This window comes from Stratiformator vulcanicus (assembly GCF_007744515.1).
Lineage (GTDB): Bacteria > Planctomycetota > Planctomycetia > Planctomycetales > Planctomycetaceae > Stratiformator > Stratiformator vulcanicus.
On sequence record NZ_CP036268.1, the window covers coordinates 1,589,712 to 2,051,084 of the forward strand.

373 protein-coding genes, 9 tRNA genes and 1 CRISPR repeat array (1 of these 383 cut by a window edge) are annotated in these 461,373 nt (G+C 58.9%); of the genes, 217 read left to right on the forward strand and 165 right to left on the reverse strand.

Annotation, left to right across the window (positions count from 1 at the left end; translation table 11 throughout):
- Position 1 precedes the first annotated feature (1 nt).
- A CRISPR array of direct repeats spans positions 2 to 472; the repeat unit is 36 nt; unit sequence CCTTCCGCGCGTCCTAGCGCGCGGCCCCATTGAAGC.
- Positions 473 to 1,013: 541 nt separating this feature from the next.
- Positions 1,014 to 2,021 carry a hypothetical protein gene (locus Pan189_RS06090; protein ID WP_145363062.1) on the reverse strand — a complete coding sequence of 336 codons (1,008 nt, stop codon included), beginning with the start codon at positions 2,019 to 2,021 and terminating at the stop codon, positions 1,014 to 1,016.
- 399 nt (positions 2,022 to 2,420) lie between these two features.
- Here Pan189_RS06090 and Pan189_RS06095 point away from each other — a divergent pair, with 399 nt between their 5' ends.
- The 5 genes from Pan189_RS06095 (at position 2,421) to Pan189_RS06115 (ending at position 8,810) form a co-directional block, all read left to right on the forward strand.
- Positions 2,421 to 3,710 carry a phage integrase SAM-like domain-containing protein gene (locus Pan189_RS06095; RefSeq protein ID WP_145363063.1) on the forward strand — a complete coding sequence of 430 codons (1,290 nt, stop codon included), beginning with the start codon at positions 2,421 to 2,423 and terminating at the stop codon, positions 3,708 to 3,710.
- 208 nt (positions 3,711 to 3,918) lie between these two features.
- The gene (locus Pan189_RS06100) at positions 3,919 to 4,674 is read left to right on the forward strand and encodes a hypothetical protein (RefSeq protein WP_145363064.1); all 756 of its coding nucleotides are present in this window, start codon (positions 3,919 to 3,921) and stop codon (positions 4,672 to 4,674) included.
- A gap of 125 nt (positions 4,675 to 4,799) precedes the next feature.
- Positions 4,800 to 5,807, forward strand: a complete 1,008-nt coding sequence (locus Pan189_RS06105) for an NUDIX domain-containing protein (protein WP_145363065.1) — start codon at positions 4,800 to 4,802, stop codon at positions 5,805 to 5,807.
- Between the two features lie 82 nt (positions 5,808 to 5,889).
- The gene (locus Pan189_RS21265; RefSeq protein ID WP_310821158.1) at positions 5,890 to 6,426 is read left to right on the forward strand and encodes a toll/interleukin-1 receptor domain-containing protein; all 537 of its coding nucleotides are present in this window, start codon (positions 5,890 to 5,892) and stop codon (positions 6,424 to 6,426) included.
- 158 nt (positions 6,427 to 6,584) lie between these two features.
- Positions 6,585 to 8,810, forward strand: coding sequence for an NAD-binding protein (locus Pan189_RS06115; protein ID WP_145363067.1), 2,226 nt, complete (start codon positions 6,585 to 6,587; stop codon positions 8,808 to 8,810).
- A gap of 519 nt (positions 8,811 to 9,329) precedes the next feature.
- On the opposite strand, the gene Pan189_RS21650 is transcribed toward Pan189_RS06115, so the two are convergent.
- Entirely contained in the window at positions 9,330 to 9,575 is a 246-nt protein-coding gene (locus Pan189_RS21650; RefSeq protein WP_375154907.1) for a hypothetical protein, read from the reverse strand.
- Between Pan189_RS21650 and Pan189_RS21270 the strand changes: the two genes are divergently transcribed.
- Positions 9,489 to 9,809, forward strand: a complete 321-nt coding sequence (locus Pan189_RS21270) for a hypothetical protein (protein ID WP_310821159.1) — start codon at positions 9,489 to 9,491, stop codon at positions 9,807 to 9,809. The genes Pan189_RS21650 and Pan189_RS21270 overlap by 87 nt on opposite strands.
- A 69-nt stretch (positions 9,810 to 9,878) precedes the next feature.
- On the opposite strand, the gene Pan189_RS06125 is transcribed toward Pan189_RS21270, so the two are convergent.
- On the reverse strand, positions 9,879 to 10,070 hold the full coding sequence (locus tag Pan189_RS06125; RefSeq protein ID WP_145363069.1) for a hypothetical protein: 192 nt from the start codon (positions 10,068 to 10,070) through the stop codon (positions 9,879 to 9,881).
- A gap of 1,067 nt (positions 10,071 to 11,137) precedes the next feature.
- Here Pan189_RS06125 and Pan189_RS06135 point away from each other — a divergent pair.
- From Pan189_RS06135 to Pan189_RS06185, 11 genes are all read left to right on the forward strand, one after another.
- Entirely contained in the window at positions 11,138 to 12,181 is a 1,044-nt protein-coding gene (locus Pan189_RS06135; RefSeq protein WP_310821160.1) for a DUF1559 domain-containing protein, read from the forward strand.
- Positions 12,181 to 13,596: a lactonase family protein gene (locus tag Pan189_RS06140; RefSeq protein WP_145363071.1), complete on the forward strand. Its 1,416-nt coding sequence runs from the start codon at positions 12,181 to 12,183 to the stop codon at positions 13,594 to 13,596. Before Pan189_RS06135 ends, Pan189_RS06140 begins: the two co-directional genes overlap by 1 nt.
- 85 nt (positions 13,597 to 13,681) lie before the next feature.
- Complete coding sequence (locus Pan189_RS06145; protein WP_145363072.1) at positions 13,682 to 14,461, forward strand: HoxN/HupN/NixA family nickel/cobalt transporter; 780 nt, start codon at positions 13,682 to 13,684, stop codon at positions 14,459 to 14,461.
- Positions 14,462 to 14,485: 24 nt separating this feature from the next.
- A complete protein-coding gene (locus Pan189_RS06150; RefSeq protein ID WP_145363073.1) occupies positions 14,486 to 15,094 on the forward strand; it encodes a MerC domain-containing protein in 609 nt (202 codons plus the stop codon).
- 67 nt (positions 15,095 to 15,161) lie between these two features.
- Positions 15,162 to 16,373 carry a zinc metallochaperone GTPase ZigA gene (zigA, locus tag Pan189_RS06155; RefSeq protein ID WP_145363074.1) on the forward strand — a complete coding sequence of 404 codons (1,212 nt, stop codon included), beginning with the start codon at positions 15,162 to 15,164 and terminating at the stop codon, positions 16,371 to 16,373.
- The gene (locus Pan189_RS06160; RefSeq protein WP_145363075.1) at positions 16,370 to 17,008 is read left to right on the forward strand and encodes a hypothetical protein; all 639 of its coding nucleotides are present in this window, start codon (positions 16,370 to 16,372) and stop codon (positions 17,006 to 17,008) included. Before zigA ends, Pan189_RS06160 begins: the two co-directional genes overlap by 4 nt.
- Positions 17,008 to 17,412 carry a hypothetical protein gene (locus Pan189_RS06165; protein ID WP_145363076.1) on the forward strand — a complete coding sequence of 135 codons (405 nt, stop codon included), beginning with the start codon at positions 17,008 to 17,010 and terminating at the stop codon, positions 17,410 to 17,412. Before Pan189_RS06160 ends, Pan189_RS06165 begins: the two co-directional genes overlap by 1 nt.
- On the forward strand, positions 17,409 to 18,491 hold the full coding sequence (locus tag Pan189_RS06170) for an A24 family peptidase (RefSeq protein WP_310821161.1): 1,083 nt from the start codon (positions 17,409 to 17,411) through the stop codon (positions 18,489 to 18,491). Before Pan189_RS06165 ends, Pan189_RS06170 begins: the two co-directional genes overlap by 4 nt.
- 95 nt (positions 18,492 to 18,586) lie before the next feature.
- Positions 18,587 to 18,766, forward strand: a complete 180-nt coding sequence (locus Pan189_RS06175; RefSeq protein WP_145363077.1) for a hypothetical protein — start codon at positions 18,587 to 18,589, stop codon at positions 18,764 to 18,766.
- A gap of 1,113 nt (positions 18,767 to 19,879) precedes the next feature.
- Complete coding sequence (locus Pan189_RS06180) at positions 19,880 to 21,568, forward strand: arylsulfatase (RefSeq protein ID WP_145363078.1); 1,689 nt, start codon at positions 19,880 to 19,882, stop codon at positions 21,566 to 21,568.
- Between the two features lie 103 nt (positions 21,569 to 21,671).
- Entirely contained in the window at positions 21,672 to 22,463 is a 792-nt protein-coding gene (locus Pan189_RS06185) for a M90 family metallopeptidase (protein WP_145363079.1), read from the forward strand.
- Here the strand turns inward: Pan189_RS06185 and Pan189_RS06190 are convergent.
- Positions 22,451 to 22,849, reverse strand: a complete 399-nt coding sequence (locus Pan189_RS06190; protein WP_310821162.1) for a (2Fe-2S) ferredoxin domain-containing protein — start codon at positions 22,847 to 22,849, stop codon at positions 22,451 to 22,453. The two genes, Pan189_RS06185 and Pan189_RS06190, sit on opposite strands and share 13 nt — an antisense overlap.
- Positions 22,850 to 22,982: 133 nt before the next feature.
- On the opposite strand from Pan189_RS06190, the gene Pan189_RS06195 reads away from it, so the two are divergent.
- Positions 22,983 to 23,639 carry a phosphoribosylanthranilate isomerase gene (locus Pan189_RS06195; protein ID WP_145363080.1) on the forward strand — a complete coding sequence of 219 codons (657 nt, stop codon included), beginning with the start codon at positions 22,983 to 22,985 and terminating at the stop codon, positions 23,637 to 23,639.
- A 103-nt stretch (positions 23,640 to 23,742) separates the two neighbouring features.
- Positions 23,743 to 24,177, forward strand: coding sequence for a response regulator transcription factor (locus Pan189_RS06200; RefSeq protein ID WP_145363081.1), 435 nt, complete (start codon positions 23,743 to 23,745; stop codon positions 24,175 to 24,177).
- Between the two features lie 105 nt (positions 24,178 to 24,282).
- Here the strand turns inward: Pan189_RS06200 and Pan189_RS06205 are convergent, their stop codons facing one another.
- On the reverse strand, positions 24,283 to 24,585 hold the full coding sequence (locus tag Pan189_RS06205; protein WP_145363082.1) for a hypothetical protein: 303 nt from the start codon (positions 24,583 to 24,585) through the stop codon (positions 24,283 to 24,285).
- A gap of 208 nt (positions 24,586 to 24,793) precedes the next feature.
- Here Pan189_RS06205 and bshB1 point away from each other — a divergent pair, with 208 nt between their 5' ends.
- Positions 24,794 to 25,504 carry a bacillithiol biosynthesis deacetylase BshB1 gene (gene bshB1 / locus Pan189_RS06210; RefSeq protein ID WP_310821163.1) on the forward strand — a complete coding sequence of 237 codons (711 nt, stop codon included), beginning with the start codon at positions 24,794 to 24,796 and terminating at the stop codon, positions 25,502 to 25,504.
- A gap of 81 nt (positions 25,505 to 25,585) precedes the next feature.
- Here the strand turns inward: bshB1 and Pan189_RS06215 are convergent, their stop codons facing one another.
- Both Pan189_RS06215 and proC read right to left on the reverse strand, forming a co-directional pair.
- Positions 25,586 to 26,251, reverse strand: coding sequence for a metal-dependent transcriptional regulator (locus Pan189_RS06215; RefSeq protein WP_145363083.1), 666 nt, complete (start codon positions 26,249 to 26,251; stop codon positions 25,586 to 25,588).
- A gap of 477 nt (positions 26,252 to 26,728) precedes the next feature.
- Positions 26,729 to 27,556 (reverse strand): pyrroline-5-carboxylate reductase, encoded by an 828-nt coding sequence (proC, locus tag Pan189_RS06220; RefSeq protein ID WP_145363084.1) that lies wholly within the window; start codon positions 27,554 to 27,556, stop codon positions 26,729 to 26,731.
- Between the two features lie 171 nt (positions 27,557 to 27,727).
- Between proC and Pan189_RS06225 the strand changes: the two genes are divergently transcribed.
- The 5 genes from Pan189_RS06225 to lhgD all read left to right on the forward strand — a co-directional run bounded on the left by Pan189_RS06225 (position 27,728) and on the right by lhgD (position 32,531).
- Complete coding sequence (locus tag Pan189_RS06225) at positions 27,728 to 28,360, forward strand: hypothetical protein (protein ID WP_145363085.1); 633 nt, start codon at positions 27,728 to 27,730, stop codon at positions 28,358 to 28,360.
- A gap of 164 nt (positions 28,361 to 28,524) precedes the next feature.
- Positions 28,525 to 28,971: a DUF2752 domain-containing protein gene (locus tag Pan189_RS06230; RefSeq protein WP_145363086.1), complete on the forward strand. Its 447-nt coding sequence runs from the start codon at positions 28,525 to 28,527 to the stop codon at positions 28,969 to 28,971.
- Positions 28,972 to 29,180: 209 nt separating this feature from the next.
- Positions 29,181 to 29,882 (forward strand): hypothetical protein, encoded by a 702-nt coding sequence (locus tag Pan189_RS06235; RefSeq protein ID WP_145363087.1) that lies wholly within the window; start codon positions 29,181 to 29,183, stop codon positions 29,880 to 29,882.
- Between the two features lie 38 nt (positions 29,883 to 29,920).
- A complete protein-coding gene (locus Pan189_RS06240; protein WP_145363088.1) occupies positions 29,921 to 30,577 on the forward strand; it encodes a hypothetical protein in 657 nt (218 codons plus the stop codon).
- 754 nt (positions 30,578 to 31,331) lie between these two features.
- The gene (gene lhgD / locus Pan189_RS06245; protein ID WP_145363089.1) at positions 31,332 to 32,531 is read left to right on the forward strand and encodes an L-2-hydroxyglutarate dehydrogenase; all 1,200 of its coding nucleotides are present in this window, start codon (positions 31,332 to 31,334) and stop codon (positions 32,529 to 32,531) included.
- Positions 32,532 to 32,988: 457 nt separating this feature from the next.
- Here the strand turns inward: lhgD and Pan189_RS21275 are convergent, their stop codons facing one another.
- Positions 32,989 to 33,156 carry a hypothetical protein gene (locus Pan189_RS21275; protein WP_310821165.1) on the reverse strand — a complete coding sequence of 56 codons (168 nt, stop codon included), beginning with the start codon at positions 33,154 to 33,156 and terminating at the stop codon, positions 32,989 to 32,991.
- A 225-nt stretch (positions 33,157 to 33,381) separates the two neighbouring features.
- On the opposite strand from Pan189_RS21275, the gene Pan189_RS06250 reads away from it, so the two are divergent.
- Together Pan189_RS06250 and Pan189_RS06255 are read left to right on the forward strand one after the other, a co-directional pair.
- On the forward strand, positions 33,382 to 34,170 hold the full coding sequence (locus tag Pan189_RS06250; protein ID WP_145363090.1) for a 3-keto-disaccharide hydrolase: 789 nt from the start codon (positions 33,382 to 33,384) through the stop codon (positions 34,168 to 34,170).
- Between the two features lie 551 nt (positions 34,171 to 34,721).
- Positions 34,722 to 36,053, forward strand: coding sequence for a class I SAM-dependent methyltransferase (locus Pan189_RS06255; RefSeq protein WP_310821166.1), 1,332 nt, complete (start codon positions 34,722 to 34,724; stop codon positions 36,051 to 36,053).
- A 524-nt stretch (positions 36,054 to 36,577) separates the two neighbouring features.
- Here Pan189_RS06255 and Pan189_RS06260 read toward each other — a convergent pair.
- Positions 36,578 to 38,713 (reverse strand): flagellin N-terminal helical domain-containing protein, encoded by a 2,136-nt coding sequence (locus Pan189_RS06260; RefSeq protein WP_145363092.1) that lies wholly within the window; start codon positions 38,711 to 38,713, stop codon positions 36,578 to 36,580.
- 281 nt (positions 38,714 to 38,994) lie between these two features.
- Positions 38,995 to 39,183: a carbon storage regulator CsrA gene (gene csrA / locus Pan189_RS06265; RefSeq protein WP_145363093.1), complete on the reverse strand. Its 189-nt coding sequence runs from the start codon at positions 39,181 to 39,183 to the stop codon at positions 38,995 to 38,997.
- A 1,068-nt stretch (positions 39,184 to 40,251) separates the two neighbouring features.
- On the opposite strand from csrA, the gene Pan189_RS06270 reads away from it, so the two are divergent.
- Entirely contained in the window at positions 40,252 to 42,108 is a 1,857-nt protein-coding gene (locus Pan189_RS06270; protein ID WP_145363094.1) for a carbon starvation CstA family protein, read from the forward strand.
- 764 nt (positions 42,109 to 42,872) lie between these two features.
- Here the strand turns inward: Pan189_RS06270 and Pan189_RS06275 are convergent.
- On the reverse strand, positions 42,873 to 43,787 hold the full coding sequence (locus Pan189_RS06275; protein ID WP_310821167.1) for a sugar nucleotide-binding protein: 915 nt from the start codon (positions 43,785 to 43,787) through the stop codon (positions 42,873 to 42,875).
- A 459-nt stretch (positions 43,788 to 44,246) separates the two neighbouring features.
- Between Pan189_RS06275 and Pan189_RS06280 the strand changes: the two genes are divergently transcribed.
- The 3 genes from Pan189_RS06280 to fmt all read left to right on the forward strand — a co-directional run bounded on the left by Pan189_RS06280 (position 44,247) and on the right by fmt (position 46,438).
- Complete coding sequence (locus Pan189_RS06280; RefSeq protein ID WP_145363096.1) at positions 44,247 to 44,660, forward strand: hypothetical protein; 414 nt, start codon at positions 44,247 to 44,249, stop codon at positions 44,658 to 44,660.
- A gap of 138 nt (positions 44,661 to 44,798) precedes the next feature.
- Positions 44,799 to 45,395, forward strand: a complete 597-nt coding sequence (gene def / locus Pan189_RS06285) for a peptide deformylase (protein ID WP_310821168.1) — start codon at positions 44,799 to 44,801, stop codon at positions 45,393 to 45,395.
- 98 nt (positions 45,396 to 45,493) lie between these two features.
- On the forward strand, positions 45,494 to 46,438 hold the full coding sequence (fmt, locus tag Pan189_RS06290) for a methionyl-tRNA formyltransferase (protein ID WP_145363098.1): 945 nt from the start codon (positions 45,494 to 45,496) through the stop codon (positions 46,436 to 46,438).
- A 612-nt stretch (positions 46,439 to 47,050) separates the two neighbouring features.
- On the opposite strand, the gene Pan189_RS06295 is transcribed toward fmt, so the two are convergent.
- Complete coding sequence (locus Pan189_RS06295; protein ID WP_145363099.1) at positions 47,051 to 47,959, reverse strand: DUF1559 domain-containing protein; 909 nt, start codon at positions 47,957 to 47,959, stop codon at positions 47,051 to 47,053.
- Positions 47,960 to 48,035: 76 nt separating this feature from the next.
- A complete protein-coding gene (locus tag Pan189_RS06300; protein WP_145363100.1) occupies positions 48,036 to 49,133 on the reverse strand; it encodes a DUF1559 domain-containing protein in 1,098 nt (365 codons plus the stop codon).
- Between the two features lie 741 nt (positions 49,134 to 49,874).
- Here Pan189_RS06300 and Pan189_RS06305 point away from each other — a divergent pair.
- From Pan189_RS06305 to Pan189_RS06345, 9 genes are all read left to right on the forward strand, one after another.
- Positions 49,875 to 52,355 carry a serine/threonine-protein kinase gene (locus tag Pan189_RS06305; protein ID WP_145363101.1) on the forward strand — a complete coding sequence of 827 codons (2,481 nt, stop codon included), beginning with the start codon at positions 49,875 to 49,877 and terminating at the stop codon, positions 52,353 to 52,355.
- A gap of 263 nt (positions 52,356 to 52,618) precedes the next feature.
- Positions 52,619 to 53,287, forward strand: coding sequence for a PAQR family membrane homeostasis protein TrhA (trhA, locus tag Pan189_RS06310; protein WP_145363102.1), 669 nt, complete (start codon positions 52,619 to 52,621; stop codon positions 53,285 to 53,287).
- Positions 53,288 to 53,426: 139 nt separating this feature from the next.
- Positions 53,427 to 55,232, forward strand: coding sequence for an arylsulfatase (locus Pan189_RS06315; protein WP_145363103.1), 1,806 nt, complete (start codon positions 53,427 to 53,429; stop codon positions 55,230 to 55,232).
- Positions 55,233 to 55,280: 48 nt separating this feature from the next.
- Complete coding sequence (locus tag Pan189_RS06320; protein WP_145363104.1) at positions 55,281 to 56,000, forward strand: RluA family pseudouridine synthase; 720 nt, start codon at positions 55,281 to 55,283, stop codon at positions 55,998 to 56,000.
- A 349-nt stretch (positions 56,001 to 56,349) separates the two neighbouring features.
- Positions 56,350 to 58,869 (forward strand): peroxidase family protein, encoded by a 2,520-nt coding sequence (locus tag Pan189_RS06325; RefSeq protein ID WP_310821170.1) that lies wholly within the window; start codon positions 56,350 to 56,352, stop codon positions 58,867 to 58,869.
- 315 nt (positions 58,870 to 59,184) lie between these two features.
- A complete protein-coding gene (locus Pan189_RS06330; protein ID WP_145363106.1) occupies positions 59,185 to 61,089 on the forward strand; it encodes a preprotein translocase subunit SecA in 1,905 nt (634 codons plus the stop codon).
- A gap of 76 nt (positions 61,090 to 61,165) precedes the next feature.
- Positions 61,166 to 63,193, forward strand: a complete 2,028-nt coding sequence (locus Pan189_RS06335; RefSeq protein ID WP_145363107.1) for an efflux RND transporter periplasmic adaptor subunit — start codon at positions 61,166 to 61,168, stop codon at positions 63,191 to 63,193.
- Between the two features lie 10 nt (positions 63,194 to 63,203).
- Positions 63,204 to 64,115, forward strand: coding sequence for an efflux RND transporter periplasmic adaptor subunit (locus Pan189_RS06340; RefSeq protein WP_310821171.1), 912 nt, complete (start codon positions 63,204 to 63,206; stop codon positions 64,113 to 64,115).
- On the forward strand, positions 64,112 to 66,355 hold the full coding sequence (locus Pan189_RS06345) for a biotin/lipoyl-binding protein (protein ID WP_145363109.1): 2,244 nt from the start codon (positions 64,112 to 64,114) through the stop codon (positions 66,353 to 66,355). Before Pan189_RS06340 ends, Pan189_RS06345 begins: the two co-directional genes overlap by 4 nt.
- 96 nt (positions 66,356 to 66,451) lie before the next feature.
- On the opposite strand, the gene Pan189_RS06350 is transcribed toward Pan189_RS06345, so the two are convergent.
- Together Pan189_RS06350 and Pan189_RS06355 are read right to left on the reverse strand one after the other, a co-directional pair.
- Positions 66,452 to 67,966: a carboxypeptidase M32 gene (locus tag Pan189_RS06350; RefSeq protein WP_145363110.1), complete on the reverse strand. Its 1,515-nt coding sequence runs from the start codon at positions 67,964 to 67,966 to the stop codon at positions 66,452 to 66,454.
- 28 nt (positions 67,967 to 67,994) lie between these two features.
- Positions 67,995 to 69,188, reverse strand: coding sequence for a ribonuclease D (locus Pan189_RS06355; protein ID WP_145363111.1), 1,194 nt, complete (start codon positions 69,186 to 69,188; stop codon positions 67,995 to 67,997).
- 249 nt (positions 69,189 to 69,437) lie between these two features.
- On the opposite strand from Pan189_RS06355, the gene Pan189_RS06360 reads away from it, so the two are divergent.
- A complete protein-coding gene (locus Pan189_RS06360) occupies positions 69,438 to 70,148 on the forward strand; it encodes an OmpA/MotB family protein (protein ID WP_145363112.1) in 711 nt (236 codons plus the stop codon).
- A gap of 14 nt (positions 70,149 to 70,162) precedes the next feature.
- On the opposite strand, the gene Pan189_RS06365 is transcribed toward Pan189_RS06360, so the two are convergent.
- The 6 genes from Pan189_RS06365 to Pan189_RS06390 form a co-directional block, all read right to left on the reverse strand.
- Positions 70,163 to 71,566: a UTP--glucose-1-phosphate uridylyltransferase gene (locus tag Pan189_RS06365; RefSeq protein ID WP_145363113.1), complete on the reverse strand. Its 1,404-nt coding sequence runs from the start codon at positions 71,564 to 71,566 to the stop codon at positions 70,163 to 70,165.
- A 286-nt stretch (positions 71,567 to 71,852) separates the two neighbouring features.
- Positions 71,853 to 72,200: a DUF5658 family protein gene (locus Pan189_RS06370; RefSeq protein ID WP_145363114.1), complete on the reverse strand. Its 348-nt coding sequence runs from the start codon at positions 72,198 to 72,200 to the stop codon at positions 71,853 to 71,855.
- Positions 72,201 to 72,534: 334 nt separating this feature from the next.
- Complete coding sequence (locus tag Pan189_RS06375) at positions 72,535 to 73,614, reverse strand: sugar phosphate isomerase/epimerase family protein (protein WP_145363115.1); 1,080 nt, start codon at positions 73,612 to 73,614, stop codon at positions 72,535 to 72,537.
- Positions 73,611 to 74,045 carry a type II toxin-antitoxin system VapC family toxin gene (locus Pan189_RS06380; protein ID WP_310821172.1) on the reverse strand — a complete coding sequence of 145 codons (435 nt, stop codon included), beginning with the start codon at positions 74,043 to 74,045 and terminating at the stop codon, positions 73,611 to 73,613. Before Pan189_RS06380 ends, Pan189_RS06375 begins: the two co-directional genes overlap by 4 nt.
- Before the next feature lie 11 nt (positions 74,046 to 74,056).
- Positions 74,057 to 74,308, reverse strand: coding sequence for a hypothetical protein (locus Pan189_RS06385; protein ID WP_145363117.1), 252 nt, complete (start codon positions 74,306 to 74,308; stop codon positions 74,057 to 74,059).
- Between the two features lie 134 nt (positions 74,309 to 74,442).
- Positions 74,443 to 75,132, reverse strand: a complete 690-nt coding sequence (locus Pan189_RS06390; RefSeq protein ID WP_145363118.1) for a Uma2 family endonuclease — start codon at positions 75,130 to 75,132, stop codon at positions 74,443 to 74,445.
- Between the two features lie 287 nt (positions 75,133 to 75,419).
- On the opposite strand from Pan189_RS06390, the gene leuS reads away from it, so the two are divergent.
- Both leuS and Pan189_RS06400 read left to right on the forward strand, forming a co-directional pair.
- On the forward strand, positions 75,420 to 78,377 hold the full coding sequence (gene leuS / locus Pan189_RS06395; protein WP_145363119.1) for a leucine--tRNA ligase: 2,958 nt from the start codon (positions 75,420 to 75,422) through the stop codon (positions 78,375 to 78,377).
- 156 nt (positions 78,378 to 78,533) lie between these two features.
- Entirely contained in the window at positions 78,534 to 79,631 is a 1,098-nt protein-coding gene (locus Pan189_RS06400; RefSeq protein ID WP_145363120.1) for a prenyltransferase/squalene oxidase repeat-containing protein, read from the forward strand.
- Between the two features lie 30 nt (positions 79,632 to 79,661).
- Here Pan189_RS06400 and Pan189_RS06405 read toward each other — a convergent pair whose 3' ends face one another.
- The 4 genes from Pan189_RS06405 to Pan189_RS06420 form a co-directional block, all read right to left on the reverse strand.
- Positions 79,662 to 80,684: a metal ABC transporter permease gene (locus Pan189_RS06405; protein WP_145363121.1), complete on the reverse strand. Its 1,023-nt coding sequence runs from the start codon at positions 80,682 to 80,684 to the stop codon at positions 79,662 to 79,664.
- A 106-nt stretch (positions 80,685 to 80,790) separates the two neighbouring features.
- Positions 80,791 to 82,179, reverse strand: coding sequence for a metal ABC transporter permease (locus Pan189_RS06410; RefSeq protein ID WP_145363122.1), 1,389 nt, complete (start codon positions 82,177 to 82,179; stop codon positions 80,791 to 80,793).
- A complete protein-coding gene (locus Pan189_RS06415; RefSeq protein ID WP_145363123.1) occupies positions 82,176 to 82,991 on the reverse strand; it encodes a metal ABC transporter ATP-binding protein in 816 nt (271 codons plus the stop codon). The genes Pan189_RS06410 and Pan189_RS06415 overlap by 4 nt, the downstream gene beginning before the upstream one ends.
- Positions 82,988 to 83,998 carry a metal ABC transporter solute-binding protein, Zn/Mn family gene (locus Pan189_RS06420; protein ID WP_145363124.1) on the reverse strand — a complete coding sequence of 337 codons (1,011 nt, stop codon included), beginning with the start codon at positions 83,996 to 83,998 and terminating at the stop codon, positions 82,988 to 82,990. The genes Pan189_RS06415 and Pan189_RS06420 overlap by 4 nt, the downstream gene beginning before the upstream one ends.
- 290 nt (positions 83,999 to 84,288) lie before the next feature.
- Here Pan189_RS06420 and Pan189_RS06425 point away from each other — a divergent pair, with 290 nt between their 5' ends.
- Together Pan189_RS06425 and Pan189_RS06430 are read left to right on the forward strand one after the other, a co-directional pair.
- Positions 84,289 to 86,013 carry a hypothetical protein gene (locus Pan189_RS06425; protein WP_145363125.1) on the forward strand — a complete coding sequence of 575 codons (1,725 nt, stop codon included), beginning with the start codon at positions 84,289 to 84,291 and terminating at the stop codon, positions 86,011 to 86,013.
- A 115-nt stretch (positions 86,014 to 86,128) separates the two neighbouring features.
- Entirely contained in the window at positions 86,129 to 86,800 is a 672-nt protein-coding gene (locus Pan189_RS06430) for an SOS response-associated peptidase (RefSeq protein WP_145363126.1), read from the forward strand.
- A gap of 161 nt (positions 86,801 to 86,961) precedes the next feature.
- Here the strand turns inward: Pan189_RS06430 and Pan189_RS06435 are convergent, their stop codons facing one another.
- From Pan189_RS06435 to Pan189_RS06445, 3 genes are all read right to left on the reverse strand, one after another.
- A complete protein-coding gene (locus tag Pan189_RS06435; protein ID WP_145363127.1) occupies positions 86,962 to 88,638 on the reverse strand; it encodes an FAD-dependent oxidoreductase in 1,677 nt (558 codons plus the stop codon).
- Between the two features lie 43 nt (positions 88,639 to 88,681).
- Positions 88,682 to 89,266, reverse strand: coding sequence for a rhodanese-like domain-containing protein (locus Pan189_RS06440; RefSeq protein WP_145363128.1), 585 nt, complete (start codon positions 89,264 to 89,266; stop codon positions 88,682 to 88,684).
- A 114-nt stretch (positions 89,267 to 89,380) separates the two neighbouring features.
- Positions 89,381 to 89,701 (reverse strand): ArsR/SmtB family transcription factor, encoded by a 321-nt coding sequence (locus Pan189_RS06445; protein ID WP_145363129.1) that lies wholly within the window; start codon positions 89,699 to 89,701, stop codon positions 89,381 to 89,383.
- A gap of 291 nt (positions 89,702 to 89,992) precedes the next feature.
- On the opposite strand from Pan189_RS06445, the gene Pan189_RS06450 reads away from it, so the two are divergent.
- The 14 genes from Pan189_RS06450 (at position 89,993) to Pan189_RS06515 (ending at position 112,082) form a co-directional block, all read left to right on the forward strand.
- Positions 89,993 to 90,955 carry a DUF1559 domain-containing protein gene (locus tag Pan189_RS06450; RefSeq protein ID WP_145363130.1) on the forward strand — a complete coding sequence of 321 codons (963 nt, stop codon included), beginning with the start codon at positions 89,993 to 89,995 and terminating at the stop codon, positions 90,953 to 90,955.
- A gap of 169 nt (positions 90,956 to 91,124) precedes the next feature.
- Positions 91,125 to 91,367: a hypothetical protein gene (locus Pan189_RS06455; RefSeq protein WP_145363131.1), complete on the forward strand. Its 243-nt coding sequence runs from the start codon at positions 91,125 to 91,127 to the stop codon at positions 91,365 to 91,367.
- Complete coding sequence (locus Pan189_RS06460; RefSeq protein WP_145363132.1) at positions 91,364 to 91,621, forward strand: type II toxin-antitoxin system RelE/ParE family toxin; 258 nt, start codon at positions 91,364 to 91,366, stop codon at positions 91,619 to 91,621. Before Pan189_RS06455 ends, Pan189_RS06460 begins: the two co-directional genes overlap by 4 nt.
- A gap of 69 nt (positions 91,622 to 91,690) precedes the next feature.
- Entirely contained in the window at positions 91,691 to 98,797 is a 7,107-nt protein-coding gene (uvrA, locus tag Pan189_RS06465; RefSeq protein WP_145363133.1) for an excinuclease ABC subunit UvrA, read from the forward strand.
- A gap of 160 nt (positions 98,798 to 98,957) precedes the next feature.
- Entirely contained in the window at positions 98,958 to 100,304 is a 1,347-nt protein-coding gene (locus tag Pan189_RS06470) for an autotransporter outer membrane beta-barrel domain-containing protein (RefSeq protein WP_145363134.1), read from the forward strand.
- Between the two features lie 392 nt (positions 100,305 to 100,696).
- On the forward strand, positions 100,697 to 101,446 hold the full coding sequence (locus Pan189_RS06475) for a methyltransferase (RefSeq protein ID WP_310821173.1): 750 nt from the start codon (positions 100,697 to 100,699) through the stop codon (positions 101,444 to 101,446).
- Between the two features lie 210 nt (positions 101,447 to 101,656).
- Positions 101,657 to 102,625 carry a mechanosensitive ion channel family protein gene (locus Pan189_RS06480; RefSeq protein WP_310821174.1) on the forward strand — a complete coding sequence of 323 codons (969 nt, stop codon included), beginning with the start codon at positions 101,657 to 101,659 and terminating at the stop codon, positions 102,623 to 102,625.
- 84 nt (positions 102,626 to 102,709) lie between these two features.
- Positions 102,710 to 103,168 carry an arsenate reductase ArsC gene (locus Pan189_RS06485; RefSeq protein WP_145363137.1) on the forward strand — a complete coding sequence of 153 codons (459 nt, stop codon included), beginning with the start codon at positions 102,710 to 102,712 and terminating at the stop codon, positions 103,166 to 103,168.
- A complete protein-coding gene (locus Pan189_RS06490) occupies positions 103,168 to 103,881 on the forward strand; it encodes an aquaporin (protein ID WP_310821175.1) in 714 nt (237 codons plus the stop codon). The genes Pan189_RS06485 and Pan189_RS06490 overlap by 1 nt, the downstream gene beginning before the upstream one ends.
- Before the next feature lie 778 nt (positions 103,882 to 104,659).
- Entirely contained in the window at positions 104,660 to 106,744 is a 2,085-nt protein-coding gene (pta, locus tag Pan189_RS06495) for a phosphate acetyltransferase (protein WP_145363138.1), read from the forward strand.
- Between the two features lie 307 nt (positions 106,745 to 107,051).
- Positions 107,052 to 108,236, forward strand: a complete 1,185-nt coding sequence (locus Pan189_RS06500) for an acetate kinase (protein ID WP_310821176.1) — start codon at positions 107,052 to 107,054, stop codon at positions 108,234 to 108,236.
- 608 nt (positions 108,237 to 108,844) lie between these two features.
- Positions 108,845 to 109,324 (forward strand): transposase, encoded by a 480-nt coding sequence (locus tag Pan189_RS06505; RefSeq protein ID WP_145363140.1) that lies wholly within the window; start codon positions 108,845 to 108,847, stop codon positions 109,322 to 109,324.
- Positions 109,325 to 110,025: 701 nt separating this feature from the next.
- Positions 110,026 to 110,964 (forward strand): exonuclease domain-containing protein, encoded by a 939-nt coding sequence (locus tag Pan189_RS06510; protein WP_145363141.1) that lies wholly within the window; start codon positions 110,026 to 110,028, stop codon positions 110,962 to 110,964.
- Positions 110,961 to 112,082, forward strand: coding sequence for a DUF3891 family protein (locus Pan189_RS06515; RefSeq protein ID WP_145363142.1), 1,122 nt, complete (start codon positions 110,961 to 110,963; stop codon positions 112,080 to 112,082). Before Pan189_RS06510 ends, Pan189_RS06515 begins: the two co-directional genes overlap by 4 nt.
- A gap of 30 nt (positions 112,083 to 112,112) precedes the next feature.
- Here the strand turns inward: Pan189_RS06515 and Pan189_RS06520 are convergent, their stop codons facing one another.
- Positions 112,113 to 113,333 (reverse strand): sialidase family protein, encoded by a 1,221-nt coding sequence (locus Pan189_RS06520; protein WP_145363143.1) that lies wholly within the window; start codon positions 113,331 to 113,333, stop codon positions 112,113 to 112,115.
- A 13-nt stretch (positions 113,334 to 113,346) separates the two neighbouring features.
- Here Pan189_RS06520 and Pan189_RS06525 point away from each other — a divergent pair, with 13 nt between their 5' ends.
- From Pan189_RS06525 to Pan189_RS06565, 9 genes are all read left to right on the forward strand, one after another.
- Entirely contained in the window at positions 113,347 to 114,456 is a 1,110-nt protein-coding gene (locus tag Pan189_RS06525; protein ID WP_145363144.1) for a hypothetical protein, read from the forward strand.
- 263 nt (positions 114,457 to 114,719) lie between these two features.
- On the forward strand, positions 114,720 to 116,192 hold the full coding sequence (locus tag Pan189_RS06530; protein ID WP_310821177.1) for a protein kinase domain-containing protein: 1,473 nt from the start codon (positions 114,720 to 114,722) through the stop codon (positions 116,190 to 116,192).
- Positions 116,189 to 117,211, forward strand: a complete 1,023-nt coding sequence (locus tag Pan189_RS06535) for a Gfo/Idh/MocA family protein (RefSeq protein ID WP_145363146.1) — start codon at positions 116,189 to 116,191, stop codon at positions 117,209 to 117,211. Before Pan189_RS06530 ends, Pan189_RS06535 begins: the two co-directional genes overlap by 4 nt.
- Before the next feature lie 294 nt (positions 117,212 to 117,505).
- Positions 117,506 to 118,300 (forward strand): DUF3050 domain-containing protein, encoded by a 795-nt coding sequence (locus Pan189_RS06540; RefSeq protein WP_145363147.1) that lies wholly within the window; start codon positions 117,506 to 117,508, stop codon positions 118,298 to 118,300.
- A gap of 27 nt (positions 118,301 to 118,327) precedes the next feature.
- On the forward strand, positions 118,328 to 118,552 hold the full coding sequence (locus Pan189_RS06545) for a hypothetical protein (protein WP_145363148.1): 225 nt from the start codon (positions 118,328 to 118,330) through the stop codon (positions 118,550 to 118,552).
- 57 nt (positions 118,553 to 118,609) lie between these two features.
- A complete protein-coding gene (locus tag Pan189_RS06550) occupies positions 118,610 to 119,113 on the forward strand; it encodes a hypothetical protein (protein ID WP_145363149.1) in 504 nt (167 codons plus the stop codon).
- A gap of 107 nt (positions 119,114 to 119,220) precedes the next feature.
- Positions 119,221 to 119,294 (forward strand) — tRNA-Gly (locus Pan189_RS06555).
- 200 nt (positions 119,295 to 119,494) lie between these two features.
- Positions 119,495 to 120,961: a trigger factor gene (tig, locus tag Pan189_RS06560; RefSeq protein WP_145363150.1), complete on the forward strand. Its 1,467-nt coding sequence runs from the start codon at positions 119,495 to 119,497 to the stop codon at positions 120,959 to 120,961.
- Between the two features lie 772 nt (positions 120,962 to 121,733).
- On the forward strand, positions 121,734 to 122,309 hold the full coding sequence (locus Pan189_RS06565; RefSeq protein WP_145363151.1) for a hypothetical protein: 576 nt from the start codon (positions 121,734 to 121,736) through the stop codon (positions 122,307 to 122,309).
- 192 nt (positions 122,310 to 122,501) lie between these two features.
- Here the strand turns inward: Pan189_RS06565 and Pan189_RS06570 are convergent, their stop codons facing one another.
- Positions 122,502 to 124,235: a hypothetical protein gene (locus Pan189_RS06570; protein ID WP_145363152.1), complete on the reverse strand. Its 1,734-nt coding sequence runs from the start codon at positions 124,233 to 124,235 to the stop codon at positions 122,502 to 122,504.
- A 145-nt stretch (positions 124,236 to 124,380) separates the two neighbouring features.
- Between Pan189_RS06570 and Pan189_RS06575 the strand changes: the two genes are divergently transcribed.
- From Pan189_RS06575 to Pan189_RS06615, 8 genes are all read left to right on the forward strand, one after another.
- Positions 124,381 to 124,809 carry a hypothetical protein gene (locus Pan189_RS06575; RefSeq protein WP_145363153.1) on the forward strand — a complete coding sequence of 143 codons (429 nt, stop codon included), beginning with the start codon at positions 124,381 to 124,383 and terminating at the stop codon, positions 124,807 to 124,809.
- Between the two features lie 51 nt (positions 124,810 to 124,860).
- Entirely contained in the window at positions 124,861 to 125,133 is a 273-nt protein-coding gene (locus Pan189_RS06580) for a hypothetical protein (protein WP_145363154.1), read from the forward strand.
- A 1,419-nt stretch (positions 125,134 to 126,552) separates the two neighbouring features.
- A complete protein-coding gene (locus Pan189_RS06590; protein WP_145366111.1) occupies positions 126,553 to 127,134 on the forward strand; it encodes a ClpP family protease in 582 nt (193 codons plus the stop codon).
- A gap of 110 nt (positions 127,135 to 127,244) precedes the next feature.
- Positions 127,245 to 127,844: an ATP-dependent Clp protease proteolytic subunit gene (locus Pan189_RS06595; protein WP_145366112.1), complete on the forward strand. Its 600-nt coding sequence runs from the start codon at positions 127,245 to 127,247 to the stop codon at positions 127,842 to 127,844.
- 164 nt (positions 127,845 to 128,008) lie between these two features.
- Positions 128,009 to 128,434 (forward strand): hypothetical protein, encoded by a 426-nt coding sequence (locus Pan189_RS06600; RefSeq protein ID WP_145363156.1) that lies wholly within the window; start codon positions 128,009 to 128,011, stop codon positions 128,432 to 128,434.
- 45 nt (positions 128,435 to 128,479) lie between these two features.
- Positions 128,480 to 128,902, forward strand: coding sequence for a hypothetical protein (locus Pan189_RS06605; protein WP_145363157.1), 423 nt, complete (start codon positions 128,480 to 128,482; stop codon positions 128,900 to 128,902).
- 71 nt (positions 128,903 to 128,973) lie between these two features.
- The gene (locus tag Pan189_RS06610; protein WP_310821179.1) at positions 128,974 to 129,864 is read left to right on the forward strand and encodes an efflux RND transporter periplasmic adaptor subunit; all 891 of its coding nucleotides are present in this window, start codon (positions 128,974 to 128,976) and stop codon (positions 129,862 to 129,864) included.
- Positions 129,833 to 132,112: a hypothetical protein gene (locus Pan189_RS06615; RefSeq protein WP_145363159.1), complete on the forward strand. Its 2,280-nt coding sequence runs from the start codon at positions 129,833 to 129,835 to the stop codon at positions 132,110 to 132,112. Before Pan189_RS06610 ends, Pan189_RS06615 begins: the two co-directional genes overlap by 32 nt.
- A gap of 274 nt (positions 132,113 to 132,386) precedes the next feature.
- On the opposite strand, the gene Pan189_RS06620 is transcribed toward Pan189_RS06615, so the two are convergent.
- The 9 genes from Pan189_RS06620 to Pan189_RS06660 all read right to left on the reverse strand — a co-directional run bounded on the left by Pan189_RS06620 (position 132,387) and on the right by Pan189_RS06660 (position 142,101).
- Positions 132,387 to 133,526 (reverse strand): glycosyltransferase family 4 protein, encoded by a 1,140-nt coding sequence (locus Pan189_RS06620; RefSeq protein ID WP_310821180.1) that lies wholly within the window; start codon positions 133,524 to 133,526, stop codon positions 132,387 to 132,389.
- Between the two features lie 236 nt (positions 133,527 to 133,762).
- Entirely contained in the window at positions 133,763 to 135,037 is a 1,275-nt protein-coding gene (locus Pan189_RS06625; RefSeq protein ID WP_145363161.1) for an ABC transporter ATP-binding protein, read from the reverse strand.
- 19 nt (positions 135,038 to 135,056) lie between these two features.
- On the reverse strand, positions 135,057 to 136,076 hold the full coding sequence (locus Pan189_RS06630) for an ABC transporter permease (protein ID WP_310821181.1): 1,020 nt from the start codon (positions 136,074 to 136,076) through the stop codon (positions 135,057 to 135,059).
- Positions 136,077 to 136,184: 108 nt separating this feature from the next.
- A tRNA-Leu gene (locus Pan189_RS06635) sits at positions 136,185 to 136,270 on the reverse strand.
- Positions 136,271 to 136,400: 130 nt separating this feature from the next.
- Positions 136,401 to 137,555 (reverse strand): serine hydrolase domain-containing protein, encoded by a 1,155-nt coding sequence (locus tag Pan189_RS06640; protein WP_145363163.1) that lies wholly within the window; start codon positions 137,553 to 137,555, stop codon positions 136,401 to 136,403.
- A gap of 8 nt (positions 137,556 to 137,563) precedes the next feature.
- Positions 137,564 to 137,887, reverse strand: coding sequence for an STAS domain-containing protein (locus Pan189_RS06645; protein WP_145363164.1), 324 nt, complete (start codon positions 137,885 to 137,887; stop codon positions 137,564 to 137,566).
- Between the two features lie 317 nt (positions 137,888 to 138,204).
- The gene (locus tag Pan189_RS06650; RefSeq protein ID WP_145363165.1) at positions 138,205 to 139,650 is read right to left on the reverse strand and encodes a DUF11 domain-containing protein; all 1,446 of its coding nucleotides are present in this window, start codon (positions 139,648 to 139,650) and stop codon (positions 138,205 to 138,207) included.
- Between the two features lie 129 nt (positions 139,651 to 139,779).
- Positions 139,780 to 140,640: a hypothetical protein gene (locus tag Pan189_RS06655; protein ID WP_310821183.1), complete on the reverse strand. Its 861-nt coding sequence runs from the start codon at positions 140,638 to 140,640 to the stop codon at positions 139,780 to 139,782.
- 231 nt (positions 140,641 to 140,871) lie between these two features.
- Positions 140,872 to 142,101 carry a hypothetical protein gene (locus Pan189_RS06660; protein WP_310821184.1) on the reverse strand — a complete coding sequence of 410 codons (1,230 nt, stop codon included), beginning with the start codon at positions 142,099 to 142,101 and terminating at the stop codon, positions 140,872 to 140,874.
- A 276-nt stretch (positions 142,102 to 142,377) separates the two neighbouring features.
- Between Pan189_RS06660 and Pan189_RS06665 the strand changes: the two genes are divergently transcribed.
- The 3 genes from Pan189_RS06665 to Pan189_RS06675 are packed head-to-tail and all read left to right on the forward strand — an operon-like array spanning position 142,378 to position 145,373.
- Positions 142,378 to 143,259 (forward strand): hypothetical protein, encoded by an 882-nt coding sequence (locus tag Pan189_RS06665; RefSeq protein WP_145363167.1) that lies wholly within the window; start codon positions 142,378 to 142,380, stop codon positions 143,257 to 143,259.
- Complete coding sequence (locus Pan189_RS06670; protein ID WP_145363168.1) at positions 143,259 to 144,284, forward strand: vWA domain-containing protein; 1,026 nt, start codon at positions 143,259 to 143,261, stop codon at positions 144,282 to 144,284. The genes Pan189_RS06665 and Pan189_RS06670 overlap by 1 nt, the downstream gene beginning before the upstream one ends.
- A gap of 42 nt (positions 144,285 to 144,326) precedes the next feature.
- Positions 144,327 to 145,373, forward strand: a complete 1,047-nt coding sequence (locus tag Pan189_RS06675) for a hypothetical protein (RefSeq protein WP_145363169.1) — start codon at positions 144,327 to 144,329, stop codon at positions 145,371 to 145,373.
- A gap of 1 nt (position 145,374) precedes the next feature.
- Here the strand turns inward: Pan189_RS06675 and argS are convergent, their stop codons facing one another.
- The 11 genes from argS to Pan189_RS06730 form a co-directional block, all read right to left on the reverse strand.
- Positions 145,375 to 147,342, reverse strand: a complete 1,968-nt coding sequence (gene argS, locus Pan189_RS06680; protein WP_145363170.1) for an arginine--tRNA ligase — start codon at positions 147,340 to 147,342, stop codon at positions 145,375 to 145,377.
- Between the two features lie 414 nt (positions 147,343 to 147,756).
- On the reverse strand, positions 147,757 to 148,185 hold the full coding sequence (gene rsfS / locus Pan189_RS06685) for a ribosome silencing factor (protein ID WP_145363171.1): 429 nt from the start codon (positions 148,183 to 148,185) through the stop codon (positions 147,757 to 147,759).
- 166 nt (positions 148,186 to 148,351) lie between these two features.
- Positions 148,352 to 150,841: a sodium-translocating pyrophosphatase gene (locus Pan189_RS06690; protein WP_145363172.1), complete on the reverse strand. Its 2,490-nt coding sequence runs from the start codon at positions 150,839 to 150,841 to the stop codon at positions 148,352 to 148,354.
- Between the two features lie 337 nt (positions 150,842 to 151,178).
- The gene (locus Pan189_RS06695; RefSeq protein WP_145363173.1) at positions 151,179 to 152,519 is read right to left on the reverse strand and encodes a hypothetical protein; all 1,341 of its coding nucleotides are present in this window, start codon (positions 152,517 to 152,519) and stop codon (positions 151,179 to 151,181) included.
- Positions 152,516 to 154,234 (reverse strand): ABC transporter permease, encoded by a 1,719-nt coding sequence (locus Pan189_RS06700; RefSeq protein WP_145363174.1) that lies wholly within the window; start codon positions 154,232 to 154,234, stop codon positions 152,516 to 152,518. The genes Pan189_RS06695 and Pan189_RS06700 overlap by 4 nt, the downstream gene beginning before the upstream one ends.
- Positions 154,235 to 154,411: 177 nt before the next feature.
- Complete coding sequence (locus Pan189_RS06705; RefSeq protein WP_145363175.1) at positions 154,412 to 155,386, reverse strand: ABC transporter ATP-binding protein; 975 nt, start codon at positions 155,384 to 155,386, stop codon at positions 154,412 to 154,414.
- A gap of 435 nt (positions 155,387 to 155,821) precedes the next feature.
- Positions 155,822 to 156,718, reverse strand: coding sequence for a DUF58 domain-containing protein (locus Pan189_RS06710; RefSeq protein ID WP_145363176.1), 897 nt, complete (start codon positions 156,716 to 156,718; stop codon positions 155,822 to 155,824).
- Positions 156,719 to 156,768: 50 nt separating this feature from the next.
- Positions 156,769 to 157,158 carry a four helix bundle protein gene (locus tag Pan189_RS06715; protein ID WP_145363177.1) on the reverse strand — a complete coding sequence of 130 codons (390 nt, stop codon included), beginning with the start codon at positions 157,156 to 157,158 and terminating at the stop codon, positions 156,769 to 156,771.
- 48 nt (positions 157,159 to 157,206) lie between these two features.
- Positions 157,207 to 157,809 (reverse strand): ATPase, encoded by a 603-nt coding sequence (locus Pan189_RS06720; RefSeq protein ID WP_145363178.1) that lies wholly within the window; start codon positions 157,807 to 157,809, stop codon positions 157,207 to 157,209.
- 29 nt (positions 157,810 to 157,838) lie between these two features.
- Positions 157,839 to 158,348 carry a TA system antitoxin ParD family protein gene (locus tag Pan189_RS06725; RefSeq protein ID WP_145363179.1) on the reverse strand — a complete coding sequence of 170 codons (510 nt, stop codon included), beginning with the start codon at positions 158,346 to 158,348 and terminating at the stop codon, positions 157,839 to 157,841.
- Between the two features lie 108 nt (positions 158,349 to 158,456).
- Positions 158,457 to 159,473, reverse strand: a complete 1,017-nt coding sequence (locus Pan189_RS06730) for an AAA family ATPase (RefSeq protein WP_310821186.1) — start codon at positions 159,471 to 159,473, stop codon at positions 158,457 to 158,459.
- Between the two features lie 293 nt (positions 159,474 to 159,766).
- On the opposite strand from Pan189_RS06730, the gene Pan189_RS06735 reads away from it, so the two are divergent.
- Entirely contained in the window at positions 159,767 to 162,178 is a 2,412-nt protein-coding gene (locus Pan189_RS06735) for a DUF4159 domain-containing protein (protein WP_145363180.1), read from the forward strand.
- A 37-nt stretch (positions 162,179 to 162,215) separates the two neighbouring features.
- Positions 162,216 to 163,103: a leucine-rich repeat domain-containing protein gene (locus Pan189_RS06740; RefSeq protein ID WP_310821187.1), complete on the forward strand. Its 888-nt coding sequence runs from the start codon at positions 162,216 to 162,218 to the stop codon at positions 163,101 to 163,103.
- 14 nt (positions 163,104 to 163,117) lie between these two features.
- Here Pan189_RS06740 and Pan189_RS06745 read toward each other — a convergent pair whose 3' ends face one another.
- The 4 genes from Pan189_RS06745 to Pan189_RS21280 all read right to left on the reverse strand — a co-directional run bounded on the left by Pan189_RS06745 (position 163,118) and on the right by Pan189_RS21280 (position 166,551).
- Complete coding sequence (locus tag Pan189_RS06745) at positions 163,118 to 163,756, reverse strand: hypothetical protein (RefSeq protein ID WP_145363182.1); 639 nt, start codon at positions 163,754 to 163,756, stop codon at positions 163,118 to 163,120.
- Between the two features lie 44 nt (positions 163,757 to 163,800).
- Positions 163,801 to 164,970, reverse strand: a complete 1,170-nt coding sequence (locus Pan189_RS06750; protein WP_310821188.1) for an NPCBM/NEW2 domain-containing protein — start codon at positions 164,968 to 164,970, stop codon at positions 163,801 to 163,803.
- A 179-nt stretch (positions 164,971 to 165,149) separates the two neighbouring features.
- Entirely contained in the window at positions 165,150 to 166,088 is a 939-nt protein-coding gene (locus Pan189_RS06755; RefSeq protein ID WP_310821189.1) for a prenyltransferase/squalene oxidase repeat-containing protein, read from the reverse strand.
- A gap of 142 nt (positions 166,089 to 166,230) precedes the next feature.
- A complete protein-coding gene (locus Pan189_RS21280; RefSeq protein ID WP_310821190.1) occupies positions 166,231 to 166,551 on the reverse strand; it encodes a hypothetical protein in 321 nt (106 codons plus the stop codon).
- 242 nt (positions 166,552 to 166,793) lie between these two features.
- Between Pan189_RS21280 and Pan189_RS06760 the strand changes: the two genes are divergently transcribed.
- Both Pan189_RS06760 and Pan189_RS06765 read left to right on the forward strand, forming a co-directional pair.
- On the forward strand, positions 166,794 to 167,606 hold the full coding sequence (locus tag Pan189_RS06760; protein ID WP_145363185.1) for a phosphoribosylformylglycinamidine synthase subunit PurQ: 813 nt from the start codon (positions 166,794 to 166,796) through the stop codon (positions 167,604 to 167,606).
- 96 nt (positions 167,607 to 167,702) lie between these two features.
- Positions 167,703 to 171,053 (forward strand): efflux RND transporter permease subunit, encoded by a 3,351-nt coding sequence (locus Pan189_RS06765; protein ID WP_145363186.1) that lies wholly within the window; start codon positions 167,703 to 167,705, stop codon positions 171,051 to 171,053.
- 34 nt (positions 171,054 to 171,087) lie between these two features.
- On the opposite strand, the gene Pan189_RS06770 is transcribed toward Pan189_RS06765, so the two are convergent.
- Positions 171,088 to 171,363 carry a hypothetical protein gene (locus Pan189_RS06770; RefSeq protein WP_145363187.1) on the reverse strand — a complete coding sequence of 92 codons (276 nt, stop codon included), beginning with the start codon at positions 171,361 to 171,363 and terminating at the stop codon, positions 171,088 to 171,090.
- Positions 171,364 to 171,866: 503 nt separating this feature from the next.
- Here Pan189_RS06770 and Pan189_RS06775 point away from each other — a divergent pair.
- Both Pan189_RS06775 and Pan189_RS06780 read left to right on the forward strand, forming a co-directional pair.
- The gene (locus tag Pan189_RS06775; protein ID WP_145363188.1) at positions 171,867 to 172,778 is read left to right on the forward strand and encodes a DUF2167 domain-containing protein; all 912 of its coding nucleotides are present in this window, start codon (positions 171,867 to 171,869) and stop codon (positions 172,776 to 172,778) included.
- A gap of 168 nt (positions 172,779 to 172,946) precedes the next feature.
- The gene (locus Pan189_RS06780; RefSeq protein ID WP_145363189.1) at positions 172,947 to 173,873 is read left to right on the forward strand and encodes a hypothetical protein; all 927 of its coding nucleotides are present in this window, start codon (positions 172,947 to 172,949) and stop codon (positions 173,871 to 173,873) included.
- 26 nt (positions 173,874 to 173,899) lie between these two features.
- Here Pan189_RS06780 and Pan189_RS06785 read toward each other — a convergent pair whose 3' ends face one another.
- Positions 173,900 to 175,279, reverse strand: a complete 1,380-nt coding sequence (locus tag Pan189_RS06785; protein ID WP_145363190.1) for an ABC transporter permease — start codon at positions 175,277 to 175,279, stop codon at positions 173,900 to 173,902.
- A 123-nt stretch (positions 175,280 to 175,402) separates the two neighbouring features.
- On the reverse strand, positions 175,403 to 176,089 hold the full coding sequence (locus Pan189_RS06790; protein ID WP_145363191.1) for an ABC transporter ATP-binding protein: 687 nt from the start codon (positions 176,087 to 176,089) through the stop codon (positions 175,403 to 175,405).
- A gap of 304 nt (positions 176,090 to 176,393) precedes the next feature.
- Between Pan189_RS06790 and egtB the strand changes: the two genes are divergently transcribed.
- Both egtB and Pan189_RS06800 read left to right on the forward strand, forming a co-directional pair.
- Positions 176,394 to 177,719: an ergothioneine biosynthesis protein EgtB gene (gene egtB / locus Pan189_RS06795; protein ID WP_145363192.1), complete on the forward strand. Its 1,326-nt coding sequence runs from the start codon at positions 176,394 to 176,396 to the stop codon at positions 177,717 to 177,719.
- Positions 177,720 to 177,761: 42 nt separating this feature from the next.
- Positions 177,762 to 178,109 carry a VOC family protein gene (locus Pan189_RS06800; RefSeq protein ID WP_145363193.1) on the forward strand — a complete coding sequence of 116 codons (348 nt, stop codon included), beginning with the start codon at positions 177,762 to 177,764 and terminating at the stop codon, positions 178,107 to 178,109.
- A gap of 32 nt (positions 178,110 to 178,141) precedes the next feature.
- On the opposite strand, the gene Pan189_RS06805 is transcribed toward Pan189_RS06800, so the two are convergent.
- Positions 178,142 to 179,212 carry a PASTA domain-containing protein gene (locus Pan189_RS06805; protein WP_145363194.1) on the reverse strand — a complete coding sequence of 357 codons (1,071 nt, stop codon included), beginning with the start codon at positions 179,210 to 179,212 and terminating at the stop codon, positions 178,142 to 178,144.
- A 161-nt stretch (positions 179,213 to 179,373) separates the two neighbouring features.
- On the reverse strand, positions 179,374 to 180,036 hold the full coding sequence (locus Pan189_RS06810; protein ID WP_145363195.1) for a histidine phosphatase family protein: 663 nt from the start codon (positions 180,034 to 180,036) through the stop codon (positions 179,374 to 179,376).
- A gap of 443 nt (positions 180,037 to 180,479) precedes the next feature.
- Here Pan189_RS06810 and Pan189_RS06815 point away from each other — a divergent pair, with 443 nt between their 5' ends.
- The 3 genes from Pan189_RS06815 (at position 180,480) to bfr (ending at position 183,593) form a co-directional block, all read left to right on the forward strand.
- A complete protein-coding gene (locus Pan189_RS06815) occupies positions 180,480 to 182,279 on the forward strand; it encodes a hypothetical protein (RefSeq protein ID WP_145363196.1) in 1,800 nt (599 codons plus the stop codon).
- 306 nt (positions 182,280 to 182,585) lie between these two features.
- Entirely contained in the window at positions 182,586 to 182,957 is a 372-nt protein-coding gene (locus Pan189_RS06820) for a response regulator (protein WP_145363197.1), read from the forward strand.
- Between the two features lie 132 nt (positions 182,958 to 183,089).
- A complete protein-coding gene (gene bfr, locus Pan189_RS06825; protein WP_145363198.1) occupies positions 183,090 to 183,593 on the forward strand; it encodes a bacterioferritin in 504 nt (167 codons plus the stop codon).
- 134 nt (positions 183,594 to 183,727) lie between these two features.
- Here bfr and Pan189_RS06830 read toward each other — a convergent pair whose 3' ends face one another.
- The gene (locus Pan189_RS06830; protein WP_145363199.1) at positions 183,728 to 183,946 is read right to left on the reverse strand and encodes a (2Fe-2S)-binding protein; all 219 of its coding nucleotides are present in this window, start codon (positions 183,944 to 183,946) and stop codon (positions 183,728 to 183,730) included.
- Positions 183,947 to 184,363: 417 nt separating this feature from the next.
- Here Pan189_RS06830 and Pan189_RS06835 point away from each other — a divergent pair, with 417 nt between their 5' ends.
- The 5 genes from Pan189_RS06835 (at position 184,364) to Pan189_RS06855 (ending at position 189,568) form a co-directional block, all read left to right on the forward strand.
- Positions 184,364 to 185,200: a hypothetical protein gene (locus Pan189_RS06835; RefSeq protein WP_145363200.1), complete on the forward strand. Its 837-nt coding sequence runs from the start codon at positions 184,364 to 184,366 to the stop codon at positions 185,198 to 185,200.
- Between the two features lie 247 nt (positions 185,201 to 185,447).
- Positions 185,448 to 185,681, forward strand: coding sequence for a PLDc N-terminal domain-containing protein (locus tag Pan189_RS06840; RefSeq protein WP_310821191.1), 234 nt, complete (start codon positions 185,448 to 185,450; stop codon positions 185,679 to 185,681).
- 180 nt (positions 185,682 to 185,861) lie between these two features.
- Positions 185,862 to 187,931: a serine/threonine-protein kinase gene (locus tag Pan189_RS06845; protein ID WP_310821192.1), complete on the forward strand. Its 2,070-nt coding sequence runs from the start codon at positions 185,862 to 185,864 to the stop codon at positions 187,929 to 187,931.
- A gap of 36 nt (positions 187,932 to 187,967) precedes the next feature.
- Entirely contained in the window at positions 187,968 to 188,813 is an 846-nt protein-coding gene (locus Pan189_RS06850) for a hypothetical protein (RefSeq protein WP_145363203.1), read from the forward strand.
- Positions 188,814 to 188,917: 104 nt separating this feature from the next.
- A complete protein-coding gene (locus Pan189_RS06855; protein ID WP_145363204.1) occupies positions 188,918 to 189,568 on the forward strand; it encodes an RNA polymerase sigma factor in 651 nt (216 codons plus the stop codon).
- A 63-nt stretch (positions 189,569 to 189,631) separates the two neighbouring features.
- Here the strand turns inward: Pan189_RS06855 and Pan189_RS06860 are convergent, their stop codons facing one another.
- The 4 genes from Pan189_RS06860 to Pan189_RS06875 form a co-directional block, all read right to left on the reverse strand.
- Positions 189,632 to 190,156 (reverse strand): NUDIX hydrolase, encoded by a 525-nt coding sequence (locus Pan189_RS06860; protein WP_145363205.1) that lies wholly within the window; start codon positions 190,154 to 190,156, stop codon positions 189,632 to 189,634.
- A 6-nt stretch (positions 190,157 to 190,162) separates the two neighbouring features.
- A complete protein-coding gene (locus Pan189_RS06865; protein WP_145363206.1) occupies positions 190,163 to 190,429 on the reverse strand; it encodes a hypothetical protein in 267 nt (88 codons plus the stop codon).
- Positions 190,430 to 190,556: 127 nt separating this feature from the next.
- The gene (xerD, locus tag Pan189_RS06870; protein ID WP_145363207.1) at positions 190,557 to 191,501 is read right to left on the reverse strand and encodes a site-specific tyrosine recombinase XerD; all 945 of its coding nucleotides are present in this window, start codon (positions 191,499 to 191,501) and stop codon (positions 190,557 to 190,559) included.
- A gap of 144 nt (positions 191,502 to 191,645) precedes the next feature.
- Positions 191,646 to 194,024 carry an ATP-dependent helicase gene (locus tag Pan189_RS06875; protein ID WP_145363208.1) on the reverse strand — a complete coding sequence of 793 codons (2,379 nt, stop codon included), beginning with the start codon at positions 194,022 to 194,024 and terminating at the stop codon, positions 191,646 to 191,648.
- 395 nt (positions 194,025 to 194,419) lie between these two features.
- On the opposite strand from Pan189_RS06875, the gene Pan189_RS06880 reads away from it, so the two are divergent.
- The 4 genes from Pan189_RS06880 to Pan189_RS06895 all read left to right on the forward strand — a co-directional run bounded on the left by Pan189_RS06880 (position 194,420) and on the right by Pan189_RS06895 (position 200,187).
- Positions 194,420 to 196,621, forward strand: a complete 2,202-nt coding sequence (locus Pan189_RS06880; protein ID WP_145363209.1) for a hypothetical protein — start codon at positions 194,420 to 194,422, stop codon at positions 196,619 to 196,621.
- Positions 196,622 to 196,953: 332 nt separating this feature from the next.
- A complete protein-coding gene (locus Pan189_RS06885; RefSeq protein WP_145363210.1) occupies positions 196,954 to 197,970 on the forward strand; it encodes a Vgb family protein in 1,017 nt (338 codons plus the stop codon).
- 219 nt (positions 197,971 to 198,189) lie between these two features.
- Complete coding sequence (locus Pan189_RS06890) at positions 198,190 to 199,338, forward strand: DUF6268 family outer membrane beta-barrel protein (RefSeq protein ID WP_145363211.1); 1,149 nt, start codon at positions 198,190 to 198,192, stop codon at positions 199,336 to 199,338.
- Positions 199,339 to 199,458: 120 nt separating this feature from the next.
- Complete coding sequence (locus Pan189_RS06895) at positions 199,459 to 200,187, forward strand: NTP transferase domain-containing protein (RefSeq protein ID WP_310821338.1); 729 nt, start codon at positions 199,459 to 199,461, stop codon at positions 200,185 to 200,187.
- A gap of 38 nt (positions 200,188 to 200,225) precedes the next feature.
- Here the strand turns inward: Pan189_RS06895 and acpS are convergent, their stop codons facing one another.
- Positions 200,226 to 200,636: a holo-ACP synthase gene (gene acpS, locus Pan189_RS06900; protein WP_145363213.1), complete on the reverse strand. Its 411-nt coding sequence runs from the start codon at positions 200,634 to 200,636 to the stop codon at positions 200,226 to 200,228.
- 254 nt (positions 200,637 to 200,890) lie between these two features.
- Here acpS and Pan189_RS06905 point away from each other — a divergent pair, with 254 nt between their 5' ends.
- Positions 200,891 to 201,604: a hypothetical protein gene (locus Pan189_RS06905; protein ID WP_145363214.1), complete on the forward strand. Its 714-nt coding sequence runs from the start codon at positions 200,891 to 200,893 to the stop codon at positions 201,602 to 201,604.
- Between the two features lie 199 nt (positions 201,605 to 201,803).
- On the opposite strand, the gene trpS is transcribed toward Pan189_RS06905, so the two are convergent.
- From trpS to Pan189_RS06930, 5 genes are all read right to left on the reverse strand, one after another.
- On the reverse strand, positions 201,804 to 202,790 hold the full coding sequence (gene trpS, locus Pan189_RS06910) for a tryptophan--tRNA ligase (protein ID WP_145363215.1): 987 nt from the start codon (positions 202,788 to 202,790) through the stop codon (positions 201,804 to 201,806).
- 48 nt (positions 202,791 to 202,838) lie between these two features.
- A complete protein-coding gene (locus Pan189_RS06915; protein ID WP_310821193.1) occupies positions 202,839 to 203,438 on the reverse strand; it encodes a hypothetical protein in 600 nt (199 codons plus the stop codon).
- Between the two features lie 238 nt (positions 203,439 to 203,676).
- Positions 203,677 to 204,621, reverse strand: coding sequence for a dihydroorotate dehydrogenase (locus tag Pan189_RS06920; protein ID WP_145363217.1), 945 nt, complete (start codon positions 204,619 to 204,621; stop codon positions 203,677 to 203,679).
- 111 nt (positions 204,622 to 204,732) lie between these two features.
- Positions 204,733 to 204,806, reverse strand: a tRNA-Val gene (locus Pan189_RS06925).
- A gap of 162 nt (positions 204,807 to 204,968) precedes the next feature.
- Complete coding sequence (locus Pan189_RS06930; RefSeq protein WP_310821194.1) at positions 204,969 to 206,228, reverse strand: nickel pincer cofactor-dependent isomerase, group 22; 1,260 nt, start codon at positions 206,226 to 206,228, stop codon at positions 204,969 to 204,971.
- 135 nt (positions 206,229 to 206,363) lie between these two features.
- On the opposite strand from Pan189_RS06930, the gene arfB reads away from it, so the two are divergent.
- The 11 genes from arfB (at position 206,364) to Pan189_RS06985 (ending at position 216,916) form a co-directional block, all read left to right on the forward strand.
- Positions 206,364 to 206,825 (forward strand): alternative ribosome rescue aminoacyl-tRNA hydrolase ArfB, encoded by a 462-nt coding sequence (gene arfB, locus Pan189_RS06935; protein ID WP_145363219.1) that lies wholly within the window; start codon positions 206,364 to 206,366, stop codon positions 206,823 to 206,825.
- Between the two features lie 264 nt (positions 206,826 to 207,089).
- A complete protein-coding gene (locus tag Pan189_RS06940; protein ID WP_145363220.1) occupies positions 207,090 to 208,589 on the forward strand; it encodes a flagellar hook basal-body protein in 1,500 nt (499 codons plus the stop codon).
- A gap of 111 nt (positions 208,590 to 208,700) precedes the next feature.
- Positions 208,701 to 209,267: an RNA polymerase sigma factor gene (locus Pan189_RS06945; protein ID WP_310821195.1), complete on the forward strand. Its 567-nt coding sequence runs from the start codon at positions 208,701 to 208,703 to the stop codon at positions 209,265 to 209,267.
- Positions 209,264 to 209,914 carry a hypothetical protein gene (locus Pan189_RS06950; RefSeq protein WP_145363222.1) on the forward strand — a complete coding sequence of 217 codons (651 nt, stop codon included), beginning with the start codon at positions 209,264 to 209,266 and terminating at the stop codon, positions 209,912 to 209,914. The genes Pan189_RS06945 and Pan189_RS06950 overlap by 4 nt, the downstream gene beginning before the upstream one ends.
- Before the next feature lies 1 nt (position 209,915).
- Positions 209,916 to 210,596: a hypothetical protein gene (locus tag Pan189_RS06955; RefSeq protein ID WP_145363223.1), complete on the forward strand. Its 681-nt coding sequence runs from the start codon at positions 209,916 to 209,918 to the stop codon at positions 210,594 to 210,596.
- A 100-nt stretch (positions 210,597 to 210,696) separates the two neighbouring features.
- The gene (locus Pan189_RS06960; protein WP_310821196.1) at positions 210,697 to 213,432 is read left to right on the forward strand and encodes a DUF1549 and DUF1553 domain-containing protein; all 2,736 of its coding nucleotides are present in this window, start codon (positions 210,697 to 210,699) and stop codon (positions 213,430 to 213,432) included.
- A 93-nt stretch (positions 213,433 to 213,525) separates the two neighbouring features.
- Positions 213,526 to 214,839, forward strand: coding sequence for a DUF1501 domain-containing protein (locus Pan189_RS06965; RefSeq protein WP_145363225.1), 1,314 nt, complete (start codon positions 213,526 to 213,528; stop codon positions 214,837 to 214,839).
- A 117-nt stretch (positions 214,840 to 214,956) separates the two neighbouring features.
- Positions 214,957 to 215,481 carry a hypothetical protein gene (locus Pan189_RS06970; RefSeq protein ID WP_145363226.1) on the forward strand — a complete coding sequence of 175 codons (525 nt, stop codon included), beginning with the start codon at positions 214,957 to 214,959 and terminating at the stop codon, positions 215,479 to 215,481.
- A gap of 127 nt (positions 215,482 to 215,608) precedes the next feature.
- Positions 215,609 to 215,968 carry a hypothetical protein gene (locus Pan189_RS06975; RefSeq protein WP_310821197.1) on the forward strand — a complete coding sequence of 120 codons (360 nt, stop codon included), beginning with the start codon at positions 215,609 to 215,611 and terminating at the stop codon, positions 215,966 to 215,968.
- A 196-nt stretch (positions 215,969 to 216,164) separates the two neighbouring features.
- Positions 216,165 to 216,626 carry a DUF4112 domain-containing protein gene (locus Pan189_RS06980; protein WP_310821198.1) on the forward strand — a complete coding sequence of 154 codons (462 nt, stop codon included), beginning with the start codon at positions 216,165 to 216,167 and terminating at the stop codon, positions 216,624 to 216,626.
- Between the two features lie 74 nt (positions 216,627 to 216,700).
- A complete protein-coding gene (locus Pan189_RS06985) occupies positions 216,701 to 216,916 on the forward strand; it encodes a CsbD family protein (protein WP_145363228.1) in 216 nt (71 codons plus the stop codon).
- A gap of 80 nt (positions 216,917 to 216,996) precedes the next feature.
- On the opposite strand, the gene Pan189_RS06990 is transcribed toward Pan189_RS06985, so the two are convergent.
- From Pan189_RS06990 to Pan189_RS07005, 4 genes are all read right to left on the reverse strand, one after another.
- Positions 216,997 to 218,040, reverse strand: a complete 1,044-nt coding sequence (locus Pan189_RS06990; protein ID WP_145363229.1) for an agmatine deiminase family protein — start codon at positions 218,038 to 218,040, stop codon at positions 216,997 to 216,999.
- Positions 218,041 to 218,143: 103 nt separating this feature from the next.
- Entirely contained in the window at positions 218,144 to 218,671 is a 528-nt protein-coding gene (locus Pan189_RS06995; protein ID WP_145363230.1) for an NADPH-dependent FMN reductase, read from the reverse strand.
- A gap of 86 nt (positions 218,672 to 218,757) precedes the next feature.
- Positions 218,758 to 218,830: transfer RNA gene (locus tag Pan189_RS07000), tRNA-Thr, on the reverse strand.
- 193 nt (positions 218,831 to 219,023) lie between these two features.
- Entirely contained in the window at positions 219,024 to 220,103 is a 1,080-nt protein-coding gene (locus Pan189_RS07005) for an IMCp domain-containing protein (protein ID WP_145363231.1), read from the reverse strand.
- 224 nt (positions 220,104 to 220,327) lie between these two features.
- Between Pan189_RS07005 and Pan189_RS07010 the strand changes: the two genes are divergently transcribed.
- Both Pan189_RS07010 and Pan189_RS07015 read left to right on the forward strand, forming a co-directional pair.
- Entirely contained in the window at positions 220,328 to 220,747 is a 420-nt protein-coding gene (locus tag Pan189_RS07010) for a Dabb family protein (RefSeq protein WP_310821199.1), read from the forward strand.
- Between the two features lie 43 nt (positions 220,748 to 220,790).
- Complete coding sequence (locus Pan189_RS07015; protein WP_145363232.1) at positions 220,791 to 221,396, forward strand: GNAT family N-acetyltransferase; 606 nt, start codon at positions 220,791 to 220,793, stop codon at positions 221,394 to 221,396.
- A 12-nt stretch (positions 221,397 to 221,408) separates the two neighbouring features.
- On the opposite strand, the gene Pan189_RS07020 is transcribed toward Pan189_RS07015, so the two are convergent.
- Positions 221,409 to 222,122, reverse strand: a complete 714-nt coding sequence (locus tag Pan189_RS07020) for a YkgJ family cysteine cluster protein (protein WP_145363233.1) — start codon at positions 222,120 to 222,122, stop codon at positions 221,409 to 221,411.
- Positions 222,123 to 222,392: 270 nt separating this feature from the next.
- On the opposite strand from Pan189_RS07020, the gene Pan189_RS07025 reads away from it, so the two are divergent.
- The gene (locus Pan189_RS07025) at positions 222,393 to 224,723 is read left to right on the forward strand and encodes a hypothetical protein (protein WP_145363234.1); all 2,331 of its coding nucleotides are present in this window, start codon (positions 222,393 to 222,395) and stop codon (positions 224,721 to 224,723) included.
- A gap of 285 nt (positions 224,724 to 225,008) precedes the next feature.
- Here the strand turns inward: Pan189_RS07025 and Pan189_RS07030 are convergent, their stop codons facing one another.
- Entirely contained in the window at positions 225,009 to 227,714 is a 2,706-nt protein-coding gene (locus Pan189_RS07030; protein ID WP_310821200.1) for a tetratricopeptide repeat protein, read from the reverse strand.
- 86 nt (positions 227,715 to 227,800) lie between these two features.
- Between Pan189_RS07030 and Pan189_RS07035 the strand changes: the two genes are divergently transcribed.
- Positions 227,801 to 228,151, forward strand: coding sequence for a hypothetical protein (locus Pan189_RS07035; RefSeq protein WP_310821201.1), 351 nt, complete (start codon positions 227,801 to 227,803; stop codon positions 228,149 to 228,151).
- Between the two features lie 47 nt (positions 228,152 to 228,198).
- On the opposite strand, the gene Pan189_RS07040 is transcribed toward Pan189_RS07035, so the two are convergent.
- Complete coding sequence (locus Pan189_RS07040) at positions 228,199 to 229,326, reverse strand: glycosyltransferase family 4 protein (protein WP_145363237.1); 1,128 nt, start codon at positions 229,324 to 229,326, stop codon at positions 228,199 to 228,201.
- A gap of 73 nt (positions 229,327 to 229,399) precedes the next feature.
- Between Pan189_RS07040 and Pan189_RS07045 the strand changes: the two genes are divergently transcribed.
- The 3 genes from Pan189_RS07045 to murJ all read left to right on the forward strand — a co-directional run bounded on the left by Pan189_RS07045 (position 229,400) and on the right by murJ (position 231,993).
- Positions 229,400 to 229,714: a Rieske (2Fe-2S) protein gene (locus Pan189_RS07045; protein ID WP_145363238.1), complete on the forward strand. Its 315-nt coding sequence runs from the start codon at positions 229,400 to 229,402 to the stop codon at positions 229,712 to 229,714.
- A 162-nt stretch (positions 229,715 to 229,876) separates the two neighbouring features.
- Positions 229,877 to 230,290: a hypothetical protein gene (locus tag Pan189_RS07050; RefSeq protein WP_145363239.1), complete on the forward strand. Its 414-nt coding sequence runs from the start codon at positions 229,877 to 229,879 to the stop codon at positions 230,288 to 230,290.
- Positions 230,291 to 230,328: 38 nt separating this feature from the next.
- Positions 230,329 to 231,993 carry a murein biosynthesis integral membrane protein MurJ gene (gene murJ, locus Pan189_RS07055; RefSeq protein ID WP_145363240.1) on the forward strand — a complete coding sequence of 555 codons (1,665 nt, stop codon included), beginning with the start codon at positions 230,329 to 230,331 and terminating at the stop codon, positions 231,991 to 231,993.
- On the opposite strand, the gene Pan189_RS07060 is transcribed toward murJ, so the two are convergent.
- The 3 genes from Pan189_RS07060 to Pan189_RS07070 are packed head-to-tail and all read right to left on the reverse strand — an operon-like array spanning position 231,970 to position 233,901.
- Positions 231,970 to 232,221: a biotin/lipoyl-containing protein gene (locus Pan189_RS07060; RefSeq protein ID WP_145363241.1), complete on the reverse strand. Its 252-nt coding sequence runs from the start codon at positions 232,219 to 232,221 to the stop codon at positions 231,970 to 231,972. The two genes, murJ and Pan189_RS07060, sit on opposite strands and share 24 nt — an antisense overlap.
- On the reverse strand, positions 232,218 to 233,168 hold the full coding sequence (lipA, locus tag Pan189_RS07065) for a lipoyl synthase (protein WP_145363242.1): 951 nt from the start codon (positions 233,166 to 233,168) through the stop codon (positions 232,218 to 232,220). Before lipA ends, Pan189_RS07060 begins: the two co-directional genes overlap by 4 nt.
- A complete protein-coding gene (locus Pan189_RS07070; RefSeq protein ID WP_145363243.1) occupies positions 233,155 to 233,901 on the reverse strand; it encodes a lipoyl(octanoyl) transferase LipB in 747 nt (248 codons plus the stop codon). Before Pan189_RS07070 ends, lipA begins: the two co-directional genes overlap by 14 nt.
- A 341-nt stretch (positions 233,902 to 234,242) precedes the next feature.
- On the opposite strand from Pan189_RS07070, the gene smpB reads away from it, so the two are divergent.
- Positions 234,243 to 234,737, forward strand: coding sequence for an SsrA-binding protein SmpB (gene smpB, locus Pan189_RS07075; protein ID WP_145363244.1), 495 nt, complete (start codon positions 234,243 to 234,245; stop codon positions 234,735 to 234,737).
- A gap of 125 nt (positions 234,738 to 234,862) precedes the next feature.
- Here smpB and Pan189_RS07080 read toward each other — a convergent pair whose 3' ends face one another.
- From Pan189_RS07080 to Pan189_RS07110, 7 genes are all read right to left on the reverse strand, one after another.
- Positions 234,863 to 235,693, reverse strand: coding sequence for a hypothetical protein (locus tag Pan189_RS07080; protein WP_145363245.1), 831 nt, complete (start codon positions 235,691 to 235,693; stop codon positions 234,863 to 234,865).
- A 181-nt stretch (positions 235,694 to 235,874) separates the two neighbouring features.
- The gene (locus Pan189_RS07085) at positions 235,875 to 236,870 is read right to left on the reverse strand and encodes an HDOD domain-containing protein (protein ID WP_145363246.1); all 996 of its coding nucleotides are present in this window, start codon (positions 236,868 to 236,870) and stop codon (positions 235,875 to 235,877) included.
- Positions 236,871 to 237,146: 276 nt separating this feature from the next.
- Positions 237,147 to 238,856, reverse strand: coding sequence for a hypothetical protein (locus Pan189_RS07090; protein WP_145363247.1), 1,710 nt, complete (start codon positions 238,854 to 238,856; stop codon positions 237,147 to 237,149).
- A gap of 206 nt (positions 238,857 to 239,062) precedes the next feature.
- Positions 239,063 to 240,214: a hypothetical protein gene (locus Pan189_RS07095; protein ID WP_145363248.1), complete on the reverse strand. Its 1,152-nt coding sequence runs from the start codon at positions 240,212 to 240,214 to the stop codon at positions 239,063 to 239,065.
- 114 nt (positions 240,215 to 240,328) lie between these two features.
- Complete coding sequence (locus tag Pan189_RS07100) at positions 240,329 to 241,585, reverse strand: hypothetical protein (RefSeq protein WP_145363249.1); 1,257 nt, start codon at positions 241,583 to 241,585, stop codon at positions 240,329 to 240,331.
- Between the two features lie 146 nt (positions 241,586 to 241,731).
- Positions 241,732 to 242,427: a hypothetical protein gene (locus Pan189_RS07105; protein WP_145363250.1), complete on the reverse strand. Its 696-nt coding sequence runs from the start codon at positions 242,425 to 242,427 to the stop codon at positions 241,732 to 241,734.
- A 164-nt stretch (positions 242,428 to 242,591) separates the two neighbouring features.
- Positions 242,592 to 243,317, reverse strand: coding sequence for a DUF4190 domain-containing protein (locus Pan189_RS07110; protein ID WP_145363251.1), 726 nt, complete (start codon positions 243,315 to 243,317; stop codon positions 242,592 to 242,594).
- Between the two features lie 256 nt (positions 243,318 to 243,573).
- On the opposite strand from Pan189_RS07110, the gene recJ reads away from it, so the two are divergent.
- On the forward strand, positions 243,574 to 245,334 hold the full coding sequence (gene recJ / locus Pan189_RS07115; RefSeq protein WP_145363252.1) for a single-stranded-DNA-specific exonuclease RecJ: 1,761 nt from the start codon (positions 243,574 to 243,576) through the stop codon (positions 245,332 to 245,334).
- Positions 245,335 to 245,428: 94 nt separating this feature from the next.
- Entirely contained in the window at positions 245,429 to 246,058 is a 630-nt protein-coding gene (locus Pan189_RS07120; RefSeq protein WP_145363253.1) for a protein-L-isoaspartate(D-aspartate) O-methyltransferase, read from the forward strand.
- A 197-nt stretch (positions 246,059 to 246,255) separates the two neighbouring features.
- Here Pan189_RS07120 and Pan189_RS07125 read toward each other — a convergent pair whose 3' ends face one another.
- The 7 genes from Pan189_RS07125 to Pan189_RS07155 all read right to left on the reverse strand — a co-directional run bounded on the left by Pan189_RS07125 (position 246,256) and on the right by Pan189_RS07155 (position 257,718).
- Entirely contained in the window at positions 246,256 to 247,314 is a 1,059-nt protein-coding gene (locus Pan189_RS07125) for an ornithine cyclodeaminase family protein (RefSeq protein ID WP_145363254.1), read from the reverse strand.
- Positions 247,315 to 247,494: 180 nt separating this feature from the next.
- Positions 247,495 to 248,061, reverse strand: coding sequence for a type 1 glutamine amidotransferase domain-containing protein (locus Pan189_RS07130; RefSeq protein ID WP_145363255.1), 567 nt, complete (start codon positions 248,059 to 248,061; stop codon positions 247,495 to 247,497).
- A gap of 207 nt (positions 248,062 to 248,268) precedes the next feature.
- Positions 248,269 to 251,043 carry a phosphoenolpyruvate carboxylase gene (gene ppc / locus Pan189_RS07135; RefSeq protein ID WP_145363256.1) on the reverse strand — a complete coding sequence of 925 codons (2,775 nt, stop codon included), beginning with the start codon at positions 251,041 to 251,043 and terminating at the stop codon, positions 248,269 to 248,271.
- 155 nt (positions 251,044 to 251,198) lie between these two features.
- Complete coding sequence (locus Pan189_RS07140) at positions 251,199 to 253,913, reverse strand: MGH1-like glycoside hydrolase domain-containing protein (RefSeq protein WP_145363257.1); 2,715 nt, start codon at positions 253,911 to 253,913, stop codon at positions 251,199 to 251,201.
- Positions 253,914 to 254,173: 260 nt separating this feature from the next.
- Positions 254,174 to 255,862 carry an ATP-binding protein gene (locus Pan189_RS07145; RefSeq protein WP_310821203.1) on the reverse strand — a complete coding sequence of 563 codons (1,689 nt, stop codon included), beginning with the start codon at positions 255,860 to 255,862 and terminating at the stop codon, positions 254,174 to 254,176.
- Between the two features lie 247 nt (positions 255,863 to 256,109).
- Complete coding sequence (locus Pan189_RS07150; RefSeq protein ID WP_145363258.1) at positions 256,110 to 256,472, reverse strand: hypothetical protein; 363 nt, start codon at positions 256,470 to 256,472, stop codon at positions 256,110 to 256,112.
- Positions 256,473 to 257,109: 637 nt separating this feature from the next.
- A complete protein-coding gene (locus Pan189_RS07155) occupies positions 257,110 to 257,718 on the reverse strand; it encodes a superoxide dismutase (RefSeq protein WP_145363259.1) in 609 nt (202 codons plus the stop codon).
- A 326-nt stretch (positions 257,719 to 258,044) separates the two neighbouring features.
- Between Pan189_RS07155 and Pan189_RS07160 the strand changes: the two genes are divergently transcribed.
- On the forward strand, positions 258,045 to 258,866 hold the full coding sequence (locus Pan189_RS07160) for a glycosyltransferase family 2 protein (RefSeq protein WP_310821204.1): 822 nt from the start codon (positions 258,045 to 258,047) through the stop codon (positions 258,864 to 258,866).
- Between the two features lie 48 nt (positions 258,867 to 258,914).
- Entirely contained in the window at positions 258,915 to 260,552 is a 1,638-nt protein-coding gene (locus tag Pan189_RS07165) for a hypothetical protein (RefSeq protein WP_145363260.1), read from the forward strand.
- A 6-nt stretch (positions 260,553 to 260,558) separates the two neighbouring features.
- On the opposite strand, the gene Pan189_RS07170 is transcribed toward Pan189_RS07165, so the two are convergent.
- Positions 260,559 to 261,761, reverse strand: coding sequence for a DUF481 domain-containing protein (locus Pan189_RS07170; RefSeq protein ID WP_145363261.1), 1,203 nt, complete (start codon positions 261,759 to 261,761; stop codon positions 260,559 to 260,561).
- Positions 261,762 to 262,102: 341 nt separating this feature from the next.
- On the opposite strand from Pan189_RS07170, the gene Pan189_RS07175 reads away from it, so the two are divergent.
- A complete protein-coding gene (locus Pan189_RS07175) occupies positions 262,103 to 263,119 on the forward strand; it encodes a hypothetical protein (RefSeq protein ID WP_145363262.1) in 1,017 nt (338 codons plus the stop codon).
- A gap of 17 nt (positions 263,120 to 263,136) precedes the next feature.
- Here the strand turns inward: Pan189_RS07175 and Pan189_RS07180 are convergent, their stop codons facing one another.
- Positions 263,137 to 264,192, reverse strand: coding sequence for a DUF6263 family protein (locus Pan189_RS07180; protein ID WP_310821205.1), 1,056 nt, complete (start codon positions 264,190 to 264,192; stop codon positions 263,137 to 263,139).
- A 155-nt stretch (positions 264,193 to 264,347) separates the two neighbouring features.
- On the opposite strand from Pan189_RS07180, the gene Pan189_RS07185 reads away from it, so the two are divergent.
- Together Pan189_RS07185 and Pan189_RS07190 are read left to right on the forward strand one after the other, a co-directional pair.
- Positions 264,348 to 266,354 carry a redoxin domain-containing protein gene (locus Pan189_RS07185; protein ID WP_310821206.1) on the forward strand — a complete coding sequence of 669 codons (2,007 nt, stop codon included), beginning with the start codon at positions 264,348 to 264,350 and terminating at the stop codon, positions 266,352 to 266,354.
- Between the two features lie 212 nt (positions 266,355 to 266,566).
- The gene (locus Pan189_RS07190) at positions 266,567 to 267,112 is read left to right on the forward strand and encodes a cysteine hydrolase family protein (protein WP_145363265.1); all 546 of its coding nucleotides are present in this window, start codon (positions 266,567 to 266,569) and stop codon (positions 267,110 to 267,112) included.
- A 115-nt stretch (positions 267,113 to 267,227) separates the two neighbouring features.
- Here the strand turns inward: Pan189_RS07190 and Pan189_RS07195 are convergent, their stop codons facing one another.
- Positions 267,228 to 267,914, reverse strand: a complete 687-nt coding sequence (locus tag Pan189_RS07195; protein WP_145363266.1) for a hypothetical protein — start codon at positions 267,912 to 267,914, stop codon at positions 267,228 to 267,230.
- A 185-nt stretch (positions 267,915 to 268,099) separates the two neighbouring features.
- Here Pan189_RS07195 and Pan189_RS07200 point away from each other — a divergent pair, with 185 nt between their 5' ends.
- Positions 268,100 to 270,526, forward strand: coding sequence for an ATP-binding protein (locus Pan189_RS07200; RefSeq protein ID WP_145363267.1), 2,427 nt, complete (start codon positions 268,100 to 268,102; stop codon positions 270,524 to 270,526).
- A 43-nt stretch (positions 270,527 to 270,569) separates the two neighbouring features.
- Here the strand turns inward: Pan189_RS07200 and Pan189_RS07205 are convergent, their stop codons facing one another.
- From Pan189_RS07205 to Pan189_RS07215, 3 genes are all read right to left on the reverse strand, one after another.
- Positions 270,570 to 271,751 carry a M28 family peptidase gene (locus Pan189_RS07205; RefSeq protein ID WP_145363268.1) on the reverse strand — a complete coding sequence of 394 codons (1,182 nt, stop codon included), beginning with the start codon at positions 271,749 to 271,751 and terminating at the stop codon, positions 270,570 to 270,572.
- A gap of 102 nt (positions 271,752 to 271,853) precedes the next feature.
- Positions 271,854 to 272,396 (reverse strand): hypothetical protein, encoded by a 543-nt coding sequence (locus Pan189_RS07210; RefSeq protein ID WP_145363269.1) that lies wholly within the window; start codon positions 272,394 to 272,396, stop codon positions 271,854 to 271,856.
- Positions 272,397 to 272,456: 60 nt separating this feature from the next.
- Positions 272,457 to 272,999 (reverse strand): RNA polymerase sigma factor, encoded by a 543-nt coding sequence (locus tag Pan189_RS07215; protein WP_145363270.1) that lies wholly within the window; start codon positions 272,997 to 272,999, stop codon positions 272,457 to 272,459.
- 341 nt (positions 273,000 to 273,340) lie between these two features.
- Here Pan189_RS07215 and Pan189_RS07220 point away from each other — a divergent pair, with 341 nt between their 5' ends.
- The gene (locus tag Pan189_RS07220; protein ID WP_145363271.1) at positions 273,341 to 274,372 is read left to right on the forward strand and encodes an ROK family protein; all 1,032 of its coding nucleotides are present in this window, start codon (positions 273,341 to 273,343) and stop codon (positions 274,370 to 274,372) included.
- A 26-nt stretch (positions 274,373 to 274,398) separates the two neighbouring features.
- Here Pan189_RS07220 and Pan189_RS07225 read toward each other — a convergent pair whose 3' ends face one another.
- A complete protein-coding gene (locus Pan189_RS07225; RefSeq protein ID WP_145363272.1) occupies positions 274,399 to 275,193 on the reverse strand; it encodes a class I SAM-dependent methyltransferase in 795 nt (264 codons plus the stop codon).
- A 294-nt stretch (positions 275,194 to 275,487) separates the two neighbouring features.
- Here Pan189_RS07225 and Pan189_RS07230 point away from each other — a divergent pair, with 294 nt between their 5' ends.
- A complete protein-coding gene (locus Pan189_RS07230; RefSeq protein WP_145363273.1) occupies positions 275,488 to 276,816 on the forward strand; it encodes a reverse transcriptase family protein in 1,329 nt (442 codons plus the stop codon).
- A 117-nt stretch (positions 276,817 to 276,933) separates the two neighbouring features.
- Here Pan189_RS07230 and Pan189_RS07235 read toward each other — a convergent pair whose 3' ends face one another.
- Both Pan189_RS07235 and Pan189_RS07240 read right to left on the reverse strand, forming a co-directional pair.
- Positions 276,934 to 277,377, reverse strand: coding sequence for a hypothetical protein (locus Pan189_RS07235; RefSeq protein ID WP_145363274.1), 444 nt, complete (start codon positions 277,375 to 277,377; stop codon positions 276,934 to 276,936).
- On the reverse strand, positions 277,370 to 278,875 hold the full coding sequence (locus Pan189_RS07240) for a leucyl aminopeptidase (RefSeq protein WP_310821207.1): 1,506 nt from the start codon (positions 278,873 to 278,875) through the stop codon (positions 277,370 to 277,372). The genes Pan189_RS07235 and Pan189_RS07240 overlap by 8 nt, the downstream gene beginning before the upstream one ends.
- Before the next feature lie 184 nt (positions 278,876 to 279,059).
- Here Pan189_RS07240 and Pan189_RS07245 point away from each other — a divergent pair, with 184 nt between their 5' ends.
- Positions 279,060 to 279,506, forward strand: coding sequence for a DUF4112 domain-containing protein (locus Pan189_RS07245; protein ID WP_145363276.1), 447 nt, complete (start codon positions 279,060 to 279,062; stop codon positions 279,504 to 279,506).
- Complete coding sequence (locus Pan189_RS07250; RefSeq protein WP_310821208.1) at positions 279,499 to 280,002, forward strand: GNAT family N-acetyltransferase; 504 nt, start codon at positions 279,499 to 279,501, stop codon at positions 280,000 to 280,002. The genes Pan189_RS07245 and Pan189_RS07250 overlap by 8 nt, the downstream gene beginning before the upstream one ends.
- A 41-nt stretch (positions 280,003 to 280,043) precedes the next feature.
- Here Pan189_RS07250 and Pan189_RS07255 read toward each other — a convergent pair whose 3' ends face one another.
- Both Pan189_RS07255 and Pan189_RS07260 read right to left on the reverse strand, forming a co-directional pair.
- Positions 280,044 to 282,764: a DUF1592 domain-containing protein gene (locus Pan189_RS07255; RefSeq protein WP_145363278.1), complete on the reverse strand. Its 2,721-nt coding sequence runs from the start codon at positions 282,762 to 282,764 to the stop codon at positions 280,044 to 280,046.
- A gap of 310 nt (positions 282,765 to 283,074) precedes the next feature.
- The gene (locus Pan189_RS07260; protein WP_145363279.1) at positions 283,075 to 284,556 is read right to left on the reverse strand and encodes a DUF1552 domain-containing protein; all 1,482 of its coding nucleotides are present in this window, start codon (positions 284,554 to 284,556) and stop codon (positions 283,075 to 283,077) included.
- Positions 284,557 to 284,886: 330 nt separating this feature from the next.
- On the opposite strand from Pan189_RS07260, the gene Pan189_RS07265 reads away from it, so the two are divergent.
- Positions 284,887 to 285,753 (forward strand): endonuclease/exonuclease/phosphatase family protein, encoded by an 867-nt coding sequence (locus Pan189_RS07265; protein ID WP_310821209.1) that lies wholly within the window; start codon positions 284,887 to 284,889, stop codon positions 285,751 to 285,753.
- 310 nt (positions 285,754 to 286,063) lie between these two features.
- Here Pan189_RS07265 and Pan189_RS07270 read toward each other — a convergent pair.
- From Pan189_RS07270 to Pan189_RS07285, 4 genes are all read right to left on the reverse strand, one after another.
- Positions 286,064 to 286,137: transfer RNA gene (locus Pan189_RS07270), tRNA-Arg, on the reverse strand.
- Between the two features lie 107 nt (positions 286,138 to 286,244).
- Positions 286,245 to 286,943: a response regulator gene (locus tag Pan189_RS07275; RefSeq protein WP_145363280.1), complete on the reverse strand. Its 699-nt coding sequence runs from the start codon at positions 286,941 to 286,943 to the stop codon at positions 286,245 to 286,247.
- Between the two features lie 62 nt (positions 286,944 to 287,005).
- Entirely contained in the window at positions 287,006 to 287,737 is a 732-nt protein-coding gene (gene phoU, locus Pan189_RS07280) for a phosphate signaling complex protein PhoU (RefSeq protein ID WP_145363281.1), read from the reverse strand.
- Positions 287,738 to 288,052: 315 nt separating this feature from the next.
- Positions 288,053 to 289,831 carry a sensor histidine kinase gene (locus Pan189_RS07285; protein ID WP_145363282.1) on the reverse strand — a complete coding sequence of 593 codons (1,779 nt, stop codon included), beginning with the start codon at positions 289,829 to 289,831 and terminating at the stop codon, positions 288,053 to 288,055.
- 317 nt (positions 289,832 to 290,148) lie between these two features.
- Between Pan189_RS07285 and Pan189_RS21285 the strand changes: the two genes are divergently transcribed.
- On the forward strand, positions 290,149 to 290,367 hold the full coding sequence (locus Pan189_RS21285; protein ID WP_310821210.1) for a hypothetical protein: 219 nt from the start codon (positions 290,149 to 290,151) through the stop codon (positions 290,365 to 290,367).
- Between the two features lie 183 nt (positions 290,368 to 290,550).
- Here the strand turns inward: Pan189_RS21285 and Pan189_RS07290 are convergent.
- Positions 290,551 to 290,624: transfer RNA gene (locus Pan189_RS07290), tRNA-Met, on the reverse strand.
- Positions 290,625 to 291,020: 396 nt separating this feature from the next.
- On the opposite strand from Pan189_RS07290, the gene Pan189_RS07295 reads away from it, so the two are divergent.
- A complete protein-coding gene (locus Pan189_RS07295) occupies positions 291,021 to 291,584 on the forward strand; it encodes a GNAT family N-acetyltransferase (protein WP_145363283.1) in 564 nt (187 codons plus the stop codon).
- Between the two features lie 33 nt (positions 291,585 to 291,617).
- Here the strand turns inward: Pan189_RS07295 and Pan189_RS07300 are convergent, their stop codons facing one another.
- Together Pan189_RS07300 and Pan189_RS07305 are read right to left on the reverse strand one after the other, a co-directional pair.
- Entirely contained in the window at positions 291,618 to 293,351 is a 1,734-nt protein-coding gene (locus tag Pan189_RS07300) for an ArnT family glycosyltransferase (protein WP_145363284.1), read from the reverse strand.
- A 140-nt stretch (positions 293,352 to 293,491) separates the two neighbouring features.
- Positions 293,492 to 294,196: a phosphatase PAP2 family protein gene (locus tag Pan189_RS07305; protein WP_145363285.1), complete on the reverse strand. Its 705-nt coding sequence runs from the start codon at positions 294,194 to 294,196 to the stop codon at positions 293,492 to 293,494.
- A gap of 224 nt (positions 294,197 to 294,420) precedes the next feature.
- Here Pan189_RS07305 and Pan189_RS07310 point away from each other — a divergent pair, with 224 nt between their 5' ends.
- The 3 genes from Pan189_RS07310 (at position 294,421) to Pan189_RS07320 (ending at position 298,354) form a co-directional block, all read left to right on the forward strand.
- Positions 294,421 to 296,250: an ArnT family glycosyltransferase gene (locus Pan189_RS07310; protein ID WP_145363286.1), complete on the forward strand. Its 1,830-nt coding sequence runs from the start codon at positions 294,421 to 294,423 to the stop codon at positions 296,248 to 296,250.
- 95 nt (positions 296,251 to 296,345) lie between these two features.
- The gene (locus Pan189_RS07315; RefSeq protein WP_145363287.1) at positions 296,346 to 297,467 is read left to right on the forward strand and encodes an LptF/LptG family permease; all 1,122 of its coding nucleotides are present in this window, start codon (positions 296,346 to 296,348) and stop codon (positions 297,465 to 297,467) included.
- Positions 297,464 to 298,354: a phosphatase PAP2 family protein gene (locus Pan189_RS07320; protein WP_310821211.1), complete on the forward strand. Its 891-nt coding sequence runs from the start codon at positions 297,464 to 297,466 to the stop codon at positions 298,352 to 298,354. The genes Pan189_RS07315 and Pan189_RS07320 overlap by 4 nt, the downstream gene beginning before the upstream one ends.
- 85 nt (positions 298,355 to 298,439) lie before the next feature.
- Here the strand turns inward: Pan189_RS07320 and Pan189_RS07325 are convergent, their stop codons facing one another.
- The 3 genes from Pan189_RS07325 to lpdA all read right to left on the reverse strand — a co-directional run bounded on the left by Pan189_RS07325 (position 298,440) and on the right by lpdA (position 302,689).
- Positions 298,440 to 299,972 (reverse strand): sugar ABC transporter ATP-binding protein, encoded by a 1,533-nt coding sequence (locus Pan189_RS07325; RefSeq protein ID WP_145363289.1) that lies wholly within the window; start codon positions 299,970 to 299,972, stop codon positions 298,440 to 298,442.
- Positions 299,969 to 300,664, reverse strand: coding sequence for a Uma2 family endonuclease (locus Pan189_RS07330; RefSeq protein ID WP_145363290.1), 696 nt, complete (start codon positions 300,662 to 300,664; stop codon positions 299,969 to 299,971). The genes Pan189_RS07325 and Pan189_RS07330 overlap by 4 nt, the downstream gene beginning before the upstream one ends.
- 249 nt (positions 300,665 to 300,913) lie before the next feature.
- Positions 300,914 to 302,689, reverse strand: coding sequence for a dihydrolipoyl dehydrogenase (lpdA, locus tag Pan189_RS07335; RefSeq protein WP_145363291.1), 1,776 nt, complete (start codon positions 302,687 to 302,689; stop codon positions 300,914 to 300,916).
- Positions 302,690 to 302,825: 136 nt separating this feature from the next.
- On the opposite strand from lpdA, the gene Pan189_RS07340 reads away from it, so the two are divergent.
- The gene (locus Pan189_RS07340) at positions 302,826 to 303,065 is read left to right on the forward strand and encodes a SlyX family protein (RefSeq protein ID WP_145363292.1); all 240 of its coding nucleotides are present in this window, start codon (positions 302,826 to 302,828) and stop codon (positions 303,063 to 303,065) included.
- A 55-nt stretch (positions 303,066 to 303,120) separates the two neighbouring features.
- On the opposite strand, the gene Pan189_RS07345 is transcribed toward Pan189_RS07340, so the two are convergent.
- From Pan189_RS07345 to Pan189_RS07355, 3 genes are all read right to left on the reverse strand, one after another.
- A complete protein-coding gene (locus tag Pan189_RS07345) occupies positions 303,121 to 304,794 on the reverse strand; it encodes an ArnT family glycosyltransferase (RefSeq protein ID WP_145363293.1) in 1,674 nt (557 codons plus the stop codon).
- A gap of 791 nt (positions 304,795 to 305,585) precedes the next feature.
- Entirely contained in the window at positions 305,586 to 307,625 is a 2,040-nt protein-coding gene (ligA, locus tag Pan189_RS07350) for an NAD-dependent DNA ligase LigA (protein ID WP_145363294.1), read from the reverse strand.
- A 213-nt stretch (positions 307,626 to 307,838) separates the two neighbouring features.
- On the reverse strand, positions 307,839 to 308,306 hold the full coding sequence (locus Pan189_RS07355) for a hypothetical protein (protein WP_145363295.1): 468 nt from the start codon (positions 308,304 to 308,306) through the stop codon (positions 307,839 to 307,841).
- A gap of 253 nt (positions 308,307 to 308,559) precedes the next feature.
- Here Pan189_RS07355 and folP point away from each other — a divergent pair, with 253 nt between their 5' ends.
- Positions 308,560 to 309,447, forward strand: coding sequence for a dihydropteroate synthase (folP, locus tag Pan189_RS07360; protein ID WP_310821212.1), 888 nt, complete (start codon positions 308,560 to 308,562; stop codon positions 309,445 to 309,447).
- A 74-nt stretch (positions 309,448 to 309,521) separates the two neighbouring features.
- Positions 309,522 to 309,592 (forward strand) — tRNA-Gln (locus tag Pan189_RS07365).
- A 162-nt stretch (positions 309,593 to 309,754) separates the two neighbouring features.
- Here the strand turns inward: Pan189_RS07365 and Pan189_RS07370 are convergent.
- Positions 309,755 to 309,827 (reverse strand) — tRNA-Phe (locus Pan189_RS07370).
- 236 nt (positions 309,828 to 310,063) lie between these two features.
- Between Pan189_RS07370 and Pan189_RS07375 the strand changes: the two genes are divergently transcribed.
- From Pan189_RS07375 to Pan189_RS07385, 3 genes are all read left to right on the forward strand, one after another.
- Positions 310,064 to 311,686 carry an SLC13 family permease gene (locus Pan189_RS07375; RefSeq protein ID WP_145363296.1) on the forward strand — a complete coding sequence of 541 codons (1,623 nt, stop codon included), beginning with the start codon at positions 310,064 to 310,066 and terminating at the stop codon, positions 311,684 to 311,686.
- Positions 311,687 to 311,752: 66 nt separating this feature from the next.
- On the forward strand, positions 311,753 to 312,748 hold the full coding sequence (gene purM / locus Pan189_RS07380) for a phosphoribosylformylglycinamidine cyclo-ligase (RefSeq protein WP_145363297.1): 996 nt from the start codon (positions 311,753 to 311,755) through the stop codon (positions 312,746 to 312,748).
- A gap of 345 nt (positions 312,749 to 313,093) precedes the next feature.
- Complete coding sequence (locus Pan189_RS07385; protein ID WP_145363298.1) at positions 313,094 to 313,939, forward strand: ABC transporter permease; 846 nt, start codon at positions 313,094 to 313,096, stop codon at positions 313,937 to 313,939.
- Between the two features lie 190 nt (positions 313,940 to 314,129).
- On the opposite strand, the gene Pan189_RS07390 is transcribed toward Pan189_RS07385, so the two are convergent.
- On the reverse strand, positions 314,130 to 314,678 hold the full coding sequence (locus Pan189_RS07390) for a hypothetical protein (RefSeq protein ID WP_145363299.1): 549 nt from the start codon (positions 314,676 to 314,678) through the stop codon (positions 314,130 to 314,132).
- 143 nt (positions 314,679 to 314,821) lie between these two features.
- Here Pan189_RS07390 and Pan189_RS07395 point away from each other — a divergent pair, with 143 nt between their 5' ends.
- A complete protein-coding gene (locus tag Pan189_RS07395) occupies positions 314,822 to 315,511 on the forward strand; it encodes a uracil-DNA glycosylase (protein WP_145363300.1) in 690 nt (229 codons plus the stop codon).
- Between the two features lie 127 nt (positions 315,512 to 315,638).
- On the opposite strand, the gene Pan189_RS07400 is transcribed toward Pan189_RS07395, so the two are convergent.
- Entirely contained in the window at positions 315,639 to 316,574 is a 936-nt protein-coding gene (locus Pan189_RS07400; protein WP_145363301.1) for a TraB/GumN family protein, read from the reverse strand.
- A 746-nt stretch (positions 316,575 to 317,320) separates the two neighbouring features.
- Between Pan189_RS07400 and fusA the strand changes: the two genes are divergently transcribed.
- A complete protein-coding gene (fusA, locus tag Pan189_RS07405; protein WP_145363302.1) occupies positions 317,321 to 319,438 on the forward strand; it encodes an elongation factor G in 2,118 nt (705 codons plus the stop codon).
- A gap of 70 nt (positions 319,439 to 319,508) precedes the next feature.
- A complete protein-coding gene (locus Pan189_RS07410; RefSeq protein WP_145363303.1) occupies positions 319,509 to 320,360 on the forward strand; it encodes a triphosphoribosyl-dephospho-CoA synthase in 852 nt (283 codons plus the stop codon).
- A 12-nt stretch (positions 320,361 to 320,372) separates the two neighbouring features.
- Here the strand turns inward: Pan189_RS07410 and Pan189_RS07415 are convergent, their stop codons facing one another.
- Both Pan189_RS07415 and Pan189_RS07420 read right to left on the reverse strand, forming a co-directional pair.
- Complete coding sequence (locus tag Pan189_RS07415; protein WP_145363304.1) at positions 320,373 to 321,653, reverse strand: outer membrane protein assembly factor BamB family protein; 1,281 nt, start codon at positions 321,651 to 321,653, stop codon at positions 320,373 to 320,375.
- Positions 321,654 to 321,889: 236 nt separating this feature from the next.
- Positions 321,890 to 322,750 (reverse strand): formyltetrahydrofolate deformylase, encoded by an 861-nt coding sequence (locus Pan189_RS07420; RefSeq protein WP_145363305.1) that lies wholly within the window; start codon positions 322,748 to 322,750, stop codon positions 321,890 to 321,892.
- 228 nt (positions 322,751 to 322,978) lie between these two features.
- On the opposite strand from Pan189_RS07420, the gene Pan189_RS07425 reads away from it, so the two are divergent.
- The 3 genes from Pan189_RS07425 to Pan189_RS07435 all read left to right on the forward strand — a co-directional run bounded on the left by Pan189_RS07425 (position 322,979) and on the right by Pan189_RS07435 (position 326,352).
- The gene (locus Pan189_RS07425) at positions 322,979 to 324,538 is read left to right on the forward strand and encodes a DUF1559 family PulG-like putative transporter (RefSeq protein WP_310821213.1); all 1,560 of its coding nucleotides are present in this window, start codon (positions 322,979 to 322,981) and stop codon (positions 324,536 to 324,538) included.
- 100 nt (positions 324,539 to 324,638) lie between these two features.
- Positions 324,639 to 325,154 (forward strand): HIT family protein, encoded by a 516-nt coding sequence (locus tag Pan189_RS07430; RefSeq protein WP_310821214.1) that lies wholly within the window; start codon positions 324,639 to 324,641, stop codon positions 325,152 to 325,154.
- 175 nt (positions 325,155 to 325,329) lie between these two features.
- Positions 325,330 to 326,352 (forward strand): PIN/TRAM domain-containing protein, encoded by a 1,023-nt coding sequence (locus Pan189_RS07435; RefSeq protein WP_145363308.1) that lies wholly within the window; start codon positions 325,330 to 325,332, stop codon positions 326,350 to 326,352.
- A 9-nt stretch (positions 326,353 to 326,361) separates the two neighbouring features.
- On the opposite strand, the gene Pan189_RS07440 is transcribed toward Pan189_RS07435, so the two are convergent.
- From Pan189_RS07440 to Pan189_RS07450, 3 genes are read right to left on the reverse strand one after another with little or no spacing between them, the layout of a single operon-like run.
- Complete coding sequence (locus Pan189_RS07440; RefSeq protein WP_145363309.1) at positions 326,362 to 327,141, reverse strand: hypothetical protein; 780 nt, start codon at positions 327,139 to 327,141, stop codon at positions 326,362 to 326,364.
- A 56-nt stretch (positions 327,142 to 327,197) separates the two neighbouring features.
- Entirely contained in the window at positions 327,198 to 328,073 is an 876-nt protein-coding gene (locus Pan189_RS07445; RefSeq protein WP_145363310.1) for a fumarylacetoacetate hydrolase family protein, read from the reverse strand.
- A 41-nt stretch (positions 328,074 to 328,114) separates the two neighbouring features.
- Positions 328,115 to 329,806 carry a cation:proton antiporter gene (locus Pan189_RS07450; RefSeq protein WP_310821216.1) on the reverse strand — a complete coding sequence of 564 codons (1,692 nt, stop codon included), beginning with the start codon at positions 329,804 to 329,806 and terminating at the stop codon, positions 328,115 to 328,117.
- Positions 329,807 to 330,021: 215 nt separating this feature from the next.
- Between Pan189_RS07450 and Pan189_RS07455 the strand changes: the two genes are divergently transcribed.
- From Pan189_RS07455 to Pan189_RS07565, 23 genes are all read left to right on the forward strand, one after another.
- Positions 330,022 to 330,882: a MotA/TolQ/ExbB proton channel family protein gene (locus tag Pan189_RS07455; protein ID WP_145363311.1), complete on the forward strand. Its 861-nt coding sequence runs from the start codon at positions 330,022 to 330,024 to the stop codon at positions 330,880 to 330,882.
- Positions 330,879 to 331,289, forward strand: a complete 411-nt coding sequence (locus Pan189_RS07460; protein ID WP_145363312.1) for an ExbD/TolR family protein — start codon at positions 330,879 to 330,881, stop codon at positions 331,287 to 331,289. Before Pan189_RS07455 ends, Pan189_RS07460 begins: the two co-directional genes overlap by 4 nt.
- A 62-nt stretch (positions 331,290 to 331,351) precedes the next feature.
- Positions 331,352 to 331,801 (forward strand): ExbD/TolR family protein, encoded by a 450-nt coding sequence (locus Pan189_RS07465; protein WP_310821217.1) that lies wholly within the window; start codon positions 331,352 to 331,354, stop codon positions 331,799 to 331,801.
- Between the two features lie 230 nt (positions 331,802 to 332,031).
- Entirely contained in the window at positions 332,032 to 333,507 is a 1,476-nt protein-coding gene (locus Pan189_RS07470; protein ID WP_145363314.1) for a hypothetical protein, read from the forward strand.
- Between the two features lie 146 nt (positions 333,508 to 333,653).
- Positions 333,654 to 335,042, forward strand: a complete 1,389-nt coding sequence (locus Pan189_RS07475) for a complex I subunit 1/NuoH family protein (RefSeq protein WP_310821218.1) — start codon at positions 333,654 to 333,656, stop codon at positions 335,040 to 335,042.
- Positions 335,039 to 335,605, forward strand: a complete 567-nt coding sequence (locus Pan189_RS07480) for an NADH-quinone oxidoreductase subunit J family protein (protein ID WP_145363315.1) — start codon at positions 335,039 to 335,041, stop codon at positions 335,603 to 335,605. Before Pan189_RS07475 ends, Pan189_RS07480 begins: the two co-directional genes overlap by 4 nt.
- A gap of 81 nt (positions 335,606 to 335,686) precedes the next feature.
- Positions 335,687 to 335,986, forward strand: coding sequence for an NADH-quinone oxidoreductase subunit NuoK (gene nuoK / locus Pan189_RS07485; RefSeq protein WP_145363316.1), 300 nt, complete (start codon positions 335,687 to 335,689; stop codon positions 335,984 to 335,986).
- 290 nt (positions 335,987 to 336,276) lie between these two features.
- Complete coding sequence (nuoL, locus tag Pan189_RS07490; RefSeq protein ID WP_310821219.1) at positions 336,277 to 338,178, forward strand: NADH-quinone oxidoreductase subunit L; 1,902 nt, start codon at positions 336,277 to 336,279, stop codon at positions 338,176 to 338,178.
- 59 nt (positions 338,179 to 338,237) lie between these two features.
- Positions 338,238 to 339,887 (forward strand): complex I subunit 4 family protein, encoded by a 1,650-nt coding sequence (locus tag Pan189_RS07495; protein WP_145363318.1) that lies wholly within the window; start codon positions 338,238 to 338,240, stop codon positions 339,885 to 339,887.
- Complete coding sequence (locus tag Pan189_RS07500; RefSeq protein ID WP_145363319.1) at positions 339,884 to 341,503, forward strand: NADH-quinone oxidoreductase subunit N; 1,620 nt, start codon at positions 339,884 to 339,886, stop codon at positions 341,501 to 341,503. Before Pan189_RS07495 ends, Pan189_RS07500 begins: the two co-directional genes overlap by 4 nt.
- A gap of 7 nt (positions 341,504 to 341,510) precedes the next feature.
- Positions 341,511 to 341,954 (forward strand): hypothetical protein, encoded by a 444-nt coding sequence (locus Pan189_RS07505; RefSeq protein ID WP_145363320.1) that lies wholly within the window; start codon positions 341,511 to 341,513, stop codon positions 341,952 to 341,954.
- A gap of 2 nt (positions 341,955 to 341,956) precedes the next feature.
- On the forward strand, positions 341,957 to 342,736 hold the full coding sequence (locus Pan189_RS07510; protein WP_145363321.1) for a TatD family hydrolase: 780 nt from the start codon (positions 341,957 to 341,959) through the stop codon (positions 342,734 to 342,736).
- 240 nt (positions 342,737 to 342,976) lie between these two features.
- Positions 342,977 to 343,399 carry a DUF6210 family protein gene (locus tag Pan189_RS07515; RefSeq protein ID WP_145363322.1) on the forward strand — a complete coding sequence of 141 codons (423 nt, stop codon included), beginning with the start codon at positions 342,977 to 342,979 and terminating at the stop codon, positions 343,397 to 343,399.
- 445 nt (positions 343,400 to 343,844) lie between these two features.
- Positions 343,845 to 344,237, forward strand: a complete 393-nt coding sequence (locus tag Pan189_RS07520; protein ID WP_145363323.1) for a hypothetical protein — start codon at positions 343,845 to 343,847, stop codon at positions 344,235 to 344,237.
- Between the two features lie 194 nt (positions 344,238 to 344,431).
- Complete coding sequence (locus Pan189_RS07525; RefSeq protein WP_145363324.1) at positions 344,432 to 346,270, forward strand: glutamate mutase L; 1,839 nt, start codon at positions 344,432 to 344,434, stop codon at positions 346,268 to 346,270.
- A gap of 53 nt (positions 346,271 to 346,323) precedes the next feature.
- Positions 346,324 to 347,454, forward strand: coding sequence for a hypothetical protein (locus Pan189_RS07530; protein WP_145363325.1), 1,131 nt, complete (start codon positions 346,324 to 346,326; stop codon positions 347,452 to 347,454).
- Between the two features lie 3 nt (positions 347,455 to 347,457).
- Entirely contained in the window at positions 347,458 to 348,381 is a 924-nt protein-coding gene (locus tag Pan189_RS07535) for a DUF6754 domain-containing protein (protein WP_145363326.1), read from the forward strand.
- Positions 348,378 to 349,100, forward strand: coding sequence for a hypothetical protein (locus Pan189_RS07540; protein WP_145363327.1), 723 nt, complete (start codon positions 348,378 to 348,380; stop codon positions 349,098 to 349,100). Before Pan189_RS07535 ends, Pan189_RS07540 begins: the two co-directional genes overlap by 4 nt.
- A gap of 3 nt (positions 349,101 to 349,103) precedes the next feature.
- Positions 349,104 to 350,891 carry a hypothetical protein gene (locus Pan189_RS07545; protein WP_145363328.1) on the forward strand — a complete coding sequence of 596 codons (1,788 nt, stop codon included), beginning with the start codon at positions 349,104 to 349,106 and terminating at the stop codon, positions 350,889 to 350,891.
- A 199-nt stretch (positions 350,892 to 351,090) separates the two neighbouring features.
- The gene (locus Pan189_RS07550) at positions 351,091 to 351,381 is read left to right on the forward strand and encodes a carbon storage regulator (RefSeq protein WP_310821220.1); all 291 of its coding nucleotides are present in this window, start codon (positions 351,091 to 351,093) and stop codon (positions 351,379 to 351,381) included.
- A 278-nt stretch (positions 351,382 to 351,659) separates the two neighbouring features.
- Entirely contained in the window at positions 351,660 to 352,451 is a 792-nt protein-coding gene (gene uppS, locus Pan189_RS07555; RefSeq protein WP_310821222.1) for an undecaprenyl pyrophosphate synthase, read from the forward strand.
- Between the two features lie 8 nt (positions 352,452 to 352,459).
- Positions 352,460 to 353,350 carry a phosphatidate cytidylyltransferase gene (locus tag Pan189_RS07560; RefSeq protein ID WP_145363330.1) on the forward strand — a complete coding sequence of 297 codons (891 nt, stop codon included), beginning with the start codon at positions 352,460 to 352,462 and terminating at the stop codon, positions 353,348 to 353,350.
- A gap of 326 nt (positions 353,351 to 353,676) precedes the next feature.
- Entirely contained in the window at positions 353,677 to 354,249 is a 573-nt protein-coding gene (locus tag Pan189_RS07565; RefSeq protein WP_145363331.1) for a DUF309 domain-containing protein, read from the forward strand.
- A 32-nt stretch (positions 354,250 to 354,281) separates the two neighbouring features.
- On the opposite strand, the gene Pan189_RS07570 is transcribed toward Pan189_RS07565, so the two are convergent.
- From Pan189_RS07570 to Pan189_RS07600, 7 genes are all read right to left on the reverse strand, one after another.
- Positions 354,282 to 355,676 (reverse strand): tetratricopeptide repeat protein, encoded by a 1,395-nt coding sequence (locus Pan189_RS07570; protein ID WP_145363332.1) that lies wholly within the window; start codon positions 355,674 to 355,676, stop codon positions 354,282 to 354,284.
- A gap of 124 nt (positions 355,677 to 355,800) precedes the next feature.
- On the reverse strand, positions 355,801 to 356,217 hold the full coding sequence (locus Pan189_RS21290) for a ComEA family DNA-binding protein (protein ID WP_310821223.1): 417 nt from the start codon (positions 356,215 to 356,217) through the stop codon (positions 355,801 to 355,803).
- Between the two features lie 328 nt (positions 356,218 to 356,545).
- Positions 356,546 to 357,856 (reverse strand): MFS transporter, encoded by a 1,311-nt coding sequence (locus tag Pan189_RS07580; protein ID WP_145363333.1) that lies wholly within the window; start codon positions 357,854 to 357,856, stop codon positions 356,546 to 356,548.
- A complete protein-coding gene (locus tag Pan189_RS07585) occupies positions 357,853 to 361,275 on the reverse strand; it encodes a hypothetical protein (RefSeq protein ID WP_145363334.1) in 3,423 nt (1,140 codons plus the stop codon). The genes Pan189_RS07580 and Pan189_RS07585 overlap by 4 nt, the downstream gene beginning before the upstream one ends.
- 369 nt (positions 361,276 to 361,644) lie before the next feature.
- Positions 361,645 to 362,982 (reverse strand): acetyl-CoA carboxylase biotin carboxylase subunit, encoded by a 1,338-nt coding sequence (gene accC / locus Pan189_RS07590; RefSeq protein WP_145363335.1) that lies wholly within the window; start codon positions 362,980 to 362,982, stop codon positions 361,645 to 361,647.
- Between the two features lie 60 nt (positions 362,983 to 363,042).
- The gene (gene accB / locus Pan189_RS07595) at positions 363,043 to 363,543 is read right to left on the reverse strand and encodes an acetyl-CoA carboxylase biotin carboxyl carrier protein (protein WP_145363336.1); all 501 of its coding nucleotides are present in this window, start codon (positions 363,541 to 363,543) and stop codon (positions 363,043 to 363,045) included.
- A gap of 121 nt (positions 363,544 to 363,664) precedes the next feature.
- Entirely contained in the window at positions 363,665 to 364,798 is a 1,134-nt protein-coding gene (locus Pan189_RS07600; protein ID WP_145363337.1) for a M24 family metallopeptidase, read from the reverse strand.
- Between the two features lie 129 nt (positions 364,799 to 364,927).
- Between Pan189_RS07600 and larB the strand changes: the two genes are divergently transcribed.
- Complete coding sequence (gene larB / locus Pan189_RS07605) at positions 364,928 to 365,698, forward strand: nickel pincer cofactor biosynthesis protein LarB (protein WP_145363338.1); 771 nt, start codon at positions 364,928 to 364,930, stop codon at positions 365,696 to 365,698.
- Here larB and Pan189_RS07610 read toward each other — a convergent pair.
- The 8 genes from Pan189_RS07610 to Pan189_RS07645 all read right to left on the reverse strand — a co-directional run bounded on the left by Pan189_RS07610 (position 365,695) and on the right by Pan189_RS07645 (position 375,427).
- Positions 365,695 to 366,879: a M24 family metallopeptidase gene (locus Pan189_RS07610; RefSeq protein WP_145363339.1), complete on the reverse strand. Its 1,185-nt coding sequence runs from the start codon at positions 366,877 to 366,879 to the stop codon at positions 365,695 to 365,697. The two genes, larB and Pan189_RS07610, sit on opposite strands and share 4 nt — an antisense overlap.
- A 150-nt stretch (positions 366,880 to 367,029) precedes the next feature.
- The gene (hemL, locus tag Pan189_RS07615) at positions 367,030 to 368,343 is read right to left on the reverse strand and encodes a glutamate-1-semialdehyde 2,1-aminomutase (protein WP_145363340.1); all 1,314 of its coding nucleotides are present in this window, start codon (positions 368,341 to 368,343) and stop codon (positions 367,030 to 367,032) included.
- A 194-nt stretch (positions 368,344 to 368,537) separates the two neighbouring features.
- Positions 368,538 to 369,125: a hypothetical protein gene (locus tag Pan189_RS07620; RefSeq protein ID WP_145363341.1), complete on the reverse strand. Its 588-nt coding sequence runs from the start codon at positions 369,123 to 369,125 to the stop codon at positions 368,538 to 368,540.
- 70 nt (positions 369,126 to 369,195) lie between these two features.
- Positions 369,196 to 370,587 (reverse strand): UDP-N-acetylglucosamine 1-carboxyvinyltransferase, encoded by a 1,392-nt coding sequence (gene murA / locus Pan189_RS07625; RefSeq protein WP_145363342.1) that lies wholly within the window; start codon positions 370,585 to 370,587, stop codon positions 369,196 to 369,198.
- Between the two features lie 51 nt (positions 370,588 to 370,638).
- Positions 370,639 to 371,550, reverse strand: a complete 912-nt coding sequence (gene prmC, locus Pan189_RS07630; protein ID WP_145363343.1) for a peptide chain release factor N(5)-glutamine methyltransferase — start codon at positions 371,548 to 371,550, stop codon at positions 370,639 to 370,641.
- 217 nt (positions 371,551 to 371,767) lie between these two features.
- Positions 371,768 to 372,838 carry a peptide chain release factor 1 gene (prfA, locus tag Pan189_RS07635; RefSeq protein ID WP_145363344.1) on the reverse strand — a complete coding sequence of 357 codons (1,071 nt, stop codon included), beginning with the start codon at positions 372,836 to 372,838 and terminating at the stop codon, positions 371,768 to 371,770.
- A 234-nt stretch (positions 372,839 to 373,072) separates the two neighbouring features.
- Positions 373,073 to 373,363: a type B 50S ribosomal protein L31 gene (locus Pan189_RS07640; RefSeq protein ID WP_145363345.1), complete on the reverse strand. Its 291-nt coding sequence runs from the start codon at positions 373,361 to 373,363 to the stop codon at positions 373,073 to 373,075.
- A 189-nt stretch (positions 373,364 to 373,552) separates the two neighbouring features.
- Positions 373,553 to 375,427 (reverse strand): outer membrane protein assembly factor BamB family protein, encoded by a 1,875-nt coding sequence (locus tag Pan189_RS07645; RefSeq protein ID WP_145363346.1) that lies wholly within the window; start codon positions 375,425 to 375,427, stop codon positions 373,553 to 373,555.
- A 90-nt stretch (positions 375,428 to 375,517) separates the two neighbouring features.
- On the opposite strand from Pan189_RS07645, the gene Pan189_RS07650 reads away from it, so the two are divergent.
- Positions 375,518 to 377,137, forward strand: a complete 1,620-nt coding sequence (locus tag Pan189_RS07650) for an aldehyde dehydrogenase (NADP(+)) (RefSeq protein WP_375154908.1) — start codon at positions 375,518 to 375,520, stop codon at positions 377,135 to 377,137.
- Between the two features lie 161 nt (positions 377,138 to 377,298).
- Here Pan189_RS07650 and Pan189_RS07655 read toward each other — a convergent pair whose 3' ends face one another.
- Positions 377,299 to 378,210: a carbon-nitrogen hydrolase gene (locus Pan189_RS07655; protein WP_145363347.1), complete on the reverse strand. Its 912-nt coding sequence runs from the start codon at positions 378,208 to 378,210 to the stop codon at positions 377,299 to 377,301.
- 39 nt (positions 378,211 to 378,249) lie between these two features.
- On the opposite strand from Pan189_RS07655, the gene Pan189_RS07660 reads away from it, so the two are divergent.
- Positions 378,250 to 378,477, forward strand: coding sequence for a hypothetical protein (locus Pan189_RS07660; protein WP_145363348.1), 228 nt, complete (start codon positions 378,250 to 378,252; stop codon positions 378,475 to 378,477).
- On the opposite strand, the gene Pan189_RS07665 is transcribed toward Pan189_RS07660, so the two are convergent.
- The 4 genes from Pan189_RS07665 to Pan189_RS07680 form a co-directional block, all read right to left on the reverse strand.
- On the reverse strand, positions 378,478 to 378,666 hold the full coding sequence (locus Pan189_RS07665) for a hypothetical protein (protein WP_145363349.1): 189 nt from the start codon (positions 378,664 to 378,666) through the stop codon (positions 378,478 to 378,480).
- A gap of 85 nt (positions 378,667 to 378,751) precedes the next feature.
- The gene (locus tag Pan189_RS07670; protein ID WP_145363350.1) at positions 378,752 to 379,681 is read right to left on the reverse strand and encodes an ABC transporter ATP-binding protein; all 930 of its coding nucleotides are present in this window, start codon (positions 379,679 to 379,681) and stop codon (positions 378,752 to 378,754) included.
- 105 nt (positions 379,682 to 379,786) lie between these two features.
- The gene (locus Pan189_RS07675) at positions 379,787 to 382,057 is read right to left on the reverse strand and encodes a hypothetical protein (RefSeq protein ID WP_145363351.1); all 2,271 of its coding nucleotides are present in this window, start codon (positions 382,055 to 382,057) and stop codon (positions 379,787 to 379,789) included.
- Positions 382,058 to 382,241: 184 nt separating this feature from the next.
- Complete coding sequence (locus tag Pan189_RS07680) at positions 382,242 to 382,976, reverse strand: alpha/beta hydrolase (protein ID WP_145363352.1); 735 nt, start codon at positions 382,974 to 382,976, stop codon at positions 382,242 to 382,244.
- A gap of 388 nt (positions 382,977 to 383,364) precedes the next feature.
- Between Pan189_RS07680 and Pan189_RS07685 the strand changes: the two genes are divergently transcribed.
- From Pan189_RS07685 to Pan189_RS07705, 5 genes are all read left to right on the forward strand, one after another.
- Positions 383,365 to 384,084, forward strand: coding sequence for a hypothetical protein (locus tag Pan189_RS07685; protein ID WP_145363353.1), 720 nt, complete (start codon positions 383,365 to 383,367; stop codon positions 384,082 to 384,084).
- A 254-nt stretch (positions 384,085 to 384,338) separates the two neighbouring features.
- Positions 384,339 to 384,409 (forward strand) — tRNA-Gln (locus Pan189_RS07690).
- Positions 384,410 to 384,653: 244 nt separating this feature from the next.
- On the forward strand, positions 384,654 to 387,770 hold the full coding sequence (locus Pan189_RS07695) for a DUF1592 domain-containing protein (protein ID WP_145363354.1): 3,117 nt from the start codon (positions 384,654 to 384,656) through the stop codon (positions 387,768 to 387,770).
- A gap of 94 nt (positions 387,771 to 387,864) precedes the next feature.
- Positions 387,865 to 389,199: a DUF1552 domain-containing protein gene (locus Pan189_RS07700; RefSeq protein WP_145363355.1), complete on the forward strand. Its 1,335-nt coding sequence runs from the start codon at positions 387,865 to 387,867 to the stop codon at positions 389,197 to 389,199.
- Between the two features lie 41 nt (positions 389,200 to 389,240).
- Entirely contained in the window at positions 389,241 to 390,296 is a 1,056-nt protein-coding gene (locus Pan189_RS07705) for a formylglycine-generating enzyme family protein (RefSeq protein WP_145363356.1), read from the forward strand.
- A 52-nt stretch (positions 390,297 to 390,348) separates the two neighbouring features.
- On the opposite strand, the gene Pan189_RS07710 is transcribed toward Pan189_RS07705, so the two are convergent.
- The 3 genes from Pan189_RS07710 to Pan189_RS07720 form a co-directional block, all read right to left on the reverse strand.
- Entirely contained in the window at positions 390,349 to 391,008 is a 660-nt protein-coding gene (locus Pan189_RS07710; RefSeq protein ID WP_310821226.1) for a class I SAM-dependent methyltransferase, read from the reverse strand.
- Positions 391,009 to 391,228: 220 nt separating this feature from the next.
- Complete coding sequence (gene polX, locus Pan189_RS07715; RefSeq protein ID WP_145363358.1) at positions 391,229 to 392,938, reverse strand: DNA polymerase/3'-5' exonuclease PolX; 1,710 nt, start codon at positions 392,936 to 392,938, stop codon at positions 391,229 to 391,231.
- Between the two features lie 115 nt (positions 392,939 to 393,053).
- Positions 393,054 to 394,022, reverse strand: coding sequence for a hypothetical protein (locus Pan189_RS07720; RefSeq protein WP_145363359.1), 969 nt, complete (start codon positions 394,020 to 394,022; stop codon positions 393,054 to 393,056).
- A 346-nt stretch (positions 394,023 to 394,368) separates the two neighbouring features.
- Between Pan189_RS07720 and Pan189_RS07725 the strand changes: the two genes are divergently transcribed.
- Positions 394,369 to 394,686: a hypothetical protein gene (locus tag Pan189_RS07725; RefSeq protein ID WP_145363360.1), complete on the forward strand. Its 318-nt coding sequence runs from the start codon at positions 394,369 to 394,371 to the stop codon at positions 394,684 to 394,686.
- A 78-nt stretch (positions 394,687 to 394,764) separates the two neighbouring features.
- Here the strand turns inward: Pan189_RS07725 and epsC are convergent, their stop codons facing one another.
- Positions 394,765 to 395,712 (reverse strand): serine O-acetyltransferase EpsC, encoded by a 948-nt coding sequence (gene epsC / locus Pan189_RS07730; protein ID WP_145363361.1) that lies wholly within the window; start codon positions 395,710 to 395,712, stop codon positions 394,765 to 394,767.
- Between the two features lie 382 nt (positions 395,713 to 396,094).
- Between epsC and Pan189_RS07735 the strand changes: the two genes are divergently transcribed.
- From Pan189_RS07735 to Pan189_RS07745, 3 genes are all read left to right on the forward strand, one after another.
- Entirely contained in the window at positions 396,095 to 397,120 is a 1,026-nt protein-coding gene (locus Pan189_RS07735) for an HD domain-containing phosphohydrolase (protein ID WP_145363362.1), read from the forward strand.
- A 419-nt stretch (positions 397,121 to 397,539) separates the two neighbouring features.
- Positions 397,540 to 397,950, forward strand: coding sequence for a CPBP family glutamic-type intramembrane protease (locus Pan189_RS21655; RefSeq protein WP_375154909.1), 411 nt, complete (start codon positions 397,540 to 397,542; stop codon positions 397,948 to 397,950).
- 133 nt (positions 397,951 to 398,083) lie between these two features.
- Entirely contained in the window at positions 398,084 to 400,408 is a 2,325-nt protein-coding gene (locus tag Pan189_RS07745; protein ID WP_145363364.1) for an SMP-30/gluconolactonase/LRE family protein, read from the forward strand.
- Between the two features lie 355 nt (positions 400,409 to 400,763).
- On the opposite strand, the gene Pan189_RS07750 is transcribed toward Pan189_RS07745, so the two are convergent.
- The gene (locus tag Pan189_RS07750; protein WP_145363365.1) at positions 400,764 to 401,594 is read right to left on the reverse strand and encodes a DUF4261 domain-containing protein; all 831 of its coding nucleotides are present in this window, start codon (positions 401,592 to 401,594) and stop codon (positions 400,764 to 400,766) included.
- A gap of 325 nt (positions 401,595 to 401,919) precedes the next feature.
- On the opposite strand from Pan189_RS07750, the gene Pan189_RS21295 reads away from it, so the two are divergent.
- Positions 401,920 to 402,078, forward strand: a complete 159-nt coding sequence (locus Pan189_RS21295; RefSeq protein WP_310821228.1) for a hypothetical protein — start codon at positions 401,920 to 401,922, stop codon at positions 402,076 to 402,078.
- A gap of 773 nt (positions 402,079 to 402,851) precedes the next feature.
- On the opposite strand, the gene Pan189_RS07755 is transcribed toward Pan189_RS21295, so the two are convergent.
- Both Pan189_RS07755 and aroC read right to left on the reverse strand, forming a co-directional pair.
- The gene (locus Pan189_RS07755) at positions 402,852 to 403,763 is read right to left on the reverse strand and encodes a PD-(D/E)XK nuclease domain-containing protein (protein WP_310821229.1); all 912 of its coding nucleotides are present in this window, start codon (positions 403,761 to 403,763) and stop codon (positions 402,852 to 402,854) included.
- Positions 403,764 to 403,775: 12 nt separating this feature from the next.
- Positions 403,776 to 405,020 (reverse strand): chorismate synthase, encoded by a 1,245-nt coding sequence (aroC, locus tag Pan189_RS07760; RefSeq protein ID WP_145363366.1) that lies wholly within the window; start codon positions 405,018 to 405,020, stop codon positions 403,776 to 403,778.
- A gap of 204 nt (positions 405,021 to 405,224) precedes the next feature.
- Here aroC and Pan189_RS07765 point away from each other — a divergent pair, with 204 nt between their 5' ends.
- The 4 genes from Pan189_RS07765 (at position 405,225) to Pan189_RS07780 (ending at position 407,508) form a co-directional block, all read left to right on the forward strand.
- The gene (locus Pan189_RS07765) at positions 405,225 to 405,572 is read left to right on the forward strand and encodes a translation initiation factor (protein ID WP_145363367.1); all 348 of its coding nucleotides are present in this window, start codon (positions 405,225 to 405,227) and stop codon (positions 405,570 to 405,572) included.
- A 184-nt stretch (positions 405,573 to 405,756) separates the two neighbouring features.
- Positions 405,757 to 405,993, forward strand: a complete 237-nt coding sequence (locus tag Pan189_RS07770) for a hypothetical protein (protein WP_145363368.1) — start codon at positions 405,757 to 405,759, stop codon at positions 405,991 to 405,993.
- Positions 405,994 to 406,012: 19 nt separating this feature from the next.
- A complete protein-coding gene (locus Pan189_RS07775) occupies positions 406,013 to 406,930 on the forward strand; it encodes a hypothetical protein (RefSeq protein ID WP_310821230.1) in 918 nt (305 codons plus the stop codon).
- Positions 406,927 to 407,508, forward strand: coding sequence for a DUF1569 domain-containing protein (locus Pan189_RS07780; protein WP_145363369.1), 582 nt, complete (start codon positions 406,927 to 406,929; stop codon positions 407,506 to 407,508). The genes Pan189_RS07775 and Pan189_RS07780 overlap by 4 nt, the downstream gene beginning before the upstream one ends.
- 159 nt (positions 407,509 to 407,667) lie before the next feature.
- On the opposite strand, the gene Pan189_RS07785 is transcribed toward Pan189_RS07780, so the two are convergent.
- Positions 407,668 to 408,867: a glycosyltransferase family protein gene (locus Pan189_RS07785; RefSeq protein ID WP_145363370.1), complete on the reverse strand. Its 1,200-nt coding sequence runs from the start codon at positions 408,865 to 408,867 to the stop codon at positions 407,668 to 407,670.
- Between the two features lie 230 nt (positions 408,868 to 409,097).
- Between Pan189_RS07785 and Pan189_RS07790 the strand changes: the two genes are divergently transcribed.
- From Pan189_RS07790 to Pan189_RS07810, 5 genes are all read left to right on the forward strand, one after another.
- Positions 409,098 to 410,321 (forward strand): pyridoxal phosphate-dependent aminotransferase, encoded by a 1,224-nt coding sequence (locus Pan189_RS07790; protein ID WP_145363371.1) that lies wholly within the window; start codon positions 409,098 to 409,100, stop codon positions 410,319 to 410,321.
- Between the two features lie 136 nt (positions 410,322 to 410,457).
- Complete coding sequence (locus Pan189_RS07795; RefSeq protein ID WP_145363372.1) at positions 410,458 to 411,510, forward strand: hypothetical protein; 1,053 nt, start codon at positions 410,458 to 410,460, stop codon at positions 411,508 to 411,510.
- Positions 411,511 to 411,520: 10 nt separating this feature from the next.
- Positions 411,521 to 412,543, forward strand: a complete 1,023-nt coding sequence (locus tag Pan189_RS07800) for a hypothetical protein (protein WP_145363373.1) — start codon at positions 411,521 to 411,523, stop codon at positions 412,541 to 412,543.
- A gap of 426 nt (positions 412,544 to 412,969) precedes the next feature.
- Positions 412,970 to 413,557, forward strand: coding sequence for a hypothetical protein (locus Pan189_RS07805; RefSeq protein ID WP_145363374.1), 588 nt, complete (start codon positions 412,970 to 412,972; stop codon positions 413,555 to 413,557).
- A gap of 26 nt (positions 413,558 to 413,583) precedes the next feature.
- The gene (locus Pan189_RS07810; protein ID WP_145363375.1) at positions 413,584 to 414,456 is read left to right on the forward strand and encodes a hypothetical protein; all 873 of its coding nucleotides are present in this window, start codon (positions 413,584 to 413,586) and stop codon (positions 414,454 to 414,456) included.
- A 98-nt stretch (positions 414,457 to 414,554) separates the two neighbouring features.
- Here Pan189_RS07810 and Pan189_RS07815 read toward each other — a convergent pair whose 3' ends face one another.
- Positions 414,555 to 415,556 carry a serine/threonine protein kinase gene (locus Pan189_RS07815; RefSeq protein ID WP_145363376.1) on the reverse strand — a complete coding sequence of 334 codons (1,002 nt, stop codon included), beginning with the start codon at positions 415,554 to 415,556 and terminating at the stop codon, positions 414,555 to 414,557.
- A 370-nt stretch (positions 415,557 to 415,926) separates the two neighbouring features.
- Between Pan189_RS07815 and Pan189_RS07820 the strand changes: the two genes are divergently transcribed.
- From Pan189_RS07820 to Pan189_RS07860, 9 genes are all read left to right on the forward strand, one after another.
- A complete protein-coding gene (locus tag Pan189_RS07820; protein ID WP_145363377.1) occupies positions 415,927 to 416,952 on the forward strand; it encodes a glutamine synthetase beta-grasp domain-containing protein in 1,026 nt (341 codons plus the stop codon).
- Positions 416,953 to 417,204: 252 nt separating this feature from the next.
- Positions 417,205 to 417,693 (forward strand): VOC family protein, encoded by a 489-nt coding sequence (locus Pan189_RS07825; RefSeq protein ID WP_145363378.1) that lies wholly within the window; start codon positions 417,205 to 417,207, stop codon positions 417,691 to 417,693.
- A gap of 77 nt (positions 417,694 to 417,770) precedes the next feature.
- Positions 417,771 to 419,267: a hypothetical protein gene (locus Pan189_RS07830; protein WP_145363379.1), complete on the forward strand. Its 1,497-nt coding sequence runs from the start codon at positions 417,771 to 417,773 to the stop codon at positions 419,265 to 419,267.
- A 56-nt stretch (positions 419,268 to 419,323) separates the two neighbouring features.
- A complete protein-coding gene (locus Pan189_RS07835; protein WP_145363380.1) occupies positions 419,324 to 421,528 on the forward strand; it encodes an FdhF/YdeP family oxidoreductase in 2,205 nt (734 codons plus the stop codon).
- Positions 421,529 to 421,706: 178 nt separating this feature from the next.
- Complete coding sequence (locus Pan189_RS07840; RefSeq protein ID WP_145363381.1) at positions 421,707 to 424,091, forward strand: bifunctional SulP family inorganic anion transporter/carbonic anhydrase; 2,385 nt, start codon at positions 421,707 to 421,709, stop codon at positions 424,089 to 424,091.
- Positions 424,091 to 425,284, forward strand: coding sequence for a glycosyltransferase family 4 protein (locus Pan189_RS07845; RefSeq protein WP_145363382.1), 1,194 nt, complete (start codon positions 424,091 to 424,093; stop codon positions 425,282 to 425,284). The genes Pan189_RS07840 and Pan189_RS07845 overlap by 1 nt, the downstream gene beginning before the upstream one ends.
- A gap of 56 nt (positions 425,285 to 425,340) precedes the next feature.
- A complete protein-coding gene (locus tag Pan189_RS07850) occupies positions 425,341 to 426,561 on the forward strand; it encodes a citrate/2-methylcitrate synthase (RefSeq protein ID WP_145363383.1) in 1,221 nt (406 codons plus the stop codon).
- Positions 426,562 to 426,658: 97 nt separating this feature from the next.
- Complete coding sequence (gene frr, locus Pan189_RS07855) at positions 426,659 to 427,219, forward strand: ribosome recycling factor (protein WP_145363384.1); 561 nt, start codon at positions 426,659 to 426,661, stop codon at positions 427,217 to 427,219.
- Positions 427,220 to 427,586: 367 nt separating this feature from the next.
- Positions 427,587 to 429,227 (forward strand): sensor histidine kinase, encoded by a 1,641-nt coding sequence (locus Pan189_RS07860; protein ID WP_145363385.1) that lies wholly within the window; start codon positions 427,587 to 427,589, stop codon positions 429,225 to 429,227.
- A gap of 89 nt (positions 429,228 to 429,316) precedes the next feature.
- Here the strand turns inward: Pan189_RS07860 and Pan189_RS07865 are convergent, their stop codons facing one another.
- The gene (locus Pan189_RS07865) at positions 429,317 to 430,678 is read right to left on the reverse strand and encodes a glycosyltransferase family 87 protein (RefSeq protein ID WP_145363386.1); all 1,362 of its coding nucleotides are present in this window, start codon (positions 430,676 to 430,678) and stop codon (positions 429,317 to 429,319) included.
- A gap of 249 nt (positions 430,679 to 430,927) precedes the next feature.
- Here Pan189_RS07865 and Pan189_RS07870 point away from each other — a divergent pair, with 249 nt between their 5' ends.
- The 8 genes from Pan189_RS07870 (at position 430,928) to Pan189_RS07905 (ending at position 442,081) form a co-directional block, all read left to right on the forward strand.
- On the forward strand, positions 430,928 to 433,669 hold the full coding sequence (locus Pan189_RS07870) for a M16 family metallopeptidase (protein ID WP_145363387.1): 2,742 nt from the start codon (positions 430,928 to 430,930) through the stop codon (positions 433,667 to 433,669).
- 154 nt (positions 433,670 to 433,823) lie between these two features.
- Entirely contained in the window at positions 433,824 to 435,578 is a 1,755-nt protein-coding gene (locus Pan189_RS07875) for a divalent metal cation transporter (RefSeq protein ID WP_145363388.1), read from the forward strand.
- A gap of 710 nt (positions 435,579 to 436,288) precedes the next feature.
- Entirely contained in the window at positions 436,289 to 436,462 is a 174-nt protein-coding gene (locus Pan189_RS21660) for a Flp family type IVb pilin (RefSeq protein ID WP_145363389.1), read from the forward strand.
- On the forward strand, positions 436,462 to 436,716 hold the full coding sequence (locus tag Pan189_RS07885) for a hypothetical protein (RefSeq protein WP_145363390.1): 255 nt from the start codon (positions 436,462 to 436,464) through the stop codon (positions 436,714 to 436,716). The genes Pan189_RS21660 and Pan189_RS07885 overlap by 1 nt, the downstream gene beginning before the upstream one ends.
- Before the next feature lie 113 nt (positions 436,717 to 436,829).
- Positions 436,830 to 437,384, forward strand: coding sequence for an A24 family peptidase (locus tag Pan189_RS07890; RefSeq protein WP_145363391.1), 555 nt, complete (start codon positions 436,830 to 436,832; stop codon positions 437,382 to 437,384).
- Between the two features lie 140 nt (positions 437,385 to 437,524).
- Positions 437,525 to 438,721, forward strand: a complete 1,197-nt coding sequence (cpaB, locus tag Pan189_RS07895) for a Flp pilus assembly protein CpaB (RefSeq protein WP_145363392.1) — start codon at positions 437,525 to 437,527, stop codon at positions 438,719 to 438,721.
- A gap of 215 nt (positions 438,722 to 438,936) precedes the next feature.
- Positions 438,937 to 440,730, forward strand: a complete 1,794-nt coding sequence (locus Pan189_RS07900; RefSeq protein WP_145363393.1) for a type II and III secretion system protein family protein — start codon at positions 438,937 to 438,939, stop codon at positions 440,728 to 440,730.
- A 127-nt stretch (positions 440,731 to 440,857) separates the two neighbouring features.
- Positions 440,858 to 442,081: a CpaE/TadZ family protein gene (locus Pan189_RS07905; protein ID WP_145363394.1), complete on the forward strand. Its 1,224-nt coding sequence runs from the start codon at positions 440,858 to 440,860 to the stop codon at positions 442,079 to 442,081.
- A gap of 36 nt (positions 442,082 to 442,117) precedes the next feature.
- On the opposite strand, the gene Pan189_RS07910 is transcribed toward Pan189_RS07905, so the two are convergent.
- Entirely contained in the window at positions 442,118 to 442,432 is a 315-nt protein-coding gene (locus tag Pan189_RS07910) for a hypothetical protein (protein WP_145363395.1), read from the reverse strand.
- A 113-nt stretch (positions 442,433 to 442,545) separates the two neighbouring features.
- Entirely contained in the window at positions 442,546 to 443,043 is a 498-nt protein-coding gene (locus tag Pan189_RS07915; protein ID WP_145363396.1) for a DinB family protein, read from the reverse strand.
- A 286-nt stretch (positions 443,044 to 443,329) separates the two neighbouring features.
- Between Pan189_RS07915 and Pan189_RS07920 the strand changes: the two genes are divergently transcribed.
- Positions 443,330 to 444,733, forward strand: a complete 1,404-nt coding sequence (locus Pan189_RS07920; protein WP_310821233.1) for a bifunctional folylpolyglutamate synthase/dihydrofolate synthase — start codon at positions 443,330 to 443,332, stop codon at positions 444,731 to 444,733.
- 22 nt (positions 444,734 to 444,755) lie between these two features.
- Here the strand turns inward: Pan189_RS07920 and Pan189_RS07925 are convergent, their stop codons facing one another.
- The 3 genes from Pan189_RS07925 to pilM form a co-directional block, all read right to left on the reverse strand.
- Entirely contained in the window at positions 444,756 to 446,762 is a 2,007-nt protein-coding gene (locus Pan189_RS07925) for a Rossmann-fold NAD(P)-binding domain-containing protein (RefSeq protein ID WP_145363398.1), read from the reverse strand.
- A 163-nt stretch (positions 446,763 to 446,925) separates the two neighbouring features.
- Positions 446,926 to 448,410, reverse strand: coding sequence for a hypothetical protein (locus tag Pan189_RS07930; protein WP_145363399.1), 1,485 nt, complete (start codon positions 448,408 to 448,410; stop codon positions 446,926 to 446,928).
- A 175-nt stretch (positions 448,411 to 448,585) separates the two neighbouring features.
- The gene (pilM, locus tag Pan189_RS07935; RefSeq protein ID WP_145363400.1) at positions 448,586 to 450,772 is read right to left on the reverse strand and encodes a type IV pilus assembly protein PilM; all 2,187 of its coding nucleotides are present in this window, start codon (positions 450,770 to 450,772) and stop codon (positions 448,586 to 448,588) included.
- Between the two features lie 622 nt (positions 450,773 to 451,394).
- Between pilM and Pan189_RS07940 the strand changes: the two genes are divergently transcribed.
- The 4 genes from Pan189_RS07940 to Pan189_RS07955 all read left to right on the forward strand — a co-directional run bounded on the left by Pan189_RS07940 (position 451,395) and on the right by Pan189_RS07955 (position 456,019).
- Positions 451,395 to 454,343 carry a glycoside hydrolase family 38 N-terminal domain-containing protein gene (locus tag Pan189_RS07940; protein WP_145363401.1) on the forward strand — a complete coding sequence of 983 codons (2,949 nt, stop codon included), beginning with the start codon at positions 451,395 to 451,397 and terminating at the stop codon, positions 454,341 to 454,343.
- The gene (gene cmk / locus Pan189_RS07945; protein WP_145363402.1) at positions 454,340 to 454,999 is read left to right on the forward strand and encodes a (d)CMP kinase; all 660 of its coding nucleotides are present in this window, start codon (positions 454,340 to 454,342) and stop codon (positions 454,997 to 454,999) included. The genes Pan189_RS07940 and cmk overlap by 4 nt, the downstream gene beginning before the upstream one ends.
- 155 nt (positions 455,000 to 455,154) lie before the next feature.
- Positions 455,155 to 455,523, forward strand: a complete 369-nt coding sequence (locus Pan189_RS07950) for a SpoIIAA family protein (protein WP_145363403.1) — start codon at positions 455,155 to 455,157, stop codon at positions 455,521 to 455,523.
- 130 nt (positions 455,524 to 455,653) lie between these two features.
- Positions 455,654 to 456,019 (forward strand): SpoIIAA family protein, encoded by a 366-nt coding sequence (locus tag Pan189_RS07955; protein ID WP_145363404.1) that lies wholly within the window; start codon positions 455,654 to 455,656, stop codon positions 456,017 to 456,019.
- 99 nt (positions 456,020 to 456,118) lie between these two features.
- Here Pan189_RS07955 and miaB read toward each other — a convergent pair whose 3' ends face one another.
- The 3 genes from miaB to efp all read right to left on the reverse strand — a co-directional run bounded on the left by miaB (position 456,119) and on the right by efp (position 458,729).
- Positions 456,119 to 457,642 carry a tRNA (N6-isopentenyl adenosine(37)-C2)-methylthiotransferase MiaB gene (miaB, locus tag Pan189_RS07960; protein WP_145363405.1) on the reverse strand — a complete coding sequence of 508 codons (1,524 nt, stop codon included), beginning with the start codon at positions 457,640 to 457,642 and terminating at the stop codon, positions 456,119 to 456,121.
- Positions 457,643 to 457,881: 239 nt separating this feature from the next.
- Positions 457,882 to 458,103: a hypothetical protein gene (locus Pan189_RS07965; protein ID WP_145363406.1), complete on the reverse strand. Its 222-nt coding sequence runs from the start codon at positions 458,101 to 458,103 to the stop codon at positions 457,882 to 457,884.
- Positions 458,104 to 458,159: 56 nt separating this feature from the next.
- Positions 458,160 to 458,729, reverse strand: coding sequence for an elongation factor P (gene efp, locus Pan189_RS07970; RefSeq protein WP_145363407.1), 570 nt, complete (start codon positions 458,727 to 458,729; stop codon positions 458,160 to 458,162).
- Positions 458,730 to 458,884: 155 nt separating this feature from the next.
- Here efp and epmB point away from each other — a divergent pair, with 155 nt between their 5' ends.
- Positions 458,885 to 459,916 carry an EF-P beta-lysylation protein EpmB gene (gene epmB, locus Pan189_RS07975; RefSeq protein WP_310821234.1) on the forward strand — a complete coding sequence of 344 codons (1,032 nt, stop codon included), beginning with the start codon at positions 458,885 to 458,887 and terminating at the stop codon, positions 459,914 to 459,916.
- 140 nt (positions 459,917 to 460,056) lie between these two features.
- On the opposite strand, the gene murD is transcribed toward epmB, so the two are convergent.
- Positions 460,057 to 461,373, reverse strand: the 3' portion of a protein-coding gene (gene murD / locus Pan189_RS07980) for a UDP-N-acetylmuramoyl-L-alanine--D-glutamate ligase (protein WP_145363409.1). Its footprint extends 75 nt past the window's final position; the window shows 1,317 of its 1,392 coding nt (coding positions 76-1,392); its start codon lies off the right edge, out of view; it ends in the stop codon at positions 460,057 to 460,059.

Genomic DNA, 461,373 nt, shown 5'->3' on the forward strand with positions numbered 1-461,373 from the left:
GCCTTCCGCGCGTCCTAGCGCGCGGCCCCATTGAAGCGCGAAGGAATCTGGCGTCGAACTCCGGCGGGCGGCCACCTTCCGCGCGTCCTAACGCGCGGCCCCATTGAAGCGAGTTGCCCGGTCAGTGGTCGCACATCGAGCGGCACCTTCCGCGCGTCCTAGCGCGCGGCCCCATTGAAGCTGCATTGCCTCCAGCTCGGCAATCGCGTGCCAAAGCCGCCTTCCGCGCGTCCTAGCGCGCGGCCCCATTGAAGCAAGATAGAGCGTCAGCGTGCCGTTTTGCGCGACCGGTCCTTCCGCGCGTCCTAGCGCGCGGCCCCATTGAAGCGGTGGCGCCGACCTCGCGGACTCGGATGAAGCCGTCCCTTCCGCGCGTCCTAACGCGCGGCCCCATTGAAGCTGAAGGGGCGAGCCGCGAGTGGGCGATTCGTAAATCCCTTCCGCGCGTTCCAACGCGCGGCTCCATCGAATAACTGCGGGCAACTGGCGATGCGTCGCGATGTCCGGCACAGGTCCGGGCGTTTGAATCCGGGTCTTCCGTTGTAGCCTGAATCTTAAAACTAGTTTTGGAATTAGCCCTGTTCCCCAACCGCGGATTGAACTTGGCAGCGCGAAGTGGAGACTGAGCGGCAATTCGGCCCGTCCTCTCGCAAAATCAACCATGCGGCCGGATCAACGTGTGATTCTCCTCCGGCGGTCTGCTGCGTCGCCTTCACAATCTGCAATTTCCCTCCGCCATCCTCTCCCAGCTAAATAAACGGCGAAAATGCGTCATAAGACTTGGACGACGGCTTAGCCGTCAAATTTTGGCCAAGTCTCGGAGGAAAAAGTGAACAGTCTTGAAGCCGGAGACGAGAACAAGGATCGCGATGCCAACATCAATGCTGAGAGAACGGACAGTTCGAATCGAGGTAAAGCCTTGGCTCAAGAATTGGGAAGGATGATAGGGCGTTATCTCGCTGAGCGTGAGAGACAGTTGCGTCAAGAAGCGGCAGACTCCTGACCGCGCGAGTTCAATCAGCTTGCTTCCGCTTTTCTGAGCCTGATCGATTTGCCAGCGATTTCGTAAGTCTTAACCGCAGTTGACGGACAGACTCCAGCCCTATCGAGTCATTACTACGTCCGCTGAGGTATTGAGTGAACGCTCGATCCAGCAAGCCGACACTGCCGTATTTGCGGTCGCCGTACCGCGCATTGAGGGCACGAATGCGGTAGACGAACAGGACCAATTGCCATCCAAAAGTCAGGTAGCCCGAAGTCGCTGGCGCGCCTCGAAGCCACGGTTTGACGTGCTCAATGTTCTCCGATCTGTGAACTCTGTTGAGCAAATCTCGGACAGTCAGTCTGCTGTCGGCCAAGGTGGCCCAAGGCAGGAACACGTGCAGTCCCGATTCGTTTAGGTCGGCCGACGGCATGGCCGCCTGTCCGCCGACGGCAGCGTCTAAGGGGGTCGGTAACTCCCATGTCGCGAATCGTTCTATGCCCCATTTCCGTTGTAGGCCGTGGAGAAGTTTAAGCGGTTTCTGAAGTCGCTGCGGGATTTGCAATTTCGAATCACGATCATCGGAACTGACCAAGGACGGAAGCGGGCATAGTTTCGCGATTGAACTCTCATGAGAGCCTAGCAGCTGACGCCGCTCGTTAAACATTTCTGTATCGAGGATGAGGTAAGCGGTGTAGGCACACCTCAAGCGAATGTTCGCCTGAGAATCGACCCCGGCCCCTGCAGACCGACGGCGAATGGGCGCTGTCTTTAAAGAGATCTGAAATTGCTCCAAGGGCGAATTCGTTATGGACCGGCCGTTGCAAAATCCGATGCCAGGGCAAGCCGCTAATGCCCGTTCGAACTGTGCGTCCCGACGGGAGAGGAGCGACGTACCGGTTTTCTCGATAACGAGGTCGAGCAGCGGTCGAGGCAGGCTGTAGATCGTCTGCCCGGCTGCCTCGACCTCCTCAGGAAAGTGATCACGAAGTTTTGTGAACTTCGGGCTGATTGTCTGTCGTTCGTCAAATGAGGTCATGACATGTCGTGCCGGTGATCACTTCGTTAGAAACTTACGCTTAAGTCTCACTATGCGCAATTTCGCGAGAGAAGTCATGGTCAAGCTATACAGCAAAGAAATTCAGCCAATTGCAGCGCGATGGACGGCAGCAGCACAAAAACGAAAAACCCGACAGCCCGTAGCGATGCGTGGACTCGGGCTGAACTGAACGGAAAACATTCGTTTCCGTGTCGATGCGGCCCTACGCTCCACATATGTCGTCGACGCGGTAATTTTGTCGCGAGGTTTCGATTTCAGAAACGACAGCTATACGAGACACTGGGCAAAAAAGAAGAGGAGGCTTTCTCGCAGCTCTGTGAATTGAAAGCCGAACTGGACGCTGGCCGATACTGCCCACAATCGGAACGGAAGCCCCGCATGATTGCCAAGCGGACTTCGGTCAAATTGACGCTCGATGAACTGTGCAACGCGCATTTAGAAGAATTGCGGTCTCGCAAAGGGAACACAACGGCCACTACTTATCGCAGCCGCCTTGTCGAAGTGCTGGCGTTTGCAGCGAAACCTGCGCAACGAAAGTATCGCTACGCGGAAGAAATCGATCGTGAATTCGTCGTCAATCTTTCAAGCCACCTACACACGACGAAAACAACCCGGAACGGAAAGGCAGGCGGCATCGCGAAGACAATCAGCGCAAAACAAATCCGAAACTCGCTCGAAACACTTCGTACGATTTTGAATTGGGCGAAGCAACCAGCCGTTTGTAAGCTGCCGCTCGACTTCGTTGTCCCGGTTACAAAGGACATTCTGCCGCCTCAACCAAAGGCCGACCCGTTACGTGAATCACCTGCAAAGATTGAACAGCGCGTTGAGGCAATTTCACGCATGGACGCGTTCGAGCTCTGCGTGTTTGGGCCTTCAATGCTCTTGGCACAGCGTCCGGACGACCTTTGTGGACTTCTCACAACTGATGTCGACTGGGAGCGGCGGAGACTACGGTTCGGCGTCCACTTCGAGGGCGCGGACCACACGAAGGGTCGCACGTCTTTCCAAGTCGTCTTTCCGCCCGAGTTAGATCCACTTCTTTTTCGCCTTGTCAAAACGCGAACCGAAGGCCCGTTACTTCTGTCTGCTCAAGCGTTTGCAAACTCCGCGCGTGATTCAGCGACTGTAGGTGGCATGACAGTTCGTCCGTTGTATGAGCAAGCCCTTGAAAGCGAAGGCTCTGAAGAAATCCAGTGCGACAATGATCGCAAGCGAGTCTATCGTTCCGTCCTTAAGAAGCTTGGCGGAATGACCCCCGATCTGATGGGGAAGGACTTCGACCGATTCCGTAAACGCGAACAACTTGCGTTACCTAGCATCGGTCAATTCAGGCACGCCATTACACACGACATGAAACAGTCGGGAATGGGGATCCTGGAACTTCGTTATCTGACATCGCACTCCACCGATGACATACTAAACGAATACACCAGCATTGACATCGTTGGGGCTATGGAGAAGTATTTCGACATAGTTGATCCGATTCTTGTTGCGATTCGCAGTAGAGGTCGCGAACTTGGATTGACTGAGCCACAGCAGCCGAACAATGACTGCCGGTGCTCGGCTGGTGCACAATCGGTGCACACGATCATCAAAGTGACTTCGGCGGATAAATTTGATGCTTCTGCGCAGGAGCGATGTAACTCCTGCAATTTCTTGACTTAGTGTTCCGGATTCGAGCAAAGACGGTCGGCTATTTGGTGATTGACAGGAAGGGGGCGGAGAATCCCCCCCTCTCCGCTTGATTGCAGGCCCTTGAGACATAAGTCGTTGTCTTGAGGGCTGTTGCATTTCCGAGGCGTGCTCGGAGCGACCCGTTTGTGGCGTCATTTGTGGCGTTTTGTGGCGGGGGCGTTCTCCGAAAGATGTCTCGATGCCCCAGAAAAAAAGCTTCCGGATCGGTCGCGTGCGCGGCGATCTCCGCGGTCGGGTGTGGTACCTGACCTATCACGAACAGGGCCAGCGTCAGCGGCCGAGGGTTGGCCCGTCACTCGATGAAGCCCGCCAGACGGCGGCCCAGATCAACGGCCAGCTGGAGTCAGGACAGACGGCTCTACTGACCTTTGATCGAATCGGTATCGACGAGCTTCGCTGCCGCTGGCTCGACTACCACGAGCATGTCCGCCGATCGTCACTGCAGACCCTGCGACGCTATCGCACCGCCACACAGCACCTGATCGATTTCCTTAATAGATCGCCGGTCCGTTCGGTGGCCGAGTTGCTCGCCGCAGCCGATGAGTGGCTCTTCCCGATCGCTGCGACGTTGGCCTTCACGCGGATGCGTCCGGGCGAAGTCGTGCACTTGTTCGTTGAAAACTTTGACCGTGATGAGGGACTGCCGCACGTTCGCTGTCGACCCGAACTCGCTACGCCTAAGACCTTCCGGCACCTCTTCGCCGCGACGCAACAGCAACGGCGCGTCGATCCACTCCTCTGCAATCTATTGATGGGCCACACCCCCGAAGACGGCGGTAAGCATCGCACCGGCCCCGGCATGACCGCCGTTCACACGCACACGCGGGTAGAGACGCTCTGGCAGCGGCACGCGGCGACCCTTATGCGCGCAGGACGAGGCTCAAGCGGAGCTGCACGGCCGCTGAAAAGTCGAACGCACCATCGGCTGGCTTAAACAGTTTCGTCGTTCGGGAATGCACTGGGAATATCACGCTCACCACTTCGCAGGCTTCTGGCAACTCGGCTGCCTGTTCAGTATTCTGAGAGGGTGATAGGACCGGTCATAGAAAGCCCAGAAGTATGAGAACATCGACGGCCGCGCTGGCCTTAATCACAAACTCCTCACCGCAGGGTCCTCAATTCTTAACGCAATGGAATGAGGGCTGGGAAGGATTAAGGCTGATCGGTGGGCATTTGGGATCGGGTGAATCGTTCCACGAATGCGTCCTGCGTAAGACGTGCGAAGAATTACAGCTTTGCGAGACTGATTTGAACATTGCCCCGCGGCCAGTCGCTCATCTTAATTTTCAACAATTCTCCGAGCGGGCACGGGTGGTCACGAAGTATCGTTTCGAGATGTATGATGTCTCGCCGCGAGATCGCGACCAACTCGTGGCTATCGCCGCTCGGCCGGAAAATGAATGGGTGACCGAAGAAGAAATCGGGCGTGGCCAGACCCGCAACGGTCGGCCGATCAGCCGGACCGTCCGGCTTCTGCTGGAAAAGAGCGGTCGAATTGAGGCGGAACGCGATCCCGAAGTCTTAACGATTGGTGTCACGGGGCATCGCAACTTAGAGCCGCAGGATTACAGCGAGACTCGGCTGGCCGTTAATTTGGCGTTCGATGATGCCGAGGAGTTGGCCCAGGGGCGCAAGATTGAAGTGCTGTCGCCTCTCGCCGAGGGGGCCGATAAATTGGTGGCGGAGGCGGCCTTACAACGGGGGTACGTATTAAAGGCCCCGCTGCCGTTGCCGCTTGAATTTTATGAAACGGACTTTGACGGTCGCGCCCTCGATAGTTTTCGGCATCTTCTCAAGCAGGCAAGGGAGTGGTACAGCCTGCCGCTGCCGGGTGATGTGCATCTTAATGACTTGCATACTCACGGCCCGGATCGCAATCGGATGTATGCCGCCGTCGGCGAGCACGTCGTCGACCGCTGCGACATCCTGTTCGCCCTGTGGGATGGCCGCGAAAGCGGCCAAACCGGCGGCACCGATGACACGCTCAAATATGCCTTGCGGGAACGAATCGGGACCGAACCCCTGGGGGTCAAGCACATCCGCGTCGAGCGGGCGGGGGGGACATGAACAGCGATTCAACAAATCTTCACAAAGTGCCCGTATTGTTCTGATGGACGCAGGGGCAGTCAACGGCCGGCGGGAGGAAGTGGTGCCATCTGAACTTTGGAAAAATTGGGTCGAACCGTTCGACCTCTTCATCAGCTACGCGCGAAAAGACAATTCGGGTGAAGTAGAGCGATTGGTCGACGAAATTGTTGCCGAGATCGAGCGGGATCACGAGAGCTTCTCGCCGGGTGTCACGCTGCGTGTTTTCTTCGACAAGACGAGCATCGTGACCGCGCAGCTTTGGCGAGAAAAACTTCGCGACGGGTTGCGGCAGTCCAAGCTGATGGTCGCGATACTTTCGCCAAACTATTTCGCGAGCGAGCACTGTCGGTGGGAGTGGGAAGAGTATCTGCGGGTCGAACAGGCCCGCACCTATCCCGGCGAGGCACTGACGCCGATATTTACCATTCCGGCACGAGACCTCGATGCCCGCGGGGCGTTACTTCCCCCGGATCGCCCGTGGCTCGAACAGGTTCGCGAGAGGCTCCGCCAACTGCCGCCGGAGGAGGGGACACCCAAAGCGAGAAAGCCTTCGTTGCCGCGATACGGAAGGACCCTCACCGCCAACGCGAGTTTGTAGTTGAAAAGCCGCGGTTTAGTGAAATCTTGGCCGTTTAAATGGGGCTGCAACCAGATCAGAATTTTTCGCGTTAGTTTTCGACCAGATTTCATAAGTTTCTCTGGACTCAAATAAAATCCGCGACGCCTTTCTCAAGAACATTGCACGGGAGATTTGTGATGCCGAATCGATCCATTACCAGCCGCGAGGCGGAGTCGGCGCTGCGACCTTGGCACCGCTACCGGGGCATGCTCAGCCGTCGATTTCTCACATTTCTTATCGCTTTGGCTTTGGCACTCGTCGTGGTGACCGGCACCGGATTCTATGTAGGTCACGTTAAGGAGTATAATGCGGCCTGGGACAATGGGGATTGGGGGACACTCGCCTCACTCACGAGTGCGATGGTCTACGAGATCGGGCAGGTCTTCACGCTTGAGATGGAAGATCACCTGATCGACTCAGATAATTCGGAGAAAGCGAGCGACACGCCGATCAAGCGCAAGGCAAGCCCTTGGTATGCGGTCGCCCGGTTTCTCGCGGTTGTCTTCGTGGGCATCCTGGCGCTGAAGGCGATTCTGTTACTGCTCCGAACCGTTCGACGCGATGCCATGCGCACGAGCCGGCGTGGTCATAATGTCGTTTGCGGCATTGGTCGAATCGGGACTGCCGTAATTGAAGAAATTCGGCTCGATGTGCTCACCTGGGGCGACGTTTTCGCCCAATGGTGGAACCCGTGGCGGATCGGTACGGGCATTCTTACGAAGCTGTTTGGCTGGATTCGTTCGAAAATCAAAAGAGAAACGCCGAAAGATGTCGTCGCGATCGATTCGGACGTGAAACGCTGGAACCAGCGGAGAGTTGAAGATCGGGATGCGATCGTCTTGCATGCGGATGCGACCGACATCCGTTCGTTGTATCGAGCTCGCGTTCACAAGGCGGCGCGGCTGTTTGCAGTGACCGGTAGTGATGAAGCGAATATAGAAATCGTGACTGACACCTATCGTCTGATCGAGATTGAAAAGCGAAAACTGCCGAAGCCGCTGGAATGCTACGCACACGTCAGCGATCCAGGATTAGAACAAGTTCTTCGCTCCCACCTGCCGTCGGAAGAGCAATCGCAATTGCGGACGCACACCTTCAACGTCTTCCAGATCGCGTCCCGTCGCCTCCTGATCGACCATTTATTAAAGCATCGACCGCGTGGAGAAGAAGTTGCTCTCTACATCGTGATAGGGTTCGGTCAGATGGGACAAACGCTCGTGCGATATCTCTCGGAGCAGGCTCACTTTGAGAACCGGAAGCGGGCGCGATTTCTCATATTGACCGGAGAGTCTGAAAACTCGAGCGCTACCGCTGCGGAAGTAGCGGATGCGTTCTTGAGCCGGTGGGGGCAGTTCTCTCCCCGAGCCGTCGCAGATTCATGGGCCGACATCCGACGTCATTTCAAATCCGCATGCGACAGTTGGGATTGTCAGGACGATCGGCTCGACCCCCATTACCGTACGGGAAATCCGGACGCGGTCGAATACGCCGCGAACGCCGTTTTTGCTCGCCTTCCCAAATATCCCGCTGACCTGCGATTCCTGCATCACTTGGACAAAATTCTTTCCGATCCGACGGTTCGTCCGGCACTGATGGTCTGCTTTGACGACGATGACCGGAATTTCGCCACGGCGGGAGAACTCCGCTTAAAGTTGGCGACGTTCGCTAATGTCGATGCCGAACGACTACCAATCTTTGCCAGCCTTCCGCGTCAGCAGGCTCTTGCTGACTTTTTGGACGACATAAAGCAGGACGTGATTCCATTCGGCCGGTGCGAAGATGTCGCGACACTCGATGAAATTACGAATTCTATTACGGAGCGTTTGGCACTGCACATTCGTGCGAACTACAAAAGGGAGCGACTCAGAAGTCGCGAGGAGGAAGACGCCTACCGTCAGAAATTTTTTCAGGACACCGCCGACTTTCGGCATTCGAATCTAATGGCCGCGGAGCATGCGATGGTCAAGCTCGCTTGCCTCGGATACGGGTGGCGTCGGCCCGGGGAAAGTCTTGATGGCCTTCCGGTCGTCCGCACATTGGAGGAGCCGGACAGGGTGCTGCTGGCTCAAATGGAACACAACCGTTGGCTCGCCGAGCGCCTACTCGCCGGTTGGCGTTATGGCAAAGGAAAAGATTCGCAGCCGCGACGAATCTCATTTTGCACTTGGGATAAGCTGAGCGACCAGGCGCAAGAGCAAAAGAAAGATCTTCGCCAAGTCGATCTCGTGTTCGACGTCCTCCAGAGCGAATTGTTCGAAATGACGATCGTCAAATTGAACCGCGCCGAAGATGTTAGTAAGCAGCAAACGATCGATCGAGCCCCGATAGATGCAGAGCAGCCCTCCGTCACGGCTTCCGGATAGGCCATAACCTTAGCGAGAATCGAATCGTCCGGCACAAGGTCACTTTTTAAAACCCCTCCCGGGCAGCGAGGAAATTCTTAGACATTCGGAGCGGGCGGTTCCTAAAAGAAGGTGCTTCATGATCGCAAGATATCCCGCCTATTGGCCGAAATGGAGCACAATCGGTGGTTAGCAGAGCGGCTGATGGCCGGGTGGCAGTATGGAGAGCGATCCGAGCAGCCTCCGCGTCGAACGTCACTCATCGCTTAGGACGCGCTCCCGAGCGACGAGAGTCAGAAAGATTTCTCGCAAATCAATCTACCGATCGATCTCGCCACCGATCCTCCGTTCGGCCTAAATATCTTACGGCGCAAGCGGACGGCGGGACCTCTGTAGAGGCCTGCCGAGGCGATCGCAGCCGTAGCCCGAATGAGCCGAAGCCGGTCGGACAGGCAAGGGTGATTCTCATGGCTCGGAACCGGTCAAAAGATTGAGTTCGAACTTGGTGCCGTCGGAGGACTTAAGCGACGGCATCCAAGACTATGACCGCAATATCATTCGGGATTTTCCGATCACGCTCGAGATAGTCGACCTCCACTTGAAAGACGCACACGATCCGCCGCCGACCGTGTTCGGTTGCTCCACCGGATCGAGAGCTAGCGGCTCGAGCTTACTGATTTCGCGAGCCGCGTCTTTGTGATGGAGGTGGAAGTAGTGCTGTGTCATCGCCGGATCATGGTGCCCCATCCACGACATGGCTGTCTGCTGGCTGACACCCTGACGGATCGCCTCACTGCAGAAGTGATGTCGGAACGAATGAAGCCGCCTCTCGGCGAGAAGCCTGTCTCCGGGAAAGTCTTCTTGTATCAGTCGGAGCGACTTGGCAACGAACCGTTCCCGCCAACGGAAGTGAGTCTGATTGGTCTCGCCGATGTGCCGGCAGACATAACCGGCGGTCTTGCCCTGCGAAAGCCGTACTCCGACCTCGCGCGGGTGCCCGATAATCTGCTCATTCATTGATCGCTTCCGCAGCATCGAATTCCTACTCGGTCCGGGATGCTAATCGAAATTTTAACACAACAAGTGGCGTCAATTTGAGTTGGCGAGGTAGATGAATGCGGACGTATCCGCACCTTCGCGGCCCATTTCGCTCTTCAAGGCAGGCTCGAACTGGTCAGCCTGCAGAATTCTCTTGATGTCTACTACCGGAGACTTTTCGGCGACGCTATTGGGAGAGTAGTGGCAGCCCACAGAGTCGCCCTGCTCGGAAGTTCGTACCATACCATTGGGCTTGCTTTGCCGTGCGAGGTTGCTAAAGATGGATTCGGGTTGGCCGGACCCGCTGTGACTGCTGATGAGCCTGCGTCTGACGATGCGCCGAATCGTCCGAAATCTCGTTGTTGCACTACTGGTGCCGCCGCATCTTTTTGTGGCGTGCTTCGGAACGCTGCTGCACGTCCACGTGCCAGACTGCGTTTGCTCGTTCCACGCTGAACATGGGCATGAGCATAGCGCGCATTGCGGCACTCATCGGCATCGGCCTCATCACGGGGCCGGGCATTCCTGCCACCACGATCACGGGGACGCAAAGCAGCACGCGGTTTCCGAGCAAACAGAGCCGTCGAGCTCTGAAGATCAGCGACGGTCGAACCCGCCGCACGATCACCGTGATTGCCAGATCTGCCAGATTTTGGCGCAGGTCGGTTTTTCGACTTCTGCTCCGGCTGCTTCTGACGTGCAGCCTCTGTTCTTCCGGTTCGTGGTCGACGGGCCGCAGATTGTCGAGTCTCACCTCGCAAGCGAGCATCATCCGCGCGGCCCGCCTCTGATCTAGGGCGGATGTCCGGTGAGTGTCGTAATTTCCGCGGCGATCCCTGCAAATATGCAGGCGCTGCGCGCTCGGTAGTTGCGACCGATCGTCCGGATCGGCTCGAGAGCTTACGTCCTGTCAGTGTGCGGGTTTCGGTCGCCATCCTTGCGAAGTCGCAAGCGGTGTCAGCCTGATCACCGCTCTGCAACGCAGGGACCTGCTGTCGTTCCGTCGCCGACCTTCGCTGCTATTTGAAAAACGCTCTGGCGTGTCCGGTCCCGCTTCCGTGACAGCGCCCGAAGTGTGAGTTGCTTCAAAGGCTCAGTTCTTTGCCGGCTTGGCCGGTGAAGCTCCCCGTTGCGGTGAGTCTGCCGACTAACCGCGTGGTCCGGCCAGTCTGCGCGAGCAGTCCACCGCAGCGGGGTTTCTGCAAGTTTCTACGAACCACGAAAGCCGTCTACTTCGTCTTTTGGCGAAGTGACCGGAGTTCCGCGCATCGCGCGACATTTTCATCACCAGCATCTATAGGAGTTAGAAGATGCGTTTCCACAATGGCATACGACAATCCCGCGTGGGTTTCACTTTAATCGAGCTGCTCGTCGTGATCGCGATTATTGCGATCTTAATCGCCCTATTGCTTCCTGCAGTGCAACAGGCTCGTGAAGCTGCGCGGAGGAGTCAGTGCAAGAACAATTTGAAGCAGATGGCGCTCGCGATGCACAATTATCATGCGACCCACAGCGTGCTCCCGCTGACGAGTTTCAACCTCGGAAGCAATCCCGCACCGGGAACACGCCACACCGGATTTTCGCCACAGGCGCAAATTCTGCCGTATCTGGAGCAGGCGAATCTTTATGACTTAATCGACTTCGATGAGCCGCTGTTGAACGTGGCACTACCGCCTTGGGCGACCAACCTTAATACTGTTCACGAAGTCGCGGCCCGCACGCGGGTTGATACATTTCTCTGCCCGAGTGATCCGGCCCAGGTACTCTTTGACGATGGCGGCACACTCTACGCCGGTCATAATTACATGGTCAATCTCGGCTCGGGTCGCGTTCGGTCTTACTATGACTCCGCCCCGGACCCCGCCGACTTGTGCGACGGACTGTTCTATCGTGGCTCAAGAATTAAGTTTCGAGACATTACCGACGGATTGTCGAATACCGTGCTGCTTGCCGAAACCACCGGCGGAGCAAAGGTGGGATCAATTCCCGGTGCCACCGCCGTTACGGATGTCCGCACACAGATGAAGCGAGTCGATTCAGACCCTCCCGGTGGCCCGCTCGCGGACGACCTGTGGGCCCTGCCTTTTGACTCAGCGGACGGTCGCCGGGGCGGAAGCTGGATTCGCGGGCTCGGTTATTTCGTCTACGTGACCGGGTTCCGCGGGCCGAACAGTCCGGAACCCGACGTTGCCAATCATGGGAACGGTCTCGTCACGCCTCGTAGCTATCACACGGGCGGCGCGAACCTCGCGCTGGCGGACGGCAGCGTTCGCTTCGTTTCCGACAGCGTCGACCTCGAGACCTTCCGGAATGCCTTCGCGAGAGACGACGGCCAGGTCATGGGAGAGTTTTAATGCGGTCGACATTCCTAAAGTCATTCATCCCATTACTGGATCAACGAATGAAGAATATATTTAATCTCTGCGTTCTCTTCCTGCTAATGTCGGGATCGGAATCTTACGCCGGCGACGCGGGTCCGACTGGCACCCGCCTGTTCTATCAAGACGAAAATGCCGCGGTTCTCCGTTGGCTTGACGTGTCCGGAGCGAACCAGCCGCAATTCGGAAGTGATTCCGTGGTGACCGGATTGCCGAAGCTGGATTCGGAACGTCAACGACTTGTTCAAATGCAGCCGCTAGGGAAGTACCTTGTGGTCGGCGTTCGTGATGATGCCGAAGGAGAACACGGTAGCGGTTGGATCGCGGTTCGGACCGGAGTCAACGGAAGCCAACACGGCAACCACTCACACTGGTCCTATAAAGATAAACCGGAAACCGCCTCGATTAATATTAATGCCGCTCAGGGGAACCCCGCACACGTATACCGTTACGGAAACGCGGTTTACTTAGCCAACGATACCAAGAATGGATTTACCCGGCTTGATGAGCGGGCAATCGACAGCGGCGAAGCCCTGAAAGAAGGCTTCGGCTTTCAATCGGGTGGGGGTGGTCACATCACCCTTTCGGTTATTTCCGACCGAATCGGCTATAGCACGTGGATTGACGGTGGCGGTCCGAACAAGGGTCGTGTCGACGTCGTGCGACTGAAGCGCAGCGGCGGCGGCGAAATTGCCTACTCTTTGCACCTCGAGCACGGCGTGCTCCACGGGGCTACCATGCGTTACGGCAAAGCTTTCTTCGCGCCCTCTTCCGGCATCTACTGGCTAAAGGCTGATTCGACGGGACGTCAATCACCCGAATCAGTTAAGATTCACCGAATCGACCTCGGTGTTAGTAGTGAAGACGAATCGCCACTTAGGGCCGGGTCGTTTACAGGCTATCGCAATTATGTCCTTTGCACCGTTGGAAAAGGGTCCGATGCAAGCCTGTGCCTGCTTGATGCGAGGCGGACGCCGCCGGCGATGACCATGTTGCCTCTTAATATCGACGAGGGGTTGTCGCCAGTCGGTCTCAAGGTTGTCCGCACCATTGCGGGCAAACGACTCGCGTTCGTCTTCGCGGACAAGCCGGGCGACGTGGAGCGAGATGAATTCTTAAAGGTGATTGATCTCGACCCCAACGGCAACCTCAGATTCGACGAAGCCAAAGTCACTGCGACGTTGAGTGTCGGAGCGAGCGAAGTCGTTGGGCACTCCGGGCACCACGCGATCACGTTCGATGCCGACGGACGGTTTGCGTACTTCAGTAATCCCGGTGACGGAACGCTTTCAACTTTCTCGCTGACCGACCTTGTCGTCGTTGCAGAAACACCCGTGGAAGGTAAGCCGGGGGCCCTGATCGCGATCGGCGGTCGAGAGGTCAAGCACTAATTCGATTCCGCCTGGAGGTCTCCGTTCCGGAGGCCTCCGGGTCTTCTAATGTCCCGTCAAATCACCTGCCGATTGAGGCAATGCCGTGTTCGCCCACATTCATGTTCAAGAAATGACGCTCGGTCTCGGGCTGCTGTTCGGAGCATTACATGCTTTGGAACCGGGGCACGGGAAGACGGCCCTGTTCGTGCATTTGCTCGACGGCCGCCGAAGTCGCTGGGTGCCGTTGACGATGGGGCTTTCCACGGCCGTCTCACACACGCTTTCCCTGCTGCTGATCGCCTTTTGCGTTCACGGCGTCACACACATGATCGCGCACGGAGTCGCCGAGTCGGTGGTGCCGGAGACGATGCGCTGGGTGAGCGTGGCCTTAATTCTTGGCGTCGGCGGGTGGATGCTCTTCACCGCACTCCTCGCAAAAAATCAACAGTCAAGCTGCGGCTGCGGCGCTCATCAACACGAAACGCATCAGTTGGACGAACATCACCACGGTCACCACGCGGCTCAAGAAACCGATCACGCAGTCGCCGGGAAGAGCGATCTGAGAACGACGGCGCTGCTGGGAACAGCCGTCGGCTTATTGCCCTGCCCATCAGCGCTAGCGGCCTATTTGACCGGCATGGCTTCCGGCGACCCGGCTGACGGGTATCTGATCATCGTGGCATTCGGCATTGGGATCGCCGTGTCGATTTTCGGAGTCGGCCTGGTGCTGCAGTGCTTAAGCACCAAGCTGCTACCGCTTCTTAAAATGTCCGACCGGTCGGTGCGTCGCTGGAACATCGCGCGGGCGGTCTTAATTCTATTCGTCGGTCTGTCTTATGCGGGCTGGCTCAGTTACGAATCTATTTTGCCGATATCGAATTAGTCGGCGTGCGGTAAGGATCGCTTCATGAAGACGACGTATTTCAATCTTGATGGCCTGGGGATGTGCGCTTCTGGGCTCTGCATGTTGCATTGTCTAGCGCTCCCGCTATTGCTGACAATAGCGCCGATCTGGGAACTCATGCAGAACGAGCCGCTCGCTGATCAATCAACGGCAGCCGCTGTCTCGATTTCGACTGAAGCCCCTGCCGAAGTGGAAAGGTGTTGTTCCACGGCGGCCTGCTGCACGGAAGTGGGAGGTAGCACTAGCGCCCATGAAACGGCCGGATGCTGTTCTTCGCCGTCGGACTTCTGGTTTCACACCTTCATGCTGGCCACCATTGTTCCGCTGGGGTTGGCCGCATGGGGCTTCGGCTTCAGGCAGCACGGTGACGTGCGTGTGCTTTATCTTGGCGCGTCCGGCACTTTGCTCCTGCTGGCGGCGCTGTTATTCGGACACATGCTCCCGCTGACCCGTGGCGAACAAGCCGTCAACATTACCGGTAGCATTTTCTTAATTTCTGCCCACGTATTGAACCGCCACCAATGTCGTTGCTGCCGCGAAGGTTTGTGTTCTAAAGCTCCTCAGCAGGTTGCCCTGACGAACTTGCAGGTCGAACATCCGGCCACAAGTTAGAGACCGTTGCAAATGAAATTTTACAAGATCGATAAAAACAGGGACGCCGAGTTATCGGCGAATATCTATGACTCAAAAATTACCCGTGACCGTCCTCTCCGGTTTCCTCGGTGCCGGTAAAACGACGCTGCTCAATCATGTCCTCTCAAATCGGGAGGGCCTGCGCGTCGCGGTCATCGTGAACGACATGTCCGAGGTCAATATCGATGCCGCGCTCGTTGATCGCGATGCAGCCCTCTCGCGGACCGAGGAAAAGCTCGTTGAAATGTCCAATGGTTGCATCTGCTGCACCCTGCGCGATGACCTGCTGCAAGAGGTCGCCCGGCTCTCGAAGGAGGGACGCTTCGACTATCTGCTCATTGAAAGCACCGGCATCAGCGAGCCGATCCCGGTCGCGCAGACGTTCACCTTCGAGGCCGAAGATGGTACGAGCCTCGCCGACGTGTCTCGGCTCGACACGATGGTCACCGTCGTGGATGCCGCGAACTTTCTGGATGAATATGAAGAGGCCGATTATCTCAAAGATCGGGGTGAGTCGCTCGGCGAGGAAGACGAGCGAACGGTGACCGACCTTCTGTGCGATCAGGTGGAGTTTGCCAACGTCATTTTGGTGAATAAGACTGATCTCGTCGATTCCGAAGAATTAAATCGCGTTGAAGGAGTCATTCGAGCCCTCAACCCTGCCGCGAAGCTCATTCGGACCAGCCGCAGCCAAGTGGACCTGTCAGAGGTCCTTGACACTGGTCGCTTTGACTATGAGAAGGCCGCGAGTTCGGCGGGCTGGATTCGCGAAATGGAAGGGAAGCACACCCCGGAGACAGAGGAGTACGGCATTAGCAGCTTCACCTTTCGCGACCGTCGGCCGTTCCATCCGCAGCGATTCTGGGACTTCATTCACGACGACGCGGTCTGGGACGGCATCGTTCGCAGCAAAGGATTCTTCTGGATCGCGACGAAGGATCAAGTTGCCTACGAGTGGTCGCAGGCCGGCGGAGTGAGCGACCACCGCCCCGTCGGAGTCTGGCAAGCCGCGCTGCCCGAAGAGTATCGGCCCGCCGGGCTGGAAGAGTCGCCGGAGTGGCATCCCTACTTCGGTGACCGGCACCAGACGCTCGTTTTTATCGGAATCGGATTGGACGAGAGTTCGCTGCGTCAACGTCTGTCGGAATGCCTCATGTCTTCCGGAGAACTGGCTCAAAGCGTTGAAACACTCACATCGACCGCTGATCCGTTTCCTCCGGTCGATTTTCGGCCAAACGATGAGGAGGTGCCGGTGTGAGTGCGACCCGAAATCGAAACCGAAATCAAAATAAACGGCGACGGTCAGGCAGCGGGCGGTCGAAACCGTCCGCGGAGCAGCAACTCTTCACCACAACACAGCAGCGCGAAGCCGCCGAAGTGTTCGATCTGCAAATGTGGTGCTGGGGCTGCGATATCAAGCGTAAGGAAGGGAACCTCCTAGCCGAGTTTGGCCTGACGCGACGAAAGCCGCTTAACAAGAGCGGGAAGCCCGACCCGAAGATCAGTTCCGGTTATCACGGATTCCATCACGATTTAGAAGTTGCACTCTGGGGCTGGGGTGTCCTCGCATCGCATCAGTCAACTGGGACACTCTTCATACGTCGGGACGGCTTTCAGCCAAGGCTGATCGCGCCGATCAGACACGACTCGGTGTCGGTACTCGCAGATGTACTCGACACTTCGATTGATGACTTGAACATCGCGCATCGCTTGAGTTTGCAGCTCTTGGAATTCTTCACCGCATACGAGACGTGGGCACTACTGCAAACGGGAGAGGAGCATCGCAGCCTGTGCGAGAGCGAACGGAACAAGAAGTGGTCCATTGCCGCGTGCGATCTGGCCACGTTCTGGCAGGACTTTCGAAATTCGCTCGCGAACGGGGGAGCGTCCTAATGAAAGACGCCCAAATTCTCCGGTGGACATCGTCGCCCCTGATCGACTTGGCCAGGCAATTGGTCTTCTTCTATGCCGTCCTTGCGACCTGCTATTGGTCTGGCATTTGGGTCATCTCTTCCGACGGCCTTTATCTGCCTATCTGTAATGCGGTTTTGGCGATCACGGTTCTCCGTCTGCCGTCTTGCCGATTCACCCGCCAGAACCTGATCGGAATCGCCCTTTCTCTGGCAGCGCTATCCACCCAGACCACTGTTTCTCGTCCGATCGAATTTGATACGATGACGCCGGTCCGGCCCGAGTGTCTGGTTGTTCTACTATTCGCTATGCTTGTCCTCGAATTTATCGAACAGGTCGGCAGTGGCGGTAGAGCCGGTCAAAGTCGCGGCGGGGATGAAGAGTGACGAATCGTCAAAATGTGATTTGGTGGACAAGCCGCGGGCTGATCGGATTGGGAGCCGCCGCGGCTCTTGTCTATTTCATCGCGATTCCGACGTGGGACACGATTGATTACGTCTTCTTCGAGCAGCCGCAATCTGAAGTTCTCGAAGATCTCACGATCGCCGAGCAAATTCGCATCCGCGGCATGGAGTTCTTTACCGCCACCTGGTTCGCCGCGTTGGGGGCCGTTGTTGCCAGCTATTTGAATGTCATCGCCTACCGCATGCCGATCGGCAAAACGGTTTTCGCGAAAGACTCGGCGTGCCCCTCGTGCGGCAGCCGCATCCGGATGGCTGATAACATTCCGATCATCGGCTGGCTCCGCCTCCGCGGTGAGTGCCGCGACTGCCAGGAACCAATCTCCGTCCGTTACCCACTTGTTGAATTTGTCGGCGCCGCGATTTTCTTAACGCTCTATATAGTCGAAGTACTCAGCGGCGCAGAAAATATCCCGAATACAACGCGCTATTTTTATCGCGGCGCCCTGTGGATCGTGTGGTACACCAAGTGGGATGTCATTGGGCTCTATTTTTACCACTGCCTGCTGCTATCCTCGCTGTTGACATTCGCACTCTTGGGGATTGATCGCCACCGCGTGCCGTGGTTCGCGTTCACCACCGCGGTCGTGTTCGGCCTTGTTCCACCTCAAATCTGGACACACCTTAATCCGATCGCGCCGATACCCGGGGATGTCTTCGCTGAACTTTTCCCGTTCGAGCCGCAGAGACTGAGCGGCGTGTGCGGCCTTTTGGCCGGAATGATTCTGGGTGGGGCAATCGACCTTAGCATTAATCGCCTGTTGCGCCGCCCTTCGTGGGAGTCGCTTTGCGGGCTGGGAGTCGCGGGCACGTTTTTGGGGTGGCAGGCCACATTAGCCATTGCGTCAGCCCTCTGCAGCGTTTTAATCATCATCTTGGCGGCTCGAGTCATGTGGAAGCCAACTTTCACGATCCCAGCAAACGGCTGCCTCTGCTTTGTAACCCTTGTCTTTCTCTGCAGTTGGTCGTGGCTACTTAAAAGCTATGGATCGCTTTGGCCGTAGATTGTTCGCAGAATTTTTGGGATGAATGCGGGTAACTTCATCTGGTTTAAAAACCGCTCGCAACTTTAGGGCCTCTCGGATGGAGAACTTTCCGAGTGTCCGTGGGTTACGAAATAAATGATATCGAACAGGATATTAAAAACGACCAACCCGACTTGTTTGAGCGACGAGAATCTTTGTCCTCCGAGCGTGTGCAAAGCGACGGTCTGAAGAAGCAGATTCGCCAAGCGTTGCTCGACGAACCGCCCGAATTGCTAGGCCTTTCTGCCGTTTGAAAAGGCGGTCGATAGTCAGCGGGATGCGGTCGCGGAGCAAGCCTTGTTTGATTGTAACCGCCTCGATGAGACGAAAGAGCGGACTTCCAACTTGGCTTGTGCTACCGACGCAAGAAGCCTCCGGAGAATTGTCGAGGTCGCCAGCTCGCGTGGGCGATTGAATAGTGCTTCGAGCAGTTCGAGCAGGAGCCCAGACTCAACGAATATGAAGTCCGGTTATGAGGTGTCTTGCACCGGCACATCACGCTTTCCATGGGTGCCTTCTCAGATCTGGCGATCATCCGCACCGCAGCATTCACAACCTAAAGAGGCAGGTTGAGAGAGAAAATGGTTCGCCAATCGTGCCAGAATTTCGCCGTGTGCCCGTGAGGGTTGCCCTAACAGACCGGCCGAGGTCCGAAATCCGTCTTAATTTGGCCAGAGTGGTGACACCGCCACCTTTTCATCGCGTGCTGCTGCTTAAAACGCGGATTTCCTCCGCCAAAATCGGCTGTTTTAATTGGCTCTAGGATGACAGCGTATGACTTACGCCGCCTCGTCTTGACGTAGCGTGAAAGCAATCCGCTTCTTCGCATCCCCCTTGTGCCTCATTGCTCGATTGTCCGACTTTAAACTTAAAATTCAGTTGAAAACTCGCACACGGTACCGACAAGGGGATAGAGAGCAGGTCACCCACGCCCTATCAAACCATGTTACTGGTTTACGTCGACTCGATTCGGTGTCGTACCAACAGTCGATCTTTTCCAGTGCCATGCAGAGGCTTGCTGATGGCGAAGCTTTTTCGGTTTTCCTGCCATGTCCTGTGTTTCGTTTTAAAGCGCTCCCCGATGCCGCTGGGAATTGACTTAGGCAGATCATAGTAGGAAACTGATGCCTCGAAGCTCATTCGATTTGTTGTTGCGAAGTGACCATGTCGCCGGTTGCTTCTCTTCATGTCGTGGGAGACTTTCTCGCTCGACGACTCTCTCGAAGAGATCGAGTGGCGCGCAGCGATCGATGCCCAGAGAATACAGGTACGGAACCAATATGTTTCGAGTGTTGCTCAACAGTCAGGCCGGTTGTCGAAGGTCTTTCCCTCGCGATTTGCTACACCAGAAGATTAGACAAGCCTTTATGCTTCTTGCGGTCGCTTGCGCACAACTTTTTTCTAGCCAAGCAATTTTTGCCAATCAGCCAACTCGGCCGAATATCATTCTGATTATGGCGGATGATATGGGCTACTCGGACATTGGCTGTTACGGGGGCGAGATCGAGACGCCGAATCTCGACAGGCTCGCCGCGGGCGGGGTGCGGTTCACCCAGTTTTATAATACGGCCCGATGCTGTCCGACGCGGGCCTCACTGTTGACGGGATTGTACCAGCATCAAGCGGGCATCGGGCACATGCAGAATGATCTCGGCTATGATGGATATCGTGGTGACTTAAATGACCGCTGCGTCACGATTGCGGAGGTCTTAAGAGAATCGGGCTATGGCACATATATGGCGGGTAAGTGGCATGTGACCAAGCACATCGGCCCCGACTGCCCAAGGCACAATTGGCCGCGGCAGCGCGGGTTTGATCGCTTCTACGGCACGATTACCGGGGCGGGGGACTTTTACGATCCGCCGACGCTCACCCGTGATAATACGATGCTCACGATTCACACAGATAAAGAGTATCCGGCGAAAGACTATTATTATACGGACGCAATTAGCGACCACGCGGTTAGATTCATTGGCGAACATCTTGACAACGACGCGGACCGGCCGTTTTTCGCTTATGTGTCTTACACGGCAGCGCACTGGCCGATGCAAGCGCCGGACGAGGCTGTGGGAAAATATGAGGGACGCTATGCCGGCGGTTACGCTCCGATCAGGCGGGCTCGCTTCGACAAAATAAGAGAATTGGGTCTGATTAATTCATCGTGTCAATTAACCGAATGCGTGGGCGAATGGCCAAATGTGAAACATAAGGAATGGGAAGCCCGCTGCATGGAGGTCTATGCGGCGATGGTCGACGTGATGGACCAGGGGATCGGGCGGATCGTTAAAGAACTTGAGAGGCGAGGGGAACTTGATGAGACGCTGATTCTATATTTGCAAGACAATGGCGGCTGTGCCGAGGGTACGGGTCGAAGGCCCCGGCCCGATTTCTCGAAACGCCCTGCGAGCGCACCCTTTAAGCCGCTCGCCGCCGATGAGATTGTGACGACTTACAAACCCAGTCAGACGCGTGACGGCTATCCGATGCTTCGAGGTCCACAGGTGATGCCGGGGCCGCGGGACACCTTTATTGCGTACGGGAAAAACTGGGCGAATGTTTCCAATACGCCTTTTCGCGAATATAAGCACTGGGTGCACGAAGGAGGGATCTCGACCCCATTGATTGCTCATTGGCCCGAAGGCATTCGCGAACCGGGGCGGCTTGTCCATGATCCGGCCCATTTAATCGACATCATGGCCACCTGTGTGCATATCGGTGACGCGCCGTATCCGACTGAAAAGGGTGACGTTGATGTCGTCCCGTTCGAGGGGACGAGCCTTGTTGGCGTCTTTCGGCAGACACAACCGATCTACAAACGAGCGATATTCTTCGAGCACGAAGGTAACCGGGCCGTCAGAAAAGGTGATTGGAAGCTCGTTGCCAAAGCGGGGCGTCCTTGGGAACTGTACAATATGGTCAGTGACCGCAGCGAAACGACCGACCTCGCCGAAGATCGCCCAGAATTGGTCGATGGCCTTAAGACGGAGTGGAATAAATGGGCAGATCGAGCGAACGTCCGCCCGTATGATGTCTGGCGAAAAAGCCGCAATAAATAGATGCCTCGTTTTTTTAGGGTGGCCAATAAGCTGAAGGCTCTTTTCGCTGCACAATCCGGACTCGGGCCGGACCACTCTTAATTTATTCGGATCGCCGCATTACATGTTCGGATTATTTCGTGGTTGGCGACGCGGGAGGCTGAAGAAGAAGCCATTTCCCGAGCAGTGGGAGCAATGGCTGAATGAGAACTTCACGCAATTCCGAATGCTGCCGGTCGAAGACCAGCAAGAGCTCCGCAAGAGTGTGCAGATCTTCGTGGCGGAGAAGCATTGGGAGGCGGCAAAGGGCTTTCAATTGACAGAAGAAATGAAGGTGATCGTCGCCGCGCAGGCCTGCGTGCTGACGTTGGGCTTTCCCGGCGACTACTTCGACAATCTCAGCAGCGTCATCTTATTTGAGGATGAATATAGCCGGAAGACATCGGGGCTCGAACGGCGCGGATGGGTGGCGTCGATGGAAACCGGCGTCCGTTACGGCGAGGCGATGCTGCATGGCCCGGTGGCTCTTTCGTGGGAAGATACGCTTCGCGGTGCCCGAATTCCCAACGACGGATTCAATCTGGTTTACCACGAATTCGCACACATCCTCGACTTCGCTGATTTCTCCGTCGACGGAATTCCGTCCGCCTTTGGACTCGAAGACCTCGATCGCTGGAAGGAGTCGTTTACTCGGGAATATCACAATCATGTCCGCGCGACGCGTCAGGGAGAGCACACGCTGTTGGGCCGATACGCCGCGACGAATCCGGCGGAGTTTCTGGCGGTGGGCACGGAGGTGTTCTTCGAAAAGCCACGCCTGATGCAAGTTCGCCTGCCGCAATTGTTCGATCTGTTTCGAGAGTTTTATCGGCAAAATCCCGCGGAGTGGAAAGCGGACGAAACTCAGGAATCGTGACGTGGATCGGCCGGGCGGTCGTGCGTTTCGGCCCACTGACGCACGTGATCGGCGGTGGCGTTGTTGACGAAGTCGTCCGGGATCAAGAGGTCTTCGAGGATACGTCCTTTAATGACGGTCTCTGCGATAATCCGCGGCACGTCGTCGATCGTGACGTTTCCATAATGGATTCCATGAGGATAAATGATCACGGCAGGGCCGTACTCGCATTGCTCCAGGCACCCGGCGTGATTCGCTCGGACATCGGGACCGAGGCGATGCTTGGCGATTTCTGCCTTGAACGCGGCACGCAGCGATTGATCGGCCAACGGATCGCAGCAACCGCGGCGATGGTCGGGTGATCGCTGGTTCCCGCAGACGAAGATATGGTGTGTGAATGCGGGCATGGGTCAGTCTGCAAATCCGATTGCGATTGTCGTGGTTGGGGAGGGAGCGAACCGGTGTCGCCCGCTACAATAAACCGACGCACGTAGTTTGGGAACGAGATCGAGTGATCAGGAAGTCGGTCGGAGCAGCCGAATGTGGGTGAAATTCTGCGGATTGACGTCGGTCGAGGCCGTCCGGTCGCTGTCTTCCCTGCAGCCGGATGCACTGGGGCTGAATTTTTATGACCGATCGGTCCGGTGCGTCAGCGTGCAATTGGCGCAGGAGATGACCGAGGCGATTCCGCCTTCTATCGCGAAGGTCGGCGTGTTCGTGAACCAGATTCCCGATGAAGTCGTCCGGCACGTCAGTGAGGTCGGCCTTGATGTCGCGCAATTTCATGGCGATGAGTCACCGGAGTTGCTGCTGGCGTTTCGAGAACGGCTGCCCGATACTAAGGTCATCAAAGCCGCGCGGATGACGCCGTCGTTCGAAGACGACTTTCCTGATTACCTGGCGGAGTGCGACAAGCTCGATTGCCGACCGGACTATTGCCTGATCGACGCGCATGTCAAAGGTGAGTACGGTGGGACAGGGGCGACGCTCGAATGGTCACGTCTCGCCGAAATCGATCGGGCCGGTTGGCCGCCACTGATCTTGGCTGGCGGATTGGTGCCCGAAAACCTGGCCGAGGCAATCGCGACAGTCAGGCCTTTTGGGGTCGACGTCGCGGGGGGAATCGAAGCGTCGCCGGGCGTCAAAAACTTTGATCGAGCACGGCGATTCATGAATCATTGCGAGCGGCGCGATTGATCCGTTCTCCGTGCGCCGTAGAAATGAGACAGGGCGCGCGGATAGACTTCGCGTAAGACCCGCCCTGTGTGAACATTCGCCTCTCCTCACAAAGCCGATTGCGATGCCTGCCGATAAAATCGTTCTGATCGAAGACGACCGCGAAATCTCTAGCACGCTGACCAGCGTCCTTTCCGGCGCCGGCTATAGCGTGCGGGCCGCCCCGAACGGCCTCGAAGGGCAGAAGCTACTCAGTGCGGATCGACCGGACCTACTGATCACCGATATGATGATGCCGCGGATGGGCGGGTTTCCGATTCTCGAATTCCTGAAAACGCTCGACAACCCGCCGCCGGTGATCATGATCACCGCGAACGAAGGGGGGCGTCATAAAGCGTACGCAGAGATGCTCGGAGTGGTCGACTACCTTCGCAAGCCCTTCGCGATGGACGTGTTTCTCGATGCGGTGTCGCGGGCAATTGCGAAGGGCAAGGAAGGCGAAGGCCAGTCGGAGTCCGACGAAGCTGTCGGCAGCCCGAAATTGCGGAAGGGCAAGTAGCGTTCTCGCCGCATTGAATCAGGCGGCGGTCAAGAGCGTAGGTGACTCGTTGCTATAGTCCCTTGCTTGCGCTGCGGGCTTGTTAGAGTAAAATGCGCATTTCGATCAGCGCACATTCAGGTTGTCGTCGATGCGGCGCGCTTGCTCCGACATGATGTACTTTCGCCAGAACCAATCGGGATCGCTTTCGACATTCTCTTCGCCGCGGCCCTCGCGGCCAACGACTGCCCAAGGATCTTCCTCGGGCAGATTTGCGTCGTCATCAAATCGTTTGAAATGATTATCCAAGGCGACGGACCGTTCATGCCAGTACTCGTCCCAAGTCTCGAGCGAGGTGCAACCTAGTCCGAAGACAATGAGAGAAAGACCGGCGACGGCCATAAAAACGAACGATGGTCGGTGTGGCATGGCGCAATTCCTACGTCGACTTCGAGGATGAAGCCGTTTGAAATGCGATGTGAAATGGGAAACCGCGGGGAGAGGGGCCGGACGTTAGATTGTTGGCGGTTCGGTGTCCAGACGGAGTTTCATTGCTGCGGCGATCACGGTCTCATCGATCGCGGTCTCGTCGATCACCGTTTCGGTAGGCTTCGGCGTTTTGCGAGAGTGATTCAGTATGAGCGTTCAAGAAATGCCGGCGTCCCCGCTTGATTTACTGGTCGTCGCTCCGCATCCCGACGATGCGGAAATCAGCGTCGGCGGCACGATTCTCAAGGCACTGGCGGATGGCAAGTCGGTCGGCGTCGTCGACCTCACCGACGGTGAGCCAACGCCGCACGGCACGCCGCAGCGACGGGCGAAAGAGACGACCGCCGCGACGGAAGTGCTCGGGCTGACGTGGCGACATCAGTTGGGGCTGCCGAATCGATCATTGGTCGATGACCTCGATGCACGGGCGAAACTGGCGGGTGTCTTTCGTCAGACTCGACCGAGCGTGATTCTCTCTCCATTTGCCGAAGATGCGCATCCTGATCACGTTGCCGCCACGCGATTGATCAACGATGCCCGATTCTGGGCGAAACTGTCGAAGACTGATCTGCCTGGGGAGCCGTTTCATCCGCCGCGGATTTTGTATTACTTCAGCGTCCACTTGCGGATCGTCGAACAGGCCTCGTTTGTCGTCGATGTGTCGGAGCATTTCGAACGCAAGCTGGAGGCGATCCGCTGCTATGAAAGCCAGGTCATCGAAGGGCGTTCGACCGAATTCCCGACAGTGTTCGATGATCTACGGGGTCGGGCGAGGTACTGGGGTTGGACGATCGGCGTCGGCTATGCTGAGCCGCTGCACAGTCGCGAGCCGATTCATGGTGACGTGTTTAGCGTTTGATCGACGAACTCAATCGGTGACGCTGTCCGGGCAACGCCCACTCGCGGTCCCTTGCTTACGCTGCGGGCTTGTGTCTGGTCGCTATCGCTCTTCGACGAGCAGGCCTTCGGCGGCGGCGTGGCCGAGGGAGATCGACTTGCCGTCGACATCGACCGTCACAAGTGCAGCTTCAGTACTGTTGCCCGAGATCGTGCCGCTGACGCCGATCTCCATGCCTGAGTCGGACAGAAAACGAAGAAAGTCGGCCGACTGATTCGTCACGCGGACCAGCCGAAAATTCGTGCCCGTCTTGCAGTCGCAAAGCCGACACGTGTCGATCTGATCAGTCGGCATTTCGCCCTGCGACGTCGGGATGGGGTCTCCGTGGGGGTCGGTCGTGGGGGAGCCGAGGAACTCGTCGATTGCGTCAATCAGTTGATCGCTGACGGCGTGTTCCATGTGCTCCGCCTCTTCGTGAACCTGATCCCACGTAAGGTTGAGCGTCTTCACCAGGAACAGTTCGATCAGGCGGTGGCGGCGGAGGACTTTGATCGCGTGCGTCCGGCCTTTTTCGGTCAGTTCGACCCCCTCGTACGGGGTGTATGCCGCCAGTTCAGCGTCGGAGAGCGTTTTCAACATGCTCGTCACGGTGCCGGGTGAGACACCAAGTTCCTCAGCGAGTCGACCAGTCGAGACGACCTGATGGTCGGTACGCAGCCCGACCTGTAGGATCGACTTCAAATAGTTCTCGACGGTCAGGCTGGGCATGGTCGACTTCGGTTGAGGACAGCACAGGCAGAGGTCGCGATCGCCCCGGACATCTTGCTGCCCGGAATCATACGTCCCGACCCAATCAAAGTTCGACCCACGACGTGATTAACGAGCATTTCCGGAACAAGCCGCGCATTAAGTGAGCGGGCCGTGTGAGTGATCCGCTTACTTCGTGCGCGGCTTGTTGAAGCAATTCATCCTGCGGCAGCAATTACGGGCCTTCTCCCTCGGGAGAAGGTGCCGAAGGCGGTTGAGGGGGCGGTGGGGCGCTCGCCAAACGTCAACGTTGTTTGCTCAAGAGCTTTGCCCATTGAGCATCGACGCCGCGGCTCGAGGCTCAACCGCCGCAGCATCCCCTCACCCCAACCCTCTCCCAAGCGGAGAGGGGGCACTGCGTGCCTTTGTGCCTGCGGCAGCAAGGGTTCGGCAAAGGCATCAAGCGCGGCTTGTGTGCTTAATCGTTCGATCAATTGATCAAGATTGCCCCAACTCTGTGGCGCGTCGGCTGGCGGCGAGGACGGTGTCGATCAGCACGCCGCGGAGGCCGCCGGTTTCCAGTTCTCGAAGTCCCGCGATCGTCGTCCCTCCTGGGCTGGTGACGGCGTCTTTCAATTGGCCGGGGTGTTCGCCGGTCTCCAAGACCATTTTGGCGGCGCCTAGCAAAGTCTGTGCGGCGAGGCGTGTCGCCGTTTCGCGCGGGAGCCCGGCGGCGACACCGCCGTCTGAGAGAGCTTCGATCATCTCAAACCCATAAGCGGGACCGCTGCCGGAGAGGCCCGTCACCGCGTCGAGCAGCGACTCGGAGACCTGTTCGGCGATGCCGACCGTCGCGAACATCGCTTCGACCAACGCCGCATCGTCGTCGGTTGCCTGACCACCAAGTGCATAGGCGGCCGCACCCGCGCCGACGAGGCAGGGGGTGTTCGGCATCACGCGAACAATACGGCAGTCCCCGCCGAGCGTGCGAGTGAAGGTCGCAATCGGCACGCCTGCGGCGATCGAGACGACGAGTTTGGCGTGGTCGATGTCGCCTTTGAGTTCCGTGGTGACCTCGGCCATCATCTGAGGTTTGACCGCGAGGACGATGACATCCGATTTCGCAATTACTTCACTGTTCGACTCTGCGACGGTCGATCCCGTCGCGGATTGAAAAGAGTTGCGGGAGGCCTCGATCGGATCGCCAGCCAAGATTTGAGCGGGCTTACAAAACTCGGCAGCAACGAGGCCCTTCGCGAGAGCCGCCGCCATGCGGCCTGCTCCGATGAATCCGATGGTTTGATCTGCCGGAAAGGTAACTGCCATGTTCGAAGCCGTTTACTTTGTGCGCAATTGCGTTGTGGGCGACATGAAGACGATCGCTGGTCGCGTATGATGGTATGAGGGAGCGTCGCGAGATTCATCTCGACGACGATCTGCGCGGCCGCGGGGGTCGGTAGGAATGATCGAGAAGCACTTTATCCGGACGGGACTGAGATGTCGGTACTGCTGCTGTGCCGCAAATGTCTGGCATGGAAACGAGCCGAAAGCGGTCGGTGTCCGCGGTGTGGGGCTTCACTGAGCGCGGATCGGCCCGACCCGCCGCGCGATGAGTTGGAAGCGGCCATTGGTCCGATCGAAACCTGTCTCGGAGAAGTTCGCGTTCGAGGTGATCAATCGACCGGCCCGGCTTCCCTGTACGTGACCGAACAGGGGCTATTGTTCATTCCGCACCGCCTCGAATATCGCACGATTGAAGGATCGGATGCCACGGCGGGCAGCGTCGTCTGGACGATCGCCGAGCTGTTCTTCATGCCCCTATTGGTTTTGCGATTGGTTTTTCGTCCGGATGACAGCCGAGTCATCGCTACGGCGGTGCCTCGGAAAGCCCCTTTTGAACAACCGGGGCTGCCGGCGGATTGGCTGATGGAAGATCCCGGTGCGTTTTTCATCGAGCGGACGAACATTCTCGCGATTCGTCGCAACTGGCGAGGTCGCTACCGTATCCTGTGCGTCGGGCATGTTGTCGTCGGGTTCGCTCCGTTGGCGTCCGGATCATCCTTCCGCCAAAAACTGGAATCGCTGGCGGAGGACGAACAGTGGCGCGGTTTGGCGTGGGACATTTCCTGAGTGACATTCCCTTCCCCGAGAGCGAATTCCGTGAGTGGCTATTTCGTCTGTCTCCCTTGCCGTTGTCGCGGGCTTATGTGAGACGTTTTGTATTGATGCCGGAAACTCGGCTTGCCGCCCGCGTGGCGATCTCCTATGACCCTGCTCCTCTCTCCTAATTCCTGATGACATTTCGAACGATATTCGACGGGCAACCGTTACGCCGCGCTGAGCGTGGGGCGTTGGTCGTCTGGGCGTGTTTGTTAATCGCGGGCTTTTCGGTCGCTCTCTCATTAGAGCCCGACAACCGCGGCTTTGGCACGCATCAGCGACTGGGCCTTCCTCCGTGTACGTTTCGGGCGCTATTCGGATTCTCCTGCCCAAGTTGCGGTATGACGACCAGTTTTTCGAACTTCGTCCGTGGTCAATTTGCAGCCTCCGTAGCCGCAAATACGACCGGACTCATCCTCGCCTTGTGCTGTGCGGTACAGATTCCGTGGGCGCTGGCGAGTGCATGGAGCGGACGTTTGATCGGAATTCATCGGCCGGAATCGGCGGCAGCCACGCTGCTGGTCGTTCTGGCGGTCTTATGCCTTTCGGAATGGATCGTTCGACTGAGTCTAGCGGCCTGAACCTGACTGCGTTTCCAAAACACATCCTAAATTCGTAGCGGAATTGGCTCGCCCTCTCTGCGAGCAGTGAATCGACATCTCCCTTTCGCCGGTCGGCTGTTCAAGTCGGCGGGTAAGTCATCCCAAGACCAATTCAACATCCAAGCCGCGGTCGAATCCGACCGACGGGCCGTCACCGTTCTCACGGAATCTCCGGAGTCTGCCGCACGATGCGCCATTCGCAACGACTCGCATTAAAAACCGTCGGCCGATCGCGGCGGGCGGTGTCGCTGGTCGTCACGGCGGCGGTCCTGCTGTCTTGCGGCAGCGGATGCTCGTTATTCGTGATGGCGGGCAAGATGTTCTTCGGCGATCCCACGATCCCATCGCACTTTCATCGGATGGTTGGAATAGACCTGACCGACGGTGAGCACTCCGTGCTGGTCGTGACAACGACCCCCGAAGCCATCAAACGCGATGCTCCGGCGATCGATCTCGACATTACCGAACGCGTCAGCCGACGGCTCAAAAACAAAGGGGTCGATCTCTTTCCGTCGGGGGAGGTCCTCACGTGGCTAGATGATCGTGGCGGTCGGTGGGATGATGTCGACGAAATCGCGCGAGCGTTCGAAACCGATTACATCGTCCACTGCGACTTGCGTGAGTTGACGTTCTACGAAGAAAACAGCTCCGACCTCTACCGGGGCAAGGTCAACGGATCGATCTACTGCTACGAAGTGGCCGAAGAGAATGGCGTCTATCTGGCGCAGCGGGTGTTCAACGTTGAATTCGATTCGACCTATCCGTCTCACCGGCCGAAATTGGCTCATCAAATGTCGGAACGTATTTTCCGCGAAGAGTTCGTGGACCGCGTCTGCAAGCAGGTCGCGTTGACGTTCTATGACCACAAATTGTCCGAAGAAATCGACTGACGGCTCCGCCCGTTGCCGCACCAAAGAATGCGAAGACCATGATCCATCGAACGCGAACACTGCTGTGCGCCGCCGTGCTGGCCATCGCTTGCAGCGGATGCAACTACGTCCTCATGGCGGGTTACCTGATCGGCGGGCCGCCGTCGGTCGAGCCCGACTTTGATGCCGCAACCGGTGAGTCGTTGACCGATTACGAAGCGACCGCTGCCGTTGTGTGCTTCGCACCGGTCGAATTGCAATGGGACTTCGACGATGTCGACAAAGAAATCGCCGAGCATCTCGCCCATCGTCTGGCGTTTCACAAGATCGCGGTTCGCAACCCTGATCGCGTCCACGAGTGGCTCGATCGCAATCCCGATTGGGACAAACCCGAAGAAATCGGGCAGGCGATGGATGTCACCTATGTGATCTACATCGACCTGAGCCGATTCAGCCTGTACGAGGAAAACGCCAGCCACCTTTATCGCGGCCGGGCCGAAGCGGTCATTAGCGTCGTCAAGATGGACGGCGACGGCCACGGCGAGAAGATCTTCAGCAAAGACCTGACCTCGAAATATCCGCTCGCGGTGCCGCGGTCGACATCGGTGGAGTCGTACGCCCAATTCAAGAAGAACTACCTCGACCGACTCAGCGAGGAAATCGGCCGGATGTTCTACGAGTATTATACACAGGACGATCTGGACCAGGTGAATTGATTGAACCTGCTACGGTAGCGAGCACTCTTTAACAACAAGCCGCGCACGAAGTAAGCGGATCACTCACACGACCCGCTCACTTCATGCGCGGCTTTTGTCCATTATTGATGACTTTGCCGAACCCTTGCTGCCGCAGGCACATAGGCACGCAGTGCCCCTCTCCGCTCGGGAGAGGGTTGGGGTGAGGGGAAGCGGCGGAGGTTGATGCTCAATGGGCAAAGCTTGTGAGCAAACAACGATGACGTTTGGCGAGCGCCCCACCGTCCCCTCATCCGGCCTTCGGCCACCTTCTCCCCAGAGGAGAAGGCCCGTAATTGCTGCCGCAGGATGAATTGCTTCAACAAGCCGCGCACGTATTAAGCGGATCGATCACGCCCCGACGTCGCCCACAACGAGCGATGGATTGTGCAATGCATCGCTTCCGGGGGCGGCTAGAACGCCGTCCCCGGCCACCCGATGATGATAGCCCGACGCGCAAGCGAGGCCGTGAGATAGCGGCGGATGGCTTTGGCAGGCGATCCTCACGCCGCTCACCTTCGGCGACGGATCGAGCGACGCGTCTTCATCAATGGTCGCCGTGACGCGCAGCCGGGGGCTTCGAAAGAGTCGTTATCGGCCAGCCGGCGATGTGACAAGCCGATCCGCTCACTTCGTGCGCGGCCTGTCTTGCTTTGCCCTCGCTCCATCCTTGCGGCGTCTGAATGAACCCTCGACGATAGGACCGTTCACCGGCCTTTATCGATTTGCTGCGAGCATGGGATTGATTGAAACCGACGTGGCGATCATCGGCGGGGGGATCGTCGGAATGGCGACCGCCTACCAATTGACCCGCCGCGACGTGCCGCCGCGGGTCGTCGTCATCGAGAAAGAGAGCCGGCTGGCCGCGCACCAAACGGGGCACAACTCCGGCGTGATTCACTCGGGCCTCTACTACCGCCCCGGTAGTTTGAAGGCACTGAATTGTCGCGCCGGTAAAGCGGCGCTGGAACGCTTTTGCGACGACGAAGGCATTGCGTGGGACCGGTGCGGCAAGGTGGTTGTGGCGACGACCGAAGAAGAGCTTCCTCGGCTTGATGCCCTACTGGAGCGCGGCCGTGAAAACGGCGTCGAATGCGAAATGATCGGACCGGAACGCCTGTCGGAACTCGAGCCGCACGCCGCGGGGCTCAAAGCGATTCATGTCCCCGAAACCGGCATCGTCGATTACGTGGCGGTCACTGAACGGCTGGGCGAGCGTGTTCTTGAGCGGGGCGGGCGATTGCTACTCGGTGCCAAAGTTATGGGCTTTCGAAATCGCGACGGGCGTCGAATCGTCGAGACGACCAACGGCGTCGTCAAAGCGAAGACAGTCATCAATTGCGCCGGGCTGCATTCCGATCGGGTGGCGCGACAAAGCGGAGCTCGACCCGACGCGAAGATCATTCCTTTCCGCGGGGAGTATTTCGAGCTGACAAAGGGCGCTGAGGGTTTCGTGAAGAACCTGATCTACCCGGTGCCCGATCCGCGGTTTCCTTTTCTCGGCGTCCACTTCACGCGGATGATTCAAGGAGGCGTCGAGTGCGGACCGAATGCCGTCCTCGCTTTCGCCCGGGAGGGCTATACGAAAACCCGTATGAACATCGGCGATCTCGGCGAGGCACTCTCATTCGGCGGCTTCGTCAAAATGGCAAAGCGTCACTGGCGGATGGGCATGGGCGAAATGTATCGCTCGATGAGTAAGGGGGCGTTCGTCAAAGCCCTTCAACGCCTCGTCCCCGACATCCGGGCCGAGCACCTACATGCGGCCCCCGCGGGGGTCCGCGCTCAAGCCGTACGCGGCAATGGCGAGCTCGTTGACGACTTCCTGATCGACGAATCGGGAGACGTGATCAACGTCCTCAATGCCCCTTCGCCGGCAGCAACCGCCTCGCTGCGAATCGGCGAGCAAATCGCGGAGCGGATTCCACTCAATTGAGCCACCCGCAATGCGAGTTTTCGAATCGACACAAGCCGCGCACGAAGTAAGCGGCTCGATCTTAACATCACAAGCCGCGCACGAAGTAAGCGGATCGATCGCGTCTCGGGACGGCTACAGGCTGCGACTTTCAAACCGCCCAAAATGCTCGAGGTTGAACGACGCGTCCTCATCAATTGACGCCGCGTGATCAATCGTTCCGGGGGCGTCGAAAACGCCGTCCCCGGCCACCCGGCGACGACAGCCCGACGCGCAAGCGAGGCCGTGAGATTGCGGCGGATGGCTCTGGCGGGCGTCACTCACTCCGCCCACGGGGATCGAGAGGTTGAACGACGCGTCCTCATCAATCACCGCCGTGCGATCATTCGTTCCCGGGGGAGTCGAAACCGCCGTCCCCGGCCACAAATCTCACAAAGAAAATTCGCGGCTCGCTCGAACCCTATCGCCGTTTCGGTCACTACGGCGTCAGCACGCGAAAGAACGAGAATCCGATCGTCGCGAGGATGACCGGGAACTTCCATCGTTCCGCGCGGGCCTGCTCACTGATTCGAGCTCGTTCTCGCAGCTCGTCCGCAATCCACGAAGTAAATTGAATACTCATTTCGTCCGATTGCAGGGCGTACATGAAGAGGCTCGCACAGATAATGGGGCTCTTCGATGGGCGAAGAGCGGGGGATGATAGAAGAGTCATCGGCTCATTCGCCCGATTCGTGGCAAAAAAGAGCCGCAATCGTGCCGGTCACGGCGACCCTGCCGCGTTGAGAACCGTCCATGCCGGTCATTCCGGTTCGGTGGAGGGGGCCGCGTCGTTCCGGGTAAGATTGATTTATCCCCACAACGAGATCGCCTGGTGCATCATCATCCTTTTCGAAGCTGCCCACTCTCGATCGTTCAACTGCAGAACTTTGCCTTCGTGCTGTCGGCAGCAGCGGCGCTATTCGCCGCCGGTTGCGGCACTGATCCGGCCGAGCCCTCGACCGAAGAGTCCGTGGATCAGGTCGAGCCGGAACCTCCCGATGTCGTCGGCACGCCGGTCCTCAGTGAGATCGGTAATGAGGAAGGCTTCGTCGCTTTGACGCGAGCCGACTTCGCGATGGACGGATTCGGATTAGTGGAAGAGGAGACCGCCGTCACTTGGTCGAATCGGACACCCGACCTTGGCGGATTTTTGGTTCGCTTTGATTCAGGTCGCGGCTATCTTCACACGAATGATGCCTACGGTAATTTCACGTTGCGACTCGACTATCGCTTTCCCATCGATGCCGACGCCGAATCGCCAGAAGACCGGGAGCAACTGAATTCTGGCGTGTTCGTGTTTCTCGAGCCGCCGCACAAGGTCTGGCCCCGCTGCCTCGAGGTGCAGGGGAAGTGGTCGGAGATGGGGCACATCAAGTCGAACGATCGAAACATTCAACTTGAAGTCAGTGACGACCAGGAGCGTCGCGAGCAGGCACGTCGCCCCCCCGGCGAGTGGAACTCGCTCGAAATCGTGACACGAGACGGAACCGTCACGAGCTTCGTCAACGGAGTCAAAATTTGCGAGAGTCAGCCATCAGAACTCAACAGTGGTTTGATTGCCCTGCAGGCGGAAGGGGACCCCGTCGAGTTTCGCCACATCCGCATTCGCCCCGGCGAATAGCAAGCGCCTTCGAAATCGCAACAAGCCGCGCACGAAGTAAGCGGGTCGCTCTCACGGTCCGCTTATTTTGCGCGCGGCTTGTGTCGGCTATTGATGACTTTGCCGAACACTTGCTGCCGCAGGCACATAGGCACGCAGTGCCCCCTCTCCGCTCGGGAGAGGGTTGGGGTGAGGGGATGCAGCGGCGGTTGATCCGATAGCCGCGGCGATGATGCTCAATGGGCAAAGCTTGTGAGCCAACAGCGATGACGTTTGGCAATCGCCCCACCACCCCCTCATCCGACCTTCGGCCGCCTTCTCCCCAGAGGAGAAGGCCCGCAATCGCTGCCGCAGGCACACAGGCACGAAGTGCCCTCATCCGCCTTCGGCACCTTCTCCCGAGAGGAGAAGGCCCGCGGATGCTGCCGCTGGAGGAATTGGTTCGACAAGCCGCGCACGAAGTAAGCGGATCGATCGCGTCTTGCCGATCGCATTCCGCTCACCTTGCGTAATCGGCTCAACCGATAGAGATGGCAGAGGCCAGCTCTGTGTTCCTTTGCGCGCGGTGGATTATGTCGAAACAGCATTCGTCGAACGAAGCCCGGCTCAACGGTGATGTGACCGAGCGGGTCCGTTCCCAGTATGAGCAACTCCCGTATCCGCACCGTGAGCCCGCTGACGAACGCAAGCGGCTTTGCATGACCGAACTCGACGACTTAAATATCGTCAATCATTACTGTTTCGGCGGTGAGCGTGATCTTTCCGGCGGCCTGCGGATTCTCGTCGCCGGCGGGGGCACCGGGGACTCACTCGTCTTTCTGGCCGAGCAGCTTCGTGACACCCCGTCCGAGTTGGTGTATGTCGACCTCAGTGACGCCGCAATGAAGATCGCCCGCGAGCGGGTTCGCATCCGTGGTCTCGACTCCCTCGTCCAATGGCATCGCCGATCGCTGCTTGACATCGCTGAGATGGATTTCGAACCGTTCGACTTCATTAATTGCTCGGGGGTGCTGCACCATCTGGAGAATCCGGCTGACGGACTCGCCGCGTTGAAATCGGTTTTGAAGCCGGACGGCGGAATGGCGTTGATGGTATACGGTGAGATGGGGCGGACCGGGGTCTATCAGATTCAACGGCTGATGCGGATCGCTGCGGCGAACGCGAGTTCTGAGCAGGAGAAGATTGATCTGACACGCACGATGCTGTCGAACCTGCCGAAGACGAACTGGTTTGTCGCCGGTGGCGGGTTGAATTCCCTGACCGCAGACAGCAGCGATGCCGAGATATACGACCTCTTTCTGCACAGTCAGGACCGCCCATTTTCGGTCGATGAGCTTTACGGTTGGGTCGAAGAGGCCGGGCTGCACGTGGCTGAGTTCACGATGCAAAACCGAATGCTCTACGAACCGGCGTTTCTACTCGGCGATTCAAATTTGGTCGAAGAGTTAAGCAGCCTGCCCGATCGTCAGCGGCGGGCCGCGGGCGAACTGATCAGCGGTTCGATCGCGAAGCACAACTTCTGGGTCTCCGCGCGGGCTGAATCGAAGGTCGACGGGATTCGAGCTGAATATGTGCCTTGCCTGTCTCAACTGGGGCAGCAATACGACGTGCTGACCGCCATCGAGCAGGCGAAAACGCCGAACGTTTCGATTCAGGTCAACCTGCAGAATGGCAGCTCGGTCAAGCTGGCGATCGCGATGAACGACAGTCTGCGGGCGATGGCGAAGCTGATCGACGGTTCGCGATCGCTACTGGAGATCGTCGTGGCGATCGTCGGCCCGGGGGCGTCCCGTGAGAAAATCGATCGTGTGTGGAGCGAACTTCAGATCGCCATCGGCACGCTGCGGCAGATCGACTTTATCGTGTTCCGGCAGAAAGTCGATCGCCGCACGCAGGCCGCGTGAAGGTTGAATTTCACGAGCACCACAAGCCGTGCACGAAGTAAGCGGATCGCAATTGCCTGGGTATTCAATCGCCTCGCCGGGACGGCTGAAGCGCCGTCCCAAGCCTCCAATAATGATAGCCCGACGCGCCAGCGAGGCTGTGAGATTGCGGCGGAAGGCTCTGCGGGGCGTCCCTCACGCCGCCCGCCATGATCGAGGGCTTGAGCGACGGCAGCCATACAAGCCGTCGGATAATCGCTGGTTGATCGACCATCGGCTTGCGCCATTGGCTGGCATGGAACGCTTCTCGTCGACGCCGTGCGATCAATCGCTTCCGGGGGCGGCGAAAGCGCCGTCCCCGGCCACCCGAAGCCAAAACAAGCCGCGCACGAAGTAAGCGGATTAGAGTCTCTTCGATCCGCTTACTTCGTGCGCGGCTTGTACCTCTCAGGGTCGGTGATCGGACGCCCTTCAACGGAAAAACGCCGGCCGCGGAGGTCCGCGGCCGGCGTGTCAGGTTCGTCCTAAATCATTCGGAGAGGGGATTAACCGAGAAGACTTAGAACCTGCTGCGGGTTCTGGTTGGCGATTGCGAGAACCGAAATCGCCGACTGGCTGAGGATCTGGGCCTTCGTGAGTTGGGCCGTTTCTTCAGCGAAGTCGGTATCGACGATCTGGCTTCGGGCTTCGGAGATGTTCTCCAAAGCAACGCCGAGCGTCGAAATGTTGGTATCGATCACGTTCGCCTGGACGGCACCGAGACGACCCCGGAGTGACGACACGCGGGTGATCGACTGCTCGATGATCGAGACAAGCGTTTCGCCCGAGACGCCGCCTTGGCCGACGTCGAGCAGGCTCTTGCCCTTACCGGTGCCCAATTCGAAGAGCTTACCGGTGATGCCGCCGAGTCGGGCCGTGTTGACGGCTTCGATCCCGATGCCGATCTGACCACTCGGCGAGACTTCCTGGCCGATCTGGAACAGGCTACCGCCGCCGGTGATCGAAATGCTGGCCGATTCATCGGCCACGTTCGAAGCTTCGGCGAAGCTGATCGTCGCATCGAGCGTACTGGTTCGAAGCGTCGCATCGAGACCACGGCCGTAAGCCGACTGACCGTTGATCGTCACGGCGATGTCGACACCGGTGTCGGCACTGCTGACGGTCGTGTAGTCGGCGTCGGTCGTCGCGAACGAGCCGTCCAGCACGTTGATGTTGACCGACTCGGCCGACCCGTATTCTGCACTGCGGAGTTCGAGCGTCGTGCCGTTCGTCGCATCGAGATTAGTCGAGGCCAATGCTCGGACCAAAGTCGTGTTGTCCGACCCGGTCGCCGATCGAACGTCGAGGGCATCGGCAACGGTCGTCGTGCCGTCGGCGAGCGTCTCGGTCGTCTCACCTTGCAGCGCGGTGATGACATCAGCCAATGTCGAGGTCAGAGCCCCGTTTGCGTCGGTCGCGAGACTGACGGTGATCGTCGTATCGTCGCCACTTGTCGACGTTGCGATCGAAAGTGCCTGACTGTTAGCACTGGGGTCGGCGAAGACGATACTAATCGCCCCGTCGGCGTTTTCGCCACGGATGTCGTCGATCTGCAGTGTGGCTTCCGACAGGTCGGCCGAAGCGGCTGCCGCGACTGTGCCCGAACCGTCGCCACCGGCGATCGTGTCGATCAATGCACTCGCATCGGCGTCGCCGTCGAGAGCCGTTTCCAACTGAGCGGCGGTCGTCGTGATCGCGCTGTTGGCATCGGTCGCGAGGTTGACGGTGATGACCGTGTCGCCGGTGTCGGCATCGGTCACGGTATCGATGCTGAGTGCTGACGAAGCGGAAGCCGGGTCGGCCAAGACGACCGAGACGGTGCCTTGCACGTCGGTGGCATCGCCGGCTTGGTTCCGCACAAACGTGACGGCCGCGTTACCGGCACCGACCGTCAGGTCACCGGCTGCGAGCGTGACACCGCTGCGGATGGCCGCTTCGACGCCGGTCGAGTCGCTCACGCCGTTGATGGCGTCACGGACGTTTTCGACCGTCGCGGAGTCGCCGAGGAAGACGACTTCGTTACCCTTTGAGCCACCGACTTCGATCGTGGCACCGCTGGTGAAGTCGCCCCCTTGATAGAGGACGGAGGCCTTCTCGGCGACCGTATCGATCGTCGCGTCGAGACTGATCGACGAGGCGGTGCCGATGACGGCTTCGTTGACTTGCAGGTCGGTGATCTTCGCGGCGTCGGCCGTCGAGATACTCGTGGTGAATGCTTTCGAACCGTCGATCAGTTTGTCACCGGCGAACGAGGTGTTCGATGAAATCCGGTTGATGGCCGAGAGGGCGGCGTCGATTTGAAGCTGATTCGCTTCAATTTCCGACTGCGACAATGCCCCGTCGTTCAGACCTTCCTGAACCAGACCACGAATCTGCGTGAGCAGGCCGCCGATTTCGCCGAGGGCCGTATCGGCCGTCGAGATCACGTTGTTGGCCCGGTTGCTGTTCTTGATCGACTGTTCGATCGAGCTGATCTGTGATCGCAGCGTTTCGCTGGCGATCAGGCCGGCCGGGTTGTCTTTACCCGAGTTAATTTTCAGACCGGTCGAGAGCCGCTCGAGCGAAGTGCCGAGCAGGTTGTTCGCCCCGGTCGTGCTGCGCAGAGCACGCAGCGAGGCGACGTTGGTGTTAATCCGCGTCATGGGTCAGAAACCTTTCGTTGGATTGCCCGGCCTTCGGCGTCGTACGGCCATTCGGTGTCAGGCGGCGCCGTCTGTCGATGTCCGAATCGATCGTAAGACGCGAGGGGGTTGATGTGTCCGGTGGCGATCCATGCTCTGTGTGCGTCAGGGGAGCCGACGCGATCCTATTCCACGTCACAGATCGGCATCGGTCGCACGGCACTTGCCACGACTTGAAGAAAACCCCGGTGACTTGGTGAAGGCCGGGGAATCGTGTCGATCGTGACGAATGCGCAGCCCCTTTACGCGGTCGTCAGCTCCTGGGCCTCCTCCTGTTTAATCGCCAGATAGACTTCTTCGCGATGAACAGAAATTTCGCCGGGGGCTTCGATTCCGATACGAACTTTGTCGCCACGGACATCGACGATGGTGATGCGGATCGAGTCGCCGATCATGATCGACTCATCACGCAGTCGAGAAAGAACAAGCATTTCGAACTCCTTTTCGTTGGCGGCGCGGCGGGGGGCCGGCCTTGTTTGCGAATGACGTTGACGCGGCACGCGGTGAGGCGATGGGAATGACCGCCAATCGTTTGTTTTGCGTCTCCTGCCGGTGGCCGATTCCTTGGCGACTGTCGGGAGAGCGGAGATCACCGCGTGCCGGTTTTTCATCGGCCGGTTGGGAGACTGGGCAGGCGGGAGAGCTTCGAAATGCTGGGCGACGCGAGCAAGCCGCGCAGGGCTTACCGGTTATTCCGATTCTTTCGTCCGAGCAATGTCGACTGCGGTCGCGTGCCCGATTCCGGATCTCATATTAGACGAGGTGAACCGCGTTGATCGCTGACTGCGTACTTCATTCAAAGCATGTTGGTTCGTGATCTATTGCGGCCGCAGAACCTAACCTTCTCCCTCGGCAGAAGGTGCCGAAGGCGGATGAGGGGCGGGTGGGGCGCTCGCGAAACGTCATCGTCGTTCGCTCTTTCGGGCTCGCCCAACGAGCATCAACTCCGCGGCTGGCGAATCAACCGCCGCCGCATCCCCTCACCCCAACCCTCTCCCGAGCGGAGAGGGGCACTGCGTGCCTTCGTGCCTGCGGCAGCAAGGGTTCGGCAAAGGCAACAAAAATGGACACGAGCCGCGCACGAAGTGAGCGGACCGTGTGAGTGATCCGCTTACTACGTGCGCGGCTTGTTGAAGCAATTCATCCTGCGGCAGCAATTACGGGCCTTCTCCTCTGGGGAGAAGGTGGCCGAAGGCCGGATGAGGGGGTGGTGGGGCGCTCGTGAAACGCCATCATGGTTCGCTTTTAAGCCTTGCCCAACGAGCATCAACTCCGCGGCTGGCGAATCAACCGCCGCTGCATCCCCTCGCCCCCAGCCCCTCTCCCGAGAGGAGAGGTGGGAAGGGCGTACCTGCGGGGCGCGTCCACAAAAATTCGCCCTGAGTATCCTTGGCTTGTCGATTCCGTGTTGTTCGAAGGATTCGATCTCGTTGCGACCGACCGCGAGGCCCGCTACGTTGGGCTAATCACGTTCTGGCTCACACGTAATTGCCTCGCCCATGGACACCCTGCTTATTGCCGTCGGTGCGTTTGTTGGCTATCTGATCGCCTACCACACCTACGGGCGTTTTCTGAGCCGAAAGATATTCAACCTCGATGCCGAAGCCAACGTGCCAAGCGTCGCGCTGCGGGATGACAACGACTTCGTGCCGACGCAGCGGCAGGTGATCTTCGGGCACCACTTCACCAGCATCGCCGGCACCGGACCGATCGTCGGGCCGGCCATTGCCGTCTTTTGGGGTTGGCTGCCCGCGCTGCTGTGGGTCTTTTTCGGATCGATCTTCGTTGGAGCGGTCCATGACTTCGGTGCGCTGATTATCTCGATCCGCAACCGCGGTCAGACGCTCGGGGAGGTTGCCGGACGGCTCATCTCCCCACGCGCCCGCGTGTTGTTTCTGCTCGTGCTCTTTCTCGCGCTGACGGTCGTGCTCGCGATCTTCGGGCTGGTGATCGCTGTGATCTTCAAACTCTACCCGTCGTCAGTGCTGAGCGTGTGGCTGTCGATGCCGATCGCGATTGGCATCGGACTGTGGACGCGATCAAAAGGCCACGGGTTGCTGATTCCCTCTTTGATGGCATTGGTTGCCCTTTACGTGGCGATCTACATCGGGGCGTATCACCTGCCGATCGAACTCTCTGGGATTCCAATGATCGGGGCAGCCGACGCCGACGGAGGCTTCTTCAACTCGGTCGTCGTTTGGACGCTCGTGCTGCTCGCCTATTGCGCAGTCGCATCGGTCCTGCCAGTTTGGTTGTTGCTCCAACCGCGAGATTACGTCAATAGCCACCAATTGCTCGTCGCGCTCGTTCTCTTGGGGGGCGGAGCGATTGTGGCCGGGGCGTCGGGTGAGGCGGTGATGAGTACCTCGGCTCCCATGATCGCTGAAGAACTGCCTGCCGGAGCGCCACCGATCTTTCCGTTTCTGTTCATCACGATCGCCTGCGGAGCGTGCAGCGGGTTTCACTGCCTCGTCAGTAGCGGGACAAGCAGCAAACAGGTCGCGTGCGAGCCGGATGCTCAATACGTTGGTTACGGAGCGATGCTGCTCGAAGGCGGACTGGCGGTCCTTGTGATCCTCGCCTGCTGTGCGGGGCTGGGCATGGGGCGGGAAGTCGACGGCACTCGTTTGGTCGGCAACGAAGCTTGGGCGTCGATGTACAGTTCCGACGGGAACTGGGCTCAGTTCGGGCTCGGTCAGAAAGTCGGTGCTTTTATCGAAGGCGGGGCTAATTTTATCGGGGCCTTGGGCATTCCCAACGATTTCGGCATCGCCGTGATCGCTGTTCTCGTGGCGTGTTTTGCCGCGACGACGCTCGACTCGGCCACCCGGCTGCAGCGTTACGTTATTCAGGAACTCGGAGAACCGCTGCGGATTGCCCCGCTGAAGAACAAGTACGTCGCGACTGCCGTTGCGGTCCTGTGCGGCGGGATCGTCGCGCTCATTCCGGCTCCGGGGAAAGCACCGGGCAGTGGCGGACTGATCCTCTGGCCGCTGTTCGGCGCAACGAATCAATTGCTAGCCGGGCTGGCTCTACTAGTACTGACCTTCTACCTGTGGCGCCGCAACAAGCCGATCTGGTTCGTCGTCCCGCCGATGGTGCTGATGCTGATCGTGCCCGCTTGGGCGATGCTCTATCAGGTCTTCATGCAATGGCTGCCGCGAGCGATGGACCCGCAGTTTTCCGACGAAGCATGGATGAATTGGATTTTGTTCGGCTTCGGACTCGCCATTACCGCGTTGCAGATCTGGATGATCGTCGAAGCGATTCTCACCTGGTCACGGGCCAAAGGCGTCTTGGAAGAGCTACTGCCGCCGCTCCCCGAGCGCGACGCCGTCGCTTCGCCCGGTGCATAGGAAAACGAACCGGTAACCAACGGTTCGTTTAGAGAACGTCGTTAATGGTAGTGCCAATCACATCGAATCATCGGAGAGGCCCACAAGCCGCGCACGGAGTAAGCGGACCGTGTGAGTGATCCGCTTACTCCGTGCGCGGCTTGTTGAACCAATTCATCCTGCGGCAGCGATTGCGAGCCTTCTCCTCTCGGGAGAAGGTGGCCGAAGGTCGGATGAGGGGGTGGAGGGGCGCTCGTGAAACGCCATCATGGTTCGCTCTAAAGCCTTGCCCAACGAGCATCAACTCCGCGGCTGGAGGCTCAACCGCCGTCGCATCCCCTCACCCCAACCCTCTCCCGAGCGGAGAGGGGGCACTTTGTGCCGTATGTCGGGTAACAAGCCGCGCACGAAGTAAGCGGACCGTGTGAGTGATCCGCTTACTACGTGCGCGGCTTGTTGAACCAATTCATCCTGCGGCAGCGATTGCGAGCCTTCTCCTCTCGGGAGAAGGTGGCCGAAGGTCGGATGAGGGGGTGGTGGGGCGTTAAACGAAGGGCACTGCTGTTAGCTCTTAATCTCATTTCGAAGAGCATTCTACCGCCGCAATCCATCAAACCGCTGCCGCATCCCCTCACCCCAACCCTCTCCCGAGCGGAGAGGGGGCACTGCGTGCCTTTGTGCCTGCGGCAGCAAGGGTTCGGCAAAGTCATCAATAGCCGACACAAGCCGCGCAAAATAAGCGGACCGTGAGAGCGACCCGCTTACTTCGTGCGCGGCTTGTCACGCTACGCGGCGATGAGTTCTCGAACGGGTTCGGTTGATGCCGCTTCAGCCCGCTGTCCGGCCAACCGGACGAGGCCTTCATCAACCATCGGCAGGGCCAGATTGAGCAGGTTCCGGACGCGTTTGCTGTTGAGCCCGGTCTCTCCGGCTCCGAACCCCGCGGCTCGGGTCGTCAGTGTCGGACCCGGTGTGATCTCCGGAGCCGGTAGTTGAAACACATCGGCCAAAGTTCGAGCGAAGTCGGCAAAGCTGCACCGTTCGGCTCCGCCGAGGTGGAGCGTGCCGGTCAATTCTTCTTCGATGGCCCGCGCGATCATGTCGGCCAGATCGGTTGCCAGAATCGGTGTCGCGTGACGGACGGCGTCGAGATGTTCGGTTCGCCCGCGGCTCAAATCGTCGACTAAAGTTTCGACGTAGCCGTTCCCGTCGGGAGACCAGCCGTAGGCATGGGTTCGCACAATCAACGACTCCGGAAGGACTCGACGAACGAGGTCTTCCATTTCCACGATCAGCCGGGCTTCGCGGCTGGTGCAGCGGTTCGGCGAATTTTCTTCGTGAAACAGACGAGGTCCGGTGAAGACCGCGTCGGAAGAGACAAACGTCAGTCGAACCGACTCGTCGTGTGCGGCGCGAAGCCAGATCCGAAGTGTATTCGCGTCGTCGGAAGTCAGTTCGGTGCGTGCCCAACAGCTTTCGGCTGCCGCGCCACAATAGATGATTTGTGAAGCTCCGCTCGCCGCGATCACATCGCGAGCGATCTCAACCGCGACCGTCGTCGAATAGGCGTCCTGCTCTTCGTCCGACAGATGCGTCGGCACAACGAGCGGGCGGGCAGAAACTCGAGTTTGATCGGCCAGTCCGGCGGCGAGATTCGCGCCGGTTGTGAATTCGCTGCCCAGTACCAAAATATCGTCCACGCCAGCCTCCGTGCTCGCGTCCTGCGGGTCAGTCCAATCTGCTGCGTCCCGGCGGTTCGCACCGGGGCGGCGACTATAGGAGGCCAACGATGCCGAAGCCAAGGCCAATTTGTGAGAGGCGTTTAGGTGAGAGGTGATGGGTGAGAGGTGATGGGTGCCGCATTCATTCCGCTTCTCGCTTCTCACTTCTCGCTTCTGACTCCTGACTCTCGACTCCTGACTCTCGCCCGCCCTTCGGCCGAAATGCTGTGAATCTTGAAAGTAAATTGTACAAACCGAAAAAGAACTGTTTTGGCCCGTGTTGACCGTTCTGCGAGTCGGCTCTTACAGTCTGGTCCACGTCGGCAGTCGATCACTCCCACTGCAACGCCCGTTGCAAACGTCTGCCGAAACCCGACCCAATCGGACACTCGTTCGAACGACTCGCATCTCTCCCGCGGACCGAAAAGGATTTCAGTCATGAAACGTCTCGCACTTGCCATGCTCGGCCTTGCCGTCAGTGCTATTTCGACCGGATGCTGCTGCCTCAGCGGCGGTGGCGGATGCGGCCCGTGTGGCGGCGGAGCATACTACGGCCCGACGCCGGGTGTCGTCGCACCGGGTGGTTGCCCCAACGGCAACTGCGGCATTGGTGCCGCTGCTCCTGGCTACGGGATTTCCCAAGCCTCCGTCATCCCGACGAACGCCAACGCCCAATTCGCCTCGGCCGCTCCGGCTTACACACCGGTCTCAGCTTCGACCGGACCCATTGCCACGACCTCGGCTCAGCCGACGTCCGGCCCGGTCATCATGCAGGCAGGTGGTTTCCAGACCGGCCCGCAGTTCACGCAAGCCGCCCCCGGCATTCGCATGAATCCGCTGCCGACTTACTAAGTGAAGTTGATGAGCCGCAACCGACGGGAATAGGGTTCAACACGGGCTCATTGTTGAATGCGTCCTTTCGGTCGCGGCTCAACGGTGGGGCCGGGTATAATCGGGGCATCGATAATCGAATGTCACGATGCCGCCACCATGCAAATTGTCCGCTTTCCCCATCCCGCTCTACGTTTTGAATCGGTCCCCGTGCGTGAGATCAACGCCGGGCTGCGTGCCATCGTCCGGCGGATGTTCGACTTGATGTATGAAGCCAACGGCATCGGCTTGGCCGCCAATCAGGTCGGATTGCCGTTGCGGCTGTTCATCATCAACCCCACCGGCGATCGGGATGTGGGGGACCAGGAGTTCGTTTTCATCAATCCGCAAATTCTCAAGCGGAACGGTTCCGAGGCGGCCGAAGAAGGTTGCCTGAGTCTGCCGAGCATTTACGGCGACGTTCGCCGGGCTGAGCGGATCTCCGTGGAAGCGTTCGATTTGAAAGGTCGCTCGTTCCGGCTCGACCTCGAGGAGCTTCACGCCCGGGTCGTGCAGCACGAATACGATCACATTGACGGCGTGATCTTTCCCGACCGGATGACCGACGACGATCGGTCGGAGATCACGGAACAACTCGCCGCGATGGAAACCGTGTTTCGCGAAGCACAAACGAGCGGCGAACTGCCCTCGGATGAGGAATTGCTCGCCGAGATCCAAGCGATGGCCGACGGTAAGCACGCACTCCCGACGGTGTAGGGCGTGTTGTGCCCGATGAATACGACTTGGCGATGAGCGCAGAGAACCGGAAAAAATCCTCTTTCGCTCACCAATAACTTCTCACCACTCACCGCTCCATGCGCATCATTTTCTTCGGCAGCGGCTCGTTCGGATTGCCGACTCTCCATGCGCTGATTCGCTGCGAGCATGAGGTCGTCGCGGTCGTCACGCAGCCCGATAAGACCGGTCGAGGACATCATCGGCACGTCAATCCGATCAAAGAAGCGGCCAACGAGGCCGGTCTTACTTTGCTGCAGCCGGCGAACGTCAACGACGATGACTCGCTGAATGAGCTTCGGGAACTGAAGGCCGAGTTGTTTATCACGGCCTCTTACGGGCAGTTGCTCAAGCAGCCGTTTCTTGACCTTCCGCCGCGTGGGACGATCAATCTTCATGCTTCACTGCTGCCGAAATATCGAGGGGCCGCGCCGATTCACTACGCGATTTGGTCTGGCGAAACGCAGACCGGCATCACGATTTTTCAGGTCGTCAAGAAGCTCGACGCCGGCGACATGCTGGCGAAGGTGACCACCCCGATCGGTCCGCACGAAACGACCGGCGACCTGTTCGATCGGCTGGCTGACCTTGCTGCTCCACTCACACTTGAGGTCATTGACGGCATCGCCCAGGGCACGCTGACGCCGGAACCTCAAAATGAGGCGGAGGTGACGTTCGCCCGCTCGCTTCGCAAAGAACAGGGGCAGATTGACTGGTCGAAGTCGGCGGCCGAGGTCGATTGCCACATCCGGGCGATGCAGCCTTGGCCGGGGCCGTTTACATTCTTGCGAATCGACGATCGCGAACCCGAGCGGATCGTGATGACGGCGGTCGAGCCACTCGACTTCACGACACACGAGGCATTGCCCGGTGCGATGCGAATCAGCGACGACGGCGAACTATTCGTCGCCTGCGGTCGCGAAACGGAGGTCCGTGTCGAAAAGCTTAAGCCCGCCGGCAAGCGAGAAATGACGGCAACAGAATTTACTCGCGGCCGAAGCCTGAGCCAGGCCACGTTTTTGTGATTGAAATCATCACAAGCCGCGCACGAAGTAAGCGGACCGTGTGAGTGATCCGCTTACTACGTGCGCGGCTTGTTAAATCATTCTATTCTGCGGCAACGATGACGGGCCTTCTCCACTCGGGAGAAGGTGCCGAAGGCGGATGAGGGCACTTCGTGCCTTTGTGCCTGCGGCAGCAACAGCGGGCCTTCTCCTCTGGGGAGAAGGTGCCGAAGGCGGATGAGGGGGCGGTGAGGCGCTCGCGAAACGTCATCGTTGTTAGCTCTTAAGCCTTGCCCAAAGAGCATCAGCGCCGCGGCTGGCGGATCAATCGCCGCCGCATCCCCTCACCCCAACCCTCTCCCGAGCGGAGAGGGGGCACTTCGTGCCTGCGGTCGCGATCGTGAGGTCTCAATGTGGGCAACAAGCCGCGCACGAAGTAAGCGGATAAAGCACGCTCAATTGGCCCTGCACGATGTAAGCGGGCCGTGTGAGTGATCCGCTTACTACGTGCGCGGCTTGTCATCGACGTGAGAGTGATCCGCTTACTTCGTGCGCGGCTTGTCATCGAGACGAAAAAAGCCCACGGGCGGGACCCGTGGGCTTTCGATCGAAAGCGATCGTCGTCAATTCCGCTTAGAATTCGCCGACGACGTTGCCGTCGTTGATCGTGGCGAGATTCGTCAGCGTAACGCCATCAATGTTTTCGCTCAGGAACTTAACCGCTCCGTCCGCGAGTACGAACTGGGCACCACCGACGTGAAGGCTGTTGAAGCCGTCATCGGCATTGGCTGTGACATCCGCGTTGATGCCGGTGCCTGTCGCACCGACCACGGCGACAAATTCAGCCGGGGTACCAGCTGCCGTAGTCGTATCGCACATGAAGACGTTACCGGCATTTGAGTTAACCTTGCCGGCCGAACCATCGTACTCCCAAGCCCGTTCACCCACGGCGAGTGTGTTGCTCGTTCCGTCGGTGATGTCGCGAATCGCGATCGAATTCCGTTGGTGTGTATTGCTGAGGAAGTTACCCCACACGAACACGCCTGTCAGCGCAGTCGAGTTAGCGATTGCCACGACCGGAGCGTTAAGCGGCGAATTCACCCCAACGTAGTTCGACATCGTGGTATTGATTGCATTGATCGGATAGATCGAGTTGTGCGTCGGACCGGGGTCGGACGGACACCGCATCGCCGTCAGCACGAGTGGTTCGGAAACCAAGTTCGCTTGGTCATACGGATCAGCCGTGCCAGCGTTGAGGTTGTCGTACAGCGGTGCCTGATCGATGAACGGAAGGATCATCGTGCCCCAGGCCCATGCCCCGTTCGTGCCGGTCACGGTGGCGTAAGCCCCGGCCGGGAACATCTTGTAGTTATCGTGATAGTTGTGCAGGGCAAGGCCGATCTGCTTGAGATTGTTCTTGCACTGGGTTCGCCGGGCCGCTTCACGGGCCTGCTGGACGGCGGGGAGGAGCAGCGCGATCAGGATCGCGATAATCGCGATCACGACCAGCAGCTCAATCAGCGTAAAACCTTTGCGTTTCATCAGGAACTCTCCGAAAAAAGGAATGAGATGAGTAACTTATATGTGTAGGGCCCGCATCAAATGATGCGTCCGACGATTAGAATTCGCCGATGACCTGGCCGTCTTTGATGTTTACGAGGTTAGAAAATGTGAGTGTGTTGATGTTCTCGCTAATGAACTTGACAGCGCCGTCCGCGAGAACGAATTGGGCACCGCCCACATGCAGGCTGCTAAAGCCCATTTGTGCCTCAAGAGAATTCTGCGTTGCATCGACGTCGGCGTTGAGATTCGGGCCAGCACCGTTGGTTAGCAGGGCACAGGCAGCTACATCAGAGAGATTACTGACTGAAGTCGTTGCCGCTGCGGATGCCGTTGAATCGACAATCCCAACCCCACCGGGACCGAAAGCGTTTCCGGCAAAAGCATTAACTTTGCCGTTGGCACCATCGTACTGATAAGCTCGCTCGCCAATCGCGATCGTGTTACTCGTACCGTCTGTGATGGTGCTCACACTGATCGAGTTCACCGAGTTTTCTTCGTCGCTGTCGGTACCGTCAAATTGCTCATACAACCCATAAGGAAACATGCCATGTCCGCGAGTCAATCCGGCGATAGGTAGGCCCGTTGGTGCAGCCGCACCATCGTCGGTGACGATCGTGTCATCGAACATCAAGCTAAGCTTATTGTTGTCGGCATTCGGGGTGCCACCCGGAATGGCGGCACGGGCTTGAATCGCGTTGTCGAGCAGGCCAGCGTGGCTGTTTGCTCCAACGTAGTTCGACAGCGTCGACGCTCCGCCGTTCAAATTACGCGAATCATTCAAATCGGGACCCGGATCGGACGGGCAGCGATAGGTCGGCAAAACCACAGTCAAGCTACCGGCAGTATTATTCGGTCCTGCTGTGCCGACATTGAAGTTATCGTAAAGTGGTGCCTGATCCATGTAGGGCAGGATCATCGTGCCCCAACCCCATGCGCCTTGGCCAAGTTGCAAATATGCAGCGGCCGGGAACTGTTGATAATTATCGTGGTAGTTGTGGATCGCCAGGCCGAGTTGCTTCAGATTGTTTTTGCACTGGCTGCGGCGGGCAGCTTCGCGGGCCTGTTGCACGGCCGGCAGCAGCAGCGCAATCAAGATGGCGATGATCGCGATCACCACCAACAATTCAATGAGTGTAAAACCTTTGCGCTTCATCGAGAGGACTCCAGTACGAGAAAAAGGGAACCGAAAAAGTGGTCGAGCCGGGTGTTTGTCCTGGTGATGAAAATTCCAGGGCGAGCGACACAGAATCCGTCCGACTCCAAGTAAAACTCGAATTGCTATACTGAGAGATGAAAGATTGGCGCAATTCGACAATTCAAAGCATGACGTAGGTTTGATATGTTGTCAATCCTGTTCAATTTGAGAAAATTTTGAGAATTGGCTGAAACCGCCGTCATTCGCTGAAGACGGACTAAGTAGAAACGTGAGTATTTCACAACTTCAACGCCAAAACTTCAAAATCTGTTGATTTTTCCTAAGAGCTGCTCGGTTCGCAATCGGGGTGTGAAAACTGGTCAAGACCGGTCGATGATTCGCCGCCCGTCGCCCTCGAGCAGTCGCAAGTTCGAGCTAATTCGTTCCGGGGGCGGCGAAAGCGCCGTTCCCGGCCACCCGACAGCAACTCATCCGGTCCGGCATCCAATACCGGATGTGGCCGGTCACTGAGCACTCTGGCGGCTGCGCCGTACGGACGTTGTCCGTGCCACTCAGCATCGGTCGCCGCGTTCCAGCTCCGATCGCGCGGGCTTTGTCGGTTGTGACGGTGAAGGTCGAGCGTCGCGTTTGCCGAATGTTTCCCGGATGTTGCATTCGGGCAACGTCGGCAAACGTGACCTATGTTTTCCGTGACAGGATCGGCGGACTCCCTCCCGCCACCTTTCGCGGGAACAACACATGCCCACAGAACACAACGATCTTCATCGACCCGATACCGAAGCGATTCTCGATGCCATCAGCCGGGGCGAATCGCCGACCGGTCTCGATGACGGTGCCGAAATATCGGGCGGGCCGAACGAGACGACGCTGTCCGATGCACGGTTCGACCACGCTTCCGCTTCTCCGGCTGACTCTCAGGACCTGCCCTACGATGCGACATTTGTCGTGCCGCAGCCGGACGAATCGGAGCATCCGGTCTTCGTCCGCAAGCAGGAGCGCGACCTCGCCTTCGCCCTCGCGGCGATTCACTCCGGGGCTTTAGCGGAGAACGAACTCACGCGGGTCATCGATGAATGGACGATTCACGGCAGCGAAACGCTGGCCGAATTCGTCGCCCGGAAAGGCTTGATCGCGGAGGAACGGCGAGATGAAGTCGACGCACTCGCTCAGCAGCGGTTGCAACAGGTGCTCGCGACCCTGCCGGACGACCAATGGGGTATGTCCTCGGGCGAATCGTGCCGCATCAAACTCTCGATGATCGACCCGCGCGGCCGGCTCACGAAATTGCTCGGGATCGCCGCGACCGGAACATGGCTTCTGGAAGACGTCCCACGGGTTCTGTTCGCTCGATACTCCCTGATTCGTAAGCTGGGGCAGGGTGGTCTCGGGACCGTCTGGCTGGCCCGCGATCAGAACCTGCAGCGATACGTTGCCATCAAAGAAATCAATTCGTCCGGCCAACACGACGTCACGGCCCTAGCCCGTTTTCGCCGAGAAGCGGAAATCACCGGCCGACTCGAACACCCCGGCATCGTCCCGATCTATCAGTTCGGTTGGGACGAAGAGACCCGCCGTGTGTTCTACGTGATGCGATTCCTCGGCAAGCAGACATTGCAGGACGCGATCAACGAGTACCACGAACGGCTCGAGTCGGGCGACCAGAATCGGATGTCGATTCACAACCTGCTGACCGCCTTTGTGTCGGTCTGCCAAGCGATCGCACATGCCCATTCCCGAAAAGTCATTCATCGCGATTTGAAACCGGACAACGTCGCGCTCGATTCATTCGGTCAGGTCGTATTGCTCGATTGGGGATTGGCGAAAATCAATGATGAGACCGGCGTGTATGACGGGGCCGGCGAGATCGAGCCGGCCGATATTCACGATTCCGGAACCTCTTTGGCGGCTCAAGTCGTAGGGACGCCCTCCTACATGGCCCCCGAACAGGCGGCCGGCAGGCACGAAGACATTGACGAACGGACCGACGTCTACGGCCTCGGGGCGATTCTCTACACGATATTGACGGGCGTGGCCCCGCACGAAACAACGATCCGCGGGAGCCGCAGCCGATTGACGATCAGCGAACTGCTGACGGCGATCGTGCGCGATCCCACCCCCTCGCCGCGCGACTTCAATCCGTCCCTCCCGCGCGAACTCGACGCGATTTGCCGCAAGGCGATGGCGAAGAAACGGTTCATGCGTTATCCGTCGGCGGTCGCGCTCGCCGAAGACGTTCAACGGTGGATGGCCGGTGAGGCGGTCTCCGCCATCAGCGATGCTCCGTTTCAAAAACTGCGACGCTGGTCGACGGCGAACCGCCGCTCGTCCCAATCTTTGATGGGCGTGCTGACGGTCGCGTTCATTGCGATCATCTGTCTCTCGATGGGGATGTACCGCGATCGCATTATTGAAACCCGCGCGGTTGTCGAACGCGTTCATGGCGAAGGTCGGGAAGTCGCTATCGGTTTGCGAGCCGACATCGATCGATGGACCCGCGATACGCGGTTCGTCGCCGGCTTGCCTCCGGTGACCGCTCTCGCGGACAAAGCTGCTTCCGATAGCCGCGAAGAACGATCACCCGACCCCGAACAGAGGGATGCCTTCGGCCGATCCGTCTCGTCGACCTTTCGCAAGCTGTTTGATGATAATGGTTTCTATCGATCGATCGCGCTCATCCGGCACGATGCCGACCTGTGCGAAGTCCTTCGCGTCGAACGGGGGACCGGTAGTGGCGGCGTCATCAGCGATGTGCCGCCCGGATGTTTGACCCGTCTGGCGTCTGAGGCTGTTCCCCGAGTGGTCGCCAAGCTGAGGCCGGGGCAGACCTACGCGATGAGAGGCAGTTTGGGCGGCTCGGAGACGGGGCCAGATCAACTGGGCTATTCGATTTTGTCACCCGTATTCACTGGCGAAAGCGGCGAGTACTTCGGCTTTGTCGTGATCGAGGCCGATCTCGGGCGAGCGGCGGCGACACGATTTGAAGATCGGTTACGTTGGTCGCGTCAGGCGACGATCGGGGACGACGGCGGCGACCGCCAACTGACTTACGTGCCGGCCCGTCAGTCCTTCCTGCCGACTCTCACGAGGGCGACGAGCAGTCTGCCGGTTGAACAGGCCCCAACGCCTCAGCAGGACGGCGATCGCTCGATCTTCGAAATCGTGCTGGGACTCGATAGCCGCAATCCTGATGCCGCGATCCGCTTGCAATTCTTGCGGTAATTGCCGACTTAAGTCCGCGACTCGCGAGTCCCTCCGTCAATGAACGCTCTTCTGACCGAGTCGGTTGGGTGCCTGCGTCGGAATTCGGGTTTCTGACGCATTGGTAAATGTGCTAATTCGCCGATTCCCTCGGCGCGCGACCGAATAGCAGGAATGACCGGAGACCCGGTCGGGCAAACTTGGCCGATTGGGCAATCAATTCGTCGTCGGCGTGCCGATATAGTCAGCGTTGCCACAATAGCTTCGGACGGACGGAATCTGCGATGAGTCAATCAATTTCGGTGTACGAATCGGGCTCCCTGTTTGTCCGACCCGAGCGATTGAATCAGATTACCCATGCCTTCGGCTTCGCCCTGACGATTCCGGCGGCCATTGCCCTTGTCAGTTCCGCGGTCGTCCATAGTGACGCGGCAACCGCCATCGGTTGCCTCGTGTACTCGATCACGCTGTGCGGCACCTACCTGGCCTCAACGCTGTCGCACAGTTTCGACGATCGCCCTGCCGTTAAAGACATGTGGCGGGTGATCGACCAGGTCTTCATTTTCAGCTTGATCGCCGGGTCTTACACGCCATTCGCGATCGTCCACGCGCCTCACACCGCGGGGATCGCGGCGCTGATAGCGATGTGGGTTCTCTGCATCGGCGGGATGATTATGCGGATCGTCAGGCGTGGCAAACCGCTGACGGCTGCGGAGGTCGGATATTGTCTGATGATCGGTTGGGTTCCGCTGGTGACCCTGCCGGAAATCATGTCGACCGGCGGCATCCCCGGCTTCTCGCTCGTCATCGCCGGCGGCGTCCTCTACACGGGCGGAACGTTCTTTCTGATGAATGATCACCGCCATCCCGCCATGCACGCCGTGTGGCACCTTTGCACGATCGGCGGAGGCATGTGCCACTACTTCTTCCTGTTGCTGTTTACCGCGGCGTGAACAGGACTGCCTTGGGGCCAGGGCGTGACGTGTTTCGCGCATCGACGGTTGCACGTGGTTGCAGAGATCGTGATCTTGGGGTGCGGAGTCCGTCTGCCAACGGATCGCAATCAACGTCGCCCTCACGTCAGGCCTCGCGATGCCGAACGAAATTTGCTGCCGCGCTCGAAATGCTCCGAGCGTGTGCTCTGCGTTGTTCCCGGTCAAGCTTCTCGGCTTCCTGTGCGCTCTGCTCGCACCGGCCACAATCTTAGTCGCGGCCGAGCGTCCCAACGTCGTCATTTTCCTCGCCGACGATCAGGGGTGGGGCGATCTGAGCGTGAGCGGCAATCGCAATCTGAACACTCCGAACATCGACTCGCTCGCCCGTGACGGCGCGACCTTCGAGCGCTTCTACGTCTGTCCGGTCTGCTCGCCAACCCGCGCCGAGTTCCTGACCGGCCGCTACGCCCAGCGCGGCGGCGTTTATTCGACGTCGCGGGGCGGAGAGCGGCTCGACCTCGATGAGAAGACGATCGCGCAGTATTTCCAGCAGGCCGGATACGCGACCGGTGCTTTCGGAAAATGGCACAACGGGCTGCAGTCCCCGTATCACCCGAATGATCGCGGATTCAGCGAGTACTACGGTTTCTGCTCCGGTCACTGGGGAAGTTATTTCGACCCGCAGTTGGAACGAAACGGCGAACTCGTTGCTGGCGAGGGATACATCACGGACGACCTGACGACCAAGGCGATCGAATTTGTTCAGCGCAGCAAGGGAGAGCCCTTCCTTTGCTATCTCCCTTATTGCACTCCGCACTCGCCGATGCAGGTGCCCGATCAGTGGTACGAAAAATTCGATGGTGCCGAGATCGAGATGCGTCACCTTAATAAGTCACGCGAGTCGTTACCGATGACCCGAGCCGCGCTGGCAATGTGCGAGAACATCGACTTCAACGTCGGTCGCATGCTCAGCAAACTGGACGAACTCGGAATCGCCGACGAGACGATCGTCATCTACTTCAGCGACAACGGCCCGAACAGCTATCGTTGGAATGGAGGCATGAAGGGCCGCAAAGGCTCCGTCGATGAAGGGGGCGTCCGAGTTCCGTTCTTCATTCGCTGGCCGGGCCATATCGACAGCGGTTTAAAGGTCGATCGCATTGCTGGGGCGATCGATCTACTGCCAACGCTTGCTGATCTGTGCGAACTCTCGATGAATACCGATCACCAAATCGATGGCCGAAGCTTAAAACCGCTGTTGCTGGAAGAAAATTCGACTTGGCCCGACCGTTCCTTGGTTTCGGCATGGGGGAAGCGTGTCAGCATTCGGACGCAGAAGTATCGGCTTGATAACGAAGGCCGACTGTTCGACATGATCAACGACCCCGGACAAAGTCACGATATCTCGACCGGCTCACAAGGAATTGCGCGGCAATTAAAATCAGAGGTCGAGAAATGGAAGCAGGAGGTCGGATTCTCGGACACTAATACCGATCGACCGTTTTCAGTCGGCTATTCGAAGAGCACACGATTGCCGGCCCGAGATGGAATGCCTCACGGGAAGGTAAAGCGGAGCTGCCACCACCCGAATTGTTCCTTCTTCGAAAACTGGGTTTCGGATGAAGCATCGATTTCCTGGGACATCGAAGTTGCTGAAAAAGGAGACTATCAGGCACTACTCGATTACACGTGTCGTCCGGACGACGTCGGGGCCGTATTGAAACTCGCCGCCGGTTCCTCAGCGGTCATCGGTCAGATTGCCGAAGCATTTGATCCGCCGCTGCGCGGGGCGGAGCACGACCGTGTGAAACGGCAGGAATCGTATGTCAAAGACTTTGAGCGGGTGAATCTCGGCACACTAAATTTACCCTCCGGGCAAGCCAAACTTGTTTTAAGTGCTATCAAAATACCGGGGACCGAAGCGGTCGACGTTCGACGTGTGACGCTCGTTAAGCAGGACTAAGAATTTGGCTATCCCGGGTTTTGTCGAGTTTAGAAAGCTGATCCTTTAGTGCAAAACTCGTCCATATCGGTGCCTGAAATCGAAATTGAACTCATCTGCGTTGACCGCCCAGTTCTGGCCGCCAATAAGCCCGGCGGTTTGTTGACGGAAGCGCCGCTAGGAATTGCGAGCCTCGTCTCTGATGTGAAAGCGTATCTCAAACGAATTCACGATAAGCCGGGCAATGTTTACCTAGGGATTCCGCACCGGCTCGATCGGCCGGTTTCCGGGGTCATTTTGTTCGCGACCAATTCCAAAGGGGCGGCTCGGTTGTCGGAAGAGTTCGAGCAGCGTCGGGTCATTAAGTCTTATCAGGTGTGCGTCGAGGGGGCCGTTGAGCCCGGCGAAGGGCAATGGGTCGACTGGTTGCTCAAGCGAGAGGGGACGGCTCACGTCGATGTCGTCCCGGCGGGCACCGCAAAGGCGAAAGAGGCTCGGCTCTCCTATCGCGTGGTCAAAGTTGACGATGGGATGAGCCTGCTCGATATCAACCTCGAAACAGGGCGGATGCATCAAATCCGCGTCCAGTGCGCTGCCCGCGGGCACGCCGTTATTGGCGACGTTCAATACGGTTCGACGCGCGATCTGATCGGGCCTGTTTCCGACGACCCCCGCGATCGGCCGATCGCGCTTCATGCCAACGCGATCCAATTTCGGCATCCGGTGAGATATGACACCGTGACCGTCGAGGCGCCTCTTCCAGCGTACTGGCCGCTGCCGATTGCCTAGAAACGATTTCAATACCAGCCAGAGGCGCCAGCCGATGGCCAATCAACCAGCGCTTTTCCCGACGGCTTGCGCCTCGGGCTTGTATGCTAGGCGATTAAAAGCCGCTTTTGACGACTTCGTTAATTCACGAACGGCGAGATTCTCTGCGAAACGCAGTTGATCCGACGGCGTCTTGGCGTTTTTCTTCTTATGGCTTTTTCTTGATCCCTGCCGAAAGAGGGGTAGAGATCAGCCGACAAATCACTCGCAAATTGAATCTGCTGCCATGGCCGCCGCGCCTTCGGCGTATGGCTGGCCTCCGTCTTCGTCGCCGCGCTGCGGCCATCGCCAATCTTTAGAGGGTTTAACCATGCTTCAATGGAATCTGCGCTCGCGGTCTGCGCGTCGTCGCCGCCGTCCTGAAATTAAGGTTGAGCCGCTCGAACAGCGGGTCGTTCTTTCTGCCGACATTCCCACGATTAATGGGATCGGCAACAACCTCAACAACCCCGACTGGGGCAGTACCGAAACGGAGCTGTTAAGAAACACCGAGGCGGAATATACCGACGGAACGTCGTCGCCCGCCGGTGATGATCGCCCCAGTGCCCGAGTGATTAGTAACACGGTCGGCGATCAGGAAAGCGATGCGACGAATGATCGCTACCTGACGGACTACGTTTGGATTTGGGGGCAGTTCATTGATCACGATATCGACCTGACCGAAGGGGCGTCTCCGGCAGAAGAGTTTAACATCGACGTACCGCAGGGCGATCCGCTGTTTGATCCGAATGGGACTGGGACGCAGCAGATTCCTCTGGACCGCTCCATCTACGAGGAAGATGCCGACGGGACGCGGCAGCAGTTAAATCAAATCACTGCGTTCCTCGACGGCTCGGTGATCTACGGGTCCGACGATGTCAGAGCGAGTGAACTGCGAACGTTCAATGGCGGAAAATTAAAGACCAGCAGCGGCGATCTTCTGCCATTCAATGAAGCGGGGCTTCCGAATGCCGGCGGGCCGAGCGACTCGCTGTTTCTTGCCGGTGACGTGCGGGCGAATGAAAACGCCGCTCTTACCGCAATGCACACGGTCTGGGTGCGAGAGCACAACCGCATTGCCGATGAACTCGCAGCCGGAGATTCGAGCCTGAACGATGAAGAGATTTACCAACTGGCGCGGGCTCGCGTGACCGCTCAACTGCAGGCGATTACCTACAACGAGTTTCTTCCCGCGTTACTGGGTGATGGCGCGCTCGCCGAATACCAAGGTTACGATGACTCGGTCAATCCCGGTATCGCGAACGTCTTTTCGACGGCGGCTTACCGACTCGGTCATAGTTTGCTGTCGCCAACGCTCTTAAGGGTTAATGCCGACGGCTCAACCGCAGCTGATGGGAACATCGCACTGCGAGATGCCTTCTTTAATCCATCCGCGGTCACAGATGAAGGAATTGATTTATTGCTTCGGGGCGCGTCCTTACAAAATGCGCAGGAACTCGATACTCAAATTATTGATGATGTCCGGAACTTCCTGTTTGGACCTCCGGGAGCAGGGGGCTTTGATCTGGCATCCTTAAACATTCAGCGCGGGCGCGATCACGGCTTGGCAGACTATAACCAGGCCCGGGTCGACTACGGCCTTGAACCGGTTAGTTCGTTCTCGGAAATCACTTCCGATCCAATTTTGGCGGCGAAGCTCGAATCGCTTTACGGCAGCGTCGATAACATCGACGTCTGGGTAGGCGGTTTGGCCGAGGATCACGTTCCCGGCTCAAGCGTCGGAGAGTTGTTCCAGACGATTATTGCCGACCAGTTCGAACGCATTCGCGATGGTGATCGCTTCTGGTATCAAAACCTCTACTCCGGCGCCGAACTGTTTGAGATCGACAACACGACCCTCGCTGATGTGATTGAACGCAACACCGACATCGACGGTCTGCAGGAGAACGTGTTCTTCGATCGTGCCGTCCTTCGATTGGAGTTGGCTGATTTTGGAACGACTCAGGTAGAAATTGCGAAGAGCGGTCAGGACCTGGTTATCTCCGACCGCGTTTCGGGATCGGTGTTGGCGGTTGCGGCCATCCAAGATTTGAAGCAGGTCGTGATTGTGGGGACCGCCGCGAATAATGAGCGAGTGACGGTCAGGGCGGGCGCCGCTGCCGCAGGACTCGAAGGCGGCATTCTGTTCTATGGGAGCCATGGCCAACGCGATCGGCTGATCGTCACGGGGACGCGACACGCCGACACTTTTGTCGTCGACGGCCATTCCGTTGTGCTTAATGGGTCGGAAGTGCAGGCGTTTCACGTTGAAAATCTGGACCTGCGAGCTCGAGGAGGGGATGACGTCATGTCGGTCCGTCGAGAATCGGCTGCCAAAATACGGATGTTCGGCGGTAACGGAGATGACCGGCTCTTCGGCGGGGAGGGATGGGATTTGCTCTCCGGTGGGAACGGCCGCGATCTCCTGTTCGGCAATGGGGGCAATGACGACCTGCGCGGCGGCGCGGGATCGGACAGGATTTTCGGCGGAGCTGGTGATGACTTCATTGATGCGGGCGAAGGACATGACCTCGTATTCGGCGGGCGCGGCGCGGACTTTATCCTAACCGGACTCGGTTTTGATATCGCATTCGGCGGCCCTGGTCATGACACAATCGACGGGCGGACTGATCGTCGCCGAGTTGCCAAGAAGCCACCGGCCCCGCGTTCGGGCGAGCCCGGTTCCGGCAAGTCCGATTCGGATAGCAAGAAACACAATCGCAGTCGGAACGATGCACCTCCCCAAGTTGCAAAGCGACAGGAGTTGCAATCGGGAGAGAGTGCGAAGCAACATCGCTCTGATGCCAAGTCGGAGCAAGGTCGCCGACGGACAGGTCGCGGTCGCGCTTGATCATGCCTGCGGGTTTCGAGACTCGCAGCACACGGCCTCGTCTTGTTAGTCGAACAGCCGGCGGCGATCTCTGTGAGGGGTCGTCGCTCGGTTGTCACCAAGCGACGATGCAGTACTGAAACTGCGTGATTCAAAATGTGCGAATATGACCAAAGAAGATACTTGACGGGTTGTGTACCAAATAGCAGTATGCGGGTTCCTCGTTCGATTCGATTCGTCCGTCGAGCGTCCTGTCTCCCAACCGTCACCTCGAGCGAATTTTTGCGGTCTCCTGCAGTTTCGCCTTCGCATCCATTGTCTTGTTGATCAGCATCGATGACAGCCGTCTATCAACCAATCGCTCGCCTGCTGCCGCTCTCTGCAAGAGCTGTCGGGACGATTGTATTGCGGCGGTCACGCGAGTTGGCCGATTGCTCCGACACGGAACTGGGTGACCTCGCTCGTTCCGTGCGATGGCAATTGAGAGAGCGCCCCGGTTCCTCCTCGCTGCGAATCGAAACATTCGCGGTGGTGGCATCCGCTATTCGCCGGGTGTTCGGTTTCGAGCCTTACGGCGTACAGATTCGAGGCGGCTGGCAGATGTCCTCGGGTCGGCTCGTCGAAATGCAAACCGGCGAGGGGAAAACGATCACAGCGTTACTTCCCGCCGCCTTTCATGGCTCGTTCGGACGTGGATGCCATGTGGCCACCGCAAACGATTATCTGGCCGAGCGGGATGCCGACGAGATGGGGCCGGTCTTCCGGATGTTGGGCCTGAGCGTGGGATGCGTCCGCGAAGACATGTCGGACGACGATCGCCGAACGGCCTACCACTGCGATGTCACATACGGCACAGGAAAAGAGATGGGATTCGACTTCCTGCGCGATTGCCTCAAGCGTGGCCCTCAAAGCGGTGACGCGATCGCCCCGATCGGGGTTAACGAACTGCCCGTGCAGCGAGAGCATTATTTCGCTCTTGTCGACGAGGCCGACAGCGTATTGCTGGACGAAGCACGAACTCCGCTCGTCATTGCCGGGCCGCCGGATGACAATCGGACCGAAGAGACGCTGAGGCATTGGGCCGACAGCACCTGCCGGAACTTAGAACCGCAGCGAGATTTCGTCATCGAGGCCAAAAAGCGTTCCGTTGAACTAACCGATGCCGGTTGTCGACGCGTGACATTAACCGCGCGATCGGCGTCGGCGAGGCTCTTTCCCGTCGAGCAATTGTTCTCCGCCGTCGAGACCGCGCTGGTGGCCCGCCACGTCTTTGTGCGTGATCGCGACTATATCGTGAACGAGCAGGGCGAAGTCGAAATTATTGATCTTTCGACGGGTCGGCGGCGAGTCGGAAGCCGATGGCAGGAGGGACTTCACCAAGCCGTTGAGGCGAAAGAAAAGTTGGTCATTTCAGCCGATTCGACCACGTCGGCTCGCGTCACGATACAGAGTTATTTCCGCCGGTATCGGCATCTTGCGGGGATGACCGGAACGGCGATGTCGGCCAAGCTGGAGTTTCAAAAGACCTATCGTCTGCGGACCTGTTCGATTCCCACGCATCGACCCAGCCGAAGGGTCGCACGACCGACCCGCGTGTTCATCGATGCCGCTGCGAAGTGCCGGGCGATCGCCGATGAAACACAAACGATGATCGAATCGGGCCGGCCCGTGCTTATCGGAACGCCTTCGGTCGAGGCGTCCGAACTTGTTGCGGCGGCGCTGTCGGAAGCGGGCATCGTCTTCAGCCTGCTGCATGCCCGCCGAGACGATGTCGAGGCCGAAATCGTTGCTGCAGCGGGACAGGCGAGCCGGGTTACGGTGGCGACAAATATGGCGGGTCGCGGGACCGATATCCGCCTTGAAGATTCGGTGAAATCCGCGGGCGGGTTGCACGTGATCGCCACCGAGCGACACGCGTCCGGACGTGTCGATCGTCAGTTGGTCGGACGGGCGGGGCGGCAGGGTGACCCGGGCACGTTTCGGTTTGTGCTCTCGCTCGACGATGAGCTGCTGCATCGACTCGGCTCGGCCCGCATCGCGCAGCTCAAACGGATGGCCCGCCCGGACGCCCATGGAGAATTGCGGGCCGATCGGTGGGAGAAGTTGTTCCTTCGAACGCAGGCGCGGATCGAACGCCGGGATCGCAAACAGCGGGCGATGCTTCTGAAGTCGGAAACCAAATCACTGGCCGCCTGCGAACGCATGGGAATCGATCCGAATCTCGAGTGGTGCGACTTGTAGACAAGAAACCGACGAGCCTTTTCGCCAAGCGACAAGTGCGGTCGAACGGCATTCAGGAAATTAGCGAAACACGTTGATGGCGAAACAAATCGAAAAACACGGGCCGGTCGACACGCAGCGTCTGCGGGAACTGGAGCAGATTGTCAGCTCGTCGCTCGAGCCGAACGAATTGCTGCGAGAGTTCCTGAGTCGTCTTCTCGAAGCGGTCGACGGTCGGTCGGCGACGGCCTGGCAGTTGATCGGGCGGCAAATCAGGCTCGCGATCGAAACGAAGTCGTCGGCCGAGGTCGTTTCGGCTGCCCCCGCGTTGCGACAGAAGATGACGGCGATGGCGATTCGCGAACGAACGCCGCAACTCTATTTTCCGGGCGACGGCGAGGAGGCACAATCGTTCGCTCAATCGGCGGCAACTTCGGGCGACGACAGTCTTTTTCAGCCCACGATCGTCGTACCGCTTCGCGTTGATGACGAGATGATCGGCTCGATCGAAGTCGCCTTCTCGGACGACACGCCGCGTGACGTCATTGCGGCGCGGCTCGAAGCCGCGGAGTGGGCGGCGAATCTGCTCTGCGGCCATCTCGGTTCGAAAGTGCCGCTGCAATCGTCCGAGACATCCGATTCGAACTCGCTGCCACAGGAGACCTACGCGTTTCGGCTGCAGCGGCAGTTCGATACGAACGGCGTGTGCCGAGCTATCGCGAATGAGGCCGCGTTGCTATTGAGTGCCGATCGTGTCGCCGTCATTTTGAAACGCGGCAGGCGCGCGAAGGTGGAGGCCGTGACCGGACAGGAAACGGTTCATCGTCGGTCCGAAGTCGTCCGCGCGTTGGCCACGCTCGGCAAAGAGGTCATGCGGTTTGACGGAATCGTCGAACATGACGGTTTTCACTTCGAACACGCGCCGTCGATCGAGAAGCCGCTCGCGAAAGTCGTGCAGGTCAGCGGGACACGTGCGCTCTTGGCCGTCCCGCTTCATGAGCCGGAGCGACCGAAAGCGGGCGATGACAAGGCGATTGAAAGTCCGCAACGGCGTCCGCCCCGTGTGATCGGTTGCCTGATCATCGAGTGGTTGCGTGACGTCGAACCACCCGCCGACCGTCGGACGAAGGCGGATCAGATTATTCCCCTGACTGAGGTGACGGTCACCAACGTTCGCGCTGCCGACCGGATTCCGCTCCGCCCGGTACAGCGGATGTGCGGCAAGGCGATCGAAGCAATCAAGACGCGATATCGTGTTCAGGCGATGGCCGTCGCGGTTCTGCTGGTCGTCGGGACGGCGGCCTGCTGTTTCGTCCCCGCGCCCTATCGGGTCACCGTCGACGGCGAATTAATGCCCGAGGTCCGCCGGCGTGTCTTCGCCGCGATCGACGGCGACGTCACCGACGTACATATTTCGGGCGGCGATCATGTGAAGCAGGGGCAGTTGCTGGCGACGCTCCGCAATGAGGAGTTAGAAGCCGAGTTGATCGGTATTCGAAGTGAAATCGGAGAGAAGGAGCAGCACCGCCGGGCATTGACCTCACGCTACGAAATCGCTTTTCGTGGAGGACAACGCGAGGAAGCGATTGATTTGCAGGGACAGATTGCCGGGCTGCGGGCGGAGTTGACGGGGCTGAAGCGAAAGGCGGATGTCCTTTCTCAGCGTTACGAACGATTGAAGATTTATTCCCCGCTGACCGGGACGGTGGCGACCTTTCGGGTGAAGGAAAATCTGATCGGCCGCCCCGTCACCCGCGGAGAAGTGCTGATGGAGGTGATGGACGAGACCGGGCCGTGGCGGATCGAACTGGAAGTTGATGAGCATCGCCTCGGCCACGTGAAGCGTTCGATCCAAAATCGCGAAGAGGCGTTGCCGATCGAGTACCTGATTTTGACGACGCCCGAGCAGACTTACCCGGCGTCCCTCGAACGACTTAGCAATCGCACCGTTCCGAGTGACGAGGGAATGTCGAAAGTCGACGCGCACGCATCGCTCGGAGAGCGGCAACCGCCGCTGCGAATCGGAGCCGACGTCAGGGCACGCATCGACTGCGGCGACCGCTCCTTGGGGTATGTGATCTTCGGCGACGTGATCGAATTCGTTCGTCGCTACCTTTGGTTCTGAAATGTCCGTCATGATTTTCGCCGAAGACTTGTCGTCTGATATTCCTACTGAGGCAGCGACCGTGAAAACAATTTTGTGCGTCTTCGCTCTCGTTCAATTCGCGGTCGTCGCGAGCGCGAGCGAGCCGATCACGATTCCGGAGTGCAGCGTGCGGCCGGATGAACGCGCAGTCCTCGCATCCGGCCAACCGGGTGTGATTGCCGAGGTGAAGGTGAGCGAAGGCGATCGCGTCGACGTTCGCGAATTACTCGTCCGCTTATTTGACGACGAGGCAAAGGCGGCATTGGCGGCCGCGGCGAAACAAGCGGATAACGACGTCTCTTATCGCTATGCGGTCAAGGCGGCGGAGCTTTCTCAGGTCGAGTACGAAAAGGTGCTCGAGGGGAACCGCCGGACGCCCGGAACGTTCCCCGACATTGAAGTGCGTCGCTTGAAATTGGATGCCGAACGAGCCCGGCTCGAAATTGAGCAGGCCCAGCACGAGCAAGCGATGGCGAAGCTGAGCGAGGACGAAGCCGCAGCACGGCTCAAGTTGATGCATGTGAGGGCACCGTTTGGCGGGTTTGTCACCCACGTGATGAAATCCGAAGGCGAAGCCGTGCAGGATGGTTCGCCGATTCTCGAACTGATCTCGACTCGCAAAGTGAAGGTTGAGGGAGCTGTCGACGTCCACCTGTTGCCCCGGATCAATCCGGGGCAGCGCGTCGAGGTTCGGGTTGAGGACCCGCTGCTCGCCGAGATTCTGAGGCATCCTGTGCTCGAGGGCGAAATCGTCTTCGTCGACACGCAGGTCCAGCCGGTCGACCCGAAAGTGCGGGTGTGGGCCCGGGTCGACAATCCCGACAACCGCATTCCGGCCGGAGTGTTGGCCGTTATGACGATTCTTAATGAGGAACCGGCCAGCACGGAGGACGGTTCGTGAGCCAATTGCGCGGCGGCCCGACCTTATTGCCTCCGAACTCCGGTGAGTCGAGTTCGGAGGCGTTTCCGCTGCGCTGTCGGACCGATCTGCAATACCGCGAAGTGGTCGGATATGCCGATTCCTTTGTCGTAGTGAAAGACCCGGTGGGCCTGAAGTACTTTCGCCTGCGTCCCGATCAGGTCACGCTGCTCCGATCGCTCGACGGTCGCTCTACGCTCGAAGATGTTCGCCGCAACGTGATGCTTGCGCATCCGAATGTCTATTTGACGCCTAAGGAGGTCCAACAGGCCGTTGCCGATTTGCACGAGAAGGGATTGCTTCGCAGCGACCGTTCCGGGCTGGCCCCCGCGCAACGCCGCAAATCAGATGAGCAAAAGCGACAGAAGCTGTTCGGATCGCTGTTGAGCGTTCTGTTTTTGCGTCTGCCGGGATGGTATCCGGACCGTATGCTTCGAAGCCTGCTTCCATTTTGCGGATGGTTGTTTCATCCGGTCGTGGTGACGTTGTGCGTGCTGTTTGTCGTGGGGTCGTGGGGCTTTGCTCTGGTGAACTTCGACGACGTCCGGCGCCAACTGCCGACGTTCGGTCAATTTTTCGGGCCCCGGAATCTGCTCTACCTTTGGGCGACGATCGCCATCACGAAATTTCTGCACGAGATGGGGCACGGGCTGACGTGCCGACGTTTCGGAGCCGAGTGTCATGAGATGGGCGTGATGCTCTTAATTTTCAGCCCGACGCTTTACTGCGATGTCAGCGATTCGTGGATGCTGCCCAGCCGGGCGAAGCGCATGATGATTGCCGCGGCGGGAATGTATGTGGAATTAATCCTCAGCGGCATTGGCCTTCTCGTATGGTGGTCGACCGACAGCGGGACGTTGCATTTCCTAGCGCTAAATCTGTTTCTGACGACCGCCGTTTCGACAGTGATCTTCAACGCCAATCCGCTCATGCGGCTCGACGGCTACTACATCCTCAGCGACTTTCTCGGAATTCCGAACTTAGGATCGCGGGCCAATGAGCGGTTGCGGAAATCGACCCTGTGGTTGTGCCTCGGGATCGAGAATCGCGAGCCGACCCATGAAGACGAGAACGGTAAAGGCTGGTTGCTCACATATGCCGTGCTCGCGCTGGCGTATCGGTTTGTGCTGGCCTTCGGGATTTTGATCATGCTGCGGCAGTGGTTGTTACCGCAGCGTCTCGATGACTTGGTCACGCTACTGATGTGTTTTGTGGTGTTTTCGTTTCTCGCCAAGCCGATTATGCAGGGGTGGAAAATGTGGAAGAATCGAGGCCTGACGGAAATGAAGTGGTCTCGGCTGATCGGTTCGGCGGTCGTGCTGACGGGGCTCGGACTGGCGGCCGTGTTCGTGCCGATTCCCTGGTACGCCGAAGCCCCGATCGTGGCCGAACCTTACGACGTGCGGCACGTGAGAACCGTCGTCGGTGGTCGGCTGCTCGCCGTTCATGCCAGACCCGGAGATTCGGTCGAGCAGGGAGCGGTGATCGCCGAGTTGGAGAACACGGAGTTGCAGGATCGGCTCGACCAAGTTGAAGCCGACATTGCGGTGCAAAAAGCGCAGATACGAGTCGCCCAATACACCGGCGACGTCGTCGAAAAGGCACTCTCGCGAGACCATTTTGCCGCCCTGACTGAGCAGCAAACGCAACTGAAAGCGATGATCGCTCTGCTGACGATCAGGGCCCCGGTCTCGGGCACCGTTATCGCGGGGCCGGTTCGAAAGGAGCCGACTCCGGCGGCGCAGCAAGAAGGTCAGCCGGTGACCTGGAGTGGCCGTCCCACCGATCGCAATAACGCGGGTGCGTTTTTGGAGTCGGCGACGCATCTGGTCAGCATCGCCCCGTCCGACGGCACGCAGGTGCTGCTGCACTTCGATCAGGCCGAGCTGGAAGACGTGCATCTCGGCGAGGAGGTCACATTGCGATTCGAATCGATACCCGATCGGCTTTACAACGGCCGGGTTGAGTCGGTCGGAGCCGAAGGGCAGGTCTATATCGAGCCGGCTCTCGCGACGAAGTACGGCGGCGTTTTGGCGACCGAAGTCGATGAGCAGGGACGCGAACGCCTCGCCGAGCCGGTCTATGTGGGACGTGTTCGACTCGACGATGCGGACGCTTCGATCGTTCCCGGCACCCGCGGGCAGGCCCTCTTCACCCGATCGCAACGGCCGGTCGCTCGCTGGGCGTGGCGCGCATTCCGACGGGTCTTCTCGATGATTTGATCCAATGCGCGCCCGATAAATCCCGAGGGCCCGTCACCAAGAGATGAGGAGGTCGTTGACCATCGAATCTTGCGTCCGAACCGGACGAGATCAGGATCAATTGATCTCGTAGATGTCACCGAATTTTCGTCGAAGATATCCAATGAGCGGTGCCGGCGACGGAGGGCTGCCGGTGACGCGTTCGATCAATTGCCGCGGCGTCAGTCGGCGACCATGGGTGTGAATGTTTGCCGTGAGCCATTCCCGCACTGGGACGAATTCGCCCCGCGCGATCAAGCCGTCGAGGTCGCCCAAATCATGTCGGGCTTGGGCGAACAATTGCGCGGCGTACATTTTGCCGAGTGCATACGTCGGGAAGTAGCCGAGCAGCCCTCCGCTCCAGTGAATGTCCTGCAGGCATCCATTCGCGGCGTGGTCGACGGGGAATCCGAAGTAGGCTTCGAACTTCTCATTCCACGCGGCTTCGACATCGGCGGGGGCCAGGTCTCCAGATATCAGCGATTGCTCCAACTCAAACCGCAGGAGGATATGCAGCGAGTAGGTCACTTCGTCAGCTTCGACTCGGATGTAGCTCGGCCGGACGTCGTTGATCGCGCGGAAAAAGTCGTCGAGGGAAACATCCGACAGGACCGACGGGAAGGCTGTTTGAGCGGGCTTGAAATAATGATCCCAGAAGGGCCGACTCCGTCCGACAAAGGTCTCCCACGTGAGCGACTGCGATTCATGGATGCCGAGCGAAACCGACTCTCCGGCCGGTGTTCCGAAGTGCTCGGCGGGAAGATTCTGCTCATAGATGCCGTGGCCCGCTTCGTGCATCGTGCCGAAGAAGGCCATCGAAAAGAAGTTTTCATCGTACCGGGTGGTCAATCGGGTATCGCCCGGACCGAACGAAGAGCAGAACGGATGCGCCGCGACATCGACCCGACCGCTGTCAAAGTCGAACCCGATGTCCGCGGCCGCCTGTTCGGAGAATTCTTTTTGAACGGCAGCGGGAAAATCGCGTTTGAGGATCGACGTATCGGCCTGCTTCGGAGATTCGGTGATCGCCTGCACGAGCGGGATGATCGCGTCCCGCAATTCGGCAAATGAAGCGGCGACGAGGTCGGTCGTGATGCCCGTCTCGTAGTCGTCGAGGAGCGCATCGTATTTAAGGCCCTTTCCATCGCTGACGGCGTCAGCCTCCTCCCGCTTGAGCGTCACCGTCTTCTCAAGCCACGGCAAGAAAGCGTGAAAGTCGTGTTCCTTGCGGGCGCGGACCCACGCGTTCTGCGCCAGTGTCGCCGTCTCGGTGATTTCTTCGACCAGTCGTTGCGGAAGTTTGGTCGACCGATCGTAATCCCGACGCCATTCCCGAAGGTTGTCCGCTTCCAGCGACCCTTCGGCAAATTCGTCGCCCGCTTCGCACTCCGCTAGTAGCTCGCCGATCTTTGGATCGGTCGTGCGCTCGTGGACCAGGCCCGCCAATAAGCTGAGCTGCTTCGAACGCAGCTCGGCTCCGTTCGGCGGCATATAGGTCTGCTCTTCCCATCCCAGGACGGAAGCCGTGGAGCGCAGCAGAGCCGCCTTCTTTGAGCGAGCGGTCAATTCCTGATAGGCGGATCGGACATCCATGAATCAAAATCCTTAGCAGTACGTCGGCCTAATCGTCGTCGATACGATCGAATACCAGGGGGTGATCGCTATCGGGGTCGGCCACGCGAAGTGAGATTTTACCGTCGAGTAAATCGGTCAACAGGTCGCCGCAGACTTCGGCCCGCCACCCCACCGAGAGATCAGGCTTGGGTGGGTCGCGTTCCTCGTAGAGGTGCCAGCGGACGAGGTGCCTTAAGTCGGCCGCGGTGCCGACGAGTTGCCGGGCGATTCCGACTTCGGCACACAAACTCGTCAGCGCGATTCCCAATAATTGTCCCAGCATGTGCTCGTCGGGAGATTTGTCGGGCGTCTGCGCGGCCGGGGGGGGAACGAGTTCTTTCTGCGGCGTGTCGAGGCCGCGTGAAATCGCGCTGATTAAGTCTTCTGGTGTTCGATTGGCCTCGGTGCGATGGAAGTCTCGCGTGGCTTCCAGTTGTTTGGTCGTCGTGGGATGACGACGGGCGAGATCGATCACCAGATCGTCCCGCAAAATGCGACGCAGGGGGCGATCGCGATTGCGGGCTTCATCCTCACGCCACTGCGCGACCGATCGCGCAACGGCGAATTCTCGCGGGCTGAGCCGGTGGAGTCCGGAGAGCCGATCCCAGGGATTCCGGCAGGCTTCCTTTTCGACCGTCCTGATGAGTTGTTCGCACTCGGTCAGCACCCAGTCGAGCCGGCCCCGTTTCTTTAAGTCGGCCTGTTGTTTCTTCCACACGTCAAGAAGATACGAGGCATCGGCCAATGCGTAGTCGACCTGCTCCTTCGTCAGAGGTCGACGGCGCCAGTCAGTGCGGGTTTGTTTGCCTCCCGGCTTTGTTCCCAAGACGCGAGAGACCAACGCGTCATAGCCGAGCGGATAGCTCCGTCCGCGGAATCCCTCGGCAATTTGCACGTCGATCACATTCTGCGGCGTGATCCCGGCGAGGTCGATGCAAAAGCGGATCTCCGCCTGACCTCCATGCACGATGATCCCGATCGATTCGTCCGCCATGATCGCCCACCATTCGCTGAGGTCGGCAACTTCGAACGGATCGACACCGTACACGCCGTTCTCGGTCGCGAACTGCATCAGGCACAGTTCGGGGCGGTACGTGTATTCGGAGACGAACTCGGTATCGAACGCGACGATACCGGCCGCCCGAAATTCTTCACAAAGTGCGTCGAAGGCGGACTGTTCGACAATCAGTCGTGACGGCATGAAGGGCGAAGGGGCAGTTGGTTGATTCGGGTGAAACCGGAAGACGGTACAGACGGACGGTGCGGATCGTCGCACGTGAAGGACCGGCCCGCAAGCTTGACGCAGTCGACGCAGCCGTCGTGTTGCGTGCTAAATTCGACCGACCGTATCGAATCAGCAGGGCACAAGACGCCCGGTCGTCCGAATCGATATTCACGGAACGTTCTGCAGAATCGACTCCGTCGACAGTCCTTCACTCCCCAAGTATTCATGGCCGAACCTGACGACGATGCCCCGCCGGGTGTGCCCGAATGGGTGGTGACCTACGGCGACATGATGAGCCTGTTGCTCACGTTCTTTATCATGTTGGTCTCGCTCAGCGAGGTCGCGGCCGACAAGAAGTATCGCGCCATCATCGAGTCGCTGCACAAGCAATTCGGCTACCCGTCAGCCCAACCCAGCGCGCCGGGAAATTACTTCCCGGGAAACAGCTTTGAAGAGCGGTTGCCGACGCTCGGTTCGCATCTGAACGACACCAACGGCAACGCCGGCATTCGACGCCCCGCCGTTGATGGTCTCGACATCCGCGTCTATCGGTCTCGCGAGGGGAATCCCGTCCCGATCGGCAAGCCGGTCGTCTTTCCGGTCGGAGATGAAAGCATTCCGTTGGATCAACGGGCCACGATCGACGAAATCGCCGAGGTCCTGGCCGGGAAGCCGAACAAGGTCGAGATTCGCGGATACGCGCCGCAGCGTGAGGATGACCCGTTGCCGACGACGCACCTTCGTGTTGCGTATGCGCGGGCTCGCAACGTCGCCGCGCGGCTTGAAGAGCAGGGAATTCGACGCAATCGACTGCGGATCGTCTCGCTAACAGAGCTGCGGACCGATGAGGTCGAAGCGGCGCACGAAGACGATCGTGTCGATGTCGTCAGCCTCGACGCGTTCAGCGGCGACTTTGTCGGCCCACGCGATCGGTGACTCCACTACGTTCGCTACGGGCCGAGAAAAACCTCGCCGCTGAAGGTTTGGCCGGGTTTGATTTTCGTCGTCAGTTGTTCGGAATCAACTGCGAACAGCGGGCTGATTTCAATGACAGCATCATCAGCGACCTCAGCGCCCGCCGCTTCGAGCCAATTGCGATAGAGTTCGACAAGGGCGGCGCGGGCGGTCGCCGGGCTGTCCGAACCCTCGGCATTCTTGACTGGATTGAACTCCTTGGTGCGGTCGGTTTCGACGACCAATGCCGTCTCTGCCTTGGGAAGTGAGTCGAAAATAAACTTCTCGAATTTGTACGCGTTGGGCGAATCGGGGCTGACCGGCTCTCCGGCGTCGTTGAGGTGCGGAACCTTTTTGTGGGCGACGTGAAACGCGAGCGAAGAATCGTCGCTGCAAAGTCGTTCGAAGAACGCGCGGCTGAAGACATGAATCGCCGTATTGCCCCAGCGCAACAATAGCTCGCCGGCGTCGTCGGTCTTGGACGCGATGTCGTCCGGCATGTCACTGTATTCAATAATCTGCGTGGAGCCGTCGACATCACAGACGACCCCCATCTTCTCAGCAGGTTCGACCTTCGCGACGACTTTGGTCGACACATCTGACTTCCGAAGTGCGTGCAAACCGACGAAGACCGGATCGCAGACGATCGCGGTCGGATTGTCGACCTGGTGATAGTGCAGGAATTCGATGCCCCGCTCCCGCATGTCGGCTAATGCTCCGCTCGTCTGAAGCCCGTTGAGCAATCCGCCGTGACCATCCGGACTGGTGGCGATCCGGCCCTTTTCGGCCAGTAAAATCTTGCCCGTGGAATCGTCGACGGCGGGCATGTTGCCTTGGCGAAAGAAGAATACGTCCTCGCGCGGCAAGCCGAAGAAGTCTTCCGCTTCAAAGCAGGCGATCGTTTCGTCAGCGGTGGCGTCACTGGTCATAACGTAATACGGAATCGGCTTGCCCGCTTCGCGAGCGCGGGCGAGAAGCTGCTGAGCCAAAATACGAAACAGCATCGTGCCTTTGACGGGTCCGATCGGGAACATCCCTTTGGGATGATCAAACCCGAGCCGCGTGCCTTGGCCCCCCGCGACGACGATCGCTCCGACGTTCCCCGCGGCCAGTAGTTCAATGCCGCGCTGCTTCGCGCGACGCAGTTCGTCCGTCGAATGACTCAGCGCGTCTTCGACCAGCTCGGCGGGAGGCACCGCCCGCGAGGCGCGATCGGAAGCATCGGCATCGGTGTGCGATCCGGCGGACTCATAGAGCTGTTTGATTCGAGCAAAGTCGATGGATCGAACCTGCTCGGCGAGGCTTGAACGCACGGGCTCGTCCAACTCGTCCCAATAATTCAGGACGTGCTCCTGTCCGTAAGGACGGAGAATCTGTAATAGCTGTTCGCGATCGGACATGGCGCTCGACCAGTTGGACGACAAGAGAACTCAAGCGTCGGCGTCGGAGCGATGCTGGAAGCGGTCGGCGATTTCGCCAACGCGCGCCGATGGAAGCTCAATCGCTCCGAGTGCCGAACGCGAGAGGATTCTGAGCGATCAACCGGACGTTGCCAACCGCGTGCGCAGCCCGGGGACCCATTTCAGGATTCACCCGAGAACACGGCGAACACCGATGCGATTCAAGACGAGCCGAAACGCATTGCGCGATCGCCGGATTAGTACGCCGTCGCTTTCTCGGAAGGCGCTAAGCGATCAGCAGCAGGACGCCGCTGTAGAGCACGACCGCGCCGGTGATGTAGGTAGCGAAGTTGAGGATACGCCGGGCGACGTGAAGCCGCGCGGCGGCGATCATCTGCACCACCAGGCAAATGAAGGCGATCATCCCGAACTTGAAGCCGACCATTCCATTGAGGCCCCAGCCTTCAATAAACCAATTGGCGATCGGATTGGCTTCGAAGGCCGTTCCGCCGGCGAGCAGAAAAGCGGTGAAGATCACGTCACAGACGCTGACAAGTATGAAGAAAGCCGTCTCGCTTTCCAGCGGAATCGAACGAGTCAGCAAAAGTCCGCCGTGTCGTCGAATCGTCCTCATGGGGGTCCTCCCGAATGAGGCAACGTGACCGCGGAGCGCAGGCCCGATGCGCGCCCTCAACTACAGTACGCAAAAGCATCCCTCGGGCCAAAACGAATTTTGGAGGGAAGAAGTTCAGCGACAAAGTCTGAAATTCGGTCCGGAACAATTCTAACCGCATTTCCGCAAATGCTTTACGACTTTCACGGGTGCAGCCCGCATCGCATCAGGCATCGACAAATGTAGACTCGTCATGCTCATTCCGAAGACAGCATTGCCTGTTGAGCCGTCAGTTGGCGCGCGCAGCGTGTTCCTTGAGGCGCACGCCGTGCCTGCGTGGTAGGCAATGGGGATGTCAGCCGATCGCTTTGCGGAGTTTCTCAACCCACTGGGGAACTTCGGTTCGCGGGTCGCCATGTCCTTCGTATTCCATCACGACATAGCCGCGGTAGTTCGCATCTTTCAAGATGCCGACGACCCGATCGAGGTCGGGCTCGCCCTTCTTACCGTTCGGGGCGATGTAGTCCTTAATCTGAGCGTTGATCGCATAGGGAGCGATTTTGGCGAGCTCGCCGTAGGGGTCGTCGTTTTTGAAGTTTCCGCTGTCGAAGTTCACGCCGAAGTAGTCGGGGTGATCGGTCTTTTCGAGGACTCCGTCGACGATCCGCAGCAGCGTGTCCGCTTCGGCCGTGATCCCGCCGTGATTCTCGAGAGCCAGGCAGACACCAACGGAAGCGGCGGCGGGCAGGCATTCGACGATTCCGTCGATGCAACGCTCAAGTGCGGCTTCCTCCGAGTCACCTTTGGGCACTTTCCCTGCGAAAATGCGAATCACCGGCGCCCCCATGAACGACGCGAACTTGCACCACTGGATGCAGTTGGCGATTTGCTCCGCCCGCTGCCCACCCTCGGGCAGGCAGAAGTCGTTACCGATCGCCGTGCCGGAGACATCGAGTCCGAGGCGGAAAGCTCGGGCTGATAGGCTTCGCAAATACCGCTCTACGGCAGTTCGATGATAATAATTTGCTCGCTCCGGCGGAGCTTCAAAAAATGACCCTTGGGTTTCGCCCATAAAGTGAGTCTGGATTTCCTGCGCGGCACCGGGCACGTAATACCCCGTCAATTCGACGCCGTCGAGATTCAATTCTGCGGCAACGTCAATCACTTCGACGAGATTCGACTGCATCTGTGGCAGTTCTTCGAACGTCGGGTATCGTTTCATCAGCTTGCTGAAACTGTAGGCCGCCAGCGACAATTTCATTTTCGGGCCGAGTTCGGACTTCGATGCCCTTTCGCCGAACTCCATCAGTCCTTCGCCGGGAGCTACCGATCCGCTGGCGTCACCGGAACTGTCCCCAAACGCAGTCGGCATTGTTGAGAGCAGTGCCCCGGCGGCTGTGGTTTGAAGAAAAGTGCGGCGGTTGAAATCGTTCATGATGTTTCCTCGGTTTCAGATGGCGGCAGGGTTTGCCAGTCTTCGATTATTAGGTCGGTGATTCGGCCCAGATGGCTGATGTTGTGGGTGATCAGTACTTGGCGGCGAGCGATCGCGATCGACGCGATCATAATATCAACCGCTCCAATCGGTTTACCCTCGCGAGCCAAGTCGGCGATGATCTTGCCAAAAATCAACGCGGCTTGGTCATCGAACGGAAATGATTCGTAGCTGCTGCACAGACGGTCGATCTCCAAGAGATTCTGATCACGGTTCGCACTCCGCTCAGCCCCGCTGTACAACTCCGCCTTCACGACCGAACATAGCTTGATCTTATCGGGTCGGAGTCGGCGAAATTGTCGGAGCAAGCTTGGAGCAGCTCGCCCCCGCAGGATCTCAATCCAAACATTGGTGTCGAGTAAGTAAGCCAAGTGAATGCCGGTCAGTCGAGCGGTGCAACAGGTTGATAGTCTGGAAATTCGGGACGCCGAAAACTGTCGTCATCAATACATCCGACGATCCGATCGACAAAGTTTTGGTACTCCTCCTCATCCCAATTCCGCGGTCCCGACTCAGTCGCGACCGTCAGCCTCAGGCGTTCTTTCGCGCGTTCTTTACCCACGTCCAATTCCACTCTCAAAATACCGTCGTCACCGACGACGGCGGTCGTTGTGATCGCCTCGTCCGAACTCATGGCCGCCTCCTCGGGTTTAACCTGACAGGACAATAAGCCACTGCGTGAAATCACTAAATCCAGATCTGAAACACGCGTTTATACGTTTGTGTATCGAGATCACTGTGCGGGATAACGATGGACAGAATTCAATTTTAGGTTGATTGTTGCGGGGCCACCACGAGCTTGAACCGCGGTGTCTGCCGACGAGTTCGCTTCACGTCCAGGTGAATCCAGGCTTGCAGAAGCGGAGACCATTGCCGACCGCCATCATCTGTGGAAGTCTCGACGTACTCGCCTTCGCCCGGCACCATGATGGCAAAGACGATCGCGTCTCCCCGACCGTCGGCGATCCAATACTCGGGCACACCGGCCCGAAAATAGGCTTCGGCGAGACGATGAAAATCCTTCGTGACAGAGCTGTCGCTGACCACTTCGACAACGAGGTCGGGCGGTCCGACGACCTCTATGAAATCGCCCGCACGGCCCTGCTTCTGACGAAACCGCACGACGCCCATCTCGACGGTCTGATGCAAGATCGCGCCGACGTCGGGCTCCGACGATAGCCCGACGTCGGGCACCGTGACGAGCGTGCTATCCGAAAACACTTCGCCCCGGTCAGGGTCCTCTACGGCCTCCGACAGGCCCCGAGTGAGAGCGACCTTCAGCTTGCCATGCGAGAGGAACGCTTCGGGGGACATATCGATCTCCAGCGCGCCATCAAAGTAGTCGATGCGACCACGCTGCGGAAAGTCTTCGGAGAGCGCCCAGGCGCGAAAATCGTCGTGCGAGTGGATCGGTGGAATCCGCAGAACTTCATCCGGCAATTGATCGGTCATTGACATCAGATCGACCTCGCGATTTCGCCGCGGATGCTGCGTTTCAAGTGATCACTCAGGGTCAAGCCACCGGTGTCGCCCATTGGGGTCATCAGGCGCTCCGAATTCATTGGCGAGTCCGAACTCATCGCTGTCTCGCGCTGTCCGAAGTTTTCGGTATCTTACTCTCAACCGCCCCCCGTTTGGCAAACAGTTCCGCCATATCTAGACTGACGCCGCTTCACAATTGGTACTTTTGATGACGCAGGCTGCCCCCTGCCGCTCGCCCGTTTTCTCTCTTTCGTCGCCCAAACATGCCTCGCTACGACGCTCACCGGATCGAACCCAAGTGGCAGTCCTATTGGGACGAACACGGTACGTTCATCACGCCGAATCAGCCGGAGCATCAAACATCGGCCGGAACGTACTACGCACTCGACATGTTCCCTTACCCGTCCGGCGAGGGACTGCATGTGGGGCATCCCGAGGGCTATACCGCGACCGACATCGTCAGCCGCTATAAGCGGATGCGAGGGTTTCACGTCCTGCATCCGATGGGCTGGGACGCCTTTGGCCTCCCCGCCGAGCAGTATGCGATCAAGACCGGCGTCCATCCGCGCGAGACGACGCAGAAGAACATTGCCACCTTCACCGGCCAACTCAAGCGGCTCGGCTTCAGCTACGACTGGAGCCGCGAGATCGCAACGACCGATCCCGACTACTTCCGCTGGACTCAGTGGATTTTCCTCCAACTTTACGACACTTGGTACGACCAGACATTCGTCTGGACTGACGCCTCCGGCAGGGAGATCGTCGGTAAGGGAAGGCCGATTGCGGAGCTTCCGATCCCGGACTCGGTGAGCGGAGAAGGCGAGGAGGCCGTCCGAAGATACCAGGACGAGCACCGGCTCGCCTATCAGTCGCACGCACCTGTGAACTGGTGCCCGGAATTGGGAACTGTACTGGCGAACGAGGAAGTGAACGACGGAAAAAGCAAGGAGGGAGGCTTCCCGGTCGAGCGGCTCCCGCTCCGCCAGTGGAACCTCCGCATCACCGCCTACGCCGAGCGGCTGCACACCGAACTCGAGGACCTCGACTGGCCGGAGTCGATCAAATTGCTGCAACGCAATTGGATCGGTCGCAGCACCGGCGCGGAGGTCGATTTCTTGATCGCTGATCGCACAGCGGGTGTTGAGGGCCAATTCGAAGAGTGGAAATCGCGGCGGGCAGACGTCGGCTATCCGGAGCGGCCGGAAGCAAACGTCATCCGCGTTTACACCACTCGTCCCGACACGTTATTCGGGGCGACCTACATGGTACTCGCGCCGGAGCACCCGCTCGTCGATGAGATCGTAACCGACGAGCAGCGTGCCGCCGTGGAGGAGTACCGTCGCCGAACTGCCTCCAAGAGTGATCTCGATCGGACCGACCTCGCCAAAGAGAAAACGGGCGTCTTCACCGGCGCTTACGCCACGAATCCCGTCAACGGTGCGGCGATCCCGATCTGGATCGCCGACTACGTTCTGATCTCCTACGGCACCGGGGCGATCATGGCGGTACCGGCCCACGATGAGCGCGACTTTGAATTCGCGAAGACGTTCGACCTTCCGATCATCCAGGTCGTAGCGGCCGATGGCGAAGCCGCAAAGTCGCAGCCTGCGGAGATGCCGAAAGCCTTCACTGAGACGGGTGTTGCCATCAACTCCGGCGACTACACCGGGATGCCAACCGGTGAGTTCAAGCAGAGGGTATCCGACGATCTCGAGCAGCGCGGGCTCGGCAAGAAGGCAATCAACTACAAGCTCCGTGACTGGCTCTTCAGCCGACAGCGATATTGGGGCGAGCCATTCCCGTTGTGGCACGAACTCGACGAGGAAGGCAACGAGACAGGACTTGTCCGTCCGGTTGAGGACACGGATCTGCCGGTCGAACCGCCCGAGATGGAAGACTTCAAACCGACGGGGACCGCCGATCCGCCGCTGTCCCGGGCTCCGGAGTCGTGGCTCTATACGACAGCAGACGACGGCACTCGCTTAAAGCGCGAAACCAACAGCATGCCGCAGTGGGCCGGCTCGTGCTGGTATTACCTTCGCTATTGCGACAACAAAAACGGAGAGCGATTTCTCGACCCGGAACTCGAAAACTATTGGCTGCCGGTCGACCTTTACATCGGCGGGGCGGAGCACGCGGTCTTGCACCTGCTCTACTCGCGGTTTTGGCACAAGGTGCTGTTCGACCGGGGGCATCTCTCGACCCCGGAACCGTTCGCGAAACTCGTCAATCAGGGCATGATTCTCGGCGAACCCGAGATGACGGGCTATCGGCTCGCGAGCTTGCCCGGTCAGGAGCAGGCCGCCGATTTCAAAGCCGCCGATCCCGCCGGTTGGGTCTCGGCCAAAGACATCGAAAAGTTAAAAGATCCCAAGAGCGGACAAGAGGTGTTCACCGATCGCAATACGGGGCGAACGGTCATCGCCGTGCAAGTGCCCGATGACATGGTCGAAAAACAGGGGGACCACTTCGTCCTGCAGAACAGTCCAAAAATCGCCGTCGACTCGCGATCCTTTAAAATGTCTAAGTCGCGCGGCAACGTGATCAATCCCGACGACGTCATCGAGCAGTATGGGGCCGATTCCCTTCGGCTCTACGAGATGTTTATGGGACCGCTCGAAGCGACGAAGCCTTGGCAAATGACGGGCGTTGAAGGCGTTTATCGCTTCCTCGCGCGGGTCTGGCGAACGATCACCGATGAAGAGGCCGATGAGATCCGGATTCACCCGGCGATTAAAGATGTTGAATTAAACGAAGAACAGGATCGACTGCTTCATAAGACAATCAAAGCGGTGACCGAAGACGTCGAAAAATTGAGTTTCAACACCGCCATCAGCCGGATGATGGAATTCGTCAACGCGTTCAGCGCGATGAAGACCCGTCCCAGATTGATGGCTGAGAAATTCACACTCCTGCTCAGCCCGTTCGCACCGCATCTCGCGGAGGAAGTGTGGCAGCTGTTGGGACACGAAACGTCCCTCGCCTATGAGCCTTGGCCCGAGTTCGATGAGTCGAAGCTCGTCGAGTCGACGATCGAGATACCCGTGCAGGTCAACGGCAAACTGCGTGCGAAAATCAAAGTCGCCGCCGACGCCGACCCGGCTGCGATGGAAGCGGCGGCCAAAGCCGACCCGAACGTCGCGTCCCATTTAGAAGGCAAGCAGGTCATCAAAACGATTGCGATTCCGGGACGAATGGTGAACTTTGTGGTAAAGGGGTAGGCGGGCATGTAAGCCCGCTCGACGAAGAGCCAGCGGGTGTTAGGTTTTCGGCCAGTCTGCGTCGCACTAGAGGATCGATTCACGCGCCACCGGTCAGTTTTATTGCGTTGGGCCAAACTTCCTGCAAACTGATGATTGCCTGATTGGAGAAATCTCATGTTGCTGCGTGCTGTCACAGTATTTGTCGTTGTTGCAGCCTCGCGATTCCTTCCGGCGGCCGAACTCGGGCCGGATTTGGATGAATTGCAGCAGTCCCGTCAGCAGGGGATCGAATTTCTTCGGTTGTCTCAGAACGAAGACGGGGGCTGGACCGCCCCGCGGATGGTCGGCATCACCGGCGTCTGCACGGTCGCGTTACTCGATAGCGGACTTTCCGCGGATGACGAGACGGTCGCGAGAGCACTCAGCTATTTAAAATCTTACCGTCAGAAAGATGGCGGCATCTATCACCCCGATTCTTCGCACCGCAATTACGAAACCTGCCTGAGCGTCCTCGCTTTCGAAAAGGCCAACGCCGACGGCCTCTACTCCAAGATGATCGAAGGGGCGGAGAATTTTCTGCGCGGTTTGCAGTGGGACGAAGGGGAGGGGATCGAATCGACCGACTCCGACTACGGCGGCGCCGGATACGGTGGGCACAAGCGCCCCGATCTGTCGAATACCCAGTTCTTCCTGGAAGCGTTGAAAGCAGCGGGGGTCAAGGAAGATGACCCGGCGATGCAGAAGGCCCTGATCTTTGTGTCACGCACACAGAACCTGGAGTCGCAACACAACACGACGGCGAACGCGTCGAAAATTGACGACGGCGGCTTCTTCTATACCGCCGCCGGCGAAGGTGAAACCAAGGCAGGCACCACTGATAACGGCGGCTTGCGCTCTTACGGAAGTATGACCTACGCGGGCTTAAAAAGCATGATTTACGCGGGCCTCTCCAAAGATGATCCCCGAGTTTCCGCTGCGTTGGAGTGGATTAAGAACCACTACACGCTTAATGAGAACCCGAACATGGGGAAGCAGGGCCTGTTCTATTACTACCAGACGTTCGCGAAAACACTTGAGGTCCTCGAAGTCGATCGTCTGGAAGACGCCTCGGGCGTGAAACACGATTGGCGCAAAGACCTGGCCGAAAAACTGTTCGACCTTCAAAAACCGAACGGCAGTTGGGTCAATGAGGCCGATCGCTGGTATGAAGGCGACCCGAACATCGTAACGGGCTATGCACTGCTTGCCCTCAACCGTTGTCGCGCCAAGTGAATTCGAGTCGCTGACTTCGATAATCGGATATCACTTAATTTCGGCCGATTGCTGAGCAAGTATAGCGTTCGGGTCTTCAGCGTTTTGTGGCTCGAATCGGCGGCGCGAGGACCATAAGTTGCGCAGGGTGCCGCCTTCGGGGCCGAACAAAAATGCGGCCGTGAAGGCGGCCCCCGCGACAACGGCCGTCATGCCAGCGGTATTCGCCTCCCGTACGCCGTCAAGACCGATGAGTCTTGCGAGCCAAGGTACGCAGTAGATCGAGCAGGCATGGCCGATGACCGCACTGGCTGCGGCGATCGCCACCGCGATCATAATCAGTCGGCTCAATCTTGACGTCAAAAAGCGTGCCGTCACGGCCGGTACGATGAGCATCGCGATCGCCAAAATGCTGCCGACGGCTTCGAACACGGCAACCAGCGTGACCGACGTCATCAGCATCAAGCCGTAGTAAATCAGGCGGACGTTGAGTCCCGCAGCGGCAGCGGCTTGAGCATCGAACGCTGCAAATCGCAGCTCTTTATAGGCCAGACAGACCAACAGACTGTTGATTAATAATAACGTCCCTCCCCAGATGACCGCTCTGGGAGTCCCTGTGCCCGGCAGCACGTGCAGGGCAGCCGTCTCGACCTGGCCGAACAGCACGTGATCGGGGTCGATATGCACCCGCTGATCGTCCATCAACACAAGAAGCAGTAGGCCTAAAGCGAACGCCGTTGTGAAAATCACACCGAGACCGGCGCTCTCTTCAACGCCCCCCGCTCGGCTGACCCATTCGGTTAAAACGGCCGTTGCGACTCCCACGACCGCGGCGCCGATCGTCAGTGCGATCGGCAGCACGGTTTCCCATTGAGCCGAATCAATCCAACCGGCGGCGAAGATTCTCGCCGTGAGCCAATAGGCTCCAACAACTCCCAGTAACGCGGTGTGACTGAGCGCGTCTCCCATCAAACTTTGGCGACGCAACACGAGGAATACGCCCGGCACTGCGCAGGCCATCCCCGCGAGGGCGGTGATCAGCGTCATTGAGGTGTCGAGCGCTAGCCAGGTCATCGCTGAAATTGAAACCGTCGTTAAGAAGTTACTCGATCATTAAAGAGCCGAAAGCCGATCAGTGGGCGGTTCACACCGCAAATGTATGTGTGATGGCCCTATTCCATCACGCAACGGGGTGCGGGCTGGGAGGGACAGATCGTTCCGGGAGGGACTTGGCGAACCGACGCTCCAAATCGGCAACGAGTGCGGGATCGAGTACGTGTTCGATCCGATCTGCTGCCCGATCGACTTTCGCAGGGTCGGCATCGGCAATTTCGAGCAGGTAGATTTCCCAGAGTCGATGATTCCGCGTGAGTCGTTGCGCTTCCTGTAATCCCGATGACGTCAGCAAAATGTGTTGGCCGTCGGGTGAGCGGAGGTATCCCTTCGCCGAGCAGTCTTTCACAACCGACCTTAATCGTCCGTCGTTCCAATCACGCTGATATTTCAATCGGGAGACTTCGACTTGCGAGAGTGCGTCCCCCCCAACACCAAAATTTGCACGGCCATCCGCTTCCATGATCTCGAAGCACCCCCGCAGCAGATGGTCCCGCGCGACCGACCGGGCGAGGCGGTGTTGCTGCCACAGTCGCGGCAAGAAACCACGCCGACTGCCGAAAATTAAACTGATGAAAAATACGGCGGACGCCGCCAGCACGATGAGTGCTCCCGCCGCGAGTCGCGGAAACAAGGCACTTAGCACCACACCGACTCCGGCACCGAGTCCGCCGAAGACTCCGGCGAGGATCGTCATTCGCCCCACCTGATCAGTCCAGAACCGGGCTGCCGATGCGGGGATGACCAGTGCCGCCACGACCAAAATAAGGCCGACGCTTTGAATGCCGATGACCGTCACCCCGACGACCAGAGTCATTAAAATGACATCAATAATTACGATCGAATGCCCGAGCGAACCGAGAAAGCTGGGATCGAAGCAAAGCAGCACAAGTTCTTTGTGCATGAGGAGGCAAATTAATAGTACAATGCCCGCGGCCGCACCGAACGTCCATACTTCGGAAGAGAGCATCGAGGCGGTCTTGCCGAACAGGAGACTATTTAACCCGGCGGCCTGACCTCCCGGTACTTGCTGGACGATGCTGAACAGCACTGCGCCGAGCCCGAAAAAGACCCCCAGCACCACCGCCATGGCCGCGTCATCTTTGACGCGAGAGTAGCGGGTGATTGCCGTCACGCAGAGTCCTCCCACAGTTCCTGAGACGGCTGCCCCAGTCAATAAGATTGGTGAACTGCGGCCGGTCCCGGGGGCGATTAGTTCGGCAATCAAATAGGCTGCCGCGATGCCCGGCAGGGCGGCATGTCCGATCACGTCCCCGACGAGAGCCCGTTTTCTTAATACTAAGAAGACACCGACGACGCCGGCGGCGATACCAAGAAGCATCGTCCCTGTTAGCACGACTCGGGTGTTATAGTCCTGCAGCAGAACGAGCCGCTGGAGCCGTTCGGAGAAATCGGCCACCGCGAACAGGCCGGTCATATAACATGAGCCGGTCACGGTTGTCCTCCGGCATTGAACATTTTGTTGCCGGCTTCGTCCAATAACGCCAACCGGCCGCCATAGGTGCGGCGGAGGTTTTCGACATTAAAGACTTCCGCGATACTACCGGCCGCGACCAATCGCATATTGAGCAGCAATGCGGCGTCGAAGTAATTCGTCACCGTATCAAGATCATGATGCACGACGAGTGCCGACTTGCCGCGGGATCGCAGGTCGCGAAGCAACTCGACGATCGCCGATTCGGTCGCCGCGTCGACGCCGGCGAATGGCTCGTCCATTAAATAGAAATCAGCGTCCTGAACTAAGGCGCGGGCCAGAAAAACTCGCTGCTGCTGGCCGCCGGAAAGCTGCGAGATTTGCCGATCAGCCAGATCGCTTAATCCCACCTGTTCCAATGCTTCAGCAGCACGGTTGCGATGTCGTTTTAAGATCGGGCGGAGCCAGCCGATTTCGCCGTAGAGGCCCATCGTCACGACTTGCAGCGCTGTCACCGGGAAATCCCAATCGACCGCCGTGCGTTGCGGCACGTAAGCGACCCGACGCCGGACGGAATTTAATTGTTGTCCCCAGAATTGTGCCGCTCCGCTACTTGGTGTGACGAGATCGAGCGCGGCTTTAATCAGTGTGCTTTTGCCGGCACCGTTCGGGCCGATCACCGCCGTTAGCGTTGAGGGGCGTAATTCGAATGAAACGTCCCACACGACCGGCTTGCTGCGATAGGCCACCGTCATTTCTCGCACCGTCAGCGGTGCCGCAGTGGCGTGCGATTTGACGGCGCGGGACGATTCGGACAATACGGCAGCGGTCATTTAGACTCCGGCAAAATGGTCAGCTTGCCGACGCGCCCGTCAACGGGAGCGGTGCCGCCGAGCGCCCGCGTGATGACCGTCGCGTTATGGTCCAACATCCCAAGATAGGTACCTTCATAGGTACCGGTCGGCCCCATGGCATCGGAAAAGAGATCGGTTCCGATCGCCACCTGTTTGCCGCGATCAGCCGCACCTTCGACCATCGCGCGGACGGTTTGCGGAGAAATTGTCGTCTCGACGAAAACCGCCGGAATCTCGTTTTCAACGATGAAGTCGACCAGGCGATTAATATCGGCTACTCCCGCTTCGGCTTCGGTCGTGATGCCCTGAACGGCTTTCACTTCAATCCCGTACCGCCGCCCGAAATAGGCGAACGCATCGTGGGCCGTGACCAGTTGCCGCTGCGGTTCCGGAATCGAATTGATCGATTGTTCAATGTATTCGTCCAACACCGACATTTGGGAGAGATATTTCTCAGCGGCTTGTTCGTACTCCCCGCTGTGGTCGGGATCGTGGTTTGAAAGCGTCTCGACCACGACGGCGATCGCCTGACGCCACAATTTCGGCGACATCCACACGTGCGGGTCGGTCGCCGAATGTGAACCGGCTTCTTCCGAGCGAATCAGTTCGGAATCGTCAATTCCGTTCGTCACGGCTCGGACCGGCTTCCCGTCGCTCGCGATCGACTCGAGAACCGTCTCCATCTGCCCTTCCAGCCCGAGGCCGTTGTAGAACACGACGTCGGCGTCGTTGAGCGCGACCACGTCGCTTCGCAGCGGCTTGAAGAGGTGCGGATCGACATCCTCTTTCATCAATCCGATCACGCGGACGTCAGGCCCGGCGATTTGCCGGACGACGTCGGTGATCATGCCGGTCGTAGTCACGATGGTGAATCGCGGCTCGTTCACCTCGGTGAACGTCCCTGATCGGGGCCGATCGTCGGTGTCGCAACCGCTACCGAGGGTGATCGTGACTGCAGCGAAAACCGCGAAGGCTATTTGTTTCATTATCCTTGCCTAATGTTTTGACTCTTCAAAAAATTATTCGCTAGGCAGGGAAATGTCAATTTCACGGGCAACGGATTCAGCGGACCGGGCTTTCGAACTGATGACAGTCCACCCCCGCCGTGATAATGTGTGAGGCACGGCCGCTTTGTCGGGTTCTCACGTCGATCTCTCTCATTTTTGACAGCCGAATGTCTTCCAACGGTTCCGCAGCTTCCAGCGAAATTCAGTGTCAATCGTGCGGCGAGATGGTTCGCCGCGGTTCGGTCCGCTGCTTCAGTTGCGGCAGCATCATGGATCCGAAACTTGCCCAGCGACACGGGGAGCGACTGGAACCGCCTCCGCCGGCAGAGTTCACGCCGCTTCCGGAATACGACGGGTCGAGCGAAGCGGCGACCGAAATCGAGGGAGGCAACGCCGACTTTGAACTCGGCGCGACCTTCGGCATGGCCAATCAAGCCGACGGCTCGATGTCCGAATCGACCGACGAGAACGACGATTTCGAGCTGGGGGCCGACTTTGCGACCGTCGTGCCCGAATTCGCTGAGGCCGACGTGCCTCCGGTACCGTCGCCGCCCCCGCCCCCGCCCCCACCGGTCGAAGAGTCGTCCGATGTTGAGCCGATTCCGACTGTCGAAGAGTCCGACGAGGTCGAACACGCTCCGATTCCGGAACCGTCCGAGACGATGCCGCCTGTCGCCGAGGCCGCGACCGAGATCGCAGATTCGTCTGCTGAAGAGTCAAAGCCCACCGAAGAATCGGAAGCTTCCGCCCCGATTGCGACGAAATCGAAAAAGCGGTCTCGCGATTCCAAAGCCACCTCAACGGCCGAGCCGCATTCGGAGACGACCGGTGGAGATGCGCTGCTCGACATCGCCCTGAAGGAAGAACAGGAAGGTCCGAATCGAAAAGCGGGTCAGGAACCCCCGGTCCGAGTCGACGGTGGTTTCATCATGACCTGCCCCTGCCCGGTGCATTGCCGGATCAAGATTCGCGATCAGCATTGCGGGAAAGTCGGGCGGTGTCCCAATCCGAGCTGTGACGCACTGGTGAAGGTGGCGGCGAATCTCGGCGATCAAGCGATCGACACCGCCGGCTCGGATGAGTCAGCTTCGAAGAAGAAGGTTACCGCGGGTGCATTTCCGGAGGGCATCGGCGAAGAGGTCAAGTACGGGAACTTCCAGCGGATCATCCGCGATATCCGATGGCTCGACATTGTTCCGGACAAGGTCAAGCGGAAGCCCGGAAGTCTCGCCAAAGATGGCCAGGCTGCCGACGTCATCTTCGCGCCCGGTGAGGTTTTGATTGTCGGCTTGAAAGGGGCGGGCGGCGGCTTGTTCGGCGGCGGGAAGAAGCCGGAGGAGATTCGTACGGCCGTGCGGGCTCATCTCGAAGTAAAACGACCGATCGCAGATACCCCCGCCGATTCAAAGATCGTGCTGACGCCGGCGAACCTCGCCGATGTGGTCGTCGAGCAGCCCACTGCGTTCGACGAAGATTCGCGATTCGGCGGCGTCCCGGTCTTCGGCGAGGGGCGGATTGCCGTTCGGGTGCCGGGTGACGAGGAAGTCGACACTTTGCCGTATCTCTCGATGACCCTCACCGATTTTCGCGCATTCGCCAAATTGATCGGGGTGTCGCTAGACGCGTCGGAATTCGGTCGCAAATGCCCGGTGCCGTTTGAGGACCAGTACGAGAACTCGGTTTGCCATTACAACGATACGGCGATCGCTGCGATTCAGCACGAGCAGTATTATAGGGAAGACCCGCGATTCGAGTTAAAGGAAGCGGGATGGAAGTGCGGCTCTTGCGGGTTGACGGTCTCTGAAGACGCCCGCAAGAAAGAGAAGATCGGCGGCGCCAACGGCAAAGGTCTCCCCAAGGCCAAGTGCCCCAAGTGCAATAAAGTCTTCGGCCGAAATCCGCTTTATGCTGTGGAAGTTAAATCGCCGGAGTCAACCGAATCAGGCGAGGATACGACATCCGATTCTGAAAAGGCCGAAGCAGCGGCGACTTAATGTGGATTAATCATTTAGGATTCGTGGCGCCTCCTAATTGGTTCGCTCGATGACGAGAGTTAAACCGTCGCAGTTTTAATCGTTATTGTGTCGGCCGAATTTGACGGAGAACTTGATGTGTGGCCGAATCAATTTGCGGACGAGCAATCAAGACCTTTCAAAGCTCTTCACCGAATTCGAGCAACTTCAATTTCCTGATATCGAACCGCGATATAACATCGCGCCATCGCAGCCGGTGCTGGCCGTGCGGGAGATCGGGCAAACCCTATCGGCCGACTTTCTGAAATGGGGGTTCCGGCCTCCGTGGTGGAAGCCGAAGCAACCGCAACCGATTAACGCCAAAGCGGAGTCGATTGAATCGGGGCGGTACTGGACCGGCAGCTTTCGACATCATCGCTGCCTGATTCCCGTCAGCGGTTTCTATGAATGGAAGGCGAGCGAAGACGGGAAGCAGCCGTTCCAAATCGGACTTGAGTCGGGTGAGCCGTTTTGTCTCGGGGGGCTGTGGAATCGCTGGGAAGCCGAAGACGGTTCATCCTCGGAAACTTTTGCCGTCATCACCGTCCCGCCGAACGATTTGATGAAGTCGATTCACAACCGGATGCCGCTGATTATCGGGAAGGGTGACTTCGGCATGTGGCTTGCCGAGGAATCGGACGGGAACGAGCTGTCGGGATTGCTCAAGCCATACGAGAGTGATGCATTAACAGCTTACGCGGTTTCGACGGTCGTAAATAATCCTCGGAACGATAGCCGCGAATGTATTGAGCCGGTCGCGTCAAATTAGATTAGATTTGGCGTACGAACGGTAGTTTCAATACGAGCCCGCGGCACAGAACGATGGTCGATCAATCTGTGATTCTCCCGGCGGCTTGCGCCTCGGGCTTGTATGTCAGACGGTTTGAAATCACTCTTAGAGCGGTGTGTTCGACCCAACCCGTTTTTAAACTACGTGGTCGATTCACCGACGGGTTCCACCAGCGAGCGAATGGACATTCCGCCGGTCAAATTGCGAACGTCCTGAAAGCCGAGGCCGCAGAGCAGCATTGCTCCGACGTGAGCCCGCTTCGCCGAGTGACAGACGACGACGGTCGGACGCTTCGGGTCAATTTCGTTGGCCCGTTCTCGCAACTCATCGATCGGGATATGAACGGCTCCCTTAAGTGGAAGTGTTTCGATTTCTGAAGCGGTGCGGACATCGACAACCTGATAGCCGTCCAACACGGTGCCGGGTGGCAACAGCGGCGGGCGTGCATCCAGGTCGTTGGCGGCGACAAACGCGGCCATGTGAACGGGGTCTTTTGCGCTACCAAACGGTGGGGCGTAGGCGAGGTCGAGCCCGGCGAGATCTTCGACCGTCGCCCCGAAGTGCATTGCCGTGGCGATCACGTCGATCCTCTTGTCGACGCCCTCACCGCCGACGCATTGTGCGCCGAGGATTCGGCCGAAGCCTTCTTCATAAATCAACTTCAGCACCAGCGGCTCCGCCCCGGGGAAGTAGCCCGCGTGATTGGTCGCTCGGATGATGGCCGAGCGGACGCGTTTGTGTTCGCGTTTCGCCATCGTTTCTGAGATTCCGGTCAGGGCGACCGTCTTTTCGAAGACGCGAACAACGGCTGTGCCCATTACCGATGCCATGGCCGACGATCTTCCGGTCGCGGCATGTTCGCCCGCGATGCGACCGGCTCGATTCGCCGGGCCGGCCAGTGGAACGCGGGCCGGCCGATGGAGTACGCCGTGCTCGTACTCCACGGCGTCGCCGACGGCGTAAATATTCGGGTCGGACGTTTGCATCGACTCATTGACTCTGATTCCCCTGGCCTCTCCAATTTCAAGCCCGGCATCAGCGGCAAGTTTGGTCCTCGGGCGAACGCCGATCGAGAGGATGAACAGGTCGGCCTCCAGATTTGTTTCATCATCCAGCACCGCCGCGGAGGCGATGCCGTCATTGCTCCTCAGGCCCGCAATCCCGTTGCCCGTATGGAGGTCGACCTCGTGATCCCGCAGTTCTCGCTCGACGATTCGGGCCATCTCAACGTCAAGCGGCGGCAGCACGTGCGGAGACTTTTCAACGAGCGACACGTCGAGTCCGCGCCGTTGCAATTGCTCGACGACTTCCAAACCAACGAAGCCAGCACCGACGACCACGGCCCGTTTTGGTGCGGCCTTCCCGAGCCGCGACAGGATCGCGTCCATGTCAGGCATCGTCCAAAGATTGAAGACGTTCTTGAATGTCCCTTTGGCAAAGGGGGGGACGATCGGCTCCGCGCCGGGCGAAAGGATTAAGCGATCGTATGGCTCGTTCGATTCACCGTGTGGGCCTCGGACCTTAATCGATCGATTTTCGCGATCGATCGAAAGCACTTCGTGTTCGACCCGGACATCGATGTTGAAGCGTTGCTGAAATAACTCCGGCGTTGCAACGAGCAATTTGTCGCGGTCTTCGATTTCGCCCCCCACGTGATAGGGCAGCCCACAATTGGCGAACGAGACGTAAGGGCCTTTCTCAAAGATCACGATTTCGGCCGACTCGTTACATCGACGGGCGCGAGTTGCGGCGCTCGCCCCTCCGGCCACTCCGCCGACGATTAGAATTCGTGGTGCATTCGCGTTTCGTCCCGCCATCGGTCTTCGTCTCCGGCTTTCCGATTTCTTAATGACTTCGGTATTAAGTTTCCGCGGGCTGATCAACCGGTGAATTGTCGATCGAATCTTCCGACGCGTTGGCCGAGACCTGATTCCACGGCATCTTCGAGATCAGCATCCCCATACCGCAGGTGTCAGTGATACCAGCGAATACGAGCCCAGCTCCTACGAACGCACTCAATCCCACAAAGTAGGGGTGAACGGCTAAGGCGAGGACGGCTCCCAAAACGACGAGGCTGCCTGCGGCGATCCGGACCTGCCGTTCGAGTGACATTGTCTTTTGGCCGCGAACAACCGGCAGGTCGGCCGATTCCCACGCGAGAGTCCCGCCCTCGACGTTGACGGCATTGTCAAAGCCAGATGAAGCCATTGCTTCGCACGCCTTGCTGCCGCGGCTACCGGAGCGGCAAATGAAATAAAGCGGCTGATCTTCGGAGTGCTCGCCGGTGAGATCCTCCGGTTTAAGGCCGTCGAGCGGGACGTTACGGGCCATGGTCGCATGGACCTCGCGGTATTCGGCCGGCGTACGAACGTCGATCAATTCGATCGACGGATCGTTTTTCGCGCGGTCGTGGAGTTCCTGCGGGCTAATGGATGAAACGGACATTCGCTCTCCCTTTCAAAAAGAATTTTTCTCTCGCTTCGAATGTGGACAGATCGCAACAATTCGACATATTTTCGCGTCACTTCCTCGGCTTCAGTCCGCGCGGTTGAAGCTTGATCAACCGAATCGGCCCTCGATGCAGGCCATTAAATCAGCCAAGTGTGGTTCGGCCACTTCGTAATAGGTCTTCCGACCGTCCCGCTCGCTTTTGAGCAGCCCACTCCGCTGCATCAATCGCAGGTGTTCCGATGCCATGTGACTCGGGATTTCGCAGGCGGCGGCGAGTTCGCCGACCGTGTACCGACCTCGCAGCAGCATTTGAATGACTCGTAGCCGATGCGGATGCGCGACGGTCTTGAGACACTCAGCGGCTTGCTTGAGCGTGTCGAGATCGAGCAGGGACTCACTGGTGCGGGTTCGATTGGTCTGTGAATGCATAATACTCAATTATATCGTGATGTCACGATATGTCAACATCAGGGGGCGGCTGTCGTTGTTTGCTGGACTCGGGCAATAACGGCGCTACATTTATGGCTATTGTTTGACAGTCCGTCGGTGACCCGATTAGACAGGAAGCGATAATTCGCCACAGTTCAGCCCGTATGTTGCGAAACCGGGCGGAATGCGTCCCAATAACGAGCGGTCTGGAATCGGGCCGCCGAGTTCGACTGTTCGGTAGGCGTTTCGATCGACGTCGCTCACAGGTTCCCCGCTAAGAAAGCTTCGCCCATGCCCCGCCCCACAGCTCCCCGCGGATTTACGCTCATCGAACTATTGGTTGTGATTGCGATCATCGCCATCCTGATCGCGCTGCTGCTGCCCGCCGTGCAGCAAGCCCGCGAGGCGGCTCGGCGGACGCAATGCAAAAATAACGTCAAACAACTCGGGCTCGCGCTGCACAATTACGAAAGTGCTCACGGCGTCTTTCCACCGAGCAGCACCAGCGATATCGGCGACGGCGTGTGGCGCTATCCGACGGCAACCGGACCGACCGATCCTTCGATTCACCTGCATAGCTGGGCGAGCCTGCTGCTGCCGTATCTTGAGGCAGCCAATCTTTACAACAGCGTGAACTACGAGATTTCCGCGCTTGATCCGGCCAATCAGGACGTCGCCTCGCAGGTGCTTCCGTTCTATCGGTGCCCGAGTTTTTCGGGTGGTGACTTCACCAATGAAACGCTCTACACCTCGGTCGTCGGATTCGATCAATTTGCGATTCGGAACTACGCGGGCATGGGGGCAGTGACTGTCGCCAGTCTCGGGTCTGCCGGTACCGCTGAGGGGGTCTTGTTTCCGGCCAGTAACACGAAATTTCGCGACATCACCGACGGTACTTCGAACACGGTCGTGATTGCGGAGACCCGCGACCAGAACGGTTCTGTCTGGATCGACGGCTCGACCGCCACGCTCACAGCGAGGTTCGCGGACGTGTCCGGAACGAATCCCTTCCTCGGTGGATTGACGACCGCGATCAACCACAATCCGTTCTTCCCGCAGAGCGGAGCGCAAAATCCCGGCAACGCACTCATGATTCCCATCGAGCAAGAATGGGGCCCGTCCAGCTTTCACGTCGGCGGAGCACACCACCTGCTGTGCGACGGTTCGGTCCACTTCCTGAGCGAAAACCTCGACATCGTCGTGTACGACAATTTGGTCAACAAATCAGACGGCCAGGTCGTCGGAGAGTTTTAGCCGACCGCACATGGCCGGACTGTTGACGCCGCGTGTCGCCCTTCGACCAAAGGGCTATAATTCACACAAGGCGTGCCAAACACGATGCGCGTAGCACGCAGTCGCCACGGTTGACCATGAATCGTCGAACTGTCGCTCTGTCCGAACCTTTATTGCGCTGGAAATAATAATGAGGAGCCAGATTTTTCCTGACGACGCATCAGCCGCGGAGTTGGCGGATGCGATGGAACCGATCGAGTTCGTCGACGCGGAAGGCAACGTCCTCGGGCTGTTTCGCTCGGAGAAACTGTTGAAGGCGTTGGAGTACGCGGAAGAGCGGCACCGCACTCGTCCGCTTGCCACCGGAGACTACGATGGTCGCGGTAAGACAACTGCGGAAGTGCTCGATGACCTGCGGAAAAAGTTCCCGTGAAGTGGCAGGTCACGTGGACCGCACCGGCCCAACGCGAGTTGGCCGAGATTTGGTCAGCCGCGAGAGATCGCCAGAGGCTGACCGAAGCGGTCGACCGCTTCGATCGATCTGCAGAGCAAGATCCGCGAGTCGATACGGATCGCTACGGAAACCAAGAACGGATCGCGTTCGCCGGGCCACTCGCAATCGTATTCCGGATTATTGATGAAGAATCCGCCGTTCACGTAATCGATGTCTTTCGCTACCCCGGTTGATCGCTCGTTTCGCCCTCGCTTCTTGTCCGTTTCAATTCAACTGGCTTCGGTCCAAGTTCGCCCCCCTGAATGCCCGCCTCCGACATCATTATTCGCGGTGCTCGCGAACATAATCTGCAGAACGTTGACCTCCGGCTGCCGAAGGATCAGCTCATCGTGATGACGGGCGTGAGCGGCTCGGGGAAGAGTTCGCTCGCGTTCGACACGCTCTACGCCGAGGGGCAGCGGCGGTACGTCGAGTCCCTCTCCAGCTACGCCCGGCAGTTCCTCGGCCAGATGCCCAAGCCCGATGTCGACTCGATCAGCGGGCTGGCGCCGTCGATCTCGATCGAGCAGAAAACGGCCGGTCGCAATCCTCGCAGCACCGTCGGCACGATCACCGAGATTTACGACTATCTCCGCGTGCTGTTTGCCCGGGTGGGGCAGGGCTACTGCTACGTGTCGGGACTGCCGATCCGTGCTCAGACGACCGAACAGATCGTCGATGCGATCGCCGCGCTCGAAGACGGCACGAAGTATCAAATTCTCTCCCCTCTGATTCAAAACCAAAAGGGCGAATTCCGCGATCTGTTCGAGGACCTGCTCAAGCAGGGCTATCTCCGCGCCCGCATCGACGGAGAGTTTTATGAACTCACCAACCCGCCGAAGCTCCGCAAGCACTACAAGCACAACATCGAATTGGTCATCGACCGGCTCGTCGCGGGCAAAGCAAACCGCTCCCGCCTAACCGAAGCCGTCGAGTCGGCCCTCCGCATGGGCGAACGGCGCCTCATTCTCGTCACTGAGGGCGGGCAGAGCCGGGGGAAGGGGCGAGACGAGAAAAAGAAGGGCGAAGCCCACGGGTCGCACCCCGTGGGTCCCGAAAAACTTTACAGCGCCGACTACAGTTGCCCCGAGAGCGGGATGAGCTACGAGCCGCCGTCGCCGCAACTTTTCAGCTTCAACAGTCCATTGGGGATGTGCCACGACTGCAACGGCCTCGGCCGGCGGTCCGACTTCGTGCTCGACCTGCTGATTCCCGACCCGAAGAAGTCGGTCAGCCGCGGCGCGATCGAATTGCTCGGTTCATTCGGCAAGATCGGCAAATGGCGGAAGCACCTCTACAAGGGCGCGGCTGAAGCGATCGAAGAAGACCTCGGGATGAAGGGCGGCACGCTCCTCAAGACGCCGTGGAACAAGCTCTCGGAGGAAGCCCGAGATCGCTTCCTCAATGGCACCGGCGACCGGCACGTCACCTACACGTGGCGGGGCTGGAAGCACGGCGGCACATGGGACGGCGTGATTTCGGAACTCGCCGAGAGCTATCGGTCGTCGAGCAACCCGATGCGCCGCCGACAGCTCGAAAAGTTCATGGAGTGGACGACGTGCTCCTCGTGCGAGGGCGGGCGCCTCAGTCGCCAGGCCCGCAACGTTCGCATCAAATCAAATAGCGAATCATTCCAAGCCCACGGGTTGCAACCCGTGGGCTTGGAACTCTCGCTCCCCCAAGTCTGCGCCCTTTCGATCGAAGATATCTATGACTTCTTCGAGTCACTCGAACTCGACGAGACCCGTCAACACATCGCGGAGGAAGTGCTGAAGGAAATCCGCGGTCGACTCAGCTTCCTGCTGCGGTGCGGATTGCATTACCTCACGCTCGACCGTCCCGCCCCGACGCTCTCCGGTGGGGAGTCGCAGCGGATTCGCCTCGCGGGACAGATCGGCTGCGGACTCGTGGGGGTCGTCTACATCCTCGACGAACCGTCGATCGGCCTGCACCCGCGCGACAACGCAATGCTGCTGGAGAGTCTCGAAGACCTCCGCGATCAGGGCAATACGGTCATCGTGGTCGAGCACGACGAGGAGACGATGCGGGCAGCCGACCGTGTGATCGACTTCGGCCCCGGCCCCGGCATCCGCGGCGGCGAGATCGTGGTCGACGGCACCGTCGAAGACGTGTTGAAGAACAAGAAAAGCCTGACCGGGGCGTATCTGAGCGGCCGGAAGGTGATCGAGGTCCCGAGTGAACGGCGAAAAGTCGGAGGCGCGAGCGGGAAAGCGAAGAGCGGAAAGCGGAAAGCCGGCAAGCGCAAGGACGACGCACCGACGCCCGCTCGCCCCGACGCCCGCTCCCTCCGCATCACCGGCGCGACTCACAACAACCTCAAGGCCATCGAAGCAGAGTTCCCGCTCGGAACGTTCATGTGTGTCACGGGCGTCAGCGGCTCGGGGAAGAGTTCGCTCGTCAACGACATTCTATGGCAGGTGCTCAATCGGGACGTGAACGGCGGCAACGGCGATCCCGGACCGCACGATGTGTTCGAAGGCATCGATCTGCTCGACAAGGCGATCGACATCGATCAGTCGCCGATCGGCCGGACACCTCGCTCCAACCCCGCGACCTACACGAAACTCTTCGACGAGATTCGTGCGCTCTACACGAAGGTGCCGGAGGCGAAGGTCCGGGGTTACGGGCCGGGGCGGTTCAGCTTCAATGTCCCCGGGGGGCGCTGCGAGGCGTGTGAGGGATACGGCGCGACGAAGCTCGAGATGGATTTCCTCGCTGATATCTGGGTGCAGTGTCCGGTCTGCGAGGGGCGACGCTTCAACCGCGAAACGTTGGAGATCGAGTTCAAAGGCAAGAGCATCGCCGACGTTCTCGCCATGGACGTGCAGGAGGCGCTGACTCACTTCGAGCACGTGCCGAAGGTCAATCGCTTCCTCAAGACGCTGCACGACGTCGGGCTCGATTACATCAAGCTGGGGCAGCCGTCGCCGACGCTGTCTGGGGGCGAAGCCCAGCGGATCAAGCTCTCGCGTGAACTCGGCAAGCGAACGACCGGTAAGACGTTTTACGTGCTCGATGAACCGACGACCGGGCTGCACTTCGCCGACGTTCACAAACTGCTCGACGTGCTGCACAGCCTCGTCGATCAGGGCAACACGGTGCTCGTGGTCGAGCACAACCTCGATGTCATCAAGACCGCCGACTGGGTGATCGACCTTGGCCCCGAAGGGGGCGCCGGCGGCGGACGGATCGTCGCGACCGGTACGCCGGAAGAGATCGCGGTGTGTGAGGAGTCGTTCACCGGACGGGCGTTGCGGTCGGTGTTGGACATCGGTGCGTTGGGGCGAGAAGGCGAGAAGGCGAAGGAGAACGGCGCGTCCGCTCTCGCGTCTCCCCGGAATCGTTGGCAGATTGCGCCTTCAACGAACGGCGATTCGACGAAGGAGATCACCATCCGCGGGGCCCGGCAGCACAATCTGCAGGACCTCGACGTGACGATCCCGCGGAATCGGATGAGCGTCTTCAGCGGGCCGAGCGGCAGCGGCAAGAGCTCGCTCGCGATGGACACGCTCTATGCCGAGGGGCAGCGGCGGTACGTCGAATCGCTGTCAGCGTACGCCCGGCAGTTCCTCGGCCAGATGCCGAAGCCGAAGGTCGAACACGTCCACGGCCTCTCCCCGGCGATCGCGATCGAGCAGAAGACCGTCGGCAGCACACCCCGCAGCACCGTCGGCACAGTCACGGAAATCTACGACTATCTCCGCATTCTCTTCGCTCGCCTCGGCACGCCGTTTTGTCCCGATTGTGAGATCCCCGTTGGGCAGAGCACGACGGATGAGATCGTCGAGCGGGTGATCGGGTTAGAAAAAGCGGAAAACGGAAAGCGGAAAGCGGATGAGACGAGCGGAATGCGTGCATTGCTCATGGCGCCGCTTGTCATCCACAAGGGCGAGTCGTTCGAGCGATTGTGGGAGAAACTCAAAGCGGACGGGTATCAGCGGGTCCGAATCGACGGGGAGACGTATTCGATTGACGAAGTCCCGGACATCTCGCACCGGGGCGATCACAGGGTGGAAGTGGTCGTTGACCGGGTGACGATCGACGCGAAGAACCGCAGCCGGATCGCGGACAGTATTGAGTCGGCGTTGTCGGTCGGCCGGGGCGTGCTGCGGGTCGCGATTGCCGACACTGAGATCGCCGAGCCTGACTGGCAGGTGCGGCGGTTCAGCCAGCACTTCGCCTGTCCACAGTGCGATCGCAGCTTCGAGCATCTGACGCCGCAGAACTTCTCGTTCAACAGCCCTCTCGGTTGGTGCGATGCCTGCGAAGGCCTTGGCGTCGAGACGGGAACCGATCGCTCGGTGCTCGTGGCGAATGAGAATCTGTCGCTACGCGAGGGGGCAATCACCGCATGGCCGAAGCCGGCGGAGAACCCGCTGTTCGCGCGGATGCTGGAGGCGATGGCGAAGACCTTCGGCCTCGATCTCGACGCACCGTTCTATCGTCTCGACCCGCGGAAGCAGCGCGTGGTCTTCTACGGGTCCGATCGCGAGGTCACCGTCCCCGCGACGAAGTCGGAGCCGGCCTTCGGGTTCACCTACAAGGGTCTATACCCGGCGATGAACGAAGCCTCGCGGCTGTCGTATCACTACCGGCAGAAGATGCGCGACATGGTCGGCGAGATGCCCTGCTCGGCATGCGACGGCGACCGGGTCCGCGACGATGCCGCCGCATTTCGCTTCCGCGACGTCACGCTGCCGCAACTTTGCAAGCTTCCGATGGGGGAGGCGTTCGAGTGGCTCCAGAACGTCAAGCTGAAGAAGGCGGAGAAGGGGGTCGCGGGAGACCTGTTGGACGAAGCGACGAGTCGGCTGCGGTTCCTGGTCGACGTCGGGCTCGAATACCTTGCAATGGACCGCACGATGCCGTCGCTCTCAGGCGGGGAAAGCCAGCGCATCCGCCTCGCAGGGCAGATCGGGCGGTCGCTGACGGGTGTGCTGTACGTCCTCGACGAACCGACGATCGGTCTGCACCCGCGCGACAACGGTCGATTGATCGGAGCGCTCGCGAAGCTGCGCGACCTCGGCAATACGGTGGTGCTCGTCGAGCATGACCGCGAAGTCATCGAAGCGTCGGACCGCATTTACGACTTCGGCCCCGGTGCCGGACGCCTTGGCGGGCAGGTCACGGCGGAGGGGACTCCCAAGCAGGTCGCGCGGAAGAAGTCATCGCTAACCGGGCGATATCTGGCCGATCGAGCCTCGATCCCGGTGCCTACGGTGAGGCGAGTGGGCGTCGGTGGGAGTGGGCGTGAGCACGCGAAAGAAGTTCGCACAGACGCACCGACGCACCGACACCCCCTCCCCGAGCACGATGCCGGTTGGCTCGAATTGACGGGTTGCAACCACCACAACCTGCGCGGCGTCGATCTGCGAGTTCCGCTCGCGACGCTCACGTGCATCACGGGCGTCTCCGGGTCGGGGAAGAGTTCGCTGATCGAGGGCACGCTCGCGCCGGCGGTCGCGCGGCGACTCAACATGGCGGGGGACACGCCGGGGCCGTTCGGTCAGCTGCGTGGCGTCGAAAAGATCGGCAAGATCATCGCCGTCGATCAGCAACCGCTCGGCAACACGCCCGCATCGAACCCCGCGACCTACACCGGCGTGTTCGATCAGGTCCGCGAGCTATTCGCGCGACTGCCCGATGCCAAAGTCCGCGGCTACAAACCGGGGCGGTTCAGCTTCAATCGACCCGGGGGACGCTGCGAGGACTGCGAAGGCCTCGGCCAGAAGAAGATCGAAATGCACTTCCTGCCCGACGTGTGGGTCGAGTGCGAAACCTGCCGCGGCAAGCGCTACAACGCCGAAACTCTCGCGGTGCAATTCCGCGGACGAAGCATCTCCGACGTGCTGGAGATGCCGATCGGCGAGGCGTATGAACTGTTCGAGAACGTGCCGAAGATCCGCTCGGTGCTCGGAGTGCTGTGCGCGATCGGGCTCGATTACCTGACGCTCGGGCAGTCGGCTCCGACCCTTTCCGGCGGCGAAGCCCAACGGGTGAAACTCGCGGCGGAACTCGCGCGGCCGAACAGCGGGCGGACGCTCTATCTGCTCGATGAACCGACGACGGGGCTGCACTTTGACGACATCGCCAAGCTGCTGACAGTGCTCAACAGCCTCGTCGATCTCGGCAACACCGTGGTCGTGATCGAGCACAACCTCGACGTAATCAAGACCGCCGACTGGCTCGTCGACCTCGGCCCCGAAGCAGGCGTCGGCGGCGGTCGCATCGTCGCGGAGGGAACGCCGGAGGAGTTAGTCGAGAGTAAGGGAGAAGCGAGAAGGGAGAAGCGAGAAGCGGGAAGATTCGTTTCTCATACGGCGCGACTTCTTGCGCCTGTGTTGGAGTCGAGTCAGCGGGCGGAGCGGGCTTCGTTCGACATCAAGCGGGAAGCGAAGAAACGCTCAGGGGACGTCGACGTCAAACAGGTCGGCCGCGATGCCAAAATGCCCTGGCAGGTCGATGGTTTGCTCTGGCACACCGAGAAACGGCTCGCTCACAACGGGAAGCCCGCCAAATGGGAAGGCGGGGCGTTGCTGAGCGTGCTCGCGGAATTGGAGATGATGGGCGGGTTCGCCGAGCCGAACTTCAATCACAAAAGCGTCGTCGAGGTGCTTGGCCAATCGAAGCAGGGGGGCTGGTTCCTGCACGCGAAGACGGGGCAGGAATGGTTCCTGATGCTCACCTTCCGGGTGAAGAAAAATTACTTCACGGAGGCGTCGCTCGCCCGGAAAATTGATCTCCCACCCGCCGACGAATTGGAAGACCTCCCGGTCTACGGACCCGACCCGCGGTTGTGGGTGAAGAACATCCGCGGCCCGTGGCAGGAGGTCACATTCAAAGTTCACTGGCAGGAAGAGGTCGAGACGAAGGCGTTCAAGAACTTCCTGAAAGAGGCGAAGAGAGCATTTCTTGCACAGGCCGAGCAAACGAAGCTCGATCTCACGGAACTTGCACCGTGGAAAGTGCTTGGGCGGAAGTGGCATACCTCGCAGAAGGGACTCGCAAACGGCGCCAACGCCAACCAACCGGAACTGACCGACGAGTTGTGTACGTTGATCGAAGCCTCGGGCTCCGGCCTCGACGTTGACTGGAGCGGCAAAACCAAAGTGATCTATCGCAAGGGGGGCAAGGTCGCGGCGGAACTGTTCCCGAAGCGAAAGGGAGGAGTACGGCTGCACCTGCCGGTCGAATCGGGCAGCGTGCCGCTCGGAACGGTGGCGGAACTGGGCCGCAAGCCGGAAGTTACCGCGGGCGCGAAAGGTGACGTTGTGAAGCTTCGGTTTACTTCGCGCGCTCAGGTTTCGTCGGCGAAGCTTCGCTCGTTTCTTGCGGAGCGGCTTTCTTGAGCCGCAATGCCGATCTTTTCGCGTCGTCCGGGATGTGAATTCCGAATGTTCGGGTCAAGACGACTCTAGCGATTCTGACTCATCTGCCGATAAGACCGGTAATCAGGGCCGCGCCGTGCGCGGACCGCTCGATTTTCGGATTTGACCGCCGAGAGCTGATATGCAGTGGACGTACCCGACCGTCCGAAAAGCGTCGCTCGCAACCGTTTTGACGGTTGCGACGATCGTTCCTTCGGTCGCCCACGGACAGACCGATCTGAGAACCGTTTCCCGGACGGTCAACCAACGTTCGGTTGCGAATGCTTTGGAGACGATTCGTCCGACCGTCAGTCCGGGCGATGACATGTTCGAAGTGATCGATTCGTTTGAGAATCCGGGGATCACTCCCGCCGAACAGCGCGAGGGGTTGCAGATGCTCAGCGGCGAGGCCGTCGCCGGCGTCTTTGCCCCGCGGCTGGCATTGACCCGGCAATTCGATCGCATGCTGCTCGAACAAATTCGCCCGATCGGTCCGGAGCGACCGGGGCAAATCATCGGCGCGCCCGCCGTCGGCGGCTATTCCGGCGGAGCGATCGTTCGCGGCCAAAGTGCCTGCAAAGATTGCGGGGACGTGGGCTGCGGCAATTGGGGGGCCTGCGGGTCGCGGGCGTACTATCGCAACCCGCGACCCAGTACGTGGGCTCGTCTGTTCGCGTACGATTCGCAAGTCGACAGCGATCCGAACGACCCAATCGGGTTTGACTCGGACGCCTACGGTGTGCTGACGGGAATCAGCATTCCGTTCGGCGATTCGCTCTTGCTCGGTGGTGCGTTCGGCTACGCCAACGGGGAATTTGATCCGGATAACCGGCTCGGCGGCGTTGATTCCGACACCTATCGCGGCAGTTTATTCGGTCGTTTTCTCGGTGACGACTTCTACATTCTCGGCAGCGTCAATTACGGGTACGACACCTTCGCGTCGAGTCGACGGCTCGAGTACTGCGACATCTTTCGATTCGCCAGCGCGACGGAATTCGATGCCCATAATTTCGATACGTCGTTCGAATTGGGGACGACGCTCCAACCGACCTGCAACGTCGCCGTGCAACCGCTGATCGGTTTCCGCTACATCCGACTTTGGCGAGACAGTTTCGTAGAGAATGGCGCGTCCGATGCCTCGCTGGCCTTCGGGTCGGCGGCGGTCGACGCGTTCGATTTTCGGCTCGGGGGTCGGGTCACCGGGCGTAGAGAACTTCGCCGGGGCCTGCTCTTTCTGCCCGAACTACGGGCTTGGTGGATGCACGATTTTCTGGCGGACCAGTCGACCACGACCGCCGCGTTCACCGGAGCACCGGGTGTGCCGTTCATTGTTCGCGGGGCGGCGGGGGACGATAACTTCGCGGTGCTCGGAGCCGGGGCGACCTTCGCCTTGTACAACACGACGGCCATCACCCTGCAATACGACACGGCGATGAGCGACGACGCGATGGTCCACGCGGGCAACGCCGGTCTGCTGTTCACCTGGTGAGTGGCTCAGAAGCGAACCCGACTTCTCTGATCGTCGAATTTTTCCTACCAATCCCGACTTCGTGTCTGTCTGTGATCGCATCGTTGGGTCAAGAGTGGCCCGGACAACGTCCGGGTCGCACAGCGGCAAGAGCACTCAGTCAAAGGTTTCCCATCCAATCCGGCATCGAATGTCGATTGTGGTCGGCAACTTAATGCTCTGGCAGCTGCGCTGCACGGACGTTGTCCGTGCCACTCAGATTTGACTCGTAGGTCATCGATGGGCGGGATGTTTGGGAATCAACACGTGGGAAGAATTCAGTGGCTTCGATCGTAGAGACCGCGAGAACTCAGAGACCGCCGGGCCGCTTGTCGATCGACCTCGGCAGAGTCTTGACATCGATACGCAATCGCGTGCGACCCTCGCCCGAAAAGCGTGACCGACGTCGACGGGCTCGGCTGACCGAGCGGGCCCTGCGAACGATCACCCCCGACGGTGTCGTTCGCCACGGCGTCTTCAAAGGTCTGAAATATCCGCGGTTGAAGTCGTCCGGAAGTGCGCTGTTTCCGAAGCTGCTCGGCAGCTATGAGCGGGAGTTGCATCCCCTGCTCGAACGCATCTGCAAAACGCCGTACACAGACGTCGTCGATATCGGCTGTGCCGAGGGCTATTACGCGGTCGGTCTCGCGATGCGGTTGCCGCGGGCCACGATTCACGCCTTCGATACGAATCCGAAGGCGGCGCGGCTGTGCCGGAAAATGGCCGAACTCAACGGTGTGGCCGATCGTCTGCGACTCGGTTCGACCTGCGATCGCGGCGTGCTCGTTCAAATTCCCTTCCGCGGCAAGTCGCTGATCGTCAGTGACTGCGAGGGCTATGAGAAAACACTGTTCAATGCTCGATCGGTCGCGGCGATTGCCGGGCACGACGTGCTGATTGAAGTTCACGACAACTTCGACCCGTCGATCTCGCCGCACCTGCGAAGCGTGTTCGAAGCGACGCACGACATCGAAGTCATTTGCTCGATCGACGACCCCGAAAAGCCGCGGGTCTACCACTACGATGAGTTGGAAGCGTTTGACGTCGCGACCCGCCAAACGCTGCTCGCCGAAAAACGCGGAGCACCCATGGAGTGGTTTTTTTGCCGTTCGCGAGCGGCCTAGAGCAGATTCCTGCTATCTGTAGCGGCTATCGGACGCACAACGCCTACAAAATTTGAAGAATCGCCGCCGGAAACCGCTACACTTACGGGAAATTCGCTCTAGAGGCTGATTCGGTTGAAGGCCTGCGGCGTGTCGCGGTATGACGCTGCATCAAAATTCCTTCGACCCCGACCGACCGGTTCGATCTCAGCCGGCCGATCAGCGCCCCCGATGCCCATGCAGAACGCGACGCCGCAGCCTGACGCGACGGAACAATCCGCAGGAAGTGCGACCGCGCCCGAGGGTCCTTCGACCGAGGAGATCGCGGCCGATCCGTTCGGCATCGTCCGGGACAGTCTGTCAGAACTCGTCGAAAGCACGATCGCTCACACGCCGTTGCTGATCGCGGGTCTGGTCGTTTTGATTCTGACGTGGCTCACGTCCAAGGTCGCTACAGCCATTTACAACCGGACGATCAGTCGCTCCAGAATGCGGGTCGGACTGGTATCGTTGCTGCGGCAATTGCTGCAGATCGGAATCTGGATTGCCGGCTTTCTGATCGCGGCCGTCGTGATGTTTCCCGGGATGACGCCGGCTCGGGCACTCGCATTGTTGGGCGTGGGTTCTGTCGCGATCGGCTTCGCGTTCAAAGATATCTTCGAGAACTTCTTCGCGGGGATGCTGATCCTGTGGCGGTTCCCGTTCGACCCCGGTGACTTCATCGAATGCGAAGGCATCACCGGGAAGGTCGAAGCGATCACGATTCGGCTCACGCTTGTGCGTCAGCCGGACGGCCAGATCGTGACGGTGCCGAACGGCATGTTGTTCAAGAACCCGGTGCGGGTCTTAACCGAGCGGAATACACGACGCATCAGTTTAAGTGTCGGCTTGCCGTACGACTGCGATTTGTCACAGGCGAAAGGGATCATTTTGGAAGCGGTCAAGAAGTGTTCGACGGTCAAAGGGCCGACCGCTGTCCGGGTACTCGGAGCAGAATTCGGTGGGTCATCGATCAATTTCGATGTGCTGTGGTGGACTTCGACCTCTCCGATGGACGAGCGGGAATCGCGCGATGAAGTGCTGATCGCGATCAAAACCGCGCTCGACGAAGCCGGCATCGAAATCCCGTTTCCGCAGCGCACGCTCACCTTCGGGGAGCCGGTGTCGGTCCTGCGAAACGACGAGGGCCAGGACGGCTGAGCGAACGTTCCGCCGCGACTTGCAATCCACTCGCAAGACCGACACGATTCCGCGCCTGTCACTTATTCAATCGCGGAGTCATTCATGGCCGATCAACGCGGGCGACCGCGAGTTTTGTTTTTGTGTACCGGCAATTCCTGCCGCAGCCAAATGGCCGAAGGCTGGGCCCGGTCGTTGCTTGATTCCGACATCGATGCGTGCAGCGCCGGGGTCGATCCGAACAAGCTCAATACCCTTGCCGTCAAAGTGATGGACGAGGCGGGGATCGATATCAGTGCCCACGAGAGCAAGGCGATCGACGCCTGCGAGCCGGACACAATCGATCTGGTGGTCACCGTGTGCGGACACGCAGACGAGACCTGCCCCACATTTCCCGGCAAAACGACGATCGTGCATCGGCCATTCGATGACCCGCCGAAGCTGGCCGCGGATGCGAAGTCAGAAGACGAGGCCCTGCCGATTTATCGACGCGTCCGCGACGAGATCAAATCGTTCGTCGAGGGGTTGCCGGCACTGCTGCGTGAGCACGGATTGCAGCAATAATGAGTACCCCCTCGGATAGCCCGACCGCATTGGCCCGCATGGCGCTGGCCGAATTCATCGGGACATATTGCCTGGTATTCGCCGGTTGCGGGGCGATCGTATTCGACAGCCTGACCGCTGGCGCGGTTGGGAATGCGGGGATCGGACTGACGTTCGGCCTGATCGTGATGGCGATGATTTATGCCGTCGGCGACGTCTCAGGCGCGCATTTGAATCCGGCCGTGTCGCTCGGATTTCTCGCGGCCCAGCGTCTGCAATTTGCTCGATTCGTCTGCTTCGTCATCGCACAATTCGCCGGTGCGATCGCGGCGGCGGCCACTTTGAAAGGCCTGTTCCCTTTTGCAGAAACACTCGGGCAAACGAATCCGGCTGACATCGGCGGTCGGATACTGGCCTTCGAATCATTCGTGCTTGAGGCGATTTTGACAGCGATCCTGATGTTCGTCATTCTGCGTGTGGCGACCGGATCGAAAGAGCAGGGACTGATGGCGGGGGTCGCGGTCGGGGGCGTTGTCGCGTTGGAAGCGATGTTCGCCGGCCCGATCTGCGGGGCCTCAATGAATCCGGCCCGTTCGCTCGGCCCGGCTTTATTGGCGGGTGATCTGCAGCACCTCGGAATTTATTTCGGCGGACCTCTGCTCGGCAGCCTGCTCGCGGTCCCGCTCTACTTCTTATTGAGACGGCCGATGGAACACCCTTCGGAGGTTCAATGAGGAAGCCTCGCAATCTCGCTAGCCCGACGCGCCAGCGAGGCCGTCAGGTTTCGATTGCGATGCACCGGCGCGAGCTTCGCCCCGTCTTCGGAAATTTGCGGGCTAGACTTTGTTGGGAGTTCCGAAGTGTCTCGGCCGGAATGAAACTTCGGCCTCGCTTGCGCGTCGGGCTATCGGTAATTCGCCGGATCACTCGGTGACGGCTTTTGGCTGATAATACGATCGCTTCGATCGATCGACCCGCTTACTTCGTGCGCGGCTTGTCTTGAGGGCGCTTCCATGCTCGCTAGCCCGACGCGCCAGCGAGGCTGTCAGGCTTTGATTGGAATCGTCCTTGGCGAGCCCGGTAACAACTAAGTCAACTGGTGAGCCAAGAAAGGCGACAGGATTTTGAAATAAGTTGGCCGGAATGATTTTCGGCCTCGCTCGCGCGTCGGGCTAGAGGGGATTCGACAGATCAATCGGCGACGCTCTTGGAATGAAATTACGATCGCTTCGATCGATCGACCCGCTTACTTCGTGCGCGGCTTGTATTGAGGGCGCTTCCACGCTCGCTAGCCCGACGCGCCAGCGAGGCTGTTGTTGTAACCTCTTCGCCCTGCATCATACGTCGGGCGGTCTGCATCAGCCTCAAATTATTTCGACCCGCGATTTGTGATCACATTTGGATGCGGGCATGTGTTCGGAGCGCCGCTTGCTTTCCGGCCGGGCATTCCCATAAATCATCGATCGACCGGATGTCCGGTGAAGTCGGAATGCCTGTGGCGGGTAAGAAATCATGGCTGAGAGTGTGTACGTCGCGACGTCTGAATCGCGGACGGGCAAGAGCATGGTCGCGTTGGGCGTCATGGAGGTGGCCAGTCGCCACACGAATCGGCTGGCCTTCTTCCGACCGATCGTAAGTTCGACGCCGGAGGCCGATCAGAGCCTGACGCTGATGCGGACCCGCTATCAATTGCCCCATGACCCGCAGCGACTCTACGGGATGAACCGCGAGCAGGCCCGCGAACTCTTGGCGGCCGATCGCGTCGACGAACTCATCAAGATCGTCTTGCAGAAATATCAGTCGCTCAAGGCGGAGTCCGATTTCGTCGTGCTGGAGGGGACGAGCTTTCACGGTCTCGCCCCGGCTTACGAGTTCGACTTAAATGCGAGCCTGGCGGCGAATCTCGGGTGCAACGTGCTGCCGGTCCTGTCGGCGCGTGACAAGCGAGATTCCGACGTGAGCGATGCGCTGCTAATCGTGCTCGATCAGTTGGCGGACCGGAATTGTGAAGTCGTCGCCGCGATCGTCAATCATGCTTCACCGGAGAGATTGGACCGGCTGCAGGCGCGGCTGTCGAACATCTCTCCCGACGGCATTCCGGTCTACCTTGTGCCTGGGGACCCGGTTCTCGATAAGCCGACGCTTGGCGAAATTGCCGTAGCGATCGAAGCCGAGTTGCTCTTCGGCGACCCGTCGGGACTCGATCGCGAAGTTCGCAAGTATGTCGTTGCGGCGATGCAGGTGCCGCACTTTTTGGAGCGACTCAAGGAAGGCAACCTGGTTATCACTCCGGGAGACCGGTCCGACATTCTGCTTGCGGCGATCACCAGCGTGCTTTCGAGCAACAGTCAGACGATCGCGGGTGTCGTGTTGACGGGCGGTCTCGTTCCGGAACCGGCGGTCAAAGCGGTTATTGCCGGCTTGGCACCGGTGCCGATCCTCGCGGTCAAGACCGACACATTCACGACGGCGATGGACGTCAACTCGGTCCCCGCGGTGCTGCGACCTGAGAACGAGCGAAAGATCGCCAGTGCGCTCGGCCTGTTCGAGCAATACGTCGATGCGACGGTTTTGGAACAGCGTTTGACCTCGGTCAAAACGTCTCGCGTGACGCCGTTGATGTTCGAGTACGAGCTGATTCGGCGAGCGCAAGCCGACGTCAAACGCATCGTTCTGCCGGAAGGGACGGAGCCGCGGATCTTGAAAGCCGCCGAAATCCTCCACCGCCGCCGGGTCGTCGACGTGACGCTGCTCGGAAACATCGACGTCATTCGCCGCGAAGCAACCGCGATCGGAATTGACTCCGACCAGTTTGAGCTCATCGACCCGGAACATTCCGACCTGCTCGAAGAATTCGGTGCGACCTATTTCGAATTGCGCAAGCACAAGGGTATGACCGAGGATGCCGCCCGGGATCGGATGCGCGACCTGAGCTACTTCGGCACGATGATGGTTCATCTCGGCAAGGCGGACGGGATGGTGTCCGGAGCGGTGCATACGACGCAGCACACGATTCGGCCGTCTTTCGAATTCATTAAGACGTCTCCGGGCGTATCGCTTGTTAGTAGCGTATTCTTTATGTGCCTGTCCGATCGTGTCCTCGTCTACGGCGACTGCGCGGTTAATCCGGATCCGACGGCCGAAGAATTAGCGGAGATTGCGATCAGCAGCGCCGTCACCGCTGAGTCATTCGGCATCGAGCCGCGCGTCGCGCTGCTGTCGTATTCGACGGGCGAAAGCGGCAAGGGGGCGGACGTTGATAAGGTCCGTAAAGCAACGGAACTCGCCCGGGGGCAGCGGCCCGACCTAAAACTCGAGGGACCGATTCAATACGACGCTGCCGTTGAGCCATCGGTCGCGCGGACGAAGCTTCCTGGTAGTGAAGTCGCCGGCCAAGCCAGTGTGCTGATCTTTCCGGATCTCAATACCGGTAACAATACTTATAAAGCTGTGCAGCGCAGCTCGGGCGCGGTCGCCGTGGGGCCGGTGCTACAGGGGCTGCGAAAACCGGTGAACGATCTGAGCCGCGGCTGCACCGTGCCCGACATCGTCAACACGGTCGCGATCACTGCGATTCAGGCACAAATGGGCGAGTAATTCGGAACCGTTGCGCTGCGCTCTCAACTCGTACTCCTGCGTTGAATGCCCTACGTGTGCGTACCGTTCCTGACGCACGGATGTCCGACGCACACCTGTCAGTTAACGGGCAAGAGCGTCTGCGGCTAATATACGTCGATCCGACTGCATGGGGTGCTGTCGATTGGTGCGTCGTGCAGACGGTGGCCGCTGATCGTGATGACTGAATCCGACATCTTGATTTCAAGCTGCCATTTGCAATAGCAATTTTATCGTCGGGACGTTCACAAAATCTATCTGATCTACAGTCTGTTCTAAGATATTCATCATGCTCCTTGTTCTGAATTCCGGCAGTTCCACGATCAAGTTCGAAATCTTCGCGACACCTGAAATCGGCTCCGTCGCCTCGGGTATTGTGGAGCGCATTGGTGAGGCGAAAGGACGTCTCGAACTGCGATGCGGCGGTGCGAAGATGACCGAGAAGAGTGCGGCCGCGAATCACCGCGAAGCACTCGAGCTGGTCTTCGAAGCACTGCGGGAGGCCGGGGTCCTTGGAGGAGGCATTGAGTGCCTGGGCGTCGGTCACCGCATCGTCCACGGCGGCGAGAGCTTCAGCGAACCGGTCGTCGTGTCGAAGGCGGTGATCGATAAGATTAAGAAGGCCGCGCCACTCGCACCGCTGCACAACCCCGCGGCGGTCGAGGGCATCAAAGCGGCCGGGCAGGTGCTGCCGGACGTTCCCCAGGTCGCCGTGTTCGATACGGCCTTTCATCAGACGATGCCGCCGCGGGCCTATCGATACGCGTTGCCCGCGTGGTGCTACCGCAAGCACGCGATTCGCCGCTACGGGATGCACGGCACCTCGCACGCCTACGTCGCCCGCCGCGCCGCCCGGCAGCTCCGAAAGCCGTTGGAAGAACTCAAGCTGATCACGCTGCACTTGGGCAATGGGGCCAGCGTCGCGGCGATCGATGGCGGCGAATGCGTCGACACCTCCATGGGGCTGACGCCTTTGGAAGGCCTCGTGATGGGAACCCGCAGCGGCGATCTCGACCCGGCGATCCCGATGTTTTTGATCCGCGAGACGGGTCGAACCGCCGAAGACATCGATCGACTTCTCAACAAGGAAAGCGGCCTGAAGGGCCTGTGCGGCGAGAATGACGTCCGCGGAATCGTGCAAAAAGCCGAGGCGGGCAACGAAGCGGCTGAACTGGCATTGGACATTTTCTGCTACCGCATTCGCAAATACATCGGTGCCTACCTGGCCGCATTGGGCGGTGCGGATGCGGTCGTCTTCACGGCCGGGATCGGAGAGAACTCCGCCGTCGTTCGCTCGCGCACGGTCCGAGGTTTGGAACAACTGGGGATCGTCTTCGATGAAGATCGAAATCTCGAAGCGGGTCGACGCGAGTTCTCCTTCCACGCCGACGAAAGCAACGTCCGACTGCTGGTCGTTGCCACAAGCGAAGAACGCGCGATCGCCGAAGCAACCTGGGAACTCGTCGGCGATTGAGAGTTCCGCCAAATTAGCCGAATAGCCCGACGCGCCAGCGAGGCCGTTCGGTTTCGATTGGGATCGCTGCGACTGAGCTCTAAAACGCCTTCGAAAATAGGCCTGTTGGAATTGATCGAAGGGGTTCGAACTCGCTCGACCAAAATGGTTTTACGGCCTCGCTCGCGCGTCGGGCTATCGGCGATTCGCCAAATCAATCGGTGATGATTTCCGGCTGTTGCTCAATCGCCTCGGATGATCCGCTTACTCCGTGCGCGGCTTGTTGAGGGGGCTCATGCATTACCAATAGCCCGACGCGCCAGCGAGGCCGTCAGGGTTCAATCGAATCTCTCCAAGTGAGCTTTGAAGCGTCTCAGGAAATCGGCCTGCGAGAATTGATTAAAGGAATTCGGATGCGCTCTACAAAGACGGTTTTCCGGCCTCGCTTGCGCGTCGGGGTATCGGCGAATTGGCAGATCAATCGGGAATGGTCTGAGCAGTCGCTGATTAGTCAGTTTCAACGTTGATGCGGTTTCGACTGCGAAAAAGCTCGCCCTCGCTCGCGAGTCGGGCTATCGTGACATTGGCTTGAACTCGAACGGGATCGGTGTTTCGGTACGGCATCAGTAATGAGCGACGTGATTGCCTACTTCCTGACTTGGACCACTTACGGCTCATGGATGCCCGGTGATGAGCGCGGATGGGTCGCGCGAGGTTGCGGTGAACAAGCACCGGACAGTCGCGTCAAAGAGATCGCGAATCGGATGATGGTGGAGTCGGAGGTCAAACTATCGCGAGACTGCCGAGAACTCGTCGAGCGCACAATCAACCGCCATTGTGAGATTAGGAATTGGCACCTGCATGCCTGCGCGGTCCGTTCGAATCACGTTCACGTGGTCGTGACGGCGGTCGATGTCGATCCGGCAAACGTCCGTGAGCAATTGAAAGCATGGGCGACGCGAAGGCTTCGGGACGAGATCGACGGCGCTCGTCGCAAATGGTGGACCGAAGGCGGGAGCGTTCGATTTGTCAGATCTGATTCGCAACTGGAACGGTGCATCATGTATGTGACGGAAGCACAGGATCGCAAAGGGCGTGACCGGATGTAGGCAGTGCGGTCCCCATAGTCTCTGCGGTGATCGCCGATCGCTAGCCCGACGCGCCAGCGAGGCCGTCAGGTGTCGATTTGGAATCTTCGGGGCGGGCGGAAGAGGTCTTCGACCCGAAAGTTGTTCGGCCTCGCTCGCGCGTCGGGCTATCGGTGAATTGGCAGATCAATTGGTGACGATTTCCGGCTGTTGCTCAATCGCCTCGGATGATCCGCTTACTCCGTGCGCGGCTTGTTGAGGTTTCGTCGATGCTCGATAGCCCGACGCGCCAGCGAGGCCGACAGATAGCAATTTGGAATTTCCGGGGCGGGCGGAAGAGGTCTTCGACCGGATAAATTGCTCGGCCTCGCTTGCGCGTCGGGCTATCGGTGCTTCGTTCGGTCGCTCGTTGACGCCCACTTGCTGGTGTTGCGATCGCTTCGGTCGATCCGCTTACTCCGTGCGCGGCTTATGTCGAGGTTTCGTCGATGCTCGCTAGCCCGACGCGCTAGCGAGGCCGTTAGGTGTCGAATTGAAATCTTCGGGGTGAGGTTTGCATGTCTTTCACCGAAAAGTTCTCGGCCTCGCTTGCGCTTCGGGCTATCGTGTGACGCGTCGGTGTGACGGTGAATGCGGTGCGGTGCGATTCACTTCGCGGCGGTTTCGGGTAAGATCGTCGGAGCGATGGTGAGGTCGATTCCTGGAGCACGGACGGAGAACGGATGCGGGAGTTGCTTTCTCAGCGGTCGCTCGGCGACATCGAATTCGTCGCTTTCGATCTCGAAACCACCGGCTGCTCGGCGGCCTTCGGGGAGATCGTCGAGGTCGGCGCCGTTCGTTTTCGAGCTGACGGAACAGAACTCGGGCGGTTTGAGCAACTGGTCAATCCGGGACGTGAGATTCCGCCCGAAGTCATTCGCGTGCACGGAATCACCGACGCGATGGTGGTCGATGCCCCGGCGATCGATGACGTGCTGCCTCAGTTGATCGACTTCTTTGGCTCGGCTGAATCGACGATCCTGATGGCGCACAATGCCGCTTTTGACGTCGGCTTTGTGAGTGCGGCGTTGGCGAAAACGTCAACGGTCCCGCCGGTGCATCAGGTGATCGATTCGGTTCGCCTCGCACGACGGCGGTTTCGCGGTCTGCCCTCTTACTCCCTCAAAGCGCTGACGCGGGCGTTCGCCGTAACCCGGTCTTCGGAACACCGCGGGCTCGACGACTCTCTCGCTTTGAAAGAGGTCTTTCTGAATCTGACCGCGCTGCCGCCACAGCCGCGGTTGGCGGCCGACCTGTTAGCGCTCTCTCCGTCTCATCACTTCTCGGCTCAAATCCCTCAGCGGCGGCCCTATCGTCCGGCCCGGTCTTCCCGAAGCCGAGTCGTCGATGATAGTGATTTGCCCGCCGAAGCCCGCGGGATTGCTGACGCCATTTCCAGCGGCGCACGGCTCTCGATCGTTTATGATGGGGGGAGCCGATCGGGCTGTGCCCGTTCGGTCACTCCACTGGAAATTATCCGCGGGCGGGGTGCCTCGTACCTGCTCGCCTTCTGCCATCGCGACGGCAAGCGGAAGCAGTATCGCCTCGACCGGATTCTCGAATACAAGGTCGAAGCCGATGCCGATTCTTCCGCCGAGCCCTCGCGATCATTGATGCCATGATTCGACGGGACTGCGAAGACGGTTGGTTACTGATCACTCAGGTCGACCACGCCCATCTGGCGGCGCGATTGGCTGCGCTGTGGGGGAACCGAACGATTCCGAAATTGCCGGTGCCGCAGATGCTGCTCCCGGCGATTCGTGACCACGATGAAGGCTGGCGGTTCTGGGAGCAGAACCCCTCAGTTGATCCGGAGACCGGATTCCCGCAATCGTTCCTCGATGTCCCGATCGAGGACGCCGTCCGGATTTGGGCCCGCAGTGTGGAACAGGCAGGCAAGGGGACCGCGTCCGAAGCCGAGGCGCTCGGACTGCTCGACCGCGCCGGCATCGACGTGACGCCCGAAGTGGCGATCGTCCTGCGGCAGGTCCTGTCGCACCGACCGACCTTCACCCTGCACGACGTGATCGCGGACCTCGAAGTGTCGGCCGGACCGGACATCCCTCGGGAGACGATCGTTGAGATTCTCGACGAACTTCGAGAAGCGAAGGTGATTCGGCGGGACGACTACCCGTTAGCCGGTTCTGTTTACTCGGTCGATCTGCAACTCGACGGGGCGACGCCGTTCGGTGAAATCTGGGTCAGCGTGCACTTCACGGCCTTGGCCGAGGCGATGCTGGCGCGGCGCGAGAATGCGCGAGAGCAGGACGGACTTGTCGACCGGGCCGACGATCCGGACGTTGAACGGTTTGCAGAAACGTTTCTCGATCAGCAGTCGACCGTGCGTGAGGCCCGATCGTTTGTGGCGCTGCGCGGTTTCGCCGGCGACTCGTACGATCAATTGATCGATACCGGGTTTCGCTATGTCCGGTTTTTTGACTGGCTCAGTCTGTGGATGTGTCTGGCGGAGCGCGATCGACCGGAGACGTTCTCGATCTCAGAACGCAAAGGCCTGCGCGTGAGTCTGACTCCCCAACCAAGCGATGAGGATCGTCTTCAGATATTCTCAGCCGATCCTTGGCCGTTTCAGGGAACCGGTCCGGTTGAAGTCGCGCTGCCCGCGGTTCAGGTCGCCGGGCGGACTTTCCGCGACGATGCGGAACTGAGTCTGGCGATTCATGAAGGGAAGCGAACCGAACTCCGATGGCGCTTAGTGCCGGGTGAAAATCAAAAGGAGTGATGGCCTTCCGGCGGTTTGCTCTGGTATGGATCAATCGCCGGTGCGAATCGACGAGAGGCTGAAGCGGGCGAGGGTGAGCGAGTCGTGTGCGAATTGATTTCGCCCGTCCCGGCCGTTTTCGTAGAGGCAGAAGACTTGCCCATCGCCGGTCGATGCCAAGTCGGAATAGCCGCTGATGCCTGGGTCGATCGTCCGCCAGCTCGGCCAGGACTGACCGTCGTCAGCGCTGAGCCGAACCGTCAGGTTCTGCCGCGACCGTCGAGTCGAGTCGGGGCGACCGGGAACCGGCGCGAGGCTTCGCGGATTGGAAAAGAGAATGAGGTGCGTCCCGTTCCGATCCTTCATTGAAAGCAGGCTGCCTTGGCAGACCGGTTCGACGAGTTGGTCGTCGAAGCGAGGTGGAGACCAGTTGGTCGCGCCATCCTCGCTGATCGCAATCAGTCGGCGGTTTCGGCGATCCGTATTTCGGCTGTTGAACAGCACCCGTCCGTCACTCAATTCGACCGCGCAGGTCTCGTTGGGGTCGGCAAACTCAGGCGGCTTGGCGACGATCTCGCCCGACTGCCAAGTCGCCCCGGCATCGTCGCTGACGAGTGAGGTCACGCAAATCGTGCCGTGGGCGTTATCGCCGCGGCCCATCGACAACCAAACGGGCACGATCAGCCGACCCGACGAATGTCGCAATCCGTGGCCCGGTCCGGTGGCGACGACGCGAAAATCGAACTCGCTTTTCAGTCGCTCCAGCGCCGGCGTGACCTCCGTCGGCTCCGACCAGTTGATGCCGTCATCCAGACTGCGTTTGTACCAGCACGTTTGGTATTCGACGCAGTAGAGCAAATGGACCAGTCCGGGCTGATCGCCGGCAATCATCACGGCATTGTTGCAGGTCGGGCCGGCGGCGAGCTTCGGCGATCGCTGCCGAACGGCGATGGCGGCGGGATTGCGAGGGGTTTGCTCAGGTACGTTGGCGATGACCTGTGGCCCTGCCCAAGTCTGCCCGCCGTCCGTACTTCGCCGGCAGACGATATCGATGTCGGCCCAATCGTGCTTGGTGCGCCGGGCTTCGCAATAGGCGAGCAGAGTTCCGTCGGCGGTCGCGATCATTCCCGGGATACGGTAGACGGCATAACCTCCGCGTCCGGCTGCGTACAGGTCCTGCCGTTCGATTCCGCCAGCTTGGTCAGCTTGATCAGCGGCGGCCGAACACGCGAGGGTGAAGATGAGCGGCAGTAGCAATGATGCTGGTTTCAAGGAAGCGTCCTCGATGGAGTCTGGTTCTCAAATCGAAACGGCTGAGGCAACCGGAGCTGAGCCGAGCGAAGTACGGATCATTCTGACGAATTCGCCGTGGCTACGGATCGGTGGATTTATCTGTGGCGGATTGTCGCTGCTGTGGGCGTTGATCATTCTCGTCCCGACACTCAGCCTGCTCGGTCGACCCACGGCGCCAGCGTTGGAGTCTCTGTTTTGCCCGATCATACCGGGCGCGATCCTGGCGTGCGTGTCGATCAATCTGCTGTGGAGGTTCTACCTGATCGAAACCTCGCTGGAAGCCGGTGAGATCGTGGTGCGGGGGTTGATCCGGACCGACCGGATTCGCGTCGCTAACCTCTCGGCGGTTGAGTGGCGGCGGCTCTCCACGTTGGTCTGCTTTCACGAACGTGTCGCCGATGAGCACTTCGAAAACTACAGCTACAATGTGGAAGCCAAGCCGAAACTCAAACTCGACAATTTCGATCGATCGAGCCAGGCGACATTGATCCTGTGGCTTCGCGATCGGACCGGTCATGTCCATCACAACCAGTGGGCGTCCTTCTGCTGGCGATACGTTCGGCCGAAGTTTCTATCCGATCGACAACATCTTCTGACGCGCCCCGGCACTGAGCAGGTCGACGAGCAGACGCGTCGCTGGCGACGGGCGCTGGTGACGGTGAGCCTGGCTGCGCTGCTGCCGTCGATTATCGGCTGGTGGCGCGGGATCGAGGGACCGGCGTTGTTCGTCCCCGTTGCCGCGAGCCTGACGCTCGCGCTGCTCGCGGGAGGATTGGCGGCGTGGAAGTCGCTGCTGACCGAGATCTGCTCGCGTTGGCTATCAACCCCGACCGCGTTGCCGGGCCTGTTTGCCCTCGGGAACTTCGTCTTTGTCGCTTACGCGATCATCTTGGGGCACGTCTTACTCGTGCGAACGAACGGCTTCTTCGATACCTATCACCGCGGGGCCGCCGTCTTTGCGATTTCGGCAATCACATTGGAGATTATAGTTGCTGCCAGCCTTGTCGGGGAAAGTCGCAATGTCGAGCGAACGCTCGGACGGCCTCGGGCCGAATTGATCGAGCGGTGCCTTCGCGAACGATACGGCGATGACGCGGCGTGAGTCGAAGCCTCGCGGAACGGGCATCTTACGCGAGGCGACCGGACGCTCTCTCCGCAGAAACCGCGACACCGACAGGGGTTTTTACGGTCCGAGTTGCGGCTGATTTCGGGGAAACTCCGCGGTGCCGATCGGAGTTTGAGGCAGATACTTCAAACCCACGATCCGCATCGGTACACTCTGCGCGTTGCCGGTCGCGATCCCGTTCCCCCGTCGGTTGCCGGTCTCCGCCTCACATGAAGCGGCAGGCTGCGCATTTTATACCCATGGCCCTCTCCGAACTTCGCAAACTGGCGGAGCAACTCGTCGGAGAGCGGCTCGTCACTAAGACGCAGGTTCGGGAAATCGCGGCCGAGCTGAACGTCAAAGAAGCGGACGTTGACGCCTTCTTCAAGGTCGCGGTCCGCAAGGGGATTCTGACGTCGTTCCACGTGGAACGAATCAAGAAGGGGGAACTCGACGGGCTCGTGCTCGGGGACTACCGCCTGTTGTTCAAAGCGGCCGCGGGCAGCTTCGCACGGGTCTTCAAGGCGGAGTCGCTGCGTGACGGCCGAATCTTCGCGATCAAGCTGCTAAGGAATCGGCACGCGATGGTGGCCTCAGAAGTGGCCCGCTTTCACCGCGAAGCCAAGCTCTTGATGACGCTACGGCATCGCAATATCGTCCCGATCTTCGACGTCGGCAACGAAGGCGAGCATCACTTCTTTGTGATGGAGTTTGTCGGCGGGGGGAATCTTCGCGAACTCGTCACGATCCGGAAACGGTTCGAACCGGTCGAAGCCTGCCAGATCATTTATCAAATCGCCAAGGGGCTTGAGTACGCTTTGGAACGTGGCGTCAGCCATCGTGATTTGAAGTCATCTAACGTGCTGATGACGGAGACCGGCGTCATTAAATTGGTCGACTTCGGCCTCGCCGGACACGACGACCAATACGGCCTCGACGACCAGCGCGTCGTCGAATATACGGTGCTGGAGAAAGTCTCGCGTGCCCCGGACGACGACCCTCGTAGCGATCTGTACTTCCTCGGTGTGATCTTCTTCGAACTGCTTGTGGGGCGTTCGCCTTTGCGGAAGGCGGTGACCTACGAAGAGCGCAAGGAGCCGAGCCGCTACACGATGCTCGACCCGATCCGTCGGGTGCAGCCAACGCTCGCACTCGATGTGGCTGAGGTCGTCGATCATCTGCTGCGGGTCGACCCGGCGCACCGGTTTCAAACGCCCAAAGAAGTCGCCGACGAGCTCGCGCGGGTGCTCAGAAATATGAACGAGTCGGTCCCCGGAGAGGCACCGAACCGCCCGCCGCCGCGGCCTCTGGAGAAGCCTCGCCCCTCGGTGATGTGCGTCGACCATCGCCCGGCTTTTCAAGACAAGCTGCGGGACTACTTGTCGAAGCGCGGCTTCCGCGTGATGATCGTGAGCGACTCGTCGCGGGCGGTCGCGCGATTAAGAAACAACCCGCCCGATGCCATTTTGCTGATGGGCGATTCGGTCGGCGATGAGTTGTTCGAAGCTTTCGACAAAATTCAGGAGTGGAGCAACGATCCCAAAGTGGCCTGCGTGGCGGTGCTGGGCGAATCACTGATCGACCGCAGTGACGAACTGTGCGAGACCGGAAGTTGCAGGATCGTCAAACCCCCGATTGTGCTCCGTGACATCCGCCGCGAACTTTACCTGGCTCTGTCCAAAGTGCTGAGCGATTCCCGCATGATCATGCTGCCGAAGGTGGGCGAAGATTGAACGGATCGACTGACCAACCCGAAGCGAAGCCGGTGTCGTTTGGCGTCTTGGGGACCGGGCGGATCGCGACGAAAGTCGGCGCGGCAATTCGCGGTTGCTCCGCGTCGAAGCTCGAAGCGGTCGCGAGCCGATCGGAGGAGCGCGCCCGCTCGTGGGCGGATGAAAACAAAGCGGGGCGGTCGTTCGATTCGTACGACGCGCTGCTCGACGACCCGGCGGTCGAGGCGGTTTATATCGCGCTGCCGCCGTCACTGCACCGCGAGTGGACGATCGCGGCCGCCGAGCGCGGCAAGCACGTTTTGTGCGAGAAACCGCTCGCGATGAATGCGGCCGAGGGCGAAGAGATGATCGCCGCCTGCGCCGAAGCCGGCGTGCAACTGATGGACGGCGTGATGTGGCTGCACACGCCTCGCGCCCGCGACATGCGAAATGTGCTGGATGACGAGTTGCTCGGTCCGATCCGCCGGGTGACTTCGGCCTTCACATTTCACGGTCTGCCCGGCTGGGAACCGGCGACCGAGTTGCGATTGCGGCCCGAATCGGGCGGCGGTTCGCTGTTCGACCTCGGCTGGTACAACGTCGGCGTTTCGCTGTGGGCGTTCGGAAAATTGCCCGAGCGCGTCTGGGCGACCGCCCGGTTCGAGCACGGCGTTGATGTCGAAGCGAGCGGCGTGATGTGGTTTGAAGGCGGCGGCGTCGCCTCGTTCGATTGCGGATTCGACACCGCCATGCGGAAGTGGTTTGAAGCCGGCGGCACTCATGCCTCGCTCATTTGCGACGACTTCGTCAGGGCCTGGAAGCCGGAGAAGCCCCGCTTCTGGATTCACGACAGCGGTGGCAAGAGCTCGGAACATATCTCCGAATCGAGCGATCAGATCGAAGACATGGTCGCCGACTTCTGCCAATGCGTGCGGGACGACCTCGATCCGCGGTGGGGTCAGATCTCTCTGCAAACGCAACGGGTGGTCGATGCGCTACTCGAGTCAGCGCGGCGAGGCGAGACGATTGATTTGGGGTGAATACCCCCAAAACAAGCCCGCAGCGCAAGCAAGGGATTTGCTCGTCGATTCCCAACTTTTCGTGAACGTCTCCCGCTATTCGAGAGCACGCTTTCGATTCCGAGTTCAGGGCGTGAGATTGAGGTCCCTTGCTTGCGCTGCGGGCTTGTGTGGGTCGCTCAAAAGTCGATCAAGCGCCGAAGAATTGTCGCATCGCTCGGTCCCGTCCCTGCATTTTGGTCTCGTTCAGCGCTATAAATGAGTGCTGAGATCAGCAGGCTGACACCGCTCGCCCGAAGGTTTGATTGCACTCCGATGACCGCTTCCGAATTCATTGCCGACCAGATCGCCGACATCCGCGGCGAATTGCTTGAGCATTCGATTTACCGCCGTGTCGATTCTCCCTCAGCCCTGCGTATTTTCATGCGGAGCCACATCTTCGCGGTGTGGGATTTCATGTCGCTGTTGGGGCGGTTGCGACGGGAAGTCACCTGCCCGGCGGCCCCGTGGCTTCCGCCGACTGATGCGGCCTTGGCCCGATTCGTCAACGAGATCACGCTCGGCGAGGAATGCGATGAGGACGGCCGGGGCGGCTACGCCAGCCACTTCGACCTGTACCGCGAGGCGATGGCGGAGCAGGGGGCCGACACCGATCCGATCGACGAAATGCTTGATCATCTGCGATCAGGCCGGTCATGGGAAGACGCTCTGGGCGGCCTCGATGTTCCACGTGGAACGTCCGAATTCACCCGGCACAATCTCGACCTGGCCACAAACGGCTCCGCAGCCGAGGTCGCGGCCGCGTTCTGCTTCGGTCGCGAGGATCTCATTCCAGAGATGTTCACTCGGCTCGTCGCGACGCTGCAAGATCAGGGCAGCCGGACGGAGCGGTTCGTGTACTACCTGCAGCGGCATATTGAGATCGACGGGGATGAGCACGGCCCGCTCTCGCGGCGGCTCGTCGACCGGCTGTGCGGCGATGATCGTTCCACGTGGAACGCCGCGGCGGGTGCGGCCCGCGAGGCGATTGCAAAACGAATTGGGCTCTGGGACGGCATCGCCGACGAAATCCGATTACGATCGGATTGCGTCGAACACGTCTCCGTTTAGCCGCGACTGCCAGGGAGCGCTCCGACCGTGAAACTCCGCTGGATCAAACTCGGCCTGGCGATCCTCGCCGCTACGCACACGCTGTTGGCGATTGCGTTGGCGATCAGCCTGCGACTGGAACCCCCCGCTGCGGGACTGCTCGATATCGATACGATTTGGCGCGGAGCGCAACTTTCGCTACTCGTCGGGCTCTGCCTGCTGGCGCTTCTCGCGGCAATACCATCCGTCTCGCAAACTTCCGCAAACCAGTGAATTGGATCGAACGTGAAGCGCTGGATATCGCGGATTACAGCCGGAGCCGCGTTCGTCTTGATTTTTGCCGCAGTTGGCCTCGTGGTCTCTTTGCTGAATAACCCGCCGGCATTCGGTCTGCTTGATATCGAGAGCGTTTGGCGGATCGCGATGTTATCGCTCTTGGCGGGGTTAACATTGTTCGTCGGATTCATCTGGACTCGATTCCGCCGGGAAAGAACTCTCTGCGGCAGTAGTCCCGCTGGAAATGATTATCCACCGACCGTCGACCTCCTGTCGCGGATCAAATTCGTTCTTGCGATTCTTTCCGCGACACAATTGGTCTCAGCGGTGCTTTTTGTTTGCGGATTGGCAATCATCTCACCATACCTCAGGCGGCCTCCGGTCTGGTTCATGAAGGTGTCGATGAGCATGGTCGCTATTTTCGTGCTGTGCGGTTTAGCAACCTTTGTGATATTGATTTCGATAATGGTCGTCGATCGATTTTTCGGTATCAGGAGGAGCGGGGGCGTGGGTCCAGAGTCAGCGAATGATGATTTTGGCGAACCTGATCATGCCTGATACACTCTCTGATGAGAGCGGGGATTGGTTACAATTCCATCCACTTTCGGTTGACTCACCCGCTGGGGAAGTGATAATTGCGGGCCACTCCTTTGGGAGTGAACAATGCGGCTGTAGCTCAGCTGGCTAGAGCGTCTGCTTGCCATGCAGAAGGTCGAGGGTTCGAATCCCTTCAGCCGCTTTTTCCAAATAGCTGTCAGCTTTTCGCTGCCAGCGATCAGCATCAAACGGCCCTCGCCGGTGGCGGGGGCTTTTTCTTTCTCGGTCCGTGAAACGCTTTCCTCGCGCCGGACCCTTGAGCGTTACACCCAGAATTGCGAAGCTGACAGCTGACAGCTGACAACTGATAGCTGATAGCCGCTCGCAGAGCCGGAGATTTTGATGAGTACTGACGTCGCCGCACCCGAAGCCGAAGAAAAACGCCTGAATCTCAACGTCGACGTCAAAGATTCCGGGCCGTGCCTGAAACACGTCCGCGTCACCGTCGCCCGAGAAGACATCGACGGCTGCTATGACGAGATGACGGATGAGTTCTCCGAGTCCGCCCAGGTGCCCGGCTTCCGCCCAGGCAAGGCACCCAAAGAACTCGTCATGAAGCGGTTCAAGGACGACCTCGACGTCCGCGTGAAGCAGAAGATTCTGTTCGAAAGCCTCGAACAGCTCGCCGAAGAGCAGAATCTGGAGCCGATCAACGAGCCCGATCTCGATATCGAGACGCTCGACATTCCGGACGAAGGTGACTTCGAGTACGAGTTCGACGTCGAGGTTCGCCCCGATTTCGACATGCCCGATTACACCGGTCTCGAGATCGAACAGTACGACGCCGACGTTTCCGATGAGCAGGTGCAGGCGGCGATGAATCGCTACCTCGCCCAATACGGTCAGCTCGTCCCGGAAGAGGGGAACGCCGAGATGGGGGACCACCTCACCCTCGCGGCGAAGTTCACCCACGGCAACGACGTGATCCACGAGATCGAAGAGTTCACCGCCGAACTCAAGCCGGTCCTCTACCTGCGTGATGCCGAGATCGACAACTTCGGCGAACTGCTCGAAGGGGCCGAGATCGATGCGAAGATCACGACGGAGATCAGCGTTTCGCCCGAGGCCGAAAAGGTCGAGCTGCGGGGTGAGAAGGTCACTGCCGAGTTCGAATTGCTCGACCTGAAGCGGCTCGAATTGCCGGAGATGAACGCGTCGCTGCTCGATCGCGTGGGCGTCGAGAGCGAAGAAGAACTGCGTGACAACATCCGCAATTCGCTTGAGCGGCAGGGCAAGCACCAGCAACGGCAGCACGCCCGCAATCAGGTGCTGACCAAGATCACCGCCAGCGCTGACTGGGAATTGCCGGAGAAACTGGTCCGCCGGCAAACCGACAACGCGCTGCGTCGAGAGATTCTCGAAATGCAGCAGGCCGGTTACACCTCCGCGGAGATCCGGGCTCGTGAGAATCAGATTCGCCAGAACGCGATCAGCGAAACGCGAGAAGCCCTCAAGCAGCACTTCGTGCTCGATAAGATCGCCGAGCAGGAGAACATCGAAGTCACGTCGCAGGACATCGAGATGGAAATCACGATGATGGCAATGCAGGCCGGCGAAAGCCCGCGTCGCGTCGCCGCCCGCCTCCGCAAGAGCGGCATGATCGAAAACCTGCAGGCCCAACTTCGCGAGCGGAAGGCGATCGACTTCGTGCTCGACAAGTCGGAGATGAAAACCGTCCCCGCCCCCGGCCGCGATTCAGATCGCATCGAAGCCGTCGACGAATCAGTCTGCGGCTTCGTCGATCACCAACAGCACGACCACGACCATGACGGGGATCACGACCACGACCACGACCATGACGGGGAGTGATTGAGAGAGTTGGAAGCAGGGAGTGACGAGAGGTCCGGACGCGTGAGCGTATCAGTTGGCAATACCCTGCGTTCGAATTGCGGAACTGAGCGCACACGTCTGTGGGGTCGTTGTGTCTGAGCGGTTCATAGATGCCGGAGCGACGCTCGATTCCTTCGATGACCGCATTTTACACTGCTGTCCTGTATGCTTGCGGCAGGCGGAGTTTTCGAAGCTGAAAGACTGCATCACTTGTGGTCATTGCGAGCACTTTCGCCAAAACCTGAATTCTTACCGCATTGATTCCAGCGAGGGGCTGCTGGTCTTGTTCGATGGCTCCGCGCACGAGCTTTGGCTCCGAACATATCTTCGCGGCCATACTCTGTGAACGCTCAATTACGAACACCTTACGTTTTTGGAGCGGTATATAGCCGCTCATCACCGCCAGCGCGGCCAATCCTCTTACGGAATCAGGAATCAGACACTGGTGAGTCGAATGCCGCGTTGGATGAGTTCGGCAAAGGCGAGGCCCGATATTCTGAAGGCAATCGAGCGGATGCGCAAGCGTTAATCAACTCGACCGCAATCTGGATTGTGCCGTTGTTGAAGTAAGAACCAGGCGAGCGGAAAGCGTGAGCATTCTAATTCGTGGTCACTCGTGACCGATTCCGCCACAAAGTCCGCGAATATTGAACTCGACTTACCGTAAGTGATCGCGGAACTGAAGGTGCTCACGTTACGCTCCAATACATCGTCTGGTTAGCCGAAGGTGATTTACTTTGTGGGGCTGCTCGTGTCGGACGCTTACCGGTATTTTGTTCAACGCCTGCAGCACACGATCGCTCCGACCGACTCCGCGATCGCTGCTGCTCTTGGGCTGTCGGCCTTAAGAGCAAAGCACCGGGTGGATTGGGGTGACCGACGTTGGGGCTTTCGGGGTGCGATTGTTGGCAAGCTTTGGGTTCTGAGGTTCCAACCGTCCTTCAGAACACACGGTGTCATCGCGCTCGCGGTCGTTGACGACGCAGTCGGTCGTAGGCAAATTCGTGCGGCGGTCCTCGCCGAGAATATTGTTAGTTCGGTTGTCACACCGCGCGATCCGCTGGCTTGTGATCTGATTCTAGACCTCAGCGATTCAAGTAGGCGTGTGAATCTGGATGGCTACTCTTTCAGTCTTGATTGGGAGAACTATCAGGCCAGTTTCACCTTCGAATCGAGCACTCTCTCTGAGGGCAGCATGCTGAAGGTACTCAGGATCTCAGTTGGTTTCGCAGACGAAATCGCCCGCTCCAGCGGCCCCAAAACCCTACGGGAAATTACTGGCGGGTGGGTTCGCTACCTTGACCCCGACGACAAGTGGGGGAATTGACAGGACTCTGCGAGCGGATTGGGAGAGCGTGTCGTTGAAGAGTCTGGTCGGTGTGGAGTTACATCGAACCAGCTGACGCCTGCCTTTCAACTCAATTGATCCCAACGAGCGGGACAAGACCCATTTCATTGAGCGACGTTGAATTTGGGACGTGGTTACACACCGCGATGATCGTGGCCACGAACATCGCCACTATTCAGCCAGGTCTGCTTCGACTTCCAACAGAGCCTGAGCCAATTCGGCAAGGGTTTGCTCGCGGGGTGGTGTGTAAGGGGTCATTCGCTCAAGGGGCTTTCTGAAGCCCCAATTGACGATCTCGACAGCCTCACGCACACGACCAAGTCGAATCAGCAGGCGGGCCGCCCGCATTGGATCGTGAGGGACCGGCTCGGCCTGAACGCGAGTGATGCCGTTGAATGAACGGCCGTTTCCGGTGTATCGGAGGCCGACGCGAATGCGGCTCATGGTTCGACTCAATGCAGCCTCGCCTGCTTTGTTCAGCCCGGCTTCGAAGAATATGTCGGCCAGACGTAGGTCGACGTCATTTTGTGCTGCGGTCGGCTTGATCATCCTGACGTGCTCAACCACGTCGTTTGCAAGATCGGCGGCCGCATCGAGTCGGCCTGCTTTGATATGATGTTCGGCGATCTCTACCAGCGCGAGGGTCGTCGCTTGCCCGGTCGTCCATCGGGCGGCGATATCGGACGAATAACTTGTCTCGTCGACTGCCAGAAGCGCTTCGATTGCCGTGGGGGCGATTTCGGCCATTTTCTGCAAGCCGAGAAATTGAGCCGCGGCGTCGGCCCAGGCGGCAAGGCGTTCGGCTCGGTCGTGTTCGCCCAACCGCTTCCAAGCGGCGACTATCTGGACGACAGAGGCCAAGTTCGGAATCGAAGAGTGCTTTTCGACGTCCCCGTCGCGACGGTCGGCGACGTAGTCGACCGGTGCCGTCGCGACCGTTTCAAGAAGCGAGATGAGTTTGATTGCATACTCGCGTTCGTCTTGCGAATCAGCCAGTCGAGCGACCTCCGGCCACCAAGCCAGGGTTCGCTGCAGGTCGTAGTCCAGGAGCTTCAAGATTTGGTCGGACGATTGATCAGGGAAGCGTTCTGGTAAAGTCGCCAGTGCCTCGTACGAGTATTCGGTCCACGGTTTGATCGTCTTCCAGGCATACTTTGCCTCGCCGACTTCGACACAAAGTCTGAGCAAAGGCAATGCACTTTTGAGCGGATATGGCCGACGATCAGGTTTCGGTGTGCGCGGCTTCCCCTTCGATATGAACAACTCGTGGCTGAGTGCTTTGCGAGCCGCCTTCCGAGCCGCTTGCATATTGCCGCGGGCGAGTTCCCGCCGAACGACGTAGGTGTAAGTCTGGGAAGCACCGAAAAAGCCTTTCTTCCAACTGAGGTCACGACCAAACAGATCGAAGAATTCCTCCCATCGTCCTTCGTCGATGAGGCGGTTCTTGATGACGCCGTAGCCGCCGCTCCGATTCAGACGCTTCCGATCCTCTTTCGCGTACGCGATCATCTCTTCAGCTGACATTCGTGCCACTCTCTCCCGCTCTGGTCGCTGCCTCGCGCCAACGATAATTGCCGATTCAACGGTGTGATAACGGTTACTAAATTGCTCGACCTCGTCGAGCCGATTGAGCATCACCATCGCCTTTGCCCATTCGCGGACAATTGTTCGGCGCGTATTAACTGAGCCGACATTCGGATAGTTGTTGATCGCCAAATCGGCGAGACGCGAGGCCAAGGTCATCCGCCGATTGATTCGATATTCGGCTGCCGAATCGCCGGGCCGGACTGCTTCGACAGATATCGGTGCTGCGTCTTGGCCGCACGCCGATTCGCCCATCAAGGGTAGACCGACGACCGAAACCGCGAGCGAGAGAAATCTGAGTGAGTCGAAGAGCCGTCGCATGTGAGGTTTCCGGTACCGGGGAGTGCGGTTGATGGACCGCTGCCTAGCATGATTGGCGGAACCAGCAGCGGAAAGTCTCCACTCGACAAAAATCACCTGCAAGAGTGTTGAGGCGAACCGGGATCGTTGGTGAGAATGAGTCGCCATGAACATCCGCCTTTACGATCTGCTCGGGTTTGTTCAGCCGGGGCTGTTCTGCTTCTCGGTGGGATCGGCCCTGCTTGCCTGGCTGTATCTGTTCCTCTCGATCACAGCGTTGCTGGGGAAGGAAGACCAAAGCCAGATTCGCGAATTTCAGTTTGGTGCGGTCAGACTGTCGGCCTTGGGAGCGGCCCTCGCTGCGTCGCTGGCAGGAGTTCAGGCGGCCGAGAACTATCGCTCATTTCTCAATGCCTTCTTCGGCCTCGATCCCCGCATCTGGCTGATTGGCGGAGCGCTGATCGTGGGGCCGGGCATCCTCGCCGGTTGCTGTTCGAACGGCTGGTTGAATCATAGCCGTCGAGAGCGTCAGCGAATCACAATCATCAGATTAAGATTCGAGGTAGAGATCCCGCGCCCCGACGAGTTTCATTAGACTCAGTGATCGACTCCACTTTGTTCGGCTGTCTCATTGTGAGGTCTCTGGATGTGGCCGCTGATCTACATTATTGGATTTCTTTGCGTCGTACTGGTCGTGGTAAAAGTGATCGAATGGGTGTGGCTCCATTTCGCTGGAATGGGCTCCGATGCGATCGGTCGAGGCGGAGCAATCTTGCCCCGGCGTCGCGGACTTTGCGAACGATGTCGCGGGCGGGGGTTTGAGCACCTGACGGGCGATCCCGAGAAAGTCTGCGAATGGTGTGATGGCACCGGCTGCGACCCGAGAGGGCCGGGGGACGATGCCGACATCGATCATTAGTCTGCCGATCGGAGTTCGGTGGCTTTCATCCAATTCGCGCAACCAAGCCCCCTCGGTTGGAGGAACACACGGTGCGCACCGCCTCTGTTCGCCCCGCCGGTGGGTGCAGTTACCTAATTGCAGCTTCCCATGCGGCGGATGTTGCCGCGGCAAAACTGCCGGGCGCGCGTCCGTTTTTTTTTAAGAGCTGTCAGCTATCGGCTGTCAGCTACCAGCAAGACTTGGGTAGCCCGGCCTTTCATGGCCGGGTGCCGACAGGCACAAGATGCCGTTCGAGAACATTAAGAAAGAGTTGGAGGCCGACTGCGAGAGTGAAATTAATGAATTTCGAGTGGCACGGACAACGTCCGTGCGGCGCAGCCGCCAGAGTATTCAGCTACCGGCCATAATTAACATTGGACGCCGGACTGGTAGGGACATCTCTGCCCAGATGCTCTTGTCGCTGCGCGACCCGGACGATGTCCGGGCCACTCTTAAACGGGTAGCCCGGCCAATTTTGGCCGGGTGCCGACAGGCACAAGATGCCGTTCGAGAACACTAAAAGAGAGTGAGAGGCTGCCAACTGGAAAGAACTTAATAATCCCCGAGTGGCACGGACACCGTCCGTGCGGCGCAGCCGCCAGAGCATTCAGCTGCCGGCCACAATTAACATTGGACGCCGGACTGGTAAGGACATCTCTGCCTGAGTGCTCTACGCGACCCGGACGATGTCCGGGCCACACTTTGATTTACTGTTTGAGAACAATATGAGATCGTTGAAGGCCGACTACGAAAGTGAAATTAATAAATTCCGAGTGGCACGGACACCGTCCGTGCGGCGTAGCCGCAAGAGTATTCAGCTACCGACCACATACAACATTCGATGCCAAATTAGCAGGGATATCTCTGACTGAAATCTCTTGTCGCTGCGCGACCCGGACATCGTCCGGGCCACTCGCTTGAATCATCAATGTTGGTCATCGAATCGCCGATCTCGGCAGGGACCGACAGGCAGAAGATACTGTTCGAAGGCGTCACAGGAGTAAGGGTGGCCGACCACTCAAGGACACCTTCTCGAAAAGCATCTTGTCGCTGCGCGACCCGGCCGTGAACGGCCGGGCTACCCGCGGTCGGGACGACCGGGCGCCGTCTCCGCCCGTCCCATGACTTCCGACTCCTGACTCCTGACTTCCGACTTCCGACTTCCGACTTCCGACTTCCGACTTCCGACTTCCGACTTCTGACTTCTGACTTCTGTTTCCCGCCTTCCCGCTCCCCCTCATTTCCCGCTCCTCCCAAACCGCTCTCCTTGATCGATTCCCCCTCGCAACGTATCGTTCGGGGCGTCAATTCGATTATGGAACGGAGTTCAACATGACCGACCCGCTTTCTTCCCTGGGGCTGTCCCTGTCGGGAGCCGCTCACAGCCCGACCGACCCGATGGCCGCCGCGCGGGATTACCAGCGTCAGCGGCAGATGGGCATCGGCGATCTGCTGCTTGAGAATCGCATTATCTTTCTCGCCGGGCCGATCATGGATGAGAATGCGAATCTCACCGTGATGAAGCTGCTGTACCTGCAGGCCGAGAACCGGCACCAAGACATTCACATGTACGTCAACTCACCGGGCGGCAGCGTCACCGCCACGATGGCGATTTATGACGTCATGCAATTCTGCGATTGCGACGTGAGCACCTACTGCGTGGGGCTGGCGGCGTCGGGTGGGGCGATCGTGCTCGCCGGGGGGGCGAAGAAGAAACGGTATGCGCTGCCGCACGCCAAGATGATGATCCACCAGCCGTACGGCGAAGTCGGCGGGCAGGTCTCCGACATCGAAATTCAGGCGCAGGACATCCTCAACACGCGGGAGTCCCTCAACCGTGTGCTGGCCGATCACACCGGCCAGCCGATCGAGCAGATCGCAAAGGACACCGAGCGGGATCGTTACCTGACCGCCCCGCAGGCCGTGGAATACGGCCTGGTCGATCAGGTCCTCGAAAAGGTGAAGCAACCGAAACCTTAACGTTTGATTCAATCTGTTCAGCCAAGACCGGAAGGGAGCGCGCTTCCTCTCGGGCGCGGCTGAACGGGAAACAGACATATCCCGCATTCAACGGAATTTGATCCATGAATATGACCACTCTCGTCCCGTACGTGATCGACAAGAACGGCCGCGACGAACGGGCGATGGATATCTACAGCCGGCTGCTGAAGGATCGCATCGTGATCCTCGGTTCGCAGGTCAACGATGACGTCGCCAACAGCCTTGTCGCCCAATTCCTGTTCCTCCAGTTCGAGGATCCCAAGGCCGATATCCACTTCTACATCAACAGCCCCGGCGGCAGCATCACCGCGGGGATGGCCATCTACGACACCATGCAGTTTTTGAGCTGCGAAGTGGCGACCTACTGTCTCGGTCAGGCGGCCAGCATGGGTTCGCTGCTGCTAACGGCCGGTACCAAGGGCAAGCGGCACGCGCTGCCGAATGCCCGGATCATGATCCACCAGCCTCTGGCCGGATATCAGGGGACGGCAACGGACCTCGACATCCACGCCAAGGAGGTCATTCGGATCAAGCGCAAAATGAACGAGATCTACCAGAAGCACACCGGCCGGGGTCTGGAGGAACTCGAACGCGATACCGACCGCGATAATTTCCTCTCCGCCGAGGAAGCCCGCGAGTACGGGCTGATCGACAAGGTGATCGAAGAGATCGGCAAGCCGATTTCGTAGCCTGCATCAAATGTGATTTCGCAAAGCCCACGGGTCGCCGCCCGTGGGCTTTTCTTGTGTACTCTCTGCAAGATGAATGGACGCGACGGGCTTCCACGATGGAACCGCAGCGCGCAACGCGTCATGCTGTGTTTTCACTCTTGCAACCCCGGAGAAACGCATCGATGGACGAAGTTGACACGCCGCACGATTCACTGACCGAAGAAGACGTATCGCATCTGAAGATTCTGGCGATCGTTCACTATGTGTTCGCGGGGCTGGCCTGCCTGGGGATGTGCTTCCCGGCTATGTATATTGGGGTCGGTATCGGCGCGATGAACGGCAATATGGAAGTCGAAGGTAACATGGACCCGGAAACATTCGGGCAGATCTTTCTGGCCATCGGGATCGGACTTGCGGTTTTCATCCTGCTGGGGGCGTTCCTGCAATTCTATATTGGCCGGTCGTTGTCGACTCGCACGAACTACATGTTCTGCTTCGTGGTGTCGGCGATCAATTGTTTGAACATTCCGATCGGCACGCTGCTTGGCGTGTTTACAATCATTGTGCTGCAACGCCCGACGGTGAAAGAGGCCTTCGGGCAGGAGTGAATGCGGATGCGGATTCGCATGAAGTCCCAAGAGTGAAGTTTGCAAATGGACGACTTCCTGCCGGCGATCTTTTGCGTCGCCGAACTGGTTTTCGCTTCGCCCTGTTTGATTGCGGCGTTCGGGTGCGGAATGCTGCTCGTTGCGAAGTCAGATCAGCTCGGGGCCGCAGCCATACCGGCTCTTGGCGCGATGGGACTGTTTTGTTTGGCCGAGGGCTCGGAGGCGATCTATCAACTGCTACCCGACTTCGGCCCGCTGCCAATTGGGGCACTCGACCTCTATTCCTGGGACTACGTTATAACCGAGGTCGCCGCTGCAATTTTTCGTGGCGGAGCGTGCGTGCTGTCTGTCGCTGCCTTGTTCACACTGACGCCGCGAGACGTACTTCCACGCGATGAAGGCCGAGCACAACTCGAATCGCCAGGCCAAACCGTGTCTGATGATTTTTTCGAAGTCGACCTCCCATGAGCGGTTTCAACCTGTTTCGCGGACGACGTTAATTGATCAACTCCCCCATTCAAATCGGTAGAATTCTGAGCGTGGCTTCGGTCGCGATGTTTGCTCCTGGGTATACGGCGCAAGCCGAACCACTTGTCGTTGAATCTGCTTTTGTCCGGCTCAATGAAGACGTCGAGGTGCCGGCGCGGCAGGCGGGGGCGCTCGCGGAGATCGCGATTCAGGAAGGAGCGACCGTCGAACGCGGGCAGTTGCTCGGGATCATTGACGACCGCGATGCGAAGTTGGAAGTCGAACGCGCCGATGCGGCGTTCCGCATCGCCGATCGGCAGGCCGAGGACCGCAGTCAGGTGATCTTTGCCAAAAGCGCGATGGAGTCGGCCGAACGTGAATTGCAGCGAGCTCAGCGAGCCCGCGAAGCCGTGCCCGGAAGCGTTTCACAGTCGGAAATTGAACGGCTCGCCATCGAAATGGAGCGGCGAGAGGCCGAGTTCAAACGTCTGGAGCAGGAGCACGCCGTCGCGAGGCTCACCGCGAAGTTGCGGCAATCGGAACTGAGCCAAGCCAAACTCAGACTCGAGTTAACCCAAATCGATTCCCCGCTCGGGGGAACCGTGGTCGAGTTATACAAGCACGCCGGAGAGTGGGTGGAGCCGGGGCAACCGGTGGCCCGCGTCTTGCAGATGGACCCCATCCGGGTTGAGGGATTCGTCCCGCACGCACAGATTCCCGAGGCCGGGCTGCGCAACTGGACGGTCCGCGTCGACAGCAACGAGACCGGCGAGAAACTTTCTGACTCAGGCCGTATCGCGTTCGTCGATCCTGAGATCGAACCGACCACCGGGCAGGTGCGGATCAGGGCCGAGATCGAAAATCCGGCTTATCGGATCAAGCCGGGCCGCCGGGTCCGTTTGGTGATTGCGCCGCCCGAGACCGAGGCGGATGAAGAGCCTTCGACCGGGCAAGGCGAGTAATACGGTGTCCGCATCAGGTCCGGCTTCCCCGGCTCCTTCACTCAACGAGCGCCGCATTCCGCTGCGGCAGCGGCCCGAACTGGCGGCCTATCCACAGCAATTTCGCGGTGAACGGGTCTGGTGCCTTAAAGACGCCACCTCCCTGCGTTTCTTTCATCTGAACAACGAAGAGTACCACATCTTCCGCTGGCTCGACGGACGGCGGACCGTCGGCGAGCTGCTGTCTCTGTTTCGAGCCGAGTTTCCGGCGGTTCGCATCACGCCCGATCGCATTGTGGCGTTCGTTTCACAATTGGGACGGGAAGGGTTGTTGATCTCCGATGCTCCCGGCCACGGTGCTTCATTGTGGAGTGCAGCCCGCCGGCGCGACATGTTGCGAACGCTCATGCTGCCTTCCGGAGTCCTTTCGATTCGGCTGCCGGGCATCGATCCGCAACCGCTGCTCCGCCCGCTCACGGCTCTGTGCGGTTGGGCGTTCGGTCCCGTCGGGCTGGTCCTCGGGACCATTTGGATCGCCCTCGGGGCAGCGGCCCTGTTTTCGATGAGCGACGAGCTCGTTCGAAGTCTGCCGCTGATGTCCGAATTCTTGACGGTCGACAATGTTCTCCTGCTGCTGGCGACCATCGCCGCGATGAAAGTGCTGCACGAATTCGGCCACGGAATTTGCTGCCTGCGTGTCGGCGGAGAGTGCCGCGAGTTGGGGGTACTCCTGTTGGTCTTCACACCGTGCCTCTATTGCGATGTGAGCGATACATGGCGGATGCCCGAAAAATGGAAACGGATCGCCGTCGGTCTCGCCGGTATATGGGTCGAACTCCTGCTGGCGGCGACCGCGGCGCTCGTCTGGTGCGGAAGTGAACCGGGCATCTGGCGCACCCTCGCATTGAATGTGATGCTGATCGGGTCGATCAATACCCTGCTGTTCAACGGAAATCCGCTGCTGCGATATGACGGCTACTTCGTGCTGTCGGACTTGCTCGAGATTCCGAATCTCGCGGTCGAGGCCGGGCAACGTTGGCGAGAGCTGCTTCGAAACTGGTTCTTCCCCGGTTCGGAACATCAATCGTTCGATGCCCGAAACCGCACGCTGCTCGTGTATGGTCTGCTCTCAACGCTCTATCGGCTGTTCGTGCTGGCGGTCATCTGGTTACTTGTCTGGCGTGTGCTCGAACCCTGCGGGCTTGGCGCGGTCGCGATCGCAATGGGCGCCTTCCTTGTGGTCGGGCTTGTTCTATCCCCAATAATGAATGTCGCAACTCTGTTGAAATCTCCAAGTCTTCGCGCATCGTTCTCCATCCCGAGGGCGATCGGATCGGCCGTTGCATTCGCCTTTTTGATCGGGCTGTGCGTCGCCCTGCCGTTGCCCGACGCCGTTAGTGCACCGGTCACGATCCAACCGGCTGAGGGTGCGCCGGTGTACGTCGCGCGCGGCGGAAGAATCGATTCCGCCGTTGCGTCCGGAGCGTTCGTCAAACGAGGCGATGTCCTCATGAAATTGAACGATGCCGATTTGACGAGGGAATTGATTGAATCCAAAAGCGAAATTGCGGCCGCGACCGCACGCCTGGCCGGATTGGAAGCACGCCGCTTCGCTGAGCCGGAAGCAGCCGCGCTCCTGGAATTAACGCGAGAGTCGTTGAATTCCCTCAACGAAACCGTCGCGGAACTGCGGCGGAAGCGGGACCGGCTTTCGATTCGTGCTCCGATCACCGGACAGGTTGTCGCCGGAATAAATCGACCGGCTTCTTCTGACTCGACGGCCGAACCTGACCCGGCCGGCTCGCCCAACTGGACAGGTACCCCCCTCGCGCGCAAGAACCGCGGTGCGTGGCTACTACCGGGAACGCTGATTTGTGAGATCGCGCCGTCTGAGAATCGCGAGGGAGTCGCCCTCGTCTCCGAAGACGGCATCGAACGCATTGCCGTCGGTACGGAAGTCCGACTTTGCCTCGATGCCCGACCGCTTGAAGTGATCGAAGGCCGAGTTGCAGTCATTGCTGAAGAGCCGGTTCGCGACCTGCCGGAAGAGGTCATCCGCTCGGGCCGACTCGCGGCCAAGGCCGCAGGCGACGGCTCAGTGGAATCGAATCAAACGGTCTACGAAGTTCGAATCGTGTTCTCGAACGAAGACAAAGTCGCCGGTCTTCCCGTTCGCTCCACCGGCACGGCTCGCCTCAGTGCCCCGGGGCGCACGCTTTGGGAAAGGGTTTATACCGGATTGAGGCGGGTGTTCAATTTAAATGCGTGAAAACTAAATTCGTAATCTTCCAGAAGATTGATGTTTTCAACTCATCAGGTGAGTGTCTACCTTAAACAGTAACCTCTTCCGAACACCCGGCACGGTTTTCATTTTAGCGACTAGACGTACTTCACAGGCCGGTTCGCGCTATTTAGGATGTCCTTGGTGTGACAAACCTGATGGATTGCCGTCGTCGGGTATGCCAAGCGGGGTCGAATCAATCTGCGCGAACGTTGCGGCTTATGATCAAATTGCACGGCTCGAATATCTAAGTCAGCCAGACTTAATTGTCGATTGGCCTCTTTAATAAGAGGATATTTCTGAGAGCGAGATCTTCTTTTTCTCTCGAAAAATGGTGATCTAACCGCAGCTTCCCTGCGGTCCCCAACTCGACTCGCAGGCTATTATTGGTGCCGAGCGCAATTAGTGCATCTGCGTGTGAGTCAATGTCTCCCGGCTCGAAGAGCAGGCCAGTTTTGCCATCGACCACGATTTCAGGAACGCCGCCGCTTCGGCCGGTAGCGACCGGGCAGCCAGCGTCCATCGCTTCAAGAAATACGACACCGAATGCTTCTTCCTGACGCGTCTGAGGGCCAAGTCTACTGTGCAGCGTGAAAACATGGTGCTCATCCATGAGTTGACGGACGCGGCTCGGTTCGATCGATCCCAGGATTGTTATTCGGTCTGAGACCACCGAAGACTGAGCAGCTGCTATGCAGTCATCCAATAACAGTCCGTCTCCGGCAATCGTCAGGGTGGCATCAAGCCCTCTTGCGCACGCTGTTTCAAAGGCTGAGATCGTCTCAAGCGGGCCCTTACAATCGATTAATCGTCCGAGAAATAAGAATCGAATTGGCCCGTCACTCTCATGTTTCTCAGCAATCGTTTTTGTCAACGATCGGCTTTCAATCCCATAAGGTTTGATGTACGTCTTGCAAGGTATGACGCCGGCTTGTGTTAATCGCAGGTGAACTGCTTCTGATGCCACGATCACTTCTGACCGGCGGCAAATATCTTGAACCCGGTCTAAATAAGATGCCGGATGCGCTTGTCGAAATGGAGGTCGACCCTCTCTCAAATCGAAAGTTGCGTCATAACCATGAGCATGAATGACAGTACGTCGCTGGAGTCGGCAGATTGCCTCATCAAAAGCAATCGCTCTGGTCATGAAATGAATGAAGAGGGTGTCGGCTTTGACCTCGTTAATGACCTTCTCGAATTGTTTGTTTAACGCCCAGTTGGAGTATAACTTGTACGGGATTCGTTTGAAGAGATATGGAAAATAAAAATCTGAGCTTTCGATATCCCTTATAGGGTTGCGGATACAGAAGAAGGGGGTGTCGCCGATCAGCTCGGCTGATTGGTCAGAAAGGGGGTCTGTGTCAATGACAGCTACTACATTCGTCCCGATAGCAGAAAACATGCGTCGCATCCATGGCACGGAATTTCCACCAAGACCTTCTGTAATTAAGCAAATCCGGGGTTTCAATTGTGGTTTCCATAGAGTGGGGATGGAGCTTTAAAAGAGATCAATCAGTTCTAAGAAAATGCGTTTAACTACATGCGACTTGTGGCAACTGTTGAATTAAAACGCTTCGTGAAAAACCTGACGCGAACCGCAACACGTCTTCCAGTCGACCCGGCTTTAAGAATGAGTAGTCAGTCCGTTTCGACAGTAGTTTCGCCTTGAGAAACTGTCCATGTTGAGTCTGTCAAGCAATAGCCGTATCGGTTGGAGGTTGCGAATGGACGTGATGTCGAGTCGTTGAGAATTGCAAAAGGGAGAATATCCATTACGACGTCGGTGGGCATCATACTGATGTCGTGTAATCCGAATGACCAGGAGTAGTGGCCCGGAAGCAGCGGCAGTGCGCTGATGGTGATTTTCACGAACGTCTTCTCATTAATCACTGTCTCTTGGTAGTCGGGGTCATCGAATGATGAGAGGTGAAGAACTTTGGTTCCGTCCTCCGAAGAGCACGTTGCCGAGAAATGGCCACTTTGGCTGGATGAGCCGTCGATGCAGAGTAGGATCTCTATCGAGTCATGCGTGCGGAATCGACAGTTGTGGGGGTGCGACGATAAATATTCTGCTCGCGCGAATCTCGCGTTTCCGTTACCGTATCGATGGGGATAGTCAATAAGGTCGATAGATGCCTGATCCTCGGCAGTTCGGTCGGACTGCAAATATTTGCTAATGGCTTCTTGTGTTTCGCCGAAGTGGGTCATTTTTCCGCTATTGATGACCGCAACCGCATTACACATACGGCGCACCGCAGCCATATTATGACTTACAAACAAGACCGTCCGGCCACTCTTGGCCACCTCGCCCATTTTTCCGAGGCAGCGTTTTTGGAACTCTGCATCGCCGACGGCCAGCACTTCATCGATAATTAAGATTTCCGGTTCGAGATGGGCGGCCACCGCGAAGCCGAGGCGGACACTCATTCCGCTCGAATAGCGTTTGACCGGTGTCTCTAGGAACTCTTCGACACCGGCGAATTCGACGATCTCTTCGAACTTGCGTTTGATCTCGGCCCGCGTCATGCCGAGGACGGTGCCGCTGAGGTAGATGTTCTCCCGCCCGGTTAATTCGGGGTGAAATCCTGTACCGACTTCCAATAAACTCCCGACGCGTCCCCTTAAATGCACCCGGCCGGAGGTCGGGTCGGTGATGCGACTCAATATTTTTAAGAGCGTGCTCTTACCCGCGCCGTTACGGCCGATGACCCCGACAACCTCGCCGGGCTGAACTTCGAAACTGACATCCTTGAGGGCCCAAAAGTCGTGCTTCGGGGACTTTCTCTTAAGGATCGAACCGGCAGCACTCACGAGGTCTTCTCGTAGCGATCGATAGGTTCGGCGCTGCTGCTTGGTGTCGGCGATGCGATAGCGTTTGGAAAGGTCTTCGACCTTAATCGAGTAATTGGACATGACTTAACCGCTGCCTCCGTCAAATCAGATCGGCGAAGGAGCTTTCGAAGCGGCGAAAAATTGCTGCCGAAAGCGGAACGATGATTGCGACAAATCCGCAGGAGACGCCAAAGTCCTGCCAGGGAAGCGGAACTCCGGTCAGTGTAGCGCGAAAGAATTCAATAATCGCGTTCATGGGGTTTAATAGGGTGACCCAAGTGCGAAGAGCACTTGCTCCTTGTTTTTCTACGTTGAGAGACGGTGCGTCGTTGGGCTCCGCTTTGACCTTGTCAGCCGAGTCGATTTGCGCTGCCTCTTCGCGGCTGTTCGCGGCGGTTTCAACAGTGGCGGGCTCCGTGGGGTTTGACGGGAGATAAATCGCCGGTGTGGCGAACAGTCCTGCCTGAATCACAAAGGGCACCGCGTAGCGAACGTCGCGGTAGACGACATTTAGCGCGGCGAGCAGGCAACCGATTGACATCGCCAACAGTGCCGCAGCAAGAATGGGCAGGGGTGATAAGAGAATCGCGGTCGACGGGACCACTCCGTAGGCGAACAGCAGCCCGATCAGCAAAATTCCACCGAAGGCGAAATCGACCACGGCGGGAGCTGCGGCGGCGAACGGAATCAGCAGTCGGGGGAAATAGACTTTGGTGATGAGTCGCTCGGCGCCCACAACGCTTTCGGCTGAAGCCGAAAGGGCCGTCGAGAACATCGTCCACAGCAACATGCCGCAGTAGACATAGAGCGGGTAGCGAGCGTCGGCTCCACCGGCCCCGATCGCGGGACCGACAAAGATCGTGAAGATCACCATCAATAGGGCCGGCCTGAGGACCGCCCAAGCGATGCCCAGGAATGTTTGCTTGTAGCGGACGCTCACGTCTCGCCAAGCCAGCAGAACGAACAGATCGCGGTATCGCCAAAGCTCGGCAAGATCGATGAACTGCCAAGGGCGGCGTGGCTCAATCACCGTTTCCACCGTGACCAGTGATGTCACGGGGTCGCGTTGCTCGGTCGGGGCGTCGTTGGGTGGCTCGGCCAAAACGGACTGAGCGATCATGAAGGGAGAAGAGCGAGCAGGAAACGTATCTGAATACATCGACTGCGAATGCAGCGGTTTGTCGACGATTCGCCCGGAAAAGCGTATCGGACCTCGACCCCTGAAAAGTGCCCAGGAGAGGACTCGAACCTCCACGGGATTTAACTCCCACTAGGCCCTCAACCTAGCGCGTCTGCCAATTCCGCCACCTGGGCATGGTGTGTCGAGACCGGACACCGAATCTGTGAGGAAAGTTCGCCGGTCTCAGCGGACCGGAGAATATATCAGTCGAGCGATGGGCTGCCAAGGAAATGGGATTTGCCGTCGGCACCCACGGCGTTGGGATCATCCTTTCGCTGCCGTTTGGATGGCATTCGAAAGGCGAGCGAGGTGTCGGCCCTGACTCCCGGCGGGCTCGGTTGTCAGAATCACCGCGAAGAGATTGAGCGGGGGGTCGATCCACAGGGACGTGCCTGTTGCCCCCCAGTGACCGAACGCATTGGCGGCCAAAAAGTCACCGAAATAGGAGCCGTTCGCCGGCCAATTCATTCTCCAGCCATAGCCCCAAGGGCGGCAGCGGCGCTCGTGTTCCGGGACATACGGCATTTCGGCCAATTGGTTTGACGTCGCAAACAGGGAGGTCTGCTCGAAGAAATTCGTGCCTCCGACAGGGCCCGGTCGGAGCATGATCACGGCGAATCTGGCCAAGTCCTCCGCCGAACTGATCAGCCCGCCCCACGGTGCGCCGAGGTTCCGCCAATAGGGGCTGTTCCAATGGCCCGACCCGTAATCGAGCATCTCCGGCAGCCGGATCTCGGCAATGCGTTCGGTGGCCGATTCCGTCTCGTAGGTCATGCCGACCATTCCCAAGGCGGTCTCATTCATACCGAGTTGACTGAAGAACTCACGTTTCAGAAACTCGCCGCACGATAGCCCGGTCGTCCGCTCGATGATCTCGCCCAACACCACAAACCCGAGGCTGGAATAAGTTACGTCGCGGCCGGGCTCAAATAGAAGTGGGACTGTGCAAGCTCGCTCAAGAAAGTGATCGAGCCCCGCGTTGTTCTGGCGGAGTTCGGCGTTGTCGTCGGGCATGTCGGGCAGGCCCGACGTGTGGGTGAGCAGATTGCGAATGCGAATGCTCCGCCGACCGCCCGCTTTGAAATCGGGAACATGGTCAATGACGCGATCGCTGAGCGTGAGTTCGCCCCGCTCGACGAGCATCAGCAACCCCATCGCCACGATCGGCTTGGTGATCGATGCCACAAGATAGCGCGGGTTGTGACCGATCGGTTCGGCGCGATCGACGGTCCGCCAACCGAAATTGATCGGGCGCAAAATCGAGTCGCTGCTTCCCACCGCGATCGAAATCGCGGGCACTTCGCCGGTCTCACACATCTTCTCGGCCAGCGACATCACGCGTCGCCAACGCCGAGGGTCGAGTCCGGCTTCAGCAGGATCATCGGTCAACATTGCGTCGAGCGCCGCCGCCGGTGTCATGTCGCGGCTCAAACTTCGACCGTGTGCGTCGAGATCAACTGGTTCAGATTGGTGATGTCGAGGACTTCCAGAATGTCCTCGGAGGGATTAAAGAGCATCACCCGGACGCCATCGCGATTGAGCGAAGCGAGCAGCCCCAACATGCCCGACGCGATCAGTTTTAAGCCGGTCATATCGACGGCGAGTGCCTTGCCACCGGTTTTCTCGATCAGACGATTAAGCTCGTCCTGACAATCGGGGACGGAGATGTCGAGCGGATCGCGGTCGCCGAACCCGATCACGCACAACTCACCCGATTGATAAACGTCGAACGTTTCCTGAGCAGTCTTCATGGTGGCCCGTCTGAAGGAGTCAACGATCATCCGACAGAATAGCAGTTGAACGCCTCCGGCGACACGAAATGAATCGTTCGATCACAATTCCGAGAAAGATCGAAAGTGTCTCAGCGCGGGCCGATCGACCGCACTTCGGACCGGAACGACTCAGCGGCTTAGCAACGAAGAAGGCCCGCCGCACCTCGAAAGGTACGGCGGGCCAACGGATCGCGGGGATCCGATCCAGGTTCAGGTCGTTTCAAACTGTCTTACTTTGACCAATCAGCAATAGGGGTAACGGCATTGATCGGCTGATCGGACGAGTTCGCAATGGATCAATGCACGCGGGTCTTGAAGGAGATGATCGCACCGTCTTTCGGGGTCATCGGTTCGTCGAAGGTGAAGGTCAAGATTTGGCTGCCCTCGCCGTTGGGAGCGACGTCGAGACTCGCAGCAACGTCGGACGTGCCGCTGTCGGGGATGTATTCGAGCCGCGGGGTCAGGTTGTCGACCAGTTTCACATCGGTGAGTGGTCGGCCGCCGGTGTTGTCGATTCGGATCGTGAAGGTGATCACGTCGCCCGGCTGCGCGAACTCGCGATCCGCCAATTTGACGACACGCATCACGCCCGGATCACGACCTTCCTCGATGCCCACGATCTCGGCTTCGCGGAACAGCACCGCCACTTCGTTCGCACCGGCGACACTCGCGGTGGCGATCGGGTTCTGGTTGCGACTCCACGTGACGGCTGCATGCATCGCTTGGGAGAGCACTGGCATCTCGTCGCGTTGAATCTGGCCGATCCGCACGAACGTCAGTTCCTGATACAGATTGATCAGCTTGACGTGTTCGAGCAGCGACTCGTTTCGTTCCAACCCGGCTAAGCCAGACTGGCTTTCGATACCGCCGGCCCGCTCGCGGAGGCGAACGTCGGCCAGACGATCCCGTTGAATCTTCGTGTCGAGCCGATCGCCTTGAGCCAATGCGATGATGCCGTCACTGGTCTCGGCTTCGCCGGCCGATTCGACGATATGACCGCCGGCGGCTCCACTAATCGACCGGACTTCGCCGAAGCGGGGGGCATAGACGCAGACGCGATTACTTTCGGTAAAGCGAATCTTGCCGGTCAGGTCGCGGTATTGGGCGACGGTGTCTTCGGTATCGAGTCCGCCGAGGCCGTCATCGTCAAAGTGAATCGGGAGCGCTCGGTCACCGCCATCACAAAGATATTCGTCCGAGCCCGGGCCGCCGGGAATACAGACGGCACCGGCTGCTCCGTATGGGCCGCACCGTCCGCCGACAGCGTTTGCACCGGCGCCGGGTGGGCAAACCAAGCCGTTGGCAGCGCCGGTCATCCCCGGTGGGCACCAATCATTCGATTGACCGACCGGAGCGATGGCCTCGCGACGTTCGGCGGGGCGGAAGGACACGGCGATATCGCTGCTGCGTTGAGATCCTGTCGTTGCGAATTCGTGTCCGGACGTCAGTTGGATATCGGACTGCTTCTCAACCCGCGGACTTGAGATCCGCGTCACGCCGGCCTCTTCGACTTGGCGATGCCGGTATTCTTCGACAACTTTGACCTGACTCGATTCGACGGGGAGGTTCCCGCCACCGTAAGAAACGTCGTCTCTCAGACTGAAGTCGCTCTTCGGTTGATTGACCGACTGACTGATCGATGCGCAGGAGCAAAGCCCGCAGAGCATCGCTGCGGCGAGCAGCAGCGAGGGCGAAGTCATCTTCAACTTTCGGCGGCCGATTGTGAGTTGCGTGGTCTTCATTTCGTCGCCGCTCACCGTAGGACTGCTGATTGAGTTGCTGGCTGAAACAAGCCCGAGGCGTAAGACACCGGGGAAATTGCTGATTGATCGACCATCGGCTTGCGCCTCCGGCTGGTATCGAAATCGCTTCTACTTTGGCAAATGCGGCGGCGCGATGCCGACGGGCGGGCCGCCCGTGTGATTCGCAGCCGGCCAGATCGGACCGCCGGGGCCGTAAAAGGTGGGTTCGGGATAATTCGGGTCGGGAGTCCGACCGCCGATGCGCACAATCGCGATCGGACGTCCGCGAAGTTCCGCCTCGGCCAGCAAATTGGCTCGCGGCGGGAAGTCGGCGACTTCAAACTTGCCGGGCTCGATCGCGGGGGCCGCGAATTGAGGGGTTTCCAAGTGCAGCACTTTCGTGACCAAACGGCCCGACAGTGCGATTTCGATTTCTTCGGTCGTGAATCGAACAGGTGCGGGGAAGTCGGCTTCGCGACCGGGCGGCGGGGCCGTGCGGCCCAGCACTTCGACCGACGGGTACAACTCGACGCCCGGGAAGTTGGTCAGTTCCGACAGGACGACCCGGTAGGTGTAGCCGACCGCCAATCCGATGCGACCGTCTTCGGAGGTCGGGACCGGCTCGGCCGGTCCACGGGCAAACACGCGTGACCGTGCTCCGCCTTCGACCACGAATTGGACGAACTGAAAATCACCGGGGCAGGGCGGATTCACCTGTGTGGCCAGCAACGCGTTAACACCGACCGGCAATTTGGCGTTGAACGGGTGATAGGGCTTCGGCGAGGGCCGCGGAAAGCGCCGGAGGTCTTGGCCGAAAGCGGAAGTCACGGAGAACGTCGATGCCATCAACAGTCCGCACAGCAGAACCGTGGTGACTCTCAGGCATCCCCGCATCGTATTCATTCTCGATGGGAACCGGTTCACGTCAGCATCCGTTGCGAGGAATCGTCTCGTCGCTGATTTCATCGCCGATCCAATCTCGAATCGCATTGCCGACTTTTCGAGTGGCACGGACAACGTCCGTGCGGCGTAGCCGCCAGAGCATTCCGTTGCCGACCACGTTCGACATGGGATGCCGGACTGGTCGAGGCATTTCTACCCAAGTGCTCGTGTCGCTATGCGACCCGGACGTTGTCCGGGCCACTCGCTCCGCTTTTCTTCCGCTACTCCCTTCCGGTACTTGCCGGAAGGGAGCGTTGTCCTTCGTCCGTCCGCCGCTTCCTACTTCCAGGGCTGCTGCGGCGGCGGCATCGGCGATCCGGGGGCGACCATGCCACCGGGGTAGTTCACTTCGCCCGGCCCGTAGGTCGGGTGCGACTCTTCGTAGTACATGTAACTGACGGGCTTCGGCAGTTTGATGCCCGGCTTGTGCTTCACGTCAACATTGAAGTGGTTGACAGGTCCGCCGACGTCGTGTTTCGACAGGTTGCGAACGCTGTGGCTTTGCAGACCAGCCGGCATGCCGTACGGCAGGTGCGGCGGACCGGCGAGACCGATCGGAGTTCCGGTGCGGGGATCACCCCACGGCGGCGTGTTGACACCCGTGATCGGATGGACGGCCGGCATTCCCGGTCCTTGCGGCATTCCGGAGATCATCGGTCCGGGGACACGGATCGGGGTTTGGGCTTTGCTGGCGATCGGCACGGGCGGAACGAATTGACCTTCGTCCCCATCGTAAGCCGGTCCCTGCTGTTGGAACGAGATCGGATTCACACCACCGGCACCGGGGCCGGGGATTGGAGCCGGAGCCATTTCGAGGTCGGCGTTACCGAGCCGGAGCACAGCCATGATCGTACCGCGTCGAGCGGCTTCGGCGACGGGATCGACACCGGGATCGAGTCGCGTCGAGACGAGCGTTTCGACGCCGGCGATGGCCAGTTCCTGGTATCGGGGATCTGGCAGGTAGATGACTTTGGTGACGAAGTTATTCGACTCGACCTGATCGAGGTCTTCGACGGTCAGGTCGATCGGCACACTGTTGTGTGTGAGGTAGGCATCGGTCTGCGGCAGAGCCGGATAGACTTCGAGCGTCGGGTACAGCACGAGACCGGGTCGCCGGGCTACGTTCGACAGCTTCAGGCGATAGGTCGCGTTCTGCGGGAAGTTGTAGCGGGCCGGTGTGACGAGCTGATTCTCAGCGAATCCGCCCGGAACCTGCCAACCGACATGCATTCCCGTCGGCCCGACGAAGCGGACCTGCGTGGTCTTCATGGCGACCGGCGGACCACCCGGTCCACCCGGCATGTTGAAGCCGGCCTGTTGGATGCCCGGCTGTGCCATAAAGGGCAACACTCCCGGACCCGGTCCATCGACCATCGGGCCGGGACGTAACAATTGTTCGGCGGGCGGCGCAACAAAGGCGTCTTTACTGGAGACGACTTGCTGGCCGTCCACGGCACAACCCACACAGACGACGACGGCCGTCGCCAAGGCCAGGAAATAGAATCTCATCTCTGCCCCTTCAATGGACTCGCGCGGGCCGTCCGCTTTCGGAACGACCGACAGGCTCGGTCTGACGGTTTGAAATAGTTCCGCATCACTTCGGTGCCGGGTCAGACCCTGCAGAACCTCTTTCGAAAGGTTCCGCCAATTGCGGTCGACCCGTACCCGCCTCGGCTCGTAGAATTCGAACCGCGGCGGCAAGGCGGCGCAAGTGCGACACCTGCTTAAGTCTTTTCGGAAGGCTCGCCCCGTTTCCTTTGGTAAAACCGGTACGTTCGGAACAAGATGCACAATCCGCCCTTCGACCCCCCTCGTGGCCTGCGGCTGACGGCCGGACTAATGCTCTCGGCCCTATTTCTATGCCAGGGCAGCACTTACGCTCAGGAAGAGGGCCAGAAACGGCCCCCTTCCGCGGCTGAGTTGCTCACCCAGGCCCGAGAAAAAATTGAGGGCTACCGCACGCTTCGGGCGCGAATGATCGAGCAAATCGAGGTCGAAGGCGAAAAGGTCGTCGCGAAGGGCGTCTATCTTCAGGGGGCCAATAACCGTCTCCGATTGGAGCTCAAGGTCGACACCGGGCTGATCGATGCCAAATTGTTGCAAGTGTGCGACGGCGACATTTTGTGGACGACCTACGAGATCGGAGAGACGAAACGAATCCTGCGGCGCGATGTCCGCAACATCCTGCGATCGGCCAACGCCCGCGGACCCAGCCTCACTACGGCGCTCGTCGCCGACCTTGGTTTGGGGGGCCTCCCGGCCATGCTCGCTTCGATCCAGAAGTATCACCAACTCGGCAATGTCGAAGAGATCAAACTCAAGGGCCGCAATTTCTACCGGCTCACGGGTCGGTGGAAAGAGGCCCTCGTCGAAGAGTGGGCGGCCAATTCCGGATATCGGCGGTCGTTTGAGCACATCCCTGAGATCGTCGAAGTTTTCATCGAACGAAACGAGTTGTTCCCCTATCGGGTTCGCTACTGGAAGGTCGATGACGCGGGAGAACGCCGACCCGTGATCACGATCGACTTTCGCGATGTCGTCGTCAATTCCTCGATCGACCCCAGCGAGTTCGCCTACGTGCCGGCCGACAGTTCCCAAGTGCAAGACATCACCGGCCTGTACTTGCAGAAGCTCCAAGGCCCGGCGCCGACACCGGGATCGAACTGATGAAAGCGGACCCGGCACTTGGCAATCAGTGGCACGCAGGCGGTCGAGCCGAGACTTCCGCCGCGCCGCTCCGCGCGTCCGGCTGGGGGCTTTCATTCGTCTTTCACGTGTGTCTGTTGGTTTTTGCCGCGTCGAGTCTGAAAAGCTGCGGCGGATCCGCACCGGTCGACGCCGGCACCGACTACCGCGCCGTCGGACTCGTTGAGCGTCCCGCGAGCGATTCGATCTCGACGGAGACCACCGAACCGGTCGAGCCAGCCATCGATGCGGCGGCGGAGATTTCCAACGTGCCGTCCGCGACCGCCCTCGATTCTGCGGCGCCGCCGATCGAACTCGACCTCCCGGAGGCCGACTTGATCGGTTCCGGCATTCCGAAACCGTCTCCGCTTCGCCCCCAATTTGTGCCGGACTCTGTCCCCAGCAACGTCGGCGCGGCATCGGGATCGCCGATGCCTGCCCCGGCGGGGCTCAAAGCCGGGGCCGCGGAATTCTTAGGCGTCTCAGACTCGGGCAAGCGGTTCGTCTATGTCATCGATCACTCCGGCAGTATGCAGGAGCACAACAAGCTCGCGATCGCCAAGGCGGAACTCATTTCGAGTTTGCAGGCGCTCGACGCCGAGCAGTTGTTTCAAATCGTGTTCTACAATCAGGACCCTCACACGCTCAAACTGCCGGTCCGTAAGGCCGACGGGATGTTTTATTCGACTGATATTAATCGCACGCTCGCCGGGCAGTTGATTAATTCGGTGCGGGCTGATGGCGGAACCAATCACATGCCGGCCTTGGAACTGGCACTCTCATTTAAGCCCGACGTGATTTTCCTGCTGACCGATGCCGACGAACCGCGGCTGTCCGCCAAGGAACTTGACGTGATTCGCCGCTGGAACAAGAACGGCGCCCGCATTCACTGTGTCGAGTTCGGAACCGGGCCGGAGATTGGCACCGACAGTTATCTCGTCGATCTCGCCCGTCGCAACGGCGGCACGCGTCGCTATCACGATACCTCTCGTTTTGCGCGACGGTAAATTTCACGGCCATCCGTCCAAATCTTGTTGCTCTTCGATGCCATGATCCGGACACTCATCGCAATCTTTGTAGCGATCTTAATTCTGTCGCTGCCTTCAGCCGGTATCGGACAGGACCGGATCGTATTAAGGTCCGAGTCGGGGGCGAGCGAGATTCCGCTGACCGGGTCGATTCTCGAATACACCGGTGAAGAACTGACGATCCGCACGGGACCGGACGCCGTGCGAGTCTACGAAGCCGAGAGGATTCTGGGCGTCGAGACGCCACAGACCGAGCCCCATCGCGCTGCGATTAAGGCCTTCCAGGAAAGAAGATTTCAGGACGCGTTCGATCTAACCATAAAGGCCGTTGAAGAAGAGCAGCGGCAGTGGGTGCGGCGAGAGATCCTCGCATTAAGAGTGAAGGTCGCGCTGGCGCTCGGCGATCGCATCGCGGCGCTCGACGCTTTTTTATCGATCGTGACGTCCGACCCGACCTCACGTCATTTCTCATTAATCCCGTTGCCTTGGAGATTGGAGCCGCCACCGAAAGACCTTGTGGCAGCCGCACGCATCTGGATGCGAGGCGGCTCGGAAGTTTCGAGGCTTTGCGGCGCATCGGTACTGATTCTGTCGGAAGACGAGAGCGAGCGGGCGCGGGCCGAACTCGATCAGTTAGCGATCAGTTTCGACGAGCGAGTTTATCATCTCGCCCGCGCCCAATTATGGCGGGGACGAATGGCGCGCGAAGGAAATTCCGCCTCGCGTGGCGTTCTGGCGAATTGGCAGGACCGCGTGCGCAACATGCCCGAAACGCTTCGCGGCGGGACGTTTTATCTGATCGGCAAGTCGTACGGGGAATTACTTGACCACGAACAGGCCGCAGCCGCCTTATTATGGCTGCCCCTCGTGTATGACAGCGATCAACGCTTGGCCGCCGAGGCCGAATGGCGGGCCGCCGTTCATCTTCGCGCCATCGGTCGTAGCGCTGATGCCGTGACGCTGTGCAGCGAAGTAATGGGCCGCTTCGCTCACACCCCCGCCGCCAAACAGGCCGAAGCGTTGCTCGACGAGATTCGAGACGAAGTGTCATCGGGCGGCGCAAACTGAGCTACATCCGCTCGCTAGTCTCAATTCCGAGCAGGTCGAGTCCTTGCTTAATGACACGAGCCGTCAGGTCGCACAGCAGGAGTCGGCTGCGGCGCTGCTCTTCGGTCTCCGCCTTTAAGACCGGACACTGATCGTAGAAACTGCTGAAACGCGAGGCCGTCTCGAACAGGTAATCGGTCAGAATGTTCGGGCGGTAATCGCGCTCGACGGCTGCAACCGCCTCTGCGAAACGATTTAACTGCAACGCTAAGGTCCGCTCGGCCGGCTCTTTTAAGTCAAGGCTCGACGACTCCGTTCTTAGCTGCTCGCGATCGACGCCGCCGCGGCGGAGAATTCCGCAAACACGGGCATAGGCGTATTGCATATATGTCGCGGTGTCGCCGTTAGTGGCGAGCATCTTGTCCCAACTGAATACGTAGTCGCTCTCGCGGTTGTGCTTGAGATCGGCATATTTAATTCCGCCGATCCCGACGATCTCGGCGATGTGATCGCGTTGCTCTTCGTTTAATTCCGCCCCGTCCGGCTTCGCGTTATCATTTTCGTTAATGATCGCGCGGGCCCGCGTCACGGCTTCATCGAGCAAGCTCTCCAATCCGACGGTATCGCCCGAACGCGTTTTAAACGGCTTTTTATCATCGCCGAGTACCGTGCCGAAGCTAACGTGCCGATATTCAACGCCGTCATAGCCCCACCGCCGGGCGGTATCGAACAATTGCTCGAAGTGCTGAGACTGCCGTTTATCAACTACATATAGGATTGAGTCGGCGTGCCATTGATCGACACGATATTTAATCGTAGCGAGGTCGGTCGTCGCGTAGAGGAACGCGCCGTCCCGCTTGCGAATGATGAACGGCGCTTTGTGACCTTCGGTAAACACGACGGTCGCGCCGTCGCTTTCGGACGCCAGACCCTTTGCTTCGAGGTCGCTCACGACTTCCGACAGCATCGGCTGATAGAAGCTTTCGCCCAGCGTTTCATCGAACTTCACGCCGAGGCGTTGATAGACGCGATCAATCGCTTCGAGACAGGCCGGCAGGAATCGCTGCCACAACTCGGCGTTTTCCGCGTCGCCGGCGTGCAACTTCACGGTCTCATCGCGGGCGTTCCGAGCGATGTCGGGATGTTCGTTCGCTAAAGCGAGTAGCGCCGGATCGCTTTCGAGATCGGCGACGGAGGCTTCCGTCATTTGAAGGATGTCGGACGCGTCGGAGGCGACTCCCTTCAGTTTTGCCAGTTGTTTCTTCGACTTCTTATTCGTCGGGTCGGCTTCCGCTTCGGCTTCAGCCGCGGAGAGTTGGGTCTTCGCGACTTCGACTTTTTCCGCCAGTGCCGCCAACGAGGCTTTCGTCGCGTGGTAGTCCGAGAGGCGATTGACGAGGCGATACAACCTGGCAAGTTCGGCAACGGGATCGGCTTCGAAGGCGGATTGATCGAGGAAATTCTTATATCCGTAGATGATCATCCCGAACTGGGTGCCCCAGTCGCCGATGTGATTGTCCCCGGTGACATCGTGCCCGAGGAATAGCAGAGTGCGTCGGATCGCATCTCCGATCACGCTACTGCGAAGGTGCCCGACATGCATCGGTTTGGCGACGTTCGGCGCGGAAAAGTCGACCACCACCTTCCGTGGCGACGTCGCCTTAGCCACCCCAAGTCGCTCGTCACTGACCAGGGTCATGGTTTCATCACGCAATCGACCCGGGGTGATCTTGAGGTTAATGAATCCCGGCCCGGCGATTTCGGGTGGTTCGCACAGGTCGGACACATCGAGATTCGCGACGATGTCAGCAGCAATCTCGCGAGGTTTCTTGCCGAGTTTGCCCTTGAGCGGCATCGCCATATTGGCTTGGAAGTCGCCGAACTTCGGGTCTTGCGATGTGCGGATCATCTCGAGGTAGGCCGTCGGATCGTCGACCAGCGGCGCCAGGGCAGCCTCGAAGCGGGGTTTCAGCGCGGCTAAAAAATCCATGACCGTGACACAAAAGGGGAAGAAGGCAGACTACAAGCCGAGGTTCTTGAGAACCGCGGGATTAAACAACAAGCCGAGGTTCCTGAGAACCGCGGGCCGAGCGGGGGGCGAGATCGTACACCAATGACATTCCCGAATCCGCGTTCGATCCGCACTTCACAGGAAGTGCGGCTTGTTGATGGATAACATATCAATTCTCTTCATAACCCTCGCATGAAATAAGCGGACGAAGCGGGGCTTGCAGATACATCGATCCGCTTACTACGTGCGCGGCTTGTGAGCCACACAGCAAGCCGAGGTTCCTGTGAGCCGCGGGCCGATCGCAGAAGTGAATCACGAGCACTCATTCCCACTCCTCCCGGCGTTCGATCCGCACTTCGGAAGAAGAGTGGCTTGTGAGGCCTTAGTCACCGCTCAGGGAGTGCCTTCCTCGGCATCCTGATCGGGACCGGCATCGGAGTTGGGGAAAGAATCGGATTCCGCATCGGGTTCCGAACTTGGAACCGGCGTGTCATCCCCGTCGATTCGTTTCGCATCAGCCCACAGACCTTCGAGATCGTACAACTCACGAGACTCCGGCATAAAGACGTGCAACACGACGTCGCCGTAGTCGTGCAAGACCCATTGGTTCGCGTCGTGTCCTTCGACACCGAGCCGGCCCGACCGTTGCTCTTTCATCACCTTGTCGGCCTCTTCGGCGAGCGAAATCATCTGCCGGCGATTGCTGCCCGTCGCGATCACGAAGTAATCGAAGATCGGCGTCAGTTCGGTCAGGTCGAGCAGCACGACATCGGCGGCGCGAAAGTCCTTGCAAAGCTTCGCGAGGCGTCTGGCCGATTCCAAGCCGCGAGCGCGTTGCTCCTCTAAATTTAAATCAGTCGTTTCAATCGGTCTAAATCCTCTTTGTGAAATCCGACGCGAAAGGCGCCGGGAAAGTTCGGGGCCGGGTCTGACCGTAGTCTAACCCAGAACGCGGCTTGGTCGATCGTTGAAGCGTCAAACGACCGGCCTACAGCCCGCTGAGACTGAATCGGACCACGAAGCCGGCAAAGACGATCGAGACCAGACTCATCAATTTGATGAGAATGTTCAGGCTCGGGCCGCTAGTGTCTTTGAAGGGATCGCCCACCGTGTCTCCCACGACGGTCGCCTTGTGAGCGTCGGTCCCTTTGCCGCCGTGCGCTCCGGCTTCGATGTATTTCTTGGCATTGTCCCAGGCCCCGCCGGCGTTGGCCATCATCACCGCCAGCGAGAACCCGCCGGTGAGTCCCCCCGCTAGTAATCCCATGGTGCCGGCGACTCCGAGGACCAGACCCACGACAATCGGTGTACCGACCCCGAGAATTGAAGGCACGATCATTTCTCGCAGTGCGGCGGTCGTACTGATCGCGACGCAGCGGGCGTAATCGGGGGTGCCGGTGCCGTCGAGCAGGCCCGGGATTTCTTTGAACTGTCGCCGGACTTCTTCGACCATCTTGCCCGCGGCCCGGCCCACCGCTTTCATGGTGAGGGCGCAGAACAGGAAGGCGAGCATCACCCCGATGAACAGCCCGGCGAGCGTCCGCGGGTTCATGAGTGTGACGTTTGCGGCGGCAATAATGTCGGGAATAGTTGCCTCAGCCAGCGGCACCGTCCGGGGCGGGCCGTCGAAGAAATTGGCGATGGAGCGTCCCGGAATTAAGACCGGCTCTGGTGGGTTATCGCGTCCGTTCGACCAGTCAGCAAATAAACCTTCCCCGAGCGATATAGCTCCGATCTTCGGTGCCTCCAACGACTCCGCGACCGCTTCGAACTTCAGTTCCATTCCGGTGCGCACTTGCTCCACATAAGTGGCCAACAGCGCCGCGGCGGTCAGTGCGGCCGAACCGATCGCGAATCCTTTGCCGGTCGCCGCTGTGGTATTGCCGAGGCTATCGAGGGCGTCGGTTCGCTCCCGCACGACGTGGTCCTGTCCGCTCATCTCGGCATTGCCGCCTGCGTTGTCGGCGATCGGTCCGTACGCGTCCGTCGCGAGGGTGATCCCGAGGGTCGACAGCATCCCGACCGCGGCGACCGCAATGCCGTACAGCCCGAACGAGAACGTCGCGGCTGAGTCGTAGGCAAAGCCGGTGCAGCAGCCGAACGCGAGCATGATCGCGGTGACAATCACAAGGACCGGCACCCAAGTGCTCGCCATGCCTTCGGCGATACCGGCGATAATCACGGTCGCCGGCCCGGTGGTTGCTTGATCGGCAATGCGGCGGGTCGGTGCGTAAACCTCGCTCGTGGAATACTCGGTCCAACGACCGATCACGACACCCGATACGAGGCCCGTCACGATCGCACCGAAAACACCCCATAGGCTCACCGGTAGCACCTGGACTTCGTCCCCCAGACCCATCGATGCTCGGACCAGTAAAATCCAGACCAGAGCGAGCGCCAGCAGAATCACTGCGCCGCTGCTCACGAGTACGCCGCGACCGAGCGCCGACATCAGCTCGCGCTGGTTGGCGTCTTCGCTGGTGCGGACCATAAAGATGCCGGCGATCGAGCATCCGATTCCTCCCGCCGCGAGCAGCAGAGGCAACAGGACCGACATCGCCTGCAGACCGGGCCACGGCGCGAACGCGGCAATCCCCAGAGCCGCCGCCGCGATAATCGAACCGAGGTATGACTCATAGAGGTCGGCTCCCATGCCTGCGACATCGCCGACATTGTCGCCGACGTTATCGGCGATCGTAGCCGGGTTCCGCGGGTCATCTTCTCGCAGCGACTGTTCGACCTTGCCGACGAGATCGGCTCCGACGTCGGCGGCCTTCGTGAAGATGCCGCCGCCCACCCGGGCGAACAGGGCCACGCTGCTGGCACCGAGTACCGAGCAGAACAGCGTTCCCGCGATCTCCGTCATGTTCGGAGCGTAACCCAGCAGCGGCGTGAGGAACGTAAGCGCGGCGAACCATGCGGTCACATCGAGCAGCGCAAGCCCCACGACGGTCAGGCCCATGACCGCGCCGCTTCGAAACGCGACCCGAAGGCCCGCATCGAGAGAGGAGCAGCAGGCGTGCGTCGCACGGCCGCTCGCTCGCGTCGCCGTGGTCATGCCGAACCAGCCCGCGCAGGTCGAGTAGAGCGCGCCGGTGATAAACGCGAAGGGACCGAGCGGCGCCTGCACGCCGACCACGTATGACAACACGGCCAGCAATCCGAACATCGCCGCCAGATAGACCGCGACCACCAGAAACTGCCGTTTCAAGTAGGCCGCCGCCCCAATGCGGACACTCTCGGCGATGCTGCGGATTTTTTCCGAGCCTTCGTCTTGCCCGATCATCCAGCGGAAGAACTTAAAGGCGACCACCAGCGCCACGATTGACCCTGTCAGCGACAGGGCCAGCCCGATTCCAAACCCGAGCGTCGCATGGTCGGACCATGCGGCGGATTCCTGGGCGACGGCAACGTCAGAGACAAACAGGGCGGGAATGACAGCAAGTCCCGCCGTGCGGCGGATCGACCGGTCGTCCATCACCGGTAGCCTTTCAATGGGCGTCAATCGAGAGGGAATTTCTGAGCCGCAGTATCCCGCGTCAGCCCGACATGTCAACGCGAGCGACCACTTCCGGCGTTATTGCGGAAGCGAATCGACTGCGGCGGCTTCGGCGGAACTCGCCTCAATGACGCGTTCAAATGCGGCGGGGCGACATCCCGTTCGACGCGGAATCGGCGGCGTTGCCGACATCCGCAGATGGACCACTGTTTTCGTGGTCCACCTGCGATCACATGAATGCCGAGACGAGCAGTGTCGCATTAAGGGGAGCACCCAGTCCGGCTCAATTAGCAACGAGCTCAACGATCTCGTCGGCCTAATAGCGGGCCTCATTACGGAACATTTGCTCGATGTCGTTCATCGTAGATGGATCCTGATACTGGTTCCAGACTTCAATCATTGGCAGGTCGTCGGGGAGCGATTCGCCATCAAGATCGACGTAGATCGCTTTGAGATAGCGGAAGGCCAGCAAGATGTCTTCGATGGTCCGCGGGTCGTCGGCCATCGCGGGGAACTTGTCCCGCATCAGGCGGAACTTCTTCAAGCCGGAAATGATCCGCTCTTTCGCCAGCTCGGTATCGCCTTCACGAAATGCTTGTTTCCCTTCGTAGATCTCCCGCCGTGCGTCGACGGTCGATTGCTCTCCCTCGGCCCGCGCTCGTTCGCGCCAGTAGCGATAGTTCGTCATTTTTTGCAGACGGTCGACCGCCTGCTGCACGACGATTTCGCTCGTGTCGTTCAGCCGGGCCATTTCGAGGAAGTCTTCCTCATCCGCTTCCTGCCAGACCTCACCAATGCCGTAATTGAACGGCGTCTTACCGTACTCCTGGGTCCATTCGTCGAACGCGTCCTCCCAGGCCCGACCGGCATCGTCGCCGAACCGGCCTTCTTTGTGGTGCATCGCGGCATATTCGAGCAGTTGCCGGGCGGGCAATGAACGGAACAGAGGTCGCGCCATGATGTGCTGAGGCGTTTCATCTTCAAGATCGTTCGCCCGCAGGTGATGATCCCGCGCAACGAGATAGCTGTCTTTGCCTTCCGGATTCAACTCGGTGTCGGGACCGCCGTTGTATGAGTCAACGTCAGGGTCCTCGACCCAGAAGTCGCGATACTGCCGCCACTCGTCGGCCCGGCCGACCTTGTGAGAGATGATCTCGCCAACCTTGCTTCGCAGGTCGGGAATCTTGGCGTTTCGCTCGGCCCCTTCATCGGTGAACTTCGTGCCTTCTTTGACCCAGTAGAATCGGTCATCGACGTTGTCCCATGCCGCCGAAACGTTGTAGGCCAGATTCCATCCCTGGTGCTCCCACACCTCAATGAAGTGCGGCTGAAGTTGAATGATCGAATTGACGACCGCCCGCAGGCTGCCCCAATTCTTGTGGTCTTTGTGCTTGTCGGCTTGCAGCCACAACTGATTGACCGCGATGCCGCGAAAACCGAGCAGCACGAGGTTCATGGTCGAACTGGACGGGTCGACGTCGCCGAGGCTCGTCTCACCGAGTTCGTACTGGCGCCGCATCGAGGAGAGTTGCCCGCCGCCGGAGATAGCCGCTTCACTGCGCCGCGGCAACCGGCCGAGTGTGATGATCGGCCCGAGCAGCAGCACGATGCCGACCAGATAGACGAGTTTGCGTTGCTGCGATGTGAGATGGCTCATTTCGCCTCCAATTCGCGGAACCTCAGCCCGAGGTGTCCGATAATCATGCACGGTATTAGGAATCCGAAAGTCGTGGCGACGGCCGGCAGCAAGGCTCGGCTCCAATCAATGTCGAAGCCGTGGGCCGGATACTTTGCCAGGTCATAGTCGGTCAGATTCGGGATCACGTGGCTGACGACCCACAGGAACCCGAGAAAGGCCTTGTCGATATACTCCATGATCGTGACGCCGATACTCGGTTGGAAGTCGGTCGTCGGATTCATGTGCTGAAAAATTCTCACGACGTTCTCAATCGGACCGCCGCCGTAACCATCGTCGCCTTGCACGTAGTCGGTGAGCAGCCCCTGCATAAACTCGACACCGAAGTAACCGACCACCAGCAGGGCGAATGTCAGGAAGGTCGCGACGGGACCTTTGACGAAACAACTTGCCGTCACGCCGATCGTGACAATCAGCCCGACCATCAGCCACAACCCGAAGATCGCCTTGAAGTAACTGACGGCGAACGGACTGTCCGGGGTCCGAATGAAGAGGTCCGGTTGCGCGATCCCGAGATACTGCCCTTGATCGAGGCAGGAGACTTCAATTTGCAATCCGTTGGTCAGCGAATGGGTGGAGGACTTCGTGAGGTCGTATTGATCGGGCAACTCGACCGTTGCCGTCTTCGCGACCAGGTCTTCCAGCAGATTGTAGGTCTTCGCTTGGCCGGTCTCGACGTCATACGCGGTCAGTTCCTGCGGGACGTTGTGAATATTCTTTTGGAATTCCTCGATCGGGAACGGGTTCGGATCGGTCACGCGGATATTTGGATTCGCAGGGTTCACGTAGGTGTATTGGACCAGCACCCCGCGGGTCATATCGCCCTTGTAGGTTCGAAACGCTTCGAAGTTCGATTCCAACTGAAGGACCGGTTCGGCATCGCCACCGGCACCGTCGGGGTCGACCAGCACGCCCGGCGTTACGCCTTCAAAGGTGAACAGCGCATGGGCCTTGGACGCCCCTTGCACGTAGGACCGATAGGTCCAGACATCGCCGACATTGACGCCCTTGTCGACCGGCTCGTTCTGAGCGTTATAGAAGTTGATCATCCCGTAGATCGGGACCCGGCTGACCAGTTCGGCCTGCTGCGATGCGGGAATCTGCCGCACGATCCAGACGTAGCCGACGCCTCCCATGATCAAGAGCACGAGCGTCAGGATCCCGGTCAGGCCGATCACGCGACCAAGGACGATCTCGCTACGGCGGACCGGTTTGGTGACGACCGTGTGCATCGATCGCCGGCGAATGTCTTCAGGAATACCCCAGCACGCCAGCAGCAGTGCGAGTGGAACGATCAGATAGCCGATCGTGGTCAGCACGAATGAGACGTAGACGGTGATCTGCAGGTCGGGCCGCATGTCGGACGACGTGAGAAACCACCCCGCGAACATGAACAACACGCCGAAAATCACAAAGACCAACAGCGCCTTGCGGCGGGCCGACTCTTTGAATGTCAACATGGCCAGAGCCCATACGCGGCCCGGCGACGTCTTCAGTACATCAACGAACGCATCGAGAATTGCGCCAACGGCCCGGTTGAAACCGGCCCCGCCGGTGGAAATCAACGCCGCCAAGAGTGCCAGAACTAAGGAAATTCCGGCGAGCACACCAACGATGATGGCCCAGCTCTGCAGGGCTTCGACCAGCGGAAACGCAGTCAGATCTTCACGTACCATGGTCAGCTATTCCGATATCGGCGGTTCCGGTCGATTCGCTCGACCGTTGGTCGCGACAAAAGTCGACGACTTATCCGGTTCAAATTGAAATGAGGAATGTCTGCAGGCGGTCTTCGAAACACAACAACTCAGTCACCTCGGTTCGCAGCCCAGTTCGTGACCGAGCCCGAGGGGCCGTCAGCCGCCGGTGGCTGCTTCTTGGGGTTTGTCCGCATCACTCGCTGACGTTGAATCCGGGTTGTCTTCCGATTTGTCGCCATCGAACGGAGTGGCTCCGTCGACGAATCGTTGACCGGGACGCTCCGCACTTTGCTGCACGGTTCGCAGGAACAAGTCTTCGAGCGTTCGTCGCGGATGCGAGACGTCGTCGAGCTTCAGGCTGTGCTTTTGCAGCACGCCTTCGATCTCGCTGACGATTTCCGGAGTCAAAGCCGGAGTTCGCAAGAGCGTTTCGCCTTGCGACTGCAGCAGTTCATCGACGGTGCCGAGCAGCTTGAGCTCACCCTGATATAGGATCGCCACCCGATCGCAGACGTCTTCGATTTCGGCTAGCAGGTGACTGCAGATGACCACCGTCTTGCCCTTGGCCTTCAGATCGGCAATCAGGTTCTTAACGTCGGCTCGGCCGTTCGGATCGAGACCGCTGGTCGGTTCGTCCAGAAAGATGATATCGGGATCGTTGATCAACGCCTGGGCTAGTCCGATCCGGCGGGTCATCCCCTTCGAGTACTCCTTGAGCTGCCGCTTCCGAGCGTGGTCGAGCTTGACCATTTTGATCAACTCGTCGGTCCGCTTGCGTCGCTCCGATCCCGAGAGCTTGAACAAACGACCGTAGAAGTCGAGCGTTTCTTCCGCGTTCAGGAAGCGGTAGAGGTACGATTCTTCCGGCAGATAGCCGATCTTCTCGTTCTTTTCGACGTCGGACGCCGGCCGACCAAGGATGCGAATTTCCCCGTCGGTCGGGAAGAGCAAGCCGAGCAGCAGCTTTAATGTGGTCGTCTTGCCTGAGCCGTTCGGGCCGAGCAAGCCGAAGACTTCGCCCTCCTGGACATCCAGGCTCAGTGAATTGAGCGCCTGAACTTTTCGCCGACCCCAGAAGTCGCGGTAGTCTTTCGAAAGGTTTCGAATCTCAATGACGTTATCGGAGGCCATAGCGCTATCTCAGCTTACTTTCGGAGGCCGTTCGAACAGGTGAGGGCACAGTCGCTCTCAAAGAGCATTACTGCAGCCCGAACGGCTGTCGCAGAGTCGAGTTGTGAAATTGTCGCCGGGTTGCCCGGAATCGGCCCCAGGATATGAATCCAGATGCTTCCTGCTGAGCCTACGGCAACAGCCGCTTCCGCGTTGGAAATTTTTGCACCGATCCGAGCGATCGGGTGCGCACTCTAAGCTCAGCATTGAGGGTCCGCAACTATTCACGAACCGACACTGTCCGGCGGGCCGCCCGGAATGGTTCGATTCTAGGCAATTCTCTTCAACAAGCCGCGCACGAAGTAAGCGGATCGAATTAGCATCGACGCTCGATCCGCTTACTTCGTGCGCGGCTTGTCCGACGACCCGACTGGTCAACGATCAACTGATCAACGATCAGAATCGGGCTTCGCGACGGTCGAGGTACTCGATCAAAGCCCGATCAAATCGCATTGAGGTATCGAGCGCCACGTAATCGGCGCCAATCGACAGGCATTCTCGCCGATAATCATCGCGAAGGGCCTCGATCGTTTCGACGTAGTCGGGTCTCATCCCGTCGGCGTCGATCACGAGCCGCTCCCCAGTTTCGGGGTCCTCGAGGTCGACGGTCCCGTCGAACGGGAATTTGACCTCGGCCTCGTCGAGCACATGAAACAGGATCACGTCGTGTCCGGCGTGCCGCAAACGACGCAGCCCCTCGATCACGCCGTCGGATTCCGCCAGCAGGTCGCTGAAAATCATCATTAAGCTGCGATGCTTCACCATCGAAGCGACTCGCTTGAGATTGGCCGCGATATCGGTCGTTCCCGTCGGCTGCAATTTTGAGAGCAGCCCCAGCAGGTTCCCGATCTGCGTCCGCTTGCTCTTGGCCGGCAGCGATGCCCGTATCTCGGTATCAAACGCGACCGCCCCGACGGGGTCCTGCTGCCCGACCATCAGGTAAGACAGTGCCGCGGCCAGACAGACCGCGTAATCGAACTTCGTTAGTTGCTGCCGATAGGTGTAGCCCATGCTCGCCGACAGATCGAGCAGCAGATAGCCGGTGATGTTCGTCTCGGCCTGATATTTCTTGACGTAATAGCGGTCGGTCTTGGCGTAGACGAGCCAGTCGATGTCCTTCGGGTCGTCCCCGTGCGAATAGCGCCGATGCTCGCTGAACTCGACGCTAAACCCATGAAACGGCGACGTGTGCAACCCCGCGAGAAACCCCTCCACAATAAACCGCGCCCGCAAGTCGAGCCGACTGACCGTCTGGATCACTTCGGGCTTGAGGTAGCTTTCGACGGTTTGCATGTGGCGCCGGTGCGAGTGGAGGTCGGTGCGTGGAGGCGTCGGGTTTCAGTTCAGTTCCGGTTGCCCGTCGTGCTCCACTGGTCTGCGTTTGATGCCATCTTGATGAGTTGAGCAATGAACTTGTCGTAGCGGTCGTCGAGTTCGAGTGCAATCTCGCGACTGAGATGGCCGCAACGTGAGGCGAACTGTAACCAACAGCGTGTCTCTTCCGCCTCGCTCTGCGAGTCGGTCAGCTTCGACGCAAAGTGGGCTGGGTATCTCCGTTTACCCCATGCTTCGGAAATCGCGGCGCAGACAGCCCGCGATGATCGCCGAATCTGATCTGACAAAGAATATCGTTCTTCGATCGGGAACCGCCTCGACGCTTCGGAAATCTCCATCCCCGCCTCGAATGCAGTGATGTCTACGTCCAACTCTCGAAAATGCTTCACCCGCGCCATCATGTCTCCCCTGAACTCGACGCCCCCACCCCCTCACTCCGACGCCCCTCACCCCCGCGACCACACCGACGTCAGCCACTCCGGCAGCGAGTCCGCCAGATCGATCGGCTGCGAAGACTCGAATGCAGCGACGAGCCGGTACGGGTGGTTCAGATCGCTGTTGTCATAAACGAGCACGTGCGGCAGAGAATCGATCGCCCGCCGAAGGTTAGCGAGTGTGCGGTCGAAGCGCTCGAATATTTTGGTGTCGGGTACATCATGCCCGCCTTGCAGCACTCGCATGGCGACTCGCTTCTGACTCGTTAACGCTTCACCGATTCCGACAAAGCACATCACGACCGTGTACCCGGACTCGCCCGCCTGGCGGAGAAACTCGACCTTCGCTCCGACGGGATCGGACAGGACGGTCTCGAATACGAAACTCCTTTGCTCTTCGACGAACGTCTGTCGGACCGACTCCGCGATTTCAGCGGCTTCGTAAGCACCGACTTCTAAGGCTTCCGCAAGGACGTCGGCGTTCACAAACGGCAAGCCGACACGGTCTTTCAACTGAGAATGAAAGAAGGTGCTCTTTCCGGCACCGTTCGATCCAGCAATACAAATCAGAAGCGGTCGTTGATCGAATAGAGCCCAGTCGATGCCCAGTTGCATGTTGTATTTTCCCAACCTGAGCGGCGAATTCAGTGGGGGTGAGTTGTCAGCTCCGTTGAAGACGCGTCTTTCAAGATTCCTGAAGATCGCATTTGTTCAATCTGACGGGAAATGTCGTCTGCGACACCAACTAGAGTGACGGAGATCGAGTATTTCCTAGCTTCATTCTTGCCGGCGGATTCACAGGGAACGAATTCCCGCCCGACGAACTTCCCCGTTGTTCGAGTTCCGTCAGCATTTGTCCGGACGAACGTTTCCGAAGAATCAGGCAAAGGCTCAAATTTCGGATATGGTCCGGAAGCGAGAAACGCTTTCACCCGCGCTCGCCCGGCTTCCGAATCGACCGTCCGGAGTGCTTCGGAGACAGGCATTCGCCCGCTAGCCTCGCCGCTCACGCCTGTCTCGCCGAGGAGACTGCCCATTACACGTCCCAGCCCGGCCCAATACTCAAGCTGTTCCTCGACCGTCCGCCCCGACGAGGCGGCTGCCTCGGTTGCGGCATCAAACAACTTGGCATCAATTTCGAGAGGTTTGCTCATCCGTATATCCTAATTCCGTGCCCGCTCGAAGTCACTACTTTCTTGAATCAACCCACACTCCCACACGCCTCTGCCCATCCCCCGTCTCCCCAGCCTCACGCTCCGTAATCACTCATACTTCGCCACCGTCGGCTCCGGGATCGCTTCCAGCAGCCGGCCGACGATGCCCACGGAGTCGACTCCCTCAGCCTGTGCTTGGAAGTTGCAAGAGAGGCGGTGCCGGAGGACCGGGACGGCGACGCGGCGGATGTCGTCCAGCGTGACGGCGGGGCGGCCGTCCATCGCGGCGATCGCCTTGCCGCCGGTGATCAAGAACTGCCCCGCCCGCGGACCGGCTCCCCAGTCGACGAGTTCCTTGACGAACTTCGGCGCCGACGGGTCGCTCGGTCGCGTCCCTCGCACCAATCGGGCGACGTAATTGATGATCAATGGCGTCGCCTCGATCATGCTGATCTGCCGCTGCAGGTAGGTGATCGATTTCGCCGACAGCACCTTGCGGACGTCGGGCTTCACACCCTTGGTTGTCGCCGCGAGGATCGCCTCCTCTTCGTCGAGCGACGGGTAATCGACCTTCACGTTGAACATGAATCGGTCGAGCTGCGCCTCCGGCAGCGGATACGTGCCCTCTTGCTCGATCGGGTTCTGCGTCGCAATCACGAAAAACGGCTCGGGCAGGTCGAACGTCTCTCGACCGACCGAGACTTCCCGCTCCTGCATCGACTGCAGCAGTGCCGCCTGCGTCTTCGGCGGCGTCCGGTTGATTTCGTCGGCGAGTAAGATGTTCGTGAAGACCGGGCCCTCGACAAACCGGAATTCCCGGCCGCCATCCTCGTGCTCTTCCAGCACATTTGTGCCGGTGATGTCGGACGGCATCAGGTCGGGGGTGAACTGAATTCGCTTGAACTTCACGTCGAGAATCTGAGCGATCGTGCTGACAATCAGCGTCTTCGCCAGCCCCGGCACCCCCTCCAACAGGCAGTGCCCGTTGGTGAAGATCGCCGCGAAAATCTGCTCGATCACGTCGTCCTGCCCGATGATCACCTTGTGCAGCTCTTCGACCATCAAATTGCGATGGTTGTTGAACTTGTTCAGGAACTCATCGAAGTCGCGCTTTTCGGCTGCCAAAGCTCTCTCCGTTCATGATGCAGCATACAAGCCCGAGGCGCAAGCCGTCGGGAAAATCGCTGGTTGATCGACCACCGGCTTGCGCCTCTGGCTAATATTGAAATCACTTCTAGTCTAGCCGCGCCGCTCGAGAAAGGTACGGCAGCCCCGCCCGCGCGAACACCGGCCGCCCATTGGAACAGGCCTCGTGCCCCGATACGATACAGCAAGTCACATCTTGCCCAGGGGCGTCTTGGCATCTCTGCCGAATCGACTCGGCAAAGCGGCAACCCGCATTCCGGAAGGCTTCGATCATGCGGCACGGCTTCACACTGCTGCTCAGCTTCGCGGTTTGCGTCGGCACCACGTCACCGACCCCAGCACAGGATCTCTCTTCGAAAGAGGTGCTCGAGTCGATCGACCGGGGCGTCAAGTTCCTGCTCAACGAGCAAAATGCCAACGGCTCGTGGACCGCTTCGAACGATCAATTCGAAGTGGGAGTGACGAGCCTGAGCGTCCTCGCGCTGATCAACTCCGGCAAAAAGACCGATGATCCGGCGGTTCGCAAAGGGATCGCCTTTTTGCGGAAAAACTCCTCCCCCAAGCTGACTTACGAAATTTCGCTGCTGATCATGGCTCTCGCCGCCGCCAAGGACGGGCAGCGAGACCTCGTCACGATTCGTAATCTCGCCGATGATCTCGAACGCGGCCAGATCGTGCAGGGTCAGGGCCGGGGATCGTGGACCTACTCAGTGCAGAACGGCTTACTCAACCTCGGCGGAGATCGCAGCAACGGCCAATATGCGGTCCTCGGTCTTCGCGAAGCGGTCTATTCCGGCGTCCCGGTCGACCGCAAGGTGTGGGACCGCGTCCGGCAGCATTGGCTCGCCAGCCAGAACCGCGACGGCGGATGGGGCTACACCGGCTTGGGCGGCGGAACGAGCCTCGGGAGCATGACGGTTGCCGGCATCGCCACGTTGTCGATCGTGCAATCGGTGATGGCCGAAGATGAGCTCAATGCCGACGGCAACCCCGTTTGCTGCGGCGGCGACGGGGCCGACGAAGAGATCGACGAGGCGCTCGCCCGGGCCGATCGCTGGATGCAGCGCCGATTCTCGGTCAAAAGCAATCCCGGTTCGCCGCAGTGGTTGCTCTATTATCTGTATGGCTTAGAACGAGCCGGCCGACTTAGTGGGAAGCGGTTTTTTGGAGAGCACGACTGGTATCGCGAAGGGGCCGACTTCCTCTTAAGGGGGCAATCGAACACATTCGGTTATTGGAAAGGCAACGGCGGCACCGAAGCCGACCCGGTCGTCGGCACGGCCTTCTCGCTCCTGTTTCTCTCCAAGGGTCTTGCACCAGTCTTAATCAATAAATTGGAATACGGGCCGAACGATCCAGTCGGAGCGGACGATCGAGCCTGGACTCGCTACGAGAACGACGCCCGAAATTTAACAGAGCATGTCAGCGGGTTGGAACGATGGCCGAAGTTATTGACGTGGCAGGTGGTCGACTTAGAAAAGGCGACAAAGAGCAATGACGTGGCGGCACTATTGCAAGCCCCGGTCCTGTATTTTAGCGGTGATCAGCCGATCGAAATGACCGAGGCAGAAATTAAACTTCTGCGCCGGTATGTTGATCTCGGTGGATTTATCTTCGCGGTTAATAATTGCAAGTCAAAAGGGTTCGAGAAGAGCGTTGTCGAACTCGTTCTGCAAATGTATCCCGATGATGACCTCGACCTGCGTCGGTTGGAGCAGGACCACCCGATCTTTCGCGCCGAATATCGGCTCGATTCCCGCAATGTCGAGCTGCACGGCGTCGACGTCGGCTGCCGCACCTCAATCGTCTATAGTCCCGACGATCTCTCCTGTTTATGGGATCGCTGGCTGCCGGTCGATCCGCCGGGGCGCTCGCCCAAACTCGTCGGGCAAATCGCCCGCAAGATGCGAATTGGCGTAAATGTCCTCGCCTATGCCACCGGCCGGGAGCCGCCCGCGAAGCTCGACGTGGAGACCCCCGAAGACGACGCCGAGGATGACACGACCATTAAGCGCGGCCTCCTCGAAATCGCCAAGCTGAAGCACGGCGGCTCTTGGGACGTCGCCCCGCGGGCCCTTAAGAATCTGCTCAGAGCCTTAAACGAAAAGGCCGGTCTGGCCGCGTCGACGAAGCCGAACGAACTCGTCGCGACCGATCCCGACCTCTACCAATACCCGCTGATTTACATGCACGGCCGCACGGGCTTCAGTATGGACGAGGCCGAACACGATCGATTGCGAACCTACCTCGATCGCGGCGGCGTCCTGTTCGCCGATTCCTGCTGCGGGGCGAAAGAATTCGACCGCGCCTTTCGGAAATTTATTAAAGAACTATACCCCGGCCGGGAACTTGCGGCGATCCCCACCGACCACGAACTCTTTGACAATAAGATCGGCAGTGACCTGTCGAAAGTACGCCGCCGCGGCCCCCAGGCCGATGACCCCGACGCCCCGCTCGACGGCGAAGTCATCGTCGGCCCGCCGGTCCTCGAAGGGATCGAAATCGACGACCGCCTCGTCGTGATCTACAGCAAATACGACATTAGCTGCGCGCTGGAAAAGCAGTCTTCCGCCGCCTGCGTGGGATACCTCGCCGAAGATGCCTTAAAGATCGCAATTAATATCGTGCGGTATTCGCTCTTGCAGGACTTGGGTGGGATTCGGTTGGGAGGGAATGGCCAATGAATCGACGTAAGGGGTTGGCATGAGGTCATCGCCGAGAATGTGGGTTCGGTCGACGCTCATCGCTGCGGTCGGATGCTCCTATATTGGGTTCGCGATTCCGGGGATATACACCACCTATTCCCGACAGAAGGCCGTCCAATCGATCAAGAAAATCGATGGCTACGTCGGGCAGGACTGGAAATGGCGCGAACTGCAGCAGCGACTGGGGTTTAGGTCCCACGGAGGCCGAGTCCTTTGGTGGCCGGCGCGAATCACGAACCTTCGTCTCCCGATTATTTTAAGAGGGCGGGGAGGCGAACGCATCGTCCCCGGGGGCACAGACGACGAGCGCAAAAAGGCTGCGTTCTCGCTGCTCGCGGCCATCGGAAAATTGGAATCATACAAGATTGATCTGGCGAGATGCGGGCTGCGTGACGAGTCCTTGCGTTTGGTAAATTGGCCTCACGTCAGCGTCTTGAACTTGGACCACAATCCGGTCAATGGGGCATTTTTGAGAGAGGCCTCGGACCTGAGGCAAATTTGGAGAATTAGTCTTCGCGACACGCTAATAAACGATGAAGCCATCGATACTCTGATTCGCCGGGCACCAGCTCTAAAAATGATTGACGTGAGCGACACTTCCGTATCGTCCGAGGCGATCGCGAAGCTTATTCGCCGGACCTCTATCCGAACCCTCTTAATCTCTGCAGATCAGATCACTCCGGCAGTCGTCAAGGCGGCTAGAGAAACGCAGCGACCGCTCGACTATTGGGTCGTCGCTCCCGACCGGCTCTTGGAACGAACAGGGGGAACCGACTTTGCAGTTTTCCCCGGCAAACTTTCCACAGGGTACGACAAGCTCGAAGTATCAACTGACGGTGTGCGAATTGTTCCGGCCCTGCTGGTGACAGCGGCTCAATTAGCCACAATCGCGGATACGTTTTAGGCGTTTCGGTAGTTTCATCGGCTGACTTCAATATTCGTCCCACCCAATAGCCCCAACGGTGCCGCGGCGACTGCCGTGTGAAGTGCCGTGAATGCGGCGACAACGCTGAACCAGGCGGGGTCGTCTGTCATGAGTTGGCTCAATTGCCGCGGGAGGTGGTCTTCGGCTGTGGCTGCAAGAATGAGCGGCAGCGGGATTAGGACACCTATCCCACCCATTAAAATCGCCGTCCAGCGAATCGCCTTGTCGCTGGCCCTGAGATGCTCATCACCCCGCGTGTAGATGCAGCCTGCGGCGAAGCCGATCGTTCCGTTGGCGACCGCACCGAACGCGCACGTCAGTCCGATCACTAAGGGCAGGTTGTCCTCCTGCGTCCACACAACGTATGGGACGATCATCGCAAAGGCGAAGTGCGCGGCACCAACGCCCGTGACAGCGAATAGTAGCGTTCGCAACGTCCAATGCGATACGCGTCTCGCAAAGCAGATCGACAGCAGCAGGCAGTAGAGCAGGGCGGGAGGCGTTAAGAATTCGATTTGGAAGAAATTTGACGTGAACCACAGCACGTAAATCATGAGGCCGCCGGCTACAAAACCAAGCCCGGCGGCACGGACGTAGGGAATGGGAGACGTCGGGATTGTGTAAGGCGGCATTAGTTTCAATCATTAGCTGTGTTAAGAAGTGCGATGTTGAATTGTCATCGCGGCGGTCGTGAGAGAACAGGCAGCGCCCATATCGCCCGGTCGCCGAGGTCGCCGCCGTCACCGAAATCGGTGATTAATTCCAATCGCCGGACTCCGGAAAGATCGATCGGGCCAACCGACACAGTTTGGCCTCGCTTTGAAATTAAGTCGCTGCGATAGAGTTCGCGCTCATCGCCCCGCACGATGAATTCGACACTGGCATTCGGCCCCGCCGACCGCTCAAGACCAATTGTCGCGGTGAATGTCGAATAGGTGCCATCCACACCCCAAACAATCGTCGATCGGCTTCCCGTGATGATGCCGAATGGGACGATCTGCTCGCCGATGTGTAATCGCTCGCCGGCGAAATTGCGATTGGCCTGCGGTTTTAACGTCGGACCCAAGAGCCGTTCGTGGCTTGATTCGGCGAATTTCCAACCTTGAAGCGTTTTTAATTTGAGATCCTCTAAGTCCGATGGCGAACCCTTTCGGTCCGTCATGGTAAGAAGAGTTCGATTGGGGCCGAAGAACTCGATCTTCGATAATCCGTTCGGTAATAGTGTCAGCGTCGCTTGATCATCAAAACGCGGCGAAATTCGATAGCTGTTGTCGTCCAACGTAACTGATGTGGTGACAAGGACGCCTCCATTTCTCAGCGTGAGGTATGCCCACTGATCGACCGGCTTGAGGTCGCGGCGCAAAACGGGAGCCGGTTCGAATAGGGCGATATCGGACGGCGCGAAAGAAATTGTTTCGTCATTAACTTCGATCATGACGCTGCCAGAGCCCCAATCCATCAGCCGACCGGCATAAGTGAGACCGGAGGTGAGCTGAAGCCGGTCTTCGTAAGGTTTGACCTCAGCAAACAGTGCTGTTGCGTCTTCGCGAGGTCGATTCGAACGGAGGGAGACAACCGTGTCGAGGGGAATCGAGATCGCCTGCTCTCCGCCGACACACAGCGTTCCGCTTAATGAATCATCGGCGATCGTCAGCCGGCTGAGCGGCAGCCGACTCTGGTCGACTAAGTCAATCCACCATTGGCCCGGTGCTGCAAAGTCTTTGCTGGTCGGAAAGGAGAGAGAACTGATATTCTCCCGCAGTATTAAATTCTCCCCCACGGCGATGGCTTGATCATCGAGCGACTTGAGTTTTCCGCTGTAAGTGACTCCATCCGTGGTGGTCAACGTGACCTCCGGCAGCTCAGCTTCGTCAGCAATCGCAAAGTTAAAATTACCTGAAATTAATATTAGCGCGACACTTGCGGCCCTTGAAAGTCCAAGACGGTGGCATGGTTGTTTATTCGGCCGACATCGAATTCCTCGAGTCGGCGGAAAAAAGTATTGACGTAACGAAGGGGCTCTCATCATCGCTCGAACAATGGCAGGAGGTCGTTCGGCATTTGCAGGACGATTAAAGCCATCGCGGTGGAGTATTCTGGGCAAACAGTTTGTGAAAGCCATTGTCCACTTTCTCGTTGGCGATCGATTAAATCACTTCGAATCGCGGGATACCACTTCGTCCATTGCTTTTTGCCGGCCCACCACATCGACTGAGCGGCGTAATAATGTCCGTAATAATAATAGGGCGGGTCGGTTGGTTGGTCCGAGAGCGGGCGATATTGGCTGATGAAATTTAAGGCCGCCTTAAATTCGTCCTGACGATCGGTTCCCGCGCTGAATAACGTTGCACAAGCCGCGGCCGAACGAGCAAACTGGCTGGGATCATCCCGCTCGGGCTGATATCGAAAACCGCCGTCTTCATTGCGGCAGGAGAGGACGTAGCCCACGCCCTTTTCAATCGTATCTTTCGGTACCGCGATTCCGACGTCCCGGGCAGCTCGTAGCGCCGTGAGTTGACACGTCGTGACAGAGATATCGGCCTCCTTGCGATTCGGCTGATAGCGCCATCCTCCTTGATCGGTCTGCGCATCGATAATGAGCCTCACCCCGTCGGAAATCGCCTCCCGGATTAATTGATTGTCCTTCGCCTCGCCATAAATTTGAGTCAGAAACACGATGGCGAAGCCGTGATCATACATCGGACCTTGAGCGACGTATTTCGGATTGGAGATCAACCCTCCGGCCCGTCGTTGCGAGAGGACATATTGGAGGGCGTTTTCAACTGCTTCGCCTTCCGGCCCGCCGCCCGGAAGGTGCCCACCCGAGAGCATCGAAAGCCCGCACAACGACGTCACCGCCACGCTGCGGTCGAAGACGCGCCCCGAGCCGAAAGAACCGTCTTTGTGCTGCTGCCGGAGCAGCCAACCCGTGCCGCGGGAGATGGCGGTCTTCGGAACCGACAAGTCCGCGCTGTCGTCTGCCGCCGCAGGAATACCGACGGCAACCGTCGCAACTGCAACCGCAATGATTCGCGACGCGATTTGAGCTGAACTCGACCGGAGGGTCGCATTCAGCGAAGCAGGCCGGTTCGTCGGAAGCGAGTCGCTACCGCACCGAATTGTCGTAGCGATAGTCCGACAGCGGCAGCGAATTCGACTGAGGCGCCACCGGCCCGAGGATGTCAGTCCCAGTGAGTCGCCGCTGGTCGCCGTAGGTGCTCTGGAAGTCACGGGGTCGCGAATCCGTGTCGGGGCCGATCGACTGATCGGGGAACGGGTCGAATCGCTGCAGCGACTGCCGCTCGACCGGATCGGGCGGCAGGCCGACGCTCGGAAGCCGCGTTTTCGCTGCATTGAAGCAGCCCGTGGCCGATACAGCCAAAGCGGCCAAGCCCGCTGCAGTGATGAGTCGCCGAATTGGTTTCATCTGGTCGAATCCGTGACAAATTGCGGCCTTCGTGGCACAGCTCAAATTTAGCAGGCGGGGCGGCCTTGAGATAGGGCGAATCAGAGCCGAGACCACGGTCGACCGAATTCGAAAGCCCGATCGATCGCTGTCGCCATTTGACTCGCGGGGCCGGTGGCGTTCCGGGGTTTCGGAAAGTAGCATCACCAAACCGCTCCGCCCCGCAATTTTGACCCGTTCTCCACTCGATGAGGTAGCGGCCGATGGCCCGACCCCGCGTCTGCATTCTTCGCGCTCCCGGCACCAATTGTGATGTCGAAACTGCTTACGCTTTCGACAGTTGCGGCGGAAGCAGCGAGCGTCTGCATGTCGCCGCGATACTGGAATCGCCTCGGCGGTTGCTCGATTTCGAGGTGCTTTGCATCCCGGGCGGCTTCAGCTACGGCGATGACATCGGGGCAGGAGTCATTTTCTCTGAGAAGCTCAAGGGCGAACTCGCCCCGATTGTGCAAGAGTTCCTCGACGGCGATCGGCTGATTCTCGGGATTTGCAACGGATTTCAGGTACTGATTCGATCGGGGTTGCTCCCCGGTGGAGCGGGCGCGGTCGGGGAAGATGGCCGGGCCACAACGACGCTGGCGTGGAATGACAACGGGCGATTTGTCGATCGGTGGGTGCGTCTGGCCGTCGTCTCGGATCACAACGTTTTTCTTCGGGGCCTCCAAGATTTCGAGGTTCCGATCGCCCACGCTGAGGGCCGACTGTGTTTGGCCGACGAATCGGTTCTCTCAACATGGAAAGAGCACGGCCAAGCCGCGCTCTGTTATGCCCCGCGGAATGAAGCCGATTTGCCGGACGATCCGCTGACCGCCTCCGTGCCAGAACCCGACAATCCCAACGGCTCATTCGCCAATCTCGCCGGATTGAGCGATCCAACGGGACGAGTCCTCGGGCTAATGCCGCACCCGGAACGGTTCCTGTTCGCAACGCAACATCCCCAGTGGACACGCAAGAACTTGCAGGGCCACGGCGCCGGGCGAAAGATTTTCGAAAATGCGATCAGCTACTTCGAATAGCTTAATCCTTCTGCACATAGTATTGCCGACGGTAGTCTCCTTGACGGGCTGACGGCTTGTCTCCTGTTTCACACTCCTCGCTTCTTCGCCTGCGACATGTCGATTCCCGAATTTAGCGTTCGCAATAGTGTCTTGGTCAACATGCTGATGTTGTTGACGCTGATCGGCGGCGTCATTTTCGCGTTGACGCTCGTGAAAGAAATGTTCCCGGAGATTCGGCCGAATCGCATCAGCATTTCCGCGGTGTACCGCGGTGTTCAGCCTGCCGAAATGGAAAAGGCGATCACGATTAAGGTCGAAGAGGCGGTGCGCGACGTTGAAGGGGTCGAAAAGGTATCCTCGACCGTCTCAGAAGGCATCTCGTCCACCGTCGTGACGTTGCTGCAGGAAGTCGACGATACCGACGCGGCCATGCAGCTTATTAAGAATCGGGTCGACGCGCTCGAGGATCTGCCCGACGATCTCGACAAGATCACCGTCGACAAGATGGAGCCGAAACTGCCGGTCATTATCGTCGCGATGTTCGGCGACGGCAGCGAAACAGAATTAAAACAAGCCGCGCGGGATTTGCGTGATGAATTGCTTCGGCTTCCCGGAGTGAGCGAAATTGAACTCGGCGGAACGCGCGACGATGAAATCAGCATCGAAGTTCGCCCTGAAAAATTAATCGAATACGACGTCACGTTCGACGAAGTCGCCGACGCGATCAGTCGCACGAATCTCGACGTTTCCGGTGGGCAACTCGAAGGAGTCCGCACTCGAACCGCAGTTCGTACTCTTGGGGAACGAACGCGGGGCCGCGACCTCGAAGACCTCGTTGTGCGGACCGAACTGGACGGACGAAAAATCTACTTACGCGACGTCGCAAAAATCATTGATGGATTTATCGACTCGGATCTCGAAAGTTATTTCAACGGTCGACGAGCCGCCAATTGTACCGTCTATAAAACGAAGTCGCAGGATGCGATTCAAATCTCGCGGTTGGTGAAAGCCTATGTCGCCGGGCAAATGGACCAGCCTTTCGATCCTTACGGATTTGCGAAAGCGGCCGAGGCCGCTTGGTATGCAAAGCCGGTCGCCTATTTCACGGCACTCTCCGACTATCTGGTCATTAAGATCGGCGGCTTGCCTGACCCGGGCGAAGTTTATGAACAAAGCCGTCGCAATCCGCCGCGACACGGTTTCGATCTCGCGCTTCACAACGATCTCGCCCGCTTTGTTGAAGGCCGGCTCGACCTGCTGACCCGCAATGGACTGCAGGGCCTCGTGCTGGTGGTGATCTCCCTGAACCTGTTCTTGAACTGGCGCGTCGCATTCTGGGCGGCGATCGGCCTGCCGGTTTCGTTTCTCGGCACATTTATCGTGATGTGGTTGTTCGGAGTCTCGATCAACCTTCTGAGCATGTTCGGGTTGATTATTGTGCTCGGGATTATTGTCGATGACGCGATCGTGATCGGCGAGAATATCTATCGGCACGTGGAAGAGGGAATGCCCGCGATGCGGGCCGCCGTGGTCGGGGCCGAAGAAGTCATGTGGCCGGTCATCACCGCGGTCACAACGACCGTGGCCGCCTTTGCCCCGCTCTTTGCGATCGGTGGGCAGATCGGCACGTTCATGGGTCAGTTGCCGCTCGTGGTGATTGCGGCGCTATCGGTCTCACTGGTCGAAGCGATCATTATTCTGCCGAGCCACCTCTCCCATTTTCCCGACAAACAGGAAATTGAACGGCAGCGGATTAAGCGCCGACAGTGGTGGGTCACCCGCAAGCTCGATGCGTTGCAGGATGCCCGCGACCGATTTATTCAAAACGTATTGATGACCTCTTACGAACGCCTACTTCGCTTCGCACTGAGGTGGCGCTACGTGACCGTGGCGACCTGCATGGCCACGGTCGTCGCGACATGCGGTCTCGTCGCGGGAGAGATTGTGCCCTTCGTATTCGTCCAAAAGATGGACAGCGAATCGCTCATCTGTGAGTTGGAATTGCCCGTCGGCACACCCAGTGATCGCGTCCGCCGCGTGACCGATCGCATCAGTGAATTCGCCAAAGAGCAGCCGGAAGTCGTCAACATTCAAGCTTACGTCGGCGAAATCTACGACATCGGCGGAGCGGGCGCGACGGGCGTCTCGCAGCAATCCCACCGGGGACAATTGATCATTGAATTAATGGCGGCCGATCAACGTGATCGCGCCGGGGGGCGATCGAGTGAAGGCGTGCTCGTCGAATTTCGTGAATTCTCTCGCCAGCTGAAAGGAATTAATTCCATTAAATGGTCGGCGATGTCGGGCGGGCCGGGCGGAAATGATATTGAAATTAATGTGACGGGTCCCGACTTCGCCGAAAATGTCCTCGTCGCCGATCAATTGAAGCAGGAACTTGCCCAATTCGAAGGGACCTATGACCTCGACGACAATCATGATGAGGGTAAGCGAGAGGTTCGGCTGCGGCTGCGTGATTCCGCAAGATCGACCGGCATCACGACCGCCGACCTGGGCTCTCACGTGCGGTCGGCCACGTTCGGCCGTGAAGCGTTGCGGGTCACGCGGAACCGCGAAGATGTTCGCATCATGGTCCGGTATCCGGAACGATTTCGCGAAGACATCTCGAATATTGAAACGATGTACCTTCCTTCGCCCGGCGGAAGCGGAATGCGGTCGTGGGTACCGCTTCCGGCGGTGGCCGAAGTTACAATGTCCGAAAGCGATACCGTGATCCATCGCGCCGATCAACAGCGCTCGGTCACGGTCACCGGCAGTGTGAACGACGAGGTCGCCAAGTCATCGGAAATCCTGGCCGCGGTGGCTGAGGAGTTCGATGAAACCATGCGGCCCGACCATCCCTCGGTCCGCCTCGAATTTCGAGGAAAGATGGAAGAGCAGGGGAAAGCATTTGCCGGCTTGAGAGTAGCCGGGCCGGTCGCGCTGCTGTCGATTTACATGCTATTGGCGGGGTTGTTTCGCTCTTACGTGCAGCCACTGGTCGTAATGACGGCGATTCCGTTCGGGATCGAAGGCGCCATTCTGGGCCACTGGATCACCGGCAATCCGCTGACGATTCTCAGTTGCATCGGGTTGGTCGCCCTCTCCGGGATTTTAGTCAACGATTCACTCGTGCTGGTTGACTTCATTAACGCTCGAGTCCGTGCTGGATTGAGTCCTTTCGAAGCGAGCGTGCAAGGGGCTAAGCTCCGATTGCGAGCCATTTTGCTTACCACTTTAACGACCGCCGCCGGCCTGACGCCGTTAATGTTCGAGACCAGCTTTCAGGCCAAGTTCTTAATTCCCATGGCAGTCACCCTGACGTACGGCCTCATCTTCGCCACCGCTCTGACCCTAATTATCGTTCCCGCGATGAACATGATCGCCGAAGACCTCTTCGGCGGCATGATGGCATCCGGCGAGGTGGAAGATGTGGGTGCCCAGCAGGAGAAGCCTGTCGCCGTTTGATTATCGCGACGATTAAGGCAGCCCTCGAATCGTGCTAATCGCGCTTGTGTCCTTCAGCCTCAACGACTTCTGGGCTGCCGTCGTCCGCGTGGCTTGCTTCCTGTTCATCGCGAACCGCGGCTGCTCGGTCGATCAAATATTTGCCGATTATGGCAAAAAATATCGGGACCAGCATCGCTCCGACCGCATAGCCGACGAAGGCGGGTGAATCAACGGGCGGCCGACCTTCGACGTTATTAAAGATAATGTTGCAAGCGCTCACGCATCCCAGCCCGGCCAGGGTCAAGAACGCATAACCTGCCCATCGCATTTTGTGTCTCCAAGTTTGTTGTCGATTGATTCCGTTGAGGGATAGTGCGGTTGGTCGCAGCTTGAGACTGGCCCGACGTCGTGTACTGACCGCCGACCGATGAATAGTGGCGATTTGCGGTGTGATGCCCATTTGCGGTGAGATGCCCGTGGTAAGACTGAAATTCTCTTTCCTGGGCAGGGCTTGGGGGTTGTGCCGATAGGATAACGCCGCACAACTCGATACGTCATCTCGAAAATCGGAGTGCCAAACGTCGGTGTTGGCGAAGCCTCAGCCCGTCGCGGCATGTTTGGTCCTGCGAATCGGTGCGGAAAATATCACAAAATGCCGATTTCAGGACTCGCAGAGTGGAAAAATCGGTGGTACTCTTCTGCACAGCAGTGACATTGCTGCTGATTTCACCTTACGTCGCGGAATTCAGGGATGGTTCCGGCCCGAATGGTGCGACCAATTCGAGCGACCAATGATGGTCTCGCCCCAATTATGAATTCGAAAGGCTTTCGATGTCTCGTTTTTCAGCCCGTCTGATTCGCCTGAGCCTGACTTGCGGCGTCCTTGCTTTACTCACGCCGACTGCTCACGCGCAGGACGGTGCTGATGCCCCAATCGATCCGGAATTCTTGGAGATTCAGCGGCTCTTCAATTCGATCGAGTGGACCTACGGCCCGGCGACTGCCCCGATCGGCGATAATGCGTCGATCGAGCTTACCGAAGGTTATCAAATTACCGGCTCGGCTGGTTCGCAGGCGTGGAACAAGATTACGCAGAACCCGCCGGACAGCACGGTTGCCACCTTGATGCCGTCCGACGATGAATCGAGCTGGTTCATCGCATTCGAGTTCGAAGACTCCGGCTACGTCAAAGACGACGAGGCAGCAGACCTCGATGCCGATGCCATTTTGAAGTCGATGCAGCAGGGCACCGAAGCCTCGAATAAGTACCGTCAGCAACAGGGTTGGGGTGCGATTCATGTCGACGGCTGGATCGTAGAGCCGACCTACGACGAGGAAACCAATCACCTCGTATGGGCGACCGATCTGCGGGCGGACGATGGCGGACGAAGCGCGAATTACAGCATTCGGCTGCTCGGGCGCCGCGGCGTGATGAACGCTATTCTGGTTTGCGATCCGGAAAAGATGTCGGAAATTCTGCCCAAAGTGAACCAACTGCTCGAAGGATTCGAATACAACGATGGCGAGCGATACGCCCAATGGACGACCGGTGACAAGGTTGCCGCTTATGGGCTGACCGGCTTGATCACCGGCGGCGCATTCGTGGCGGCTGCCAAGACTGGCCTGCTCGCCAAGTTGGGGATGTTGCTCGCCAAAGGCGGCAAAGCGATCGTCTTTGTGATTCTGGCCATTGGAGCGGGAATTTATAAGCTCTTTGGTGGACGAAGCAGCCAAGCTTCGTAGCGAAGTTCTGCTCACTCGGCACTGCTGCGATGTCGATCGAAATCGAAGCCTCGGAATGGCATTCATTCCGAGGCTTTTTCTCGATTACGCATCCTCGCAACGTCGAAGCGAGTCGATCAGAATGACCGTCCTGATCACAATTCTCTTCCTGCGACGTAGCTGCATCGGATGGACTTCTATCGGCTCAGTGATACTGAACTCATTCTGCTGATCCTGGCAGCGCTCTATTTATTTGAGTGCGTGCTGTGGCTGGCTCCCGGAAAATCAATCTTCGGAGCCTCGTTCGGTCGCCCGCGCTGCCGAGTGGCTCACTCCGCGCTCAGCAATGACCGTGGAAGTTTCGTACTGCTCGGCCTCGCCCCGTGGTCAAAGGAATTCATCGTTGATGCCACCTCCATTCGAGATGCGGACGCCGCATTCGATGTCGAAGCCGCGCGGGAGCGTTATCAAGAAATTCGACGGGTCACCGGGTCACTCGGTTTTCTCTGCACGTTGCAATTCTCCCTCGTATTCATCCTCGGCCCCGTCTTACTTTATGACCCGAAAGTTGTGATCGGCGGGCGGACCGTATGGGCTTATCTTCTCTTATGCCTGTGCTATTGGTTGTTCATTATTGGGCTGTATTGGCTGGCGCATCGGTCGCTCTATCGAGAGAAAATGGGAGAGCGTTGGAAGAAGACGCTCATGATGCTTTGCTCGCCGGGGACAGCGATGCGGGCGGCGACGAACGTGGGGATGAATGCGTTCGACGGCTTTCATCCGTTGACCGTGGCGTGCGCGATCTGCGATCCGCGTGAATTCCAGAAACAGGCGGCCGAGGCCATCCGATTTGCCTATTTTCCTGCCGAGGCCGAAGAGGCAGACTGTCCCGCCACCTTCCGTGATTTGCTTGAAGCGGTTGCACGGTTGGGCGGCGTCGATCCTGCTGACGTCTTAAAGCAACCGATGGCTGACCCCGATGCCCTCGCTTGGTGCAGGCGCTGCAATGGCCAATCGACGACGCACGATGAAACCTGCCCGAACTGCGGCAGCCGCCACATGGTTGAGTTCGAGACGCCGGACGATACGCCGGTGGGTGACTTGGCTAAGGCTTGAACTATCGAATCTGGTCGGTGGTGCCGCTACTCCATCAGCGAGTCGGCGACATCGGCTTGATAGGCTCGCAGCCCGGGTAGGAAGCCTGCGAGGACCGCGATCACGACCAAGGCCGGGATGATATAGAGTTCGAGTGGGTCAAACGCGAGCGGGTCGATTAAGAGGTCGGTCATATCGCTGATCTTCGACGCCGCAGCGACGACCAGGGCGTGTCCTAATGCGAGTCCGACGAGGCCGCCCCCGACGCACAGCAGCAGGGATTCAATTAAGATGATCGAGAAGACCGTTTCGCGGCGTGCGCCGAGCGCCCGCATGATAGCGATCTCACGCAGTCGTTCGGACATTGAATTATAGATACTGACGAAAATCCCGACGCCGGACACGATAAGGATGACAACCGTCAATGCGAGCAGTCCGTTGCGGACGTTTCCCACAATTTGCCGCTGAATCCGCGCGATTGGGCGGATCGGGTTGACCGCCTGCACTTTGTAGCCGCTATTTAATTGGGCGGCGAAAATCGGGACGGCGGCGGTCGCACCCCCGGTGGGCGAGCCGATTTTTACGAGAATGGAGGTGACTTCCTTTTGGATATCGGGAACCTCTTCTTCGTGAGCTCCATGATCGTGCCCGTGATCATGGTGGGCGTGGTCATGATGGGAATGGTCGTGGCGGCCGCCGTGTTTCTCGATTTCGGCTTCCATTTCGGGGCTGCCGTCGGCGAACGGCTCCAGACCATTAAATTCTCGCCAAGAGTTAATCGACTCTTCCATCGGCTTTTCGTGGCCGGAAATCAGATAGAAACCGTTGAGTTGCACGAAGGCGACCCGGTCGTTGGGCGTGCCGGTCGGGGCTAAGACCCCGACGATCGTAAATTCTTCATCGTGAACATGACCATCGGCCCCGCCGTGCACCATTTTAAACTTCGACCCGACCTTCCAACCGTTTTCGCGGGCGACGGTCGAACCGATCACCGCATCGAACGAATCGCGAAGGCCTCTGCCGTCGATGCGATAGGGCCGATCGGGGCCGTAGCCGAGTTTAAAGTAGCGAGATACCGTGCCGACGATCGGGAAGCTGCCCTCCTGTGTGACGTCACCAAACGCAACGGGCACGGCCTGTTCGATGAGCGGGTTCTCTTGCAGTTGCTTGTAATAAAGGAAGGGCAGATTCTCGACCGGCGCGCCGATGTGATAAATCGTGCTGAGGACGAGCTGAGTATCAGAACCTTTGGGGCCGATGATCAGGTCGAAGGCCGTCGATCGCTGCGAGAACGCCCGATTGATGACGCCGGCGATGAGCAGGACGGCCACCATCAGCATCACACCGAGCGCGACGCTCAGGCCGGTCAGCGAAGAAGCCAAGGCCCGTTGACGCAAACTCTTAATTGCGATCGAAAAGAGAGACATGGGAGCGGTGCGGGGTGAGAGGTGAGCGGTAAGAGTCGTGTGAATTAAGAGTTCGAGCCGTAGGGCCTCGAGCGATCATCGTGAAATTTGATAGGCCTTCAGCCGGCGAGACATCAACAATTCTTAGACGGCAGCTCCCAAGGGGGCCGCGGCCTTGTTGAAGTCGACCAGTTTTTCGACGCGGTCGAATTGTTCAGCGACGGCGGGAGCGTGCGTGACGAGCAGCAACGTGACGTTCTGCTCGCCGCAGGCGCTTCGAATGAGTTCGAGGACGTTCTGCTGATTGGCGGAGTCGACGTTCGCCGTCGGTTCGTCGGCGAGCATCAGCGAGGGGCTATTCGCCAGGGCCCGTGCGACCGCGACTCGCTGCCGTTCGCCCACGGAGAGTTGAGCGGGTTTATTGCCGAGGCGGTGACTCAGTCCGACACGCGAAAGCAGTTCGGTCGCCCGCGAACGATCCGACTTCCCGCCGGAAAAGCTCATCCCGAGCAGGACATTTTCCAAGGCGGTAAATGCCGGGAGCAGATTGAACGTTTGGAAGACGAAGCCAATACGCTCGGCCCGAAAGCGGTCTCGGGCTGGCTCCGAAAGTCGGCTCACATCGACGTTATCGATGAGCACCTGCCCGCTGTCCGGCGATCGGATTCCTGCGATGACGTTCAACAGCGTCGTCTTGCCACAACCGCTGGAGCCAAGCAGCACCGCCTGCTCACCACCCCGCATTTCGAATCGTTCAATATCGAGCACGGGGACGGGGGTGCCGTCCGGTTGGCGGTACGACTTTTTCAGATTCTCGATCAACAGCGACATCAATCACCTCCGTTGTGCGGTTCCCCCGACTACGTCGAACCGGGACGAGGTGTTGGCGAGTTATCTGTGATGTTCTGGCGAATCGCAAATGATCGCGGCGCAATAACGCGTGCATTTCGACGAGCACATTTCCGGTCGACCCCAGACTGGCGGCTAACAGCTATCATCTCTGGCCTCTCGACTCTTGTCTCTCGACTCTTGTCTCTCGACTCCCTCTACCCGCTTTCAGCATTTCCCCGGTGCGAGGTGCGGTCTGGGTCGTTAGAGTATTTCGCTCACAAGAACGCCGAGCGACTGGACCGGCATGTCACGTTTTCCCAGCGAACCGAGGTCGGACAAAGCCGGACTCGAATCGCATCCGCAGCAGGGCGATGCTCTGACCTCTCGCTTTTTGCAGACCCGCGAGTGGACTGAGAAACTTTGCGAACCTCTCTCGGCCGAAGACTGCGCGGTTCAGTCGATGGTCGACGCGAGCCCTGCCAAGTGGCATCTGGCCCACACGACCTGGTTCTTCGAAACGTTTCTGCTGCGGCCCTACCTGCCGAAATACCAGGTTTTTCATCGGCGGTTCAGCTACCTGTTCAACTCGTATTACAACGCCGTCGGCGATCGCCATCCGCGTCCGCAGCGCGGGATGCTGACGCGTCCGCCGCTTGAGGATGTCTTCGCGTATCGGGCTCATATCGATCGTCACATGGCGGAACTGCTCGACACGAATGAATCGATTGAGACCGCCCGGCTGATCGAAATCGGGATTCATCACGAACAGCAGCATCAGGAACTCCTGCTGACCGACGTCAAACACCTGCTGTCCTGCAATCCGCTGCTGCCGGCCTATCGGGAAGAGGATCCGCGACCGATTTGCGGCGACGGAACAGATCAGGCCACAGAGTCGCAATTTTTCACCTACGAAGGCGGTGTTCGCGAAATCGGTCATCGGGGCGACGTGTTTTGCTACGACAACGAGCGGCCCCGGCATGAAGTCCTGCTTAGCTCGTTCCGCTTGGCCGCTCGGCCGGTCGGCAACGCCGAATACGCGGCGTTCATCGACGACGGCGGATACCGCAGACCGGAACTGTGGCTGTCGCTTGGATGGGATATCGCTCAACGGGATCGTTGGGAGCGGCCCATGTACTGGGCAGATCACGAGGGACGAGAGGCATTTACGCTCTATGGAGCCCGTCCGCTCGACGCCGAAGCGCCGGTCAGCCATCTGAGTTTCTATGAAGCGGATGCGTTTGCCCGTTGGTCGGGTAAGCGTCTACCAACAGAGGCGGAATGGGAAATCGCCGCCGCAGACCTCACACCGGAGACGGTGGAGACGGCTAATCTAGCGGAAACGAATTTACTCGAGCCGATCGCCACCAATGACGATGCGGTCGATCGACCGGCTCAAATGCTGGGAGACGTTTGGGAGTGGACCGCCAGTCCCTACGTGGGATATCCCGGCTATCGCCCGCCCGCCGGGGCATTGGGCGAGTACAACGGCAAGTTCATGTCGAATCAGATGGTGCTGCGCGGCGGTTCGGCGGTCACCCCGCAAAGCCATGTGCGGAAGACCTATCGAAACTTCTTCCCCCCGGAAGCGCGCTGGCAGTTCGGGGGATTCAGGCTGGCTGAGGATGCCTGATCAGGTAGTTGAAAGGATGCTCCTACAACGAGGAGCCGGGTTTTGCAGCTAAGAGAATTGGCGTTTTTTACTGACGACGTACCTGCTCTCGCGAAGTGGTGGTCGACCATTTTGGGTCAGTCACCAGATTATTCGAGCGACGGGATCACCACGTTCGACCTATCGGGCGTGACGATCTTGATCCACAAGACTTATGTGCCGGAAGACGGTGATCCGCCTTGCGAAGATCATGTCGCATTTAGCGTCGACGACATCGACACGTCCGTCGCATTACTAGCTGAAAACGGAATCGAATCGGTTGTTCCGCCTCGCGACTATCCGTGGGGACGCTCGGCATACCTCAGAGATACCGCGCAGCACCTGATCGAATTACAACAGTCAGACGAATGAGTGCATTCGTCAACTCTTGATTGGCAGGTTTGCTATTTTGCTTCGCTGGGGTCGACCCAGTATTGCAGGTGCACGACCTCTCCGGCCTTGTGTTCTGAGCCGGGTTCGGGAATTTGCCGGGCGACGTGATGGATCTGCTGTTTCGCGGTGGCTGCGCCGCCGGCATGAAACTGTGGGCTGTAGCCTTTGGCCTGCAGGACTTCTTTGGCTTTGCTGAAGTGCAGGCCCACGACCGAAGGAACCGTCGCCTTGGACTCCTGCTTGCGCAATGGCGCCGCCGGCGGAGCCGCTGCGGTCTGTTCGGTTTGCACCTTCTTGTAACCCCGGAGATTCGGCCGGAACGGGTCGCCGCCACCGAGCCATTGCAGCAGGCTGCTCCGGTTGATCACCATGTTATCAAAGCGGTAAGTCGTCTCTTTCGCACCGCCGGGATCGAGCAGTTTCACGGCTTCGGGCAGGTAGTTGGTCGTATCTAGGATGACCTCGGCCCACCGCCAGTTTGACGCATCTTGCTTCCAGTTCGGCAGGATGAACAACTTGACCCGCTTGCCAACGCGGCCCGCGATGTGAATTTTATAGCGCTGTTTCGCTTTGTCCGGCGGCATGCCGAACAGAAACGGCAGCGGGCCGTCCATGATATTCTGCCCGCGGCTTTGCTCCGGGATCGTGTGGAGTTTGTACTCTTCGACCTTGTCATTGATTTCGACCACCCGTGCGCCGTCGCAAATCCATCGCTCATTGGCGTCGGATCGAAGTTCAAACGGCTTTCCCACCTTCTTATTTGTCGCCGGCGGGTATTTCGCGAGTTCCGCGTCGCTGAGGCCTTCGATATCCATGCGTCCGCGATCGGGCGCTTCAAAATAAAACTTCCCTTTGGCGCGCTTTTCGATGCCGAACGTGAAGTCGTACACCCAGCGGCGGTGCGTCCCGTTGAGCTTCTCGATCTTTTTGGTCTCGAGATGCCACTCCTGGAGCAGCTTGTCGAGCGCTGGATCGGGCTTGGCGGGTTGAGCAGGCGCCTGCTGCGCTGATGCCGTCGCCCCGAAGAGCGCGACAATCAGAATCGAAAACAGGCCGGTAGAGAGAGTCGTGGAGCCACGCATGAGCAGCACGTTCCTTGGGCCGGGTCGGTCAAAGACGTCACAGACAAGATTCAATGCCGAAGCGGGAACCGCCCCGGCGGATGGACCGGGGGTTCTAGCACGACCCCGATCGGTCGCAAAGGGCGGTTCGTTGAGAGTTGAGAGTTGAGAGGCGAGTGGCGTCAGTTGGCCGTGATGTGGAAGTCGGCGTTGAGCGTCTTGACACGGCGACGCTGTTTGGCGGGAGAGTCTTCAATAATATTGACGCAGCAATTGGTCTGCTCGATATCTTTCGCCTCGGAAATCGACTGGCCGAGCAGGTGAGATAGATAAGCCCGGTTGACCACGTTGTGCGCCACGACCGCGAACGATTCGCCGCGATGCTTCTCGATCAATTCGTCGAAGACCGGTCGAACCCGGTTCAGCACTTGGGCGTAGCTCTCGCCGCCAAGATAAGGTGTGTTGCCTGAATCGCGACGAAAGGCGGCGTAGTCGTCCGGAAAATCTCGCTCGATCGTGCCCCAGTCGAGTGACTCCCAGAGGCCGACATCGACTTCGATCAGTCGGGAATCGGTTTGTGGTGACAAATCGTGATGCCGAGCGACTTCGCCCGCTGTCTCTACGGCGCGGACCATCGTGCTGGCGTAGATCGCTTGAAGCGGGATTTCGGCAAGCTGTCGCCCGACGGCTTCGGCCTGAGAGCGGCCGGTCGGACTGAGCGGGAGGTCGACCGAGGACCCCTGCAGAATATAGGGTCGCTGTTCGTTCGCCGAAGTGGCTCCGTGACGGACCAAATATAACAGAGTGTTCTTGTCGGACATCCGGCGATCTTTCGGAGCGCTCATTCGAGCGACTCGATCAGGGCGATTGGGTAAAGGCAATTGGGGTCGGGGCGGATTATGGTCCGCGCGCGAAAGCTCGGCAACCGACGGGTTCGGTGTGGTTCGCTCGCCCTATTTTGCCTCGGCGGCGTGCTTTGCCGAGTCGCGTGGTCCGGCGAGCCGCTGCGATCATCACATCCCGAAAATCTTACCAGAGCGCGACAACCGCTACAGGCGGTGGACCGACAGGACCGATACCACCGACAGGATCGTCCTTTTGCGCGGTCGGCAGGTCTGCCCTGCTGCCCGATCGATCAGACGGTCTCCTGTCGCCGCTCGGCGACACAGCGGTAGGAAGCGAGCGTTCGGTGGCGAGAGCCGTCCGAGAGATCCTCACGAATCTCTCGGCGCGGGTACTGCCAACGGAGGTATCGCGGAGCGAGAATGCAACAGACAGGGACGTTCTGATGCGGAAGATCAACCTGTTCGGAACGATGGCCGGGTTGCTGACGATTCTCGTCGGCCTGCGGCATACGGCTTTGGCCGATGGGCCTCCGCCCGCACCGGCGATGTCCGGTCAGTATGGGGCCTACGTTCCACCCGGTCCGGCTGCCGGCAACGTGCCTTACACGCCGGTCGCTCCCGGTCCGGGACCGGGCAAGCCAGGGGGATTTTCTCCCGACGTCCATCCGTGGCCTAAGATGTCGCCCTTTGCGGCGGCCTATCAAAAGCACGAGAACGACAGCGGCCTGTGGTTCCGCGACGTCCGCCCGTTCGGCAAAAAATATCGCGTTGATGTGAGTGCGCTGCGGGCTGAGTTCCGTACGCCGGCTGGGACTCCGATTGGTGCACTCTCCGATTTCACGTCGACGTTTAGTTCGCAGCCGGTGCAGCCGGTCGCCGGACTACTTCCGGACTTTCAAACTGACATTGACGGCTTTAATACGATCGGTGATCCGGGCGGAGTTCGGTTTGTCGGAATGGCGAGCTTAGGAAGCCCTCTTCAGGTGAGCCCGTTTCTTACGTTGTTCACGGGCGGTCCCACCGGTCAGCCGAGCCTCTTACCGCAATCGACCGATGTCGGCGTCTCCATTGATACCTTCACGGGGGCAGCTCCTACGGGGGCGGGTTTCAAAGGCATTACCGGTCGAATTTTCGATGATGATTCGACGTTCCTCTTTGACGGGAACGATTTCTTCGCGGGACAGGATCGTGATTTGCCTGGCAGTACAGGCTTCCAATTTGAATTCGAGGTCGAGCAGGAAGATGAGACGAGTGTTGAGGTCTCAGGATGGTTCGTCGGCGATAGCCCGCTTTCGTTCGAACGTGGACTTCTCGGAGGCGTTGACCTTTACACGGTCTTTGACGACCCCACGAATTCGACGACGCGATCCACCACGATTCCGAATCGCCAGCAAGACGCGGACATCACCAACAATTTGCGTGTGGCGGGTATCGTCCTGCTGGATAACCCCTTCCCCAATGATCCTACCGGGACACCGCTCTACACGGTGCTACCTTACGACATGTATTTCAGGGTCGAGCACACGACGGAGGTCGGTGGTACCGACGTCAAATACCACATGCAGCCGATCTACAAGTCGACGGGGGTTCGTCTTCGACCTTATGCAGGTTTGAAATATGCTCACCTCCGAGAAGGCTTCGAAATGTTCGGGGCAAGCTCCGGCTTGAACGTCGACTATGACCTGAACGGACTTCCGACGGCTGTCACACTTCAGCCGACCTTGGACTTCACCGGTGATGGTGTCCCGGATTCGGTCCTGCCTTTCGATAGCCAGATGAATGCCGAAGTGACTTCAAACCTCTTCGGCCCGACCGCCGGTATCGACTTCTTGTTCGGAAGCGACGACGTTTCGGTCGCCGGAGATTTGGCTTTCGGCCTTTTGGGGAACTGGGAGCAAACAAAGATTTCAGGGGACGGCTTCGGCACCGCCGAGGCGACGTCGGGCGGCATTCAGTCGTTCTCGAGTAGCGAACGAAACGCTCACATCTCGCCCTCGTTCGAGGCCTCAGTTCACGGCCAGGCGAAGCTGTTCAAATACGTCCCTTACATAAATCGATACAAGTTTTTCAGCGAAGCACGATTCCGAACAGGTATCACATTCCTGAATGTCTGGGAGGTCGCTCGGCCGCTCGAACAGATCGTGTGGACGTCGAGCGATGCCGTCGACCCCTACATCGGCGCGGCGGATCGCGACAACTGGTACCTCCACTACTGGGACTTCGGTGTCAGTTGGACCTTCTGACAGAGCGGGCCTTCTGACAGAGTCTTTCCAGACGAACATTGCGACAACGATCAGAACACGGCCCGAATCACCGGGTCGTGTTTTTCTTTGCGCTCGGCGAGAGAATCGCCGGGTTTCGAACTCCGCGATCGGATCGTTACCGATGGTTCCCGGACCAAACTTGACGTTGTAAGCATTCGTCGTTTTGCCGCGGCGGGGGCCGACCCGTCCCGCTGAAAACGAATTGGATTTGGTTGTCGCTCACCCTGTTCGCCGGTAGGTTCACCGACACGGGACTGTTTTTGAGAAAGAGGCGGGTCAGACGCGATGCCAAGCGAGCCACTGCGAATACTGGTCATCGAAGAACATCAGATTCTGAGGGAATCGCTACACATGCTGCTGAACCAGGATGAGCGGTTCACCCTGTGCGATTCGATGGATGCCGACGAAGCCCTCAAATGGCTCAACTGTCCTGATCAGGAGGCTGATGTCGTGCTGATCGGCCTGCGGGCCGAAGATGACCAGAGCAGGGCGGTCAAACTGGTCCGGAAAGCTTGTCCGGACGCGGCGGTCATCGGGATGGTCGGAATTATCGAAGACCATACCAAATACGAGGAAGCCGGGTGTGATGCGGTCTGGGACAAGTCGACCCCGCCTCATGAATTGATCGACCGCATCGCGGAATTCATGACCGAGTGAGCTCGATCAAGATTTCTGTGAAATCTGGAACCGCTGTTCGCGTGCGAAATCGCCGACGCGGCGCTACACTTTCAGGCGGCTGACAATCAACCGCGAACACAACACCACTGAGCGAACGGAGCGGCAGAAGTTATGAAGGGAAGCGAGAAGGTTATTGATGCGTTGAACGGAGGACTCACGATCGAACTGACGGCGATCAACCTCTATTTCATTCACGCGAAGATGTGCAACGACTGGGGGCTGTTCGAACTCGGCAAGCACTTCTACGAGGAATCGATGGAGGAGATGGTCCACGCCGAAAAGGTGATCGACCGTATCCTGTTCCTCGAAGGTGTGCCCGAGATCGCCCGCTATCACACGATCAAAGTGGGCAAGACACCCGAAGAGCAAATCGCCAACGGTCTTGAACTCGAGATGGTCGGCCAGAGGGCCTACAACGAGGGCATCAAAGTCGCCGTTGAAGAAGGTGACAACGGAACACGCGATCTGATGAGTCGCCTGCTGATTGAAACCGAAGAGAGTGTCGATTGGGCCGAAGCCCAGCAGGAACTCATCAAGATGATCGGCTTGCAGAACTACCTGCAGCAGCGAACCGGCAGCATCTCCAATCCCGGCGCATCCGACGGCGAGGCGTGAGTCGCGGCCGATTGAACGTCGCCCAATATCAATCCTGTTTAGCCGCGACCGTCAGGAAGCGCGGACAGCGATGGTTTGATCGCACACCGCGCTCCTTAACGGTCGCGGCTAAACGGGCCTCTTCAAAATCAGGCCTATTCGTCGGCGGGCAGCACGCGACGAATCTTGCGGTGGCAGGCGGTGCATCCGCCGCCGGCGCCGCACAACATCGTGACTTCCTGCACCGAGCGGCATCCCGAATGGACCGCCGTGCGGACTTCGTCTTCGCGGACCTTCAGGCAATGGCAGAGGAAGCGGGCGTGCGCCCCTGCAGTAAGTGCGGTATCGGCGACTGGTGCGGCGGGAGGAGTCATTGAGCGGGACGTCTCGTCAACGGGTGGCGGGCTCAGGACGATTCGCTTAAATTGAGACTCAATCTCAATAGGCGAATCATAATCCTTCACCCGCCGGACGCAAGAGCTGTTTCTTGAAATTTTTACATGGCTGAAATTCGGTAGCACGAACGTCCGAGACGGAGTCCGCTCCGGCGGCGACTGCTACGAGTTGGAGAGCATTGCGACTTGTTATGCCGAGATAGACATCCAAAAATCTCGCTCGCGGCTCGCCCGGCTTCTCGTCTTAAAGTGTTTTTTAGATCGGGTTTACGGGGTTTTCTGTCTGTTCACGTCAAGAAATTTGCTCATTTCGTCAAAGATTCGTAACTCCCGTACGAATGGCTATCTGAATGCGGCCAAGTGCCGCTTACGGGTTCCAACAAACGGGAGAGAGGGATGTTTAAGTTAGTCAAAAAGCTGGCCGTGGGTGCCAGTGTTGCCGCGTTGCTCGGGACATTCGTGTTTGGTCGCGACGTTTTCAGCTACGTTCGGACGTCAGCCAGTTCGGTGCGTGACGCCGTGCGAGCCGAGGTGCCGGTTGAATTCGAAATTCGCCGAGCCGAGCAAATGGTCGGGGAGATCGTGCCCGAGATCGAACGCTGCATGCACGTGATTGCCGAACAGCAGTACGACATCGAGCAGCGAACCGAATCGCTTCAGAAACAGGAATTGGCACTGTCCGATCAGAAAGCCGCGATCCTGGCACTGCGGAGCGATCTCGGCTCCGGCAAGCAGAGCTTCGTCTATGCGAGCCGCAGCTACTCGTCGAATGACGTGAAGCAGGACCTCGCCCGCCGGTTCGAGCGGTTCAAGACGAGCGAACAGACTCTGGAACGGGATCGCGACGTGTTGTCAGCCCGCATGGCCGCTTTGGCTGCAAACGAGGACAAGCTCGACAACATGCTTTCGGCAAAGCAGGACCTCGTCGTCAAGCTCGAGAACCTCGAAGCGCGGCTCAATGCCGTGCAGGCACGCGAAGCGATCAGCGACATCAAGATCGATGACTCGCAATTGTCGCGGGCGAAAGAGCTGATCAGCCGACTCGATCACATGGTCGGGACCCGCGAGAAGAAGCTCGACAACGAAGGCCGCTACACCGGCATGATTCCGGTCGAAGCGGAAGCCGATGCGACGAAGAACGTCGAGAACGTCGTCGAAGACATCGACTCGTACTTCGAGTCGAGCGACGGCTTGCCGACATCGCCGACCGGCATCAATTCGGCATCGCTGTAGCGGCTTTGTCGTAGCTGAAAAGCGACGGACGGGAACCCGATTCGGCGGGGCAGGAGGCCCCGCCCGTTTCCGTGCGCAATCGCTCTTGAGACGCGTCCGCGAGGAACCACGTTGAATCGTTTTGGATCAACGCCCTCATCGGACCATGTCCGCTATCGCTATGACTTTTCGAATCAGCCCGGTGGCCCAATGATGGATGCATCACCAACCAGCACTCGGAATTGGCGGCGCAACGCGTCGATCGAATATGGCGTCCATCGAAGCGGCTCTGTACTTCGCAGTCTTCATCGCCGTCGCGGCAACGCTGTTCGCCGCGTTTACGATCTGGCTGTGGATGCTCTTCGAATGCGTGATGTACGAGCCGGACGAGGGACCCTCTCGGGGGATATGGCTGACCCTGATGTTTCTCATCGGGCCGATCGGATCGCTCATTTACTTCTGCTTTCGCCGACGAGAACGCATCGAACTGTACGGGGAGTAATTCGAGAGCGGAAAGCGGGAAGCGGAAAGCCGAAGCGTGTTGGACCGATGCACTGCAAAATCTGAAATTGATCCGAATGCCGCTGCGATACGTTTCGAACAATAGAAGACAGCTTTCAATGATAAGGCCGCAACAATGACTGCTGGCACGGCCCCGACCGCACCACGGACCGGTAAACCCATGAAGTTCACCTACCCTCCGAATTCGCAGCCGCTCAGCGGCTACACGATCAACCGCGCGATTCATCGCGGCGGCTTCGGAGAGGTTTACTACGCGCTGTCGGACGGCGGCAAAGAGGTCGCGCTGAAGTTGTTGCATCAGCACACCGACGTCGAACTCCGCGGCGCGCGGCAGTGTCTCAATCTCAGCCATCCGAACCTCGTCACGATTTTCGATATCCGCGAGGACGAAAACGGCGACCATTGGGTCGTGATGGAATACGTCGACGGCCCCCGGCTTTCCGATGTACTCGACCGCCGCGGTCGGCTCTCTGTCGAAGAGACACTCGCATGGCTCGAGGGCATGGCGGGCGGACTGACTTATCTGCACAACCGCGGCCTCGTTCACCGCGATCTGAAGCCCTCGAACGTATTTCGCGAGGGAGAGACCGTCAAAGTCGGCGACGTCGGACTCTCGAAGTTCATCAGCGAGAGTCGACGCAGCGCCCACACTCAATCGGTCGGCACCGTCTATTACATGGCCCCGGAAGTCGCCAAGGGCCGCTACGGTCGCGAGGTCGACGTCTACGCCCTCGGCGTGATGACCTACGAGATGCTCACCGGTGATTTACCTTTCGACGGTGAGTCGACGGGTGAGATATTGATGAAGCACCTGACCGACAAGCCGGATCTGTCCGGCGTGCCGGAACACCTCCGCCCGGTTCTGGCTGCCGCACTTGAGAAAGATCCGCAAAAACGGACCGCGACGGTCGGTGACCTGGTCGAGAACTTTCGAGCCGTTGCGGATGTGTCGTCGCCGACTCCACTCCGCAGCGCGGTCCGCACGACTGCCATTGGTCCAGAAGCTTCATTGAATCTGTCGACAGACGCAAATGCGCCTCGCGAAGCGGCGCTCGATATCCCGGAAGAGTCATTCCACGGCCGAAAACTTGCTGCCTCACGGGGAACGTTGCTCGACATGCCGGCTGGTTTGTTCGGCAGTGTCGGCGGTCTGATTCTCGCGCTCGGTTACAGCGCGCAAATGCCCGGCCCGCCGATGGGCAAAGCGTTGCTGCTTGGGTTGGGAGTTGTGGGTGGATTTCTGGTCTCCGAAGGTTTTGCCCGCGCGATTTGGCGCGACTACGCACGCTCTCAGCCCGATCACTCGCAGGCCTTGGAAGTCGGTTTCTGGAAGGCGGTGACGGCACTGTGGGTGATGGTCATCGTTGCCGCGTTCGCGTTTCCGCAAGTGCTCGGAATTCCGCGACCGCTCGGCATGTTTGTCGGGATCGGGGCAGCAGTCTTCTTCGCGTTCGTTAAACCGCATTCACGGTCGAAGTCGCTACGCCGGAAGAGTGAGCGGTTTCGGCAAGTCCGAAGTCAGAACCGATGTCGCTCCGGGACTGGGAGGAAATCAGCGGTGCAGTGCCGGACCTATTCACCGGCCACGCCGAGAGTCGAAACACCCCGATCGATCCCTGCCGTTCGACGAGCGAAAGAGATGTCCGGGGCATTCGTTATTTCGACGTTCGCAGCAGGGTTTCTGGCTTTCGTCCTCGCAGCATTCAACTTTATGCCGCCGGAAGCGGCGATTGCCTTCGGCACGACGACGGCACTGGGATCGTCGCTCGTCGTCTCGACCGCCAAACTCCGCGAAGGTGCGGGGCAGACCCGCGGTCGCCGATGGTTGATCGCCGGTGCTGGTGTCCTCGTCGGCTTATTCGCCTTCGCGATGAACGACTGGCTGATGGTCAGTCCGGAACGGATCGGTGAACCCGACGCCTTGCTGCGAAACCTGCACGATGTCTCGCCCGGCTTGCAGATGAAAGACGGCATCGCCCCCACGGCATTCGCTTACGCGTCATTTTTCGCCCTGCTGTTCGGCGTCCGTCGTTGGTGGCGGCACGTCGATTCATATCGCAGGTATCGATTCAACATCTCAACGGTATTGGTCACGGCCGGTGTGGGTTGGCTGCTGACGTTATTCGTTTACTTCCCGCATGATCTCGGCCCGCTCTGGGCAGCGGCAATCGCGACGATCGCACAGGTCGCCGCGCCGTGGACACCGCCGAAAGATCGGCAGGCCGCCTGAATGGAACCTTCTTTGATGGTGCTGGGAGCAGCAGATATGACTGTCGCCGTGGTTGGAATCGGATTGGTAATCGTGGTCGTCTTGGTTATCGGTGTCGGCTTAATCGCCGCGATCGCAACGCTCGTGTCGACCGGTTCACCGGAGGTCTCCCTCGTAGCCGGTATCGGCGGCGGTGTATTGACGGCCGGCGTGCTCACGCTGATCGCCGGATCATTCACCGAGGTCCGCCGCGAGGCGACGGTTGAATATCGAATTGCTGCGAATGAAACGTCGGGCGAAGCCGTTTCCGATAACCCGGTGCCGTCGACATCGATTCCGGATCGACCCGTGGCGGACGTGACCGCGACAATTCCCGTCGAAGCTGACCAACCGGATGTGATCGAGATGTCGCGGATCCCGGACTGGCTGAAAGCCGAAGTTGCGGCGGAGACGCAGTCGGAGCAGAGTTCGCACTCCGATTCATCGGAAATCGTTGTCACAAGTCGGCAGTTTGCCACGCGGGAGGAGGCGTTCGACGACGCTGCGGAGTTGGCGGCGCAGAAGGTCCGACCTCGCTTTGCCTCCTATACTCGAGATGGTTCGTCGGACGATATCACTCCCGACATGGTTCGCGAGACGCTCGTCGCGGACACCTACGTCGAGCCGATCACTCGAACCGCGGGGGACAATGAATTCACCGTCTACCGTGCGTCGCTGCTATTGAAGACGACGCCGGAGCGAATGTCGGACTTGCGGCAACTCTGGCGAGCCGAAGAGGTCCCGGAACGCAGCAAAATCGCGGTCGGTGGAGCAGCCGGAGTCACCCTGCTGGCGGCAATGGCGTTCGGCGTGTTGAATTGGCGAGAGAAACGGCAATCGAGCCGACATGAACACGAATCGTGATCTCGTCGTTTAGCCGCGCCCGACAGGAAGCGCGCCGGTACGGTTAATTCAGCCACGCTCCCTAACGATCGCGGCTCAACGGAAGACCTCAATAACGGGGACTCATGCCTTCATCGGAAGCGGATCGATTGCTGGTGGGCCAAGTTCGCACGGGCGATGAACGCGCGTGGGAAGAACTCATCGCGCGGTTCGAAGGAAGACTGATCGCCTATGTCGATGCGCGGTTGCGAAATCGCTCCCGCAGCGAAGACGTGGTGCAGGAAACCTTCATCGGCTTCCTCACGAGCCTGCCGAATTACGACGAAGCAACGCCGCTCGATTCGTTTTTATTCTCAATCGCCGCTCACAAGCTGACCGACCTGTTGCGTCGCGAGGGACGCCGGCCGACGGTGCCACTATTCGCGAACAGTTCGTGGGGATCGTCGAGCGAACCGGCCGGGCGAGGTCGACGGGCTTCGAGCATGATGCGCTCGCGCGAAGGCAAGGTCGCCGAGCGGCGGGTCATTGAAGACTGTCTGGCCGACCTGATCATCGGTTGGAAGGGGTCTGGCGACTGGGAGCGGCTCAAGTGCCTGGAGCTTTTGCTTGTCTCCGGTATGGGAAATAAAGACGTTGCCCGCGAACTCGGGATCACCGAACAGGCCGTGGCGAATCACAAATTTTTCGTCGTTGCAAAATTGAAGGACGCAGCCGCGAATGCCCGCGTCAGAGATTTCCGCATCGAAGAATATGGCCTGAGCGACACCCACGTTTAGCCCTGAACACGAGGGAGCGCTTCGAACGTGTCTCGAAATCGGCGCGCTTCCTGACGGTCGCGGCTAAACGTTGCGGGTAATGAAATAAAGCCCCGCGTAGACCTTCGGGTCGACGAGAAACCCGGAGCGCGATTTCTCATCGAGAAATGCGTCGACATCGTCCATCGGCACTTTGTGCACCGTGATGTCTTCGGAATCGTCGCCGCCACCTTCGCCGATTTGGCGAACCCCCTCGGCTCGGTAAAACGTGATGACTTCACTCGTCAGGCCGGATGAGGCGGGGCCTTCGGTGAGATAGACCATCCGCTCGGCGGTGTGGCCGGTCTCCTCTTCCAGTTCTCGAATCGCTGTCTGTGCAAGCGACTCGCCTTCGAATTGCGGATCATCGCCCGCCAGTCCCGCGGGGAGTTCGATCGTCCGGCTGCGGATCGGTTCGCGGTATTGCTCCACTAACAGCAGGCACTCATCGACGACCGCCGCCACGCAGACGATACCCGTGACGTTCTGCCGGGTGACGTACTCCCAGCCGTCGCGAATGACAAAGCGGAGATGCTTCCCGGCGTGAAGGGTGGTTTCGGAATCGCTCATCAGTATCTATTCCGCCTGAGCGAGCCGTTCGCGACCGCGGCGTTTCGTCTCCTCAATGTCGAGAGGGGCGAAACGACCGGCTCGGAGATCCTCCATGCCCAGTTCGATCTCGGCCTTCAAATCCACGTTATCAAGGTCACCGCACTGCTCGCGGAACAGCGCGAGCAGGTCTTCGAGCGAACGGCCTTCAAGATCAACTTCGCTATCGCGAAGAACCATCCCCAGAAACTCACTGAAGTCGGCTGCTTCGGCTTTCGTGGCGGGAGACGGCATGGCGAAATGCTTTCGATCAGGGAATTTGAGTCACTGACAGTATACCGAAGAGGGGTAACGGGAGTGAATGAGAGATCGAGCGCTTCGTTTCGGTCGCGGCTAAACGTAGGGGCTCGACCCTCGGGAGTTATCCACGCGGGTGATGCGCTGAGTGGATCGCTTTGAGTCGGCTGTGGTCGACGTGGGTGTAGCGCTGGGTCGTGCGGATGCTCGCGTGGCCGAGGATTTCCTGAAGGGCCCGGATCTCCGCTCCGCCGGCGAGCATGTGCGTTGCGAAACTGTGCCGCAGCGTGTGCGGGCTGACCTTGCTGCTCGCACCGATGCGGGCCGCGTAGCGCTTCACGAGGTTCCAAATCATGATCCGCGTGAGCGGTCGACCGGAACGCGAGACGAACAGCATTTCGGAGTCAGGCCGGGCGATCGTCGGACGTTCGTGCTTCAGATAGGACTCCAGTGCCGCGCGGGCGACGGGGTTGAGCGAGACGAGACGTTCCTTGTTGCCCTTGCCGAGCACGCGGCAGAAGTTTTCTTCCAGCCGGACATCTTTTTGGGCCAGACCGATCACCTCCGACGTCCGGCAGCCGGTGGCGTACATCAGGCAGAGGATGGCTCGATCACGGAGGTAGTAGCGATCGGTCGGGTCGGGCGCGAGCAGCAGCCGATCGACCTGTTCGGGGCTGAGAACACTCGGCAGCCGCTGCCACAACTTCGGCGACTCAATCAACTCGGCCGCGCTCTCGGCGACGACCCCTTCGAGCATCAGATACCGAAAGAACATCCGGATCGAAACCAGATGCCGGGCGATCGAGGTCGCCGACAGTTCCGCGGCGTAGAGGTCGTCGAGATATTCGCCGAGCAATTTCAGCGAGACGTCGGACAGGCTCGGCGGGCCATGCTTGGCGAACCAGTCGGCAAACCGTTTCAAGTCGGCGGTATATGCCTTGAGCGTATTGAGCGACATCCCGCATTCGGCTTCGAGGTAGTGCCGAAAGGGTTCAAGGTGCAGTTCCAGCGACGCGGGACGCCGCGAAAAGAACTTGGAACCGGCGGGAGGGCGTTTACGGGCTGGCACGGAGCTATCAGCTGTCAGCTATCGGCTGTCAGCTTTTTCCTTGGAAGACCTGAAACAAGAACGCGATCGCCACGTGATGGTGGCCTTCGTCTCATATCGGTCTTCCGCGCGCGGAGCTGATAGCGGATCGCTGACAGCCGACAGCTAAGGGCGAAGCCCGATCGGTTGGAGCGGGGATTTGTCGGCGACGAAGGTGGCGCGGTCCTGGCTGTCTTCGAACTCGACGGTGACCCTGCGGTTTCTGGCGAAGCCATCGGTTTCAACGACGATACCGGTTCCGTAGCGCGGATGACGGACCTTATCGCCAACCGCAAAGCCGGCCCGGAGTTCGGCCTGCTGAGACGTCCCGCCACCCAATAACGCCGCTCCCGTGGTCAACCCGCCGACCTTCGGCTGCCCTTGCGACGGTTTCGCCTTAGGCGACTCCTCAATTTTTTCGTTGGAGTTTTCTGTTTCTTCGCTCGCATCACCGAACGCAAAGTCGTCGAAGTCAGAGTGGTTCTCCCACTCCTCTGCTGCCGCAGGCCCCCCCCGTCCGGGGTCGGACACGCGGTCATCGACTTCGAGGTTCATTTCGCTGAGGAACTCGCTCGGTACGGCGAGCGTGGGTCGCCCGCGGAACTCACGGCGTTCGACATGCGAGAGGGTCAGCTCCTCCATCGCCCGGGTGATGCCCACGAAGAGCAGCCGACGTTCTTCTTCAAGCTCCATGATGCTGTGGCTCTTGAGCGATCGCTCATGCGGCAACAGCATCTGTTCGACAGCCACCACAAAGACGACCGGGAACTCCAAGCCCTTGGCCGCGTGCAGCGTCATGAGCGTGACCTTGCCGGCCTCTTCATCGACGGTGTCGGTCTCGTTGGTGAGGCTCGTCTGCTCGAGGAAGCCGGGTAGCGAACCCTCTTCACCCGCTTCGCGATCGTATTCGCAGGCGGCGGTCAAAAGTTCTTCGACATTCGCCAGTCGCTGCATCGACTCTTCCGAGTCCTCGTTTTTCAGCTCTTCGGCGTAGCCGGTTTGGTCGAGGACCTGCTTCATCAACTCGCCGACCGGTCCCTCGGCATGTTCGTCGAGGGCGTCGATCAGCGCCCCAAACTTCTTGACGGACGTCGCGGCGCGTTTGCTGAGCGACTTGATCTGCTCGGCGTGCCGGGAGGCTTCGACCGCGTCGACGCGCTGCTCCTCGGCCCATGAGGTGACCCGCTGCTGCGTCTTATCGCCGATCGCCCGCTTGGGTTTGTTGACGATCCGGCGAAAGGCGACGACGTCATCAGGATTAGCGATCAGCCGCAGGTAGCCGAGGACGTCTTTCACTTCGGCCCGGTCATAGAACGCCGTGCCCGCGGCGACTTGATACGGGATTTTTTGCCGGCCGAGCGCGCGTTCGATCTCACGCGACAGAGCGTTGACGCGGTAGAAAATCGCAATGTCCGAATACGGCCGCCCCTCTTCGCGATGAGCGTCGACGATTCGTTCGGCGATGGCCTCGGCTTCGGCTTTACCGTCGCGGAGTCGCATTCGCGTCACGTCGCGACCGTCGTCATTTTGCGTGCGGAGGACCTTCTTCTTGCGATGGACATTGTGGGCGATCAAGTCGTCGGCCGCCTTGAGAATCGACTTCGTGCTGCGGAAGTTGTCTTCGAGGCGGATCGTCGTTGCGTCGGGATAATCGCGTTCGAATTTGAGAATGTTCTCGATCTTCGCGCCGCGCCAGCCGTAGATCGACTGGTCGGGGTCGCCGGTCACGCAGACGTGGGGTTCGTCCTGTGCGAGCGCTCGCACGATCGTGTACTGGGCGGTGTTGGTGTCCTGGTATTCGTCGACCAGAACGAATTTGAAGCGGTTGTCGAGGTCTGAGCGAATCTCTTCATTTTCCGACAGCAGCATCACGACGTGCAGCAGGAGGTCGTCGAAATCAACGGCATTGGCATCGAGGAGCGCTCGCTGATAGGCGGGGTAGACCTTCGCCGTGACCGACTGCATGTGATCGCCGACGCGGTCATTGAACTGCCGGGCATACGTCTCGGCGGTAATCATCGCGTTCTTGGCGTGGCCGATCTGATGGAGCAGCTTGCGGGGCGAATAGTGGGTCGCGTCGATGTCGAGATCGCGCAGCACCTGCTTCATGAGCTGCTGTTGATCGGCGGTGTCGTAGATCGAAAAGTTCGTCTTCAGGCCTACGGCTTCGGGGCGTTTTCGCAGCAGCCGCGCACAAAAGCGGTGAAACGTACTCACCCAGACATACGCCCCGGGCAGCAGTTGCTGGACCCGCGTGCCCATCTCGCCGGCGGCCTTGTTGGTGAATGTGATCGCGAGAATTTCGCGCGGATCGACGCCACGCTCGACCAGGCGGGCGATGCGGCGGGTGATGACGCGCGTCTTGCCCGAGCCGGGTCCGGCGAGAACGAGCAGCGGTCCCTCGAAGTGTTCGACGGCGGCGTTTTGCGGTTCGGTCAGGTCATTCGCACCTGAGCCCGCCACCGCTGCGTCCGCGGCGTCGAAGCCGTTATCAGAGTTTTTCATCGGTCCCTATTACTCCGCACTCCGTCGCGGGCCGGCGAAAACCGCTCGATTTCGACCCGATTTCGCTCAGCCTACCGGGAGTGAGGAGGTGCCGACCAGCGCACCACGCCGGGATGTCGCTCGCGACGGGGCGTCCCCCCATATTGATCGTCCGCTGTCAAATTGATTGCGACGGACGTATCGACGCTATACCGTGTTACGTCTGGGAGGTTTAAGTGGAATGGGGGGCGTGAAGCGGCCGAGTCGCATTGCTTAGTCTGCGAAGACTCTCCGTGCGAACTTCTTCGCGACCAACCCATACTGCCCAGTCGATAGTTTTTAACACATGATGAACCGGTCTGTCTCATTGCTGAGGCAGTCGATCTTCAAGTCCAGCGCCGCAAGAGAGTCAATCGATGTCAGACACACTGACGCATTCTTCACGAGCCCGACGCGCGTCGGGGTGGGTCGCCGTCTTTTCGCTGGTAACCGCCTCCTGGCTGCTCAACGGCGCGTCCACCGCGTTCGCCCAGCAGTCGGAGCTCGGACTCGATGGTCTGCTGCCCGGATTCGTGCCGGCTGAGATCGACGAAGAAGCCTGGTTCCGGTTGGGAGACGACTCCTCTGACTTCGCGCAAGCTTCCTATGAAGACGTTGTGGGGCTCTACAACGTCTCGGGCAAGTCGGTGTCCGACCAGCGGGCAGCGATCGGAAATCTACGCGATCGCCTTGAGCTGCTCTCAGAGCGGGCAGCACAAACCGATGATCCGAGTGAGCGCGCCGCGATTCATTCGCTGGCAGGCCCACTCGCCCGACGGGTCGACGTCGCCGAAGCTGTGCTCAATTCGCTGGAGCAGCCGGTGACCGGCGAACCGATTTCTCAACTGGAGAAAGCGAAAATCGCGGTTCGACGCGACATCGCGGCGGCGCGAAAGAAGTTGGATTCGATCACCGGTGGTTCTGCGTGGGTCGACTATCTGCAACTCGATGCGGCCGAATCGGCCTTATCGGGTGAGTTCGATGTCGAGCCGATCGAAACGCTTTCCAACCGATTGAGCGTCGACAATTCTCAGAACGACGCCCAAGCCGCCTTTATGAACAAAGCCGTGCTTCGCGAGTTGAAGGCATCCGCCGAGCGCTTGACCGCCGCGGCTGCCGTTCCTGCTGCGCCGAAGAATGATGCCGAAGAGAATGACGGCCAATCGGCATTGCGTGACGCATTGGGTGATTTCATCCAAGCGACGGAGGACTACGAGAATGAAATCAATTCGACCACCGGGCAGGCTTTGCACGACGCGATCGAGCGTGTTGACGAACTTTCTCCGGCTGCCGCAGACTCGTTGGCCGATGTCGTGAAATCGAATTATATGGCGTCGAACGTCCACGCGGTCGTCGGTGAAGAATTTCTGCGAAAGTTGATCCGCACGAACCGGGTCGATTCGGGGCGGGTCGTCGACTACGTCGCCGGTGCGAACGTGCGGGGTAACCAGACAACCAACTCCCGGACCGGTATCTCGCTCATTCCGTCTCGCGGGAAGGCGCGCTTCGCGATCACGCTGGATGGAACCGTGAACAGCCGCACGAACGGCTATACGAAGCAAGCAACGATTGCTTCAGTCGGGTCTCACGACTTTCACGCGCGTAAGACGCTGACATTTGACGGCAACGGCATTTCATTCGGTGCCGCGTCGATCGATGTCAAACCGAGTGTCCGCAACGTCGGGGCGCGGACCAGATTTGACTGGCTCCTCGGAGGTATCGCACGTCGGCAAGCTTTGCGAACGGCGAACAGCCGACGGGGGATCGCGCTAGGACATGCCAAGATGCGTGTCCGCCAGCGGGTCTTGCCGCCATTTGAAGATGGAGTCCGAGACTCATTTTCCGACTTCGGCAATGTCACCGATCGGCTCGCCGACGCCGGTCTCCGGCAGACGCGAACCTATGTCGAGTCGACCTCATCAGAGGTCCTCCTCTCCGATCGGATCGTCGATGCTGACGGCCCTGTCGTGGGCGGCTTCCGGAGTCCGACTCCGGCGACGAGTTCATCGGAAATTACATTCCGCCTGCACGAAAGCGTGCTAACCGCTTCCGCGGCGAATTGGGATGTCGCGGGGCAGGAACTGACGTCGGATGAATTCGCCGGCAAGCTGGAGGAATGGCTGGAAGGACTGCTCGGTCGGGAAGTCTCACTGAGCGACAACGAGCCTCCGACACCGTCGGACGCCTCTGAAGAGAGCGACCCGTCGGTCTACGTGTTTAATGACACGAACCCAGTCTCGTTCCGGATTCAAAATGGATCGGTCGAACTGATTCTGCGTGTCGGCATCGTCCAGGAAGACGGTGACATTCCGCCGCAGCTCGTGACCGTTCCGCTTACGCCGAAGGTCGAAGGGGAGACTCTGATGATCGAGCGGGGAGACGTCTCGGTCGTACCGCTGCCGGGGCAACAGGCGCAGATCGCTCGGGCTCGCGTGATGATCAAAAAGATCGAAGACACGATCGAACCGTCCGAACGTTCGGCCGCGCTCACCGTCGATCGAGACAACGCTTCGGACGTGAAGGTCTACGTGACCGAAATCGACGCCACGGACGGCTGGTTGACGGTGACCGCCAGATAATTCCGACCGATGGCCCCGCGCCGGACGATAAGCTGGCCTCATTCAGTCAGAGCCCACGTTTTCGGAAGCGTGGGTTCTTTCTTGCGCTTTTCGAATTCGCGTGTTTTGCAATGAAAGATCGCAAATCCGTCAGTGCTTGTGGCCCCGCGTCACCGACGACGTCTCGCTGCCCGCCTGAAGGAATGTTCTGCTCATTTGCCCCATAAACTCGATCGAACGTTGACCGCAGCGGGTTTGAACCTCACGATAGGTTCATCTCTCAGGAAACGGGGCGAGGTCGAGCGCAAGACCGTCGTCGCTGTCCGGAACTCTCCGGAGAAAGGAAGTGGCTTATGCGGCGGTCGCAGACGGGACGAGCGATTGGGTTTCTGTTCGCCGCACTACCGATGCTGCTCCAACTTCCTTCGCTTGCTCACGCTCAGGTAGACGACCGGCCAGCCGCGCACGGGTCCCATACCCTGCAGATTGATGCCAAGCCGACCGTCCGAAAGTTGGCGAGCCGATTGACTCTTCCGCGTCGCGTCGAAGCCGCGCCCGACGGGACAGCGCTCGTCGTCGATTCAACGCTCGGAACGTTGACCCGTTTCACGACGGAAGGTACCGCGACGGTCATTGCCGCGGACATCCTCGAACCGACCGGCGTCGCCGCCTACGGACGTGACGAGATTCTCGTCACGGAGTTCGCATCGGGGATGCTCGGTGCTGGAGCCCTGTTGCTGATCAACGCCGAGGGTGAGTTGTTCGTCCACGCGGCGGGACTGCCCGGACCGGTCGACGTGACCGTCGCCCCGGACGGAACACCTTTCGTCGCGTGTTTGGACGGAACGGTCGCCCGGATCGGGCCGGACGGAAGCTGGACGACGATTGCCTCGGGATTGCCACAGCCATCGGCGATTACGGTCGATCCGGTCGGCCGACTACTCATCGCGAGCACGATCGACGGCAGCATCCGACAGATCTCGACATCGGGCGAATTGGAGTTGCTGCGTGAAGGACTTCGTGACCCGGTCGACCTGGCCGTCGATTCGGAAGGACATCTGATCGTGGCCTGCGAGGTCGGGAATGAATTACTCTACATCGACGGATCGGGGGGCAAGCGGACATTCGCCCACGTCCCCACCGGAACGTCATCAATCGCGTTTGATAAGCACGACAACATCTACCTCGTCAATACCGAGCGGCATACGCTCCTGCGAGTGGTGATCAACGTGTTCGTCGATTGCCCGCACTGCGGGGACCGTCTGAAGCTGCAATTTCGCCGGCCCGGCGGCCTCGCGAAGCCGAAACCCGCTTCTGAGCCGGACCCCGGCACGATTGCCGACGCAATCGCTGAAGGACCGGTGACGTAAGGGTAAGGGTAAGGGCTATTGTTCGACGCGACTGTTTGCGGGCGCCCTGACGCCGATATTGCGGTCCAGATGATCGCTCTCGGATCGCAGTTGACCGACCCGCGCGATTTTGCGACAAGCTCTGCCCCGTAGATGAATGGGGTGCGCAATTCCCGAAAATGTCGCCTTCCCGCGGCGGCAGTGCACCCGTACCCGCGACCCAGCAGCACAGGATTGAACGTGGACGTCGCCCTGCTGTGTGCGGCTGCGCTGTTGGCAGCGCCGCCGGATACGGAGTCGGACGGTTCGTTTTCGTCGTATCACTTCGCCGAAGGATACGATGAGGTCGTACGCGCCCAGTCTCCGTTTTACGACGAACTCCCCCCGCCGGGCGGAGATTTCGGCAATCCCCCAACGACGTTCGACCCCGGTGGCATCCCGCCGTCGAATGGTCCGGGCTTTCCCGCTCAACCTCCGCCGACGGGTCCCTACAACGGCGATCCGTTCGCCGCGCCGGGCGGAACGTTCGGAGCGCCGGTTCCGCAATACGGATCGGGTGGGTCGTTCTACACTTATGGCACAAACGGCCCGCAGCCGTATCGGCCGGGCTACTCTTTCGATTTCGACGCCGGCTACCTGTTCGATTCGGGGGCGTCTTCCCCGTACGGTTCTCTTGCGATCACCGAATTCGACCTCGAACTGGCAAATACGAAAATTTTCGGAAACGGCACCGCATTCACCTTCGCGAACGAGTTCGACGTCCGGCTGTTCGACGGTCCGACATCACCGAATTTGGGCGTGTTTAACGGAGTTCCCGCCGACGTTTACCGCTTCGGCTGGGACTTCGTGCTCGACGTCCCCGTTGCTCCCCAGTGGAGCGCCCAATTGGCCTTCAACCCGTCGATCAACACCGACTTTGGAAACGGACTGTCGCGCGAAGCGTTCCAGTTCGACGGTCGCGGTGTCTTGTTCTATCAGGCTTCGCCGCAATTTACGTTCGCCGGCGGTGTGGGCTATTGGGACCGGCTCGACGACATGATCATTCCCTACGGCGGTATCATCTGGACGCCGAACGACCGGTGGGAAATTCGGGCCCTGTTCCCGAAGTCCCGAATCACGTACTTTGCCGGTCACATGTGGGGAAAACCAACATGGATTTATGCGGACATCGAATACAACGTGGAGAGTTGGGAAGTCGAACGCGGCGGTCGACGTGATCAGATGCAAATGGAAGACGTCCGCCTGGTTCTCGGTGCTCGCAAAGATCAGGGCTGGGGCACAACCTTCATTGAAGGCGGATACGTCTTTAATCGCGAATTCGACTTTAAGCGCGGTGGCGGCTTCGGCGTCGACGACGGTGCCATCATCCGCGGCGGCATTCGTTTCTAAAGTCGTAAATTAGCTTGCAGCGCAAGCAAGGGACGGCAAGCTCGGCACAGACCCCGTGCCCACTGAGCTCGCTCCCCGCTCAAAAATTATAAAACGATCTCGGAGAGCACCTTGAGCGAAGTGACGGCGATCATTCTGGCCGCGGGCAAAGGCACGCGGATGAAGTCAGAGCTTCCCAAAGTCGCCCATGAAATATCGGGTCGGCCCATGATCGAATACGTCCTCGACGCGGCCCGCGGCGCCGGGGTGAGCCGCATGATCGTGGTTGTGGGTTACGGAGCCGACGAAGTCCAAGCATTGCTATCGCATCACACCGACGTCGAATTTGTATTGCAGGAAGAGCAATTGGGGACCGGTCACGCCGTGATGATGGTCGAACCGGCAATGAAAAACGCGCAGGGTCCGGTCCTCGTCCTCGCCGGCGACACGCCATTGCTGAAGTCGACCTCACTGCAGGCGCTGCTCGACGAACAACAATCGCACGCCGCCGCCTGCGTTGTCGGTTCGGCGATGACCAAGAACAATAAAGGTCTCGGCCGGATCGTCCGCGATGAGTCCGGCAACTTTATAAGAATTGTTGAAGAGCGCGATGCGTCCGAGGCGCAGCGGGCGATTCAAGAAATTAATACCGGCTGCTATGCCTTCCGTGCGCCGGACCTGCTGTCGGCGCTGAAAAAATTAAAGCCGGAGAACGATCAAGCGGAATATTATCTCACCGATTGCGCCGCAATTCTGCTAGCAGACGGCAAGGCGGTCCGAGCCGCCCCCGTGTTTGCCATCGAGGAAGCCATGGGCGTGAATACGCGGGAGCAACTTCAAGAAGTTGAGCGGGTCTTGAGTGAGAGGTAGGCGCGGACCCACGGGGCGGTGCCCGTGGGCTTTGCGATTTACTCCTCCTCGCGCTGCTCGCGCGTCGCTACTCCTCGGAGAGCAATCGCCGTTGATGTCGCGTACTCCTTGGAATGCGAAATGGAGATCGCGATCTCGGCGATGCCGAGCTTCAAGGCGAACTCTTTCGTGCCGCCGTGCAGTACGAGTTTCGGTGCGCCGCTTTTCAGGTTCACTACTTCCACCTCGGTCCAGCGAATGCCCTTGATGAATCCGGTGCCGAGGGCCTTCATTGCAGCTTCTTTGGCAGCCCAACGGCCGGCGTAATTCTGGGCCGAGTTTTTATGCCGGTCGCAATAGGCCCGCTCACCGTCGGTGAAGGTTCGCTCCAAAAAGTGCTCCCCGTGCCGCTCGATCATCTCGGCGATCCGCTGCACTTCGACAATATCAGTTCCGAGTCCGGCGAACATTTTTTGAAAGGTGAGGGGTTAGAGGTGAGTGGTGAGTGGTTTGAATCAATGGGTGGCCCGGACCCTACAGGTCCGGGTCGCAGAGCGACAAGAGGTCTTGGTTGGGTGTTGATTGCTTCAGCCACGGTCACGGGATTTTGTGGTGACTTCTTCCGTCGTTCAACCAATAGCGTCATGCTGGCCACGGAGCGAACCTTTGCCGACGTTCGGAGTCTAATCGAGAATCCCCCGCCGCCACGACTCGCGGATGCCCCATGTCTTTCGATCTTCTCGAGCAATTCAACCCATCTCCAGAGCCGCTACATCGGCTCGTGGTGCAGCATACCGATTCGGAGATGCTGCGGGAAATCGCGAGGGCGGACTATGGGATGGATGCTGATGCCCACCTAAAGGCATTGCGTCGGATCGCGAAGGGCGAGATTCTCGCACCGATGGAGTGGGAGCCGTTAGAGGTTCTTCAACTAATCCGTTACTCCGTCCCCGAAGATCGCACATGGTCTCCCGGCGGTCACGGTGAGCGTGGGCACTGGATGCGATTATTCTGTTGTACTGCGCTCATCCGCGCCGATGTCGAGCCGGACAACGACGGTTACGACTTGGGAAGCGATTGCTCGGTCATTCAGTTGATCGATAGTGCACTCAAACTCGGTCCCCAAACATCGGACGCGGCCTTGCGTCTCTTATTATGGCGACTGACTCGTGCCGAGGGAGACCTCTATCGAGAACCGATTTATGCTCTCGGTTCCCTGATGTTGATAATCGTTAAAAACCAAGAAAGTCCGGCTGCTTGGCACTTCCTTATCTCGCTCGTCGAGAACGAGGACTATCCGCTCAACTCTGTAATTGAGTCGTTCTTCTACAAGCGACAATGGAAATCCTACGTTCGCGCTCACTTGCTCGGCTCGAAAGATGACCTCGTCGACCTTCTCGCCCGGGAACTCCTGCGTCACGAAATTGTCGAAAGCTGAGGGAGTTCGCTGGAGTCTGTGTGGCGGGGTGCGTGTCGCCCCCGCATCAGGATGTTCGCGTTTTACTTGCACCCTTTCCACCCTCGGCAGGTTTTGAGGTTGGAGTTGATATGGTGCAAGATGGTCACGAATCGAACACTGCGGGGGCGACACGCCCCCGGCACCCCTGATTAAACGCAACGTCTTTTAGCCGCGACCGTTAGGGAGCGCTCGATCGTTTCTTAAACCCCACCGCCGACCGTACGCGATCCAATACCTCCGCTCCCTTCGCCCGCGCCTTTTCCGCACCGGCTCGCAGGACATCTTCAACCGTATCGAGGTCTTCCTCTAGTTCCTGTCGCTTCTCGAACGCCGGGCCGAAGTAGTCCATCGCCGCTTCGTAGAGAGTTTGCTTGGCGTCGCCGTAACCCATGCCGCCGGCGCGGTAGCGCTCGGCGAGGGCGGCCTGCTGTTGGTCGTCGGCGAACAGCTTGTAAAGGGTGAAGACTGAGTCGCCTTCGGGCTCCTTGGGGTCTTCAACCGGGGTGGAGTCGGTCTTGATCGCCATGATCTTCTTGCGGAGTTTCTTAGGCGTCGGCTCGAAAATATCGATCGTGTTGCCGTAGCTCTTGGACATCTTCTCGCCGTCGGTGCCGACGACCTTGCCGGTGGCCTCGACGACGTGCGCCTTGGGCAGCACAAGTGTTTCGCCGTAGATGTGATTGAACCGCGCGGCGAGGTCGCGTGTGATCTCGATGTGCTGTACCTGATCGGCCCCGACGGGCACGGTGTCGGAGTCGTACAGCAGAATGTCAGCCGCCTGCAAAATGGGATAGGTGTAGAGGCCCGCATCGGCGGGGAGGCCGCGGTCCTTCTTCTCTTTGAACGAGTGGCCCTTGTCGAGCAGGTGCATCTGCGTGATCGTCAGCAGAGCCCAGTATAACTCCGTGATCTCCGGCACGTCCGACTGCCGAAACAGCACCGCCTGATTCGGATCGAGACCCAGCGATAAAAGATCAATCGCCGCGTCGCGACTGAACCCGGCGAGGGTTTCCGGTTCGCCGCGGATGGTGGTCATCGCGTGCAGGTCGGCGATGAAATAGAAGGCCTGCTCGGCGGTCTGCAGTTCAATGTACTGCTTGATCGCGCCGAAGTAGTTGCCCCAGTGAAAACGGCCGGTGGGCTGGATGCCGGAGAGGACTTTCATGTTGAGTCGATGCCGATCGTCTTCGTCTGTCGGGCGGAGCTTAAGAGTTCAAATGCGGCGACCGCGCAGCGGATTCTGGTCGAGCCAATGGTAAATCAGTTCTTCAACGTCCCGGAACGTCGGCTCGTCTTCGTCAACGGATAGCTTTCTCGCAAGCTTTACCCATTGTTTCCGAAACGCTTCATACCGCGAAATTATCCGACGGGCGCTGGGAAGTCGACGTTGGCTGAAAGTGTTCAGCCAATTCCGGATCTGTGTGACCGCCCGGTTCGGATCGTCGTCATGTGCTCGGATGTCCTGACCCGAAATATCCGATAGAAATTGCTGGAAACGATACCTCTCCGTATCGAGTATCAGGCAATTCTTGCTATCTTGGGGAGGTGCCCCGAACCACTTCGCGCCGAGAAACATTCCGAGTTCGAGCGGCATATTGAAGCGAGGAAATCCAGAAATCGCATCCATTTGAACGCGCGAAATATCGTGGATCGCGAACTGCGAAGTCCCGATCAGGTCTCTAATTTTATGGACCCGGATCTGGCTGCTGTCTTCGTCTTCGAGAGCACAGCGGGGGCGAAAGCCGCAGTCGTAGATTGCGAAGAGAATTGCATCAAAGATCGGACGATAGTCAGCATCAAAAGGACAGTTCACGAAGATGTTCGTCTCATATTGGCCGCTCACTTCTTCGCAATCCGACGTTTAGCTTGTCTGCTGTTGCCTGCCTCCGATCGACTCTCCGAAATAACCTGACGGACCGCTTCACGAGCTTGGGCGCGCGTGAAGCTCTTCGGCCGTCCGAGCGGCTTGAGTAGGATCCGATATTCTTTCGATTTCGTTGGCATAAGTTGTCCCACCCTTGATGAAATTAATTGAGAGACATGCCTTCATTCTACCCGCGCGGCGTCCCGGCTTGAACCGCGGTCTTGGCCGGGCCGAGGGTTCCGACGAATTGTGTGACGTCGTCGCAATCGGCCTCTACAACGATCGCCTCAAGTTGCGCCGTCAGATCGGAAGACAGCCCCGGCTTGTAGAAGTTCGCGGTTCCGACCTGCACGGCGGTAGCCCCGGCGACGAGGAACTCCATCACGTCGTCGATCGACTGAATGCCCCCGATACCGATGATCGGGACATCAACGGCCTGAGCCACCTGCCACACGATCCGCAAAGCCAGCGGTTTGATCGCTGGTCCGGACAGGCCGCCGATGCCGTTGCCGAGGATCGGTTGCCGGCGGCGCCAGTCGATCGCCATGCCCTGAAAGGTGTTGATTAGCGAAACCGCATCGGCCCCCGCTTCGGCCGCTGCCTGAGCGATAACGGGGACGCTCGTGACGTTTGGCGTCAGTTTGGCAATCACCGGGAACGGACAGGCATCGACGACGCCGCGAACGACAGCCGCGGCCTTGTCCGGATCGGTCCCGTAGTCGACACCGCCACTGACGTTCGGGCAGGAAATGTTGAGTTCGAGGGCCGCGATCCCATCGAACTCGGCCAATCGCGATGCCATCGCCACGAACTCGGCTTCGTTCTTTCCGGCGATGTTGACGATCAGAGCCGTCGGCAATCCGGTCAGATACTCAAGATGCTTTTGGATGAAAGCGTCGAGCCCGTCGTTGTCGAGGCCGATCGAGTTCAACAGGCCCGACGGTGTCTCAACGGTCCGCGGCGGCGGATTGCCCGCGCGTGGAAGCGGGGTGACAGTCTTAGGAATCACGCCGCCGATCTTGGAGAAGTCGACGAACTCAGCCATTTCCCGCGCGTAGCCGAATGTTCCCGATGCGACCAGGATCGGATTCGACAGCGTAAGCCGATTCAAACGGACGGAAAGTCGGCTCATAACGCGCGAGATCGGGCAGGGCTGGCGACCGTCGGCAGGAAGTGCAATTTCAGCTTCGGCCGAAATCTCAACTCCGGCGGAAATCTCAGCGCCGAAGGAAGTTAAGACAAATGGACCCGATTGGACTCGAACCAACGACCTCATGCATGTCAAGCATGCGCTCTAACCAACTGAGCTACGGGTCCGTAGCGGCTGCCGTGGTGTGGCAGGGTCGTGAAAGCTACGTCTGACTTGGGCAGGCGTCAAGCGAAAAGCCCGATGTTGATCGGTATGACGCCGCAACGGCTCGACAGGTTCGCCGGATGCTCTGAGCGGACCACGCAGCGACAGCGCGGGCGTTGTTTGACTCACCCGCTGTGCTGATCAGAGAGCCGGGTGAGATTGCCGTCGGAATCGAATTGAAACGATCGCACCGGGCCCGAAGGTTCCGATTGCGGATTGGCAGCGATGTCGGGCAGACAGGATTCACTGACCTCGACCGATTCGAGATGAAGCGTGTCGAGGATCCGAACAACGCGCGCCTCCTGCGGCGGCGTCGGGCCGATCGTTCGCAAGGCAGTTTCAATGCATTCACGATCGGTCGGGAACGAAACCGGGATGTGAGCACCGCTGACGTGACCGCTGGTGACGCAGTTGATTCCGGTGATTTCGCGATCAATCGCGGCGACGGTTCGGTCGTTGGTAAAGTCTGCATAGCCGATGCCGCAGCCGTTCCCTTTTGATTTCACGGTCACGCTGCGAACAAAGATGCGCTTGCAGCGCACCGATTCGCGATCGGACGGGAAGTGCCGCAGAAATTTTCGCCCGACGACGTTCATGTCCATACCCGTTCCGCTGATCTCCTTGCCGAACTGGTCAATAATCAGCAGGTCAACCTCGTTGACCGGGAGACGGGGCATCCATTTGCGGGCCATTTGCAGCAACTCCGGCTCACGAGATGCGAAGCTCTCCGGCCGGACCGCTTCGACGTGCGCGGTTTCTTCGCGGGCGTTCTCCACAACAGCGAGCCCGCACAAGACCGGGCATTTCTCCAACAAAAGCGGTACGATCTTCGACGCGATCGGTTCAAAACTTTCGCCACGGCAGTGGCGGTGATAGATCTCGGCCCCGCTGCGTTTGCCGAGGCCGATCATCAGCATTTTGTGCAATCCGCTCTCGATCGGCCCGGCGAAGTCGGTGTGCGGTTTGACCCTGTTGAATACGATGACGTGGTCCGCTTCGAACGCCGGTTTTGCGAAGTGGATTTCGATCCCTTCGTCCGTCCGGCCGAGAATAACGGTCTCCATCGTCGAACAAATTTCGACTCCCAGCGATTCTTCGGTCAGGTCGAATCCCGCGAGCAGAGCACGTTGCCCCTCTGAATTACCACCGCCGTGGCTGCCCATCGCTGGGACGATGAAGGGTTTGGCCCCGGCTGCCTGAAAGAACTCGATCTGTGCGCGGACGAGGGCCTTGAGATTGGCGATGCCGCGACTGCCGACCGTGATTGCTACCGATTCACCGGGGCGAACGCTCTTGGCAACCTCGGCTTTGTTTAAAGTGTCGTGAGTAGCCGCGGTGACGTCCTCGACAGATTGTGCGTCGAATATCTGTCTGACGGGTAACATCTGCGGGAGGATCGGCATCGGTGACGTGAACCTTTTGCGTTACAACGGCTTCAGTCGAGTCGACGGCCCGAAACGCGGCTACAGGAGTCCGGCAATAGTCCCTCGACCTCGAATCCTCGATCATTCGGTACAGACATGAGCGACGCAATCGAATCGACAGTCCCGAACCGGCCGGATAAAAGACTGCGCGTGTCGCCGACCGTCTCGATCGACCGCGCCGAGTTCACGGTCACGTATGTCCGCAGTTCCGGTCCCGGCGGTCAGAACGTCAACAAGGTCGCCACGAAAGCCTGCCTGCGCTGGAGCCCGCTGGAGTCGCCGAGCCTACCGGAGCGCGTGCGGACTCGGTTTCGTGCCCTATTCGGCTCGCGGCTGACGAATGACGGTGAAATCATTCTCATGAGCCAGCGGTATCGCGATCGAACGAAGAACCGCGATGACTGCATCGAACGATTGCGGAAGATGCTGTTGGAGGCGGCCACGCAACCGAAAAAACGCCGACCGACGCGTCCCTCGAAGGGGTCAAAGCAACGTCGGCTGGATGCGAAGAAACGGCGTTCGGAAACCAAACGGCTGCGGGGCCGGCCGGACCAGTGATCCGGACCCGTTGCCAGGGTCTTCGAAGTGGCCTTCCCGCCGATCGAATCGCTGGTTGGCGATCCGCGTTTGGATCGAAATCTTACTCGCGGAATAGATGCGATCATTCTTGCAGCGTCGAGTTTGGGAACCGCTGAATAGAGTCCCTTGCTCCCGCTGCGGGCTGGTGATTGTTTCGCGAATTGCCGTCTTCACCAATTTTTTCGGAAGTGCTACGGTCCCGCGAATCATTTTGGCGAATCGCGTTCGCTCGGAGACTGCGACATGCATCGGCGACTCATGGCGGCTCAAGTCGGTATCGGCTGTTCTTTCTTCTGCGTATTCGGCTTGAGCCAGATCGCGCTGGGCCAACTCGCTGAGAAGGGGGTCGACCCGGGAACCGCGTTTCTCCAAGTCGCGGCATCGCCGACGGTTGAGCAAGTCGAAGGTCATTTTTTGCGGGTGAGGATGCGAACGTCTCGACCTGTCGAAGCACAACGACCTGAAGATAGCTCCGGCCGAACGGAGCAATTGCCGACAAGATATTTGCAGACTCAACGTAATTTTCAGACACAACGTGCCCAACGCCCCAACGCGTGGGTGCGGGCTGCCGTCCGTGTTGCCGGTTCGAAGAAAGACGGCCCCGAGTTCTTCGAGGCTCCGCTGAGGCGATCGGCCGATGCCGCGGACGACTTGTTTGATGACTCCCCCGTTCCCGAGCCGCTGCCGGTTCCAGAGAACGCGTCGCCGGTGCCTGAGTCGGCCTATATCCGTGACTTGATCGATCTCGCGTTGCCTCACGCGGGTCACGATGAGCGGGAAATTTGGGAGGAACAACTCGAAGATCTGGCCCCGAACGCGGCGATGGACCTGTTGGAAATCCGTCGTCGACTCGGTTCGCCGACCAAGAGTTTTGGCCCGCTGCTTCCGCAGACGGAGCCGTCGACGGCTCAGTTGTTTGAGGTGTCACTGCCATCGCATTCTGACGAGGTGGCGTGGGTGTCGGATTCAATCAGGCATTTGAAGGCCGCTGAACGGCAAATACTGAGCAATATCGCGAACGCGTCGACTCCCGGTTACACGCGGCGTGAAGCCGTGCTCGGCCCTGCCGACCCGATGCGAAATTCCGCCGGCGGAATGACCGAACAGACGACGCAAGGGGTTGAACAATTCGGGCTGCGGTTCGATCTCTCGGACGGCTCGCTACGAAAAACCGGCCGCGTGTTCGACCTGGCCGTCGAAGGGGCGGGTTTTCTCGTTGTGGCCAATGGAAAGCAGATGGCCGTCACGAAGAGTGCCTCATTTGTCCGCGATAATGAAGGGCGACTCGTCCTGGACGGAAATTTCAGAGAGTGGGAACTGCAACATCCGATCGTCGTCCCGGCGGCCAGTTTCGACCTGCGGATTGGGCAAGACGGTTCCGTGATGTGCCGACTACCCGATTCCCGACAACCGACGGCACTCGGGCGGATCACTATCGTCCGATTCGTAGATCCGTCTCACTTGGAGCCACTCGGTCCACTCCTTTGGGAACCGACCGTGGCGTCGGGCGATCCGGTACCCGCATCGGACGACGACGCCGACTTCGGCACGATTCGCTCGGGCTTCCTCACCGAATCGAATGTCGATCTCGACGCCGAAGTCGAGGCGCTCGATCAAATCCGTCGACAGATCGAGTTGCTGGAGCGGTCCGAGCCGCGTTCGTCACTTGTCGACCGCGCCCCCGCTCCGCCGAGCCGGTCGGCCATGTCAGATCCGACAGATTCTCAGTTTCCGATCCGTTGATCCGACGGCATAATGCCGATTGTCAGAGCCCCGCCTCGGCCTCCGCGGCGGATTTCTCTTTGGCTGACGACGAATCCGAAGAATAATTCTCGGAGCGGAATCGTCCTGCCAGTGTACGGGACAATCGAAATCAACGGTCGATTTTTGATTGAACAGCGTGATTCGATCGCAGCAAGTCCGATTGATCTCGGTAAGTTACATTCCGAGATCGCGCACGAGTTGCAGGCGTACATCACCGGCATTGTGCATGACCCGGATATCGCCGGGGAACTGGTACAGGACGCTTTTGCCCGATTGGTCGAGCGTCCTGCGCCATCAGATTTGCGGTCGGCCAAAGCGTGGGCATATCGCGTTGCCCACAACGTGGCGATCGATTGGTGCCGGAGTAAACGCAGAGAACGGAAGCATGTCGGGCAAGCATGGTGGCTGCGTCCTCGGGAGACTGAGGATGAAGGCATCGATTGCCTTTTAAAGGCTGAGCAGAAAGTCAGGATTCGGCAGGCGATCGATCGTCTGCCCGCGGAGCAGAGATTTGTCGTCGAACGACGCATTTTTCAAGGAAGAAAGTTTGCCGTCATCGCAGAGGAACTTGGCGTTCCCCTCGGAACCGTTCTGACGCGGATGCGTTTGGCGATGGTCAAGTTGTCGCGGTCCTTATCCGACGAGAAGAACCCATGAGCACGGATCAATCAGAATTCCCAAATCATTTCGACGATGTCGATTGGCGTGCCACACAATATGTGCTCGGCGAACTGGGTGCCGAAGAGTCCAAGTCGTTGGAAGACCAGTTGGGTCATGACCAAGAGCTACGCGAAGCGGTTGCCCGGGCCACTCAACTGACGCTGGCGATCGCTGCGGTCCGACCGATGACGGCGGAACTCGTCGCCCGCCGATCCGTGCGGTCGAAGCGAAGTCTTCAGATCGCCGTTGTCGGCACGGTCGCTGCTCTGGCATTAGTGATGGCGGTCGCGGTGACTCCACCCGGTGAGAAAACCGTGAATCGCGAGCAGAAAACCGAAGCTTTGCTCGCTCTGTGGGCCGAATCGCGGGTGGACGATCACGTTGCCCAGCCGGACGCCCCGCAGTGGGAACGACCAATCCACATCGGCCCGCTGACAGATAATTCTGGCGACGACTCACTCGAGTCGGATGTCGCCCCGCCCAACTGGATGCTTGCCGCCGTCTCATTCGATGAAATGGAAGTTGGCGCTGCGGAATCGGGAGATGATGCAGCTCCCTCCGTGTTCAACCCCGGGCCGACTTCGGTGATCGAATCAACCGATGAGCCGGAGCAGTTTTTGCCGCCGCAGACGGGGACCTTCTAACGTGAAAGCAACTCTCGCGAACGGAATTATCGTTCTGAGCGTGATCGCTTTAGCGAGCGATTCAGCCACGGCCCAAAAACCGTTGGTGGAGCCGAATGATGGTACCGCCCCGAAAATTGAACGGGCGGCCGAGCAGGCCTCGACGACATTTCTCAAGCAGCATCATCCCGAACTGGCCCGCCTGCTGGTCGCTTTGGAATCGCGTGATCGATCCGCCTATCAGAGCGCGATCAGCGATGTGGATAAAGCTCGTCGTCGCCTTGAGCGCTTGGAAGACCGGCAGCCTGAGTATTGGCAGAACCAATTAGAGAAGTGGAAAATCGATTCGCGAATTCGCTTGCTTCTGGCCCGGCTGACCATGATCACCGGCGACGTGTCCGTCTCACCGACGGAGCGTGAAGAACTGGCAAGGTTGCTCAAGCAGCGTCGCGAGAACCGATTGCAAACGCTCGAATATCAAGAGAAACAGACGGTCGAGCGATTGAGAAGGCTCGAGCAGCAAGTCGAGAACGCCGCCAACGAAGTCGGCGACACCGCCGGCCTTGAGCGTGAGGTCGATTCGGTTCTCCGCAGCGTGGCGAAAAAACGCTCGAATTCCGGTAGCAAAGAAAAATCCAAGAAGAAATCGAAGGCCGGACGCGTCGTAGATGCGAGTCCGAAGACCGGGCCCGCCGGCGACTGAGTCGCCAACGGGCGAAGCAGCGGATTCGACCGGTTCACTCCTGGCCATCAGGAGTCCTATCTCTCAAGTTTCGCTATTTGCTCATGTGCGGAGTGGTCTGATGCGTGCTGCGCCTTCGTTGATCTTCGGCTTCGCCGCCTGTGCTTTTTTCCTTATCGGGGAGTCGGCAGCACGATCTGCCGAAATCGACTCGAAAAAAGTCCTTGCCCCGGTCAGCGAGCGATTTGCCGAACCAGCGCTCGACGAATCGCCCGACTTCCAGCGGCATGTTGTGCCATTACTCGGACGGGTCGGCTGCAACGGGCGAGCCTGCCACGGGTCATTCAAAGGGCAGGGCGGCTTTCAACTGTCACTATTCGGTTACGATTTCGAGTCGGACCACGAACAGATGACCGGCGAAGACTATTCCCGGATCGATCGCGAATCGCCTCGCGAGAGCATGGTGCTTCAAAAGCCCACTTTGCAAATGGACCACGATGGTGGCGAGGTGATCACTGCGAATTCTTGGCAGTACAATCTATTAAGTCGCTGGATTGAGCAGGGGGCGAAGGAACTTAAAGGCGAGGCCGAACTGACCCGGCTCGAAGTGACCCCCGACGAAATCGTTTCATCTAAGACTGGCGAAGAGATCGAACTTCGCGTCGTCGCAGTCTGGTCAGATGGTTCCACGGAAGACGTTACCCCGCTGTGCCGCTTCCAGACAAATGACCCGACTGTCGCCGCGATCGACGAGCACGGCTCGATCACTATCGGCGAATCTGGCGACACGCATGTGGTCGTGTTTTACGACAGCGCCGTTCGGCCGATTCCGGTCATCAAACCTTTCAATGCAAACTACGGATCGACGTATCCGACGGTGCAGACAAAGTCGGAAGTCGATCAACTCGTCGTCCAAAAATTAAGAAAACTCGGAATCGTACCATCGGAACTTGCCGGCGACGCAGACTTCCTGCGGCGCGTGCAACTCGACCTGACAGGGACGCTACCGGCCGCGTGGGAGGTTGAAGCGTTTCTCAGTGATGATTCGCCGAACAAGCGGTCCGAGAAGATCGAAGAATTAATGCAGACGCCCGCCTACGCCGCCTGGTGGGCGACAAAGCTGTGCGATATGACCGGCAATAATCCCGCGTCATTGAACAACGAAGTCGGACGCGATCGGGCCTCCGAAGACTGGTTTCGCTGGATCGAGAAACGGGTCGCCGAGAATCGTCCCTATGACGAATTGGTCGAAGGGATCGTCCTCGCCGTTAGCCGCGAAGACGACGAGAGCTACGCCGACTACTGTGAAGCGATGAGCGATATCTATCGCGTTGATGCCAAAGCCGATTTCGCCGATCGTTCGACGATGCCGCACTATTGGGCACGTCGGACTTTCACAAAACCGGAAGATCGCGCCATCGGTTTCGCCTACGCGTTTCTTGGGGTTCGCATCCAATGCGCCCAGTGTCACAAGCATCCGTTCGATCAATGGACGCAGACCGACTTTAAGAACTTCGAGGCGTTCTTCACCGGTGTGACATACAATGTCGACCCAAAATCAAAGAAGGAGTATCAGCAGATGCTCCAGGCGATTTCCGGTGACGAAAAAGGGAATGCGGCTCGCCAAAAGATCGGAAGCCTGTTGCTTCAAGGAGAAGTGGTGCCGCTGCGTGAGGTGTATGCCGAGACGCCGGCGCCCGCCCTTAAGAATAAGAAGCAGAACCAACGACGTCGAAATCGCACGCGGGTTGCTGAATCGGGCCGCGTGCTCGGCGGAGAGGAAATTAATTTTTCAGAAGCCGGGGGCGATATTCGGAAGCCATTGATGGACTGGCTTCGTTCCAAAGACAACAAGTATTTTGCAAGAGCCTTCGTAAATCGCGTGTGGGCGAATTACTTCAACCGCGGGATTGTCGAGCCGCCCGATGATTTGAGCTTGGCAAACGCACCGGTTAACGGACCGCTACTTGACTATCTGGCCGACGGCTTCATTGAGCGAGGTTATGATATGAAGTGGCTGCATCGCGAAATTACGAATAGCGACACCTATCAGCGGTCGTGGCGTCCGAATGAAACGAACGCGTCGGACGAATCGAATTTCAGCCGCGCAGTGCATCGTCGCTTGCCCGCCGAGGTCGCCGTCGATGCATTGGCCTTCGCGACTGCGGCCGATGATCGCGTGCGAGCTCTTAAGGAGTCAAACGAAGGCCGGGCGATTGCCGTGCCCGGCGCCGGTCAACGGAGCAGGGCCATCACCGAAGCCGGAAATGCCGGGTTCGCCTTCGAAGTCTTCGGACGCAGTATTCGCGAAAGCAATTGCGATTGCGATCGATCCGCTGACCCGAGCGTGCTGCAAACAATTTTTCTTCGGAACGACAACGATTTGCTGAAGCGACTCGAGGCCAATGGTGATACGTGGATTGCCCAATTAAAGGGGTGCATTGCGCCGGGCGCGGCCGATCGGCAGACTGTGGCGGAACGACGAATATTGCAAATTAAGAAACAGATTGATCGCGAACAGGCAAAGCTGGACGAACTGACTGCTGAGACAGAACAGGACACCAAACAGATCGCGCGATCGCTCACTCGTTTAGACCGACTACACGAGTCACTGGCTGACTCCGAAAGCCGGGTCGCTGCTTTAAAAAGAGCCGCACAATTCGAGAATCGCCTCGCAAAAGCAACGCCTGAAACTGTGATTCGCGAAGCGTATCTCCGCACGTTGAGTCGATATCCGACCGACAACGAACTCGAAGTCGCACGCGGATTTTTTAATAACGCCGACGGGATGGAAACAGGGGCCCGAGACCTAATGTGGGCCCTGCTGAATACGAAAGAGTTTATCATCAACCATTGATCGAGTCGGCGGTTTTACTGACTGATTGTCTCCCGATCCGCTGAAACACAGCTAAAGCGTTTCTCTTTCGAGAACCATCAAGGAATAAATTCAATGGCTCTGCATACGACATGTGACGGCGTCCGGCGACGCGACTTTATTAAGGTCGGGGCCTGTGGCGCAGCGGCGTTAACCCTGCCCAATTATTTACAGATGGCCGCGGCGGGGCAGGTCAGTGGCAGCGCGAAAGCGAAGAACGCGATCTTTATTAATCTGCGTGGCGGCCCGAGCCACATGGACACGTTCGACCTTAAGCCTGATGCCCCGAAGGAATTCCGCGGCGAATTTAATCCCATCAAGACGAATGTGCCGGGCGTCGAATTCAGCGAGCATCTCCCTAAGCTCGCTCAGCAGGCCGACAAGTTCGCGATCTTGCGGGGGGTCTCCCATACGCTCGGAGCGCACGGCCTCGGAACCGAATACGTTAACACCGGCACACGACCTTTGGCTTCGCTCGAATATCCGGGGTACGGCGCGGTCTTTATGAAGGAAAGACAAAAGGCACTGCCAGGCGACCTCCCCGGTTTCGTAGCGGTTCCCAACACGGCTCAGACGCCGGGCTTTCTTGGCGTGAAGTATGCCCCGCTCGTAACCGGCTCAGCCCCGCGACCTGGCCGACCTTTTAATGTGCGTGGCGTTGCGCTGGGAAGAGGGCTGACCGTTAGCGATGTCGAGCGACGCCAAAATCTGTTGAAGAACCTCGATACCGCGTTTCACGGATTCGAGGAGCAAAGTGACTTGTTGGGCGGGCTTGATCAGTTCGGTCAGAAAGCACACGCCATGATCACCGGATCGCGAACCCGTGAGGCATTCGACATCTCGAAAGAGTCGCCGAAGTTCGCCGAAACGTTCGGTGAATCGCAATTCGGGATGAGCTGCCTGTTAGCTGCACGGCTGGTCGAGTCTGGCGTCGGCTTCGTCACGATTAGTACCGGCGGTTGGGACACGCACGGTGATAACTTTACGAAGCTGAAAACGAAGCTGCTTCCGGAATTCGATACCGGCTTGGCCTCATTGCTCAACGGACTCGCGATGAAGGGCCTGCTTGAATCGACGGCGATCTTCGTCACCGGTGAATTCGGCCGCACGCCGAAGATTAACACGCGCTCGACCGAAGGTGGTCGTGACCATTATCCTCGCTGCATGTTTATGTTGATGGCCGGCGGGGGGATTCGTGGAGGACAGGTCGTCGGCGAGAGTGACGATAAGGCAACTGAACCGGCCAGCCGGGGCTTTACGCCGGACGATGCCGCAGCGACATTTTATGCGGCGATGGGCATCGACCATACGAAAGAATATCAAACCAATACCGGTCGCCCGATCACAATTGTCAGAAATGGATCTCCGATTCCGGAACTTATCGGCTAGTCCGGTGTTTATAATTCAGGTGATCGTCAATGACGACCATCCCTCTGTCTTCGGTTACTGGGCGCGATGCCTGTCGGCATCGGCCGCACTCTTTAAGACTGATAAAGGATTTTGAAGATGACGACGTTGCGCTCCGTGCTGGCATTGGGATTGCTCGTTGCGTTTGTTGGCGCCGGCTTCGCCGCCGAGGACGCCGAAGAAAAAAAGAAGGGGAAGAAAGACCGGCCCGCCCGTCAGGCCAAATTGATTAAGATTCCCGATTCGATCACCTTGAGTGACGAGCAAAAGACGAAGCTCGAAGCCATCGAAGCCGAGTACGGCCCGAAAGTCGCGACTTCCCGGAAAGAAGCGCTCGGACTCACCAAGGAGCAGCGTGAGCAGATGATGCAGATCCGCAAAGATGCCAAAGCGTCGGGAGAGAAAGTCGACCCGAAGTCATTGATGGATCAAATCGGTGTGACCGCCGAACAGCAAGAAGCGATGAAAGCGAGCCGTAAAGCCGCGATGGATCTTCGCCACGAAGCGCTGGAAAAATCGGTTGCCGTTTTAAACACCGATCAGGTCGAAGCGTTCAAGAAGGCGAACCGAATGCGGACGCCGAAGGAAAAGAAAAACAAGAAGAAGCCTTCTGGCGACGTTTAATTGATCTCCGTTGTCCAGTTCGAGTCGACGATCACCATTGAAAGCCCGGCGGAATTGTCCGCCGGGCTTTTTTCGCAATAATTGCAGTCGTCAGATGCTATCTTGATCCGAACAATCAATAGGCCGGATGGAATGCGTCAAGACTGTTGTGGAATACTCGTCGTTACTGCCCTTTCAGAACATGTCGAAGTCAGATGATTGCCCCGAGAATAGATGCGGACTGTGCGGCCGCACGGGAGTTCGCACGACCGCTCATCATCTCATCCCGCGGGCGGTGCATCGGAAGCGACGCTTTCGGGAGCGATATGGGCTGGAGGAGATGCGGCGGCGGAAGGTCGATCTGTGCCGACTGTGTCACAGGGCCGTCCATGAACTGATCCCTTCCGAGCGTGAGTTGGCGGAGAACTACTCGACGATCACGGCTTTGCTCCGGCATGCTGATATTGCCCGACACGTTGCTTGGGCCGGAAAGCAAAAGTCGCGTTGAAGCGACATCCCAGATGGCTGGCAAATCGGTCCGCCGCCTGCGAAGGCTGATCGCTGCGGTGCCAGCGTGACTGTCGGTCAGACAATGACAGCCTCAAAACATGGTAAATCGCCGTGTTTTGAGGGCAGGCACCTTTCTGGCAAGGCATTTGCTCCATCAGCCTTCGCCGTTGTTCAATTCAACTATCGAGCCAATTGTGGGAATCGTCAAAGAGGCACTGACCGGGCCACCTCCGGCCGCTCGCATCATGAAACGTCGGCAGAAAATGCCGACCGATCTTGAGATCGACGCGGCGATTGCCCGGTTGGAACGTCTTGCCAACTCGACCGATGAATTGTTCCGAGTCCCGGGCACGAATATCAAGTTCGGCCTCGATTCGATCGTCGGACTTGTCCCCGGATTGGGGGACGTGGCGACCGCCTTGGTTTCGGTCCTGTTCATCACTGAGGGGGCCCGTCTCGGTATTCGGCGGAGCGTTCTGATGAGGATGGTTGTGAACATTATCACCGACTCAACGGTCGGAGCGGTTCCGTTGGCCGGCGATGTGTTTGATGTCGCGTTCAAGTCAAACACGAAAAACCTCGCCCTGCTCAAGCGGGAAATCGAGAAGCAACGAGCCAAGACGGATCGAATAGACGGCACGGCAGAAAATGGTTGAATCAGGGGCGTTATAAAACAGTCGGCATGAATGCCGGCGGACGTCACGCCTCACCGATCAGGAAGAACCCACACATGAGTTACGGAACACAGGCAGCAATGCCGGAACACACAGCCCCGAACGAACTGTTGACGTTCGCGAAGAAGCACTGGCCCGAGTTGACCAGCGAAGACTTTGCGATCATCGGGGACAGTCGCGAGAAACTCGTGGAAACTGTTGAAGCGAAATACGGCGTCGATCGAGACATCGTCGAACGTGAATTGCTTTGGCATGAAACGACGCCGCAGTAGCGCTCGCCTTAAGAAGAGATAACTGTGATTGGAGTGATTGTGCCTGCCGCGCTTTTAATCGGTTGTCGGCGAACAGAACTCTAACGGGGAATCTGCTGCGTCAGGCAGTGGAATGCACCGAGCCCCCAGATCAAATCGCGGCAATCGATCGTGACGACATCTCTTTTCGGAAAACAACTCGCCAGCACCTCGGCTGCTAGCAGGTCGGTCGAGGGGTGATAGCCCGGCATTAAAACGACCGAGTTCGCTATATAGAAGTTCGCGTAACTCGCGGGCACGCGTTGGTTTTGATAAACGAGCGGCGGCGGTGAAGGCAACTCTAAGATTCGAAGCTTCCGACCGTCGGTTAATCGGACGTCTCTTAGTCGCTCGATATTATCGGCCAGAGGGCGGTGATTTTCATCGGCGGTATTCGGCTCGACCATGCTGACGACGGTGTCCTCGCTGACAAAGCGGGTGATGTCATCAATATGCCCGTCAGTATCGTCGCCGGCGATTCCGTCACCCAGCCAAATTATTTGCTCGACACCCAGATCCAACCTGAATCGTTCTTCAATATCCTGTTTCGATAATTGCGGATTACGATTTGAATTAAGGAGACACGCCTCGGTCGTCAGCAGTGTCCCCTGACCGTTGCCGTCGATCGCTCCCCCCTCAAGAACGAAGTCGGCACTTTTTGAGGGGATGCCTAGCGTCTCAGCCATTTGCGGCGCGACCGCATCATCGAGATCGTAGGGGTATTTGCCGCCCCAGGCATTAAAGCGGAAATCGAGGGCAAGGCGATCGCCCGTCCCCGGACCCTCTTCCTTTAAAATGACTGCCCCGTGATCGCGGCACCACGCGTCATTGGTGGGGATGTAATGAAAGGTGATCTCGCCGTCGGCCCCGGCGAGACTTAAGTAATGCCGGGCTCGGCGTTCCATCGCTGCATCGGTGACGTTGATATGGACCGGTTCCGACGTCGCCAGAACACGAACCATGCGAGCATAGACCGGTTCGACGCGTCCGAATCGTCCGGGCCACGAATTACGATTGTGAGGCCAACTCAGCCATGTCGCAGCGTGCGGTTCCCACTCGGCGGGCCAACGATAGCTTCGATCTTGCGGGGGTGGCGGATTGGTCAACGAACCGGGCCTGAAATTGGCAGCGAGGACTTGCGGCTAAACGGCCATCATGACAATTCCAATGGCCCGTTCCCATCGAGACTTGCCAAATGAATTAGCGGCGTCACTCAGCCCGTTTGAGCGCTGTCGACAGACGGGAAACATCATCGGCTAATTGCACGATCCGTTCCCGGACAACCGGCTCGGTGATCACGTCACCGTCGATCTTGTCCTCGGTCGTGTAGACGAACCGGGGAACGACGATGCAGCGGAAATCGAGCATCAGACTGTTGGCCAATCCCATGGCCGACATGTAGCTGCCTTCGCCGCCGGCGGCGAGCAGCATTCCGACGACTTTGCCGGTCCAACTCCGGCCGGTCAATTCGACGAGATTTTTCGCCGCGGCATTGACGTCGAAGTTGTAGACGGGGGCGGCGACAACGATCGCGTCGGCGGCAGATACCCGTTCGTTCAACTCAACGACTGTCGCATCGCCGTAAGAGTTCGCCCCGTCGCACAGGGGCAGGGGCGTCTCGCGGAGATCGATCAATTCGACGTTGCTGTCGCGGGCTGCGAGTTCGTCACGCAGCGCCCGGGCGAGTACGACACTGCGACTGCCGGGGTTCAGGCTGCAACTGAAGACCAGAATCATTCGGGGAATCTGACCCAGGGGGAGCGACCCGTGAGCGGAGGGACGATCCGTGGGTTATAGAGTTTGGCCTCGTGGAGCCGTGAAAGAGCCGCTGGTCGGACTTGAACCGACGACCTACGCTTTACGAAAGCGTCGCTCTGCCAACTGAGCTACAGCGGCGAATGCCCCGAAGATGGTAGTGACGGCGGCACGAGGTGACAAGTCCGGGGTACCGCTCGCAGACTGCCATCCGGGTTCGTTAGTCAGGGCGACACCAGTTCGACGAAGAGTGTTCGCGGAGCGCAATAAAAAACGCCCGCCGTGAGGCGGGCGTAACCAGGTCGACGAAAAGCGCGAGAACCAAACGCTTCGCCTATCGGCTGTAGCCGACCTGCTGGATTGCTGAGGGCTGCGGCTGTCCGTATGCGGCCCGGTAAGCTGACTGCATCGGGGCCGTTTGCGGCTGGGCGTAGCCGGCCTGTTGAATCATCTGCGGCTGGCGGGCCGCTTGATACCCGTACTGTGCCGCTTGGTATCCGTAGTGCGCCGCTTGTTGAGCCGGCTGTTGATAATGGTTCGGCATCGGCTGAGCGTATTGAGCCGCCATGTGAGGAAACATTTGCGGCGAGACCGCAGCCCGGCTGGGGACGTTCGACCACGCGGCCGGGTCGTCGAAGTTGTCCGGTGTCGGGTTGGGAACCGGTCCCTGAACGGGGGCCGGCGTCGGCTGATAGCCGGGGTTGCCGTAGAATGCACCTGCTCCGTGGTTCATGCCACATTGGCCGTTCGGGCATCCGCCCGGCATTCCGTAGGGCTGGGGGGCAACGGCTCCGAATCCGCCCGCTGCTCCGAATCCGCCGTGAACCCCGTATCCGCCGTGAGCCCCGTATCCGCCGCCGAAGCCGGTAAGCGGCGGTACTTGAGCCGTGATCGGCGGGCAGTTCGTTCCGAACGGCTGACGGTAGTATTGAGTCGTCGTTTGGGGGACGCAGCGGACTCGCTTCTCCGGAATCCACTGCGAGCTGACCACTGGCACCTTTTGCGAGACGGTGAACGGCACTTTCCGGGTGCGAATGTCTTTCTGATAGACGGTCTTGGGGATGACTTTTTTGACGGGTTTCGGCACCCATACCATCTTGTAACAGCCCTCATCGACGGTCACGCAGTCGTAGTCGATTTTCGGGATCGTGACGACGTATTCTTCGTCTCGGTAAAGAGTTCGGGGGACTTCTCGCCAAGTGACGCAGTCCTGCCGACGGACCGTGGTTTCGCAGACGGGCTGCATTCGGGTGCAGGTACATGCGGTGACGATTTCTCCGCAAGTGCCGCAGCAGGAACCGGGTGCGGTCCAGCCTTGGGCGAATGCGATGTCGGTCACGGCGACCGAGGCGGTCACCATCGCGGCAGCGATGGCGAAAGCAGCAGAAAAGCTCTTGATTGTGTGGCGACCCATGGCGGGCGATCCTCCGGAGACGAAGAGTTTGGTTCTGTTCCCAAGGATCGGCATAATCGCGATGACCGCTTGAATCCTTCTGATGCGAATCTTGAGAAAAATCGGAAAGTTCAGGTGAGTCTGCCTGAGTTGCCCAAACTGCCGCATTGATGGATGGTGAGATCGCCGGGCTTTGATTTCGGTGATCGCCAACCAATCAAGCAATTCGAATTGCAGAGGAAGCCATGAAGAACCGTTCGCGTCAGATTACAATCGCAGCCGCTCTTTTCGCCGCGTTTGTCGTGGCGATTCAGTATTCAGATCGCCCACATGCCGAAGAGAAAGAATCGGGATCAATGATCGTTCACGACGTTTACTTCACGCTCAAAGATGACTCCGCCCAAGAGCAGCAGCGACTGGTCGATGCCTGCAAGAAATATCTGCAGGATCATCCGGGCGTGGTGTTTTTCGCCGCCGGACTGCGGGTTCCCGACTTCAAGCGGGAGGTCAACGATCAGAACTTTCACGTCGGCCTGCACGTCATTTTCGATTCGCGAAAAGCCCACGACGACTATCAAGTCGCCCCCAAGCACCTGCAATTCATCGAAGAATGCAAAGGCAATTGGGACAAGGTCCGGGTGTTTGACACCGTGGCTGAGAAGTAAAAGGGGACGTAGGCGCAGAGTTCACCTCGCTAGGAACGTCGGCGTGCGACTCGCTGAAATCATGAGCTGGATTCGCCGAAGAGCCGGCATCCGGCGGGTCGACGGATCTATCGCAGCGAGTCTACGGGACTGCGCGACCGATCTGACGGTGCGGGCGATCGAGAAGTCGGAGCTGCGCCGTTTTTTCGAAGCGACCGTCGAATTATCTGGCGGTGAATCCGTAACCCGGCACGTGACGTGGTGCCTGCGGGATCGACGGCTTCGCTCGGGTCGCCATTTCGCGGCGATCTCATCGACGGGAGAGTTCGTCAGCACGCTGACGACTTATCGTTACCGTCATTCGCCTCACCCCGACGTGATCGGCCTCGCGAATGTGCATACTTGCGAGCGCCATCGCGGATGCGGCTACGGCACGACACTGCTCAAGGAGGTCATCTCACAGCTCGAGCAGGACGACGGAGTCAAAGCATTCTACGTCTTGTCGGCGATCGGGACGCCGTTCTATGAGCGGGCCGGATTCCGAACGCTGCCAATTCCGTACGATCTGGCCCCGGAATGCGTTCCGATGTTCCGTTGCGATCGTGATCGCTGGGGGGCGCTGTCGTCCGACTTCCAATACGTCCGCGGGATGCAGGCGTTTTTCGATTAACGCGCAAAGAACTCAGGCTGCTTTGCGCTGCTGATCGACGTTCGGCAGCGGGATCGTCTTCGGCTCGAGTTCGTCGACCTCGGAGACCACTCGCCGCGAGTAGACGAGTTTTAGGAAATCGGGGAAGACCTCGAACGATCGCGGGGCTCGATTCCAGACCGACGCCAACGAGTGAAAAAAGTTCATCTCGAACTTTGCCACCGTCAGGTCCTGCGGAGCGGAAATCGGGTCGACCTCATCGACCGTCCAATTCCGCGGGCAAAGCTCGTAAGCGGGATGAGTCTCTTTCCGTCCCCGGGTCGGCACGTCGTGCAGGACCGTCAACTCGCCGGTCGAATTGAATTTCGTCGGGAAACAGCGGCAGGCCATCGGACGCGAGTTGTAGATTCCGCAGCGAGCCTGCCCCATCGGATTCTCGTCGTCAGGTTGCCCCTCGACCAGAAACCGACATTTCGAAGTCCCCTTGTGAAATCGGCTCGGTTGATGCGACAGGCAAATGACGAACGGCGTCGAAGGCTCGTCTTCAAAATAGAAATGCGGAGCGTACTTGCGGGCGATCTTCCCGTCCGGGTCGGCCCAGCGGCAGGCGAAATCCCAGAACGCCAGATCCAAGTCCCGCTCGATTCGCAAGATGTCGGCGCCGGTAACCGGTACTGCGAACGATCGGCAGCATCCGGCGTGGCAGTTGTCGCAGGGGGACGACACGGCAAATCCTTCACTTCGCATTGACTATTCGTGCGGGAGACGGCGCTCTGTGAGGGTATCGGCACAATCGGTGCAATCGGATGAATCGAACCGTCAGTGCATCGGTTCGCGGGCGGCGAATTAGGGCCTCTCCCGTATTTCGTGTGCGAAAATCTTTAGAATTCTTCCGGATCGCGGCAGATTTTCGCACGGATTCCGTCGCCGGTTCCCACTTCTATTGTGAAGGCACACGCCGACACGGCTCAGCGTGACGCTGACCAAGAATATTTCGCGCGGCCCAGGGAATGCACAATGCGTTTGACTCTCAGAACTTTGCTGGCCTATTTGGACGACTTGCTCGCGCCGAATGAAACGAAAGAAATCGGCAAGAAACTGGCGGAGAGTCCGAAGGCGGAGGAGCTCGCCGAGCGAATTCGGCAGTCGGTTCGCAAGCGACGGCTGACGTTTCCGGGTGACGAGTCTCCCGCTCTGCTCGATCCGAACACCGTAGCCGCCTACCTCGACAGCACGCTCGTCCCGGAAGAGGTCGCCGAGGTCGAGCGCATCTGTATGGAGTCCGACGTTCACTTGGCCGAGGTCGCGGCCTGCCATCAAGTTCTCGCATTGGTCTTGGGGCAGCCGGTCGAGATCACAGATCAGTCGCGTCGTCGGATGTACGAATTGGCCACGCCCAACGGTCCGAGTGATGACCATGCCGCGACGCCCGCTGAGCCTGCACCGTCGGCACCGTTGCGGAGCAAGCCGACCGCTCCCGCTTCGCAGGCATCTGAATTGGTTGCCTCGATGCCACGCAAGATTCCGACTTGGCGGCGAGCACTGCCCTACGGAGTTCTCGCGGCGTTGGCGGTCGGTTGGGTGGCTCTAATTTGGTTCGATCCCGGGATATTTCCCTCTGCGGGATTCGATCCGATCGCGATGACGAATACTGGTTCGAACGACGATGCGGACACCTCGGACTCGACCAATGGTTCCGGAGTCGACACTGACGACGAATCGCCGAGTGATTCCACCGCCGACTCGGACGCCAGCGGAGCATCGGATGCAGATTCCGATCTCGGTGAGGGTAGCCCGCCCGACGAGTCCGGATCGATGGAAGTCGCATCGCCAGATTCTTCGCCATCCGGTGATTTGCCGAACTTGCCACTCGATGCCGAACCGCCCGACGAAATCGATAATCCGTTAACCGGTTCTGAGCCGCCGGTCCAGTTCGACGTTCCCTCGACTCCGCCGACCGAAGTCGCTTCGACTTCAGGACCGCCTGTTGAGTCGCCTGTACCGTCGAGGGGGGAGCCCGACACCCCCGGGGCAGATTCGCCGAGCCCGCTTTCTTCACCAAAGCCGCTCAATTTTGTTTTTCGACCGATCCCAAACGGTTATCCGATTCTGCTCAAGAAGCCCGGCGAAGAGCAGTGGGTTCCGATCACGGATCAAGCCGTTCCGATCGGCAGTTTCGTCACCGCGATCAAACCGTTTCACGATGAGTTCGCCATCGATGGTTCAACGCTTCGGATGGAGTTGCTGGGGGGCACCGCGATTCGTACCTATCAAGTTGCTGCGGAAACAAAGTCGGTTCCGGCCATCGAATTGGTGCGCGGCCGAATGCTGATCTCTTCCGACTCACCGAACCCGATCGATTCGGCAGGGTCGTCCGCCGAATCAACGGCTGCGACTCCCAACGACACTGTTATTCCAGCGGCTATTGAATTGACGGTCGCTGAGAAAACGTGTCGGTTAGAATTTCTTGAAGGCCGGGGAAAGATCGCGGTGGAAGCTGCCCCGATTCATCCGAATGGAAAACCGACGCCGGGTGTCAATCTGACCGTTCCGGAATTTCAGCCCCGCATTAATGCCGCTGTCTACGTGATTGACGGTCCCGTTCGATTTGCCGAGGCGGACGGGAATGTGAAGACATTGCGAGCGGGCGAGCATGTCGTGCTTGAGCGTGTGAAGACGCTTGGGACTCCTGACGCACCCGGCGACAATCAGGTGATCACGATGCCGGAGTGGGTCGAAAACGGTCGTTCGTCACAGTTCGCACTCGATCAGACCGAACCGGTCCTCGATGCCCTCTCGACCGGCCAGGTGGCGGCAATCAGTCTTCCGCCACTTCTGAGCGACCGGCGACCGTACATTTCGGCTTGGGCCGCCGATGCATTGGGGTTGATCGGAGCCATCGATCCCCTCGTTCGCACGTTGGTTGATGCGCCTCATGTGGAGACCGTGACCGAGGCGGCGCACGAAATCCAAGTGAATCTCGCGTTGGACGAAGCCGCGTCGGAAGTCCTGACCGAAACGGCCGCCTCCATTTTGCCGCCCAACGATGCCGACGTGCTGGTCTCAGTTCTGTGGGGCATCAGCCCCGAGGTCGCGCGGGATGAAGCGGCCAGTCTGCAGTTTCTTGAAGCGCTGGAGCATGATCGCGTCGCGGTTCGTCAGATCGCTTTCGCTCATCTGTTGGAACTCACGGGGCAACGGCTGAGCTATCGAGAAACGGCCTCGCTTTCGGCTCGAACGACCGCAGTCCGGCGATGGCGCGATTATGTAACGAGGCAGGGAGGACTGTTGCCAAAACAACCGGCGAATTCGCCGGCCGACGCCGAAGATTCGTCAACTGCGGACTAGAGCGAATATCGCGTAAGTGTAGCGGGTTCAGGCGGCGATCCTTGCGAATACGCAGACGTTGTGCGTCTGATAGCCGCCACAGATAGCAGGAAACTGCTCTAGAAAATCAACGGACGAGAAGCGATTTCAATGCCAGCCTGAGACGCAAGCCGATGGTCGATCAACCAGCGATTTTCCCCGACGGCTGGCGCCTCGGGCTTGTATGCTAAGCGATTTGAAACCGCCTCCAGACACGTCTGCTGACAAGCAATTGGCGTCTCAGATTGGCACGCAGAGGACCGTCGCTTATCGAGAATTCGGACGCGCGGAATCGGAATTCGTCGCAGCGTCTAACTCGTTGAGTCGATTCCGTAATTCGGCATCGCCGGCGTTGGGGGCGAGCAGCCGGGTGACTCGAATGAGTTTGCGAGCTTCGTCGAGGCGGCCCAGCGTGATCAGTGCTTCGACCGAGTTAATTCGCGCCGCCAACCACTCATCGCTGCCGGCTGGCAATCGAGCGGTGATCCGCTGCCAAAGGTCGAGCGTGCGCTCGGCCCCACGTTCTCCAAGGCGTTCGGCGATTTGGGCTGCCTCCCGCATTCGTCCGGCATCCGAACCGGCCATCTGCGTCAGTTGCTCGACCGTTTGCTCCGCCCGATCAAGTTCGCCCACAGCAATGTCCGCCTCCGCTTTGGCCTTGGCGAGCAACCATCGTTCAGCCGGTTTCAATCGACTCCCGTTACCTTCAACGCTTTCGACAATCTTCAACATCAGGCGGCCACATTGCGTTCTTGGTCCGACGCTCAATTCGCTAAGCCGCAGGCGAAGGTCCTGCAACAGGCTGATTCGAGCCGTGACGGTCATCCGCCTCAACTCGGAATCGTCCGCGAGCCCGCCGGAAAAGTCACCGGCACTCACACGGATTGCTGATCGCAAACCATCGGCGGCTTCCCCGATCTTCTGCCAGAACTCCCGGTCGTTGGGACGTTGAAATTCAGAGGACCTCAGAGCACGCTCGGCGAGATTCAAAGCGAGATCGGTTTGGTTTGTCGGCAGCTTCGACAACCGCTGAGCCGCGACGACCGCGAACTCCGCATCGTGCGGAGACCAGCGCGTCTCGACATCGGGCAGGCCTGCGGCGAGGTCGGCGAACTCAGAGGATGCCGTGTTCGACCATTCCTGTAATTGCTGCTGACGAACTTCGCGAATCTTTGGATCGTCTGCCTGAGCAGATTCTTCGGCGAGAAAGGCTAACAATCGATCGAGACAGCGGGCGATCCCGGCCCGCGCTACGTCGGCTTTCTCTGCGATGGTCAGGGTATCTCGGTACAGCGGGAGGGCGCGACTGTACTGTCGCCGCGACTCCTCCAATCGAGCCAGCATCAGCGTCGCCTCTGCATTCGTCGCGGCCGAGGAATAAATCTCGCGGTGCTCTTCGAGTAAGCGACGGTACTCGGCAATCGCTTTTTGCGAATTCGACGAACGTCCGGCGCACCATGCGGCCATCAAGTGAGCCTGCGCCGAGAGCGGGTCGTTGCGGTCGAATTTGGCTGCTGCGAGAAAGAACTTCTTCGCCGATTGATAGTTGTTCTCACTGGAGGCGAGCGACCCGGCACGAAAGGCGTACTTCGCAGCCGCGGACGAATCGCCCGACTCTACCATCGCTTCGGCCGAGCTAAAATAGGCGTCGGCAGCTTCCGATGTTTTTCCCGTCGCGGCGAGACGTTCGGCTCGTTCGATCTGAGCGGCGATTTCGGGGCCGAATTGACGTTCATTTCCGACCGCATCCGCAGCGAGCCGGCAGCGATATGCCCAGACGCCACCGACTTCCACCTTCGCTCGTTCGACGGCGAGGTCGATCTGACGCTGCACGTCGACCGCCAGTTCAGGCACGTTAATCGCTCGCGCAGCCCGCTCCAATTCGACGAGTGTTTGCACCTTCAGCAGTTGCAATTCGCCGGACAGAGACCCCCGTTCTTTGCGGTAATTGACCAGCAATTCCGCGGCCGCGTCGGGCTTGTCTTCGTCGAGCAGAATTCGAACGGAAACGGCTGCCATCGCATCACGATCTTGCGGGGTGAGCGATGTCGGCTCGATATCGGCCAATCGCCGGCGAGCAGCCTGACCATCGCCACTAAGGCGAGCGACCTCCGCTCGCCAGATCTTCGCCGACCGAGTGATCGGGTTTCGCTCGACACCGCGAGCGAGTTTCTCCAATAGTCGGTCGGCCTCCTGCAAAGCCCTGTTGGAATTGGAGTCGCCCCGCGGGTTAAGTCGCGCTGCCGCAATCATGGCCTGAGCAGCGCCCAATCTGGCCTGCTCCTCCCACTGGTACAGTTCGGCCGGATCGACGCGATCGTCGCTGCTCGCGATGCCGCGGGTGCGACGGCGAAAGGCTTTGTGGATTTGATCCGATAAGGTCTGGAGTTCGGTTGCTGCTTTCTTCAAAAATCCTTTGGCCGAAAGCGCAGCGGAGTCGGAGCGTGTGAGCTCGGCGGTCCAGCGAAGAGAACGACCGCGTTCGAGATCGATCATCGCCCGTTGCAATCTCAGTTCGAGCGCTCGTGGGTGCCTGGGCTGAACGGCCAGAAACTTTTCGATGACTGATTCAGCTCGTTGATAAAGATCGATCTGCTCAGTGTCGAGCGTGTGGATGGCGTGCTGCGCGAAGGTCTTTGAAAGTTCGAGCGACAACGCCGCTCGCTCGTCGTTCGAAAGATCATCGGCGGCGAGGCGATTCAGTGCGACGGACTCAGCCAGACTGAACAGGCCGCGGTCTCGGAGTCCGCTGAAATATGTCGCGGTCACCTCCGCGCCCGTCGCGACCGTAGAGGTGCTGAGCAATGTGATGAGGCAGGTTATCAGCAGCGATCGCACGTTGAATTCAATTAAGTGGACGTAATAGAGATCAAAGCCCATTGGAAAGATAGGTCGTCGCGATTGCAGGCGGCAACCCGACCTTGCGGCTTTCGGGTGGCCGGTCCGGTAGAAGGATCGATCGAATTCTTTCATACTGAGGTCGATCGTCCGGTCGAAGCTGGACGAGCTTTCGCAGCCCTGAAGTCTGCTTCAATATGTCGACAACCGCTCAAACGCCCATGGCCCGTCAAGTTCTTGATCGCATCGAATCGATACTTCTCGAAGCGGAATCGGAGGAGAAACCGCTCGAAATCGAGCCGTTTCGCGGTCGGCTGTTCGAATTATTTGTCATTGCCGATGGCGGCGGTTTCCTCAAAGAAGACGCCGAAGTCGACCTGACTGCCGACGGCATTTGCCGCGAGCTTGGCGAGCGGTGGGGACTGGCCGAGGCCACGGCGCAGTCGACCGCGAATCAACAAAAATTGGCGTCGGAGCATGTCGCCCGCATGCGGTTGCTCTGGTCGATGATGCGGATGTGGATGGAGTGGGACTACGCTTGGAAGCGATGGCCCGAATTCCGGTCCGAATAACCCGCGCCGAACAGACCCGCAGCGTCAGCAGGTGATTTTCCTGGTGTTCAACGCGTAATCAGCTTTCGCCACAAGTCCGCGTGATTCGCCGCGCTGCGCTTCAGCGAGAATCGTTCGCAGAAGGCAGCGGGTGGATCAAGTCGCTCGGTCGTGCTCAGTCGGGCAAAGATTGCTCTTGCCAGCGCAACGACATCGTCCGCCGCAACCAATTCTCCGTCGATTCCGGTTTCAAAAATTTCGCGCGTGCCGCCGACGTCGGTCGCGATGATCGGCAGTCCGGACGCCGCGGCCTCCAACAGCACACGGCCCAATGGTTCCTGGTGGGCCGAATGCACAAGCAGATCAGCCTCGTTCATCAGCTTGGCGACGTCGTCCCGATAGCCGAGTCGATGAACACGGTCCGACAACCCGGCGGCTTGCAAAATTTCGTCGATCGACCGATCGAATGCGATGCTCTCCGCCTTCGCCGAGAAACGCTCTCCGGCAATCGCCCAGCCGAGACTACCGCTATCTCGCCTATCACCTCCGACAATGCTTGCGATGGCCTTCGCGGTCACATCGTGTCCTTTCCGCAGCCCGATTTGGCCGACGGTCAGTAACAAAATTGAATCGTGACGGTGGCCAAGCTCGTCATGCAATGCGAACGACCGCGGCCTGGGACGAAATGATTCGCGATCGATGCCGTTGTAAATCCGCGTGACTCGTCCGCGATCGAGTCCCTGTCCCGCGAGATGTTCGATCGTTGCATCGGAGACGGCGATCAATCGATCGAGTCGATTCAAATCGTCGATCGCGGCGCGGTTCAACTTGAGGATGTCGCGCAAATGCCCGGTGCAGGGGAGGGCGATATCGGTGGCAATGACCCCCAGCAGCCGTGCCATCGACAAACTATTGGCGTGAATGAGGTCGCAGTCGACCGATCTGAGGCACGTGTGCAACATTTCGGCTGCGATGTGTTTCGGCGGGCGTTTCCCGGTTTCATCACGCAGGTTGAGCGGCTTCACTTCGATCCCGCGTGCCGACAGGGCATCCCGAAGGGCTCCTTGCTCGGGGCAGATCGCCACAAATTCCCACGAGCTATCGGCCGGACTCAGCAATTGATCGATTACGGCAAGCATCGACCGCTCACCGCCGAACAGCGTGGGGAATTCGAAGATGATGGCAATCCGCGGCATGGTCCGTCCCTTGGGGTCGCAGCTCGATCTCCTCTATAATCCCGCGGACCGAGACGCGAAAGCAGAGAGAGCAATGGCTGAATTTCACAGCGTGGCCAAAGTGGGCGACATCCCCGAGAACGAAGGTCGGGCCTACGACGTCGACGGCGTGATGGTCGCCGTCTTCAATTTAGGGGGCACCTTCGCCGCCATCGACGACATGTGTCCGCACGCCGGGGCTTCGCTTTCGGCCGGCCATGTTGAAGAAGAGGTCGTGATGTGCCCGCTGCACGCGTGGCGTTTTCACTGCCGAACAGGCAAATGGATGGACAATCCGACTGCAAAACTTGGCGTCGAAACTTACGAAACGCGAGTGCAGGACGGTGAAATTCAGGTCAGTATCGATTGATGAGAATGGTAAGCTGCTGTTGTCGCCGCCCGGCCTTGGGCGTATTCTGATTGGACCACACACAGTCGCTGCGTACCGGCTTTCTCATGCAGTCGGTTATTTTCGACGGGGGTCGCCTACTTCTGGCCTCCGAACGAACAGCGGCCCCGGCGGATCGACTTCATGAGCGCATCGACGGCGATGAGTGCGAGCCTGTTCGACACGGCACGGCGGGAAGCCGAAACGCACAAGTGGATCGAAAGCCAGAAGCACGGCTGCGATCTCGGCGACCATGCCATTCGAGAATGGTATCGCACCTACTGGCTGCTTTACTGCCGACATCGCCGCTTGGAACACATCCGGGGGGAAACCCGTTGGATGGAGTTCGAGACCGAGACCTTTGGCGTTCGATACACGCTAATCATGACGCACGGCCTGCTGGCAGATCGCATTCTCGATCGTCTCGACCTCGGCTACGAGAACCTCGACGTGATCGCTTGGTCTCAGGAATGGGACCTCCCGATGCTGCGAGTTCTTGACATCCTCGAAGCGATTGACGTAAACCGCGCCCGGATCGATCATCCGGCCGCGATGTGAACTCGCTTGGCGGCCGCACTTCCTTCGCGGACGCCTGTATGAATGCCGCCCCGGCCGAGCCGGTTTCTCATCGCGACGAAGGTGCGGCCGAGATATCGGACGATGCGAATGCCGCGCGTCGCAATTCCATGCTTAGTGGGTTCGGTCTCGTCAGCGGGCTGACGCTCGTATCACGAGTATTAGGCTTGGTTCGCGACGCCGCGATGGCGGCAGCATTCGGAAACGGGCCATTGCTCGACGCATTTACGATCGCATTTCGCATCCCCAATCTCGCGCGGCGGTTGTTCGGCGAGGGAGCACTTGCCGCCGTCTTCATTCCCCGTTTCGTGAGCACGAGAGAATCGCACGGAACCGAAGACGCGTGGAAGTTGGGGACGGCGGTCTTACTCAAGACCGGTCTGTTCTTAGGGGGTGTCGTCGTCGCCTTCGAATTCTTACTTGTGGGCGCGATCTTGTCAGGCTGGCTCGGTCCAAAGTCAGAGTTGCTGCTCACGCTGACCGCAGTGCTGCTGCCGTATCTCTGGTTGATTTGCCTCTCTGCCCAAGTCGCCGCGATTCTGCAGGCGAGCGATCGCTTTTTCTGGCCCGCGGCTCTGCCTGTTGTGTTGAATGTGGTGTGGGTGGCGGCCCTGGCGATCGTCGGTGCGGTCGCTCTTTCGAAAGAAGCTGCCATTACCACGATTGCCGCGGTGATCAGCGTGACCGGCGTGCTGCAACTCGGCTTGTTAATTCGACCGCTACATCGCATCGGTTTTCGTCTCGATTTTGACTCCACTCCCGTGCGTTCGGCCCTCGCGGCCATTCGCACGAGTCTTGTGCCGACGTTGCTCGGGCTGAGCATCACTCAACTCAACACACTCGCGGACGGCCTGATCGCTTGGGGATTGACGCCGTCGATTGACGATCCGAATGCGACTTCGTTAGTTGCCGCGGGTGGTGCGGCGGCACTTTACTTCGGACAGCGGCTTTATCAATTTCCGCTCGGTGTCTTCGCGGTGGCCATCGGCACCGTCCTCTACCCGCAGATTTCAAAGCACGCGACCGATCGCAATTTCGCCGCAATGAGGAGTGATCTCACGCGGGGGATGCGTCTCGTTCTATTGGTCACGCTGCCCGCCTCTGTCGGGCTGATCGTGCTGGCCGAGCCGATTACAGCCTTGCTGTTCGAGCGTGGGGAGTTCGGGCAGCGCGACGTGCTGCAGACGTCGCGTGTGGTCGCCGCCTACGCGATCGCGGTGTGGGCTTACGCGCTATTATTGATCGCTCAGCGCGGGTTCTACGCGACCGGAAATGAACGGGCTCCTCTGCGTGTCGGGCTTGTCGCGGTGTTCTTAAATTTGATTCTCAACGCCGGCCTCGTGATTCCGCTGGGTGAAACCGGTCTCGCGTTGGCAACCGCGGTCACGGCGATTATGCAATTCCTGCTACTGGCTTCGATTCCGGGAACGCCGTTGCGAGGCGTATTCGACCGATCGTTTGTCGCATTCATCGCTCGCATCGCGGTCGCGACGGTCGTCATGGCTGTCGCGTGTCGAATCGTCGTGGTGACGGCGGGCTTTCAATCGGGCGGAAATGCGGAAGGCTTCGTCGCCGTCGCGATTCCGATGCTAACCGCAATCGTGGCCTACGCGGGGGTGCTGGGGGTCATCGCGAGACGCGATGTCCTCGCACTACTGACCTCAACTCGTCGACCCCGCGGCTGAGAAGTCATCGATCTGCCCCAGCAACTCGCCCGGAGTGATCGAGGAGCCGGTCAGGACGGCGATCCGGGTAATCATACCGTCGGCAGGACTTGCCACATCGAAGATCACACCGGGCGAGGATAACTCGACCAGCCGGTCTCCCTCCATCACCTCGTCACCCACATCGACAAGCCATGTGCCGACGCGGATGTCAGCCGCACCGATGTCCGGAACACGAACTTCGGTCATGACTTCTTGAGGGCGTCCGACATTTCACCGGCGTGATAGCTCGACCGCACGAACGGTCCGCTAGCGACAAGGCCGAAGCCCATCGTGCGAAGCAACTCGCCGAGTGAGTCGAATTCCTCCGGCGGGATGTACCGCTCAACCGGCAGATGTTCCTGAGTCGGTTGGAGATATTGGCCGACGGTGAGCATGTCGCAGCCGACCTTGCGGAGGTCGGCGCAGACTTCGAGCACTTCGTCGATCGACTCCCCCAGTCCGAGCATGATGCCGCTCTTGGTCGGCATGTCGGGTTCGATTTCTTTCACCCGGGCCAGCAGGTCGAGCGTCCGTTGGTATTCGGCATTGCGCCGCACGCGATGATACAGGCGGGGGACCGTTTCCGTATTGTGATTGAATACGTCCGGTTTTGCTTCGATCACGCGATCGATCGCCGCCACGTTGCCGCGAAAGTCAGGGGTCAGAACTTCGATCGATGCGTCGGTCCGCTCTCTGACGGCCAGCACTGTTTGATACCAGTGCTCGGCCCCGCCATCGGGCAGGTCGTCTCGTGTGACCGACGTGATCACGACGTGCTCCAAACCCAACCGCGCCGCCGCTTCGGCCACGCGCTGCGGTTCGTCGATTTCGAGCTGTTCGGTCTTGCCTTTATCGATACTGCAAAAGCCGCAGGGGCGGGTGCAGACGTTGCCCGCGATCATGAGTGTGGCGGTTTTATGCGACCAGCACTCCGTGCGGTTCGGACACTTCGCACTTTCGCAGACGGTGTTGAGCTTCAGGTCGGCGATCGTGTCGCTCGTGTAGGCCATGCCGCCCTCGGGCATCGGTCGGCGGAGCCACTTCGGCAGACGCGGGCGGCGAGCCGGTGCGGAACTTCCGCTCGACGAGCCGCAACCCGAACCACCGCCGGTCGAGCGTTGGGGAACATCCGGCAAAATCTCAAGCAGGGACATGAACAACTTTCTTCGTCCGCTTCAGCAGCGGGTGTCCGGTGTAAACGTGATAGTGATTGTAGCCGAATCGTGCCGCGATTCGACGGATAAGTGCCTCCCGCACGCCGTGCATTGAAACGGGACGGTGACGCAGTGCCGACAGGCAGGTCTTCCGCTCCTCACCGGGAGCGCCGTTGATCAAGCGGACCAAATCCATCGGAGGTGCGACATCGATGAAGACGCCGTGATAGCTGATCCAGCTCTTGACCGCCGCGCCCACGGTCGCGAATTGCCCGAGCCGTCCCGAGATGCCATGACCGCTTTCGCTCGGCCAGGCGGGAATCCGCAGATCGCCGGCCGCATCGATTACAGCTTGCTCCAATTTGCGGCGAAAGCCGTCGATCCCAATTTCGAGACGAGCGAGCGGCAAGATCGGATAGACCGCCAAGTGCCCGGTCCCGTGGACAATGCAGCCACCACCACGATTGACCCAGCGGACATCCATCAGCCGGGATTCAAACGCCTTCTCATCGACGTTCCAATGAGCCCGGCTCCCTTCCCGGCCGATGGTGACCATCGGAGGGTGTTCGCACATCAGCAGTCCGCCGGTTCGATCTTCCCGACCGGAGAGTTCGAACAGCAACCGCTCCTGCAGGAACAGGGCGGCATCGTAATCAACGGTCCCGAGCAAACGGACCTCGAGCGAGTCGGGTGACCGATCCGCAAATCCGGGTTGTGCTCGCGCAGAATCCATTCTCGAAAACCGTCAGTATTCGTTGTCGAATGTGAACCGTCTGTTGAAAACAGCTCGATTCTCATCCCTCGATAATAGAACGACATCCCGCCAGCGACAATCGGGCGTTGCTTGAAGCTGAGAGTTGAGAGTTGGGCGTTGAAAGTCTATCGTTGCCGGGTTCGCGACTCGTCAGATCACCCCGCTAGTGCTCGTTACATGAAATTCTAGCCCGCAGCGCGAGCAAGGGATTGTCATCGCACGCGAACGATCGAAGTTTGGCGATGGTTTTGATGAACCGGCGCACTTGTCGGCAAATTGTTTAAGTCGATCGAGTGCCCGGTCAAGAAGTTTGAATTCCTATGGCGAAGTCGAAGGGAAAATCAGGCAGGAAGAACGAAGACCCGAACGAGCGGGTCGTCGTGCGCAACCGCAAAGCCCGACACGACTACGAACTGCTTGACACGCTTGAATGCGGGATCGTGCTGACCGGCAGCGAAGTGAAGTCGATCCGCAACGGCAAGGTGGTCATCGAAGACGGCTACGCCCGGATGCAGCGCGACGAACTTTGGCTCATCAACGCTGATATCGCCGAATATCCGCAGGCGACGATCATGAACCACGAGCGACGGCGCGAACGCAAGTTGCTCGTTCGCAAAAGCCAACTTCGCAAGTTCGCCGAGTCGGCCCAAGATCGAGGCCTGACGATCGTGCCGCTGTCACTCTATTTCAAGCGGGGCATCGTGAAGGTCGAAGTCGCCACAGCCAAGGGCCGCAAGACGCACGATAAGCGGCAGAAGCTCAAGGCGAAGACGGATGTCCGCGAGATGCGTGCCGAGAAATTACGGCACTCGTAGCTCCAATTGCCCGACGCGCTGGCGCGAGAATACCCTCGCACCTTTTTCCAAGCTCAACGGCGCATCAGAAGCAATGAGAACTCCTCCCGCGGAATCCCTTGCTGGCGCTGCGGGCTTGTTAATCGTTATGGGGCCGTGCGAATTTGCACCTGCATCGCGCCGAGCAGCTTAGTGATTTGCTGCTCTTTGCGCCCGATCGCCGGGACGTTGTCGAGCACAATCGCACGACGTTCGTCCTCTGGGTAAAGGATCAGCCGACCCGAGCCTAACAGCGCGTATTCGAACACGTCGGTGATTTCTTTTTCGACGCGAAGATTGCGCGTCGGGTAGCGCTTGAGATTGCTCAGGAACCCGTGGTGGTGCAGCAGTTCGTTGGGCCGGACCTCCCAATAATCGAACTGCACGCTGAGAAACACGCAGATGAAAATCAGGCAGAGGATTCCGAAGAACAGGAAGTAGAAGTCGGCATTCGCGATCGGTTTCACAAACTGCAAGATGTCGGTGATCGCCGGCAGCAGGTCGGGGTTGGTCCGGAACAGCAGCAAAGCACCCATCAAGACGCCGAAGATCAGGAACAGCAGAGTGAGCGAGGCTGTCCGCGGGAAGTCGAATGCCAGCACGACTAAATTCAGACCGAAGACACCGAGGAAGAGCACGCCCAGAAATTCCGCGAATCGATTTCCTTTCCGCTGCACCGGCTTGGCCGCTGGCGTTTCGTCATCGACGGTCTCTTCGCCCTCAACATCAGACGACGTTTCCTGCGCGGCAGGAGGGCCATCCATTCCCACGGCCGGGGCGAGATCGCCCGCAAACAGGGTGCAAACACCGGAAATCAACGCGAGCAGAAACGTCGGCCAAAGCAGAGTGACCTTCGGATACGACACGAGGTAGACGCTTTGAATGTCGGCCGGTGAGGCCGACTCGGATGATTCTGGTTTCGCGGTGTCATCAGACATCGGAGTCCTTCCCCTCGGGTCGAGGCAACGCAGGCGAACGTTACAAGTCGGCCCGTGTTCGGTGTGGGTGGGCCGCACAAATTTTCCGAATCGGAAGCGTATCGCCTGTCGACGGCGAGAACCACTTCGCACGGGAGAACAACGCGAAGCCCGTGTCGCAGGATCACCGAATTCCGAGGCCTCAGCCCGCCAGTGCGGTGCGGTTGACCGAACCATCGTCGAATCGCTCGGCGGAATCGGCGAATGCCGGCTTGCAGCGGCGAGAGAGTGGGAAATCATTCCGAACGCCCAAGCCCATCTCGCCGTGCAATTCGTCGACCTGTTCGGTCAACGTTTTCAGGTCGAACTTCGACCACTTGCCCTGCAGGAAGATCAGCTGCTCGAGCCCGCGAAAATCCTGCCGCAACTGATCAGGCAGCAATGCCGAGAGTGCGACGGCGGCGACCGAGGTTCGTTTCAATTCCGGTTCGGCCAGCGCACGCAGGCCGAGATGGTGATACAGCACGCAGGCCACCAACTCATCCGGCAGATGCCAGCGACGGGCGAGGGACGCTCCGGCGATTGCGTGGTCCCAGCCGAATTGCTGCTGTTCGTATTCCGGCAGAAGCTGTTGCTGTGCGGCACGCTGTCCGACAAAGGCAACGTACTTGTCGAACAGATCGTTGGTGAGGACCGGAAGCAGAAAGTCCTGTAGCAATGCACCGGCGAACGCGGTGTCGGCATCGGCCCCGATCAGTCCGGCGACCACTTTAGCGAACAGGGCTTTTTGCAGGCTCGCGTTCCAAAAGCAGGACTGATTGATCAGTTTCGATTTGCGGGCTTGGACAGCGGCCTGAATGCCGGTCGTGACGACGAACGTCTTGCTTTGTCGAATCCCCAGTAACGTGATTGCCTGCTGAACCGACGAAGCACGGTGCCGCAGGCCGTTGAACGACGAGTTGACGTGCCGAAGGAGTTCGAGCGTCAAGCCGGTGTCGGTTTCGATAATCCGAGCGAGGTCTTTGATCGCGACATCGGGGTCGGAAGCCTTTTGCTGAAAAGAGGCGACCGCGTGCGGCAGGGCCGGCAGCTTGAGCGTGGGAGGCAACTCGCTGGCGGCGAACTGACCCAGTGCGCGATCGATGCGCTCGGTCCACCCACTGGTATCTAAATTGGCTTCAGTGGTGGCAGCAGCCATGGCGGAGCCAAAGAGAGGGCATCAAAGCGAAATGAGCGGAAGATCACCGCATCAAACAGAGCGGGTTTCGTCAGACGAAACTTAGCTCGCGTTTCGATCGTTGCCAAATAGCGACAAAGCGACCCCCGAAATACGGGGGTCGCTTTGAGGTGCTGCCCTGCGGTTGGGGTGTCGCCTGAAGCGAATACCCCGAACGTGCAGCGGTTTTGGTCGCGACTCGAACGACTTTGCAGCCGTTGTGAATCTGATAGCCGCTACAGATCGCCGAAAACTCTTCTATTGGGGCGGTTGCATCGCTTGTCGCACGTAGTCGACGAGATCGGAGATGCCCTTCACCTGAGCGATCGGCAGAACCGATTTCATCCGAATCGCGTTCTCTTCGGTCGTCATCGAAAATCCGCCGAACGAGGGTTCGATGCCGAGTTCATCGATTTTGTCAGCATAGATTGGGAACGGCACCGCTCCGGTATTCGCGGCGACTTTTGTTCCGTCGGCAAGCATCCGAGCCCAGTCGACCAGCAGGACGACGTTCGCTTCCGAAGAGAGGAATTCCCGGCTCGCTTCGATCGCGTCCTCCGTCGGAACCGGTGCCGCGAGCGACTCTCCCTGAGCAGTCTTGATGGCTGTTTCGGCGAACGACTTCGGACCGATCGTTTGCACGACGGTGTCATCAAAGTAGGCAATCCACTGCTGCATTCCGTCCGGCCCGAGCAAGGCTTGATTGACCTTCTCGGCCATGCCGCTCGGATCGGCCTCGGCATCAAAGGTTTGCGTCATCGTCAACAGGTCGACCTTCTCTCCGGAGATCGTCTCGGCTTCTGGTTCGAACGTCATTTCCTGTGTCAGCCCGGGCGTGTCCGGCAATTCCATTTTCGGGGTCAATTCGCGGATCGCATCGCGATAGCGTTCGATCGGTTCGACGTTCGTATTGCCGATGAATCGAAACAGCCCGAACTCCAAATCGCCGATCCACACCGCTCCAACGGACGACCCGAAGTCGACGTCTTCGAGAACCTTGACGAACTCTTCGAGCGACTGCTTGTAGTCGTCGCCGTACATTCCGCCCGCGAGGTTCATTGATGATTCGATCAAGCCCTTCATGTCGCAGTGCAGGCCGTAGTAGGCGATAGCCCCGGTCGGAAGATCCTTCATCGAATCGAGGTCGGCGACCTCATTCTTTGCTAATGTTTTTGCCGATTGGCTTCCCTCTTTGACGGTCAGAAGCGTTTCGGTCAGTAGTTGCTTCTCTTGCGGGCTGATCGTGAAGACGGCCGGTTCAAGGTCTTTTCCGAAAACAACGGCCCCTTCGAAGGCGGCTTTGTAGATCGGGATGGCACTCTCGATTTGCTGCTTTTGCGCATCGCCCGCACCCGCGGCGGCGTTCTTCATCAGTTCGACGAATTGGTCGAAGCCCTGACGCGCTTCTTCTTCGCGACCGCTATAGACCTCGCGCAAGTGCGGCACGTTGATCCACGCGGAGAGGTCCCCCTCTTCGAAGGTGTCTTCCGCGTTGTCGCTCAATGAAGACTCGAGTGAGTTCTCGGCATCTCCCGCGACCCGGTCGAGCGCGTCCTGACTGGCGGAGTAGACAAGATAGTCATCGATAAATTTGGACGAGAATTTGTCGCCCAATGCCGCCTTGGCAGCCACTTTGTCTTTGGTCGGGACGATGAACACGACCGATGGTTTCGAGGTCTTGTTCGCGAACGCAGCGACCCACCAGTCCGCGGTATCGTCGACACCGGCTAAACCCGGATTCGAGATCGCCATCCCGAGCGAAGGGCGAATCATTCCGGCCTGAGGTGCGATGGCCGGTACACCTTCTTGCACAAATTTTGTCAGCGCATCGACGGTCTTCGCCGGCGACTTCAGCCTCACGACGACATCGGTGTCACCCGGTAGCATTTCGAACGGTTCAGCAGCGATGGCGAGCGCGGTCGCCCCCCAAACGCATAGTCCTACTGCGGCACAACCCGTTCTTCTCATCAGTCCTGCTCCACTCGCGGTGTGTGATCCGGTCACGTACGGTCGCTATATTAGCGACCTCAACGCCAGAGTTCCGCCCTCGGTTCACTAGGAATTTCTGTGGGGGAAATCCGGTGACCGAGTTCGCGGGTTCGTCGACCTCGACGGCCGACCGCGCACTGAGCCTCAAACGCGTTATTCAAACGCTTTTTGCAACTCTCGTCTGCTCACTGCAATTCCGAAGTGCGGGTCGGAACACCGGAGAGGACCGTCGCCCTTCGAGCTGCGTCGGGGTGGGATCGCTCGAACTGCGCGAGTGCGGTTCGTGCCGTCTCGGTTTCGAATTGCCGGGCCGGATCGGGGCAGCGCGAGCAGGCCGATAGATACCTCAGGATGGCGACGCGAGCCGCTTTCTTTCGTGTCTCATCGCGATCGTTGTTCGCTTCAAAGATGCGCACGAGTCCGTCGACCGCTTGCCAATCGTGCCACGCGGCCAGTTGCGCCGCAGCGAGGTCGGTGGCATCAGGGCGCTCTGCGATCTTGAGCATTGTCTCTCGCAAGTCGGCATCGCGGAATTGATCCGCCGCGTTCTCGCGGATGAAATCGAGACCGGCAAGCACCGCCCGAATGGTCGTGACCGGCGTTCTGCGTTCTTCAATGAAGCGGCGTTCCAACTCGACGAGGCCGTCAGTTCCTGACGCAAGGAGATATCCGGCGACCAGCCCGTCGTCGCCCAATCCCAAACCTTCTTTGTCACGACCGATCGAATTGATCAGCACTTTCGCTTCGTCATTTCCCGCGGCAAGACCGAGCAAAATACCGGCCGACCGCCGGTGATGCGGGGCAATCGAATCCCGTGCCACAGCGCGATGCAACGCATCGAGCGGCAGCCGGTTCGCGATCAATCTCACGTCGCGAAAGTCGGCCTGCGAGAGATCGGCGAAGCATTCTTCTCTGACGTGCTGATCAGAGTCCAGTAGGTATCGCGCCGCCCGTGCCAAGCGCTGGTCGTCGGACGACTCCAATTGATTGATCACGAAGCTCGCGCCCCGCTTTGACAGGGGAACCGGATCGGACCAATGGGTTTGCAACGATTCCCGTCGAAGCAGAATCGCATCGGATCGCGCGGGTGCGTTGCGCAACCGGACGGTGCGTCCGACGAACTCGGCCCCGGCTCCCCGTAGCGAGCGGACGATCCGCCATTCGTTCTCATCGGGCACAGCCAACAGCGCATTCGATGATCGCTGCACCAACTCGCGCAGCGAAGGCGCCACATCGGGGTCGACCGGCGCAGCAATGCAATCAGATGCAATAATCGGAAACGAAGCGACTAAGGTCATCCTGACCACAATCGCCACGCGATTTGTTCGTGAGTTCATTCCCGCCTTCCATGGCTGGGGCAGATAATTCCGTCGTGTAGACGACCGCTATTCTGGTGAGCAAGTTCTCCGCGACGGCTCTGAATTGGCGAAACGTCAATGCTCGCAACTTATTTAGTTGTACAACACGAATTCTCGGTCCCGCACGTCTTTGACGACCACCGGGTCCTGCTGCTCCAGTTTCTTAAGAATCTTCTGACCCTTTGTGACGTGTTCAGGGAGCTTTTCGGCATCGTCGAGGGAAACACCCTCCGGCAGGTCTCGAGTACTCGCGAGAAAGTATTTGATGATTGCACGCTTCATGCCGGGAACTTCAAATCCGTCACTCCCGTACAAATTGAAGAGGCGGTCCTGAATCGACCAATCCTTCCAGCGGGCTAAGTCGACGATCGCGAAGTCGGCAATATCGGGTCGGTCCAGCACGACTCGCATCGCGGCCTTGAGCTTTTCGGGCGCAATGCGATCCCCGCCGTATTGCCACATGAAACCGACCGCTTGCATTGCACCGTAGGTCTCGCTGAAGGGCACCGGGACCGGCATCCCGCTCTCGTCGAGCTTCACTTCCCCGGATTCATCGAGGATGAACTCCGGTTTGAGTTTCGTTTTGACAAGCAGTTCGAGACCCTCATCGCCAGACAAGAGCAAATAGCCTGAAATGATGCCGTTGAGTCCGAGTCGGATATCGTCGGACGGCTGGGTGATAAATTCTTCAAGGACGCGGCGATCTTCATCATCGCCGGCGAGCCCGGTCAGCAAGCCATATAGGCCAAGCCGGGCGGCATCGGTCTTCGGGTCGATGACCCATGTCGACAATTTGTCCTTTGGTAGCTTCGACGAAACCTTCGCAATGTCGTCGAACGGTGCGTTCGCAAACTCGCCGTATGCGTCTGTCGCGACAAGGTCGTCTGCGTGCTCCAGATATTTGACGAAATATTCGAGCCGCTCGGCTGTCGGTTGGTCCGGATCCGGTGCCGCTTTCACGTAATCAAACGCGGCTTGAGTAATCTCCAGCGGCAAATCCCATTCGATGAGTTCCGCCTTGTACCCCGTCATCAGAAAGAGCTGGTTCGGGTCACCCGGCTGATATCCGGCCAGTTGCAAAATCTGCTTCGGTTGAAAGTCGCCTTTGACGACCGCTTTGACCTCGAACCGCGTCGCAGCTTTGACCGACCCATCGGCCTCAGGTTTCGTTGCGTCGACCCACTCGGCCAACAGAACGACATCCGACTCACAGATCTGCTCCGTCAGAGTCAGCGCCGGCGCTTGGCAAAATGGGCAAGCGATTGCATCCCGGACGCCGACGTACGCGGAAAATAGGCCACCTGTGAGCAGTGCGACGGTCGCGAGCCGAATTGAAAAAAAACGGAGCATTGGAGAATCTCGATGGATCCGAATAACGGAACGTCAGCAATAACTCTAACCCATAAGCCGCTTCAACTGTTTCGTTTTTCTGAAACGGGATTCCGCTCGGGTCATCCGATCGGCACCAACTGGGTGATCCAATTCAGCGACGGGCTTCAGCGATTAATGACTTTCGCGTCCTCTAGCCGGTAGATCTGATACCAGTTTCCGTTCTGATGCACCGGCTTAATTCGGAATGTGCCGATTACGTCGAAGGGGCGATTGGCGATATATTGAGTCGTCGTCCCTTCCAACAGCTTTACGACAATCAGATCATAAATTTTCGGATTCCGACCGAAACAGCAAATCTCATTGTCGCGGGCCATGGTGAAGGCGGATAGGCGTTCTTCGTACGCCGGATACATAAAACCGCGTATTCTTACGGTTTCGCCGTCAAGTTCCTGCAACCAATCCGGGAATCTACTGACGATGTCTGGCGGGACCGGATCGACTCCGAGCAGTTTCAGAAGATCGATGTCATCATACGTCACTCGCAAAGCCCGCTCGCGACCTTCTCGGCGAAACGTTGGCGGGGCAGGCGGCTCAAACGGTGTCTCGATTTCCGGAGCTAGCGTTTCGGGATCGGGCGTCGTTCCAGAATCCGGCTGCAATTGCGGTTGAGGTGTCACGGGGATTTCCGCGGCCACCGGGATAATTTCCGGTTTCTCTGCCAGAACCGTCTGTTGTGGGGTCGAAGGCTCGGAATCAACGACCGTATCGCCGAGCGGACGCGGTTCCGAGAAGATCGCACTGCCCGATTCCTCAGCGATTTCAACCGCGGAATCGCTATCGCCTATTGGCTGCTGCGACATCGACCCAGCCTGTGGAGCGACGGGGTCGGCGCATCCTGCAGCGATGAGAAGCGTTGAGGCGAATAGGGCGAATACCCGGAACGCTTGGAAGGTTTGGGGCTCAACGCTCGGACATCTGCCCGCGTTGTACGCCTGAGAGCCGCCACCGATCGCGCGGAGTCGCTCTAAAACGCGGACGAAGAAATCGCCCAGTGAGTTGCGTCGAGCGAGTAGACAGGCGAGAGGTCCGCACCGCCACCGGACGCATTGAGGTGAAACGTCCCCGCAACGGAGATGAGGCCTTGGAAGTAATCGACCGTCTGACCCTCGCCCATCCGGACGAGAATCATGTCGGTCAACGCCGGTTGTCCGCCGAAACAGCATTCGCCGCTGTCCTTGCAGAAAATGAACTCTTGGATATTACGGGTTTGATTCGTCGGGTACATGTACCCTTTCAGAAAAATCTTCTGACCGTCAAGGGCAGCCACGTCGTCGTGGAAGGCCCCGACGCCGTTCTTCTGGACGAATCCCTTCTTCGCGATGTCGTAAGTGAAATTCGTTCGGGCGTAGCCCTCGGGGACCTCAGTCGCATAGGCGTAGGCCTGTTTGCCGATCCCGGTGACGAAAAACAGGGTCGAAAGTGTCAGGCCAGCAATCGCTAGTTTCCGGCCGCCGAATTCGCCGCCCGATCGAGCGATCTTTAGCAGCGCGGCCGCCCCAATGACCAGACCGAAGAAGGCGACCGGCACGCCCGCCACTGTCAGCAGCGACATGGCCGAGCATAAACCCAAGATCAGGGAAACGGGAGCACTGACCGGCACGGGCCGATATTCGAACTCCCGCCCGCCTTCGTGCGAAACGCCCGAGGTGCCGGTGTGTTCAAAACTTTCCGAGACTACTGCTTGAGACATGGCAACGATTGAGAAAGAGATCGGACGGCCTACGGGACCCGGAAAAGCAAATGAATCGTCTTCCCGAACATTATCCGCCAATGAGGTCAGCGGGAAGGGGCGCACCGACCCCTCAGTAAAGTCTACGTGATGAAAGCCTGTCGTATTGGAAAGTTTGGTTGTAGTTTTTACAAACGAAGCAGTATGAACAGTCGCCGACGCGATTGCGCGGAGAGCGAAAAATTTGAGGATTCCGATCGACGGAGTGAGCCCCCTGATGCCGCGAAAATGGACCTACACTCCCCACGATCGCCATCTTGTCGACCGGCTCAGTACCGATCTCAAGATCGCTCCGCTGACCGCGCAGGTGCTGATCGCTCGCGGTATGCGGACCTCTGATGAGGCTCGCATTTTTCTGGGTGGAAAGCTGACCGACCTGCACCAGCCGGAGCAACTGCCCGGTGTAGTCGAAGCCTCGGCCCTGATCGCCGCCGCCGTCCGAAGTGGCCGCAGAATCACTATTTACGGCGACTACGACGTCGACGGCGTGACCGCGACGGCGATCCTGTGGCATTGCCTGTCGCGACACAACGCCAACGTCGATTCGTACACGCCTTGCCGACTCGAAGAAGGCTACGGCCTCAACGCCGAGGCAATCCGGTCGCTCGCTGAGGAAGACGCGGACAGGTTGTTGATCACTGTCGACTGCGGAATTTGCAGCACCGCGGAAGCAGCCTTGGCGAAGGAACTCGGCCTTGAACTCATCATTACCGATCACCACACGCCCGGCTCTGAATTGCCGCAGGCCGACGAAATCGTCCATCCGTCGCTGCCCGGTCGCGAGTGGCCCGACCGGCACGCGTGCGGTGCCGGCGTCGCCTTTCAACTTGCGTGGGCGATTTGCAAGCAATTATCTGATGGCGACCGCGTCTCGGAGCCGGTTCGCAACTTTTTGACGTACGACGCGATCGCGCTGGCTGCGGTCGGAACGGTTGCCGATGTCGTCCCGCTTGTCGGCCAAAATCGGTTGCTTGTCCGCTATGGCCTGTCCGCGCTCGCGGCTCGCCCTTCGATTGGACTCGCCGCACTGATGAAGGTGAGTGGAGTTGAACCCGATCGGACCCCGGTTGCCGAAGATGTCGGCTTCAAAATCGGGCCGAGGATCAACGCCGCGGGCCGGCTCGGGCAAGCGCAGCTCGCCGTCGAGTTGCTGACGACCTCCAACGAAGATCGCGCCGCGCACCTGGCTTCCTACCTCGACCAGCTCAACAACGATCGCCGGAAACTCGAGCAGAAGACGTACACCGAAGCGAAGAACCTCATCAAGGAACGGCCCGACTGGCTCGACGCCCCCGCACTGGTCGTCGCCGAACCACATTGGCACCCCGGCGTAATCGGCATTGTCGCCAGTCGGATTGCCGAACGATTCGAACGGCCCGCGATTCTAATCGCCATCAATCAGGAGACCGGTCAGGGGCAAGGGTCGGGACGTTCCTTCGCGGGGTTTGATCTGCACTCCGGGATCAATGCCTGCGGAGATTTGCTCCTCGGTTTCGGTGGGCACCGCGCAGCAGCCGGGGTTCGGATTGAAGCCGAGAACATCGACCGATTTCGCGACGCATTTTGCGAATTCGTGGCCGGTGATCATGCCCCGACGGAATCAGACCTGTCGCTGGCGGTCGATGCGGAGGTGATGTTTTCGGAAATTACGCCGCGGGCCGTGGGCGAACTCGATCGGCTCGGACCGTTCGGGCAGGCTAATCCGCGTCCGGCTTTCGTTGCTTCACAGGTCGAGTTGGCCGCGCCGCCGAGAACGATGGGGCAGGGCGACCGGCATCTCGCTCTGCAGGTGAAGCAATTCGGCACCACGCTGCGCGCGATTGCCTTCGGGCAGGGCGAATGGGCTGAGGAAATCGCCGCGACCGACGGCCCCCTCTCGCTACACTTCACCGTGGAAATCAATCGCTGGCAGGGCCGAAATAACGTCGAACTGCGGCTCGGCGACTGGAAGGTCGAAGAGGCGGTCGTGAGCAATTGACCGGCACCAGATCAGCGGCGGAGGTATGAGCGCCGGGCATTTCGAGTTCGAAGCGATCTGCAATGATTTCGCGGTCGAGGGGAGCTGAAAAGAGATGTCCGACCAACAGTCGATGATCGACTCGCTCCGCCGTCGCGGGATTCACGACGAGCGAGTCCTCGAAGCTTTGGCGACGACGCCTCGCGAGCGATTTGTTGCCACGCAAATCGAACCGCACGCCTATGCCGATTCGGCATTGCCGATTGCCTGCGGACAGACCATCAGCCAGCCCTATATCGTCGCACTGATGACGCAGTCGGCCAGGCTTACGGGGAGGGAGGCGGTGCTCGAAATCGGCACGGGCAGCGGCTATCAGGCGGCGATCCTTGCCAAGTTGGCCAGCCGTGTTGTCTCAATCGAACGCTACGACGAATTAGCCGAGAAAGCCGCCCAGCGCCTCGCCGAACTGAAAATTAAGAACGTCGAAATTCATGTCGGCGACGGGACGAGCGGCGATCAACTAAACGCTCCCTATGATGCGATCGTCGTGACTGCCGGGGCACCTGAGATCCCTGAACCTCTTATCGATCAGCTCGCCGAGAGAGGGCGGCTTATTATTCCCGTCGGTGACGAAACGGACCAAGTCTTAAAGGTGTTGGAACGATCTCCCGAAGGAGATATCGTCCACGACCTCTGCCCGTGCCGATTCGTCAACCTCATCGGCAAACACGGTTGGTCCGCGTAGCAGAGCAGAATCTCCGGATGATCGTTCGCAATGCCGAGCTTTAATCCATACCTGATCCTTCTCCCGAGGAAGATGGATCGTTAAGAACGTTTCTAAAGGCTTCGCTGACGAAAGCTGCCGCAGGCACAAAGGCACGCGTGTGCCCCGCAGGCACAAAGGCACGAGTGTGCCCCGCAGGCACAGAGGCACGAACGTGCCTACATCTGCACCCAGTCTTTGAGTTTGGCGTGTTCGAAGATCATTTCGCGTTGAATTTGGAGGTCGTGTCCGAGCCCGGCTGCGAGGGCTCGCTCATACATCGCGATGGCGATGCCTACGTCGACGTAGGCGAGTCCGACGGCGTTAAAATAAATCTTCTCGTCGTCAGATTCTCGACCCGGTTTGGCCCCGCTGACCAAGTCGGAGAGGTTGGCATAGAGGTCGTCATCGGTGAGGACGCCGTCCTTATACATTCGGCTGAGTGTTTGCGTCCGGTGCTTTACCGTCTCCCAGTCGTCGCAGACAATCTTATCGCATTGCTTGGCGACCTCGTACTCGTCTTCCCAGCCGCCGACGTGGCTGTAGAAAGCACCCTGCTTCATCCATTCCGCTTTGAGCAGCGGCGCCTGCGCGCTGGTCGCGGTGACAATTATATCCGCCCCGTCGGTCGCCTTTTTTAAATCGGAATTGGTGGCGACGAATTTCATGTCGGGCAGGATTGCCGACATCTCTTGGACGAATTGCTCCTCCTCCGATGACGACTTCGCCCCGACGCGGCACTCTTTGAGCGATGGGACGACGGTCTTCATCGAGATCAAATGCATCTTCGCCTGTTCGCCGGCACCGATAAAGCCGATCGATTCGGAGTCCTGACGTGCGAGGTGCTTGGCCGCCAGCGCGCCGATGCTGCCCACGCGGATATTCGAGCAGAGCGTGCCCTCCATGAAGGCTACGGGGAAGCCCTTCTCAATTTCCGACAGGATGATGACTGCCGAGAGATTCTGAAGGCCGTATTTGGTCGGATTTGGCGGAAAAACCGAGACCCATTTTACGCCGCAGAATTTTTTATCTTTAAAGGTGGCCGGCAGGCAATTAATTCGTTCCTGCGTCTCGTCATTAAAAATCTGAACAATCTTCTCGGGGAACAGCACCTCTCCATCATGAAAGGCTCGAATCGATTCTTCAGTCGCTTCGAGACTCATTCGGATGTCGAGGCACCCGGCGGCGAGGAGGTCTTCCTGCGAGAAATAACGGCAGTGAATTTCGTGCTTGTTCATGGGATCCGCTCTTCGTTGTTGTCCGCAAAACGCTTCCCCTGACCGTACCCGACAGAATGGAAATTGGCGAGTCTTTAGGGACTCTCTCAGCCCGAACACAGCCAACAAAGAAACGGCCCCTTCCCGGTAGGAGAAGAAGCCGCTCTTGAACATCAATCATCTTAGTTGATGAGGATTACCTCAAGCCGTTTGCTCGGCATGTTTCCCCTCGGCGAACTCCTCAAGCATTTTGTCACAAAAGGCCGGGAGATCATCGGGGTTGCGGCTGGTGACAAGCCCTTCATCGCAGACGCATTCTTCGTCGGTCCAGTGGGCACCGGCGTTTTTCAAGTCGGTCTTCAGGCTGGGCCACGATGTGACGTGTCGCCCTTCGACGACGCCCGCTTCGATCAACGTCCACGGGCCGTGGCAGATGGCCGCGACAGGCTTGTGCTGCTTGAAGAAGTCGCGGACGAAGTCGACCACGGTTTCGTTCATCCGCAACGTGTCGGGGTTGGCAACGCCGCCGGGCAGGACGAGGCCGTCGAAGTTTTCGGCGGATGCGTGCTCCACTTCGAGATCGACCGGGAACTTGTCGCCAGGGTCGTTGTGATGCATCCCCTGCACGTCATCACTCTTGGGCGAGACGATGACCGCCTCTGCTCCGGCGTCCTTGATCGCCTTCATCGGCTCGGTCAACTCGACCTGCTCGAACCCGTCGGTGACGAGGATCGCGATTCGTTTACCAGTGAGCGTATCCATTGACATCAGACATCCTCATTTCGTTCGCTATTTTGTGAACAGCACACAGAGGAGCAGGTCTCATGCCAACGGCGAAATGTCAAGAATTTCAATGAAATTAGAGAGTTTCGCGGCAGTTGCGGGGCGCAATTGGTGCATGACCCGTCAAGCTGCGGCGAAGCCCATCAATTATTCTCCGAATGGCATTTCAGGCCGCTTTGCCTGCGAGAATCGCTAACCCGTTGTTCGTAGGCCCGCCGCGACACCTTGAATCGACAGCCGCACCAGTTCGCGCAGCCGCTCTCGTTCGTCTTCCGAGGCATCATCCTCTTCGGCGTCGAGAACGCGGAGGCGTTTGATCAATTCGATCTGAATCAGATTGAGCGGGTCGACATACGGATTGCGTTCGGCGATGGAATCGCGAAGCCAGGGGACGCCGCCAAGGAGTTCGGATTGACCGGTGATGGAAAGAACGGCATCGCGTGAGCGATTAAACTCCGCTTCGACCGCTTCCCAGACCTCAATCGCCTGATCGCCTTCGTCGAGCATCTCGGCGTAGCGGGCGGCGATCCCCATGTCAGCTTTCGAAAGGGCGAGTTCGGCGTTGTCGATCAGCGCTCGGAACATCGGCCAGTCGGCATACATCGTTTTTAAGATGTCGCCGTCGTGGTGCTGTTTAAAATCTTCGATCGCCGCACCAAGGCCGTACCAAGCCGGCAGAAAGTGCCTCGACTGCGTCCAAGAGAACGTCCAGGGAATCGCCCGCAAATCGGCCAGCGATTTCCTTTCGCGTCGACGGGCCGGACGAGAACCGATAGGCAGATTCTCGATCTCCGAGATCGGCGTCGCACGGTCGAAGTAGTTGAGAAATCGAGGATGTTCGATCAGATCGCGATACGCTTTGAGCGACGTATCGCGAAGTTGATTCATCGTGTCGATCCAGGCGGGATCGACCTCGCGGTCCTGCTCGACCGAAACGAGCAGGGTGGCCCAGCCGACCTGCTCGAGGTGGCGGTGCGCGATCTGCGGATCATCGTAGCGGTCGGCGAGGACTTCTCCCTGTTCTGTGATTCGAAGGTGCCCGCCGACGGAGTTCGGTGGCAACGACATGATCGCCCGGGCGGCCGGCCCTCCACCGCGACCGAGTCCGCCGCCCCGGCCGTGAAAGATCACCAACTCGACATCGTTCTTTTGGGCAACCCGGGCCAGTTGTTCCTGGGCCTGATGGAGCCCCCAACCAGCGGCGAGATATCCGCCGTCTTTGGTGCTGTCGGAATAGCCGACCATCACGGTTTGAAGCGTGCGTCCTTTGATTTCGACGTAGCTGCGGTATTCAGGAATGGCGAAGAGTTCGTCGAGAATCGTCGCGCCGTTGTTAAGGTCGTCGATCGTTTCGAACAGCGGTTGAATCGGCAGTTGCGGGAGCGGCTCGCCTTCCTGCTCGCCGGTCGTCTTCCACGCCCAGTTCCAAAACCAGAGGACGGCGAGAATATCACTGACGTGATGCGTCATACTGATCACGTGCCCGCCGAGCGGCTCCAACCCGTGCGATCGGACGGTGTCGGCGAGAAGGCGGAACAGTGACAGCGTCTCGCGGGTCATACCTTCGAAATCGGTCACGAAGATCGTCGGGGGAGCATCCATCGTTTCGAGCAGCAACTTGCGCCGGCCCGCTTCGTCCAATTCGAGGTAGGACTCGCAAAGCTCGGTCGATCGCAGAACTTCGTCGAGGACCTCGTTGTGCACGCGGGAGTCCTGCCGGACGTCGAGTGAGGCAAAGTGCAGACCGAATGTGCGAATCTGCGTGAGCCAGTCCTCGAGATAGACATCGGCAATACGGTCACCGCCGTTTTCACGCAGGCAGGACTCGATCAGCCGGACATCGCGTTCCAGTTCGGCCGCCGAACCGTATGCGGCGCGACGACTTCGGTCATAAACCTCGGCCTCGAGAGATTGCTCAAGCCGAAACTCGATGACGCGGATCCAGCGGCGGTACACTTCGTTGGGCGACATTTCGTCGAGGAGCGCCCGAATTGCCGGCCAGCGGTCATAAGCCTCGGCGACGGCGTGACTCATCTCCTTGGGGATTTCGACTTTGCGATCGGAGATGACGAGCATGCGAAATAGCTCGTGGGCCGTTTCACGCTGTCGGGCAATCGCTGCCGAACGCAGCACGCGGAGGGTGTTCCGCGTGACATCGGCAGTCACGAACGGATTACCGTCGCGGTCGCCGCCGATCCACGAACCGAATTTAATAAAGACGGGCGATTCCCAATCGCTCTCGATCGCTTCACCGTATGCGGCTTTCATCGCCCGACGAACTTCGCGATGAATCTCGGGCAGGATTTGCCAAATTTCCTTCACGAAGAATAAGCCCCGTTCGACCTCCTGCATGACGGTCGGTCGCGAGGGACGCGTCTGATCAATAAGCCACAAAATGGTGAGATTACTTTTGAGCCGCTCGGCGATCCGTTCCCGTTCACGAGGCATCAGGTCGTCGCGGTGCAATTCCTGAATGCCGGTTCGGATTTTTCGAATGACCCGGCGTGTCGTGCGGCGTTTCGCCTCGGTGGGGTGTGCCGTGAAGACGAGATCGACACAAAAGCGATCGAGCAACTCTTGTGTTTTATTGGCGTCGAAGCCTCGTCCTTTCAACGCGAAAACCGCGGCGCGAAGTGACTCGCCCCGCGGCTGATCTCCGGCGGTGCGACCTCGCTCGCGAAGAACACGGACCCGGTGGGTGTCTTCGGCGGTATTGGCAAGATCGAAAAAGATGCTCAGCGCCGGGATAGCGACGGCCATTTCGTCGGGCGTCATCGCGGCAACCCGAGCGATCAGTTTCTCTTCGGACGCCGCGTCGCCGCCGCGTCGGGCTTCGGCGAGTTGATGAATTTCCTCGACGAGTTTCAACGAACCGGCGCCGCGTTGTTCGGCGATCATCTCGTCGAGCAACTCGGTGAGGAAGCTGATGTCGTGGCGGAGATCGTCGGCGGTGATCGCTTCGGGCATGGTAAATCGCAAATCAGGAGTGACCGCTCAGCCGACGAGCTTGGCTGAGCCACGATGTTCGGTGGTGCGTTGCTGGTTTCGGACAATCAAGATGTCGCAAAATTGATCGGGATCGATCGCACCAGCGATTGTTGGCAGGTTGACTCCGTCCGATCTTAACCGGCAGCGACTGCCGCTGACGAGCGGCTGCGCAGCAAGTGTTCGAGCATGAACGCCGAGAGCGCCGTCCAACCGGTTTGGTGGCTGGCGCCGCAACCGCGACCGGTGTCGCCGTCGAAGTATTCGTAGAACAGAATCAGCTCGCGCCAATGCGGGTCGTCGGCGTAACGGGCGTCATCGCCATGGCAGGGGCGGCGACCGTTTTCGTCCGGCAGGAAGAGCCCGAGCAAGCGTTGTTCGATCTCTCTGGCGACTTCTTCCAGATTCATCAGATTGCCCGATCCCGTCGGGCACTCGACCTTCAGCGAGTCGCCGTAGAATCGGTGGTATTTCTGTAGCGCCTCGATGATCAAAAAGTTGATCGGGAACCAGATGGGGCCACGCCAGTTCGAGTTGCCGCCGAACATCCACGTATCGGATTCGCCGGGCACGTAGCTCACCCGGTGCTCTTCACCGCCGAGACGACAGGAGAACGGGTTCTTTTCGTGAAACTTCGACAATGACCGAATGCCGTAAGGCGAAAGAAACTCGTCTTCATCGAGCATATAGGCAAGAATCCGTTCCAGCCGGTCTCTGGTTGGCACTGCGAGCAGCCGCAGTCCGCAATCTTCAGCGTCAGGCGTTTCTTTCTCCATGAACGTGATGTCGGCCAACTGGTCGGTCTTGTTGCGTAAGAACCAATCCATCCGCTTGCGGAAGTTCGGGAGTTTGTCGAGCACATCGTCTTCGAGCAGGTCGACGGTCAGCAGCGGAATCAGACCGACGATCGACCGAATCTTCAGCGGGACCGCGACGCCGTTGGCGTTCAGTTTATCGTAGTAGAAGCCGTCTTCTTCATCCCAGAGGCCATCGCCGTTGAGCGAGTTCATCGCGTTCGCGATTGCGATGTAGTGCTCAAAGAACTTCGACGCGATGTCGGCGTGTGCGTTATTCGCCGAGGCAAGTTCGAAGGCCATAGACAGCATGTTCGCGCAGTAGAAGGCCATCCAGGCGGTACCGTCGGCTTGTTGCAGATAGCCCCCCTCGGGCAGCGGCTTAGACCGGTCGAACACTCCGATATTATCGAGGCCGAGAAAGCCCCCGGCGAAGAGATTGTGCCCCTTGGGATCCTTCCGATTCACCCACCACGTGAAGTTGAGCAGCAGTTTTTGGAAGCAGCGGATCAGGAACTTGCGATCCTTTTGATCCTCTGCCTTCGTCATTTGATAGACGCGCCATACTGCCCAGCCATGCACGGGGGGATTCACATCGCTGAACGCGAACTCATAAGCGGGAATCTGGCCGTTCGGATGCATGTACCACTCGCGGAGAAACAGAATTAACTGCTCCTTGGCGAAGTTCGGATCGAGTCCGGCGAACGGGATCATGTGGAACGCGCTATCCCACGCCGCGTACCATGGATACTCCCACTTATCGGGCATGGAGATCACATCGCGATTGAACAGGTGCGTCCAATCGGCGTTGCGGCCCGATCGCCGGTGCTCCGCGACAGGGGGTTGGGCCGGGTCGCCATCGAGCCAGTGCTTCACCACGTAGTGATAAAACTGCTTGGTCCACAACAGCCCGGCGTACGCCTGTCGGAGAACCGCTTCCTCCTCGGGATCGACGTCGGCGCCGTACTTGTCTCGATAGAACTGATCACATTCGCGCCGGCGCGTTTCGAAGATGCTGTTGAAGTCCTCGCCGAACGGAACCTCGGGGGCCTGCGACTCCATCGAAAGCCGAAGCTCGATCGTCATCTCCGAACGCTTCTTCAACCTCAGCTTGTAATAGGGGGCAACCTTCGTCCCGACCCGACCTCGCCGGATGGCTGTTTTTTCGCCCTTCACAAGGTAGCGATGAAAGCTGTCCTTCGAGTACGGCGTCAGACTCTTCGATCCGTAGAGTTGATTGAAGTTCGTTTCGTTTTCGGCGAAGAGCCACCGCGGCTTCCGACCGAGGTGATCGGGACCGCTGTAAAAATGGAACCGCTCCAACGCTTCGTGGTCGGTGATCAGGTAGTCCCGGCCGTCGCACCAAATGCGCGGCTTCGCCCAGCATCCTTCGTGGTCGCAGCCCCATGACCAGGTGTTGCGGAACCAGAGCGTGGGCAACAGATGGAGCGTTGCGGCGACCGGAGCGCGATTGGCCACGTGGATGCGGATCAGAATGTCGTTATCAGCGCCCTTGGCGTATTCGACCGTGATGTCAAAGTAGCGGTCATCATCGAAGATGCCGGTGTCGAGCAACTCGTATTCAAGTTCCGAACGCGATCGACTGCGGTTGCCGTCAACGATTTTACCGTAGGGGAATTCAGCCTGCGGATACTTGTAAAGCCCCTTCATGTAGGAGTGCGTCGGCGTCGACTCAAGGTAGTAGTAGCACTCCTTGACGTCTTCGCCGTGATTGCCCTCGTGGCCGTTCAGACCGAACAGTCTCTCCTTCAGAATGGGGTCTTGGCCGTTCCACATCGACAGCCCGAAGCACAAGCGGCACTCACGGTCGGTGATGCCGAGAATGCCGTCTTCACCCCAGCGATAGGCCCTGCTGCGGGCATGGTCGTGCGGAAAGTATTCCCAGCAGGTTCCGTCGGGAGAGTAATCCTCCCGCACGGTTCCCCATTGCCGCTCCGAGAGATACGGCCCCCACCGTTTCCAATTGGAGTCAGGCTTCCGAGCCAGTTCTGCGGCAAGACGTTCGGTCTCAGGATTCGGCGGTAAGTATTCGCTCATTGATGTCCGTCAGCGTAAGCCGTCAACGCTCGCGTGCCGGCGCGGGCTCGGCGGTTTTGCTCGTTGTCGATGACTCTTGAGAAATGCAACGCCCGTTCGAATCTCATCGGCGCCAGCGAGATTCGGATATTCGAAGGCGACAGTCTATGCCCGAAGCGGCGGCGCCACCACCTTCGGCGGAACTGATCCACTGATCTGCATATCGGCCGGTGTCGATCAATGCGGTCGCGTGAAAATCCGATCGACGAGAAAGACGATCATCAGTGATTGGTCGTTGCGTCGGAAGGGCGGTGATCGTCGTCGATTCGCGGCCAGCTCAAATTAAATCGCGCCCCGCGCCCCACCTTGGTTTCGATATGAATATCGCCACCGTGCTCCCGCAGAATTTTGCGACTGACCGCCAGCCCAAGACCCGTGCCACGCGAGCCCTTCGTCGATTCGAAAATCTGAAACACGGTGTCGATCATGTCGTCCGGAATTCCGGGTCCGTTGTCGACGACGCTGATGTAAACGGCGTCTTGTGACTCCGAGTATCCCGTCTCGATTCGCACGGCTCCTTTCTCAGAGCCCTCAACCGCGTCGATCGCGTTCGTGGCGATATTCAGAATCGCGCGGTGGATGCCTTCCGAGTCGAACATCGCTGGCGGCAGGTCTTCATCGAGCTTGATGCCGAGCCGGACCCCGACTTCGTCGGCGCGTGCCTTCATCAGTTCCGCCGCTTCGCGGACGACTTCGTTGACCTGCCCGATTTGCATCGAGGGTGTCCGCTCCTTGCTGAACGTCAACATGTCCATCACAAGGTTGTAGATGCGGTCCTGGTTTCGCTCGACGATTCCCCAGCCTTTGCGGATATTGTCTTCGTCGTGCTGATCGAGGCCCATCTCGATCAGATAGCTGCCGCCGCGGACGCCTTGCAGGATATTCTTGATATGGTGGCTGATCAGCGCAATCGTCTGCCCCATCGCGGCGAGACGTTCGGCTTTCACGAGCGCCTCTTGATAGCGATTGTTTTCGACCGCCATCGCACTTTGGCGGCCGATGGTCAGCAGCAAATGCAGCTGCTCATCGCTGAATCGCGTTTCGGTACCTTCGGAGGCGAGCGTTGCCGCGTTGCTCAAAGTGTCGACATACAGCACGCCGCACAATTCGTAGCGACCCTGCATCGGCACGCACAGCGCCTCGCGAATCCCCGATTTGACGATGCTCTGGCCGGCGTCGAACCGATCATCCTGGCTGGCGTCGGTCGTTCGGACCCCCCGTCCATTATGGTGGACGTAATCGACGATACTGCGAGAGACCGGGGTGATGGAGTCATCCGACGACGTCGGCAACTGCACTGCCTGGGGAACAAGGCCGCCGCTTTCCGGATTGCGAAGCAGAATGCAACCGCGATCCGCCCCGACCACCTTGACCGTCAGATCGAGGATGCGGTCGAGCACGGCCTCCATGGACCGACCTTGGCTGACGGCTTCTTCTGAGATTTGATACAGCGTTTCCAGGTCGGCTCGATACTCGGCGACGACGCTGTCAACGCCCTTGGAAATTTGTGTCCCGGTCAGCGCCTTCGGAGTCCGGCTGACGATCCGCGACCGGTCAGGGGCTCCCTGATCGAGCAGGTCGACGAGTTCGACCATCGGCCGCGAATCAACGTCGGACGGGGATTGCGAGAACAGAATGACGCTTCGTCCGACGCGAATCCTGTCGCCGTTGACCAACTGATGCGATTCGACCTTCGATCCGTTGACGAAGGTGCCGTTCGAACTCTTCAGGTCGGCGATGCGATAACTGTCGTCATCGAATTCGACCATCGCATGACGACGGGAAACCTCCGAGTCAAGAACTCGAATTTCGTTTCTTCCGCCGCGACCAATATGCATCAGCCGACCGTCACATTCGTAACGGGCGCCTTGGTCGGCTCCGGAAATGACGAGCAGCGTCGCCGTGCTCACGATGTATTCTGCCCAAGAAGGACGTCGACAGGACGAAACCGACGAATCTGCCCGATGGGGAGGCAATCCGTCATCGTCCACTCAACACAGAATATACGCGATCCGACCGCTGCAATTAAGCGAATCGATGCGAAGCGAAGAATCCGGAAAGACGTGAACCGCGCCGCAGACCTTTTGTCAATAACGACTTACGGTCGCGTTCGGCCCGAAGGAAAGACCGAGAAAATCGTGCGGTCTGAAGACGATCTCATGCGGCCCGGGCTGGCGATTCCGATTGCGACTCTGCCAAGCAGCGATGCACCGCACCAATTAGGTCGCGATAGTCGAAAGGCTCAGCCAGTTCACTCGCCCCTACGGAGGGGCACGCGGTCGGGTCGGAATGATTCACTCGACCGACCACGATCCGTGAATTTGTGTCGGCTCCGCCACTTGCGTCTCTCACACCGGAATCGTGATAGATCACGACGTCGGCATCGTTTTGAAGCCGACTCGGCAGTTCGTAGCTTCGCATCCGCGTGACGCGGCTACCGCTCGACTTCAGCACCGCCCGAACGACTTCGGCGGTTTCTTCGAGGCCATCGATCAGCAGAACGTGAGAAGTGTCTGGCACAGCGGGATCCTTCCCGGGAGGGGCCTTGGCTCGCAACCTTGGGGGAAGGCCGCACAGGCCGCTTTTGTGGCGGGGCGGGACTGTAGTTGCGCCGATACTTCGTGTCAAAAGGAAATCGCGGCCGGGGCGGGCGGCGGTTCAATTTTGAAATTTTTGCCCTGCGTTCCGTTCGGTTTCATGATGCCTCGCGGTGGAGCAGGGGCGACCGGTACGGTGAAATCAGCTGGCTCGACGATCTCAGGAGCGTACGCCGGGTCAGCCGCAATGCGCAAACTGCGATCGAACGACGCGCTGTATCCCTTTGGCAATTGATAGGGCTTCAGCGGATCAATGCCGAACCCGCAGCACTTGCAACAACAGCATCCGGCGGTCGCAACGGTCAAGCCGACCGCAGCCACAGCAATTGTTAACTGTCGAAGCGCAAATGGGCGGGTCACCGATGATTTGATCGTTGGAGGAATCGACTGTGCCTGTCGTTCCTCATCGGCTGACCCACAGAGCTCGGCTCAACGACAAAGGCGGAGACGCGTTACCGCGTCTCCGCCCATTCGATTCGTCCGTCACTGATCCCGCAGCTTCACTACAATAACAGGGTCGCGTTGCCTGCCGGGACCGCAAAGCGAAGGCTTCTCTATCCTTACTTCGCGTCGGCGTACCGTTTCGAGACCTCTCCCCAATTCACGACGTTCCAGAACGCGGACACATAGTCTGGTCGGCGGTTCTGATAATTGAGGTAGTAGGCGTGTTCCCACACATCGAGACCGAGGATCGGCGTGCGACCTTCAGAAAGCGGAGTGTCCTGATTGGGAGTGCTTTCGACGGTGAGCTGACCATTGTCGACTGACAGCCACGCCCAACCGCTGCCGAACCGCGTTGCCGCCGCGGTGTCGAACTTCGACTTCATTTCGTCGAGACTTCCGAACGTTTGATTGATCGCATCGGCCAATTCGCCGTCCGGATTGCCACCCCCGTCGGGGCTCATCACCGTCCAAAACAGCTTATGGTTGGCATGTCCGCCGCCGTTGTTGCGAACGGCGGTGCGGATCTCTTCAGGAACCGTCGAAAGGCCGGCCATCAAGACTTCAATCGGCTTACCCGCGAGCTCTGCGTGGCCTTCAAGCGCGGCGTTGACCTTGTTGATGTAAGCCTGATGGTGCTTCGTGTGGTGAATTTCCATCGTCCGTGCATCGATATGCGGCTCGAGCGCGGAATAGTCGTAGGGAAGGTCGGGTAGATCGTAAGGCATCGCTTCAAACTCCTCAGGGGGGTTATGGAAATTCTCTTTAAGCGGCAACTCTTGAAAGCTGCTGCTTGCAGGAACTGTTATAGAGGGCTGGCGCCCGCAGTTCTAATCATTGCGGAATGGATCGGTTGTGAAAGCGTGCGATCGCCCTCCTCGGAGCTAATGGGGAAAACCCCCGCCCGCCGAGCTGACGCCCTGCCGCAGTCGCGGGCTACACTGCTTAGGGCAATTTGACCGATGCCCCAACCGGCTTAGAATCTCCAACCTCAAAGAAACCGCCCTTTGTGGTTGATCGTAAGCACCCCGGGCCGCGCGTCGGAAGTCGCACGATGAGACGATCGATCACAGTAACCTGCACGACGAGCGATATGAGCGAAAGCCAACCCTGCCGAGACCACTTTCCGCGTCGTGTGTTGACCGCTTTACCGGTCTATAACGAGCAGCAACACATCCCCGTCGTCCTGCGCGAAGTGCAGCGAAACTCATGCGATGTGCTAGTCATTGATGACGGTTCGACCGACGGCACCGAGGAACTGCTGAAGTCTCATCCGGGAATTCGCGTTGTCCGGCACGAGCAGAACAGCGGCTACGGCGCGGCACTCTCAACCGCGTTTCGATACGCGGCGGACGAGGGATACGACACGCTCGTGACCATCGATTGCGACGGTCAGCACGAGCCGAAATTGATTCCGGAACTGGCAAATGCGGTGTGGCGGACCGAATCGGGGAAGCCGTTCGATATGATTTCCGGAAGTCGATATTTGCACGCCTTCGAAGGCGACAGTGCGCCGCCCGTAGAACGGCGTGACATCAATCGCAAGATCACCTGCGTGTTGAATGAGCATCTCGGACTCGGCCTCACGGATGCCTTTTGCGGATTCAAAGCCTACCGGGTCGAAGCGCTCGCCTCCCTTGACATCGACGATCCGGGCTATGCAATGCCCTTGCAGGTATGGGTGCAGGCGGCTGCCGCGAAATGGCGGATTCGCGAGTTCGCCGTGCCGCTCATTTACCTCGATGAGAAGCGTTCTTTCGGTGGAAACCTGGATGACGGTCGGCAGCGATTCGCACACTATCTCAGTGTTCTCGACGCTGCCCTTGCCGACAGCGGGTTGCCCTCACTCGCGCTTGAGAAATTGCCTTGCGGCTGACCGCGGAGGTTTCTGCGCCGGAATAACTTCGAAGAAGAGTCGATTCCGGTGAAAGTTCCTCGAGAAAACTTGGCGAGGCTTTGCTCTCCCCCGCCCGAGCAGATCGGTGCTGCCGTTGACTCCAACGTACGGCTGACGCGCGAACAGCGATTTCAAATTGATGGGCGATCGTCTGAGGAGCTGCGAACGCAACTCCTCTCGATGCTGCCCGAGATGTCGGCCGAATACGACCGGCAACTCTTGTCTCCGGATCAAAACACACAAACAAAAGCGGCGTTCGACCGGCCGCTAATTGTCGGCGGCCATCAACCCGAACTGTTTCATCCCGGCGTGTGGGCTAAGAACTTCGCTCTTCGGGCGTTCGCGAAACAAGTGGGCGGGGCCGCCCTGCATATCGTGATCGACAACGATGTGCCGCTGAAACGTTCCGTCGAAGTGCCCGTCGGGAATCGCGAGCACCCTCGGACCATCGGCGTGCCTTTCGACAGATCGGTCGGTCAGCAGCCATGGGAATGTCTGCCCGTCACTGATCGATCAATTTTCGATCGATTTGCTCAGAGTGTTGAGCAACAGATGTCGCCGTGGAAGGTTTCATCACTTATCGAGCAACACTGGCACGCGGCCGTTAGGGTCGCCGAGCGAAGCGGCACATTGGCTGACGCTTTCACCGCGGTTCGAAGGCACATTGAACGAGGCTGGGGGCTCGATAACCTCGAGGTGAGACTGAGCGATCTGTGCGAAACCGAAGTGTTCCGCCATTTTGTCGTCGATGTCTTCCGGCGGCTCAACGAATTTCGACAGTCGCACAACAAGGCACTCGCCGAGCACCGCACGGCTATGGGAATCGGCGATGAGACTCGACCAGTCCCTGATTTAAGTATCGAAGGCGAGTGGGTCGAGACACCCTTTTGGGTTTGGCATGAAGATCGACCGCAGCGGCAACGCCTGTTCGCCCGACGCGATCGGGGGCAGTTAGAGTTGTCCGACTCGAACCGCCCGATTGCGAAATTCGCGGAAGCCGATTGGTCAACCGATCACTTCTCGATTCTGGGCGCGCGCGGATACAAAATTCGGAGTCGGGCCCTAACGACAACACTCTTTTTGCGGATGTTCTTGGCCGACCTGTTCGTCCACGGGATCGGGGGCGCGATCTATGACGAGGTGACCGATCGGCTGATCCGTTCGTTTTACCGCGTCGACCCCCCTCAATTCGCGACCGTCTCGGCGACACTGTGGCTGCCGATTGCGAAGCCGTTTGAAGTGACTCCGGAAGACGCCCGCCGGTTGGAGCGACACCACCGACGATTGCACTACTCCCCGGAAGACTTCCTCGGCGAAAGTAAAAGTAGAGAAGTCGAACAATTGCTCGCTCGCAAGCGATCCCTCCTCGGCGATCAACGCAAGGCCGAGAAGCGAACCGGTTTGTCCCGCTCTGAACGCCGCGCGCTGCGACCGGAGAATGCCAAGCGTTATCGACGACTGCACGAGGTCAACAATGACCTTTCCGCGAGGTTGTCAGTAGAAAAGCAAGAGGCAGTGCGTCATCTCAGAGGAGTTCAACTCGAACTTGAAGCGAACGCCGTTCTCAAACGTCGCGAGTTTTCGTTCGCGCTTTTTCCTGAAGCGGAGCTTCGCTCGTTTCTGACCGGACTGTTTTCTGCCGATCCCTTGATTGCGTCAACTTGAGGTTGCTCACCTTGGTCTGAACTTCACCCGCGAGGCCCCCTGCCGGTGGAATACGAGTTGGAGTGTCATCGTGAAATCGTTCTCGCCACGGCCTTCGTTCGGGTCCGAATTGTATTCGTGCCGGGCGGCGACCCGCAGCGCCCAAAGCCGTTCTTCATCGAGATCGATGTTCAAACTCGAGAGGTTGGTCGCCCGCAGGATGCCAATATCATCGAAACTCTGGTTGATCGTCGATTTATGATCGAACGAGGTCCGCCACAGAATCGGATAGCGAAACTCAAGTTCGCCGAACATATCGGGCGTTTGGCGGGCCCCCAGCGGATCTTCGAAATACTCAAGCGTCAGGCCGGGACCGGCTCGCAGGATCAACCTCTTTTCTTTGTTATTGATAAAACGGTAACCGAGACCACCCGCGTATGATCCGCGGTAGAGCAGGTCTTCAAATTCGTCGTATTCGTGGCGCGCGGTCACGAACACAATCCAGTTGTCGTCTTTCTCGAAGTCGAGCGTCCCGTTCGCCCACCAGCGGTTCTCGACCGCTTCACTTTCGGCAGTTTTATATTGCCCCGACCATTCCAAGTCGGCCGTCATCTGCCGATATTCCCGCTCGAATTCCCCGCCGAATGAAAGCGTACTGGTGCGCGTATTCCCCTCGGTCCAATAGCCGCCGAGGCGAATCTCTTTGGTCCACTCTCCCGCTTCGTCAAACAGCGAATCGGACGCGTCGGCCAATGCTTCCTTGACCCGCCACCAGAACGAGAGCCGCAGCGGCTCGGTCAGATATTGGGTCGGCATCACCGCGATGTCATCCAATTCGGCCACCGGTGGTGGGACTTCCATGACACGCAGTGCCCGATCAAAAGCGGACAACTCATCGTCCAGAGTGTCCGATTCCCCCGGGGGAGGCGCCGGAGCGGGCGGGACGACCGAAGGCACCGCAGCCTCGAAGCTTTTGACGAGGTTGATCGGGATTTCGACCGTTCCTCCTTGCCGCAGCACCCACGTCATGACGCCGTTTTCGATGCGGCGGCACTGTCCGTCGAGTCGTTCCCCGTTGTCGAAAACGATCACACCGGCTGGATCACTCGCTGCGCAGACGCCGATCACTCCGACGGCAAGCAGAAATGCCGCGAGTCGTGTACTCGGAAGAATTACGGCTTCGAATCGTGTCAGGGTGTCAGGCCCGCAAATCGGGGTGTGTTCAAACACCTACCGTCGTTTCACAGTCAACGGACCGAAGTTAGAAAACCGGCTGATCTGCGAACAGACCGATCGAAACGAGGCGCTGCCGCGTATCGACAGGTCCGTACAATCCGCACAGGCGGACCGATCGATCGTTTCGGCCCCCCCGGCTTGCCGAGACGGGGTTCTTGCCGGGTCGGATGGTCCGCTGCGTGGCGTATGTTTCGGGAAGACGACAGCGATGCCAAACGTGTTCATTTGCTTCGTTGCCGAATTGACGCGGCTACGAGACTTCTGACGGGCAACCGGTTTCGGCCGGTATCCCGTCGCCACATGCAACTGACGGCCCGGATTGCCGACGACCCCCGATGAGTGATCAAACCGACGAACTCGAAGGCCTGCTTCGCGAGAAGGAAGAACTCGTGGAGGCGCTCACCCAGCGCCTTGAGCAGGCCGCCGAACAATTGGATCGCATGCAGCGGTCCGGCGCCGATCGTCCCGGTTCGGGCGGCAGCCGCGGCGGTGGCGTTCCGGGCGAACTCGTCGAGAAACAGTCCGAACTGTGCGAGCAGCTCTCCGGGGCGGTCTCCCAATGGGAAGACATGCAATGTGCCCCGACGCTGGGCCGAATCGAATCGCAAATCATCGAACTGCGTGACCTGATCACGACCGCTACGACTCAGGGCGGTCTAATCGCCGGCTCCGCTTCCGGAGGCCAATCGCAAAGCGTTGAGACCTCACCGCCTTCGCCTGCGAATATCGAGGCGGGGGACGAGAATGCGTCCGTGACGGCCGGCTGGGAAGCGATGAAGGCCAGCCTGATGGGATCGAATCCCGATTCTCAGGCTCCTCGCGCACCGAACGTTCCTGATCATCCACTTGACGATTTCGACGACCCGTTTGCTTCGCCACCGCAATCAATCGGCGAGCAGGATTCTCCCAGCCCGCCCGAAGACTTCGAAAGCCCTCAACCGATCGACGTCGAACAGGCGACGGTCGAGCAACTTCGGACGGCGGTGCATCAGCGTGACGAATTCATTGCCGTCATCCTGCGGCGATACCGCTCACTGGAGCAATCCCGACGACCGAGCGATGACTGGAAGCAACTCGAGGCCGCCCCGGACGACATGATCCGGCGATTGCAGGAACTCGAAGCGCGACTCGATGAAGCCTGTCGATTGGCCGAAGTGGAACTCTCCGTCGAACGTGCTCGACTGGGCCGCGAAGAAAACCGGCTCCGACAGCTCGAAGCCAACGCTCAAAAAGCGCTCGAGCGTCTCGGCCTGGCCGAGGCAGACGGCCTGACCGTTCCGGAAGGGGACTCCGGCAGCGATTCCGAACGCCGCTGGTTGAGGATGCTCGGCATCAAATCGGAAGCGGACTGAGACGTCTGCGGTCTCGATCAGCGTCGTTCCGCTTCGTCCAGTCTCACTCTGACGGCTGCGGACTGCGCCGGGAACGCGCGAACCGACGTCACTATTTCTTTCACCTGGTCGATTTGCCGGCCATCGGCGACGGTGATTCGCATCCGGATATGCCGGTGCAATTCCGATTCGAGCGGCAAGCCTGTCTCGCGATCAATTCGGCAAAGTCCGTACGAGCGACCGCCTCGAATTTCGACCGAAACGTCACCCCGCATGTCGTCGTTGGCAACATAGGATTTCGACGGACTGACCTGCCCGGCGACGGTGATCTCGGCGATCCGGTCATCAAGTCGTGTCAGCTCATTCTCCTCAGCCAGAAAGATGCGAACGGGTCGCACGAGCCGCCGTTCCCGACGCCATTTGTCACCGATTTCGACCGTTGCCCCCAAGTGCTTGCGGTAGGGCATCAGCCCGATGCTGTCATCGACGAAATTCGCGATGAACTCGTCGCCGGTCGTTTGCGCAAGCCGCGTTAGCAACTTTTCACGGGCCGACTCCGCCACTTGTGAAACACACTTGGTGGCGAATTCTTCGTATCCGACCGTCTCGATGATCTGATTGTCGGGTCCGATCCAAAATTGAAATCCGGTCCCGGTCATCCCGGCGTACACGGCCACTTCCGGCGGAAGGCGTGATGGTGCCGGCTCGTCGCTGTCGTACGAAAACGCATGTCCGCCCATTTTCTGGGTGTACTGGATGCGGTCGTATTTCACTCCGAGTAAAATCCGACCGTCTTCGACAACATCTTCGACCGTAATCGCCATGACGACTCGGAGTTCTGATGTCGCAGACGGTTCCACGGTCGAATGACCCTGGATCAGATTCTGCTTCACCGTTTTCAGCAGCGGGAAGCGATCCCCTTTTCGCAGGTTCAGCTCAAGCCGCTGTTCCGGCGGTGCCGGTGCCTCTGTCGGTATCGCAACCGTCGGCGGCGGGGCCGATTCGGCCCCAAAAAAGGGCAATTTGTCACATCCGACCATCGAAGCGGCCAACGTCAGCGACCCGATGCCGATCAGCGCAAGTCCAATTCTCACGGGAGCTTCCCTGCCATGCGACAAAAACGTCAATTTCACCGGCGCGAAAACTAGCACTTGCGTCGCCACGCTCAAAGGGCGGTTCATCGCGCTCTGCCAAACGCGGCCGAAACTCGTGGCGTGAAACGGGGTTCTGTAGCAAGGAGTATGTTCCGGTGACGACCAAACTCGAATTGAAGCAAAATACGATGCCGAGTCTGAAACTTCTTGCAGCGTTCGCTCTTCTCTCAGCGACCGTCTCGTCGGCCGCCGCTGCCGAACCGACCCAAGTCGGACAAAAGTGCGCTGATTTCTCGCTGATTGATCACCGCGGCAAAACCCACACGCTGAACGAGCATGCCGAAGCCAAGGTCATCGTGCTCGCATTTCTGGGAGCGGAGTGCCCGCTCGCCAAGCTTTACAGCGTCCGCCTGCAATCGCTGAGCGAACGATTTGCCGACGACGGCGTCGTGGTGCTGGGCATCAACTCCAATAGTCAGGATTCGCTGGCCGAGCTCGCGGCGTTCGTCACGCGTCACGAAATCAGCTTTCCCGTGCTCAAGGATGCCGGAAATCGAATCGCTGATCGCCTCAAGGCGACGCGAACGCCCGAAGTCTTTGTCCTCGATCAGGATAGGGTCGTCCGATACTGGGGGCGGATCGACGACCAATACGGTATCGGCTATATCCGCGACTCGGTCGCCAAGCCCTACGTGGAATGGGCGGTGACCGATCTATTGGCTGGAAAGTCACCGCGAGTCGCGTCGGTCGAACCGGTCGGATGCCATATCGGCCGCGTACAGACGGAATCGGGCGATACCACAGTCACCTACTTCAAACATGTGGCGCCAATCCTGCACGAGCACTGCGTCGGATGTCATCGCCAAGGCGAGATTGCACCGTTCGCCCTCACCGATCCCGACGAGGTCCGGCCGTGGGCCCCGATGATCGCCGAAGTCGTCTCGGAAGGGCGAATGCCGCCTTGGCACGCGACGGCTCCGTCCGGCGAAGTCAGCGACTCCGACGGCTCGAAGCTCGAGTTCCATGAAGGTGTCACCTACAAAAATGATCGGCGGATGACGAACTCCGAGATCAATCAGCTCATCGATTGGGCCGCCGCCGCCGCGCCGCTCGGCGAGCCGCAACCGCTGGAAGAACTGCCGCCGCGCAAGACGGAGTGGGCCCTGCCGCGCAAACCCGATTTCGTCGCACAGATGCGATCGGAGCCGTTTACCGTTCCGGCAGAAGGAACGGTACGCTACCAGTATTTTCGCGTCGATCCGAAATTTACGGAGGACAAATGGATTCGCGCCGCCGAAGCTCTCCCCGGTGATCGCGAGGTCGTTCACCATATCCTCGTCATTGTTCGGCCACCTGCGAAGTCCGACAGTCCCGCGGCCGGCGGCGGCAAATTTCTGGTCGGATACGTACCCGGTTTGGAGCCGATGATTCTCCGAGACAACAGGGCGAAATTCGTTCCGGCCGGATCGCAATTAATTTTTCAAATGCATTACACGCCCGTCGGAGAAACCCGGAGCGATATGAGCAAGGTCGGCTTTGTCTTCGCTGAGCCTGATGATGTTCAATATGTCGTCGAAACCAGAAGCGCCGCGCATCGTCGAATCAAAATCGCGCCTAATGAATCGAAACAGTACTTTACGGCGACGTCGACAATCCCCTACGAGAACGCTGAATTAATGGGGATGATGCCGCACATGCACTTGCGCGGTGAAGCATTTCGCTATCGCTTAATCGACCCGAAGTCAGGAGTCGATCAAGTGCTGCTCGATGTTCCCGCTTATGACTTTAATTGGCAAACCGGCTATCGACTTAAGTCACCAATCCCACTTGAGAAAGGCCAGCAGATATTCTGCGAAGCGTGGTACGATAATACGAAACGAAATCTCGCCAATCCCGACCCTGATGCGACGGTGACCTGGGGCGACCAGACTTGGGATGAAATGCTGATCGGCTACTATGACGTCGCAGTTCCCCGCACGGAATTCGACAGCCAGCCCGAAATGACCCGACTCGACCGCTTATTCGCTCGGCTCGATACCAATGACGACGGCGTGATTGAACGGAGCGAAGTGCCGAAGAGGCTCGAAGCGATCTTTAAGAAGGTCGACCGTGATGGGGATGGAAGATTGGTTAAGGATGATCTGAAGCTCTTCAGGCAGTGAATGTCACCGCATCAATTCTGTCGCCGGAAAAATTATGATCACCTCTTCTTGGCTATCAATTTAGGTCACAAGTCTTTTAAGATCGTTTATTTGGTTTAATAGTCAAGCCCGAGGCGCCAGCCGTCGGGAGAATCGCTGGTTGACTGAACATCGGCTTGCACCTCTGGCTGGTATTGAGATCGTTTTTATTCTCTTGCTAAAGAAGACTCATCTTGCCCACTCCGACCCTTCTACTTATCGATATTCAAAATGACTATTTCCCGGGAGGAAAATGGACGCTCGACGGGATGGAAGCCGCAGCATCGAATGCCGCGAAGCTCTTATCAGCGGCGCGAAGAGCCGGCACGCCGGTGATTCATGTGCGGCATGAGTTCCCTTCCGAAGAGGCACCGTTCTTCATTGCCGGTTCCGAAGGCGCAAAAATTTATGAGCAGGTCGCTCCAGCCAATGACGAATCGGTCGTCTTAAAGCACCACGTCAATGCGTTTCGCGAAACGAATCTCAAGGACGTCCTCGACGAAATCGGGACCGAGCGGCTCACCATCTGCGGGGCGATGAGTCACATGTGCGTCGACGCGGGAACCCGTGCGGCGGCTGACTTGGGATACGATTTGACCGTCGTACATGACGCGTGCGCGACCCGCGACCAGGAGTTTGGAGGCACTTTCGTGCCTGCCGCGCAGGTGCATGCGTCATTCATGGCGGCACTTGGGTTCGCGTACGCGAACGTCGTGTCGACCAACGACTACCTCGCGTGAGATCGACTCGTCTTATTGACAGGAAGATTATCGACAGAAAGAGATTGAGTATGAAATCGCCGGTCTAGACCGGCGCGGCGCTGCGGGTTTGCGTCCGGGACCCGTGAACAATTAATTAATCGACAATCCGAGATTTATCGCCATAGCGAGGCCATTGATCGAGGTCGATGATGCGGCTTAGGGTCGCACCGGAGTAGTCGGGACCGGCATCGGTGCTGCTCTTTGTCATTAAGACGACGTTTGCATTGAGCACCTTCCACTCGTGTTTGCTCATTCGCTTGTCGGTGGGAATGAGCATTACCCAGCGATCGCCTTGGATGTGATAAAGGCCGCCGATAACGCCACCGGTTCGGAAGCTGACAACATTCGGCGTGACTTGATAAACAAACACCGGTCGTTCGTAATCGGCAGCCAAGGTCATCAGCCACATACCGTGGAATCCGCGAAGATTGGCCTCACGTGGATCGGGCAAAATCATCTTATATCGAACCTTGCTGACGTCTCCGCGCAAATTCCAGCCGTCGGGGTCCTGGTCTTCCTTTAGTTCCTTAAGGACGACTTCGAGCCGTTCTTTCTCCCAATCGGAAAACACTTCGGCAGGAAGTTTTCCCTGCCACTCCGGTCGATCTCCCTGACGCGCCATGACGGCGTTCTTGACCTGTTCGAACAGCCGCTCGGCGGTTCGTGATTCCGGAATCGCATCGGCCAGGTCTTCTGAATAGAGCTGCGTGTCGCTCCCAATCGCGACGACGGTCGCCCCGACTGCGATCGAGGTAACAAGGTGGCGGAACGTGTTCGGCATGACTGTTCCTTCGTCATGAGTTGTGGACTAGCGATCACAGTCAGCAACTTCGCATCGAGCGGTCAGAGTTTCAATGCGCGGCGGATTGCACATCGCCCGACCGTTGAGTGTTCCGTCTCGGGGGTCAATACTCTGAAGGAAACACACGATGCGACATCAGCGCCCACCGCGGTCGAGGCGAAGTAATGAATTATGAGAAACTGGGCGCGTTCTACCTCGGCAAGCGATACGACCTCGCCGAGCGTGAGGTGACGGACGAGTTGTATCTGTACGACTCGAAGGACCTCACGACGCATGCGCTTTGCGTCGGCATGACCGGCAGCGGGAAGACGGGGCTGTGCCTGTCGCTCATCGAAGAGGCGGCAATCGATCACGTGCCGGTCATCGCGATCGATCCGAAGGGCGATCTCGGCAATTTGATGCTGACGTTTCCCGATCTCAAAGCGGATGATTTCCGACCTTGGGTCGACGAACGTGCGGCGCTCAACAAAGGCCGCACCGCCGATCAGGCCGCGGCTGATGCGGCAAAGCTTTGGAAGCAGGGGCTCGCGGCGTGGGATCAGACTCCCGAGCGGATCGCGAAATTCAAGGAGTCCGCCGAGGTCTCGATCTACACGCCCGGCAGCAACGCGGGAATCCCGTTGACGGTGCTAAAGTCGTTTTCAGCGCCCGCTCAGGAAGTCATCGACGATGCCGAGACGTTTCGCGAGCGGGTGTCGTCCTCCACGTCGGGTCTTCTCTCGCTCCTGGGGATCAAGGCCGACCCGGTCCGAAGTCGAGAGCATATTCTGCTGTCAAACATTCTCGACACGTCTTGGCGTGCGGGGACCGACCTTTCGATCGGCGGCCTAATTCATGCGATCCAGGAGCCCCCATTTGAAAAGGTCGGCGTTCTCGATTTAGAGACATTTTACCCGCTCAAAGATCGGACCGAGTTGGCGATGACGGTCAATAACTTGCTCGCCTCACCGACGTTTGCCGGCTGGATGGAGGGGGAGCCGCTCGATGTGCAATCACTGATGTTTACGTCCGAGGGCCAACCTCGCATTTCGATTCTGTCGATCGCCCATTTGAGTGAGGACGAGCGAATGTTTTTCGTCACGATCCTACTGGGGGAAATCTTATCCTGGACGCGGTCTCAGGCCGGCACATCGTCACTGCGGGCGATTCTCTACATGGACGAGGTTTACGGTTTCTTCCCTCCGGTCGCGAATCCTCCGTCAAAGCAGCCCATGTTGACGTTGCTGAAGCAGGCCCGGGCGTACGGACTCGGCTGCGTTCTCGCCACGCAGAACCCGGTCGATCTCGACTACAAGGGGCTATCAAATATCGGAACATGGTTTCTCGGCCGCTTGCAGACCGAACGTGATAAGGCCCGCGTTCTGGAAGGCCTCGAAGGAGCCTCAACTCAGGCCGGCACGACGTTTGATCGCGCGGAGATGGAAGCCACGCTCGCGGCTCTGGGCGGTCGAGTGTTCTTGGCGAATAACGTCCACGAAGACAAACCGGTGATCTTCCAGACGCGGTGGGCCCTGTCATACCTGCGAGGCCCGCTGACTCGTCGGCAGATTGAAACGCTGATGGCTGATCAGAAAGCGGAGGCCATCGCGACCGCCGATGAAGAACATTCGCCGGAGGAATTGAAGTCTGATGAGGCGGGCGCGAAGCCGGTCGTCCCAAAACAGATTCGCCAATACGTCCTTCCGGTCCGCGGCGAAATCTCGGGCGTCATTGTATACCGCCCGGCACTTCTCGGGCGGGCGCGGATGCATTTCGCCCGCGTTAGCTACGGCGTCGACGTGACCCGCGATATCGCGATGCTTGTACCGATCCGTAACTCGGTCCCCGTTCACGTGTGGGACGAAACGCTTTCCATCGATCCCGCAGAACTTGGGGACATCGTCAACGCATTGCCCGATGCAAGTTTCAGCGAACCGGCACCAGCACTGCTGCGACCGAAGAGTTATGAGACCTGGGAAAAGAAGCTGAAAGATCACCTTTACCGCTCGGAGCGGGTCATCGTACTGAAGAGCAAGTCGCCCAAGCTTTACTCAGAGGCGGACGAAACCGAGGGGGCGTTCCGCGCCCGCTTGTCGCATTTGCTGCGTGAAGAGCGAGACCTTGAGAAAGAGAAGCTTCGCAATACGTATGCTCGCAAAGCAAACACAATTAATGGTCGCCTCGAATCAGCGCGTGCGGCCGTCGATCGCGAGCGTGATCAGGCGAATCGAGCCACGATGTCGGCAGCAATGTCGTTCGGGTCGACGATTCTGGGAGCGCTGTTCGGTCGCAAACTCGCCAGTCGCTCGAATGTGACCAAAGCGACATCGTCGATGAAAAGTGTCGGTCGCGCCGCCGACCAACGGGCCGATATCGGAGAGGCTCAGAAGAAAGTGGAACGTTACGAAGCCGAACTTCAAGAACTCGACGCCGAACTCAGAGCGGAACTGGAGGCGATCGAAGAAGAGTTCGACCCAAATGCAATTGAATTCGAAGAGTTAACCGTCAAGCCGAAGAAGACCGACATCGAATGTGTCCCGGTCGCACTCGTCTGGACACCGTGGGTGCGCGACGCCGACGGAATGGTCGAACCCGCATTCGATTCGGAATGAGTTCGACGAGGGCGCTTCGCGTCGTCGTCCGGGTCGAAGTTCGCTACGTCGTGGGTTTCTGATCGCAGACGCCGGCGTCGATCGCGAGCAATGACCCAATCACTTGCGAGACGCCCTTCAAGATCGGATCGATCAGGACGTAATCGGGCTCGTTGTGATTTTTCTTTCCCTGACTAATTCCGAGCGTGACGGCGGGAATTCCGCGGGAGATAAATTCGCTGAGCTCCGAGGGACTGTGACCTTGGTCGGGGCGAATCTCGAGCGCCTCCATTACGTCGAGTGTCGATTTCACGAGCGGATGAGAGAACGGCAATCCCCCCGCCTGGCGACGGAAGAAGACATCGAGCCGGGCATCGACGGCGTGCCTCGCTCCCAATTCGGCGACGATGTCCTGAATCTGGCTTTCGATTCGCTCGATCATAAAGTCGGAGTGGCTGTTGACCTCGAATCCGAGCATCGCGTGCTCCGGTTCGACGTCGTAGCTGATTCCGGCGAAGACTTGCGCCAGTCGGATTTTTGTGAACGGACGGGTCGGTACTTCGATCCGCAAGATTCGATTGATGATGTAGTTTAGCACGACGATCGCGCTCTCGGACCCGTAACTTCGCGACTCGATCGGCCGCACGTTACAGGTTACGTCGCCCCGAATGGTTCCGATCGAGAAGAAATTCAGTCGGCCCAGTTCGACGCCTTCGACGCAGATTCCGTGGTCGAACGGGCGTGGCGAATTGTCGAGGAAGAAGCGGAGGCCGCCGTGGTTGCCGCGATTGAGCGAACCGACCGATCCGATCAGATAAAGGTTGCAGTCGAGTTCAATTCCCAGTTTCTGCAGCAGGGTCGGCAGCATCGTCACGACGGCCGCACCGAGCGCATTATCGCTCACGCCCGGTCCCACGATGCGTTTGGACTCGATCGTCAAGTTGTGATCGATGTTGTGCGCGACGATCGTATCGAGGTGGGCCGTGACGATGACCGTCTTCGCACCGGTGCGACCGGGTTGGAACCCGATTGCATTGCCGAATTCATCGGGTCCGGCTTCCGGTACTCCCTGTTCGGCGAAGCGATCAAGCATGTAACGAACGCGTTCGTGCTCCTCGCCGCCGATCGCCGGAATCTGTCCGAGCATCACCACATTGGCCAGAATCTCTTCCCGGAGCGGGGCGAGTTCCTCCGGCAATTGGGCAATGCGGCTGAGGTCGTAGTCGTTGACCAGAACCGAACTCACGCGCATATCCTTTTGAAGGCAAAACAATCGTTCCGCCTCAGGATACCGCAAGTCAGGCGATGGAGCGAGCCGCGCCGCCGGTTGCAGAGAGATCGAACAACGTCAATCTTCGACCGAACTGCCCGCTTCCGGGTCTTCGATCGAAAAGATTTCGATCTCCTCGCCGCCGTCCGGTGCAAAGCTGGGCACGGACGAGGCGCCGTCGGTTACCGGACGGATCGGGCCCGCCGGTTGGGCTTCGTCGCCGATCACGAATAACGGTGACTCTGAAAACGAATCGGCAGGACGCTCTGCTATCGCTGGCGGCTGAGGCACTCGCGGCTGAAGCACTGTCGCGGGTGCCGATTCCGTTGATTCGGTTGTCGCAAACTCCTGAGTCGTGGCAAGCGGGGCCGGAGCATCCGACTCCGTCGGTCGATCAGTCGGAATGACCAGAGCAATCGCGACGGCTGCCAGACCGGCCACCGCGGAAACAATCACGCGAACGGACTTCGTCCGTCGGCGGACCGCGAGACGTCGCTGATCGAAGTTCACGCCATCCGCGATTTCGCGGGGAATTTCCCGGCGAAAAAAGTCGCGCAACATCGAGTCGATTTGCGCTTCCTCCGGCGGCAAATGGTGATTGTCGTGATCTTGAACGCTCATAGTCTTCAATTTTCCAACGCAAGGTCGATTCACGACGGGCATCCGTGATCGACCGCGAGATTACTCTGACGTTCTGTCCGTAGACCGATTCGGGTTGTTCGATTCCAGAAGTTCAGCCAGCCTGCGGCGAGCACGCGATAACCGCATGTCGACCGCCGTCACCGCCACGCCGAGTGTGGAGGCGATTCGTGCCGATGACCAATCCAAGGCATACTTTAAGACGAGTACCTCGCGATCCTCTAACTTCAATCTTTTGATGGCCTCACGGACTTCGTCTCGCAGTTCGGCGGAAAGTGGCCCCTCATCAGGGCCATCGCGTCCGTCCGGCACGTGACTAAGTGATTCGACCGACTTCGCCGCCCGCCGCTTCCGCCTGCCCCGATCGCGTAGCCAATTCGTGCCCACTCGGATGAGCCAGGCTCGGGAATCCTTCAGATCAGAGGGTCTCTTGGAGTGAAACCGCCAAAATGCCTCCTGCACCGCGTCAGCGGCGAGTTCTCGGTCGCTGCATCTCGAGTAAAACAGCGCCCACAATTCTCGGGCGTAGGCCGCGTAGACCGCTTCCAAATCGTCCGGATCGGGCTGCGTCTCACGCTCGGCCATTGCCTGACAAAATTTTCATATAGTCGCACGAAACGTCCGCGGGCTCCGGAAACACCTCGTACGCCCGAACCGGACGATCGTGAGAGGCACACCTAACATCCGCAACGGATCAATTGCAGGAATCGCCAATTTTCCTGTTATTGCAGGCGCTGGAAGCCGAAGACCAGACGTGACTTCCCACTGCCCATCGAATTTGGCAATCGAATCCGGCAATCGAACTGCGAATTTTCGGCCAACTTTCCAGAAGCATTCACCGTCCGATCCCGAAGTGCTTGTGTGATTCTCGCTCGATTTTATACTCGGCAACCGCAGAGAAATGATTCGAAGCAGGCGTAGGCGTCATGAAGGACAGCGGGTCAGCGGACACGACATCGGGACCGTACTTCCTCGGAATTGATGTCGGGGGCACCAACATCAAGTGCGGGGTCGTTTCGGGCGAGGGAACGCCGTTGTCGAAAACTTCAGTCAAAACGGAGACCGAAGCCGGCCCCGACGTGGGCCTTGCCAATCTGGAGCAAGGAGCCCGGCAGGCCGTTGAGCAGGCGAAACTGTCGATCGACGATATCGTCGCTGTCGGACTCGTGACGCCGGGCCCGATGGACATCCCCGAAGGTCGGCTCCTCACACCCGCCAACATGCCCGAGTGGCATGACCTGCCCGTGCGCGATCTCGTCTCTGAGCGACTGGGAAAGCCGACCGCATTTCAAAACGACGCGAACGCGGCAGCGTACGGCGAGTTTTGGGCCGGTCAGGCCAAGGATGTCGACAGTCTGGTGTATTGGACGTTGGGGACCGGCATCGGCTGCGGGATCATCGTCAACGACATGATTATCCAAGGGGCCCACTCGCACGGCTCCGAATGCGGGCACATTATCGTCGACATGGACGGCGATCGACAGCACCCCGGCACCGGGCAGCGAGGCACGCTCGAAGCCTATGCGGCTGCCCGAGCTCTGGTCACTCGATGCCGCGAGGCACTTGCTGCAGGTCGTGCCAGCAGCATTCGCTCGGCCATCAAGGTCGGGGCCGAACTCACTCCCAAGCTGATCGCCGATCACGCCGAGCGGGGGGACCGGCTCTGTGACCAACTCGTGATGGACACCGCGATGTATCTCGGGGTCGGCACCGTCACGCTGATGCACACGATCGACCCCGAAATGATCCTGTTCGGCGGTGCTATGACCTTCGGCCGCAACGATGCCCCGCTCGGCCAGAGATTTCTCCACAAGATCAAGGGCGTCGTGCAGGAGAGGGCGTTCCCGACCTGCGCCGAGAAGACCGAGATCGATTACGCCACGCTCGGCGGCGATGCCGGCTTCATCGGAGCCGCCGGCTGTGCCAAACAAGCCCACGGCGGCACGTCGTTGAGTTAATCAACTTGGTCGACCGAGGTCGCACTTTATGCGGCGTGCGCGGAGCGAATCCACTCGGTATCGCGGAGCGCTTCGGCCAATTGCTCTCGCGACCACAGTGCTAATTGCCGGGGCGGAAAGCCTTCGATCCAGTCATCCATCATGTGGATCGGTTGCGGGAAGAAAAATGGCGCCCGTTCGAGGTTGAGCAGCCGAAACGACCCGGTCACGATATCGCGATTCGAGGTTGCCTCGTGATGGGTGGTTGTCAGAAGAAAGGTGACGCCGCTCTCCAGAAAATTCGTCAACGTCCGGCAAATATCAGCGTTCGACAGGTGAAACAAGCAGTCCCGGCACAGCCACAGATCGGCCGTCGGCAGCGGGTCTTCGATGATGTTGAGCGTGCGAAAGTTCACGTTTTCTCCGGCGTGCCGGATGTAGTTTCGCTCGATCAACGGAGCAACGATATCCCCGCCGAGGTATTCAATCTCTGATTCCCAATTAATCGCGCGGAACCAGTTGTAATCGCCGCAGGGGGCATCAAGGATCGTCTTGACGCCCAACTCTTGCACGAGCTTCGGCAATTCTCGCCGGATATTCGCGGTATATTCGAGGGTCGAGCCCGGACCGGACGCGCTCTCAGCGTCCCCCCAGTCATTGGTTGCATAGTGATCGGTGAAGACCTCGGCAGCCGACTTCGCCTCAGCCAACAGCTTCCGCTTTCGACGCCGACGCGAGATCTCGCGCCCGCCCGGGAGCAGAGCGAGAAGCCGTGAAGCAATCGAGGAATTCTCAGTCGCGCTCGAAGTCGATACGGGCGAAGTCGACGAGGGTGAAGTCATGGCGAAGCTCCCGGCAATTGGCGATTGCGAGGGACGATAGTTTTTCGAAAGAATTGCGTCGACTCCGAATTCGCGTTTCGACCACGCGCATGATTCCTCATTGTGGGCAACTGAACGGCAGTGTAACCTCGATGGGCCGGGGCACCTCGGCTATTGGCTCGTCACGAACGAGTCGCCACGGGGTTACCCCGCGGCTTAATTCGCAACGACGCATTTCGGGGCACGACGGATGATCCGCTACCACGGATAATTCGTCGCGCATCACGCTGCTGGCGAGGTGCTCCGGTACTTTTTATGCACGACTTCGAGGACGAATTTCCGACCCCCGACGCAGAATCGGTCGCCCGAGTTTTTTTGGCCGGGGCGTTCTCGCCTGAATCATGCACTGCTCGGCTGACCGTCGTTTTCGGGCGGGTGCATCACCGCCGGATCGAGCGGTTGGTCCGCCTCGTGTTTGCAGTCTTCCCACCTCATTCCGCGGTGCCGACCCTTCGGCGGCTGACCCTCTTTCTGCTTCGGTTTGAATCGTACTTCCCCGATCAATTCCGGATATCGCCCCCGCGCGACCTCACGGGGCATCGCACCATTCCGGCAGAGGCGATCACGGGCTCGCTCCCGATTCTGAATAACATCCGCGAGCTCGCCGAATTTCTTGATCTCACTCCGGAGCGGATGCTCTGGCTCGCCGACCCGCATGGATTCGAAACCAAAAGACCGCGCGAGCGGCAACGTCATTATCGATATCGCTGGGTTGAGCGTACCGGTCGAACGCCCCGGCCCTTGGAGATACCGAAACAGCGACTGAAAGCGATCCAAAAAAAGATACTAGCGGAGATACTCAATAAGCTCCGTCCACACCCAGCCGCATGTGCTTTTCGCAAAGGGCAATCAGTTCGAGACTTTGCCAAGCCTCACGTCGGACGCCGAGTCGTAATTCGCTTCGATATTGCGAACTTCTTTCCATCAATTCTGCAACCCCGCGTGCAAGCGACTTTTCGCGCTGTCGGCTATGTCGAGGAAGTCGCTTTTTTGCTGTCTGCCCTCACAACGAATCGCCTGCCGACCGATCAGTTGCACGCCGAAGCGACCGGTTCGGGCGCGCGGCATTTGCGACAACATTTACTGTCGGCTCACCTCCCGCAGGGGGCACCGACCTCCCCTGCGTTGGCGAACCTGTGCGCCTTCCATCTTGACCGCCGACTTACGGGCTTGGCCGCGCGATTCAGCCTGTCGTACACCCGCTATGCCGATGACTTGTTGTTCTCCGGCAATTTGAGCGACGCGGAGATTTACCGCTTTAGGATTCGCGCACTCGCGATCTTAATCGACGAAGGCTTCGAAGCCCGTTCTTCGAAGTCGGCTGTTTTGAGGAAGGGAAGTCGACAACAGGCTTGCGGAGTGATTTTAAATACCCGATTGAACATCGCCCGCGAAGACTACGACGCACTAAAGGCAACTCTTCACAACTGCATCCGCCACGGCCCGGAATTGCAAAATCACGAGGGTGTCGCGGATTTTCGCAGTGTGCTGCGAGGTCGAATCGCCTGGGTTCACAGCTTAAACGTCGCCAAGGGCGAAAAACTATTAGCAATGTTCGAACAGATTCACTGGAACACGAGCTAAATATAAAATCAAAGAGCAATGAAGTCGTCACAAGCCCGCCGCGCAAGCAAGGGATATCGCTCTTGCGGCACACGATATAAGAATGAGGGTTATGACGGCCGCAGTATCCGGCGTACCTCAGGCACTCACTTCATCCCCCGTTGAAACAGCATAAATAGTAATCACGAGCGCCGCATCCACGTCCGCGACCCGTTGCAGTGTTTCCGGTTGCAACGACCACTGCAAATTCCGGGGATGGAGACCACTGTCAAAGCCGAGATTAAATTCTTTTTTCGACGCCAGCACCCAGACGGAGAGCGCATCACCCGTCAACGCCGCGATAGCATCGCAAAACTCAAGGACCATCTGCTCCGCATTAAACTCGGTCCCGGCCCGCTTTTCCGGCTCAGTGAGTTCATAGCTCGCCAGATACTGGCCGTCGCTGGCCGTTTCATGCAAGGGGTAAGCGATGCCATCCAGCGACTTTGTAAGCGGAGCGGTCGGCCGAGTTGAAACTACGTCGAGATCGACATTTAAGAACTTGATGCTTAACTCATAGTCTCGTTCACTCGACTCACCCACGATTGGCCCCGTACTCAGCCGCGAGTTCAATTAAGCTGCGGACCATCGCCCCCGTCCCGCCGCCTTCCTGATCGCCGCGGCTGCTTTGGGCATAGGCGGGGCCGGCGATGTCAAGGTGGACCCAAGGGGTTTCGTCGACGAACTGCTCCAAAAACTTCGCGGCGGTGATTGCGCCGCCCCAGCGGGGGCCGACGTTCTTGCAGTCGGCGACATCGCTCTTTAAGAGTTCGGCGAAGTGCTCGTGCATCGGCAGTTCCCACACATGCTCGCCGGTCAGATGGGCGGCTGCGCGGACTTCGTTGCACCAAACCTCGTTGTTCGTGAAGGCTCCGACAACTTCATCACCCAGCGCGACCACGCAGGCCCCGGTCAACGTGGCGAGATCGATGAGGTGGTCGCAACCTTTTTCGACGGCGTAATCGAGGACGTCGGCGAGGACGAGCCGGCCTTCTGCATCCGTATTAAGAACTTCGATCGTGATGCCGCTGCGGGATTTTAAGACGTCACCCAGTTTATAGCTGTTGCCGCTGACCATGTTTTCGACGAGGCCGACGTAGCCGATGAGATTAACGGGCAGTTTCAGTCGCGCCGCCGCGGCTATCACTCCGATGACCGTCGCACCGCCAGCCATATCACACTTCATGTCCTTCATGCCTTCGGACGGCTTCATGCTCAGCCCGCCGCTATCGAACGTGACCCCTTTGCCGACGAGGGCCAACGTGGGGGCGTCCGGTTTCGTCGCACCGTTGTGTTTCATCACGACCACTCGCGGCGGTTTGTCGCTGCCTTGTGCGACCGCGAGCAGCGAACCCATCTGCTCCCGTTGCAGACTCTCCAACTCGAGCACTTCGACTTCAAAGCTGACGTGCTCCGCCAGTTCGCGGACGCGTTCGGCCACTGATTCGGGATAGATGTCGGCCGCCGGTCGGTTGACGAGTTCGCGGGTCAAATTGATCGACTCCCCGATCACATGTCCCCGCTGCAGGCCATCCGCGGCGGCTGTGGCTACTGCTTCGGTTTCGACGAGGACCGTGATCGACTCGAACGGAAACCGCTTCGGTTCGTTCTGGTACAGTCCCTGACCGACGCTGCCGACGATCGCTTCGGCCGTCACGGTGCAGATGGCGGTGTCCAATTCCAATTTGTCGACGGCGGCCTGTGGGCAATCGAAGGCGACCCGTTCGGTCTTTTTCTCCGAGATCAGGCGGGCCGCGGTGCGAATCGCTTTGCCAAGTTTGCCGCGGGTCAGCTCTTTCGGATCGCCGATGCCGACGAACAGCAGTCGTTTCGCTGCGATTTCCGGCACGTCTCGCAACGCGAGCGTCTCACCCAGCTTGCCGGTCAGGTCACCGGATTCGCGTAATCGGGCAATCCGCTCGCGAAGCGACATGTCGAACGCCGACTTCCCCGGCCCGGCCTCTCCCTCGCTGGGCACGCCCACGACGAGCCAGTCGGCGGCGATTTTGTTCCAATCCGTCGATGCGACTTCACACTTCATCCGATTTTCCCTCCAAGATGGGCCGTCCGTGTACGAATCGCGCACCGGTGCGGGTTGAACTTCGACCTGAAACGCCATTCAATCCGGGGGCGGATTGAACGGCAAGCAAGGGGCGGCTGTGGCGGCACACGAGACGGCGTTCGAAACAGGGCCCCGTGAGCGATTACCGGACGAAATCGGTTTAATGAGCCAGGAAAACGAACAGGCGAAGCAACGCAGCGACGAGCGCCGGCTCGGGCGGATGAAAACGATTGCGCGCCTGATGGACGACGCCGTCGGAATCCCCGGAACGAATCACAGAATCGGATGGGACGGCCTGATCGGTTTGATTCCGTTCGGAGGGGATGTCGTCACGTGTGTCATCGCATTGTGGCTCGTCTACGACGCCTTCAAGCTGGGGGCGTCCAGCGGCACGCTCAGCAGGATGATCGCCAACGTGACGTTGGACCTGATCGTCGGACTCGTTCCCGCACTCGGCGACGTACTCGACTTCGTCTTCAAGGCGAATCGTCGCAATATGGAACTGCTCGAAGCCGACCTAGAGCGGCAGGCTGCGGAATCTGGCGGCAACGGGGTGATCAATGGCGACGCCGAAGTGCTCAAGACCGAACGGATCGACCGCGATGGATGATCCTCCTGCGGTCGAGATTCGGATAGCGACGCCCGACGACCTCGACATTCTGCTTGCAGGCGTCCGAGCGCTCGCCGAGTACGAATTGCTCAGCCATCAAGTCACCGCGACGGAAGAAGACTACCGCCGCGAATTCTTCGGAGCGCATGCGGTCGCGGAAGGCTGGATCGCGTGGGTCGCGGAGGAGCCGGCGGGAATTGCCATCACGTATCGCAATTTCTCGACGTTCGCCGGCCGGGCTGGGGTTCATTTGGAAGACCTTTACGTCTGGCCAGAGTTTCGGGATCGCGGCGTGGGTTTCTCACTCGTCCGCCGAGTGGCCGCACGGGCGGAAGAGCTCGGGGCCTCTAAGCTCGTATGGCAGGTACTCGACTGGAACGCGCCGGCGATCGCGTTCTACGAGCAACTCGGGGCGAACTTTCCCTCGCAATGGCGGGAATGTGCCCTGACCGCACAGCAAATCACGCGGCTGAGCGATTCGCCCGACGCTTCGTAATCAAGTCGGCGGATCGACTTCAATGGGACGGAGGATGCTCATCAGTGAGTCAGGAACGGTTTCGACAGCACCACTTCTTTAATGAGTGTTTCAAATCGATAGTCGTCTGAGCGGGCGGCATCGACAATCTTTGGGATTGCGTCTTTATCATCAAATGTGAGAGTCCGGCCCAAGGCGTAAAGCATTAGCTTCTCGCTAAGCCCGCGCGCGAACTCTTCGCGGCGGGTCACCAGTTCTTTACGGACGCCCTCGGGGCCATTAATTTTTCGTCCGTCGGGCAAAACAGTCGTTAATTCAGACGCCGGGATATCCCGCGAGCCGCCGATGCCGTCGAAGCGTTCCATGGGCAGGCCCCAGTAGTCGATCTTCTCATGACAGGACGCGCAACTCGGATTTGCACGGTGGGCTTCGATCTGGGCCCGGACGCTCGTCGGATTCTTAATCGCCTGCTCTTCGTCGATAGGCGGGACATTCGCAGGGGGATTCGGTGGCGGCCGATTAAAGAGCTTCTCAACGATGAACACACCGCGCTTGACGGGAGCGGACCGGGTCGGCTGCGCTCCCAACGCCAAGATACCCGCCGTTGTCGTCAGGCCGCCCCGTTGGGGGGTCGAAGTCAAACTCACTTGCCGGAATTCGCCGCCGCGGACACCATCAATTCCGTAATGACGCGCGAGTCGCTGATTAAGGAACGTCTCGTCGGAATTAAGGAATTCCACGATGCTGCCGTTCTCGCGGAGGACGTGGCGGACGAGATGTTCCAACTCCCCCTTCATCGCCTCGCGCAGGGCATCGTCCCATTCCGGAAAAACGGCCGGGTCTGGGGCGAGGTCATTAATGCGTCGGATGCCGATCCACTGCGAGGCAAAGTTCTGGACGAGCGCTTCAGACTTCGCATCGGCCAGCATCCGCTCGACCTGCTGCCGAAGTTCGGCGTCGTCGCGCAATCGGCCATCGGCAGCCAGCGAGAGCAGTTCCTCGTCGGGCATCGTGCTCCATAAGAAATAGGAAAGTCGTGAAGCAATTTCGTAGTCATTTAAACTATCGTCGGGACGCGACTCCTCGACCATGAAAAGAAACGACGGTGAGACAAGAACAGCCTGCAAGGCGACTTCCATCGCTGCTCGATGGTCGCTCCCGGCCGAGATTTCCAACTCGTAAATGCCGACATACTGACGGACCTCATCCGATGTGGCCGGACGACGGAATGCCCGTGTAGCGAATCGTTCGATGATCTGTTCGATCGGAGCGTTCGGATCATCTCCGACGATGGCACGGTGACTGGCCGGCGGCCACTGATCGAAAAGCGGACCGATGAGTTGCGTCTCACAGATGACGAGACTCGGTACCTTCTTTAACTGCTTTTCGGAAACTTGCGAGTATGCACCGACGGTGACCTTCGGCTTCTGCCGATCAGTCGAAAACTCGAACTCATACCACCGCGGCTGATCGTCGAGGGGAATCGGTTCGACAGCCGTCTTGACGTCATTGAGAAAGAAGCCGAGGTAAACGACATCGGCAACTTCTTCGTTGGGAATCACATTGCCTCGGCCGTCGACGGCTTCGCTGTAAGCCTGAACGCGAAGTCGATAGGTCGCAAATTCGAGGTCATTCTCGAATGGCATATCACCCCGGCGAGAGATGTCACCACTCGGCGGGAGCACGACTTCGTAACCGTGTGCCCCTTTCCCCTCTCGCACGGCAGACCAACCGCCATTCTTGGGCGGACTGCCCGATCCCCAGTCGAGCCGCAGGAACCGAAGTTCGCCCGGCGGCTGCCGCCACACATCGTGCTTCTTGGCCAGTTCTTGGAGCTTCAAAGGACTGTCTTTGATCGTTCCCGGATTCTTATGGTGATCACGATGTAGCGGGAAGTAACGATAGCTGAACGGCGTCGGCTCTTTTTCATCGACAAGCGCCAGTCGAAGCCCCTCGGCCGCTGAATCGAGATATTTCTCAAGCGTCGTTGGCGCAAGAGTCTGCACGTCGACGACGTTGTCGAAACCTTCGAGGCCGAGGTCCTGCGGAAAGCTGTCGGCCGGGGAATAGTCGATGAGCAGCAAATCGCGCATCGTGTTGTCGTACTCGGCCCGATTCAACCGGCGCGTCCATCGGCCGGCGTTGCCTGTCGCTTCGGCCAGACGTTGCTTTAAGTAGTCGACCATCGCCTCATACTCAGCGATCGATGGTCGATCCTGCCCCGGTTCATCGGGAGGCATATCCTGCGCAATCAGCCGTTCGACGATCGGTTGCCATTCGGCCGGAGCATGCATGAGCGCGCCCGCAGAGAGCATCTCATTCATTGCGAAATTACCCGCCGGGTCGGCGGCATCGTGGCAGTCGATGCAAAACTTCGCGAGGAACTCCCGCTCCCTGCGGCTGTCCTCTTCGGTCTCTTGCGAGACCGTCACCACCGGCACGTCGTTGGTCAGCACGGCCGGGCGCGTCAGTTCAGCCGGTTCGGTAAGCGGTGGTTTTGAGTCGAGAGCAACAGTCGGTGTTTCATCATCCGCGGTCGTCGTTGTCGGCTGCGTTAACGTGACGGGAGGCGCTGGGGTTGAGTCGCTCGTACCCTCAGCCGCGTCTGCGATCTGGTGAGGTAGCTGTGGAGATTCGTTGGATTGGAGCGACCATGCCAGAACGCCGACACCGACGAGCAGTAATGTGGCGATACCTGATAACCCGGCAAGCAGTGGCAGTTTTGAATTGGTCGAGTCCTTCGCGCTTCTCTTTGGAGTCGATCGCGAACCGCGAGTCGGCATTGAAGGACGAGTCTTTGGCGCGGAAGCGGTCGGAGAGCGACGGCGTTTCGGCGTTGCTGGCACTGGTGACCGAGCGGACGACTCGCTCGCATGCGGCCGTCGACGGACTTTTCCCACCGGCGCGGGCTGTTCAATTCGAACCGCCGCCTTGCAGCGCGGGCAGGCTACTTTGCGACCGACCAGCGTGGGCTTACGGACCTTCAGCGAAGCCTCACATTGAGAGCAGCGCACGGAAAATGGTTCGAACGTGGCGGAAGACATACCTGATCTACCTGAGCGCAGTGGGAATACTGATCGGCAATTCGACGACTTACGCCAGACCGCTGAGCGGACCGTTGCTGTCGGCGAAGTTCTCGTCGGGCATGCCCATCGATTCCATAACGTTGACGTACAAATTCGATAGCGGAGTGCCGTCGTCGAAAGTGACATGTCGACCGGTCGACAAGTTGCCGCCCGCCTTGCCCGCCATCAGGATCGGACAGTTCTGCTGCCCATGAGCGTCGTAAGTCACTTCTTTTCGTCCACGACGACCATTGGGACCGTTCGTCAAACCGGCCCCGTAAAAGACGAGTGAGTTGTCGAGCACCGAGCCGCTGGACTCCTGAATGCCGTCCAACTTTTGCAAGAAGTAGGACAGTTGCTCGATGTGCATGCGGTCGATCGCCCGCGCTCCGGCGAACTTCTTCGGGTCACCACCATTGTGGGCATAGACGCCGTGCGGGTCTTCGGGGAAGCCGAGAAACTTGAAGCTTCCGAAGTAACCGCCGAGCCGAAGCGTCACGATGCGAGTCACGTCGGTCTGCAGGGCCAAGGCGACTAAATCGAGCATCAGCCGCATCTCTTCCACTCGTCCCGCTCCGTCGCCGCCATAACCGCCACGGCCTTTGCTCGGCTCCGGTCGCTTCGTCCCCTTGGGCAGGTCAATCGGCACGTTCTCCCACTCTTTCTGCCGGGCGACCCGTTTTTCAATCTCTCGAATCGAAGTCGCGTATTCGTCGAGCTTTCGGCGGTCTTCAGGCGCGACTTTGGACCCCAATCTGTTGAGGTCTTGCCTGAGGCTGTCGAGGATGCTGCGTCGCTTACGGCGATTCGCCTCGCGTTCGGCCTGTTGCTCGGCATTGCCGTCTGTAAAGAGGCGATCGAATAGCGCGGCCGGGTCACCTTCGACGGGGCAGACGTTTCCATCGGCGTCATAGCTCAGGAAACCCATGTAGCCGAGTCCGGTCGCCTCGCGGGTGTTGTAGCTTCCCCCACCGACGACAACTTCGAGCGAGGAGTAGCGGGTCCGATCGCCGATCTTGCTCGCCATATACTGGTCGAGCGACATGCGATTTTTCAGCGACACGCCCGGCGTGCCCGAAATATTTGCTCCAGTCAGCAGAGTTCCGAGGTCCTGCCCGTGGCCGTTGACGACACTGTTCGGAATGCCGTCGTTGGCGTGCTTAAGCCCGCTAAGCACGAGCAGCCGATCCTTGACCGGAGCCAGCGGCTCGAGAGTCGACGTCAGCCGGAAGTCGGGACCGGTATCGGCGACGAAGCCGCCCGGCAGGATGCCGTTCTTGCCCCACTTGTTCGCCCGTTCGACGTTCTCACCGTCGCGATAAGGGAAGAATCCGTCCTCGCCCGTCCAGATACCGCCCTCGACGCCGATGAAAACGCTGCGCACCGGATCGCCGCCGGACTGTCCCGCCGCGACCGCCGTGATTGGCGTCATGGCCTCCAACATCGGCAGGGCTAGCGTTCCGCCGACACCACGAAGGACCGCGCGTCGTGAGAGAGGGGAGTGCAGCATGAGAGCGTCCCGTTGCTGTAATTCGTTTCAATAACAGTCTCAGATATGTTACCCGATAGCAGTATCGGAAGTCACGTTTTCAACCGAGCAGGTTCTTGACGTAACCGGAACGGGAGTTGAATTGACACCAAGAGTCCAAACAACAAGTCTCGAAGAGCCATGAAGAGCACCGGGCGTTTTTCGGCGAATCCGTCCCGGCTGGAACTGATTTAAATGCCAGCTAAGATCAGGATCAATAGCCAGCCTTGTCGTCGTTTCATTCCTTTTCACCGGAGTGGCGACTCGACAGTATCGGATGTTGATCCCCTCCTGCGTTATCGGAGCCAGGTCTTGAAAAATATCACTTGCGCTTTCGCCATCTTTCTGCTGGCCCCTTGCTTCTGCTCGGCCGCACCTCCGGCTACCACCGCGGTCAGCTTTAATATCCGGGTGGGAGCCGCACGCGATGGTGAGAATAGTTGGAAATTTCGTAAGGATAATCTCGTCAAGTCGATCAAGACGCTCTCACCGGACCTCTTGGGGACTCAGGAAACGCTCCCGTTCCAGCGGGACTTCCTCGCCCAACAACTCCCTGAGTACAGCGTGTTCGGCGTCGGTCGTGAAGACGGCCGGGAGAAGGGCGAGATTATGGCGATCTTTTGGCGAACGGAACGGTTTGAGAAACTCGATGGCGGTCACTTCTGGTTAAGCGAAACCCCAGAAGACGCCGGTAGTAAAAGCTGGGACAGTTCCCTTCCGCGTATGGCGACCTGGGTCCAACTTCGAGATCGGCTCGATGAAGACGCGCAACCGATCTATTTCATCAATACGCATTTCGACCACCGCGGTCCGGACGCACGCTTGCAAAGTGCGAACCTCATTCGCAAGCGCATCGGCGAACTGGGAAGAGGCTGCTCCGTCATTTTGACCGGCGACTTTAATGCGAACGAGGGAAGCCCCCCATACCGCGCCATGTTTGCTGAGCGAGCGAAAGTAAAATCACCTTTGGTCGATACCTTTCGCACCGTCCACTCGCTACGTGGTGACAACGAGGGGACATGGAGCGCCTTTAAGGCAGATCACAAGTCTTCCCGGCGAATCGACTGGATCGGCTGTTCCCGCGACTGGACGATTAAGAAAGCCGGCATCGATCGGAAAGGCTACGAGGGGCGATACCCTTCAGACCACTACGCCGTGTTCGCAGTTTTGACGCGATAGGTGGTCTTTAAAGTTCATCTCATCGCTGTGCCTTCGGGCGTCTTCAACAGCGACTGACGTTCATGCAACGGCATATCAGATTTTGTCTTGATTATTGATGTTTGGGCCGCCGACCGAGATTTTGTCCGGGAAGTAACAACAATGAATTTGATCTGACGTGATTTTCTAAAAACTAGAGCAGATTCCTGCTGTCTGTGGCGGCTCTCGTGCGCGTGACGCCTGCAAATTCTTACGAATCGCCGCCGGAAACCGCTACACTTATGTGAGATTCGCTCTAGCGAGCTCGATTGGTTGCGCTTACTCAACAGAGCGTCCCCGAGAGGATTCGAACCTCTAACCTTCGGCTTCGGAGGCCGACGCTCTATCCAGTTGAGCTACGGGGACGTATTAGCGGGCGAACGGCGCCTCGTCGGCAGACGAAACTCGCCTCGCTCAGCGGCGGATCGAAAAGTGTAGTGCCCTTCGATGGACCGGTCAAACCGGGCGAAGGTTCACCCGTTACCATTGCCGGGCCGAAACCGATATCCGATGCCTCGGACGGTCTCGACGTAATCGGCCTTCTGGTTCAGTTTCTGCCGCAAAGAACGGATGTGGACGTCGATCGTGCGTTCGAGGGCGTTGGCGTCTTCGCCTCGGCACGTATCCATCAATTCGTTGCGGCTGAATGGCCGACCGGGCTGCCGAATCAGCGTCCACAGCAATCGGAATTCCGTCGGGGTGAGACCGACCTCTTTGCCGTCAATCGTACACATGTGATTGACACGATCGATGGTGACGCCGCCGGAGGCGAGTTGATCAGACTGTTGCCCGTTCGCCGGGGTCCGTCGCAGCAATGCCTTGATGCGATGAATCAGAGGTTTCGTCTTGAACGGTTTCAGAACGTAGTCGTCGGCGCCCATGCTGAAACCGACGATTTCGTCGACCTCCTCCCCACGGGCAGTCAGCATCAAGATTCGCAGATGCTGTGTGCGCGGATCGCTCCGCAGCTCTCGGCAAACCTCCAAGCCGTCAAACACCGGCAGCATCAGATCGAGAATGATGAGATCGGGCAGGAGCGACTGGGCCCGCCGGAGCCCGTCCTGACCATCGGCACAATGGACGACGTCAAAGCCTTCCCTCTCCAGATTGTACTGAAGAATCTCGGCCAGATCGCGTTCGTCCTCGACCAAGAGGATATTGGGCTTTTTCATTTTGCCTTCGCGGCTGCACCTGTCCGCGTCGAAATGGGAGTTTAAATAGGCCCCGAGCGGAATTATAGGCCCGGGCTGGTCGGTTCCGCCATGTCCGGCGGCACATTGATTTCTTCGCCCGGAGCCCGATCGGGAAACTTCTTGCGGTGCCGGATAATGGCCCCCTCGACCATGTAGACCGCTTCTTCCGCAATGTTGGTTGCGTGGTCAGCCACGCGTTCCAAGTGACGACTGGCGGAGAACAGATGCAGCGCCGGGTCGACCTGCGTCGGTGAGGACTTCATCACCTCGGTCAGTTCTCCGATAATCTCGCGATTCAGTTCATCGACGATATCATCGTCGTTGCACACGGCCCGTGCTTTCTCAGTGTCGAGTTCGACATACGCGTCGATACTGCGACGGAGCATATCGAGGGCGAAACGCGCCATCTGCGGGAGTCGCCGCGGCACTTTCACCTTCATCTCGGCATCGACGAGACCGGCAGTCCGTTCGGCAATATGGACGCCGAGGTCTGCACAGCGTTCGAGTTCTTTACTAATCTTCAAGACCGTCACGATGCGACGCAAATCGATCGCGACCGGTTGGTGCAGGGCGAGAATCTTCAGGCATTTCTCTTCGATCTGCACATCGTACCAGTCGATCCTGCGGTCCTCTTCGGCCAGCTTCGCCACGAGTGATTCGTCGGGCCTATCGATTTCGTCGATCGCTCGACCGAGAAGTTCCTCCGTCATCGCGCACATCGTGAGGATGTCGCGATGCAGCGTCTCGAGATCTCGGATCAGGTGAATCGACATGAAAAAAGGCCCGCCATTCCGTGAGCAACTCGGCTCTTCATTCAGACGCTCGTGCCGGTGGCCATTCCATTTCCGGCTCAAATGAAGTCGCCCGACGTGGAGAAGTCGTCTCCTCCACGAATCAACCTTCTAACAGTAGCACCTATCAAATCACCGATTGTCAAAATTGGTGATAAGTACCATTAAGATATCGTGAATTCTCCATAAATGCTTCCTATGCTTTCAGATAGCGGGAATCAAATTGTGGTGACTGGGCGGTCCTTCGACCATTTGAAGCGACAGCAACTCGATCCTGTCGGCCCGCGTCGATGTGGTTCAGGCCTGCGGGAGATGCACCGTGAAGGTGCTGCCCTCGTCGACAACGCTCGCGACTTCGATCCGTCCGCGAAAGACCTGCACGAGGTGCTTTACGATCGCCAAACCGAGTCCGGTTCCGCCGGCGGCCCGTGACCGTGCCGCGTCGACCCGGTGAAATCTTTCGAAGACTCGGGCGAGGTGTTCCTCGGGGATTCCGATTCCGGAATCACGAACTTCGATGTGTGCCTCCCCATTTTCGCTGAGCCAACGGAGCCACACCCTTCCGCCGCAGGGGGTGTAATTAATCGCGTTGTCGACGAGATTGTCGAGAATCGTCCGCATCCCTTCGCGATCGACCTCGACGCGGACCGCATCGACGCTTGGAATGATTTCCAACCGAACGTCTTTCGCACTGGCGACCTCGGAATGCTCTCGCACACAGTCTTCAACCAACTTCGCGACGTCGAGTTTTGCCATGTCGAAGACATCGAGCCCCGACTCAATCCGCGCCAGCCTGAGCAGGTCGCCGATCAAATTGCTGAGCCGGTCGGTTTGATCCGACACCCGTTGCAGGAACCTCTCCAGATCGTTCGGATTATCCTTCGCCCCATCGAGAATTGTCTCGACGCAGGCACTGATGACGGCGAGCGGCGTCTTGAGTTCGTGATGCACGTTGGACACGAATTCGTTACGTAGTCGTTCCAGGCGACGCAGTTCCGTCACGTCGTGCAGGACGATCGCGACACCCGGGCAGGGTGTTCCGGGTAGGCGTCCCGCACGGAGGGCCACAATCTTGGACTGTTTCGACATTTCGATTTCCTGCGTGGCCGACGGTTCGCCGTTGAGCGCGCTTTGCGCCACCTTTTGAATCGAGTTATTGCGAACCACCTCCCACAACGGCCGGCCCAGCAGGTCGCCGGGAGGCAAGTCGAGCATCCGTACCGACGCGGCATTCGTTAGCAAGATGCGTTCGGCGGGATCAACGGCGAGGACGCCTTCGGTCATGCCTTCGAGGACGGCCGCCGACCGTTCACCACGCTGTTTCAAGGATTGATTTTCGTCTTTCAGCCCGGAGATGATCTCGGCTTGAGCTTCATCCATCCGCCGTAGTGCCTGCTGCAATCGCGACAGTTCGTCACCCCCGCCCGAGTTGGGAAGGCGGATTCCGGACCCTTCCCGCGCGGCGACATCAGCAGCTTTCGTCAGTTCTCCGATCGGACTGGAAACACGCTGCGAAACCCAGGCGGCGATGCAAAACCCGACCAAGCCAAGGATTCCCGACCAAAGTCCAATCGAGACGCGGAAATTGCTCACCTCTTCGTCGATCGTGCTCATGGGCACCGATGTTCTCACGAAACCACGAAGCCCATCGGGCGGACCGATCCGGCGGGCCGCATAGAAAATTCGTCCCTGCGTTTCGTCGAATCGAATATCGGTGCCGAATCCGACGTTCTGTGCTCGCAGCAATTCGACGTTTCGCAGTTGATTTGGTAGTTCCGGAACTTGCTCACTACTGTCAGCCAAGACGGTCCCGTCCGCTCGAATGATCGTGATCCGAGTCCCGGTCGCGGCCGCCACCCGTTCAACTCTACTTTGAAGTTTCGCGTCGGTGGAACGATCGAAATCCTCAACGAGGCCGGCGGCGACGACGAGATCGGCACCGTTAAGCCGGATTGCCAATTGCTGCAGGAGTGATGCCTGCAACTGATTCCCACAGACCCACGCCAGACAGAACGCAGCGGAAGCGGCGAGAACGAAGTACGGCAGAAGAAATTTCCAAAACAGGCGGTACCTCATGCCCCGTACGTGCTCCGTCGTCCCGATTGGTGCTGTTAATTGCAGGGCATCACGAAATCGACTGGCTGCTGACCAGAAGTAGCCTTCGCGATAGATGGCGGACTGGCTCGAAATTTGAAACCTGAATCAGAGAGGTTAGCCGGTTCGCACACGATGATCGCCGCGCAATTTGACTAATCCGAAAACTCGATCCGCCGATCCTGACGAGCCTAGCGGAGGTTCATGACTATTTCGTGAAAACCGACCACGAATCTCGTGATCCAACTACCGAAGGTCAATCGTTGCTGTCATAACGGTGTTGGTGTGCGGAAGTCCGCTTGAGCACTAAATCACCAAAGAACTACACAACCTGGGACGGAGAAGAGTCAGTGAAAAAGTCGATCGTTGCGTTGCTGATGTTTGCCGGAACTGTCGGATTCAGCCTTGGTTGCGAACCCCCCGCTCCTGAAACAGGGTCGAAAACCGTCCCGACGGAAGGGACTGTCGATACGACCGAAGCCGGCAGCGCCGTCGAGAGCGGATCAGCTATCGAATAGTGGCGTCGCGAGAATCGTCGATTGAGGGCTGTACTCGTCGAAATTCTTTGGCTGACGGCATTCCGGCACGAACGATCTCGCAGGCAGGAATTGAAAAAGGCGACCGGTGATCCGGTCGCCTTTTTCTGTGTCAAACTCCGCCGAATCCAAAGCAGAGACATCACCGTCAAAATGGGTAAAAAGTAGCGGCGGAGGGACTCGAACCCCCGACACGCGGATTATGATTCCGCTGCTCTAACCGACTGAGCTACGCCGCCTTGAGTATGTAGTATATTCGGTCGTCGCTCGGATTGAAGTGTAACGGCGACGGAACCGGCAATTCGAGTTTCTCAGATCCGTCGAGGCGGGACGCGACAGAACACATTCGCGCCTCACAACCGGACGCAGAACCTGCCGAAGCCACGGATTTGCATTTTTCTCGACGAGGGAAGTCGGAACGAATGCCGATAGATTCCTTCGCGCCCCAACCTTCGGGCTGAGAGCCGGCTCGCTACGACTTCACCCGCATCAGACAGGATCTTGCGCGGAGAAGTTCGCGGTGAATCGTCCGGAGAGACTTTTCAAGTTGATTCTGGCACCGGGCCAACCTTCCCGTAAAATAATGTGGCGTTCAACGGCATGGACGAACCGACGGTGACCAGAACGGCGCTTTCATGAAATACATTCGTCGATTTCGTATGGAAGTCCGCTGTGATGCGGTGTCCGGTACCTCAGAACTGCCGGATGGCTACCGGTGGGTGCGCTGGACTCCGGAACTGGCTCGACGACATGCCCGGGTCAAATTCCTCAGCTTTCGGTCGGAAATCGATACGCGATTGTTCAGTTGTTTCGAGACGTATCGCGGCTGCCTGAAGCTGATGAACGACATCTGCCGCCAGTCTTCTTTTTTTCCCGACTCGACCTGGCTGATCGCGAAGCAATCGTTCGTCGACCTCTCGACACTCGATTGCGGCACAATTCAAGGGATGCGTGTCGCCGAGAAGCTCGGTGCGATTCAAAATGTCGGTATTATTCGCGATGCCCGAGGGCTGGGACTCGGACGTGCCCTCGTCGTAAAAGCGATTGAAGGCTTTCGCGAAACGGGAGCCCAGCGGGTCTATCTTGAAGTCACAGCCGACAACCGCCCGGCCGTCGCGCTGTACGAATCGCTCGGTTTTCGGGTGACCCGCACAATGTTCAAGGCCGCTCGACGTTTTTCAGCGCCGGTTCGCGTCTGATGCGACGCTCGCTGCAAATGCAGCGGTGCGAAATCATTTTCGGGCGTCGATGATCGCCGGAAGGATGGCCGTTTGCGTCGGCGAATCGCTGAGTTTGCGGCAGACGGTGACGAGAACTTCTTCATCTTGGTGATCTCGACCCTCCCGGAAGCGATCGATCTGCACTTCCCCGATGACCTCGTATTCGAAGGGGATCTCTTCTTCCGGCAGCAAGTTCCAGACGGCGAAGATCGGTCCGACGAGTTCAGGGTTCTCAGCCGCGTCGGCCGGCTTGATCATTGGAATGTGTCGGTCGAAGTGAAATACGAACTGATGCGGCAATGGCCCTACACTGGTCAGAGGAGCGTTCCCGATCATTGTGTCTCGGGCAACGGCCACGTTGGCAGCCGCGTCAATCTGCACGTTGACGCGGGTGTTGAGCATGAACCCGGTGAAGGTCAGGCCGAGGACGCAGCCTATGCACGTGACGGCCAATCGGATTTCATTGGCCCGTGCCCGCCGATGCAGTGAAAGCAGGATTGCGGCGGCGGCCAGGCAGACCAGGCAGAACAGCGATACGAAAGCGGGCGGCTGCTGTAGCCGAACCAAGACGCCCCACGGCTGGAGAGCAATGGCGACGACAGCCGCGGCGAGCCCGACCGACGCCACCGCAGAGCCTCTCAGAGTCATCGGCCACCAATGAGCCAACCACCCCGTGCGTTTCGGATCGGTCGCGAATTCACAAGCGGCACCGATCATCACCGCGAGCAGTGGATAGAGCGGCATGAAGTAGCGTGGAACGGCATCGGCGGCAAACCAAATCGACGGGAACGTCACGGCCGCAGCCAATAGGTGAAACTGCGAAAGTCCTCGAAGATCGACACGTTCACGCCAAAAAGACTTTGTCGCGAGTGGGATCAATCCGATCGACCACGGCATCATGCAACCGAAGACTTCCAGCGGGAACGTCAGCAGGTGCTTGATGAGCCGGGAGTAGTTCGTGGTGCTGTGGAAGTTATTTGTCGCGAGCTTAAACCATACGCCGTATGCGTTGCGCGGTCCGGCCTCAAGCAAATACGGGATTTGCCAGGCTCCGACGATTCCGACGAAACTGAGTCCGCCAACAACATGTGCGGCTGAGAAAAGCGTTTTCCAGTCACGTCGCCAAAGCAGGAATGCGACGACGGGAGCCCCGAAATACACCGGCCCCTGCGGACCTTTGGCGAGGGCGGCGAGCGCCGCAAGGCTGTAGCCGGCCGTCCAAAAAATCCAAGGTGAGATGCCCTTCGAATAGCCAAAGTGCCATACCATCAGCGATGAGGCGAGTAGTAACGTGAAGACCGCTTCGGTCTCCGCCGTCCACCCGATATCCATCACCTGCGCCATCGTCGCGAAGGCGACCGCCGCGACAAACGACGCAGCTCGACTGAGGTATTGCGTGCTGTAGAAGTAGATGACGAGTGTTGTCAGCAGAATCGCGATCACCGAGGGCAACCGGGCCGCAACGACGTCAACCCCGCCGCGGGCCGCGCCGGCAATGGCGATCAGCCAATTCCCGAGCGGAGGCCGGCTGTGATAGAACTCGCCCTGCTGACGAGGCACGATCCAATCCCCGGACCGCAACATCTCGACGGCAACCTCGGCGCGGCGTGTCTCTTCGCCACGCAGATGCAAGGTTGTAAGCCGCCCGGCGTAAATGCCAACGACCAAGAGCGTAAGGATCGCGACATCGACGATCCACTTGCGATCCGCGAAAAGACGCCGCTCTCCCGCCGGTTCGTTCATCATTCCCAATCCTTGGGAGTCGCTGGTTAGATCAGGGGGATCGCGGTCGGCTCTAGCCTGATAAGCCGCGATGAATCACCGACGAATCGAGCATCGGCGGCACATGTCGAGCATTTCTCAATGTCTCGACCCGCCACCGGGTTTTAGCTCTTTGGCTCAAAACGCGGAATAAGAATCTTCGTGCACAGAGTGCCGAATAACAGCCCGACACTCAGGCCGACCAGAACGTCGCTTGGAAAGTGTGCACCGGAATTGATGCGGTGTCCGACAACCAGCACTGTGAACAAGGCGAACAGGCCGCGGCCCTTCGGGTAGTAATACGTCAGGATGACAGCCAACCCGGCGGCGGTCGCCGAATGGGCCGAGGGGAAGCTGTGGGGAGCGCCGCCGGAGGCGATTCCCGGTAACCAATCGACAAACGTTGAACTCGTCGAGAGGTTGGCGAAGTCGTAGTTACGCGGACGAATTCGACCGACGAACAATTTCAGAATGTCGGCGGAAATCCCCGCTCCGGCCGCCGTGGAAAGTACGGCCCATGCTTTGAACAGCCGCTGTTTTGTCGGAAGTGCTTCGAGCGCAAATACGACTAAAGCGATCGCAACGACACCGACTCCGTGACCGAACGGTTCGATATTGTTGAGAATTGTTCGCAGCAGCCCGATATGAGCGGCTTCCTGCTTAAAAAGCAGATTCGAAAGCACGACGTCGTACGGTGCGACAACGACCGCAGCGACAAGCAGTGCCGATGGCAATCCCCACCACGGCAACGTCGCAGCCGATGCGCCTTCTTCGGCTTTTGATACCGAGGGACGGGACTCGATTCGAGCGAGCGGCTCGGCCGCGGACATGGCGGTCGCCGTTGTTAGTGGAGACAAGTTATTCGCTTTCGGCGCGGAACCGTAGCAGGGAGTTGGAGATTCCGGAAGCCGGATTCGTGCCACGGTTTCGAGATGCGATATCGACGCTCCGATTCGGCGTTGTCTGATGACGGTACTTTTCACTACGTTTCGCCGCCCGACGCGATCACGTGTCGGCAAGCAATAACCTGCAATGACCGCTGTGGATTGTCCGAATGTCGCGCGCAACTGTCCGTCGTGATCTGCTTCTGTTGTCGCTATTAGCCGGTACGGTCTTCTTTTTCGACCTCGGCGGAGCCGACCTGTTTGACGACGACGAGCCGAAGAATGCGGGCTGCGCGGCGGAAATGTATGCCCGCGGCGACTGGTTGGTGCCGACGTTCAACGGCGAACTCCGGTTGCACAAACCGATCCTGCTCTACTGGTTCATGCTGACCTCGTATCACATGTTCGGCGTAACGGAATTTGCGGCGCGATTCTTTTCCGCATTTTTCGCTGTCGGCACGGTCCTGTTGACCTACGACATCGGCCGTCGGCTCTTCGACCGTTCCGCCGGGCTCTGGTCGGCAGTCGCGCTGGCTACGTCACCGATGTTTGTGGTTGTGGCCAGGGCCGCCAATCCCGATTCGGTTTTGATCTTTCCGATCACCCTCGCTTTCTGGGCATATCTTCGGCTGATTCTCAGACAGAACGGAGGCGTACTGCCGGACGGTCAGACGTTGAAGACCGGTGATCCATCGGACTCGCAAGACGCCTGGAAGCAACTGATTCCCCGCGGCTGGACGATGTTGCTGCCGTATTCGGCGATGGCGGTCGCCGTGCTGGCCAAAGGGCCGATCGGTTTCGTGATGCCTTGCGGCGTCCTCGGCCTGTTTATCTATCTGCGTTCGTTGGGACCGCAGACAACGTCGACCGAGTCGTCCTTCTGGTCTGCAGTGCTATCGACCATCCAGCACTATATTCGCCCTGTTCAACTGGTCCGTGTCGCGCTGGCGATGCGACCGGACCTATTAATTCTTGCCCTGCTTGTTATCGCTTCACCGTGGTACATCGCGGTAGGAATTGCGACCGAAGGCGAATGGCTCGCCGGATTCCTTGGGCGTCACAATGTCGGGCGATTCTTAAAGCCGATGGAAGGCCACGGCGGCTCGCCGCTCTATTATGTGGTCGCGATCATCGCTGGCACGTTCCCCTGGTCGGTCCTGCCGTTCCCGATCGCCTGGCAAGTCGCACGGGACTTTAAAGCGGGAGATCGATCTCGAACGTCTCACACGTTGGTCCTCTGCTGGGTCGGCGTCTTCGTCGTATTCTTTACCTTAGCACGCACAAAGCTGCCGAACTATGTCCTGCCGTGCTATCCCGCGGTTGCGTTGGTGATCGGCCGATTCTTTTCGATTTGGTTGACTGAAGCGACTTCGTTGCCGGTTTGGACGCGTCGAGCCGCCAGTGTGATTCTCGTGACAGCGGGGGTCGGCATGGCTGTCGTGCTGCCGATCGTCGCCGTTTATGTATTGCCGGGACAGGAGTATCTCGGATTAATCGGGCTGATTCCAATCGCCTCGGGCATCGTGTTCTATCGATTGTCAGAGGCCGGACGATTTAACACCGCAAAGCAAAGCTTCGCCGTTTCATGCGTGGTGTTCGTTACCGCAATATTCTGGTTGGCTGCGCCGGGAGTCAGTCGGCAACAAATCTCACGTCGATTTGTCGAACAGATCGCGGCAGATCGGGCTGATCTGCCGCCAATCACGGTATTCGCCTTCTGGCGACCGAACCTCGTGTTTTATTCCCGGGGACTCGTGCCGGGCTTCGATAGCTCGGAGGCGCTTGACGAGTATCTCGCCGAAAACCATACCGCCCGAATTCTGGTGCGTTCCACCGACCTCGAACGAATCGATCGGGAAATCACCGATCGCTATCGGGTCACCGACCGCACGCAGGGCTTCCTCAGACAGGACGATGTCCTTCTGCTGGAGCCCGCGAATGATCTCAGCGAACAAGAATTAAGATTGGCCACGTTGCCTGCTGCTTCAGGGCTTCACTGATTCAACCGTCCGTTCCCGCTAATCCCATCCTCTTCTCCCGTCTAAATGCGTCCCGCCAACTCCGGCACCTTCCACACTTAATATTGCTACCACGTATGATCGGCACCTGCTTCGATCGCTATCTCATCGCCCGCTATATCCACGTGTTCGTGATCTTCACGATCGGAACGCTGGGTTTGGTGTCGGTGATCGACTTGCTCGACAACGTCGACGATTTCACGTCGCGCTGTGACACAACGCAGGAACTACTGCTTAGCATTGCGAAGTATTATTTCTTCCTGTCGCTTGCCGCGTTCGAAGTCATGGGCGGTCCCGTCGCATTACTCGCTTTGTGCGTAGTCTTATGGACGCTGCAGCGAAATAGGGAATTGCCGGTGATGTTGGCGGCCGGCGTCCCGACGGTGCGGATCGCCATCCCGCTCGTCGGCTGCGTGGGTTTTGCCATTCTGCTTGTCATCGCCGATCAAGAACTTGTTATCCCCCAGATCGCCCACCAGCTCAGTGAGTCCCGCGGTGCTAAAGAAGCGACCGGGCATAAGGCGGAAGCAGTCTATGACCGCTCCAGCGGCATCTTAATTCAGGGCCGAAACGTTTTTCTTAAGACCAAGACGTTAAGTTTCGCGGAGTTCGTGCTGCCGGCCCCATCACTGGTCGACAATCTTTCCCGCATAACCGCGGAGAAAGCCCGCTACGTCGAGCCGACGGGTGATCGGCCCGGAGGTTGGTGGCTGAAGAACCCATCGCCCTCATACGAGGAACTAGCATTGACCGACGCCGGTCAATCGGTCGTCCGCAAGGTGGCCGGAGAGTCCGACATCTTCGTGATTAGCGCCGTCACCTGCACGCTGTTGCATAAGCGAGATTCGAGCTTCACTCGGATGTCGATTGCCGAACAGTTCGGGCTTCTTAAAAGCGGGGCGATCGCTGAGTCGACTTGTCGGCGAATTCGGGCCCACCTCCACCAACGGATGACGCTTCTTCCTACTTATCTGGCCGCCGCCTGCCTCGTGGTGCCATTAATGATTCGCCGCGAAGCCAGTGATGGTCCACTGGCATTTGCTCGCTCAATTCTTGCGGCGGGAGTCGCCTTCGGGATTCTCCAGGGTTGCGGATTTCTCGCGCACGCGGGAATCGTACCCGGCGAAGCTGCCGCATGGACTCCCATCTGTTTCTGCGCGTCTGCAGCCACCTGGTTCCTAAAGGATATCGCGACGTGAACAAGACACTCGACGAAGCAATTTCCGAAGAACCGGCGTCCCACGAAGTGCGAGAAGACCGTTCGGGTTTTCGCCCGCCGCACGGCTGGGATGTCGGTAAAGTGGCCGACTTTCCTCTGCTATGGCCGCTCAGTCTGGTCATCGGGGCCTCAATCCTGGTCGTTGTGACGGGAGCTGATCTCGCGATTACACGATCCTTTTACCAATTCGCAGACCCTTCAACGCATTTGCAACCGGGATGGATTCACGCGGATAAGCAGCCTTGGCGGTGGATCGATGAGCAACCCGTTCGTCTTGTCATTGCGATGGTGGCCGCATCAATCGCGGGAATGGTCATCGGATATTTCTCACCATCTCGCAGGCGCTGGATGGTAGCCGGGATGTTCATTCTCGCGGTGATGGCGATCGCTCCCGGACTAATGGTTAATGGGATATTTAAAGGGGCATGGGGCCGTCCCCGTCCGACACATGTCGCTGAGTTCGGAGGCCAAGCCGAGTATCAGCCGTTCTGGCAAATCGGAAACGATCCGATTAATCACAAGGGCTTTCCCTCAGGCCACGGTACGATGGCTTTCACGCTCATGGTGCCGGCATTCCTATTCGGCACTCGCCACCGAAAATATGCCCTGCTGTGGCTCACCGGCGCGATCTGCGTCGCCTCCGCTGTCGGACTCGCGCGGATCGCCCAAGGAGCGCACTTCACATCAGATATTTTGATGTCAGGGGCGCTGGTTTATGCGGTGGCGATCGGCTTTCGACCGCTATTCTTCGAGGTCGACCGGAGTGGCGGAAGCGTTATTGATCGTCTGCGCTGCGGGCGGCAATCGAAAGAAGACTTAAATGACCAAGATCAGGGCAAAACTATTGCGATTCAGAAAGCCGCTTAGGCATTAAATAGCATCACGCGTTAGCGGAATTATTATTTTCGCGATTGCTGGCGAAATTCCCCTGCCAACGCAGCTCCGATGCAGTCTAATTAATTGCAGCACCTCCGCCGGTGGCCGCTTCCATAATCGCTTGTTCGGTGAATTCGCCACGGGTGAATTTGCCAGTGAGGCGGCCTTCGCACAGTATCAGAATACGATCACAGAGGGTCATTAATTCCGGCAACTCGCTCGAAGTCACGATCACCGCCATCCCCTGCCGGGCCAGCTTATTGATGATCTGATAGATGTCTGCCTTCGCCCCGACGTCGACGCCGCGGGTTGGGTCGTCGAGCAACAGCACCTGCGGGTTCGTCCGCAGCCAACGGGCGATGATGCACTTTTGCTGGTTGCCGCCGGAAAGGCTCATCACGTTCGCCTCCGTCCCAGCGGTCTTAATTCCCAGTGATGCCACCGATTCGCGTGCCGCTTGACGTTCTTTCTTAAGAGAAACAACGCCTCGGCGTGCCACTTGATTGAGCGTGCATTGCGTCACGTTCTCGCGGACTGTCATTAATGAGAACAGCCCGAGCCGTTTGCGGTCCTCGGTTACGAGTGCGATCCCGGCCTTCATCGCTTGATGCGGGGCGTCAAAATGAACGGCCCGACCATTGAGTTCGATCAGACCTTGCGGCCGCTCCGGACTGGTGCCGAACAGGCACTCCAATAGTTCAGTGCGTCCCGCCCCCATTAGGCCGGCGAAACCGAGCACTTCTCCCGCTCTCAAATCAAAGTGAATGTCCTCCAGTCGCCACTGCTTCGCATGACCGGGCCGGGGTAATTTAAGACTATGGATACTGAGCACGACATCGCCAAGAGTACGGTCGCCTACAAGATCAGCATTCTCGATCTCGCGTCCGACCATCTGGTGAGTCACTTCACGCGGCGATGTCTCTGATCGATCGAGCGTCGTCACGTGGCGGCCATCGCGGAGGACCGTAATGCGATCGGCAAGACGGAAAACCTCGTCCATTTTGTGCGAAATATAGAGGATCGTTGTGCCCCGCTCGCGAAGTGTGGCGATGACGCGATAAAGGCGTTCGACTTCGCCCTCCGTCAGCGCGCTTGTCGGCTCGTCCATAATTAGGACGTCACTCTTCAGCGAAAGGGCTTTGGCGATTTCGACGAGCTGCTGATCTCCAATTCTTAATTCGGATACGGGTCGCGCCGGCGCAATGTCGGTTTCTAAGTCCTTAAAGAGCGAACGAGCCTCCTCATTCATCTGGCGTTCGTTGAGTAGTCCGAACCTTGTCGTCCGTTCTCGTCCCAAGAACACGTTCGCTGCCGCGGAGAGTTCTTCGACGAGATTGAGTTCCTGGTGAATAATGCTGATCCCGGCGGCCTCGGCATCTTGGGTGCCGGTGAAGCGGACCGGTCGGCCCCGCACGGCGAGCTCGCCTTCGTAGTCGGTCAACACGCCCGAAAGAATCTTCATCAGGGTGCTTTTGCCGGCACCGTTCTCACCGCAAATCGCGTGCAGTTCACCGTCGGCCACGTCGAAAGAAACGTCTTCTAAAGCGGTGATGCCGCCGAAGCGTTTACCGATGCCGCGAATTGAGACGGCAGTTGTTGCTACATTCACCCGTCTTCCCTGCGAATCAGACGATACCGATTGTATCCGGCAGGGTTAAGGGACCGCTCCAGTCGAAACGCAGCATCTAGCACGTCTGAGCGCAGAAAACCGTTCTCGTCGGGTTGCCGCTCGACATATTGAGAAGATTCGGGATCACGCGTGAGTAGGTCGAACTGCAACGCTTCTTCACGGGCATCGACGAGCCAATATTCAGCCACGCCCGCTTCAAAATACGCGGTCCGCAACTTTTCCTTATCTTTGAATACGGAACTGTCGCTGACGATTTCGACCACTAAAGCGACCGGACCCTCGACGAGCGTGAATTTCCCCGGCCTGTTATTCGATGGCGGATGAAGTTTGACATCGCCGTTTCGAATTGACTCGTAAGTCACGACGAGGATATCCGGCTCAGCCGACAGGTTACCTGGTACCGACTTTAATCGCGCGTCCGATATGTAAACCTCGCCCAAGTCCAACTCGACGGTCCGAAGTGTGATTTCAACTGCAATATGCGTTTTGGGGCCGCCATGATCGGCGAGTTCCTCCGCATTCATATCGATCTCAATATCACCATCGATGTAATCGATACGTCCCCGCAGGGGAAAATGATCAGACCGTGCCCAAGCGGTGAAATTTTCCAATGACTCGGCTGCGCCGAGCGGAATTTGGACGTCGGGGTCATGAAAAATGACGGTCGACATGGCCGGTTTCCTCTCTCGGCGCCGGAACACTATTCACCATTATCTCAATGGCTCTTTCCGACGCAATCGCTAATTGCGGTTGATCGCTATCGTGTCTGGAAGCGAAGAGCATCGAAACTAACCGGCGACTGATCCGCGGTTCGTAGTGTCGACGGGCGTTTCCCCGATCGAATCATTTAATATCCAGATCCCTTGCTTGCGCTGCGGGCTTGTTCGATGACTTCGTCTGTTTTTAATTGTTTCTTACACCTATCGCTTGGGCCGATAGTAGTGTGTGGCTTGTCCGCCGACGCCTTCGCCCGATTCCATGAGTGTTTCCGACAGCGTCGGGTGGGCGTGAATCGTCGCGGCAAGGTCCTCAGCGACGGCTCCCATTTCGACGGCGAGCGTGCCTTCGGCGATCAATTCGCCCGCGTTCGCACCGACGATTCCAACCCCGAGGATGCGGTCGGTTTCGGGGTCACAAACCAATTTGGTCAGTCCATCAATCCGATCAATCGTCTGGGCGCGTCCGCTCGCCGCCCACGGGAATTTCGACACCTTTACCTTACGGCCCGCGGCTTTTGCTTCGGCTTCGGTGATCCCGACCCAGGCGAGTTCGGGGTCGGTAAAGACCACGGCGGGGATGCCGACGTTATCGAACTCGGTGCTATGACCCAGCAGCGTCTCAACGGCAATCCGAGCTTCTCGCGTGGCTTTGTGGGCGAGCATCGGTTCGCCCGCGACGTCGCCAATCGCGAGGATATTCGGATCGCTGGTTCGCATGGCCTTATCGACCACGGCGAAGCCCTTGTCATCGGTCTCGACGCGCGTGTTTTCGAGGCCGATGCCCTTACTCGTCGGGCGGCGACCGATCGCGATTAAAACGCGATCGAAGACCTGCTCTGCATCAGCTCCCTTGTCGACAGCTTCACCGGAGAAGGTCGCTTTAATGCCGTCTTTCGTCGCTTCAAGCGACTCGACTTTCGTGTTTAAATTAATCGCCGCGAATTCCTTCGCGAGCTTCTGTTGTAATGGCTTGACGAGATCGCGATCGGCGCCGGGCAGCAGTCCGTCGGTCATTTCGACCACCGATACTTCCGACCCCAGGGCTCCGTAAACGCTTCCCATCTCGAGGCCGATGTAACCACCACCAACAACGAGGAGCTTCGCTGGAACATCCTTTAGCTCCAGCGCCCCGGTCGAGTTCATGACTCGTTCGTCGCCGATGTCAAAGAACGACGGCATCGCGGGGACACTGCCGGTCGCGAGAATGCACTTCTTGAATTTGAGTGTCTCGTTGGAGCCGTCCGGTTTGGTCAGGCTGAGCGTGTTCGAATCGACAAAGGTGCCGCGGGCCTGAATAATCTCGACGCCCCGTCCTTTGCCGAGCTGACTAATGCCGCCGGTCAGTTGATCGACGACGCCCGTTTTGAAGCCGCGGAGCCGGTCGAGATCGATCTTCGGCTCGCCGAAGGTCAGGCCCCACTGCTTCGCTTCTTCGGCTTCGTGGATCAGCTTGGCGACGTGCAGCAACGTCTTCGAAGGGATACAGCCGACGCGGAGGCAGGTGCCGCCCGGTTGGATGTTTTCATCGACCATAACCACCTTCAGCCCGTGGTCGGCGGCATCAAAGGCAGCCGGATATCCTCCGGGACCGCCTCCCAGCACGACGAGGTCGACGGCATCTGAATCAACTTCGGTTTCCGATGACGGCTGCGGTGCGGGTTTCTGTCCCGACTTTGATTCGGCCTGTGCTTGCCCGCTCGTATCGGCCGATGAATCTCCGCCATCCTCTGATTCACCTTCGCCACCTTCGACGGTGATGAGGACGTCGCCGACCTTGACGGTGTCACCTTCACTGACATGAATTTTCGAGATCGTCCCTCCGAAAGGGCACTCGACCGGGGCGACCGCTTTTTCGGTCTCGACCTCCATGATCGTCTGCTCGGGACTGATGGTGTCCCCCTCGGCGACCATGATTTCGGAGATGTCCGCTTCTTCGACACCTTCGGAGACCTGCGGTAACTTGAACTCCTGAGCCATCTTCAAAACCTTCCGCCCATCCGGGGGTTTGTGCCTCCGGCAGGGATGCCTTGCTGGATCGTACGGTGGTTGCGCTTTTTACAGTGCAATCATAAAGGTGCGCGTTTCGGAACCATAGTGAGCACGAAGGACGCAGATGAACGACCATTCGCCGGGTGGGGAACTTCCCGATTCGAAAGCCCGCCTCGCCGAGGTCGAGTCGCTCCTGATGCACACGCAGCACGAGTTGGAACAGCTCGGCGAGGTCCTGCTGAAGCAAATGAGACAGCTCGAGACGATCGAGCGAAAACTCAACAAATTTGAGAATCGCGTCGAAAAGCTGGAGGACGACCCTGAAAATCGCGACCCGACCGCTGAGAAGCCGCCGCACTATTGATACAGATTCACTGAGAGAATTCTGTGAATCACGCGACGAGTCTCGGCAATCGCTCTCAGCGAATCGCGGTGTCGGTCCCAGCCGAGTCGGCGAACGTCTTTCGAAGCGGCGTCGCATCAGCCGGCAGCGTCGGGCCGTCTTCGGTGCCGTAGAGCCGAAATAGCTTGTAGTGGCGACTTTCGCCCGCTCCGAGCGGAACGTTGATTTCGCCAAGTTCACGCCAGGCGAGGGCATCATCCATCAGATGTTGCCCCGGCCCGCTGACTGCGGGGGTAATGACGTAGGCACCGGTCCGCCCGATCTCCGCCGGGTCGGGCCACAGGTCGTACTGGCTGATGATTCGGCCGGTCGGATTGTCGCAATCGACGAGCGGTTGGTCGGCGAGATAGAACGCGACGGGGCTCGCCGGCGTGCGATTCTCGGTGAAGATGACCGGGACCTCTCTTACCCGTTCATCGTCGGCCCATAATTGATCGATCGCTGCGGCGGTTTCCCGCCAACCGCGGAGTCGGATCGTCGGGTCGAGACCTGTTCCCGCAATGCCGGTGGCTGTTACAGCAAACGGAGTCGCATACGTGAGCAATGAGGCCGCGATGCCGGTCGCAATCGCAGCACGTCGCCACAGCATCTGACTGCCGAAGCGGTCCCAGACTTTCCACTCGGCTCCGACCTTCGAGCATAGGCAGGCTGCGACCAGAATCACCCCGGTCGCGTAAAACGGGGCCGGCCAGTTCGGTTGGACCCGCTGCAGCCAGCTCAAACCGAATACCCCAATCAACGGAACGATGCTGAAGGCGACGAGAAATCGTTCCCGTCGGCCCAACGATCGAAACGCCAGCAGGCAACCAATCCCGGCCGTCAGAAAGGTTCCGTACGTCACCGGCGACAGCACGCCGAACTGGCTGGCGAAGTATTCGAGTGCCCGAGCCATTCGCAGCGACAGTGGCGTCACTTCGGTCTTGGAGCCGAAATGCTCACTGGTATGTTGAAACGTGATCCAATCGTGCCGACTGTTCCACTCCAAGACCGGAAGCAGAAACAGCATCGCGACGATCGGCACAAGCCACGTCGAAGCGTGCCTGAGTTGCTTCCACTCGGACTTTGACGAAATGAGGAAAAGTCCCGTCAGCGGAATCACTCCCAGCATCGTTTGCTTCGAGAGGACGCCGAGCCCGATCGCCAGCGTTGCGGCGATCGCCCAATAGTTTCTTTGCGGGCCGCCCTCGAGCATTCGCCACAGGGAATACACCGCCGCGCCCCAAAAGAACATCAGCGGGGCGTCGATGGTCATTAGCAGACTCATCACGACATTGCCGGGGCAGGCGGCCGCGAGCAGCGTCGCGAAGAACCCGGTGCGGGCATCGAACATTCGTCGCGACAACAGGAAGGCGAACACAAGCCCGCCAGTGCCCAGCAATACTGCTGGAAGCCGCACCGCGAATGTCGTGTCGCCGAACAAGCCGGTCGAAGCCGCGATGATCCAGGCGATCATCGGTGGTTTGCTGTAATAACCCCAATCGAGGTGCCGCGACCAATCCCAGTAGTAGGCCTCATCCGTCACCAAATCGAGCGGAACGACCGCCGCGTAGACGACGCGAACGACGGCCAGCCCGGCGATCAAGCCGAACGCGGCGCGCGTCCACACAAGCGTTTCAGAAGTGATGCCTGAATTCGGAGCTGATTCAGGCAACTGAGAACTGCTGCCGGTGGTCATCGCTGGCGCATCCATCTTGGCACATCTCCGTCGCAAATCGGATCCCGATCCATCGGGCTACTCGACGGAAAGCTAGCAAAAGCCCCTACTGGGACGAAGATGAGTTCCGCGGGCGGGCTGCGCTCGCGGGTGAGAGTTTAGAGGCGAGAGGTGAGACATGTTTGATGGCGGGGTCCTGACCTGTTTGTCCCATAACTCTCAACCATTCGGATGCGGCTGCGCAACCGTCTCTGTTGGGGTAGAGGAACATACGGTGCGCACCGCCTCTGTTCGTCCCGCCGGTGGGGGTCGTTGAAAGACGGTCGTTCCCATGCGGCGGATGTTGCCGCGGCAAAGCTGCGGACACGTGTCCGATTTTTTGAAGCTTTTAGCTGTCAACGTTTAGCTGTCAGCGAAAAAGAAAGAAGAACGGGCGGCCCGGCCGAGGTCGGCCGGGTGCCGTCAGGCACAAGACGTCTGTCGAGAATGTCACGAAAGAGCGGGAGGCCGACTACTTCAGCGAGAGTCTTTCGAAAGTCATCTTGTCGCTGCGCGACCCGGCCAAAATTGGCCGGGCTACCCGCTTCAAGAATTCCTGCCATGTGCGAGGATGATGAGAACTATCGCGACCGGTTGCGCGATGAATAGAAGTAAAAACATGCCGGCAAGCGTCGCTTGCCACCAAGGAAGTGGGGCCACATTTCGCCCTGCTTGGGCAGGTGGCAGCATAGCAACCGCGATGGAACTACGAAGCATCCCTAGTAGCATCCATCGGACCGGTCGGCGTCGGCGAATCGATCTTAAAAACACCTTCGCAGGCCCTCTTTTTAACCACCATCAAGACCAATCAGCTCGCAAAACTCTTCTTCCTTCAACACTTTCACCCCAAGTTCGTTGGCCTTGGTCAGCTTACTCCCGGCATCTGTTCCTGCGACGACGTAGTCGGTTTTCTTCGAAACGCTGCTTGATGACTTGCCACCGTGATCGCGGATCAGTTCCTTGATCTCGTCACGCGTGAAGCGTTCGAGGCTGCCGGTGGCGACGACTGTTTTGCCGGCGAGGGGTCCGGTGCTGCGGTCGGGTCGCTGCTTGACCGGTTGGCCGAAATCGAGGCCGAGGTCGCGGAACTCTTCGATCAGTTTTCGATTTCGCTCGGCTTCGAAAAAGTCGTGCACCGAGCGGGCGATGACATCGCCGATTTCCGGAATCGCGGCCAGCGACTCGGTCGACTGTTTCATGATCTCGTCCAGCGTCCCGAGTTCCTCGGCCAGGACGCGGGCATTGCTTTGACCGACATGCCGAATGTTCAGACCGGTCAGCAGCCGCCACATTGGACGCGACTTCGACTTTTCGACCGAACCAATCAACTTATCGACCGACTTCTCGCCCATCCGCTCAAGATTCAAGAGATCGTCGCGGCGGTCTTTGAGGCGGTACAGGTCGGGCAGCGACTTGACGAGGTCGTTGGCGATGAGCTGGTCGATCAATTTTTCGCCAAGGCCGTCGATGTCCATCGCCGTCCGCGAGGCGAAAAACTCAAGCGACCCTTTCAGCCGGGCGGGGCAGTTCGGGTTGGGGCAACGGAAGTCGACTTCCCCGTCATCTCGTTGCAGCTTCGTATCGCAAACCGGGCAGTTCGCGGGGAAGCGGATCGCCTTGGCGTTCTTCTTTCGCTTCTCTTTGGCGACCCGCAGGACGTGCGGAATAATTTTACCGGCTTTCTCAACCACGACCTCGTCGCCTTCGTGCAAATCAAGCCGCGCGATCTCATCGGCATTGTGCAGGCTGGCCCGGGAAACGGTCGTGCCGGCGATCTCGACGGGTGCAAGAAACGCAACTGGTGTCACACGTCCGGTCTTGCCGACCTGAAATTGCACGTCCTCGAGCGTGGTCGTTGCCTCGTACTTTTCCCACTTGTAGGCGACCAACCAGCGCGGGCTTTTCGACGTATTGCCAAGCGTGCGGCGTTGGTCGAAGCGATCCACTTTGAGAACCAATCCGTCGACTTCGAAGTCGAGCGACGGAATCTCCTCGATCATTTCTTCGATCTTCGATTGAGCCTCTTCAAGTGTCTTTGCGTGACGGACCTGCGGTGTGGCCACCACGCCGAACGCTTTGAGTTTCTCCAGAAAGACTTGGTGCGATTTGAAATCGATGCCCTCGTACGCCCCGATACCGTGGGCGAAGAATCGAAGCTTGCGCTCCGCACAGACTTTGGGATCGAGCAGCTTGATTGAGCCCGCAGTCAAATTCCGGGGGTTGGCGTAAACCGTTTCGCCGCGCTTCTCCTGCTCAGCACGGAGGTCGGCGAAGTCGGAATTGGGGATGTAAGCCTCGCCGCGAATTTCGATCAATTCGGGCAGGTCGGCTGATTGCAGATTGATTGACTGCAGCTTGAGAGGCAAATCGCGGATCGTGCGGGCATTGTGCGTGACGTCGTCCCCCCGCTGCCCGTCGCCCCGCGTCACGGCGGTCGCCAATGTTCCGTTTTCATAGACGACCGCGAGGGCGACGCCGTCGATTTTGTATTCGATGGTGTAGGTGAAGTCGGCCCCGTCGAGGCCGCGGCGGACGCGGTCATCGAAATCGGCCAGCCTGTTGAGATCGAACACGTTGTCGATCGACAGCATCGGCACGCGATGCTCGACGGTTTGAAATTCGTCGATCGGCTCACCGCCGACGCGATGCGAGGGGCTGTTCGGATCGTCGTATTCGGGGTGCTCCTGCTCCAGATCGATCAGCCGCTGCATCTGGCGATCGAACTCGCGGTCGGAAATCTCCGGTTGTGCTTTGGAGTAGTAGAGGTGGTTGTGGTGCTCGATCTTTCGACGGAGCTCTTCAATTTCCTGACGAACGGTCTCGGACATGGATGCTGGCGTCTCGGTGATACGAATTGCTTCGCCGTATGTTCCGAAAGCCGCTGCCCGGTTGCGAGCGTTCACATGTCCTCTGCAGCAATTTTGCGAAATCGTTTGAATTGATTCGCTCACAACGAAAACAGCCCGGTGACCTTGTGGGTCGCCGGGCTGCGTTCAGCGATTCGTTATAGTGCGGGCGGTTGGACCGACCGCAAAGCTCGATTAGGCTTCCGGCGGTGCGGGGGCTTCTTCGGCTTCTTCTTCGACTTCCATCGGTTCCGGGCTGTAGCTCGGAGCCGAGGTCGTGTAGCTCACGCTGGAAGCGCAGCTGGTGCAGGTCGGTGCAGCTTCACCGCAGCTTGAGCAGGTCGGTTCCGGCTCGCAGCAAGTCGGGGTCGGCTCGCAGCAGGTCGGTTCCGGCTCACAGCAAGCAGGGGCCGGGCTGTGATAAACCGGAGCGCAGCTCACGTGCACTGGGGCACATGTCGGTGCACAGGTTTCGACACAGCAGCTCGGCTCGTCCTTGCAGAATTTGCTGAACTTGCTGAACAGGCTGAACCCGCCGCAGGAACCGCATGACTTCGAGAAGAACGGCAGCGTTGCTTCGGCCTGCTTCGGCTGCATGGCGGTGCCAAGCAGGGCAAAACAGAAACCACTAGCGGCGACAAGCGCCAAAAACTTACGACTCATTGCATCTCCTTCAATGTTGTGTGCACATTCGTCCCAGCGACCCGGTGCGGGGGACGGCTCGCGCGGCACTTTAGGTAAACCACGCAGACAAGAGGTTTACGATTGTGAGAGCTATAGTCAATCACAATTGAAACGACTTTGTCGATTCTTCCGAATTGGAAACCCCCTTTGCTAACTTCTCCGGTGGACTCATAAGGGGACTTCCCCAGAGAATCCACTGATCAATCAGTATTTATCGATGTGTTATCGAGTTATGCCCGGACCAATTACATCTCCCGTTCCATCACGTTGGTCGATCCGAAATGGGTCGCTCGAACTTGATTCTGCCCCGCTATTGATGGGGATTCTGAACGTCACTCCCGACAGTTTTTCGGATGGCGGCCGGTTTGACACAGAATCTCGGGCCGTCGATCACGCACTGCAACTCGTGGCGGACGGTGCCGCGATTCTTGACATCGGAGGCGAATCGACGCGTCCGGGGGCGGATGTGGTCGATGTCAACGAAGAATTGAGTCGAGTGATTCCCGCAATTTCGTCGATCTCGGCGGCGACAGACGTTCCGATTTCAATCGACACGACCAAAGCGAGCGTCGCGAGCGAAGCCGTTGCCGCGGGGGCACGGATCGTCAACGACGTATCGGGGCTGACGTTCGATCCGCTGATGCCGGAGGTGTGCGCCGAACACAAAGTCGGTGTCGTCTGCATGCATATCAAAGGAACGCCGCAAACGATGCAGGATGATCCGCGCTACGACAATGTCGTGGCCGAGGTCGGCCAATTTTTGTCTGCGCGGATCGCCGCACTGCGATCGGCTGGGATTGCGGAAAGCCATATTTGCATCGATCCGGGAATCGGATTCGGCAAAACGGCCCGCCATAATCTCGAGTTGCTCAGCAACATCGACGCCCTGCGACGACTCGGCCGACCCGTTCTGATCGGCCATTCCCGCAAGCGATTTCTCAAGCGATTGCTGGGCCGCGAGGTCGAAGAGCGAACCGCAGGGACGATCGGTGTGTCGATCGCATTGGCGTCGCAAGGTGTCGACATTTTGCGCGTCCACGACGTCGGCGCGGTTCGCGACGCTCTGACCGCATGGCGATGCGTGACCGAGCCGGGAGACCTCCTGCGGACGATCGATTGAGAATCGTCCGCTTCCATAGGCCGGACACCTTGAAGCGGAGGCGGCACTTGCGATACAGTCCCGCCTCACACTGCTCCCCCGTAGTGTAATGGTAGCACAAGTGATTTTGGTTCACTTAGTCGAGGTTCGAGTCCTCGCGGGGGATTCGCCTCAGGCGAATTTATGCCTGCGGCAGCGTCGTCACGACGCGATGTGCCTGCGGCAGCTAAGCCGGAGGCATGCCTCCAGGAATTTTTCGTAGCACAAAGTAAACCCCCAAGCCGACGGCATGCCGTCGGCTTGGGGGTTTTTGATTCGCCTACCAAAATGGGCGGGGGGAGAATCGAACTCCCGACACCAGGATTTTCAATCCTGTGCTCTACCAACTGAGCTACCCGCCCTCAGGTCGCCGATCGCAACGTCGCGATCAAGCGAGCAGCGGAGAATAGGGCAATCACCCGATCCATGCAACGGATCGGCGCGAGGGAACGGGGGAAGTTTCGACCGCTGACCTTGCGACACGGCTTCGGCAACGGCGGTTCGGTGGCCAAGGGTGATCTTAACGGGCTGAGTCGCTACGCTCGCCCTGTTCTTTTGGCGTCCTGCCTTCCTGATTTCAGCCGCTCGCGACTATTTCATGTCTTCACCGACCGAAATACCGAAGCACGCTCGTCGCTGGCAGCTTGGGGCATTGGTGGCGTTTCTTGTCGTCCTCTTGTCGCCGTGGCCAGCCGATCTTCCCGATCCGGCAAGACGCTGCGCGGCGGTGACGGCTGCAATGGGTGTGCTGTGGATGACACAGGCGCTGCCGATTGCCGTGACGAGCTTGATCCCTCTCGTGGCATTCCCGTTGATGGCGATTGTGGGAGCCCGCGACATCAGTCGGGCCTACATGAGCAACAGTATCATGCTGTTTCTCGGCGGGATGGTCATCGCTCTCGGGATTGAGCGATGGAATCTGCATCGACGTATTGCTTTGCATGTCTGCCGCGCCGTTGGCGTCGGGCCGCGGCGAATTGTGCTGGGCTTCATGCTCGCGACGGCCTTCCTATCGATGTGGATATCGAATACCGCCACGACGCTGCTCATGCTGCCGATCGCGCTCGCCCTGCTTTCGACACTGACCGAGCTGCGCGGTGATGCCGCGGACGAAGGGGAAGGGCGGCGATTCGACACGGACATGGGCTTCGCCCTGCTGCTCGGTATTGCCTACGCGGCGAGCATCGGCGGCGTGACGACGTTGGTGGGGACGCCGACCAATCTGATTTACACGCAGACTTTCAGCGACCAATTTCCCGACGGCCCGGCGGTGTCGGCCGGGCAGTGGATCGTCAGTTTCCTGCCGGTCGGCGTCGTGCTGCTGGCGACGGCTTGGACGGTCCTGACCTGGCGCCTGCGGGAACCGCCCTCGGCGGAGTCGCTCGACGCCTCGTTCTTCACCGATCGCATTCGTGATCTCGGTAAGCCGACTCGGGCGGAATGGTTAATGACCGCCGTCTTTGCGGCGACTGCGGGGCTTTGGATCTTGCGGACGCCGCTCGACTTCGGATTCGGGCCGGTCACGTTCGGGTGGGGAGATGCGCTGGCCGATTTGCTCATTGCCGCGGGAATCGATGAGGGGCGGGCGCGGGGAGCCGTCGACGATTCGACGGTCGCCATCACGATGACCGTATTGATGTTCCTGATTCCCGCCTCCAAAGATGCCGACGGCGAGACGAACATGCTGATGGACTGGCCGACGGCGCGGAAGCTGCCGTGGGCGATTCTGCTACTGTTTGGAGGGGCCTTCGCACTAAAGAACGGCTTCGAAGCGTCAGGGCTGTCGCAGTACATCGGCGGCCAGTTCGTGGGACTCGCCGGACTGCCGATCTGGGTCGTCGTCGCGGTGACCTGCTTTGCGTTGACGTTTCTGACGGAGTTCAATCAGAACGTCGCGACCTGCGCGATCATCCTGCCGGTGCTTGCTGCCGCTTCGCCTCAACTGGGGATCGACCCGCGCCTGATTATGATCCCGGCGGCCGTCTCAGCCAGTTGTGCCTTCATGTTGCCGATCGCGACCGCTCCCAACGCGATCGCGTTTTCGTCCGGAAAAATTGATGCCGCAAAGATGGCCCGCACCGGCCTGTGGCTCAATCTGGCCGGGGTCGTCGTGATTACCGCAACCACACTGCTGTGGCTCAAGCCGCAGTTGGGGCTGTCGGCCACGCAGGTGCCTGACTGGGCCATCACCGCTCCAGCCGATGCCGCCTCAACCGATTGAGGCTGCGTTGCCAAATTCCCGGTCGAATCGATAATCGATCGAAAACTCCCTCTGAGCAGGAACGCGATGCCCGACTCCGTTACCTACAAATCGGCCGGCGTCGATCTCGACGTCTACGCCGAGTCGATGCGGCGATTGCCCGAACTCGTCGCGCGGACGAAACGGCCCGGGATGATGGACTTGCCCGGCGGGTTTGCAGGGCTGTTCCGGCTGATGGACGCGGGCAAGTTCGAAGACCCTGTTCTTGTCTCGGGCACCGACGGCGTCGGGACGAAGCTCAAAGTCGCGCAGGCTTGCGGGCGGTTTGATACGGTCGGAATCGATCTCGTCGCGATGTGCGTCAACGACGTGCTGTGCCTTGGGGCGGAGCCGCTGTTCTTTCTCGACTATCTCGCGATGGGACGCGACGAGCCGGATAAAGTCGCGGCCTTGGTCGCCGGGGTGAGTGAAGGCTGCGTGCGTGCGGGCTGCGGGCTGATCGGCGGCGAGACGGCAATCATGCCCGACGTCTACGCGGGCGATGAGTTCGACATGGCGGGATTTTCCGTCGGAGTCGTCGATCGCTCCAAGCTGATCGATGGTTCGAAGATCGAGCCCGGGGATGTGGTCGTGGGGTTGCCGTCGAGCGGCTTTCATTCGAACGGATACAGCCTCATTCGCAAAGTCGTCTTTGACCACGCGGGCATGTCGGCGGGCGATCGAATCGACGAACTCGGTCGCTCGGTGGGCGAGTTGCTGATCGAGCCGACTCGAATTTATGCCGAGGAAGTGCGCAACCTACTCGCCTCCGATGTCGGGCCGCACGTGCGCGGCCTCTGTCACATCACCGGTGGCGGACTCGTTGAGAACATCGAGCGAATTCTACCGCAGGGCTGTGGATTGGAAGTCGAGCCGCGGCCATTGCCACCGGAGTTTGAATGGCTCCGCAAACTCGGGGACATCGCCGACGACGAGATGCGGCGGGTATTCAACTGCGGGATCGGTTTCGTGTTCGTAGTGCCGGATGAATTCGCCGATCAGATTCCCGGCGGGTTTCAAGTGGGACGGATTCGCGCAAAGTGAAAGTGGGCGAGAATCGCTCTGATACACGCCACGTTCGATGTGGGAACGCCGCACAAGCCCGCAGCGCAAGTAAGGGAACTCAATGAAAAGGTAGCCATTCGCGCAAAATCCCTCGCTCGCGCGTCGGGCTTGTATTGTTTTGCTTTGCTCTCGCCACTCGCCTCTTGCCCCTCGACAAATATGATCGCCACACAAGCCCGCAGCGCGAGCAAGGGATTTTAATGAAAAGGTAGCCATTCCCGCGGAGTCCCTCGCTCGCGCTTCGGGCTTGTTTCGCTTTGCTCTCGCCACTCGACTCTTGACCCTTGACTCTTTTTCAGCGGGCTGACGCCTGAAAATCGACTGATGAAGCAATCTGTTGTCGAACGCCCGAATTATCTGAGCGTCTGGCTGACGTTCCTGCGGAACTCGGCCGTGCGCGAGATGACGTTCCGCAGCAACTTCATCATTACAGTGCTGACGCGGGCGTTTTATTTCGCGGCGCAGCTCACACTGTTCGAGATCATCTACCGCAACGTGCCGACGATCGCCGATTGGTCGCGGGCGGAGTACTTCGGCTTCATGGCGACGGGCATGCTGATCAATGCGCTCGTCGAGACATTCTTCATGCCGAATTGTGCGAACTTCAGCGAGTTGATTCGCAAGGGCGACCTCGACTTCGTCCTGACGAAACCGATCGACACGCAGTTTTTGGTCTCATTCGAGAAGGTCGAAATCGCGATGCTCAATCAAGTGCTGCTGTCGGTGGCGCTGCTCGGCTATGCGATCAATGACCTCGGGCAGTGGGACCTCTTCTGGACCGCGGACGGGCTGTTGCGGATCGCCCTCTACATCCTGCTCGTCGGCTGCGGGGTGACGCTGTTTTATAGCTTGATGATTTCACTCGCTGCGACGAGTGTGTGGTTCGGGCGCAATCAGGGGCTTTACGACTTCTGGTTCTACGTAACGGTTTTCGCTCGCTACCCGCGGGATATTTATCAGGGAGGCCCGTTGGCGAGCATTCTGCTGGTCACGTTCAGCTACGTAATTCCAATCCTGCTCGCCGTCACGCTGCCGGCTCGCGTGCTGATGAAGTCGCTGGAGAGTTGGCCGTTCATCGGGATCAGTGTGCTCTCAGCGATCATCGGTGTAGCTGTGTCCCGAGCGATCTTCATCGGTTCGCTCAGAGGCTATCGCAGCGCGAGCTCGTAGGGCGGGCTGTGCCCGAGAGGCGTAGGGCGGGCTGTGCCCGCCGAGAAGCGAGAAGCGAGAAGCGGGGAACGAAAAGCCGAAGTGTCGGAGGCGAATTCGCTTTTTGAAACCAGTGAGCGACCGGTCGGCGGGCACAGCCCGCCCTACGTAATCGCTTCACGCTTCTCGTCCGTCGCTTCTCGTCGAAACTCTATTTTTTCTCGTCGTCGAAATCGTCGAAGGAGTCGAATTCGTCCTGGTCGCCTTCGGCGAACAGGTCGTCACCGGTTTCGAATTCCTCGGTGCTGGTGAATTCCTCGTTTTCGAAGTCGTCGTCCATTCCGAATTCTTCGGTGGAGCCGAACTCGTCATCCCCGTCGGTATCGAATTCAGCCGTCTCGCCGAATTCGTCACCTTCGATCATATCGGCTTCGAAATCGCTGTCGTCCCCATCGCCTTCGACGACCGAAGCGGGCAGGCCATCTTCGTCGACCCCTTCATCAGAAACGAATCCGTCGTCTTCGAACGATTCGTCGACGTCTTCCTCGTCGGCCCGGGGATTGGTCGATGGGCCGAGCAGAATGGCGACGGGCATAATCGCGACGACGACGCTGGCGAGCAGCGTCAGTGCGACCATGATCAGGAGCACCATCGGGAACTTCTCGAATCCGCCCAGCAAGGCCATCACCAGTAGGTAGGCCAAAAAGCCCGCGGGGACCGCGGCGAGCAGAGACGATACGGCGAAGGTCATTTTGTTCATTGGCGACGTTCCACCCGGCCGGCAACACTAAAGACACAAAACTCTCGGTCGGCGCTTTACGCAGATTTCATGACGACCGCCCCTAGTATGGAGCGGCCCGGAAGCTTCTGGCAACCACGCTCCTTGATCGACTCCTGTCATCGATGCAACCGTCCCCGAACGAACTGAATGATCGGATCATCCGCTGCAAACGGTGCCCCCGGTTGCGGGAGTACTGCCGCGAGGTCGCCCGGACCAAGCGTCGAGCCTACGCGGACGAGAGATATTGGGGGAAACCGGTCCCGAATTTCGGCGATTCGCAAGCGGATTTGCTGATCGTGGGCCTCGCGCCGGGGGCGCATGGCGCGAATCGAACGGGCCGGATGTTTACCGGCGATCGCAGCGGCGACTTTCTCTACGCCGCGTTGCACCGGGCCGGCTTCGCGTCGCAACCGGAAAGCACCGCGATCGATGACGGGCTTGAACTGAAAAACTGCGCCATCACAGCCGCGTGTAACTGTTCCCCGCCCCAGAATAAGCCGAGCCGGGATGAGCAAACCAATTGCAGCACGTGGCTCGTAGAGACTTTTGCTCAGGCCAATCCCAAAGTGGTGTTGTGCCTTGGCGCATTGGCGTGGAATGCCACGTTTGCCCTACTCAAAGAAAGTTATCGCGATAAAGGAGCACGACCGAAATTTGAACACGGACAGGTCTTCAATATCGCAGACGGTTTAACGATCATCGGCAGCTATCACGTGAGTCAGCAAAACACCTTCACCGGCAAGCTGACGGAGGCGATGTTCGACAACGTGCTCGCCGAATGCCGGAGTTTCATCGAGTCGACGCGGCGGTGACAGGCAGAGACGAAAACATCCACTGCTTAAGACGATCTATCAGAACATCATGCAGGGCTTGACCGACGACCTCTCACCGCGCTGACCCGAACCGCGATCCAAGATGTCATTCGCCGGTCGCGCTTGCCTAGTTCGAATCGTCACCGGCAATGTTCCAAGCCGTCAGCCAAGTCGTCTCGCCTCGTTCGAAGCCGAAGTCTTCGATGAGCCGCTCCTCCATGTCGGGCATGTGCCCCGCACCATAGAAGATCCCGATTTCCGTCTGCCCGGCGGCGAGTTGTTTTTTCAACTCGTCGAGAGCCACGGCGTTGCGTTCGGTAATGATCGTGGACCCATCCGGCCCGCTGAAGGTGTCGGTCAGGACATCCATTTGCGTAAATTGCTCAGCCATCAGGCCCTTCAGTTTTGTCGCGCGGTCCTTATCGAACAGCATCGCGATGATTTCGAAATCGGACGGCGGGCGTCCCGACTTCGATTGAGCGGCCATGCTCTTGGTCATGATGTTCATGAACATCGTGAACCAGGACTCGCCCCGTTCCTGCATCTTCTCGGCGAATTGTTTCGGCGACATGTCGGCGTGAACCATGTTGTCAGCCCGATAATCGATCAGCGAAAGCTGGTGTTCCAGTTCGAGCAGATCTTTCATTCCGGTCTGCATCGATCCGATCAACGACATCGATGCACCGCGATCGTTCTTCGCCGCTCGCGTGCCCTTCTTGATGGCGTCTTTCTCTGCGACCAACTCATACAGCACGGCTTCGTAGTCTTCGAAGCGATCGTTCAACGCCTCATAATACGCTTTGTCGCCGACGTGAATCGCACCGATCAGGTCAACGACCGTATCGCCTTTCGTGAACCGGACAATCGACGTCTCCAACGCTTTCGCCTTGCCGCCTTCAGTTCGCAGCAGTCGAACCCACTCGGTCTCTTCGGTGACATCGGCCTCAACGACGGTCGTTGCGGCATCGCCCGCGCACGCGAGCGACGGCACGCCCGCTGCGATCAGACCCAGGAATAACCGAAGCAGAGAATCGCTACCGGGTTTGGGGAAGTGCTGAGCCATGGTCGTCTCGTCAATCGGAATGGAGATGGCGTCTCGGTCGTTCAGATATCATTGTCCGGGTTTCGACAAGCATAGGCCGCAATCCGACCAGAGGAAATACCCACGCGCCCTATCGTCACATTGACGGATGTCATCCGCTCCGCCGCGTCTCAAGTCGCCGCCGAGCGATCGCTCATTCCCACTATGCTGCGACGTGTTTGCAATGATCGACGAACCCCCTGAATCGCGTCAATCACCCAATTGAAACCGCGAAACACACAATTTAATGTTCGAAAAATGTGCATGGGGTCGACTCGCGGCGAGACTGTCGAAACGGGCGGACTTGACGCATTTCAAAGCCTATGTAGCATTTGTGATCAGATCAGGGTTCTCGAAACCTGCCGCCGTCGGTAATATTCCGCCGACGGCACGGAGACCGGCGTGCCCTCCGTACGGCTTTGCCCCAAGTCGTGCGCTGCTGCCGAGGGACTTTTCCCACAACGACCTGAGACGGTGACTCACGGATCGGGTTGCTCGGGAAAACACCACAAGAGATGGTTCCGCCCGGATTCCGATTCGGCGAACCGACAACGGCACAAGCGGTCTGTAGGAATAGACAGAGTCTCTATTTTCACTGATTTGAAGCGGAATTCGAAAGTGTTTTCCGGCCGGCACTTTCTGAATTGAGTTTTGATCGGTCGCCACCCTTACCCGCCCGGCTTAGTCATTAACGCCGGGCATTGCAGCCTTTTTCAAAGCACGGATCCATGAAAGACCTCGCCAAAGTACGCAACATCGGCATCTCCGCCCATATTGATTCGGGCAAGACCACGCTGACGGAGCGGATCCTCTTTTACAGCGGCAAAACCCACAAGATCGGGGATGTCAAAAAAGAGGGAGCGACCATGGACCACATGGAGCTCGAAAAAGAAAAAGGCATCACGATCACTTCCGCCGCCACGAGCGTCGCGTGGGACGGTCACCCGATCAATATCATCGATACGCCCGGCCACGTCGACTTCACGGTCGAAGTGGAACGCTCACTTCGCGTGCTCGACGGTGCGATTCTCGTGCTTTGCGCCGTCAGCGGCGTGCAAAGTCAGTCGCTGACCGTCGACCGCCAAATGAAGCGGTACAAAGTTCCGCGGCTCGCCTTCATTAATAAGCTCGACCGTACCGGTTCTGATCCCGACAGCGTGATCAGCCAGATGCGCGACAAGCTCGGCATCAATCCGGTCCAAATGCAGGTTCCGATCGGCCTCGAAGATGACCATGACGGCGTCGTCGACCTGATCAGCAGGAAGGCTTATGTCTTTGAAGACGACAAAACGAAAAAAGACAACTTCAAAGAGGTCGAGATTCCGGCCGACATGGTTGACCTCGTCGAAGAGAAGCGGCACGACATGCTCGAAGCCCTCTCGATGTTCGACGACAATTTGATGGAAGCGCTCCTCGCGGAAGAGGAATACGATGAAACGAAACTGCACCAACTGATCCGTGATGCCGTGCTGGCTCACGAGATTGTGCCGGTCTACATGGGCTCGGCTTTCAAGAACAAGGCCGTCCAGCCGCTGCTCGACGCGATCGTGCGCTACCTGCCGAACCCGACCGAGGTCGAGAACTATGCGATCGACAACGATCAGTTCGTTGAGGGCGAAGATCCGAAAAAGATTCGGCTCAAACCCGATGACGATCTGCCGCTCGTCTGCATGGCGTTTAAGATCGTGCTCGAGCAGTTCGGTCAGTTGACCTATACCCGGATTTATCAGGGCAAGATCGTCAAAGGCGAGACCTACGTTAATACGCGAACCGGACAGAAGGTTCGCTTCGGTCGACTCGTGCGTATGCACGCCAATGATCGCGAAGACCTCGAAGAAGCGGGGGCAGGGGACATTATCGCCGTCGTGGCGGTCGATTGCGCCTCAGGGGATACGTTCTGCGGCGACGGTAAGAACTACTCGCTCGAAAGCATCTACGCCGCCGAGCCGGTCATTACCCGTTCGGTCGAACCGACGAAGCGCGACGGCGCTGACAAACTCGCGAAGGCCCTCGAACGGTTCCGCCGTGAAGATCCGACCTTCCACGTCCGCAGTGACGAAGAAACCGGTCAGACTTTGATCGCCGGCATGGGCCAGTTGCACCTCGAAGTCTATATCGAGCGCATTAAACGCGAGTACGGCGTCGAGTGCGAAGTTGGTGCCCCGCGAGTTGCTTATCGCGAACGTCCGACCCGAGGCGTCGTGTTCGACTACAAACACAAGAAGCAGTCGGGCGGTTCGGGACAGTACGGCCACGTCAAAGGCAACATGGAACCGCTACCGGAAGACGCCGAAGAGCAGTACGAATTCGTCAACGAAATCACGCAGGGTAAAATTCCTAAGGAATACATCCCGGCGATCGATAAGGGTTTCCGTTCGATGCTCGATAAAGGCCCGTTGGCCGAATGCGAGGTTGTCGGCGTGAAGATGACCGTCAACGATGGTTCCTATCACGATGTCGACTCGTCGGAAATGGCGTTCCAGGCAGCCGGTCGCGGCTGTATGCGGGAAGAGATCTTCACCAAGGGCAAGTTCACGCTCATGGAACCGATCATGAAGCTCGAAATCGAAGCCCCGGAAGAATTCCAAGGTTCGGTCGCGGGACATCTCGCCAGTAAGCGTGGCCTGATCAACAACATCTCGCAGCGGGGACAGGACTGCGTGATCGACGCCGAATGCCCGCTGTCGGAGTTGTTCGACTACGCCAACGAGCTGCGTTCGATGACACAGGGCAAAGGCAACTACTCGATGGAATTCGCCAAGTACGGCGTTGTTCCTCAGAGCCTGCAGCCTGAGATCATCGCCAAGCGCAAAGCCGAAAAAGAGGCCCGGTTGGCCAAGACGTAATTTGGAGATATGCGTTGACTCGACTAAGCCGGAGCCATGGCTCCGGCTTAGTTTTTGCGCTGACCGTCAAATGGAAGAACAGAACTCGATCGCCGATTTCGTTCGCGTCGCCTGCCTCGCCGAATGCACCGCGGCGAAGCCGGGCAACGTGCATCCGCAGGCGTCGTTTGATGATCTTACCTACGCAGATTTTGCGCGTTCCTCAGAGGCGATCGCGCCGATCTTAGCTGATCGCGCATTGGGTATCGGTCGCGCAGTCTACGATGCGGTCATCGCGTCCCGAGCGATAACTGCATCGAACGCACATCTCGGCACGATCCTGCTCCTCGCTCCGCTCTGCCGGGTGGAGTCCGATGTCGCAATGCGACGCTCGCTGTCAAAGCTGCTCACTGAAACGACGGTCGAAGATGCCGAACTCGTTTATAGAGCGATCCGCCGAGCCTCGGCGGGCGGGCTCGGCCAGTCTGATCAGCAGGATGTCGACCAAAAACCGACTGTCTCGCTTACCGAGGCGATGCGACTGGCAGCCGATCGCGATTCGATCGCGCTGCAGTATACGACCGACTTCGCACTTGTCTTTAACTGGGCCGACCGGCTGGGCGAACTCAGCGTCCAATTCTCAAGCGATTGGGAGCGCGTCGTCATCCGGCTATATCTGGAATTGCTCGCAGCAGTGCCGGACACCTTAATCGCCCGCAAACGCGGCAAGTCGATCGCCGAAGACGTTTCACGCAGGGCGTCTAATTTGGTTCGACAAGAAGAAGTGGACCACGATGCCCTCGCACGCTTTGACCGCTATCTCCGCAGCGACGGAAACGGGCTCAATCCCGGCACGACCGCCGACCTCATCGCGGCGATTCTATTCGTGGCATTGAGAAGCGGATCGATTAAACGCCCCGAATTTAATAAAGAGACGACCTGATTATTAATCGATCTATTGACCGAGTTGAAACACCTTGAGCTCGGTTGAATCGCGGACAAAGTACCGGCCGTTCGCATAGGCAGGCAGCGCTCGTACGACCGGATCGGTATCAGGATCGAATAGCTCCGCCCGCGCGAGTTCGCGATAAGCCGCCGCATCTGCGGCGAACAGAATCAATTCGCCGTTCGTCGTTTGGGCGAGCATCGTCTCACCGATTCGCATGAGCGTGCCGTATCCAAAATCATCCTGCACCCACTTCGATTTACTGCCGTCGAGTTTGAAGCACTTGAGCGAGGTCGGGCCGAGGTCGTCTCGGCCGTCGATCGCAAACAGGTGTTCGTTCAACCGCACCGGCGTTGCGTACTGTGTTGCAAGCAGTCTCGACCGTTGCCTTCGCATAAATTCGGCCTCATCCCGCGGCGGACCGACCGCCACGATTGCGCTGCCGACGCCGTAGCTCGCGGTGAAAAAGAACTTTCCCGCGTCTGTCGCTTCGGGCATGTAGACGGGACTCGCTCCGGTCACTGTCGGACCACGAGCCCCGAACGGGAACTCCCACAATAACTTGCCGTTGCTCCGCTCGATCGCCAGGCACTTCAGTCGGGTGGCGAAGATCGCACGTGTCCGGCCTTCAACTGGTGCGGCGATGGGGGATGAGTAGCTCGCCCGCTCTTCGGTCGATGTCCACAGCACCTTGCCGGTCATCTTGTCGAAACCGACGATGCCGGCGTCCTGTCGATGGCCCCCGACGTTCGCCATCAGCACATCCCCAATCACAATCGGCGTGCTCCCCGCACCGAAGTAGCCTTCCTCGGCTCCGAATTCTTCATGCGTCGCGTTCGACCAGAGAAGTTTGCCGGTTGCGAAGTCGTTGCAGCGGAGCAACCCCTGCGCTCCGAACGTGTAAACGCGAGTCGATTTCCCATGAACGTCCGAATCGATCACGGGCACGCAACGGGGGCCATCGTCTTCAGAAATCCCGCCGGTGAAGGTCGTCGCGGCGTCGTCTTTCCATTTCGGCTCTCCCGATTTCACATCGAACGCTTCGACGCGTTCCGAGTCTTCGACCCGATGGAAGAGAATGCCGGTCTCACCTTTGATTGCGACCCCCGCGAACCCGCTGCCTACCGAACGCGACCACAGTAGCTTGGGACCCTGTTCGGGGAAGGTTGCCACGATTTTCTCGTCGCTGGCTGCCACGCCGTCGCGCTTCGGACCGAGGATTTGCGGCCAATCACCGGCGTGGGCCAGCGAAGCGGCGAAGATCAGTGCGATCGGAGTCAAACGGAACATGCGAGGGCTTTGGCGAGAAATAGAGTCAAGATGCGACGGCCGCTCATACCACTCTGTGTTCTGCGGCTTGAACCCTCAACTCTGAAGCGTTGTCCGTCCGCTTATCCGCTTACTCCGTGCGCGGCTTGTTTCGGCTGCCGCTTATCCGCTTACTCCGTGCGCGGCTTGTTTCGGCTGCCGCGTATCCGCTTACTTCGTGCGCGGCTTGTTTTGGCTTCAAATAGCTCCACGATCGACTAGTCGACGGGCACCACCCTGTGGAATCGGAGCGTGACTTCCCGATCGACGACCCGGCGGACCGCTTCGGCGAGGCAGGTCGGTTCGTTGTCGCCTTCGCCCAGTCGCTTGATCTCTTCAAGAGAAGTCCCCGGGCGGACCGTGATCGTGCTTTGGTGAATGATCTGGTTGCCGGCGTCAAGTTCCGGCACGATGAAGTGCGCCGTCGCCCCGTAAGTGAGCATCTTGTGCTCGAACGCGTCCTCATAGGGACGAAAGCCGGGGAAAGGGGGGAGTAGGCCGTGATGCAGATTGATGATCCGACCGCCGGCAAATTCCCAACAGGTGCGTGGCGGCAGTACCCGCATGTAGCGGGCCAGCACGATGTAATCGACCTCATATTCGTCGAATAGCTGGACCATCCGGTCGTTGTCGGGACTCCCTTTCTCGTCGGCCACGTTGTGCCACGGGACGTCAAACTGCTCGGCGAGGCCTCGGCAGGCTTGGCGATTGCCGATCATCACGGCCGCTTCCGCCTTCAGCCGACCGTCCCGAATCCCACGCAAAATCGCCAGCGGCGGTTCCGGGCGAAAGGTCGTGCAGATCGCCAACCGTGGCGGGCGGGCGTGTTCATCACGCGACCAGACGCGGACGGTCAGCCCTTTGACGCGTCCGATCTCCGTCAGCCGCTCACGCAACGTGGCGACGGACTCCTGCTCGACGGGCCATTCGACGCGCACGAGCATCGCGAACAGCCGCTCGGCTCCGCGGTCGTACATCTGAATTTCATGAATATTCGCCCCCGCCCCGGTGACGTAATGCACGATCGGGTCGGCCAACCCCTGACTATCCGGGCCGACGGCGGTGACGATCACTTCCATGGGAGGCTGCTGCCAGAATGATTCTAGTTCGAAGGGGACTCGCTCTAGTTCGATCATATTCCGCAACGACGGACTTCGCCTTCGTGCAGCGGCAATATCTCCAGTTGATGAATCGCATTGTTCGGTTCGAAACGATGACTCCGGCTGCGGTGGAAATTTGTTCGCGAAATGCGCGTAATCAGTCGGCCTTCAAATCCCATGCAACAATTGAAACGGAGCAAGCCGAAGATGCGCACGCCAACGAAATGGTTCTGCCAAGCTGCGATCGTGATCGCATTGTTGTTGCCGCAGCAGGCCAGCGCCGCGGATTGGTGGGCGGACTACCTGCCGGATGAAGTCTTTGCGGTTGTTGTGATCGATGCCGAGTCGATCAAACCGCAGGCGGTCTTGAATCGAATCGCGACCGAAGAAATCCAGCAGTCGCCGATCTACCCGCAATTGCTTCAATCGGCGATCATGGCTCAGGGACTGCTCGATGCCACGAAGGTCAAACAGGTCGTTGCGGTAATTTCGGAACCGACTCCGATGTCGAAGACGCATTGTGTCCTTGCGCTCCAGGGGAGGGATGCGTCACCTGCTCTGATCAACAATCTGCTCGGCAACATACCCACCCCGCCGGGGCGGAACGGAGAGCCGGGCGCAGCTCCCAAAGTCATCGAGATTGCGACCGTCGGGGACGATCGAGTGCTCGCACTTGAATTGCCGTCGCTGTTGGAAGGTGCAAAGAAGCGGTCGGAACCATATTGGCAACTGGATGAAATCGAGAAGGCCTTGAAGTCAGTTCCGACTGGCGGAGTTCGCGGCGTTGTGATGCCAACTGCCGAGCAAAAAGCACTTGCCCGTCAGCAGATGCCGCCGGGGAAGAAGCCGTTCGACGAACTCGGCCGCTTCTTCGTCAGCGAAAATCTGCAATGGGGAGCCATGGGCCTGACGCTGGGAAACGAAGTGAAGCTCAAATTCATCGCAAAAACGCCGTCCACGGAATCAGCCGCGGAGGGTGTGAAGCTCGTCTCCGAAGCTGTCAATGACAAGACGAGCGAATTGTCGAAGGCGATGTCCGACCCTCAAATGCTCGTGCCGTCGGCCGAAGGCGATCGGATGGTCCTCGAATTCGACGGTACGGAGACAGTCGCCTTCGTGAAGGACACTCTGATCCGACCAGCGGTCAAAAATGCCAAGGCGGCGGCCGAACGGTCATTGATGAAAAACCGGTTGAAGCAAATGATGCTGAGCCTGCACAACTTTCATGACAATTACAGGTCGTTTCCGGCTCCCGCCGTCGTTGATGCGGACAAAAAACCGCTGCTCAGTTGGCGGGTCGAGATGCTGCCGTTCTTGGATGAGTACGATCTCTATAAAGAGTTTCGCAAAGACGAATCTTGGGACAGCCCGCACAACAAGCAGTTGCTGAGCGAAATGCCGGACGTTTTCAAGACCGCCGGCAGCGAAGAGAAGGAAGGCTATACCCGCATCGTCGCGCCGGTCGGCGACGGGATGATGTTCGAAAAAGGGAAGAAATTCTCGATTCGCGACGTCACTGACGGAACGTCGAACACGATTATGGTCCTGCTCGCCAATGAGGAAAGTGCCGTCCCTTGGACGAAGCCGGACGACCTGAAGATTGATCTCAAAAAACCGCTCAAGGGTCTCGACGGGCAGTTCGACGGAACAGGGTTTCTTTGTGCCTTGGCAGATGGGAGCGTGCGATTCATTTCTTACAACATTGGCTTGCGGACTCTGAAAAATCTGCTGCAACGGAACGACGGCCAGGTTATCGGCGAGTTTTGAAGCTGGCGTGACCGGTATGACTTCGGGCGGCAGAACTGCGATGGTTCTGCCTCTTCTGTCGCAGAACCGCCTTTGTCAAAGGGCTTCGGAAAATAGGTCGATGACAATGGACCAACTCTGGGCCCCGTGGCGGCTTGATTACATTAAGGATCCTGATCGGCAGAAGGAGCCGCCGCCGACTTCTTCGGGGTGCTTTCTGTGTGATTACCGCGAGCAGCCGGAGCGTGATGACACGAACTTCGTGGTCGCGCGGGCGGAGCATGTCTTCGTGGTGCTCAATCGGTTTCCCTACAACAACGGGCACCTGCTGATTGCCCCGCTGGAGCATAAGGGCGAACTGGCCGAGCTCTCGGCGGAGGAACTACTCGGCTGCGTCACCGAGATGCAGCGATTCGTCAGTAGTCTCAAGGAGTTGCTGAACGCCGACGGGTTCAATATTGGGCTGAACCTTGGCTCCGTTGCCGGGGCGGGGCTGCCCGGTCACCTGCACTGGCACGTCGTTCCGCGTTGGTCGGGGGATTCCAATTTCATGACAGTCACCGGCGATACGAACGTGATCCCGCAATCGCTCAGCGCATTGCACGCGATGTTGCGGGGTCGGCTCGATTCGGCATAGCCGTCGCAAAAAACCGAAACCGCCTGATCGATCCAGACGATGAAGATACGGGGAAATCCCGCAAGTCTTTGGCTCGGACCTCTGGCTGCGCGGGCGTTGGTGCCGTATGGTACAGGCCCCGCCGCGCACCCCCACGGCCGGTTCCCTTTCGGGTGCATTTTTTGATTGAATATTCATGACGCTGATCGTTCTGCGCGCCATTTTCATTCTCGTTTTTGCGGGCGGACTCGCGACGTTCGTGAGCGGGGGCGTCGACTTCGAAGATCCGACTATCTTCGAACAGTACCCGCTGATCACGTTCATCTCCGGAATGCTGCTCGCCGGCGCCGTCGTCGCGGCCGATGTTTTGCTGCGGCCGAAGCGGATCGAGGCGATCTCGGCGATCTATTTCGGAATCGTGGTCGGCGTCATCTTGACGATTCTGCTCGTCCAAGCAATACGGCCGGCTGTGCCGGACCGATATGAAGCGATCATGACAACGCTGTTGGCCTTGCCGACGGTCTATCTGTGCGTGTCGCTGCTACTTCAAACTCGAAACGATTTTCGGTTCGTCATTCCCTACGTTGAGTTCGTTCGAGAACTGAAAGGCGGCACGCCGCTGCTACTCGACAGTAGCGCGCTCATCGATGGCCGCATCGCCGACGTGACCGAAACGCACCTGATCGACTCCGAACTGATTGTGCCGCAATTCGTGCTGCTGGAAGTTCAGGAGATTGCCGACAGTTCCGACAAGAATCGTCGGGCGAGAGGACGACGCGGCCTTGAGGTACTCGCGCGATTGCAAAGCGACGCGAACATCGACGCCCGGGTCCTCGACACCCACGAAGGAATGATCGGTGCCAAGCAGGTCGATTCACGGCTCGTCGATCTCGCTAAGGAGCTGAGCGGACGCATTGTCACGAACGATCTGAGTCTGCAGAAAGTCGCCTCGTTGCAGGGGGTCGCCTGCGTCAATCTCAACGATGTTGCGAACGCGCTCAAACCGCGATTTCTCCCCGGCGATCAGGTCCGCATTCGCGTGATCAAAGACGGCGAGTCACCGGGTCAGGGGGTGGGCTATCTCGACGACGGCACCATGGTCGTCTGCGAGAATGCCGCCAAGCGGAAAGGCGAAGAGCTGGACATCATCGTCACCAGCGTGCTGCAAAGCAGCGGCGGTCGCATGTTGTTCGGCCGCGACGCCAACGAGCCGGAGTGACGGCTCCTGTTACCAATTAATGGTTGATTCGCGAAGCGCCCAGCGGAAGCGAGCCTCCGCTTCAACATCTTCGGCATCGATCGGTATCGCATCAGGAGCGATCGCTCCTTTGACCTTCGGGCTGACGTCGGCCTCGTCGGCACGCTTTAGCAACTCGCGCAAGACGAATAGGAACGCCGATTCGCCCGACTCGCCGTCGGCATCATCGACCGCATCCGGGCAACGAAGGCCGCGCGGTTCAATACGGACGCGGGCAATTGACGGGGCGTGTTCATCTTCTACCTCTGCCAAGAATTCGATCGACGGGGTGAGCCGCTCCGTTTTCCTCTCGACCTCCCGCTGCCAATTCAAGTCAGATCCGGGATCACCTTCAGGATCAGGCATTTGAAACGGCTGCGACAGCCGCTTTAAAAATTCGACGCGGCGAACGCGACCACCGACGATCACCTTGATCGCGAACCAAGGAATGCGGTGTCCTGGATTGTCGGCGATCAGTTCGAGTTTGATCGCTTCCGCATCAATTCGCACGACTTTTGGTACGCAGGGGATAGGCATCCGCGGAATTGACTCTTGACGAAGAATTGCGTAGCCAAAGCCGCCGCGTTGGAGATTGCCAGCCACGGCCTCTGCGGCATCACGACTGAGTCGTTCGGCCAAAATGCCACGGCACTGCCTGGCCGCCTGATTGGCGTCCGTTCGCGACATCGCCCCAGCATCAACGAGGACCGCGGCAAATACGGGCCATGGGGCTTTGGCGGGCTCTGACAGGACTACGCAGTATTCGTCCATCACGATCGCCCCTCCTACGATATGCTGATGTGAAATGCGACGGTTCGCGTTTTCGTTCAATCGGGCTCGGCGACGACCGGATTCGACAGCGTCCCGAGGTCGTCGATCGAAATCTCGACGTGATCGCCCCCTTGCAGATAAACCGGAGGCGTGCGGGCATCGCCGACGCCCGGAGGCGTGCCGGTGAAGATCACGTCGCCCGGTTCGAGGGTGATCAGTTGCGAGACGTGGGCGATCAATTCGTCGATCCCGAAAATGAATTCCTTCGTGCTGCCCGACTGCATCGTCTGTCCGTTCAGTGACAAAGTCACGTCCAATGCATGGGGATCGCCGACTTCGTCAGGCGTGACGAGATAGGGTCCGAGTGGTGCGAAGGAATCCGGATTCTTGCCGAGTGTCCATTGCCCGCCCGGCCGACCCTTCTGCCAGTCGCGGGCCGAGACGTCGTGCCCGATTGTGTATCCGGCGACGTGCTCGAAGGCCGACTCTTTCGAGATGTGCTTGCCGCGCTTGCCGATCACGACGACCAACTCGGCCTCGAAATCAACTTTCGAAGACACCCGCGGCAGTACGATGGGATCACCCGGACCGATCACGCACGAGGAAAATTTCACGAAGCAAACCGGCTCCGAAGGGATTTCGGCCCCGGTCTCGACGGCGTGATCCCGATAGTTCAGACCGATGCAAAGCACCTTGCCGGGGAGAGGGACCGGTGCGGCAAGACGCCCTTCGACGAAATCGCCGGCGGCGCGTCCGGCATTAAAGGCTGACTCGGCCCGATGCAGCCCGTCCGGCTCGCTCAGGATGTCGATCATCGACGGTCGCGAGCCGAGATCTTCGTCCCGCAACCTGACGAACCTCGGCTCGTCCTGTGATAGATCGACGCCGACTGCTTGCGTCCCTTCGTCCGCGTGAATCGTCGCCAACCGCATCGCAGGCCCTCCGATGTCGATGTCGTTTTCCGCCGGGGAGATCAACCGATTCTCGGCGGTGCCTCATCCGGCGGCAGGTCCCCTGTTTCCTCGGCCTTACCCATCGACCACTTCAGCAACGGCGGCGTTACGACCGTGGTCACCATAACCATCACGACGACCGATGCGTACGTGCTGGTGTCAATCACCGATTCACCGTGACTGACCAGCTTACGGCCTTCATTGGCGAAGATCAGGCCGACTTCGCCCCGCGGGATCATTCCGAGGCCGACTGATAGCTTATTGAGGCCTGGTTCCCGAACACCCAGCGAGCAAATCTGCTTTCCGATCACGGCTGCGATAATGAGCAGCGTGGCCAGTCCCCACACGCTGGAGTCGAGGAAGCTCATCAGGTCGACCTGCATGCCCATTTCGACGAAGAAGATCGGAACGAAAATCGCCGTCAGTGGACGTATTGCCTCTTCGAGTTCGACCGCTTCCTTCGTCTCCAGTTCCTCGTATTGCACACGCTCCAAGATGAGCCCGGCCGCAAAGGCTCCGACGATCGTGGCCAAGCCCATGTAGTTGGCTAAGAAGGCGAACAGGAAGCAGATTACCAGCGCGAAGGTCACCAACAGCCCGTGTCCGCGGAGCGAACTGGCATAATTAAATACAGCTCCGGGGAAATTCAGGTTACCCAGCAGCAACGCACCGCCGAGAAATCCGATTGCCAGGAGGACGATTTGGACGATCTGCCATTCCAGCGATGTCGCTCCATGCTCAGAGGCGTCGTCGATGACCGCAACAGATGCGGCTTCGCCGCCCTCGGCGAGCGTGGCGTTCGCATCTGTCGGAGGTGGTCCGGCTGCTGATGCGGCCGCGATCGCGCCCGAGACGACTGCCAGCACGATCAGGCCGAGAACATCGTCGATGACGGCAGCACCCAGGATGATCTGTGACTCGGTATCTTGACTCCGCCCGATATCTTTGAGCACGCGGGCGGTGATCCCGACGCTCGTCGCACACAAGGTCGCCCCGAGGAACAGCGGAACCTCCCAACCGTCGAAAAAGAGCATCCCGACGCCGTAGCCGAGGGCGATCGGGGCGACGACTCCGAGAATCGCGACGATCGCTGAACTGACGCCGACCTTCATCATCTCGCCGACCGTTGACTCAAGGCCGACTTCGAACAGCAGTAAGACGACGCCGATCTCCGCGAGAATGTAAAGGATCGCCCCCGGGTCGAACCCGTCCGGATGAGCGCCTGATGCCGGAGGCTCCATGAAGTGCAGCACATTGATGCCGACGAGGCTGTCGAGGTTGCCAATGATAATGCCGACCGTCAGTTCCCCAAGAACCGCCGGCATCCCGACCCGCTCGCAGAGGTCCCCGCCGATTTTGGCGAAGAATAAAATGACCACGATTCCAGCTAGAACCGGTGCGACGGGATTGGCGTGGCCGCCACCGTGATCGTCGCCCCCGGCTCCGCCATGGGAGTCGCCGTGCGCCGCATCATGCTCACCTTCGGCGTGCTCGCCGTCATGGTGGTCGTGGTCAGAATCGTCGGCCGACCCGGCCTCCACTTGCTCGCCCGACTCCGTCTGGGCGAATACGTACGCCCCCGGCTGAAGGTCGTGCAGAAGGACTGCCGCAAACAGGAGGGTCAAGAACCCCCAGAATTTGCGTTTACCGATTGGCGACAGCGACGAATACCGCGAACCAGCGCGGCCGAACAAACTGGTCGATGAAGACACAGGAGATCCTTCTGAGTCGGGCTATCCATGGGCCGATGGGCGTCAGTGGGCGACACTATAGTGCGAGCGGGGCGTCAGCGAAACGCATCGCCGGTGCGGCTTGCTGACAGGGGACACTTGCCCATACCGGTGGCGAGCTGGTCTAGCCTCGATCGCGACTGTCGACGTAGACTTCCCCCTGTTCCCAATTTGCAATTTCCAAAGTTCTAAAGCCCATGCGCCATTTTTTGCCCAAGGGATTGACCATCGTTTTGATCGCGATGGCAGTGCTGATCGCGGCCGCCGCGCCGGCCCTCGCAGCCGATCCCCCGGCTGAGGTCGCCGATGGAGCGCGTTCGCTCTCGCTCACGCAACTTCTCGAAGCCGGTGGTTACATCGGATACGGGATTTTGGCCCTGAGTATCGCCATGGTTGCTTCAATCGTGCAGCACCTGATCCGCCTGCGGAAGTCGGCTTTCATGCCGTCGGGTGTGGCCGAAGACGTTCACCGCTGTATCGCGGCGGGGGAATACGGAGCGGCCCAAGAGATCTGTCGGCAGCGCTCGGGGCTGCTCACACACATGCTTTCTTCCGGTCTGGCGGAGGTCTCGCTCGGTTACACCGCCGTTGAAAAGGCGATGGAAGACGCGAGTACGGAGTTCGCCGCTCGACTGTTCCGCAAGATCGACACCCTCTCGACGATCGGCACCATCGCCCCGATGCTCGGTCTGATGGGGACCGTGTGGGGGATGATCCTGGCATTCCTCGAATTTGAAACCAAAGCCAATCCCCAAGTGGCCGAACTTGCCCCCGGCATCTATCGGGCGCTCGTGACGACGCTGCTCGGCCTCGGTGTCGCTGTCCCGGCCCTGACGGCGTTCGCGTTTCTGCGAAACCGCATCGACGAACTGGTCGCCGAGACCTCTTTACTCGCGGAGCAAGTGTTCGCTGACTTCAAGCGGACCCGCGGCCGTCGCACGAAAGAGTCCCGAAAGGCCGACGCCAGTAGGGAAGCGGTCGGCCGACCGTTGCCTCAACCACCCGGTTCCGGTCAGTCGGTGCCGTCGGTCACTCTCACTCGGGAGCGACAGGCATGAGGGTCGCCGCCTCGAATCGACGTGGCGGCTTGCGATTCAATGTCACGCCGCTGATCGACGTCATCTTCATCCTGATCATCTTCTTTCTGGTGGCGAGCCATTTCGTCCGGACCGAATCACGAGAGGATGTCAGTCTACCGCTCGCCGCCTCGCGGGAACACGAGTCACCACCGCGAAAACTGGTGATCACGGTGACGGAGGATCTCCGGGTCTTGGTGGGCAGCCGTGCGGAGGACCGCGATGCAGCCGAGCAAATGATTATAGCGGAGGCAAACAAAGGTGATGAGCCATTTGAAATCCGGATTCGGGCCGATAAGTCGGTCCCGTTCCGGGAGGTCGAGCCGCTGTTGATCGCTTGCGCGAAGGCGGGCATCAACGACGTCAAATTCGCAGTCGTACCGGAATGATCAGCGGGCGCAGCCCGCCGCCCTATCTCTCACCACTCACCAATAACCGCTTACCTCTTTCCATGCGTATCCCTCGCCACGAAATCGATCGCAGTGCTGCCGCCGATCAGGCGATGACGCCGATGATTGACGTGGTTTTCCTGCTGCTGATTTTTTTCGTCTGCGCTTCGGTCGGTCAGACACCGGAGCTTCTGCTGGCGACGGAATTGGCCGGCGGAAAGATCGCCTCAAGCGTCTCTCCGGAGGACCAGCCACCACCGCTGGGTGAGTTATGGATTCGGCTGAGTAGGGCAGGCGAGGCCACGGCCGCGACTGTTAACGGCGTCACGCATCCCGATCTCGATGCCCTCGAAGCCGTGCTCGACGGATTAGTTGAGGCCGAAGCAGCCTCCGAAATGCCCGCGATCCTCGACGTCGGCCCCGAAGTCCCGACCGGTGAAGTCATCCGCGTCTACGACGCCTGCGTCTCCGGCGGCTTCCAGTCAATCCACTTCGCGACCGACGCGGAGTAGCCGGTCGTTCGAGCGTCGAGCCTCATACAATCCGCGCACGAAGTAAGCGGATTATGGGCCCTCAGACAAGCCGCGCACGAACTAAGCGGATTATGGGCGAGCCGAAGAGTGATCCGCTTACTTCGTGCGCGGCTTGTTGAAATGCGTCGCGAACAGCGTTTTCTGCAGGCATCGGGCGGAACTCATGTGCCCGTCCGACTCATCCGCCTGCCACGAAGACCGAGAGCCCAATGCGACTGATAATTTTTTGGGTTGCTGTCGTTTGCGGATTCATCGCTCTGACCACATCGGGCGTTTTCGGGCAATATCACTTGTCCGACACAGGGCTTCCTGCTCAGCCCATTCCCGCGTCAGGATGCGTCGGGGTTGGAGCCGGGAGCGGGTTTTTCCAACTCGATGAAAAAGCATCCTGCTGTGCTCCATTTCCGAAGCCCAAGTCCCTTCGCCACGGCGAAGAAATAGCGAGGCCGCCTGCCGACTCCGCCCGCGTTGCTGAGTCCATCACCTCACAGGATGAGATCGACGCGAAGGTCTATGCGGCACTGTTGGCTCCAACTTCCGTTGATTTTGACAACACTACGCTGCGCTCGGCACTGAACCAGTTCAAGGCGAAGCTGAAGGCCAATCTCGTGATCGACGAGCGAGCACTCCTCGATGACGGCATCAAACTGGATGAGCAACACGTCACGCTGAGGCTCGACGACATCCCGGCGACCATCGCAATTGATGAAGTACTCAAGCCGTTTCATCTGAGCGGAAGCGTGCGCGATGGGTATTACGTAATCACGACACAAACTGAGTCCGATGAGAGCAGGGCGTCGGAAGTCTTCGAAGTCAGCGACCTGTGTGCCGTCGAGTATCAAGACGGTTCGAGCGGCTTCGATGCCACGGGTCTATTGTCCGTCATCCAGCAGACGACATCGGGCCCATGGATGAACAGCGAGGGCGGACGCTTGAATCAAATCGAATTTGGCGACCAATTAATCCTTTCCTTTGAGGCCCCCGATTACTTGCTGGCGGAGGTCACCGTCGTGCTGAGCCGGTTGCGGCGAGCTCGAGAGGGCACCATCGAGCTGCCGATCGACAAGCGATGGTCACCGCGGGCTAAGTTCGCGGTCAACGCGGTCAGGCTCCGAGAACGCGCCAGCTCTCAACTCAGAGGCGCTCTCAAAAAGGAAATTACCGTCGCCTTCGATGACAAACCGCTTCAAGAGGTGAAGGATGAATTGGCTTTGGAACTCGGTCATCCCATTCTCATCGATGAAGTGGCGTTGCACGACGACGGCATCGACGCGATGGCCGAGGTCAACGCCGACCTTCGGGAGATTGCGATCGAATCGATCCTGCAGGTCGCTCTTGAGCAGCTCAACCTCGTCATCAGAAATGAAGGACATTTCCTGCGGATCACCACTCCAACAACGAACTTCGATTTTCCCGAGACGGCGGTTTATCCGGTGGGCGACCTCGCGGCCGAACTTAGAGCGGGCGAACCAATCACGCTCGACTTCGATCGGGTCGCCTTGCTTCTGAGGCCGATCGGCCGCCCTTGGCTCAGTCTGGACGGCCGCGGCGGGTCGATGATCCCGTTCGGGACCGGCGATCTCGCGGCCCTCGTCATTCGGTGTGACCAGCAGACGCACGCCAAGGTCGCGGCACTATTACACCGTATCCGAACCCTGCGACTTCGAGACGCGTCCGCAAAGTAGCGTGCCTGACCGCTTCCCGTTAATCTTTCGCGACCGGAGCGGTTTCCGTAATCGCTCCATTGTGACGGCGCAGGGAGGCTGCCGCCCCGGCCAACGAGTCGACGGCCTTCCGGCACGAGCCTAACGACCGCGATTGACACTCACTCATGCCCGCCCCGCTGTTCGGTGCGACCATCGCCGAGATGCTTTCAGGCCAATTCGGCCTGCCGGAGGCGCTTGCGATCTTCACAGCTGCGGCGATACACGCGTTCGTTCTGATTAACCTGTTCGGCCTCGTCCCACTCGTCGCAATTTGGGCGGAGCGAAAGGTTTCCGGTCGCATCCAGGATCGACTCGGCCCGACGCGTGTCGGCGGTAAATTCGGTTGGCTGCAGGGGCTTGCCGACGGTATCAAACTGATTCAAAAAGAAGACCTCGCCCCGGCTTCGGCGGACCGATGGCTCTTCCGAATGGCCCCATATCTGGCCGCCATCGCAGCATTCGGCGGCTTTCTCGTCCTGCCGTTCTCGCGTGATTGGGTCGCGTATGCCTCCAGCGCAGGCCTGTTCCTCCTTCTTGCGATCGTCTCGATCGGGGTCGTTGGGATCGTCTTCGCGGGATACGCCAGCGGCTCGAAATGGTCGTTATTCGGAGGGATGCGCGAGGCCGCTCAGATGGTCAGCTATGAAATCCCGCTCTCGATCTGCGCCGTCATCCCGGTTGTGGCGGTCGGATCGCTCGATCTTTCCGTGATCGGTGAGACCCAAAGCGGGTGGTTCTTTCCGAACTGGCTGGTCTTTCATAACCCGTTCGTACTCATCGCGTTCATCATCTACTTCACCGTCGCCACGGCCGAGTGCAAACGGGCCCCGTTCGATCTCGCGGAAGCGGAAAGCGAGCTGGTGGGGGGCTTCCACACCGAGTACGCCAGCATGAGATGGGCACTGTTCATGCTCGCTGAATACGGGCACATGTTCCTTGTCAGCGTCATTGCGGCAGTGTTGTTTCTTGGGGCTTGGTTCAGCGGAATTCCATTGATCGACGGCGCCATCGGCTCGTTGCGAACATGGAGTCCCGATGTCGGGATCGAAGGACTTTCGATCGGGGCTTATCTTGCCAATGCGGTCGGTGCGAGCATCGTCCTCGCAAAGGGCGGCCTTGGCGTCATCGTGCAAATTTGGGTTCGCTGGACTCTCCCGCGACTGCGAATCGATCAGGTGATGGCGACCTGCCTAAAGTACTTAATTCCAATTAGTTGCTTTCTGTTCCTCGGCACGATTCTTTGGCCGCTGGTTCTCGCAACCACGCTCGGCCGCACGAGCTTGTTGGACTATCCGACGGCGTTGACTGAGCCGATCGGAGTCCGAGCCGCCCGCGCCGCAGCGGCCTCCCCGGCCAATCGCGCGTCCCATGCTGCGGAGGGCGTTCCCGCAAGCGATGAAGAGGACGACGGCACGCCCGACAGCGGCTCAGGACCGGTTACAGAACAGTTTAAGAAAGCTGATCAGCCTTGGCTGCTCGACTCTCCCGACTCGCCGACGGAGGTCGTTGAATGAGTCTGGAACTGCTTCTCTTCGGATTCCTCGCTCTCGTCACTTGTGGCGGTGCACTCGCGGTCGTCATCACGCCGAATGTTGTGCGAATGGCGTTCTGGCTAATTGTTTCGCTCGGCGGCGTCTCAGGTCTCTACTTTCTGCTTGGGGCCGATTTTGTCGGGGCAACACAACTCTTAATCTACGTCGGCGGAACGGTCGTACTCTTAATTTTCGGCGTGATGCTCACGGCGACCGGCCCTTATGTCCGCATGGAAATTTCCAAGTTCGAGAAAGTTATCACAGGGTTCATCGGGCTGGGTCTGTTCGGAGTCCTCTGTTCGGCAGCCGTCGCAACCGACTGGTCGCCCGCGATCACTGCACCAGGCGACTCCGTTTACGCCCAAGGCGACACAACAAGACCGCTCGGCCTAAAGCTCTTAGGAATTGGAAATGTTCCCGGTGGAGAGACCGGCATCGGTTTCCTTCTGCCATTTGAAATCGTGTCGATTCACCTGCTGGTCGTGTTAATCGCCGCGGCCTATTTGGCCAGAGCAAAACGACGTTCCGAACCCGGCGATGATTAATTCACAAGTATCCCAAGCGTCAAACGAATAAACCTTAGTCTGCCTGATCACAAGAAACTCCTGTTCGTTCAGTGCTGTCCCATGTTAAACGCCTACTTATTCGTTGGAGCTGCGTTATTCGCTTGCGGAATACTCTGCATGATGACGAAGCGCAACGGCATCGGGGTTCTGATGGGCGTGGAACTGGTCCTGAACGCGGCGGGAGTGAATTTCGTGGCCTTCTCGCGATACACCGACCTCGGCCTCGACGGACAGGTCGCGGCCTTATTTATTATCGTGCTTGCCGCCGCCGAAGCGGCAGTGGCCCTCGCCATCGCGCTAAACTTTTATAACAACCACCTGACGATCGACATCGACCGCGCCGACGAGCTTAAAGGTTGATTTCCTACCTCGACATTCCGACCCTACTAACCACCGCGTGGCTCGCCCCGCTGGTTGGGTTTGTCATTAATATCTTGGCCGGCTTTTCGGCACGGAATCGAACCACTCGACTGCCGGGGTTTATCGCAACTGGTTGTATCGCGACGAGTTTTGCAGCGTCACTTGTCGTCTTTCTGAGTAATCCATTCAGTACGCCATTGGACTACGAGCCCGCTATAAATTTAGATGGAATAGGGCCGGTCGCCGTATTTCCGATGGGCGGACCTACCGGTGAGGTTTTTGGCTACTCTATGAGTTGGATCGGCGGGACTTTTTTTAATCTCGCGAAATTCGGTGATATCAAAATTGTCATCGATTGCTACATCGACTTTCTCACGATCGTTATGTTTCTCATCGTGACGCTCGTTTCGCTGTGCGTCCATGTGTTCTCTCTAGGGTATATGGACGACGAGCTGACCGACGAATTTACCGACCATGAAGTCGATGTAGACGGCAATCACCTGCACCGCCGCGGCCGCTTCGATCGCTTCTTCGCATTCCTCGGCTTGTTCAGCTTCGCAATGATGGGTTTGGTCATCAGCGGCAACCTGTTTCAGACATTCGTGTTTTGGGAACTGGTGGGAGCGACGAGTTACTTCCTGATCGGTTTTTATCAGGAACGCGAATACGCCAGCTCGGCTGCCAATAAAGCGTTTATTATGAACCGCATCGGCGATGCGGGTTTTCTGATCGGAATGGCTCTCCTCTTTCACGCATCAGGATCTTTGAACTACGAGCCGGTTTTTAGGTTCGCGCCAGGCATCGCTTCTACATTGCGTTTGACTGAAACTGGCCCTTGGCTGACAATTGCAGGATTGGGCATCTTTGCAGGCTGTGTTGGTAAGAGTGCCCAATTCCCGCTGCAAACGTGGCTGAAGGATGCCATGGCCGGTCCGACACCGGTCTCTGCGCTCGTGCATTCCGCGACGATGGTCGCTGCCGGTGTATTTCTGATTGCACGCGTCTACCCGATATTCACCGAAGACGTCTTGGCGATCATCACCTATTGTGGATTGACGACCTTAATTATTGGAGCGATTGCCGCAGTCTTTCAGAACGACATCAAGCGCATCCTCGCCTACTCAACGATTTCACAACTCGGCTATATGGTCTTCGCGCTCGGCATCGGCGGTTGGACGGCCGGGGTGTTGCACCTGATCACCCACGCGTTTTTTAAGTCACTCTTATTTCTCGGGGCGGGCAGCGTTATTCACGCCTGCCACCACGAGCAGAATGTCACGCGGTTGGGAGGCTTATGGCGGAAAATGCCGATCACCGCCGGCACAATGCTCATCGGAACGATCGCGATCAGTGGCCTTGCCGTCCCGCTATTCGGATTATTTGAAATGGAGTTCTTCGGCCTATCCGGTTTTCATTCCAAAGATGCCATTCTTATTACTGCCTACGGAAGCATGGAAAAGCAGCCGCTCTATTTCTGGATTCCGCTGTGCGGGGCCGGAATTACAGCGTTCTATATGTTCCGCCTTTGGTTCTTAACCTTTGTGGGGAGCGCTCGCTCTGAAGCGAGTGAACACGCGCGGGAGTCGTCATCCTGGATGACGTTGCCACTGGTCCTGCTGGCTCTTTGCAGCGTGTTTGTCGGCTGGGAGGGCGAAGAGGGTGAATTGGCGGGAGTGCTTTCGCACGCGGTAATAGCGGATCACGGATTCGCTGAATTTGGAGAACATGCCCACGGTAACGTACCTCTGCTCGGTATTGTGAGCGCGTTGATCGGCACTGTCGCTGCCGGGGTGCTCTTCGCATTTCCCGCTCTACTCGGCGATAAGGTGTTTGCAATACTCGGTCCCCTTCGCGCATTCTTCGCGTCCGGCTGGGGCTTTGATCGATTGTACGCCGCAGTATTCGTCGGGCCGGTTAAAACTCTGGGGTGGATCGTGGCAATGCTTGATGAGCATCTGATCGATCAAGTGATCCACGGGCTCGCACGATCTGTCAAATGGGTCGCGAGACTTGACCGAAAGTTTGACGAAATATTTATTGACGGTGCAGTCAACGGCGTTGCAACAGTCGCGATGTCATGCGGACGAGCAGCCAGAGAGCTTCAAACCGGAATGCTTCGCCAATACGTCATGTTTATTGCGGCCGGTTTGATCCTGCTTGTCTCCTTGGCATCAATATTTCTGCTGGCGTGATGGCCGAAGAAGCCAACTCGCTTTTTTATGATTCGATATCCACACCGTATGAATAATTAATGTCGGACGCGTTTTTACTCAGCACGATCATATTTCTTCCCGCGCTCGGTGCGCTTGCGCTACTGCTGTTTAACGGCGAGCACGACCTGGCGATGAAGCGATTTTCTGCCGGCGTGACGGGTCTCGTTCTCATACTGACATTTGTGCCGCTGCTCCCAAGGTATTTCGGACAAACCGCAAACGAAGCCGGCTTCCGGCTGTTCGTCGATCTCGCCTGGATTCCGACGTGGAACATCGGCTACCGGCTCGGGTTAGATGGAATCAGCCTGCCGTTATTGATTCTCACGAGCCTGTTGGGGTTTCTGTCGCTGCTCGCATCGTGGCGAATCGAAAAGCAGGTGAAGGGCTACCTCATCTTATTCTTGCTTCTCGAAACGGGGATGCTCGGCGTCTTTTGTGCCCTCGACTTTTTTCTGTTCTATGTTTTCTTCGAAGTCATGCTGCTTCCGATGTATTTCCTGATCGGCATCTGGGGCGGTCCGAGAAAGGAATATGCGGCGATCAAGTTCTTTCTCTATACGCTCGTCGGTAGCGTATTAATGTTAATCGTGATGCTCATGGTTTATGTCGGTAGCGGCTCAGCCGGGGCAAGCCCGACGTTCGATTTAGCAACGCTTGCCGCCATTGGGCAGGGAACCGCTACGGGGGACTATTTCGGGGCGTCGTTTTCAAAGACGTTGCAATACTGGTCGTTCGGCCTCTTGCTGATCGCGTTCTTAATAAAGCTGCCGAGCGTGCCTTTTCACACGTGGCTTCCCGATGCACACGTGGAAGCTCCGACGCCCATTAGTATGTTGCTCGCGGGTGTGTTACTGAAAATAGGCGGCTACGGACTGCTGCGAATTGCGTATCCCCTATTTCCGCTCGGCACATATTGGGCGAGTTACGTCATCGTCCTGATGGGCGTGATCAGCATTCTGTATGGGGCGCTAGCGGCACTGGCGCAAACCGATTTCAAGCGGCTCGTCGCTTACAGTTCGGTTAGTCACATGGGTTACGTGCTGCTCGGTATTGGCGTCTGGAAGATCGCCGACGCGTCTGGTTCCGATTTGAACCGTGACTTCTGGTTGATGGGAATGAACGGCGCCATCTTCCAAATGATCGGCCACGGCATCACGTCGGCGGGCATGTTTTTTATGGTCGGCGTGATTTACGACCGGGTCCATCATCGCAACCTGAATCAATTCGGTGGGTTACTTAATAAAATGCCGCTCTACGGCGGTCTGGCGGTCACAATCATTTTCGCCGGCTTGGGCCTGCCGGGGATGTGCGGCTTTATCGGTGAGGCATTTACTGTTTTGTCGAGTTGGAACTACTCGCCCTTGATGGCCGCCTTAGCCGCTTCAGGAATCATCCTTACGGCAGGTTATATTCTCTGGGCCATCCAACGCGTCTATCTCGGTCCACGTTACATCGGTCCGAATAGTGACGACATCACTCCGATCACCCGCCGGGAGGCAACGATCGGCTCCGTGTTTGTGGCCTTGGCGATCATACTTGGAATATATCCGAGGCTCGTTTTCGATGTGACGACACCGACGACTGAAACAATCGTCGAACGGATGGATGCCGCGGTGCAGTTGAGTCGGCAAACGGAATCTGAAGAAGCGGAGATCGCCCGGCTTTCTGACGGGAGCGATCAAGAATGAACTTGCGAGAAGTTCTTGACATCCTGGCGATCGATACGCTGGGCGTATCGCTTCCGTTATTTGCACCGGAACTGACCCTGTGCGGCCTGACGGTGGCCCTGCTTCTTGCACGTCTTTTTCAAATCGATCGGGCAATCTCGCCGCAATGGATCGCGCTATTGGGAGCAGGAACAGCGCTGGCGATTGCTTGTCTCCCCGTTGCGAACGTGATTGCCGATGGCTCGGGAACATTGCGTCCGACAGAATTGTTCAGCGGTCTGTTAAGGTGGGACGAAGCCACGATCGTCTTCCGCGTCTTGATTTTAGCGGCTTTTTTTCTGACCGTTTGGCTTTCAATGCTGACGGGACTTCCCGACAGAGACGATGGCCCCGATTACTACACGATGCTGACCGGCACGACGCTCGGCGCCGTCTTAATGACCGAAGCGAACCATCTATTAATGATGTTCCTCGCCGTCGAGATGGCGAGCGTACCGGGTTATGCGCTCGTCGGATTCCAGAAAGGACGCCGAAAAAGTAGCGAAGCGGCCTTGAAGTACCTCATTTATGGGGCAGGAGCGGCTGGCGTCTTATTGTACGGAATCAGCCTGATTGCCGGTGCAAGTGGAACGATGTCGCTGACGGAATTGGCTCCGAGGCTTTCTCTTATTGCAACGGAGACCGATGGACTTCTCGGGTCTTCATTAGGCCGGGCCGCATCGATCGGGGTGCTGCTGGCCGTCGCCGGTATTGGATTCAAATTGGCGCTGGTGCCGTTTCAGTTCTGGTGTCCCGACGCATTCGAAGGTGCGTCGGCCGAGACGGCGGGGTTTCTCTCGGTGGTACCGAAAATCGGAGCTTTCGCGCTGCTCTTAAGATTGCTGTGGCCGCTGACTCAAATGGACGCGGCGTCCGGGTCATCCCTCGCCGTGAACTTGGGTCTCGGGTTGGCGGTTATCTCAATGCTGACAATGACGGTCGGAAATCTTGCCGCCTATCCGCAGACAAACTTAAAGCGATTGTTCGCCTATTCAACGATCGCCCATGCAGGCTATATGTTGATGGGGCCGGCTGCGGCACTTGTCGCCTCGCAGGCGGCTGATACAGCCCCGGAACATCTCGCGGTCGCGGGGGGCCTACAGGGGCTCACCTATTACGCTGCGGCGTACGTCTTTATGAACTTAGGTCCCTTCGCGGTCATAGCCTTCATCCGCAATCACACTTTTCGTGAAGACATTGAGGGCTGCCGTGGGATGAAGTCGCACTTACCGATTGCATGCGTGGCGATGGCGTGTTGCCTTTATGGCCTGATCGGATTGCCTCCGTCGGGCGGGTTTATGGGAAAAATTATGGTCTTTTATGCGGGTTTGGCAGCCGGCAATCTGTCACCGATTATGACAGTTATGGTTGTCGTCGCTTCGGCAAACACAGTGGCGAGCCTGTTTTATTACCTCCGAATTATTCAGTCGATGTTTCTGCAATCGCCCAGTAACTCAGCCGACGTTGAAGAGATTCGGCCCAAGCTGTCCGAAGATATATTTCTATTGGTTTTGGCCATACCTGTGATTGTTTCCGGTATTATTGTCTCACCGTTGGTGAACGTTGCCGCGTCTGTGGCGCGCGCGATCACCTCATAGTCTCAAGATGCTTTTAACATCCCCCACGATGACGCCCGCTCAATTGCTTTCTCGCCTCGGCCGGAGCATGTTGCAGTACGTGGCGGAAACCGACCCGTGGGTGCCGGATGAAGAAGAGTCGAAAAAAGTGCATCTGCTCGCACTCGCCCAGCGCCAACGGCAGGATGTCGATCGGCTGGTTGAATTAATTTTTCGTCGGCGCGAGATACCCGACTTTGGTTACTATCCCGTCGACTATACCGACCTGCAGTACCTCGCGCTAAATACTGTTTTTCCGCGGTTAATTCGCGATCAGCACGAGCTCCTTGGCGCTGTCGAGGCGACCAACGCCGCCCTCGGCTCGGTCTCGGACGGTCGACCGGTCTTGTTGGAAATCCTATCGAACGAGAGCCGAATTCTTGACGAACTGCGAGAGATCGCGAACCATGACGCTTCACTCGGAGATAGTTAGTCATGCCTTTCGTCGACACGCACTGCCATCTCGACGAGCATGCCTTCGATGAGGACCGCGAATCCGCAATCGAGCGGGCTCGAGAGGCCGGGGTGGCGGCTATGCTCTCTATCGGAATTAATGCAAAGACGAGTGCCAACGCCGTCGAGCTTGCTACGCAGCATGACGATATTTATGCCGTCGTCGGAATACAGCCGAATTATGTCTCGCAGGCGGAAGACGGCGACTGGGAGCGGGTACTCGAACTGGCGGGCCATGAGAAGGTCGTCGGCATTGGCGAGACCGGCCTCGATCGCTATTGGGACTACGCTCCGATCGAAGAGCAGTCGAAATGGTTCTATAAACATATTGAACTGGCCCAAGAGCTGAAAAAGCCATTCATCGTTCACTGCCGGGAAGCGGAGGCCGACGTCGTCGAGCATCTAAACAATGCGGCCGGGGGCGGCTCATTAACCGGGGTGATGCACTCGTTCTGCGGCGATCAGCAAACCGCCGACGCTTGCCTAAAACTGGGAATGCACATTTCCTTTGCGGGGATGCTGACGTTTAAGAAAAACCAGGACTTGAGGGCGGTCGCCGCGACCATCCCGCACGAGCGTCTGCTCGTCGAAACCGATTCGCCCTATCTTTCCCCGGAACCAAACCGCGGCAAACGCAATGAACCGGCAAACGTCGTTCACACCTGCCGTGTGCTGGGAGAGCAGGTCGGGCTGGATATTGAGGAGATGGCGGCCGTGACAACGAAGAATGCGGCGGAGTTGTTCGGGTTGGTACTGGAGTAATCACCAAAATCCAATGGGTGGCTGGGGACGGGCGCAATTTTGAGTCGTGTTTGATCACGTCAAACGGCTTCCATTTGCAGTATGGCCGTCCGCCCCCAGTATGTAAGATCAACGGGTGAATCTGACTTCACCCCGCGCTCGCTGGGGGCGGCTCTGCGAGACCGTCCCCAGCCACCCGTCGTCCCCAGCCACCCGCCGCCTCAATCTGGCTGTCATTCATGAATTTGTAAGTTCCCTATAATGCGACACACCCTCTTGTTGAACGCTGATGGGGCGGCGCAATTCGGTTGTGGCCTGATCGTCATCCATCCGACTGATGTCGTGTATTTCCATCAAGCTGGTGGCACAGCGACCGTCCTGAAATCGCAGGAGGGGTTTTTTGTTCCACTGGGATGTGTGCCGGTTGCTGCGAAACTTCGGCGTTTCTTCCAATCAAGATTCGGTGGCGACAGTACATCCGTTAGGATGAAGGACGCTGATGTCGACGAGACTCAGTCTCTTCTCTCAGAGGTGCCTGTCTGGAGTTTTGGCGGGGAGACTGCCGAAGACCGCGTGACCTTTCTATCTGTCAACGAGCTCACACGGAATAGTTCGGTCGAAGGTTGGGTTCCGGTAGACTCTGCGTATGGGCCGGCGATATTCATCTTTGATAACAGCGATTGAAAATGAAGTTTGACTGATGATTGTTGGTCTCGCTTCAATTTGGTCAATTGACTGAGAAAGAGTGCCGCCTTGCATACGGCGAGCCAATTTTGTTTCCAATCAACCGGGGAGAGACTGTCGAACTCACATCCGACGGTTTCAATTCGAGATATGATTCTTGTTTAAAGTGTTTCGGCTGGGTGGCTAGGGACGGGCGCAAATAAGCGATCGAGACCAGTTGCGTCCCAAGACTTACGTTAGCAATACGCCCGCCCTCAGAAATTGAGATCAACAACTAGTTCTGACTTCACCCCGCGCTCGCTGGGGGCGGCTCTTCGAGACCGTCCCCTGCCACCCGCTGCATTGCTCTGCGACAGTGGCCACGTTGCAATAAGCGTGCGAACTTCACACTGCCGGGGCGGCACGCCCCCGGCACCCGAATTTCTTTCCTTGTTTTGTGTCGGACATGTCTCTAAGTAGCCGGTTGATTGCCTCCTTCAAGCACGCGTTCGCCGTCGATGCCGGGCCCGTAGAGCCGACAGCCCGGCAGGCGGAGGTGATTGACAAGCTTTGCCGGGAGATTGTGCGACGAGGGATGGTGGCACCGGCGCTGATGACTTTGGAGACGTCGCGGCCATTGAACTTCGTGTCATCGCAGGCGATTCACTTTTTTGATCCGCTGGTTTCGGCGATCTCGGATGCGACGGCTCACCGCGAATTGGCCGAGTTCCTTGAGCAACGCGGGTCGGTGGAGTACATCGGAGGGAGGTTGGAGGAGACTGCGGGGGAAGCTGAGAGCGAAAGGACGTCGATTGGTGATTCTGAAAGCGGAAAGCGGAAAGTGGAGAGCCGGGAGTAGCTTGGTGGCTGGGGACGAGCGCGAAAGGTGGTTCGTGAACCATTCCGTCGGAAAATTTTATTCGGCTATACAGCCGCCAGCCCCCAGTCGGTGGAGTCAACAAATAATGCCTGATCCACCCCGCGCTCGCTGGGGGCGGCTCTGCGAGACCGTCCCCAGCCACCCGTCGCTTTCGGAAGGGAGCGTGACTCCCGATGTCCGATAGCGACTCGACGATCCCGCCCACCACCTCCCCCTCCGTCATCTTCGCCACCGATTGTGGGTCGACGACGACTAAGGCGATTTTGATCGAGAATGTCGATGGCGTTTATCGGCAAACGCACCGCGGCGAAGCACCGACCACCGTTGAAGAGCCGGCTGCCGACGTGACGGTTGGGGTGATCAACGCTGCGACGGAGGTCGGCGAATTGGCGGGCCGGCGGCTCGTCAATGAACAGGGCGAGATCATCCGCCCCGCGGGCGTCGGGCCTGACGGGAAGCCCCAGGGGTGCGACATCTATATTTCGACCTCTTCGGCCGGGGGTGGGCTGCAGATGATGGTGGCGGGGGTCATCAGCGAGATGTCGGCGGCGTCGGCGACGCGGGCGGCCCTCGGGGCAGGGGCGATCGTGATGGACACCCTCGCCGTCAACGATCACCGCAAGCCGCACGAACGGATCCAAAGGATCCGTGAACTGCGGCCCGACATGATCCTGCTCGCCGGCGGCACCGATGGCGGGAACGTCAAGAAGGTCGTCGAGATGGCCGAACTGATCGCTCCGGCGAAGCCCCGCCCGCGATTCGGCGGCGAATATCAGATGCCGATCATTTACGCGGGCAACGGGCAAGCTCAGGCAACGGTCGAGAAAACACTCAGCAGCGAGTTCGCGCTGAAAACGGTGCCGAACGTCCGGCCGATCATGGAGCGGGAAGACCTCGCACCGGCGCGGGATGCGATTCACGATCTGTTCCTCGAACACGTCATGGCCCATGCCCCCGGCTATCCCAAGCTGATCGACTGGACCGACGCGCCGATCATGCCGACGCCCGGGGCGGTGGGGAATATCCTCGAACGAATTGCCCTCGCTCAGAAGATTAACGCCGTGGGTGTCGATATCGGCGGGGCGACGACAGACGTATTTAGCGTCTTCATCGAACCCGAGACCGGCGAGCCGAAGTTCAACCGGACGGTGAGCGCGAACCTCGGGATGAGCTATTCGATTTCAAACGTCGTCGCCGAGGCAACGCTGGAAAACGTGCTTCGTTGGGTGCATCTCGACATGGACCCGCGCGAACTTCGGAACCGGGTCAAGAACAAGATGATCCGTCCCACGACGATCCCGCAGACGATGGAGGCCCTTGTCTTTGAACAAGCGGTCGCGCGCGAGGCGTTGCGGCTCGCCTATCAGCAGCACAAAGAATTCGCGACGACCTTAAAGGGCGTGCAACAACAGCGGACGATCGGCGATACCTTTACGCAAGGGGCGGGGGGGCAGTCGATCGTCGATAACATGCGGCTCGACCTGCTGGTGGCCTCGGGCGGTGTGCTGTCGCACGCCCCGCGGATGCAGCAGACGGCGGCGATGCTGATCGATGCATTCGAGCCCGAAGGTTTCACGACGCTGGCGAAGGATAGCATTTTCATGATGCCGCACCTCGGTGTGCTGGCCGAGGTGCATGAGCAGGCGGCACTGGAGGTCTTCGAGCGGGACTGCCTCATCTACCTGGGCACGTGCGTTGCGCCACGGGGAGCGGGCAAAGCGGGTCGGCTGTGCTTCGAGTTCGAAATGTCCGGCGACCTGAATGAGCGGGGCTCGCTCAACGTCGGCGAGTTGCAGTTATTTCCGCTTTCTGCGGAGCAACGGGCAAAGGTGACGATCCTTCCCGCTCGCGGTTTCGACTGCGGCGCGGGAAAGGGTCGGGAAATCACTCGCGAAGTCCGCGGCGGCGAAGTCGGGTTGATTCTCGACGCGCGAAGACGGCCGTTGATGTGGGACGCGGAAAGTTCCTCTAAGATCGTCCGCGACAGTGTCGAAGCTCTCGCCCTTTATTGAGGTACCGATTACTTTGCCTCTCACCCCTCACCAATAACCCGTCACCTCTCTCCATGTCCGTCGCCTACACCCCCGGACTTCGCGTTGATGCTCGCACACGGCTGCGATTGCGACGTCTGTTGCCTTTGAAGGGTGAGGTGTTGGTCGCGGTGGGGGATCACGTGGAGGCGATGACGGTCGTGGCTCGCACGTCGATGCCGGGTGACGTTATTCCAATTAATGTTTCGAATGCGCTTTCGATTCCGGCGGCGGAAGTCCCGAGCGTGATGCTTGTCTCTATCGACGATCACGTCAACGAGGGAGACGTCGTCGCACATAGCGACGGGTTGTTCGGCCTGTTTCCGTCCACCTATCGCTCAAAGACGGACGGCGTCGTCGAGAGCATTTCGGAAGTCACCGGGCAGGTCATCCTGCGTGGCAAGCCGCGTGCCGTTGAGGTGAAGGCCTTCTTGGCGGGGGAGGTCATCGCGATTGAACCGGAGGAAGGAGCCGAGATCGAAGCCGAGGTGTCACTGGTGCAAGGCATCTTTGGCATCGGCGGCGAGGCGTTCGGCGAGATCGCGACGGCAACGAGTTCTCCGGACGATGATCTGACGGCAAAACGGATTGAGCCACAGCATCAGGGCAAAGTCGTCGTCGGCGGTCGGCGGATGACCATCGACGCGATTCGAAAGGCGATCGAAATCGGGGTTTCGGCGCTCATCGCCGGAGGAATCGATGACGCCGACTTAAAGGAATTGTTGGGCTACGATCTGGGCGTTGCCGTCACTGGATCGGAGCAGCTTGGGACAACGCTGATTATCACCGAAGGTTTCGGCGAAATCGCAATGGCCCGACAGACATTCGAACTGCTGCAAAACTGTGAGGGCCGCAACGCCGCCGTCGACGGGACGACGCAGATCCGAGCCGGTGTGATACGGCCGCAAATTGTGATTCCGATCGGCGCAGCCGATCAGGAAGAAGTGCCGACCGGCCTCGCATCTGCCGGGGGGCTGCAACCGGGGGCGGCGGTGCGGATCATTCGTGATCCCTATTTCGGGATTTTGGGGGTCGTCGATACACTGCCGCACGAACCGGCTGTGCTCGATTCCGGATCGAAGGCACGCGTCGTCATAGTGCGGACAGATGAAGGAACTACTCTGACCGTTCCGCGGGCCAACGTCGAGTTAATGTCGAGCGATTAACTAATGACGAACAAATTGCAAATCACGAGCATTGCGATCGGAGCAGGGATATTCGCATCCCTCCTGGTATCAATCGCATTCGTTGCTCCGGCCGGTGTTGAGTCGGGACGCGTGTGGACCGGTCTGTTCTTAATTCTTGTGACGGCAGTCATTGGCATCTTTATTGTCGCCGCGAGAGGCGGAGCCAACTTAAAAATTCGGCATATCCCCGGCCTCGACGCCGTGGCGGAAGCGGTCGGCCGGGCGACGGAGATGGGGCGCCGCATTCTGTTTGTGCCCGGCATCCAGGATGTGAAGGATATGCAGACCATCGCCGGAATTACGGTCCTGGCGAAAGTGGCCCGCACCGCGGCAGAATACGACGCGGAAATCCGCGTTCCAGTCGCCCGCTCGCTTGTGATGGCGATGTGCCGCGAAACGGTGCAGTCGAGTTATCTCCTCGCAGGCCGACCCGATTCTTACAACGCGGATGATATTTACTATCTGACCGATGAGCAGTTTGGTTTCTCAGCGGCCGTGACCGGCGAAATGATACGGGACGAACCCGCTGCGTGCTTCTATATGGGGGCCTTCTTTGCCGAGTCGCTCTTGCTTGCTGAGACGGGGCAGGCCGTCGGCGCCGTTCAAGTCGCAGCGACCGCGGAGCCGAGCCAATTGCCGTTCTTCGTGGCCGCGTGCGACTATACCTTGATTGGCGAAGAACTCTTTGCGGCGTCGGCTTATCTGTCTGGTGAGCCGCAGCAGCTCGGCAGCTTGAAAGGGCAGGATTTCGGCAAGCTGCTGGCCTGCTTACTCATCCTCATCGGATGTGTGATCGCGACGGCGGCGCAGTTTAGCGACTCAGATGTCTTTACCGGTCCGCTTACCTATCTGAGCGAAAATATGCTCGGCGTTAAAGGCTTTTGGAATCTGGAGACTAGCGAGTGAAACAGACCATACCGCTGTTTATCGCTGGAGTCGTCGGTTTCGTTCTCATCGGGGCGTGGTTTTTTCCCGTCGCCTCGGGATGGGGTGACACGGCGATCAAGTGGTTCAATGTCATCGCCGCGATGGCGCTCATTCTCGGCGGATTAAATCTCCTCAAACTCAACCTGCAAAAGATCACTGCGCGAAAGCCGGGTTGGGGATACTCGGCAATTACAATTGTCGCGTTTCTGACGACGTTATGCGTTGGACTGTTGAAGGTCGGTGTCACGCCGTCCGAGGCCTTCCCGGCCGCGCGATGGGGCAATGACTTTCAGCAGGAAGGCTCCGCCCTGTGGTGGTTGTTCGAGTTCGTGCTGACACCACTGAATATGACGATGTTCAGTCTGCTGGCCTTCTTCGTGGCGTCAGCTGCATTCCGTGCGTTTCGCGCGAAGAACATTGAAGCAACACTTCTGTTATCGACTGCCATCATCGTGCTGCTGGGCCAGACTTTCGCTGCGGGGTATTTAACGGGCTGGCTACCGGAGTTCCCCGTTGATCCTACTGAGACGCCGAACTTTTGGGCCTACTTCCGGCTTGAGGTTTTAAAGGAGACAATTCGTGACGTTCCCACCGCGGCCGGAATGAGAGCGATCACAATCGGAATTGCGCTCGGCGTCGTGGCGACATCGCTGCGGGTCCTTTCCGGCATCGATCGATCCTACTTGGGCGGAGATTAATTGGTGCTGCAGTTCCTTTCGCAAATCGATCGCCGATGGGTGTTTCTGGCGATGCTGCTGGCGGTCGGGGTGCCCGTATTGACCGGTTTGACCTTTCCCGAAACGCCGTCGCCGATGGTACGCAGTACCTATAAGGTCATCGAAGACCTGCCGGCCGGTTCGAAAGTTTTGCTCGCGCTGGACTATGATCCTGGGGCCCAAGGCGAATTGAAGCCGATGACGGAAGCGTTTACGCGTCACTGCTCATCGAGAGGGCATCGGCTCATTCTGGTGACGACGTGGCCGCAGGCTCCGCGGTTCACCAAAGAGGCCCAGGACATTTCGCTCGATGACTTTCCCGATCGAACTTACGGAGAAGATGTCGTCAATCTCGGTTTTCGGACCGGTGAAGAGGGAGTGATTAAAGGCCTCGTCAACGACTTGCCGGGAACCTACGCGGCCGACGTTTATGGAACGAGCGTCGAAAATCTTCCGTTGACGAAGGGAATGAAGTCGATTCAAGACGTTGACCTTATCATTTCGGTCAGCGGCGGATATCCCGGCGCCAAAGAATGGGTCCAATATGCGGCGACGCCCTACGGTATCAAAATGGTCGCTGGTACGACCGGAGTTCAAACGCCTTATCTAACTCCTTACGTTCCGGATCAACTCAGTGGCATTCTTGGCGCCATTAAGTCGGCAGCGGAGTACGAGTTTCTTCTTAAGAAGAATCATCCGGAGATCGAATTTGAAGCGCTCGCGATGGAGCGGATGGGGCCGCAGCACTCGGCTCACCTGTTGATGATCTTTCTGATTATTGCAGGCAATGCGATCTATTTCACTTTGCGTCGTCGCCCATTTCGTACGACTGACGAAACGGAGCGTCAAGAATTGCTGGCGTTCTCGACGTTGTTGCTCCGCGGTGCTTTCGTGCTCGTCCTCGGAGGGGTCGGACTGGTTGCCGTGGGGCAACTCATGCTCGGAAACGATCCGGGCGCGCGCTACGAGCGGTCCACCGAGATGGAAGTGAAAACAGACGACGGCTCGGTCGCGAAATGGACCGAAGTCTCAGGCGCGGAGGCATCGGAGGTCGGCGATGCCGACGTGAGTTGGAGTCCGGGACGGACGATCGGAGTGTGGATCGCCGCCCTTTTAACATTAGCGGTGTTTTCATTTCTGTACGGTGATAACCCGCTTTATAAAACGACGGAGTCGATTTTTGTCGGTGTGTCGGCCGGGTATTACATGGTCGCTTCGTTCTGGAACGAACTGATCGCAAATTTATTTGGCCGGCTTCTACCGACAACGGCTCGTGATCTCGGCGTTACGAATCTTGACGGCCAGATCGAGAATTGGGACCCGTTGTACATCGTTCCTCTGATTTTAAGCCTGATGGTGTTAACGCAATTGATCCCCGGCAAAGGTTGGATCGCGCGGTGGCCACTGGCCTTTTTCATTGGTGCGACCGCGGGGATTAAGATCACGGCGTTTTTCGAAGCTGACTTCATTCGTCAAATCCAAGCGACCGTCTTGCCGTTAATCGTCTATTCGTCCGATGTGAGCCTGAGCGCTAATTTTGCGTCGACGTTGCGAAATCTGACGATCATCCTCGGCGTGACGAGCGGGCTGACTTATTTCTTCTTTTCGGCCGAGCAGCGTGGAGCCGTCGGAGGTTATGCCCGAATCGGAATTTTGATGCTGATGATTACGTTCGGGGCCGCGTTCGCGTTCACGGTGATGGGACGGATCGCGTTATTGGTCGAGCGGCTCCAATTCTTGTTTGTCGATTGGCTGCGACTTGTCGGCGGATAGACGGGCTGGGCTGAATGAACACGAAAGCCCTCCGTTTTGTTGATCGTAGATCGCGGACGTTCGGAACGAGTTTGTGAGTTTGGTGCAAGCCTCCGGTCCAAAAGAGTTCGCACTTCTGCGAAGTATGAATTCTGTGCAATTTGCGGCTTGCCCTTTTTCCGAAGGGTGCCGAAGATACGCCCCTGAGAAGCCGTGAGTCGTGATTGCCGTCAACGTTGCCCTATTGGTGGACGTGTCAGATTGCGGCTCGAAACTAGAGACTCTCCGGATAAGAGGCACAACCATGCGCGTGATCACCTGTCGGACCCAAGAGCAATTGGTCATCGACGAGGATATTCGGATCACGGTCTTGGAAATTGATGAAGAGGGAGTCCATATCGGGGTCACTCAGCCCGGCAATGAACCAGAGTATTTTGAATACGTTCTTCAGCCGCAATTTGAATCGGATTTCGGATCTGACATTGAACCGGCCTTCGCGATAAGCCGCTAGTCGGAGACTGCCGACAACGCCGCCCGTTAAGTCCGAGCGGCGATGGCAACGGAACGATCGATTTCGGCAAGCCAGTTCGAAGATCCGTGACGCCTGTCCTAGTGCATTGGCATTGTCGAAGGTTCGGCAACGTCCCTTTGAGGCAGTGGCTCTAGGGCGTTGAGCGATGCGTCGCCTGTTGCGGGTTGGCGTTTTCGAGCGGGTTGTTCACAATGGCGCCAACGGTGGAAACCATTCACCGCAGCACTCGCTTCTCGCCGAGACAAGAATCGTCTGACATGCCCGCGGCTTCACACGTGACCGAAAACCTGTCTGAAATGCCCGTTCCGGCAGGCGGTGATTCGACGGTTGCGATGCCGGATCGGGCATCGCTACCCCGGCATGTCGCTGTGATCATGGACGGCAACGGACGCTGGGCGAAGTCGCGGGGGCTGCCGCGAACGGAGGGGCATCGCAAAGGGGCAGAGGTCGCCCGCAAGGTGATCGACCAATGTGCGAAGGCCGGGCTCGACCAACTAACGCTGTTCTGCCTCAGCAGCGAGAACTGGAAACGTCCCGCGGAGGAACTGAGCCTGCTGATGGATTTACTTCATCAGTACGTGATTTCAGAACGTCCTCAAATCATTGAACGCAATTTGAGGTTTTCGGTGATTGGTCGGCGCGAAGGCTTACCCGAGCATGTTCTCGACGAGATCGACCGGTCGATTGAGGCCGGTCGCGGTAACACGGGCATGCGGCTTTGCCTTGCTCTCAATTATGGTAGTCGCGCTGAAATTACCGACGCGGTTCGGCACATCGCTGCCGACGTTGCCAGCGGCGAGCTCAAACCTGATCAAATTACTGACGCAACGATCGCGGAGCGCTTGGACACCGCGAACATGCCTGACCCCGATTTAGTTATCCGAACTGCCGGCGAAATGCGCATCAGCAACTTCCTGCTCTGGCAGATCAGTTATGCGGAACTGTGGGTCACTTCGAAGTGCTGGCCTGATTTCGGCACCGACGATCTCGCAATGGCGTTTCGAGACTACGCAGACCGTGACCGACGCTTCGGCGGCTTGAGTGATTGAACGACTGGATGCTCGGACGTCGATTACTTGTCTCCGCTTTGCTGATCCCCGGCGCCATCGGGCTGTTTGTGCTCGATGCGTATCTGGGTCCGACCGCGCCGATTTTGTACCTCTTGGCGATTTCGGTTGCGGTGCGAATGGTGTGGGAGTTGGCGGGCCTGCTCCGTTCGGAACAGCCGAGCGTGACGCTTTCGAATCTCTGCGTCGTTGGGCTGATTACGGCGCACTGGATTCCTCATTTTCTGGCGGGCGAGGAGGGTTTGTCGCGCAGCCTCTCCGAAGCGATGGGGCCTTCGGCGCTGGCCTACACGTTGTGTCTACTCGTCATTCTTTCGCGGCGGGCTTTTGTCTACCGGGAACCGACGGGGCATCTGGCGACTCTCGGAGCCGAGACGCTGATCCTCAGCTACGCCGGCATGCTGATCTGCGCAACGACGCAACTGCGATGGGTCGCGGGGGCCGATCTCGGTTATCTGGCATTGGGTTCTCTCGTGATCGCCACAAAGGCTGGCGATATCGCCGGTTACGCATTCGGTCGTGCATTCGGAAGAAGTAAGCTCGCGCCTCGCCTGAGTCCTGGTAAAACGAAAACCGGGGCCGTTTGGGCGATCGTCGCCTCGTCCATCGCGACAGCGGCATGGCTTCATTGGGCGACTCCGCTGTTTTCTGCCGACGCAGCGCTCGGCCCGTGGTGGCTGTTGCTGATCTACGGCGCGGTTGTCGGCCTCGCAGGTATCGCGGGCGATTTATGCGAATCGGTCCTCAAGCGGGCAGCCGGGAAGAAAGACGCGGCAGACCTCATGCCCGGTTTTGGAGGACTACTCGACCTGATCGATAGTCCCCTGTACGCCGGACCGGTCGCTCTGTTTTGTTGGGAATTCTTACCGATCGTGAACTGAACCGACGGAAATTCATGACTTCTTAAGCAAATTCCGGCTTAACGCTTGTTTCCTTCAGCCGTCTCTCGAAAAATGCCCTAAGAGAGGTCGGCCCACCCCATTGAATGGCTTCTGAATGGCTTCGATTTCCCGATCGCTTGCAAACCGGATCGGGAACCGGCATTCCGCCTGATGAATGCAGATTGGCTGATTGCAGACTGCGCCGTCGCGGACCGCCCATTGAGAGTACGAGCGCGACCGACCTTCTTGATCACTCCGGCTTGGTTACCCTTCCGAGGGCGACGGGCCGATATTTTCGGAACCTTTGCTTTCGGTACGTCACGATTATGTCAAGCTTTCAAATTTCAGAAGAGCAAGAAGTACCCCGGCTTCTTCCGCATATCGATCTTCCCGAATACACGTTTATCACGGGTCGCGGATTGCCGCATCCTTATCGCGATCCGCGCGGGCACAGCCATCAGAAGAAGAACCGCACGCCGAAGCCTTTGAACGCCGAGGCTTGGGCAGAGAACCGGGCCTACCTGCTGGCGATCGATCTGTTCAACTACGGCTACTACTGGGAGTCACACGACGGCTGGGACCGTCTGTGCCGCGTCTCAGGCGCGGATACGGAAGTCGGCAAGTTCCTCAAAGGCTTGGTGAAGATGGCTGCGGCGGGGATGAAGGTCCGCGAGCAGAGCATTCACGGCGTCCGCCGACATGCGGCCTCGGCGGGCGAGGTGTTCGCCGACGTCGCTGCCGAAGCGGGAAATGAGTACTACTGCGGACTGGAACTGACGATGTTACAGTTCGCCGCCGATCGCGCCGCTCAACTCTCATACAAGCGAGATCTCCCGCTCGGACAACCGTTGCGGGTCTTCCCATTCCTGCTGCAGCCCGAACCAATGCCGCTGGGCTGAGCCGAAATGTCAGCTGGGAAAGCTGGGCCGATTCAAGCTTTGGCCTGCAGGTTCTCCAACCGTTTGCGTGCGTCGCGATAGTCGTATTCGATCGCCAGCACTTGGCTGTAATGGTCCTCGGCTTTGTCACGATCGTCGGCGTCTTCGGCCAGCCGTCCGAGGACGTAGTGCGACTTCAGGTAGAGCCCTTCTTCGTCATGTTCGTTGATCAATGACAGCGCTTTCTCGAATTGCTTGAGCGCCAGGGCCTGTTTGCCGTCATTCACGAAGCACTCGCCGAGCAATACGCGGGCGTCCGGTTCGATCCGGTTGTCTGCGCTGGCGCGCTGCAGCAGCGGAATCGCCTGCTCCCACTTCTTGAACATCATATAACGCTTGGCGAGATCGAACTTGATGCGGCTGTTCTGCGGATAGCGTTCGACGCGAGCGGCGAAGATTGAAATCTCTCGCTTCGCCAATTCGGCTTTGAGGGCGGTCACTTTTTTGCGAGCCGCTTCCTTGTCCTCTTCAGTTTTGAGCTGCTCTTCGGCGACCTCAATGTTTTTTCGCATTTGCTCAAGCCGAGTGTCTTCGTACTGCTCGGCAATGTTCTGATCGCCCGACATTTGGGCGGCCTCTTTATAGAGCTTCGCCGCCTCTTCCAGCCGATCCTCTCGCCGATAGTAATCGGCGAGCTTTGTTTTGAGATCGCGGTCGTCCGGCTTTTTCTTCATGGCCCGAAGCATGTCGGCTTCGTACGACTGACCGGGACCGTCGATGTCGGGCGGACTGTCGGTGTCGGCCCCATCTCCCGCGTCGGCGGCATCGTAGGCAGTCTTCGGCTGAGTGTTTCGCGATGACGTCGCGCTGCCGAGCGTACCTTCGATCATCTTTGTACTCGCCAGGGCAACGCCTTTTCGACGAGCGTTTTGGTCGTCAGGATCAATTTTGACGACCTTGTTCCAGACACTTTGAGCCCGATTGTAGTCGCCTCGTTCTTCCAGCAAGTTCGCGAGCCGACGAAGATAGCCGAGGTTTTCGCCGTCGACTTCGAGAGATTTCTCAAGCGAGAAAATCGCGACTTCTTCGTAGCCCCGTTCCTCAGCCGCTTGGGCGACATCCGAGTTGAACCCCTCGTCCCACGGATTGAGCCGCAAAGCTTTCTCCGCTTCCAGATCGAGGGCGTCCCAGTTCTTTTTCATCTTCGCCCGCTTGATCTTGCCGCGAATCCCCATCAGTTTCGGTCCGGCAAACCGCGCTCCGGTCTTGTTGTCGCCGTACTTGCGTTGCTCAGCGAACCGCAACGACTGGCGGTAAATGAGGTTATCGGGGATCAACGTCGCGCATTGCGTAAACATATCGATCGCGTAGTCCCAGTTTTCTTTGGACATCGCTTCGTTGCCGTGCTTGAAGCAGTTAGCTGCGATCGATTTCTTGTCTTGCGCCATGAACGTCAGCCATTCGAATCGGACGGGAACACTTCGCTCAAGATCGTATCACATGCTCGGAACGCACTCCACGCGAAGCGGTCAGCCTTGGTCGAGCTTCTCTGCGAGCAGGGTGTCTCCCACGTTATCGCTTGTTCAATCCGCCGAATTCGTCAGATTTCGCCGGCATCCGCACATGCGGTCGAATCTTCTCCACCGTCGCCGGGCCGATTCCGCGAACGCGTTTCAAATCGTCCGCCGTGCGAAAGGGGCCGCCAGTTTCTCGTTCCTCGACGATTCGCCGGGCGAGCGTTTCTCCGATTCCTTCAAGCTGAATCAATTCGACCCAGTGGGCGCGATTGACGTCGATCCTGTATTCGGGAGAAACCGATTCCATACGCTCGATCTCGATCGCATGGCGACCCCAATCCGATAACCGGCCCGATGAGATTGTGATCGCAATCAGCAGAACCGTGCCCGCCACGATCAGTACGCGAACGTCCGAGTCGATCAGTCCCAGGAATGCCGGGGGCGGCCTGTCGGTATCAGGCGGAATCGCCAACTTCAGTGTCGGCGGGTCATCCGGCGTCTGGTCCGAGCTCGACTGCGTTTGCGGAGTCGGAACTCTGCCTGCAATAGGACGATTCGCCTCCGCATCGTGATCCGAGCTCGGATTCGGTTCAGATGCGTGCTCTGCCGACACCGTTTATTCCAATACGGGACGCCCGAAAGCTGTGAAACGTCATTGGCTGCATCGGCAACCTCGGCTGCCGATCAACATTTTGCCTTAAAATCATACCACACAAAGACCCGTGCTTTGGGAGGTGAATCGCCAAGTCAGGTTTGAATTCGCGATGGTGTCGCCACGCAGTAGCGATCCGGCGGCTTCGCTAAGTCGGGGGTCGCGCTTCGTCGGATGCTTCGAAAGACACATCTTGCTCGGACAATCCGATTAGTGGGAGCAGACTCGCGAATCGACCGACCAGCGAGAGTGCGAATAGCACAAAGAACGGTGCCGCCGGATCGAAACTCGCGCTTCTCCCTGAGACTTGATCTTGAAGTGCGGTCAGCATGACTCCTCCGAGTAGTCCGAACAGTCCGGCAAGGAATCCTCCGACCTGCCGAAATAGGGCGATTTCGGCAGAGTTATCGCTCCGTCGTGCGGCGGCGAGCATGATGCGACTCCCCGACACGTTCGCCGCCGCAAACATTCCCCAGCACGCGAACGCTGCGATCAACCATCGCCAATCGCCGTCATTTGCCGGGAACCAGAACAGCAGTCCCGCAGAGCCGACCACGACCCCGATCACCCGCATTCGAAGTGCCCATCCAAGGTCGCACAGGCGTCCGGCAACAAAGCTCACCGGCAATTGCAGACCTCGCATCCAGGAACCGAGGACGTAGTAGGTGCCAAGCGAAATGGCTGCGAATTGCGACCCCGTGGCAAACAGAAAGAACGCCGATTGGGTCAGTCCATTTGCCGCCGACAACAACCAGTTGTGGGTGAGCAATCGACGATAGTGCGGATCGATGAGCGTTGAACGAAGTCGTTGCCATTGAGGTTCGCGGACAAGCTCGAAATTGAGCGGAATCGAAGGCAAACGCGCCAGCGGCAGTAAAGACGCAAGCTGCAATATAATGCCGCTTAGAAAGAACGAAGCCATGAACCAGTTTTTCTCGGCCGGCAGAAATCCGGCATCGCCGGCACGCTGCAGATAACCGACCGAGGCGGGCACGATTAGCACGGCCACGATCCGAGCTGCTTCACGCCACGCAAAAAGTCGACCCCATGCCCGCTGAGGCGCGAGGTCAGACAGCCATGACAAATAAGCGACATAGCCGACCGAGCCGATCGCATGAGAGATCGCGACCGAGACGAAGACGATCGTCAAAGAGATTGAAGCTGTCGGCTGCAACCAAGGAATCGCCAACAGCGGAAGCAGACTCAATGTCCCCGCGACTGAGCACGCGAGAAACAATAATTTTCGAGACAACCCTGCACTTTGCAGTCGCCGGCTCAGCCCGCCCGCCAACCCGGCCGTTTCCGGTAGGGCGAGCAAAATCGCAATGGCGATCGTCCCCGCGCCGGCCTGCCGGGTCCAATAGACAAGAAATCCACCTGCCGTTAACGGATAGCCGGCTGACCAGAGAATCTGATTCCAAGTCGCCGCCCGAAAGACAGCCCCCGCCGACGCGCTCATCCCTCGCGATCTTCGTCTTCGGCAGTGGATTCATCCGCTTCTGTTTCATCCGACGAAGAGACACCGTCCGGGCGAGGTGCTTTGACGGCCGGTCGGTCTTCAATCGATTTCGCCGAGCCATCTTCAGAAACCTGGTCACCGCCTTCGGACGGAATCTCAGGCGAATCGGACTGTGGCTTTGGTTCACTCTCTTCAGCCGCAGACTCGTCAGTTTGATCGATCTGACCGAACAGGTCTGCATTCCCCAGCACGTCCTCGTTTGAAGGAGTCGCGTTCTTCGGCAACTCGCCTCCGGTCAACAGAAGATAAAAGCGAGCCAGCGGAGTAAATGACGAGCGTGCGGTGGGCGACGCCACCTGCGCGAACAGCTCGCGAGCTTCTTCAACGCGTCCCGCTTCCAGTTCCGACAGTGCGGCGTTAAGTCGATAACTACCGACCTGCGCGGTCGTTCGAGAGGCCAGGTTCAAAATCTCATCATGCAGCTTAATGACCGGCGGCTCCGCAATATTTAAATGCATCAAGGGGGATGCAAAGAGCACGTCGCGGATGCTCCGCTCGGCGACATCGTTTGCGATACCGAGCCAGAGATCCGTCACGAGTTGATACTGTCCGAGTCCCACCGAAACCATCGCATACGGTTCTAACAGGGGCGAAGGTTCGCCGAGCCCGTAGATGGGACGTTCAGCGACGAGGTTCGTCAGAATGGCATAAGCCTCTGCCGGACGCGCCGCTTCAAGTAGCAACAATGCCTTGAACCGCAATAATTCCGGTCGTTCGACCCCCGGATAGGATTCGTCAATCAGCCGCAGTGCTAACAACGTGAAACCTTGCTGCCAGGCAGCCGTGGCAACGTTGAATGGCTCCGCGTCCTGAGCGATCGCTCTATAAACTTGGGTCTCAACTTGAGAAACGCGGTCGCGCAGTGCCTTGCGTGCTTTCTCCCTCGCGACTGCCGCAATGTCTTGAGCGGTCAACTGGCTAAGAGCTTCACTCGCGCTTTCTCCATTTGGAGGATCGCCGCTCGAATCACCTTCAATATCGTTCACAGCGTCGGCGACGGATTTATTCGCATCGTTTAATGCACCGTCAGGAATCTCGGGGGCTTGCTCGCCGGTTAACTGTTGATGTGTTGTGAGGGCATCGAGCGCAAGATCAAGTCGATTGTTCCGAACGTAGGTTTCGTAGAGCAGTAGGTACAACTCGGGCTCATCGGGCTTAATAACTCGGGCCTGACCAAGTGCATTAAGAGACTCGTAAAAACGCAGGCTCCGCGGCGCTGATCCTTTGAGCTTCTCTGCGATCCGGGTTTCCCACAGCCCAAGGTAATGGTAAGCGAGTCCCAGCGACTTGTAGCCCGCATTCGAATCAGGATTGGTCATCAAGAATTCATTCGCATTCCGAATCGCAAGATAGCAGAACGCGAGCGCAATTTCGGGGCCTAATCTTGGCCCCTGGCGTTCTCCCGATTCGAGATGCTTTAAGAAATGACCCGCGAGGGCGAGTTCGGCAGGGATCGTCTCGTCACGTCCGATCAATCCTTGTTCAAAGCCGGAGCGAAGAGTTCCCCATGCCGCACGTTCCCGCGTTTCCGGATTCTCCAAATTCTGGCGAAATGCTGCATCAATAAAGTTTAATGAATTCTTGCGGACGTACTCTCGGAACTCTTCGTCGCCGTCAGCACGGCAGAAGACGGAGGCCGCCGCGTTAAGGACGGTCATTCTCCATTCGGGTGATGTCAGCAAGTCGAAGTGGACGAAGTAATCGGGATCGGGCTGCGACAGACGATTAATCGCCTGAGAAATTGAAAAGCGGTCAAATGCCTGTTTCCAGATTTCCGGTCGACCTCGACGTGGAGTTTTACTCTCATCGGTCTCTTCGCTGGACTGCTCGGCCAGCATCGAATACCGCACCGTGTTATGGAGCGAAAGCAGGTCGTCATCTCCGCTTCCCTGATAAAGCCCCAGTCTCGTGTCGATAAACGGCTTCGCACCAACCCAAATTAACACGTCGCCTTCGGCCGGCCGAAAATTAAACATCCGGGCGTCGTATGCCTCGGCGACGGCATCCTTGTATCCGGCGACAGCCGTCTCAAGTGCGATCGAAAGACCGAAGCCTGGGCTTCGGCTGTCAAAAGCCGGCACGCGACCGGACAGCACGACGAGGCCGCAACTGATCAATGCGATCGCGGTCACGAGTCGCCCGCCACGTGCGAAGACGATGTCCGCACGTCGAATCGTGTCTTCGGTCCGGACGACGGCCCGCCGCCACGATTGACCGTTCCATGAAGCCACGGCGGCAAACACCAGCGCCGCGGGAGCTAACTCTCGCCGAGTTATCAGACCGAGGAGGAAAAACCCGACTGTAAGCAAGATGTCACCCGGATCGAGCCGCCGACCATTCAAGCCGATCGTGACCAAAGCGACTGCTCCGAGAAATAACCCGGCGGCCGTCGGAAGGTCAGTGAGATGCCCTGCCCAGACCGGGAAATATTCACGCACCGATGTTTTCGGCGCACCGAAATAGTCTCGAAAGGCCGCGTCAATCGAGCCGTAGAGTTCAACGGGCGCGAGAAACTGCTGCCAGCCAAATGGACTGATGAAGAAGGCCAGGACGCAGCAAGCGGTGACGATCCAATATGTGCGTCTTTGGCCTGATTCAAAGAATCCCGCACGACCGATTGCGGCGCCGATCGCCTCCCCCACGCCGTATAGGAGCAATACCGAGAGGCCGAGAAACGCCCGCGGGTCCATATTCCCCCAAAGCAGCATCACCAGCACGAGCAGCCAGATCTTTCGCTCACACGCGTACAACCGATATTGCCACAACAGCCACAGCGTCGTCGCCGTCCCGCACAGCGTGATCAATTCCGGAGTCGCCACGAGTTGCGGAATGATTGCGGGCAATGCCAAAGCAGAGGCCACAACCACCCACCATGAGTCGACCTCGACCCGGCGGGTGCTCACGAGAAGCCAGGCGACAAAACCGGCCCCGATCATGGCGAGAATCGTCCATCCTGCGGGACCGGCCGCGCTATACGCGCCCCAGGACACGAGATCGAACAGCCAACTCCGCTGCAGCCACGAATGCCCGTCGGCCGTCGCGGAAAAGGAGTCGACGCCGGTCGGCACCAGACCGTTGGATGCGAGTGTTTCACCGAACTTGGCGTGCCTCAATACGGCAGAATCCGCCACAGTCATCGAGGCACAGATGATCGCCAGCAAAACGAACAGCCAGCGCAATACGAAGTCATTCCGCTGGGCTTCTTCGGCCAGATATTCGGGCGTCAGATCGGCGTCATCGGGGAGGGTTTCCGTCGAGGCCGCTTCCGATGCCGAGTCGGCCCCGACCGTCGGTGCGTCTCCCCCCTTGGTCTCGTCCAGGTGCGGCGAGTGTTGCGGGTCGTCAGCGGAAGAAGTCACGTGGCACCACGAAATGAGCGGCAAAGATAGTTTCAGAAGTGGGTCGACGCCAACGATGCTAAGGCGGCTGACCGGAAGGGGTCAACTACCCGCTACTCAAGACGGTACAAGGGAGACCGATCACCGATGATACGCTTCGCCCCAACACGTGATACGGCAAACGAGCCTCCCGTGATGGGACTTATCTGATCGAAGCGGGAAGGCCGGCTCAGTTTCGAATGAAATCAATGATCTAATGAGCCGACTCACGAGTGGGAACAGAACCCGTTTTCGACTCGCCGAGGAACCGAAACCTCAGGGCTATTTCGAACGAGTTGACGCTCACGCGATGTGATCCCGCCGTCGCAAAGCGCACTTCTAAGGTCGCCCCTAAAACGTCCGTTCAACATATGTCGTGTCGACGTTGCCGTCGTTGAATGCGGCATCGTCGAAAATGCGGCGGAGTAGGGGAATTGTAGTCTTAATTCCCCCGACGTGCATCTCAGCGAGGGCACGTCGCATCGTCGCGAAGGCGTCTGCCCGTGTATCGCGATGGACGATCAGCTTCCCGATCATCGAATCATAATAGGGGCCGACGACGTAATCCTGATGCACGTGCGAGTCCCATCGAATTCCGCCGCCCCCTGGAATTCTAAGGTCCGTAATCCGACCCGGTGAAGGACGAAAATCATTGTCGGGGTCCTCGGCATTAATACGCACTTCAACCGCGGCGCCATTGACCTTAATATTTCGCTGCTTCAATTTGAGATGTTCGCCCGCGGCGACGCGGATCTGTTCCTTAATCAGGTCAACACCGGAAATCTCTTCGGATACCGGGTGCTCCACCTGAATGCGGGCATTCAATTCAATGAAATAAAACTTATGGTCTTTGTCGACGAGAAACTCACACGTGCCCGCGTTCGTATACCCGGCCGACTTCACAAGGCGCACCGCCGCCTTACACATCTCCTGTCGCACCGACAGCGGAAGATTCGGTGCGGGGCTTTCCTCGACCAGCTTTTGGTGACGCCGCTGGAGCGAGCAATCTCGCTCCCACAGGTGGACCACATTGCCATGAGTATCGGCCAGTACCTGTACTTCGACGTGCCGCGGACGCTCGACGTATTTTTCAATATAAACGCCGGCATTGCTGAAGGCTTTCTCGGCCTCTTGAGCGGCGGCTTTCAATCCCGCTTTGAGCGAAATGTCATTCCGGGCGACCCGCATTCCTTTTCCGCCGCCGCCGGCCGTTGCTTTAATTAAGACGGGGTAGCCGATTCGATTTGCGAGTTCGGCCGCTGAGGAATCGTCTGTAATCAAGCCCTCGCTACCGGGTACCGTCGGAACCTTTGCATCGGCGGCGATCCGGCGGGCGCTGTTCTTATCGCCCAGTTCCTCCATCGCTTTGTGCGGCGGACCGATAAACTCGATATTACAACTGCGACAGACCTCAGCAAAGTGGGCGTTTTCAGCCAGGAATCCGTAGCCGGGGTGGATCGCCTGAACGTTGCCGATCTCGGCCGCGCTAATGATCCGGTTGATCTGCAGATAGCTTTCCGAAGCGGGCGCATTACCGATGCAGTACGCCTCGTCGGCCAGCTTCAGATAATGAGCTCCGCGGTCGGCCTCGCTGAAGACGGCCACCGATTCAATACCGAGTTCACGGCAGGCACGGATCACTCGCAGAGCGATCTCGCCTCGATTCGCAATTAAGATACGCTGGAACATAGAAAGTCGGGCAGCTCGGTGACTCGAGGGCGCGATGATCTGACGAGATTCGCTCGCGTCTCAGGCGGATTCAATTCGGAACAGAGGCTGCCCGAAATCGATAGCGTCGCCGTTTTCGACAAGCACTTCGGCAATCGTACCGCGGATTTCAGCAGGAATCTGATTAAACACCTTCATCGCTTCGACAAGGCAGACGACCGTATCGGACTCGACTTTGGAACCGACTTTAACGAACGGAGGATCGTCCGGGCTCGGCGACGAGTAAAACGTGCCGACGGTCGGGCTTTTAATGTAAACACCGCCGTCGTCGGCCGCAGGTTTCGTTTCAGGCGAAGGTGCCGCACTCGTCACGGGCTGAGCAGCGGGCGGGGCTGGGGACTGTGCCGCCGGAGCGATGGCGGGCGGGACGTTGCCACCGACCGCGCCGCGCCGCAGACGCCACTGCACTTCCCCCTCACGAAGATTGACTTCGGAGACGTCGAACTTCTCCATTAATTCGAACAGCTTCTGCAACTGTTCGAGATCGAAATTGGCCTCTCCGGCCGGGGTCTTATCAGACATGGTGTCAGGTTCTCCGGTGCCTGCAGAGCCCTCTCTCGTCGTGTGGTCATTTTCCTGACGACGAGTGAGAAGCGTCGATAATCTTCCGATAGTTGTTTTGAGGATGATAGGTCGCGGGTATTTACCACGCGAGTTCGTGGAAGGTTCGGGGTAGGGAAGACAACACTTCGGCGCCACTTTCGGTCACGAGCACGTCCTCTTCGATTCGGATCCCGCCGAGGCCTTCGAGATAAATGCCGGGCTCGACTGTGACGACGTTCCCGATTTCAAGACAGCCCTCACCGAGCGGACTCAGTCGCGGTCCTTCATGAACTTCGAGTCCGATTCCGTGTCCAAGTCCGTGCCCAAATTTGTCTCCAAAACCGCCTTCCTCGATCACGTTACGGGCGATTCCGTCAATTTTCTTCAGTTCGGTCCCGGGCCGGATCGCCGTGATGGCCGCCTCGACGGCCTCCGACACAAGTTCCTGCGCCCGTTGAAGTTTGGGCGGGATCGTATCGGTGCGAGCGACGCGGGTCAAGTCACTGACATAGCCGTGCGGACCGACCACGCCCCAATCGAACAGGATCAACGGGTCGTCGCCGAGCTTGCGTCGTCCCGGCTGGTAATGGGGCAGGGCTGACCGATCCCCGACGCCGATAATCGGCTCGAACGACATGCCTTTGGCGCCTCGTCTTCGGGCGATGTATTCTAACTCTGCAAATGCTTCCAATTCGGTCGTCTCAGGGCCGACGCGCGTGAGCAATTCCGTGAATGCCGCTTCAGCAAGGCGGACAGCGTCGCGAATCTGCTCGACTTCACCGGCATCTTTGACCTGCCGAAGTGCTTCGACCTTGCCGCTCAACGGGGTGAGTTCACGCGACTCCAGACCATCGCGTAATGATTCCCACAGGGCGAAGTTGACCGATCCCGATTCAAACCCGATGCGATGACCCGGTTGTGACTGTAGGATGTCGACCGTCGCTTGGACCATCTTCTGCCCCGTCGACCGGATGAAGGCTTCCAAGTCAGCGCACTGTTCAGCGATCTGTGTCTCAAATCTCGCGTCGCTGATCAGGATCGTCTGGTCCGGCCCGACAAGCAGATAACTTGAGTCTCCGGTGAATCCGGTCAGATACGTGACGTTCGACGTGTTAGTGACGAGGAGGCAGTCCGCGTCGGTGGCGGCGAGTGTTTCGACGAGCTTCCGGCGACGGAGCTCGAACTCATTATTGTGGTCACCGCCGGGGATCGGGTGAGAGAGCTTCTCGGACATACCGTTGCCGCTTCATTCGTTCGGAGCAGTTCTCCCGTTAGCATATCGGGGTTTAATCAGAGTTCCCATACGACGAGACGACCGGTTCAGAAGCGCCGGCGTCTCTGTTTCGAAAGAAGTCGTCCGCTCATGCAGCCGAACGAGATCGAACGAGAATTGCAGCGGTTAATCGCCGGGGAAATCACTGCGGAGGATCTGTCGGCTCGGTTCACGCATTTCATGGAGCTAAAAACGTCGCGGACGTCGGATGCGTCGATCGATCTCGACCGGCCCCGTCGCTGCGGTTTTCCGGAAGTCGTGTTTTGCGAAGGCAAATCGGCCGCGAGCGTGGTCGAGATATTTGGGACGCTTTCGGAATCGGGCCACTCTGCGTTTGGCACCCGAGCCTCGACCGAGCAAGCGGAGGCTGTGCGGTCGCGATATCCGAGCGTCGTCGAAAACCGCGTCGCGCGGACTTTGAGAGTTCCCGCCGAATCAAATACGCAGCCGGAGATTCGTGGGCGAGTCGCCGTTGTGACTGCCGGTACGACTGATCTCCCCGTGGCCGAAGAGGCGGCGGAGACCCTTCGCTGGATGGAGGTCGGCGTCACAACCGTGGTCGATGTGGGCGTTGCCGGGCCTCATCGATTGCCGGAGCGGCTTGGGGAAATCGCGGGAGCCGATGCCGTAGTCGTTGCGGCGGGGATGGAAGGCGCCCTGCCCAGTGTTGTGGGCGGGCATGTCGCCTGTCCGGTCATTGCGGTGCCGACCAGCGTTGGCTACGGGGCCAGTCTCGGCGGCGTTGCGGCACTGCTCAGCATGCTCAACAGTTGCGCGGCCAACGTGACGGTTGTGAATATCGACGCCGGATTCAAAGCGGGTTACATCGCCGGTCTGATCGCGCGGAAGAATACGGCTTAAGCTCGAATCTGTTCGATGACCGCTTGTGTTCCGCCCCCGGTAATGCGGACGGCCCCGTCCCCGTCGATCAGGACATTGATCTCGCTGCGGACGCCGAAGTCATCGAGATAGATGCCGGGTTCGATCGAAAAGAGCGTGCGGGGCAAAACACGCCTCGTATCGTGTGTCTCGAGGTCATCCATGTGCGTTCCGTTGCCGTGGGTCTCGCGGCCGATGCTGTGCCCCGTCCGGTGGATAAAATACTCACCGAAGCCCGCCCCTTCGATGACATCCCGCGCGGCTCGGTCGACCTGCCAGCCTTCAAGGCGTTCGCCGTTTTGAAACGCGGAGCGAACTCGCCGCACCGCGGCATCGCGAGCGTCGGCGACGATCTGAAAAATCTCTGCCTCGCGCTGCGAGGGGTCACGGCCGACGACCGCCACGCGGGTGAGATCGCTGTAGACGCCATCGGGGGTATCGAGCTTGCCCCACAGGTCAACTAACACGAAGCATCCGTCCGTAATTTCGCAATCGGTGCCCGTTCCGGTTTCGTAATGGGGATCGCCCGCGTGTGGGCCGACCGCGACGATCGGGGAATGATCGGTCACAAGCCCCGACGATTCGAAGTGCTGAAGAATTGAGTCCCTGACCCCTGTTTCCGTCAGCGTCGTTCCTTCACGCATGGCCGTCGCGATCTGCGCCCAAGCTTTCTCAAATGCCAAATTAGTGAAGTGCGCGGCTTCAAGATGTGATTCGACCTGCTGATCCGACAGTGTCGCTTCAAATCGCTGGATTAAATCGCCGGAGGAAACGACCTCCGCCCCGGTTTCGCGAACGAGTTCAACGATTCCGGCATCGACCTGCGAAATGTACGGATTTCCGTTGCGTGGCGAATATTCCATCGCCACATTCGCTGCTCCAGAGCACAGCGATTTGAGCCCCTCCTCGAAGGACGCCCACGTCAGGTAGCGAATGCCGTCGCCCGGAAGATGGGCGAGCGTGTTTGACTCGATCTGATGGTTCAGCTTTCGCGGTGCGCCCTCGGCAGGAATCCAATATGCCCAGCGCCGGCTCGCGTGCATCTCGGCCGGAAAGTCGAGAACACGGCGGGCCAGATCGTTGGAGCCACGGAAGTCGAACAGCAACCACCCGTCGACCTGCTCTTCTTGCAGAGCGGCCTGAATCGAAGCGAGATCAAACATGGGCGTATCTGTTGGAAATGGATTCAAATCGATTGCTATACAAGCCCGAGGCGCAAGCCGTCGGGAAAATCACTGGCTGATTGACCATCGGCTCGCGCCTCTGGCTAATATTGAAACTGCGTCTTGAAACTGAGAGCAAGAACGTGGAGGTCATGCCTCGGCAGAGATTTCACCAAGGACTTCGCGGGCAGCCGTGATCGCTTCGTCGATGTGTTCCTCGGTGTGAGCCGCTGAGATGAACAGCGCCTCAAATTGACTGCACGGCAGATAGATGCCGCGCTCCAGCATCCCCCAGAAAAATTTTCCGAAACGGGCCGTGTCGCTCATTTGGGCGGTGCCGAGATCGGTCACGTCTTCTGACGTAAAGAACAGCGTCATCATGCTTCCGACGCGACCGATCGAATGAGGGATTCCGGCGGCTGTCGCGGCTTCACGAAGTCCCTGTTCGAATCGCGCCCCGAGTGCTTCGAGCCTTGGGTACGGGTTCGTCTCTTTCAATTCGCTCAGCGTCGCGATGCCGCTGGCCATGGCGATCGGATTTCCGGAGAGCGTCCCCGCCTGATAAACCGGTCCGAGGGGCGAGACGTTTTCCATCACGTGGGCGGCTCCGCCGTACGCCCCGACCGGCATGCCGCCGCCGATGACTTTCCCGAGCATCGTCATGTCGGGGGTCACACCGAATAGCTCTTGGGCACCGCCGAATGAGAGCCGGAAGCCGGTCATCACTTCGTCGAACCCGAGCAGTGTTCCGTCCTCAGAGCAAAGCTGACGTGCCGCATCGAGGAACTCGGGTTTCGGCGGAACAAGGCCCATGTTGCCGACGACCGGTTCCATGAACACGCCGGCGATCTGGCCTTCGAACTCGGTGAAGGCCTCAGCCAGTCGCTGCGGATCGTTGTACGGCAATACGATCGTGTCGGCTGTCGCTCCGGCGGGAATGCCGGGACTCGTGGGCACGCCGTGTGTGAGTGCTCCACTACCTGCTTGAACGAGCAAGGCGTCGACATGCCCGTGATAGCAACCTGCGAATTTGACGACCTTGTCGCGGCCGGTGGCCCCGCGGGCAACTCGGATGGCCGACATGCCGGCTTCGGTACCGGAATTGACCATGCGAACCATCTCGACCGACGGCACCGCATCGACGACGATCTCGGCGAGCACGGTTTCGAGATGCGTCGGAGCCCCGAAGCTGGTTCCATGCTTCAACGCGTCTTCGATCGCTTCGACGACTCTCGGGTGCCGGTGCCCGAGAATGTGCGGCCCCCATGAGCCGATGAAATCGATGTAGCGATTGCCGTCGATGTCGAACAAGTACGGGCCGTCACCGCGGTCCATAACGACCGGCTCTCCGCCCACCGCCCCGAAGGCCCGCGCGGGGCTGTTCACTCCGCCGGGAATGACCTTGCGGGCTCTATGGAATTCGGCGTGGCTTTTTTCGTGCGACAGCTTCGACGGCGCGGGCATTTCGAACAATCTCGATCAGGGTTCAGCGTGTCCCCCGATCGTAGTGTTCTGGCCTCGAATTTGGAGCGTCCCGCGTCAATTCGGATTCGTGAACATTGTTTAGCCGCGACCGATTGGAAGCGTGACGGCGTTTCTCATTGAGCGCTCCCTGGCGGTCGCGGCTAAACGAAAGAGCGTGAAAACAGAATATGACGTCAATTCAACTCGTGGGCTTTCTCAGTATCCGCGTTTGCACCAAAGGATTTGCGAAGATCATCGGCTGCGGCAGCGACCGACTCGTCGGGCCCCGTCAATTTGAGAAAGTAGTTGCCGGTATCTTTGACCTGCAGGATGACACCGATCATGCGTGATCCGGGGACGGCTTTGGTTTGCCGAAGGAAAGGCGGTCCGACCGACTGATTGTACGTGCCCGCGATGTCCACAAGGTAATAATCCCCCTGCTCGGAGCTGCCCTTTTTGACCTTGGCTGTTCGCCCCTCGCCGGCGAATTGTCCGATCCAACGTTGGATGTTGGCGTCAACGCCGCCTGCTCCACCGCCGAAAAACGAAATCACTAATTCCGGCTTCGCCTCGTCGCCTTCGGTCGTCGGCAGCTCGAATTGAGCGAGCCTCAGCCGGTTCGCCGGAGGTTGTTGCTCCCAGGACTCAGGCACGTCGAGCTTGATGTCCTGAATCTTGACCTCGTTCGATTCGGCACTGGCGAATGAATAGACGAGCAAGACAAGGGCGGCCGTCAGCAGTACGGCGCGGCGAAAAAAAGCTTCAACGGGATTGTTCGGCATCAAGTCGGCCTCCGAGTCGCATGAGTGTTTCCTATCCGACCCGCATTGTGAGGCATCAGTGCGACCGAAATCAATCGGCGGGAGCGGCAACCCTGCGCGGCATGTCCACAATCGATTCGGCGACCGCAGTCGCAGGCGTCGTGACGGAAGGTCTCGATTTGTCAACACGCAAGGCCCGGGCGACAGGCTCTGCTGAGTCGGAGCATCGTCGGACGGTGGCCCCGAGGTCACTCAGTTTTTGGTCGAGACTGACGTAGCCGCGATCGAGGTGCGCGATGTCGGTGACGGTTGTCGTGCCTTCCGCAGCCAACCCCGCCAAAACGAGTGCGGCACTGGCCCGCAGGTCGGTGGCGCGGACCGTCGCGCCATGCAGCCGTGAGACGCCGTTGACTTCGGCTCGACCGAGTGCCGCTTCGATGTTCGCCCCCAACCGCCGCAACTGGGCCACGTGGGCGAAACGCTCCGGAAAAACACGATCAACGATCGTCGATCGACCCGTCGCCAGACAGAGGTACGCCGTCAACTGTGCCTGCACGTCGGTCGGTATTGCCGGGAAATGATCCGCAACGAGGTCGACGTTCGCCAAGCGTGTACTTCGAGTGATACGTATCGCGTCCGAGCCGGTCGGAGTGATCGATGCTCCGGTTCGGGTCAGCACATCGATCACGGCTTCCAGATCTTCCAGCGGTGCATTTCGAATGAGAACATCGTCGCCGACCATCGCGGCGGCAATCGTCAAAGTCGCGGCTTCGATTCGATCCGGGATGAGATCGCAAACAGCGCCGTGCAGCTTTCGTCCCCCGTTGATTCGAATGATTTGTGTTCCGGCTCCTTCGATGTCGGCCCCCATTTGCTGCAGGGCCTCGGCCAGAAAGCGGACTTCCGGCTCCGGGGCTGCCGATCGAATGACCGTCGTCCCCGGCGCCGCCGTCGCGGCCATCATCACATTGCAGGTGCCGGTCACCGTGCCGCCGCAAGGCCCGCTGAGGTCAATGTCAGCCCCTCTAAGTCGCTGCACTTTCCCGACGATCAAGCCGTCCCCGACCTCGAAGCGGACCCCCAATGCTGACAGACCTCTGAGGTGCAGATCGATCGGCCGAGTTCCGATCGCACAGCCGCCGGGGAGCGGGATGATTGCCCGCCCGGTTCGAACCAAGAGAGGCCCGAGCAAACAGATACTCGCCCGCATCATTCGCGACTGAGGACAATCGGCATCTGACGAATTTAGTCCGCCCGCATCCAAGGTGACGGCATCTTTGCTGTAGCGATCAACAGCGACTCCGAGCCGTTCCAGAATCTCAAGTAGTCGCGTCACGTCAGACACGAACGGAACGCTGTTAAGTCGGACCGGCTCATCGGTCAACAGAGCCGCAGCCAGCATCGCGAGCGCGGCGTTTTTCGAGCCGCTGACGGCGACTTCGCCTGCGAGCCGCCTTCCGCCGCAAATCTCGAACGCGTCCATGCTGCCGACCTTGGGGACCTTGATCGCCGGACGGTAGCCGATTCGCGACGCTCAGTCGAGGGGAGCAAAACAGCGCACAAACCGGACTTCGCCGTCGACATCCCTGATCGGCTCAACACGATGAGCCCATGTCGCCAGCAGATCGCAAACTGTTCGAGCCTGCTCGGGGCTGAGTTCGATGATCAGCATTCCGCCGGGTGCGAGATGGTGCGCCGCGTGTCCGACGATCTTTCGAATGTGATCGAGTCCGTCAGCCCCCGAAAGCAGGGCCTGATTTGGCTCGTGCAGACGAATGTCGGGCGAGAGCGACTCCCATTCGGTGTCGGCCACGTAGGGTGGATTGGTGGCAATGACATGAAATTTCGCATCGCTCGGGACAGCTTCGAACAGATCGCCCTCGCAGAACTGCACACGGTCTGAGACTTCGTGCGTTTCAGCGTTCCGACCGGCAACCGCGAGGGCCTGCGGCGACAGGTCGGTCGCGACAACCGATGCTGGCGGGCAATTTTTTGCAGCGGAGATCGCGACACATCCGGAACCGGTGCAGAGATCGAGCAGACACGGCGATTCGCAGGTCTTCAGGTGCGCCAACGCTTGCAGCACGAGCGTTTCGGTCTCGGGACGGGGAATCAACACGTCGGACGTGACTTCAAACCGCAGGCTGAAAAATTCGCGATAACCGACCAGATAGGCCACCGGCTCGGCATTCGCCCGCCTCTTCACCAAGTCGCGCATCTTGGCTCGTTGGGCGTCCGAAAGAACCTCATCAAACTGGACGTAAAGCTGGATGCGCGGGCAGCCGCGAGAATGGGCGAGCAAAATTTCCGCTTCGAGCCGCGGACTCTCACTACCGTGCGACTTCAGATGCTGAGTCGTCCAGTCCAGAATTTTCCTGACGGTCCAGGCGTCGGTATTCACGCTGGCGTTCTGGACGGAAGGGGAAGAGGTCTGCGAAGTGGCCATGGGCGATCCGTCGCCGAATGATTGTGTCCGTATGTCCCTGTTTCAGTGTAGTCGCTGGCGCGCCGGGTCGACAGGGCAAGGCTCATGTGTTGCGGGTGTTGCGAGCGATCCGCTTACTTCGTGCGCGGCTTGTGTTGGTTGATCCGCTTACTTCGTGCGCGGCTTGTGTTGGTTGATCCGCTTACTTCGTGCGCGGCTTGTGCTGGGTCGCACTCGATTACGACTTCACGCCCTTGAGCCGCTCTTGCCGGTCGAATTCGAGCAGCCCGTCGACCAACTCTTCCATGTTGCCCAAGATGATCTGGTCGAGCTTGTGGATCGTCAGGCCGATGCGGTGGTCGGTCAGACGATTCTGCGGGAAGTTGTAAGTGCGAATGCGGTCGCTGCGATCACCGCTGCCGATGAGCGTGCGTCGCTGGTCGGCCCGCTCGTTTGCCGCTTCCCGCTGCTTCAAATCGAGGATCCGGTTGCGGAGTTCGGCCATCGCCTTGGCGCGATTCTTGTGCTGGCTCTTCTCGTCCTGAATTTTGACGGCGAGCCCCGTCGGCAGGTGCGTGATGCGAACGGCTGACTCCGTTTTATTGACCTTCTGCCCGCCCGGTCCGCCGGCTCGCATGGTGTCGACCTGCAAGTCATCCGGCTTCAATTCCACTTCGACCTCGCTCGCTTCCGGCATCACGGCGACGGTTGCCGCGCTGGTGTGAACGCGTCCCTGTGTTTCGGTTTCTGGCACGCGCTGGACGCGATGCCCGCCGCTTTCGAACTGCAACTGGTGAAACGCACCTTCGCCGGCGATGTTGACGACGACTTCTTTGAAACCGCCCATATCACTGGACGTCACTTCCGAAATCTCGAACTTCCAACCCTTCGTCTCGCAATATCGCTGATACATCTCAAACAGGTCGCGAGCAAATAAGGCCGCTTCTTCTCCGCCGGTTCCGGCCCGAATTTCCATCATGAGCCCGCCGCGCGTGATCGAGTCGCCAGCCGTCGCGAGATCTTCGAGCTCTTCGGCCATCGCTTCGCGTTGCTGCTGAAGCTCCTTCAGTTCCGCCTCGGCGTACTCTTTCGTCTCCGGATCACTCTCTTCGTCGAGCATCTCTTTGGCAGCGCCGAGATTTTCCTCTAATTCGTGAAACTCGCGGACTTTTTCGGCGACGGTCTTCAAACCTCCGTACTCTTTTTGGATCGCGATCATGCGATCAACGTCGGAGGTCACTTCAGGATCCTGAAGCTGAAGCTCCAACTCCTCGAATCGCTGTAGTTTGGTCTCAAGACTCGGAAACATTGTGGCACGTTCGCGGAGTAGGAGAGTCACACTTGCCTGAAGCGCAAGCGAGGGAGTCGCGTAGTCATCACGAGCGGGATGCGCTTGCTATTTCGGGAGCCGAAGAGCGGAATCCCGTGCTGGCGCTGCGGGCTTGTGTGGCGAGAAATACTTTGGCTTCACAATGGGTATTTTCGAAGGGCGCATAAAACAGGACGGGCCGCCACGCGACCCGTCCCGACTTTGAGAACCCAGCTATTCGCTTTCGGCTTCCGCCTCGGCTTTGCCCTTTTTGCCGCGCTTCGACCAGTTGTACTTCTTCTGAAACTTCTCGACGCGACCGGCGGCATCGACGAACTTCATTTTGCCGGTGAAGTAGGGATGCGACGCAGAACTGATGTCGACTTTAACGAGCGGGTAGGTGTTGCCGTCTTCCCACTCGACGGTCTCCTTCGACCGCATCGTCGACCGCGTCATGAACTTGAATCCGCTCGACGTGTCCTGAAACACGACCGGATGATAATCGGGATGAATACCTTCACGCATGACCGTTCCGCCTTAAAAGCGCGTGCAATTTGACTGCGTTGAGTCTGACCGATCGTCAGCAGTCTTCAAACAGGCCGCCAACCGTCCCATCGCGATTGATGCAACGAGGGGATCGATGCGGTAGAGAATCGCGGCGCTGGGCCGCAAGTCGAGCAGTCTAATGATCATCCCGCGCGGCGGCAACCATTCTCAGCGAGACCTTCGCAATTTCAACTCGGCGACCGGCCGAACCGAAGTGGGGCTCACTCCAAGCAGCTTCGAGCCGAACCGTTGCAGATCGAGCGGACCATCAGTCGGCATTGTGAAGCGCCGCAGTTCGACGCTGTTCCCCGGTGAAACCGTGGCGACACCGGTTCGGCAAGGCCACAAAAAATGATCTCCGATCGCAATCCCGCGGCCAATGGGCATCAATTCTGGACGGGCGCGGAGGCCATCACCGACTGGTTCGAGAATCGGGTCGACCGTGGGATTCCCGTCGGCGATGGCAAATGACGTGATGCGATGTGACGTTCGATCAACAAACGTCACATCGAGCGGGTGCCCGCATTCGGAGGACGAAAGCGGTACCAGCGACACGTCCGGCGAAAGCAGTTGTGCCCACAATATCCGACCGATCGACGGTTCGACGCAGATGATCGTCGACGGATCGGCTAGCACAAACAACAAGCCTGCACGATCGATGACCTGCACAGCTCCAAGTGCAGGGGCCCGTCCATTGGGCGCGGGCATGCCAAGAGACAATCGCCATCGCTCTTGGCCGGTCGACGTACTCAGCCCGACGGCGGTCAATTCGTCCCGACCCCCTCGCAAAACAATCACAAGCATGTCGGCTGAAACGGCCCCGCCGGCGATTCGCCCGTCAGCGGGTGTCAAAATCTTCCGCCATCGCAAATCGCCCTCACGATCGAGATCGAGACACACGAGCTGTTCCGCATTGGATTCGGAGTCGAGGAAGGGATCAACCGACGGGTCCTGCTCCGCCGAAACGCCGACGCAGCAAAATAAACGATTGCCGTCGATTGCGATCATTGAAGCCTGTATCGCGTTCGGCTCCGATCCTTGATTTTCGACCTCCGTCTTCGAACGCCGCAGTGTGCCGATCGCTGGTGGATAAAGCGGCAGCTTGGTCAAACCCGGACCAATCTCCCTCGGCACAAATTTCCAAATCGAACTGCCGTCCGCGGCTGTCAAAAATTCATCGGCGGCGGCGATTGCGAGACGCTGGCCCTGTGCAAGCTGGTTCATCTCGATTAGCTGTTCCGATGGTCCGAGCAGCACCGGCAGGGAATCGCGCTTGAGTTGGATCGATTTCCTGACCGGCATGCTCAAAATTCGCGACATCACGTCGCTCACCGCTCCGGTGACTCCTCCAACTTCGACGTATTCTTCGTCGAACTCCGAACCAATCCTTGCCCGCTCCGCTGAAGCAAGTGCCGGGAAGCCGGCCAGGTGCAAGGCCGCGATGTAACGGACATAAGCCGCGATCATCCGGCGATCGCTCGGCTTACTGCCGTCACCATCGGCTTGATGAATACCGGTTGAATACCAGCGAATCGCTTCACTCGGTCGGCCGCGTCCCCAAGCATCTTGTGCCAGCGAACGGCTCGCCGCGTTCGACTTCGACGCGGAAGGCGAATACGCCTGCCGAGTCAGTCGCGCTCGTTCGAACGGAGCCAGTGGAGAGTCTCGAACCGCGGCGCCTTCGACGTTCTTCGACTCAGCCGGAGGTTCCAGCCCGCTCAAACGGCGGATGACCGGCCCGGCGAGGCGAAAGTGACCTCGAGAAACCCGAACAAGTTTGAGATCGACCGACTCGTCGAAAGCCGCAAGCCGTTTTCTCGCGGCGGCGGGATCGGTCGCGATCACCTCGCGAAGGACCGATAACTCGCGCGACAAACCGCGATCGTAGGGAATTCGCCAACCGGAATCGGAGTCCGCAGCGATTGCCGATCCGGTGAGAATGCCAAGCAACAAGACCGCGAAAGCAGTCCTCGCGAACGGCGACAAACCGACTCTCCTCGCCGTCGTTCGATTCGTCTCAACGCCGATGAGTTGATTCGTCACAGAGAGCTCGCTTTCCAATGTTCCAATCGCTCTCGTCTCCTCGCATCGGTGGGCGCAGCCGCGATTGCGATCATTATGGGTGGACTTACAATGCGGCTCAATCACCTCAGAGTATTGCGAATCGAAGGAATCGCTGTGGCAGCGAAAATTTTAGTCGACGGCGAGTGGCGTGACTCGTCGGGCACCGAGAAATTTCAGGCGGTCAATCCGGCCACCGGAGAGCCCATTTCGGAAGACTTCCCGATCAGTCCTTGGTCCGAAGTCGAGCAGGTTCTCAGCGCCGCCGCAGACGCCTTTCGACAGTTGCGATCGACTTCGCCGCAGCAGCGGGCGGCCTTTCTGGAAGATTTTGCCGACCGGATCGATGCCGATGCGAGCACGCTCGTCGAAATCGCTCACGCGGAAACCGGTCTACCCACTTCTCCTCGCCTAGCCGATGTCGAATTGCCGCGGACGTCCAATCAGCTCCGGCTCGCTGCCGCCGCGGCTCGCAGTGGGTCATGGGCGATGCCCACAATCGATACCGGGACGAACATTCGTTCGGTCTTGGAACCGATCGGCCCGGTCGTCACGTTCGCTCCCAACAATTTTCCGTTCGCCATCAATGCGGCCGCGGGGGGTGATTTGGCGGCGGCCATTGCGGTCGGCTGCCCGCTGATTGCGAAAGCGCACCCGTCGCATCCGGGCACATCTCGTCGCTTTGCCGAGCTGGCTTTCGCGGCTCTCTCCGAAACGGACCTGCCGCCGGCCACGATTCAGTTGCTGTATCACATGGCTCCCGAAGACGGCTTGAAGCTGGTCTCGCATCCGAAAATCGGAGCTGCCTCGTTTACGGGTTCGCGGCCGGGCGGATTGAAGCTGAAGGAAGCGGCCGACAAGGTCGGTAAGCCGATCTATCTGGAGCTGTCGAGCATCAATCCCGTATTCATCCTACCGGGGGCCCTCGATGAGCGTCTCGACACGATCGCGGGAGAATTCGCCACCAGTTGCCTGATGGCGGCCGGCCAATTCTGCACAAATCCCGGCGTCGTCGTTCTCCGCGAGGGTGAACTTGCCGAGGCGTTCCTCGCCAATGTGCGAGAACGATTTGAGGCCGCCCCGGCAGGCACAATGCTCAATCAAGGCGTTCGTGACCATTGTGCTGCGGCCATCGATCAACTTGTCGCAGCCGGTGCATCGCAAGTCGTCGCGTCAGGCGACACCGACGGGTCCCGCTTCTGCTACCCGAACACGCTGCTGCGGATTTCCGGCGATCAATTTCTGGCCGACCCGGAAACATTTCAGACCGAAGCGTTCGGCAATACCTCGCTATTCGTGTTTGCTTCGAGTGATGAACAACTCGAGCAGATCGCCGACCGGTTCGAAGGCAACCTCACCGGCTGCCTCTACACCCACGGCTGCGGCGATGATGACGCACTTTACGACCGGATTGCTCCCGTTTTGAAGGAACACGTCGGTCGGCTGATCAATGACAAGATGCCGACCGGCGTTGCGGTATCGCCTGCTATGAACCACGGCGGCCCGTTCCCGGCGTCGGGGCACCCCGGTTTCACGGCAATTGGGATTCCCGCGTCGCTGCGCCGCTTTGGCAAACTGACGAGTTATGACAACGTCCGCCCCGGACGACTGCCCGATCTGCTAAAGAACGAAAATCCGCTCGCCGCCTGGCGCTTCGTCGACGGCGAATGGACGAAGGCGTCGATCGAATAAAGGTGCTCGTCACACAAGCCCGCAGCGCGAGCGAGGGATTCCGCGGGGAAACATCCCGTTTAATCTTCAAACAGGGCGACCCTTGTGATGACCCGCGGGCGAGATCGCCTGATACGCTCGTTATCGCGTGAGCAAATCCCTTGCTGGCGCTGCGGGCTTGTTTAGGTGTCGCGCCAGCGGCGTTCGATGTCGCCGTAGGCGTCGATCCGCCGATCTCGCAGAAACGGCCAATGCGTGCGATGCACGTCGATGCGGTCGCGATCGATCGTGGCGTGCAGGATCGTCTCTTCATTCGCGGGGGCCTTGGCGATGATATGTCCGTCTGGTCCCGCGAGAAATGTCTGTCCCCAGAACTCGATGCCTTCGCCGCCTGAGCCTTCCGGCGCCGGCTCATGTCCGATGCGATTGACCGACGCGACATAACAGCCATTCGCGATCGCGTGAGATCGCTGAATCGTCTCCCAGGCGTCATGCTGGGCTTCGCCGAACTCGGCTTTTTCGGAGGGGTGCCAGCCGATTGCGGTCGGGTAGAAGATCACTTCCGCCCCGGCGAGCGCCGTCAGCCGGGCCGCTTCGGGATACCACTGGTCCCAACAGACGAGCGTTCCGATGTTGCCGAACTTCGTCGCAAAGGAGCGGAAGCCGAGATCGCCGGGCGTGAAGTAGAACTTCTCATAATAAAACGGGTCATCCGGAATGTGCATTTTCCGGTACAAGCCCGCGACTTCACCATCAGTTCCGATAACGGCGAGCGTGTTGTGATAGAGCCCCGCCGCCCGTCGCTCGAACAGGCTTGCCAGCACGATGATCCCGGCTTCCCTGGCAATGCTTCCCAACCGCTGCGTCGACGGTCCGGGGATCGACTCGGCCAGATCGAAGTTCCGGTGATCTTCGCTCTGGCAGAAGTACCGCGAACGGAACAACTCCGGCAGACAAACCACCTCGGCACCGTCGGAAGCCGCTTGCTTCACGAACTGCACGGCTCGATCAAGATTCTCGTCGGGGTTCGCAGAACACCGCATCTGGACGAGGGCGAGGCGGGTCTGTCCCTGTTTATGCCCGCCGGATATCATCTCACAGGCCTGACGCAAAGGACATCACGGAACGCGAAAATGAATCTTGACTCGATTCGCACAGTCTTGACTGCCCAGCCGTTTCGCCCTTTCGAGGTCGTCACTTCAAGCGGGGATCGCCACGGAGTCAGACACCCCGAGACCGTTGCCATCGCGCCCGGCGCGATGGTCGTCGTAAAGGACGGCGGGCGATTTCACGTGCTCTCGCCGATGCACATTACGGAATTGAACTACGTCGACCCGAGCGTCGCCGAAGACGCAACGTAACTACTTTGCTTTCGCCGCTTCCAGCTTCGACTCGATCGCCGCGACCTGCCGGGTGTATCGGTTGGCTTTGTACTGGAAGTGCTTGCGCCTCGGCGTGCTGTTGGTTCGGTCTTTCAGATCGGTGTATTTCGCTGCGAGAGCTTTTTTGACACCCAACAGATTTTCGAGCTTGCGGATTTTGAGCGACATGATTCGGTTTGCACGTAGAGTTCGGCCGGTCTTTGGAATCGCGTAGTTTGCCGGATTGGGCGTCAGAGTCAAGAGAAGCGTGCACCTACTGCTGCATCCCCTTCGTCAATTCCATGAACGCCGTCTCCAAGTTCACCTCTTCTTCCCGGAACAGGAACACGCGGAATTGGCTTTCGAACAGGGCTTGGGCGAGGTCGTCATAGTGTTCGACGTCCTTGTTGAGCGTGACGCGGATGGTTCCGTCCTCTTCGACGTCGACACGGCCGACGTTCTCGTGACCTTCGATGAGCCGCGCCGCATCTTCGGTGCGTTCTTTGACCCGAATTTCGAGCGTCGTCGATTCGCGGGCTTGCCGCATGACATCGCGAACGTAGCCGTCAGCGACGAGCACGCCTTTTTCGATCATGCCGACGCGGGTGCAGACGTCGGCCAGCTCCGGCAAAATGTGACTGCTGACCACGACCGTCTTGTTGAGCTCGCCCAGCTTTCTGAGCAGCCGGCGAATTTCGATGCGGGCCCGTGGATCGAGGCCGCTGGCCGGTTCATCGAGCAGCAGCACCTGCGGGTCATGCAGCAGCGTCCGCGCGAGGCCAACCCGCTGCGTCTGGCCGCGGGAAAGTTGGCTGACCATCGCGTCCCGCTTGAAAGACATGTCGACGAGTTCGAGCTTTTCCTCGCAGATTTTCCGTCGGCCGGGACCGTTGATGCGATAGGCGCTGCAGAAAAATTCCAGATACTCCATCACCGTCATGTCGTCATACACGCCGAAGAAGTCGGGCATGTAACCGACCATCCGCCGGATCTCTTCCGGATCGGTGTAGATACTTTTTCCGCAGACGTAGGCCTCGCCGTAGTCGGGGGGCAGCAGCGTGGCGATCATCCGCATCGTGGTCGTCTTGCCTGAGCCGTTGGGCCCGATGAAGCCGAAGACGTCTCCTTCCTTGAGATTCAAATTGATCTCGTTGACGGCGACGAGGTCGCCGTAACGTTTCGTCAGTTTGCGGGTTTCAATCACGGTGCCACTCGTAGTCGCGCGGGGAATGCAAATGTCATCATTAATTAGCGGTATCTGTCCATCAGAACCGAGAAAGTCGCTTCGTCTCGACCGATCTATTTCATTTCAGTTTTCAATGACCGGCGGGAGCGATGTCCGCTCCGAGTAGCCGCGTCGGACCGGCAGAAGAACGGCGAGATAGGAATCGCTGTGTTGATCGATCTCAGCGTTGGAAGTGACGTCACCTTCAGACCCCTCGCTGCCGTCCTCGGCGCTCGTCAATTGCACGGTCGTCCGGACGACCGGCTTTGGCAACTTCGCGACGAGCACCGCGTGTTCTCGATCAAGACGGCCTGAGAGATCGAACGAGTTGACAGCGAAGTTCTTCAACCCGGTGTAGCCTTCTCCGCCGGCCGCCTGATACAGAGCCATCGTGATCGCGATTCGATCAAGATCGCCGCTGTTCGGGTCATACGCCGTGCGGGCATAGCTGACCTCGTCTCCGAACTTTCCTCCGCGAGAGGTCGTCACCGACTTCTTCGCACGAGTCAGAAATCGACCCAGATCGTAACGCGTCGTCTTGTCGCCCCCGATGTCCCAGTCGGTCGCCGCCTCAAGTTGGACGTTCCCCTCACCGTCGGCCGTCGGGCGGAAGACCCTATTTCCGTAGGCAATCAGCACCTCCGACAATGGCCCATCGAACGTGTGCGACAGCGTTCCGGCCAAACGGCCGACGCCGACAGACTCAAGCTCGGATTGGATCGGAGAGCGTGCCAACGTCGCCGACCATTCCGCTCGAAACTTCCGGGTTCCCCACATCGGCACCGGCCAACGTTCGATGGTCCGTTGCTTCGCCGTGCCCCCGAACTGATAACCCGGGGTCAGCAATCCACCGCCGCCGGCACGATTGGCCCCGCCGAAAGAATCTTCCGGCGCAGCGAACCAACCGACATCGACCGGCAGTACCGAATTACCGGACTCGCCCCATGGACGCACGGCCTCGATCGTCACGCCGCAGCGCATGGTTCTCGGACTGTAATAGCAGGTCATTGATTCGCCCTGGATGGTGTTCGACTCCGAATCGAGAGCGATCAATTCAACGCTTCGCAGTGCCGGCTCTTTCCGATTCGTAGCTTCGGCAGTGCCGCCGGCGAACGCGGCCGTCGCGATCGCCAAGACCGGAAACGTGATCCACGTGAGATAGGGTCGGTGAAAGAGCCGATGGATGAGCAAGTAGTCGAGAGGGCCGATAATCGCGAGATATGCCAGTACGATCAGCAGCAGGACGTTGCGGGAAATTTTGCGAACGCCTTCGATCGCCCCCAGTCCAAGGTCCAACTGCGTGATCAGTTCCGAGATTCCGCGAACCCGGATCGCCGTCACGTTTCCCGCCGCTTGTACGACTTGTGGATCGCCAATGGCGACAAGCCGACCGATGAGGGCATCTCGCCCTTTCCAGGTCGATAGCGGCGGCTTGTTGTGATCGACCGCGAGCAGCGTGATGCGGCCGAAACCGAGCGGCGCCGTCATCACGAGCGGGCCATCAATCGAGTCGACCACGATCGTGCCGGACTCGCGATCGAACCCGGCAGCACCCTCGATCCGACCGAAGAACCGAATCCGTTGCCGCGAATCCGCAAATGATTCCAGCGGCGACAGATTCCGCACCCGCAGCGTCTGCTCAACCTGAATCGGAATCGCTTCTGCGAATTCCGACCGGCGAAATTCTTCGGCCGCGGAGATGCTCATTATCAGGTGACCGCCTTGCTCGATATACGTCAGCAACGCGTCACGCTGAGGAGTCGTCAATGGCCCGGCCGCGGAATCGACCACAAGATTCGAGGACATCAAGACGGCATCGACTGCGGAATAGGCCAATGCGACTTTCGGAAGGTCGGCGGAGGCGACGTCGGCGGCCACGACCGTCGATTGTGCGACCAGTTCGGCGTCCAATGTCTCAACCGGTTTGGAATCGACCGATACGACCAGCAAGTCGCTCGCGAGGAGATTCGCCCCGCTACCGTCTTCCGGACGAATGGTGCGTTCTTCAATGACGACGCCGTTGGAATCAAGCAGTTCGATTGTCACCGGGCTGCCGGACCGACCCGCCTGGACCGTGGTTCGGAAGTCTCCGGACGAAGAGTCACCGCGAGCGAATTCACGTCGCACCTTTGCCCCGTCGGCGTCGAGAACCGTGACCCGGACTGCGGCTGCTTCGTCAGGGATGTCCGCGACGCGCAACGGCATCCATTGGCCGACTTTGAACTTGCCCGCGAATCCGACTTCGACTTCGACTTCAGCACCGTTGCCAAGCGAAGAGCACGCGACCGCCAATAGCAGTCCGGTGAGAGTTGAAATCCGCACACGGGGCGTGTGGTCGGCGAGGCGAATCGACATGCGAGCGGGACTAAGAGTAACAGGCGACGAATTGAAATGGGTCAAAAAGGGCCACGTGCCTTATCGGGCATTGGCAGGCACTTCGGCCTAAACTCCGATTTGTTTGCATCGGATGTCGGAGCATAGATCGGTTTGGATTTGGTTCAGTTTGGCAGTACCGACATCGGGATCATAGTCGCGACCGCTACGCGCTCCCAGCAACCGCGGCAATGCGTTGCCCGAAACCCTGCAATCCGCCTCCCGAAATCGTATGCCCGCCGTCGAATGGCTCGAAGTCGACCTCGTGACCGCTCCGTTTGAGCATTTCGCGGAGGGCCTCTGCCGAAGCGAAAGGCAAGACCGTATCGTCGCGACCGTGTGATTGCAGAACGTCCAACTTCGGGCATGACTCGGCGGCACGGATCCAGTCATCTTCTGCAATCAGGGCTCCGGAAAAAATGATGAGCGACGCCGGAGCCGCATCGCAGTGGAGCACGTAGTCCGTCGCGAGCATCGCCCCTTGCGAAAACCCGCCGATGACAAAACGTTCGGCCGGGCAGCCGCTGTCTTGCCTGATGGCGTCCATCAACTCGCCGAACCGCGGACGCAGCGTTTCCAAGCCGTCCGGCAACGTGCGATGCAACTCGTCGAGATTTCGGGTCGCGGTGGCGTTCAGCAGTCGCTCCATGTCAATTTGCCACCACGCCCGGCCGCCGGGCAGACCGAACTGGTCCAGCCCGAGAGGGCCGACTGGAAAATAAAATCGGACCTTTCGGTCATCCGGAATAAATCGGCCAACCTCCCGAGCTAATGGAACGAGGTCGTCGCCGGGTGCCCCGAATCCGTGGCACAGTACGACGACGGCGTCGGGTGGACGATCGGGCGGCCCGCCCAAGTCGACGACCCAGCAGCGGAACCCAGCAAGATTTTCGTTACTCATTTTGGGAATGCAGGCTAACCGAGGTGAAGTAGATAGTGGGAGGCGTTCGGCACGAATAGATTTTCGACACGAGGACAGCCTTATCGTGCCACGTCAGATTGTGGGGAGAAAGCCTGCAGCCTCAATCAAACAAGACGCACATTCCGATTCCGCAGCGCAGTCATTTTGTGAAAATGACAACTGGATGTACTCATTATGAGTACGCAACTTTGTGGGCGATCGGCATGCACCTGATTTGGCGAGTCGGCGTAAGCTGTTTATGGTAAATGCGTTACGGTATTATGTACCCAGATGATGCGTTCTCGGCACGCTCCGTGCCTTTCTTGGATACCGAAGTATCGGCGAAGTCGCCGGTTGCACAATCGGCTCTCAAGAAGGAATCGACATCATGAAAGCTTCAATCGCACTCACCGTTCTGTTCGGGGTCTCCTCATTTGCGACAACGTCGCTGGCGGATGATCGCGGAGGACTGATCGCTCTTTCGCAAATCAAATCTCACGCGGCGGCAATGTGTCAGGTAGCCGCCCCTTACCAAGGGGCACCAGTCTGGCAGGCGATCCATCGTCATGCGGTTGAAATAGCTCAACTCGCCGGTCAGGCGGAGCAGGCCATCCTACGCCGCGACGCTTTGACGGTTCGGGCCATCGGCGAACGTCTTGAAGACCTCGGAGAATGCATTGAAGACGATGCAGAGGACCTCGACGATTGGCGTTGCCCGCGGACGTTACCGACAATTTACGATGCCCACGTCGAACATGCTGAGAGGATCGCGGAATGCATTGAAGACAACACTGACAAGTTCCGTCGATATTCTCGACGCGTGCAATTTGCTCCGGCCTGCCCGATCTCGCAGCAGCCGACGCATTTCGCGCCTCCGCAGCAATTTCAACAGTTCGTGCCGCAGGCACAGCCTCGGCAGCCGCAATTGCAGTTTCCGCAGCAATTTGATCGTCGGAATCGATTTCAGTGGAATCAGGGACAAGGCTTCGGAGTTCCGCAGCCGACGTTCGCCCCGATTTCTCAGCGTCAAAGAGAACTTCAGGGTGACCGTCAGCGGAATCGACGGTTCATGGTTCAACTTGGCAATGGAGTTCGATTCTCATTTTAAGAGAGCTCTCGCTGAAGCTTGATCGAAGAGCTGAAGCTTGATCGAACAAGAGTAAGGAAGGGGGGTCGATTTTCGGCCCCCCTTTTTTCGTCTAGGCCGTCGGCACCTCGGCCCCTGGTCGGGCTCCGGCGACGGCACGCTAGCTTTGCTGCCGACCGGTGGCGAACCTTGCCGTGGGTTGACGTCTCGAACCGGAAGTTTGACGGCGTTTCAGAGACTGCCCTATACTCCCACAGGCAACTGCCGCCTGCTGCTCCCCCGTAGTGTAACGGTAGCACAACAGATTCTGGTTCTGTTTGTCGAGGTTCGAATCCTCGCGGGGGATTCTCATCAGCGTTTTCGCCTGATGATTTTCCATCTGATCAATACGTCAGCCGACCTTCGCTGCTCTCGCCCGACAAATCGGCGAAGAAATTTTTCGGCCGACGCTCTTTGGAATCGGAAATCGCTGATATAATCGTCAGTGAGTTCAAAAAGCCATCAGTCTCTGATCGCGGGCAGGAAAGTCTCCGAGAGAGTCAAGTCTGTCGGCTCGATCAGAATCTAAGATTCTCCCACAGGGCCACACGATGAGTTCTGCCCGATCTGACGCGAATCGGTCACAGTCGTTGAAGCAAGCGGCTTTATCGAAGTTGGAAGAGTTCGATCGGGCGGGTTACGACCGCGATCGGACTGCCAAGGCGATTCGGTCCAAAATTGACGAATACCGCGGCAGCGGCCTTTCCGATGCGGAGGTCATTGCGAAACTCGCGGCGCTTCGCCCGCCGAAGAAGAAGCAGGCTGAGCAGCGCGAACGCAGCGACGGTGCTGCGTCTCCAAGACCAGCGCCACCGAGCACTGCGCGGAGCAAAGCCGGGAAACGCAAGACAAAGTCGGGAAGCACTTCGAAGTCCAAGTTCGTATTGCTCGGCGGTGGTGTCCTAGTACTTGGCTTGCTTGCCACTGGTGGCGTCATTGCAGCGACCTTATCCTCCGGCGACGCGGCCCCCTCCGTTGCCAACAATAACGAGGACGTGCCCACCGATTCCGCAGGCAGCGCGGTTGCAACGTTGGAGAGCGAGGGAGTCGGACCCGTTGAACCGGTTAGCAGTGAGGTCAGTGATAGCTCGACCGCCGGTTCATCACGGCCAGTCGCCGGGTTGACGAACTCGCCGGCCGATGGGTCCTCAACAATTCTGGCTTCGAACTCGCCGAGCGGCGTAAATTTGGCTGACGCCGGGTTAGCATCGAACCCGAACGATGTGGCCAAAGCGCGGCAAATTCTTTCGAAATTCTGTGTCGACTGTCACGGACCTGACGCGCAGGAAGGCGATTTGCGAATCGACAACCTTTCAGTTCGCTTCGATCAGAGGGAAGCGGCTGCGGCTTGGATCGAGATTCGGGACCGCATGAATTTGGGTGAGATGCCTCCCGAAGGGAGCGACAAGCCCGAAGTTCACGAAGTCGAGTTTCTGTCGGGTTGGATCGCTGAAGAATTGCGGCGAGCCGAGAGGGCGGCCCTGTCCCGCGGAGGTAAGGTTGTGCTCCGCCGAATGAGCCGGCAGGAATACACCAATACGATCCGCGATCTGCTCCATATGAAGTTCACGCCGGGCAACAGTCCGATGGACTTTCTTCCGCCGGACGGCACCGCCGAAGGCTTCGACAAACTGAGCCTCGCCCTGATGGTCGACCCGTCATTATTGGCGACCTATTACGAGGTCGCCGGCCGCGTCGCAGATAACGCAATCGTCGAAGGGCCGCCCGACTTCCCGACCGAAACACTTCGGATGGAATTCGAAGAAATCGCCGAGAATCGGGCGATCAATTATCTGTGCCGACGACCGAGTTTCGATTGTCGCGAAGTCGACATCATTGTCATGGAAGGCTCGACCCGATCCTTCGCGCGGTTGAAGTACCCCGACACCAACAAATCGATCGCGACGGATGGGTTTTATCGTGTGACGGTTCGGGCTGCGGCGGATCCCGGAGCGAGTAGTGAGCCGGTCGTGATGCGCGTCTCACAGGGACACCCGGATGACTCCAAGCAGGAGATCATGGAACTGCGTGTGACCAACCCGCCGACCGATTATCAGGACTACACCGTCGTCCTGCCGCGGGACACGCTCGGTGGCGAGTGGAATGTTTCGATTAAGAACGGGACCGGATTCACAAGTTACAGCCCGATTAATCAGCAAATCCAGGAGGCGACCGAGGCCGAGTCGAGCGACCGACTTTCCAAGAAGAAAGATTTCAACGCGGTCCTTCGAGCCGACTCACGAATGATTCTCGAAGGAGCAGTGACCTTCCGCGGGCGGCCCGCATTCGGGCCGGAGAAAATTCCGGAATTAAGAAAGCTTTACCTCGACTACATCGAGATCGAAGGCCCGCTCTACGACCAGTGGCCGCCGAAAAGCCACGAGGAATTATTCTTTAAGGGCGAGAGCGCGACCGAAGACATCGCCTATGTGCGAGAAATGTTCACGCGATTTCTCCCGCGAGCTTGGCGTCGCCCGGTTGCTGCCGAAGAGATTAATCCGATCGTCGTGATCGTTGAGCAAGAATTGAAGAACGGTCTGGCCTTTACCGAGGCGGTCGAGGTCGGTATTGCGGCTGTGCTGACTTCGCCGAATTTCATTTATATCGCTGAGCCGAATTCGAATCCGAGTCAGCGAGATCTGAACAACTTCGAAATCGCCAACCGGCTGTCCTACTTCTTGTGGAGCAGTATGCCGGACGACGAACTGTTCGACCTCGCCGAAAACGGTCGGCTCTCCGATCGCGATGTCCTGACCGCACAGATCGATCGGATGCTCGCCGACCCGAAGATCGAAGGCCTCGTCGAAGGGTTTGCGGCTCAGTGGCTCCGCACGGACACCTTCCGCAACTTTACGCCAGATAAATACAAATATAAGAGCTACAACCCCAAGCTGGGTGAAGCGATGGTCGAAGAGCCGCTCGCCTTCTTTCGCGAGATTTTGGCGAACGACCTCAGTACGCTCAATTTCATCGATTCCGACTTCACAATGGCGAATGAACGACTCGCGAAGCACTACGGGATTGAGGGGGTTAGTGGTGAAAAGTTCCGAAAGGTTTCACTGTCCGCCGATTCAATGCGTGGCGGTCTGCTCGCGATGGCGGGTGTTGCCATGGCCGGTGCCGATGGCGACCGGACCAAGCCGGTCTCACGCGGCGTCTACGTGCGCGAGGTGCTTTTTAACGACCCGCCCGATCCGCCACCGCCGAACGCCGGGGAAATTGAGCCGAACATTAAGGGCAAAAACCTGACGGTCCGCGAACGGCTCTTGCAGCACCAGGAAATTGAAAGCTGTGCGGCCTGTCACCGCACGCTCGACCCTTATGGATTGGCGCTGGAGAACTTTAACGTCATCGGTGACTGGCGCGACAATCAAGACGGTGAAGGCTTTCGCGGAAACAATGCGCCGCCGATCGTGGTTGAGAGCAAGCTGCCCAACGGCGAACACTTTTCCAGTTTCGAACAGTTCCGAGATCTGCTGCTTAAACAGGACGATCGTTTCCGACGTGGCCTGACCGAGAAGATGCTGATCTACGCACTCGGTCGGCCGGTCGAACCGACCGACAACGGCACGATCGAAAATATCGTCGCTCAGATGCGTTCGGAGAACTCGACGTTCCGGTCCTTAATTAAAGGGATCGTAACGAGCGAGCAGTTCTTGAAAAAATGACTTGATATCAGCCCGATGCGCAAGCGAGAGGTTTTCCCACCGCATGTTGCCGTCGTGACGAAGCGTTCCATCCCAAAGATTGGAAGAAAAACCCATGCGTAGCATTAAAAGATTCCGCCTCGACCGCCGCACGTTTCTACGCGGAACCGGCGTGGCCGTCGGTCTGCCCTATCTCGAAGCGATGATGCCTTCGACCGCGCTGAGCAGCCCGAATCCCGAAATTACGCCGCGGATGGCGATGTTTTATTTCGGCACCGGAATGAACATGCGGCAGTTCTATCCGGAAGGCACCGGCTATGACGCCAAGATGTCGCGAATTCTTAAGCCGCTCGAGAAGCAGCGCGGTGACTTCACCGTCTTCTCAAACACGTGGTTGGAACACGGTGGCGGCCATGACGGGGCCTATCCGTTCGCCACGGGCATTCCCCGAGGGGAAAAGCAGATCCTTTCGCCCGACCAAATCGTCGCGCAGGTCCACGGCCAATATACACGCTTCCCGTCGCTTCAGATGTCGGTCAAGAAGGGGACCGGTTTCGGCAGCCAAGCCCTCGCGACCCTCTCCTGGAATGAGCAGGGGGTGCCGCTCGCGGCTGAGAATGATCCCAAATCCTTGTTCGACAAACTCTTTCGGCCCGATAGCGAAGAGGACAAGGCGAACCGCTCCAACGAGTTCCGCCAGCGCGGCAGCGTGCTCGATATGATCATGGACGATAGTAAACGGCTGGAAGGCAAACTCGGCAAGGCGGACCAGGAGCAACTCGACCAGTATTTGAACTCGATTCGCGAAATGGAGAAGACGCTGGCACGCGACATCGACTGGGCCGACCGTCCTAAACCGCAGCCGAAACTCTCCGACTACGGCGATTACTCGAAATCGATGGACGGCGACAAAGCGGATGTCGAGGGGAACGGGAAGTTCCTTTATGACACCTACGGCAAGCTGATGTACGACCTGATCGCGCTGGCGTTCCAAACCGACTCGACCCGGGCGATCACCTACGTGGTTCGTACCGAGTTGGCGGGTGGCGTCTATCCGGAGTTCGGCGTCTCGAAGGGCTACCATTCGCTGACGCACCACGGCAACGATCCCCAGAATCTCGAGGAACTCGCCAAGGTCGACACAATTTATATGCAGCACTGGTCGCACTTCCTTGACCGGCTTCGCGGTATTAAGGACGGCGATGGCACACTGCTTGATCACACCATGCTCGGTTTCTCCAGCGGCATGGGCATCGGGCACAGTAAAGAGATCCTGCCGACCGTCCTGTCGGGCGGATCAGGTCTCGGCATCCAGCACCAGACTCATCTGGAATTAAAGGACAAGACGCCGCTGTCATCGCTGTGGCGAACGATGGTCGACCGCATGGGCGTGCCCGTCGAAGGCGACTTCCAGGACAGCAACGGCGTCATCAAAGAAGTCTTAAGCTGATGCAGCCCGATCAGTCGGCAACATGATATTGAGCGGAGTCCATGGTGAAGCATTCAACCCTGTTCTGCGGCATCGCGATTTTCACAGTCGTGCTCGTCTGCCGTCCGGCCGCAGCTCAAGTTCGTCCCGGTAGCGTGTCGGAGAACACGGTGGGCATGGAAATGGTCGCCATCCCGCCGGGTGAGTTCGGGATGGGAGAGAGCGATCAGTCCGGGTTGGAACGGGATCACCCCTGGAGCGTGACGATCCCCGGCAACACGACCAACAACGAACGCCCGCAGCATCGAGTCCGTATCTCTAAGCCCTTCGACGTCGCCAAGCATGAGGTAACGGTCGGGCAGTTCAAGCAATTCGTCGACGCCACCGGCCATGTGACCGACGCCGAAAAAAATGACGGAGCGCTCGGCTTTGATCCGACGGGCGAAAAGCACACGGAACGCTTACGAGTCGATAAGAAATTTTCGTGGAAAAACCCCGGCTTCGAGCAGGACGACCAGCACCCGGTCGTCTGTGTCAGTTGGCACGACGCGAACGCCTACTGCAAATGGCTCAGTGAGAAGGAAGGCAAAACCTATCGCCTGCCGACCGAGGCCGAATGGGAGTATTGTGCGAGAGCCGGTACCAAAACGTGGTACTCCTGGGGCAACGATCCCGACCTTGCTTACGAGCATGGCAACGTCGGCGATGCGACGCTGGAGAAAGCTCATCCTCAAACCGTTTCCTATCAGCGAACGGCCAGCCTGCAGGGAGACGGCGACGGGCACCTTTACACTGCCCCCGTCGGCAGCATGAAGCCCAACCCGGCGGGGCTGCTCGATATGCACGGCAACGTTTGGGAATGGTGCAGCGACAAGTTTCAACTCGCCTACTACCAAGAACTTGTGAAGCCTCTTTCTCGCAAAGAGAAGACCACGCACGTGTTCGAAGATCCGACGGGGCCAAAGACAACGCCGCAGCACGAGCACGGGGATTGGCGTTCGATACGGGGTGGTTCGTGGTACACGGCGCCCTACATGACCCGCTCGGCTGCGCGGGGATTCGCGAACGCGCCCGACGCGTTTTGCTACGTCGGCTTCCGCGTGATTAAAGAACGGTAGGCGATTCGGTGCGGCTTGGAGATTTCGTCCAGCCGGTCATCGGGCAGCGGTGTCAGGCAGCGGCGAGCTGGACCGCGCGCCGAGGCTCGCTGATGGCGAATTCGCAGGCCATCGGCTTCGTCGCCTTGAGCCACAAATTCAGTCCGAACTCAAAGCTTCCGCGTTCGATTTCGTAGCAGCCAAGAGGCGTTTCGGAGATCACCTGATTGATCTGTCGATGAGAATAGGTCTGCTCGTGCTCGTCGATTTCTTCTTCGGAGACGAGCTTCAACCAAGCCAGCATATCGAGGATCGGCTGAGTGAAGCCCGCGGGCGTGGTCATCACGAACATACCGCCGGGCCTCAGAACCCGATCAACCTCATTAAGTAGTGCAACGAGTTTTTCGACCGGGATATGCTCGAAGACGGCCAGCATCGTCACGACGTTGAAGTTGCCGTCTTCGAAGCTGAGGTGGGTCTCGCTTTCGCTCTCTGTGCGATGGAGTTCGATCCCTGAAATGGTTTCGTCCGGAACGCCGTCGGTAAAACGGTCGACGCCGACTTTTCGCTCAAATTCGGTCCGTGTCAGAAAATACGGAAACGTCCCGCAGCCGATGTCGAGAATCGCCCCTTGGCGATGCTCATTATCGATCAGCGCATTCGCCTTGTCGGCCCGGAGCCGAGCCAATAGCGGCTCCAATAGACCGTGGCCGCGCGTTGTTTGAGATGGCATCGTGATGACAGACATGGCAGCGTGAACCGGCGCGAAGATTCGGAAAGCGGCGGAAAGCTAGTTCACTCTGCAATGGCTCACAAGTCGAGATATCGCCCGACAAGCCGCGCACGAAGTAAGCGGATCAACGAAGCGGATATCAAACCGCGCTCGATCCGCTTACTGCGTACGCGGCTTGTGTAAGATCATCCGCTTACTTCGTGCGCGGCTTGTTTGCCGTTCAGCTTTTTCTCAGCAGCTTCTGGAACTGCTTGAGCGTCCGAGTGTTGGCGACGTCAGATTTCGTCAGCCAGCTGCGGCGGGCCTGGTCGACACCGAGTTGCATGTTGGCCAGACCACGCGTGCTGTGGGCGTCGGTGTTGATCACGAGCGGGATGCCGTGCTCGCAGGCGGCTTTGGCGCGAACGTCGTCAAGGTCGAGCCGTTCGGGGCCGGCATTAATCTCCAGTAGAACGCCGTGCTCCTTCGCGGCGGCGAAGAACTCGCCGAAGTCGATCTCGGCTTCGGGTCGCTTTTCAAGAATGCGACCGGTCGGGTGGCCGATCGCGTGGACGTGAGGATTTTCGATGGCCGCGAGCAACCGCTTCATGATTTGCTTGCTCGGTTGCTTGAGGCCGTAGTGCAGGACTGCGATCACCCAGTCGCCTTCGCTGAGTACCTCATCGTCAAGATCGAGCGTCGCGTCTTCGAGAATATCGCACTCGATGCCTTTGAGAACCTCGATTCCATCAAGGTCGGCATTGATCTCGTCGATTTCTTTCCAATGCTTGCGCAGCCGTTTCGCGTCCAGCCCGTTGGCCATGCTTACCCGTTTGGAGTGATCGGTGATTGCGATGTAGTCGAGACCGCGCTGCTTGGCGGCTTCGGCCATCTCGCGGATCGAGTTTTTGCCGTCGGAAGCGGTCGTGTGCATGTGCAGGTCGCCGCGGATGTCGGACAGCTCGATCAAATCGGGCAGTTCACCCGCTTCGGCGGCCTCGAACTCACCGCGGTCTTCGCGAAGTTCGGGCGGAATCCACCGCAGGTCGACCGCCTCGAAGACTTCTTCCTCGGTCGCGCCGGCGATCCGCTCATCTCCACGAAAGACGCCGTACTCATTGATCTTGAGGTCGCGTTCCTGGCCCCGGCGGCGGACGCGCACATTGTGAGCCTTCGATCCGGTAAAGTAGTGCATCGCCGCGCCGTACGATTGCTCGGGAACCACTCGGAGGTCGAGTTCGAGATCGTTTTCCAACCGGACCCGCATCTTCGTATCGCCGCGGGAGAGGGTTTCGACAACGATCTCGTGATCCGCCAGCGTGTCCATTGCCACCTTCGATTCCTTGGCGGTGACAAGGACGTCGAGATCGCCCACGGTTTCTCGGCGCCGGCGATAGCTGCCCGCAGGCGAGACCTGATCGATCCCGTCGGCTGCGCGAAGTGTTTCGAGGATCGGCTCCAACATGTTTCGGGCATCGACCCGCAAGAAGCGACGGTCCGAGACGCGGTCAATGTTTGCCAGAATCTTCTCAGCGGTTTTTTTGCCGAAGCCCTTGAGCGAGGCCACGTCGCCCGACTCGGCTGCCGCTTGCAACTGATCGAGGTCGGTGACGCCGAGTTCCTTCCAGAGCGTCGCCGCTTTCTTCGGACCGAGGCCATCGATCCGCAGGACGTCCAACACGCCGGGGGGAACTCGCTGCTTGAGTTCCTGAAGCTGCTTGAGCTCTCCTTCATTGACCAGAGCCGTCAGTTTCTCAGCCAGGTCTTTGCCGATGTTGGGGAGCTCCTCGAGGTCTTCACCTCGCTCGACCATGTCGCTGAGCGATTGCGTCAACGACTCGATCGTGCGGGCGGCGTTGCGGTAGGCCCGCACTCGGAACGAGTTCGCGCCTTCCAGTTCGAGCAGGTCGGCAACGTCGTTGAGTTTCTCGGCAATCGTCGGATTCTGCACCGCGGACCTTCTGCTTCGATAAGGGCTGACTCGCGCCGGAACAATCTCCGGCATCAGCCACATCATAAGCAGTTCGCCGCGAGAAAACGCAGCGTGACACCCCTGCCGGACCGGTCTACTTCGCTTCGGCGTACCCGATCAGGGTGATGTCGCTGTCTGCACCGAATCCGTCCTGCCACGGCCGCACGGCTGCGAGTCGGGGAGCCCGAAATCGCGAAGCCTGTTCGCGGCGGATCAGGAACGCAGAAGGTCCAAGCTCCGGCCCGCGACGAAGGGGCTGTTCCCAGATGTTGGCGTTTTCGATGTCTAGTTCTGCGGGCAACTCATCAACCGGGTCATTCAAGTCGATCTCGGGCGTATCGATCCGAGGGTCGAGACTGTCGGGATCAGGAGCCCGCTCCTTCTGCGGAATCGGCTTGAAGGCATCGAACGTATCAAGCCCGTCATCGGCTCCGCGATCAAAGCGGTCAAAGCCATCTTCGCGGGGCCGCCCCAAGTCGTCATCGAGTGGATTGGGACGCGTTTCACTATCAAATGTCCGATTCGGGGGCGGATCGCGGGGCGGTAGAGATTGGGGTTCCGGCTCCGGTTCCGGCTTTAAATCGTCCGGCCCGTAGTTCACGCCGCAATTGCCGTTGGGACAGTTACCTGACGCGCAGCCGTTGCAGCATGCGTTGCAACCGCATGATCCCGGACAGCAGGACGACACGGCCGCGGGGTAGAACGATGTGCTCGGATAGTAGGAGGTGGAGCCGTAACCGGCATACGAAGTCGTCGGACCGTAATACGAGGCCGTCGTGCCGTAGTAGGGCGATGCTCCGAACAGAGTCGGCCCGTAGTAAGACGTCGTCGTCCCGAAATAGGAACCGACGTCGAACAGCGAAGGCCCGTAGTAGGAGGTCGAACCGAAGCCGCCACCGTAGCCATAACCGCCGCCGTAAACGGTCGGGCCGAACAAGGTGGTCGTTGTCGGGCGGACAAACGTCGGATATGCGGAGCCGCAGCACTGCGCGTTCGCTCCGGTCGCCGCGCCGAGCGTCAGCACCGCACTTACCATCCCTAAAATACCGGCCATCCGGGTCATGATCGTTCTCTCCGCGTTCGATCGTTCATCAACTCGATTTGTTGTACCGGTGGGTCGAGAGGACTGTCAAACATGGAGTTTCCGGATCAATCGATTCCATGGGAACAGCGCCGCCCCCGGCAATTCGACTGTTGTATCCGCCCTAGACTTCCAAGTCACCTCATTTTGACAAATCAGTTGCGATACGGAGGAATTTTCCGAATAAAAACTCGCAAAATCGGATCGACCATCTTGCACGTGGGTGGTTCGCCGAAATACAACGTGCGGGTCTCGCATGATGCGAGGAGAGGCGACCGACCTGTTCAGGTCGCGTCACACAATTTGACAACGCACTGGAGGCTCAAGGATGAGCAACTTGCGTGTATTCGCCGGCCCCGACGTGGCCGAAGACGAGTGGACCGACACGTGCTCCCTTTATGAGGAGCCGGATGTCATCCCTTTCGAGGCGATCCTGAATCGCTTGAAGCCCGATGCAAACCTCACCCCGGTGGCCCGGGCGAAAGCGTTGCATCGCAATCGGCAGTGCCCCTGTTGCGACCACCCGGTCGTCGACCCGGTGTTTCTGTCCGATGGCGTACGCGACGGCACGGGCGATTTTATCCCCGGCACCGCCACCCTCGTCGGCTTCCACTGCCGCGAGTGCAACTGGGAATGGCCCGCTTAAGCTGAGCGATCGGAGATCGGAAATAGGGGATGAGGTCGAGACTCATCCCCGATCACCTCTCTTACATCACCGGGCAAACTACGAAGCTTCGCGGAATCGCAGGCTTGGCTTCTCGATTGTCACGACGGTATTTGCCGGGACCGAACGCGTCAGCGTGACGCCGGCGCCGATGACTGAGCCGCTGCCGATGACGACATCGCCCCCGAGAATCGAAGCGCTGGAGTAAATAATCACTCCCTCTTCGACGGTCGGGTGTCGTTTTTCGCCGCGGACGAGTTCGCCGTCCGGGCCTTTGGGGAACGATTTCGCTCCGAGTGTCACGCCCTGATAAATCTTCACGTTGTCGGCGATCTCGCAGGTCTCGCCGATCACGACGCCGGTGCCGTGATCGATGAAGAAGGACCGGCCGATCTGAGCGCCGGGGTGGATATCAATCCCCGTCTGCCGGTGGGCCCATTCAGTCAACATGCGAGGGACGATCGGGATTTCGAGCCGGTATAGCTCGTGGGCGAGACGCTGGATTGTGATCGCTTCAAACCCGGGATAGCAGAAGACGATTTCATCGGTACTGGCGGCAGCGGGGTCGCCGTCGTAGGCGGCGCGGGCATCGGCCATTAACGTTTCGCGCAGTTGCGGCAGGGTCTCCAAAAAGGCGATCGCGCGTTCCTGGCCGATCCGCTCGAAGTCGGTTGTCGTCTCGACCGTGCCTCTCTTCTCACAATCCGTTCTCGTCGACTGGTCGTGTGCGTGGCGAAGGGCCCGGCACAATTGCTCGGTCATGCGGTCGTGCAATGAATCGACGAGATCACCGACATAGTAGCCGACGTTCGCCCAGTGCAGGTTTTGTCTCCCGCGGTAACCGGGAAAGAGCACTTCCTTGAGATCCCGGACGATGCCGAAGACTTCCTTGGAACTGGGGAGCGGGCAGTGCGCGAGGTGATGGATCAGATCGAGGTCGTGATAGGAAGCCACGATCCGATCGGTCAATTCGGGCAACTGCTCTTTTCGGCGGAAGTCACTGGCCATCAAAGTTCTCCGAAGTGAAATCCTGCGCCGCGTTGCACACGAATCAAAAGGTTGTAAGCCGATCGCCGCTCGAGCCGCAATCGATCGAGACATTCTTCGAGCGGTCCGCCCGCCGGTCCGCTCGTCAACGGACTGCAATCAGCCCGGCTTGGTTCGGACTTGGCGCGCAAGGCACTCGCTGCATCCGACACACCCATGGTAGGCGCTGCTGGAAAAATCGTCATTTCCGCGCCAGTTGCTCCAGCCCGATTCCAAAGCGTCGGTCGGATGTCCGAACCAAGCTCGATTCGACGCCGGTCGGCCTTTGCGTAAATGAAAGAAAGCGGCCACGCCGATAAATCGAGAGGATCAGCCCGCGTCTTTTCGCTTTCGACGGATCGCTATGCCCACTTCGCGCGCGAAGGAAGAGCCCGCAAGGCACGTCGGTGATGTCGCCGAGCCGGCCCATTCCCCAAGCGAAGGCCGACGATCCGACGTTTGGCGACGACAGTCGATGCTGGTTGAACAATTCGAGGAATTCAGCAGCTTGCTCGACGCAGCGCTGCACCCGCTGCTGCAATTGACGCCGTCGGCCCCGCAGAAATTGCGCAATCTGGCCCGACGAATCCTCGTAGCCGTGCATGACGCGGATCGGCCGGAAAGCCTGTTCCCGACCGTTCCCTTCTCGGCTGATCATCTCGACAAACGCCGACAAACGTTGCTGCGTTCGGTCGCCGGGGCGATGCTGATCGGTTGGTTCGAAACGCATTTTCAACGACTCGACAGCGAGGTCGAAGATTCGGTCGTCGCCTTGTTGCTTAGAGACGTTGCTCTACTGACCCCTCTGGCCGCCAAGCGACCGACGACACACCACGCCCGACTCAGCCGCGCGATCGTCTCGAAGGTCGAACATTTGCCGGTTGCGCAAAGTCAGGCGATCGGTCGACATCACGAACGGCTCGATGGCACGGGCGAACCTTTGGGCCTCGCTCGCTGGCAATTGAGCCGTTCTGATCGCGCATTCATGCTCATCGATCGACTTGTCGAACTCTGGGATGAAGCAGGCTCAGCGGTCGGTGATGACATCGCGGCGGCTGACGCGATCGGGCCATTGCGGCGTGCGAATGCGATCTTGTACGGCGAATCCCGGCGAGGCGAATTCGACCTGACGCTCGCGCTGAATCTAACGCGCAGTCTTGGCTTTCAAGTGCCTTCGGGCGTCGGAATTGTCGATCGCGATCCGATCTGGTTCGGGCTCTCGTCCGCCGGGGCCAAACGATTTCGGCTCGATGCCGCTCACGAGCAGGTCGGCCGACCGCACTTCGATTCCGAACGCTCACGCGGGGAAAGTTCGCAGGACCGATTGCCACATTCGGTCCATGCGCGCCGTCCCCGAAGACACCGGGCGAAAGGGGCGGAAAGCTCTTGAGTACCGCCGTCGTCAATACCGCCGAAAAATCGCCGGCCCGCGACAGCGCGGAGCTTGCCGGCGAGGGGACCGAATACTGGGAGCAGACCCGGCGACCGTTTCCGTGCCTGCTATTTCTGGCACCGTTGCTCGTTCTCTACGAATTCGGCGTACTCTGGCTCGGCGGGAACGATGCCGCCATGCTGCGGAACGCGGCCGATTCGTGGGTTCGAGGGATGCTCTACGATGTCGGCCTGCGGCACATGTTCGCGTTGCCCGTCATCGTCGCGGGGCTGCTATTGCTTTGGAATTTCTACGGATATTTTGACTGGCGCTGTCGAGCCGACACCTTACTGGGAATGGCCGCCGAGAGCGTGCTGTTCGCGTTTGTGTTGGTTATCTTAGGCCAAGTAATTGAAGTGTTGTTTCGAGGCGCGGGGATGGCCACGATCTCCGTGGCGGCCGGTCCCGCGGCGGCTGGTCATTCGGAAGTCAGTGCGACGATCTTGCCGAGGGCACTCGCCTTTGTGGGGGCCGGGATCTACGAGGAAGTACTCTTCCGCCTGCTGCTCTTGCCGGCATTTTATCTTGGTTTTCGAGCGATGCAGGCGGGGGTGCTCGGCTCGACGATCCTTGCCGTCCTCGCAAGCAGCCTCGCGTTTTCGCTGGCCCATTACGTCGGCCCCGCTGGTGAGTCGATCGTGCCTTTCACTTTCCTGTTTCGCACGTTGGCGGGAATCTTCTTCGCCACGCTGTTTTTTGCGCGAGGGTTCGGCATCACGGTCGGGGCGCACGCCGTTTACGATCTCATCGTCGGGGTGTTGCTCGCCGGTTCGCGCGGTGAATTTTGACGGGCCTCGCGTCTGACGAACCCCAAGTCTGGCGCGACAGTGACGGTCCACTCGACCTCTGCCGCATTGCATCAGGCGCTGCGCTCGGCTGAAATTGATCAATCAGATCAATCCAGCCCATGCGAGAACATCGATGACGCTCCGACTCGCGGCGACTTCGCTGCTTTGCACTTTCGTTTCATTGGCCGCTTCGGCCGAGGTCCCGCTCGCCGATGGAGCCGCCCTCGAGCAAATCGCCGACGGCTTCAAATTTACCGAAGGGCCCGCCGCCGATGCCCAGGGAAATGTCTACTTCACCGACCAACCGAACAACCACATTCACCGGTGGGACGCAAAGACCGGTGAAGTGTCGTTGTGGATGAAATCCTCGGGGCGATCGAACGGCCTCTTCGTCGGCCCCGACGGTATGTTGTGGGCGTGTGCTGACGAGAAAAACGAGCTTTGGAAAATCGATCCGGAGACCAAACAGCGGACGATCGTCGTCGGTCGAACCGACGGTAAACTGCTCAACGGCCCGAATGACCTCTGGGTCTCGCCGACGGGGGTGGCCTTCTTCACCGACCCGTACTTCCGCCGTCCTTACTGGGACCGCGGAAAGCAGGAGCAGAAGTCGCGGGACCTCTACCGGGTTGATCGGGACGGGAACGTGTCGAGAGTCGATAATGATCTGAAGCAGCCGAACGGCATCGTCGGTACCGCTGACGGCAAAACGCTCTACGTGGCCGATCCCGGTCGCCGGGTGGTGTTCGCCTACGATGTGAGCGACGACGGAACGCTCTCGAATCGCCGCCAATTCTGCAAAGCGGGATCGGACGGCATGACGCTCGACTCCGCCGGCAATCTCTATGTGACCGGCAAGCCAGGTGTCACGGTCATTGGTCCCGACGGAGAGTCGCTGGGAGTCATCGCCGTTCCGCAGGGATGGACGGCGAACGTCTGTTTTGGGGGCACCGAAGGCAAGACGCTCTTTATCACCGCAAGTAAAGCCGTCTACACCATTAAGATGAAAGTCGCCGGAGCGGGACGCGCAACGGCAGAGACTGTTTCGTCAAACACGCCCAAGGCGAGCAGTGACAATACAGCGAGCAGCGATAAAATTAAGGTGGAGGGCGAAACGTATCCTCCGATCCTCCCCGCCAACGATCCGGACCGATTCGGCAGAAATATTCAGCGGACGATGTCGCTGCTTGCCGAAAGCACCCCCGAGCACCGCAATACGGTTCGCATTCTTTACTACGGTCAGTCGATCACCGCGCAGGACTGGACCGATCTCGTCACTGCGGAATTAAAGAGTCGTTTTCCTCACGCGAATATCGTCGCCGAAGATCGGTCGATCGGGGGCTTTTCCTCTCAATACTTAATTCGCACGGCGGAGCACGATGTCGAATCGTTCCGCCCCGACCTCATTATCTTTCACGTCTACGGATCTCATGTCGAATATGAGAACCTCATCAAACTCTACCGATCCCGAACCGCCGCTGAAGTCTTAATCCAGAACGACCATGCTAATACGTGGCCCAGGAAATTTAAGAACGGCAAGGACGGCCCGCTCGATTGGCCGCACATGATGAATGAAATCTTCCTGCCGAAATACGCGAAGCAGTATCAATGCGGCTTTGTGGACGTGCGTGGAGGATGGGTCAGCTATATGGAAGAGTACGGCCTCGAACCACCCGCACTGCTTAAAGATGGCGTGCACTTGAACAAGCACGGGGAGTGGTTAATGGCCCAACTCGTTTCGAGATATCTGGTCCATCGACCTGAACTTGAACAGGGCGACCAAGGCTCTGTGACAACATTTATTCTCGGCGAAGACGTTGAGGTTGAAGGCTCAAAAGTCATGTTAACCTTCAGCGGAGATCGGGTCGACTTAATTCCCGTGGAGCCGAACCCCGGCTTGGCGAAACAGCTGCGGGTCTTAGTTGATGGTAAATCGCCCTCACAGTTTCAAGAGCTTTATGCCTTTACACGTCCGAGCAGCACGCACGACCGGATTTGGCCCGCCGTCATGCGGGTCGAGCACGACGCTCCGCTCGTCGTCGAAGACTGGCAATTGGAAGTCTTCGATGTCAAATCGAATGACGATTTTCGATTTCGAGTGAGTGGTTCGGTCACCGGCAACGATGGCGAAGGCCACAGCCGGAAAAAATTTACGTCGAACTCGGGCCGGGTCGTGATCGAGCCGCAAGATTGGGTGTTCGCCCGGTCCGCCAAGTTAAGCAAGAAAAACCTGAGCGATGGCTGGGTCGTGCGGTGGAAGGCGATCCCGCAATTTGTTGACACATACACCCCTCCGTCTCCACAAAACTTCGATCCGACACTCGACAACGCAACCACTATCGCCGACGGGCTGCCTAACGGAGAACATACGTTGGAACTCATCGCAGAAGGCGGCGAGCAACCGATCCGAGCAATCCGAATCTACGACCCACCACTGAAAGCCGGGGCCGGAAATTAATCGTGGATGATGCTCAACGCCGTCGAAACAATCTTTTGATTCTGCGGCAGCGTGAGGGCGCCGACCTTTTGGAAGCGGCCACCCACCGTCCCTTCTCCTCTCGGGAGAAGGTGGCCGAAGGCCGGTTGAGGGGTCCACGGGGGCGGTCGCAGGGCGGCACTGGTGGATGCTCTGTAAGCATTCTTAAGTATCGCAACCGCGGCGCATATTTAAACCACCGCCCCATTCCCCTCACCCCAACCCTCTCCCCAGAGGAGAGGGGGCACATTCGTGCCTTTGACCCCCTGCGGCCGCCGTATAAATTATTAAGGTCTTCAACGGTTCGCACCAAATTCGCACCGAAGAACGATCATTGTCATTCAAACACAATCTTATAAACCTTTCGGCTCTTCTCGATCATGCTCGGCCGGTGCCGTACGAGAATGCGCTCCTCCTCGCTTCCGCCGACCGTATTCCCGTCTTCGATCACCGGGCCGCTTAGAATCAAGTAGTGCGCGAGGTTCGAGACGAATTCGAACAGCTCACCCAGATCCATCGAGCAGCGGTCGACTTCAAGCTCCATTAACCCGAACTGACGCATGCCGAGTGTGTAAACGCCAATCTCATTCTCCGACGCCGGGCCGAATTGAAATCGCAGCCACGCGGGAACCGGCAACTGTTCTTCGCTCATGTCCTCGCAGAAGCTCTCGAAGACTTCTCGCGAGTTGCAGACGCTCGCGTTCCCCCAGTAGACGCCCATTCCGTCGTACAGCCGCAGCGCGACCAATGCGAGGCGCGAGACTGTGAGGGCCGACCCGATGGCCGACTCGCTGCTCCCGCCGACATTCGTCACGATGATATGTGATTGGTGTTGGGCGACTTTCTCTTTTCCGTCGGGCCATAGGAAATTGCCCGCCGCGTTCTCCTCCGCCTCTCCCTCCGGAATGGGCGCGGGCATGTGTGCCAGGAACCCGACGGTTTCCTTTCCGTGCATCACGCTGATGACTTTGGGCTCGCTCGTGTCGGCCGAATAGCCCGGCCCGAAGACCTCGGCGACAATCTGGTCCGCTTCGGAAAGGTCTCCGGGCTGAGCGTGTTCGCACAAAACAAAGCAGTGCCGCGTCGGATCTTCCGAGTTCTCCGCCGCATTGCCGGACGGTTTGGCATCTGCTGATTTGGAACGTCGAAACGGATTTGAGAATGGCATGAATTCAAACTCGCAAAGCTGGAAGGGGCTTCCGAAAGTAATGTGCTAACGACCATATGGACGGCTGGGATTCTAAAGAACCAAAGCTGCCGTGCAAGTTTCGCCGCAACGCCGAAGGCCGCAAGCCCGTGCTGAGCCGCTTTGCATTCGCCAAAGTGCGGCAAAGGAAAATTCGACCGAGAGACCAGCCGAGAACCGCCCCAACTGCTGACCGAAGGCCCGAATTCCTCCCCCACTGCGCAACCGACCTGCAAAGGATAGAGGACCGGTCGACCCCCTCTTCTCACCCCATCGCCGGCGACTCAACTTGAGCTCGCTTTGAGCGATGGATGATGCCGCGGGCACGTTCGTGCCTTGGGCCTGCGGCAGCATGAGTCGTGAGAACTGGGAAGACGGCCTCACCCCTCCCTTCTCCACTTGGGAGAAGGTGGCCGAAGGCCGGTTGAGGGCACGTGCGTGCCTCTGCGCCTGCGGCAGCTTTTGAAGTCGAGGCGGTGACCCTGGAATGGTGCCTTCTCCCTTGGGAGAAGGTGGCCGACAGGCCGGATGAGGGGGTACGGGGGCGTTCGCACGACGGCACCGCTTGCTGCTCTGAAGGATGAAATCAAAGTATCGCAACCGCGGCGGTCACTTCAAACCGCCGCCCCATTCCCCTCACCCCAACCCTCTCCCCAGAGGGCACGTTCGTGCCGTTGGGCCTGCGGCAGCATTGGCTGTTCGGTGTGTCGGGGTGCGTCTTGACCCCGCAGTAGGGTGCTCGTTTCGGTATGGCAGGATTCGCAATCGTGAAAGCCATTGACGATTCCGGTAGCCAGCGATGCAAGAAGCGAGCGGACTCAACCCTGCGGGGGCGACACGCCCCCGGCACCCGGCGGCAGCTTGAGCCGTGAGAACTGGGAAGACGGCCTCACCCCTCCCTTCTCCACTTGGGAGAAGGTGGCCGAAGGCCGGTTGAGGGGCCCACGGGGGCGGTCGCAGGACGGCACCGGTGGATGCTCTGAAAGTTTAAATCAGAGCATCGCAACCGCGGCGGTCACTTCAAACCTCCGCCGCGTTCCCCTCTCCCCAGAGGAGAGGGGGCACGTTCGTGCCGTTGGGCCTGCGGCAGCATCAGCCGTTTTAGGGGGCCGGAGTGCGTCTCGCGCCCGCAGTGGGGTGCTCGCTTCGCGTTGGCAGGATTCGCAATCGCGACGGCCTTTGACGATTCCGGTAGCCAAGCGGTGCAAGAGGCGAGCGGATTCAACCCTGCGGGGGCAGTCACAGCACGAATATTCGGACGGAGACTGATCCACCCGGACTTGTCCGCTTTCCTTCGAGGTCCTTTGTGATGCCGTTGGGATTCTCAATGAAGTGTCCGGGGTCGTAAACTACACACCATAGAGAGTCACACGAAGGGTGGGCCCGGTAGTGTTCCATGTCAATTATCAGTTCTTGGCCGATTCTCGATGCGTGCGATTTATCTCTAACCCTTTTCACTTCAATGACCATCTTGTACCGAGGCAAAAGGAAGTCCATACGAGTGCTCACGCCCGCGTAGCTCGGCGTATATTCCTCAGGACGAATGTCCGCTATCCAAGAACGAAGGTGCGAATGAAGGAGATCCTGAATGTCGTATTCCGAAGTGAAAGTCAGCGATGTCAGTCCTTTCCGTCGATGAGTGAGTGGGTACATAGCTCGATTTGCACCGCGTACAATGACTTCAATTAATTCTTCTACCTGCTGTGGACGACGCGTTTGTTCGCCGTTGGTATCGGCGACTGTCTCGGACGGCGACGATGAAATTGGCAAAACCCGACCGCCATTAAAGTAACGAAGACCTGCAGCTTCCAAAGTAGTTTCAAGACGCTGCCGCTCTTCTTGATAAGCTTTAAGCGGATTACTTTCATCACCGAATTGTTGACCAAGTAATTTAAAAGTCGCCCCCGAATTGGGCAGCGGCGGCACATCCATAAACTCTTCAATCAAGCTTCCGAGAACGCACAAGCTATCAACGGAGGGGTCTTTACCGGCCCGATACAGCCACTCCTTCCATTTGGTGGCGTGAGGCAAGTCCGGCGGGGGGCCGGGGACGCCAGCAGATGCGAATTTAGCATCCAGCACCGGATGCGACCCATGAAGCACGCTCGCGACAACGGCACATACCGATCGTGGAATCTTGATGTTTTGCATTGGCCATTTCTCCTACGGCGCCCACCCACACTGAGCCCGCCACCTTAACCAATGATCCGCGATTACAATCGCCACCATCGCTTCGCCCATGGGGACGAATCTGGGTAGCAGGCAGGGGTCGTGGCGGCCTTTGGTTTGGATGGTGGTGGGGGTGCCGGTGTTGTCGACCGTGGGCTGCTTTTTGGACAGCGAGCTGGTCGGTTTGATCGCCGCCCGCAGCACGATCGGCATGCCGGAGGTGATCCCGCCGAGCATGCCGCCGTGGCGGTTGGATTGGGTGGCGATGGAGGGAGAGGGCTGTCGGGCTTGGCCTTTGTCACTCACCTCTGGCCCGTTGTCGCTCGCCGATGACTTGGCTCCGGGCGCTGACGCTTCCGGCTCGCTTGGTGCTCTGGCCTCTGGCCTCTCGACTCTAGCCCCTTCGCTCGCCCGCTCAAACACATCATTATTCTCGCTGCCGCGCATTGTGGCGCAGGCGAAGCCGATGCCGTATTCGACGCCGAGGACGGCGGGGAGGCTGAACAGGGCTTTCGCGAGGTCGGCTTTGATCTTGTCGAACACCGGCTCGCCGAGGCCGGGGGGGATGCCGGTCGCGACGATCTCGCTGACGCCGCCGATGCTGTCCTGATCTTTGCGAACCTTGTCGATCAGCGCGATCATGCGATCGGCCGCGGCAAGGTCGGGGCAGCGTACGATGTTCGGCTCGCCGTCCGGACGTTTTTCGACTTGTTCGAGGGTGACGTCTTCGGGTCGAGGGATGTCAGCCACAATGTCGCCGACTTGCTTCACGTAGCCCACGACCTGCCCGCCGAAGGCTTCGGCGATGAGCTTCTTGGCAATCACCCCCGCGGCGACTCGGGCAGTGGTTTCTCTGGCGGAGCTGCGGCCGCCTCCGCGGTAGTCGCGGAAGCCGTATTTCGCGTCGAAGGTGTAATCCGCGTGGCCGGGGCGGTATTTGTCTTTGATGTCGGAGTAGTCCTTCGAGCGCTGGTCCTGATTGCGGATCAGAATCGCGATCGAGGTTCCTGTGGTCCGGCCTTCGAACACGCCCGAGAGGATTTCCGGCTCGTCCGGCTCCTTGCGCTGCGTGACGATCTTCGACTGTCCGGGACGCCGGCGGTCGAGATCGACCTGCAGATCTTCCACGGTGATCGGTATTCCGGGCGGCACGCCGTCGACAATCACGACGTTCCCCGGCCCGTGGCTCTCGCCGGCGGTGGTGATGCGAAAGAGCTGTCCGAATGAATTTCCTGCCATCACACTTCGTGTGTTTGTGCCGTGGTGAGTCGACGCGCGTCGCGAGTTCATCGCGGCGGGAGGGATCCGGTTGCAGTGTAAGGGTTGCGCTCGGCTTGTGGGAGCGAGCGTACGGCGAAGCTGTGGTTGAGGGTTGAGGGATCTTTCGTCAGGGAGGATGATCAGGACTTTGGCGCGTAACCTCTGAACCCTGAACCCTCCGCCATGCGATTATTCGAAGGCACGCAGTTCGATCGGCCGCCGCGGTGCGAGCGGTGTGATGAGTTGGAGGAGGCGTGCACCTGTCCGCCGCCGCCGAAGGAGCCGCTGGCCCCCCAATCGCGCACGGCACGCATCGCCGTCGAAAAGCGAAAGCGCGGCAAGGTGGTGACGGTCGTGCGCGGGCTGCTGGAGCGAGAAGATGAATTGCCGGAGCTGCTGTCGAAACTGAAAGCCGCCTGCGGAGCGGGTGGGACCCTCGATGGAACGACGTTGGAGATTCAGGGCAGTCAGGTGGAGAAAGTGCGGGCAACGATGGCGGGATTGGGATATCGAGTGGCGGTCAAAGGTTAATGATGAAAGGTCGTTTAGCCGCGCCCGACAGGAAGCGCGGCGTTGCCGCGGGTTTAGAGTTGAGGGATGAGAGGTGAAGTTGCCCGGGCTATTTGCGAGTCTGTTCCGCACATCCTGTCTCAGGATTTTGTATGTTGTCTGGGCATTCGGTTGTGTAACTCTTTACGGAATATTTTTTGATGTCATGGCGTCATCGCAGCGTCCGCTCGGCGTCGCATACGACATCAATTACTGGGTGATTGAGCAACTGGGCCGGCTTTATCCCTATCTCGTGCTTGGCGGCATTTATGCGTTAAGCACAGTGCATTTTGTGGATCGGCCGAAGAGTGTCGTACGGGTGGATTTTTTCGGATTACCGCTCCTCGTACTTTGGGTTCGGGCTTTGTTCGAATTACTGGTCGTCCCGGTTTTCAGTCATTAATAATAGGCTTGGAGCGAAAATGAAGTTTCAAAGACGACAGGTCTTAAAAGCGGCCGGAGGGGCTGCCGTCGCGTATGGCACTCCCTTGTTTTCGCTTGGGGACGATCCGAGTCGCGACCGCCGCGCCCTCGTGATCGTCGGCCCGAGCAATCACCCGCCGGGGACGCATGAGGTGAAGGCCGGAGGCCGATTGATGGCTGATTGTGTGAATCGGTTGGGGCTCGACGGATTATCAGCCGAGGTGTCGGTCGGGTGGCCGGAGGATCGGTCTTCAATAGAGAACGCCGCGACGCTGGTCTTTATTGGCGACAAATTCCCGGCGGAGGCGGTGAAGAATCGCCAGCAGGCGATGGCCGACGTCGTCGGTGCGATGAGCCGCGACTGCGGAATTGTCTGTATCCACTACGCGACCGGGTTGGAGGAACAGCACGTCGCTCCCTATCACGCGAAAGGCGAGCAGCACCCCCTCTTAACTTGGATGGGCGGTTACTTCGCGACGCGGTGCAAGCATCACAAGTCGATCGCCCGCTTAATGAAGGCAACCATTGAACCGACGGCGGTGGAACATCCCATCTTAAGGGGTTGGCAGGAATTTAAATTCGATGATGAGCCGTATATTAATAACTACCTTGGCCCCGATGGCCTCGCTGAAAATGTGACGCCACTGGCGACATCGATGCTTCCGCCGAATGATCCGACGGAGCAGATCACGGCTTGGAGCGTCGAACGCAAAGACGGCGGTCGCGGCGTCGGGATCGTGATGCCCCACTACTATAGGAACTGGCTCGTCGACGACCTGCGAACGTTTGTCACAAACGCGATCGTGTGGAGCGCCGGATTCAATGTTCCCGAAGAAGGTTGCCGGACACCGAAACCGGAGTTGGCGAAGTACGAACCGGATGCAATCGAACCGCGACGGAAGGCGGGTGGGTATTGAAAGACTCATCAGACGAGGGAAGCGGCGGGGGCCAAGACTCCGTTTCGCTCAGAGAACTCTCCTTCGCGGACCTGTCCGCAGCAGCCGACGAAGCGCGACAACTGCTCGAAACGGGTTATGTGCGCCGAGGGAAATGGTCGCTGGGCGAAATGTGTCGGCACTTACGACTCGTCCAAGATTGCGCGATTGATGGCTACCCGGGTTGGATGTCCCTATTCGCGCCGCTGCGTCCGATCGTGCGGCGGATGCTATTAAAAAGAGTTCTCACGGGAGACTCACCGATCGGGCTGCGGACGGCTCCGCCATTTGTACCGAAGAGTGATCTCGATGACGCCATTGAGGTCGGGAAATTCTCGGAAAGCATCTCGCGACTCCTCTCCTACGAAGGAGAATTCCGTGCGCACCCCGGGTTCGGTCGGCTCGATCACGATCGGATGCTCGAACTCTTCGCCGCCCACGCGGCTCATCATTTACGATTTCTTGAGCCGGAAAAGCCGGGCAGCGAATTGCAGATTAATGCGAAGCCGGCGACGGATTCCTGGCAGGCGTCGAAACGGGATATTGGTGAGTCTTCTTAAGAAGTTTCGGTCGTACGCAGGGCAATGCAGCGCCCGTGCCGACTCGTGATTCGAGTATGACTCGCTACGAGTCGTGCATCAGTTGGTCACGCAAATTTTCACGTTGGTTGCTCGTTACGCGAGTAGGGCGGAGCGGAGCCAGATCTCAAGCTATGGGATTCAATCTTCTGATTCTCCGGGCGGAGACAGTTCATAGCTGAAGGCGCCGAGCAACGTGCCGCGCGGTACTTTATGGCAGGCCTGACACTGCTCGATCGCTCTTAACGAGCCGAGCATGCGGACGCGGTTCGAAGGTTCGCCTTCGGTTTGGGAGGGCTCAGCGTCGGTTACGTTCTCGATCACGAGGTCCTGTTCGGTCCAGAGGCGTTCCAGAGCTCCGCTTTCAAATGCGTTGAGCGGCCGGGTCTCGACATCGCGAAGATTATCCATCCGCGGCAGGCTGTCCGACACGTAAACCACCGGCTCATCGTGCAGCAGCAGACTGACGAGTTCGAGGCGATGCAGCGTCCACGGCTCGGTTGGTCTCTCGTCCGACTCTGCTGCGGGGACTTTCGACATCGCGTGGGGTTTGAAGCCGATTGTGTGATTAATGTCTTCGGCGTAGCCCATGCGCTCCGGGTCGAGGAAGTCAGCGGTGCCGGAATCGTGAAGTTCGATTAAGCCGGGTCGAGTCGGCTGCTGGAACTTGGGCTCGGCTGATTCTGGATGTTCCGGCTCCGGCGATGCCTTAACCTGAGTGATGATCGGGAGAGCGATGGACGCGGCCTGCGGTCCCTCCAGGAATTCAGTGTTCGGCCCGAAACTGCCCGGCCCCATTCGCAGGTATCCGAAGCCCGGTGCAACGATAAACCAGTCGCGCCATCTTTCGTGAAGTCGATGCAGCACGTCCCCTCGCCCGACGTAGATGGATTTCTCCTTCCAATGATTCTCTTGCCTTTCGAGGCGAGCGGAGATCAGCTCAGGCAGCCGGTCTGAAACAGTTTCCGGAGACTCGATTGGAACAAAGTTCGGGAGACGGTTTGACAACGATGTCAACGGAAATTGCTGACGCAACTCATCCAGTCTCATCAGTTCGGGAATCGCGACCGTCGTCCAGGCGACATACGGCAACAGGCAGGCAGCCATAAGCGCAGCCAGCGACGGCCCACGCGTCCATTTTCTCCTGCGTGCGACAGCGAGCGCGACCGTCGTCCCGATCATCTGCAGCACGATCGCACCGATGCACGTCAGCAGTGCGATCGGAATTCCAATTACTCCAACCCGCCGAGCTAGCTGGGGACCGACTTCGCCACGCTGCCATATCGAGGCGGCCAGCGAAGCCGCGACAGCCAAAGAGATCGTTAGCGATATCAGGTACATGCCCATCGAGAGTGTGGGGCGATCGCACCGAACCCAATTGAACCCACAGGTTCAAAGTCGAGGGCGATCACGCTTCCTTCAAAAGTCATACTAAGCCTGACGCATGCGTCAGGCTTAGTATGACAAGTGCAAACTCGCGTCGCATCCCCCCGAACCTCTCGCCCGCTTGACGCCTCCGGGGGTTCGGGGAGAATCGTGTTCCACGCGTCCCTTTTGCCTCAGAGATCGCTATGTCCGCTGCCGCGCCCGCCACGAAGTCTGTGCTTTCCGATGCCGTTCAACGCATTAAGCCCTCCGCGACGATCGCGGCGGGGACGAAAGCCAAGGAGCTGAAAGCCGCCGGGCATGACGTGCTCTCCTTCACGCTGGGGGAGCCTGACTTCACGACGCCTCAGCACATCTGCGATGCGGCCAAAGCCGCGATGGACGCGGGGGATACGCATTACACGGCGGCCGCGGGAACGCTGCAGGTCAAGCAGGCAGTGTGCGACCTCTACGCCCGCTTTTACGGCCTCGAATACGACCCGCCGCAGTGTGTGGTTTCGAACGGGGCGAAGCACTCGATTCACAACGTCCTGACCGCATTGTGCGGACCGGGGGATGAGGTGATCATCCCGACGCCCTACTGGGTGAGCTATTCCGATTTGGTCGGACTGACCGGGGCGAAGCCGGTGTTCGTTGAGACGACGGTCGAATCGGGATGGGTCATGTCGCCGGAGCAGTTCGAGTCGGCCATCACGCCGAGTACGAAGTTGCTGATGCTCAACAGCCCCACCAATCCGACGGGGGCCACCTATCCGCCCGAAACGCTGGAGCAAATCGCAAGGATTGCCGTCGAGCGGGACATCTTCGTCCTGTCCGATGAGATCTACGAACGGCTGATCTACGCCGGCTCCGAGTTTCGCTCCTTTGCATCATTCGGCAAAGACGTGCAGGAGAAGACCATTATTGTCAGCGGGGTCAGCAAGGCGTACGCCATGACCGGCTGGCGCATCGGATGGGCGCTCGCTCCGCTGGAGATCGCCGCAGGCATGGCGAAACTGCAGAGCCAGGAGACCTCATGCCCCTCATCGATCAGTCAGGCGGCGGCGGTCGCGGCGGTCTCCGGACCTCAAGTGTGTGTCGAAGAAATGCGGCTGGAGTTCGCCGAGCGTCGGGAGTATGTCCTGCAGCGACTGAAGGAACTGCCCGACCTCGCCTATGCCGAACCGGGCGGGGCGTTCTACGCGTTCTTCGACGTCTCCGCCCACTTCGGCAAGCCGCTCGGCTCCAAGGGCGTCAAGGTCGACAACGCGACCGACTTCTGCACCGCCCTGCTCGAAGACCAGTTCGTCGCGCTCGTCACCGGTGACGCCTTCGGAGCCCCCGGCTACGTCCGGCTGTCCTTCGCAACCGACCTCAAGACGATCGAGCAGGGGTTCGATCGGATTACGAAGTTTCTTGGCGGGGCATAGGCGACCGGCTCCGTCGATCGTGTGGGAGACGCGTTCGCGCTGAAATTTCTTCGCATGTACGGCCAGACATGGGTACCGTGAAGGGCATGTGATCGCCACGGCGGTCATCCCTTTCGCGCTCTTACGGAGTTCTCCCATGCGCTCGCTGTCGGCCAGTACGCTCGTTTTGATGTCCGCCCTCTGTTCGCTTTCTCCGGTGTTTGCGGAGGAGGGGTCCAATCACGAGACAGAGCAGATTCTGAAGAATCTGCGTGCCCGCTCTGCGGAATTCAGGAAGGTTGATATTTCGTGGGTCTCACTCACAACGACAAATTTCGATTTCACAATTGATGGATCGATTGTTGAGGACCTAGACCCGGCCGACCGCACGAAGCGGGAGTTCTGTCGACTGCGATTGCTCGACGAACACTGCGTCCTACTCGATCTTCGTAAGTGGACGTGGTACGAAAAACTTGAACGTTTCAAACTCGACAGAGTTCAACTTTTCGAGACCGTGGGCTATCGCGTGACTCACCAATCCGGGTCATCGAGTGAGCCGCCGAGTTTAAACCGAGGTACTCGCGACAAATTTATGTATGAAGGCAGAATGTCGCCTCTCGGATTGAGTTATTGGCATCCGAGTTCAGGACGGAATTTAAAGCAGTTCGAAGAGATCATTCGAGCGGGCGGGGAAGAGGATACCATTGATGGAATTACATGCCTGAAGTTCACGGGTAAGAACGAGGCCGGCGCCGCCGTCGAACTGTACCTGAGCCGAGAAAAACAACGTCTCGGATTGCCCTTGCGCATGCGTAAATCGTCCCGCGATGGCGCAACTACTAGAGACGTTCGCCTGATCTACGGTCGAGTGGAGCCGACTGCTGAGGCTACACGGCTGATCGGCTGGAAATTGGAGCGGTACTACGGTTCCGGAAAATTTTACGACGGAACCGAAGCGATCGTGACCGATTGGCGCACGCTGGAGGCTGATCGCTGTGACGATCTTGAACCAAAGCCCGCAGTGGGGACCATGGTTTGGGACTATCGCAGCCGCGACGATGAGAAGGTTTACGTCGTCGGTGAGGACGGAGCAAAGCAGGTGGTGCCTAAAGGGCAGTACTCGAAAGTCATGGAAGAGCTTCGCGAAAAGTGGCGCTCCGGCGAATTACCCGGCAAAGAAGACGTCCCTTCACCGCGAATTGACGGATAGGAGTCGGGTCGTGCGAAGTTATTTCATTTTGGTGTGCGTCGGGTGTTTGCTCGCGGCGCATTCTGCCGACGCCGGTCATCCGGTCCGAGTCGATGCTGACGTGGTCATCAAGAAGATGCAGCAGCGGGCGGAGCAGTTCGAAGGCGTCGACATCTCGTGGGTCACCAAGACGACGGGAGGCGCGTACGCGCTGGCAACGGGGGAGGTGAAACTTTTGCCAACGTTCGAACGCGTTCGCCGAGAAACCAGTCGGCTGAGATTCAAAGACTCGGATTGCTATCGCTTCGACCACACTCGTCGATTTTGGTCAGAGGATCGTGAGGTCTTCGTTACGTCAGAAGCGATCAACGTGCTGGCGGACGAACGTCGGTACTTTTTTGCCGGGAACGATTTGCGGCATCCGTCACTTATGATCTCGCCCGACAATATGAAACCGGGCGACGGACTTTCGAACATTTACTTCACAGTGTCGGCAGTGAGTTACTGGCACCCGGTGACAGGGCTTCCGTTTGACGCGATGCACGCGGCAATACGGAAGGGAGGAGAATCGGCCGAGGTTCGCGAGGTCGAGTGTGTCCTGTTCGAATTCGATGGCGATCACGGGGCAAAGCATCGTCTGTGGATCGCTTTCGACGATCGGCTCGAGGCACTTCCGATTCGGCTTGTGGTTCAATTCAAAATGGCGACAGCTCAATTTGATTGGGAATACGGCCAGACAAACGACGACCCGGCGGTGGAACTCATTGGCTGGTCTCACAAGATGACAGGCTTGAATGGCAAGACAAGTACGTTCGAAGAAAGCATTGTGACCGATTGGAAACGGCTCGATAGCGATGTCACTTGCGCGTCACTGAAGCCGGAGCTTCCTGCAGGGACGATGGTCCACGACTACCGCGGGCCCGATAACAGTGAGCAGTACATCTTGCGCGAAGATGGGTCGAAGCGTGTCATTCGGCCGGGCGAATATGACGGCACGAATTACGAAGAACTGTTGAAGACCCCCGGGCCGAATGAAGCGGCCGACGAGAAATAGCGGCTGCGTGGGGGAAGATGGGCAAGGCGGGAAGGTGATTCCCTTTAGGCGAGTTGAACCCGCCTCGAACCGGGAACTTCACCGGCGCCGGGGGCGTCTGTGAACCGATAGATCGATCGGAGAACCATTCCATTTCTGACACGCTGCCATGCCCAGTCCTCCTGATTCCCGCAGATTATCATCACCATCCTATGTCAGCGTGCTGATGCGTTGCTGTCGGGTCTATACGAATATTCGCCGAACCGCGGCTGGTGATGCCTTTGCGGGGAATTGTCCCCGGTGTGCTCGACCGGTGCGGATTCAGATCGTTGCCGAAGGCGGGAGCACGTCGCGGTTCTTCGAGGCGGGCTGAACGCGGAATCGCCTTGTGGCGTTTTCGATAATTATCATACATTCGGCCGTCTTCAGGCGGCCTGAACCGGACTTATGGAATACCGGATCAAGCCGCCGGGGACGACCTGCTCAGCGACCGGAGAGCCGCTGGAGCCGGGATCGCTGTGTCGATCGGCCCTTATCGAGGTCGATGGTAAGCAGTCTCGGTTCGACTACGCTCCGAACGCCTGGCCGGGTCCGCCTGATGGAACACTCGGGCATTGGTTGTGTCGGATTCCCGAAGCGAAGGGGAACGTCGTTACGACCGATCCCGACGAATTGATGCAGCGGTTCGAACAACTGGATGATGACGGAGGACACGACGTTCAGCAGCAACTTCGCTACGCGTTGGCCCTCATGCTAATCCGGGCGAAGCGGCTCGTGCTGGACGAAACGACGATCGAAGACGACCGGGTGATTTTGCACTTGGCCGGTGTGCGTGGCGAAGGGACGTTTCTGGTGCCCGACCTGCAACTGCCGACCAATCAGATCGCCGAACTGCAGAAACAACTGACCGGCCTGTCGCAGGCACCCTTGCCTGCCGAGCCGGAAGAGTCGGAGTCGGAAATCACTGACTCAGCCGAAGCTGCGTGCGTGCGGCGGCGGCAAGTGAAGACGGCGACGTATGAAGCGTCGCGCTGAGGCGAGTGATCGCCTGCGGAGAACGGATGAGCCGCACCAAGCACCGCCGAATTAGTGTGACCGTCGCGGTCGCTCTTCTGTGTGCGCTGTCGTGCGGGTGCTCCTCGGTTCAGAAATGGAACCCCTACGCGGGCAAGCCGGTCGACGTGCTCGGGCCGGGGGCAACCAAAGAGGAAGTCGTCGCGCTGGTGAATCGGTCCGCCTCTCGGATGACCGGTTGGCGTTCGACAGACGTGAAGGTCAAAGCCAAGGGCGTGCCTATCAGCCTGTCCGCGAATATGGCGGTTGAGAGTCCCCGCGGCTTTCGCATGGTCGCCGAGTCGATTCGTGGTTACGAAGCCGACTTCGGTTCGAACGACGAGCGGCTGTGGTTCTGGATTCGCTCGGCCCCTTACAAGCACGTTTTCACGTGCAAGCATGAAGAGATGAACGGCATTCAGGATCGGATGCCGGTGCCGTTTCGAGCGGATTGGATGATGGAAGTACTCGGAGTCGTGCCTCTTGATCCCGAGGGCGTCCAGTTGGAAACCGACCCCGGCGATCCCAAACTGCTGCAACTGCTCTCGCATGTCGAACTCAATGACGGTCGCACCGCCGTGCGAATGGTGACGGTCGACAGTCGGACCGGCCGTGTGGTCGCCCATCAATTGTGGCGCCCCGAGGGTGATCTTATCGCGCAGGCGTTCTTGAACGATTATCGGCCGGATGATGAGACCGGTTTGGAATTGCCGCGACATATCCGCATTGAGTGGCCCGAAGCGGACACCGACATGACGCTGAAGATCGGCGAGATCGAGGTCAATCCGACGAGCGTTCCTGAGTCGACGTGGTCGCTTCCAAAGATGGCCGATTACCCCGAGTTTGATCTCGCTGCGGGTCAGATGCCGGTCGTGCGGTAACTCCATCCCCGCGGGGTTTCGTTATTTGTTGGTGGTGAGAGGCTTCTAGGTGAGCGTGTTCTAAGGTCCCTTGCTTGCGCTGCGGGCTTGTGGGCGTTTTAGGGTTCGATTTTTCGAGCGACGTTTCGCAGGGCCTCGACATATTCCAGCATCGTCTGGAACCGCTCGTCCGCGTTCTTTGAAAGGGCTTTTAAGGCGATTTCTGATGCTTCCGGGGGAATGTCGTATTGGGGCGACTTCTCGTGCGGAGGCGTCGGCGGCTCGTGGATGATGCGGTCAAAGGTTTCGCGAATATTGCGGCCGCGGAACGGCTCGTGAATCGCGAGCGCTTCGTAGAGCACAATTCCCGCCCCGAAGATGTCAGACCGTTCGTCGAGGTAGCGGTGTCCGAGGACTTGCTCGGGCGACATATATAGGGGCGTTCCGACGAGCTGCCCCGCCTGAGTTAATGTTCTGAGTTGTTGCGTGACTTCGATCGATTCATCCCAGGGAACTGCATCGGGGTCTTTCGGGTCCCGCTGGAAGTCATCGTAGTGACCCCAGACCTTGGCGATGCCCCAATCGAGCAGGATGACCTGCCCGTACTCGCCGACCCAGATGTTCTCCGGCTTGACATCGCGATGTACGACCCCGAGGGCGTGGGCGTAGGCGAGGGCGAGACACGCATCGGCCACGACCTCGATACGACGGCCGACCGGATATTCCTCGATCGTCTGCTCATCGCCCTGCGCAATTTTCTTCAGGATTTCGTGGAAGTTCTCCCCGTAAATCCGCTTCATGGTGAAGAAGGTATGGCCTTCGTCGTCCCGACCGAGGTCATAGACCGGAACCGTATTCGGGTGCTGCAGTTGAGCCGTGACGCGCGCTTCGCGCAGGAACCGTCGCTGCTCCTGCTCATCTTCGGCGAACTTGGGGAGCAGCCGTTTCATCACCACCGTGCGACCGATGATGCGGTCATAGCATTCGGTGAGCAGGGCTTTGCCGCCTCGGGCCATCTCCTGAAAATCGGTGTACTTTTCGAACTCGCCCACGTTACCCGGGGGCAAGTTGGGATCGGTTCCGGAGAGAATGATTCCTGAACGGGGAGCAGTGCGGCTCATGAATCCCTCGCGTCGGGCGACATCGTCGATGGACCGGTTCGGTGCGGCCGGTCGTATGGAGGATCGAGCATACCGCTAACCGTCCATTGAGGCACGACTGGGTCGCAAACTGCTCGACTGACGCGTCGCTGACAGTCACATTTTGATGGAGGAATTTCCTCGGTATTTCCCTGACGCTCCGCTCCGGTACGGCCTTTGCGACCTCGGGATTTTGATGAGTATTCCACCTCCCGCCGTTGTAATTATTGCAAAAAGCGACGACGATATGAGAGCGAGTTGCACGGTAAGGTGGCAGTGATTGCTCAAGGTGCGGGCACGACCCGCGGTTCTAAGCCCCGCGTTCGATTTTCGGAAAGTGAGACGACGGTAGATGAGCAGCAAGACGAAACTTGAGTACATCTGGCTCGACGGTTATCAGCCGACCCAGAGCCTCCGTGGCAAGACGAAGATCGTGACCGACTTCGGCGGAACGCTCGAAGACTGCGATATGTGGTCCTTCGATGGTTCTTCAACTCAGCAAGCCGAGGGTGGCAGTTCTGACTGTCTGCTCCATCCGGTCTGCCTGCGTCCCGATCCGGGCCGTGTGAACGCTTGGATTGTAATGTGCGAGGTTCTCAACGCCGACGGGACACCGCATCCGTCGAACGGTCGAGCCTTGATTCACGATGATGACAATGACTTCTGGTTCGGTTTCGAGCAGGAGTACTTCCTGTTCGACGTCGACACCAACAAGCCGCTCGGATTTCCTGAAAAAGGCTACCCGGCGCCGCAGGGACCGTATTATTGCTCGGTCGGTGCGACGAACGCCTACGGTCGCGATATCGTCGAAGAGCACCTCGACATTTGCCTGGAAGCAGGCCTGAACGTCGAAGGCATCAATGGCGAAGTGGCTGCCGGTCAGTGGGAATTCCAGTGCTTCTCCAAAGGGGCTGCGGAAGCCGGCGACGAAATGTGGATTGCCCGTTATCTTCTCGAGCGAATCGGCGAGAAGTACGGCGTCGCCATTAACTGGCACTGTAAGCCGATCAAGGGCGACTGGAACGGCTCCGGCATGCACGCCAACTTCTCGAACACGGTTCTGCGTGAAGCCGGGAAGAAAGAAGCCTACGACCACATCTGCAAGGCATTCGAACCGCGGATCAAAGAACACGTCGATGTGTACGGCGCCGACAACGATCAGCGTCTGACCGGTCTGCACGAAACGCAGTCGATCGACAAGTTCAGCTACGGCGTCTCGGACCGTGGTGCGTCGATCCGCATTCCCGTCTTCACCGTCAAGCACGGTTGGAAAGGTTGGCTCGAAGACCGCCGCCCGGCATCGAACGGCGACCCGTACAAGATCGCCGCCGTGATTATTGAGACGGTCAAGAAGGCCTGCGAATCGCTGCCTGCTTGATTGTCTGCATGACAGAAGATCGATCTCTTCGCAAAAACGTCGGTCCCGTTCGGGCCGGCGTTTTTTGCTGCGCTCAACCGAGTTCGGGGCCTCCAATAACGGCAGCGAAATTCAGCCGTGACATGTTTTCCATTTTCAATAGGAGTCATCCGTGAGGCGCGTTACGCTTGAGTTCGTCGGTTGGACGTTACCGTCCTTTCGTCTCGAAGATTCACACAACCGGCTGAACGCTTGAGCGGAGAAGAGGAATCCATGAGTGTCGATCCGAAGGTCACTCCGTGTTTGTGGTTCGACAACGAAGGTGAGGAGGTGGCGGAGTTTTACACGTCCGTCTTCCCCAATTCTTCAATCGATTACGTCAACCGTTCAACCATCGAATGGCCCGGGGGTAAAGTCGGCGATGCACTCCTGATTGAATTTTCGCTGGCCGGTCAGCCCTATCAAGCCCTCAACGGCGGTCCACAGGAACCGTTTAATGACCGGATCTCACTTTCGGTTTCCTGTAAAGATCAAGAAGAAGTCGATTACTTTTGGGATGCCCTGACTTCTGACGGCGGCGAACCGGTGATGTGCGGCTGGCTGAAAGACAAATTCGGTGTCCGCTGGCAGATCGTACCGGAACCGTTGGAACGCATGTTGAGAGATCAAGATTCGGAAAAGGTCCGGCGAGCGATGGAAGCGATGCTGCAGATGGTGAAACTTGATTTAGCAGAATTGGAGCAAGCGTTTGAAGGCACTTAAGGTTCACGAATTCGCGGTAACGTCGAGTCGCCTGTACTTGGGTTATTTCACGAAATCTTAGTTTTTAAGCAACCTCTATGTCGCAGATGATAAATTTTGTGATCTTTCTAGTCTGCGCCACGGTCTCGGCGGCGGCCGATGATACCACTTCAGAGCAAACCAGCGAGTCGACTTCCCTCAGAGAAGAAATCCGACAGGCCGGAGAAGGATCGGCTGAGGAGCGGATGCGAGCGTTCGGTCGCATTCGACTTCGTTGGACAGGGACCGTCTTGGCGCGGGGCGGATTCTCAGATTTGCCGGTCCCACGCGAGGTCGTGAAGCAGCCGGAGAAGATGACCGATGACCAACTGGAATTAATAGCAAAAGCGTTAATCGAAGGCCTGCAGGACGACAGCAAGGATCTCCGCAATGCCGCGGCGTTGTGCCTGAGCCGAGCACCGCGAAGGACTGAGGGCATTGATCGGGGGATAGATATTGGACTTCGGTCGGAGCATCACGAAGTGTACTGGAATGTTTGCCAAGTACGCCCGGAGCTTCTGCCCGACCCGAAGCCTTACGTGGCGATGCTGATTGGCCGATTAACGGATGAGAGTATTGATGAATCAGTCAAACTGGGCTTATGGGTGGAATTCGACACGTTGCTGACCGGCTGGCGAGAACGGTTCAAGCCGCATGTAGAAACGGTCATCCGTAGTCTCGATGACATTCCTGAAAAATGCCGGCCGCTCGTTCTTAGTAGTCTGAATAAAGCCGGCTTTAATCCAGAGGCGGCCGAACAACTTTATAAGAAGGCTCGCGGATTTGAGCCGGAACTTAAGACATCGGCATTCTTGTCTTTGTTCAGTCATCCCGATTTCGCGACCGATCTGCTCTCGTCCTCACCTGAGATTCAAGGTCTCGTCAGCGAACGTGCCAACGCATGGTACGTGATTTTCCTTGAAACGGATTCAAGATACAACGCCGTTAAGAATGAGTTATTGAAGCTGCCCAACTTCCCGCCACTGGCGGCCGCATTCATCGGGGCTGAGAAATACCGCCCACAAATCGAGGCGAAACTCGAAACGGCGAACTCTTATCGCAAGCACTTCCTGAATGCGTGCCTGCGAGCGTGCGGCGGCGAAATCGATCGTCACATCACAATTAATTCTGAGTCCGACGGTAGGTTTAAACCTGATTCCGCGTGGCCCGGCTCTGACAAGCGGCGGCAGCCCGAACGGATGGGGGCACACGGCGATGGGGTGACTTACATCCTGATTACCGGGGAAGTGCGCGGGTCGGGTAAAAGACACCCGAAGTCAGTTCGATTCGTTCGTCGTAATGACTCGATGCTGATGGGTCAGGCCATCGAAGCGGACATACCGCGCAAGTACGATCCGCAAACGGGGCGTTTTCTGCTGCAGACTCATATCTTCGCGGCGTACTCGTTCCGACCGGGACCGGAGCCGGGGCCGTATCAGACGGGGAGTGCATTGATTCGCGTCGAAGCGCCCGGCTACAAACCCTTGGACGTGCGGTTCTTCGATGAGATGCCACACGTCGTGATCGAATTGGAACGGCAGCCCGATTCAGAATAACTGGCGAATCGACTGTAGTTCCGCCCAGCCCAAGTCGCCGTACTGAAATTATTGATATGAAACGCGTCCGAACCGGTGGCGGGTGGCCCGCCGTCTTATATTCGCTCTCGAAGGCCCGGCAGGTCGGGGGGCCGTGGAAGCTGTGGAAGGCGCTGCGAAGCCGGAATGCCTGTAAGACCTGCGCGGTCGGGATGGGCGGGCAGAAGGGGGGCATGGTCAATGAGCGTGGGACCTTTCCCGAGGTCTGCAAGAAGGGCATGCAGGCCATGGTCGCCGACATGCAGCCGGGAATCGAGACATCGTTCTGGGCGGAACGCTCGATCCCGCAACTGCGGGCGATGTCGCCGCGCGATTTGGAGCATAGCGGTCGGCTGACGCAACCGGTCCGCGTTCGCAAAGGCGAATCGCACTACACGCCCATCTCTTGGGATGAGGCGTACGAGTCGATCGTGCGAAAGCTGAAGTCGCTCCCCGCCGACGAGACGTTCTGGTACTTCAGCGGGCGAAGTTCGAACGAGGCGGGCTTCCTGCTGCAACTGTTCGCGCGGATGTACGGCACAAACAACGTCAACAATTGCAGCTTCTATTGCCATCAGGCGAGCGGCGTCGGATTGACCAACACCTTCGGCTCCGGCACGGCGACCTTGGTGCTGGATGACGTCGAGCATGCCGACCTCGTGTTCGTGATCGGCGGGAATCCGGCGAGTAATCACCCGCGGCTGATGAGCACGCTCAAACACGTTCGGCGGCGCGGCGGCGAAGTGATTGTGATCAATCCGGTCGTTGAGACCGGCCTCACGAACTTCAGCGTGCCGAGCGATCCGTGGTCGCTGCTGTTCGGGACGAAGATCGCCACGCTCTATGTGCAGCCGCATATCGGCGGAGACCTCGCGCTGCTCACGGCGATCGGCAAACGGGTCGTTGAACGCGGCGCCCACTTCGAGGACTTCCTCACAAACTACACCGACGGTTGGCCCGAGCTGAAGCAGCGGCTCGCCGAGGCGGATATCAACGAACTGTCGCAATTGGCCGGTGTGTCGATCGAGCAGATTGACGAGATCACCGACCGCTATTGCAAGGCGAAGAACGCCGTTTTCAGTTGGACGATGGGCATCACGCATCAAGCGCACGGGGTCGAAAACGTCGAGGCGATCGGCAATCTCGCCCTACTCCGCGGCATGGTCGGGCGAACGCACGCCGGGCTGCTGCCGATCCGCGGGCACTCCAACGTGCAGGGCATCGGCTCGGTGGGAGTCACGCCGAAATTGAAGGACGCGATCTTCGAACGGCTGCAGTCGAACTACAATGTCGACCTGCCGACCTCGCCGGGGCTCGATACTCTCGCCTGCATGGAGGCGGCTCACGACCACAAGTTGAAGCTGGGTTTTTGCCTCGGCGGAAATCTGTATGGTTCCAATCCCGACTCGCCGTACGCAGCGGAGGCGCTTTCGCGACTGGAGTCGATCGTCTACCTCAGCACGACGCTCAACACAGGACACGCCCACGGCTTGGCCGATGAGACGATCATCCTGCCGGTACTCGCGCGGGACGAAGAGCCGCAGCCCACGACGCAAGAGTCGATGTTCAATTACGTCCGTCTCAGCGACGGTGGCCCGGCCCGACATGAGGGGCCCAGGAGCGAAGTCGAGGTAATCTCACATATCGCCCGGCGAGTACTCGACTCATCCGGCCCGGTCGATTGGGCGGCGATGGAGAACACGAGCCGCATCCGAGAGATGATCGCGAAAGTGGTTCCGGGTTTCGACAAGATTGAGCAGATCGATCGTTCGAAAGAAGAGTTCCAGATCGCCGGGCGGACGTTTCACGAACCGCAGTTCCCGACGGCATCCGGCAGAGCTCAACTGCATGTGCACGAGATCCCTGACACTCGGCCGGCGGAGGGAAGGCTCACCATGATGACCGTCCGCAGCGAGGGGCAATTCAATACGGTCGTCTACGAAAACACCGACCTCTACCGCGGCATCGATCGGCGGGACGTCGTGCTGATTCATCCGGACGACTTCGAACCGCTGGGGCTGACGCCGAATGAGCGGGTGAAGGTGAAGAGTTCGAACGGCGAGCTCTTCCCGATCGAGGCCCGGCCGTTTGACAGCATCCGCCCGGGGGCATGTCTGATGTATTACCCGGAAGCGAACGTGCTGGTGCCCCGGCGGAGTGACCCTCGTTCGAAGACGCCGGCCTTCAAGGCGATTGAAGTGACGTTGGAGCCGATCTCAGCGGGAGCGGCAGTTGTTGGTTAGGCGGGCTGTCTTGAGGACGTCGTGATTTGCTCGTTTCGTCCCTTGCTGCGGTGCGGACTTGTTTGTCGGCGGGATCGACCTGTGGACGAATTTCTCGTGGCGCGTGGCGATCTGTGGCTCTCTCTGACACGATGGCGGATCGTCAACACGATGAGACCGCTACTGCAGAGGGGCACCTATGGAGTCGAACTGGGCGAAGAATATCGGTCGCGATCTCGCCGCGAGTGTCGTGGTCTTCCTGGTAGCGCTGCCATTGTGTCTGGGTATCGCATTGGCCTCTCGCGCGCCGGGGATGGAAGAGGGCCTCAACGTCCCTTTGTTTTCCGGCCTACTCGCGGGCATCGTGGGCGGCATTGTCGTCGGTTCGCTCAGCGGCTCGCACACCAGCGTCTCCGGCCCGGCGGCCGGCTTGACGGCGGTTGTGGCGATGCAGATCGAGGCGCTCGGGTCCTATCAGGCGTTCGTGGCCGCGGTCGCTGTGGCGGGATTCATTCAGATATTACTCGGCGTACTTCGGGCGGGTTTCATCTCCGCATTTTTCCCGTCGAGCGTAATTAAGGGGCTGCTTGCGGCGATCGGGGTCATCCTGATCTTGAAGCAAATCCCGCACGTGCTAGGGCGCGACTCTGATCCCGAGGGCGACATGTCGTTTTCGCAGCCCGATCACCACAATACTTTTACGGAATTGTGGGCCGTCGTGACGGATGTGACAAGCGGGCACGTGGTCTTGGGGGCGGCAATCATCGGTGTCGCTTCGCTCGTATTCCTCGTGCTGAGCGATCGATTCGCCTTCTTTAAAAAAGTACCCGTCCTCGCGCCCGTGACGGTAGTCGCTTTCGGATTTATTATGCGGTGGCTGTTTAACACATCCGGCGGCCCGCTACTGGCAGTTCAAGGCGAGCACCTCGTCAATGTTCCCGTCGCTCAGGGGCTTCAAAACTTCGACCAATTCATCGTGTGGCCGGATTGGTCCCACTATTTAAACCCGCAGTTTTATATTGCCGCCGTGACCGTCGCGATTGTCGCGTCCTTGGAGACGCTGCTTAACTTGGAAGCGGTCGACAAACTCGACCCGAAACAGCGGAACTCGCCGCCCGACCGGGAACTGTTTGCGCAAGGCTGCGGGAACGTTGTCTCCGGCATGTTCGGCGGTCTCCCGATCACGTCGGTCATTGTCCGCAGTTCAGTCAATGTGCGGTCCGGCGCCGTGACCAAGCTTTCGGCGATCGCACACGGATTTATTCTGGTCGGGTTCTGCTTTTTCGGGCCGCAGGTACTCAATTCCATTCCGCTATCGTGTCTGGCCGCGATTCTTCTCCACACCGGTTTTAAGCTCGCCAATCCGGAGCTATTTAAGCAGATGTGGCGGGAGGGTTGGAATCAGTTCCTCCCGTTCATCATTACTGTGACCGCGATCGTGCTGACCGACCTGCTGATCGGGATCATTATTGGTCTCGTCTTTGCGATCGGTTTCATCTTGAAGAGCAATCTCCGCCGACCGCTGCACCTGATTCGAGAGAATCATGTCAGCGGCGAAGTGCTGCGAATCGAACTCGCCAATCAGGTCAGCTTTCTCAATCGGGCGGCGTTGTTGCGGGTGCTCGAGAACGTGCCGGCAGGCAGCCGGGTGCTGCTCGACGCTCGTTCGACTGACTACATTGACCCGGACGTTCTCGACTTAATAAGTGACTTTAAGAAGGAGACGGCCCCGGCGAAGAACATCTCGGTCAGCCGGATCGGCTTTAAGGATCGCTATGTTGACGGGGACGAGATTGAGTTCATTGATTTCTCGACGCGGGAGCTGCAGGAGAATATGCGGCCTGAGCACGTGTTGCAGGTGCTCAAGGACGGCAACGAGCGATTCCGCACCGGCCACAGTTTGACAAGAAACTACACGAAGGCGATTCATGAAACTGCTGAGGGGCAATTTCCGCTCGCTTGCGTCGTGAGCTGCATCGATTCGCGGAATCCGACCGAAATCATTTTTGACCTCGGCGTCGGCGACGTCTTCACCGTGCGGATCGCCGGCAATGTCGTCAAAGAGAAGGTGATGGCGAGCATTGAATACGCCTGCGCCGTCGCGGGGGCGAAGCTCGTCGTGATTCTCGGGCACACCCGTTGCGGCGCCGTCACGGCGGCCGTCAACCTCGCCGAGCAGAACGCAGACCCCGCCGAGGCAACCGGCTGCGAGCACCTCGCGGCGGTCGTCAACGAAATTCAGAAGTCGATCGAACCGGCGCGACAATTAAATGAAACCCGTCAGGCGCTAAAGCAAACCCGTTGGGCACCGAAATCGTCATCTGTCGAACCGGAGGATGACTTCCCTGATATCGTCGCCCGGGCGAATGTCGATCGCATGATGCATGTCTTACTGGAGCAAAGTCACACGATGGCCAAGCTGTGCGACGAAGGCAAAATCGGCGTGGTCGGCGGAATGTACGATGTCCGAACCGGGGGTGTTGAGTTCTTCGAGAGCGCCCCCAGCAGCCTGCTCGAGCAATCTCCTCCCGAAGTGCAGCCGCCGGAGCGGGAGCAAACCGTGGTGCAGTCGAACGGGCAGTGATGCGGACAGCGCATGTGATTACGCGGATGATCATCGGCGGGGCACAGGAGAATACCTTGCTGACCGTCGAGGGGCAGCACCGCGATTATGGCGACGAGGTCGCCCTCGTGACCGGGCCGACTATCGGGCCGGAAGGAAGCCTGATCGACAGGGCTCGACGCGGCGGCTTTCCCGTCATTGAAGTGCCGAATCTGATCCGCGCCGTCTCGCCGATTGACGAGTGGAAGGCCCTTCGGCAATTGACCGAGGCGCTGTGCGAATACGCGCCACAGATCGTGCATACTCACAGCGGCAAGGCGGGAGTTTTAGGACGCGCGGCCGCGGCGAAGCTCGGCATCCCGGTCGTGCATACGGTACATGGTCCTTCGTTTTTCCGAGGGCAATCGGCGCTGCCTTACATGACATATCGTGCGGCCGAACTTTGGGCGGCTCGGCGAACGGATCGGTTCATCACCGTCTGCGATGCGATGGCCGATCAGTACGCCGACGCCGGTGTCGCGCCGCGGGAGAAGTTCGTCACCATTTACAGCGGGATGGACGTCGAACCGTTCTTGCAGCCGCCGCGGTCGCCGCGCGAAGTCCGCTCAAAATTCGGCTTCACGTCGACCGACATCGTCGTGGGCAAGATCGCGCGGTTGTTTCACAAAAAAGGACACGAGTTCGTTTTGCGCTGCGCCGCGGATGTCGTCCGCCAGAACTCCCGAGTGAAGTTTCTATTCGTCGGCGACGGAATTTTGAGAGAGTCATTGGAGCAACAAATTGCCGACGCGGGCCTGACCGATCATTTTCGCTTCACGGGTTTAGTGCCGCCCGACCGGGTTCCCGAGTTGATTCACGCGATGGACATCGTGGTGCATACGTCGCTGCGGGAAGGCCTCGCCCGCGTGCTGCCGCAGGGTTTGATCGCCGGTAAGCCCGTGGTCAGTTATGACATCGATGGGGCGCGGGAAGTTTGCATCACGGGTGAGACCGGTTGTCTGCTTCCGCCGGAGTCGATTTCCGAGTTGACTGCCGCTCTGACCGAGCTTGCCGGGGATGCTCGGCTTAGGGAAAAACTGGGCTCGGCCGGTCGTGAACGATTCACCGAACAGTTTCGTCACCAGACGATGACCCGGCGAATTCGAGAGGTCTATGCGGATGTGATGTCCCAGCGGAACGCGGGTAGGCTTTCGAGTGGTCGGACCGCCTCGTAAACTAGCGAGCCGTCTTGTTATCAGAGGGGTTCGGCTAAGGAAGGCCGGGTGGACTCATGAAAAACGAACGATCGAAACGTCCCGAGTATCTGAAAGCCGGACTGGAACGGCTCGTGGACCGTATGTCGGTCACGCCCGACGTCTTTGATCCTGGGCTTGAAAGCATCATCTCTGCCGAGACCCGGATCTCTGAAGTCGAAGAGCTGTATCTGTACCACGGGTATCCGATTGCCGATTTGGCCCGTGAGTCTTCGTTTCTGGAGACCGCCTACCTGTTGATCGCGGGGGAGCTGCCGAGCCTCGACTTCCTGGCTGACTTTCAGACGTGGCTGTTCGGTGACGTTGCCGCTGGACCGATCGTCGATGCCCTGCTGCACTCGGCGAATTCGAGCACGCGTTCGGATTCGTTTCTCGGCAACCTCATTGCGTCAGCGGGTGCGGTCCTCGAATTCGACAGTCAGGTCGCCGACGATGCGTTCATGGGAGAGTTCGCCCGTCTGATGGCGCTGAGCACGCTTGGCCTCTCGACGATTTACACGCCCCAGGCATCGGTCGACTTCAGCGAATCTGGCAGCGATGCCGTCGGTGATGGCCTCGACAGTGATTTCAGTTTTGCGGGCAATTTGTTGCTGCGTTTGACTTCCAAGCGACCGACCGACGAGCAGGAGCGGGCATTTGATGCTGCGCTGAGCGTGCTCGCCGATCAGGGAATCGATGCCTCGACGTTCGCCGCCCGCGCGGTCATCAGCGGCGGTGGAGATTTTTGCGGGGCGTTGGCGGCGGCCGCCGCGACCTGCAGCGGATCGGTTCATGCGGGACCGCGATTTGATATCGTCGCGCCGTTGTTTGAGCTCAGCTCGGTCGACGAGGTCAGCACTTTCCTCGACGGTCGCGCTTCAGATTTTCGACCGATCGACGGTTTCGACAGCCGCTCGATGTCGACCGACGATTCGCGGCTCGAACTGCTCCGCGAAATGTGCGACGTGATGGCTTCGGAAACCGGGCGACGCGACTTCGAGCGGATCGCCCGCTGTTTCGAAGAAGCGGTTCGTGGTCAGTTCGGACTTCAGCCGACGATCTATTGGCACCTGTCGCGGTTGTTCGAGTATTTGGGCATTCCGCAAAACGCCTATCGCGCTGTGACGATCGTCGCCCGATTGCCCGGTTGGGCGGCCCACGCATGCGAGCAACGCACGCACAATCAACTGATCCGTCCGCGCGGTCGCTATGTCGGACCGGAGCGGCGAAAACTGCCCGACTTCAGCACACGCGGCTGAACTCAATGATCGGTCGCCGCGTCGGGGTGAGAGTAATGGGACGGAATCGGGGCTCGAGCACAACAGAAATTCATAACGAACTGGAAAAGGAGACTTGATGGACGCCGACGAAATTTTGCTCGACGCCGAAGAACGGATGAGCAAGGCCGCGGACCTTTATCACGATCAACTTCAGGGAATGCGGACGGGACGGGCCACGCCTGCCTTGGTTGAGAGCGTCCGGGTCGAAATGTACGGCTCCATGATGCCGCTCAAGCAGTGCGCCACGATCAGCGTTCCCGAGCCGCAGCAGATCGTCGTGCGTCCTTACGACGCAACACAGATCGGCGCGATCTCCAAAGCGATCCAGGCCAGCGATGTCGGCCTCGCCCCCAACTCCGACGGCCGGCTGATCCGCCTGAACGTGCCGCCGCTGTCGACCGAACGCCGCAAGCAAATCGTCTCCCGTGTGAAAGAACTGGCCGAAGAGGCGCGAGTGTCGATTCGCAACATTCGGCGCGATGCCAATAAGCACGCCGATACCGCTGAGAAGGAAAAGACGTTCGGCGAAGACGATCGCGATTCCGTGAAAGACCAAGTCCAGGAATTCACCAAGAAGTACGAAGGCAAAGTCAACGACCTCGCTTCTCACAAAGAGACCGAAGTCATGAACGAGTAGCGTTTAGGGAAGCAGTCATGCACTGACGAGTCCGAGAGGACGCGTTCCGGGGGCGGCGAAAGCGCCGTCCCCGCCCGCCCCACGTTAAAATCTAATTTCGAGTGGCACGGACAACGTCCGTGCGGCTCAGCCGCCAGAGCAATCAGCTACCGACTCCATACGACATTCGATGCCAATTTTTCGGGGAAATCTTCGCCCAAGTACTCTTGTCGCTGCGCGACCCGGACGTTGTCCGGGCCACTCCCGAATGATATTTGCCGACTCCATTGGTTGCTGCACTTCACAGAATTAAGCGGGGCGATAGCCTCAAGCACACTGCGATGTGCTGATAACATCTCGTTCCACAGAATGAATTTTTGATCGGCTCATGTCATACCGTACCGTCAAGCGGTTGCTCGGTGAGACGAGCCTCGAACGGAAGTGCCGTTTCCTGTTCGGGACGGGGCTGCTCCTATTGATTGCGGGCAGCTTTTCGTTCTACGCCTGGTTGAATGTGCGGGTCGTGTATGAGCAGAACCGCAACGTCGCGCGGGCGCTCATCAAACCGATTTTGTGGCACAAGCACCGTGGTGACCCCGACCCGGAATTCAGCTTTACCGGTTCTTCCACCGACGCCCCGGTCATCGACAGTTGGCAGGTCTACAATGCCGCGGCGAACGCGCCTGCGGCCGATCGACCCGGCGACCCGATCAGTTCCCGCGCGTTGCTTTCGCTTCGAGCCGGCGCTGATGAGTTCGTCTCCACTTCGGACGAACAGTATCGCTACTTCGCCCCGTTGATTGCCGGAGACGATTGCTTTCGCAGTTGCCACATCGGCGAGTCGACTTACGAGAACTATCACGCCGCAACGCCGCGGGGCGGGCTGATCGGGATGGTCAAGATTTCGCTGCCGCTCGCCGAAACCAAGCGGGCTCTCGTGCAGAACAACGCTTTTCTTGTCACGACGGCAATCGTGACCGCTTTTCTGGCGATGCTCTCGGCTTACGCGATCGTGCGGTACGTGATTGTGAAACCGGTGCTGCACCTAAAAGACGTTGCCGATGAGATCGCCCGAGGCACGATCGACCTGCGGGCCGATATTCGGACGGGCGATGAGTTCGAAGAACTCTCTCACGCGTTCAACCGCATGCTCCGGCACCTGATCACGATGCAGGACGAGTTGCGAGATTTGAACGTCGACCTCGACGGAAAGGTCGACGAACTCGCGCGGGTCAACCTGCGACTGTACGAGACGAATCGTCTCAAAGATGAATTCCTCGCGACGATGAGCCACGAACTGCGGACGCCGCTCAACAGCATCTTGGGCTTCAGTGACGTGCTCTCCGGTGCAGAGAATCTGAACGATAAGCAGAAGCGATTCGTCGGCAACATTCGCAAGTCGGGCGGCGATTTGATGGTGCTGATCAACGACATCCTCGACCTCGCCAAAATCGAAAGCGGAAAACTGACCGTCGAAGAGACAGAATTCTCGCTCAGCGAGGTCGTTGAAACGCAGGTCGACCAGCTCTTGCCGCTTGCCGACCGCAAGAACATTCAAGTTAAGATCGACGTCTCCCCGGACATCCCCGCACTGTGGCAGGACGCGGGCAAGCTCCAACAAATCTTGAACAACCTGCTTTCGAACGCGATCAAATTCACGCCGGAAGGAGGGCAGGTTCGCGTCTACGGACGACTTGCCGATCGTGAGAAGCACTTCGATCTGATCGTCGAAGACACCGGCATCGGCATTCCGCTCGAAGATCAAAGCGTGATCTTTGAGAAGTTTCGACAGGGACGCTCCGGTCCGGGTCAGTCGGACGCCATGACCCGTGAACACGGCGGCACGGGGCTGGGGCTTTCCATTGTGCGCGAGCTTTCGAAATTGCTCGGCGGAGATATTTCTCTCGAAAGCGAATTCGGCAAAGGCAGCACATTTACGATCCGGCTGCCGATTCGGATGCCCGATCGGTCGAACATGCCGAGTCGCCCCAACGCCAATCGCGGCGTCGCCGTCGGCCCCGTCTCCTAACGCACACGAGCCCGCAGCGCGGGGCAAGGGACGACACCACCGACACCACCGACACCGCCGATCATCACCGACTCTAGCTTCGATGAAATTCAAGCAGCCGCAGCCGGTGGCGAAATAATGGCTTCGTCTCGATTCGGCGATGAGCTGTCGCTCTCAAAACGTGCAAAGATTTGCTCGCTTCGTTTCCGGTCAGACAGCAAGAGCACACCCGTCGAAACCATGCAGGCGATCGTGACAATAGTCGCACTGCCGGCCGCCTGCGCCCAACTGGAGTACGTCTCGCCGACGAGGTCCTGCGAGGCGAGCGGGCCACCAAGCATGACCGCCGACATGCCGGCGAGGGCGACCCACGTTCGACGGATGAAAAAATAATGGACAGTGAAGAACGCGATCGGCAGGCAGAGCGCACAAAAGTGCTGGGTGCTGCTCATCGGCGATAGCAGCAGCATTCCACACAGCACGACTCCGGCGGCACCCATCCAATAGAACGACCGCAGCGGTCCCGCGTCGAGCAGCGGACTGCGTCGACAGGTCAGCACGATGAAACCGAAGACGGCGACTTCGATCAGCAAGACGATCAGTTTCGCCGTTCGGCCGCCGAGGTCTGCGATTGCGACGTTCTTCAATTCGCCTCCCGTCTCGACCGGCGTCATCAGGCGATACATTGTTCCCGGAATACTTTGATTGAGTGCATTCCAAGCCGTCCAGGCTCCGTCCCCCTCGGCGGCTTCACCGACACTCGTCTTTGAGACGAATCGGGAGTACCACGACTGAGCCCAGGTCGCATCGTCGGGCGATGCCACGAACAGGTCGGGCAGCAGCGTTAATACGAGCACGGCGGTGCCGAATGTCATGGAGGCCACAACGCGGCGCTGCATCACAAGGACCGGGAGCAGCAGCATCGGCGTCGCCTTCAGGGCCGCTGCCATGCCTCCGAGCAGTCCGCCCCATTTGTCGTTCGATCGGGACATCGCAAGCGCCGCGCCTCCGACGGCGACCACAACCATCAAATCGTGAGCCTGATATTTGATCGGCGAGATGATGTATTTGAGGCAGAGGATCGTGACCACGGTCGCCGCGATCAGGTACCGTCGGTCTCTCAACGGGGGGCCGTCGGCAGCGATCACCGGCCAGACCATGACCGTCGCCAACGCAATCAACCCTGCTGCCAGCGAGAAATTCTCCAACCAATTGAGCGCACGCCAGCCGTACTCAGGGAAGACCGCGAGGGGCACCGTCGTGAGGATCATCGCCGGCGGATACGTGTAAGCCGGAGGTTCATTAGGCAGGTAGAACTGCTCCCCCGCGAGATAGCGATCGGTCGCCTTCATGTAGATGGGGATCATTCCACCCGATGCGAACAGCGGAAGAACCGCCGACGCCACGATCGCGCAGAGAATGATACCCACGCCGATTGCGCGGACCTGCCAATTTTGAAGCGGGGCAAACATCGCACGGCCTCCTGCCGTAAGAGTAGTCAGCGTCGGTATCGGGCCGAGATTCGGCCGATTCGGACGCAGCCGGGTTATAGGTCGTTCGGACGTTTCGCCGCAATCGGCAATCGGTTGCAGAAGAACCGCGGACTCTTTGAGCCTCTGCTGGTTTGTCCGGCGCCGGCTCGCCGATACGATAGTCCCGCAAACACACTGAACAAATTCGGCGGTCCGCCGAATCTCGCATCCGCACGGAAGGAGACCTCGATGCACGGCAGGCCGTTGCTCATCGCATTCGCATCACTGATCGCCGCGCTGCTCCCCTCAATCAGCTTCGCCAAGGACGGTTCCGAAGTGACTCAGATTCGCTCCATCGAAGGCATCACCGAATACCGTCTCGAAAACGGAATGCAGGTGCTGCTGTTTCCGGATGAATCGAAGCCGACCGTCACCGTCAATCTCACGATGTTCGTCGGCTCGCGGCACGAAGGTTACGGCGAATCGGGCATGGCGCACCTGTTGGAGCACATGCTCTTCAAAGGCACGCCCGATCACCCGCAGGTTCCCAAAGTGCTGCAGGAACGCGGGGCCAGCTTCAACGGCACCACGTGGGTCGACCGCACCAACTACTACGAGACACTTCCGGCCAGTGAGCAGAATCTCGAATTCGCGCTGCGGCTCGAAGCCGACCGTATGGTCAACAGCTTCGTCCGCGCCGAAGACCTTGCCTCCGAGATGACGGTCGTTCGCAATGAGTTCGAACGGGGCGAAAACAGCCCGCAGCGGATTCTCGCCCAACGCGTCGTCTCGGCTGCCTACGAATGGCACAACTACGGCAAGTCGACAATCGGTAACCGGGCCGACATCGAACGGGTGCCGATCGAAAATTTGCAGGCCTTCTACAAAAAATATTACCGTCCCGATAACGCGATGCTCGTGATCGCGGGCAACTTCGATCCCGACTTCGCGATCGAGAAGATCAAAGAGTACTTCGCCCCCCTCGACAATCCCGACACTCCGCTGCCGCAGACCTACACGGAGGAGCCAGCACAGGACGGGGAGCGAACCGTTTTGCTGCGGCGCACCGGAGAGGTCGCTCTCGCCGCAGTCGCCTATCACATTCCGGCCGGCGGCAATCCGTCGTATCCGGCGATCGACGTTCTCGAAAGCATTCTTACGGCCGCTCCGAGTGGTCGGCTCTATAAAAAACTCGTCGAACCCGGACGAGCGGCTGACCTCTCCGGCGTGGCCTTCGCGTGGCACGATCCGGGCGTGATGCGGATCATGGCGGAGATCGCTGACGCGCAAGATGCCAGAGATGTGCTGCAGACAATGCTCGACGTGTTGGAGATCGATCTCGTCGAGAATCCGGTCACCGAAGCGGAAGTCGACCGGGCGAAGGCGCGGCTACTCAAGCAACGCGAACTGACCGCCAACAACAGCACGCGGATCGCCGTCGAACTGAGTGAATGGGCGGCGATGGGCGACTGGCGGCTTTATTTTCTGTACCGCGACCGCCTTGAGAAGGTCACGCCCGCCGATGTGACCAAGGTCGCCCAGAAGTACCTCATCCCCAGCAATCGCACGGCCGGGCTGTTCCTTCCGACCGACGAGCCGGTTCGAACGCAGATCCCGCATGTGGAGGACCTGGCCGAATCGATCGGCGAGTACAAAGGCCGTGAGGTCGTCAAAGCGGGTGAGAAGTTCGACGTCTCACCGGCCAATATCGAAAGCCGGACCGAGCGGGTCGAACTGGCGGGCGGAGCGAAGGCCGTTCTGCTCCAGAAGCAGAATCGCGGCGAGACCGTTGTGTTCCGGCTGCACCTCAATTACGGCAACGAGCAGTCCCTGCAGAACAAAGCCATGCCGGCGGAGTTGTTGCCCCTCCTGATGACCCGCGGGGCCGACGGGATGACCCGGCAGGAAATTCAGGATGAACTCGACCGCTTGCAGGCTCAGTTGTCGGCCAGCGGTACGGCGGGCGGCGCGACCTTCACCCTGCAGGCGAAGAAGGATACGTTGCCGGATGCGCTAAAGCTCTTGGGAAGAGTTTTGAAGTCGGCCACGCTTCCGGATGAAGAGATCAGCGTTGCGAAGCAGGCTCAGATCTCGTCGTTCCAATCTCAACTGAACGATCCGCAATCTCTGGCGACGACAAAAGTTAGCCGGAATTTGAGTTCGTGGCCGAAGGGCGATCCGCGCTACATGCCGACGCTCGAAGAGCAGATCGAAATGTACGAAGACGTTTCGCGCGATGGACTGGTTGGTCTCTACGAATCGCAACTCGGCGGGGCCGATGCGGAGGTCGCCGTTGTGGGAACCTTTGATCGCGATGCGACAGTCGAAGCTGTCGAGGAGATGCTGTCGGGTTGGAAGTCGGACGTCCCGTATCATCGGCTCACCGACCATGTGCCTGAAAATATCGCCGGCGGCTACGATGTGATTCCGACCCCCGATAAGAAGAACGCCGTCTATTTTTCCGCCACGGCGTTTCCAATGACCGACACCGATCCCGATTACCCCGCGATCGTCTTAGGGAATTACATTCTCGGAGGAGGCTCACTTTCATCCCGGCTGGCTGATCGCGTGCGGCAGAAAGAAGGACTTTCCTACGGTGTCGGCTCCGGCTTCAGCGCTCGGGCCGAAGACCCCCGCGCGGTGTTCTACATGTACGCGATCACCAATCCGGAAAACGTACCCAAGTTGCGATCCGTCATTGATGAAGAGTTGGCGGCATTGCTCGAGAAAGGTGTGACGGAAGACGAGGTCGAACGGGCCCAATCGGGTTATCTCGAACGCCAATCGGTGTCGCGGGCAAACGACGGCAATCTGGCTCGCATCTTGGGCAATACCCTCGAATATGAGCGAACGATGGACTACTACACGAAGCTCGAAGAATCGCTGCGGGGCTTGACGCCGCAACAGGTCCAAGCAGCGCTGAAAAAGCATCTCGATCCCTCCAAGTTGATGCTCGTGGTCGCCGGCGATCTCGAAGACAACGACGAATAAGAGCAACGCGTTCGAATCTCACTCCAAGCCCACGGGCACCGCCCCGTGGGTCTTCTTTGCGCTGCAGGAATTCGCGCCGCTTGATGCTCGCTGGACGGACCGGTAGGTTGGCGGAGTTGATTTCAGACGTGCGCCCGCCTTAATCAGATCCACCATGTCCGACAGCACCGCTTCCGGCAATCCCGACTCAGACACGCCCGACTTGCCGCAAATGTCGGCTTCGGTGGCCGACGGTCCGGAGGCGCCGGCAGACGACCTCGCGCTGGAGCGAAATTATCTCGCCGAGTTGGAAGGCAAATCGTGGCCGGTGAAGTTGGGCGGCTACATCAAGCTCTCCGGCCCCGGCTGGCTGCAAAGCGCCCTGACCCTCGGCGGCGGCTCGCTGGCGACGGGCATGTATCTGGGAGTTCTTGGCGGCTACGGCATGCTGTGGCTGCAACCGCTCGCGATGATCCTCGGGATCATCATGCTCAGCGCAATCGGATACGTGACGCTCACGACCGGTCAGCGGCCGTTCGGCCTCATCAACCGGCACGTCAATCCGGTGCTGGGGTGGAGCTGGTTGATCGCCTCGCTGATGGCGAACATGGTCTGGGCGCTCCCGCAATACGCACTGGCCAATGGCGTGATGAAGCAGAACCTGCTGCCGTCGCTGCTCGGAAATGAGAGCACGCTTGGCAGTACAGAAGTAATGGGCCTCAATGCGGCGACCGTGGTGATCGTCGCTTTTATTCTGCTGATCGTTGTGGCGATCACGTGGAGTTACGGGAGCGGCCACTGGGGCGTGCGTGTCTACGAGTGGATGCTCAAAATCACAGTCGGGCTGATCGTGGCCTGTTTTATCGGCGTCGTGGTAAGGATCAGCCTCGTCGGCGACGGGCTGCCGTGGGGCGAAATCTTCGCCGGATTTGTCCCGAACTTGGGGACCATGTTCCGACCTGCCGCCGGATTCGGCCCGATTCTTGAGGGGCTGCGGAATGTCGATGCGGAGGCCGCAACCTATTGGGCCGCCCAAATCGAACAGCAGCAGCGTGATGTGCTGATGGGTGCTTTTGCGACCGCCGTCGGCATCAATATGACCTTCCTGCTGCCCTACTCGATGCTCGGTCGCGGCTGGCGGAAAGAACACCGCGGCCTCGCGATCTTCGACTTGAGTACGGGGATGTTCATCCCGTTTCTGCTCGCGACGAGTTGCGTCGTGATCGCTTCGGCCAGTCAGTTCCACCTCAAAGCCGATACCGGGGCTTCGGCCTCGCCGGAAGTCGTCAACGGATTAATTGAAGGGCGGATCAAAGCCACGGGTGGCGAGATCGCCGACGCATCCACCGAAGAGCGAAAGCTCGCCTCGATGCTCGTGAAGCGCGATGTGGGCGGGCTGTCTGAGGCATTGACCCCGCTGCTGGGACGAGGCACGGCCGACATCGTATTCGGGTTCGGCGTGCTCGCGATGGCGCTTTCGACGATCACCTTGCTGATGCTGGTCTCCGGCTTCGTGATTTGCGAACTAATGAACGTACCAGCGTCGGGATGGCCCATGCGAATCGGCTCACTCGCGGCCTGCACTGGAGTGCTGGGGCCATTCATCTGGGGCGAGGCCCAAGCGTGGCTGGCCGTTCCGACATCCGTCTTCGGGCTGGTTCTTCTGCCGATCGCGTACGTGACGTTCCTCGCCCTGATGAACAGCAAAGCCGTGCTCGGCGATCAGCGTCCGACGGGCGGAAAGCGCGTGTTGGTCAACACGTTGATGCTCCTGTCGACCGTCGCGGCTTTGTTCGGCAGTGGCTGGGCCGTCGTCGGAAAGCTCGGACTGCCCGCATCGATTGGTCTTTTGGTCGTGGTCGTGATCTTGCTGATCGCCGGCGAGGTCTTTCGCCGGACACGTTCATTGACCACCGACGGCGACGCCTGAGCGAGCCCGCAGCGCAAGCGGTGAATGCTCAAACAAGCCCGCAGCGCAAGCAAGGGACTCCATCACCGAACTCCCAACACTCACAAACTCTGCGCAAAAGCCCGCACAGCCGCCACCTCGACCTCGAGTCGATCCGCGAACGATTCTCATCCACGACGAAAAATATTCGTCCGATCGAACGAATTGACCGGCGAAACATGCCCGTCTAATTGCTCCATTCTGTCTCGCGATTGGGCCAATCTTCTCCTCGCCCGCGATTGCCGCTGGACAACGTGAAAACGCTGTTCGCCATGACGAGCCGGTCGCCTGAGTTCTCGGCTGCGACTCCGGATTTTCTTCCCGATGCGATGCCGCATCACGCTGCAAATTGCTTCGCGGCATGGGCTTACGACATGCTCGTCGTTGCTTTAATGCAACAATCCATAATCCCTAAATTTCTTGGATTACCCCGTTTGACTGCCCCGAGCCCTGACCTACGTTTGAGCGGCACATGAGGTGCGCTGGGTGGTCGGTCTCGAACTGATCCCTTGCGTGCTTCAGCCACGGTCGCTGCGGCGGCCGGTTTGAACGACGGAATTTCGGATTCCGAGAGGAATCCGTTCTGGTGCCGGGTTTCGGAGGTGATGGTCGAATGGTTCGGCCGGGCCGCCGCGACTCATCCGTTTCGGTCTCGGCTGATCGCCGAGCTAACGTCTCTAGAGAGGGTTGCAATGAAGGATTTTGGTCTCAGCGTCAAGAAGTTTCTGGTTTCCGAAGACGGCCCGACGGCCGTTGAGTACGCCGTCATGCTGGCGCTCATCGTGATCGTTTGCCTGACCGCCATTCAGGCGATCGGTACGAACGCGAACGCCAAGTTCGAAGAAGTCGGCAACGCCATCAGCTAATGCCGGCTGATCCGGCCCGACTTTCGGTCGACCGACGGATGCGTCGCCCGGCCGCGGAGAAACCCTCCGCGGTCGGCGGCTACTCCGCCGCTCATGTCTCCCCCCGTCGTCCCGGTTCATTGCCTCACAACAGATCGTTAAGACTCATGTTTCCGTTTTGGCTCGACATTTCCGTGATCACGCCGGCTGAAGTCGCGCTGCTGCTCGGCTCGCTCGTCGTCACGGTTCAACTGCTGTTCGTCCGCCACGCCTGAGCGTGCCCGGTCGAATCGGCCCTTCAATCAACGCATACAACTCAATAGGTCGACCTCGCGTCGACCGATCCGGTCGCTCCCAGCCGCTAAACTCCTCCCGAAAGTCCCGAATCATGGATTGGACAGAACTTCTCCTCGATAACTGGCACGTCAAAGTCGTCGCGTTGCTGCTCATTTGGGCGGCTTGGATCGATGGCAAAGAACTGCGCGTGCCGAACTGGCTGACCTATCCGATGGCCTTGGCCGGGCTGATCTTTCAGACCTGGATCGGCGGCTTCGAAGGCCTTGGCTTCGGCATGTTGGGACTGGCCTGCGGACTCCTCACACTGCTCCCGCTCTACGCGGTCGGCGGAATGGGAGCCGGCGACGTCAAACTCATGGCCGGCATGGGTGCTTGGTTGGGGTGGGAGATCACCCTTTACGCCTTCGCCGTCTCGGTCGTCGTTGGTGCCCTCATGGCCGTTGCGATGGTCCTGTATCGCGGCGTGTTTATGAAGCACTACGCCAACTTTCTGATGCTTTGGTACGAGTGGTGGGCCGTTCGCGATCCGCGAAAGCTCTCCTCGATCGCCGCTGAGCGCAAGTCGTCCATGATGCTGCTGCCTTACGGCATTCCGATCTGCATCGGGAGCATCGGCTACTTCTGCTACGCAGGACTGATCTATTAGTCGAATCTCAAGAGTTGAGCGCTGAGGACTGTAGGGCGGGCTGTGCCCGCCGAAGCTCGACAACCGCGTGCGACATCACGAACTCCATCTTATCCACGACGCCTCAATAGCCTCCCCGGCTTTGTCCCGGAGAAAAACCGATGAAAAACAAATCACTGATTCTGTTCCTGGTCGCAGCCGGTTTCGGGCTGGTAGCCATGTTGGGCGTCATGCAGGTCATGGAAGCCAAGTCGGAAAAGGAACCGGTGGTCCGGGTGTTGGTCGCCACGACCGACATCATTCCGGGCGGCAAGCTCGATGAAACCAACTCGGCGTTCAAGGAAGTGCCGCGGAGTATGGCACCACGCGGTGCGGTGACCGATCGCAAGCAGACTGAAGGCAAAGCCCTCGTCTCTCGCGCGGTTCAAGAAGAGATTATCGCTGAAGCGAAATTGAGTGAATCGGCGCGTCCGCCTTCAGACACCATTCCCGTCGGAATGCGGGTCGCGACGGTGAAGGTCGACTCGACCAAGAGTCACAGCGGCCTGCTGCGACCGACCGACCGGGTGGACATTCTTTGCACCTACAAGTTGCGAGATCCCGGCGGCCAGCAAATCACGTCGACGAAAACGGTTCTCGAATTTATCGAAGTCTTCGCCACCGACAGCCTCCGCACTACGGGTGAATCAGACGGCGAGACCACCGCGAAGAACATCTCGCTGATCGTCACACCGGAGCAGGCGGCCCTGCTGAAACTCGCCGAAAATCGAGGCGAACTGCACCTGACGCTTCGTAGTAAAGAAGACACCGATGTCGCCGACACGCCGGAGGTGACTATGGCGACGTTCATGAATACGTCCACGGTAGCGGGCGTCCGAGACAAAAAAGGCGAGAAAAAGGCGGAAGAGCCGGTCAAGACTGAAAGCCTCGGCGACTTCGTTGCTCAGAAGCAGGAAGAGGTGAAGGTTGAAGCGGCTCCGAACGAGCCCGATATCCCGACCTGGACGATCATGATTCACCGCGGCAAGGATGACGCCGAATATACCGACGTGATCGATGAAGAAGCGCTCGCCGAACTTGATCTCGATCGGGCCAAAATGCAAAAAATGCGTGCCGAGGTCGGACGCGGACAACCGGCCACTCCTGCCGTCGCCCCCGAAGATACGGATGCCGACGCGGATGCCAATCCGTGGGCGATCCCGAGTGACGGCCCGAAAGATCGGCAGTCTGGGCCGCCGAGTGGGCCTGCGGTATCTGGCGAAAGCGAGCCGGACGGAATCGAGGAAATTTTTAACGAAGAAGATGTGGAGCGAACCAAGGAAATCGGCGACGAACTCGATGTTCTTCAAAATTTCTAATCGAGCAGCGTCACAAGTCGATTCTCGCCTTCAGTCAAGCGAACCGACAGACCGAAGAATAGGAACAACCGGACGGACCGGCACGACCGGCCCGTCCGTTGTGCCGTACCCGGATGGTACGGCAGTGACGGATCACTGCGGGCAAAGTACTTCGAAGCGTTGCGATACCGTCTGATCGGCGGCCGACGTGACGAACCCAACCGACAGGTGCACGGATGCAATTGCCGAACTCTTTCGGACGCTCAATGGCCTTTGCGGTCGTATTTGCGCTCGCCTCAGCAGCTTTCGCCCAAGAGACTGGTACTCCGAACGCGAACGAGCCGGTGGTTCGACTTGCGTCCCGAGAGTCGAAAATTCAGGTCATCGAGCAATTCTCGAAGATCGTGAAGCTCGACGATCGCATCTCGCGGGTCGACGGTTTCGACTCCGACGTCGTCGACATCAAAGCGTTGGATGCCCGATCGATCCGCCTGCATGCGATCAATCCCGGCGTCACGACGCTGACCATGACCGACGAGAACAGCGACATCTACACGGTCGAAGTGCTCGTGACCGGTGACGTGCGCTACCTGCAGGTCCAATTGAATCAACTCTTTCCCGGTGCCTCGGTTGAAGCACGGGAAGTCAACGACAGCGTCCTGTTACGCGGTTGGGTGACCCATCCCGAGCAGATCACGCAGATGGTGGAAATCGCCGAGCGTTTCTATCCGTCGGTTCTCAATCACATGCGAGTGGGTGCGCCGCAGCAGGTGATGATGAAGGTCAAGATCATGGAGGTGCAGCGGTCCCTGCTGCGTGCCTTCGGCATCAACTGGCTTTACTCCGACGGAAACGGCCTCGCCTCGGGAACGACCGGAAGTATCACGCCGATCACTCAGATCGCTGACCCAGATACGGGGGCCATCTCCCCACTGGTTGCCGCCGAGACGCTTTCGACACCCAACGCGATCTTCTCTGTCGCGCAAAGCACCTTCGCATTCACGACGTTCATTGAAGCTTTGAAGCAGGAATCGCTGCTGAAGATTCTGGCGGAACCGAATCTCGTGGCGACGAACGGTCGTCCGGCTTACCTGCTGCAGGGTGGTGAATTCCCGATTCTCGTTCCTAACGGTCTGGGTACCGTGGGTGTCGAGTTCCGCGAATTCGGTGTGCGGCTCGAAGCGGTGCCGATCGTGCTCGGGCACAATCAGGTCAGCATCCAACTGCAGGCCGAAGTCAGTGACCGCGATTTCAACAACGCCGTCGACCTCAACGGAATCACCGTCCCCGCTTTGACGACCCGCCGGGCCAATACCGAAGTCAAAATGGGCTTCGGCGAGACCCTCGTGATTGCCGGCTTAATCAACAACGGTCACACGGCCACGACTTCGAAGATTCCGATCCTCGGCGACCTGCCCTATATCGGAGCGGTCTTCAGCCGTAAGCGATACACCGAGGGTGAGACCGAACTGATCATCATGGTGACGCCGGAACTGGTCGCACCGATGCAGCCGGGACAGGTTCCGACGGGCGGTCCGGGAATGCAGACCGACACGCCGACCGACAAAGAACTCTTCTTCTACGGACAACTCGAAGTGCCCACCTACGGCGGACCTTGTGGCGATCGCTGCCGCGACCCTGCCGGTGTTGCGACCGAGCCGGGAATGGCCAGCCCCACGATGCCGCAGGGATTGATCCCGCCGGGTAACTATCAGGGCAGCACCGGCTATCAGGGCGGTTCCAGCCACCACGTCGTGGTTCCGCCGGGAGCCAGCCAGATGCGGTCGCCCCGCCCCGCTCCGTCGCCTGCTCCGACCCAACGGGTCGCACCGCAACCGCCGAAGCTCGATCCGATTCCCGAACTCAACAACATCCCGCCGAGTCCGAGTGCTTCGCGTGAATACCGAGAAGTGACTGAGAATCCCTGGAAGGATGAACCGGCGTTGCAACCGGCCTCATTCGATGCACCGGAGACGCCTTCATCGGCATCCCCGCGTCAGCGACCGGGTTTAATCACGCCCGGTTCGTGAACCGGGTGACGGGATGAAAGACATCGCTGCCTCGGCGACGGCGAACGCCCTACCGGGCGAGCAGTCTCGGGCAGTCAATTTCGGGCGAACAAAACTGGTCGAATAATCGACTAAGGGATCTTGAGCTATGAAGAGCGTCGTCCGACTGGCGATCGTCGATCCGAACGACGCCTCGCGTGCCTCGGTGAAGAACATGTTGCTGGGCATCGACATGGTCTGGCTGGAGGCCGAGTGCTCCCGCTACGAATTCTTCGCCGACGTTCTGTCGCAAACCCAACCCGACATCGCGCTCGTCTCACTGGATGCCGACCCGACGAAAGCCCTCGCGTTGGTCGCCCGACTCACGCAGGACATGCCGGGCTGCGCCGTGCTGACAATGAGCCAGTCTCAGGAAGGCAGCCTGATCCTGCAGGCGATGCGGAACGGAGCGCGAGAGTTCCTTGCCTATCCGCCACAGCTCGAAGACTTTTTGGCCGCGCTCGATCGAATCAAGCAGCAGGGCGGCGCTCGCGAGGGCGAGGGTAAGGTCCGCGCCTGCCAGATGATTACCGTCGCCGGAGTCGGTGGCGGCGTCGGCTCGACTTCGCTGGCCATCAATCTCGCCTGCTGCCTGGCACAGAACGAGAAGAACGCAGTCGCAGTTATCGATCTCGATCTCGCGCTCGGCGACGCCGACGTGTGGCTCGACATCATCCCTGACTACACCATTCAGGATGTCGCCGAGAACATCACCCGGCTCGATTACTCACTGCTGAAGCGGTCGTTGACGAAGCACGATTGCGGAGCGTTTCTGCTGCCGCGACCGACGCAGATGGAAGATTCTTCGTCAATTAACCCGGAAGAACTTCGCCGAATCGCGGCGTTGCTCAAAGCCACGTTTACGCACCTGGTGATCGACATCAGCAAGTCGTACGGGGCACTTGACCAAGCGGCGATGGAGGTTTCGGACTCCGTGCTGCTGGTGACGCAGTTGGACCTGCCGAGCCTCCGCAACGTCGTGCGGCTAATGCAATATTTCGATCAGAACGAAAAACTGGCCGAGAAGATCGAGGTGGTCGTCAATCGCGTTGGTCTGGACGATAATCAGATCAGCGTGAGCAAAGCCCTCGAGACGATCGGTCGCGAAATCTATTGGGAAATTCCCAACGACTACCCGACGATGGTGGAGTCGCGAAACAATGGAATTCCGCTGATCACGCAGGCTCCCAAAGCCAAGCTGACTCGATCAATCGTCGACCTTGCCAAGAAGTTCGACCAACCATCGCCCAAGCTCGATACCACGACTTCGGCTGCGGAGCCGAAAAAGAAATCGAAGAGCCTGTTCGGCTTCCTCGGCAGCGGCGCCAAATAGAGCCGCCAAGAGACCGTAGCGCGAGCAAAGGACCTCTCAGACGCGAATGTCGAGGCCCGGCCCGCCGTCGGACCCATCCTGCTTCGGTGTTCCGTCCGCCTCGGTGGTCGTCTCTGTTTCGGGCTTCGGCTCGTGATGGGCTTCCGGTTGAGCATAGCCGGCTGATCCGTCGGCATCCCGATCGGCGGAGGTTTCGACGTCCCGCCCGTCATCGAGCGAATGCGTTTTCGCACCGGATGCACTCACGGCGCGGCTCGCGTCGGCCTGTTCGACGCGGTTTTTCTGCTCCGCCGCGTGGCCACGTGCAGCACCCGCAGCGGAAGCATTGGTCATCGGCCCGAATGAAACCATCTCGGCTTCTCCCACGATGAACCGGTTGCGATCGCGCAGTCTGCGCGATGGTCCGCATCAAGCGTAGCTCACGAATCGGCATCCGCCAATTGCGACTTCGTCCGAAGTGCGGTTCAGCGAGTCTGCTCGGGGTCGTTCAGGAACAAATTAAGGACGGCGTGCGCCTGCCCCTGATGTTGAGGTTCGTGCCAAGAGAGGATCTGCAGGCTCTTGCGGACTGTCCACTGTCGCTCGGCCAACGCCGGCGGGACGGTCTCAAGGTCTTTTTCCTCGATCGACTCGACCGTCTGAAGCAGGTTCGAACGTGTCTGCTCCAGCAGCCGTTCCAATTCGTCGGCGGTTGGGACGTTCGAGTCAGCCACACTGCCGCCGCGAAACCGCTCAATGAGGGGGCCGAGATCTGACGGACGATCGGCCAGCCGGGCCGTCGCGAAGAGCTCTTCAGTCACCGCGATATGTCCGAGATGCCAACCGATCGGAGCCCGCCCCGGCCCCGGCTGCCACGAGAGCGCTTGATCCCCTCCCGTGGCCTCGCGTGCCCGCTTGAGCAGGTCGAGTGTGCGGCTGCGGTTCAGTTCCCATTGTGACAAAATCATTTCGACGAAAGTCATCGTTTGCTCCCCAACACCGTCGATTTATCGAAACGGACCGGTGATCCGGCTCTTGCATCATTGGGGAACGTCCCCTGCGAAGTTATCTTGTCCGCATTCTGACCTCCCGGTGACTTGAAGCAAGGCCCGTGCAGATTCCGCCTCCGGCCGATTTGGCGTGGCTGCTGCGCGGGTCGTAATCATGGAAGCTGCTCGTGTTGAACGCGAAACTGGCTATTGAGTGATCGTCTATAGTGGCGAGTACGTGATGTCGCTCGCCTGATTGCCGTCCGTCGAGGAATGCTCGTTGAGTTCCACGATTGATACCTATGAAGACGCGGTCGACTTCCTGCTCGGCCGGGTGAACTTCGAACGTATTCCGGGCAAACGGCATGCGCTGCGAAACGTGAAGCTCGAACGAACCGCATTGCTGCTCGAAGGCTCAGGCGACCCGCAGAATACGATACCGGCGGTTCATATCGGCGGGACGAAAGGCAAAGGCTCGACCGCGGTCATGACGGCGGCGATTCTCTCTGCCGCCGGGGCCCGAACGGGGCTGTTTACGTCGCCGCACATTGACTGCTTCGAAGAGCGAATTCAGATCGACGGCGTTCCGATCGGCCGGTCGGAGTTCACACGTGCCGTCGCCGCCGTGGCAGATGTGGCCACGAGCCAGCGGTTCGAATCGCAGTCGCTCCGACCGACATTCTTTGAACTGTTGACGGCGGCAGCATGGTTCGCGTTTCGACAAGTCGGGGTCGAGATCGCGGTTATCGAAGTCGGGCTCGGCGGGCGGCTCGATGCGACGAATGTCTGCCGACCGGTCGTCACGGCAATCACCAACGTCAGCCTCGACCACACGGAGTTGCTCGGCGATACCGTCGAGAAGATTGCGTCGGAGAAAGCCGGGATCGCCAAACCCGGCGTGCCAATGATCACCTCTGCGATTGAGCCGGCGCTGTCGGTCATCCGCGAGCGGTGCCGATCGATCGGAGCACCGCTCGCAATAATCGAACCGACCGTAGGCAATGACCAACTCGAATCGTCAAAGGAGTCGCCCGATTGGCACCGAACCATCGCGATCCGACCTTCCGGCGAGGATTGGGGAACGCATCGACTCCCGCTGCCCGGCCGTTTTCAATGCACCAATGCCGCGGTCGCCGCCGAGTTAGCCGCGGCAGTTGCCAAGTCAGGACAGCTCCGCCCGGAAGTGGCCCGAGCGATTGGCTCCGAAGCCGTTCGCAAAGGCTGGTCGGCAGTTGATTGGCCGGCGCGGCTGGAAATTGTTCGAACGCAGCCCACGTTTATCATCGACGCCGCCCATAACGATGAGTCGATCCGTGTGATGCTCGAGGCCCTACGGGAACGACCGGAAGGGGGGACTCGCGTCGCAATTTTCGGAACGTCGACCGATAAGAATGCGACGGCGATGCTCGGTCGGCTGTCAGGTGAGTTCGCCGACATCGTGCTGACGACCGCACCTAACAACCCCCGAGCTGCGGGCCTTCATACGCTTCGAAACATCGCGTCCGAAACGACCCCAACGCGAGTCAACTTTCACGAGCGAGCGACGATCGTCGATGCCGCCGAACTGGCCGTGACCCTTGCCGGGGAGGCCGGCCTTGTTTGCTGCGCCGGTTCAATCTATCTGGCGGCCGCCATGAGAACGGCGATGTTAAGTCGCTCGGATTCCGACGCGGCACGGCGTTAAACCGATCGGCCGCCTGACTACTTTATCGCCGAATCCCCGACCCTCGCCGGGTTCGATCATTCGGCTCGTCTTCCTCCTCGTCCGACTGAAGAAAGCGGGGCCTGTCGGCATCATTGTTTGTTTCGCTGAACGCGAGTCTGTATGCGCCGACATCTGATTCGGCTTTTCGCAAATCGGCTTGTGCAGACAAACGATCTCTAAACACCAAATCCCCGTACTCGTCGACAAGTAAGACGAGCGGATTGACTGAGACGTCGCGCGGTCTCAAATCCAAGTTGTCTTTCTGCACTCGGTTGCGAAGGTAGTCGACCGGGTTTTCGAACGTGTCGAGAAGAATCGAACCGGTGCCGAAGTTAGTCGACTTATTAATGTACGATTTTGTAATCGGATCGGGCACGCTAGCCTGCCTCGTTTCGCCCACCATCGATCCAATTTCGGCGACGAACTGTTCGACAACCGGCGTTCCTTTCATCTCGTGCCACTTCAGCACGTTGAACCCCGCCGAACTGATGTCGCGAAACCCGCCGTCATCGACGCCCGCGAGAAAGTATTCCGAGTCGGGGGCGATCAGCACGGGATTTGTCGGTTCACTCCAATCGGTCTTGCGATCACGTCCCACGGCAACATCGGCGGTCAGCACCGTGTCGGCCGATCGACCAAAGTTGGGGTTCAAGACCTTAACCTTAACGCGGTAGCGGTAGGCATTGCCGGGGTCGATATCGAAATCAATATATCGAAACAGCAGCAACTTTCCCGATGCGGTGAACAAAGCCTTCAAGTCTTCGCGCGTCACGCCGACACTTTGGGCGTCGTTGGCGCGGATCGATCTGACGAACTCATCCAATTCCGATTCGTTCTGTGACAATCGCCGACGTTCGTTTCCGATGTTATAGGCAACGCCAGTCCAAGCCTGCGGCGTCACCTGCTGTTGTTCCAGAAGACGCTGACGCTGCTCCTCCTCTTTCTTCTTCAGTTGCTCGGCCATCCACTCCATCTGCTCTTTTTCTTTGTCCGTCAACTCGTATTCGAGCACGTCGGGGTGGATCGCATTGCGGCCCCACTGGCCGACGAGACGCGACGGCAACGGCATCGTGAAGACGGCGTCGGTGATCTGCGAATCGACTTCATCGACCGCGAACGAATTGGCCCGCTGCAAAATCTCGAACGCGATTTCGCGGTCGACTTTCTCCCACGAACCTGACCAAGGATCATCGCCCGCAACGGCCTGCTGACGTTCGAGTTCGAAATCGAGGAAGATCAATTTGTCATAGGCTTCGGAAGTGGAGTTCAGGTTGAGCGCGTTCATCACGCTCTCGAGTTGTTCCCGTAGCGGAAATACACCGCGAATCGAGACATATCGCCGGTACAAATCATCGGCGGCCGTCGGCGTCTGGCTCGCTGAGTTATCTCGGCCAGCTGAGTTACCTCGGCCGGCCGATAAGAACGGATCGTCCTCTGTATTCCGGCCTTCGGAGGCCCGATTCACGGAGGGGAGATCGGTGTTCCCAGTGGGAAGATCTAAATTCGTGCGAGGTCGGTCCGAACTCCCTGGAGGAGGCCCCGGTCCGGCAGCCGTGTTGTTGACCAGGTCGTATGAGGCCGACTCGGGCTTAAGGTCCAACGGGACGCGCCCGCTATCGGCGATCAGCGTCTGCACCGTGTACCATTCCGGTTCTTCGATCGGCTTGTTCGGAGGAATGATCGGCCAGAAGGTCGGCGTCGTCAGTTGGTATTCGGCCGTCGGGAGTGGCGTGAAGATATCAACCACTTCATTCACGATGTTGCTCGAAGAGGTGTTGTACTTCTCCTTCTCGCCGTCCGGCCAGACGCTTCGCTGCAGCGTCTCCGTGTTTTCCTTGACTTGGAGTTCGAAGGTACTCGGCTCGCCGGGAAATCTCATCCAGTACGTTCCCTGCCACAGCGCGAGTAGCGCCAGCAGACAGATCAATCCGAAGGCGAACTTTTCGCCGTGATCGATCATCAATTTCTTGTAGTCGGTCTCTTTCAGGGATGCGACGGAAAACTTCATAAGACTATTCCCTGTAATTTAGAGGACTCTCGACTCGTTGCGTCAGAGGGTCACGTCGACTTTGTGTTTATTCGTATCTATGAGACGCTGGATCGGGAATGAAAGTTCCGCGGATTGTCGTCACGTCAAAGAATGCAGTGATTCGGCTTGGATAAGTTCACTGTCAGGTGCCGTCCGGCAGGTCGGAATTGACCGGTGCTTCCGGTGCGACGGGTGGAGCATCACCGGTCGCGGGAAGATCGGTTTCGTTCCCGAGGCCCTCCTCATCGGTCGGAGGCATCGGTACATCAAGCTGTTCGCTGGCGGAGTTAACCGCAGGCATCGGAGTCAACGAACCGTCCGCCTCGTCTGGCACATCGCCGGGCGCGGGGGTCGGTGAGTCGGACGGCTCGACCGCTGTTTCCGGCGGGTCGGTCGGCGGAATGTCGGGGTTCACGGTCGGATCGACCTCGGCGGGGTCCGCTTCGGTTTGCTCAGGCTGTCGGTAGATCGTCAAGTCGCCGGCGATCGTGACATCCGCCAGGAACGGCTCCGCAAAGGCCGAAGCTTGATTGCCGGCGGCCCCGGTCCCGAGCGTATTCCCGCGTCCTCCGAACCGTGACTGGCTTTGCGTGTTCTTCGCGTAAACCGATCCGTTGTGGTCCTGCTGATGCACGCGAACGATTTTAACGGGATACGGATTCTCGGTCAGTTCGATCAAAAGTTCGGGAACGTAACGATGGTCAACGATGACCTTCAGGTAGAACCCGCGGGTCTTGAACGGGACGTCCGGCGCGTTCGTAACGTAGCGACCGTCGGCCCCGGCTCCCGCGGCACTTCCGGTTCCACGAAACTCTTCGGCCGGATCGAAGTCGACGGGACCAGCCGAGCGATTGTCCCTCGTTCCGCGGCCCGCGCCACCGAACGGACTGTCATCCTGATACTCTTCGGGCACGAACGATTCGGTCGGGGGGGCTTCCATCGATCCTCCTTCTGCCGCCGAAGGCAGGGCCGAACCTTCACCACCTCCATGCAATTCCAAAGCGACGATCCGCTTCAAACGCACTTTTCGGAGCGAATTTCCGCCGAATGAATTGTTGAAATCGCGGATCGACTCAAGCAGTGATCGAATCAACCAGTAATCTTCCTGCAGCGCCCATACTTGTCCGCTTGTGGGCAAAAACTGATTCCATTCGGTCGGTGCGTTCAGCGGGATCAGACTTCGCCCAAAGATAACCTCGCCTTGGCCGGTGATCGGGTTGAACGGGTTGACCGTCTCGTGCAGTCGATTCTTTTCGACTTCAAAGTTCGTGCGGTACAGGTCCAAGGCCGCGACGGGGATTTCGCCGCCGACGGGAATGCCCCGCATCGCCGCTTCGATGTCCTGCGGCCAAGTCATTTGGTCTTCTTGGACCTTCCACAGGTTCCCGCCCGCTTCTTGTAGTCGGGCCGATTGAACGGCCGCGACTTCGTCGATCCCGCCGATCCAATCATTGCTGGGCGTTCCGCTCCCCGGTTTGACCGTTATCGCCTCAAGTGTCGACCGGCGAGAATCGATCGTCTCGGCCAGCGTACCGGTGCCCATGAACCAGCCCGCGGTCATCACGATGAGACCCAGGCCGAGCAGAATCCAAAATTTGTAGGCCAAAATCGGCTTCAGCTTATCCATGGAACGATTCGCTTTGAGTTTCGATCAGTCTTGGATTTCGATTAGTTGTCTTCCGACGGTCACGGGCTCAAGCCGTCGACCTCACAGTTTGTTTCCAAATAATTCAATTTGACTGTGCTACGATCAGTCCAACTTCGTACGAAGCGCCGGACTAATTCTCTCACAGTCAAGTGCCTCAACTCTCCTGTGGAGGAGTCTCGGCCCCGCCTTCGGTTTCGCCTTCCACTCCGGCTGCATCAGCGGCTTCAGGGGCTTCGGCAGGTCGGGTGTCTTCCGGCGTCGGAGTCCAGCAGAACTGAATCGTAAACGTCGTGCGATAAATCGGTTTGTCCGTAGGATCTGTATTGTTGGGATCGGTTCCTGCGGGCGGATTACCACGATTGGTGTTGCCGAAGTTGTTGTCGGGCCGACCGGCGAAACTATTGCCGAGACCGCCTAATCCTGGGATCCCGCCGGGGCCTGAGCGACTTGGTGCCCGCGCCTTGCTACGCTCGGCCAGGATCGCTTTCGGATGACGAACCTGTTCGTAACCCTGGTCGGTCATCGTGGCATGGCTGATACCAATTTGTCGGACCGGAACGACCAGTTCTTCTTCCAAGCCATCCTTATCGACGTCATCGACCACAGTCACCTGAAATTCGTTGAGCGGGTCGACGAAGTTTCGCAGGACGAAACCGGTCCGCCGACGATTGACCCGATCGAGTGGGTCGGTCGCTTCATCCGATGTGTCGTGGAAGTGCTCTCCGGTCAACGTAAACAGGTAGCCGGCACCGGCCGGTGCCGCTGCCTGGTCGCCCTTGAGCATGTGCGTTTTCGTTTGCTGCGGCAGGCTGCCGAACCACTCCGCAAAGCTCTCGAGCCTTTGCGCCGTGATGGAATTAATCCGGATGCGTCTTTGACTCGTCACGTCGGTCAGGTCGAGTCGGTCACCGGTATCTCGCGGCAGGCAGGCGTTAACGGCGCGATAGACTTCGAGCCAGTAGTCGCGCCGTTCAATATTTCCGAGCAGTCGATTGCCGCGATCGACGATGTCGGCATATTCGGTCTCTTTGCCCTGATATGTCTGTTTGAGTGAGTCGACCGTTGAGTTGTGCTGCGACACGTTCGTTTCCGTCGACTTCCATCGCGCCTCGCTGACCGATTGCATCACGTTGCCGAAGCCGATGGCTGAGACGCCGAACGCCAACAGCAACACGGCCGCGGCGGCAACGCCCCAAGGCTTCTTGCGACGAATCTCGCGGGCCAAGGCGATCTCGGGCGGCAGCAGCGTTGTTCTGATCGTCGTCTGGTCCATCGCCTGCAGGGCGAGACCGTAAGGCACGACGAAGCTCAGGACATTGTCTTTGAACAGGTCGTCATCAAGGACCTTGTCGCCGACGGCGGCATCGAACGTTTCGATCCGCTCGACGTCATACTGCAGGTTTTGCTGCAAGAACTTCTGAAGCCCGGCGAGCTTGAATCCGTTTCCGGCGCCGAGGAGCTTCACAATTTTCGCGCTGCGATTGACGCTCGAAAAGTAACCAATGGAGCGCTGCAGTTCGGCCACGTAGTCATTGAAGACCGGCCGGAGTGCCTGAAAAACCGCCCGCGGATCGGGACTCTTCGTGGCATTGCACTTGAGGTGTTCCGCCTTCGCGAACGTCAACTTCATGCCTTTGACGAGCGCCCGGGTGAAATGATTTCCGCCGATCGGCACGTTGCGGATCCAAATCTTCTTTCCGTTCGTGACGACGAGCATCGTTTGGTCGGCGCCCATATCGCACACGACAATGTGCTCATCATCGTCCACTTCGATCTCTTCGCCCGGGCGAATGCCGAGTCGATCGAACGTGACGAAGTTGAACAGCGCCAGCGGCGAAATCTGAACGAGCTGCACCTCGACTTTGCGATCCAGAAATGGCTTGATCGTCTTCTCAACCAGATCGCGTTTCATCGCGAACAGGCCGACTTCGGCCTCAAGGATGTATCCGCTTTCTTCGGCCGCACCGCCGAGCGTTTGATAGTCCCAGATCACCTCATCGAGCGCGAACGGAATCTGCTGCTTCGCTTCGTATTGAACGATCTGCGCGACTTTGGAGGTCTCAACCGGCGGCAACTGGATGAAGCGTGCCAGCGCACTGTGGCCCGGGGCGGCGATGGCGATGGAGTCGCCGCGAATGTCGTTGCGGGCGAGAAACGTCTCGATCGCCTGCGGAATCAGTTCTTCCGGTACCGCGTCGGGCTGGCTGAGTAGTTTCGCGTGCGGCACGTAATCGAACGCAACGGCGATGACCTGTTTGGCCGCCTCCGCGTAGCGCAGCCGGATCGCTTTCAGACCGGCCTGACCGACTTCGATTCCCCAGCAACCGCGCTCTTCAGCCATGTGAGGCTCCGAAAATCCCGTGACAGTGAAACGTCAGTGTAAAGTCAATTCCGGCAGTTCCGACATCGAATGATCGAGCACGAGTTCTGCTCCCGCTCGGCGACCGGCAATCACCGACACCGAGGTCCCCGACCAAAATTCGTGATCATTGAAAATATCGAACTGCGATCTCCGGGAACCCGGAATTCGGAAAATGTTCGCGATGGAACAACTTACGTCGATCGATACGTCGAACTAAGGGTATCGCCGCAACTTCCGTCCCGTCAATCGCCGAACCCTCCGTTGTCAGATTCCAAGCGGAGCCGCCGGTGCAGTCGTCCCTGTCGTTACCGTCGGCACGTTTTTCAGAATCGCAGTCCTCATTTTGACGCTGGTGAACGAGCGATTGTTCCCGGCCAAACCGAGATGCTTCAAATTGTGATGTTTCAAAAACAGCGGATCGATTCTGATCGTCGGCGGTCACGCGCATCCTTGCCGCGTCAGTGATACGATACCGCGACGTATTTCGTGTGAGAAATCGCCCGGTGGTCGACGCTTCCCAACCCGCCGAGGAACGTTCCAGACCGCGATAAGCAATCATCGCGCACTGTTTGAGTATTAACTGTTCGAGTATTTTCACGGCATGTCAGCAAACTCGCCGCTCATCCTTCTGCCGTCGCACGGGCTCGACGATTTTCCGCTCGAATTGGAGGAGGCGTCGGCGGTCAATCTGCTTGACGCGTTCGCCGCGGTATTCGATCCAATTGTCTTGGCTGCAGCCAAAGGACTGTGGGATGCCGAACCGGCAGAATTCCCTACGCGGCATATCGGCGAACGCGTCATCGTGATTCCGGAAGCGGCAAAGTCCTGGCTGCAATCCGATTGGATGTCTCGGGCAAAAACCGACGCGCGCTCGGTGATCGATTCGTGGGAGGACCGCGACGATCTGATTGCGAAACTCCGTGACGCTTTTGCGGAAGACGCGCAGCCGCCGCAAAGTGACTCAACTGATCCCGGCGAATCTCACGAGTTCTCTGACGAATCAGTTTCGGGCTCCCTGTCATTCGACCTTGCCGCAGACTTTCACGCCCTTGGCACGATCTATCTCCAAATTCAATTGCTGACGCGGCGGATGCACTACTACGACGATCCGGAGGATACCCGGATCGCCGACGCCGCCATCGAAGCCGCCGCCGCGGCTGTTGCGGGGGACGAGGAAGTCGCCCGTAAGTCGCTCGGCTCCGTCTTCGAATTGCTTTTGGAAGCTCGAGAGCGACTTTATCCCGTCGAAGGCTTTTTGCTCGATCTGTGCCTGTTGGTGCCGAAGCTGGCGAATGTCGAATGGCTTTCGAAGACGATCAGCGGCGGGCCAGTCTCCATTTTGGCGGACGGAAACGACTGGCCGGAAATGGCCGAAGCTTCGCCGGAGTTCATCGATCGATTGCGTGAAGGACTGCAACAAGGCGGCGTGTCGATTGTCGGAGGCGAGTGGCGGTCTGATGGCGGGATCGTCGATTCGGTCGATAGCTCAATCGCGCGACTTCGAACCGGGCGGGCGGCGGTTGCGGAGACGCTCGGTGCCTCACCGACGTGTTGGGCTCAGCGTCATTTCGGTCTCGGACCGCTCACGCCGCTGGTTCTCAACCGCACCGGTTACAAATCGGCCCTGCATCTGCTGCTCGATAACGGGACGATGCCCGACGAGGAGTACTCGCAATTTCAGTGGACCGGCAGCGACGACAGCACCATCCCGGCATTGTCGCGGATGCCGATCGCGGCGAACTCCACAGCAGGTTTTCTTCGACTGGCCGATCGGCTGGCCGAGTCGATGGATGCCGACCAGTCCGCGGGCATCGTTTTCGTGCGTTGGCCCGGCGAAGCATCACGCGTGTTTCATGACCTGCAGCGGGCCGCGCGCTACGCTCCCGTCCTCGGTAAATTCGTCACGTTTGATAAGTACTTCGAAGCGATCGAAGCGCCGTATCGAACCGGGCAATACGACGCTTGGGAATACGTCTCGCCGCAGTTGGTGCGAGACGTCGCCGCCGGACGACCCGATCCAATTTCCCGCCCGGCACGGCAGCGCGCACAGTACGAGCGATTGAAAACGCAGGCGGCATTACGGGTGTTCTCACAATTGCTTGGTCTGCGGGAGCAGGGGCAATCGATCGACGCTGAACTCGACGCCGCTTTGATCGACGGTTCCCAGGATCGCGCGGAAGGTGACGAGCCGACTCTTGACTCGGACTTGTCGGAAACAGAAGCCGACGACGTTCGGTTGCCGCGTCGCTTGGCAGAGCTGATTTCCTCTGGCGGTGAAGAGGCTCGCGGCATTCTCGTCCTGAATCCGCTCGCGCAACCGCGCCGGACGTGGGTCGGGGTTGGCGATGATCAGCCCCTCCCGTCTCCCGGCGAATCAATTCTGCACGTCCAACCGGTCGGTCCCCATCGCGGCTTTGTGGCCGATCTCCCGGCCGCCGGCTTTCTGTGGTCAGCCGTTTCCGATAGCGCCGCGTCGACCGGGGCTTCGGGCTCGAATCGCAAACGCCGCAGGCAGCCTCCGCTTGCCGAAGAAGGGCTGCTGCGAAACGATTTTTTCGAGGTCGGCATCAGTTCGGCCACCGGCGGGATCGGCTACGTGCGTGACCACAACACACGTCCGAAACGGCTCAGTCAGCAATTGGCGTTTCGGTTCCTTCGTGAGCGATTGATCGAATCGCCCGAGAGTGATTTTGCCGAGCGGACGGCCTATTCACGAAGTCGCTGCCTGTCGCAAAAAGTGCTTTGCGACGGCCCCGCGGTCGGAGTCATCGAAACCGCCGGCGAGATCGTTGACCAACAGGACGATCGAGTTCTTGCGGGATTTCGTCAGCGATTCCGCGTCACGCGTGGGATTCCCGAAATCGAAATTGAGATTGAATTGGACATCCGGCACGAACCGGTCGGCGATCCGTGGTTCAGTTATTACGCCTGCCGATTCGCCTGGGGTGACTCGTCCGCGCCGATCTTGCGGAGCCATGCTCAGCAGTGCCATCAGCATCGCGGGCAACGCATCGAGGCCGCCGATTTCGTGGAGGTCATTGAAGACCGCAAGAAGCGGATCGCGATCTTCCCGCTCGGACGGTGCTTCCACCGGGAGTCCGACAATCGCATGCTCGACTCGATTTTAGTCGTACCGGGCGAGTCGACGCGTCGGTTTCGATTTGTCGTGCGGTTTGACGATGGCCATCCGTCGCGGGCATCGGCGGCGACGATGCAGCCACCAGTGCTCATTCCCGTCGATCGTATTCCGGCGACCCCCGCTTCCTCTGCATGGCTCGGCCGGGTCGACCCGGCGAATGTCGTACTGACACGTCTCCAACCGGCGTCATCCGAAGACGCGGGGGTCGCTATCAAGGCGCGGTTGGTCGAGACCGAAGGCATCGGTGGTAACTGCCGCATCAGCCTCTGCCGGATGCCCGGTTCGGCGCGGAAGATCGACTTCCTCGGTGAGACGATCGCCGAGTTGGAGATCACCGATGACCGGGTCGAAGTTCCGCTTACGCCGTATGAAGTCGCCGACGTCGAAATTTCGCTGAAGAGTTCGCAATGATCATCACGATCGACGGCCCCGCGGGATCAGGCAAGAGCACGGCGGCGCGGCTGCTTGCGGAGAGACTAGGGTTCGAGTTTCTCAATACCGGCGCAATGTATCGCGCGATCGCGTTTCGCGTTCTCGCTCAGGGTATCGATCCATCCGATGACGAACGTGTCGTGCAATGTGCCGAGAGCGCCGCGATCCGCTTTGAAAAAGGCCGCCTGACTCTCGACGGGGACGACATCACCGACGCGATCCAGTCCGAGTCGGTCTCGCTCGCCGCCTCGCAAGTCGCCGTCAACCCCGCCGTCAGGGAGGTGCTGGTCGGATTGCAGCGGCGGGCGGCTGAGGGAAAGCGAATGGTATCGGAGGGGCGAGATCAGGGGACGGTCGTGTTCCCGGGTGCCGAGGCGAAGTTCTTTCTGACCGCGACCGCCGAATGCCGCGCTCGACGTCGGCAGGCGGAACTGGCTCAGCGGGGCGAAGAGGTCGAGTTCGAATCGCTTCTCGCCACGATTCGTGAGAGGGACGAGCGCGACGTCAGTCGAGCCGTCGCCCCGCTTGTCCCGGCCGATGACGCGGTCGAAATCGATACGTCAGAGATTACGGTCGCCGAACTCGTCGACCAACTTGCGACATGCGTCCGCGATCGCCTGCCTGAGTCGATCTGAAAAATAGATTAGCATCGTAGGTGGCCATCGGCCCGACTCGGTTCTGTTCAGGAATTGCTTGCTTGGGAAATTGCTCAAGCGTAGCTTAGTTCCTTATCCCATTCCGCTTGTTGAGTGCGACCATCGCTCCTGTCGCCGTCGGAGAAAGTCCACAAATGGCCGATGAGATCGATGTCACGATCGACGAAGACCTCGTCGAGGTCCACGCGACCGGCAAGCTGACGAGGCAGATGTATGAAGACCACATGCCCCGGCTCAACGAGGTGATCGATAAGTATGGCAGCCTGCGAATCCTATTTTTCATGAAAGACTTCCAGGGTTGGTCGGCTGACGGACTGTGGGAGGACATCAAGTTCGAGTCGAAGCACGGCGGCGATATCAGTCGACTCGCAATCGTTGGTGAATTGCGCTGGCACGCCGGGATGGCGGAAGTTTGCAATATGTTTACTTCGGCTACGGTCAAATACTTTGATCCCGGTGATCTCGAGGTAGCCCGAGAGTGGATAGCCGCAGATCCGAAATGATGCGTCCGGTTTCGCCTCGGCCGGGAACTTCCACTCATCGGAATTCCGCGAGCAGCGCCCGATTGCGATGCGGCCTCGCGAATTATACCGTGACGAAAGTTACACGTTCCGGGTTCGGGGAGTCCCTCCAATGACTGACGCGATTGAAGTCAAAACCGCTGACGATCTGGTCGAAGTTCACGCCACCGGTCACCTGACCCACCAGATGTACGTCGAAATGGTCGGGCGGATTGATGAGGTCATCAAGGCCAACGACAAGATCCGGGTGCTGTTCGTGATGCACGACTTCAAGGGTTGGACCGCCGGGGCCCTGTGGGACGACATCAAGTTCGACATGGCCCACTGGAAAGACATCAAGCGGCTCGCCATCGTCGGCGAATCGAAGTGGGAAGAGGGCATGGCCGTCTTCTGCAAGCCCTTCACCGCCGCCAAGCTGAAATACTTCGACCACACGAAGCTCGACGACGCCCGCGAGTGGATCGTCAGCGACGACTAATCGCTGCGGCACGAAACGAACAAGCCGCGCACGAAGTAAGCGGATCAGAGGCGACTCTCCCGTATATCCGCTTACTTCGTGCGCGGCTTGTAGGGGCGCCTATGTGAGGATCGGCAGGCCGACGTCGCAGCCGTGCTGGACGTCGTGTGTGACGATCGAGCCGATCAGCGTGGTCGTCGTGCAGTCTTCAATCGCAATCTCGGTGGAACTTCCCGCCAGTCGCGGGTTGCCCTCGAAGACCACAATCCGATCGCAGCGCGTTCGGCCGGAGAGCTGAATGGCGGGACGCGCATCTTGAGATGAGGGAGAAGCGTTTGCGTCTTCCGCTTTCCGTTTTCCGCTTTCCGCTTTTGACTCGCCTTCCACGAAGACCTTCACGCTCTTCCCGATGAACTCCGCGTTGTCCTCTTCGCTCACGGCGTTCTGGATGGCGAGCAGTTCGTTGTTGCGGCGTTTCTTATCGGCTTCGGGCACATCGTCTGCGAGCCGGTCAAACGCTTTCGTGCCGGGCCGCGGGCTGTACTTGAAGATGAAACTGTTCTTGAAGCGGAACTCCTGAATCGTCGCGATGCTCTTATCGAATGACGCTTCCGTCTCGCCGGGATGCCCGACGATGAAGTCGCTCGAGACACTGCAGCCGGGCACGATCTCGTTGATGCGGTCCATCATCTCGCGGTACTGCGCGACGGTGTAACCGCGCTTCATCAGTTTGAGTACGTCGTCGCACCCCGATTGCAGCGGCACATGCAGATAGTGCATGCACTTGGGCAGATCGCGAATGGCTTCGAGCAAATCGCTGCCCATGTCGCGGGGGTAGTTGGTGACGAACTTGATCCGCTCGATGCCGGGCGTGTCGTGAATTTTGTGAAGCAGGTCGCTGAGCCGGTAGAGGCGACCCTCTTCGGTGTGCTTGTAACTGTTGACCGTCTGTCCGAGCAGCGTGACCTCTTTGACGCCCTGCTCCGCCAGAATGTCGACCTCCGCGGCGATGAGAGTCGGCGGCCGGCTCTGCTCAGGGCCGCGGGTCATCGGGACGACGCAGTAAGTGCAGAATTTGTCGCAGCCGATCATGATCCGCACGAACGCCTGGTGCGGCGTCGGCCGCATCTGCGGTTCACGCGTCGGATCGTAGCTCTCGAAGCTGTCGGCGACCTCGACCCGCTTGCCATCGCGTCGACCGAGGCTCAACGCTCGTTGCCGTCGCCGCGTCTGTCGGGCCTCGGCAATCAGATTTGGAATCTCGGCGAGTTGGCCTGTCCCGGCAATTAGATCGACATGGGGAGCCCGGCGGAAGATGATGTCCTGGTCTTTTTGGGCCATGCAGCCCATGACTCCGATGACCAGGCCCGGTCGCTGCCGCTTCGCATATTTTAGCCGGCCGAGCAGGCTGTAAATTTTGTGCTCAGCCCGTTCGCGCACGCTGCAGGTATTGAACAGGATCGTATCGGCCGACTTCATATCGTCGGTCAGTTCATAGCCCTGGCGGCGGAGCGCTCCGACGACGAGTTCGCTGTCGAGCACGTTCATCTGGCAGCCGACCGTCTCGATGAAGAGCTGACGGTTGTGTGTGTCGGCCGTGTTGGCGTTTGTCGTGTCGGTCGCGGTTGGAAGGGGCGAAACCATGAGCTTTGCCGTTAAATCTAAAGTTGAAGAAGTCGCTGCGGCGGAGGGAAGTAGCTAAGCTGATGAGTACGATTCCAGAGGTCAACCACCATCTGCCGTGCGGATCGTTGATGAACTAGAAGCGATTTCAATACCAGCCAGAGGCGCAAGCCGACGGTCGAATAACCAGCGATTTTCCCGACGGCTTGCGCCTCGGGCTTGTATGATAGACGAATTGAAACTGCTTTTGGCGCGATGGCTCACGCTGCTTTGGATGCTTCTTTCTCCAATTTTTCGCGGGCCTCTTTTTCGGCTTCTCTTTGTTTTGCTTCCTCGCGAGCCTGGCGGCTCAAGTCATCGCGGAGTTTTCGGTTCAACCTTTTCCACGTCGCCCGTTCATGATCCCGCGTCATGGAAATGAAAATTTTGAACGCGAGAAACCCCGCGATCGCATAAATCAGGTGCGGCATGAAATCGACCATCACGACGTCCCTGTCGGATCGGATGCCAACGCGACATTGCGCGAAGCAGAAAGTGATTAGTTCTTGACGCGTTCGACGTAGCTTCCGGATGCGGTATCGATCTTGATGACGTTGCCTTCTTGAATGAAGGCGGGCACCTGCACTTCGGCGCCTCCTTCAACCGTTGCGGGCTTCGTCACGTTGGTCGCCGTATCGCCGCGGGCGGCCGGTTCCGTATAGGTGACCGACAACATCATGTGCTGCGGCGGCGTCATGTCGATCACGTTACCGTTATACAGCAACAGATCGACCTCGGCGTTCTCTTGGATAAATCGCATCTTGTCGGCGACCGAATCAGTCGGCAATGCGTACTGCTCGAACGTCTGCGACTCCATGAAGACGTAGCTGTCGCCGTCGCGGTAGAGATATTGGCCGGTCGTCTTTTGAATGTCCGCGGCATCGAGCGAATCGCCGCTGCGGAACGTCCGGTCGAGAATTCCGCCTCGCAATAAGTTGCGAAGTTTCGTCTTGTAGAGCGCTTGACCCTTGCCCGGCTTTACGAAATTGACTTCGATGATTTCATACGGCTCTCCCTCGACCTCCAGCTTGAGGCCTTTGCGAAAGTCGTTGACGTTGACTGTTGCCATGGGTTTTTCTGCGTGCCGAGCGTAGTCGATGAAACGATCGTCCGTCGGATCGAACGGAGGACCGTGTTGAAGAAGGCGGAAGTACTTAAGACAGAAACACGGACGGCGGAACAAGTTCGGTCCGAAGTCCGGTTTCGGAGAGGATAGCAGAGTTGGTGGAATTGGAAAATGTCGGGGCGCCGCGAGTTTCCGGCGATTTGGTCGGGCGGCGACCGGCCTATTTCGAGTCGCTCGCCCGTTCGATTCGTGACCCGGCGGAATTGCTGCGACGGCTCGATCTATCAGACGAATTGCTGCCCGCGGCCGTCCGTGGGGCGACGGAATTTCCCCTGCTAATTCCCGAAGACTACCTGAAACGGATGTCGCCCGGCGATCCGCTCGATCCGCTGCTGCGGCAGGTCCTACCACTTGATGAGGAGTTTGCAAGAGCCGAAGGGTTCGTCGACGATCCCGTCGGCGATTCCGCCGCCAGGCAGGTTGACGGATTGATCTCCAAATATCCCGGCCGGGTACTGCTCGTGTTGACCGGCTCGTGCGCGGTCCACTGCCGTTATTGCTTTCGCCGGCACTATCCGTACGAATCCGAACCGCGGCAGCCGCGCGATTGGGAACTGGCATTGGAGACCATTCGCCGTGATTCGACGATCCACGAGGTCATACTCAGTGGTGGCGATCCGCTGATGCTGACCGATACTCGACTGGCCGAATTCCTCGCAGCGATTGAAGAAATCCCGCATTTGAATCGGTTGCGGATTCACAGCCGGCTCCCGATCGTGCTGCCGGATCGCGTGACCGACGAGTTGATCGCGATGCTGAGTAAGACCCGGCTGACGCCGATCGTAGTCGTCCACGCCAACCACCCAAATGAAATTGCCGGGGCGTGTTCCGACTCGCTGGGTCGATTGGTGCGTTCGGGGATCACCACGCTGAATCAGGCCGTGCTGCTTAAAGGTGTCAATGATTCGGCTCAGTCGCTCATCGAACTCAGCGAGCGACTGATCGATCTGGGTGTGATGCCCTACTACCTGCACCAACTCGACCGCGTCCGCGGTGCCGCTCACTTCGAAGTCAGCGAATCGACGGGGCGAAAACTCGTCGCCCAGATGCGAAGTAAATTGCCCGGCTACGCCGTCCCGCAATACGTCCGCGAGATCGCCGGTGAGGCGTCCAAGACGCCGCTTTTTTGAAGGAAAAAGCCCCACAAGCCGTGCCCCCAAAAGCCGCGCACGAAGTAAGCGGATGAAAAGGGAAGTTGGCCCCGTGATCCGCTTACTTCGTGCGCGGCTTGTCGAGAACCGTTGATACGGATCGCTTTCATCAAATTCGCTTAAGCCGCTTGTGCGCTATCTTCGGCCGCGATATCTGCGACGCATTCGCGGAAGGTCATTCCGCGATCTCGATAGTCCTGAAACTCGCCGTAACTGGGGCAGCCGGGAGACAGCAATATCGTGTCCCCGTTCCTCGACTCACCCCATGCCCTGAGTACGGCGGCGCGAAGAGTACTGCAGCGGATCGTCCGAGCCTGCGGAGCAAAGTCTCGGAGCAGGGTCTCGATCTGAATCGCCGTTTGGCCGATCAGATAGATGGCCACGCTTGATCGGGCCGCCGCGTCGACGAGAGGGCGGAGATCGATGTCGCCATCGGCTCCGCCGACAATCAGGCGGAGTGGTTTCGGCGTGGCCTCCACGGCGGCGACCGTCGCCCGCGGCGTTGTTGATTTGGAATCGTCGACAAACGTGCGGCCGAGCGTCTGGCCGACCTGCTCCAGACGATGCGGTAGTGGTGCGAATTCGCGAAGGCCCGTCGCGATCGCATCAATATCAACGCCGGCCGCCAATGCGGCGGTCGCAGCGGCCGCCGCGTTTTGTGACTGATGAGGCGAATCGAGCGTCGGCGGAAGCGTCAGTGAAGTCGACACTTCCTGGTGCGACAGCTTGATTTCACCGTTCTTGACAATCGCGGTCGATTGAGTGCTCGGCCCGCCGGAGAATGTCAGCCTGTTGCCGAGAGTCTCCCACCGGCTGACGTCGAGGTCATCGGCGTTGAGCACCGCCGCGTCATTCGGCGTTTGATAGGCGAGAATCGTCTGCTTCGACTGGCGGTAGTGCTCGACCGTGCGGTGCCAGTTCAAGTGGTTTGGTACGAAGTTCGTGACGACCGCGATCTCGGGGCTGACTTTCAGACGGCGTAGACCGTGCAACTGAAAGCTGCTCAGCTCGAGGACCACCCAGTCTTCCGGCTTGATGTCGTCGACTTCGCCGAGCAGGCTGTGGCCGATGTTGCCACCGAGGTGGCCGCCAAGACCTCCCGCCCGCAGCATGTCCGCGATCAGCGTGGCCGTCGAGGATTTCCCGACGGTGCCCGTCACACCAATGATCGGCGAACGCTTCGCGTTCCAGAACAGTTCGATTTCCGAGGAGAGCCGGACGTTCGCGAACGACGCCATCTTCAGGAAAGGACTGGACGGCGCGACCGCCGGGCTGACCACGACCATGTCAGTATTGACGAAGTCGTTCTCACGGTGACCGCCGACGTGGATGCCTTCGAGCGGGACGTCATCGAGCGCGGCCAGTTCATCGGCCAACTCCGCCTCGGTCCGAAGGTCGGTGACCGTCACGCGTGCGCCGTGGTCGGCGAGATAGCG

Coding starts and splice junctions, on each gene's coding strand:
- Pan189_RS06090 (WP_145363062.1), bottom strand. CDS start 2,021: ATGACCTCATTTGACGAACGACAGACAATCAGCCCGAAGTTCACAAAA.
- Pan189_RS06095 (WP_145363063.1), top strand. CDS start 2,421: ATGATTGCCAAGCGGACTTCGGTCAAATTGACGCTCGATGAACTGTGC.
- Pan189_RS06100 (WP_145363064.1), top strand. CDS start 3,919: ATGCCCCAGAAAAAAAGCTTCCGGATCGGTCGCGTGCGCGGCGATCTC.
- Pan189_RS06105 (WP_145363065.1), top strand. CDS start 4,800: ATGAGAACATCGACGGCCGCGCTGGCCTTAATCACAAACTCCTCACCG.
- Pan189_RS06115 (WP_145363067.1), top strand. CDS start 6,585: ATGCCGAATCGATCCATTACCAGCCGCGAGGCGGAGTCGGCGCTGCGA.
- Pan189_RS21270 (WP_310821159.1), top strand. CDS start 9,489: ATGGAGGTGGAAGTAGTGCTGTGTCATCGCCGGATCATGGTGCCCCAT.
- Pan189_RS06125 (WP_145363069.1), bottom strand. CDS start 10,070: ATGGTACGAACTTCCGAGCAGGGCGACTCTGTGGGCTGCCACTACTCT.
- Pan189_RS06135 (WP_310821160.1), top strand. CDS start 11,138: ATGCGTTTCCACAATGGCATACGACAATCCCGCGTGGGTTTCACTTTA.
- Pan189_RS06140 (WP_145363071.1), top strand. CDS start 12,181: ATGCGGTCGACATTCCTAAAGTCATTCATCCCATTACTGGATCAACGA.
- Pan189_RS06150 (WP_145363073.1), top strand. CDS start 14,486: ATGAAGACGACGTATTTCAATCTTGATGGCCTGGGGATGTGCGCTTCT.
- zigA (WP_145363074.1), top strand. CDS start 15,162: ATGACTCAAAAATTACCCGTGACCGTCCTCTCCGGTTTCCTCGGTGCC.
- Pan189_RS06165 (WP_145363076.1), top strand. CDS start 17,008: ATGAAAGACGCCCAAATTCTCCGGTGGACATCGTCGCCCCTGATCGAC.
- Pan189_RS06180 (WP_145363078.1), top strand. CDS start 19,880: ATGCTTCTTGCGGTCGCTTGCGCACAACTTTTTTCTAGCCAAGCAATT.
- Pan189_RS06185 (WP_145363079.1), top strand. CDS start 21,672: ATGTTCGGATTATTTCGTGGTTGGCGACGCGGGAGGCTGAAGAAGAAG.
- Pan189_RS06190 (WP_310821162.1), bottom strand. CDS start 22,849: ATGCCCGCATTCACACACCATATCTTCGTCTGCGGGAACCAGCGATCA.
- Pan189_RS06195 (WP_145363080.1), top strand. CDS start 22,983: ATGTGGGTGAAATTCTGCGGATTGACGTCGGTCGAGGCCGTCCGGTCG.
- Pan189_RS06200 (WP_145363081.1), top strand. CDS start 23,743: ATGCCTGCCGATAAAATCGTTCTGATCGAAGACGACCGCGAAATCTCT.
- Pan189_RS06205 (WP_145363082.1), bottom strand. CDS start 24,585: ATGCCACACCGACCATCGTTCGTTTTTATGGCCGTCGCCGGTCTTTCT.
- bshB1 (WP_310821163.1), top strand. CDS start 24,794: ATGAGCGTTCAAGAAATGCCGGCGTCCCCGCTTGATTTACTGGTCGTC.
- Pan189_RS06215 (WP_145363083.1), bottom strand. CDS start 26,251: ATGCCCAGCCTGACCGTCGAGAACTATTTGAAGTCGATCCTACAGGTC.
- proC (WP_145363084.1), bottom strand. CDS start 27,556: ATGGCAGTTACCTTTCCGGCAGATCAAACCATCGGATTCATCGGAGCA.
- Pan189_RS06225 (WP_145363085.1), top strand. CDS start 27,728: ATGTCGGTACTGCTGCTGTGCCGCAAATGTCTGGCATGGAAACGAGCC.
- Pan189_RS06230 (WP_145363086.1), top strand. CDS start 28,525: ATGACATTTCGAACGATATTCGACGGGCAACCGTTACGCCGCGCTGAG.
- Pan189_RS06235 (WP_145363087.1), top strand. CDS start 29,181: ATGCGCCATTCGCAACGACTCGCATTAAAAACCGTCGGCCGATCGCGG.
- Pan189_RS06240 (WP_145363088.1), top strand. CDS start 29,921: ATGATCCATCGAACGCGAACACTGCTGTGCGCCGCCGTGCTGGCCATC.
- lhgD (WP_145363089.1), top strand. CDS start 31,332: ATGGGATTGATTGAAACCGACGTGGCGATCATCGGCGGGGGGATCGTC.
- Pan189_RS21275 (WP_310821165.1), bottom strand. CDS start 33,156: ATGTACGCCCTGCAATCGGACGAAATGAGTATTCAATTTACTTCGTGG.
- Pan189_RS06255 (WP_310821166.1), top strand. CDS start 34,722: ATGTCGAAACAGCATTCGTCGAACGAAGCCCGGCTCAACGGTGATGTG.
- Pan189_RS06260 (WP_145363092.1), bottom strand. CDS start 38,713: ATGACGCGGATTAACACCAACGTCGCCTCGCTGCGTGCTCTGCGCAGC.
- csrA (WP_145363093.1), bottom strand. CDS start 39,183: ATGCTTGTTCTTTCTCGACTGCGTGATGAGTCGATCATGATCGGCGAC.
- Pan189_RS06270 (WP_145363094.1), top strand. CDS start 40,252: ATGGACACCCTGCTTATTGCCGTCGGTGCGTTTGTTGGCTATCTGATC.
- Pan189_RS06280 (WP_145363096.1), top strand. CDS start 44,247: ATGAAACGTCTCGCACTTGCCATGCTCGGCCTTGCCGTCAGTGCTATT.
- def (WP_310821168.1), top strand. CDS start 44,799: ATGCAAATTGTCCGCTTTCCCCATCCCGCTCTACGTTTTGAATCGGTC.
- fmt (WP_145363098.1), top strand. CDS start 45,494: ATGCGCATCATTTTCTTCGGCAGCGGCTCGTTCGGATTGCCGACTCTC.
- Pan189_RS06295 (WP_145363099.1), bottom strand. CDS start 47,959: ATGAAACGCAAAGGTTTTACGCTGATTGAGCTGCTGGTCGTGATCGCG.
- Pan189_RS06300 (WP_145363100.1), bottom strand. CDS start 49,133: ATGAAGCGCAAAGGTTTTACACTCATTGAATTGTTGGTGGTGATCGCG.
- Pan189_RS06305 (WP_145363101.1), top strand. CDS start 49,875: ATGCCCACAGAACACAACGATCTTCATCGACCCGATACCGAAGCGATT.
- trhA (WP_145363102.1), top strand. CDS start 52,619: ATGAGTCAATCAATTTCGGTGTACGAATCGGGCTCCCTGTTTGTCCGA.
- Pan189_RS06315 (WP_145363103.1), top strand. CDS start 53,427: ATGCCGAACGAAATTTGCTGCCGCGCTCGAAATGCTCCGAGCGTGTGC.
- Pan189_RS06325 (WP_310821170.1), top strand. CDS start 56,350: ATGCTTCAATGGAATCTGCGCTCGCGGTCTGCGCGTCGTCGCCGCCGT.
- Pan189_RS06330 (WP_145363106.1), top strand. CDS start 59,185: ATGACAGCCGTCTATCAACCAATCGCTCGCCTGCTGCCGCTCTCTGCA.
- Pan189_RS06335 (WP_145363107.1), top strand. CDS start 61,166: ATGGCGAAACAAATCGAAAAACACGGGCCGGTCGACACGCAGCGTCTG.
- Pan189_RS06340 (WP_310821171.1), top strand. CDS start 63,204: ATGATTTTCGCCGAAGACTTGTCGTCTGATATTCCTACTGAGGCAGCG.
- Pan189_RS06350 (WP_145363110.1), bottom strand. CDS start 67,966: ATGGATGTCCGATCCGCCTATCAGGAATTGACCGCTCGCTCAAAGAAG.
- Pan189_RS06355 (WP_145363111.1), bottom strand. CDS start 69,188: ATGCCGTCACGACTGATTGTCGAACAGTCCGCCTTCGACGCACTTTGT.
- Pan189_RS06360 (WP_145363112.1), top strand. CDS start 69,438: ATGGCCGAACCTGACGACGATGCCCCGCCGGGTGTGCCCGAATGGGTG.
- Pan189_RS06365 (WP_145363113.1), bottom strand. CDS start 71,566: ATGTCCGATCGCGAACAGCTATTACAGATTCTCCGTCCTTACGGACAG.
- Pan189_RS06370 (WP_145363114.1), bottom strand. CDS start 72,200: ATGAGGACGATTCGACGACACGGCGGACTTTTGCTGACTCGTTCGATT.
- Pan189_RS06375 (WP_145363115.1), bottom strand. CDS start 73,614: ATGAACGATTTCAACCGCCGCACTTTTCTTCAAACCACAGCCGCCGGG.
- Pan189_RS06385 (WP_145363117.1), bottom strand. CDS start 74,308: ATGAGTTCGGACGAGGCGATCACAACGACCGCCGTCGTCGGTGACGAC.
- Pan189_RS06390 (WP_145363118.1), bottom strand. CDS start 75,132: ATGTCAATGACCGATCAATTGCCGGATGAAGTTCTGCGGATTCCACCG.
- leuS (WP_145363119.1), top strand. CDS start 75,420: ATGCCTCGCTACGACGCTCACCGGATCGAACCCAAGTGGCAGTCCTAT.
- Pan189_RS06400 (WP_145363120.1), top strand. CDS start 78,534: ATGTTGCTGCGTGCTGTCACAGTATTTGTCGTTGTTGCAGCCTCGCGA.
- Pan189_RS06405 (WP_145363121.1), bottom strand. CDS start 80,684: ATGACCTGGCTAGCGCTCGACACCTCAATGACGCTGATCACCGCCCTC.
- Pan189_RS06415 (WP_145363123.1), bottom strand. CDS start 82,991: ATGACCGCTGCCGTATTGTCCGAATCGTCCCGCGCCGTCAAATCGCAC.
- Pan189_RS06420 (WP_145363124.1), bottom strand. CDS start 83,998: ATGAAACAAATAGCCTTCGCGGTTTTCGCTGCAGTCACGATCACCCTC.
- Pan189_RS06425 (WP_145363125.1), top strand. CDS start 84,289: ATGGATCCGAAACTTGCCCAGCGACACGGGGAGCGACTGGAACCGCCT.
- Pan189_RS06430 (WP_145363126.1), top strand. CDS start 86,129: ATGTGTGGCCGAATCAATTTGCGGACGAGCAATCAAGACCTTTCAAAG.
- Pan189_RS06435 (WP_145363127.1), bottom strand. CDS start 88,638: ATGGCGGGACGAAACGCGAATGCACCACGAATTCTAATCGTCGGCGGA.
- Pan189_RS06440 (WP_145363128.1), bottom strand. CDS start 89,266: ATGTCCGTTTCATCCATTAGCCCGCAGGAACTCCACGACCGCGCGAAA.
- Pan189_RS06445 (WP_145363129.1), bottom strand. CDS start 89,701: ATGCATTCACAGACCAATCGAACCCGCACCAGTGAGTCCCTGCTCGAT.
- Pan189_RS06450 (WP_145363130.1), top strand. CDS start 89,993: ATGCCCCGCCCCACAGCTCCCCGCGGATTTACGCTCATCGAACTATTG.
- Pan189_RS06455 (WP_145363131.1), top strand. CDS start 91,125: ATGAGGAGCCAGATTTTTCCTGACGACGCATCAGCCGCGGAGTTGGCG.
- uvrA (WP_145363133.1), top strand. CDS start 91,691: ATGCCCGCCTCCGACATCATTATTCGCGGTGCTCGCGAACATAATCTG.
- Pan189_RS06470 (WP_145363134.1), top strand. CDS start 98,958: ATGCAGTGGACGTACCCGACCGTCCGAAAAGCGTCGCTCGCAACCGTT.
- Pan189_RS06480 (WP_310821174.1), top strand. CDS start 101,657: ATGCCCATGCAGAACGCGACGCCGCAGCCTGACGCGACGGAACAATCC.
- Pan189_RS06485 (WP_145363137.1), top strand. CDS start 102,710: ATGGCCGATCAACGCGGGCGACCGCGAGTTTTGTTTTTGTGTACCGGC.
- Pan189_RS06490 (WP_310821175.1), top strand. CDS start 103,168: ATGAGTACCCCCTCGGATAGCCCGACCGCATTGGCCCGCATGGCGCTG.
- pta (WP_145363138.1), top strand. CDS start 104,660: ATGGCTGAGAGTGTGTACGTCGCGACGTCTGAATCGCGGACGGGCAAG.
- Pan189_RS06500 (WP_310821176.1), top strand. CDS start 107,052: ATGCTCCTTGTTCTGAATTCCGGCAGTTCCACGATCAAGTTCGAAATC.
- Pan189_RS06505 (WP_145363140.1), top strand. CDS start 108,845: ATGAGCGACGTGATTGCCTACTTCCTGACTTGGACCACTTACGGCTCA.
- Pan189_RS06510 (WP_145363141.1), top strand. CDS start 110,026: ATGCGGGAGTTGCTTTCTCAGCGGTCGCTCGGCGACATCGAATTCGTC.
- Pan189_RS06515 (WP_145363142.1), top strand. CDS start 110,961: ATGATTCGACGGGACTGCGAAGACGGTTGGTTACTGATCACTCAGGTC.
- Pan189_RS06525 (WP_145363144.1), top strand. CDS start 113,347: ATGGAGTCTGGTTCTCAAATCGAAACGGCTGAGGCAACCGGAGCTGAG.
- Pan189_RS06530 (WP_310821177.1), top strand. CDS start 114,720: ATGGCCCTCTCCGAACTTCGCAAACTGGCGGAGCAACTCGTCGGAGAG.
- Pan189_RS06540 (WP_145363147.1), top strand. CDS start 117,506: ATGACCGCTTCCGAATTCATTGCCGACCAGATCGCCGACATCCGCGGC.
- tig (WP_145363150.1), top strand. CDS start 119,495: ATGAGTACTGACGTCGCCGCACCCGAAGCCGAAGAAAAACGCCTGAAT.
- Pan189_RS06570 (WP_145363152.1), bottom strand. CDS start 124,235: ATGCGACGGCTCTTCGACTCACTCAGATTTCTCTCGCTCGCGGTTTCG.
- Pan189_RS06575 (WP_145363153.1), top strand. CDS start 124,381: ATGAACATCCGCCTTTACGATCTGCTCGGGTTTGTTCAGCCGGGGCTG.
- Pan189_RS06580 (WP_145363154.1), top strand. CDS start 124,861: ATGTGGCCGCTGATCTACATTATTGGATTTCTTTGCGTCGTACTGGTC.
- Pan189_RS06590 (WP_145366111.1), top strand. CDS start 126,553: ATGGCCGCCGCGCGGGATTACCAGCGTCAGCGGCAGATGGGCATCGGC.
- Pan189_RS06595 (WP_145366112.1), top strand. CDS start 127,245: ATGACCACTCTCGTCCCGTACGTGATCGACAAGAACGGCCGCGACGAA.
- Pan189_RS06600 (WP_145363156.1), top strand. CDS start 128,009: ATGGACGAAGTTGACACGCCGCACGATTCACTGACCGAAGAAGACGTA.
- Pan189_RS06605 (WP_145363157.1), top strand. CDS start 128,480: ATGGACGACTTCCTGCCGGCGATCTTTTGCGTCGCCGAACTGGTTTTC.
- Pan189_RS06615 (WP_145363159.1), top strand. CDS start 129,833: ATGAAGAGCCTTCGACCGGGCAAGGCGAGTAATACGGTGTCCGCATCA.
- Pan189_RS06620 (WP_310821180.1), bottom strand. CDS start 133,526: ATGTTTTCTGCTATCGGGACGAATGTAGTAGCTGTCATTGACACAGAC.
- Pan189_RS06625 (WP_145363161.1), bottom strand. CDS start 135,037: ATGTCCAATTACTCGATTAAGGTCGAAGACCTTTCCAAACGCTATCGC.
- Pan189_RS06630 (WP_310821181.1), bottom strand. CDS start 136,076: ATGATCGCTCAGTCCGTTTTGGCCGAGCCACCCAACGACGCCCCGACC.
- Pan189_RS06640 (WP_145363163.1), bottom strand. CDS start 137,555: ATGACACCGGCGGCGGCGCTCGACGCAATGTTGACCGATGATCCTGCT.
- Pan189_RS06645 (WP_145363164.1), bottom strand. CDS start 137,887: ATGAAGACTGCTCAGGAAACGTTCGACGTTTATCAATCGGGTGAGTTG.
- Pan189_RS06650 (WP_145363165.1), bottom strand. CDS start 139,650: ATGAAGACCACGCAACTCACAATCGGCCGCCGAAAGTTGAAGATGACT.
- Pan189_RS06655 (WP_310821183.1), bottom strand. CDS start 140,640: ATGCGATTCGAGATTGGATCGGCGATGAAATCAGCGACGAGACGATTC.
- Pan189_RS06660 (WP_310821184.1), bottom strand. CDS start 142,101: ATGAGATTCTATTTCCTGGCCTTGGCGACGGCCGTCGTCGTCTGTGTG.
- Pan189_RS06665 (WP_145363167.1), top strand. CDS start 142,378: ATGCACAATCCGCCCTTCGACCCCCCTCGTGGCCTGCGGCTGACGGCC.
- Pan189_RS06670 (WP_145363168.1), top strand. CDS start 143,259: ATGAAAGCGGACCCGGCACTTGGCAATCAGTGGCACGCAGGCGGTCGA.
- Pan189_RS06675 (WP_145363169.1), top strand. CDS start 144,327: ATGATCCGGACACTCATCGCAATCTTTGTAGCGATCTTAATTCTGTCG.
- argS (WP_145363170.1), bottom strand. CDS start 147,342: ATGGATTTTTTAGCCGCGCTGAAACCCCGCTTCGAGGCTGCCCTGGCG.
- Pan189_RS06690 (WP_145363172.1), bottom strand. CDS start 150,841: ATGGACGACCGGTCGATCCGCCGCACGGCGGGACTTGCTGTCATTCCC.
- Pan189_RS06695 (WP_145363173.1), bottom strand. CDS start 152,519: ATGAGCCATCTCACATCGCAGCAACGCAAACTCGTCTATCTGGTCGGC.
- Pan189_RS06700 (WP_145363174.1), bottom strand. CDS start 154,234: ATGGTACGTGAAGATCTGACTGCGTTTCCGCTGGTCGAAGCCCTGCAG.
- Pan189_RS06705 (WP_145363175.1), bottom strand. CDS start 155,386: ATGGCCTCCGATAACGTCATTGAGATTCGAAACCTTTCGAAAGACTAC.
- Pan189_RS06710 (WP_145363176.1), bottom strand. CDS start 156,718: ATGCAAACCGTCGAAAGCTACCTCAAGCCCGAAGTGATCCAGACGGTC.
- Pan189_RS06715 (WP_145363177.1), bottom strand. CDS start 157,158: ATGGCGCGGGTGAAGCATTTTCGAGAGTTGGACGTAGACATCACTGCA.
- Pan189_RS06720 (WP_145363178.1), bottom strand. CDS start 157,809: ATGCAACTGGGCATCGACTGGGCTCTATTCGATCAACGACCGCTTCTG.
- Pan189_RS06725 (WP_145363179.1), bottom strand. CDS start 158,348: ATGAGCAAACCTCTCGAAATTGATGCCAAGTTGTTTGATGCCGCAACC.
- Pan189_RS06735 (WP_145363180.1), top strand. CDS start 159,767: ATGCGGCACGGCTTCACACTGCTGCTCAGCTTCGCGGTTTGCGTCGGC.
- Pan189_RS06740 (WP_310821187.1), top strand. CDS start 162,216: ATGTGGGTTCGGTCGACGCTCATCGCTGCGGTCGGATGCTCCTATATT.
- Pan189_RS06745 (WP_145363182.1), bottom strand. CDS start 163,756: ATGCCGCCTTACACAATCCCGACGTCTCCCATTCCCTACGTCCGTGCC.
- Pan189_RS21280 (WP_310821190.1), bottom strand. CDS start 166,551: ATGAAACCAATTCGGCGACTCATCACTGCAGCGGGCTTGGCCGCTTTG.
- Pan189_RS06760 (WP_145363185.1), top strand. CDS start 166,794: ATGGCCCGACCCCGCGTCTGCATTCTTCGCGCTCCCGGCACCAATTGT.
- Pan189_RS06765 (WP_145363186.1), top strand. CDS start 167,703: ATGTCGATTCCCGAATTTAGCGTTCGCAATAGTGTCTTGGTCAACATG.
- Pan189_RS06770 (WP_145363187.1), bottom strand. CDS start 171,363: ATGCGATGGGCAGGTTATGCGTTCTTGACCCTGGCCGGGCTGGGATGC.
- Pan189_RS06775 (WP_145363188.1), top strand. CDS start 171,867: ATGTCTCGTTTTTCAGCCCGTCTGATTCGCCTGAGCCTGACTTGCGGC.
- Pan189_RS06780 (WP_145363189.1), top strand. CDS start 172,947: ATGGACTTCTATCGGCTCAGTGATACTGAACTCATTCTGCTGATCCTG.
- Pan189_RS06785 (WP_145363190.1), bottom strand. CDS start 175,279: ATGTCTCTCTTTTCGATCGCAATTAAGAGTTTGCGTCAACGGGCCTTG.
- Pan189_RS06790 (WP_145363191.1), bottom strand. CDS start 176,089: ATGTCGCTGTTGATCGAGAATCTGAAAAAGTCGTACCGCCAACCGGAC.
- egtB (WP_145363192.1), top strand. CDS start 176,394: ATGTCACGTTTTCCCAGCGAACCGAGGTCGGACAAAGCCGGACTCGAA.
- Pan189_RS06805 (WP_145363194.1), bottom strand. CDS start 179,212: ATGCGTGGCTCCACGACTCTCTCTACCGGCCTGTTTTCGATTCTGATT.
- Pan189_RS06810 (WP_145363195.1), bottom strand. CDS start 180,036: ATGAGCGCTCCGAAAGATCGCCGGATGTCCGACAAGAACACTCTGTTA.
- Pan189_RS06815 (WP_145363196.1), top strand. CDS start 180,480: ATGCGGAAGATCAACCTGTTCGGAACGATGGCCGGGTTGCTGACGATT.
- Pan189_RS06820 (WP_145363197.1), top strand. CDS start 182,586: ATGCCAAGCGAGCCACTGCGAATACTGGTCATCGAAGAACATCAGATT.
- bfr (WP_145363198.1), top strand. CDS start 183,090: ATGAAGGGAAGCGAGAAGGTTATTGATGCGTTGAACGGAGGACTCACG.
- Pan189_RS06830 (WP_145363199.1), bottom strand. CDS start 183,946: ATGACTCCTCCCGCCGCACCAGTCGCCGATACCGCACTTACTGCAGGG.
- Pan189_RS06835 (WP_145363200.1), top strand. CDS start 184,364: ATGTTTAAGTTAGTCAAAAAGCTGGCCGTGGGTGCCAGTGTTGCCGCG.
- Pan189_RS06840 (WP_310821191.1), top strand. CDS start 185,448: ATGGCGTCCATCGAAGCGGCTCTGTACTTCGCAGTCTTCATCGCCGTC.
- Pan189_RS06845 (WP_310821192.1), top strand. CDS start 185,862: ATGAAGTTCACCTACCCTCCGAATTCGCAGCCGCTCAGCGGCTACACG.
- Pan189_RS06850 (WP_145363203.1), top strand. CDS start 187,968: ATGACTGTCGCCGTGGTTGGAATCGGATTGGTAATCGTGGTCGTCTTG.
- Pan189_RS06855 (WP_145363204.1), top strand. CDS start 188,918: ATGCCTTCATCGGAAGCGGATCGATTGCTGGTGGGCCAAGTTCGCACG.
- Pan189_RS06860 (WP_145363205.1), bottom strand. CDS start 190,156: ATGAGCGATTCCGAAACCACCCTTCACGCCGGGAAGCATCTCCGCTTT.
- Pan189_RS06865 (WP_145363206.1), bottom strand. CDS start 190,429: ATGCCGTCTCCCGCCACGAAAGCCGAAGCAGCCGACTTCAGTGAGTTT.
- Pan189_RS06875 (WP_145363208.1), bottom strand. CDS start 194,024: ATGAAAAACTCTGATAACGGCTTCGACGCCGCGGACGCAGCGGTGGCG.
- Pan189_RS06880 (WP_145363209.1), top strand. CDS start 194,420: ATGTCAGACACACTGACGCATTCTTCACGAGCCCGACGCGCGTCGGGG.
- Pan189_RS06885 (WP_145363210.1), top strand. CDS start 196,954: ATGCGGCGGTCGCAGACGGGACGAGCGATTGGGTTTCTGTTCGCCGCA.
- acpS (WP_145363213.1), bottom strand. CDS start 200,636: ATGTTCGCCGGACTCGGAACTGATATTGTCGAAGTGCAGCGGATCGCC.
- Pan189_RS06905 (WP_145363214.1), top strand. CDS start 200,891: ATGTCTTTCGATCTTCTCGAGCAATTCAACCCATCTCCAGAGCCGCTA.
- trpS (WP_145363215.1), bottom strand. CDS start 202,790: ATGAAAGTCCTCTCCGGCATCCAGCCCACCGGCCGTTTTCACTGGGGC.
- Pan189_RS06920 (WP_145363217.1), bottom strand. CDS start 204,621: ATGAGCCGACTTTCCGTCCGTTTGAATCGGCTTACGCTGTCGAATCCG.
- Pan189_RS06930 (WP_310821194.1), bottom strand. CDS start 206,228: ATGTTACCCGTCAGACAGATATTCGACGCACAATCTGTCGAGGACGTC.
- arfB (WP_145363219.1), top strand. CDS start 206,364: ATGAGCGACGCAATCGAATCGACAGTCCCGAACCGGCCGGATAAAAGA.
- Pan189_RS06940 (WP_145363220.1), top strand. CDS start 207,090: ATGCATCGGCGACTCATGGCGGCTCAAGTCGGTATCGGCTGTTCTTTC.
- Pan189_RS06950 (WP_145363222.1), top strand. CDS start 209,264: ATGAGCACGGATCAATCAGAATTCCCAAATCATTTCGACGATGTCGAT.
- Pan189_RS06960 (WP_310821196.1), top strand. CDS start 210,697: ATGCGTGCTGCGCCTTCGTTGATCTTCGGCTTCGCCGCCTGTGCTTTT.
- Pan189_RS06965 (WP_145363225.1), top strand. CDS start 213,526: ATGGCTCTGCATACGACATGTGACGGCGTCCGGCGACGCGACTTTATT.
- Pan189_RS06970 (WP_145363226.1), top strand. CDS start 214,957: ATGACGACGTTGCGCTCCGTGCTGGCATTGGGATTGCTCGTTGCGTTT.
- Pan189_RS06975 (WP_310821197.1), top strand. CDS start 215,609: ATGGAATGCGTCAAGACTGTTGTGGAATACTCGTCGTTACTGCCCTTT.
- Pan189_RS06985 (WP_145363228.1), top strand. CDS start 216,701: ATGAGTTACGGAACACAGGCAGCAATGCCGGAACACACAGCCCCGAAC.
- Pan189_RS06995 (WP_145363230.1), bottom strand. CDS start 218,671: ATGATTCTGGTCTTCAGTTGCAGCCTGAACCCCGGCAGTCGCAGTGTC.
- Pan189_RS07005 (WP_145363231.1), bottom strand. CDS start 220,103: ATGGGTCGCCACACAATCAAGAGCTTTTCTGCTGCTTTCGCCATCGCT.
- Pan189_RS07010 (WP_310821199.1), top strand. CDS start 220,328: ATGAAGAACCGTTCGCGTCAGATTACAATCGCAGCCGCTCTTTTCGCC.
- Pan189_RS07020 (WP_145363233.1), bottom strand. CDS start 222,122: ATGCGAAGTGAAGGATTTGCCGTGTCGTCCCCCTGCGACAACTGCCAC.
- Pan189_RS07025 (WP_145363234.1), top strand. CDS start 222,393: ATGCGTTTGACTCTCAGAACTTTGCTGGCCTATTTGGACGACTTGCTC.
- Pan189_RS07030 (WP_310821200.1), bottom strand. CDS start 227,714: ATGAAAGAATTCGATCGATCCTTCTACCGGACCGGCCACCCGAAAGCC.
- Pan189_RS07035 (WP_310821201.1), top strand. CDS start 227,801: ATGGCCCGTCAAGTTCTTGATCGCATCGAATCGATACTTCTCGAAGCG.
- Pan189_RS07040 (WP_145363237.1), bottom strand. CDS start 229,326: ATGCCGCGGATTGCCATCATCTTCGAATTCCCCACGCTGTTCGGCGGT.
- Pan189_RS07045 (WP_145363238.1), top strand. CDS start 229,400: ATGGCTGAATTTCACAGCGTGGCCAAAGTGGGCGACATCCCCGAGAAC.
- Pan189_RS07050 (WP_145363239.1), top strand. CDS start 229,877: ATGAGCGCATCGACGGCGATGAGTGCGAGCCTGTTCGACACGGCACGG.
- murJ (WP_145363240.1), top strand. CDS start 230,329: ATGAATGCCGCCCCGGCCGAGCCGGTTTCTCATCGCGACGAAGGTGCG.
- Pan189_RS07060 (WP_145363241.1), bottom strand. CDS start 232,221: ATGACCGAAGTTCGTGTTCCGGACATCGGTGCGGCTGACATCCGCGTC.
- lipA (WP_145363242.1), bottom strand. CDS start 233,168: ATGTCCCTGCTTGAGATTTTGCCGGATGTTCCCCAACGCTCGACCGGC.
- Pan189_RS07070 (WP_145363243.1), bottom strand. CDS start 233,901: ATGGATTCTGCGCGAGCACAACCCGGATTTGCGGATCGGTCACCCGAC.
- smpB (WP_145363244.1), top strand. CDS start 234,243: ATGGCGAAGTCGAAGGGAAAATCAGGCAGGAAGAACGAAGACCCGAAC.
- Pan189_RS07080 (WP_145363245.1), bottom strand. CDS start 235,693: ATGTCTGATGACACCGCGAAACCAGAATCATCCGAGTCGGCCTCACCG.
- Pan189_RS07085 (WP_145363246.1), bottom strand. CDS start 236,870: ATGGCTGCTGCCACCACTGAAGCCAATTTAGATACCAGTGGGTGGACC.
- Pan189_RS07090 (WP_145363247.1), bottom strand. CDS start 238,856: ATGAGAAGAACGGGTTGTGCCGCAGTAGGACTATGCGTTTGGGGGGCG.
- Pan189_RS07095 (WP_145363248.1), bottom strand. CDS start 240,214: ATGAACTCACGAACAAATCGCGTGGCGATTGTGGTCAGGATGACCTTA.
- Pan189_RS07100 (WP_145363249.1), bottom strand. CDS start 241,585: ATGCTCCGTTTTTTTTCAATTCGGCTCGCGACCGTCGCACTGCTCACA.
- Pan189_RS07105 (WP_145363250.1), bottom strand. CDS start 242,427: ATGTCGCAGCAGCCAATAGGCGATAGCGATTCCGCGGTTGAAATCGCT.
- Pan189_RS07110 (WP_145363251.1), bottom strand. CDS start 243,317: ATGTCTCAAGCAGTAGTCTCGGAAAGTTTTGAACACACCGGCACCTCG.
- recJ (WP_145363252.1), top strand. CDS start 243,574: ATGCCGCGAAAATGGACCTACACTCCCCACGATCGCCATCTTGTCGAC.
- Pan189_RS07120 (WP_145363253.1), top strand. CDS start 245,429: ATGTCCGACCAACAGTCGATGATCGACTCGCTCCGCCGTCGCGGGATT.
- Pan189_RS07125 (WP_145363254.1), bottom strand. CDS start 247,314: ATGAACAAGCACGAAATTCACTGCCGTTATTTCTCGCAGGAAGACCTC.
- Pan189_RS07130 (WP_145363255.1), bottom strand. CDS start 248,061: ATGTCAATGGATACGCTCACTGGTAAACGAATCGCGATCCTCGTCACC.
- ppc (WP_145363256.1), bottom strand. CDS start 251,043: ATGCCCGAAGCGATCACCGCCGACGATCTCCGCCACGACATCAGCTTC.
- Pan189_RS07140 (WP_145363257.1), bottom strand. CDS start 253,913: ATGAGCGAATACTTACCGCCGAATCCTGAGACCGAACGTCTTGCCGCA.
- Pan189_RS07155 (WP_145363259.1), bottom strand. CDS start 257,718: ATGCCTTACGATCTACCCGACCTTCCCTACGACTATTCCGCGCTCGAG.
- Pan189_RS07160 (WP_310821204.1), top strand. CDS start 258,045: ATGAGACGATCGATCACAGTAACCTGCACGACGAGCGATATGAGCGAA.
- Pan189_RS07175 (WP_145363262.1), top strand. CDS start 262,103: ATGAGTGATCAAACCGACGAACTCGAAGGCCTGCTTCGCGAGAAGGAA.
- Pan189_RS07195 (WP_145363266.1), bottom strand. CDS start 267,914: ATGCCGAACACGTTCCGCCACCTTGTTACCTCGATCGCAGTCGGGGCG.
- Pan189_RS07200 (WP_145363267.1), top strand. CDS start 268,100: ATGAATTATGAGAAACTGGGCGCGTTCTACCTCGGCAAGCGATACGAC.
- Pan189_RS07210 (WP_145363269.1), bottom strand. CDS start 272,396: ATGAGCGTTCAAGATCACGACAATCACCATTTGCCGCCGGAGGAAGCG.
- Pan189_RS07215 (WP_145363270.1), bottom strand. CDS start 272,999: ATGGCCGAGCGTGAGACGCAGCCCGATCCGGACGATTTGGAAGCGGTC.
- Pan189_RS07220 (WP_145363271.1), top strand. CDS start 273,341: ATGAAGGACAGCGGGTCAGCGGACACGACATCGGGACCGTACTTCCTC.
- Pan189_RS07225 (WP_145363272.1), bottom strand. CDS start 275,193: ATGACTTCACCCTCGTCGACTTCGCCCGTATCGACTTCGAGCGCGACT.
- Pan189_RS07230 (WP_145363273.1), top strand. CDS start 275,488: ATGCACGACTTCGAGGACGAATTTCCGACCCCCGACGCAGAATCGGTC.
- Pan189_RS07240 (WP_310821207.1), bottom strand. CDS start 278,875: ATGAAGTGTGAAGTCGCATCGACGGATTGGAACAAAATCGCCGCCGAC.
- Pan189_RS07245 (WP_145363276.1), top strand. CDS start 279,060: ATGAGCCAGGAAAACGAACAGGCGAAGCAACGCAGCGACGAGCGCCGG.
- Pan189_RS07250 (WP_310821208.1), top strand. CDS start 279,499: ATGGATGATCCTCCTGCGGTCGAGATTCGGATAGCGACGCCCGACGAC.
- Pan189_RS07255 (WP_145363278.1), bottom strand. CDS start 282,764: ATGCCGACTCGCGGTTCGCGATCGACTCCAAAGAGAAGCGCGAAGGAC.
- Pan189_RS07260 (WP_145363279.1), bottom strand. CDS start 284,556: ATGCTGCACTCCCCTCTCTCACGACGCGCGGTCCTTCGTGGTGTCGGC.
- Pan189_RS07275 (WP_145363280.1), bottom strand. CDS start 286,943: ATGAAAAAGCCCAATATCCTCTTGGTCGAGGACGAACGCGATCTGGCC.
- phoU (WP_145363281.1), bottom strand. CDS start 287,737: ATGTCGATTCACCTGATCCGAGATCTCGAGACGCTGCATCGCGACATC.
- Pan189_RS07285 (WP_145363282.1), bottom strand. CDS start 289,831: ATGAGGTACCGCCTGTTTTGGAAATTTCTTCTGCCGTACTTCGTTCTC.
- Pan189_RS07295 (WP_145363283.1), top strand. CDS start 291,021: ATGAAATACATTCGTCGATTTCGTATGGAAGTCCGCTGTGATGCGGTG.
- Pan189_RS07300 (WP_145363284.1), bottom strand. CDS start 293,351: ATGATGAACGAACCGGCGGGAGAGCGGCGTCTTTTCGCGGATCGCAAG.
- Pan189_RS07305 (WP_145363285.1), bottom strand. CDS start 294,196: ATGTCCGCGGCCGAGCCGCTCGCTCGAATCGAGTCCCGTCCCTCGGTA.
- Pan189_RS07310 (WP_145363286.1), top strand. CDS start 294,421: ATGTCGCGCGCAACTGTCCGTCGTGATCTGCTTCTGTTGTCGCTATTA.
- Pan189_RS07315 (WP_145363287.1), top strand. CDS start 296,346: ATGATCGGCACCTGCTTCGATCGCTATCTCATCGCCCGCTATATCCAC.
- Pan189_RS07330 (WP_145363290.1), bottom strand. CDS start 300,664: ATGTCGACCGTCATTTTTCATGACCCCGACGTCCAAATTCCGCTCGGC.
- lpdA (WP_145363291.1), bottom strand. CDS start 302,689: ATGGCTCAGGAGTTCAAGTTACCGCAGGTCTCCGAAGGTGTCGAAGAA.
- Pan189_RS07340 (WP_145363292.1), top strand. CDS start 302,826: ATGAACGACCATTCGCCGGGTGGGGAACTTCCCGATTCGAAAGCCCGC.
- Pan189_RS07345 (WP_145363293.1), bottom strand. CDS start 304,794: ATGGATGCGCCAGCGATGACCACCGGCAGCAGTTCTCAGTTGCCTGAA.
- ligA (WP_145363294.1), bottom strand. CDS start 307,625: ATGTCCGAGACCGTTCGTCAGGAAATTGAAGAGCTCCGTCGAAAGATC.
- Pan189_RS07355 (WP_145363295.1), bottom strand. CDS start 308,306: ATGAGTCGTAAGTTTTTGGCGCTTGTCGCCGCTAGTGGTTTCTGTTTT.
- folP (WP_310821212.1), top strand. CDS start 308,560: ATGCCCGGACCAATTACATCTCCCGTTCCATCACGTTGGTCGATCCGA.
- Pan189_RS07375 (WP_145363296.1), top strand. CDS start 310,064: ATGTCTTCACCGACCGAAATACCGAAGCACGCTCGTCGCTGGCAGCTT.
- purM (WP_145363297.1), top strand. CDS start 311,753: ATGCCCGACTCCGTTACCTACAAATCGGCCGGCGTCGATCTCGACGTC.
- Pan189_RS07385 (WP_145363298.1), top strand. CDS start 313,094: ATGAAGCAATCTGTTGTCGAACGCCCGAATTATCTGAGCGTCTGGCTG.
- Pan189_RS07390 (WP_145363299.1), bottom strand. CDS start 314,678: ATGAACAAAATGACCTTCGCCGTATCGTCTCTGCTCGCCGCGGTCCCC.
- Pan189_RS07395 (WP_145363300.1), top strand. CDS start 314,822: ATGCAACCGTCCCCGAACGAACTGAATGATCGGATCATCCGCTGCAAA.
- Pan189_RS07400 (WP_145363301.1), bottom strand. CDS start 316,574: ATGGCTCAGCACTTCCCCAAACCCGGTAGCGATTCTCTGCTTCGGTTA.
- fusA (WP_145363302.1), top strand. CDS start 317,321: ATGAAAGACCTCGCCAAAGTACGCAACATCGGCATCTCCGCCCATATT.
- Pan189_RS07410 (WP_145363303.1), top strand. CDS start 319,509: ATGGAAGAACAGAACTCGATCGCCGATTTCGTTCGCGTCGCCTGCCTC.
- Pan189_RS07415 (WP_145363304.1), bottom strand. CDS start 321,653: ATGTTCCGTTTGACTCCGATCGCACTGATCTTCGCCGCTTCGCTGGCC.
- Pan189_RS07420 (WP_145363305.1), bottom strand. CDS start 322,750: ATGGAAGTGATCGTCACCGCCGTCGGCCCGGATAGTCAGGGGTTGGCC.
- Pan189_RS07425 (WP_310821213.1), top strand. CDS start 322,979: ATGCGCACGCCAACGAAATGGTTCTGCCAAGCTGCGATCGTGATCGCA.
- Pan189_RS07430 (WP_310821214.1), top strand. CDS start 324,639: ATGACAATGGACCAACTCTGGGCCCCGTGGCGGCTTGATTACATTAAG.
- Pan189_RS07435 (WP_145363308.1), top strand. CDS start 325,330: ATGACGCTGATCGTTCTGCGCGCCATTTTCATTCTCGTTTTTGCGGGC.
- Pan189_RS07440 (WP_145363309.1), bottom strand. CDS start 327,141: ATGGACGAATACTGCGTAGTCCTGTCAGAGCCCGCCAAAGCCCCATGG.
- Pan189_RS07445 (WP_145363310.1), bottom strand. CDS start 328,073: ATGCGGTTGGCGACGATTCACGCGGACGAAGGGACGCAAGCAGTCGGC.
- Pan189_RS07455 (WP_145363311.1), top strand. CDS start 330,022: ATGCGCCATTTTTTGCCCAAGGGATTGACCATCGTTTTGATCGCGATG.
- Pan189_RS07460 (WP_145363312.1), top strand. CDS start 330,879: ATGAGGGTCGCCGCCTCGAATCGACGTGGCGGCTTGCGATTCAATGTC.
- Pan189_RS07465 (WP_310821217.1), top strand. CDS start 331,352: ATGCGTATCCCTCGCCACGAAATCGATCGCAGTGCTGCCGCCGATCAG.
- Pan189_RS07470 (WP_145363314.1), top strand. CDS start 332,032: ATGCGACTGATAATTTTTTGGGTTGCTGTCGTTTGCGGATTCATCGCT.
- Pan189_RS07475 (WP_310821218.1), top strand. CDS start 333,654: ATGCCCGCCCCGCTGTTCGGTGCGACCATCGCCGAGATGCTTTCAGGC.
- Pan189_RS07480 (WP_145363315.1), top strand. CDS start 335,039: ATGAGTCTGGAACTGCTTCTCTTCGGATTCCTCGCTCTCGTCACTTGT.
- nuoK (WP_145363316.1), top strand. CDS start 335,687: ATGTTAAACGCCTACTTATTCGTTGGAGCTGCGTTATTCGCTTGCGGA.
- nuoL (WP_310821219.1), top strand. CDS start 336,277: ATGAGTTGGATCGGCGGGACTTTTTTTAATCTCGCGAAATTCGGTGAT.
- Pan189_RS07495 (WP_145363318.1), top strand. CDS start 338,238: ATGTCGGACGCGTTTTTACTCAGCACGATCATATTTCTTCCCGCGCTC.
- Pan189_RS07500 (WP_145363319.1), top strand. CDS start 339,884: ATGAACTTGCGAGAAGTTCTTGACATCCTGGCGATCGATACGCTGGGC.
- Pan189_RS07505 (WP_145363320.1), top strand. CDS start 341,511: ATGCTTTTAACATCCCCCACGATGACGCCCGCTCAATTGCTTTCTCGC.
- Pan189_RS07510 (WP_145363321.1), top strand. CDS start 341,957: ATGCCTTTCGTCGACACGCACTGCCATCTCGACGAGCATGCCTTCGAT.
- Pan189_RS07515 (WP_145363322.1), top strand. CDS start 342,977: ATGCGACACACCCTCTTGTTGAACGCTGATGGGGCGGCGCAATTCGGT.
- Pan189_RS07520 (WP_145363323.1), top strand. CDS start 343,845: ATGTCTCTAAGTAGCCGGTTGATTGCCTCCTTCAAGCACGCGTTCGCC.
- Pan189_RS07525 (WP_145363324.1), top strand. CDS start 344,432: ATGTCCGATAGCGACTCGACGATCCCGCCCACCACCTCCCCCTCCGTC.
- Pan189_RS07530 (WP_145363325.1), top strand. CDS start 346,324: ATGTCCGTCGCCTACACCCCCGGACTTCGCGTTGATGCTCGCACACGG.
- Pan189_RS07535 (WP_145363326.1), top strand. CDS start 347,458: ATGACGAACAAATTGCAAATCACGAGCATTGCGATCGGAGCAGGGATA.
- uppS (WP_310821222.1), top strand. CDS start 351,660: ATGCCCGCGGCTTCACACGTGACCGAAAACCTGTCTGAAATGCCCGTT.
- Pan189_RS07560 (WP_145363330.1), top strand. CDS start 352,460: ATGCTCGGACGTCGATTACTTGTCTCCGCTTTGCTGATCCCCGGCGCC.
- Pan189_RS07565 (WP_145363331.1), top strand. CDS start 353,677: ATGTCAAGCTTTCAAATTTCAGAAGAGCAAGAAGTACCCCGGCTTCTT.
- Pan189_RS07570 (WP_145363332.1), bottom strand. CDS start 355,676: ATGGCGCAAGACAAGAAATCGATCGCAGCTAACTGCTTCAAGCACGGC.
- Pan189_RS07580 (WP_145363333.1), bottom strand. CDS start 357,856: ATGAGCGCGTCGGCGGGGGCTGTCTTTCGGGCGGCGACTTGGAATCAG.
- accC (WP_145363335.1), bottom strand. CDS start 362,982: ATGTTCCAGCGTATCTTAATTGCGAATCGAGGCGAGATCGCTCTGCGA.
- accB (WP_145363336.1), bottom strand. CDS start 363,543: ATGTCTGATAAGACCCCGGCCGGAGAGGCCAATTTCGATCTCGAACAG.
- Pan189_RS07600 (WP_145363337.1), bottom strand. CDS start 364,798: ATGTCCGAGAAGCTCTCTCACCCGATCCCCGGCGGTGACCACAATAAT.
- larB (WP_145363338.1), top strand. CDS start 364,928: ATGCAGCCGAACGAGATCGAACGAGAATTGCAGCGGTTAATCGCCGGG.
- Pan189_RS07610 (WP_145363339.1), bottom strand. CDS start 366,879: ATGTTTGATCTCGCTTCGATTCAGGCCGCTCTGCAAGAAGAGCAGGTC.
- hemL (WP_145363340.1), bottom strand. CDS start 368,343: ATGCCCGCGCCGTCGAAGCTGTCGCACGAAAAAAGCCACGCCGAATTC.
- Pan189_RS07620 (WP_145363341.1), bottom strand. CDS start 369,125: ATGCCGAACAATCCCGTTGAAGCTTTTTTTCGCCGCGCCGTACTGCTG.
- murA (WP_145363342.1), bottom strand. CDS start 370,587: ATGGACGCGTTCGAGATTTGCGGCGGAAGGCGGCTCGCAGGCGAAGTC.
- prmC (WP_145363343.1), bottom strand. CDS start 371,550: ATGGCCACTTCGCAGACCTCTTCCCCTTCCGTCCAGAACGCCAGCGTG.
- prfA (WP_145363344.1), bottom strand. CDS start 372,838: ATGTTTCCGAGTCTTGAGACCAAACTACAGCGATTCGAGGAGTTGGAG.
- Pan189_RS07640 (WP_145363345.1), bottom strand. CDS start 373,363: ATGCGTGAAGGTATTCATCCCGATTATCATCCGGTCGTGTTTCAGGAC.
- Pan189_RS07650 (WP_375154908.1), top strand. CDS start 375,518: ATGCGGCTCAATCACCTCAGAGTATTGCGAATCGAAGGAATCGCTGTG.
- Pan189_RS07655 (WP_145363347.1), bottom strand. CDS start 378,210: ATGATATCCGGCGGGCATAAACAGGGACAGACCCGCCTCGCCCTCGTC.
- Pan189_RS07660 (WP_145363348.1), top strand. CDS start 378,250: ATGAATCTTGACTCGATTCGCACAGTCTTGACTGCCCAGCCGTTTCGC.
- Pan189_RS07665 (WP_145363349.1), bottom strand. CDS start 378,666: ATGTCGCTCAAAATCCGCAAGCTCGAAAATCTGTTGGGTGTCAAAAAA.
- Pan189_RS07675 (WP_145363351.1), bottom strand. CDS start 382,057: ATGTCGATTCGCCTCGCCGACCACACGCCCCGTGTGCGGATTTCAACT.
- Pan189_RS07680 (WP_145363352.1), bottom strand. CDS start 382,976: ATGAGTAACGAAAATCTTGCTGGGTTCCGCTGCTGGGTCGTCGACTTG.
- Pan189_RS07685 (WP_145363353.1), top strand. CDS start 383,365: ATGAAAGCTTCAATCGCACTCACCGTTCTGTTCGGGGTCTCCTCATTT.
- Pan189_RS07695 (WP_145363354.1), top strand. CDS start 384,654: ATGAGTTCTGCCCGATCTGACGCGAATCGGTCACAGTCGTTGAAGCAA.
- Pan189_RS07700 (WP_145363355.1), top strand. CDS start 387,865: ATGCGTAGCATTAAAAGATTCCGCCTCGACCGCCGCACGTTTCTACGC.
- Pan189_RS07705 (WP_145363356.1), top strand. CDS start 389,241: ATGGTGAAGCATTCAACCCTGTTCTGCGGCATCGCGATTTTCACAGTC.
- Pan189_RS07710 (WP_310821226.1), bottom strand. CDS start 391,008: ATGCCATCTCAAACAACGCGCGGCCACGGTCTATTGGAGCCGCTATTG.
- Pan189_RS07720 (WP_145363359.1), bottom strand. CDS start 394,022: ATGACCCGGATGGCCGGTATTTTAGGGATGGTAAGTGCGGTGCTGACG.
- Pan189_RS07725 (WP_145363360.1), top strand. CDS start 394,369: ATGAGCAACTTGCGTGTATTCGCCGGCCCCGACGTGGCCGAAGACGAG.
- epsC (WP_145363361.1), bottom strand. CDS start 395,712: ATGGCCAGTGACTTCCGCCGAAAAGAGCAGTTGCCCGAATTGACCGAT.
- Pan189_RS07735 (WP_145363362.1), top strand. CDS start 396,095: ATGCCCACTTCGCGCGCGAAGGAAGAGCCCGCAAGGCACGTCGGTGAT.
- Pan189_RS21655 (WP_375154909.1), top strand. CDS start 397,540: ATGGCCACGATCTCCGTGGCGGCCGGTCCCGCGGCGGCTGGTCATTCG.
- Pan189_RS07745 (WP_145363364.1), top strand. CDS start 398,084: ATGACGCTCCGACTCGCGGCGACTTCGCTGCTTTGCACTTTCGTTTCA.
- Pan189_RS07750 (WP_145363365.1), bottom strand. CDS start 401,594: ATGCCATTCTCAAATCCGTTTCGACGTTCCAAATCAGCAGATGCCAAA.
- Pan189_RS21295 (WP_310821228.1), top strand. CDS start 401,920: ATGGATGATGCCGCGGGCACGTTCGTGCCTTGGGCCTGCGGCAGCATG.
- Pan189_RS07755 (WP_310821229.1), bottom strand. CDS start 403,763: ATGCAAAACATCAAGATTCCACGATCGGTATGTGCCGTTGTCGCGAGC.
- aroC (WP_145363366.1), bottom strand. CDS start 405,020: ATGGCAGGAAATTCATTCGGACAGCTCTTTCGCATCACCACCGCCGGC.
- Pan189_RS07765 (WP_145363367.1), top strand. CDS start 405,225: ATGCGATTATTCGAAGGCACGCAGTTCGATCGGCCGCCGCGGTGCGAG.
- Pan189_RS07770 (WP_145363368.1), top strand. CDS start 405,757: ATGGCGTCATCGCAGCGTCCGCTCGGCGTCGCATACGACATCAATTAC.
- Pan189_RS07775 (WP_310821230.1), top strand. CDS start 406,013: ATGAAGTTTCAAAGACGACAGGTCTTAAAAGCGGCCGGAGGGGCTGCC.
- Pan189_RS07785 (WP_145363370.1), bottom strand. CDS start 408,867: ATGTACCTGATATCGCTAACGATCTCTTTGGCTGTCGCGGCTTCGCTG.
- Pan189_RS07790 (WP_145363371.1), top strand. CDS start 409,098: ATGTCCGCTGCCGCGCCCGCCACGAAGTCTGTGCTTTCCGATGCCGTT.
- Pan189_RS07795 (WP_145363372.1), top strand. CDS start 410,458: ATGCGCTCGCTGTCGGCCAGTACGCTCGTTTTGATGTCCGCCCTCTGT.
- Pan189_RS07805 (WP_145363374.1), top strand. CDS start 412,970: ATGGAATACCGGATCAAGCCGCCGGGGACGACCTGCTCAGCGACCGGA.
- Pan189_RS07810 (WP_145363375.1), top strand. CDS start 413,584: ATGAGCCGCACCAAGCACCGCCGAATTAGTGTGACCGTCGCGGTCGCT.
- Pan189_RS07815 (WP_145363376.1), bottom strand. CDS start 415,556: ATGAGCCGCACTGCTCCCCGTTCAGGAATCATTCTCTCCGGAACCGAT.
- Pan189_RS07820 (WP_145363377.1), top strand. CDS start 415,927: ATGAGCAGCAAGACGAAACTTGAGTACATCTGGCTCGACGGTTATCAG.
- Pan189_RS07825 (WP_145363378.1), top strand. CDS start 417,205: ATGAGTGTCGATCCGAAGGTCACTCCGTGTTTGTGGTTCGACAACGAA.
- Pan189_RS07830 (WP_145363379.1), top strand. CDS start 417,771: ATGTCGCAGATGATAAATTTTGTGATCTTTCTAGTCTGCGCCACGGTC.
- Pan189_RS07835 (WP_145363380.1), top strand. CDS start 419,324: ATGAAACGCGTCCGAACCGGTGGCGGGTGGCCCGCCGTCTTATATTCG.
- Pan189_RS07840 (WP_145363381.1), top strand. CDS start 421,707: ATGGAGTCGAACTGGGCGAAGAATATCGGTCGCGATCTCGCCGCGAGT.
- Pan189_RS07845 (WP_145363382.1), top strand. CDS start 424,091: ATGCGGACAGCGCATGTGATTACGCGGATGATCATCGGCGGGGCACAG.
- Pan189_RS07850 (WP_145363383.1), top strand. CDS start 425,341: ATGAAAAACGAACGATCGAAACGTCCCGAGTATCTGAAAGCCGGACTG.
- frr (WP_145363384.1), top strand. CDS start 426,659: ATGGACGCCGACGAAATTTTGCTCGACGCCGAAGAACGGATGAGCAAG.
- Pan189_RS07860 (WP_145363385.1), top strand. CDS start 427,587: ATGTCATACCGTACCGTCAAGCGGTTGCTCGGTGAGACGAGCCTCGAA.
- Pan189_RS07865 (WP_145363386.1), bottom strand. CDS start 430,678: ATGTTTGCCCCGCTTCAAAATTGGCAGGTCCGCGCAATCGGCGTGGGT.
- Pan189_RS07870 (WP_145363387.1), top strand. CDS start 430,928: ATGCACGGCAGGCCGTTGCTCATCGCATTCGCATCACTGATCGCCGCG.
- Pan189_RS07875 (WP_145363388.1), top strand. CDS start 433,824: ATGTCCGACAGCACCGCTTCCGGCAATCCCGACTCAGACACGCCCGAC.
- Pan189_RS21660 (WP_145363389.1), top strand. CDS start 436,289: ATGAAGGATTTTGGTCTCAGCGTCAAGAAGTTTCTGGTTTCCGAAGAC.
- Pan189_RS07885 (WP_145363390.1), top strand. CDS start 436,462: ATGCCGGCTGATCCGGCCCGACTTTCGGTCGACCGACGGATGCGTCGC.
- Pan189_RS07890 (WP_145363391.1), top strand. CDS start 436,830: ATGGATTGGACAGAACTTCTCCTCGATAACTGGCACGTCAAAGTCGTC.
- cpaB (WP_145363392.1), top strand. CDS start 437,525: ATGAAAAACAAATCACTGATTCTGTTCCTGGTCGCAGCCGGTTTCGGG.
- Pan189_RS07900 (WP_145363393.1), top strand. CDS start 438,937: ATGCAATTGCCGAACTCTTTCGGACGCTCAATGGCCTTTGCGGTCGTA.
- Pan189_RS07905 (WP_145363394.1), top strand. CDS start 440,858: ATGAAGAGCGTCGTCCGACTGGCGATCGTCGATCCGAACGACGCCTCG.
- Pan189_RS07910 (WP_145363395.1), bottom strand. CDS start 442,432: ATGGTTTCATTCGGGCCGATGACCAATGCTTCCGCTGCGGGTGCTGCA.
- Pan189_RS07915 (WP_145363396.1), bottom strand. CDS start 443,043: ATGACTTTCGTCGAAATGATTTTGTCACAATGGGAACTGAACCGCAGC.
- Pan189_RS07925 (WP_145363398.1), bottom strand. CDS start 446,762: ATGAAGTTTTCCGTCGCATCCCTGAAAGAGACCGACTACAAGAAATTG.
- Pan189_RS07930 (WP_145363399.1), bottom strand. CDS start 448,410: ATGGATAAGCTGAAGCCGATTTTGGCCTACAAATTTTGGATTCTGCTC.
- pilM (WP_145363400.1), bottom strand. CDS start 450,772: ATGGCTGAAGAGCGCGGTTGCTGGGGAATCGAAGTCGGTCAGGCCGGT.
- Pan189_RS07940 (WP_145363401.1), top strand. CDS start 451,395: ATGTCAGCAAACTCGCCGCTCATCCTTCTGCCGTCGCACGGGCTCGAC.
- cmk (WP_145363402.1), top strand. CDS start 454,340: ATGATCATCACGATCGACGGCCCCGCGGGATCAGGCAAGAGCACGGCG.
- Pan189_RS07950 (WP_145363403.1), top strand. CDS start 455,155: ATGGCCGATGAGATCGATGTCACGATCGACGAAGACCTCGTCGAGGTC.
- Pan189_RS07955 (WP_145363404.1), top strand. CDS start 455,654: ATGACTGACGCGATTGAAGTCAAAACCGCTGACGATCTGGTCGAAGTT.
- miaB (WP_145363405.1), bottom strand. CDS start 457,642: ATGGTTTCGCCCCTTCCAACCGCGACCGACACGACAAACGCCAACACG.
- Pan189_RS07965 (WP_145363406.1), bottom strand. CDS start 458,103: ATGGTCGATTTCATGCCGCACCTGATTTATGCGATCGCGGGGTTTCTC.
- efp (WP_145363407.1), bottom strand. CDS start 458,729: ATGGCAACAGTCAACGTCAACGACTTTCGCAAAGGCCTCAAGCTGGAG.